Annotated in this window: 407 protein-coding genes and 3 pseudogenes (1 of these 410 only partly in view); 189 read left to right on the top strand and 221 right to left on the bottom strand. The window is 67.2% G+C overall.

The genetic code is table 11. The features are described 5' to 3' along the window. Positions 1-474, bottom strand: the 5' portion of a protein-coding gene (locus IAG39_RS17075; RefSeq protein ID WP_059379696.1) for a surface-adhesin E family protein. 81 nt of this gene lie to the left of the window's left edge; only the first 474 of its 555 coding nucleotides appear in the window; the start codon lies at positions 472-474; the stop codon falls past the left edge of the window. A 119-nt stretch (positions 475-593) separates the two neighbouring features. Further along, on the bottom strand, positions 594-1283 hold the full coding sequence (locus IAG39_RS17070) for a GntR family transcriptional regulator (protein ID WP_059379697.1): 690 nt from the start codon (positions 1281-1283) through the stop codon (positions 594-596). Positions 1284-1406: 123 nt separating this feature from the next. Between IAG39_RS17070 and araD the strand changes: the two genes are divergently transcribed. Genes araD through IAG39_RS17055 form a run of 3 tightly spaced genes read left to right on the top strand, consistent with a single transcriptional unit; the run spans position 1407 to position 4953 of the window. Beyond that, entirely contained in the window at positions 1407-3137 is a 1731-nt protein-coding gene (araD, locus tag IAG39_RS17065; protein ID WP_118931957.1) for an L-arabinonate dehydratase, read from the top strand. Between the two features lie 57 nt (positions 3138-3194). Beyond that, positions 3195-3905, top strand: a complete 711-nt coding sequence (locus tag IAG39_RS17060; RefSeq protein WP_059379699.1) for a ribonuclease activity regulator RraA — start codon at positions 3195-3197, stop codon at positions 3903-3905. Positions 3906-3963: 58 nt separating this feature from the next. Then, positions 3964-4953 carry a Bug family tripartite tricarboxylate transporter substrate binding protein gene (locus IAG39_RS17055; protein WP_059379700.1) on the top strand — a complete coding sequence of 330 codons (990 nt, stop codon included), beginning with the start codon at positions 3964-3966 and terminating at the stop codon, positions 4951-4953. Between the two features lie 52 nt (positions 4954-5005). Here IAG39_RS17055 and IAG39_RS17050 read toward each other — a convergent pair whose 3' ends face one another. Together IAG39_RS17050 and IAG39_RS17045 are read right to left on the bottom strand one after the other, a co-directional pair. Then, entirely contained in the window at positions 5006-5971 is a 966-nt protein-coding gene (locus IAG39_RS17050) for a tripartite tricarboxylate transporter substrate binding protein (RefSeq protein WP_059379701.1), read from the bottom strand. Positions 5972-5987: 16 nt separating this feature from the next. Continuing rightward, positions 5988-6890, bottom strand: coding sequence for a dihydrodipicolinate synthase family protein (locus IAG39_RS17045; protein ID WP_059379702.1), 903 nt, complete (start codon positions 6888-6890; stop codon positions 5988-5990). 279 nt (positions 6891-7169) lie between these two features. Here IAG39_RS17045 and IAG39_RS17040 point away from each other — a divergent pair, with 279 nt between their 5' ends. Beyond that, positions 7170-7898 (top strand): GntR family transcriptional regulator, encoded by a 729-nt coding sequence (locus IAG39_RS17040; protein WP_191295140.1) that lies wholly within the window; start codon positions 7170-7172, stop codon positions 7896-7898. A gap of 35 nt (positions 7899-7933) precedes the next feature. On the opposite strand, the gene IAG39_RS17035 is transcribed toward IAG39_RS17040, so the two are convergent. Beyond that, positions 7934-8920 (bottom strand): tripartite tricarboxylate transporter substrate binding protein, encoded by a 987-nt coding sequence (locus tag IAG39_RS17035; RefSeq protein ID WP_059379703.1) that lies wholly within the window; start codon positions 8918-8920, stop codon positions 7934-7936. 195 nt (positions 8921-9115) lie between these two features. Between IAG39_RS17035 and IAG39_RS17030 the strand changes: the two genes are divergently transcribed. From IAG39_RS17030 to acdA, 5 genes are all read left to right on the top strand, one after another. Continuing rightward, positions 9116-9997, top strand: a complete 882-nt coding sequence (locus IAG39_RS17030) for a LysR family transcriptional regulator (RefSeq protein WP_059379704.1) — start codon at positions 9116-9118, stop codon at positions 9995-9997. Between the two features lie 18 nt (positions 9998-10015). Beyond that, positions 10016-10927 carry a LysR family transcriptional regulator gene (locus tag IAG39_RS17025; protein WP_118932023.1) on the top strand — a complete coding sequence of 304 codons (912 nt, stop codon included), beginning with the start codon at positions 10016-10018 and terminating at the stop codon, positions 10925-10927. Positions 10928-11047: 120 nt separating this feature from the next. Next, a complete protein-coding gene (locus tag IAG39_RS17020) occupies positions 11048-12247 on the top strand; it encodes a CaiB/BaiF CoA transferase family protein (RefSeq protein WP_118931958.1) in 1200 nt (399 codons plus the stop codon). Positions 12248-12304: 57 nt separating this feature from the next. After that, positions 12305-13264, top strand: a complete 960-nt coding sequence (locus IAG39_RS17015; protein ID WP_118931959.1) for a Bug family tripartite tricarboxylate transporter substrate binding protein — start codon at positions 12305-12307, stop codon at positions 13262-13264. A gap of 53 nt (positions 13265-13317) precedes the next feature. After that, complete coding sequence (gene acdA / locus IAG39_RS17010; RefSeq protein ID WP_118931960.1) at positions 13318-14523, top strand: 3-sulfinopropanoyl-CoA desulfinase; 1206 nt, start codon at positions 13318-13320, stop codon at positions 14521-14523. Between the two features lie 142 nt (positions 14524-14665). Here acdA and IAG39_RS17005 read toward each other — a convergent pair whose 3' ends face one another. Then, positions 14666-14995: a hypothetical protein gene (locus IAG39_RS17005; protein WP_124260346.1), complete on the bottom strand. Its 330-nt coding sequence runs from the start codon at positions 14993-14995 to the stop codon at positions 14666-14668. A gap of 211 nt (positions 14996-15206) precedes the next feature. Here IAG39_RS17005 and IAG39_RS31600 point away from each other — a divergent pair. Beyond that, a pseudogene (locus IAG39_RS31600) lies at positions 15207-15374 on the top strand (LysR family transcriptional regulator); the annotation flags it as partial. Between the two features lie 32 nt (positions 15375-15406). Continuing rightward, complete coding sequence (locus tag IAG39_RS17000; RefSeq protein WP_118931961.1) at positions 15407-15853, top strand: GNAT family N-acetyltransferase; 447 nt, start codon at positions 15407-15409, stop codon at positions 15851-15853. A gap of 99 nt (positions 15854-15952) precedes the next feature. Here IAG39_RS17000 and IAG39_RS16995 read toward each other — a convergent pair whose 3' ends face one another. After that, positions 15953-16879 carry an alpha/beta hydrolase gene (locus tag IAG39_RS16995; protein ID WP_118931962.1) on the bottom strand — a complete coding sequence of 309 codons (927 nt, stop codon included), beginning with the start codon at positions 16877-16879 and terminating at the stop codon, positions 15953-15955. Between the two features lie 180 nt (positions 16880-17059). Here IAG39_RS16995 and IAG39_RS16990 point away from each other — a divergent pair, with 180 nt between their 5' ends. The 3 genes from IAG39_RS16990 (at position 17060) to IAG39_RS16980 (ending at position 18680) form a co-directional block, all read left to right on the top strand. Beyond that, positions 17060-17578: an O-acetyl-ADP-ribose deacetylase gene (locus tag IAG39_RS16990; protein WP_118932024.1), complete on the top strand. Its 519-nt coding sequence runs from the start codon at positions 17060-17062 to the stop codon at positions 17576-17578. 56 nt (positions 17579-17634) lie between these two features. Continuing rightward, on the top strand, positions 17635-18204 hold the full coding sequence (locus IAG39_RS16985) for a YdeI/OmpD-associated family protein (protein WP_118931963.1): 570 nt from the start codon (positions 17635-17637) through the stop codon (positions 18202-18204). Between the two features lie 65 nt (positions 18205-18269). Beyond that, positions 18270-18680 carry a VOC family protein gene (locus tag IAG39_RS16980; protein WP_059379712.1) on the top strand — a complete coding sequence of 137 codons (411 nt, stop codon included), beginning with the start codon at positions 18270-18272 and terminating at the stop codon, positions 18678-18680. A 38-nt stretch (positions 18681-18718) separates the two neighbouring features. Here the strand turns inward: IAG39_RS16980 and IAG39_RS16975 are convergent, their stop codons facing one another. The 6 genes from IAG39_RS16975 to IAG39_RS16950 form a co-directional block, all read right to left on the bottom strand. Next, the gene (locus IAG39_RS16975) at positions 18719-20092 is read right to left on the bottom strand and encodes a 3-deoxy-D-arabino-heptulosonate 7-phosphate synthase (RefSeq protein WP_118931964.1); all 1374 of its coding nucleotides are present in this window, start codon (positions 20090-20092) and stop codon (positions 18719-18721) included. 65 nt (positions 20093-20157) lie between these two features. Continuing rightward, entirely contained in the window at positions 20158-20643 is a 486-nt protein-coding gene (locus IAG39_RS16970; protein WP_059379714.1) for a GlcG/HbpS family heme-binding protein, read from the bottom strand. 141 nt (positions 20644-20784) lie between these two features. Further along, positions 20785-21393 (bottom strand): response regulator transcription factor, encoded by a 609-nt coding sequence (locus IAG39_RS16965; RefSeq protein WP_118931965.1) that lies wholly within the window; start codon positions 21391-21393, stop codon positions 20785-20787. Between the two features lie 17 nt (positions 21394-21410). Continuing rightward, positions 21411-22847: a sensor histidine kinase gene (locus IAG39_RS16960; RefSeq protein WP_118931966.1), complete on the bottom strand. Its 1437-nt coding sequence runs from the start codon at positions 22845-22847 to the stop codon at positions 21411-21413. A gap of 63 nt (positions 22848-22910) precedes the next feature. After that, positions 22911-24071 carry an HPP family protein gene (locus IAG39_RS16955; protein ID WP_373428964.1) on the bottom strand — a complete coding sequence of 387 codons (1161 nt, stop codon included), beginning with the start codon at positions 24069-24071 and terminating at the stop codon, positions 22911-22913. 92 nt (positions 24072-24163) lie between these two features. Next, on the bottom strand, positions 24164-24616 hold the full coding sequence (locus IAG39_RS16950) for a MarR family winged helix-turn-helix transcriptional regulator (protein WP_059379717.1): 453 nt from the start codon (positions 24614-24616) through the stop codon (positions 24164-24166). An 80-nt stretch (positions 24617-24696) separates the two neighbouring features. On the opposite strand from IAG39_RS16950, the gene IAG39_RS16945 reads away from it, so the two are divergent. Continuing rightward, positions 24697-26484: a chloride channel protein gene (locus IAG39_RS16945; RefSeq protein WP_118931967.1), complete on the top strand. Its 1788-nt coding sequence runs from the start codon at positions 24697-24699 to the stop codon at positions 26482-26484. Here the strand turns inward: IAG39_RS16945 and IAG39_RS16940 are convergent. Beyond that, a complete protein-coding gene (locus IAG39_RS16940; protein ID WP_118931968.1) occupies positions 26470-27363 on the bottom strand; it encodes a LysR family transcriptional regulator in 894 nt (297 codons plus the stop codon). The genes IAG39_RS16945 and IAG39_RS16940 overlap by 15 nt on opposite strands. Before the next feature lie 130 nt (positions 27364-27493). On the opposite strand from IAG39_RS16940, the gene argC reads away from it, so the two are divergent. Continuing rightward, entirely contained in the window at positions 27494-28426 is a 933-nt protein-coding gene (gene argC, locus IAG39_RS16935; protein ID WP_059379801.1) for an N-acetyl-gamma-glutamyl-phosphate reductase, read from the top strand. 19 nt (positions 28427-28445) lie between these two features. Here the strand turns inward: argC and IAG39_RS16930 are convergent, their stop codons facing one another. Further along, a complete protein-coding gene (locus IAG39_RS16930) occupies positions 28446-29345 on the bottom strand; it encodes a LysR family transcriptional regulator (protein ID WP_240633222.1) in 900 nt (299 codons plus the stop codon). Between the two features lie 137 nt (positions 29346-29482). Between IAG39_RS16930 and IAG39_RS16925 the strand changes: the two genes are divergently transcribed. Genes IAG39_RS16925 through IAG39_RS16910 form a run of 4 tightly spaced genes read left to right on the top strand, consistent with a single transcriptional unit; the run spans position 29483 to position 33863 of the window. Further along, a complete protein-coding gene (locus tag IAG39_RS16925; RefSeq protein ID WP_118931970.1) occupies positions 29483-31048 on the top strand; it encodes an ATP-dependent acyl-CoA ligase in 1566 nt (521 codons plus the stop codon). Positions 31049-31084: 36 nt separating this feature from the next. Next, entirely contained in the window at positions 31085-32398 is a 1314-nt protein-coding gene (locus tag IAG39_RS16920) for an MFS transporter (protein WP_059379722.1), read from the top strand. Continuing rightward, entirely contained in the window at positions 32395-33543 is a 1149-nt protein-coding gene (locus IAG39_RS16915; RefSeq protein ID WP_118931971.1) for a thiolase family protein, read from the top strand. The genes IAG39_RS16920 and IAG39_RS16915 overlap by 4 nt, the downstream gene beginning before the upstream one ends. After that, a complete protein-coding gene (locus IAG39_RS16910) occupies positions 33540-33863 on the top strand; it encodes a zinc ribbon domain-containing protein (RefSeq protein WP_059379724.1) in 324 nt (107 codons plus the stop codon). Before IAG39_RS16915 ends, IAG39_RS16910 begins: the two co-directional genes overlap by 4 nt. A 12-nt stretch (positions 33864-33875) precedes the next feature. Here the strand turns inward: IAG39_RS16910 and IAG39_RS16905 are convergent, their stop codons facing one another. Continuing rightward, complete coding sequence (locus IAG39_RS16905; protein ID WP_118931972.1) at positions 33876-34706, bottom strand: TlpA disulfide reductase family protein; 831 nt, start codon at positions 34704-34706, stop codon at positions 33876-33878. Positions 34707-34733: 27 nt separating this feature from the next. After that, entirely contained in the window at positions 34734-35498 is a 765-nt protein-coding gene (locus tag IAG39_RS16900) for an IclR family transcriptional regulator (RefSeq protein ID WP_165867793.1), read from the bottom strand. A gap of 219 nt (positions 35499-35717) precedes the next feature. Between IAG39_RS16900 and IAG39_RS16895 the strand changes: the two genes are divergently transcribed. From IAG39_RS16895 to IAG39_RS16840, 12 genes are all read left to right on the top strand, one after another. Then, a complete protein-coding gene (locus tag IAG39_RS16895) occupies positions 35718-37262 on the top strand; it encodes an acetolactate synthase large subunit (protein ID WP_118931974.1) in 1545 nt (514 codons plus the stop codon). Between the two features lie 29 nt (positions 37263-37291). After that, the gene (locus IAG39_RS16890; protein WP_118931975.1) at positions 37292-38086 is read left to right on the top strand and encodes an SDR family NAD(P)-dependent oxidoreductase; all 795 of its coding nucleotides are present in this window, start codon (positions 37292-37294) and stop codon (positions 38084-38086) included. Positions 38087-38116: 30 nt separating this feature from the next. Beyond that, entirely contained in the window at positions 38117-39160 is a 1044-nt protein-coding gene (locus IAG39_RS16885; protein ID WP_118931976.1) for a WD40/YVTN/BNR-like repeat-containing protein, read from the top strand. Between the two features lie 19 nt (positions 39161-39179). Next, a complete protein-coding gene (locus IAG39_RS16880) occupies positions 39180-39665 on the top strand; it encodes a VOC family protein (RefSeq protein ID WP_118931977.1) in 486 nt (161 codons plus the stop codon). 49 nt (positions 39666-39714) lie between these two features. Further along, positions 39715-40317: an amino acid synthesis family protein gene (locus tag IAG39_RS16875; protein WP_118931978.1), complete on the top strand. Its 603-nt coding sequence runs from the start codon at positions 39715-39717 to the stop codon at positions 40315-40317. A 12-nt stretch (positions 40318-40329) separates the two neighbouring features. Then, positions 40330-41172 (top strand): alpha/beta fold hydrolase, encoded by an 843-nt coding sequence (locus IAG39_RS16870; RefSeq protein ID WP_118931979.1) that lies wholly within the window; start codon positions 40330-40332, stop codon positions 41170-41172. Positions 41173-41229: 57 nt separating this feature from the next. Beyond that, positions 41230-42924: a bifunctional 3-(3-hydroxy-phenyl)propionate/3-hydroxycinnamic acid hydroxylase gene (locus IAG39_RS16865; protein ID WP_118931980.1), complete on the top strand. Its 1695-nt coding sequence runs from the start codon at positions 41230-41232 to the stop codon at positions 42922-42924. After that, on the top strand, positions 42921-44516 hold the full coding sequence (locus IAG39_RS16860) for a sulfatase-like hydrolase/transferase (protein WP_118931981.1): 1596 nt from the start codon (positions 42921-42923) through the stop codon (positions 44514-44516). Before IAG39_RS16865 ends, IAG39_RS16860 begins: the two co-directional genes overlap by 4 nt. A gap of 134 nt (positions 44517-44650) precedes the next feature. Further along, positions 44651-45613 (top strand): Bug family tripartite tricarboxylate transporter substrate binding protein, encoded by a 963-nt coding sequence (locus tag IAG39_RS16855; RefSeq protein ID WP_223283322.1) that lies wholly within the window; start codon positions 44651-44653, stop codon positions 45611-45613. A gap of 167 nt (positions 45614-45780) precedes the next feature. Continuing rightward, positions 45781-46572: an amino acid ABC transporter substrate-binding protein gene (locus IAG39_RS16850; RefSeq protein WP_118931983.1), complete on the top strand. Its 792-nt coding sequence runs from the start codon at positions 45781-45783 to the stop codon at positions 46570-46572. Positions 46573-46717: 145 nt separating this feature from the next. Then, positions 46718-47371: an amino acid ABC transporter permease gene (locus IAG39_RS16845; protein ID WP_054454544.1), complete on the top strand. Its 654-nt coding sequence runs from the start codon at positions 46718-46720 to the stop codon at positions 47369-47371. Between the two features lie 22 nt (positions 47372-47393). Continuing rightward, on the top strand, positions 47394-48146 hold the full coding sequence (locus IAG39_RS16840; protein ID WP_118931984.1) for an amino acid ABC transporter ATP-binding protein: 753 nt from the start codon (positions 47394-47396) through the stop codon (positions 48144-48146). Between the two features lie 62 nt (positions 48147-48208). Here IAG39_RS16840 and IAG39_RS16835 read toward each other — a convergent pair whose 3' ends face one another. Beyond that, positions 48209-48619: a hypothetical protein gene (locus IAG39_RS16835; protein ID WP_118931985.1), complete on the bottom strand. Its 411-nt coding sequence runs from the start codon at positions 48617-48619 to the stop codon at positions 48209-48211. Between the two features lie 146 nt (positions 48620-48765). Between IAG39_RS16835 and IAG39_RS16830 the strand changes: the two genes are divergently transcribed. The 4 genes from IAG39_RS16830 to IAG39_RS16815 all read left to right on the top strand — a co-directional run bounded on the left by IAG39_RS16830 (position 48766) and on the right by IAG39_RS16815 (position 52567). Continuing rightward, complete coding sequence (locus IAG39_RS16830; RefSeq protein WP_118931986.1) at positions 48766-49392, top strand: ATP-binding cassette domain-containing protein; 627 nt, start codon at positions 48766-48768, stop codon at positions 49390-49392. Next, positions 49383-50180, top strand: coding sequence for an ABC transporter permease (locus IAG39_RS16825; protein WP_118931987.1), 798 nt, complete (start codon positions 49383-49385; stop codon positions 50178-50180). The genes IAG39_RS16830 and IAG39_RS16825 overlap by 10 nt, the downstream gene beginning before the upstream one ends. 98 nt (positions 50181-50278) lie before the next feature. Next, the gene (locus tag IAG39_RS16820; protein ID WP_059379729.1) at positions 50279-51907 is read left to right on the top strand and encodes an ArnT family glycosyltransferase; all 1629 of its coding nucleotides are present in this window, start codon (positions 50279-50281) and stop codon (positions 51905-51907) included. A 15-nt stretch (positions 51908-51922) separates the two neighbouring features. Then, the gene (locus tag IAG39_RS16815) at positions 51923-52567 is read left to right on the top strand and encodes a VTT domain-containing protein (RefSeq protein WP_118931988.1); all 645 of its coding nucleotides are present in this window, start codon (positions 51923-51925) and stop codon (positions 52565-52567) included. Positions 52568-52647: 80 nt separating this feature from the next. Here IAG39_RS16815 and IAG39_RS16810 read toward each other — a convergent pair whose 3' ends face one another. After that, positions 52648-54876, bottom strand: a complete 2229-nt coding sequence (locus tag IAG39_RS16810) for an NADP-dependent isocitrate dehydrogenase (protein WP_118931989.1) — start codon at positions 54874-54876, stop codon at positions 52648-52650. A gap of 516 nt (positions 54877-55392) precedes the next feature. Here IAG39_RS16810 and ilvA point away from each other — a divergent pair. Then, on the top strand, positions 55393-56979 hold the full coding sequence (ilvA, locus tag IAG39_RS16805; RefSeq protein ID WP_118931990.1) for a threonine ammonia-lyase, biosynthetic: 1587 nt from the start codon (positions 55393-55395) through the stop codon (positions 56977-56979). Positions 56980-56989: 10 nt separating this feature from the next. On the opposite strand, the gene IAG39_RS16800 is transcribed toward ilvA, so the two are convergent. Together IAG39_RS16800 and kdgD are read right to left on the bottom strand one after the other, a co-directional pair. Next, on the bottom strand, positions 56990-57925 hold the full coding sequence (locus tag IAG39_RS16800; protein WP_118931991.1) for a hypothetical protein: 936 nt from the start codon (positions 57923-57925) through the stop codon (positions 56990-56992). A 59-nt stretch (positions 57926-57984) separates the two neighbouring features. Further along, positions 57985-58899 carry a 5-dehydro-4-deoxyglucarate dehydratase gene (gene kdgD, locus IAG39_RS16795; protein WP_118931992.1) on the bottom strand — a complete coding sequence of 305 codons (915 nt, stop codon included), beginning with the start codon at positions 58897-58899 and terminating at the stop codon, positions 57985-57987. Positions 58900-59204: 305 nt separating this feature from the next. Between kdgD and IAG39_RS16790 the strand changes: the two genes are divergently transcribed. From IAG39_RS16790 to IAG39_RS16780, 3 genes are all read left to right on the top strand, one after another. Further along, positions 59205-60185 carry a Bug family tripartite tricarboxylate transporter substrate binding protein gene (locus IAG39_RS16790; protein ID WP_059379734.1) on the top strand — a complete coding sequence of 327 codons (981 nt, stop codon included), beginning with the start codon at positions 59205-59207 and terminating at the stop codon, positions 60183-60185. A 143-nt stretch (positions 60186-60328) separates the two neighbouring features. Beyond that, positions 60329-60685 (top strand): hypothetical protein, encoded by a 357-nt coding sequence (locus tag IAG39_RS16785; protein WP_124260347.1) that lies wholly within the window; start codon positions 60329-60331, stop codon positions 60683-60685. Positions 60686-60845: 160 nt separating this feature from the next. Beyond that, entirely contained in the window at positions 60846-62003 is a 1158-nt protein-coding gene (locus tag IAG39_RS16780; RefSeq protein WP_118931993.1) for a Fic family protein, read from the top strand. A gap of 64 nt (positions 62004-62067) precedes the next feature. On the opposite strand, the gene IAG39_RS16775 is transcribed toward IAG39_RS16780, so the two are convergent. Next, entirely contained in the window at positions 62068-63027 is a 960-nt protein-coding gene (locus IAG39_RS16775; RefSeq protein ID WP_118931994.1) for a LysR family transcriptional regulator, read from the bottom strand. 162 nt (positions 63028-63189) lie between these two features. Here IAG39_RS16775 and IAG39_RS16770 point away from each other — a divergent pair, with 162 nt between their 5' ends. Then, entirely contained in the window at positions 63190-64896 is a 1707-nt protein-coding gene (locus IAG39_RS16770) for a thiamine pyrophosphate-binding protein (protein ID WP_118931995.1), read from the top strand. On the opposite strand, the gene IAG39_RS16765 is transcribed toward IAG39_RS16770, so the two are convergent. The 18 genes from IAG39_RS16765 to IAG39_RS16680 form a co-directional block, all read right to left on the bottom strand. Further along, the gene (locus tag IAG39_RS16765) at positions 64884-65627 is read right to left on the bottom strand and encodes a class II aldolase/adducin family protein (RefSeq protein WP_118931996.1); all 744 of its coding nucleotides are present in this window, start codon (positions 65625-65627) and stop codon (positions 64884-64886) included. The genes IAG39_RS16770 and IAG39_RS16765 overlap by 13 nt on opposite strands. Before the next feature lie 16 nt (positions 65628-65643). After that, the gene (locus tag IAG39_RS16760; protein WP_118931997.1) at positions 65644-66636 is read right to left on the bottom strand and encodes a Bug family tripartite tricarboxylate transporter substrate binding protein; all 993 of its coding nucleotides are present in this window, start codon (positions 66634-66636) and stop codon (positions 65644-65646) included. Between the two features lie 187 nt (positions 66637-66823). Beyond that, entirely contained in the window at positions 66824-68320 is a 1497-nt protein-coding gene (locus IAG39_RS16755; protein ID WP_118931998.1) for an aldehyde dehydrogenase, read from the bottom strand. Then, a complete protein-coding gene (locus IAG39_RS16750) occupies positions 68317-69567 on the bottom strand; it encodes a Zn-dependent hydrolase (protein WP_118931999.1) in 1251 nt (416 codons plus the stop codon). Before IAG39_RS16750 ends, IAG39_RS16755 begins: the two co-directional genes overlap by 4 nt. A 17-nt stretch (positions 69568-69584) precedes the next feature. Continuing rightward, positions 69585-71297 carry a thiamine pyrophosphate-binding protein gene (locus IAG39_RS16745; protein ID WP_059379742.1) on the bottom strand — a complete coding sequence of 571 codons (1713 nt, stop codon included), beginning with the start codon at positions 71295-71297 and terminating at the stop codon, positions 69585-69587. Then, complete coding sequence (locus IAG39_RS16740; RefSeq protein WP_118932000.1) at positions 71294-72223, bottom strand: HpcH/HpaI aldolase/citrate lyase family protein; 930 nt, start codon at positions 72221-72223, stop codon at positions 71294-71296. Before IAG39_RS16740 ends, IAG39_RS16745 begins: the two co-directional genes overlap by 4 nt. Beyond that, positions 72220-73503 carry a TRAP transporter large permease gene (locus IAG39_RS16735; RefSeq protein WP_059379744.1) on the bottom strand — a complete coding sequence of 428 codons (1284 nt, stop codon included), beginning with the start codon at positions 73501-73503 and terminating at the stop codon, positions 72220-72222. The genes IAG39_RS16740 and IAG39_RS16735 overlap by 4 nt, the downstream gene beginning before the upstream one ends. A gap of 4 nt (positions 73504-73507) precedes the next feature. Beyond that, positions 73508-73987: a TRAP transporter small permease gene (locus IAG39_RS16730; RefSeq protein ID WP_059379745.1), complete on the bottom strand. Its 480-nt coding sequence runs from the start codon at positions 73985-73987 to the stop codon at positions 73508-73510. After that, positions 73987-74982, bottom strand: a complete 996-nt coding sequence (locus tag IAG39_RS16725) for a DctP family TRAP transporter solute-binding subunit (protein WP_059379746.1) — start codon at positions 74980-74982, stop codon at positions 73987-73989. The genes IAG39_RS16730 and IAG39_RS16725 overlap by 1 nt, the downstream gene beginning before the upstream one ends. 35 nt (positions 74983-75017) lie before the next feature. Continuing rightward, positions 75018-76154 (bottom strand): YncE family protein, encoded by a 1137-nt coding sequence (locus tag IAG39_RS16720; RefSeq protein ID WP_118932001.1) that lies wholly within the window; start codon positions 76152-76154, stop codon positions 75018-75020. Continuing rightward, positions 76151-76963: an ATP-binding cassette domain-containing protein gene (locus tag IAG39_RS16715; protein ID WP_118932002.1), complete on the bottom strand. Its 813-nt coding sequence runs from the start codon at positions 76961-76963 to the stop codon at positions 76151-76153. Before IAG39_RS16715 ends, IAG39_RS16720 begins: the two co-directional genes overlap by 4 nt. Beyond that, positions 76960-77958 carry an ABC transporter ATP-binding protein gene (locus tag IAG39_RS16710; RefSeq protein WP_059379749.1) on the bottom strand — a complete coding sequence of 333 codons (999 nt, stop codon included), beginning with the start codon at positions 77956-77958 and terminating at the stop codon, positions 76960-76962. The genes IAG39_RS16715 and IAG39_RS16710 overlap by 4 nt, the downstream gene beginning before the upstream one ends. Before the next feature lie 4 nt (positions 77959-77962). Continuing rightward, on the bottom strand, positions 77963-78832 hold the full coding sequence (locus tag IAG39_RS16705) for an ABC transporter permease (RefSeq protein WP_059379750.1): 870 nt from the start codon (positions 78830-78832) through the stop codon (positions 77963-77965). After that, positions 78829-79746, bottom strand: coding sequence for an ABC transporter permease (locus IAG39_RS16700; protein WP_059379751.1), 918 nt, complete (start codon positions 79744-79746; stop codon positions 78829-78831). Before IAG39_RS16700 ends, IAG39_RS16705 begins: the two co-directional genes overlap by 4 nt. A gap of 86 nt (positions 79747-79832) precedes the next feature. Next, complete coding sequence (locus IAG39_RS16695; protein WP_118932003.1) at positions 79833-81338, bottom strand: ABC transporter substrate-binding protein; 1506 nt, start codon at positions 81336-81338, stop codon at positions 79833-79835. 188 nt (positions 81339-81526) lie between these two features. Next, positions 81527-82261 (bottom strand): FadR/GntR family transcriptional regulator, encoded by a 735-nt coding sequence (locus tag IAG39_RS16690; RefSeq protein ID WP_059379752.1) that lies wholly within the window; start codon positions 82259-82261, stop codon positions 81527-81529. Between the two features lie 262 nt (positions 82262-82523). Continuing rightward, positions 82524-83543: a histone deacetylase family protein gene (locus tag IAG39_RS16685; protein ID WP_059379753.1), complete on the bottom strand. Its 1020-nt coding sequence runs from the start codon at positions 83541-83543 to the stop codon at positions 82524-82526. Positions 83544-83665: 122 nt separating this feature from the next. Beyond that, positions 83666-86704 (bottom strand): sensor histidine kinase, encoded by a 3039-nt coding sequence (locus tag IAG39_RS16680; protein WP_124260348.1) that lies wholly within the window; start codon positions 86702-86704, stop codon positions 83666-83668. 446 nt (positions 86705-87150) lie between these two features. On the opposite strand from IAG39_RS16680, the gene IAG39_RS16675 reads away from it, so the two are divergent. Then, positions 87151-87423 (top strand): hypothetical protein, encoded by a 273-nt coding sequence (locus IAG39_RS16675; RefSeq protein WP_124260349.1) that lies wholly within the window; start codon positions 87151-87153, stop codon positions 87421-87423. A 102-nt stretch (positions 87424-87525) separates the two neighbouring features. Next, entirely contained in the window at positions 87526-88236 is a 711-nt protein-coding gene (locus IAG39_RS16670; RefSeq protein WP_118932006.1) for a response regulator transcription factor, read from the top strand. Positions 88237-88254: 18 nt separating this feature from the next. On the opposite strand, the gene IAG39_RS16665 is transcribed toward IAG39_RS16670, so the two are convergent. Both IAG39_RS16665 and IAG39_RS16660 read right to left on the bottom strand, forming a co-directional pair. Beyond that, entirely contained in the window at positions 88255-88953 is a 699-nt protein-coding gene (locus IAG39_RS16665; protein WP_059379757.1) for a response regulator, read from the bottom strand. Between the two features lie 132 nt (positions 88954-89085). Continuing rightward, positions 89086-92127 (bottom strand): response regulator, encoded by a 3042-nt coding sequence (locus IAG39_RS16660; protein WP_223283323.1) that lies wholly within the window; start codon positions 92125-92127, stop codon positions 89086-89088. 193 nt (positions 92128-92320) lie between these two features. Between IAG39_RS16660 and IAG39_RS16655 the strand changes: the two genes are divergently transcribed. Continuing rightward, on the top strand, positions 92321-93559 hold the full coding sequence (locus IAG39_RS16655) for an EAL domain-containing protein (RefSeq protein ID WP_165867794.1): 1239 nt from the start codon (positions 92321-92323) through the stop codon (positions 93557-93559). 43 nt (positions 93560-93602) lie between these two features. On the opposite strand, the gene IAG39_RS16650 is transcribed toward IAG39_RS16655, so the two are convergent. From IAG39_RS16650 to IAG39_RS16635, 4 genes are all read right to left on the bottom strand, one after another. After that, the gene (locus tag IAG39_RS16650; RefSeq protein WP_118932008.1) at positions 93603-95075 is read right to left on the bottom strand and encodes a hypothetical protein; all 1473 of its coding nucleotides are present in this window, start codon (positions 95073-95075) and stop codon (positions 93603-93605) included. A 253-nt stretch (positions 95076-95328) separates the two neighbouring features. Continuing rightward, entirely contained in the window at positions 95329-97017 is a 1689-nt protein-coding gene (locus IAG39_RS16645; protein WP_118932009.1) for an amidohydrolase, read from the bottom strand. Positions 97018-97043: 26 nt separating this feature from the next. Further along, positions 97044-98435 (bottom strand): alginate export family protein, encoded by a 1392-nt coding sequence (locus tag IAG39_RS16640; protein WP_165867795.1) that lies wholly within the window; start codon positions 98433-98435, stop codon positions 97044-97046. Between the two features lie 135 nt (positions 98436-98570). Further along, complete coding sequence (locus tag IAG39_RS16635) at positions 98571-99476, bottom strand: LysR family transcriptional regulator (RefSeq protein WP_118932011.1); 906 nt, start codon at positions 99474-99476, stop codon at positions 98571-98573. Between the two features lie 143 nt (positions 99477-99619). On the opposite strand from IAG39_RS16635, the gene IAG39_RS16630 reads away from it, so the two are divergent. Continuing rightward, entirely contained in the window at positions 99620-100297 is a 678-nt protein-coding gene (locus IAG39_RS16630; protein ID WP_118932012.1) for a hydrolase, read from the top strand. Between the two features lie 45 nt (positions 100298-100342). Here the strand turns inward: IAG39_RS16630 and IAG39_RS16625 are convergent, their stop codons facing one another. Then, on the bottom strand, positions 100343-101245 hold the full coding sequence (locus IAG39_RS16625) for a LysR family transcriptional regulator (RefSeq protein ID WP_118932029.1): 903 nt from the start codon (positions 101243-101245) through the stop codon (positions 100343-100345). 161 nt (positions 101246-101406) lie between these two features. Between IAG39_RS16625 and IAG39_RS16620 the strand changes: the two genes are divergently transcribed. The 4 genes from IAG39_RS16620 to IAG39_RS16605 are packed head-to-tail and all read left to right on the top strand — an operon-like array spanning position 101407 to position 105292. Continuing rightward, on the top strand, positions 101407-102351 hold the full coding sequence (locus IAG39_RS16620; protein WP_118932013.1) for an alpha/beta hydrolase: 945 nt from the start codon (positions 101407-101409) through the stop codon (positions 102349-102351). Positions 102352-102373: 22 nt separating this feature from the next. Continuing rightward, positions 102374-103702 (top strand): MFS transporter, encoded by a 1329-nt coding sequence (locus IAG39_RS16615; RefSeq protein WP_059379807.1) that lies wholly within the window; start codon positions 102374-102376, stop codon positions 103700-103702. 22 nt (positions 103703-103724) lie between these two features. After that, positions 103725-104465: an SDR family NAD(P)-dependent oxidoreductase gene (locus tag IAG39_RS16610; protein WP_223283325.1), complete on the top strand. Its 741-nt coding sequence runs from the start codon at positions 103725-103727 to the stop codon at positions 104463-104465. After that, on the top strand, positions 104462-105292 hold the full coding sequence (locus IAG39_RS16605) for an SDR family NAD(P)-dependent oxidoreductase (protein ID WP_165867796.1): 831 nt from the start codon (positions 104462-104464) through the stop codon (positions 105290-105292). The genes IAG39_RS16610 and IAG39_RS16605 overlap by 4 nt, the downstream gene beginning before the upstream one ends. A 51-nt stretch (positions 105293-105343) precedes the next feature. Here IAG39_RS16605 and IAG39_RS16600 read toward each other — a convergent pair whose 3' ends face one another. The 7 genes from IAG39_RS16600 to IAG39_RS16570 form a co-directional block, all read right to left on the bottom strand. After that, positions 105344-105565 (bottom strand): YMGG-like glycine zipper-containing protein, encoded by a 222-nt coding sequence (locus tag IAG39_RS16600; protein WP_013393765.1) that lies wholly within the window; start codon positions 105563-105565, stop codon positions 105344-105346. 9 nt (positions 105566-105574) lie between these two features. Beyond that, a complete protein-coding gene (locus IAG39_RS16595) occupies positions 105575-105982 on the bottom strand; it encodes a hypothetical protein (RefSeq protein ID WP_118933094.1) in 408 nt (135 codons plus the stop codon). A 144-nt stretch (positions 105983-106126) separates the two neighbouring features. Continuing rightward, positions 106127-106849, bottom strand: coding sequence for an ABC transporter ATP-binding protein (locus tag IAG39_RS16590; RefSeq protein WP_059379766.1), 723 nt, complete (start codon positions 106847-106849; stop codon positions 106127-106129). Then, positions 106846-107580: an ABC transporter ATP-binding protein gene (locus IAG39_RS16585; RefSeq protein WP_118933093.1), complete on the bottom strand. Its 735-nt coding sequence runs from the start codon at positions 107578-107580 to the stop codon at positions 106846-106848. The genes IAG39_RS16590 and IAG39_RS16585 overlap by 4 nt, the downstream gene beginning before the upstream one ends. Further along, positions 107577-108524: a branched-chain amino acid ABC transporter permease gene (locus IAG39_RS16580; RefSeq protein ID WP_118933092.1), complete on the bottom strand. Its 948-nt coding sequence runs from the start codon at positions 108522-108524 to the stop codon at positions 107577-107579. Before IAG39_RS16580 ends, IAG39_RS16585 begins: the two co-directional genes overlap by 4 nt. Next, positions 108521-109384 (bottom strand): branched-chain amino acid ABC transporter permease, encoded by an 864-nt coding sequence (locus IAG39_RS16575; protein WP_118933091.1) that lies wholly within the window; start codon positions 109382-109384, stop codon positions 108521-108523. Before IAG39_RS16575 ends, IAG39_RS16580 begins: the two co-directional genes overlap by 4 nt. An 18-nt stretch (positions 109385-109402) precedes the next feature. Continuing rightward, a complete protein-coding gene (locus IAG39_RS16570) occupies positions 109403-110611 on the bottom strand; it encodes an amino acid ABC transporter substrate-binding protein (protein WP_118933090.1) in 1209 nt (402 codons plus the stop codon). A gap of 299 nt (positions 110612-110910) precedes the next feature. Between IAG39_RS16570 and IAG39_RS16565 the strand changes: the two genes are divergently transcribed. From IAG39_RS16565 to IAG39_RS16550, 4 genes are all read left to right on the top strand, one after another. Beyond that, a complete protein-coding gene (locus tag IAG39_RS16565) occupies positions 110911-113325 on the top strand; it encodes a penicillin acylase family protein (RefSeq protein ID WP_223283313.1) in 2415 nt (804 codons plus the stop codon). A gap of 249 nt (positions 113326-113574) precedes the next feature. After that, positions 113575-114207, top strand: coding sequence for a class I SAM-dependent methyltransferase (locus tag IAG39_RS16560; RefSeq protein WP_059379772.1), 633 nt, complete (start codon positions 113575-113577; stop codon positions 114205-114207). 195 nt (positions 114208-114402) lie between these two features. Then, entirely contained in the window at positions 114403-115650 is a 1248-nt protein-coding gene (locus tag IAG39_RS16555) for a sulfite oxidase (protein WP_059379773.1), read from the top strand. Beyond that, entirely contained in the window at positions 115647-115991 is a 345-nt protein-coding gene (locus tag IAG39_RS16550; RefSeq protein ID WP_059379774.1) for a c-type cytochrome, read from the top strand. The genes IAG39_RS16555 and IAG39_RS16550 overlap by 4 nt, the downstream gene beginning before the upstream one ends. A gap of 135 nt (positions 115992-116126) precedes the next feature. Here the strand turns inward: IAG39_RS16550 and IAG39_RS16545 are convergent, their stop codons facing one another. The 7 genes from IAG39_RS16545 to IAG39_RS16515 form a co-directional block, all read right to left on the bottom strand. Next, a complete protein-coding gene (locus IAG39_RS16545) occupies positions 116127-118562 on the bottom strand; it encodes a TonB-dependent receptor (protein WP_118933088.1) in 2436 nt (811 codons plus the stop codon). A gap of 99 nt (positions 118563-118661) precedes the next feature. Continuing rightward, positions 118662-119681 carry a FecR family protein gene (locus tag IAG39_RS16540; RefSeq protein ID WP_118933087.1) on the bottom strand — a complete coding sequence of 340 codons (1020 nt, stop codon included), beginning with the start codon at positions 119679-119681 and terminating at the stop codon, positions 118662-118664. 4 nt (positions 119682-119685) lie between these two features. Beyond that, entirely contained in the window at positions 119686-120387 is a 702-nt protein-coding gene (locus tag IAG39_RS16535; RefSeq protein WP_223283308.1) for an RNA polymerase sigma factor, read from the bottom strand. Between the two features lie 221 nt (positions 120388-120608). Continuing rightward, complete coding sequence (locus IAG39_RS16530; protein WP_118933085.1) at positions 120609-122705, bottom strand: acetate--CoA ligase family protein; 2097 nt, start codon at positions 122703-122705, stop codon at positions 120609-120611. Positions 122706-122709: 4 nt separating this feature from the next. Then, positions 122710-123630, bottom strand: coding sequence for an alpha/beta fold hydrolase (locus IAG39_RS16525; RefSeq protein ID WP_118933084.1), 921 nt, complete (start codon positions 123628-123630; stop codon positions 122710-122712). Positions 123631-123633: 3 nt separating this feature from the next. After that, positions 123634-124926 carry an alkyl sulfatase dimerization domain-containing protein gene (locus tag IAG39_RS16520; protein WP_118933083.1) on the bottom strand — a complete coding sequence of 431 codons (1293 nt, stop codon included), beginning with the start codon at positions 124924-124926 and terminating at the stop codon, positions 123634-123636. An 11-nt stretch (positions 124927-124937) separates the two neighbouring features. Next, positions 124938-125909 carry a Bug family tripartite tricarboxylate transporter substrate binding protein gene (locus IAG39_RS16515; RefSeq protein WP_118933082.1) on the bottom strand — a complete coding sequence of 324 codons (972 nt, stop codon included), beginning with the start codon at positions 125907-125909 and terminating at the stop codon, positions 124938-124940. A 205-nt stretch (positions 125910-126114) separates the two neighbouring features. On the opposite strand from IAG39_RS16515, the gene IAG39_RS16510 reads away from it, so the two are divergent. Next, entirely contained in the window at positions 126115-127377 is a 1263-nt protein-coding gene (locus IAG39_RS16510) for an alkyl sulfatase dimerization domain-containing protein (protein WP_118933081.1), read from the top strand. A 34-nt stretch (positions 127378-127411) separates the two neighbouring features. Further along, entirely contained in the window at positions 127412-127870 is a 459-nt protein-coding gene (locus IAG39_RS16505; RefSeq protein ID WP_118933080.1) for an acyl-CoA thioesterase, read from the top strand. On the opposite strand, the gene IAG39_RS16500 is transcribed toward IAG39_RS16505, so the two are convergent. After that, the gene (locus IAG39_RS16500; RefSeq protein ID WP_118933079.1) at positions 127862-128692 is read right to left on the bottom strand and encodes an IclR family transcriptional regulator; all 831 of its coding nucleotides are present in this window, start codon (positions 128690-128692) and stop codon (positions 127862-127864) included. The two genes, IAG39_RS16505 and IAG39_RS16500, sit on opposite strands and share 9 nt — an antisense overlap. A gap of 724 nt (positions 128693-129416) precedes the next feature. On the opposite strand from IAG39_RS16500, the gene IAG39_RS16495 reads away from it, so the two are divergent. The 6 genes from IAG39_RS16495 to arsH all read left to right on the top strand — a co-directional run bounded on the left by IAG39_RS16495 (position 129417) and on the right by arsH (position 133853). After that, complete coding sequence (locus IAG39_RS16495) at positions 129417-129743, top strand: ArsR/SmtB family transcription factor (protein WP_118933078.1); 327 nt, start codon at positions 129417-129419, stop codon at positions 129741-129743. Between the two features lie 13 nt (positions 129744-129756). Beyond that, positions 129757-130251: an ArsI/CadI family heavy metal resistance metalloenzyme gene (locus tag IAG39_RS16490; RefSeq protein WP_118933077.1), complete on the top strand. Its 495-nt coding sequence runs from the start codon at positions 129757-129759 to the stop codon at positions 130249-130251. Positions 130252-130259: 8 nt separating this feature from the next. Next, positions 130260-130760: an arsenate reductase ArsC gene (locus tag IAG39_RS16485; RefSeq protein WP_059379781.1), complete on the top strand. Its 501-nt coding sequence runs from the start codon at positions 130260-130262 to the stop codon at positions 130758-130760. 4 nt (positions 130761-130764) lie between these two features. Continuing rightward, the gene (gene arsB, locus IAG39_RS16480; RefSeq protein WP_118933076.1) at positions 130765-131844 is read left to right on the top strand and encodes an ACR3 family arsenite efflux transporter; all 1080 of its coding nucleotides are present in this window, start codon (positions 130765-130767) and stop codon (positions 131842-131844) included. A 3-nt stretch (positions 131845-131847) separates the two neighbouring features. Next, positions 131848-133035, top strand: a complete 1188-nt coding sequence (locus tag IAG39_RS16475) for an MFS transporter (protein WP_118933075.1) — start codon at positions 131848-131850, stop codon at positions 133033-133035. 95 nt (positions 133036-133130) lie between these two features. After that, positions 133131-133853 (top strand): arsenical resistance protein ArsH, encoded by a 723-nt coding sequence (gene arsH, locus IAG39_RS16470; RefSeq protein ID WP_059379812.1) that lies wholly within the window; start codon positions 133131-133133, stop codon positions 133851-133853. Between the two features lie 78 nt (positions 133854-133931). Here arsH and IAG39_RS16465 read toward each other — a convergent pair whose 3' ends face one another. From IAG39_RS16465 to IAG39_RS16450, 4 genes are all read right to left on the bottom strand, one after another. Further along, a complete protein-coding gene (locus tag IAG39_RS16465; RefSeq protein ID WP_118933074.1) occupies positions 133932-140660 on the bottom strand; it encodes an autotransporter outer membrane beta-barrel domain-containing protein in 6729 nt (2242 codons plus the stop codon). A 235-nt stretch (positions 140661-140895) separates the two neighbouring features. Then, a complete protein-coding gene (locus tag IAG39_RS16460; RefSeq protein WP_059376157.1) occupies positions 140896-141180 on the bottom strand; it encodes a hypothetical protein in 285 nt (94 codons plus the stop codon). A 161-nt stretch (positions 141181-141341) separates the two neighbouring features. After that, positions 141342-142664 (bottom strand): MFS transporter, encoded by a 1323-nt coding sequence (locus IAG39_RS16455; RefSeq protein ID WP_118933073.1) that lies wholly within the window; start codon positions 142662-142664, stop codon positions 141342-141344. Positions 142665-142839: 175 nt separating this feature from the next. After that, complete coding sequence (locus IAG39_RS16450) at positions 142840-143499, bottom strand: GntR family transcriptional regulator (protein WP_118933072.1); 660 nt, start codon at positions 143497-143499, stop codon at positions 142840-142842. A 119-nt stretch (positions 143500-143618) separates the two neighbouring features. Between IAG39_RS16450 and IAG39_RS16445 the strand changes: the two genes are divergently transcribed. Genes IAG39_RS16445 through IAG39_RS16420 form a run of 6 tightly spaced genes read left to right on the top strand, consistent with a single transcriptional unit; the run spans position 143619 to position 149431 of the window. Then, positions 143619-143789 carry a hypothetical protein gene (locus IAG39_RS16445; protein ID WP_165867867.1) on the top strand — a complete coding sequence of 57 codons (171 nt, stop codon included), beginning with the start codon at positions 143619-143621 and terminating at the stop codon, positions 143787-143789. Beyond that, entirely contained in the window at positions 143782-145137 is a 1356-nt protein-coding gene (locus tag IAG39_RS16440; protein WP_118933103.1) for an amidase, read from the top strand. Before IAG39_RS16445 ends, IAG39_RS16440 begins: the two co-directional genes overlap by 8 nt. A 14-nt stretch (positions 145138-145151) precedes the next feature. Continuing rightward, positions 145152-146348 carry a CaiB/BaiF CoA transferase family protein gene (locus tag IAG39_RS16435; RefSeq protein WP_118933071.1) on the top strand — a complete coding sequence of 399 codons (1197 nt, stop codon included), beginning with the start codon at positions 145152-145154 and terminating at the stop codon, positions 146346-146348. Continuing rightward, complete coding sequence (locus IAG39_RS16430) at positions 146345-147130, top strand: enoyl-CoA hydratase (RefSeq protein ID WP_118933070.1); 786 nt, start codon at positions 146345-146347, stop codon at positions 147128-147130. Before IAG39_RS16435 ends, IAG39_RS16430 begins: the two co-directional genes overlap by 4 nt. A 28-nt stretch (positions 147131-147158) precedes the next feature. Continuing rightward, on the top strand, positions 147159-148061 hold the full coding sequence (locus IAG39_RS16425; protein ID WP_118933069.1) for a polysaccharide deacetylase family protein: 903 nt from the start codon (positions 147159-147161) through the stop codon (positions 148059-148061). After that, on the top strand, positions 148058-149431 hold the full coding sequence (locus tag IAG39_RS16420) for an MmgE/PrpD family protein (RefSeq protein WP_118933068.1): 1374 nt from the start codon (positions 148058-148060) through the stop codon (positions 149429-149431). The genes IAG39_RS16425 and IAG39_RS16420 overlap by 4 nt, the downstream gene beginning before the upstream one ends. A 23-nt stretch (positions 149432-149454) precedes the next feature. Here the strand turns inward: IAG39_RS16420 and IAG39_RS16415 are convergent, their stop codons facing one another. Together IAG39_RS16415 and IAG39_RS16410 are read right to left on the bottom strand one after the other, a co-directional pair. Beyond that, the gene (locus IAG39_RS16415; RefSeq protein WP_118933067.1) at positions 149455-151518 is read right to left on the bottom strand and encodes a TonB-dependent copper receptor; all 2064 of its coding nucleotides are present in this window, start codon (positions 151516-151518) and stop codon (positions 149455-149457) included. A gap of 243 nt (positions 151519-151761) precedes the next feature. Then, complete coding sequence (locus IAG39_RS16410; RefSeq protein ID WP_059376135.1) at positions 151762-152169, bottom strand: DUF2946 family protein; 408 nt, start codon at positions 152167-152169, stop codon at positions 151762-151764. A 228-nt stretch (positions 152170-152397) separates the two neighbouring features. Here IAG39_RS16410 and IAG39_RS16405 point away from each other — a divergent pair, with 228 nt between their 5' ends. Both IAG39_RS16405 and IAG39_RS16400 read left to right on the top strand, forming a co-directional pair. After that, entirely contained in the window at positions 152398-153024 is a 627-nt protein-coding gene (locus tag IAG39_RS16405; protein WP_059376222.1) for a glutathione S-transferase family protein, read from the top strand. Between the two features lie 226 nt (positions 153025-153250). Further along, on the top strand, positions 153251-153841 hold the full coding sequence (locus IAG39_RS16400) for a YceI family protein (RefSeq protein ID WP_118933066.1): 591 nt from the start codon (positions 153251-153253) through the stop codon (positions 153839-153841). 43 nt (positions 153842-153884) lie between these two features. Here IAG39_RS16400 and IAG39_RS16395 read toward each other — a convergent pair whose 3' ends face one another. Beyond that, a complete protein-coding gene (locus IAG39_RS16395; protein ID WP_118933065.1) occupies positions 153885-154373 on the bottom strand; it encodes a DUF2214 domain-containing protein in 489 nt (162 codons plus the stop codon). An 11-nt stretch (positions 154374-154384) separates the two neighbouring features. Next, a complete protein-coding gene (locus tag IAG39_RS16390) occupies positions 154385-154771 on the bottom strand; it encodes a DUF6152 family protein (protein ID WP_118933064.1) in 387 nt (128 codons plus the stop codon). A gap of 450 nt (positions 154772-155221) precedes the next feature. Here IAG39_RS16390 and IAG39_RS16385 point away from each other — a divergent pair, with 450 nt between their 5' ends. Together IAG39_RS16385 and IAG39_RS16380 are read left to right on the top strand one after the other, a co-directional pair. Beyond that, on the top strand, positions 155222-156520 hold the full coding sequence (locus IAG39_RS16385; RefSeq protein ID WP_059376220.1) for an APC family permease: 1299 nt from the start codon (positions 155222-155224) through the stop codon (positions 156518-156520). Positions 156521-156580: 60 nt separating this feature from the next. Further along, a complete protein-coding gene (locus IAG39_RS16380) occupies positions 156581-157444 on the top strand; it encodes an SAM-dependent methyltransferase (RefSeq protein ID WP_118933063.1) in 864 nt (287 codons plus the stop codon). A gap of 16 nt (positions 157445-157460) precedes the next feature. Here the strand turns inward: IAG39_RS16380 and IAG39_RS16375 are convergent, their stop codons facing one another. The 8 genes from IAG39_RS16375 to IAG39_RS16340 form a co-directional block, all read right to left on the bottom strand. Then, the gene (locus IAG39_RS16375) at positions 157461-158765 is read right to left on the bottom strand and encodes a type II toxin-antitoxin system HipA family toxin (RefSeq protein ID WP_240633289.1); all 1305 of its coding nucleotides are present in this window, start codon (positions 158763-158765) and stop codon (positions 157461-157463) included. Positions 158766-158778: 13 nt separating this feature from the next. Next, the gene (locus IAG39_RS16370; protein WP_059376116.1) at positions 158779-159123 is read right to left on the bottom strand and encodes a helix-turn-helix transcriptional regulator; all 345 of its coding nucleotides are present in this window, start codon (positions 159121-159123) and stop codon (positions 158779-158781) included. A gap of 120 nt (positions 159124-159243) precedes the next feature. Then, the gene (locus tag IAG39_RS16365; RefSeq protein ID WP_118933102.1) at positions 159244-160185 is read right to left on the bottom strand and encodes an LD-carboxypeptidase; all 942 of its coding nucleotides are present in this window, start codon (positions 160183-160185) and stop codon (positions 159244-159246) included. 212 nt (positions 160186-160397) lie between these two features. Continuing rightward, entirely contained in the window at positions 160398-161123 is a 726-nt protein-coding gene (locus IAG39_RS16360) for an RNA pseudouridine synthase (RefSeq protein ID WP_059376108.1), read from the bottom strand. Next, complete coding sequence (locus IAG39_RS16355; protein WP_165867866.1) at positions 161120-161269, bottom strand: hypothetical protein; 150 nt, start codon at positions 161267-161269, stop codon at positions 161120-161122. The genes IAG39_RS16360 and IAG39_RS16355 overlap by 4 nt, the downstream gene beginning before the upstream one ends. A 121-nt stretch (positions 161270-161390) precedes the next feature. After that, entirely contained in the window at positions 161391-162521 is a 1131-nt protein-coding gene (ydiK, locus tag IAG39_RS16350; RefSeq protein WP_059376105.1) for an AI-2E family transporter YdiK, read from the bottom strand. 156 nt (positions 162522-162677) lie between these two features. After that, positions 162678-164126 (bottom strand): transglycosylase SLT domain-containing protein, encoded by a 1449-nt coding sequence (locus IAG39_RS16345; protein ID WP_118933061.1) that lies wholly within the window; start codon positions 164124-164126, stop codon positions 162678-162680. A gap of 174 nt (positions 164127-164300) precedes the next feature. Beyond that, complete coding sequence (locus tag IAG39_RS16340) at positions 164301-165335, bottom strand: DNA-binding protein (protein WP_118933060.1); 1035 nt, start codon at positions 165333-165335, stop codon at positions 164301-164303. Between the two features lie 123 nt (positions 165336-165458). On the opposite strand from IAG39_RS16340, the gene IAG39_RS16335 reads away from it, so the two are divergent. Together IAG39_RS16335 and IAG39_RS16330 are read left to right on the top strand one after the other, a co-directional pair. Further along, a complete protein-coding gene (locus IAG39_RS16335; protein ID WP_223283309.1) occupies positions 165459-166565 on the top strand; it encodes a site-specific integrase in 1107 nt (368 codons plus the stop codon). A gap of 47 nt (positions 166566-166612) precedes the next feature. Beyond that, positions 166613-168163, top strand: a complete 1551-nt coding sequence (locus tag IAG39_RS16330) for a sensor domain-containing diguanylate cyclase (protein ID WP_118933059.1) — start codon at positions 166613-166615, stop codon at positions 168161-168163. Between the two features lie 47 nt (positions 168164-168210). On the opposite strand, the gene IAG39_RS16325 is transcribed toward IAG39_RS16330, so the two are convergent. Beyond that, positions 168211-168348, bottom strand: coding sequence for a hypothetical protein (locus IAG39_RS16325; RefSeq protein ID WP_165867865.1), 138 nt, complete (start codon positions 168346-168348; stop codon positions 168211-168213). A gap of 381 nt (positions 168349-168729) precedes the next feature. Between IAG39_RS16325 and IAG39_RS16320 the strand changes: the two genes are divergently transcribed. The 3 genes from IAG39_RS16320 to IAG39_RS16310 all read left to right on the top strand — a co-directional run bounded on the left by IAG39_RS16320 (position 168730) and on the right by IAG39_RS16310 (position 171493). Continuing rightward, positions 168730-169242, top strand: coding sequence for a GFA family protein (locus tag IAG39_RS16320; RefSeq protein WP_059376095.1), 513 nt, complete (start codon positions 168730-168732; stop codon positions 169240-169242). Between the two features lie 250 nt (positions 169243-169492). Beyond that, complete coding sequence (locus IAG39_RS16315; protein WP_059376093.1) at positions 169493-169963, top strand: tripartite tricarboxylate transporter TctB family protein; 471 nt, start codon at positions 169493-169495, stop codon at positions 169961-169963. A gap of 3 nt (positions 169964-169966) precedes the next feature. Then, a complete protein-coding gene (locus IAG39_RS16310; protein WP_118933058.1) occupies positions 169967-171493 on the top strand; it encodes a tripartite tricarboxylate transporter permease in 1527 nt (508 codons plus the stop codon). 55 nt (positions 171494-171548) lie between these two features. Here IAG39_RS16310 and IAG39_RS16305 read toward each other — a convergent pair whose 3' ends face one another. Next, positions 171549-171869, bottom strand: coding sequence for a SelT/SelW/SelH family protein (locus IAG39_RS16305; protein ID WP_059376089.1), 321 nt, complete (start codon positions 171867-171869; stop codon positions 171549-171551). A gap of 73 nt (positions 171870-171942) precedes the next feature. Here IAG39_RS16305 and IAG39_RS16300 point away from each other — a divergent pair, with 73 nt between their 5' ends. Together IAG39_RS16300 and IAG39_RS16295 are read left to right on the top strand one after the other, a co-directional pair. Then, a complete protein-coding gene (locus IAG39_RS16300; protein WP_118933099.1) occupies positions 171943-173142 on the top strand; it encodes a multidrug effflux MFS transporter in 1200 nt (399 codons plus the stop codon). Positions 173143-173195: 53 nt separating this feature from the next. Beyond that, positions 173196-173990 (top strand): enoyl-CoA hydratase, encoded by a 795-nt coding sequence (locus tag IAG39_RS16295; RefSeq protein ID WP_118933057.1) that lies wholly within the window; start codon positions 173196-173198, stop codon positions 173988-173990. 34 nt (positions 173991-174024) lie between these two features. On the opposite strand, the gene chrA is transcribed toward IAG39_RS16295, so the two are convergent. Beyond that, positions 174025-175275: a chromate efflux transporter gene (gene chrA / locus IAG39_RS16290; RefSeq protein ID WP_118933098.1), complete on the bottom strand. Its 1251-nt coding sequence runs from the start codon at positions 175273-175275 to the stop codon at positions 174025-174027. Between chrA and IAG39_RS31770 the strand changes: the two are divergent. The 3 genes and pseudogenes from IAG39_RS31770 to IAG39_RS16280 form a co-directional block, all read left to right on the top strand. Continuing rightward, positions 175274-176266, top strand: a pseudogene (locus IAG39_RS31770) (HAMP domain-containing protein); the annotation flags it as partial. The gene chrA and the pseudogene IAG39_RS31770 sit on opposite strands and share 2 nt — an antisense overlap. A 213-nt stretch (positions 176267-176479) precedes the next feature. Then, positions 176480-176797: an ATP-binding protein gene (locus IAG39_RS31765; protein WP_373429150.1), complete on the top strand. Its 318-nt coding sequence runs from the start codon at positions 176480-176482 to the stop codon at positions 176795-176797. 109 nt (positions 176798-176906) lie between these two features. Next, positions 176907-177386 (top strand): carboxymuconolactone decarboxylase family protein, encoded by a 480-nt coding sequence (locus IAG39_RS16280; protein ID WP_118933056.1) that lies wholly within the window; start codon positions 176907-176909, stop codon positions 177384-177386. Here the strand turns inward: IAG39_RS16280 and IAG39_RS16275 are convergent. Further along, on the bottom strand, positions 177383-178816 hold the full coding sequence (locus IAG39_RS16275; RefSeq protein WP_118933055.1) for a PLP-dependent aminotransferase family protein: 1434 nt from the start codon (positions 178814-178816) through the stop codon (positions 177383-177385). The genes IAG39_RS16280 and IAG39_RS16275 overlap by 4 nt on opposite strands. Positions 178817-178882: 66 nt before the next feature. Between IAG39_RS16275 and IAG39_RS16270 the strand changes: the two genes are divergently transcribed. From IAG39_RS16270 to IAG39_RS16260, 3 genes are all read left to right on the top strand, one after another. Beyond that, entirely contained in the window at positions 178883-179356 is a 474-nt protein-coding gene (locus IAG39_RS16270; RefSeq protein WP_373428958.1) for a GNAT family N-acetyltransferase, read from the top strand. Further along, the gene (locus IAG39_RS16265) at positions 179353-179991 is read left to right on the top strand and encodes an FMN-dependent NADH-azoreductase (protein ID WP_118933054.1); all 639 of its coding nucleotides are present in this window, start codon (positions 179353-179355) and stop codon (positions 179989-179991) included. The genes IAG39_RS16270 and IAG39_RS16265 overlap by 4 nt, the downstream gene beginning before the upstream one ends. Positions 179992-180209: 218 nt before the next feature. Further along, positions 180210-180650 (top strand): hypothetical protein, encoded by a 441-nt coding sequence (locus IAG39_RS16260; RefSeq protein ID WP_059376072.1) that lies wholly within the window; start codon positions 180210-180212, stop codon positions 180648-180650. Between the two features lie 44 nt (positions 180651-180694). Here IAG39_RS16260 and IAG39_RS16255 read toward each other — a convergent pair whose 3' ends face one another. The 13 genes from IAG39_RS16255 to IAG39_RS16195 all read right to left on the bottom strand — a co-directional run bounded on the left by IAG39_RS16255 (position 180695) and on the right by IAG39_RS16195 (position 197396). After that, positions 180695-183250 (bottom strand): spermidine synthase, encoded by a 2556-nt coding sequence (locus IAG39_RS16255; RefSeq protein ID WP_118933053.1) that lies wholly within the window; start codon positions 183248-183250, stop codon positions 180695-180697. Positions 183251-183324: 74 nt separating this feature from the next. After that, a complete protein-coding gene (locus IAG39_RS16250) occupies positions 183325-184962 on the bottom strand; it encodes an arylsulfatase (protein ID WP_118933052.1) in 1638 nt (545 codons plus the stop codon). Between the two features lie 46 nt (positions 184963-185008). Continuing rightward, complete coding sequence (locus IAG39_RS16245) at positions 185009-186007, bottom strand: HAD family hydrolase (RefSeq protein WP_118933051.1); 999 nt, start codon at positions 186005-186007, stop codon at positions 185009-185011. Next, the gene (locus IAG39_RS16240; RefSeq protein WP_118933050.1) at positions 186004-187437 is read right to left on the bottom strand and encodes a BatD family protein; all 1434 of its coding nucleotides are present in this window, start codon (positions 187435-187437) and stop codon (positions 186004-186006) included. Before IAG39_RS16240 ends, IAG39_RS16245 begins: the two co-directional genes overlap by 4 nt. Continuing rightward, positions 187434-189029 (bottom strand): VWA domain-containing protein, encoded by a 1596-nt coding sequence (locus IAG39_RS16235; RefSeq protein WP_118933049.1) that lies wholly within the window; start codon positions 189027-189029, stop codon positions 187434-187436. Before IAG39_RS16235 ends, IAG39_RS16240 begins: the two co-directional genes overlap by 4 nt. Next, a complete protein-coding gene (locus tag IAG39_RS16230) occupies positions 189014-190036 on the bottom strand; it encodes a VWA domain-containing protein (RefSeq protein ID WP_118933048.1) in 1023 nt (340 codons plus the stop codon). The genes IAG39_RS16235 and IAG39_RS16230 overlap by 16 nt, the downstream gene beginning before the upstream one ends. Further along, entirely contained in the window at positions 190023-190523 is a 501-nt protein-coding gene (locus IAG39_RS16225) for a DUF4381 domain-containing protein (RefSeq protein WP_118933047.1), read from the bottom strand. The genes IAG39_RS16230 and IAG39_RS16225 overlap by 14 nt, the downstream gene beginning before the upstream one ends. Then, the gene (locus IAG39_RS16220) at positions 190520-191479 is read right to left on the bottom strand and encodes a DUF58 domain-containing protein (protein ID WP_118933046.1); all 960 of its coding nucleotides are present in this window, start codon (positions 191477-191479) and stop codon (positions 190520-190522) included. Before IAG39_RS16220 ends, IAG39_RS16225 begins: the two co-directional genes overlap by 4 nt. A gap of 7 nt (positions 191480-191486) precedes the next feature. Then, a complete protein-coding gene (locus IAG39_RS16215) occupies positions 191487-192458 on the bottom strand; it encodes an AAA family ATPase (protein ID WP_118933096.1) in 972 nt (323 codons plus the stop codon). A 37-nt stretch (positions 192459-192495) separates the two neighbouring features. Continuing rightward, the gene (locus tag IAG39_RS16210) at positions 192496-193659 is read right to left on the bottom strand and encodes a formylglycine-generating enzyme family protein (protein WP_118933045.1); all 1164 of its coding nucleotides are present in this window, start codon (positions 193657-193659) and stop codon (positions 192496-192498) included. 80 nt (positions 193660-193739) lie between these two features. Then, positions 193740-194705, bottom strand: a complete 966-nt coding sequence (locus tag IAG39_RS16205) for a transporter (protein ID WP_118933044.1) — start codon at positions 194703-194705, stop codon at positions 193740-193742. A gap of 36 nt (positions 194706-194741) precedes the next feature. Next, on the bottom strand, positions 194742-195509 hold the full coding sequence (locus IAG39_RS16200) for a hypothetical protein (protein WP_223283310.1): 768 nt from the start codon (positions 195507-195509) through the stop codon (positions 194742-194744). A 309-nt stretch (positions 195510-195818) separates the two neighbouring features. Next, positions 195819-197396, bottom strand: a complete 1578-nt coding sequence (locus IAG39_RS16195; RefSeq protein ID WP_059376066.1) for a TerC family protein — start codon at positions 197394-197396, stop codon at positions 195819-195821. A 737-nt stretch (positions 197397-198133) separates the two neighbouring features. On the opposite strand from IAG39_RS16195, the gene IAG39_RS16190 reads away from it, so the two are divergent. The 5 genes from IAG39_RS16190 to IAG39_RS16170 all read left to right on the top strand — a co-directional run bounded on the left by IAG39_RS16190 (position 198134) and on the right by IAG39_RS16170 (position 202497). Continuing rightward, positions 198134-198496 (top strand): hypothetical protein, encoded by a 363-nt coding sequence (locus IAG39_RS16190; RefSeq protein ID WP_118932419.1) that lies wholly within the window; start codon positions 198134-198136, stop codon positions 198494-198496. A 179-nt stretch (positions 198497-198675) separates the two neighbouring features. After that, entirely contained in the window at positions 198676-199389 is a 714-nt protein-coding gene (locus IAG39_RS16185) for an MgtC/SapB family protein (RefSeq protein ID WP_059376061.1), read from the top strand. A gap of 122 nt (positions 199390-199511) precedes the next feature. Beyond that, entirely contained in the window at positions 199512-200279 is a 768-nt protein-coding gene (locus IAG39_RS16180) for an endonuclease/exonuclease/phosphatase family protein (protein ID WP_118932420.1), read from the top strand. Beyond that, on the top strand, positions 200276-201469 hold the full coding sequence (gene clsB / locus IAG39_RS16175) for a cardiolipin synthase ClsB (protein WP_118932421.1): 1194 nt from the start codon (positions 200276-200278) through the stop codon (positions 201467-201469). Before IAG39_RS16180 ends, clsB begins: the two co-directional genes overlap by 4 nt. After that, positions 201466-202497, top strand: a complete 1032-nt coding sequence (locus tag IAG39_RS16170) for a lysylphosphatidylglycerol synthase domain-containing protein (RefSeq protein WP_118932422.1) — start codon at positions 201466-201468, stop codon at positions 202495-202497. Before clsB ends, IAG39_RS16170 begins: the two co-directional genes overlap by 4 nt. Here IAG39_RS16170 and IAG39_RS16165 read toward each other — a convergent pair. From IAG39_RS16165 to IAG39_RS16150, 4 genes are all read right to left on the bottom strand, one after another. Continuing rightward, on the bottom strand, positions 202487-203596 hold the full coding sequence (locus IAG39_RS16165) for a DUF748 domain-containing protein (protein ID WP_059376051.1): 1110 nt from the start codon (positions 203594-203596) through the stop codon (positions 202487-202489). The two genes, IAG39_RS16170 and IAG39_RS16165, sit on opposite strands and share 11 nt — an antisense overlap. Before the next feature lie 82 nt (positions 203597-203678). Continuing rightward, positions 203679-204017, bottom strand: a complete 339-nt coding sequence (locus IAG39_RS16160; protein WP_118932423.1) for a YqjD family protein — start codon at positions 204015-204017, stop codon at positions 203679-203681. 46 nt (positions 204018-204063) lie between these two features. Then, positions 204064-204270, bottom strand: a complete 207-nt coding sequence (locus tag IAG39_RS16155) for a hypothetical protein (RefSeq protein ID WP_118932424.1) — start codon at positions 204268-204270, stop codon at positions 204064-204066. Between the two features lie 44 nt (positions 204271-204314). Next, positions 204315-206087 carry a thiamine pyrophosphate-requiring protein gene (locus IAG39_RS16150; RefSeq protein WP_118932425.1) on the bottom strand — a complete coding sequence of 591 codons (1773 nt, stop codon included), beginning with the start codon at positions 206085-206087 and terminating at the stop codon, positions 204315-204317. A gap of 160 nt (positions 206088-206247) precedes the next feature. Here IAG39_RS16150 and glgA point away from each other — a divergent pair, with 160 nt between their 5' ends. Genes glgA through treY form a run of 8 tightly spaced genes read left to right on the top strand, consistent with a single transcriptional unit; the run spans position 206248 to position 225248 of the window. Further along, the gene (glgA, locus tag IAG39_RS16145; RefSeq protein WP_118932426.1) at positions 206248-207804 is read left to right on the top strand and encodes a glycogen synthase GlgA; all 1557 of its coding nucleotides are present in this window, start codon (positions 206248-206250) and stop codon (positions 207802-207804) included. 24 nt (positions 207805-207828) lie between these two features. Further along, positions 207829-211011 (top strand): alpha-1,4-glucan--maltose-1-phosphate maltosyltransferase, encoded by a 3183-nt coding sequence (locus tag IAG39_RS16140; RefSeq protein ID WP_118932427.1) that lies wholly within the window; start codon positions 207829-207831, stop codon positions 211009-211011. An 18-nt stretch (positions 211012-211029) separates the two neighbouring features. Beyond that, the gene (gene treS / locus IAG39_RS16135; protein WP_118932428.1) at positions 211030-214383 is read left to right on the top strand and encodes a maltose alpha-D-glucosyltransferase; all 3354 of its coding nucleotides are present in this window, start codon (positions 211030-211032) and stop codon (positions 214381-214383) included. Next, complete coding sequence (glgB, locus tag IAG39_RS16130; protein WP_118932429.1) at positions 214380-216578, top strand: 1,4-alpha-glucan branching protein GlgB; 2199 nt, start codon at positions 214380-214382, stop codon at positions 216576-216578. Before treS ends, glgB begins: the two co-directional genes overlap by 4 nt. Before the next feature lie 6 nt (positions 216579-216584). Then, positions 216585-218693 (top strand): glycogen debranching protein GlgX, encoded by a 2109-nt coding sequence (glgX, locus tag IAG39_RS16125; protein ID WP_118932430.1) that lies wholly within the window; start codon positions 216585-216587, stop codon positions 218691-218693. Then, a complete protein-coding gene (treZ, locus tag IAG39_RS16120) occupies positions 218690-220468 on the top strand; it encodes a malto-oligosyltrehalose trehalohydrolase (protein WP_118932431.1) in 1779 nt (592 codons plus the stop codon). The genes glgX and treZ overlap by 4 nt, the downstream gene beginning before the upstream one ends. Beyond that, positions 220465-222558 carry a 4-alpha-glucanotransferase gene (gene malQ / locus IAG39_RS16115; RefSeq protein ID WP_118932432.1) on the top strand — a complete coding sequence of 698 codons (2094 nt, stop codon included), beginning with the start codon at positions 220465-220467 and terminating at the stop codon, positions 222556-222558. The genes treZ and malQ overlap by 4 nt, the downstream gene beginning before the upstream one ends. Before the next feature lie 2 nt (positions 222559-222560). Then, a complete protein-coding gene (gene treY, locus IAG39_RS16110; RefSeq protein WP_165867825.1) occupies positions 222561-225248 on the top strand; it encodes a malto-oligosyltrehalose synthase in 2688 nt (895 codons plus the stop codon). Positions 225249-225362: 114 nt separating this feature from the next. Here treY and IAG39_RS16105 read toward each other — a convergent pair whose 3' ends face one another. Further along, positions 225363-225542 carry a hypothetical protein gene (locus IAG39_RS16105; RefSeq protein ID WP_059376020.1) on the bottom strand — a complete coding sequence of 60 codons (180 nt, stop codon included), beginning with the start codon at positions 225540-225542 and terminating at the stop codon, positions 225363-225365. A gap of 163 nt (positions 225543-225705) precedes the next feature. After that, positions 225706-226620, bottom strand: a complete 915-nt coding sequence (locus IAG39_RS16100; RefSeq protein ID WP_118932434.1) for an EAL domain-containing protein — start codon at positions 226618-226620, stop codon at positions 225706-225708. Between the two features lie 310 nt (positions 226621-226930). Between IAG39_RS16100 and IAG39_RS16095 the strand changes: the two genes are divergently transcribed. Continuing rightward, complete coding sequence (locus tag IAG39_RS16095) at positions 226931-229057, top strand: FUSC family protein (RefSeq protein ID WP_118932435.1); 2127 nt, start codon at positions 226931-226933, stop codon at positions 229055-229057. 113 nt (positions 229058-229170) lie between these two features. After that, on the top strand, positions 229171-230004 hold the full coding sequence (locus IAG39_RS16090; RefSeq protein WP_118932436.1) for a universal stress protein: 834 nt from the start codon (positions 229171-229173) through the stop codon (positions 230002-230004). Positions 230005-230014: 10 nt separating this feature from the next. Here the strand turns inward: IAG39_RS16090 and IAG39_RS16085 are convergent, their stop codons facing one another. The 3 genes from IAG39_RS16085 to IAG39_RS16075 form a co-directional block, all read right to left on the bottom strand. Further along, entirely contained in the window at positions 230015-230956 is a 942-nt protein-coding gene (locus IAG39_RS16085; protein ID WP_118932482.1) for a 2-hydroxyacid dehydrogenase, read from the bottom strand. Between the two features lie 164 nt (positions 230957-231120). After that, the gene (locus IAG39_RS16080; RefSeq protein ID WP_013393887.1) at positions 231121-231273 is read right to left on the bottom strand and encodes a DUF3309 family protein; all 153 of its coding nucleotides are present in this window, start codon (positions 231271-231273) and stop codon (positions 231121-231123) included. Between the two features lie 48 nt (positions 231274-231321). Beyond that, positions 231322-231489, bottom strand: a complete 168-nt coding sequence (locus tag IAG39_RS16075; RefSeq protein ID WP_013393888.1) for a hypothetical protein — start codon at positions 231487-231489, stop codon at positions 231322-231324. A gap of 124 nt (positions 231490-231613) precedes the next feature. Here IAG39_RS16075 and IAG39_RS16070 point away from each other — a divergent pair, with 124 nt between their 5' ends. Beyond that, the gene (locus IAG39_RS16070) at positions 231614-232684 is read left to right on the top strand and encodes a DNA topoisomerase IB (protein WP_118932437.1); all 1071 of its coding nucleotides are present in this window, start codon (positions 231614-231616) and stop codon (positions 232682-232684) included. Here the strand turns inward: IAG39_RS16070 and IAG39_RS16065 are convergent. Next, positions 232670-232921 (bottom strand): hypothetical protein, encoded by a 252-nt coding sequence (locus IAG39_RS16065; RefSeq protein WP_118932438.1) that lies wholly within the window; start codon positions 232919-232921, stop codon positions 232670-232672. The two genes, IAG39_RS16070 and IAG39_RS16065, sit on opposite strands and share 15 nt — an antisense overlap. Positions 232922-233083: 162 nt before the next feature. Between IAG39_RS16065 and IAG39_RS16060 the strand changes: the two genes are divergently transcribed. The 3 genes from IAG39_RS16060 (at position 233084) to IAG39_RS16050 (ending at position 234803) form a co-directional block, all read left to right on the top strand. Beyond that, positions 233084-233413, top strand: a complete 330-nt coding sequence (locus IAG39_RS16060) for a four-helix bundle copper-binding protein (RefSeq protein ID WP_059376006.1) — start codon at positions 233084-233086, stop codon at positions 233411-233413. Between the two features lie 77 nt (positions 233414-233490). Further along, positions 233491-233832, top strand: a complete 342-nt coding sequence (locus IAG39_RS16055) for a YqjD family protein (protein ID WP_054454257.1) — start codon at positions 233491-233493, stop codon at positions 233830-233832. An 83-nt stretch (positions 233833-233915) separates the two neighbouring features. Next, positions 233916-234803 carry an SDR family oxidoreductase gene (locus IAG39_RS16050; protein ID WP_118932439.1) on the top strand — a complete coding sequence of 296 codons (888 nt, stop codon included), beginning with the start codon at positions 233916-233918 and terminating at the stop codon, positions 234801-234803. Between the two features lie 15 nt (positions 234804-234818). Here the strand turns inward: IAG39_RS16050 and IAG39_RS16045 are convergent, their stop codons facing one another. Beyond that, positions 234819-235439, bottom strand: coding sequence for a DUF4142 domain-containing protein (locus IAG39_RS16045; RefSeq protein WP_059376001.1), 621 nt, complete (start codon positions 235437-235439; stop codon positions 234819-234821). 16 nt (positions 235440-235455) lie between these two features. Next, complete coding sequence (locus IAG39_RS16040; protein WP_059376000.1) at positions 235456-236046, bottom strand: hypothetical protein; 591 nt, start codon at positions 236044-236046, stop codon at positions 235456-235458. 160 nt (positions 236047-236206) lie between these two features. Between IAG39_RS16040 and IAG39_RS16035 the strand changes: the two genes are divergently transcribed. Then, the gene (locus IAG39_RS16035) at positions 236207-236530 is read left to right on the top strand and encodes a DUF378 domain-containing protein (protein WP_059375997.1); all 324 of its coding nucleotides are present in this window, start codon (positions 236207-236209) and stop codon (positions 236528-236530) included. A gap of 15 nt (positions 236531-236545) precedes the next feature. Here IAG39_RS16035 and IAG39_RS16030 read toward each other — a convergent pair whose 3' ends face one another. After that, the gene (locus tag IAG39_RS16030) at positions 236546-236779 is read right to left on the bottom strand and encodes a hypothetical protein (protein WP_059375995.1); all 234 of its coding nucleotides are present in this window, start codon (positions 236777-236779) and stop codon (positions 236546-236548) included. A gap of 166 nt (positions 236780-236945) precedes the next feature. Between IAG39_RS16030 and IAG39_RS16025 the strand changes: the two genes are divergently transcribed. Next, positions 236946-237329, top strand: a complete 384-nt coding sequence (locus IAG39_RS16025; RefSeq protein WP_059375993.1) for a hypothetical protein — start codon at positions 236946-236948, stop codon at positions 237327-237329. 2 nt (positions 237330-237331) lie between these two features. On the opposite strand, the gene IAG39_RS16020 is transcribed toward IAG39_RS16025, so the two are convergent. Beyond that, positions 237332-238702: a sigma-54-dependent transcriptional regulator gene (locus IAG39_RS16020; protein WP_118932440.1), complete on the bottom strand. Its 1371-nt coding sequence runs from the start codon at positions 238700-238702 to the stop codon at positions 237332-237334. Between the two features lie 273 nt (positions 238703-238975). On the opposite strand from IAG39_RS16020, the gene IAG39_RS16015 reads away from it, so the two are divergent. Continuing rightward, positions 238976-239878, top strand: coding sequence for a sigma-54 interaction domain-containing protein (locus IAG39_RS16015; RefSeq protein ID WP_165867826.1), 903 nt, complete (start codon positions 238976-238978; stop codon positions 239876-239878). A gap of 145 nt (positions 239879-240023) precedes the next feature. After that, positions 240024-241502 carry an RNA polymerase factor sigma-54 gene (locus IAG39_RS16010; RefSeq protein ID WP_118932442.1) on the top strand — a complete coding sequence of 493 codons (1479 nt, stop codon included), beginning with the start codon at positions 240024-240026 and terminating at the stop codon, positions 241500-241502. 11 nt (positions 241503-241513) lie between these two features. Here IAG39_RS16010 and IAG39_RS16005 read toward each other — a convergent pair whose 3' ends face one another. The 3 genes from IAG39_RS16005 to IAG39_RS15995 form a co-directional block, all read right to left on the bottom strand. Then, on the bottom strand, positions 241514-244522 hold the full coding sequence (locus tag IAG39_RS16005) for a GAF domain-containing protein (RefSeq protein ID WP_118932443.1): 3009 nt from the start codon (positions 244520-244522) through the stop codon (positions 241514-241516). 84 nt (positions 244523-244606) lie between these two features. Further along, positions 244607-245317 (bottom strand): DUF2325 domain-containing protein, encoded by a 711-nt coding sequence (locus IAG39_RS16000; protein ID WP_118932444.1) that lies wholly within the window; start codon positions 245315-245317, stop codon positions 244607-244609. Between the two features lie 82 nt (positions 245318-245399). Continuing rightward, complete coding sequence (locus tag IAG39_RS15995; protein ID WP_118932445.1) at positions 245400-246707, bottom strand: MFS transporter; 1308 nt, start codon at positions 246705-246707, stop codon at positions 245400-245402. Between the two features lie 104 nt (positions 246708-246811). On the opposite strand from IAG39_RS15995, the gene IAG39_RS15990 reads away from it, so the two are divergent. After that, positions 246812-247702, top strand: coding sequence for a LysR family transcriptional regulator (locus IAG39_RS15990; RefSeq protein ID WP_118932446.1), 891 nt, complete (start codon positions 246812-246814; stop codon positions 247700-247702). A gap of 145 nt (positions 247703-247847) precedes the next feature. Further along, entirely contained in the window at positions 247848-249503 is a 1656-nt protein-coding gene (locus tag IAG39_RS15985) for a mucoidy inhibitor MuiA family protein (protein ID WP_240633243.1), read from the top strand. A 5-nt stretch (positions 249504-249508) separates the two neighbouring features. On the opposite strand, the gene IAG39_RS15980 is transcribed toward IAG39_RS15985, so the two are convergent. Both IAG39_RS15980 and IAG39_RS15975 read right to left on the bottom strand, forming a co-directional pair. Beyond that, entirely contained in the window at positions 249509-250819 is a 1311-nt protein-coding gene (locus IAG39_RS15980; protein WP_118932448.1) for a ferric reductase-like transmembrane domain-containing protein, read from the bottom strand. 189 nt (positions 250820-251008) lie between these two features. Then, entirely contained in the window at positions 251009-252235 is a 1227-nt protein-coding gene (locus IAG39_RS15975; protein ID WP_059375971.1) for an EAL domain-containing protein, read from the bottom strand. 241 nt (positions 252236-252476) lie between these two features. Here IAG39_RS15975 and IAG39_RS15970 point away from each other — a divergent pair, with 241 nt between their 5' ends. Further along, the gene (locus tag IAG39_RS15970; RefSeq protein ID WP_059375968.1) at positions 252477-253610 is read left to right on the top strand and encodes a 3-deoxy-7-phosphoheptulonate synthase; all 1134 of its coding nucleotides are present in this window, start codon (positions 252477-252479) and stop codon (positions 253608-253610) included. Positions 253611-253646: 36 nt separating this feature from the next. Here IAG39_RS15970 and IAG39_RS15965 read toward each other — a convergent pair whose 3' ends face one another. Further along, on the bottom strand, positions 253647-254879 hold the full coding sequence (locus tag IAG39_RS15965; protein ID WP_118932483.1) for an NAD(P)/FAD-dependent oxidoreductase: 1233 nt from the start codon (positions 254877-254879) through the stop codon (positions 253647-253649). Between the two features lie 108 nt (positions 254880-254987). Here IAG39_RS15965 and IAG39_RS15960 point away from each other — a divergent pair, with 108 nt between their 5' ends. The 6 genes from IAG39_RS15960 to IAG39_RS15935 all read left to right on the top strand — a co-directional run bounded on the left by IAG39_RS15960 (position 254988) and on the right by IAG39_RS15935 (position 260935). Then, positions 254988-255587 (top strand): GNAT family N-acetyltransferase, encoded by a 600-nt coding sequence (locus tag IAG39_RS15960; RefSeq protein ID WP_118932449.1) that lies wholly within the window; start codon positions 254988-254990, stop codon positions 255585-255587. A gap of 69 nt (positions 255588-255656) precedes the next feature. Continuing rightward, positions 255657-256127 carry a hypothetical protein gene (locus tag IAG39_RS15955; RefSeq protein WP_059375963.1) on the top strand — a complete coding sequence of 157 codons (471 nt, stop codon included), beginning with the start codon at positions 255657-255659 and terminating at the stop codon, positions 256125-256127. Positions 256128-256447: 320 nt separating this feature from the next. Beyond that, positions 256448-257167, top strand: a complete 720-nt coding sequence (locus IAG39_RS15950) for a response regulator transcription factor (RefSeq protein WP_059375961.1) — start codon at positions 256448-256450, stop codon at positions 257165-257167. Between the two features lie 4 nt (positions 257168-257171). Next, positions 257172-258047: an HpcH/HpaI aldolase/citrate lyase family protein gene (locus tag IAG39_RS15945; protein WP_118932450.1), complete on the top strand. Its 876-nt coding sequence runs from the start codon at positions 257172-257174 to the stop codon at positions 258045-258047. A 91-nt stretch (positions 258048-258138) separates the two neighbouring features. Continuing rightward, positions 258139-259134 (top strand): serine hydrolase, encoded by a 996-nt coding sequence (locus IAG39_RS15940; protein ID WP_118932451.1) that lies wholly within the window; start codon positions 258139-258141, stop codon positions 259132-259134. A gap of 169 nt (positions 259135-259303) precedes the next feature. Further along, positions 259304-260935 (top strand): ATP-binding cassette domain-containing protein, encoded by a 1632-nt coding sequence (locus IAG39_RS15935; RefSeq protein ID WP_059375957.1) that lies wholly within the window; start codon positions 259304-259306, stop codon positions 260933-260935. Between the two features lie 31 nt (positions 260936-260966). Here the strand turns inward: IAG39_RS15935 and IAG39_RS15930 are convergent, their stop codons facing one another. Both IAG39_RS15930 and IAG39_RS15925 read right to left on the bottom strand, forming a co-directional pair. Further along, complete coding sequence (locus IAG39_RS15930) at positions 260967-262559, bottom strand: sulfatase (protein ID WP_118932452.1); 1593 nt, start codon at positions 262557-262559, stop codon at positions 260967-260969. Next, complete coding sequence (locus tag IAG39_RS15925) at positions 262556-263518, bottom strand: Bug family tripartite tricarboxylate transporter substrate binding protein (RefSeq protein WP_118932453.1); 963 nt, start codon at positions 263516-263518, stop codon at positions 262556-262558. The genes IAG39_RS15930 and IAG39_RS15925 overlap by 4 nt, the downstream gene beginning before the upstream one ends. Positions 263519-263660: 142 nt before the next feature. Between IAG39_RS15925 and IAG39_RS15920 the strand changes: the two genes are divergently transcribed. Next, positions 263661-264611, top strand: a complete 951-nt coding sequence (locus IAG39_RS15920; protein WP_118932454.1) for a LysR substrate-binding domain-containing protein — start codon at positions 263661-263663, stop codon at positions 264609-264611. Here IAG39_RS15920 and IAG39_RS15915 read toward each other — a convergent pair. After that, the gene (locus IAG39_RS15915; RefSeq protein WP_059375946.1) at positions 264584-265435 is read right to left on the bottom strand and encodes an IclR family transcriptional regulator; all 852 of its coding nucleotides are present in this window, start codon (positions 265433-265435) and stop codon (positions 264584-264586) included. The genes IAG39_RS15920 and IAG39_RS15915 overlap by 28 nt on opposite strands. A 125-nt stretch (positions 265436-265560) precedes the next feature. Here IAG39_RS15915 and IAG39_RS15910 point away from each other — a divergent pair, with 125 nt between their 5' ends. The 4 genes from IAG39_RS15910 (at position 265561) to IAG39_RS15895 (ending at position 271562) form a co-directional block, all read left to right on the top strand. Then, the gene (locus IAG39_RS15910) at positions 265561-267915 is read left to right on the top strand and encodes a cytochrome P450/oxidoreductase (protein ID WP_118932455.1); all 2355 of its coding nucleotides are present in this window, start codon (positions 265561-265563) and stop codon (positions 267913-267915) included. A 233-nt stretch (positions 267916-268148) separates the two neighbouring features. Continuing rightward, entirely contained in the window at positions 268149-269012 is an 864-nt protein-coding gene (asd, locus tag IAG39_RS15905) for an archaetidylserine decarboxylase (RefSeq protein ID WP_059375944.1), read from the top strand. 102 nt (positions 269013-269114) lie between these two features. After that, on the top strand, positions 269115-270341 hold the full coding sequence (locus IAG39_RS15900) for an alpha-hydroxy acid oxidase (RefSeq protein WP_059375943.1): 1227 nt from the start codon (positions 269115-269117) through the stop codon (positions 270339-270341). Between the two features lie 60 nt (positions 270342-270401). After that, positions 270402-271562, top strand: coding sequence for a metallophosphoesterase (locus tag IAG39_RS15895; RefSeq protein ID WP_118932456.1), 1161 nt, complete (start codon positions 270402-270404; stop codon positions 271560-271562). 10 nt (positions 271563-271572) lie between these two features. On the opposite strand, the gene IAG39_RS15890 is transcribed toward IAG39_RS15895, so the two are convergent. Next, a complete protein-coding gene (locus tag IAG39_RS15890) occupies positions 271573-272028 on the bottom strand; it encodes an Lrp/AsnC family transcriptional regulator (RefSeq protein WP_054454198.1) in 456 nt (151 codons plus the stop codon). A gap of 91 nt (positions 272029-272119) precedes the next feature. On the opposite strand from IAG39_RS15890, the gene IAG39_RS15885 reads away from it, so the two are divergent. Then, the gene (locus tag IAG39_RS15885; protein WP_059375938.1) at positions 272120-273316 is read left to right on the top strand and encodes an MFS transporter; all 1197 of its coding nucleotides are present in this window, start codon (positions 272120-272122) and stop codon (positions 273314-273316) included. Positions 273317-273323: 7 nt separating this feature from the next. On the opposite strand, the gene IAG39_RS31595 is transcribed toward IAG39_RS15885, so the two are convergent. Together IAG39_RS31595 and IAG39_RS15875 are read right to left on the bottom strand one after the other, a co-directional pair. Beyond that, entirely contained in the window at positions 273324-274772 is a 1449-nt protein-coding gene (locus IAG39_RS31595; RefSeq protein WP_223283311.1) for a diguanylate cyclase, read from the bottom strand. A 113-nt stretch (positions 274773-274885) separates the two neighbouring features. Next, complete coding sequence (locus IAG39_RS15875) at positions 274886-275707, bottom strand: MetQ/NlpA family ABC transporter substrate-binding protein (protein ID WP_118932457.1); 822 nt, start codon at positions 275705-275707, stop codon at positions 274886-274888. Between the two features lie 159 nt (positions 275708-275866). Here IAG39_RS15875 and rocD point away from each other — a divergent pair, with 159 nt between their 5' ends. Together rocD and rocF are read left to right on the top strand one after the other, a co-directional pair. Further along, complete coding sequence (gene rocD, locus IAG39_RS15870; protein ID WP_059375934.1) at positions 275867-277102, top strand: ornithine--oxo-acid transaminase; 1236 nt, start codon at positions 275867-275869, stop codon at positions 277100-277102. Next, complete coding sequence (gene rocF, locus IAG39_RS15865) at positions 277102-278064, top strand: arginase (RefSeq protein ID WP_118932458.1); 963 nt, start codon at positions 277102-277104, stop codon at positions 278062-278064. The genes rocD and rocF overlap by 1 nt, the downstream gene beginning before the upstream one ends. Positions 278065-278080: 16 nt before the next feature. Here rocF and IAG39_RS15860 read toward each other — a convergent pair whose 3' ends face one another. Then, entirely contained in the window at positions 278081-278821 is a 741-nt protein-coding gene (locus tag IAG39_RS15860; protein WP_118932459.1) for an IclR family transcriptional regulator, read from the bottom strand. Between the two features lie 231 nt (positions 278822-279052). Between IAG39_RS15860 and IAG39_RS15855 the strand changes: the two genes are divergently transcribed. Continuing rightward, positions 279053-280261 carry an ABC transporter substrate-binding protein gene (locus tag IAG39_RS15855; protein ID WP_118932460.1) on the top strand — a complete coding sequence of 403 codons (1209 nt, stop codon included), beginning with the start codon at positions 279053-279055 and terminating at the stop codon, positions 280259-280261. Between the two features lie 62 nt (positions 280262-280323). Next, positions 280324-281382 carry an alcohol dehydrogenase gene (locus IAG39_RS15850; protein WP_118932461.1) on the top strand — a complete coding sequence of 353 codons (1059 nt, stop codon included), beginning with the start codon at positions 280324-280326 and terminating at the stop codon, positions 281380-281382. A gap of 1 nt (position 281383) precedes the next feature. Here the strand turns inward: IAG39_RS15850 and IAG39_RS15845 are convergent, their stop codons facing one another. After that, positions 281384-281899 (bottom strand): RES family NAD+ phosphorylase, encoded by a 516-nt coding sequence (locus tag IAG39_RS15845; RefSeq protein ID WP_059375918.1) that lies wholly within the window; start codon positions 281897-281899, stop codon positions 281384-281386. Further along, positions 281896-282363: an antitoxin Xre/MbcA/ParS toxin-binding domain-containing protein gene (locus tag IAG39_RS15840; RefSeq protein WP_059375915.1), complete on the bottom strand. Its 468-nt coding sequence runs from the start codon at positions 282361-282363 to the stop codon at positions 281896-281898. The genes IAG39_RS15845 and IAG39_RS15840 overlap by 4 nt, the downstream gene beginning before the upstream one ends. A gap of 193 nt (positions 282364-282556) precedes the next feature. On the opposite strand from IAG39_RS15840, the gene IAG39_RS15835 reads away from it, so the two are divergent. Together IAG39_RS15835 and IAG39_RS15830 are read left to right on the top strand one after the other, a co-directional pair. Then, positions 282557-282934, top strand: a complete 378-nt coding sequence (locus IAG39_RS15835) for a DUF423 domain-containing protein (protein WP_059375913.1) — start codon at positions 282557-282559, stop codon at positions 282932-282934. 58 nt (positions 282935-282992) lie between these two features. Beyond that, entirely contained in the window at positions 282993-283907 is a 915-nt protein-coding gene (locus IAG39_RS15830; protein ID WP_118932462.1) for a DMT family transporter, read from the top strand. Positions 283908-283914: 7 nt separating this feature from the next. Here the strand turns inward: IAG39_RS15830 and IAG39_RS15825 are convergent, their stop codons facing one another. Beyond that, positions 283915-284553, bottom strand: coding sequence for a glutathione S-transferase family protein (locus IAG39_RS15825; protein WP_059376186.1), 639 nt, complete (start codon positions 284551-284553; stop codon positions 283915-283917). A 5-nt stretch (positions 284554-284558) separates the two neighbouring features. Beyond that, the gene (locus IAG39_RS15820; RefSeq protein ID WP_118932463.1) at positions 284559-285713 is read right to left on the bottom strand and encodes a PQQ-dependent sugar dehydrogenase; all 1155 of its coding nucleotides are present in this window, start codon (positions 285711-285713) and stop codon (positions 284559-284561) included. A gap of 80 nt (positions 285714-285793) precedes the next feature. On the opposite strand from IAG39_RS15820, the gene IAG39_RS15815 reads away from it, so the two are divergent. After that, positions 285794-286405, top strand: a complete 612-nt coding sequence (locus IAG39_RS15815; protein ID WP_118932464.1) for a glutathione S-transferase family protein — start codon at positions 285794-285796, stop codon at positions 286403-286405. A 36-nt stretch (positions 286406-286441) separates the two neighbouring features. On the opposite strand, the gene IAG39_RS15810 is transcribed toward IAG39_RS15815, so the two are convergent. Continuing rightward, positions 286442-287407, bottom strand: coding sequence for a LysR family transcriptional regulator (locus IAG39_RS15810; RefSeq protein ID WP_118932465.1), 966 nt, complete (start codon positions 287405-287407; stop codon positions 286442-286444). 133 nt (positions 287408-287540) lie between these two features. Here IAG39_RS15810 and IAG39_RS15805 point away from each other — a divergent pair, with 133 nt between their 5' ends. From IAG39_RS15805 to IAG39_RS15795, 3 genes are read left to right on the top strand one after another with little or no spacing between them, the layout of a single operon-like run. Then, the gene (locus tag IAG39_RS15805) at positions 287541-288518 is read left to right on the top strand and encodes a Bug family tripartite tricarboxylate transporter substrate binding protein (RefSeq protein WP_059375902.1); all 978 of its coding nucleotides are present in this window, start codon (positions 287541-287543) and stop codon (positions 288516-288518) included. Positions 288519-288520: 2 nt separating this feature from the next. Continuing rightward, positions 288521-289987, top strand: a complete 1467-nt coding sequence (locus IAG39_RS15800; RefSeq protein WP_118932466.1) for an N-acyl-D-amino-acid deacylase family protein — start codon at positions 288521-288523, stop codon at positions 289985-289987. Positions 289988-290042: 55 nt separating this feature from the next. Beyond that, complete coding sequence (locus IAG39_RS15795) at positions 290043-290723, top strand: aspartate/glutamate racemase family protein (RefSeq protein ID WP_373429149.1); 681 nt, start codon at positions 290043-290045, stop codon at positions 290721-290723. A gap of 87 nt (positions 290724-290810) precedes the next feature. Here the strand turns inward: IAG39_RS15795 and IAG39_RS15790 are convergent, their stop codons facing one another. The 7 genes from IAG39_RS15790 to proC all read right to left on the bottom strand — a co-directional run bounded on the left by IAG39_RS15790 (position 290811) and on the right by proC (position 297573). Then, a complete protein-coding gene (locus IAG39_RS15790) occupies positions 290811-291512 on the bottom strand; it encodes an ABC transporter ATP-binding protein (RefSeq protein ID WP_013393945.1) in 702 nt (233 codons plus the stop codon). After that, entirely contained in the window at positions 291512-292279 is a 768-nt protein-coding gene (gene livG / locus IAG39_RS15785) for a high-affinity branched-chain amino acid ABC transporter ATP-binding protein LivG (protein ID WP_013393946.1), read from the bottom strand. Before livG ends, IAG39_RS15790 begins: the two co-directional genes overlap by 1 nt. Then, complete coding sequence (locus tag IAG39_RS15780; RefSeq protein ID WP_059375894.1) at positions 292276-293511, bottom strand: high-affinity branched-chain amino acid ABC transporter permease LivM; 1236 nt, start codon at positions 293509-293511, stop codon at positions 292276-292278. Before IAG39_RS15780 ends, livG begins: the two co-directional genes overlap by 4 nt. Then, positions 293511-294437 carry a high-affinity branched-chain amino acid ABC transporter permease LivH gene (gene livH / locus IAG39_RS15775; protein WP_054454161.1) on the bottom strand — a complete coding sequence of 309 codons (927 nt, stop codon included), beginning with the start codon at positions 294435-294437 and terminating at the stop codon, positions 293511-293513. Before livH ends, IAG39_RS15780 begins: the two co-directional genes overlap by 1 nt. Positions 294438-294626: 189 nt before the next feature. After that, positions 294627-295742 (bottom strand): high-affinity branched-chain amino acid ABC transporter substrate-binding protein, encoded by a 1116-nt coding sequence (locus IAG39_RS15770; protein ID WP_059375890.1) that lies wholly within the window; start codon positions 295740-295742, stop codon positions 294627-294629. A gap of 431 nt (positions 295743-296173) precedes the next feature. Beyond that, a complete protein-coding gene (locus tag IAG39_RS15765; protein ID WP_059375887.1) occupies positions 296174-296743 on the bottom strand; it encodes a queuosine precursor transporter in 570 nt (189 codons plus the stop codon). After that, positions 296740-297573, bottom strand: a complete 834-nt coding sequence (gene proC / locus IAG39_RS15760; protein ID WP_118932469.1) for a pyrroline-5-carboxylate reductase — start codon at positions 297571-297573, stop codon at positions 296740-296742. The genes IAG39_RS15765 and proC overlap by 4 nt, the downstream gene beginning before the upstream one ends. A gap of 193 nt (positions 297574-297766) precedes the next feature. Between proC and ugpB the strand changes: the two genes are divergently transcribed. The 4 genes from ugpB to IAG39_RS15740 all read left to right on the top strand — a co-directional run bounded on the left by ugpB (position 297767) and on the right by IAG39_RS15740 (position 302250). After that, positions 297767-299080, top strand: coding sequence for a sn-glycerol-3-phosphate ABC transporter substrate-binding protein UgpB (gene ugpB, locus IAG39_RS15755; protein ID WP_059375879.1), 1314 nt, complete (start codon positions 297767-297769; stop codon positions 299078-299080). A 198-nt stretch (positions 299081-299278) separates the two neighbouring features. Continuing rightward, the gene (gene ugpA, locus IAG39_RS15750; protein WP_059375876.1) at positions 299279-300160 is read left to right on the top strand and encodes a sn-glycerol-3-phosphate ABC transporter permease UgpA; all 882 of its coding nucleotides are present in this window, start codon (positions 299279-299281) and stop codon (positions 300158-300160) included. Positions 300161-300181: 21 nt separating this feature from the next. Further along, entirely contained in the window at positions 300182-301033 is an 852-nt protein-coding gene (gene ugpE / locus IAG39_RS15745) for a sn-glycerol-3-phosphate ABC transporter permease UgpE (RefSeq protein ID WP_013393954.1), read from the top strand. A 128-nt stretch (positions 301034-301161) separates the two neighbouring features. Then, on the top strand, positions 301162-302250 hold the full coding sequence (locus tag IAG39_RS15740; protein ID WP_118932470.1) for a sn-glycerol-3-phosphate import ATP-binding protein UgpC: 1089 nt from the start codon (positions 301162-301164) through the stop codon (positions 302248-302250). 83 nt (positions 302251-302333) lie between these two features. Here the strand turns inward: IAG39_RS15740 and IAG39_RS15735 are convergent, their stop codons facing one another. From IAG39_RS15735 to IAG39_RS15715, 5 genes are all read right to left on the bottom strand, one after another. Then, positions 302334-303221 (bottom strand): MipA/OmpV family protein, encoded by an 888-nt coding sequence (locus IAG39_RS15735; protein ID WP_059375869.1) that lies wholly within the window; start codon positions 303219-303221, stop codon positions 302334-302336. Positions 303222-303282: 61 nt separating this feature from the next. Then, positions 303283-304377, bottom strand: coding sequence for a serine hydrolase domain-containing protein (locus IAG39_RS15730; RefSeq protein ID WP_059375865.1), 1095 nt, complete (start codon positions 304375-304377; stop codon positions 303283-303285). A gap of 148 nt (positions 304378-304525) precedes the next feature. After that, positions 304526-305818: an ATP-binding protein gene (locus IAG39_RS15725; RefSeq protein ID WP_059375862.1), complete on the bottom strand. Its 1293-nt coding sequence runs from the start codon at positions 305816-305818 to the stop codon at positions 304526-304528. Then, positions 305811-306512, bottom strand: a complete 702-nt coding sequence (locus tag IAG39_RS15720) for a response regulator (protein ID WP_082400978.1) — start codon at positions 306510-306512, stop codon at positions 305811-305813. The genes IAG39_RS15725 and IAG39_RS15720 overlap by 8 nt, the downstream gene beginning before the upstream one ends. A 207-nt stretch (positions 306513-306719) precedes the next feature. Then, a complete protein-coding gene (locus IAG39_RS15715; protein WP_059375861.1) occupies positions 306720-307847 on the bottom strand; it encodes a branched-chain amino acid ABC transporter substrate-binding protein in 1128 nt (375 codons plus the stop codon). 315 nt (positions 307848-308162) lie between these two features. Between IAG39_RS15715 and IAG39_RS15710 the strand changes: the two genes are divergently transcribed. Then, positions 308163-308768, top strand: a complete 606-nt coding sequence (locus IAG39_RS15710; RefSeq protein ID WP_059376180.1) for an RBBP9/YdeN family alpha/beta hydrolase — start codon at positions 308163-308165, stop codon at positions 308766-308768. A 67-nt stretch (positions 308769-308835) separates the two neighbouring features. On the opposite strand, the gene IAG39_RS15705 is transcribed toward IAG39_RS15710, so the two are convergent. The 4 genes from IAG39_RS15705 to IAG39_RS15690 all read right to left on the bottom strand — a co-directional run bounded on the left by IAG39_RS15705 (position 308836) and on the right by IAG39_RS15690 (position 313033). Next, positions 308836-309336, bottom strand: coding sequence for a Dps family protein (locus IAG39_RS15705; protein ID WP_059375859.1), 501 nt, complete (start codon positions 309334-309336; stop codon positions 308836-308838). Between the two features lie 149 nt (positions 309337-309485). After that, positions 309486-310436 (bottom strand): LysR substrate-binding domain-containing protein, encoded by a 951-nt coding sequence (locus IAG39_RS15700; RefSeq protein WP_054454135.1) that lies wholly within the window; start codon positions 310434-310436, stop codon positions 309486-309488. Between the two features lie 80 nt (positions 310437-310516). Next, positions 310517-312607, bottom strand: coding sequence for an ATP-dependent DNA helicase RecG (gene recG / locus IAG39_RS15695; protein ID WP_059375855.1), 2091 nt, complete (start codon positions 312605-312607; stop codon positions 310517-310519). Positions 312608-312646: 39 nt separating this feature from the next. After that, the gene (locus IAG39_RS15690; RefSeq protein WP_013393965.1) at positions 312647-313033 is read right to left on the bottom strand and encodes a Rid family detoxifying hydrolase; all 387 of its coding nucleotides are present in this window, start codon (positions 313031-313033) and stop codon (positions 312647-312649) included. A gap of 208 nt (positions 313034-313241) precedes the next feature. On the opposite strand from IAG39_RS15690, the gene IAG39_RS15685 reads away from it, so the two are divergent. Then, entirely contained in the window at positions 313242-313409 is a 168-nt protein-coding gene (locus tag IAG39_RS15685; protein ID WP_118932472.1) for a YhfG family protein, read from the top strand. A gap of 135 nt (positions 313410-313544) precedes the next feature. On the opposite strand, the gene IAG39_RS15680 is transcribed toward IAG39_RS15685, so the two are convergent. Beyond that, entirely contained in the window at positions 313545-314459 is a 915-nt protein-coding gene (locus IAG39_RS15680) for a LysR family transcriptional regulator (protein WP_118932473.1), read from the bottom strand. Positions 314460-314557: 98 nt separating this feature from the next. Between IAG39_RS15680 and IAG39_RS15675 the strand changes: the two genes are divergently transcribed. Genes IAG39_RS15675 through IAG39_RS15665 form a run of 3 tightly spaced genes read left to right on the top strand, consistent with a single transcriptional unit; the run spans position 314558 to position 317293 of the window. After that, complete coding sequence (locus IAG39_RS15675) at positions 314558-315916, top strand: acyclic terpene utilization AtuA family protein (protein WP_118932474.1); 1359 nt, start codon at positions 314558-314560, stop codon at positions 315914-315916. Continuing rightward, a complete protein-coding gene (locus IAG39_RS15670; RefSeq protein ID WP_118932475.1) occupies positions 315913-316296 on the top strand; it encodes a hypothetical protein in 384 nt (127 codons plus the stop codon). Before IAG39_RS15675 ends, IAG39_RS15670 begins: the two co-directional genes overlap by 4 nt. 34 nt (positions 316297-316330) lie before the next feature. Continuing rightward, positions 316331-317293: a Bug family tripartite tricarboxylate transporter substrate binding protein gene (locus IAG39_RS15665; RefSeq protein WP_059375846.1), complete on the top strand. Its 963-nt coding sequence runs from the start codon at positions 316331-316333 to the stop codon at positions 317291-317293. Between the two features lie 134 nt (positions 317294-317427). On the opposite strand, the gene IAG39_RS15660 is transcribed toward IAG39_RS15665, so the two are convergent. Both IAG39_RS15660 and IAG39_RS15655 read right to left on the bottom strand, forming a co-directional pair. Continuing rightward, positions 317428-318219 (bottom strand): SDR family oxidoreductase, encoded by a 792-nt coding sequence (locus tag IAG39_RS15660; protein ID WP_059376176.1) that lies wholly within the window; start codon positions 318217-318219, stop codon positions 317428-317430. A gap of 207 nt (positions 318220-318426) precedes the next feature. Next, on the bottom strand, positions 318427-319203 hold the full coding sequence (locus IAG39_RS15655) for a ferredoxin--NADP reductase (protein WP_059375840.1): 777 nt from the start codon (positions 319201-319203) through the stop codon (positions 318427-318429). Positions 319204-319539: 336 nt separating this feature from the next. Here IAG39_RS15655 and IAG39_RS15650 point away from each other — a divergent pair, with 336 nt between their 5' ends. From IAG39_RS15650 to IAG39_RS15640, 3 genes are all read left to right on the top strand, one after another. After that, the gene (locus IAG39_RS15650; protein WP_059375838.1) at positions 319540-320583 is read left to right on the top strand and encodes a Fe(3+) ABC transporter substrate-binding protein; all 1044 of its coding nucleotides are present in this window, start codon (positions 319540-319542) and stop codon (positions 320581-320583) included. A 145-nt stretch (positions 320584-320728) separates the two neighbouring features. Further along, the gene (locus tag IAG39_RS15645) at positions 320729-322399 is read left to right on the top strand and encodes an ABC transporter permease (protein WP_118932476.1); all 1671 of its coding nucleotides are present in this window, start codon (positions 320729-320731) and stop codon (positions 322397-322399) included. 5 nt (positions 322400-322404) lie between these two features. Continuing rightward, positions 322405-323181, top strand: a complete 777-nt coding sequence (locus IAG39_RS15640; RefSeq protein WP_118932485.1) for an ABC transporter ATP-binding protein — start codon at positions 322405-322407, stop codon at positions 323179-323181. Positions 323182-323196: 15 nt separating this feature from the next. Here the strand turns inward: IAG39_RS15640 and IAG39_RS15635 are convergent, their stop codons facing one another. The 3 genes from IAG39_RS15635 to IAG39_RS15625 all read right to left on the bottom strand — a co-directional run bounded on the left by IAG39_RS15635 (position 323197) and on the right by IAG39_RS15625 (position 325972). Next, the gene (locus IAG39_RS15635; protein WP_118932477.1) at positions 323197-324174 is read right to left on the bottom strand and encodes a Bug family tripartite tricarboxylate transporter substrate binding protein; all 978 of its coding nucleotides are present in this window, start codon (positions 324172-324174) and stop codon (positions 323197-323199) included. Between the two features lie 88 nt (positions 324175-324262). Next, positions 324263-325168: a pirin family protein gene (locus IAG39_RS15630; protein WP_118932478.1), complete on the bottom strand. Its 906-nt coding sequence runs from the start codon at positions 325166-325168 to the stop codon at positions 324263-324265. 105 nt (positions 325169-325273) lie between these two features. Continuing rightward, positions 325274-325972 carry a pirin family protein gene (locus IAG39_RS15625; protein ID WP_118932479.1) on the bottom strand — a complete coding sequence of 233 codons (699 nt, stop codon included), beginning with the start codon at positions 325970-325972 and terminating at the stop codon, positions 325274-325276. 171 nt (positions 325973-326143) lie between these two features. On the opposite strand from IAG39_RS15625, the gene IAG39_RS15620 reads away from it, so the two are divergent. Then, positions 326144-327058: a LysR family transcriptional regulator gene (locus IAG39_RS15620; protein WP_118932480.1), complete on the top strand. Its 915-nt coding sequence runs from the start codon at positions 326144-326146 to the stop codon at positions 327056-327058. 18 nt (positions 327059-327076) lie between these two features. Here the strand turns inward: IAG39_RS15620 and ntrC are convergent, their stop codons facing one another. From ntrC to rdgB, 5 genes are all read right to left on the bottom strand, one after another. Then, entirely contained in the window at positions 327077-328570 is a 1494-nt protein-coding gene (gene ntrC, locus IAG39_RS15615) for a nitrogen regulation protein NR(I) (RefSeq protein ID WP_059375821.1), read from the bottom strand. Further along, a complete protein-coding gene (gene glnL / locus IAG39_RS15610) occupies positions 328570-329634 on the bottom strand; it encodes a nitrogen regulation protein NR(II) (protein ID WP_059375818.1) in 1065 nt (354 codons plus the stop codon). The genes ntrC and glnL overlap by 1 nt, the downstream gene beginning before the upstream one ends. A 183-nt stretch (positions 329635-329817) precedes the next feature. Further along, positions 329818-331230 carry a type I glutamate--ammonia ligase gene (glnA, locus tag IAG39_RS15605; RefSeq protein WP_059375815.1) on the bottom strand — a complete coding sequence of 471 codons (1413 nt, stop codon included), beginning with the start codon at positions 331228-331230 and terminating at the stop codon, positions 329818-329820. Positions 331231-331414: 184 nt separating this feature from the next. Then, on the bottom strand, positions 331415-332635 hold the full coding sequence (gene hemW, locus IAG39_RS15600) for a radical SAM family heme chaperone HemW (protein WP_118932481.1): 1221 nt from the start codon (positions 332633-332635) through the stop codon (positions 331415-331417). Positions 332636-332672: 37 nt separating this feature from the next. After that, positions 332673-333296: an RdgB/HAM1 family non-canonical purine NTP pyrophosphatase gene (rdgB, locus tag IAG39_RS15595; protein ID WP_059375803.1), complete on the bottom strand. Its 624-nt coding sequence runs from the start codon at positions 333294-333296 to the stop codon at positions 332673-332675. Between the two features lie 206 nt (positions 333297-333502). On the opposite strand from rdgB, the gene IAG39_RS15590 reads away from it, so the two are divergent. Then, positions 333503-335356: an EAL domain-containing protein gene (locus IAG39_RS15590; RefSeq protein ID WP_251879977.1), complete on the top strand. Its 1854-nt coding sequence runs from the start codon at positions 333503-333505 to the stop codon at positions 335354-335356. Positions 335357-335554: 198 nt separating this feature from the next. On the opposite strand, the pseudogene IAG39_RS15585 reads toward IAG39_RS15590, so the two are convergent. Further along, positions 335555-336940, bottom strand: a pseudogene (locus tag IAG39_RS15585) (methyl-accepting chemotaxis protein); the annotation flags it as partial. Between the two features lie 212 nt (positions 336941-337152). On the opposite strand from IAG39_RS15585, the gene IAG39_RS15580 reads away from it, so the two are divergent. Together IAG39_RS15580 and IAG39_RS15575 are read left to right on the top strand one after the other, a co-directional pair. Continuing rightward, positions 337153-338313: an acyl-CoA dehydrogenase family protein gene (locus tag IAG39_RS15580; protein ID WP_059375802.1), complete on the top strand. Its 1161-nt coding sequence runs from the start codon at positions 337153-337155 to the stop codon at positions 338311-338313. Between the two features lie 16 nt (positions 338314-338329). Further along, the gene (locus IAG39_RS15575) at positions 338330-339706 is read left to right on the top strand and encodes an MmgE/PrpD family protein (protein WP_118932033.1); all 1377 of its coding nucleotides are present in this window, start codon (positions 338330-338332) and stop codon (positions 339704-339706) included. 65 nt (positions 339707-339771) lie between these two features. Here the strand turns inward: IAG39_RS15575 and rph are convergent, their stop codons facing one another. Continuing rightward, the gene (gene rph, locus IAG39_RS15570; RefSeq protein WP_118932034.1) at positions 339772-340506 is read right to left on the bottom strand and encodes a ribonuclease PH; all 735 of its coding nucleotides are present in this window, start codon (positions 340504-340506) and stop codon (positions 339772-339774) included. A 180-nt stretch (positions 340507-340686) separates the two neighbouring features. Here rph and IAG39_RS15565 point away from each other — a divergent pair, with 180 nt between their 5' ends. Both IAG39_RS15565 and IAG39_RS15560 read left to right on the top strand, forming a co-directional pair. After that, the gene (locus tag IAG39_RS15565; RefSeq protein ID WP_118932089.1) at positions 340687-341619 is read left to right on the top strand and encodes a YicC/YloC family endoribonuclease; all 933 of its coding nucleotides are present in this window, start codon (positions 340687-340689) and stop codon (positions 341617-341619) included. A 24-nt stretch (positions 341620-341643) separates the two neighbouring features. Next, positions 341644-342006 (top strand): addiction module antidote protein, encoded by a 363-nt coding sequence (locus tag IAG39_RS15560; protein ID WP_316253668.1) that lies wholly within the window; start codon positions 341644-341646, stop codon positions 342004-342006. Between the two features lie 78 nt (positions 342007-342084). On the opposite strand, the gene IAG39_RS15555 is transcribed toward IAG39_RS15560, so the two are convergent. Both IAG39_RS15555 and IAG39_RS15550 read right to left on the bottom strand, forming a co-directional pair. After that, entirely contained in the window at positions 342085-343599 is a 1515-nt protein-coding gene (locus tag IAG39_RS15555; RefSeq protein ID WP_133304578.1) for an amino acid permease, read from the bottom strand. 182 nt (positions 343600-343781) lie between these two features. Beyond that, positions 343782-345281 (bottom strand): AMP nucleosidase, encoded by a 1500-nt coding sequence (locus IAG39_RS15550; RefSeq protein ID WP_370127645.1) that lies wholly within the window; start codon positions 345279-345281, stop codon positions 343782-343784. 309 nt (positions 345282-345590) lie between these two features. Here IAG39_RS15550 and IAG39_RS15545 point away from each other — a divergent pair, with 309 nt between their 5' ends. After that, entirely contained in the window at positions 345591-346190 is a 600-nt protein-coding gene (locus IAG39_RS15545) for a C40 family peptidase (RefSeq protein WP_118932035.1), read from the top strand. Between the two features lie 100 nt (positions 346191-346290). On the opposite strand, the gene IAG39_RS15540 is transcribed toward IAG39_RS15545, so the two are convergent. After that, entirely contained in the window at positions 346291-347061 is a 771-nt protein-coding gene (locus tag IAG39_RS15540) for an SDR family oxidoreductase (protein WP_059375790.1), read from the bottom strand. Between the two features lie 333 nt (positions 347062-347394). Between IAG39_RS15540 and IAG39_RS15535 the strand changes: the two genes are divergently transcribed. From IAG39_RS15535 to IAG39_RS15515, 5 genes are all read left to right on the top strand, one after another. Next, on the top strand, positions 347395-348099 hold the full coding sequence (locus IAG39_RS15535) for a c-type cytochrome (RefSeq protein ID WP_118932036.1): 705 nt from the start codon (positions 347395-347397) through the stop codon (positions 348097-348099). After that, positions 348096-349013, top strand: a complete 918-nt coding sequence (locus tag IAG39_RS15530) for a c-type cytochrome (RefSeq protein WP_059375780.1) — start codon at positions 348096-348098, stop codon at positions 349011-349013. Before IAG39_RS15535 ends, IAG39_RS15530 begins: the two co-directional genes overlap by 4 nt. A gap of 102 nt (positions 349014-349115) precedes the next feature. Beyond that, complete coding sequence (gene gmk / locus IAG39_RS15525; RefSeq protein WP_082400970.1) at positions 349116-349748, top strand: guanylate kinase; 633 nt, start codon at positions 349116-349118, stop codon at positions 349746-349748. A 44-nt stretch (positions 349749-349792) separates the two neighbouring features. Further along, the gene (gene rpoZ / locus IAG39_RS15520) at positions 349793-349996 is read left to right on the top strand and encodes a DNA-directed RNA polymerase subunit omega (protein ID WP_006219679.1); all 204 of its coding nucleotides are present in this window, start codon (positions 349793-349795) and stop codon (positions 349994-349996) included. Positions 349997-350017: 21 nt separating this feature from the next. Beyond that, entirely contained in the window at positions 350018-352315 is a 2298-nt protein-coding gene (locus IAG39_RS15515; RefSeq protein WP_054454071.1) for a RelA/SpoT family protein, read from the top strand. Positions 352316-352362: 47 nt separating this feature from the next. Here the strand turns inward: IAG39_RS15515 and glnQ are convergent, their stop codons facing one another. The 3 genes from glnQ to glnH form a co-directional block, all read right to left on the bottom strand. Beyond that, entirely contained in the window at positions 352363-353091 is a 729-nt protein-coding gene (gene glnQ / locus IAG39_RS15510) for a glutamine ABC transporter ATP-binding protein GlnQ (protein WP_059375777.1), read from the bottom strand. Beyond that, positions 353088-353744: a glutamine ABC transporter permease GlnP gene (gene glnP, locus IAG39_RS15505; RefSeq protein ID WP_054454065.1), complete on the bottom strand. Its 657-nt coding sequence runs from the start codon at positions 353742-353744 to the stop codon at positions 353088-353090. Before glnP ends, glnQ begins: the two co-directional genes overlap by 4 nt. Before the next feature lie 143 nt (positions 353745-353887). Next, positions 353888-354640 carry a glutamine ABC transporter substrate-binding protein GlnH gene (gene glnH, locus IAG39_RS15500; protein WP_054454063.1) on the bottom strand — a complete coding sequence of 251 codons (753 nt, stop codon included), beginning with the start codon at positions 354638-354640 and terminating at the stop codon, positions 353888-353890. A gap of 167 nt (positions 354641-354807) precedes the next feature. On the opposite strand from glnH, the gene IAG39_RS15495 reads away from it, so the two are divergent. After that, positions 354808-355842, top strand: a complete 1035-nt coding sequence (locus IAG39_RS15495; RefSeq protein WP_118932037.1) for a C45 family autoproteolytic acyltransferase/hydolase — start codon at positions 354808-354810, stop codon at positions 355840-355842. Between the two features lie 73 nt (positions 355843-355915). Here the strand turns inward: IAG39_RS15495 and IAG39_RS15490 are convergent, their stop codons facing one another. The 3 genes from IAG39_RS15490 to nudC form a co-directional block, all read right to left on the bottom strand. After that, positions 355916-359539 (bottom strand): hydantoinase B/oxoprolinase family protein, encoded by a 3624-nt coding sequence (locus IAG39_RS15490; RefSeq protein WP_059375773.1) that lies wholly within the window; start codon positions 359537-359539, stop codon positions 355916-355918. Positions 359540-359599: 60 nt separating this feature from the next. Next, entirely contained in the window at positions 359600-360109 is a 510-nt protein-coding gene (locus IAG39_RS15485) for a winged helix DNA-binding protein (protein WP_059375770.1), read from the bottom strand. Positions 360110-360247: 138 nt separating this feature from the next. After that, a complete protein-coding gene (gene nudC / locus IAG39_RS15480; protein WP_118932038.1) occupies positions 360248-361018 on the bottom strand; it encodes an NAD(+) diphosphatase in 771 nt (256 codons plus the stop codon). A gap of 270 nt (positions 361019-361288) precedes the next feature. On the opposite strand from nudC, the gene IAG39_RS15475 reads away from it, so the two are divergent. The 4 genes from IAG39_RS15475 to IAG39_RS15460 all read left to right on the top strand — a co-directional run bounded on the left by IAG39_RS15475 (position 361289) and on the right by IAG39_RS15460 (position 365462). Then, the gene (locus IAG39_RS15475) at positions 361289-362263 is read left to right on the top strand and encodes a TRAP transporter substrate-binding protein (RefSeq protein ID WP_059375768.1); all 975 of its coding nucleotides are present in this window, start codon (positions 361289-361291) and stop codon (positions 362261-362263) included. 7 nt (positions 362264-362270) lie between these two features. After that, entirely contained in the window at positions 362271-362771 is a 501-nt protein-coding gene (locus tag IAG39_RS15470) for a TRAP transporter small permease (protein WP_013394009.1), read from the top strand. Next, entirely contained in the window at positions 362764-364065 is a 1302-nt protein-coding gene (locus tag IAG39_RS15465) for a TRAP transporter large permease (RefSeq protein ID WP_059375756.1), read from the top strand. The genes IAG39_RS15470 and IAG39_RS15465 overlap by 8 nt, the downstream gene beginning before the upstream one ends. Before the next feature lie 326 nt (positions 364066-364391). After that, positions 364392-365462 carry a porin gene (locus IAG39_RS15460; RefSeq protein ID WP_059375752.1) on the top strand — a complete coding sequence of 357 codons (1071 nt, stop codon included), beginning with the start codon at positions 364392-364394 and terminating at the stop codon, positions 365460-365462. Positions 365463-365519: 57 nt separating this feature from the next. On the opposite strand, the gene IAG39_RS15455 is transcribed toward IAG39_RS15460, so the two are convergent. From IAG39_RS15455 to IAG39_RS15395, 13 genes are all read right to left on the bottom strand, one after another. Continuing rightward, on the bottom strand, positions 365520-366227 hold the full coding sequence (locus IAG39_RS15455; RefSeq protein WP_059375749.1) for an ABC transporter ATP-binding protein: 708 nt from the start codon (positions 366225-366227) through the stop codon (positions 365520-365522). 4 nt (positions 366228-366231) lie between these two features. Then, positions 366232-366954: an ABC transporter ATP-binding protein gene (locus tag IAG39_RS15450; protein ID WP_118932039.1), complete on the bottom strand. Its 723-nt coding sequence runs from the start codon at positions 366952-366954 to the stop codon at positions 366232-366234. Beyond that, positions 366935-367924, bottom strand: coding sequence for a branched-chain amino acid ABC transporter permease (locus IAG39_RS15445; RefSeq protein ID WP_118932040.1), 990 nt, complete (start codon positions 367922-367924; stop codon positions 366935-366937). The genes IAG39_RS15450 and IAG39_RS15445 overlap by 20 nt, the downstream gene beginning before the upstream one ends. 1 nt (position 367925) lies before the next feature. Further along, on the bottom strand, positions 367926-368777 hold the full coding sequence (locus tag IAG39_RS15440) for a branched-chain amino acid ABC transporter permease (RefSeq protein ID WP_054454041.1): 852 nt from the start codon (positions 368775-368777) through the stop codon (positions 367926-367928). Between the two features lie 48 nt (positions 368778-368825). After that, a complete protein-coding gene (locus IAG39_RS15435; protein ID WP_059375741.1) occupies positions 368826-370073 on the bottom strand; it encodes an ABC transporter substrate-binding protein in 1248 nt (415 codons plus the stop codon). A gap of 229 nt (positions 370074-370302) precedes the next feature. Further along, entirely contained in the window at positions 370303-371109 is an 807-nt protein-coding gene (locus tag IAG39_RS15430; protein WP_059376159.1) for a putative hydro-lyase, read from the bottom strand. 107 nt (positions 371110-371216) lie between these two features. Further along, positions 371217-372122 (bottom strand): LysR family transcriptional regulator, encoded by a 906-nt coding sequence (locus IAG39_RS15425; RefSeq protein WP_059375739.1) that lies wholly within the window; start codon positions 372120-372122, stop codon positions 371217-371219. A gap of 78 nt (positions 372123-372200) precedes the next feature. Next, a complete protein-coding gene (locus tag IAG39_RS15420) occupies positions 372201-373550 on the bottom strand; it encodes an amidase (protein WP_118932041.1) in 1350 nt (449 codons plus the stop codon). An 83-nt stretch (positions 373551-373633) separates the two neighbouring features. Continuing rightward, positions 373634-374317 (bottom strand): DUF2848 domain-containing protein, encoded by a 684-nt coding sequence (locus IAG39_RS15415; RefSeq protein WP_118932042.1) that lies wholly within the window; start codon positions 374315-374317, stop codon positions 373634-373636. 74 nt (positions 374318-374391) lie between these two features. Then, positions 374392-375675, bottom strand: coding sequence for a TRAP transporter large permease (locus tag IAG39_RS15410; protein WP_059375736.1), 1284 nt, complete (start codon positions 375673-375675; stop codon positions 374392-374394). After that, positions 375672-376292 (bottom strand): TRAP transporter small permease subunit, encoded by a 621-nt coding sequence (locus tag IAG39_RS15405; protein ID WP_059375734.1) that lies wholly within the window; start codon positions 376290-376292, stop codon positions 375672-375674. Before IAG39_RS15405 ends, IAG39_RS15410 begins: the two co-directional genes overlap by 4 nt. Before the next feature lie 240 nt (positions 376293-376532). Continuing rightward, positions 376533-377579 (bottom strand): TRAP transporter substrate-binding protein, encoded by a 1047-nt coding sequence (locus IAG39_RS15400; protein WP_059375731.1) that lies wholly within the window; start codon positions 377577-377579, stop codon positions 376533-376535. A 422-nt stretch (positions 377580-378001) separates the two neighbouring features. Then, positions 378002-378907 carry a LysR family transcriptional regulator gene (locus tag IAG39_RS15395; protein ID WP_059375727.1) on the bottom strand — a complete coding sequence of 302 codons (906 nt, stop codon included), beginning with the start codon at positions 378905-378907 and terminating at the stop codon, positions 378002-378004. 87 nt (positions 378908-378994) lie between these two features. Between IAG39_RS15395 and IAG39_RS15390 the strand changes: the two genes are divergently transcribed. Then, entirely contained in the window at positions 378995-379954 is a 960-nt protein-coding gene (locus tag IAG39_RS15390; protein WP_059375724.1) for a DMT family transporter, read from the top strand. A gap of 97 nt (positions 379955-380051) precedes the next feature. Then, entirely contained in the window at positions 380052-381242 is a 1191-nt protein-coding gene (gene fabV, locus IAG39_RS15385) for an enoyl-ACP reductase FabV (RefSeq protein ID WP_118932043.1), read from the top strand. 9 nt (positions 381243-381251) lie between these two features. On the opposite strand, the gene serB is transcribed toward fabV, so the two are convergent. Both serB and IAG39_RS15375 read right to left on the bottom strand, forming a co-directional pair. Beyond that, positions 381252-381965, bottom strand: coding sequence for a phosphoserine phosphatase SerB (gene serB / locus IAG39_RS15380; RefSeq protein WP_118932044.1), 714 nt, complete (start codon positions 381963-381965; stop codon positions 381252-381254). Positions 381966-381979: 14 nt separating this feature from the next. Beyond that, the gene (locus IAG39_RS15375; RefSeq protein ID WP_059375717.1) at positions 381980-382888 is read right to left on the bottom strand and encodes a LysR substrate-binding domain-containing protein; all 909 of its coding nucleotides are present in this window, start codon (positions 382886-382888) and stop codon (positions 381980-381982) included. Positions 382889-383131: 243 nt separating this feature from the next. Here IAG39_RS15375 and IAG39_RS15370 point away from each other — a divergent pair, with 243 nt between their 5' ends. Genes IAG39_RS15370 through IAG39_RS15360 form a run of 3 tightly spaced genes read left to right on the top strand, consistent with a single transcriptional unit; the run spans position 383132 to position 386874 of the window. Further along, the gene (locus IAG39_RS15370; RefSeq protein WP_059375714.1) at positions 383132-384208 is read left to right on the top strand and encodes an ABC transporter ATP-binding protein; all 1077 of its coding nucleotides are present in this window, start codon (positions 383132-383134) and stop codon (positions 384206-384208) included. Between the two features lie 13 nt (positions 384209-384221). After that, positions 384222-385868: an ABC transporter permease gene (locus tag IAG39_RS15365; protein WP_059375712.1), complete on the top strand. Its 1647-nt coding sequence runs from the start codon at positions 384222-384224 to the stop codon at positions 385866-385868. A gap of 22 nt (positions 385869-385890) precedes the next feature. Next, positions 385891-386874 (top strand): ABC transporter substrate-binding protein, encoded by a 984-nt coding sequence (locus IAG39_RS15360; protein ID WP_118932045.1) that lies wholly within the window; start codon positions 385891-385893, stop codon positions 386872-386874. A gap of 92 nt (positions 386875-386966) precedes the next feature. Here the strand turns inward: IAG39_RS15360 and IAG39_RS15355 are convergent, their stop codons facing one another. Then, complete coding sequence (locus tag IAG39_RS15355; protein WP_165867800.1) at positions 386967-387644, bottom strand: ABC transporter ATP-binding protein; 678 nt, start codon at positions 387642-387644, stop codon at positions 386967-386969. On the opposite strand from IAG39_RS15355, the gene IAG39_RS15350 reads away from it, so the two are divergent. Beyond that, positions 387643-388290: an arylesterase gene (locus IAG39_RS15350; RefSeq protein ID WP_059375705.1), complete on the top strand. Its 648-nt coding sequence runs from the start codon at positions 387643-387645 to the stop codon at positions 388288-388290. The two genes, IAG39_RS15355 and IAG39_RS15350, sit on opposite strands and share 2 nt — an antisense overlap. A gap of 24 nt (positions 388291-388314) precedes the next feature. Here IAG39_RS15350 and IAG39_RS15345 read toward each other — a convergent pair whose 3' ends face one another. Beyond that, positions 388315-390276 carry a SurA N-terminal domain-containing protein gene (locus IAG39_RS15345; RefSeq protein WP_059375703.1) on the bottom strand — a complete coding sequence of 654 codons (1962 nt, stop codon included), beginning with the start codon at positions 390274-390276 and terminating at the stop codon, positions 388315-388317. A gap of 346 nt (positions 390277-390622) precedes the next feature. Between IAG39_RS15345 and IAG39_RS15340 the strand changes: the two genes are divergently transcribed. The 3 genes from IAG39_RS15340 to IAG39_RS15330 all read left to right on the top strand — a co-directional run bounded on the left by IAG39_RS15340 (position 390623) and on the right by IAG39_RS15330 (position 393676). Next, on the top strand, positions 390623-391915 hold the full coding sequence (locus IAG39_RS15340; protein ID WP_059375699.1) for a M20/M25/M40 family metallo-hydrolase: 1293 nt from the start codon (positions 390623-390625) through the stop codon (positions 391913-391915). A gap of 108 nt (positions 391916-392023) precedes the next feature. After that, positions 392024-392773: a glycerophosphodiester phosphodiesterase gene (gene ugpQ / locus IAG39_RS15335; RefSeq protein WP_118932047.1), complete on the top strand. Its 750-nt coding sequence runs from the start codon at positions 392024-392026 to the stop codon at positions 392771-392773. Between the two features lie 12 nt (positions 392774-392785). Beyond that, positions 392786-393676, top strand: a complete 891-nt coding sequence (locus IAG39_RS15330) for a 23S rRNA (adenine(2030)-N(6))-methyltransferase RlmJ (protein ID WP_059375695.1) — start codon at positions 392786-392788, stop codon at positions 393674-393676. Between the two features lie 73 nt (positions 393677-393749). Here the strand turns inward: IAG39_RS15330 and IAG39_RS15325 are convergent, their stop codons facing one another. The 3 genes from IAG39_RS15325 to IAG39_RS15315 all read right to left on the bottom strand — a co-directional run bounded on the left by IAG39_RS15325 (position 393750) and on the right by IAG39_RS15315 (position 396508). Then, on the bottom strand, positions 393750-395186 hold the full coding sequence (locus IAG39_RS15325; RefSeq protein ID WP_118932048.1) for a dihydrolipoyl dehydrogenase: 1437 nt from the start codon (positions 395184-395186) through the stop codon (positions 393750-393752). Positions 395187-395402: 216 nt separating this feature from the next. Then, complete coding sequence (locus IAG39_RS15320; protein ID WP_054453993.1) at positions 395403-396131, bottom strand: glutathione peroxidase; 729 nt, start codon at positions 396129-396131, stop codon at positions 395403-395405. Positions 396132-396307: 176 nt separating this feature from the next. Continuing rightward, complete coding sequence (locus tag IAG39_RS15315) at positions 396308-396508, bottom strand: heavy-metal-associated domain-containing protein (protein ID WP_059375690.1); 201 nt, start codon at positions 396506-396508, stop codon at positions 396308-396310. Between the two features lie 124 nt (positions 396509-396632). On the opposite strand from IAG39_RS15315, the gene cueR reads away from it, so the two are divergent. Next, positions 396633-397025: a Cu(I)-responsive transcriptional regulator gene (cueR, locus tag IAG39_RS15310; protein WP_059375687.1), complete on the top strand. Its 393-nt coding sequence runs from the start codon at positions 396633-396635 to the stop codon at positions 397023-397025. A 22-nt stretch (positions 397026-397047) separates the two neighbouring features. Here the strand turns inward: cueR and rlmD are convergent, their stop codons facing one another. The 7 genes from rlmD to surE all read right to left on the bottom strand — a co-directional run bounded on the left by rlmD (position 397048) and on the right by surE (position 403834). Then, positions 397048-398535, bottom strand: coding sequence for a 23S rRNA (uracil(1939)-C(5))-methyltransferase RlmD (gene rlmD, locus IAG39_RS15305; protein WP_118932049.1), 1488 nt, complete (start codon positions 398533-398535; stop codon positions 397048-397050). A gap of 185 nt (positions 398536-398720) precedes the next feature. Further along, a complete protein-coding gene (locus IAG39_RS15300) occupies positions 398721-399473 on the bottom strand; it encodes a TorF family putative porin (RefSeq protein ID WP_059375682.1) in 753 nt (250 codons plus the stop codon). 358 nt (positions 399474-399831) lie between these two features. Then, positions 399832-400437, bottom strand: coding sequence for a hypothetical protein (locus IAG39_RS15295; RefSeq protein WP_059380094.1), 606 nt, complete (start codon positions 400435-400437; stop codon positions 399832-399834). A 181-nt stretch (positions 400438-400618) separates the two neighbouring features. After that, positions 400619-401398, bottom strand: a complete 780-nt coding sequence (locus tag IAG39_RS15290) for a 3'-5' exonuclease (RefSeq protein ID WP_118932050.1) — start codon at positions 401396-401398, stop codon at positions 400619-400621. Continuing rightward, a complete protein-coding gene (locus IAG39_RS15285) occupies positions 401395-402249 on the bottom strand; it encodes a peptidoglycan DD-metalloendopeptidase family protein (protein ID WP_118932051.1) in 855 nt (284 codons plus the stop codon). Before IAG39_RS15285 ends, IAG39_RS15290 begins: the two co-directional genes overlap by 4 nt. A 17-nt stretch (positions 402250-402266) precedes the next feature. Next, positions 402267-403091, bottom strand: coding sequence for a protein-L-isoaspartate(D-aspartate) O-methyltransferase (locus IAG39_RS15280; RefSeq protein ID WP_059380091.1), 825 nt, complete (start codon positions 403089-403091; stop codon positions 402267-402269). Further along, on the bottom strand, positions 403076-403834 hold the full coding sequence (gene surE, locus IAG39_RS15275) for a 5'/3'-nucleotidase SurE (RefSeq protein WP_059380090.1): 759 nt from the start codon (positions 403832-403834) through the stop codon (positions 403076-403078). The genes IAG39_RS15280 and surE overlap by 16 nt, the downstream gene beginning before the upstream one ends. Positions 403835-404024: 190 nt before the next feature. Here surE and plsY point away from each other — a divergent pair, with 190 nt between their 5' ends. Beyond that, positions 404025-404666 carry a glycerol-3-phosphate 1-O-acyltransferase PlsY gene (plsY, locus tag IAG39_RS15270; protein ID WP_059380089.1) on the top strand — a complete coding sequence of 214 codons (642 nt, stop codon included), beginning with the start codon at positions 404025-404027 and terminating at the stop codon, positions 404664-404666. A gap of 51 nt (positions 404667-404717) precedes the next feature. On the opposite strand, the gene tsaD is transcribed toward plsY, so the two are convergent. Beyond that, positions 404718-405749, bottom strand: a complete 1032-nt coding sequence (gene tsaD, locus IAG39_RS15265) for a tRNA (adenosine(37)-N6)-threonylcarbamoyltransferase complex transferase subunit TsaD (protein WP_118932052.1) — start codon at positions 405747-405749, stop codon at positions 404718-404720. A gap of 110 nt (positions 405750-405859) precedes the next feature. On the opposite strand from tsaD, the gene IAG39_RS15260 reads away from it, so the two are divergent. From IAG39_RS15260 to IAG39_RS15250, 3 genes are all read left to right on the top strand, one after another. After that, a complete protein-coding gene (locus tag IAG39_RS15260; RefSeq protein ID WP_059380087.1) occupies positions 405860-407152 on the top strand; it encodes an NCS2 family permease in 1293 nt (430 codons plus the stop codon). A gap of 209 nt (positions 407153-407361) precedes the next feature. Further along, complete coding sequence (locus tag IAG39_RS15255) at positions 407362-408378, top strand: LLM class flavin-dependent oxidoreductase (RefSeq protein WP_054453967.1); 1017 nt, start codon at positions 407362-407364, stop codon at positions 408376-408378. A 167-nt stretch (positions 408379-408545) separates the two neighbouring features. Beyond that, positions 408546-408920 carry a thioredoxin family protein gene (locus IAG39_RS15250; protein WP_013394055.1) on the top strand — a complete coding sequence of 125 codons (375 nt, stop codon included), beginning with the start codon at positions 408546-408548 and terminating at the stop codon, positions 408918-408920. A gap of 30 nt (positions 408921-408950) precedes the next feature. Here the strand turns inward: IAG39_RS15250 and IAG39_RS15245 are convergent, their stop codons facing one another. The 5 genes from IAG39_RS15245 to IAG39_RS15225 all read right to left on the bottom strand — a co-directional run bounded on the left by IAG39_RS15245 (position 408951) and on the right by IAG39_RS15225 (position 413003). Next, the gene (locus IAG39_RS15245; RefSeq protein WP_059380102.1) at positions 408951-409538 is read right to left on the bottom strand and encodes an IMPACT family protein; all 588 of its coding nucleotides are present in this window, start codon (positions 409536-409538) and stop codon (positions 408951-408953) included. A gap of 27 nt (positions 409539-409565) precedes the next feature. Beyond that, a complete protein-coding gene (locus IAG39_RS15240) occupies positions 409566-410372 on the bottom strand; it encodes a transporter substrate-binding domain-containing protein (RefSeq protein ID WP_118932053.1) in 807 nt (268 codons plus the stop codon). Between the two features lie 18 nt (positions 410373-410390). After that, complete coding sequence (locus tag IAG39_RS15235; protein ID WP_054453964.1) at positions 410391-411164, bottom strand: ABC transporter permease; 774 nt, start codon at positions 411162-411164, stop codon at positions 410391-410393. Beyond that, entirely contained in the window at positions 411161-412159 is a 999-nt protein-coding gene (locus IAG39_RS15230) for an ABC transporter substrate-binding protein (RefSeq protein ID WP_059380084.1), read from the bottom strand. The genes IAG39_RS15235 and IAG39_RS15230 overlap by 4 nt, the downstream gene beginning before the upstream one ends. A 73-nt stretch (positions 412160-412232) precedes the next feature. After that, a complete protein-coding gene (locus IAG39_RS15225) occupies positions 412233-413003 on the bottom strand; it encodes an ABC transporter ATP-binding protein (protein ID WP_118932054.1) in 771 nt (256 codons plus the stop codon). A gap of 275 nt (positions 413004-413278) precedes the next feature. On the opposite strand from IAG39_RS15225, the gene IAG39_RS15220 reads away from it, so the two are divergent. Genes IAG39_RS15220 through IAG39_RS15190 form a run of 7 tightly spaced genes read left to right on the top strand, consistent with a single transcriptional unit; the run spans position 413279 to position 419152 of the window. Further along, complete coding sequence (locus tag IAG39_RS15220; RefSeq protein ID WP_118932055.1) at positions 413279-414520, top strand: CaiB/BaiF CoA transferase family protein; 1242 nt, start codon at positions 413279-413281, stop codon at positions 414518-414520. A 48-nt stretch (positions 414521-414568) separates the two neighbouring features. After that, positions 414569-415534, top strand: coding sequence for a Bug family tripartite tricarboxylate transporter substrate binding protein (locus IAG39_RS15215; protein WP_118932056.1), 966 nt, complete (start codon positions 414569-414571; stop codon positions 415532-415534). Between the two features lie 10 nt (positions 415535-415544). Continuing rightward, positions 415545-416024, top strand: a complete 480-nt coding sequence (locus tag IAG39_RS15210) for a MaoC family dehydratase (protein WP_059380080.1) — start codon at positions 415545-415547, stop codon at positions 416022-416024. Then, positions 416021-416803 carry an enoyl-CoA hydratase/isomerase family protein gene (locus tag IAG39_RS15205; protein ID WP_118932057.1) on the top strand — a complete coding sequence of 261 codons (783 nt, stop codon included), beginning with the start codon at positions 416021-416023 and terminating at the stop codon, positions 416801-416803. Before IAG39_RS15210 ends, IAG39_RS15205 begins: the two co-directional genes overlap by 4 nt. 5 nt (positions 416804-416808) lie before the next feature. After that, positions 416809-417204, top strand: a complete 396-nt coding sequence (locus IAG39_RS15200) for a Zn-ribbon domain-containing OB-fold protein (protein ID WP_118932091.1) — start codon at positions 416809-416811, stop codon at positions 417202-417204. Continuing rightward, a complete protein-coding gene (locus tag IAG39_RS15195; protein ID WP_059380078.1) occupies positions 417201-418358 on the top strand; it encodes a thiolase in 1158 nt (385 codons plus the stop codon). Before IAG39_RS15200 ends, IAG39_RS15195 begins: the two co-directional genes overlap by 4 nt. 17 nt (positions 418359-418375) lie before the next feature. Then, positions 418376-419152, top strand: a complete 777-nt coding sequence (locus tag IAG39_RS15190) for an SDR family NAD(P)-dependent oxidoreductase (RefSeq protein WP_059380077.1) — start codon at positions 418376-418378, stop codon at positions 419150-419152. Positions 419153-419203: 51 nt separating this feature from the next. Here the strand turns inward: IAG39_RS15190 and IAG39_RS15185 are convergent, their stop codons facing one another. Beyond that, positions 419204-420808, bottom strand: coding sequence for an ABC-F family ATPase (locus tag IAG39_RS15185; RefSeq protein WP_059380076.1), 1605 nt, complete (start codon positions 420806-420808; stop codon positions 419204-419206). 235 nt (positions 420809-421043) lie between these two features. Between IAG39_RS15185 and IAG39_RS15180 the strand changes: the two genes are divergently transcribed. Genes IAG39_RS15180 through IAG39_RS15170 form a run of 3 tightly spaced genes read left to right on the top strand, consistent with a single transcriptional unit; the run spans position 421044 to position 424560 of the window. Continuing rightward, positions 421044-422621 (top strand): CHASE2 domain-containing protein, encoded by a 1578-nt coding sequence (locus IAG39_RS15180; RefSeq protein ID WP_118932058.1) that lies wholly within the window; start codon positions 421044-421046, stop codon positions 422619-422621. 6 nt (positions 422622-422627) lie between these two features. Further along, on the top strand, positions 422628-422984 hold the full coding sequence (locus tag IAG39_RS15175; protein ID WP_059380074.1) for a hypothetical protein: 357 nt from the start codon (positions 422628-422630) through the stop codon (positions 422982-422984). Between the two features lie 7 nt (positions 422985-422991). Continuing rightward, complete coding sequence (locus IAG39_RS15170) at positions 422992-424560, top strand: M48 family metalloprotease (RefSeq protein WP_059380073.1); 1569 nt, start codon at positions 422992-422994, stop codon at positions 424558-424560. A gap of 36 nt (positions 424561-424596) precedes the next feature. Here IAG39_RS15170 and IAG39_RS15165 read toward each other — a convergent pair whose 3' ends face one another. From IAG39_RS15165 to IAG39_RS15120, 10 genes are all read right to left on the bottom strand, one after another. Continuing rightward, positions 424597-425634 carry an LD-carboxypeptidase gene (locus IAG39_RS15165; RefSeq protein WP_118932059.1) on the bottom strand — a complete coding sequence of 346 codons (1038 nt, stop codon included), beginning with the start codon at positions 425632-425634 and terminating at the stop codon, positions 424597-424599. Further along, positions 425631-426122 (bottom strand): tRNA adenosine(34) deaminase TadA, encoded by a 492-nt coding sequence (gene tadA / locus IAG39_RS15160; RefSeq protein WP_059380071.1) that lies wholly within the window; start codon positions 426120-426122, stop codon positions 425631-425633. The genes IAG39_RS15165 and tadA overlap by 4 nt, the downstream gene beginning before the upstream one ends. Positions 426123-426132: 10 nt before the next feature. After that, the gene (locus IAG39_RS15155; protein ID WP_059380070.1) at positions 426133-426981 is read right to left on the bottom strand and encodes an HAD family hydrolase; all 849 of its coding nucleotides are present in this window, start codon (positions 426979-426981) and stop codon (positions 426133-426135) included. 111 nt (positions 426982-427092) lie between these two features. Beyond that, a complete protein-coding gene (locus IAG39_RS15150) occupies positions 427093-427572 on the bottom strand; it encodes a hypothetical protein (protein WP_118932060.1) in 480 nt (159 codons plus the stop codon). A gap of 130 nt (positions 427573-427702) precedes the next feature. Then, positions 427703-428044: a monovalent cation/H(+) antiporter subunit G gene (gene mnhG / locus IAG39_RS15145; RefSeq protein ID WP_059380068.1), complete on the bottom strand. Its 342-nt coding sequence runs from the start codon at positions 428042-428044 to the stop codon at positions 427703-427705. Beyond that, complete coding sequence (locus IAG39_RS15140; protein ID WP_013394078.1) at positions 428041-428322, bottom strand: K+/H+ antiporter subunit F; 282 nt, start codon at positions 428320-428322, stop codon at positions 428041-428043. The genes mnhG and IAG39_RS15140 overlap by 4 nt, the downstream gene beginning before the upstream one ends. Beyond that, a complete protein-coding gene (locus tag IAG39_RS15135) occupies positions 428319-428801 on the bottom strand; it encodes a Na+/H+ antiporter subunit E (protein ID WP_059380067.1) in 483 nt (160 codons plus the stop codon). The genes IAG39_RS15140 and IAG39_RS15135 overlap by 4 nt, the downstream gene beginning before the upstream one ends. After that, on the bottom strand, positions 428801-430432 hold the full coding sequence (locus IAG39_RS15130) for a monovalent cation/H+ antiporter subunit D (RefSeq protein ID WP_059380066.1): 1632 nt from the start codon (positions 430430-430432) through the stop codon (positions 428801-428803). The genes IAG39_RS15135 and IAG39_RS15130 overlap by 1 nt, the downstream gene beginning before the upstream one ends. Then, positions 430429-430773 (bottom strand): Na+/H+ antiporter subunit C, encoded by a 345-nt coding sequence (locus IAG39_RS15125; protein WP_013394081.1) that lies wholly within the window; start codon positions 430771-430773, stop codon positions 430429-430431. Before IAG39_RS15125 ends, IAG39_RS15130 begins: the two co-directional genes overlap by 4 nt. Further along, positions 430773-433688, bottom strand: a complete 2916-nt coding sequence (locus IAG39_RS15120; RefSeq protein WP_059380065.1) for a monovalent cation/H+ antiporter subunit A — start codon at positions 433686-433688, stop codon at positions 430773-430775. Before IAG39_RS15120 ends, IAG39_RS15125 begins: the two co-directional genes overlap by 1 nt. 559 nt (positions 433689-434247) lie before the next feature. Here IAG39_RS15120 and IAG39_RS15115 point away from each other — a divergent pair. Both IAG39_RS15115 and IAG39_RS15110 read left to right on the top strand, forming a co-directional pair. After that, on the top strand, positions 434248-435228 hold the full coding sequence (locus IAG39_RS15115) for a Bug family tripartite tricarboxylate transporter substrate binding protein (protein ID WP_059380100.1): 981 nt from the start codon (positions 434248-434250) through the stop codon (positions 435226-435228). Positions 435229-435694: 466 nt separating this feature from the next. After that, complete coding sequence (locus IAG39_RS15110; RefSeq protein WP_059380064.1) at positions 435695-436576, top strand: hypothetical protein; 882 nt, start codon at positions 435695-435697, stop codon at positions 436574-436576. Between the two features lie 34 nt (positions 436577-436610). Here the strand turns inward: IAG39_RS15110 and IAG39_RS15105 are convergent, their stop codons facing one another. The 11 genes from IAG39_RS15105 to IAG39_RS15055 all read right to left on the bottom strand — a co-directional run bounded on the left by IAG39_RS15105 (position 436611) and on the right by IAG39_RS15055 (position 450990). After that, positions 436611-437576, bottom strand: coding sequence for a Bug family tripartite tricarboxylate transporter substrate binding protein (locus IAG39_RS15105; RefSeq protein ID WP_059380063.1), 966 nt, complete (start codon positions 437574-437576; stop codon positions 436611-436613). Positions 437577-437617: 41 nt separating this feature from the next. Next, positions 437618-438760, bottom strand: coding sequence for a CaiB/BaiF CoA transferase family protein (locus IAG39_RS15100; protein WP_059380062.1), 1143 nt, complete (start codon positions 438758-438760; stop codon positions 437618-437620). Between the two features lie 24 nt (positions 438761-438784). After that, complete coding sequence (locus IAG39_RS15095; RefSeq protein ID WP_165867801.1) at positions 438785-439840, bottom strand: hypothetical protein; 1056 nt, start codon at positions 439838-439840, stop codon at positions 438785-438787. Further along, positions 439833-440516 (bottom strand): TetR/AcrR family transcriptional regulator, encoded by a 684-nt coding sequence (locus IAG39_RS15090; RefSeq protein ID WP_059380060.1) that lies wholly within the window; start codon positions 440514-440516, stop codon positions 439833-439835. The genes IAG39_RS15095 and IAG39_RS15090 overlap by 8 nt, the downstream gene beginning before the upstream one ends. Then, positions 440513-441694 (bottom strand): acyl-CoA dehydrogenase family protein, encoded by a 1182-nt coding sequence (locus IAG39_RS15085; protein WP_059380059.1) that lies wholly within the window; start codon positions 441692-441694, stop codon positions 440513-440515. Before IAG39_RS15085 ends, IAG39_RS15090 begins: the two co-directional genes overlap by 4 nt. Before the next feature lie 159 nt (positions 441695-441853). Next, positions 441854-442735 (bottom strand): DMT family transporter, encoded by an 882-nt coding sequence (locus IAG39_RS15080; protein WP_118932061.1) that lies wholly within the window; start codon positions 442733-442735, stop codon positions 441854-441856. 373 nt (positions 442736-443108) lie between these two features. Then, complete coding sequence (locus IAG39_RS15075; RefSeq protein ID WP_118932062.1) at positions 443109-445733, bottom strand: AAA family ATPase; 2625 nt, start codon at positions 445731-445733, stop codon at positions 443109-443111. Then, positions 445730-446857 (bottom strand): exonuclease SbcCD subunit D, encoded by a 1128-nt coding sequence (locus tag IAG39_RS15070; protein ID WP_118932063.1) that lies wholly within the window; start codon positions 446855-446857, stop codon positions 445730-445732. Before IAG39_RS15070 ends, IAG39_RS15075 begins: the two co-directional genes overlap by 4 nt. 40 nt (positions 446858-446897) lie before the next feature. Then, the gene (locus tag IAG39_RS15065; RefSeq protein WP_118932064.1) at positions 446898-448691 is read right to left on the bottom strand and encodes an acyl-CoA dehydrogenase family protein; all 1794 of its coding nucleotides are present in this window, start codon (positions 448689-448691) and stop codon (positions 446898-446900) included. 72 nt (positions 448692-448763) lie between these two features. Then, positions 448764-449990 (bottom strand): CaiB/BaiF CoA transferase family protein, encoded by a 1227-nt coding sequence (locus tag IAG39_RS15060; protein WP_118932065.1) that lies wholly within the window; start codon positions 449988-449990, stop codon positions 448764-448766. Positions 449991-450021: 31 nt separating this feature from the next. Continuing rightward, entirely contained in the window at positions 450022-450990 is a 969-nt protein-coding gene (locus tag IAG39_RS15055; RefSeq protein WP_059380053.1) for a Bug family tripartite tricarboxylate transporter substrate binding protein, read from the bottom strand. A gap of 183 nt (positions 450991-451173) precedes the next feature. Between IAG39_RS15055 and IAG39_RS15050 the strand changes: the two genes are divergently transcribed. Beyond that, the gene (locus IAG39_RS15050) at positions 451174-452058 is read left to right on the top strand and encodes a LysR family transcriptional regulator (RefSeq protein WP_059380052.1); all 885 of its coding nucleotides are present in this window, start codon (positions 451174-451176) and stop codon (positions 452056-452058) included. 83 nt (positions 452059-452141) lie between these two features. Here the strand turns inward: IAG39_RS15050 and IAG39_RS15045 are convergent, their stop codons facing one another. Further along, on the bottom strand, positions 452142-453443 hold the full coding sequence (locus IAG39_RS15045) for a D-amino acid dehydrogenase (protein ID WP_059380051.1): 1302 nt from the start codon (positions 453441-453443) through the stop codon (positions 452142-452144). A gap of 135 nt (positions 453444-453578) precedes the next feature. Between IAG39_RS15045 and IAG39_RS15040 the strand changes: the two genes are divergently transcribed. Further along, entirely contained in the window at positions 453579-454046 is a 468-nt protein-coding gene (locus IAG39_RS15040) for a winged helix-turn-helix transcriptional regulator (RefSeq protein ID WP_013394098.1), read from the top strand. Positions 454047-454125 lie beyond the last annotated feature (79 nt).

The following is a 454125-nucleotide window of genomic DNA, read 5'->3' as shown; positions in this document are numbered from 1 at the left end:
ATTGCGGATGCCGGGCGGGGGCAGGGATTCGACGACGGGGCCGGTGGCGTTCTCGCCCGCATGGTGCACGACCTGGCTGACGGTATAAGTGCCGGCGGTGCAATTCATGGTGACCGGTTGGGTCACGGAGCGGTAGGGCTGCCCGTTGGCGGCGGAAATCTTGGGCTGGGCATAGAACCAGGCCACGTTCACTGCCCTGACGGCGGGGCGCTCCGATACGACCTTGACCGACGCGCTGTCGTAGAACACGCCTGGCATGGCTTGCGGGTCGAGCGGCAGCCAGTCCGGTTCGGCGGACACCATGCCGCCGGGTCCAGGGTCACGCGGCACGATGTTCACGGCGCAGGCGTCGGCGGGGACTGGGTCGCCTTCGCGTACCGTGACGGTTTCGCAGGCGCCGGGCGGGGCGGCCTGCGCGGGGTGGGTCCAGGCGGTCACGGCCAGGGCGATCAGGAATGCGTGCCTTGCGGTCATTGGTGTTTTCCGGTGGTGGCGCGGGGCGCCGGCGCCAGGCTTGTGGCCGCGGCGTGTCCCCGATCATACCGGGCAGGGCGCGCATGCGCGGGGCGAATACGTCCGAGGGGCGGCGGGGCCTACGCCGTCAGCACATATTCCGGATAGCGCTTGCAGATCTCGGCCACTTGGCTGAGGGTGCCCGAAAGGTGTTCCCGCAGCACCTGCTGGGCGCGCTGCGGGTCCTGCGCGACGATGGCGTCCAGCAGGCGCTGGTGGTCGTCCAGGATGCGTTCGGCCTTGCCGGCCTCGGGCAGGTGCAAGCGGCGCAAGCGGTCCAGGTGGCCGCTGTAGCGTTGCGCGAGTTCCCACAGCCGGGTCACGCCGGCGGCTTCGTGCATGTCGCGGTGGAAGGCCTGGTCGGCGTCGATGAAACGCTGGAACTGGCTGCTGGCGTGGCTGGCGCGCTGCAGGTCGATGCTGGCCTGCAGGCGCTGGAAGAGCTGGGGATCCGGGCGCTGCGCCAGCATCTGCACGATTTCGAGTTCCAGCGAGCGGCGCAGGAAATGCGCTTCGCGCGCGGCGTCCACGTCGATGCGGCTGACCACCGTGGTGTGCTGCGGATAGATCTCGACCAGCGCTTCTTCGGCCAGCCGCATCAGCGCGTCGCGGATCGGGGTCTGGCTCAGGCCGTAGGTTTCCGCCAGCGTGATGCGCGACAGGGGAGTACCCGGGGCCAGTTCCAGGGACACGATCTGTTCGCGTAGATGTTCAAAGACCTGGGGCGCGGCGTGGCGCGAACGGTCCAGTCTGAGCTTGGTGCTTTGCATCGGGTCGCGTGCGGAGTTGGGCCTGAAGAGTAACGGAGTTTAGCGGGTTTTTACCAGGCTGACGCACTAATGTATTAGTGTTTAAATGGCCCGGTCGCCACTATGAAACTCCGCCTCGCCCCTATGAAACGCTCCTACGAAAGCCTGCGCAGCGCCGCCTGGATGGCCAAGGACGACCTGCGTTCCTTCGGCCACCGCTCCCGCATGATGCAGATGGGCTATGGCCCCGACGACTGGGCGGGCCGCCCAGTCATCGCCATCATCAACACCTGGTCGGACCTGAATCCCTGCCACAGCCACTTCAAGCAGCGCGTCGAGGACGTCAAGCGCGGCGTGTTCCAGGCGGGCGGCTTTCCGGTGGAACTGCCCGCGATCTCGGTGTCGGAGTCCTTCGTCAAGCCGACCACCATGCTGTACCGCAATTTCCTGGCCATGGAGACCGAGGAGCTGCTGCGCAGCCATCCGGTCGACGGCGCCGTGCTCATGGGCGGCTGCGACAAGACCACGCCGGGTCTCATCATGGGCGCGGTCAGCGCCGGGCTGCCCTGTGTCTATGTGCCCGCCGGCCCCATGTTGCGCGGCAACTGGAAGGGCAAGATCCTGGGATCCGGGTCGGATGCCTGGAAGCTCTGGGACGAGCGCCGCGCCGGCAAGATCACGCAGGAGCAATGGACCGAGGTCGAGGGCGGCATCGCCCGCAGCTACGGCACCTGCATGACCATGGGCACCGCCAGTACCATGACCGCCATCGCCGAAGCCATAGGCATGACGCTGCCGGGCGCATCCTCGATCCCGGCGGCGGACGTCAACCACATGCGCATGTCGGCCGAATGCGGCCGGCGCGTGGTGGAGATGGTCTGGGAAGACCTGACGCCGCAGCGCATCCTGAGCCTGGCGTCCTTCAAGAACGCCATCAACGTGGCCATGGCCATGGGCTGCTCAACCAACGCCATCGTGCACCTGGTCGCCATGTCGCGCCGCGCCGGCTGCGCCGTGGGACTGGACGATTTCGACGCCGCCAGCCGCAAGGTGCCGGTGATCGCCAACATCCGGCCCAGCGGCGACACCTATCTGATGGAAGACTTCTTCTACGCGGGCGGGCTGCCGGCGCTGATGTCGCGGCTGCAAGACCATCTGGATCCGTCCGCCATGACCGTCACCGGCAAGACGCTGGGCGAGAACATCGCCGGCGCCGAAGTCTACAACGACGACGTGATCCGCCCGCTGGACCAGGCCATCTACGACGAAGGCGCGCTGGCAGTGCTGCGCGGCAATATCGCGCCGGACGGCTGCGTCATCAAGCCCAGCGCATGCGCGCCGCAGTACCTGCGGCATACCGGCCCGGCCCTGGTGTTCGACGATTACCCCAGCATGAAGGCCACGGTGGACGACGAGAACCTGGACGTCACCGCCGACCACATCATGATCCTGCGCAATGCCGGACCGCAGGGCGGTCCCGGCATGCCGGAGTGGGGCATGCTGCCCATCCCGACCAAGCTGGTGAAGCAGGGCGTGCGCGACATGCTGCGCCTGTCCGACGCGCGCATGAGCGGCACCAGCTACGGCGCCTGCATCCTGCACGTGGCGCCGGAAAGCTATATCGGCGGCCCGCTGGCCCTGGTAAAAACGGGCGACCTGATCACCGTGGACGTGCCCGCGCGCAGCATCCACCTGAACGTCAGCGACGACGAGCTGGCCGCGCGCCGCGCCGCCTGGACGCCGCCGCCCAGGCGCTACGAGCGCGGCTACGGCTGGATGTACTCGAAGCACATCCTCCAAGCCAACGACGGCTGCGATTTCGATTTCCTGGAAACCGCTTTCGGCGCACCCGTACCCGAACCCGAGATCTTCTAGCGCGCCATCCGCGCCCACCCCATTGCCTTCAGCCCCCCCGGAGCCATCGTGTCCCAAATGAATCCTGAAACCCGCGCCCGCCTGGCCGGCGTCAGCACCGCCACCCTGTGCACGGCCTTGTTCAAGCGCGGCCTGCGCAACCAGTTCATCCAGGACGTGCGTCCGCTGAACGCCACGCTGCCCAATATGGTCGGCCCGGCGTTTACGCTGCGCTACATCCCCGCGCGCGAGGACCTGAATACCATCAAGGTGTTCGAGGACCGCGCCCATCCGCAGCGCGTTGCGGTCGAGACCTGCCCGGAAGGCGCGGTGCTGGTCATGGACAGCCGCAAGGACGCGCGCGCGGCTTCCGCCGGCTCCATCCTGGTGACGCGGCTGATGAAGCGCGGCGTGGCTGGGGTGGTCACGGACGGCGGCTTCCGCGATTCGCCCGAGATTGCCGAGTTGGGCTTTGCCGCCTATCACCAGCGGCCTTCGGCGCCCACCAACCTGACCCTGCACCAGGCCTTGGACATCAATGCGCCCATCGGCTGCGGCGATGTGGCGGTGTGGCCGGGCGATATCGTCGTGGGCGACCGCGAGGGCGTGGTGGTGATACCCGCCAGCCTGGCCGACGAGATCGCCGTCGAAGCCGTGGAGATGACGGCCTTCGAGGACTTCGTGACCAGCGAGGTGCAGCAGGGCGCGTCCATCCTGGGGCTGTATCCGCCCACGGACCCCGGCACCAAGGACAAGTTCGCCGCATGGCGCAAGCAACAGGGCCGCTGAGCCTTGCCGCCGGCGCAGCCGGCAACCCCATAAGCCAAACAAGAGGCAGGAGACAACCATGAACACGCAACGACGCGGCGCGCTGGCCGCGCTGCTGGCCGCCGCCATGCTGGGTACGCTGGCGGCGCCCGCGCAGGCCGCCGACTGGCCCGCGCAGAAGCCGATTTCCTATGTGGTGCCATTCACCGTGGGCGGTTCGACCGACGTGGTGGGCCGGGTGCTGGCGCAGAAGCTGGGCGACCGCCTGCACCAGAACGTCATCGTCGAGAACAAGCCCGGCGCCGCGGGCGGCATCGGCGCGACCTATGTGGCCAAGGCCCCGCCCGACGGCTACACCCTGTTCGGCGGCACCATCAGCACGCACGCCATCAACGCCAGCCTGTACAAGAACCTGAAGTACGACCCGGTCAAGGACTTCGAGCCGGTTTCGCTGATTGCCTACCTGCCTAATGTGCTGCTGGTGGACCCCAACCTGGGCGTGAATTCGGTGGCCGACCTGATCGCGCTGTTGAAGCGCGACCCGTCCAAGCGCACCTTCGCGTCCTCGGGCGCGGGCACCTCCACGCATCTGGCCGGCGAACTGTTTTCCAGCATGATAGGCGTGCCGCTCACGCACGTGCCGTACAAGGGCACGCCGCCCGCCATGGTGGACGTGTCCTCCGGCGCGGTGACCTTCATGTTCGACCAGATGACGGCGGCCTTGCCCCTGCTGCAGACCGGCAAGCTCAAGCTCCTGGCCGTGACCACCAAGGACCGCATCGCGCTGGCGCCCGAGGTGCCGACCATGCAGGAGGCCGGCGTGCCGGGCTTCCAGATGGCGTCCTGGCAGGCGGTATACGCGCCCAAGGGCACACCCAAACCCATTCTCGACAAGCTGGCCCAGGAAATCGCAGCGATCCTGAAAGAGCCGGACGTGCAGGAGAAGCTGGGCAAGACCATGGGGATGGAACTGGTCGGCAGCACGCCCGAGCAACTGCGGGACCTGATGGCGACGGAAATCCCGCGTTGGGCGGAAGTGGTGAAGAAGTCGGGCGCGACGGTCGAATAGGCGGATCGGGCGAGCGGGCGTGGCGCGCCCGCCGCCGTTCAGGGCTACGCGTTCAGGGCTTCAGATTGAGCTTGGGCACCAAGGCCTTGAACGCCTCTTCCTGGCGCGCCACGTCGGCCGTGAATTGCGGCAGGTCGGCGTAGGAGGGCGTCAGGTTCTGCTTGCGCATCAAGGCCTGGAAGTCCTGCGATTGCGCCACCTGGCGGGCCGCGGCCCGCCATTTCTCGACCGCGTCGGCGGGCGTGGCCTTGGGCAGGCCGATGCCGCGCCAGACGCTGAACTGCAGGTCCGCGCCTTTCTCCTTCATGGTCGGGACAGAGGGCAGGTTGTCCAGGCGCTTGGGCGCCATGACCGCCAGGGTGCGCAGCTTGCCGGTCTCGACGTGCTGCTGCAGTTCGGCGTAGGCGACCGTGGTGGCTTGCACATCGCCCGCCAGGAGGCCCATGATGGCCGGGGCCGACCCCTGGTAAGGCACGTGCACGAACTTCACGCCGGCCTGTTCGCCCAGCGCCGCCGCCGCCATGTGCGGCACCGTGCCGATGCCGGCATTGGACACGGCGACGCGTTCGGGATTCTTCCTGGCGTCCGCCAGGAATTCCTCCACCGTCTTCCAGGGCGCGTCGGCGCGCACCGTGACCGATGAGGGATCGTCGGTGAAGCGGGCGATGGGCTGGAAGTCGCCCACCGTGGTCTTGCCTATGCCCATCAGGGGCACCACCAGCATTTCGGGCGTCATCAACACCAGCTTGTAGCCGTCGGGCTGCGCGTTGGCCACGTAGGCCCAGCCGATGGAGCCGCTGGCGCCCGGCTTGTTGATCACCACCGTGGGCTGCGCCAGCAGGGGCGGGCGCACCGCCTCGGCGATGGCGCGCGCGGTGTTGTCGCTGCCGCCGCCGGGCTGGTAGGCGACCACCAGTTCCATCGAGCGGGCGGGGTAGTCCGCGGCATGCGCGGCGGACAGGACGGAAACTGCGGACAGGGCGCTGAGGGCCAGCGCGGACAGGCGGTAGGGGCGCATGGTGGCGGCTCCGGTATCAGTAGCCCAGGGCGGAAAGATCCGCGAGCGTCTGTTTGGTGATGGCGATGGTGCGTTCGCGTTCGGCCCCGGCCAGGTCCAGGCGCGGCGGCTTGACGGTTTCGGCGCTGCCGGTGATCAGGTGTTCGGCCAGCTTGATGTGCTGCACCAGCTTGACCACGGTGTCCAGGTGGAACAGCGGCGTCAACGCGGCATAGAGCTTGCGGGCCCGCACGAAATCGCCTTCGACGGCCAGCTTCAGCAGGTCCACCGAAGCCTTGGGCACGGCGTTGGCCATGCCGGATACCCAGGCCGTCACGCCCAGCGCGGCGCTTTCCAGGATCAGGTCGTCCACGCCGCAGACCACGGCAAGGCGGTCGCCGAAGCGCGTGATCAGGTCGGTGACGCGGGTGGTGTCGTAGGACTCCTCCTTGATGGCGACGATGGTCGGCTCTTCCAGCAGCTCGGCCACCAGGTCCGGCGTCAGGTCCACGCCGTAGCCGCGCGGGTTGTTGTAGAGCAGGATGGGCAGGGCGCTGGCGCGCGCCACTTCGCGATAGAAGGCCACGGTCTCGCGGCCGTCGGACTTGTAGGTCAGGCCGGGAAACACCATCAGGCCGTTCACGCCAATGCGCGCGGCTTCCTGCGCGAAGGCGGCGGCGCGGGCGGTGCCGGTTTCCGCCACGCCAGAAATCACCGGCACCCGGCCGCGCACGGTGTCCACGGCGGTGCGCAGCACCTGCAGCTTCTCTTCGGGCGAGAGCTGGGCGTTTTCGCCCACCATGCCCATCATCACGACGCCGCCCACGCCGTTCTCGATCAGGCGTTCCAGTCCCAGGCGGATGGCCTCCAGGTCCAGCGAAAAATCGGGTTTCAGCTTGGTGGTGACGGCGGGGAATACGCCTTGCCATTGAATGCTCATGCTGCGGCTCCTGATGCGTGGTCCAGCCGAAGCAATCCGGCTGGATGATGGTTATTGGATATTGGATCCAAAAATATGGGGCTTAAAAAAACGAGGCTCGGGCCTCGGTCCGTCGCCCTGGCGGGCGGCGGTTTGAACTGGATCATGGATCCAATATACTCACATTAAAAGGGCTGTGGCTATCGGCTGTCTCTCGGGGTTTTCCTGGGCATGGCGGCGCGGGTTCCGCGTAGTCCCTCCCGTGCCGCTCCCGCCGCACGGTGCAACCAGGCAGGTTTCATGTCACAGAATTCGCCGCTTTCCGCTTCCAACCCGTCCCGTTCCCAGGCCGCCAGCCCCGGCCGCCTGGTGCGCAAGACCGCCGTCGAACTGGTGGTCGACGAATTGCGCGACCGCATCCTGTCCGGCGCGCTTCCTCCTGGCTCGGCGCTGCGCCAGGAATTGTTCGCCGAGGAACTGGGGGTGAGCCGGCTGCCTGTGCGCGAGGCTATCCGCCAGCTCAGCGCCGAAGGGCTGATCGACATGATTCCGCATCGCGGCGCCTACGTCTCCATGCTGTCGCGCGCCGAGGTGCAGGAGTTCTTCGACATCCGGCTGCGGCTGGAGCCATGGCTGCTACGCGTGGCCGTGCAGCAGCGCGAGCCCCAGGACCTGGAGCTGGCGAGCCAGGTGGTGGCGCAGATGGACACGGCCGAGCCCGAGCAATGGGGGCGCCTGAACTGGCAGCTGCACGAACTGCTGTACCGTTCGGCGCAACGGCCCGCCGCGCTGGCCATGGTGCGCGCGCTGCACGAAAAATCCGAACGCTATTTCCGCTTCCAGATCGTCAACGCGCCGATCCGCCAGCAGGCCCACGACGAGCACAGCGAACTGATCGCGCTCGCCCGGCAGGGCCGGGCCGAAGACGCCGAAGCCGCGCTGGAGCGGCATATCGGCGAAGCCGCCGAGCAGATACTCGCCATCGTCGATCATCTGCTGGATGCGTCGGCCTTGCAGGAACCCGCCTAGACGTCCAGCTCCAGCGTGCCGCAGCCGCGCTGGCCTCAATTGATCTTGATGTTGCGTTCCTTCACCAGCGTCTTCCATTGCGCGGTCTCGCGCGCCAGGTGGTCGCGCAGTTCATCCGGCGTGCCGCCGATGGGCTCGGCGCCGATGGAGTCCAGCGTGGCGCGCACCTTGGCGTCGTTCAGCGATGCGCGCATCGCGGCGTTCAGTTTCGCAACCACCTCGGGCGGCGTGCCGGCGGGGGCGAAGGCCGCGAACCAGGGCATCAATTCGTAGCCGGGCAGGCCGCTTTCCGCGACGGTGGGCACGTCGGGCAGGGCGGCCGAGCGCTTGCTGGTGGTCACTGCCAGCGCCCGCAGCTTGCCGGCTTCGATGTGCGGCTTGGCGGAGGTGATGCTGTCGAACATGTAGTCCACCTGTCCGCCCAGCAGGTCGGCGACGGCGGGGCCGCTGCCTTTGTAGGGCACGTGCAGCATATCCACCTGGGCCATGGACAGGAACAGTTCGCCCGCCAGATGGATGGAGGTGCCCACGCCGGCCGAGGCGTAGGTGTAGTGGTTGGGCTGCGCCTTTGCCTTGGCAATGACGTCCTGCACGCTGGTGGCGCCGGTGCGCGCGGGATTGGTGACCAGCACGTTCGGCACCACGGCCAGCAGCGAGATCGGGGCGAAATCCTTGATCGGGTCGTAGTTCAGGTCCTTGTACAGGGCCGGGTTGACGGCCATGCCGTTGGCGACGATCAGGATGGTGTAGCCGTCGGGCTTGGCGCGGGCCACGCTGGCCGCGCCGATATTGCCGCCCGCGCCGGCGCGGTTCTCCACGATGAAGGTGGTGTTGAGCTGCTTGCCCATGGATTCGCCCAGGGTGCGGGCGATGCTGTCCATCGCGCCGCCGGGCGGGAAGGGAACGATCCATTTGACCGGGTGGTCCGGGTACGTCTGGGCCAGCGTTGCGGACGCGCCGCCCAGCAGCGCCAGGCCGGCACAGGCCAGGGCGATTCGTTTGAATACAGGGCGCAAGCGCATGATGGTCTCCGTAATGCTGGAATTATTGTGTTGCCGCGCGCCTTTGGCCCAAGGATCCCGGGCAGGTAACTCCCGGGATTCATACTTTCAAAGTGCAGGCTTGCGCGACGGTTCAGTATGGCTTGCGTTTTCCCTGCGAGTCCAAGACTATATGGGTTCCGATTGATACCTTTATGGTATGTATGGAGCCATGCCATGCAACTGAGGCAACTGCGTTATTTCCAGGCCGTGGCGGAGGAAGGCAGCTTCACCCGCGCGGCCGCCCGGCTGCACATGGCCCAACCGCCCCTCAGCCGCCAGATCCGCCTGTTCGAGGAAGAACTCGGTGTGCAGCTGTTCGAACGCACCACGCGGGCGCTGCGTCTGACGGAAGCGGGCCGCTTCCTGCTGGAGCAATCGCGCCTGCTGACCGCGCGCCTGGAAGAGGTGCTGGAAGGCACGCGCCGGCTGGGGCAGACCCAGCGGCGCTGGTTCGGCATAGGCTTTGTGCCGTCATCCCTGTACGGCTTCGTGCCCGAGCTGATCCGGCAGCTGCGCAACGCCGACCCGCAGGTCGAGGTGGGTCTCACGGAAATGACCACCTTGCCGCAGCTGGAAGCGCTCAAGGCCGGCCGCATCGACCTGGGCATAGGCCGCATCCTGTTCGACGATCCCGCCATCGAGCGGCGGGTGCTGATGACCGAAGCGCTGATGGCCGCGGTGCCGCTGGGCCATCCGATCGCGCGGCTGCGGCGCGTGTCCGTCGAACGCCTGGCGCGCGAACCTTTCGTGCTGTATCCGGCGCGCCCGCGGCCGAACTTCTCCGACCATGTGTTAGGCCTGTTCCGTGCAGCGGGACATGCGCCGCAGGTGGTGCAGGAAGCCAACGAACTTCAGACCGCCATCGGCCTGGTGGCGGCGGGGCTGGGCGTGACGGTGGTGCCGGCGTCGGTGCAGCGCTTGCAGCGGCAGGATGTGGCGCACGTGGCGATCGATGCCGATACCTTCGTGTCGCCGGTGATCGTCAGCTACCGCAAGGATGACACGTCGGCGTTCCTGGCGCGGGCGTTGGGGCTGGCGCAGGCGCTGGCCGGTTAGCAGCAAGGAGACATGACCATGCCGGATCAGGCCGCGAAATCCCTCTCCCTCAGGCAACTGGAACTGCTGCTGGCGCTGGCCTCCGCCGACAGCATCGCGGGCGCGGGCGCGCGGCTGGGGATGACGCCCTCGGCCACCAGCCACGCCCTGCGCACGCTGGAGGCCACGCTGGGAGCGCCCTTGCTCGACCGCAACGCATCGGGCGTGCATCTTACCTATGCCGGGCAGCAGATCCTGCCGCACGTCAGGGACGTGTTCGCCTCCCTGCAGATCGTGCGGGCGACGGCGAACGCCAGCGCGGGCTTGCGTTCGGGTCTGCTGAATCTGGGTTCGCTGGGGGCGAGTTCCTCACTGAACATCCTGCCGCAGCTGCTGGAGATGTTCAAAGCCCGGTATCCGGGCGTCGATGTGTTCGTTACCGAGAAGCCGGACCCGGAACTGGAGCGCGCGCTGGTCGAACGGCGTATCGAGATCGGCGTGGTGGCCTTACCCAAACCGGATTTCGACACGCTGCCGCTCGTTACCGACGAGCTGATGGTGGTGCTTCCTGCCGGCCATCCGCTGGCCGGGCGCAAGACGATCGCGGTGAAGGAGCTGATCGACTATCCCCTGATCATGACGCGCGCCGGTTCGCAGCCTGTCATTACGCGCATGTTCGAGCGCGCCGGCGCCAAGCCGCATATCGCGCACGATCTTTCGCAGATCATGTCCATCCTGGAATTCGTCCGGCGCGGGCAGGGCATCTCCGTGCTGGCGTCGCTGGTGCTGCCGCAGGCCTACGACGGGCTGGTCTACCGGAAGATCAGCCCCGCTTCCAAGCGCAGGATCGGGTTGGCCTGCCTCAATGAACGCAAGCTGTCGCCTGCCGCGCATGCCTTCTGGGCCATGGTCAGGGACGCCGCGCCCAAGCTGAAATTTCCGGTCAAGTAGCGCCGCGCGTCGCCCGTCCGGACCGGGCGGCAAGCCGTCCTTCATATTGAAAAAAAACTCAATTGAAGGTGAGGATTGCGAATTTTAGACTGCATCGATCGACTCTGATGGAGAAGGCGTATGCAGTCAGTGGAAGCTTCCGCGCTCAAGGGCGTGCGTGTCCTGGACCTCTCGCGCATCCTGGCGGGTCCCAGCGCGACGCAGCTGTTGGGCGACCTGGGCGCGGACGTGGTCAAGGTGGAAAAGCCGGACGAGGGCGATGACACCCGCAAATGGGGGCCGCCTTACATCAACGACCAGGACGGCCACGCGACCGCGGAAAGCGCCTACTACCTGAGCGCCAACCGCAACAAGCGGTCCATCGCGATCGACATCGCCACGACGGCGGGCCGGGAAACGCTGCATCAACTGCTGGACCACGCCGACGTGCTGGTCGAGAACTACAAGGTCGGCGGCCTGGCCAAGCACGGGCTGGACTATGAACAGCTCAAGCACCGGTATCCGCGCCTGGTCTATTGCTCCATCACCGGCTTCGGGCAGACGGGGCCATACGCCAAGCGCGCGGGCTACGACTTCCTGATCCAGGGCATGGGCGGGATCATGAGCCTTACCGGCGAGCCGCAAGGCGCGCCCATGAAGGTGGGCGTGGGCATCGCCGACGTCATGACCGGGATGTATGCCGCCGTCGGCATCCTGGCGGCGCTGCGCCACCGCGACCTGACCGGCCAGGGCCAGCACATCGACATCTCGCTGCTGGACAGCCAGATTGCCTGGCTGGTGAACGCCGGGACGAACTATCTCGCCAGGCAGGAGCCGCCCGTCCGCCTGGGCAACGGCCACCCCAACATCGTGCCCTACCAGGTATTCGACGCGGCGGACGGTCCCATGATTCTTGCCGTGGGCAACGATGCGCAGTTCCGGCGCTTCTGCGAGGTTGCCGGCGTGGCCGGGCTGGCGGACGACGAGCGCTATGCCTCCAATGCGGCCCGCGTCGCCCACCGCGTCGAACTCTGCCAGCGGGTACAGGAAGCGCTGGCCCGGCGCCCCAGGCAGGTTTGGCTGGAACAGCTGGAAGCCGTGGGCGTGCCTTGCGGTCCGGTCAACGACCTGCGCGACGTATTCAACGACCCGCACGTACAGGCTCGCGGCGCGCAGTTGCGCATGCCCTGCGCATGGGCGCAAGGCGGCGAACTGAACCTGTTGGCAAATCCGCTGAAGCTGTCCGCCACGCCGGTCTCCTATCGCAATCCGCCGCCCCGCCTGAACGAGCATGCGCGGCAGATCCTGGACGATTGGACGGCGGGCGGTCCGCCGGACTGACGTCACACATCTTAGACAACACCGCTTCGACGAAGGCGGACACAAGAGGAGAGAGGCATGGATAGGAGACAGTTGCTGGCGCTGGCCGCATTGACGCCATTGAGCCGCGCATTTGCGCAAGGCAAGTATCCGTCGCAGAGCATCAGGCTGGTCGCGCCCTATGCGCCGGGTGGAACCGTGGACATCCTGTCGCGGCAGTTGGCCGAGCCGATGCGCGCCAGCCTGGCCCAGTCGGTGATCGTGGAAAACCGCGGCGGCGCCGGTGGCACGCTGGGCGCCGACGCCGTGGCCAAGGCCCGTCCCGACGGCTACGCGATCCTGTTCGGGGCGGTGCATCACGCGATCGCCCAGTCGGTGTATCCGAAGCTGGGATACGACATCCGCGAGATGACGGCGGTGGGTTTTCTGGGACGCGTCAACCATGCGCTGATCGTCAACAAGGATCTGCCCGCGCAGAATGTGCAGGAGCTGGTAGCGCTGCTGAAGGCCAATCCGGACAAGTACAGCTATGCCACGCCGGGCGCGGGCACCATGCAGCACCTGATGGCCGAATACTTCAAGAACGTCACCGGCACCCAGATGATGCACGTGCCTTACCGCGGCTCGGCGCCGGCGATCGTGGACATCATTGCCGGGAACGTGCACATGATGTTCGAGACCATGCCTTCGGCCATCCAGCACATCAGGGCCGGCAGCGTGCGCGCGATCGCGGTGACGTCCAAGGTGCGTTCGCCCAGCCTGCCCGACGTGCCCACGGCGGCGGAGAGCGGCGCGGCCAATTACGACGCGACCAGCTGGTATGGCATCTATGCGCCGCCGTCCACGCCCGCGGACGTGGTGCGCGTGCTCAATGCGGCGGTCAACGAGGCGTTCGCCGATCCGGCTTTCGTTCAGCGCTGGATTGCGTTGGGCGCCGACGCGGGCGGCGGCACGCCGCAGGAGCTCGCCGCCCTGACGCGCAGCGAAGTCGAGCGCTGGGCCGAGGTGGCGCGGCGCGCGGATATCAAGGTGGGTTGATGCCGGCGGGCCTGGCGGCCCGGCCGGAGTTTTGCACGTAGCAAGGATGAACCATGACTGAGCTTTCTCAAGAACAATCGGCGCTGCAGCAGCGCGCGCGCGAACTGGCGCAGACCGTATTCAAACCGACGGCCGCGGCCACCGACCAATCCGAACAGTATCCCTGGGACAATGTCCGCCTGCTGCGCGAAAGCGGCTTCATGGGCATGACGATTCCGCGCGAGTACGGCGGACAGGGGCTGAGCTATCTCGATACCGTCCTGGTCGTGGAGGAAATGGCCAAGGCTTGCGCCACCATGGGACGCATCACGGTGGAAGCCAATATGGGCGCAATCGGCGCCATCATGCAATACGGCAGCCATGAGCAGAAGACGCTGGCCGCCGGGTGCGTGCTGGCGGGCGACAAGCCCGCCATCTGCATCTCGGAGCCCCAGGCCGGCAGCGCCGCCAGCGAAATGGGCACACGCGCCGTGCGTGTGGGCGACGACTACCTCATCAACGGCGAGAAATACTGGATCACCGGAGGCGGGGTGTCGCGCCTGCACCTGATCTTCGCGCGCGTGTTCGACGAGGGCGTGGATCTGGGCATAGGCGCCTTCATCCACGTGCGCGCGCCCGACGCCGCGGACGATGGCCTGGAGATCGCCAAGCGTTCCTACGCCATGGGCGTGCGGGGCATACCCGAGACGTACATCAAGTTCCGCGACCTCAAGGTGCACAAGTCCATGCTGGTGGCGCCACCCGAGGGCCTGAAACGCGGCTTTGCCGGGCTGATGCAGGCCTACAACGCCCAGCGCGTGGGCGCGGGCACCGTGGCGCTGGGCATTGCGCAGGGCGCCTTTGAAGAAGCCGTGGAATACGTCAAGCAGCGCCAGCAGTTCGGCCGGCCGATAGCGGAGTTCCAGGGCTTGCAGTGGATGGTTGCCGACATGGCCATCCAGTTGAACGCCGCGCGCCACATGCTTCATGCGGCCGCGCGCAGCGGCACGCCGCGGACTTTCGGCTTTCCGGACTTGTCGCTGGCCGCGCAGGCAAAGATATACGCGGCGGAAACGGCGCAGCGCGTGACCAACGACGCCTTGCAGCTGCACGGTTCGTCAGGCTATGGGCGCGACCTGCCGATGGAGCGCCACGTGCGCGACGCACGCATGTTCACGATCGCCGGTGGCACGGCGCAGATCCTGCGGACTCAGGTCGCCTCCGCCGTGCTGGGGATGAAGCTGCCGCAGACGCGGGACGGGTATTTGCGAGGACGGTGACTTGCCGTCCTGAAGCAACGCCCTGGCGTAAAACCAGGGCGTTTTCGTATTTTTAGCTTGTATATATTGGATATGGCCTGCTGATTATCCAATACGGATTTGGGAGTGCGTCGCACGGTGCGACGTGGCGCGACAAAATCAGTCAACGCCTGCAAACAAAAAAGCCAACGAACAGCATTCCAATTAAGGTTCCTCCCAGAGCCAGCGCTGCGAGCTCTCCGCGTTGCGACTCGTGGAAATACAAAATACACGAGAAGGCAGCGGTAAGCACGATCAACAGGACCAAAACAAAAGCGCGCCATTTTTTCAGAAACGCACAGCGCACATCGTGCAAGGCGAATTCAGGTTTGCGCATGAGTTTTCGCGTAGAAAAGCGGCCGGTATTAAATTCTGCCAAATATCCCGCTGATGGGATAGTGATGTCCAGCGCATAATCTGTTCGTATAAACCCTGATTCCTTGTTGGTGCGCATCCTTTGCATTAGTTCGTTGATGGGAATCGTATTCGATCGCGTTAATGCCAATACCGTTTCATTAATCGTGACATGGCAAAGATGATTCGGTCCGCCGAATATCGCAAACTGCGGTTTGGATTCACTGGATTAACTAGTGGCAGGACACCAGTTCAGGGGTAATGCCGGCGGGCAAAGGTCCGTGCGTTCCCAGAATAGGCCGGTCGCAAGGCCCGGGCAGTGGGCCTTTGAGATAGATCGCAAGCGGCGCAACGTCGGGGTCCGTGGTCCATTCCAAACTACCACGATGGCGGTCTATTCCGCCGTCAGCGCCGGGCTCGGCATCGCCTATTCGCCACGGTGGCAGATCAGGCACCTGCTGGATGCGGGGCAGGTAGACTAAGAATCCCCCAATCCCGATGCGCAGCGATCATGTCTTTCCAAACGCAGGTCCGAATCGCCCAGAGCGTAGACATCGATTCGATTGTTGAACTGGATCCGATCGCCAGGCAGGAACCGGGCAGGAGGACATTTATCGCCCAGGCGGTGGCTGCTGGCCAATGCTGGGCCGCGACGGCAGCGGAGGATGCTTCGGCGCTGGTCGGTTATGGGGTGCTTGACCGCTCGTTCTTCGGACATGATTTCATTCCGCTGATCGTCGTCAAGCGTTCGGCTCGACGCCGTGGCGTCGCGACAGCCATTATGCGGACCCTGGAACTGCAATGCCAGGGAGGAAAACTCTTCACGTCGACAAACAGGTCAAACATCGCGATGCGCCAATTGCTTGGCCGGCTTGGCTTTATCAGAAGCGGCCAAATCGAGAATCTGGACGACGGCGACCCCGAGCTCGTATTCGTGAAGCTCCGATCGTCCCTTTGAGAGGCGTCATAGGTCTGAGGTTGTCCAACGCCACCCCATCACGGCGGACAAGGCCGCGATGCCACATGGCGCGGAAGGCGAAGGACTTTCTGTATTGCTTCAGCGCACCGGCAGCAGATATTTCAGGGCCTGCATAAAGCCGCGCGGCGCCACGGTGAGATGGTCCTCGTCATTCAGTACCACCGACTTCAGTTTCAAGCCTGGATACTGCCGGCTTTGCAGCGCCGCCTCCAGCGCACGGTTGTCGGCGACCATGTCCACCGTCTGGTTGTAGCGACGGTCGCCTTTGCGCAGGGCTTCGTAGGCGCCGACATAAAGATAGACATTCGCCGTCAGGTCCCGATGCTGCTGGGCATAGCGCGCTTCGAGTTTCAAGGCATGCCGTTTGTCGTACCAGAGGGACGGGCTGCCGAGGACATAGCCGTTGAACATGCCGGGCTCGGTGAACAGGATCTGTGTCCCCAGCAGCGCCCCATAGGAGTGGCCAAGAAAGAGGGTTCTGGCCGGGTCGGTCCGGTAGCGGGCGGTGATGTAAGGCTTCACCTGATCGCGCAGATACGCTTGATAGGCGCGCGCCTGGCCATGGACCGCGTTGGCCGGTGCCGTGCTTGGGCCGTTCGGTGTCGGCGTGTAGTCGCGCTGGCGGCTGACTCCGCCATCTTCCCCCTTGCCATATGACAGGCCGACAAGAATGAACTCCTCGATTTGCGGTCCCTCCACGTTCAGGCGGCGCGCCAGCTGCCGGATGATCGGGAAGGCGTAGTCGGCGTCGGTCACATAAAGCACCGGGTAGCGCCGTTGCGGCTGTTTCGCATAGGACGGCGGCAACGCGACATAAACCTGATAGCCGCGGCCCGACACGGGATCGGGCACGTCCCATACTTCGCTATCGGCAATTTCATATGGGCGGCCCTCGCCAGATTGCGCCTTTGGCCTCGACTGGGCCAGCGCTTGCGTCGAACCGCCGGGCACGCCGACGCTCACCAGGAGGGTAACCAACAGGGCATTCAAAAGGCGTCGTTGCATGTGGGGAAACGGCGTCAGCCTGCAATCTTGAGTGCATGAAGTGGGCGGAATTGTAGACTGGCAACATAATCCCGATCCGTCGCCGCCAGCAGGCGTGATGAGTGCCGTACGCTTGCCTGCAGGAAGATCGCCCTGCAAGTGCGCCGCGGCGACGGCGTTCGTACCGCAAAGAGCAAGATCATGGCCACAAGGCTGCGCGCAATCCGTTCAGATATCACGAAGCTGCACGTGGACGCCATCGTTAACGCCGCAAACTCCTCATTGCTGGGCGGAGGGGGCGTCGATGGCGCCATCCACCGCGCCGCGGGTCCGGATCTTGTGCATGAATGCAGATTGCTGGGCGGCTGCAAGACGGGGGATGCGAAGGTGACCAAGGCCTATCGCCTGTCCGCGCAGTACATCATCCATACCGTGGGGCCGGTGTGGCGGGGCGGAGAGAGCGGGGAGCCGGCGCTGCTGGCCAGTTGCTACCGCCGATGCATCGAGCTGGCGGAAGAAAGGGCGGTCACGTCGATTGCGTTGCCCAGCATCAGCACGGGGATATATGGGTATCCCATAGCGTTGGCGGCGGAGGTCGCTGCCAAAAGCGTCCGCGAAAGTCTGGCCGGGGACTCATCCATACTGGAGGTGATCTTTTGCTGCTTTTCGGCGGAAGACCTTCTTCAATATGAGCGCATCTTGAATCGGCCGCGTGCATGACACTGTGCAGGGCTGCCGCGAGTGGTTTGTTGGACTGCCATTGAACGGAACGCTCCATGACTGAACCTCGCCTGACATTCCTGGCCCAGAGCGAATGGGAAGATTGGTTGACGCACAACGGCGAGACGTCGGCGGGGGTATGGCTGCGTATTGCCAAGAAAGGCGCCGGGCAGCGGACCTTGACGTACGCGCAGGCGGTGGAGAGCGCGCTTTGCCATGGCTGGATCGATGGCCAAAAACAGGCCGAAAGCGAAGAAACCTGGCTGCAGCGCTTTACCCGGCGTTCTCCGAAGAGTATTTGGGCCAAACTCAACACGGATCGGGCCGAAGCGCTCATCGCTGCAGGCAGAATGCTCCCGGCCGGCATGCGGGAAATCGAAAAGGCCAAACAGGACGGACGCTGGGCCGCCGCCTATGCCTCTCCCAGCAATTCGGTCGTGCCGGGCGACCTGCAAGCCGCGCTGAACGCCAATCCCAAGGCCAGCGCGTTCTTTGCGACGCTGAACAGCCGGAACCGCTACGCCATTCTGTTCCGGATCCAGCATGCCAAAAGGCCCGCAACGCGGGCGCGCAAGATCCAAGAGTTCATCGGCATGCTTGATCGCGGTGAAACGATTCATCCCTGAAGCGGGACGTTCGACAGCCGATGAAAGCCGCAGGACAATGCCAAGTCCGACCCGGGAGAATCCGCATGCCAGCATTTCAAATCAAGCACCTGGACCATGTCGTGCTCAGGGTTCAAGACCTGGCGCGCAGTGTGGATTTCTACACGAAGGTATTAGGCTGCTCCGTCAAGAAGAAGAACGACAAGCTCGCCATGATCCACCTGAGCGCCGGCGGGTCCATGATCGATCTGATCGATGTGCAAGGACCCTTGGGCGCCGCTGGCGGGGCCGCGCCTGAAAAAGAGCGGCGCAACGTCGACCACTTTTGCCTGCGGGTCGATCCGTTCGATGAAGCGGCCATCGTGCAACATCTACAAGCGTTTGGCATTGCCGCGGACAAGGCCGTGTTGCGGTATGGCGCGGAAGGCGAAGGGCTTTCGATCTATTGCTTCGATCCCGATGGCAATCAAATCGAGCTGAAGGGGCCCGCGGTCTAGGGCAAGCACAGTACGAAACCGGCCCGCGGGCGTGGGCCTCAGCGCGTGGCGCCTTCGATCGCCGCCATCAGGTCATCCGGGTGCGCCATCAGTTCGCGCGCCTGGCATAGCGTCGGGTATTGCTGCAGCACGCCGGCCCATTGGGCCGATTGCAGCAGCTGTTGCCAGACCGGTTCCAAGGTCTCGGGGGCCGCGTCCAGACCCTGCGCCAGAAGACCGGCATATTCCAGGCTGGGCGGCGCGGACAGCAGCTGCATGCGGCTGGCGGCGCTGAGCAGGCGCGGGATCGCATCGGCCGGGCCGTCGCAGACATAGAGCACGGTGGTATCGAGCTGCGGGCCTTCGGCGGGCAACGCCCGCAGCGCCGCGCCACGCAGGGGGTACCGGCCCTGGCGCGTACTGAAGGCGTAGTCGGTCCGTGGATCGGCTTGCGTCAGCAGGCGCAGCCCGCGCAGCAGGCGCGGGAAGTCGGTGGCGGCCGCGTCGGCCGAGGCCTTGGCTTCAAGCAGCAGGCACAGGTCCCAGGCCGGCGGCGCGCCATCGCCCGCAGCCCGGCGCAGCAGCGCGGCATCCCATTCTGTCTTGGCGCGGTCGGTGTTGGCGGGCATCGAAGGCGGTACGCGCATGGAGGACACGGCCTGGTAGGCCTGGCTGCCGTCGGCGTCGTTGAGACGGCGCGCCAGGGCCTGGAGCGCTTGCAGCGCCTGCGCCTCGACGGCGTCGCCGCGCAACCGCGAGGCGTTGCCTTCGGCCAGGGCGGTGGCGCTGCCCGGGCGCGGGCCTTGCTGTTCCCACAAGGCGCGGTAGCGGCGCACGTCGCTGTCGGCGGTCAGGGCGTCCAGGCGTTGCAGATGATCCAGCGCGGGGCTGTCGAGCAGGCGGTCGAGCGCGACGGAGGCCGGTTGGGCTTCGGAGGACAAACTGAGAAGCCGGCGCGCGGCTTCGGGCAGCGCCGCCCAGGACTCGGATGCCGCCGCGGCTTGCAAGGCGGCCATGGCGTCGCGCGCGGGGCCTGCCGCCATGCGTTCAAGCTTGGCAGGATGGGCGATGGCGTTGGCGGCGGCGATGATCTCGCGGCGGTCCTGGGCGGCGCGCGCGGCCAGGGAGGCGTACTCGCGCACGAGCGGCAGGCGGTGCCGCAGCAGCAGGGCCTGGAATGCGGGATCGCCGTCGGATTCGCGCATGGCGTCGCGTATCAGGCGCGCCAGGGCGTCAAGAAAGGCCCGCTTGACCGATGACGGCGGCGAGCAGCCGTCATCGAGCGACAGCCGGGCCTGTTCGATGGCGACGGCCAGCGCGGTCGCGGGCGCGGCGTCTTCGGCGGGGATGCGGGAAATGGCCGGCACGCGATAGCGCCGGGCGGTGCGGCGCAGGATGGCGTCGAGCAGGGAGAGGGAGGGCGGCTGGGGCATGGCGCCCCAAGCCTACCGCGATGCCGCCGGCGCGGCAAACGCGCCTCGTCGCGGCCGGCAGCGGCTTACTTGAACAGTTCGGCGTTCTCTTGCAGGGCGGTGTCCGCGCATTGCGCGTCCAGGTTGCCGCCGGGGGCGCCCGCCACGCCGATGGCGCCGATCACGGCCGAGCCGGCCTTGACGGGCACGCCGCCGCCCAGCACCAGGAAGCCCGGAATGTCGGTCAGGGTGGCCGCGGCGGGATTCTTCTGCACGTTTTCCAGCATCGTCAGCGTCGGCGTCTTGGCCGAGACGGCGGTGTAGGCCTTGGCGCGGCTGGCCTCGATGGTGTGCGGGCCGGCATTGTCGGCACGGGCGAAGGCCTTGAGCAGGCCGGCGCGGTCCACCACCGAGGCGCTCACGTTGTAGCCCTTGGCCTGGCAGGCGGCGACGGTGGCCGTGGCCAGCTTCTGCGCGTCGGCCATGGACAGGTTGCTCTCGTTGAGCACGGCGGCGTTGGCGGCGCCGGCGCAGGCGAACAGGGCGGCGAAAGCGATGAGTTTGGGCGACATGTCTGTGTCCTTAGTGGGTCGGTGACAGGAACAGACAGAGTAAAGATGGCGGCCGATCGGCGGTATTCGGTCGGCTACGCTGGGGCCTCCGTAGGGCTACGGAGGGGGGCCGTGCAAGGTTGCTGGCCGCCTGGACCGGCCTTAGCCCAGCAGCCCCGCGTACTCGCGGATCAGCCCGGCCAGGTTGTCCGCTTCCAGCTTGGCGAAGACGTTGGCGCGGTAGGTCTCCACCGTGCGCGGCGACAGGTCGAATTCGCGCGCGATCTCCTTGTTGCTCAGGCCCTGCACGACGCGCTCCAGCACGTCGCGCTCGCGCCCGGACAACTTGTCCAGCCGTTCCTGCGCGGCCTGGGTCACGGCGAGTTTTTCGCGGCTGGCGATGTGGGTGCGCACGGCGGCCTGCACCGCGTCCAGGAAGACGTCGTCGTCCACGGGCTTTTGCAGGAATTCCATGGCGCCGCCCTTGAAGGCGCGGCGGCACAGGTCCACGTTGGCATGGCCGGTCAGCATGACCACGGGCAGGTCCGATTGCTCGGCCAGCCGGCTCAGCACGTCCAGGCCGCTGATGCCGGGCATGCGGATGTCCAGGACCACGCAGCCGATGGCCTGCGGGTGCAACTGGGCCAGGAAGGCCAGCGGGTCGCCGTAGCCCTCGCTGCGCAGGCCCACGCTGCGCAGCAGCAGCGCCAGGCCGTCGCGCACGGCGTCGTCGTCATCGACCAGGTAGACCAGCGGGGATTGTTCGAACATGGGAGATTCCTGCGGCGTCAGGCGGCGGCGGCGCGCGGCAGGCTGACCGTGAAGCAGGCGCCTGCCGGGCTGAGATTGCGCGCGGCGATGCGGCCGTCCATGGAGCCGGCCAGCGTGTCGCACAGCGCCAGCCCCAGGCCCATGCCTTGCGGCCGCGTGGTGTAGAAAGGAGCGAACAGGCGCGGCAACGCGTCGGCGGCGATGCCGGGGCCGGTGTCGCTGACGCTGAACAGATAGGTGTCGCCATCGGCGCGGCCCTCCAGCGAGATCTGGCGCGGCCCGGCAACGTCGGCCAGCGCATCGGCGGCGTTCTGCACCAGGTTGTGCAGGATCTGCTCCAGGGCCACGCGGTCGCCCAGCGGACGCATGCCCGGGTTGGCGTTGTGCCAGCTCAGCCGTATGCCCAGCCGGGCCAGTTCCGTTTCGCGCAGAAAGCGCAGCGACGCCACCAATGCGTCGGGGTCCAGCGCTTCGCGCCGGGCGGGCGAGCTGGGCTGCACCAGTGCGCGCATGCGGCTGATGATGTCGGCGGCGCGCTTGGCCTGTTCGGCGCTGGCCAAGAGCGCGTGGCGCACGGCGGGGCGTTCCTCTTCGTCGTCCAGCAGCCGCTCGGCGGCGCGGGTCTGGGCCAGGATGGCGGTCAGCGGCTGGTTCAGTTCGTGGGCGATGCCGGCGGCCATTTCGCCTAGCGTGCTCAGGCGCGCCATGGCGCCCAGGCGCAGTTGCTCCTGGTGGCGGCGGGCCTGGGCGCGAGAACGCTGCCAGGCCGCGGCGCCGGCCACCAGCAGCGCGCTGGCCAAGCCCCAGGCGAGCCAGGTGGCCCAGGGCCAGACGCCGGGTGTCAGCGTGCGCGTGCTGCGCATCTGGAAGGGCTGGCTGGCCGCGCCCAGCGGCTTTTGCAGGGCCAGCGGCCAGCCGGGACCGCTGGCGTCTGGCTGCTTGTCCAGCAGCCGCAGCGGGGTCTGGTCCACCGTCAGGGTCAAGTTGGCCAGGCCGGGAGGAAAGTCGGCGGCGGGTATCAGCTGGCTGGCGTCAAGCAGCAGGCTCCAGCTGGAGGGCGCCACCAGCCAATAGCGTGCGGTGTCCACCGGCAGCGTCACGGGCCGGCCCAGGCCGCGCGCGCGTTCGACGGCGGCCGCCAGGCCCGGGGGTTCGGCCACGCTGCCGCTCCAGGCGCCGCCGGACAGGTAGCCCAGCCCCAGCAGTTGGGGCATGGCCGGCCGCAGGCTGGGATAGAGGCGTTCGGGAGCAGGCGGGTGGGAGAGGGCGGCCAGGGTCGCCAGCACGGCTTCATGCTGCACCGTCTTCTGGCTCAGCATGCGCTGCGCCACGCTGGTGCTCTGGGTGAAGCGTTCGTACTGGTCCACATAGTCCTGCCGCCCGATCCAGAGGGCGCCGAAGGTGAACAGGACCAGCCAGCAGAAGAAGGCGCGAGCGCGCGATAGGGGATTCACGCCTGAAATTATGCCTTGCGGCCAACGCGGGCAGGAATCCGTAGGGCTACGGAGGGTCGGCGCTCAGGCCGCCAGCCGCTGGGCGTCCGGGTCCGGCGCCTGCGAGCTGGCCGCGAGCGCGATCTGGTACAGCGCCGCCACCAGGTCCGATTGCGTCACCAGTCCGACCAGGTTGCGCGCTTCATCCAGCACCGGCACGCAATGCAGGCTGTCCGACATGGGGCGGGCCAGTTCGATGACGGGCAGGCCGGGGGTGGCGAAGGGCACTTCGCTACGCATGCAGTCGGCCACCAGCAGGCCGGGCGCGGCATCCGCGTCGACGGCGACGGCAGCCAGCCGGGTTTGGCGCGCCAGCACGTCGCCCTGGCTGACCATGCCGGCGTAGCGGCCGGCCGAATCCAGCACCGGCAGCGCCTGCAGGCGATGCTTGTCGAACAGACGCACGGCGTAGTCCAGCGGGTCCTGGGCCTGCACCGTGACCACGTCACGCGACATGATGTCGGCGCAATGCACGTCGCCAAAGCGCCGTACGCTGGCGCGCATTTCCGCGGCCAGGACGATTTCTTCCAGGTCTTCCTTGCTGATGTCCAGCAGCTCGCCGCGTTGCGTGAGCGCGTCGTCCAGGTCGGCCAGGCTGAAGCCCAGGCGGGCGCTGGGCGCGAGGTCGCGGGTGTTGTGGCCGGCGGCCGGGTCGGCGTGGCGGCGCGGATAGTTGCGCTTGAGCGCGCCATTGAAGACCACGGCGATGCAAAGCAGGATGGCGGAGTTCAGGGCCACGGGCCAGAGCGCGAAGCCGTAACCCAAACTGGCGACGGCGGGGCCGCCCAGCACGGCGGTCAGCGCCACCGCGCCGCTGGGCGGATGCAGGCAGCGCAAGGAGAACATGGCGCCGATAGCCAGCGCCACCGCCACGGCGGCGGCCACGCCAGGCACGGGGATGAACTGGGCGCAGAAAACGCCGATCAGGGCCGATACCAGATTGCCGGCCATGATGGACCAGGGCTGGGCGAGCGGACTGGCGGGGGCGGCGAACAGCAGCACGGCGGACGCGCCCATGGGGGCGATGAACCAGGGGCTGGCGTCGCCCAGCGCGTGGCGGCCCACCCATTCCGTGCAGAACAGGCCGAGCAGCGCGCCCAGCGCGCCGTACAGTTTCTCGCGTCCGTTGACGCCCACCGGCGCTGGCGCGAACGAGCCCAGCCAGCGCTTGATTGCTACACCCAAAACGATCTCCTCGCGCATCAATATGTCGCGGGGCGACAATTTATCACGCGAGGCAAGGCTGCGCTGCATAAGCTTATGCAGCAGGATGTGGATCAGGCGTTGCCGGAGTCGTCGCCGATGCGGGTCAGCAGGCGCGTCAGCAGCGGGCGCATGGCGCGCAATTCTTCCAGGTGCGAGGCCGAGAGGTCTTCGAGCATGCGCTCGGCCTTTGCGGTCAGCACGACCTCGACGCGGCGGCCGTCTTCGGGGTCCGCCTCGCGGCTGACCAGGTCCAGGCGCGCCAGCCGGCCCACCAGTTCGGCGGCGGTGTGCGGGCGGATCAGGAGGCGTTCGGCGATTTCGCCGACATACAGGCCACGGCGGCCGGGGGCGTTCTTGCGGGTGCCCTTGATGGCGAGCAGGGCCTGGTGCTGCTGCGGCATCAGGTCCAGCCCGGCGGCGGCGTTTTCGCTGAAGGCGGCAAAGCGGCGCAGCGCATAGCGGAAGTCGGCCAGGAGCTCGTAGTCCGTGGCGGTCAGCTGGGGTGGGGGCGGAGGCGGTTTCACCTGGCCGATTCTAATATATGTCGTGATACGATATATATGACATTTCGCAAATCCCTGCGCAATTCTTCCCGTCTTCGAACATGCCTCCCACTTCTTCCTCCGCCCGGGCCGCGCTGCGCCTGGGCGACTTCACCACGGACAAGCGCGTGGTCCTGCTCATGGGGCTGGCCATCCCGGTCGGCCTGGCCAGCGTGGCCGCGGCTGGGGCCTTGCTGCGGCTGATCGCGCTGTGCACCAATCTGGCCTACCACCACCAGTTCTCCTTCAAGGACCAGCCCATCACGACCGGCCACCTGGGCCTGGCTTCCGTCGCCATTCCGGTCGTGGGCTGTCTCATCATCGGCCTGATGGCGCGCTACGGTTCGGAGAAGATCCGCGGCCACGGGATTCCGGAAGCGATGGAAGCCATCCTGATCGGCAAGAGCCGCATCCAGCCCAAGGTGGCGGTGTTGAAGCCGGTGTCGTCCGCCATCTCCATCGGCACGGGCGGCCCGTTCGGCGCCGAAGGCCCGATCATCATGACGGGCGGCGCCATCGGTTCGCTGTTGGCGCAGACCATCCACCTGGACGACGGCGAGCGCAAGACCCTGCTGGTGGCCGGCGCGGCCGCGGGTATGACGGCGATCTTCGCCACGCCCTTGGCGGCGGTGCTGCTGGCGGTCGAGCTGCTGCTGTTCGAATGGAAGCCGCGCAGCTTCCTGCCGGTGGCGATGGCGGCGCTGGTGGCCGCGGCCACGCGCGCATTCGTGCTCGATGGCGGCCCGATATTCGCGTATTCGGGGTCGCTGCCGTTCACGCCCGCGCACCTGCTGGCCTGCGCGGCCGTAGGCGTGCTGGCGGGGCTGGGATCGGGCGTGCTGACGTCCATGGTCTACGCCGCCGAGGACCTGTTCGAGAAACTGCCGCTGCACTGGATGTGGTGGCCGGCCTTCGGCGGCCTGGTGATCGGCCTGGGCGGGCTGATCGAACCGGCGGCGCTGGGCGTGGGCTACGACAACATCCGCCATCTGCTGGCGGGCGATCTGGCGTTCCAGGCCGTGCTCCTGCTTCTGGCGGTCAAGGTCATTATCTGGTCCGTGGCGCTGGGTTCGGGGACCTCGGGCGGCGTGCTGGCGCCGTTGCTGATATTCGGCGGCGCGCTGGGCGCGTTGGCCGCGCCGCTGCTGCCGCAGGCCGATCCGGGCTTCTGGGCGCTGCTGGGCATGGCCGCGATGATGGGCGGCACCATGCGCGCGCCGCTGACCGCGACCCTGTTCGCGGTGGAGCTGACCGGCGACATGGGCGCGCTGCTGCCGGTGCTGGCGGCCTGCGTGTTCGCGTACGGGATGACGGTGCTGCTGCTCAAGCGCTCGATACTGACCGAGAAGATCGCGCGGCGCGGCCATCACATCAGCCGCGAGTACCGCGTGGATCCCTTCGACCTGCTGCGGGTCAGCCAGGTGATGACCACGCCGGTCCAGACGCTGCCGGCCGATTGGACGGTGGCGCAAGCCATCGCGCATTTCACGACGGCGCAGCCGGTGCACACCAGCTATCCGGTGCTGGATGCCGAAGGCGCGGTGGTGGGTGAAGTCACGCGCGCGGACACGCTGGCCTGGGCCATCGACGACGAGCAGACCGGGCGCACGCTGGGGGAAGCGCTGCAAGGCCGCGACCTGGTGTACGGCCATCCCGAGGAACTGGCCAGCCAGATCGCCGACCGCATGGCGCTGACCGGCGCCGGCCGCATACCGATTCTTGACCGGGCCAACGGCCGGCTGGTCGGCATCGTGGGGCGCAAGGACCTGTTCCGCTCGCGCGCGCGCTGGCTGCGCGAGGAAAGCCAGCGCACCGCGTACTTCCGCCGCACGCCCTCAGCGGGCGGGTGAGGCGCGCAGCTCCCACAACACGTCCAGCACGTGCCGGGTGGCTTGTTCCACCTGCCCGGCGCGGTGCGCGATGCCCAGCGGGCGCCAAAGGGCCGGCCGCAGCGCGCGCATCTGGATGCGCGGATCCGGCTGCGGCGCGGTGGCCTCGTGCGGCAACAGGGTTGCGCCGTAGCCCGCGGCCACCAGGCTCTTGATGGCGTCGTTGTAGTTCAGCTGGATGCGGGCGCGCGGGTTCAGCCCGGCGGCGGCGAACCATTCGCCCGTCAGGCGCGACAGCCGCGTGCTGGCGTCGTTCAGGATGAGCGGCCGTTCGGCCAGCCAGGCCGGCGTCAGGCGCGCGGGCGCTTTCCAGTCCGCGGGCAGGAAAGCCATGACCGGGTCGCGCCGCCAGGGGCGCAGCACCAGGCCTTCCAGCGGCGGCTGGGGCAGGGCCACCAGGCCCACGTCCAGCGAGCCGTCGGCCAGGCGCAGCAGGGTTTCCTGCGAAGTCAGCACGGCCACCTGCACGTCGATGCCGGGATGGTTGCGCCCCAGCGTTTCCAAAGCCTGCGGCAGCAGATGGGCAATGGCGCCGGTGGAGGCGCCCAGTCGCACGCGGCCGGACAAGCCCTGCACCTGCCGCTGCACGTCGTCCAGCGCCTGGTCGGCATCGGCCAGCAGGCGGCGCGCGCGTTCCAGCAGGGTTTCGCCGATGGCGGTGGCGCGGACCTGGCCGCGCTTGCGCGTGAGCAGCGGCGCGCCGATGCGCGCCTCCAGGTCGGCCACGTGCAGGCTGACGGTGGGCGGGGCCAGATGCAGCGCGCGCGCCGCATCGGCGAACGAGCCCAGGTCGGCGATGGCAACCAGGGTGCGCAGGCGGTCCAGGCTGATTTCACGCATGGCGGTTTCGTTCAGGAAAGCTGAATTGGATAGTCATGATATTCGACTTTTGTTATCTAGTAGTCCGGCCGATGATGGAGTCCTGCGCCTGGAACCTTCCGGCGCCCCTTTGATCCAGGACGCAAGCGCCATGACCCAACCTCTAGTTTTCATCGACGGCGACCAGGGCACCACCGGCCTGCAGATCCACGAACGCCTGCACGGGCGCACGGATCTGCGGTTGCTGACGCTGCCCGAGGCGGAACGCAAGGACCCGCAACGCCGCGCGCAGGCGATCAACGGCTGCGACATCGCCATCCTCTGCCTGCCGGACGAACCGGCGCGGCAGGCCGCCGCGTCCATCGTCAATCCCGCGGTACGGGTGATAGACGCCAGTTCCGCCCACCGCACGACGCCGGGCTGGGTCTATGGCTTTCCGGAAATGAACGCGGAACAGTCCGGGCTGATCGCCCAGGCGCGGCGCGTCAGCAACCCCGGCTGCTATCCCACGGGCGCTGTCGCCTTGCTGGGTCCGCTGCTGCGGGCGGGGCTGGTGCCGGCCGACTACCCGGTAGTGGTGCACGCGGTGTCCGGCTATTCGGGCGGCGGGCGCGCGGCGGTGGACGCCTACGAAGCCGCGGACGGCGCGCCGGGACCGGCGTTCCAGCTCTACGGCCTGGGCCTGGCGCACAAGCACACGCCCGAGATCGAGCGGCATGCCGGCCTGACGCAGCGGCCGGTGTTCGTGCCAGCCTATGGCGCCTATCGCCAGGGCATCGTCCTGACCGTGCCGCTGCAGTTGCGCCTGCTGCCGGCGGGCGTGGACATGGAGCGCCTGCACGCCTGCCTGCAGCAGCATTACAAGGGCGCGCGCCACGTGCAGGTCGTGGCGCCGCAGGACGCGGCCGCCCATACGCACCTGGATCCGCAGGCGCTCAACGGCACCAACGACCTGCGCCTGGCCGTCTACGGCAATGCGCAGCACGGCCAGGTACTGTTGACGGCGGTGTTCGACAACCTGGGCAAGGGCGCGTCGGGCGCGGCGGTGCAGAACCTGGACCTGATGCTGGCCGCGATGCGATAGGCGCCGCGCCTGGGCGGGCTCAGGCCGGGTCCGCCAGCGTTTCCACCACCAGGCGGCGCAACCAGACGGTGCCCGGGTCGCTTTCGAAGCGGGCGTGCCAATGCACGGTCACGGACAGGGGCGGCAGCGCGATCGGCAGCGGGCGTATCTGGAACGCGTCGTCGTGGTTGAACCAGATCGCGGCCCGCAGCGGCAAGGTCATGGTGAGATCGGTGCGCCGCACGATCTCGGCCGCCGCCGAGAAATGCGGCAAGGTCAGATACGGCCTGCGTGGCAGGCCGGCCTCGCTCAGCACATCGTCCAGCAAACGGTGGGCGCTGGCGCGCGAGGCCACCAGGATGTGGTCCAGGCGCTTGTACTGGCTGCGCGTCAGGCCCGCCGACAACACCGGATGGCCGCGCCTGCCCATGCAGGTGTAGCGTTCGCTGAACAATTCCGCGTGGCAGGTTTCGCTGCCCAACCCGGCCAGGTTGCCGATGGCGAGATCGACCTCGCCTTCTTTAAGAGCCTGCGGCAGCCGTTCCAGCGGGATCTCCAATACTTCCACCTGCAGGCGCGGCGCCAGGGCGTGCACGCGTTCCATCAGCGACGGCAGGAACACCATTTCACCGATATCGGACATGGACAGGCGAAAGCGCCGGGTGCTGCTGGCGGGCTCGAAGCGTTGCCGCAGGCTGACCGCCTCCGCAAAGCTGTTCATGCCGCGCTCGATGGGGTCGGCCAGGGCAAACGCGACCGGCGTGGGCTGCATGCCGGACGCCGTGCGCGCGAACAGGGGATCGTCGAACTTTTCGCGCAGGCGCGCCAGCGCGTAGCTCACGGCGGGCTGCGTCAGGTTCAGGCGCTGCGCCGCGCGCGTGACGCTGCGCTCCTGCAGCACGGTCAGGAAAACCCGCATGAGGTTGAGATCAAAATCCACACATGCCTCTCATATCAGCTTGATTTATAAGATAAATAATATCCATAAATTTGACATATAAATAGTTGATTCCTAGACTAATTTCATAAGGCTGGGGCAACGCTTGCCGAGGGCCGCAACAAAGGGGAAGCACCGCCATGCATGCGTTGACACTGGCGTCGTTGTTGCTGGAGCAGGGCGCCCGATGGGGCGAGCGCACATGGGTACAGGCGCCGGGCGGCGCGCTGCGTTACGGCGATGCTCCCGGGCATGCGGCGGCCTGGGCCGCGCGCCTGGCCCAAGCCGGGATCGCCCGGGGCGACCGGGTCGGGCTGATGGCCGGCAACCGGCATGAGTTCCTGTCCATCGTGCTGGGCTGCGGCTGGCTGGGGGCGGTGGTGGTGCCTATCAACACCGCGTCGCGCGGCATGCAGCTGCAGCACATCCTGGCCAACAGCGGTTGCCGCTTGCTGGTGGCCGACGCCGCGTCCTGTCCGGCGCTGGCCGCACTGGACATGCAGCCCCTGGCCTTGAACCGCATCTGGCTGCTGGACGGCAATGCCGACGCGCTGCCGGTGCACGCGTGTCCGCCTCCTCCCGCGCCGGACACGCCGCTCCCGCCGGCGGCCGACCTTGGGCCGGGAGATACGCTGGCCATCCTGTACACCTCGGGCACGTCAGGCCTGTCCAAGGGCGTTTGCTGTCCTCATGCGCAGTTCTATTGGTGGGGCAGCATCGCCGCGCGCAACCTGGAAATCGTCGAGAGCGACGTGCTCTACACGAGCCTGCCGCTCTTTCACACCAATGCCCTGAACGCCTGCTTCCAGGCCCTGGTCACGGGCGCGACCATCGTCTGCGACGAGCGTTTCTCGGCCAGCCGCTATTTCGACCGGCTCGAGGCCGCGGGCGCCACGGTGACCTATCTGCTGGGCGCCATGGTGCCCATGCTGTTGGCGCAGCCGCCTGCCGCAGCCGAACGGCGCCAGCGCGCGCGGATCGCGCTGGCGCCCGGGGTGCCCGAACGCTTCCATGCGGCGTTCGCCGAACGTACCGGCATTGCGCTGCTGGAGGGCTACGGCTCCACCGAAACCAATTTCGCGCTGGGCGGCACGCTGGCCGAGCAACGCCCCGGCACGATGGGACGGGCCGCGCCTGAGTTCGACGCGATGGCGGCCGACGAGCACGACGCGGCGGTGCCCGACGGCACGCCGGGCGAATTGCTGCTGCGCGCACATGTGCCATACGCCATCGCCACAGGCTATTTCGGCATGGATGACAAGACGGTGGAAGCCTGGCGCAACCTCTGGTTCCACACGGGCGACCGGGTGGTGCGCGATGCGGACGGCTATTTCCGCTTCCTGGACCGCACGAAGGATGCCATCCGCCGGCGCGGCGAGAACATTTCCTCGTACGAGGTGGAGCAGGTGCTGCTGGCGCATCCGGCGGTGGCTGCCGCGGCGGTCTATGCGGTGCGTTCCGATCTGGCGGAAGACGAGGTCATGGCGGCGCTGGTCTACAAGACCGGGCAGGCCATCGCGCCCGAGGCGCTGCTGGACTTCTGCCAGCCTCGCATGCCGTATTTCGCCGTGCCGCGCTATCTGCGCGTGCTGGAGGATTTGCCGCGCACCGAGAACGGCAAGATCCGCAAGTTCCGCTTGCGGGATGAGGGCATTACCGGCGACGCCTGGGACCGCGACGCCGTCGGTTATCGCGTGGCGCGCTGAGCGTCATCAATCCATTCAAACAGACTAGGGGCGGCAATGACGATGGCATACAAGGGGGCGGCCGCGGCCGCTGGCGACGATGCGCGCAGAAAGCGCACGCGGCGCGTGGTGATGGCGTCCGTCGCGGGCAACGCGATGGAATGGTATGACTTCTTCATCTACGGCACGGCGGCGGCGCTGGTGTTTGGCGAACTGTTCTTTCCCAAGGGCACCGACCCGCTGCTGGGCACCATGGGGGCGTTTGCCGGCTTTGCGGTCGGCTTCCTGGCGCGGCCGCTGGGCGGCGTGATCTTCGGTCATATCGGCGACCGCTACGGCCGCAAGCTGGCGCTGGAATGGACCCTGGGCCTGATGGGCGCCGCGACCTTCCTGATCGGGCTGTTGCCCACCTATGACCAGGTCGGCTTCTGGGCGCCGGTGGCCATGGTGGTGCTGCGCATCCTGCAAGGCGCGGCCGCGGGCGGGGAATGGGGCGGCGGCGTGCTGCTGATCAGCGAGGCGGTCGGAGGCAAGCGCCGCGGCTACTTCTCTTCCTTCAGCCAGTTGGGCGTGGCGGGCGGCTTCGTATTGTCGTCGGGCGTCTTCATGCTGGCGCAGCAGCTGCCGCAGGAAGCCTTCATGAGCTGGGGCTGGCGCCTGCCGTTCCTCTTGAGCGTGCTGATCTTCGGCGTGGGCTTGTACATCCGCAAGCACATCCCGGAAAGCGATGAGTTCGTGCAAGCCGCCAAGACCGCCAAGCGCGGCATGCCGGCAGTCGAAGTGTTCCGCCGTTACCCGCGCCAGGTGTTTACCGCGATGGGCCTGCGCGTGGCCGAGAACGGCGGGTCGTACATCTTCCTGGCGTTCGCGCTGGCCTATGGCAAGTTCCTGGGCATTCCCAACGACGTCATGCTGGGCGGCGTGCTGGTGTCGATGTTCATCGAGCTGGGCACGCTGGTCTGGTTCGGCCATCTGTCCGACCGCATCGGGCGGCGCACGGTGTACCTGATCGGTTCGGCCGGACTGGTGCTGGTGGCATTTCCGTTTTTCTGGCTGGTGCAGACCAAGGAGCCGGTATGGATATTCCTGGCCTTTTTCCTGGGCAACACGGTCTGCCACGCCGCGATGATCGGCACCCAGCCGGCGTATTTCGCCGAACTGTTTCCCGCGGAGGTCCGCTACACCGGACTGGCGCTGGGGCATGAACTGGCTTCTGTTTTCGCCGGCGGTCTGTCGCCGCTGATCGCCATGGCGCTGCTGCGCAAGTATGAATCGGCGACCCCGGTGGCGTGGTTCCTGGTGGGCATGGCCGCGGTCACGGTGTTGACCTTGCTGCTGACGCGCGAACCGCCGCGACAGGAATCGGCATGAGCGCGGCGCGCGGCCCGGGCATCGTTGGCGTGGGCGAAACGCCTTCGTTGCGCCATCCCGGCCCGGGGACCAGCACGGCCGGCCTGATGGCCGAGGCGATCGCGCAGGCGCTGCGCGGCGCAGGGTTGGAGCCCGGCGATGTGGACGGACTGGGCGTGGCTTCATTCACGTTGCGCCCCGACCGCGCGATCGATCTGGCGTGGCGTCTGGGACTGCGGCTGAACTGGTGCATGCAGGACGAGATGGGCGGCGCCAGCGCCATCAATCTTTTGCGCCAGGCCTGGCTGGCGTTGCAAGCAGGGCAGGCCGAGACCATCGTGCTGGTCGCGGGAGACCATTTCACGGGCGCCGATTTCGCGGGGCTGGTGCGGGGCTACAACCGCAGCGCGCAGGACTATCTCAGCCCCCTGGGCTGCGAGGGGCCGAACCCCTTGTTCGCCATGCTCACGCAGCGGCAGATGGCGCATACCGGCCTTGCCCGGGAAGACTATGGCGCGCTGTGTGTCGCGCAGCGGCAATGGGCGGCCGGCAATCCCAACGCGGCGTATCGCGAGCCCATGAGCCTGGCGCAGTACCTGGCCGCGCCCATGGTCGCGCCGCCGCTGGGACGCCTGGATTGCGTGCCGGTGGTCAGCGGCGCTTGCGCGTTGGTACTGAGCGCGCGTCCGACGGGAATCAGCGTGCGGCTGCTGGCCAGCGATGCCCGCTATAACGGCGACCAGCAGGAAGGGGACGGGCTGCAGACCGGCATCGCGGCGTTTGCGTCGGCGCTCTGGCAGCGCGCGGGCCTGGGGCCGCAAGACATGGATGTGCTCAGCGTGTATGACGACTATCCCGCCATGGCGCTGGCGCAACTGTGCGATCTGGGCGTCGCCAGCGTGGATGACTTGCCTGGCTTCATCGCGCGCCGCCTGGCCTCGCGTGACTTGCCCGTCAACACCGCGGGCGGCCAACTGTCCGCCGGGCAGGCGGGCACCGCCGGCGGCATGCATGGCCTGGTCGAAGTGGCGCGCCAATTGCTGGGGCAGGCAGGGGAACGGCAGGTGCGCGGCGCGCGCCACGGCGTGGCTACCGGCTACGGCATGGTGCAGCTGCGCTATGGCATGTGCGCCAACGCCGCGGTGCTGGCGCGGGAGGAAGCATGAGCGTCAACGTCAGCCTATGCAGCAGCTGCGGCCATCTGGTCTATCCCGTGCGGCTGTGGTGCCCGGCTTGCGGCCACGGACAGGCGCGCGCGGCGGCGGTGGAGCAGGCGGAGTTGCTGGCCTGGACCGAGTTGCCGTCGCGGGACGGTGCGCCCGCCGCAGTCATTGCCACGGTCCGGGCGCTGCCCGCGGGACCGGTCCTGGTCGTCCGGTTGGAAGAACCGCCCACCCATGCAGGCCAGCTCCTGTCGCTATTCGAACGCGATACGGACGGGCGGCCCTTGCCTTGGGCCCGCCTTGCGGCCGAGCCGCGGTCCTGAAGCGCTCTCGGGTCAATCGCCGCTGGCCGGCGCCTGGATCGCCTCCAGGCGCTGGGCCAGCGAGGCCGCCGACAGCTCGCCGACGCGCAGGTCGACCAGCCGTCCCCGGGCATCCAGGAACAGCGTGGCGGGCAGGCCGCGGTTGCTCATCTGGCGCGAGGCCGCGCCTGCGGGGTCGAGCAGCACGTTGCGCAGCGACGGCGCGTGTTGCGCCAGGAACGCCGTGACGTCCGGCGGCGCTTCGGCCTGGTTCAGGAAGACAAAATTCACATTGGGATGCGCCGCTTGCGCCGCGGCGAAGGCGGGCATTTCGCGGCGGCAGGGCGGGCACCAGCTCGCCCACAGATTGATGACGGTGGGCTTGCCCTGGTAGGCCGCCAGCGCCGCGGGTGCGCCGTCCAGCTGGCGCAAGGCCAGCGCGGCCAGTTCGGGCTGAGCCTGCGGCGCGGGCGCCAGCCAGCGGCCGCCGCCTATCCAGATCGCGCTGGCCAACGCCAGCGCGCCCAGCAGCGCGGGCCGCGGCGCCCGGCGGCGCAAGGCCGCGTACAGCGCGTAGAGCCATGCCGCTCCCAGCCCGGCCATTCCGGCCCAGCCGCCATCGCGCAGGTCCAGGATCCGGAGCGGATTCTCGATGAAGTGCGCCTGGTACTGCCAAACGAAGCCCAGCCGGGCGACCACCAGGCCGATGATCAACGCCCGCCAGAGCACCGCGCCCGTATCGGGCCGGGGCTGTTGCTTGCGGGTGAATATCCTGGCGGCCAGCAGCCCGACGGCGGCGGCAACGATGAGGACCAGCAGGTCCGAGGGAAAGACGAGGGGACCGATACGGATGGCGGGTGTCATGCGTGAACCTGGGACTGGGGGCGTGGATCAGGCCGCTTGCGGCAGCTTGGTCGGCGCCTGCGCGATGCGCCGGGTGATCTCGGTGGCGGCGCGGCAGATCAGGCCGGCCAGGTAGTCCTCGCGGAAGGCCGCGAAGGCATCCTGCATGCCGATGAGCGTGATGCTGCCCAGCACATGGTTCTCTTCATCGAAGATCGGCGCGGCGATCCCGGTCTTGCCGGAATCCAGTTCGCCTGACGAGATGCAATAGCCGGCCTTGCGCACTTGCAGCATGGCTCGGGAGAAAGACTTCCAGTCCTGGCCCAGCCGCTGCATGTCGGACGCATCGGCGTGCTCGTCGTAGACGCGGCGCAGCTGGCGCGGCCCCAGATTGGCCAGGATCACGCGGGCGGTCGCGCTGCGCAGCAGCGGCATGTGCCGGCCACGGCCGAAGTTGAGGGCCTGGGTATTGCGGCCCGCCTGCTGGTGCACGTTGATCACCTTGTCGTCGTAGCGCGCGCTGAGCAGCACGTCCAGCCCGGTCTGGCCGGACAGTTCCTCGATCAGGTCGCGGCTGACCGTCAGCATGGGGTCGTACTCCCGCATCTGCAGGTCCAGGGCAATGATGCGCGGGCCCAGCGCGTAGCCGGCGGGCAGGCGCACCAGCAAGCCGCAGGCGCACAGCTCGCGCACGTAGCGGTAGGCGGTGGCGGGCGCGTAGCCCTGCAACTGGCAGATGGCGTCTACGTCCAGGACCGGCCGGTCGGGCTGAAAGAGGTCCAGGACATCGAGCATGCGGCGAAGACTGTTCATGTGTGTGAGGCGTGGGAAGGCAGACGTGCTGCGAGGGTGCACCAAGGGGCGCGTATTGGCAAATCGCCCCACCGCGCGCGGCGCGCACGCGTGTGTATAGGACTTTCCTGCAGATCTATCAAATAGATAATTCTAATAAATTATCAGACATCAATTCGCCAAAAAAAATTGCACATTTATCAAATTACGATAAAGTAGCAAAAAAAGGAGGCGGTAATCATGACCGGAGCTAGTGCCTTGCTGGAGGCTCTGCGCAAGCAGGGCGTGGAAGTCTGTTTCGCCAATCCCGGCACCACCGAGCTGGACCTGGTGCGTGCGATGGAGGAGGTGCGCGGCATGCGCTGCGTCGTTGGCCTGCAGGAAAACGTCTGCACTGGCGCGGCCGACGGCTACGGCCGGCTGAGCAGCAAGCCGGCCGCGACCCTGTTGCATCTGGGGCCGGGCTTCGCCAATGGCATCGCCAATCTGCACAACGCGCGCCGCGCCCGCACTCCCATCGTCAACATCATCGGCGACCACGCCAGTTGGCACCTGGAATGCGACGCGCCCCTGACCTCGGACATCGAATCGCTGGCGCGTCCCGTGTCCGGCTGGGTGCAACGGATCGCGTCCGCGCAGGACGCGGCGGGCGCCGCGCGCGCCGCCGTGCAGGCCAGCCTGGCCGATGGCGGGCAGGGCGCGACGCTGATCTTTCCCGCTGACTTCCAGGCTGAAAGCGTGGCGGCGGATTCCCCGGAGGCGGCTGTCCAGCCCGCTGCCGAACCTGAGACCTTCGACGCCGCCGCCGCATGGCAGCGCCTGAGCCGCGCGCAAAAGCCGCTGTTCCTGCTGGGTGGGGGCGGCCCGGCCAGCGGCCTGGGACGCCGCGCGCAGATTGCGGCCGCGCGCCTGTGCGCCGCCCTGGGTGGCAAGGCATACGCCGAGACCTTTCCCGGCAGATCGGAGCGCGGCCGAGGCTTGCCGGACTTCGACCGCCTGCCGTATTTCCCGGAACCCGCTCGCGCCGCGCTCGACGCCGCCGACCTGGTGGTGCTGGTGGGGGCGCTGCCGCCCGTGACGTACTTCGGCTATGCCGGCCATCCCAGCCGTCTGGTGCCGGCGGAACGCCTGCTGGAGCTGGCGGCGCCTGGCCAGGACGCCGCCTCGCGCCTGGAGGCGCTGGCCGAATTGGCGGGCGCGCCGGCTTTCGAACCCGTCGCCGCACCGTTGCGCGAACCGGCGCCGGGCGCCCTGACGCCGCAATCCATCGCGGCCGTGGTGGCGCGGGCCTTGCCCAACGACGCCATCGTCTCGGTCGAGGGCGGCACCTGCGGTTATCCGCTGTATGCCGCGTCCGCCGGCGCCGCGCCGCACACCGTGCTGACCAATACCGGCGGCGCCATCGGCCAGGGCTTGCCGGTCGCCATGGGCGCCGCCATCGCCTGTCCGGAACGCCGCGTGGTGGCCGTGCTGTCCGACGGCAGCACCCAATACACGATCCAGGCGCTGTGGTCGCTGGCGCATGAAAACCTGCCGGTCACGGTGCTGATCGCCGCCAACCACCAGTACGCCATCCTGCGCAACGAGCTGCGCCGCGGCAACGCCGTGCTGGGCGAGCGCGCCGCCGAACTGACTGCGCTGGACCGCCCGCGCATCGACTGGGTGGGGTTGGCGTCCAGCTATGGGGTGCAGGCCAGCCGCGCCGCGACGTCGGAAGAACTGGCCGCGCAGCTGGAATCCGCGCTGCGCCAGCCAGGACCGGTCCTGATCGAGATGGCGCTGTAGGCGCCGCTATATATAAGGAGCATCAAAACATGGACTTGCAACTCAAGGGGAAGGTCGCGGTGGTCACGGGCGGCAGCCTGGGCATCGGGCGGGCGGTGACCGAAGCGCTGGCGGCCGAGGGCGTGCGCGTGGCCATCGTGGCGCGCCGCCAGGCGCAGCTGGACGAGGTGGCGGCCGATATCACCCGCGCCACGGGCGTGGAAGTGCTGGGCGTGGCGGCCGACGTGTCGGACACGGCCCAGGTCAACGCCATGATGCAGCGCGTGGCCGAACACTTCGGCCGCATCGACATCCTGGTCAACGGCGCGGCCCATCCCGGCGGGCTGGTGCGCAGCGAGATCGACGAGGCCGATCCCGAGGGCCTGCTGGAAGACATCAACATCAAGGTGGTGGGCTACATGCGCTGCGCCAAGGCGGCCGCGCCGCACATGCGCCAGGGCGGCTTTGGCCGCATCGTCAACATCGGCGGGCTGACCGGGCGTGGCAGCAAGCAGCTCTCGGGCATGCGCAACGTGGCGATCTGCCACCTGACCAAGACCTTGTCGGACCAGCTGGGTCCGCATGGCATCACGGTCAACGTGATCCATCCGGGCGTGGTCGAGACGCCCCACATCCATGAACTGTATGAAAAGGAAGCCGCCAAGCAGGGGCTGACGGCCGCCCAGGTCGAGGCCAACTATGCCAAGGCCACGCCGATACGCCGGGTGCTGCAGCCGGCCGAGATCGCCGACGCGGTGCTGTTCCTGGCGTCGCCGCGGGCCGGCGCCATCACCGGCGAATCGCTGGGGGTGGACGGCGGCATCACGCGCGGCATCTTTCTTTGAACCGCTGAACCTCATTCGGGGAGTCTGGATATGCAAGGCACGATACTGGTCGGCACGGCCGGCCAAGGAATACTGCGCAGCGTGGACGACGGCGCCACCTGGCACCGCCTGGGGCTGAAGGAAGCCATCGAGTTCGACGGCACGGTGCGCAGCCTGGCCGTGGACCCGGCCGATCCGCGCCGAGTGTTCGCTGGCGCCGACGCCGGCATGTGCGTCAGCACCGACGGCGGCGCGCATTTCACCCGGGTGGACAGCCCCATGAACGGCATGACTGTCTGGGCCATGGCGATCGACCCGACAGACCCGCGACGCATGTATGCGGGCACCGGCGCGCCTTCGCGCGCAGCGATGTTCCGTTCGGAGGATGGCGGCGCCAGCTGGCAACGCCTGTCGCCTGAACTGCCGGAATTCTGCCGCGGCGTGAACCGCCCGCGCATCCTGTCGGTCTGCGTGGACCCGGACGACGGCCGCGAGGTCTGGTTCGGGGTCGAGGAAGGCGGGCTGTGGCGCAGCCGCGATGGCGGCGACACCTGGTCGCGCGAGGACGAGGAGGGCAACGCCGATGCCATCGCCAACCCCGACATCCATTGCGTAGCTGTCCTGCCGGCCACCGCCGCCGCGCCCAAGACCGCCATGGCGCTGACCGTGAACTCCGTCTACCTCAGCGAGGACGACGGCCGGCGCTGGGACGGCGTGGCATCCAAGTCGCGCTTTGACGGCATGTACTACACCCGCACGGTGCAGGCGTTGCCGAACGATCCCGACACGCTGTTGCTGGCCATCGGCGACGGCACGCCCGGCACGCGCAGCAGGATCTACCGTTCGTCCGACCGCGGCCGCAACTGGCAGCCGGCGCTGCTGCACACGCCGCCCAATTCCACCTTCTGGGCCTTCGGCGTGCACGCCGCCGACCCGCGGCTGGCTTTCGCCGGCACCAAGTACGGCCATCTGTTCCGTTCCACCGACGGCGGCCGCAGCTGGTTCAAGGAATGGCGCGACTTCAGCGAAATCACCGCCGTGGCCTGGACGCCGTATGCCGCGCCCGTGACCGCGCATCCCCAGTCCATCAACTGACAACCCGCCCGAGACCGCCATGTCCACCAACACCACGCTAGCGCCGGCAGACCGCCGGCCGCGCATCGCGCGCACCCACCTGGCCCTGTTCGTACGCGACCCGTTCGCGTCGGCGCCCTGGTACGAATCCGTGCTCGGCATGCAGGAGACCGCGCGGGGCGAGCAATGGGTGTTCCTGTCCTTCGGGCGCAAGCACCACGACATCGCCCTGATCCGCGCGGCCGAGGGCGAGCCCGCCCGCGGCCCCGTCAACATGCAGCACTACGGCCTGGAGATCGAGGGCGACGTGGACGAACTGCGCCGCCTCTACGGCATGTTGCTGGCCAAGGGCGTGGACGTGGTGAAGATCACCGACCACAAGGTCGGCTACGGCCTGTACTTCACCGACCCGGACGGCCACCGCTTCGAGTTCTTCTGCGAAACCGTGCACGGCGACGAAGAGGGCAAGCAGGTTCTGCACGACCACAACGCACCCAGCGTCCCCATGGCGCTGGACCCGCTTTGACCGCCCGCGCGGCGCATCCCTTACTGATTCCACATTTCCTGGAGCATCCATGAGCAACCGCAATTTCGGTCCCTACCGCATCCGCAAGTGGTATTTGCAGATCGACGACACCCTGGCTACCGAAACCGGCGAACCCGCCGACGGCGAGCCGCTGCGCAAGATCGTCATCGCGGCCGCGCTGCACAACCCCTACGCGGGGCGCTTCGAGCGCGACCTGTCGGGCTACGTCGAACCCTCGGGCATGCTGGGCGAGGAATTCGGCCGGCGCATCATCGCCGCGGCTGGCGGCCAACCGCTGGAAAGCTACGGCAAGGCCTGCGTGGTGGGCACCGACGGCGAGTACGAGCACGGCAACGCGCTCCTGACCACCATCTTCGCCGAGCCCGTGCGAGCAGCGCTTGGCGGCGGCAAGGCCTGGGTGCCTTCCACCGGCAAGCGCGGCGGCCCCGGCACCGTCATCGACATTCCGCTGGCGCACAAGGACGCGCTCTATGTCCGTTCCCACTACGACAGCGTGACGGCACTGTTCGGCGACGCGCCCAACCGCGACGAAGTGCTGATCGCCTTCGCCTTCGCCACCCGCGGCCGCCTGCATGCGCGCCTGGGCGGCATCCCGGCCAGCGAAATCCAGGGCAAAGACGGACTCTGCTGAAAGGAAGCGCACATGCAACGCCGCGACACCGAAATCGCCGTCAACGGCATGACCCTGCACCTGACCGAGTGGGGCCCCCAGGCAGGGCGTCCGCTCTTCATGCTGCACGGCATCCGGGGCTACGCCGAGACCTTCGCCGGCATCGCGCAGGCCTTGCAGCCGGACTTCCGTGTCCTGGCCTATGACCAGCGCGGCCGCGGCGCCAGCAGCTGGGATCCGGGGCGCAACTACTACACCGACGCCTACGTCGACGACCTGGCGAGCGTGGCCGACGCGCTGGGCCTGGACCGCTTCGATCTGCTAGGACATTCGATGGGCGGCATCGCCGCCATCGTCTTTGCCGCCCGCCATCCGCAGCGCGTGCGGCGCCTGATCGTCGAGGATGCGGGACCCGCCGCCTTCGAAGGCAGCGCGGGCGCGGCGCGCATCCAGCGCGAACTGCGCGAAACGCCCGAATCCTTTCCCGACATCACCGCGGCGCGCGAGTACCTGCGCGCGCTGCGGCCCAGCGTGACCGAAGCCGCCCGCGAGGAACGGCTGCGCCACATGCTGAAGGAGGACGGGGCGGGCGGCTGGACCTGGCGCCACGACCATGCGGGCATCGCCGCGACCCGGCTTGATCCCGATCCGGCGCGCGTGGTGGACCTGTGGCCGCAGGTCCAGGCGCTGAGCTGTCCGACCCTGGTCGTGCGCGGCGGGCGCTCGGACTACCTGCAGGCCCAGACCGCCCGCGACATGGCGGCGCGCAACCCGAACGTGGAATGGGTCGAGATCGAAGGCGCCGGCCATTACATCCACGACGACCGGCCGGCCGCCTTCGAGCAGGCCGTCGGCGGGTTCCTGCGGCGCGCCTGAGGCGAGCCCAAGGCGCAACCCGCCAGGCACAAGACAAGAATCCAAGGGAGAGCCGAGATGGCGCATATCGTAGAAGTGCCGGTGCTGGTGGTGGGCGCCGGGCCGGTCGGCGTGACGCTGGCCAATCTGCTGGGCAGCTATGGCGTGGAAACGCTGGTGCTGGAACGCAACCAGGACGTGCTGGACTATCCGCGCGCGGTGGGCCTGGATGACGAGGCCATGCGCACGTTCCAGAGCGCGGGCCTGGCCGATGAGATGCTGCGCGACATGATCCAGAACGTGCCCATGCGCATGTACACGCGGACCAAGCGTTGCTTCGCCGAGATCCTGCCGGCCACGCGTGAGTTCGGCTGGTATCGCCGCAACCTGTTTTCGCAGCCGCTGGGCGAGCGCACCCTGCGCGCCGGGCTGCGGCGCTTTCCCCATGTGGCGCTGGAACTCGGCACCGAGCTGCTGTCGCTGACGCAGGACGAGCGCGGCGTCTCGGTGCGGGTGCGCGATGCCAAGGGCGCCGAGCGCGAGATCCGCACGCAATACCTGCTGGCCGCCGACGGCGGGCGCAGCACGGTGCGCGAGCGCATCCTGCAATTGCCCTTCGACGGCAACACGCATCCGCGCAAATGGGTAGTCATCGAATGCGACCAGGACCCCCTGGACGCGCCCTACACGGCGCTGCATTGCGAGCCGCGCCGCCCCTATGTCTGCCTGCGCCTGCCTTACGGCCTGCGGCGTTGGGAGTTCATGCTGTTTCCCGGTGAGGACGGCGAGCAGATGCTGCAGCCCGAAAAGGTGCAGGAACTGCTGCGCCACCACGTCGCCGATCCGACCAGGCTCAACGTCATTCGCGCACGGGTCTATACGCACAATTCGCGGGTGGCGCGCAGCTTCGTCTCGGGCCGGGTCTGCCTGGCGGGCGACGCCGCGCACCTGACTCCGCCCTGGATCGGCCAGGGCCTGAACGCCGGCCTGCGCGACGCCTTCAACCTGGCCTGGAAGGTGGCCTGGATCGTGCAGGGCCGCCTGGACCCGGCCGCCTTGCAGAGCTACCACGACGAACGCCACAGCCATGCCCGCGCCATGATTTCGCTGGCCGACATGTTCGGCGCCATGCTGTCGCAGACCAATCCGGTGCTGGCGGCGCTGCGCGACACGTTCTTCCTGTCGATCCGGAACATTCCGAAAATCCGCGACTATGTGCTGCAGATGAAGTTCAAGCCCATGCCGCGCTACAGCAGCGGCGTGGTAGGCGACAGCGCCGACAGGACGCAACGCGAGTGCATCGGCCGCATGTTCATCCAGCCGCTGGTGGAAGGCGAGGACGGCGCCACGCTGCGCCTGGATGAAGCGCTGGGCGCGGGCTTCGCCCTGATAGGCTGGCGCCGCGATCCGCGCGCCGGGCTGCCGCCGGCCCTGCGCGCGCAGCTCGACAAGCTGGGCTGCCGCTACGTGGCGGCGCAGCGCGCGCGTAGCGGCTGCGATCCCGACGAGCTGCAGGCCGGGGCCTTGCCCGTGCTGCAGGACACGGAAAACGCGCTGCACTTCTGGTTCCAGCGCACCCGCGCCGACTGGGTGCTGGTGCGTCCGGACCGTTACGTCGCGGCGCTGGGCCGGCGCGAGGACGCGGCCGATGCCCTGGGCCGCTACGCCGCCCGCTTCGTGCCGGGCGCCGCCCAGGCCACAAGCCAGCCCGCGGCGCAGGCAAGCAGTCCGGCACATGCGCCCGGGGCCATGCTGAACGGAGCGCAGCCATGAACGCGCCTGTCCAATCCGGGAACGGCCCGGTCCGCAACGTGCTGTTCATCATGTGCGACCAGCTGCGCGCGGACCACCTGTCCTGTTATGGCGGAGCCGGCGCCTTGCGCACGCCCCACATCGACCGGCTGGCGCGCATGGGAGTGCAGTACGACCGGGCCTACGTGACGTCCGCGGTCTGCGGCCCGTCGCGCGCGTCCTACTACACCGGCCGCTATCCACTGTCGCACCGCGTCACCTGGAACCGCGTGCCGCATCCGGTGGACGAATGGTGCCTGGGTGAATACCTGGCCCAGGCCGGCCTGCCGCTGCACCTGCTGGGCAAGACGCACTTCGTGCCCGATCGCGCCGGATTGCGGGGCAAAGGCTATTCGGCCGAGGACGAACAACGTTTCCTGCAAGGCGGCTTCGTGCCCATCGAGCGCTACGACGGCCATTTCGAATTGGCCAAGGACAGCCCTTACCGCCGCTACCTGCGCGAACGCGGCTACGACAGCGAACGGCCCTGGGAAGACTACGTGGTGGGCAGCCAGGCCGCCGACGGCAGCATCGCCAGCGGCTGGCTGATGCGCAACGCGCCGCTGCCTGCCCGCGTGGACGCGGCGGACTCCGAGACGGCCTATCTCACGGACCGCGCGCTGGATTTCATGCAGGGGCAGGGCGACCAGCCCTGGGCGCTGCATCTTTCCTACATCAAGCCGCACTGGCCGTACAAGGCGCCGGCGCCTTACCACGCCATGTACGGCGCGCAAGACTGCGCGCCGCCGGTACGCTCGCAGGCGGAACGCGAGCGTCCGCATCCGGTGCATGGCGCCTACCAGCGGCTGGAAGAGTCGGAGTCCTTCGCCCGCGACGAGGTCTGGCGCAGCATACGGCCGGTCTACATGGGGCTGGTCAAGCAGATCGACGACCAGGTCGGCCGGCTGCTGGACTACCTGGAGAGCAGCGGCAGGCTGAAGGACACGCTGATCCTCTTCACCTCCGACCACGGCGACCACCTGGGCGACCACTGGCTGGGCGAAAAGGAGTACTTCTACGAGAGCGCGATGCGCGTGCCTTGCCTGGTCCATGACCCGGCGCCCGCCGCCGACGCGACCCGCGGCACGCGCAGCGAAGCCTTCGTCGAATGCATAGACATCGTCCCCACGGTGCTGGACGCGCTGGCGCTGCCGGGGCAAGAGCACCGCATCGAGGGCCGCTCGCTGCTGCCGGGCATCCGCGGCGTGTCGGAGTCCGCGCCGCCCGCGCGCGAGTACGTGGTGGGCAGCCTGGACTACGCCTACCGCGAGGCGCGCCTGTTCCTGGGACGTGGTGAGCGCGAGTGCACCGGTCTCATGGTCCGCGACGAGCGCTACAAATACTTGCATTGGCAGGGCTATCCCGCGCAACTGTTCGACCTGCGCGACGACCCTGGCGAACTGCATGACCTGGGCGCCGATCCGGGCATGGCGCCGGTGGCGGCACGGATGCGTTCCGCACTGCTGGACTGGCACGAAGGCCTCAAGCGCCGCGCCACCGAAACCGACGAGGAAGTACGCGAGCGCACGCATGCGCACGAACGGATGATGGGCATTCTGATCGGCCGCTGGTGAAGCGGACCGGTCCTGATCTGGATTTCCAGCCGCCCGGGTTCGTCCTGGCTTGGAGCGGCAACTCAGTCGCCGGACGCTTCCGGGAAACGACATATACAAGGGGAAGTACCATGGGATCGCCGTACCGTTGTTGTTTGCAACCCGTCTTGTGGGCCGCGCTGGCGCTATTGCCAGCTACCCAGGCCGCGGCCCAATCCTGGCCGTCGGACACCGTGAAGATCGTGGTGCCGTATCCGCCCGGCACCGAACCCGACGTGCTGGCGCGCGACCTGGGCAACCGCCTCTTCAAGGAGAGCGGCAAGACCGTGGTGGTGGAGAACCGCCCCGGCGCCAACGCCATCATCGGCAGCGACTACGTCGCCAAGGCGGCGGGCGACGGCAATACCCTGTTGATGGTGGACCGGCTGGCGCTGGAGACCAATCCCTTTCTATATGCCAAGGTGCCGTACCGTTGGCAGGAAGATTTCAAGCCCGTCACCGACCTGGGCCAGGTCCAGCTGTACGTGGCGGTCAGCAATGCCTTTCCGGCCAAGACCTACAAGGAATTCATCGACTACGCCCGGGCCAATCCGCAGCGCATCAACGTCGGCACCGGCGGCCAGGGCCATGTGAACCATCTGGGCATGGCCATGCTGGCCAGCGCCGAGGGCGTGCAGTTCACCTATGTGCCGTTCAAGGGCGTGGCGCCGGCCATGACAGCGACCATGGCGGGCGACGTGGACAGCGTCATGGCGGGCGGCCTGGCGGTGTCGGAACAGTACAAGGCCGGCAAGATCCGCGTGCTGGTCGCCGGCGCCTCGCAGCGGGCCGCCATGATGCCCGACGTGCCGACGCTGCAGGAGGCGGGCGGCAAGGCCGGCAGCATTCCGTCCACGGTCTTTACCCTGTTCGCCCCGGGCAAGACGCCGGATGCGCTGGTGGCGCGGATCAACCAGGCGGTGACGGCGGTCACGGCGGATCCAGCGTTTCGCCAGACCTACGAAGCGCGCGGCCTGCTGGTGCGCGGCTCCACGCCCCAGGCCACGCTGGCTGCCATGAAGGAAGAGGCCGGCCGCTATGAAACCCTGATCAAGTCGGCCGGGATCAAGCCGGATTAAAGAGCTGGGCGTCCGGGCGCCGCGCGGGCGGCGTCCGGGGCGGGTTGGGGGGCAATGTCGCCCCAGGGGACGGATCTCGCTCCCGCAAGAGGATAAAATACCGGCTCGCGGCTTTTTGACTGGCCATTCCGGCATTCTTCATTCTTGCGCCCGGCGCATCCATAACGATGAAAAAACTGACAGCTGTACTCCTCGCTTCCGCCACCGCGCTGCTCACGGCTTGCGGCCCCAGCGACAATGCGCCCGCCGCCGGCGCGCAGGCGCCTGCCGCCGCCAAGAAGGTCGTGGTCGGCCTGGATGACAACTTCCCGCCCATGGGTTTCCGCGATTCGAACAACCAGATCGTCGGTTTCGACATCGACATGGCCAAGGAAGCCAGCAAGCGCCTGGGCCTGGAAGTGGAGTTCAAGCCCATCGACTGGAGCGCCAAGGAAGCCGAACTCAACGGCAAGCGCGTCGACGTGCTGTGGAACGGCCTGACCATCACCGAAGAGCGCAAGAAGAACATCAGCTTCACCGCGCCTTACATGGCCAACCACCAGATCATCATCGTCGGCAACGCCTCGCCCGTGAAGGCCAAGGCTGACCTGGCCGGCAAGGTCGTGGGCGCCCAGGACGGCAGCAGCGCCACCGACGCCATCGCCAAGGACCCGGTCGCGGCCCAGATCAAGGAAGTGAAGAAGTTCGGCGACAACGTCACCGCGCTGATGGACCTGGCCGCCGGCCGCCTGGACGCCATCGTGGTGGACGAAGTGGTGGGCCGCTACCTGATCAGCAAGCGCGCCGGCGAATACCGCGTGCTGGACGAGAACTTCGGCACCGAAGACTACGGCGTCGGCGTGCGCAAGGACGACACCGAGCTGCTGGGCAAGCTGGACAAGACCCTGGATTCGATGAAGCAGGACGGCACCGCCGGCCGCATCGCCACCCAGTGGTTCGGCGCCAACATCATCAAGTAAGGGGCGGGCGGCGTCCGCGGCCATCCGGCGCGGGCGTCCCGGCCTGTGTTTCGCAGCCCGCCGCGGCGCCAAGGCGCCAGGCGGGCTTACTCATGAATCGATCCAGCCCCGGCGTCCACCGACGCTGACGGCGCGAACCCACTGCATGGACTACGTTCTCTCCCTATTGGGGCCATTGGCGCAAGGCGCGAAAGTCACCCTGACGCTGTTTTTCATCACGCTGGCGCTGGCCGTCCCGCTGGGCCTGGTGCTGGCGCTGGTGCGGATCTCCAAATGGCGCCTGGCCAGCAGCCTGGTCAACGGCTATATCTGGCTCATGCGCGGCACGCCGCTGATGCTGCAGATGCTGTTCATCTACTTCGCGCTGCCGTTCGTGCCGGTGATCGGGATCCGCCTGCCGGACTTTCCGGCCGCCGTGGTAGCCTTCGCGCTGAACTACGCGGCCTATTTCGCCGAGATCTTCCGCGCCGGCATCCAGTCGGTGGACCGCGGCCAGTACGAGGGCAGCAAGGTCCTGGGCATGACCTATCTGCAGACCCTGCGCCGCATCGTGCTGCCGCAGATGGTGCAGCGGGTGCTGCCGCCCATGAGCAACGAGACCATCACCCTGGTCAAGGACACCTCGCTCATCTACGTGCTGGCGCTCAACGACATCCTGCGCACGGCGCGCGGCATCGTGCAGCGCGATTTCACGACCACGCCGTTCCTGGTCGCCGCCGCCTTCTATCTCATCATGACGCTGATCCTGACGTGGTTCTTCCAGCACATGGAAAAGCGCTATGCCAAATATGACCAGTAATTCTCCGTCCGCGCGTCCCGTCATGATCGAGGCCCGCGAAATCATCAAGTCGTTCGGCCCCAACCGCGTGCTGGACCGGGTATCGCTCAGCCTGGGCCAGGGCGAAGTGGTCGCGGTGATCGGCCCGTCCGGCTCCGGCAAGAGCACCTTCCTGCGCTGCCTGAACCACCTGGAAACCATCGACGAGGGCAGCATCGAGGTCGAAGGCGAGGCCATGGCCCGCGCCGTGCCGGGCGGACGCAGCCAGTACGCCAGCGACGCCGACGTGCGCCGCATCTGCCGCAAGATGGGCATGGTGTTCCAGTCGTTCAACCTGTTCCCGCACATGACCGTGCTGCAGAATATCATCGAGGCGCCCATCACCGTCAAGGGCATGACCCGCGCCCAGATCGTGCCCAAGGCGGAAGAGCTGCTGCGCAAGGTGGGCCTGCTGAACAAGCGCGACAACTACCCGACGCGCCTGTCCGGCGGCCAGAAGCAGCGTGTGGCGATCGCCCGCGCGCTGGCCATGGAGCCGGACATCATGCTGTTCGACGAACCCACCTCGGCGCTGGACCCGGAACTGACCGGCGAAGTGCTGCGCACCATGAAGCAGCTGGCCGACGAGCGCATGACCATGCTGGTCGTCACCCATGAAATGGGCTTTGCGCGCGAAGTCGCGCACCGGGTCATCTTCATGGACGAAGGCCGCATCATCGAGGAAGCGCCTTCGGCGGACTTTTTCCGCGCTCCGCAAGAGGCGCGCAGCCGCGAGTTCCTGGCGCACATGCTCTGAGGCGCCGGCGTTGCAGCCAAAAGCCCGCCTTGGCGGGCTTTTTCATTTCCAGGCGGTTTTCGTCACTGCCGGGCGATGCCCAAGGCCGATTGGACCGTCTGCGCAATGAGGGCAAAGGGCAGCATCTGGGCGCTGCGCGGGAGCTTGACGGAACTGAAGCCGTCGGCGAGCCAGCCCTCAATGGTCTGTTCCGGACGCGCTTGCGTAGCGGCCGCCGCCACCGCCTTGGGCACGGAGATGGCAAGCAGCAAGGACTCCTTCTTCGCGTAGTACCTGGCGCTGGAAGAAAAGCCTTGTGGTCCGTAGTCGGTGATGCTGCCGCCGATCCACAATTCGACGTCGAGGGTCCGCAGGCCGGCGACGGACAGGTCGGCCAGGGCGGACTTCAGCTTCGGCCGAAGCTGGACGATGCCGGCAAGCCAGGCGACGCCGGCCTCGGGGCCGCCGATTCTGCCACTCAAGGAAACTTCCATCGATACTCCTGAAAAGGCGCGCCGGTGTACGGGCTGCGTCGCGCTATCGTCGCACGCCAGCGGGCCATGATGGGCGCTTGAGATTAACGCATCACCGAGGCGGTTCCGGGTGCGGACCGGGGCGCCACGGGCTAAGATCTGTATCCATGCCGAACACCACCACCGACGCGCACCCGCTGCTCAGGCTGCGCGGTATCTATAGCGAACGCCTTGCGCCCGTCGGCCTGGACCTGGCCGCAGGCGAATGCGCCGCCATCATGGGGCCGTCAGGTTCCGGCAAATCCCTTCTGCTGCGCCAGATCGCCGACCTCGACCCCGGGCATGGCGAAGCGCTGCTTGAGGGCCGCCCGCGCTCGGGCATGCGGGGTCATGAATGGCGCCGCAAGGTCATGTACTGCCAGGCGGAAGCAGGCTGGTGGGACGATCTGGTGCTGCGGCATTTCACGGACCGCGCCCAGGCCTTGGCCATCATGCAACGCCTGGGGCTGTCGCCTGACAAGCTGGATGCGCTGGTGCATGAACTGTCCACGGGCGAACGCCAGCGCCTGGGCCTGGTGCGCGCATTGGCGCTGGCGCCCCGCGTGCTGCTGCTGGACGAGCCGACCGCCGCGCTGGATCAGGCCGCCACGGACCAGGTGGAAGCGGAGCTGCGGCGCTACCTGGACGGCGGGGCAGCGATCTTGATGGTGACGCACAGCCCGGCGCAGGCGCAGCGTCTGGCGCGCCGTTCCTGGCGCATGGAGCAGGGCAGGCTGGAACCGCTATGGACGTGATCAAACTGCAGGCCTCCGACCTGGCCATTGCCTCGCTGCTGGTGCTGCTCAGCGCGGGCATCTCCTTTGCCTTGCGCCTGAACCTGCAGCGCCAGGTGCTGTGGGCCGCGGTGCGCACCGTCGTGCAGCTGCTGCTGGTCGGCCACATCCTGCGCATCGTGTTCGCGCACGCCGCGCCCTGGCTGACGGCGCTGGTGGTGGCGGTGATGATGGCGCTGGCGGCGCGGGAGGTGGCGGCGCGGCCCAGGGGCAGGCTGACCGGCCGCGGCAACGGCTGGGTCGGCGCGATGGCGGTGGCGGGAACCACGGTTATCACGGTGCTGTTCATCCTGAACACGGCGCTGCGTCCGGACCCCTGGTACGACCCGCGCTACACCATCGCGCTGATCGGCATCGTGCTGGGCAGCGTGCTCAACGCGGCCAGCCTGGCGCTGGACGGGGTCTTGTCCGGCGCGCGGCGCGAGAAACTGGCGATCGAGGCGCGGTTGGCCCTGGGCGCGACGGTGCACGAGGCGTTTTCGTCCTTGCTGCGCGAATCCGTGCGGCGCGGCATCGTGCCCAGTATCAATCAGATGTCGGCCGCCGGCATCATCACCCTGCCGGGCATCATGACCGGGCAGATCATCGCCGGCATGGATCCGATCGAGGCCGCAAAGTACCAGATACTGCTGATGTTCCTGCTATGCGGCGCCAGCGGCATGGCGGCGATTGCGGCGGCCTATGGCGCCATGCGCCGCCTGACGGACGAGCGCGAGCGGCTCAGGCTGGACCGGCTGCATCCGACGTAGGCGGCAGGCAAATTTTTTGGAAATTTCATGAAAGCTTGACGCGCGCCTGGCGATACTGCGCGCAATCTTGCATTTTCCTGAACCCTTTCCGGCTCCTCATGCGACTAGCGTCCCGTCCCGAAGCACCTCCGCAGCACATTGCCTCCGTCCAGCGCCGTCTATGGGCGCGCCGCAGTGCCTGGCCCGCCTGGCTGGTGCTGGCTTGCCTGGCCCTGTGGCTGGGGGCGCTGGCCTGGGCGCGCTGGCTGACGCTGCCCGACGAGGGGCGTTATGCCGGGGTGGCCTGGGAAATGCTGCGCAGCGGCTCGCCCATGGTGCCCTTGCTTGACGGCATGCCGTACTTCCACAAGCCGCCGCTGTACTACTGGCTTGCGCAGATCAGCTATGTGCTGTTCGGCGTGCACGAGTTCAGCGCGCGGTTGCCTTCGCTGCTGGGCGCCTGGAGCGCGGGCGCCGCGCTCTACGCCTTCGTGGCGCGCTACCGCAATGCCGCGCAGGCGCGCTGGGCCGTGGTGATCCTGGGCATGATGCCGCTGTTCTTTGGCGCCGCCCAGTTCGCCAATATGGACATGCTGGTGGCCAGCATGATCACCCTGTGCGTGCTGGCGGCGGCCGACACCGCCTTGCGCCGCGCCGCGGGGCGGCCGTTCCGCGCCATGGCGGTGGCCACGGGCGTGCTGGCCGCGCTGGCGGTGCTGGCCAAGGGGCTGATCGGCGTGGCGCTGCCCGGCGCCATCGTGCTGGCCTGGCTGCTGCTGCGCCGCGACTGGCCCGGCGTGCGCGCCTTGCTGTGGGTGCCGGCCTTGCTGGCGTTCGCGCTGGTGGCGGTGCCGTGGTTCTGGCTGATGGAATTGCGCCATCCCGGCTTCTACCAGTACTTCTTCGTCTACCAGCAGTTCGAGCGTTTTTCGCAGGGCGGCTTCAACAACGCGCAACCGTTCTGGTTCTACCTGCCCATCGTGGCGGGGCTGTCGCTGCCGTGGTCGGTGTGGGGCATTTCGATCTTCAAGCCGGCCTATTGGCGCGAGTCCGATCCGCAGGGCCTGCGGCGCCTGATGGCGATCTGGATCGCGGTCGTGATCGTGTTCTTCTCGATTCCCAATTCCAAGCTGATCGGCTACGTGCTGCCGGTGTTCCCGCCGCTGGCGTTCCTGATCTGCGAACGGGTCGCGCCCGCCTGGGCGGCCGGCAAACGGCGCGGCGCCTGGATCGCCGTCGGGGTATCCGCCGTGATCTGCCTGGCCGCGGTCATCGTCGCGTCGTCCAATCCGCGCGGCAGCGCCGGGCCGCTGGCCAGGGAATTGCGCAAGGAAATGCAGCCGCAGGACATCCACATGGCGCTGCATACCTTGCCTTTCGACCTGGGTTTCTATACCCAGGCCAAGGAACCCGCCTGGATCGTCGACGATTGGCAGAACCCCGAGATCCCCAAGCGCGACAACTGGCGCAAGGAACTGTACGACGCCGCCCAGTTCGACCCCGTGATGGGCAAGCGCGTGCTGATCGGCGCCGACGACATGCGCGTGCGCATGTGCGCAGCGGCGGACGGATCGCGCTTCTGGATCTGGGGCCAGGAAGACGACGGCGGACGCTATCCGGTACTCGCCGGCGTGGCGCCGAGGCTGTCCGTCGGGAAGCGGTTCGTCTGGCGCATCGATATCGACGCCGCGTCCCGCCAGCGCATGTGCGCCGGCATGCCGGCGGCGCCGGCGCAGGCCAAACCTTGATTCAAAGATTCGATCATGAGCATTACTGAAGTGTTTTCCTGGCTGACCAGCGAGCAGGGCCTGATGGCGGTGCTGGCGCAGAATTGGGTGCTGGGCACCGCGATCATCGCCGCGGTCATCTTCGTGGAAACGGGCCTGGTGGTGATGCCATTCCTGCCCGGCGATTCGCTGCTGTTCGCCGCGGGCGCGTTCCTGGGGCTGGCCGGCGTCGATCCGGCCATTTCGCTGGCGGCCATCACCGCTGCCGCCATCGCGGGAGACGCGCTGAACTATTCCATAGGATCATCTCGCTGGGGGCAGAGGCTTGCCAGCAGCCGCTGGATCAAGCCCGATCACATGGAGCGGGCGCGCGCGTACTTCGCGCGTTTCGGCGCGATGACCATCACCGTGGCGCGTTTCGTGCCCATCGTCCGGACCGTGGCGCCGTTCGTCGCCGGCCTGTCGCAGATGCCGCGCCGCACGTTCTACACCTACAACGTCATCGGCGGCATCCTGTGGTGCTCGTCGATGCTGCTGGCCGGCTACTGGCTGGGTTCGATCCCGTGGGTGCGGGCCAACCTGCATTGGGTCTCGGTCATCATCATCGGCCTGTCGCTGATTCCCGTCGCGCTTCAGTTCCTGCAGGTGCGCCAGCTACGGCACCGCGAAGCGCAGCGCTAGGCGCGCGCAAAGGAAAAGGCCGGCAGCCCTGGGGCTGCCGGCCTTTTTTTGTTGCCGCGCCGAGGCGCGGCAGCGGAGGCTTAGGCGATCGAGGCCAGGGCCTGGTTCAGCGTGGCGCTGGGGCGCATGGCCTGGCTGGCGAGGGCTTCGTTGGGCTGGTAGTAGCCGCCGATGTCGACGGGCTTGCCCTGGGCAGCCTTCAGTTCGGCCAGGATCTTGTCCTCGCCGTCGGCCAGCGCGCGGGCCGGCGCCGCGAACAGGGCAGCCAGTTCACGGTCGTCGGTCTGCGCGGCCACGGCCTGGGCCCAGTACATGGCCAGGTAGTAGTGGCTGCCGCGGTTGTCCAGGCCGCCGACCTTGCGCTCGGGCGACTTGTTCTCGTCCAGGAACTTGGCGGTCGCCAGGTCCAGCGTCTTGGCCAGGACCTGTGCGCGGGCGTTGCCGTAGCTGCGGCCCAGGTGGTCCAGCGATTCGGCCAGGGCCATGAACTCGCCCAGCGAATCCCAGCGCAGGAAGCCTTCTTCCAGGAACTGCTGCACGTGCTTGGGGGCGGAACCGCCCGCGCCCGTCTCGAACAGGCCGCCGCCGGCGACCAGCGGCACGATCGACAGCATCTTGGCGCTGGTGCCCAGTTCCATGATGGGGAACAGGTCGGTCAGGTAGTCGCGCAGCACGTTGCCGGTCACCGAGATGGTGTCCAGGCCTTCGCGGATGCGCTTGACCGAGAACTTGGTGGCTTCGACCGGGCTCAGGATGCGAAGATCCAGGCCGCTGGTGTCGTGGTCCTTCAGGTAGTGCTTGACCTTGGCGATGATCTGCGCGTCGTGGGCGCGGTTCTCGTCCAGCCAGAACACGGCGGGCGTCTTGGTGGCGCGGGCGCGGGTGACGGCCAGCTTGACCCAGTCCTGCACGGCGGCGTCCTTGGTCTGGCACATGCGCCAGAGGTCGCCGGCTTCGACGGCCTGTTCCAGCAGCACCTTGCCCGAAGCGTCGGTGACGCGCACGGTGCCGGCAGCCGGGATGACGAAGGTCTTGTTGTGCGAGCCGTATTCCTCGGCGGCCTGGGCCATCAGGCCGACGTTGGGCACGCTGCCCATCGTGACCGGGTTGTAGGCGCCGTTGCGCTTGCAGTCCTCGATGACGGCCTGGTAGACGCCGGCGTAGCTGCGGTCGGGGATCACGGCCTTGGCGTCCTGCAGATTGCCTTCGGCGTTCCACATCTTGCCCGAGTCGCGGATCATGGCGGGCATGGACGCGTCGACGATGACGTCGCTGGGCACGTGCAGGTTGGTGATGCCGCGGTCGGAATTCACCATGGCCAGCTGCGGCAGGGTCTTGTAGGCGGCGTCGATGTCGGCGGCGATCTCGGCCTGCTTGTCGGCGGGCAGGGACTGGATCTTGGCGTACAGGTCGCCGATGCCGTTGTTGGGATCGAAGCCGGCTTGCTTGAGCGCGTCGGCGTGCTTGGCCAGCACGTCCTTGTAGAACACGGACACGACGTGGCCGAAGATGACCGGGTCGGAGACCTTCATCATCGTGGCCTTCAGGTGCACCGAGAACAGCACGCCGGTGGCGCGGGCATCGTCGATCTGCGCTTGCAGGAAGGACTTCAGCTTGGCCGTGGACAGCACGGCGGCGTCGATGATCTCGCCGGCCTTGACCGGGGTCTTTTCCTTCAGGACGGTCTTCGCGCCGTCGGCGGCGGTCAGTTCGATCTTGACGTCGCCGGCTTCCGAAATCAGCGCCGACTTCTCGGTGCCGTAGAAGTCGCCTTCGCTCATGTGGGCGACGTGCGACTTGGAGTCAGCCGACCAGGCGCCCATCTTGTGCGGGTGCTTGCGGGCGTAGTTCTTGACCGACAGCGGGGCGCGGCGGTCGGAGTTGCCTTCGCGCAGGACCGGGTTCACGGCGCTGCCCTTGACCTTGTCGTAGCGGGCCTTGACGTCGCGCTCGGTGTCGTTGGCGGGGGCGTCCGGGTAGTCGGGCAGCTTGTAGCCCTGGTCCTGGAGTTCCTTGATGGCGGCCTTCAGCTGCGGCATGGACGCGCTGATGTTGGGCAGCTTGATGATGTTGGCTTCGGGCTGGACGGCGAGGGCGCCGAGTTCCGACAGGGCATCGCCCAGTTTCTGGCTGTCTTCGAGGTAGTCGGGGAAGACCGAGATGATGCGGCCTGCCAGCGAGATGTCGCGGGTCTCGACCGTGATGCCTGCGGGCTTGGCGAAAGCCTGGACGATGGGCAGCAGCGAACGGGTTGCAAGCGCCGGAGCTTCATCGGTGAGGGTATAGATAATCTTCGGAGTAAGAGACATGATCCTTGAATCTGTTCGGCAGGCGCTAGGCGCAAACCCGAACATGCTATGCGGCCAGAAGCCGGTAGATGTTGTCGGAGAGTGGGTTGGTTTGGGCAAGCACGCGGACGCGTCCAGGATTTGGCCGGAAGGCGTATACCCAACATGACCGACGCCTGCCCCTTTTTGATTTGGGAAAGTGCGACTGCCACGAACCTTCCATTGTAATACCGCGCTACGCCTGCTGCGCAGCAAAAAACCGCGGATTCGGCCGGGATGTGGCCATAATGGCGCCAAATTAAATGGGGACGCATTTAATCGGGAGCGCCGGGGCCGGTTGGCCGTTTGACAAAGCGCCGCACAAGGAGGAAGCTACGTCCCCATGAATTTCCGCGCCGTCCGCATTTCGCTGATTATTACCATCATTCCTGGAATGGTGGGTTAGCGCGCGACCGCAACAGTCACAGCCACCCGCCCCACGAGGCGGGTTTTTTGTGGCCGCCTCTGCCGGGCAAGCACACCGAAGCAGAGAGCCAGATGCACCACACCCCGCAAGCCAGCCAGCAAACCGCCGCGCCGACCGCATTCCAGGACGGCCGGGCCTCGCCGATGGAATACCTGAGGCAGATCCTGACCGCACGCATCTACGACATCGCCCGCGAAACCGAGCTGGATCGCGCCCGCGGCCTGTCGGCCCGGCTGGGCAACCCGGTCTACTTCAAGCGCGAGGACAACCAGCCGGTCTTTTCCTTCAAGGTGCGCGGCGCCTACAACAAGATGCGCAACACGCCGCAGGCGGCGCTGGACCGGGGCGTCATCACGGCGTCCGCCGGCAACCATGCGCAGGGCGTGGCGATCTCGGCGGCCAGGATGGGCGTGCGCGCCATCATCGTGGTGCCGCAGACCACGCCGCAGGTGAAGGTGGACGCGGTCAAGGCGCATGGCGGCCCCACGGTGACGGTGGTGCAGGCGGGCGATTCCTATAGCGATGCCTATGGCCACGCCCAGAAGCTGGCGAGCGCGCAGGACCTGACCTTCATTCCGGCCTTCGACGATCCCTATGTGATCGCCGGCCAGGGCACGGTCGGCATGGAGATCTTGCGCCAGCACGCGGGCCCCTTGCATGCCGTCTTCGTGCCGATCGGCGGCGGCGGGCTGGCCGCGGGCGTGGCGACCTACATCAAGGCGGTGGACCCCGGCGTCAAGGTCATCGGCGTGCAGACCGAGGATTCCTGCGCCATGTCCCTGTCGATGCAGGTGGGCGAACGGGTCAACCTGCCCGAAGTGGGCCTGTTCTCGGATGGCACGGCGGTCAAGCTGGTGGGCGAGGAGACCTTCCGCCTGTGCCGCGAATACCTGGACGAGATCATCCTGGTGGATACGGACGCGGTCTGCGCGGCGATCAAGGACGTGTTCCTGGATACCCGCAGCGTGCTGGAGCCGGCGGGCGCGCTGGCGGTGGCCGGGCTGAAGAAATATGTAGAGCGCGAAGGCGTGCAAGGCCTGCCCATGGTGGCGGTGACCTCGGGCGCGAACATGAACTTCGACCGCCTGCGCTTCGTCGCAGACCGCGCCGAGGTTGGCGAGGCGCGCGAGGCGGTCTTCGCCGTGACGGTGCCGGAAGAGCGCGGCAGCTTCCGCCGCTTTTGCAGCGTGATCGGTCAGCGCAGCGTGACGGAATTCAACTACCGCATCGCCGACGCGCGCACCGCCCACATCTTCGTCAGCATGCAGATCTCGCGGCGCGGCGACGCGGCGGAAATCATGACGGCGCTGCAGGAACAGGGTTTCTCCGTCGGCGACCTCAGCAACAACGAAGTGTCCAAGCAGCACATCCGCTACATGGTGGGCGGCCGCTCGCCGCTGGCGGCGGGCGAGCGCCTGTTCCGCTTCGAGTTTCCTGAGCGCCCCGGGGCGCTGATGAAGTTCCTGTCCGAGATGGCGCCCAACTGGAACATCAGCCTGTTCCATTACCGCAACCAGGGCACGGAGTTCAGCTCGGCCTTGGTCGGCATCCAGGCGCCGCTGGCGGACAGCGCGGCGCTGGACGCGTTCCTGCGGCAGCTGGGCTACGCCCATACCGAGGAAACCGGCAACGAGGCCTACCGCCAGTTCCTGATCTGAGCGGGCCAGATCAACCGGGCGCGCAGCCGGGCTTGCGTGGCAGGGTCACGCCCGGCTGCAGGCGCAGCGCGGCGCGTCCCTGCGCCGCCTGCGTCAGCTGCAGGGTGGCGGCGCGCCAGGCCGGCACGTCGTCGAAGGCCACGTCGGGCGCGGCCGAGGACTTGGACTGCGCGTCCGGACGATCGAATTGGATCGCGGGCAGGCGCAGGCAGACATCCTTGAAATCCAGCCGGGCCAGTTCGCGCCCGTCGCTCATGCGCACCGCGCGGAACGCCATCGGAGTGTCCACGAACTTGGTGATGGCCGGCACGATCTGCAGATAGCCGTCGGCGTCCTTGACCCGCTTGGTGGGCTCGATCTCGACCGCGTCCCTGCCTGGCGGTACGGCCAGGTAGGCCACGCCGTCCGCCACGTCCAGCAGCTTGCCCGGCCCCAGGTTCAGGGCGGCGAGCGGCGCGTGGCGGATCATCACGGTTTCGTTCCAGGACGTCTGGACGCGCGTCCAGCCAGGCAGGCGCGCGTCCTCGAAGCGCGTGGTGGCGATGCGATCGCGGTCCGGCTTGGCCGACAAGGCCAGGCGCTGGACCCGCAGCGCGCCGTTGGCCGCGCTCAGCTGCGCCAGCACGGTATTGGCGCTGGAACTGGTGAAGTAGGCCAGCACGGCGTCCGTTTCCAAGGCCTTGGCGGTGGATGCGCAGAAGAACGCGCGGGCCTCGACGCTCTGGCCATCGGGATAGAGCAGGGCGCCGACGTCCTTGCCGCACAGCGGCTTGCCCTGGTAGGTGATGGTGGTGGCGCGGGTGGTCTGCCGCTGGCCGGTATTCCAGTCGCTGCGGCTGCCGGTGGTGGCTTCGACCACCAGGCCGTGGTTGTCGTAGACGACGGCCGCGCCCGCGGGCGCGGCAAGCATGCTGAGCAGAAACGCGAGGTTGCGTCGACGCGCCATAGGCTGACTCCCGGGTGTGGCTGGACCGGTCTATATATACCACCGCCCGGGAGGGCTCCTTACTGCGGGCCGAGCTTGCGGATCAGAGCGCCCAGCATCTCCAGTTCATCGGCCCGCAGGTCGGTCAGGGGCGCGCGCACCGGACCCGCGTCGCGGCCCACCAATTTGGCGCCGGCCTTGACGATGCTGACGGCATAGCCCGGGACGCGGTTGCGGATCTCGAGGTAAGGCAGGAAGAAATCGTCCAGCAGGCGATTGGTGGTGTCATGGTCGCCCGCGGCGATGGCGCGGTAGAACTCCATGGCGGTGCGCGGCACGAAATTGAACACGGCCGACGAATAGACCGGCACGCCCAGCGCGCGGTAGGCGGCGGCGTAGACCTCGGCCGTGGGCAGGCCGCCCAGGTACGAAAAGCGGTCGCCCAGCTTGCGGCGGATGCGCACCATGGCTTCGATGTCGCCCACGCCGTCCTTGAAACCCACCAGGTTGGGGCAGCGTTCGGCCAGTTGCGCCAGGCTGTCGGCCGACAGGCGCGACTGCGCGCGGTTGTAGACGATGACGCCGATATCCACGGACTTGCAGACCTGTTCGACGTGCGCGGCGATGCCTGGTTGCGAGGCTTCGGTCAGGTAGTGGGGCAGCAACAGTATGCCTTTGGCGCCCAGGCGCTCGGCCTCTTGCGCATAGGCGATGGCCGTGCGGGTCGGGCCGCCAGCGCCGGCCAGGATGGGGACCTTGCCCGCGCAGGTCTGCACCGCGGTGCGGATCACGTTCGCGTATTCCTCTGGCGCCAGCGAAAAGAACTCGCCCGTGCCGCCCGCGGCGAACAGGGCGGTCGCGCCGTAGGGGGCCAGCCATTCCAGGCGCTGCGCATAGCCCCTGGCGTTGAAGTCGCCGTTCTGGTCGAAATCGGTGACGGGAAAGGACAGCAACCCTTCCGAAACGATGTGCTTGAGTTCCTGCGGGGTGGTCATGTTGCGTTGATCCGTATGGGGGCGTCATCGAACGGCAGGAGTCTGCCGGTAGCCTGGTTAAGAGGTAAGTCATCGTACAACATGAAATGCCCACTATTCAAGCAAAGGCCGCTGAGAAAATTGGATTTATAGGTGCATACCCGGTAAATGAATATTTCGCTTCCCAACAATAATTTCATAGTTGTACGATGACATAGGCAGAACATATGCGGCAGGCGCAGGCGCGCGCGGCGGCCAATCCGAAGAGGTTGTCCCGGAGAGCCCGGGCGCAGCGTCCGCCCGCAAGACATTCCAAAGGAGACTCCATGAACCCAAGCAAGAGACAGTTCCTGGGCGGCGCCGCGGCGCTTTGCCTGTCGCCGTGGCTACCGGCATGGGCGCAGCAGCCGGGCGACTGGCCGACGCGCGCGGTCCGGATCATCGTGCCTTACCCGCCCGGCGGCTCGTCGGACATCATCGCCCGCATCCTGGCGCCGCGCCTGGCCGATGCCCTGAAGCAGACCGTGGTGGTCGAGAACAAGCCCGGAGCCAATGGCAATCTGGGCGCAGGCCTGGTGGTGCAGTCCGCGCAAGAGGGCCATACCGTGCTCTTGTGCGACGTAGGGGCGCTGGCGATCAGCCCGTCCGTTTACACCAAACTGTCTTTCGATCCATCCACGGATTTGCGCGCGGTCGGCATGCTGGCCTATTCGCCGCACGTGCTGGCCGTGCATCCCGACGTGCCGGCCAAGACGGTGCCGGAACTGGTGGCCTTGTCCAAGCAACAGCGCCTGAACTTCGCCGTGACCGCCATCGGCAGCGCGCCGCACCTGGCTGCCGTGGCCGTGCAGCAGGCCACGGGAGCGAAATGGGAGTACGTGCCCTACAAGGGTGGTTCGCAGGCGGTGACGGACACCATAGGCGGGCAGACCCAGGTCATCATGAACGGGCTGCTGGCCACGCTGCCCCACATCAAGGCCGGCAAGCTGCGGCCGATCGCGATCTCCAAACGCGAGCGCATGCAGCTGGTTCCCGACATTCCCACCATTTCTGAACAAGGCGTGGCCGGCTTCGAGTCCGGCACCTGGCAGGGAGTGATGGCGCCCGTGACCACGACCGATCCCGTCGCCATCCGCTTGTCGGAACTGATGGCGCAAATCGTCAACCAGCCGGACGTGAAGGCGCAGCTGAACGAACAGGGCGCCGAAATCGTTACCCGCAATCCCGCCGAACTGGCGCAGTTCTTCAACAGCGAGCGCGCGCGCTGGGCCTCGGTAGTGAAAAGCGCGGATATCCGGCTGGATTGACGCCGGGCCTGTCTGGACAGGCCCTCAGGCGCGGGGGCACACTGGAATCATCCCGCGCCCGCCCAGGCCCCGGCGCGACGCGGGGCCGGGCCGAGGGACGCTATGCGGCGCCCGGCCGCAGACCAGGGGCAGGGCACGCAGCCATGAAAATCCTTGGTGCAGTCGCGCTGCTGGCGGCCGCCTGGGGGCAAGCCGTCGCGCAAGGCGCCGGACCCGCCATTCCCCAACCCCCGCCTTCGGCCCGCGTCATTCCCGATGCCTGCGTTGGGGCTTCCTGTCCCCGGCTGGTCAATCCGGGCGCTACCCAGGAACCCTGCCTGGGCACCGGTTGCGCCACCGCCGGCAGGCCGCCCGGCCCGCCCGCGCCGCCTTCCAGCGGACCGAGCCACCAGCCCGGCTGGGTAAGCCCTGCGCCGTCCCGCCTGCCGCCGATGCCGGCGCAGCGCGGCGTGCCGACGGGGCCGCTGACGCCCGCGCCCCCGTTGCCGGTACCGCGTTGATGTTTCCGGATCGCGCCATCATGGCGGCAGAAAAAACGGTAGAAAAAAGGGTGGAAAGAGCGGAATTTAAAGTGCTTGATTTAGCAATTCATACACCAATTATTTAACAATATTAGTCGGTTAAAATGCGGGGAATCGGAAAAAAAACCGGAAATAATATATGTACGATTCTCCGCAACAGTTCCTACCCTTGATGCCCGCTGTGCACATGCTCGTCCCGTACTTGGAACGAGCAGCCAGCATCGTGTATCGGGCCGCCGAGCTGAGCGGATTTGCACATCCCAACACCCGGGGGGCGCTGCAGGATCTGCTTCGCAGCATGAATTCGTATTACAGCAACGGGATCGCGGGGCAGGGCACGTCGCCCAGGAACATCGATGCAGCCCTGCGTCAGGAGTTCTCGGACCGCCCGGAAATCGCGCGGCTGCAGCGCATTGCCGTGGCCCATATGGACGCGGAAAGAGAAGTTGAAGAGCAGGCGGCGCGGGTTTCGCCGTTGAATGCGGATTTCGTCCAGATCGCCCACCGTGCGCTATACGGACGCTTGGAGTCCCATGACCGGACAACCAAGGACGGGCTGGTCGTGGAACCGGGAACACTGCGGGAGATCGACGTCACGGTTGGCCGCCATAGCCCGCCAGCCTGGCAGTCATTGCCACAATTCATGGAGGCCTTTACCTCTCACTACGGCAGGCAATGGACCAACGAACTCCGCTTGATCGCCATCGCTTGCGCGCATCAACGCATGGCCTGGATGCATCCGTTTGCGGATGGCAATGGTCGGGCCACGCGACTGCAAACGCATGCCGCCATGTGGCCTGTCACCAGGGGACTTTGGTCCGTCAATCGTGGATTGGCGCGTGGGGTGCAGGATTACCACGGTCATCTGGCCGCTGCGGACGCGCCGCGTCAAGACGATCTTGACGGCCGGGGCAACCTTACGCAAACAGGTTTACTGCTGTGGATCGACTACTTCCTGCGCGTGTGCGAAGAGCAGGTTGACTATACGTCCCGCATGCTGGCGCTGAACTCGATGAAGGAAAAGATCAAGGCGTCCGTTCTGATTGAAACCGCGAAAGGACGGCTGCGCGCAGAGGCTGCCTTGCCGATCTACCACCTGTTCGCGGCGGGGCCGGCCACGCGGGGCGAGTTCATTCAGATGACTGGCCTGGGCGAACGCACGGGCAGGTCCTTGCTGGCGGCCGCCTTGAAATGCGGATTGGTTGCCTCCGACACCTCCCACGCGCCCGTCAGATTCGCCTTTCCGCTGGACTCGCTGCCGATTCTGCTGCCGGCGCTCTACGGCGCTGAAGAGTAGGCGCGGGCAGTTCCGGATTGGGCCTGCGCGTCAGGGCTAGGCTGAAACGCAGCGGCCGCCAAGCTCACGCGGACACGGCGCGTGCATCCGCCATCCGCATATACGAGCGGTAAGGCTCCGCCTCAACCATGTCCCGCAGCAATTCACGCAGAATGTCCTGCACGATTTTCACCGCCTGCGTCAGCGGCCGGTTCGATGCGGTGGCCAGCATCAGGCGGGTGGACAGGGCGGGATTGACGATCCTGCGGGCGACGAGCTGGCCGCTGTTCAATTCGCCCACTACCGCGGGCAGGGCCAGCACCGTGTGGGCCAGACCGTTCAACACGATTTCCTTCATCAGTTCCAGCGCGTCCATTTCGAACACGACGTTCAAGGGCGCGTCGGCCTGCGCGGCCGCCTGCTCCAGCGTGCGGCGCAGGCCGTGGCTGCGCGTGGGCAGCGCCAGGGGCAGATCAACCAACTGGGCGAAGTCGATGGAGGACAAGGCCCGCGCGGCGGGCGACAGGTTCTGTACGGGCGATACCAGCGCCAGGTCCAGCTCGGCCAGGGGATCGACCACCACATGCTGGGAACGCCGCGCGTCATGCAGCACCGCGATGTCGACGCGGGCGTTGGCCAGCCATTCATGCACGTAGCCGCTATAGCCCGTGATGACGTTGAGCTGGATGCGCGGATGGCGCTTCCAGACTGCCGCCACCAGCGGCATGCCGACCATGTGGGATAGCGTGGGCGTCAGGCCCAGCGTGACCTGGCCGGAGGGCGACTTCTGCTCGTCGTGGAATTCGGTCACGACCCGCGCCATCTGCGCGAGCAAGGGGCGCAGGCTATCCAGCAGCTTCTCGCCTTCCGGGGTCAAGGACACGCCGCGGCCATTGCGGTAGAGCAGGGCGCAGCCGCATTCGTCTTCCAGCTTCCTGACTTGGCGGCCCAGCGCCGATTGCGCGATGCCCAGCACCGAAGCGGCCTTGGAGAAGCTGCCCGAGTCGGCCACGTGGATCAGGTTTTCGATCTTGCGCAGGTCCATCGCGATGTCTCGCCGCCGGCGCTTGCGGGCGGCTCCTCCTTGTGTGCGTTTTTTGTATATCTGATAGGCACAGTATGCCTACATGGCCCGCCGCCAGCCACCCTAGAATTCCTGCGTATCAGACCCGCGCCTGCGCGCTAGCCCCTAGGTTTACGGCCATCCATGACACCCGCTTCCGAACTGAACACGTCTTCCCACGCCTTGCTCGGGGTCTTCGCCCGCAACGGCATCGACCGCGTCTTCCTGGTTCCCGGCGAAAGCTATCTGGGCGTGCTCGACGCCTTGCATGATTTCCCGGGCATCGATGCGGTGACCTGCAGGCACGAAGGCGGCGCGAGCTTCATGGCTTGCGCCGACGGGCGGCTGACGGGCCGCCCTGGGGTGGTCATGGTGTCGAGGGGGCCGGGCGCGGCGAATGCGGCCATCGGCGTGCATGCCGCGCAGCAGGACGGCGTGCCCCTGATCCTGCTGATCGGCCAAGTCCCGCGCAAGGACCTGCGCAAGGAGGCCTTCCAGGAAATCGACTACCAGAAGATGTTCGGTTCCATCGCCAAATGGGTGCACGAGGTGGCGGCGCCGGAGGACGTGGCCTGCGCCGCATTCAAGGCGCTGCGCGTCGCAACTTCGGGCACGCCGGGGCCGGTGGTCCTGGTGGTGCCGGAAGACGTGCAGCAGGCGCGCGTGCCGCAACCGGATTGGGTCGCGCAGCCGGCCAGTCCGGCGCAGCCCGCGCCCGCCACGTTGCAGCGGCTGCAGGCGTCGTTGGACGCAGCCCACAAGCCGCTCATCATCGCCGGTGGCGCATTCAATGCGCCGGGCGGCCGCGACGCCTTGCGCCAATTGGCCGAACGGCACGGCATACCGGTGGCGGTATCGTTCCGCCAGCATGACATCTTTCCCAATACGCACCCGCTCTACGCGGGCGACCTGGACCTGGCGACGCAGCCCGCGCAGGTCGCGGCGTTCGATTCCAGCGATCTCATTCTGACCCTGGGTACGCGCCTGGGCGATATCACCACGCAGGGCTACACGTTCCCCGGCTACCCGCGGCCTTCGCAGACGCTGGTGCATTGCCACGTCGACGCCCATATCGTGAACCAGCATTTCGCGGCCGACGTCGGCATCGTCGCCGATCCGGTGGCCACCGCGCAGGCGTTGGCGGCTCTGCCTGCGACGGGAAACGCGGCGCGCGGCGATTGGGCGGCGTCCTTGCGTGCCATCCGAGAACGCTCCGCCGCCTGGCCGGATCCAAAAGCCGATGATGGCGTGCCCTTCGTGTCGGTGGTGCGAGCGCTGGCCGAACAGGCGCCGCCGGACGTCATGGTGTGCCTGGACGCGGGCACCTTCGCCGCGCCGGTGTACCGCCATTTTCCCTTCGTCTACCCGCAACGGCTGATGGCCTCGCAGTCGGGCGCGATGGGGTACGGCACGCCGGCGGCGATTGCCTCGCAGTTGCGCCATCCGCAAAGCAAGGTCGTGTGCCTGGTGGGCGACGGCGGCTTCCTGATGACCGGCAATGAAATGATGGCCGCCGCCGAGCGCGGACTGCCGGTGCTTTTCATCGTGTCCAACAACAATTGCTATGGCTCCATTCGCCTGCATCAGGCGCGCACCTATCCCGGGCGGTATGCGGGCACCAATCTCGCCAGTCCCGATTTCACGATGATGGCGCGCGCCTGCGGCATGCAGGCCGAGTACGTCACCCATCCGGACCAGGTGGCCGCGGCCATCGCGCGCGGGCTGGGCTCGGCCGTTCCGTACTTCCTGGAGGTCAAGACCAGCCTCGCGGCGATCCTGCCGGAAGGCGCGGGCAGCGCGGCCGGCATCGACCTCCTGGGGCGGGGCCAGGCAAGGACTCAGTCGCGATAGCCGGGATCCTTCCTGTCCATCAGGCGCAGCATGGCCGGCCATTCCAGTTCGCCGAAGGGGCGGCGCGTGGTCGGCTGGTACAGGTGCCAGGTCTTCTCGATCACTTCCGGCGGCGGGACGCAGAGTTCGCGGTTGGCGGCCAGGGCATCCACCTGCGCCTTGCAGGCCATCTCCAGCCAGTACAGCGTATTGAATGCCTGCGCGATGCTGGGGCCGGCGGCCAGCAGGCCGTGGTTGCGCAGGATCATCGCCTCGGATTGGCCCAGGTCCGCCACCAGGCGCGCGCGCTCATCCAGGTCCAAGGCCACGCTTTCGTAGTCGTGGTAAGGAATCTTGGCGAAGCGCATGGCGGTCTGCGTCAGCGGCAGCAAGCCGCATTGCAGCGCCGACACCGCCATGCCGGCGCGCGTATGCGTATGGATGACGCATTGCACGTCGTGGCGGGCGCCGTGCACGGCGCTGTGGATGACGTAGCCGGCCGCATTGATGCCGTACTCGCCCGGATTGTGCAGCACGTTCCCGTCCAGATCTATCCTGACCAGGCTGGATGCGGTGATCTCGTCATACATCATGCCGTAGGGGTTGATGAGCAGATGTCCCTCCGGGCCAGGGATGCGCGCGGTGATGTGGTTGTAGATGAGATCGCTCATGCCGAAGTGGGACACCAGCCGGTAGCAGGCGGCCAGTTGAATGCGGGTGTCACGCTCAGCGGGGCTCATGGTGCTATGCATGGTTCGGGTCTCCGGTTCAGTCGCTGGCTTTGACGTTGAAATCGCGGACTACCTTGCCCCACGATTCGTATTCGGAATTCATCAAGGCGCCGAACTCGGCGGGCGTGGCGGTGGTGCGGACCTGGGCGCCCAGGTCCGCCAGCTTGTCGCGCACGGCCGGATCCGCCAGCACGGCGTTGACCTCGGCGGCAAGCTTCTGCTGGATCCCGGGCGGGATGCCGGCGGGCGCGATCAGGCCCAGCCAGGCGCCCATGTCGAAGCCGGGGTATCCCTGTTCGGCGACGGTGGGCACATCCGGCAGGCTCGCGACCCGTTGCGGCGTGCTGACGGCGATCGCTTTCAGGCGCCCGGCTTTCACCAGCGCCAGCGAGGACACCATGGTGTCGAAGGTGGCGTAGGTGCGCCCGCCCACGATGTCGGTCTGCGCCTGGCTGCTGCCCTTGTAAGGCACGTGGATCATGCTGGCGCCGGCCTTGGCCAGCAGCACCGAGGTCACCAGGTGGCTGGTGGTGCCCACGCCTGTGGTGGCGTAGGTGTACTGGTTCGGTTTGGCCTTTACGGCCGCGAGAAAGTCCTGCAGGTTGTTGGCCGGATTGTCCGGACTGACGACGAACAGATAGGGCAGCCAGGTCAGCAGGCCGATGGGCGCGAAGTCCTTTCGCGCGTCGTAGTTCAGGTTGGGATAGACGTGCGGGTTGATGGCTTGCGGCGCGGATGCGCCGATCATGAGCGTATAGCCGTCGGGCTTGGCCCGCGCGCCCAGGCCGGCGGCGATGGAGCCGCCCGCGCCGGGCTTGTTCTCGACGATGAACTGCTGGCCCAGGCGCTGCGCCAGGCGGTCGCCGACCATGCGGGCGACGGTGTCGGTGGCCGTGCCGGGCGGAAATCCGACCAGGATGGTGACGGGTTTGGAGGGATAAGGGGCTTGCGCCCAGGCCGGCCCGGCCGCGGTCCAGGCCAAAACGCCCAGCATGGCTGCCAGCGCGGCTCGCCTTGTCGCATTGCGCATCGTAGTCTCCAGTCATTGTTCTGATGGCGGGAGAGCGCCTGCGCCTGCCCGCAACGGAACCGCGGTGGGCAGCCCGTCGCTGTTCAAGGTCGCACAAGGGGCCACCGCCTTCAATGGCACTGGCGGCCAAGCAGATAACGCGAAATGGCAAGGATGGCGGACGCCGCGCAGGCGTCCGCCCCGGGGATCAAGCCGTCAGGCTGATCCAGGTGGTCTTCAGGTCGCTGTACTTGTCCAGCGCATGCAGCGACTTGTCGCGGCCGAAGCCCGATTGCTTGACGCCACCGAATGGCACGGTGATGTCGCCGTCGGCGTAGCAGTTGACCCAGACCAGGCCCGCGCGCAGGCGGCGCGAGAGGCGGTGGGCGCGCGACAGGTTGGCGGTCCAGAGTCCGGCGCCCAGGCCGTAGATCGAGTCGTTGGCCAGCCGCACCGCGTCGTCTTCCGTGGCGAAGCGCTGCGCGGCCAGCACCGGGCCGAAGATCTCCTCGCGCACCAGGCTGTTGTCCTGGCCGGCGCAATCGAAGATGGTCGGTTCGATGTAGTAGCCGCCCGTGTCGCCGCGGGCCTGGCGGCCGCCCATGCGCAGGCGCGCGCCCTCGGCGGAGCCCGCTTCGATGCGGGCCAGCACGCCGCGCATCTGGCGTTCGTCGACCATGGCGCCCATGGCGGTGGCGGGGTCCAGAGGATCGCCCGGCTGCAGTGCGGCGGCGTAGTCCGCGACCTTGGCCATGAAGGCGTCGTAGATGCCGTCCTGCACGTACAGGCGCGAACCCGCGATGCAGACTTCGCCCTGGTTGGAGAAGATGGCCAGCGCCGCGGCCTGGGCGGCGCGGTCCAGGTCGGGGCAATCCTCGAACACGATGTGGGGAGACTTGCCGCCGCACTCCAGCCACACGCGCTTCAGGTTCGATTGTCCCGAGTACTCCATGAAGCGCTTGCCGGTGGCGGTCGACCCGGTGAAGGCGATGGAGTCCACGTCGGGATGCAGGCCCAGCGCCTGGCCGGCCTGCGCGCCCAGACCGGGCACCACGCTGAATACGCCGGCGGGAATGCCGGCTTGCTCGGCCAGGGCCGCCAGCCGGATGGCCGACAGCGAGGCCTGTTCAGCAGGCTTGAGGATGACGCTGTTGCCGGCCGCCAGGGCCGGCGCGACTTTCCAGGCGGCCATCATCAGCGGATAGTTCCACGGCACCACCGCCGCGACCACGCCCAGCGCTTCGCGCGTGATGGTGGCCAGCGCGTCCGGGCCGGTGGGGGCGATCTCGTCGTAGATCTTGTCGATGGCTTCGGCGTACCAGGCGTAGCAGCGCGCCGTCTCCGGCACGTCGAAGGCCAGCGCATCGCGGATCGGCTTGCCCATGTCCAGCGTTTCCAGCAGCGCGAGTTCCTCGCGGTGCTCATCGATCAGCGCGGCCAGGCGCAGCAGATGCTGCTTGCGCTGGCGCGGCGCCAGGCCGCTCCAGACGCCAGCCTCGAAGGCGCGGCGGGCGGCCTGCACGGCGCGGTCCACGTCGGCCGCGCCGCAAGACGCCACGTCGGCCAGCTTGCGCCCGTCTATCGGGCTGGTGGCGGGGAAGGTGGCGCCATCGGCCGCGCCGCAATAGGCGCCATCGATGTAGGCCTGGCCGTTGAAAGCGAGCGCGGCGGCGCGGGCGCGCCAGTAGGCGGCGTCCTGGCTCATGAGCGCACCTCCTGGGCGTTGGCGCGCGCCACCATGGCGTCGAGCAGTACATTGCAGCCGGCTTCCAGGTCGGCGGGCTTGGCGTCCTCGATCTCGTTGTGGCTGACGCCGTCCTTGCAGGGCACGAAGATCATGGCGGTGGGGGTGACGGCGGCCATGTAGACCGCGTCATGGCCGGCGCCGGTGACGATGTCCATGGCGGCCAGGCCGCGGCGCGCGGCGCCGTCGCGCACCTTGCCCACCAGGTCCGGGTCGAACGGGGTGGGCGGGAAATACTGCACGTGCTTCACGTCCACTTCCACGTTGTGGCGCTGGGCGATTTCGGCGCAGACTTCGTGCCAGCGCTGGTCCATGCGGGTGAGCGTGGCTTCGTCCTCGTGACGCAGGTCCGCCGTGAAGCGCACCTGGCCCGGGATGACGTTGCGCGAACCGGGGTGCGCGTAGATCTCGCCCACGGTGCCGCGGCCATGCGGCTGGTTGCCGTTGGCAATGTCCACCACCGCCTGCAGCAGGAAGCTGGCGGCATACAGCGCGTCGCGGCGGATCGGCATGGGGGTGGGGCCGGCATGCATTTCCATGCCGGTCACGGTCACGTCGTACCAGCGCAGGCCGAGCGATCCGGTCACCACGCCGACCACCTTTTCCTCGTGCTCCAGGATCGGGCCCTGTTCGATATGGGCCTCGAAGTACGCGCCCACCGGACGGCCGCCCACGGGGTCCGTGCCGGCATAGCCGATGGCGGCAAGCTCGTCGGCCACCGACTTGCCGTCGCGGTCGGTGGCGGACAGCGCCACTTCCAGCGGGAACTTGCCGGCGAATATGCCCGAACCCATCATCACGGGCACGAAGCGCGAGCCTTCCTCGTTGGTCCAGATGGCCACTTCCAGCGGCGCTTCCGTGACCACGCCATGGTCGTTCAGGCTGCGCATGACCTCCAGGCCCGCCAGCACGCCGTAGCAGCCGTCGAACTTGCCGCCGGTCGGCTGCGTGTCGATATGGCTGCCGGTCATGACCGGCGGCAGGTCATTGTTGCGGCCGGCGCGGCGGGCGAAAATGTTGCCCACCTGGTCCACGCGCAGCGTCATGCCGGCATCGCGCATCCAGCCGGTGACCAGGTCGCGGCCCTGGCCGTCCAGCGCGGTCAGCGCCAGGCGGCAGTTGCCGCCCTTGGCGGTGGCGCCGATCTGCGCCAGGTCCATCAGCGACTGCCACAGCCGCTGTCCGTTGATCGAGATAGTCGTCGTCATGGTGGAGTCCCTCTGTGTCAGTGGCTGGCGGCGGCATTGCGGGCCAGCGCGGCCTCGCGGATGCCCATCAAGGTTTCGCCCGGCGAAATGCCGTTGGCGTCGTAGCGGATTTCCAGCAGGGCCGGCATGTTCTCGCGTTCGGCAAAGGCCAGCGCGCGCTCGAAGGCGGGGCCGAAGCTCGCCGTGTCTTCCACGGCCTCGCCGTAGCCGCCGTAGCCGCGGATGATTTGGGTAAAGTCCGGGTTCTCGAAGGACAGCGCAATCGGGCGCGCCGGAAACTCGCGTTCCTGGTGCGCGCGGATGGTGCCCCAGATGCCGTTGTTGAACACCAGCACCACCACGCCCAGACGGTATTGCAGCGCCACGCCCAGTTCCTGCATGTTCATCTGGAAGCAGCCGTCGCCGGCATAGCAGACCACCGTGCGCTTGCGGTCCTCCAGCTTGGCCGAGATCGCAGCCGGCAGGCCGTAGCCCATGGAGCCCACGGTAGGCGTGAGGCTGGTGCCGGGGCCGGCATAGCGGCGATAGCGGTGGGGATACAGCGCATAGTTGCCCGCGCCCACGGTGATGCAGGCGTCGGCCGGCACGTGCGCGTCGACGTAGGCGGCTGCCTGGTCCAGGCTCATGGGCCCGGGCGAGGGCAGCGGCTTCAGACTGTCGACCAGTTCCTGGTGCGCGGCGCGCACCGCCTCGCCGCGCGCCGTCTTGTGGCCGGGGACCAGGCCCGCCACGCTGGCGGCGAAGCTGGCTACGTCCGCCACGATGGCCTGGGTCGGCGAGAACACGCGACCCAGTTCGGCGGCATCCGGATACACATGGATCAGCTGCTGGCGCGGCAGCGGGCTTTCGATGACGGTATAGCCTTCGGTCGTGGCCTCGCCCATGCGCGTGCCCACGGCCAGCACCAGATCGGCGTCGCGCAGGCGCTGGCGCAGTTGCGGCGTCATGGCCCAGCCGACGTGGCCGGCCGCGTTGGGGTGGCGCTGGTCGAAGCATTCCAGGCGGCGCCAGGCCGTGCCTACCGGCAGCTCGAAGCGCTCGGCGAAGCCGGCGATCTGGTCGATGGCGGTCTGGTGCCAGCCGTTGCCGCCCAGCAGCAGGAAGGGACGTTCGGCGGCATCCAGCAATTGGGTCATGCGGGTCAGGTCGGCGGCGCCGGGGTGGCTGTGCACGCGCGGGTAGCGCGGCAGGTCGGCCACGCGGGCGCGGCCCCACAGGGTGTCTTCGGGCAAGGCCAGCACCACGGGGCCGGGACGGCCGCTGGTGGCCACGGCGAAGGCGCGCGAGATGTACTCGGGGATGCGGTCGGTGCGGTCGATCTGCGCCACCCATTTGGCCATCTGGCCGAACATGCGGCGGTAGTCGATCTCCTGGAAGGCTTCGCGCTCCATGAAGTCGTTGCCCACCTGGCCCACGAACAGGATCATCGGGGTGGAGTCCTGGAAGGCGGTATGCACGCCGATGCTGGCGTTGGTGGCGCCCGGGCCGCGCGTGACGAAGCAGATGCCGGGTTCGCCGGTCAGCTTGCCGTAGGCCTCGGCCATGTAGGCCGCGCCGCTTTCCTGGCGGCAGACGATGGCTTCGATGGCATCGGTGTGGTCATTCAGCGCGTCGATGCAGGGCAGATAGCTTTCGCCAGGAATCATGAACACGCGGCGCGCGCCATGGATGCGCAACTGCTGCATCAGGATCTGACCGCCATTGCGTTCGGGAATTGCTGCTGACGTCATGCGGAGTCTCCTTGTTGCGGGACGGCCTGCGCGCGGCGCTCGGCGGCCCATCGTTCGAATTGGTGATGGCGCGCCAACAGGCGGCGCGCGGTGTTGTAGACAGGCGGATCGATGCGCTCGGCGTCGTGGCGGCCGGCGCGCTGGGCTTCATAGCGGGCGACGCAATCGTGGGCTGCCATGACCTCGTCCGGGGCGGGCGTGAAGACGGCGTGGATCAGCTTGACCTGGTCGGCCACGGTGGCGCACTTGGACTTCAGGCCCATGCGGCGGGCCCAGCGCACGTCGGCTTCCAGCGCCGGCATGTCGCGGTAGTTGAACGGGCAGTCGATCGGCAGGCAGCCTGCCGCCGTGCAGTCCAGCAGGAAGCGGGCGCGCAGGTGATGCAGCTCGATGCCGTCCTTGCCGCGTTCGGCGCCCAGGCTGGCGGTGAGGTCCTCGGCGGCCAGCAGGCAGGCGGAGACGCGCGGGCTGGCGGTCAGGATGTCATAGGCGCGGTGCACGCCCAGCGCCGACTCCAGCGTGGGCACGATCTCGGTGCTGCCGGCGGGCAGGCCCAGTTCGGCCTCCAGCGCGGTGATCGCCTGGTCCAGCGCGGCGATCTGCGCCGCGCTTTCGGCGTGCGGCAGGAACACCGCGTCCGGCGCGCCAGGCATCACGCCGCGCAGGTCCGCCAGGCCGTCGTCCTCAAGCTTGTTGATGCGCACCGCGGCCACCACGCCCAGGGCGCGGCAGCGGCCGAACAGTTCGGCGATGATGGGGCGCGCGGCCGGCCGGTCCGCCGGGGCGGTGAACTCTTCCAGGTCCGCGACCAGCGCATCGGCGCCGCTGGCCAGGCCGTCGGCCTGGGCGTTGGCGTCGAGTCCGGGCACGAACATCCAGCTGCGGCGCAGGAAGGGGGGACGGCGGGAGGGGGTGATAGGGGTCATTGCACGTGCCTCGGCAGGAACAGCACCAGTTCAGGTACGAAAGTCAGCAGCAGCATGACCGCGGTCATGGCCAGCATCATCCAGGACAGCGGGCGCAGGGTCTGCATCATGTTGATGCCGCCGATCTTGCACGCGGCCATCAGGTCGACCCCGACCGGCGGTGTGTTGGCGCCAATGGCCATGTTGATCGACAGCAGGATGCCGAAGTGCACGGGATCGATGTTGTAGTGCGCCAGCACCGGCATCACGACCGGAGCCACGATGATGATGACCGGAATCGCTTCCATGAAGGTGCCCAGGAGCAGCAGCACCACGGTCAGCACCAGCAGCACGGCGGTCTTGCTGTCGGTCCATTCGACCAGCAGCGTGGACAGCGCCTGCGGCACCTGCTCGGCCACCAGCACCCAGGCGAACAGGCCCGACGCGCCGATGATCAGCAGGATGGACGCGCTGCTTTCACCGGTGGACTTCAGGTTGTCCCACAGCGACTTCAGGCTCAGCGTGCGGTACCAGAAAAAGCCGATCAGCAGGGCGTAGATAATGGCGCTGGACGCGGCCTCGGTGGCGGTGAAGATGCCGAAGCGGATGCCGCCGATGATCAGCACCGGCACCATCAGCGCGGGCAGCGCGTCGACGGCGGCGGCGCGCAGCTCGGTCCAGCTGAACGGCTGGCCCCCGGCCCAGTTGTGCTTGCGCGATTGCCAGATCGCCACGCCGATCAGCGACAGCCCCAGCAGGATGCCGGGGATGATGCCGGCCACGAACAGCTTGCCCACCGAGGTGTCGGTGATGGTGCCGTAGACGATCAGCACGATGCTGGGCGGAATGATGGTGGAGGTGGCGCCGGCGCTGCCGACCAGGGCGCAGGAAAAGCCCTTATCGTAGCCGCTGCGGGCCATGGCGGGCAGCAGCAGGCTGCCGATGGCGACCACGTCGGCCACGCCCGAACCCGATAGCGCGCCGAACATCAGGCAGGCCAGCACGGCCACCACCGCCAGGCCGCCCTTGATGTCGCCGACGATGGCGGCGCACAGGCGCACGATGCGCTGCGTCAGGCCGGCGCCGTTCATCAGCTGCGCGGCCAGGATGAAGAGCGGAATCGCCAGCAGCGTGAAGCTGTCCAGCCCCACCACGTACTGCTGCGCCGCCACCATCATGGGCGCGGAGTCGAAGACCGCCAGATAGGCCAGGCAGGACAACACCAGGCCGAAAGCGATGGGCATGTCGATCAGCACCGTGATCGTGAACACGCCCATCAGGAAGAGAGCACCCGTAGACATCTGGTTATTCCTTTGCAGCGGCGGGAGCGGGCGAGAACAGTTGCGCCAGGTGCACCACGATGGTGATGGCGCAGGCGAAAGGCAGCGCCAGGTAGACGGCGCCGGCGGACACGTCCAGCGCGGGCAGGGTCTGGTCCATGGTCAGCTCGGCCAGCTGCCAGCCGGCGTAGCCCAACGCCGCCAGGCCGACGATGATGAGGGTCTGGTTGATGCGTTCGAAGACGTTCAGGATGCGGGGATTGCGCACCACGAACGGCAGCAGCCCGGCCATCAGGTGCGAACGCTCGAAGCTGCAGACGACGCCGCCGATGAAGGCCGACCACACCAGCACCAGCCGCGGCAGTTCCTCGGCCCAGTGCGGCGTGGTATGGGTGACGAAGCGGGCGAACACCACGTAGGAGATCAGGATCGCCAGCAAGGCCACCGCCAGGGCGGCGAAGGCCTTGCTGATGCCCGACAGGATCGCGGACAGTCGGTTGAGCATTACTTGGCCTCGCGGTACTTCTGCACCAGCGCCATCAGCTCGGGGCCGTAGGTGACCGAGTAGGTCTTCCAGACCGGCTCCACCGTGGCGGCGAAGGCAGCCTTATCGACCTCGTTGACCTGCATGCCCTTTTCCTTCAGCTGGGCGATGTACTGCTGGTCGCCGTCGGTAATCATCTGGCGCTGGGCGTCGCGCCACTTGTCGGCGGCCGCCTGCACGATCTTCTTGTCCTCGGCCGAGAGACGGTTCCAGACCGGCTTGGAAATGATCAGGTTGGCCGGACCCCAGACGTGGCCGGTCAGCGACAGGTACTTCTGCACCTCGAAGAAGGACGAGGTGTAGATGATGGACAGCGGGTTCTCCTGGGCGTCGAACACCTTCTGCTGCAGGGCCGAATACAGTTCGCCGAAGGCCAGCGGCGCGGGGTTGGCGCCCAGCGCGGTAAAGGTGTCCAGGCGCATTTTGTCGGGCGTGACGCGGGTCTTCAGGCCGGCCAGGTCGGCGGGCTTGGCCACCGCGCCGCGGTTGTTGGTGACGTGGCGAAAGCCGTTTTCCCACCACGAGATGATGGTCAGGTTCTTCTTGTCGGCCAGCTTGGCCAGGGCCTCGCCGAGTTCGCCGTCGAAGGCCTTGTAGGCCTGCTGCGAAGTCGACCAGGTATAGGGCAGCTCGACCACGCCGAACTTGGGTTCGATGGGCTGCAGCGAGCCCGAGCCGATGATGGCCGCGCCCTGGCTGCCGATCTGCAGGCCTTCCAGCATGGTCTTTTCATTGCCCAGCTGGCCGCTGGGGAACAACACGAAATTGACGCGGCCGGCGGTCTTTTCCTTGACCTCGGCGGCGAAGCCTTCGGCGGCCTTGTTCCAGCTATGGCTGGGCGCCAGCACGTGGCCGAGCTTGATGTCCAGGGCATGGGCAGACAGCGGCGCGAGGCCGGCGAGGGCGAGCAGGGCGGCGGCCAGCAGGGCCGGTTTCTTTTGAGGAGCGGTGGTCATGGCGGAACTCCGGGAGCAGGGTGGGATGGGTAGGGTCAGTAGGATTGGGCGCGCATCGAAGCGGGCCGTCCGGGCAGGGCGATGCGGGTGCCGGTGTCGCTCAGGCCGTGGTCGTCCACGGCGAGAACCTGCATTTCGGCATCCAGGAAATTGCCGACGTAGAGGTAGCGGCTGTCGGGGCTGAAGGCCACGCCCTCGGGCAGCGCGCCGACCTCGATGGCGCCGGCGCGGGTCACGGACTGGCCGTCGATGCGCAGCAAAATAATCTGTCCGCGCGGGTGGTGGAACCAGGCGCTGGACGGGTTGTTCGAACCTTGCACGATGGCGACCGCGGCATGGCGTCCGTCGGGACTGATGGCGATGCCTTCCGGGCCGTCCTCGACCATGAGGCGGTCGATCACGCGGGGCGGATCGGCGCGCAGGTCCACCACGCTGACCGAATCCGCATGGCCGTCCGACGCGGTCGGGCTGCCCATGTCCACCACCAGCGCCAGCGCGCCGTCGGGCGACACCACCAGGTTGAACGGCACCAGGCCGGTGGTCAGGTCTTCGGCGGGATCGTGGGTCACGAGGGGCGCCGCGCCGCTCTCGTCGATACGCAGCACCCCCAGGCGATGGGTGTCGGTCTTGACCACGAAGGCGCGGCGGCCGTCGGCGGAAAATGACACGGCCACGACAGGGGTGCCTACGTCCACTTCGCCGCAGACCTCGGCGCGCTTGTCCGCAATGCGCAGCACCGACACGGAACGGCCGGCCTTGTTGGCCACCAGCGCCAGCGTGCCGGCGCGGTTGATCGACAGGCCGGAAGGCTGCAGCCCTATCTCCAGCCGCTGCACGATGGCGGGCGGATTGGCTTGCAGGTCGATCACATACAGGCCGCGGCCCGGTTCGGGCTGCCAGCCCGCGCCGTCGGCGCGCGCGCGCCAGTCCATGGAGTCCGCGATCAGGCCCAGGCGCTGGTCCGGCGTGACCGCCAGGTTGACCGGCGGGCCGAACAGCGAATTCGGCAGCGGCAAGGTGGCGACCAGTTCGGGCACGGCGGGATTCGCGCCGGCATCGTAGACGCACAGGCTGTCGTTGCCGGGGGCCAGGAAACGGATCTGGCCGTCGTCCCAGGTGACCTTTTGGTCGTTGCCGACCAGCAGCAGGTGGCGTTCGCCTTGCGGGTTCATGCCGCGAGCTCCTGCGCCTGCGGCACCGCCAGGGTGGCGCCGATGAGCTGCCGCGTGTACGGGTGGACCGGCTCGAAATATACCTGGCTGGCAGGGCCGCGTTCGACCACGCGGCCGCCTTGCAGCACCACGATTTCGTCGGCGATGTGTTGCACCACGGCCAGGTTGTGGCTGATGAATAGATAGCCCAGGCCGCGTTCGCGTTGCAGCTCCATCAAGAGGTTCAGGATTTGCGCCTGCACCGACACGTCCAGCGCCGAAGTGGGTTCGTCGCAGATCAGCAGCTGCGGCTCCAGCATCAGGGCGCGCGCGATGGCCACGCGCTGGCGCTGGCCGCCGGACAGCTCGCGCGGATAGCGCGCGGCGAAGGCCGGCACCAGGCCCACGGCATCCATCATGCGGCGCACCGCGGCGGCCTGCGAGGCTGCATTGCCGATGCCATGCGTGCGCAGCGGCGCCGTCAGGATTTCGTTGATGGTGCGGCGCGGGTTGAGCGAGGAATACGGATCCTGGAACACCATCTGGATGCGGCGGGCGCGGGCGCGGGCCGGCATCGCGGCCAGCGGCTTGCCGTCCAGCAGCGCCTGGCCTTGCGTGGGCGCCAACAGGCCCAGCATCAGCTTGGCGATGGTGGACTTGCCGCTGCCGGATTCGCCAACGAGGCCGATGGTCTGGCCGGCGGGCACGTGCAGGTCGATGTCATGCAGGATGCGCGGCGCGGGCCGGCGCGAGAACAGGCCGGCGCGGCCGTACTGGAAACACAGCGCGTTCAGGCTGATGCTGGCGGAAGAGACGGTCGGGCTGCTCATGCCGTGGCTCCTAGGCGCAGGGCGCCGGGTTTGATGCACAGGCAGCGGTGTCCGCCCTGCACGCGCGCGGGAAAGGGCTGGGCGCAGCGGGCTTCCGCCGCCGGGCAGCGTTCGCGGAAGGCGCAGCCGCGGATGGCGGTGTCCAGCGAGGGCACGGCGCCGGCGATGGTGGGCAGGTCGGCGCGCGGCGCGGTGCGCCCGGGCTGGGGGATGCAGTTCAGCAGCATCGCGGTATAGGGATGGCTGGGTTGTTCCAGCACCTCGCGCACGCTGCCGCCTTCGACGATGTCGCCCGCGTACATGACGATGACGTGGTCGGCGATGCGCGCCACCAGGCCCATGTCGTGGGAGATGAACACCAGCCCCAGGCCGAACTCGGCCTGGATGTCGCGCAACAGGTCCAGCAACTCGGCCTGCACGGTGACGTCCAGCGCGGTGGTGGGCTCGTCGGCGATCAACAGCTCGGGGCCGCACATGAGCGCCATCGCGATCATCACGCGCTGGCGCAGTCCGCCCGAGAGTTCAAAGGGATACTGCCGCATGCGGTCGCGGGGATTGGCGATGCCGACGCGGCGCAGCAGGTATTCGGCGCGCTCCTCGGCCGCGCGGCGGCTGACGCGCTTGTGCCGGCGCAGCACGTCGACCAGCTGGGTGCCGATGGGGAACACCGGGTTCAGCGAGGTCATCGGATCCTGGAAGATCATGGCGATGCGCGCGCCGCGCAGCTGCCCGAGTTCAGCGGGCGTGAGCGCGCTCAAGTCCTGGCCCGCGAATTCCAGCTTGGCGACGCGGCGCCGCGCGGCCGCCGGCAGCAGGTCCAGCAGGGCCAGCGCGGTCAGCGATTTGCCGCAGCCCGATTCGCCCACGATGCACAGCGTCTTGCCGCGCTCCAGGCTGAAGTCCACCGCGCGTACCACGTGCTTGACGTGGGTCGGCGTCTGGATGTCGATGTGCAGGTCCTGGACCCGCAGCAAGGGATGGCTGGTATCGGTCATGGCATCAGCCCTTCTTCATTTGCACGGCGCGCAGCGATTCGCCGGCGCGGTTCACGCACAGCACCAGCACGAACAGCACGACGCTGGGAATCACCACAAGAGAGGGCTGGAACAGCATGTTTTCCTTGCCTTCGGCGATCATCAGGCCCAATGACGGCATCGGCGCCGGCACGCCCAGGCCCAGGAACGACAGCGACGCTTCCAGCGTGATCGCCATGGCGGCGTCCACGGTGCCGATGATGAGCAGGTTGCCCACCAGGTTGGGCAGGATGTCGCGCCAGATGATCTGCAGGTGGGTGCAGCCCTGCAGGCGCGAGGCCGTGACGAACTCGGCGTTGCGCAGGCCGGCCGCCATGGTGCGGGCCACCAGCGCATAGCGTTCCCACAGCAGCAGGCCCAGCACCAGCACCACCACGGTGAGCGAGGCGCCCACCACCGACACCACGGCCAGCGCCACCAGGATGATGGGCAGCGCCAGGCGCGCGGTGATCAGGAAGGAGACGATGCGGTCCACGGCGCCGCCGAAGTAGCCGGCGGCCACGCCCAGCGTGGTGCCGATCAGCCCGCCCATCAGCGCGACCGACAGGCCGATCAACGCCGACACGCGCACGCCGTACAGCGCGCGCGCCAGCACGTCGCGCCCTAGCTGGTCGGTGCCGAGGATGTGGTTCCAGCTGCCGTCTTCGCCCCAGACGGGCTCTTGCAGGCGCGCCAGCAGGTCTTGGGTGTACGGGTCGTGCGGCACCAGGTAGGGACCGAGCAGGCCGGCCAGCACCAGCAGCGCCAGCACGGCCAGGCCAAGGTTGCGGCCCAGGCGGGCCGCGCGTGCGCCGCGCGAGCGGACGGGAAGGGGGGAGGCGATGACGCTGCTCATGATGAAACTCGCACGCGGGGGTCGAGCCAACCGTTGATCAGGTCGGCGACCAGGGTCAGGACGATGTAGATCAGGGCGAAGATCAGGATCAGCGCCTGCATCGTGGGAAAGTCGCCGCGCAGGATCGAGGTCCAGGCCAGGAGGCCCGCGCCGTTGATGGCGAACACGGTCTCGATGACGACGGAACCGGCCAGCAGCGTGCCCATCTGGGCCGCGGCCAGCGATACCAGCGGCCGCAAGGCGTTGCGCAGCGCGTACTTGAGCACCACGCTGGCGCCGCCCAGGCCCATGGCGCGCGCGGTGCGGATGTAGTCGGTGGCCAGCACGGTTTCCATCTCGGACTTCATCAGCCGCAGCATCGCCGGCATGGCGAACAGCCCCAGCGCGGTCACCGGCATCACGTAGTGCTTCCAGCTGTCGAAGCCCGAGGCCGGCAGCCATTGGTTGCGCACGCTGAAAAGGATGATGAGCAGGAAGGCCAGGCAGAACGGCGGCATGGCCTGGGCGCAAGCCGACAGCAGCATGGTGGCGCGGTCGATCAGCGAGCCCCGGCGCAAACCGGCCGCCACGCCCAGCGGTATCGCCAGCAGCAGCGCGAACAGCATGGCGGCCAGGCCCAGCTTGGCGGTGGCGGGGAAATGCTGGGTCAGCAGTTCGGCCACCGGGCGGCTGAAGTACAGGCTGTCGCCGAAGTCGCCGCGGGCGACGCCGGCCAGCCAGCGGCCGTACTGCACCAGGATGGGATCGTTGAAGCCATGCAGCTGGGCCAGGCGGGCGGCGTCGGCGGCGCTGCCTTCCCCGGCCAGGCGCGCGGCCGGATTGCCGGACGCGAACACCAGCGAGAAGCTGATCAGCGAGACGAACACCACCAGCAGCGCGGACACCACCAGGCGGCGAAACAGGAATGCAATCATGGGGCTTACCTATGACGGAGTGCGCCGCAGCGGCCGGCGTTCCCGCCCGCTCGGGCTGGGGAACGCAGCCGCGCCGGCGGGGCCGGTCAGTTCCAGCGGGCCTTGTAGAAACGCGGGAACTCGTCGCCGTCGACCGAGAAATTCAGGTCCTTGGACTGCACGGCGTTGAGCGAGTGGTTCCACAGCGGCACCCAGTAGGCCTGTTCGGCCACGATCTTCTGGGCGGCGGCGTAGTTCTTGGCGCGCAACTCGCGGTCCACGGAGGTGTCGGCGGTTTCCAGGTACTTGATGACTTCCGGATTGCGCGCCTGGTCGTCCGGGCCGCCGCGGAAGAAGTTGCTGGTCGACAGCGCCGCGTCGGCGATGCCGTAGGAACCCCAGTTGGACGACAGCATGGCGATCTTGCCTTCGCGCCAGTTGGTCATGGCGGTGCCGTATTGCTGCTCGACCAGGTTCAGCTTGATGCCGGCCTGCGCCATCTGCGCGGCGGCGGCGTCCAGGATGGCGCGCGGCGGGGCCGAGATCACCAGGTCCAGGGTCACGCCGTTGGGGTAGCCGGCCTGGGCCAGCAGCTGCTTGGCGCGGGCCGGGTCGAACTTGTAGGACTGCACGTCGGCGGCGCAACCGAACTGCGCCGGGTTGCAGGCCGCGTTGATCACCTTGGAGGCGCCGCCGACCAGGGCTTTGCGGATGGCTTCGCGGTCGATGGCGTAATTGATGGCCTGGCGCACTTCCTGCTTGGCCAGCGGCGACTTGCCGTCGTCCGCGCGCGGGTTCAGCGAGATATAGCTGATGCGCATGATGCTGCTGCTCTTGACCGTGACGGCCGGCTGCTTTTCCATGCGCTTGGCCACGTCCGGCGGCACGCGCCAGATCCAGTCCAGGCCGCCGGACAGCATCTCGGCGTATTGGGTGTTGGCGTCCGGCAGCACGCGCACCACCAGCTTCTGCACGGCGGGCTTGGGGCCGAAGTAGTCCTCGAAGCGCTCGTACACGTAGCGGCTGCCGGACTGGCTTTCCACCAGGCGGTAGGGACCGGTGCCGATGGGCTTGGCGCCCATGTCGGACTGGTTGGCCTCGTAGTACTTGCGCGGATAGATCGGCAGGTTCTCCGACAGCATCTCCAGCGCCAGCGGGTAGGGCGTCTTCATCTTGATGCGGACCGTGTCGTCGGAAGCCTTCTCCGCCTTGGCAATCCAGGCGACCTGATTCTGGAAGCGTGCCTTGTAGCCTTCGGAGGACACCAGGTTCAGCGTGTACAGCACGTCGTCGATGGTCAGCAACGAGCCGTCATGGAACTTCACGTCCTTGCGGATCGGCAGTTCGATGGTGGTGTCGTCCACGAACTTGTAGCCGGTGGCGATGGCCGGGCCGAATTCGCCCGTGTCCTGGTTTTTCTGCAGCAGACCCGAGAAGACCATGCGCGCCAGCGCCAGGCCGGGACGGTCCGATTCCTTGTAGGCGTCCAGCGTGGCGGGCGCCGCGTCGAAGGCGATGTTGAGGGAGTTGTCAGCCTTGTTGGCCTGGGCGGCATGGGCGCCAAGCGCCAATAGCGCCGCGCTCAAAAGCTTCACGGTACGGGTCAGCTGCATGTTTTCACCTTGATGTGTTTTAGGTATGGGACTTACGGGTACTGAGGGTGCTGCGGAACTGCTGTTTGCGTATCGGCGGGCAAGCCGCTCCCCTTGCCGCAGGCGGCGCGTTCTGCGCCGGCGGTGCTTGCACGGGTCGGTAGGGAAAGGGGCCTGGGTGTCAGGCCGGGATTCAGGCGTTCATCAAATCATCGGATCCCAGCGCTGCCGAAGTCTTCCCGCAGGCGGGCCAGGATGCCGACCAGATGGTCGTGCATGGCGTGGCGCGCGCGGATGGGATCGCGGTCGGAAATGGCCGCGAGGATGCGTTCGTGTTCCTGCTGGGCTTCGCTCCACACCTTGGTGGTCACGAAGTGCTCTTCAAGACGGTTGAATACCGGGCTGAGCGTGCTCAGGTGCCAGATATGGGAAATTGCTGCCGCCAGCGCTGCGTTGCCGCAGGCGGCGCCGATCGCGCTGTGGAAGGCGCGGTCGTGCACGCTGGGGGATTCGGTCAGGGACATGCCTTCGTGCGCCGCGCGGATCGCCGCGATCTGGGCCGGCGATGCCTTCTGTGCCGCCAGGGCCGCGCACTCGGGTTCCAGCAGCAGGCGGGTTTCCAGCAGGTCGAAGGGGCCGATGTCGGTCGCTTCGACGCCGTTGGCGGCTGCCGGCGCTTGTTGCGGCGACTGGTACTGGCCGTCTTCGCGCGCCTGGTTCACGAATACGCCCGTGCCTACCCGGACCTCCACATAACCTTCGATTTCCAGCGCGATCAGCGCTTCGCGCACCGAGGCGCGGCTGACCTGCAACTGCTCGGCCAGTTCACGCTCGGCCGGCAGCCGCCCGCCCGCGGGGAAGTCGCCCGCCTTGATGCGCGCGGCGATCTGGTCGGCAATCATGCGGTAGAGGCGGGTGGAGGCGACGGCCTGGAGAGAGGTCATTGTTGCGTTCGGGTGGATGGTCGGGATGTAGAGGGTAATGGGTCTGCCCGGGCTTGTCTTGCATGGCGCCCCCGGGGAATCTCCGGGAGGGTCTGGATATCTGGTGGCCCAGTGGTCAGGCCACTGGACGAAATGTACCGGAGGCGCTCCGGCTTGTGAACCGGGCTTTTCCATTTTTAGGGAAAACCACTAGCGCGGCATTTGCGCCGCGCCAGCGGGTTTGCGGCCGGCGTCCGCGGCGGGACGCCGGCGCGGTGCGCGATCAGGCGGCAGCCAGTCCGCCGAAGAAGCGCGCGGCGTTCGACTCCAGGCCTTCGATGTAGTAGCCGCCTTCCTGCACGATCAGGGTGGGCAGCGCAAGGCCGCCGACTTCCCGGCCCAGGCGTTCAAAGCCGTTTTCGCTGACCGCGACCATGGCCTGAGGGTCCTTCTCGAAGATGTCGAAGCCCAGCGACAGCACCAGGGCGTCGGGTTGGAACAGTTCGATGGCGCGGCGCGCCTGGGCCAGCTTGTCGAAGAACACCGATTCCGGAGACCCATGCGGCATGGGCAGGTTGATGTTGTAGCCGTAGCCCGCGCCGGCGCCGCGCTCGTCTTCGTAGCCGGCGACGACAGGGTAGAAGTTCTCGGGATCGCCGTGGATGGACACGTACAGCACGTCGCTGCGCTCGTAGAAGATCTCCTGGATGCCCTGGCCGTGGTGCATGTCGGTGTCCAGGATCGCCACGCGCGGAAAGCGCGAGGTCAGGCGCTGTGCGGCGATGGCGGCATTGTTCAGGTAGCAGAAGCCGCCGGCCGCGTCGCGCCGGGCATGGTGGCCGGGCGGGCGGCAGATGGCGTAGGCGTGGCGCTCGCCCGCCAACAGCGCATCGGCGCCGGCGATGGCGCATTGCGCCGACCAGTAGGCCGAGTGCCAGGTGTGCTGGCCGACCGGGCAGCTGCCGTCGGCCAGGTAGCGCGCGGCCTGGGCCAGCACGCCGCGCAGGGCGTTGGGTTCGCGCACGAAGACGTTGGAGACGACCTCGTCGCCCCAATCGTCGGGCAGTTGCTTCCAGGCGGCGTGCGCTCCTTGCAGAAAGCGCAGGTAGTCCAGCGTGTGCACCGCCGAAATCGCGCCCGCGCCCTGGTCGGGCGGCGCCTGCACCTCAAAGCCCAGTTTGCGCGCGGCCTCGGCCAACGCGTCCAGGCGCGAGGGCACTTCCTGGGGCGTGCGCATCTTGCCGCGCGAGAAATAGGTCTGCGGATGGTGCAGTTTCTGGTCGTCGTGAAAGTATGCCTTCATGCGGGATGACACCTGGTTGCGGGTTGACGCCACGCCGGCCGGGGCTGTCGTCTCCCGGGCAGGCGGCCAAGACGACGTTATACGTGGCTGCGGTCCGCAGGACAATCGGCAACACCCTGGATTCAGCGCAAGGCGGCGCGCGCGGCGGTCTCCAGGCTGAGCAGATGTTCCTCGAGTTTCTTGCGGTCCTGCGCCGAGGCATACTGTCCCATCTGCATGCAGAGGTCGGCCACGGCGGTCTTGCCTATCATGGAAAAGGCGCCCCGGATCGAGTGGCATTGTTCGCGCACGCTTTTGAAGTCCGCGCGCGTCAGCGCTTCGCGGATCGCCGCCAGCGAGGCGCCCAGGCTGGAGTCCAGCGCGGCCAGCACGGCGGGCTCCGGCGGCAGCGTCGCCGGGTCGGTGAAGGCAAGGGATTCGTCGCCTAGCCGGGCCTGCGGAATGTGTTCGCGTATCGTGCGTTGCAGCGCCCGTAGCGACAAGGGCTTGAGCAATATCGCGTCAAAGTCCGCGGCGCTGCTGTGCAGTTCGTCGGGTTCCACGTGCGCCGTCACTGCCACGACAGGGAGTGCGGGGCCGCGCGCTCGCAGGAACTGCGCCAGGGCGTAGCCGTTGATCTCCGGCATGGAGATATCCGTCAGCACCATGTCGTAGCGGCGCATTCTGACCCAGCGCATCGCGGCCGCCGCGCCTTCGGCGGCATCGGCGGCGATGCCCAGAGCGGCGAGCTGGTCCAGGATCAGCTCGCGGTTGGCGGGGTGGTCGTCCACCACCAGCACGCGGATGTCGCGCGCCAGTCCGCAAGACGCGGCCGTGGCGGGCGGGCCGACCGGGCCGGCGGACAGTGGCGCCGCGTCAGCCGTTTGTGGGCAGGCTTGCAGCGGCAATGCCACGCTGAAGACGCTGCCTCTTCCGACTGAGCAGGCGACGGACAGCGTCCCGTCCATCATTTCGACCAGCTTCTTGCTGATCGGCAATCCCAATCCGGTGCCGCCGTAACGGCGGCTGATCGACCCGTCGGTCTGCGCATACAGGGTGAACACGCGGGCCGCCTGCTCGGTGGTCATGCCGATTCCGGTGTCGCGCACGCGCAGCTGCACGCCGGTTCCGCCGGCCAGGCCACGGCCAGGCGTCGCGGTGATTTCCACTTCGCCGGCCTCGGTGAATTTGACGGCATTGCCCACCAGGTTCACCAGGACCTGGCGTATGCGGGTCGGATCGCCGGCATAGGACTGCGCCAGCCCGCTGTGGGGCTTGAACGACAGCCGCAGCCCCTTGGCGCGGGCGGCGGGTTCGAACATGGCTACGACCTGGGCGGCGATCTGCGCCAGATCGAACGGTATGCGCTCGATCGTCATCTGCCCGGACTCCATCCGCGACACGTCCAGGATGTCATTGATCAGATCGACCAGCGCGCGCGAGGCCTCGCGCACGGTGCGCAGGCGCCCGCCCTGGCCCACGGCGTTCGGATCCCGGTCCAGCAGTTCCAGATGGCCCAGCACCAGGTTCAAGGGCGTGCGGATTTCGTGGCTCATGGTCGCCAGGAACACGGACTTGGCGCGCGCCGCATCGATGGCGGCGATCCTCGCGTCATCGCGCCGCCTCTCGATGTCCTTGCGCGCCGTCGCGTCCGAGAAACTGCACAGCAGCACGTCGTCGCCGTGGTAGCGCGTCTTGACGATATTGACCAGCAGGTCGCACTCGCGGCCGTCGTCCAGCTTCAGGGTGACTTCTTGGTCGCGCTGGACCCAGGCGTCGCGGTCGCCGCGGGCATGACAGTCGCGCAGCAAGCCGTGCAGCGACACGCCGGCCGCGGCCCGGGCGGCGTAGCGCTCCATCATCGCGTTCTGCAGCAGCGCCTCGCCGCTCGCGCACGAGACCAGGCCCACGCCGAACTGCGCCGATGCGATGATGGAGCGATTCATGTGCTCGCTTTCGAACACGTGCTGCGAGCGGCGGTGCACAGGGACCAGCGCCTTGCGGTGGAACCACAGCAACAGTGCCCAGAGCGTGCTGAGCAGCAGGATGGTCACGGTCAGGTACAGCGCCAGGCTGGGCAGGAGCGCGGCGACGACGGTGCGCCAGGAGTAGGCGTACACCAGGGTCCAGCCGGTGTCCAGCAGCGGGCCGCTGACGTTGAAGACGCCATGCTGGTAGCGCGTCTGCGGCTCCGTCGCAGCGGGCTTCCAGGAGCCGGACGCCAGCGCCGTGCGCACCGGCCCATCCGAGTGAGCGATGGGCCGCCCGCGGTCGGTCTCAAGCAGGATGCGGCCGTCGCCATCCACCAGCGCCACGGCGGTGCCGTCCGGGATTGCGTCCAGGCGCGCGGCCAAGGCGCCGACCGGATAGTCGCTCACGAAGATCATGAACGGCTGCAGGCCGTCGAATGCGGGTTCGACCAGCTTGATCACGTTCTGCCCGGTCAACGGGTTGACCGCCGGCGCTTGCCACAGGATGCGGCGCGTAGAGGCCCATAGCGCGGCCGCGTCCGGATCCTTCAAGACGGCCAGGTCATAGGACAGGCGGCTGATGAGGCCAGCGGTGTCCGAGGCGCCGACGCGCTCCAGCAGTTGCGGAAAATCCAGGCGCGGCGCGGGCATCAAGGCCAGGAAGCGCAGGTCGGGGCTATATCCATATGCCATCAGCGGCGACTTTCTTTCCTGTTGGCTGGCGGTCGCCGTATAGGCCTGCAGTTCCAGCATGCCGAGGTAACGGGCGTGTTCGTCGGCGGACGATGCCGCGGCGGTGTCGGCCACCGCCAGAATGGGCGTAAGCCCGGCGCTGGCCTGCAAGCGGACCCGGCCATGGCCGGCGCGCAACGCGGCTTCATTTTCAGGCGTGGGGGCGGGCCGCGCCTGCCATAGCAGTTCGGCATTGATGACGCCGCGCCGCATGGCGGTCTGCTTGCCTTCGAGATCCAGGCTCACGAGAGACTGGTGCGCGGCGAGTTCCGTGTGCAGCCTGGCGATGGCGGCATGCGCCGCGTTGTACAGGACCAGACAGGCCGCAAGCACGATCAGAACGGACAGCACCATGCCGCCGCCGAACAGCATCACGGAGTGATAGCGGGCGAGGAGGCTGAGTCCCCGGTCGTGTTGCATCCCCGCGCTGAGCAGGTCTTGCGTATCGCCAAGGCTGGCCATGGCGGTGGAGTTAGGCATATCGGTCTTTCGGTATGGGTCGCGCGCGTGGACGTGTGGCGCGCTTGATGCAGACGCGAAGAATCCCATGAAAACCCGGCTTGCAATCCGTTTTCAGGGCTATATTTGCATTTGTTTTGCAGTATTCAGACTAGCCCTATATCCAAGCCCAATGAACTAGGACTGGGCTTATGAATTCGGCATGGGGCAGGACTGGGGGCAGGCTGCGGACCGCCACGCCCATCCAGCGCCGGCATGCGCGGCTTGGTCGGGGCGCGCGACGGCCGGCGGCCCTTGTCGGGACTGCAAGGAAGAATTTGCGGCGCCCCTGCCGCAATTGTTGAGGAGTTGACATGAGGCATCCTGCGAGGGTTTCTGTTCGTATGGTCATGGCAGGCGTGTTGGCGGCGGGTGTGATACCCATGGCGGCTCATGCCGCATCGGGAACCATCACGTTCACAGGGGGAGTGTCCGCAGCTTCGTTTACGCGCGATCTGCGGCAGGCGCCGGACGGAGCCGCTCTGCAGTTCCAGGGCGCCCGGGTCGAACGCAGCAGCGCGACCGTGAGCCTGCGGAACCTGGATTCGGCGTCGTACGGCTTGGTTTGCCCGGGCGTGCGCATGCAGCCGGACGCGGCCTGTCATCTGCCTGCGGGCGGCGGCGCGCTGGCGCTGACAGCGAGCCGGTCGCATCCTGCCGCGGGGCCGGCCAGGGCCATCGTCACACTGGCCTACGACTAGCCTCGGCCGCGAAGACTTATCTATCGGGCCGGCCAATGAACGCCGGCCCGGGACCTTGCGCAAAGGCTCCTTTTCAGAAGAACAGTCCCTAGAGACTCGGGCATGGACGAATTCAAGATCAAGGTGATGCTGGCGGACGACCATCCCGGCATGGTGGCGGGCGTGCAGCACGCGCTGGCCGAGGTGGCTACGATTTCGCTGGTGGGCGCGGCGGCCAACTCCACCGAACTGGTCGCGCTGCTGGATCGCGTTCCTTGCGATGTGGTGGTGTCCGACTACTCCATGCCCGCCGGCGATTTCGGCGATGGGGCGTCGCTGTTCGGCTTGCTGCAGCGGCGCTATCCGCAGCTGAAGCTGGTGGTGCTGACCATGCTGGACAACGCCGCGGTCATGCACACGCTGGTGACGCTGGGCATAGGCGGCATTGTCAGCAAGTCCGACGCGCTGGCGCATCTGATCCCGGCCATCCACGCCGCCCACACCGGCGGGAAGTACTACTCGCCCAGCGCCAACAAGGTGATCCAGGGCATAGACTGGAACCGGCGCGGGCGCAATGCCGAAAGCGTGCTGAGCCAGCGCGAATCAGAGGTCGTGCGGCTGTATGCCTCGGGCCTCACCATCAACGAAATCGCCGAGCGCCTGCACCGCAGCAAGAAGACCATCAGCACCCAGAAAGCCAAGGCCATGGAAAAGCTCGGCATCGAGCGCGAGGTCGACCTGTTCCGGTATGCAATGGAGAACGGCCTGACCGCCACGCTGGCCGTGGAATCCGCGCCGGCGGGGCAACAGCAGGATTCAGGCACGCCGGGCTGATGTCCGGGCGCGCTGGGCTTACGCCGACGCGGCTTCCTGGGTTGCGCCGGCAGGGCCGGAGGAAGGGCTGGCGCTGATCAGTCCCGATTCGATCCCGTAACGCAGCAGTTCAATGTCGCGCTCCAATCCCAGCTTGAGCATGGCTGTGCCTTTCTGCGTGCTGATGGTCTTCTTGCTGCGGTGCAGGCGCTCGGCGATTTCATTGATCGTCAGGCCGGACACGAACAGGCGCACCACTTCCAGCTCGCGCCGGGTCAGCATGTGGATGCCGTAGTCGCCGCGGTCCAGGGCGTTTGCCAGCTCGGAGATCCGCGGCGAAAGATAGCGGCCGTTGGCATGGGCGCCATGTATCGCCGGCAATAGATGATTCAGCGAATCGGACTTGCTGAGGACGGCGGGGATGCCGAGGTTCAAGAGCGAATGCACGATGCCCGGGCTTTCCAGCATGGTCAGCACCACGATCTTCAGGGCGGGGTAGCGCTGGCGGATCAAGCCGAACAGCGTGATGCCGTCGCCGAACCGTCCGCCGGGCATGGAGTAGTCGGAGATCAGGACTTCGCACGGATGCCGGCCCAGCATCTCCATCAGTTCGGAGGAGTCGCGGGCCGCGCCGATCACGGATACGGTGCTGCTGGTAGCCAGCGTGTGCTGCACGCCGGCGCGTACGGCGGGATGGTCGTCGGCGACCATGACGCGTAGATTGAGTGGCTTCATCATGGAACAGGGTAGGAGCAAAGCTGGCGTGGCCGCCAGGCGCGTCGAGGCGGCGCATCACAGACTTTATGGGCGCGCGCGCTGGCGGATAAGCAGCCAGGTCCGATTGCGGGCCCGTTCGGGATAGGACTAAGCCTATTTTTCCGGGTCGCGGGGTTTGCGCTTTGTCAGCGCCGCCTCTGCCAGGGGTTCGAAGGCATCCAGGGCGTTGGCCAGGGCTTCGGTGCGCCGGCTGCGAGCCAGCTCTTCCATTTGCGCGCACAGGTCGGCGAGCGCCGTCTCGTGAATCATGGCGCAGGCTCCGCGCAAGGAGTGCAGATGCGCGCCCGCCTCGGTCTCCTGGGAATCATTGCCGGCGCGGATCGCGGCGAGTTCCTTGCGGATGGCCGCGAGCGATTGCCGCAATGACAGGACCAGGGCCTCATGCACGCGTGCGGGGAGTGGCCCTTGCGCGATTTCGTCCCGGGCGCGCGGGCCGGCGGCAGGCGCTGCGCCTGGACGCAGCAGGCGCCGGATCGCCGCGTCCAGCTTGCCCAGCAGCAGCGGCTTGACCAGCACCGCGTCAATGCCGGCATCGCGGCATTGCTGGTGTTCCTGCACGCCGACGTGGGCGGTGTAGGCGATGATGGGCACCTGCGCGCCCTGCGCGCGCAGGCAGCGAGCCACGGCGTAGCCGTCCATGCCTGGCATGTTCACATCCGTGATCACCAGGTCATAGGCTTGCTCCATGTAGCGTCCGAGGGCGGCGCTGCCGTCCGCGGCGAGGTCTGTCTGGTAGCCCAGCGTTTCGAGCTGCATCTTCATCAGTTCCCGATTGGCGGGATTGTCGTCCGCCACCAGGATGCGGGCGGTGATGGGCTGGTCCTGATGCCAGGCCGCGGCGTCATCGGCGGCAGGGGCTTCCTGGACTTCAGCGGGCGCGGCGCGCAGGGGCAGGGTCACGAGGAACGTGCTGCCTTGCTGTGGCGCGCTGGTGACGGCAATGCCGCCGCGCATCAGCGCCGCCAACCGGCCGCACAGCGCCAGGCCTAGCCCGGTGCCGCCATAGCGCCGGGCGATGGAGGAATCCGCCTGGGTGAACGGCCGGAACAGCGTGGCCTGCTGCGCCGGCGTCATGCCGATGCCCGTGTCGCTGACGCCGATCACGATCGGCGTGTCGGGGGCGTTGTCATCCTGGCGGTAGACCTCAAGGAGCACATCGCCGCGGGAGGTGAATTTGATGGCATTGGCGACCAGGTTGAACATGATTTGGCGGATGCGCGTCGGGTCGCCCAGATAGCGCGGCGCCAGGCCGTCGTCGATGCTGCAGTCCAGCTCCAGCCCCTTGGCCTGCGCGGCCGGCGTGAAGACGGCGATGACCTGGCGGGCCACCTCGGCCAAGTCGAACGGAATGGACTCCACACTCATCTGGCCGGACTCGACCTTGGAGAAATCCAGGATGTCGTTGATGATGTCCAGCAAGGTCGCCGAGGACGAGGTGACGGCGCGCAGGCGCTCGCTCTGCGGCGCCGAGAGGCCGGAGCGCTCCAGCAGTTCGAGATTGCCCAGGATGGCGTTGAGCGGCGTGCGGATCTCATGGCTCATGGTGGCCAGGAAGGCGGACTTTGCCTGGTTCGCCGTGTCTGCCGCGACGCGGGCCTCTTCCAGTTTTTGCTCGAGCTGCTTGCGGGCGGTGATGTCGGTGAAGTTGCAGAGCAATACCTCCACGCCCTGATATTTGGTGCGCACCGCGCTTACCAGCAGATCGCTGCGGCTGCCGTCGGCGCGCGGGTAGGCGAGTTCCAGGCCGGCGTGCCAGCCGGCCGCTTCCGAAGCGTCGTGATACTGGGCGAGCAGGCGCGAATGCAGGGGCGGGCTGCCGGGCGCGCCGCTGGCGGCGTAGTCCTGCATGACCTCGTTCTGCAGCAGCACTTCGCCGGTGTTCAGCGACAGCAGGGCGAGCCCCGAGGGCGCGGTGGCGACCATGGTGCGGTTCAGGTTTTCGCTTTCGAAGATGCGTTGGGAGCGGGCATAGCCGGGCTTGAAGACCTTGCGGTCGAGCAACAGCAGCACGCCCCAGACGAACGCCACCATCAGCAGCGTCGCGACCGCATAGCTCGCCAGCCGCGGCCACAGGTCGGCGACGATGGTGCGCCAGGAAAATGCATAGATCAGGTTCCAGCCGGATTCCGAGACCTGTTCGCCCAGGATGAAGAGGCCATCGCGATAGCGCAGATCCGCCGGCGCGGACGGAGCCGACCGCGCCGCGTCCAGGATCCGGGCGGCGAGCTGCGGATCCTGCGCGTCCATGTCCGTCGGCAGGAGCTGGCGTCCGTCCTTGTCGACGATCAGGGCCGCTTCTTCGTAGCGCGTTGTCGTCAGATAGGCGTTCAGGGCATCGGCAGGGTATATCGCGACGAAAATGGCGAATATCCGGCCCTCGCTGCTGGCTGCCTGGTACAGCCGCAGGGACAGCTTGCGCGTCAGCGGGTCGATGGCCGGCGGCAGCCAGCGAGGTCCGCCCGCCGCCATCAGGCGTTGCCGGACCTCGGGCGAGTCCAGGTCGCCCAGATCCGGGGCGATCGTCCGGATCAGTTCCGGGACGTCTTTCGCGCCCACCAGCGTGAGCGGGTCCATGGTCTCGGACATGGGACCCACGCCGAGGAAGCTGCGATCGGGGCTGTAGAAGAAGCCGCTGACCGAGAGCGCCTTGGCATAGGCCGCGGCCGAATAGCTGATCTCGTCGGTCAGGTGCAGGTAGGGCAGATAGGCCGCCGCGGGCCGGCCGGGTTCGATGTCGGCCAAGGCCACCACCGGCGGGAAGTTGGGATTGCGCTGGAACTCCATGCGTCCTTGCTGCCGCGCGAAGGCTTGCACCAGCTCGGGTGCGGCCTCCGACGCGCGCCCGGGCCAGGCGTATTCCTCGTGGGACAGACCGATGCGGAAGGCTCCCTCGCGCACGCCCAGCGCCGTCTGCAGCAGCGCCTTGCGCACCACAAAGCCGGCGTAGCGTTCCGCGACGTAATCCCTGGCCTGCGAGAACACCATGACTCCGGCGACGGTCAGCAGCACCAGGGTGGTCACGGCGCCGCCCACGTACAGCAGGGCGCGCTGGTAGCGGTTCAGGATGCTGATGGCGCTGCGTGATGGCCGGCCGGCGGTGTCGGACTCTTGGACGTCTTGGGGGTGCGCGGCCATGCTGGGTTCGGCTCCGCCGGGATGGGTGACGCCATGATAGAGCCAATCAGGCCAAAAACGGAAAATAGGACTCGGCTGATTTCCGTTCCCGGCCGCGGGTGGAACAATGAATTCGTCGGCAGTTCGCTGCCTGGCCTCCCGCCTGCAGGCGCCTTGCCGCAGCGTCATGGGCCCGCCGTTCATGAGGAACATCATGCTCAAATCCGCCCTGGTTGTCGATCAAGACGAACTCCAACGCTCCGCGCTGACGCGGATGCTGGGCAAGATCGGCGTGCCCGAGGTGGCGGTGGCGCACGACGGCGCGTCGGCCGTGGCGGCGATCCAGCAGCGGCAGTGGGATCTGGTCATCGTCGACCTCGACATGACGGACCGCACCGGGCTGCAGATGATCGACGCGCTGGCCGAGGCCGGCGGCTGCGGCGGCATCGCGATCGCCAGCAGCCATCCGTCCCGGATCCTGCAGGCCGCGGCGGCCTACGCCAGGAATCGCGGCCTGCCCATCATTGCCGCGTTGGGCAAGCCGCTGGAAGCGGCCTGCCTGATTGCAATGATCGAATCCCTGGCCCGGACGGCGCTGGCCGATGGCGCGGCGACGCTGCGCGCCGCGGCGCAGAGCAGCAGCGTGGCGCTGGCCGGCCTGGACGCCGAACGCCTGCGCCGCGCCCTGGCGCAGCGCGAGATCACCGCATACTTCCAGCCGCAGCATTGCGTCTCGACGGGCGAGCTGCGCGGCGCCGAAATGCTGGCCCGCTGGGTCGCCGACGACGGCACGATGATTCCTCCGGCCGCGTTCCTGCCGGCTTTCGAGTCAGCCGGCTTGCTCGGATCGCTGACCGACCACATGCTGGCGCGCGCCTTCGAGGCGCTGCGCGAACTCGGCAACCGGCCCGATTGCGTCATCAGCATCAACGTGCCGGCGACCGTTGCAAGGTCCATCTGCTGGGCGCAGGACGTGGCCGACCGCGCCGAGTTCGCCGGCGTGGATCCGAGCCGCATCGTCATCGAGATCACCGAGGACGGGGGCGCCCGCTCCAATGGGGCGTTGGCTGGGGCCGTCACGCAACTGCGCCTGCGCGGCTTCAGCTGCGCGATCGACGACTTCGGCACCGGCGATTCCTCGCTCGACCGGCTGCTGTGCGCGCCTTTCGACGAACTGAAGATAGATCGCGACCTGATCTCCCGTGCGAGTCGCCATCGACACGCCCAGGACGTCCTGGCCTGCACCGTGGAGATGGCGCGGTCGCTGGACATGACGGTGGTGGCCGAAGGCATCGAAACCCAGGAGGAATACGACATGGTGTGCGCATTGGGGGCGCAGGTCACGCAAGGGTATTTCCATGGCAGGCCGATGCCGCTGGGCGCATTCAGCCAGTACGCGCTCAGCCAGGGCGTGATCGGACATGGAATCCTGCGGATGTACGCACGCGCCTGAAGCCGGCGCGCACCGCACATCGCGGGCGAGTCGCGGATCGCGATCAGGCTCCGGTCAGCACCACCAGTACCGCCAGGCACAGCAGCAGTCCGAACGCCGCCAGCGCATAAGGCAGCAACTGCACATACACGCCGCGCTCTTCGCCGCGCCCATGCGCCAGGCCGGCCGCGATCGACATCCGCACGGGTGAAAAAATTCCCATCGACGTGCCCGACACATGCAGCAGCGCTGCCGCGGCCGGCACGCTCAGGCCCGCATTCAAGGCCAGCGACAGCTGCGCGGGCATGAACAGGCTGTTGGGCGCATTGCCGCTGTTGGCCAGGATGCCGAACACGCCGGCCAGCAGCGGCGTGATCAATAGGGTCCAGTCCTGCAGGCCGGCGAACAGGCCGTCGGCATACGCTTGCGAGATGCCGGCGCCGGCCAGGACTTCGGCCATCATGGCGAACAGGAACACGGAGTAAACCGCGTGCCGTCCCGTGGTCCAGGCCGCGCGCGCCTGTGCCGCGAGCAGGCCGCGCTGGCGGCAGAAGGCGGCCATGAGCACGGCGCCCGCGATCAGCCAGCTGCCGGCATGCAGCAGCGGCATCCAACCGGGCAGGTCCGGAAATGGCTTGAACGCAGCCAGTCCGGCCAGGCCGCCGTTCAGTCCTGGCAGCAAGCGCGTGGCCACCAGCCACGCAATCATCAGGATATAGGGCAGCGCCTTGCGCGCCGCCGCCATCATCCGGGGCCGGTCCGGCCGGCGGTCCAGCAGGAAGCGCAGCACGATGAGCGGGCCGTAGGCCGACAGCAGCGCGGTTTCCGGTCCCAGCAGCGCCGTCGCGGCGCTCAGGGCACCCAGGCTCGCGATCATCCAGACGGCTTCGCGCACATGCTCCGCGGGTTCGGCCCGCAAGCCCGCGCGCCTGGCGGTGCGCCAATACAGCAGCATCCACAATACCGTCAACAAGGCGACCGGCACCATGCCGTACAGCGCCAGCTGCGACGCCGGGACGCGCGCGTAGGCCGAAGCCAGCAGCGTGCCGCTGCCCATGGCGCCCCAGGGGATCAGGGTCTGGCTCAGCAGCGCGAACACCATGGTTTCGCGTGGCTTCAAATCCAAAGGCCGGATCAGCAGCACCGTACCCAGCATGCCCACGCCGAAGCCGGTGGCCGATTCGGCGAAAGGGCCGACCAGGAAACAGGCAAAGAACAGCAGCCGGCGGCGCGCCAGGGGATGGGCCAATGCGGCTTTGGCGCCGTCCGCCGCCGCGTGCGGCGCGCGTCCTTGCGCCGCCATGTTCCAGAACAGCAGCCCGCCCAGAATGTACGGCGTGATGATCCAACCTATCCAGAGGCCGCGTTCCAGCGCCAGCCCGAGCTGCCCGGCGCCGAAGGATGCTGGCGCCGCATACAGGGCGATGGGCACGGCAGCCAGCAGGCCCAGCACGGCGGCGGCGGTGGTGGTCAGGCGTCCGCTGGCGATGGCGCCGATGACGGCCAGGGCGGGTAACGACCACAGTAGGTACATCATGGATTGAGCGTCGGCATGGCGGGGTCCGGGACTGGCATGGCGCGTAGCAGTGTATGCCGAGAGGCCGGCGGCGGCGGGTCATGCCTGCCCGATCGCAGGGTCTTTTGGAAGTGGCGGCGACCGTACGCTGCGTCCTGCGTTCGGAACTCAAGACGATGACAAAATGCCGCCACCTGCGGCGGCAGGTTCAGCAGTCCAGTCTGGCGTGGGGCCAGCGCTGCTGCGCCACCAGTTCGCGCGCCAACGAGGTTCTTTATCGGACCGCCTTGGCCGGCGGCGCCGGCAACACCCCGGCGTCATGCACCGGCTTGCCGCCCAGCAGCGTGAGCACCGAATTGATGGCGTGGATCTGGTCCGCCGGCATCGTCAGGTACGGCTGGTCCAGCACTGCCAGGTCGGCCAGCTTGCCGGCGTTCAGTTGACCGCGGTCGTCTTCGTCGAACGCCAGCCAGGCGGCCTGGCGGGTGTAGAGCGCCAGCGCTTCCTCCCGCGTGAGCAAGGCGCCGGGCTCGCGCAGCACCGTGGCGCCGATGGCGCGCCCCTGCACGTGGTACTCCACCGCCTGCCAGACCCCGGCCACGCCGATGCGGGTGGAATCGGTGCCGCCCGCGACCGGCAGACCCAGGTCCAGCGCCGTGCGCACTGGCGGCGAATCCTGCTCCGTTCCCTTGGGATTGGCCGCGCGTATCGCCTCGCCCTCGAAGTACGGACCCATCTGCACCGTGTAGGCCAGCCCCAGGCGCGACATGCGTTCCAGCGTGCGGCGCGAGCCGGTGTTCAGGTGCGCGATCGACCAGCGCAGCGGACGCAGGTCGTGGTCGCGGCCGACTTCCTCGAACACATCGAGAATCGCGCTGGCGGCATCGTCGGTGTAGGCGTGGATCTCCAGCGGGATGCGGCGTTCGGCCGCGTAGCGGGCGATGCGGGCGAGTTCCTGGCGCGCTTCGGCCGGCGGCTTGAATCCCGGTCCCATGCGCACGCCGTCGTTCATGGCGGACACCAGGTTTTCGCCCAATCCCAGGAACGCGAGCTTGCCGTCGTCATGGCGCGGCGGGCGGAAGGCCATGATGTCGCGGAACCATTGCGCCTCGCCGCCTGCGCGCAGGGCCGAGATCCGGTAGCCCGCACGCACGGTGAGTTCGCCGCGGTCGCGCAGCGCGTAGAGCGGCTCGTAGGCTTCAGCGGCGCCGGCCGACGGATCGATGAAGCCGGTCAACCCGCGCGCGTTCATGGCGCGCAGAAAGGCTTGCAGTCCGGCGGGACGGTCGGCGGTATGGCTGAGGCGGGCGAACAGCGCGTTGAACGGGCCGATGCCGCCCAGCAGCCTGCCGGTGGCGCGGCCTTGCGCGTCGCGCTCGACCGTGATGCCGTGCAGTTCCGGCGGCTGCGGGGCGTCCAGGCCCAGGGCTTCGATGCCGCGGCTGTTGAGCAGGGCGTAGTCGTACAGGTATTGGACATAGGCGGGATGCCCGGGAACCGCCTGGTCCAGGTCGGCGCGCGTGGGCGCGCGGCGCTCGAGGAATTGCCGCGGATGCCAGGATCCGACCACCGCGACCCAATGGTCGCGCGGACGTTGCGCGGCGTCGCGCGCCAGCCGGCCCAGCGCGTCCGCCAGGCTGGGCGCGTCATACCAGTAGGTTTCGAACGCATAGGTCTGGCCGCCGCGGATGGCGTGGATATGAGTGTCGATGAGGCCGGGTATCACCGTACGGCCTTGCAGATCCAATTGGCGCGTGGCAGGTCCGACGTGTTGCTCGACATCGCCGTCCCCGCCCACCGCGACGATGCGTTCGCCCTGGATCGCGAGTGCCGTGGCGCGCGGCGCGGCGGGGTCCATGGTGATGATCTGGCCGTTGCGCAGCACCAGGTCGGCGTCGCGGCTGTGGGCGGCGCAGGGCAGCGCGGCTGCCAATGCGAGGACGAGCGCCGTGGTTCTTTTCATGTGTAGTCTCCGGTCGTCAAGGATGTTCAGTAGCGCCATAGCGCTTCCAGGCCAAAAAAATGGACGGTTTCGGCGCGGCCCGTATCGCGGATGAAGCTTCCAGGCCGGAACACCGAGTAGGCCGCTTCGAAACTCAGGTGGCGCGACACTTCCCAGCCCAGCACCACGTCGGCTTGCGTGCCGATGTAGCGCGCGCGGCTGGCGCCGGCCGGGCGCAGCAGATTGCCGGACACGCCATACACGCCGTCCTGCAGGCTCTGACGCCAATAGAAGACCGCCGCGGTGCCCAGCGTCCAGCCGGAGCCCAGGTCCAGCGTGAGCGAGGGATGCAGATTGATGAGGTTGGAAGGGCCGATCAGGCCCGCTTCGCCGAAGTACTTGCCCTTGGGGAAGAAGACGGCAAAGGTCTGGAGCTTGGGATCGTCGGGATTGCGGTCGCCGCTGATGATGTTGGCCTTCAGCCCCAGGCGCGGCTGCAGCGGCGCGCCGCGGAAGGTGTAGCTCACATCGCTGGCGAGCGACCAGGCCCGCGCCGGCGCGCCGGCGAAGCTGCCGTATTGGTAGACCGCTTCCAGGTCCCAGCGCCAGGAGGCGCGCTTGCCGAAGTAGCGTGCGCCCAGCGCATTGCGGGTTTCAGGACCGCTGCCCTGGTTGTAGCTGGCCGAGTCGCTGGACAAGGACAGCAGGTAGGCATCCAGGCCGGTGTCGGCCAGGCCGCCGGGCGCGGACCAGGTGCCGTAAAGGCCGCCGAGCCTGCGCTGCGGGTCGGCGCGGTCGCTGAAATCGTCGGGATCGTTGCGCACCGGGCGCACCAGGAAGCCGTCCACGCGCAGCCCCTGGCCTGCCCAGCTGAGCGCGCCGCCGTCGAACGAGCGCAACACGTTGGGGCCGTAGCGCGCGGAGATCAGCCGTTCGCTGCCGTAGGCCATGACCTGGCGGCCCGCGCGCGCAGTCCAGGTTCCGGCATCGCCGGCAAGGGAGATGTCGACGAAAGCCTGCAGCACATCGCTGCCGGTGTCGTCGGGCGGCCCGATGGAGCCGGCGTCGCGCTCGGCATGGGTCAGGTTCAACTGGCCGAAGGCGCGCACCTGCCGGCCCAGCCGCAGGTCGGCATAGGGCAGGAAACGGTAGAGCTGGTAGCCCTCGTCGGGCACGGTCGCGTCGCCGAATTCGTTGTTGCGGTAGCGTTCATAGCGGGCGCGCAGCTCGGCGCCCAGGGTCAGCGCGGAGGAGTCGCCCAGCCGGATCCACTTGCCGGCTTCGCCCCAGGCGCCGGTGCGTTGGGCGGGGTCGGCCAGGTAGCTGTAGTCCTCGGTATAACGCCAGGGATCGATGGGCGGCAGCGCGGGTTCGGCGGCCTGCGCGGCGCCGAATGCCAGCGCGGCCAGCGGAAGGATTGCGAATCGGTGGAAGTTCAAGTTGCCTGGGCTGCAGCCGGCGCATGCGGGCGTCGACAGCGGTAAAAGAAACCAGGCGGCAAGATAAAGTAAGGACAATGGCGTCGGTAGTCGCCATTTTTCGTCCTGGCTGTCCTGAAAACGGAACGCTGGGGCTTAGTCCTCCTGCAACTTCCCGAAGCGCTCCGCCAGATAATCCACCAAGGCCCTGACCGACGACAGCAGGCCGCGCCGGGATGGGAACACCGCGTGTATCAGCTCGCGGCGCGGCGCCCAATCCGGCAGCAGCCGGACCAGCTGTCCCGCCTGCAACTGTTCCCGCACCATCATGGTCGGCAGCTGCACCACGCCCACGCCGGCCACCGCCGCGTTGCGCAGCGCGATCATGTCGGTGGTGATCATCCTGGGGGCCAGCGAAACCGTGGCTTGCTGCCCGTCCTGCTTGTATAGCTCCAGACGATAGGTCTGGTTGGGCGAGCCCAGCGCCAGGCTGGGCCATGCGCCCAAGTCGTCCGGGGTCGTGGGTTGGCCGCATTCGGCCGTCAGGGCCGGGCTGGCCACCAGGCTCTGGCCGCGGTCCGACAGCACGCGCATGACCAGCTCGCTGTCTTCCAGCGGAGGCGGGCGCACGCGGATCGCCACATCCACGGCTTCACCCAGCACATCGACCCGGCGGTTGGTGGCTTCCAGCTGTATGACCACGCGCGGGTACTTGATCATGAAGTCGGCAAGCATGCCGCCCACATGGGTATGCAGCAGGGCGATCGGGCAGGTCAGCTTGACCACGCCGCGCGGTTCGACCTGGGCCGCGTCTATCACTTCCTGCGCGGCTTCCGCTTCGGCCAGCATGGCCTTGCAGCGCTCGTAGTAGGTCTGGCCGATGTCCGTGACCATGAAGTGCCGGGTGGAGCGCTGGATGAGCCGCACCCCCAGGCGCTCTTCCAGCAGGGCCAGCCTGCGGCTGAGGCGGGACTTGGGCATGCCGAGCGCGCGTCCCGCGGGTGCAAAGCCCTGGTGCTCGACGGTCTGCACGAAATAGAAGAGGTCGTTGAGATCCTGCATGGCATCCCTTTTGGTTCAAAAAATAGAACGCTGAAAGCAAAAAATGGGTCTTCCGCTAATTTTGTTCCATTTTTAATATTTGTGCAGCCATAAGGCTTCTGATTCGGCCACAAGCCGTCGACCTTCCAAATTAGGAGTACACCATGTCCGCACCCGCCAACTTCAACGGCCAACGTCCTGTCATCGACGCCGACGACGCCGTCATGCTGCTGATCGACCACCAGAGCGGCCTGTTCCAGACCGTGGGCGACATGCCCATGCCGGAACTGCGCGCCCGCGCTGGCGCCTTGGCGTCGATGGCCACGCTGGCCAAGATGCCCGTCATCACCACGGCTTCCGTGCCGCAAGGCCCGAACGGTCCGCTGATTCCGGAGATCCACGCCAACGCCCCGCATGCGCAATACATTGCGCGCAAGGGCGAGATCAACGCCTGGGATAATCCCGAGTTCGTTGCCGCCGTGAAGGCCACCGGCCGCAAGACGCTCATCATTGCCGGCACCATCACCAGCGTGTGCATGGCGTTCCCCGCCATCAGCGCGGTCGCCGACGGCTACAAGGTGTTTGCGGTGATCGACGCCTCCGGCACGTACACCAAGATGGCCCAGGAAATCACGCTGGCGCGCGTGGTGCAGGCCGGCGTGGTGCCGATGGACACCGCGGCCGTGGCCTCGGAGCTGCAGAAGACCTGGAACCGCGAAGACGCCATCCAGTGGGCCGAGGTCTATACCAAGGTGTTCCCGGCCTACCAGTTGCTGATCGAAAGCTACTCCAAGGCGCAGGAAGTGGTGAAGAACAACGAAGTGCTGGATTCGCAGCGCTGATGCGTTTGCGCCTCGGCGGCCTGATCCGGCCGCAAGCCGCCCGGATCAGGCCGCCACGCCATGCCGCTCTGCGATGCGCAGCAGCAAGGCTTCCAGGTCCTGAAGGATGGGCCGGTGGTCGTCCACCCGCCTGACCAGGGCCGAGGGCATGGCGGGCAGGTCTATCTCCACGAAGGCGATCTCTGGCGTCGCGTAGTAACTGGCGGCGCGCTTGGTCAGCATCAGCAGGCCTACGCGCGTGTTCACCGCCGCAATGCCTTCGCGGATCGTGCGCACCACCGGGCCGTCGCCGATGGGCTTGCCCTTGGGCGTATGGCGCGGAAAGTGATAGTCCTGCCATTCCTGGTTGACCGATCCCGGCACCATGCGCACCAGCCGTTCCTCGGCCAGCAGCTCGGGGTCCAGCAGGGTCGCCTCGGCAAACGGATGATCCAGCGGGACGCACAGCATGCGCTGGTCCCGCAGCACGATGGGCCCATGGCACAGGCCGTCCGCGCCCAGCGGCAGACGGCAGAACGCGATGTCGACCGAGCCGTCCGCGACCGCCGCGTAGTGGGTGACATAGGTCAGTTCCACGAACTCCAGTTCCACGTTGGGATGCGCCGCCTTGAACTCCGAGACCAGCGGACGGTATAGCTCGTAGAAGCCGCCGCCCAGGAAACCGATGCGCAGATGGCGCGGCTTGCCCGCGGCCTGGCGCTTGCAGTCGTCCAGCGCGGCTTTCAGCATGACCACGGCGGGTCCCGCGCCCAGTTGCAGGGTTACGCCCAGCGGCGTCAGCGCCACCCGGCGGCTGCTGCGTTCGAACAAGGGGGCGCCCAGCGTCTTTTCCAGCGCCTTGACCGCTTCCGATACGGAGGACTGGCTCATGTGCAGCGCTTCCGCCGCGCGGCCGAAATGCAGCTTGTCGGCGACGGCCAGAAAACAATCGAATTGGCGTAGATCCATGGCTTCGGGGCGCATTGCGCGCGCGTAGTGGTCATTCTTATATCAATCGGAATTAACGATTGATGGCGTGAATAATAGCGCTTGTTCGCTCCAGGCCCGATGGGCAGAATTCGACCTGTTCACACAAGCTTAGCCCATTGATGGGCGATAAGGAGACAGGCATGAGTTCATCTGTGCCAGAACGAACAGGTCTAAAAGGATCGGCGGAGCCGATTGAATTCCTGGTCGAAGGAGATCTGGTCCGCGGCACCTTCTACCGGCCCGAGCAGGCCAGCGGCCCGGTGGGCGCGGTCGCGCTCGCGCACGGCTGGTCCATGGTCGCGGGGGGCGACCTGGAAGAGTACGCGGCCGCGGTGGTGGCCCGCGGCCTGGCCGCGCTGACCTTCGACTTCCGCAATCTCGGCCGCAGCGAGGGCATGCCGCGCCAGGAGATCGATCCGCAGCGGCAGATCCAGGACTTCCGCTCGGCGATTTCCTATCTGCGCCGGCGTCCGGAAGTGGACCGCGAGCGTATCGGCATCTGGGGCAGCAGCTACAGCGGCGGCCATGCGCTGACGGTTGCCGCCATCGACCGGCGCGTCAAGTGCGTGGTCAGCCAGGTTCCCACCACCAGCGGGTTCTCGGCGGCGCAACGGCGCGTGCGCTACGACAAGGCGCAGGCGCTGCAGGCCGCGTTCGAAGCCGACCGCGAGGCCCGCGACGCGGGCCAGCCGCCGGCGACGCTGCGCATGGTCGATGCCGATCCCGACGCGCCGGTCGCGTATCCGGGCCCGGACTCCTACAACTACATGACGGGCGAAGCGCGCCGCTGCCCGAGCTGGGTCAATGAAGTCACGCTGCGGTCACTGGAACTGGCCCGCGCCTATGAGCCCGGCATGTATGTGCGGCGCATCGCGCCCACGCCGCTCCTGATGATCGTCGCCGTCGGCGACGGCCTGACGCCTGCCGATCTGCAGCAGGACGCTTTCAACGCGGCCCATCAGCCCAAGGAATTGCTGCTGCTGCCCGGCGGCCATTACTCGGTCTACACGGAACATTTCGAACGCACCAGCAGCGCCGCGGCCAACTGGTTCGCGCGGCACCTCGGCCAAGACCAGCACGGATAAGAACATGACGACGACAATAATGATGGAGACACAGGACCGCCAACGCCGCCAGGCTTCGCTGCGCGCGGCGGCGGTGGGCAATGCCCTGGAATGGTTCGACTGGACCCTGTACGGCACGTTCTCGGCCTATCTGGCCATGAACCTGTTCGACCCGTCCGACCGCGGCTCGGCGCTGCTGGCCACGCTGGCCGTGTTCGCGGGGGGATTCCTGGCGCGGCCGATCGGCGGCTGGCTGTTCGGCCGCATCGGCGACCGCTACGGCCGCAAGTTCACGCTGGTCCTGACCATGTGCCTGCTGGCCTTGACCAGCCTGGCGATCGCGCTGCTGCCCACCTATGAGCAGGCCGGGGTGCTGGCTTCGGTATTGCTCTTCATTTGCCGCCTGATGCAGGGATTGGCGCATGGCGGCGAGTCCGGCGTGGCCTATACCTATGTTGCCGAAATCGCGCCGCCGGCGCGGCGCGGGCTGTGGTCGAGTTCGGTGTTCGTCAGCGTGACCATCGGCGTCATGGCCGCGACCGCGCTGGCCGCCTTGCTGACGTCCTGGCTGGGCAAGCCCGCGATGGAAGCCTGGGGCTGGCGCGTGGGCTTTGGCGTGGGGGCGCTGTTGGGCGTCTACGCGCTGTTCCTGCGCCGCAGCGCGAGCGAAAGCGAGGTCTTCGAACACAGCGCGGAGCAGGGCGGCGCGCAGAAGGTGTCGGCGCGCCAGGCCTTGAAGATTGCGCGCAACATCGTGATGATCGCCGCGGCGTCCAACGCCACTTACTACACCTGGGTCACCTTCGCGCCGGCCACGGCCATCGCGACCAAGGGCATGGATCCGGCGGGTGCCTACACGGCCAGCCTGATCGCGCAGCTGGTGTGCCTGTTGTGGCTGCCCGTCTGCGGCTGGATGGCGGACCGCTACGGCCGCAAGCCCATCGTGATGGCCTTTGGCCTGGGCGTGGCGCTGGCGGTGTTTCCGGTGTCGCACATCGTGACCGACCAGCCCTGGACGCTGTTCGTGGGCCAACTGATAGGGCTGCTGGTCTGGGCGCTGCTGGCGGCGATCTTCCCGGCCGTGGTGGCCGAGCAGGTGCCTACCGGCGCGCGCGCCATGGGGGTGGGCTTCATCTCTTCGCTGTCGGTCGCGATCTTCGGCGGCACCGCGCCCTACATCAATGCCTGGCTGGGCGCCCAGGGGCTGGAATGGGTCTACACGGCCTATGTGGGGGCGTTGGGGCTGATGGCCTTTGCCGGCGCCTTCCTCATCAAGGAAACCGCGGGCATGGACCTCAACGACATCCGGTTGCCGGGCGATGAATCCGGCAATGCCGCCAACAAGGCCGCCAAGCGCGCGGCATTCAACTGAACTTCAATCTTTCCATCATCACATGAGCAAAATGAACTATCCGGATCTGGCAGGGAAAATCGCGGTCGTCACGGGCGCCGGGGGCGGTATCGGTCGCGCCATGGCGGCGGCGTTCCGCCAGCAGGGCGCGACCGTGGTCGCCACCGACCTGGACCTTGAGGCGCTGTCGGGCGTGGACGCGGATTGCCGCCAGCTGGACGTCACGCAAGCGCAGGCGGTGCGCGAGCTGGCCGACGCGGTGGCCGCGCGGTACGGCGCGCTGGACGTGTGGGTCAACAATGCCGGCTTCATGGCGCGCATGCCCGCCCTGGACCTGGACGAAGCCGCCTGGCAACGCACCATGGACATCAACCTGAAAGGCACGTTCTTCGGCGCCCAGGCGGCCGCGCGGCACATGATTGCGCAAGGCAGCGGCGCCATCATCAACCTGTCCAGCTATGCCGGCGTCAAGCCGCGCCCGAATTGCGCCGACTACGCGGCGGCCAAGGCCGGCGTGGCCCATCTGACCCAATGCCTGGCGCTGGAGTGGAGCCCCAAGGGGCTGCGCGTCAACGCCATCGCGCCCGGTTTCATTGAAACGCCGATGAGCAGCTGGATGCACGCCGATGCCGCCACCTATGCCGAATACGTCGAGCGGCTGCCGGCGCGGCGCGTGGGCCAGCCGTCCGAGATCGCCGACGCGGCGCTGTACCTGGCCTCGCAGGCATCCGCCTATGTCACCGGCCACGTGCTGATGGTCGACGGCGGAGTCTCCAAGACATGAGCGACGGCAAAGATCTGGCGTCGTGGTGGAACGGCAAGGCGGCCGTGGTGACGGGCGCGGCCAGAGGGCAGGGCGCGGCCGAGGCGTTGCGCTTGCTGCAGGCCGGCGCGACCGTCTACGCGCTGGACGTCTTGCCCGAAGGCGACGCGACCTGGACGGACTTGCGCGCGGCGGCGGGCGCGGATGCCGAACGGCTGCGCATCCGGGTGGCGGACGTGGCCCGCGAGTCCGATTGGCTGGCGTTGGCGGACGAGATTTCGCAGGGGGGCGTGCCGCTCTACGGCCTGGTCAACAACGCCGGCGTGACCCTGCGCAAGACCGTGACCGAGACCACGCACGCGGAATGGCGGCGGCTGCTGGACATCAATCTGGACGGGCCGTTCCTCGCTATCCGCAACCTGGCCGCGCTGATGCCGCAGGGCGCGGCCATCGTCAATACATCTTCGACGGCCGGACTCACCGGCTACTTCAGCGCGGCCTACACCGCCAGCAAGTGGGCCTTGCGCGGCCTGACGCGGGCGGCGTCGCTGGAACTGGCCGGGCGCGGCATACGCGTCAACACGGTATGTCCGGGTTTGGTGGAAACACCCATGATCATGCAGCCCAATGCCGTGCATGACGCAGGCCGGGCGCGCCTGTTCTATGAAGGCAACCGCGACGCCACGCCGCTGTCGCGCGGCGCGGATGCCGACGAGATCGCGGCGGCGGTGATGTTCCTGTTGGGACCGGAGGCTTCGTTCATCACCGGCGCGGACCTGCCGGTCGACGGCGGCATGACGGGAGGAGGGGTGTACTGGCGGATCGGCAAGTCCACCGGCAATCTGTAGCGACAGTCCCGGGCCGCGGCCCGGGACTGGCCATTGCGCAAGGGCGCAGGCTTAGTGCTTGTCGCCGTAGATGTTGCCGGCGATGCCGCCGGCGGCGGCGCCGATGGCGGCCCCGGTCCAGCCGCTGCCGCCCGCGATGGCGGCAATGCCCGCGCCGGCGGCCGCGCCGATGGCCGCGCCCGACAGCGTGCCTTGCTGCTTGGAACTCATGTTGGTGCAGGCAACCAGCGACCCCATCATGAGGCCTATGGCAATCGATCGGATGACTTTCATGGCTGACTCCTAGCGGGCGCGCTTGGCGGGAGCGGCGGGGGTGGCCGGCGCCGCGGGCGCGACGATTTCGAACCAGAGCGTTTCGACCACGGGGCGGTCCATCCGGGTCGGATTGGCGGCGTACCAGCTATCCAGCCGTTCGCGCACCGAATCGAGCGTATGACTCTGCAAACCCTTGGCAAAGCGCGGGATCAGCGTCTGGTTGTCGGCCGGCGCGCGGCGCTGCTGATAGGCTTGCTCCACTTGGATGAGGTTCGCCATGCCCAGCAGGTAGGCCTTCTTCAGATTTGTGTCGGACTCCGTCCATTGCTTCCCGGTGACGATGGGCGCTGGATCGGAAGGCGCCGCCGTCACCGGCGCGGCGACCAGCAACGACAGCGCGAGCGCTACAGGACCTAACAGGTGTTTCACTTTCATCGCATCGCTCCTTGGAGGAACAAAAGACAGAAAAACAACCCAGTGACGCCATACGCGCCGCGCGCTTGCAAGGGCCGGGCGGCGGGCGACAACAATCAATGTAGGCTCGAAAGCAGGCCGGCGCAAGAGGCGCGGCGGACCGGTTCAGATTCCCAGATAGGCTTGCCGAACCTTGGGATCGGACAGCAGCGATTGCGCCGGACCGGAAAGCGCGATGCGGCCGGTTTCCATGACATAGCCGCGGTCGGCACCCGTCAGCGCCAGGTGGATGTCCTGCTCCACCAGCAGCACCGTGACGCCTTCCTGGCGTATGCCGGCCAACACCTCCATCAACTGCTCGACCACCACCGGCGCCAGGCCCAGGCTCATTTCGTCGATCATCATCAGCGCGGGCGCGGCCATCAGCGCGCGCGCCATGGCGCACATCTGCTGTTCGCCGCCGGACATGCTGCCGGCGAGCTGGCGGCGGCGCTCGGATAGCCGCGGAAAGTAGCCGTAGACGCGGTCCAGGTCGCGCGCGACGGCCGCCTTGCCGCGGCGGCGGTAGGCGCCCATGAGCAGGTTGTCCTGCACGGTCATGCGGTCGAACAGCTGGCGTCCCTCGGGCACCTGCACCATGCCGCTGGCGAAGGCCTCGTCCGGCGTGGCGCGCGACAGCTGGCGGCCGTCCATCACGATGCTGCCGGTGCAGGGCAGCACCCGCGACAGCGCCCGCAGCAGGGTGGTCTTGCCCGCGCCATTGCTGCCCACCAGCGCCACGATCTCGGCGCGGCGGACCTCGAGCGCAATGTCCTGCAGCACCGGTAGTTCGCCATAGCCGGCGCTCAGCCCTTCCACCTTCAGCAGCGGGGCGGCGGCGTCGTTCATGCGCGCCTCTTGCCCAGATAGGCCTGCACCACCTCGGGGTCGGCCAGCACCTCGTCGGGCGCGCCGTCCGCGATCTTTTCGCCGTGATGCAGCACCAGCAGCCGGTCCGACAGGCTCTTGATCGCCTTGATGACGTGTTCGATCACCAGCACGCTGATGCCGCTGGCGCGGACCTTGCGGATGACCTCGATGACCTCGTCGATCTCCACCAGGTTGAGCCCGGCCATGACTTCATCGCACAGCAGCACCTTGGGCTGCATGGCCAGCGCCTTGGCCAGTTCCAGCCGCTTGCGGCCCGGCCCGCCCAGCTCGTCGGCGCGCTGTCCGGCCGCGCGGCCCAGGCCGACGAAATCCAGGCAGGCACGCGCCTGCTCGCGCGCCAGCGCCAGCTTGGGCTGGCCGCCGCCATGCCCGAACAAGGCGCCCACCGCCACATTGTCCAGCACCGACAGGCCGGGGAAGGGCCGCATGATCTGGAAGGTGCGGCCTATGCCCAGGCGGGCGCGCCTGTACGCCGGCAATGCGTCTATCGGCTTGTCCTGGAACAGGATCTCGCCCGCGGTCGGCGCAAGCGTGCCGCTGATCAGGCTGACCAGCGTGGTCTTGCCGGCGCCGTTGGGACCGATCAGGCCGAGGATCTCGCCCTCGGCCAGCGTGAAGCTGACCTGGTTCACGGCCACCAGCCCGGCAAAGCTTCGGGTCACGTTGCGCACGTCCAGGATCGGGTTCATAGCCGGTGCGCCCGTATGTTGTCGGCGAAATAGCGCCAGCCCGACTTGCGCGCGCGCCGCAGCAGGTCGGCCAGACCGCGCGGCATCAGCACTACCGCCGCGACGATTACCGCGCCGTAGAACAGCCCCGCCACGCTGGTGATCTCGCTGGACAGCAGTTCCGATATGGCCGACAGCGAGAACGCGCCCACCACCGGGCCGAGCACGGTGCCCGCGCCGCCGAACACGGCCATGATGATCATCTTCACGTTCAGGCTGATGTCGAAGGCGCTTTCAGGATCGAGGAAGGTTATCCAGTAGGCATGGATGCCGCCGGCCAGGGCGCTGAACACCCCCGAGATGGCAAACGCCGTCACCTTGTACAGCGTCGTGTTCACGCCCATGACGGCCGCGCCTTCCTCGTTTTCGCGAATCGCGATTAGGCCGAAGCCGAAGCGGCTGCGCGTGAGCCAGGCGACGGTAAGCGTGGCCAGCGTCAGCAGGCCCAGGGCCAGTTCGTAGAACAGCGGGTCGTTGTTCAGCGGCGGCAGCACCAGTCCGATGTTCTGCCCGGCCAGCCCGATGTTGGAGACGATGGCCGTCATGACCTGCGCCAGCGCCAGGGTGGCGATGGCGAAGTAATGGCCGCGCAGCCTCAGCACCGGCATGCCCAGCAGCACCGCGAAGACCAGGGCCAGCACGACGCCCAGCGCCAGCCCCGCGGCGAATGGCAGTTCCCACTGCGCCATGGCGATGGCCACGCCGTAGCTGCCCAATCCATAGAAGACAGAATTGCCGAAGGACGCATAGCCGGCGTATCCGCCGATGATGTTCCAGCCCTGGGCCAGCACCGCCAGCAACAGCGTGTTGATGCCGAACTGCACCAGCACGTCGGAGCCATACCAGGGCACGCCTGCCAGCACGGCCAGCGCCATCAATGCCAGCAGTACGCGCGGCGTCTTCATGCCGCTCTGCCCAACAGGCCGCTGGGCTTGACCAGCAGCACCAGCACCAGGATGCCGAAGCTGGCCACATCGGCGTAGGTCGGTCCCACGTACAGCGTGGTCAGCGATTCGACGATGCCCAGGAACAGGCCGCCCACCATCACGCCCAGCGGATTGTCCAGTCCGCCGATGATGGAAATGGCGAAGCACTTCGCGGTCAGCGTGGCGCCGATGTACGGATTGATCTGCGAGACCGTGCCGTACAGGCCGCCGGCCGCGCCTGCCAACGCCAGGCCCAGGCCGAACGTCACCGCGTACAGGTGGCGCGGCTCCACGCCATAGAGCCTGGCGGCGACCAGATTCTGCGCGGTGGCGCGGATCGCGCGGCCCAGGCGGCTGTGCAGCAGGAACAGCCACATGCCCAGCGTGATGGCCAGCGCCACACCAAAGGCGGCCAGCCGCGCCATGGGCAGCGTGACGGGACCCAGCGCATAGCTGTCGCCGGCATAAGGCGGGTTGATGGTGCGGAAGTCGGCCGAGAACGCCAGCTGCGCCAGATAGGTCAGCACGACCTCCAGACCGAAGGTGATGAGCAGGGTGTTGAACATGGGCGCGCGCACCACCAGATTGAGCAACCCGCGCTGCAAGGCGTAGCCCAGCAGGAACATCGCCGCCGCCGTCAAGGGCAGGCCCAGGAAGGGATCGACGCCCGCGTCGTTGTACAGATACCAGGACGCGTACGCGCCCAGCATGATGAACGCGCCGTGCGCCAGGTTGACGATGTTCAGCACCCCCCAGACCAGCGCCAGGCCTTGCGCCATCACGGCATACAGCCCGCCGAGCAGTATGCCGTTGACGAGGATTTGCGCGAGCAGATCCATCGTGTCCTCCCGCCGGTCCTAGCGCGCGTTCCAGGCTGGCATCGGATACTTGGGCTGCGTGATGAAGCCCTTGGCGCCGTAGATCTCGGCCAAGCGGTCATCCTGCACCTGGATCACCACCTGAGGCAGGTCGATCTGCCCCTGGGCGTTGAAGGCGACCGGGCCGTACAGGCTGTCGAACCTGATCTTGGCCAAGGCGTCGCGCACCTTTTGCGGATTGGCGCTGCCGGCGCTTTCCATGGCGTAGACCAGCGCTTCGACGTCGGCCACGCCGGACGCCGCGTGATAGTCCGGGTCATAGCCGAACTTGGCCTTGTAGGCGCGGGCGAACTGCTCCGCGTCGCCGAACCAGCGGTCCTTCAAGGCCGCCGAAGGCAGCCATGCCGTCATGCCAAAGGCGTAATCCGCGTCGCGGCCCAGCGCCTTGCGGAAATCCTCCGACGGCACGCCCACGGTGAAGGAATACATCTTGGGCGCGACGGCCAGGCTCTTGGCCTGGCGCACGAAATTCAGGATCTCGGTTTCGTGTCCGGCCACCAGCACCGCATCCACGTTCTTGCTCTTGATCTGCGACAGCAGCGAGTTGAAGTCGGTGGCGTTGGTGCTGTAGCGCTCGTCCATGGCGATGGGCAGGCCCGCGGATTTCAGCAACGGGCGGGTGCCCTCGGCCACCGAGACGTCGAAGGCGTCATCCGCATACAGCAAGGCCACGCTGGCCGGCGCGGGCTTGAGCATCTTCAGCATTTCCACGGTGCTGCCGAAGTAGTTGCTGGCCGGCGCCAGCGTGCCGAAGATGTACTTGAATTTGCGCGAGAAAATCTGATCCGAGGCGCCGCCGCCCTGGACCATGGGCACCTTGTACTTTTCCGACACCGCCGAGTCGGCCAGCGCGAAATTGCTGGCGAAGGGACCCAGCAACAGATTGGCCTTGTCCTGCGTGACGAGTTGCGTGTACTGCCGCACGCTCAGATTGACGTCCGACTGGTTGTCGTAGATCTTGAGCGCCAGCTTGCGCGTTTCGCCGCCGATCTTCACGCCGCCGGCGGCGTTGATCTGGTCCACCGCCATCTGGTAGGCATCGCGGTAGTAGCGGCCGGTGTTGGCGACGGGGCCGGTCAGTTGCACGGACGCGCCCAGCAGGACATCGGGCGCCGGCGCCGCTGCCGCGGCGGCGCTGTACAAGGCCAGCGCCAGGACGGGCAGGGCGAGCAATAGTCTCCGAGACATGATGATGTCTCCTGCAAGTTCCTATGCGGTCCATTTTCTGCCCATGCGTTTACGTCTACCTGAACCTCGGCAGGGGTCGGCGCTGGTTACATATTCTGACTAAGCTGATCAAATGAAACAGCGTTCCACCGCAAGCCGATTTGGTTGTACATATGGCAAGGGCCTGGAGCGGCCCTGACTGTCGCATTGGGCGGCATGACCCTCGATGCCCGACAGGCAGATAGAAGACAAATAAACCCGAGGAGGAGTCAATGCGTATGTTCAATCGCAGGGCCGCGGCATTCCTGGCGAGCGGGCTCATGGCAGTGCTGGCAGGCTGCGCATCGCCCGGAGGCAAAAAAGAAACCGTCGATATGAAGGGGCTGTCCCAGCCCGTGGAGATCGTGCGCGACCGCCACGGGGTGTCCCACATCTACGCGCAGAACCAGGACGACCTGTTCTTCGCCCAAGGCTTCAACGCGGCGCGCGACCGCCTCTGGCAGCTCGACCTCTGGCGCCGCCAGGGCGAGGGCAAGATGGCCGAACAGTTCGGCCCGCGCTTTGTCGAGCAGGACCGCGCCGCGCGCCTGTTCCTGTACCGCGGCGATATGCAGGCCGAATTCGCCAGCTACCATCCGCAGGGCAAGGCGATCCTCACGTCCTTCGCGGCGGGCATCAATGCCTATATTGATTGGGTCAAGGCCAATCCCGAACAGATGCCGCCGGAATTCAAGCTGACCGGCACCGAACCCGGCTATTGGAGCCCCGAGACCTCGCTCATCCGCATCTATGGCCTGACCCGCAACCTCAGCGAAGAGGTGCGGATGGCGCAACGCGTCGCGGCGCTGGGCCTGAACGCCGTGCAGGGACTCAGCACCTTCGAGCCGCCCCTGGCGCTGCAGGTGCCCGCCGGACTGGACGTGCGCGACGTCGACAGCAAGGTCCTGGGGGACTACAACCTGGCGCGCAACGGCCAGAAATTCGTCGCCGCCGACTTCCCGCGCAGCCCGCTCGCGGCCGCGGAGCGCGAAAAACTCGCGCAGGAATTGTCCGCCAACCTGCTGGCGTCGCTGGATCCTGCGTTCGACCCCATGGCGACCCGCTACGAGAGCAACAACTGGACCATAGCCGGGCAGCATACGGCCAGCGGCAAGCCCATCCTCGCGGGCGATCCGCACCGGTCCATCACCATGCCATCGCTGCGCTACATGGTGCACCTGAACGCGCCGGGCTGGAACGTGATCGGCGCCGGTGAACCGGCGCTGCCGGGCGTGTCCATGGGCCACAACGACCGCATCGCTTTCGGACTGACGATCTTCGCCTTCGGCGACGAGGAAGACCTGTACGTCTACGACACCAACCCCGCCAAACCGGATGAGTATCGCTACAACGGCCGCTGGGAAAAGATGCGGCAGGTGGACGAGTCGATCCCCGTGCGCGGGCAGTCCGCCGCGGTGCGCCAGCTGAAGTTCACCCGCCACGGCCCGGTGATTTACGTGGATCCGGTGAAGCGCAAGGCCTATGCCTTGCGGGCGGCCTACCTGGAATTCCCCGGAACCGCGGCCTATCTTGCCAGCCTGCGGCTGAACCAGGCGCAGAACTGGAACGAGTTCGTCGCCGGCATGGAGAAGCACTACACCCCCAGCGAGAACATGGTGTACGCCGACGTCGACGGCAACATCGGCTGGTTTGGCGGCAGCATCGCGCCGATACGCCCGCGCGCGGATTGGTCCGGGATGCTGCCGGTGCCGGGCAATGGCGAGTTCGAATGGCGCGGCGTGCTGCCCGGCAGCGCGCTGCCCCGCGCCTACAACCCGCCCGAAGGCTATATCGCCACCGCCAACGAATACAACCTGCCGGCCGATTACCGCTATAAGGACATGTCGGCCCGCACCTGGGCCGAACCGTACCGCGTGCAGCGCATACGCGAGGTGCTGGCCGACAGCAAGGGGCAGACGGTGCAGAGTTCGCAGGCGCTGCAGTACGACAACCTGTCCATTCCGGCGCGCACGCTGACGGGCTACGCGAAGTCGTTGAATTCGGCCGATCCCGCGACGTCGCAGGCCTTGAGCATGCTGAAGGACTGGGATGCGCGCGTGGGAACGGAATCGCGCGCGGCGACCGTCTACGAGTTCTGGCTGCCCGAGGTCGTCAAGCGCGTGACTGAACTCTACGTGCCGGCCAACGGCCGCGCCGCCTTCGGCAATCTGTCCACCGCGAAAACGCTGGAGAAGCTGGCCACGCCGGACAGCGCCTTCGGCGCGCAGCCGCAGCAGGGCCGCGACGCGCTGCTGCTGCAGGCGCTGAACGAGGGCCTGCAGAAACTGCGCGCCAAGCTGGGACCGGATTCCTCGCAATGGCAGTGGGGCAAGCTGCACCACATCCAGTTCGAGCACAGCCTGGCCGGCCTGTTGCCCGAGGCCACTGCCAATGCCTACGGCACGCCGCGCTATCCGGTCAGCGGCGACAACGACACCGTGCACCGCGCCACGTTCCGCACCAGCGACTTCCGCCAGACCAGCGGCGCGTCGTACCGCCAGGTGATCGACGTGGCCGACTGGGACAACTCGCGCATGCAGAACGTGCCGGGACAATCCGCCGACCCGCGCAGCCCGTACTACCAGAACCTGCTCAAGGACTGGGCTACCGGCGAGTACTTCCCCATGGCGTTCAGCCGCGCCAAGGTGGATAGCGAGAAGGCCGGCACCCTGAATCTGCGGCCGGCTCAGCGCTGATTCAGGCCAGGCGTCCCGTGGAGCGCCGTTCGATCAGCGTGGCCTGGGTGATCGAACGGCGTGCAAACGCAGGCAGGCGAGAGTTATGCAACCTGAACTTTCCGCCTGCGGTCGCGCATGGGTGCGGCAGGCATGCCTTGCGCGGCTGAATTGACAAGGGTGCTTACCGACGGTTGCGGGCGCGGCGGGCCTGGCGCAGTTAAGGTTTCGGGGTCGTACGGAATTCCCGATCCAGGAGACTGAGGCCTCATGCATTCCACGCAATCCTACAAGACCGTTGTTCCGCGCCAGCCTGCGAGCCGCTCGCCGATGGGCTGGTTGCAGGAGCGCACGCAGTTCGTCCGGGCGCTGCTGTCCAATCCCGCGGCCATAGGCGCGGTGGCGCCATCCGGCCCGGCGTTGGCCGCGGCCATTACCGCTTGCATTCCGCCCGGCGCGGGCAAAGTCCTGGAACTGGGCTGCGGCACGGGCGTCTTCACCCGCGAAATGCTGCGCCGGGGCGTGGACCCGGCCAATCTGGTGCTGGTCGAACAGGACATGGCCATGAGCAGCAGCTTGCAGGCGCAGTTTCCGGAGGCGGCGGTGCTACGGGTGCCGGCGCAGGATCTCTGCCGCAAGCGCCATCCCGAAATGGATGGGATCGGCGCCGCCATCTGCGGCCTGCCGTTGCGCAATATGAGCCAGGCGCATCACCAGCAACTGCTGGCCGCCGTATTCGACGCGCTGCCGGCAGAGGGCTCGATGGCCCTTTTCACCTATGGGGTGCGCTGTCCGATATCCGCCAGCGTGCTGGAGGCCTGCGGCTTGATGGCCAGCAAGGTCAGGTTTGTGCCGCTGAACCTGCCGCCGGCTTCGGTCTACCGCCTGGTCCGGCAGGCTTAGGTGGCTGGCCTATCCAAACGGGCTAGGGCAGGGTATTGCAAATAACTAATTGACACGAAAAGATCGCTCAACCAACATCGCAGTCATAACTATTGGCGGCCTGGGACACGTGCGTGCGGGGTAAACAGCCACGTCGTAGCAGGCCGGCAGGGTTCTGGAACACCAACGATTCCGGACCCCAACGAGGAGACTGCAATGCGTTCATCCCTGATCGAGAGCGCGGCGCGACGGCGCCTGTTGGCTGGCGGCGCCAGCGCCCTGGCCGCAGCAGGCCTGGGACGCGCGGCATTGGCCGCCGAGCAGAAAGCCGCGCCAGCCGCGGCTGCCGCACCGGCGCCGGCATCTGCCGCCAAGCCGCTGCCGGCTTATGCGGCCTGGAAGCAGCCCGATGCGATGATCGTGCACAGCGCCAACACCATAGAGACGCGGCGCGAGGCATTCGGCAACGGGGTGGTCACCCCGCTGCGCCAACTCTACGTGCGCAACAATCTGCCGCCGCCTGACGAGTCCATCGTCGCCGACCGGGACGCATGGGTCGTCGAAATCGCCGGAGTGGCCAAACCGATGTCGTTGAGCGTGGGGCAATTGAAGACCATGGGCTTGCAGACTTTGGCCATGGTCTTGCAGTGTTCCGGCAACGGCCGCGGCTATTTCCCGAACAAGCCCAGCGGCACGCCCTGGCAGGTCGGCGCGGCCGGTTGCGTGATCTGGAGCGGCTTGCCGGTCAGCGTGCTGGTCGAGCACTGCGGCGGCATGGAGGCGGCGGCCGTGTTCATGACCGGAACCGGCGGCGAGAAGCTGCCTGACGGCCTGGATCCGAACATGGTCATGGTTGAACGTTCCGTGCCCAAGGAAGCGATGCGGGATGCGCTTCTGGCGTGGGAGCTGAACGGCGAGCCGATCCCGCTGGCCCATGGCGGTCCCTTGCGCCTGATCGTGCCGGGCTACACGGGCGTGAACAGCGTCAAATACATCAAGCGACTGGCCTTCACCGAAAAGGAAAGCGCGGCCGCGATCCAGCAGACCGGCTATCGCCTGGCGCCGCCGGGCCAAAAGGGAGACCCCAGCCAGCCCTCGGTCTGGGCCATGGGCGTGAAGTCGTGGATCAATACGCCCAATCCGGCCGCCTCCACCTTGAAGGCCGGGCGCGTCGTGGTGCAAGGCGTGGCTTTTGGCGGCACCAATGGCATCAAGCTGGTCGAGGTTTCGATCGACGGCGGCAAAAACTGGCAGAAAGCGGAACTGGTCGGCCCGGATCTGGGGCGTTATGCGTGGCGCCAGTTCGCATTGCCGGTGGAACTGACGGCCGGCGAACATGTGCTCGTCAGCCGCGCGACCGATACCGAAGGCCGGGTGCAGGAAGAAGAACGTCCGCAGAATTCCGGCGGATACATCAATAGCAGTTGGCGCGATCATGCCGTGGCCGTGGTGGCCAAGGCATGAGGGAAACCGCGCTGGCGTTACCCAGGAAGCGCGCATTTGGCGCCGGATTATTGATCGCTTGCCTGCATGCCGGCGTGTTGGCAGCCGACCCCGACATGGAGGCGGGTCGCGCCTTGTTCGTCGGCGCGACGCCAGCCTGTGCGATATGCCATACCCTGAACGACGCCCAGTCCAGCGGCGCCATCGGCCCCAAGCTCGATGAACTCAAGCCCGATGCGGCGCGCGTGGAGACGGCCATCCGCAACGGCATCGGCCAGATGCCGGCTTATACGAGCTTGTCGGATAAGGAAATCGAGGTGTTGGCGGCGTATGTGGCCAAGGCTACCGGCGCGCAGCAGTGAGCGCGGCGCCGTGCGCCAGTATCTAGCGCGCTGCGCACGCGTCTGGCGCGGGGCGATACTGGAACCGGCAGGCTGAGATGCCTGCGGCCATGAGCGGGGGCCGCGCCGCAGCCGGCGGCTCGGCCTGTTCATGGTTTAGAAATCGATGGATGCCGACAGCAGCACCGACCTGGGCGAGCCCAGGCGCAGATACCCCTCGGATGCCGACGACCAGTAATCCTTGCCGAATACGTTGTTGACCGTGGCGCGCAGCGTGACGGGGTGATCGAAGGCGCGGGTGGCGTAGCGCATGCCCAGGTCCCACCGGGTCCAGCCCGGGATGCGGCGGCTGTTTTCCAGGTTCTGGTACTGCCAACTGGTCGACAGGGCGCGTGCGCTCAAGGTAAGCCCGGGCGCAAACGAGGGATCCCATTCCATGCCGATATTGGCCATCCAACGCGGCACGCCCACGGCGCTGTTGCCATCGGTTTGGGGCTTGGCGGTGCGGATCATCGTCGGCTGGATGTAGGTGACGCCGCCCAACAGGCGCACGCCGCGCGCCAGTTCGCCATAGGCGTTGAATTCCACGCCGCGGTTGCGCTGTTCGCCGCTCATGTCGTAGCGGGTCACGCCGTTATCGACAGTCGTCAGGCCGGAGGGCTGCTTGATCTGGAACAGGCCCAGCGTGGTCGTGAGCGTACCGAAATCGACCTTTACCCCAGCTTCGATCTGCTTGGTCTTGATGGGCGCGAAGATCTCGCCTGCGTTCGAGGCTCCAGCCGGAGCGATGGGGCCCGCTGTCAGGCCTTCTATGTAGTTGGCGTACAGCGAGACATCGGTCCATGGCTTGACCACCAGGCCGAAGGCCGGCGTGACGGCCGATTCGTCGTAGCTGGAAGTCTCCCGGCCGGTGGTGTAGCTGTAGTTCGTCGCCTTCACTGTCTGGTAGCGCAGGCCAGCTGTGAATTGAACCCGGTCATCGGCAAAGGAGAGGGTGTCGGCCAGCGCGACAGTCGGCAGCTTCAGCAGGGAAGTGCGCGGCGGCGAGCTGGATAGGCCGTCGATCGACGGTTTGGGGATGTCGGCAGGATCGTACAGATTGGATGGCGACAGGCCGAAAATGTAGTAGTCGTAATAGCCGGCGCGCTGCTCGAACGTGGAGTAGCTCAGACTGGCTTCGTGCTTCACGGGGCCGGTACTGAAATTGCCGCGCGCGCCCCACACGGTGGAAACGTTCTGCTCGTAGCTGGGCCAATAGTACGGGCGCATCAGCAGCTCGCCGGTTGAGCCGACCACTATCGGGTCGGCGTACAGGTAGCGATTGTTGCTGCGCCGGTAGCCTACGCCGCCGAATACGGTCAAATGCGGGGCCAGGTCGTACTCGGCGTGCAACACGCCATAGTTGTCGCGCGACTTGGCATAGCCCCAGTCAGGGGAGTAGCCCTTGGAAGCATCTGGCGGGCGCGGCACGGGCAGGCTGTCGCCGAAGATCAGCACGCCCGAATCGCCGGGCGCGTCGATGTTGTTGGTCTGGTGGCCGGCGTCCAGCGATACGCGCAGCCGTTCGCCGCGGTAATCCAGGCCGACCACCGCCACGCCGAGCTGGTTGGATTGGTTCTGCACCGCCGTATCGCCGTCGCGGTATGACCCGTTGAAACGGAAGCCGAATTCCTGGTTCTCGCCGAAGCGCCGTCCGATGTCGACCATGCCGCCAAATCGGGAGTCGGACTGATAAGTTGTTGTCAGCCGGGTCAATGGGTCGTCGCCGGCGCGCTTGGGGACGACGTTGATGCCGCCGCCCACGCTGCCACGGGGGCTCATGCCGTTCAGCAGGGCGGTCGGACCCTTGAGCACTTCCACGCGCTCGACGCCATCCAGCGCGATGGTGCGCAGCGGCAGCATGCCGTACAAGCCGTTGAACGATACATCCTGGTTGCGCACCGGAAAACCGCGGATCTGGAATTCGTCGCCGGTTCCGGCGACCGAGCCTTGCCCGTCGTTGACCGTGCGCACCGACGCGTCGTTCGCCAGCACGTCGGCGATGGAGTTGGCCTGCTGATTCTGGATCAGTTCAGCGGTGTAGCTGGCGATATTGAACGGCGTGTCCATCGCATCGCGTTCGCCCAGCAGGCCGACCCGGCCGCCGCGCGCGACCTGGCCGCCGGCGTAGGGTTCGGGCAGTTGGGAGCTTCCCATTACCTGCACCGGCGCCAATGTAGTCACCGCCGGAGTCTGCGCGGCGCCGGTTACCGCGTACCCGCCGCCAGGCGTGGACGCGGCGGACAGGCCGGATCCCAGCAACAGCCGGGACAACGCTTCCCGGACCGTCATGCGGCCGGCCACTGCCGGCGCCTGTTGCGCGGCAATGTGGGCGCCGCCGGCCATGATGGGGGTGCCGGTCTGGCGTGAAAGCATGGTGAGCGCCGTGTTCAGCGACTGCGCAGGCACATCGATGGCATGGAGCTGTTCCGGCGCTGTCTGGGCCTGGTTTACGGCGGGTACGGCGGCCAGCGCCATGGCCATGCCGCCCGACAGCGCCAGGCCCAGCGCGGAACGGCCCAGGAATGGCCGGCAAATACCGGATTGGTGCATTTCAACTCCGTCTATCGAGAAATCCGCCGCCCCGATGGCGGCCTTATCGATACAGAAGACGGATGAGGCGCGAAAATGGAGACACCCAGCCGGGAAAAATCAGCGCAGCCGCAGTACGACATCGCCGTTCGGACGCGATTCCGCGCGTAGCGGGAGTATCGCTTCAAGCAGATTCGCCGCGTTGTCGGCGTCGGCGCTGCGAAAGCGCCCGGTCAGGCGCAGCGCGTTGACCTTCGGATCGGCAGTCCTGAGCGGGCGCTCGCGGAAGGCGTTGATGCCAGGCAGGGCCTCGTCCAGGCGTAGGTTGTCGAACCATAGCCAGCCATTGCGCCAGGCGGCGATGCTGTCAGGATCGATGCGCCGGACGGCATCCACTTTGCCGCTACGCCAGTTGACGGCGGTGTCGGCGTGCAGATCCAGGGCAGGGCCACTGCGCGCCAGGCTGTACCAACGGACATCGGGCAGAGCAGGGCGGAAGCGCACATGGCCTTCTTCCACGGCCACGGAGACTGCACCGCCACGGTCGCTGACGCTGAACACCGTGCCCACGACCTCGACCTCGCCGCCGCGGGTGCGGACGCGGAATGGGCGGCTGGCGTCGGCGGCGACCGTGAACAGCGCTTCGCCCTGGGTCAGTTCCACCAGGCGTTCGTGCCGGTAGAGACTGACCGCGAGGCGCGTGCCCGGACTCAGGTCGATGCGGGTGGCCGGGCCGCCGTCATCGCGTTGATCGGGTACCTGCGCCTGCGATAGTTGGCGAGAGCCGGTTTCGTGGGATGCCTGGTACAGCGGCTGCCGCCGGTACCAGCCCGCGCCGAACAAGGCGGTACAGGCGCCCGCGGCAGTCCAGCCCAGCAGCGCACGGCGAGGCAACTGGCGATCCGAGGCAAGGATGAGGTCCTCCTGGTCGAACTGCGTGCGCATTTCCGGCGCCATGGCGGCAAGCAGTTGCCAGCGCCGGAAGGCTTCGAGGTACGCGGCCTCGTGCTGCGGCGTACGTGCGCGCCAAGCGGTCAGCCGGGAAGCCGCCTGGCGCGCGGCGCGTTCGGTTGCGACTTCAGCAGTAGCGATCAGGCTCAGGGCCTGGTCGATGAGCGCCTCGTCGAGGATCTGCGGCATGATGTCAGTCGCTCGCGCCCGTGACGTGAGCGCTCCCGCGTTCCCGGCCGCCGCGGACTTCAGATTCCAGGTACAGGTTGCGCAACGCGTGCGAACAATCCAGGGTCGCGCGCACCAGATGCTTGGCAACCGCCGCTTCCGTGATACCCAGCTTTGCCGAGATTTCGGCGCGGCTGTAGCCGTAGGCGCGGAACAGCAGAAAGACTTGCATCCGCCGCGCGGGCAGAGACGCCAGCACCGCGGCTACGCGCTCGACCATCTGGCGCTGCGACACGACTTGCTCGGCGGACGGCGCCATCGCTTCGGCTTCCAGCGGTCCATGCAGGGCCTGCCAGTTCTGCGCGACCTTGCGGCGGCGCGCCTCATCGATGCAGAGATTGTGCGCGACGCGGAACAGCAGGCCGCGCAAGGATTCGATCGCGGGGCCGTTCTTTCGTGCCTGGTCCAGACCGTTGGCGTAAACGCGCTCGAAGCTTGCCTGGGCAATGTCGGCGGCGTCGTCCGGGTTCCGCAATTGGTAGTTGAGATGCCGTTGCAGGTCACGGTAATGGCAGAGCAACTCGTCGACGAATCCGCGTACTGTCGTGGTGGCTGCGGGCCGTTGGATGGAACGAATTGGGGAGGATGCGGACATCGGGGCTGGAGAGAAAAAACGGGCTTTGGTCAGGACAGCGCGGTCATGGGCATGTTCAATAATGATTCCCATTATTGTTGCTTGGATCCTGGGCGGCAAGCAATCGTTTACGCGAAGGCTCAATACGCATAATGTGTATTATGTAAAGTAGCAAATCTGGAGAGTAACGGTCCTAACCCCCAGCCCTCGTCGCGTCGGGCGGATTGCCAAGTCAGAATCAAGTAAACCAAGGGTGCGGGCTTCGGACCCGTTGGACCCGCACCCTCGGTTTGTCGTTGCTAATGAGTACGGCCCTAGGTCCGCGGGACGATGACGGCGTCAAGCGCGATGCAGCCGCTACCCTCTGGAAGGACTGCGAGCGGGTTCACGTCGATGGATGAAAGGCCTTCCCGATTGGCGGCGGCAAACTCCGATAGCGCGGCGATGGCGCGGCAAAGCGCCTGGATGTCGGAAGGTTCCGCTCCGCGCGCACCGGCCAACAATGGCGCGCCCCGTATCTCGGCCACCATGCTGCGAGCCTCGTCCTCGTCTATCGGCGCCAGGCGGAAGCTGACGTCCTTCAGGACCTCCACGAACACGCCTCCCAGGCCGAACATCACTACCGGGCCGAAAACCGGATCGATGTGGGCGCCCAGAATGCATTCGACCCCTCCTTTCACCATCGGTGCAACCAGAACGCCATCCAATGCCGCCGTTGGCGCATTGGCGGCCACGGTGGCCATGATCTCGCTGAATGCCGATTCGACGCTCGCGTCGTCGGCGATGGCGAGGCGCACGCCACCTACATCGCTCTTGTGCGCGATGTCCGCCGATGCGATTTTCATGACGACCGGATAGCCCGACCGCCGCGCGGCAGCGACCGCTTCGCGTGGGTTCGCGCATACCGTCGCGCAGACCGTTGGTATGCCGGCGGCCTCGAGCAATGCGAACGATGCCGCTTCGCCCAGACGCTCCGGAAATGCGACGGTCCCGGTACCTGTCCTGCCTGGCAGGCCGCGCGGCGGTCTGCCGTCGCGGCGGGAACACAAGGCGCGAACCATGTGGATGGCGGTGCTAGGGTCGGAAAACACGAGACACCCCAAGGACTCCAGGTCCTGCTTGTTGGCCGGGGCGATCGTACAACTGAGCACAAGCGGCGTGTCAGGATAGGCACTGCGGATATCGCAGACGAACTCGCGCACATGCGGCCAAAGCGCCGGAGATGCGGCGACAGCACCCACGAAGACCACCAGGGAGCCGTACCTCCCCTCGTCCAGCATCAGCCGAGCCGTATACGACAAAAGGTCCATCTCAGACGTGGCTTGCCCGGTGATGTCCACCGGATTGTTCACGCCGGCGAATGGCACTCTGCGCAAGATCGACTGCCTGGCTGCTTTGGGCAGCGGCGACATGGTCAAGCCTGCGATCTGCGCATCGTCCGCCATCAGCGCGCCCACGCCTCCCGACATTGTCAGCAATCCGATGTCCCGGTTCGACGGCAATGCGTCCGCCACGGAAAAGGCGTAGCCCAGATTGAAGAATTCCTCGACGGTGTAAGCGCGGGCCACACCATATTGCTTGAACAAGGCGGAATAGACGGCGTCATCGCCCGCCATGGCCGCTGTATGCGACGCCGCCGCCTGGGCCCCTGACGACGTCCGTCCAACTTTGCAGGCCACGACGGGCTTGCCGGCGGCGTATGCCTTGGCCAGCGCATCCTTTAGCTTTTCGCCGTCCGTGCAACCTTCCATATAGACCATGATGACGCGAGTTTGCGGGTCGCCGGCCAGCCAGGCGATGCAGTCGGCGACATCGATGCTGCACTGGTTGCCGGTGGTGATCCAATGCGACAGGCCCAGACCGCGCTCGCGAGCCAAGGTATACGCGTAGCCCGCGAACGCCCCGCTTTGCGACACGATGGCTACATTGCCCGGCTGTACCAATCCTCCGGCCGGCCCGGTGCAGAATGTCGCGAAAACGCGCTCCCGTATGTTCATGAAGCCCAGGCAGTTCGGCCCAAGTATGTTTGCCCCGTGGCCAAGCGCCAGCTCGGTCAACTGTTGTTGCTGAAGCCGCCCTGCCTCTCCGGCTTCGGCGAAACCTGATGAAAACAGCACGAAGTTCTTTGTGCCGAGTTCCAGGGCCTCATGCAGGACCGGCAACACCCGCGCCGCCGGCACCGAAACGATCGCCAGGTCCACCGGCGCCTTCACGGCAGTCAGAGATTCGAATGCAGGCATGCCCTGCACCGTCTCGGCGGCCGGGTTGATGGGATAGAGCTTGCCGCCGTAGCCATGTTGCGCAAGCAACGATACGGGTACCGCGCCGATCTTGGTCGGCGACGAGGACGCGCCCACGATGGCGACGCTTCGGGGGTAAAACAGCCGGGTGAGCAACTGCGTATCGGTCACGTCATCACTCCCCTGCCCTGGCGCCAAGCGCAAAGGTGTCTATCATCGTATTTATCCACTCAGGCTTTTCGTGCGCGATCCAGTGCGACGCATCGTCGCGCGTATGGAGCTGCAGATCCGGTATGAATTGATCCAATCCGTCCAGGCAACCGGCAAGCAGATAGCGGTCTCGCATCCCCCAGAGCACGAGCGTAGGCATGCGCAAAATGAACGCGTCGAGGTTGCTGTCGCCGACTTCTGCCAGTTGAGCATCGTTACCGGGGTACAGCGCCGTCGCCTTGTAATAGTTGAGGCCCGAAGCCACCGCGCCTGGACGCGACCATGCCGCGCGATACTCTTCCAACGCCGCGTCGTTCAGCCAATCCGGCCTGTCTCCATCCTCGGAGAGCATCGCTATCAAGTAGGCGCAATCATCCTGTTGAACAGCTTGCGCGAAATGCTCGCTGCGAAAATCCAGCATGTATTGGCTGGCCGCCTGCTGCGCGGGATTGCGCAGCAGTTGGCGTGCAAACAAGACTGGGTGCACCGCATTGATGAGGACAAGGCCAAGCAGCCGCTGGGGAGCAGCCAGCGCCACCGCGCAGGCGATTGCGCCGCCCCAATCGTGCCCGACCAGGATGCAGCGCTCGTGGCCAAGTGCCTCGATCAAGACGACGATGTCTTTGACCAGAGGCTTGATGCGGTAGTCTTCGACCTGGCCGGGCTTGTCGGACTCGTTGATGCCGCGGGTGTCGACGGCAACCACATGATATTTGTCGCTGAAATGACGCATCTGCTCCCGCCACGCGAACCACGCCTCGGGAAAGCCATGGATGAACAGCATCAGCGGATTCGCCGGGTCGCCGCATTCCGCGTAATGCAGGGATACCCCATGGGCAAGCGCGCGCCCATGACGGATTTCGTGGTGGTCAAGTATCTTTTCCATCACCTAGTTCCAGGAAAATTCGAAGGTGGGGTCGTCCGCGCGACGCGCCCCGATGGGCAGACCAAGCACGTCCTCGGCGCTGCTGAGCAGAATGTTGCGCGATACGATGGAGGGCATTTGCGTAGCGCGTTCTACGCACAGTTCCGCCTTCAGTTCGCGGGCCAACAGGGTTTGCGGATCGTCGTTCTGGCTTGACGCCACCAGATCGACCACATGCAGGGCCAACTGCGTTTTTCCTTGTCGTTGCAAGGTACGCGCGTGGTCCAGCACCGAATCGACGTCGCCCAATGCGGCGCGCAAGGCGGCGGCAACCGCCTGCGGACGCGCCGGATGCAGCGTGGTTGGATTGCGGTCCCACCAGCCGTTTTCAGAACGCCAGATCTCCCGCACGATGTATTCCGGACACCCGTAGATCGGCCGCAGGAATGGGTGGCCGAAGATCTCGTCCGGATAGGACATGTCCGCCAGGATATCCCGCTCGTCCATGCCCTGGTTCATACGCGCCACTACCTCCGCGCGCAGGTAGCGCAATGCCCGGACGGTGACCGAAAACGCGGCCTGTATCTCTTCGGGGCGCGTCACGGGATCACCGAATTCCGGCATCAGGATGGCGGCGCCTAGCGCCTGAAGGCGCTCCAGGGTTCCCGCCCAACGCATCGGATCCCGGAAGGTGCGCAGCGGCGTTCCGGCGTTCGGGATGCTACGGATGAATGCGGGGCCCGCATACAGGAATCGATCCTGGGGCAGCCATACCGCAATGCTGTCATCGGTTTCTGAGGGAGCGTGAATCAGCTCTACGCTGCGGTCGCCGCAGTCCAGCGAGAGAAAGTCTTCGAACTGAACGTCGGGTGACTGGAACGCATCGGCCATGTAAGGCTTGAATTCCCTGCGGAACTGCCGGCCGTTCAACCATTGCTGTAGCCCAGCCGTCTCCACGTATCGGCCATAGCGCCGCGCAACGCCGCGGTGTCCAATCAAGACCGGTCCGGCTTCGCCGCGCGATTCCGCATGCTCGCGCCAAGCGGAAACGCCCGAGTTGTAGCCGTTGTGCCCGTGGCTGTAGACGATGGCATGGACGGGCGCTTGAGTGATGGCGCGCAGATTCGCGATCATCGCCGCCGTGATCTTGCCTCCCGGTCCGGCGTCCACCACTACGACGCCGCGGCCTGTCTCGATGGCAAGCGAATTCCCCTGCCCTCCGATCGTGTGGATGCCCTTGACGATGTCCCTGCGGACGGGGTTGTCGAACAGCACGACCCCTGCCGTCCCCTTCTTGACTGCATCAGCACCTTGCATCTCGTTCCTCCTCAATCCAGCTTGATATTGTTTTCTTTCATGACCTCGCCCCACTTGCGGACCTCCTCGTTCACGAATTGCTTGAATTGCTCAGGCGTCTGGGGCGCAATTTCCACGCCGGTGGATAGAAGACGTTCCGTAAAGGCTGCATCGGAAGCCAACTCATTGATTCGATGATTGACCAGTTGCACAACATCGGATGGCGTCTCCTTCGGTGCAAGCAGGCCGAACCAGCCGAAGCCGACGACGTCGGGATATCCGGCTTCCTTGAACGTGGGGGCGTCTGGATAGATCCTGGAACGCTCGGGTGAGGCGACGGCCAGCACACGCAGGCGGCCCTCCCGGATAAATGGCAAGGCGCCGGTCAGCGAGGTCAATGTCGCATCCACGCGCCCTGCCAGAAGTTCGATGTAGGAGGCGGCATCGCCCTTCATCTGGATCGGCAGCAGCTTGAATCCCGCCTTCATCGAGAACAACTCCGCGGTCAGGTGCGGAGAGGCCCCATAGCCGGAGTTTGCGAACGTCACGCCGTCCGGGCGGCTGCGGGCGGCGTTTACAAAGTCTGCGACGCTACGGTAGGGGCTGTCCGCCTTGACCACCAGAAACAGCGGCGTGACGACAACCGGGCCGATGAACGCGAAGTCCTTGCGTAGGTCGTAGGACGTCTTGACATTGGCAGCCGCGAAATTCGCGATGGGCGCTGCCGCATAGAGCCAGGTGTGTCCGTCAGGTTTGGCCCGGGCCACGTACTGATTGGCGATTCGCGTAGTTGCCCCGGGCTTGTTTTCGACCACGTAGTCGCCGCCGAACTTGGCAGCCATCCCCTGGAGGATGAGGCGCAGTGAGGTGTCGTTCGGTCCGCCGGCGGCGAAGGGCGAAACCGCCACCACGGCGTGTGTCGGAAAGGTGGCTTGGGCCCAAGCCGGCAGGCAATACATTGCCATCAAGCCCAGCTTGGCCAAGGGCTTTGCAAAGTTGAACATGCTTGTCTCCGTGGATTTTGCTTATGTCGCAGCCTCCCCGGCGGCCATGCCAGGGTGTCCGTGCGTGGAGAAAATTCTAGGGACTTCGGCGCCTGCCGAACACATTGTTCCAAAGAATGAAACGTTGATCCCCGACGGCAACACCACACCTAGAATTTGCCCGGATACATGACCAATGACGCCCGTCCCAAAGGAGACAACAACCATGACACGTGCCGACGTTTTGATGCGCAGCCACGGACTTATCCAACATGCCCCCCATGTATATACGCTGGGCGGACAGGGAAATTCCCTGGTCGTCGATCTGGGCAGCGGCCTGCTACTGGTGGATAGCGGACCGGGCGGCGACATCACCCGGCGCATGATTCAAGAGATCCGCCTGGGCCTCGGAAAGCCTGTCGCCTTCATCGTCTACAGCCACGGCCACATGGGCTACAACAACGGCGTCGACGCCTGGCGACAGGCGGCCCGGGAAGATGGCCATTTGCCGCCTCAGCTCATTGCCCATGAAAATGTCGCGCGCCGGTTCCGCCGCTATCGGGAAACCGCCGGCCTGCAAAGCCATACCAATACCCGTCAGTTCCGCACGGCCTACCCGGAAGATCCGCCCTCGAACTGGTTCACGCCGGCCGATACGACGTACCGACACACAATGCTCGTCCATGGCTCGGAGCGTTGCGTGCAATTGCTGCACGCGCCGGGCGAAACCGACGATGGAACTGCCGTCTGGATTCCGGAATCCAAGGTGCTTTATGGTTCGAACGCATTCATCAAGACCTGCCCCAATAGCGGCTCGCCTTACCGCATCTTGCGCGATCCCTGCGTGTGGGCCGATACGCTGGAGCGATTTCTCGAGCTGGATCCGGAGGTATTGATCCCCGAGTTCGGCAAGCCCTTGACGGCGAAGGAGGAAATCGCCGAGGCGCTTTCCGTTCCGGCGCGAGCCCTCCGATACCTGAGGCAGGAGGTCGTGCGCCACATGAATGCCGGCCTGTCTGTTGAAGAAATCATCCATGCCGTAGAGTTGCCCGCCGAACTCTTCGGGAACCCTTACATGAAACCTTCGTACGGCTGCGCGGAATTCGTGATCCGCGATGTCTGGCGTTCCGAGAACGGCTGGTGGAACCGCAATCCCACGGATCTGCATCCCAGCCCGGTTCGGGCGGCAGCTGGCGCGGTCCTGGGCGCCGTGAAGCGTCCGGAGCAAGTGCTGCAGCATGCCCTCTCCTTGCAGAAGGCAGGAGAAACCCAGCTTGCCCTGCATGTCGTCGACCTGCTGGCGCTGGCGGATTCAGATATGCCCGCCGTCATGCAGGCCCGCCGCCTGAAGGCGGAACTGTGTGAGCAACGTGCGCAGGAGCTGCCCTCTTTCGTTTCGCGCAGCTTGCTGCTCAGTGCGGCCGACAGCCTGCGCGGGCAAGCCATCGGGCAGACGTCAGGCCAGAAGGTCGGGTTTGAATGGGTATGACTGCAACAGGCGACACTGACAGGACAAAATCGATATGCCTCAATTGACTGACGACACCATCGCCGCATACGGCGTCGAGACCGGTTGGCGATTTGGACTGGAATTCGATGTGCGCTGGAGTGAACTGGATGCGTTTCGCCACGTAAACCACCGCGCACACCTGGGCTGGTTCGAAGAGGTCCGCAATGCGATGTTTCTTGAACTGGACTATCCGCCCTTCGCGCTGAACGGCGCAGGCCCGGTCATCCGGGAGTTGGCCGTCGGCTATGACAAGCCTATCGGTATCGCGACCCGGGTCTTGACCACCGGAAAATTCGTCTGGCTGAAGAACTCCAGCTTCCGCATGGAGTTCGCGGTGTGGCATCAGGGGCGGGTTGCGTCCAGCCACGCAATCTGCGTCTGGCTGTGCAATGCCTCCGGTGAAAAGGTTGTCTTGTCGGAAGGTCTGCGTGAGCGTATCCATCGCCTGTATGAGGCAGACGATTTACGCTGACGCCCTATCACTTGCCCTGGAACGCGTGGGCTTCCGGAGGTCGTCGTTGAGGGTTTCCGCCACCCCGGCCAACAGCCTCGGCACGGAGGTCCTCGCATCCTGCCCGGCCGGGGTGCGCGTGGAGATCGCACATGACAGAATCAGCAGGTCTTCGCCTGGCCGGCGGTACAGGGTCCTGGCGTAGACGGCGGTGTCCTGATGCACCAGGTTTTCCGTCATGACGTAGCCTTCCCGTCGATGAAAGGCTGCCGCGTTGCGATAGAGGTTCAAATACTTGACGACGGCTTCTTCATCGGCGGCGTAGTGCAGCTCCCGTATCGCCCTGGCCCGCTCGTCTTCGGTTGCGCCGATCAGCCAGGCCAAACCCGCGGTGCTGCCGCAGAACGGCAGGGAAAGCCCTATTCCTGGCCGGCGGCGCAGCACATCGTTAGCGCTTTCCGATTGAAGCGAGACAATGCGCAAGTGGTCCCGCATGCTGATCGTGGCGGTCCCGTCGATCAGCTGCGCCAGGCGCGTCAGGTGCTGCGACATGGAGGGACTGAGGACGTTTCCCGACATCAGCGGATAACCCAGGCACAACACCCCAATGCCGAGGATGAACTGGCCATTGTCCGGACTCACCCTCAGGTATCCCAGTTGCACCAGCGTATGCGTCAGCCGCGATACCGTGGCCTTGGGAAGCCCTGTGCGCTTGGTTATTTCGCCGTTGCTGAGCACGGCATCGCGGCTGTCGAAACATTGCAGCACGCGCAGCCCCCGTTCAAGCGTTGTCGTAAGGCGGCCCGTTTTTCCGGGTGTCTTCTTCTGGTGTGCCGAGTCCATGCGGATAGCGAAGGGTTGTAAACAATCAAATATTGTCCTCTGCACTATTTCAATCGTAAACGGATAAAACCCCTAATGGCACGCCGCGATTCATACCCCAGCGCGATCAGCATGAGCTGCTACTGACTAGTAGATGTATGAAAACGCGATGATGCATCCTCTCCTTCCTCAGCTAACGGCTATTGGTTGATTGAGCTTCCTATCTCCTCGAATGAACTCCTATAAGCTCCCTCTCCCAATAGGCCCCAACCGGCAGAATTTCGGCGCCTCCTTGCGTCGGAGACTCCCTTGAAGAAAAGCAGATTTACAGAGAGCCAGATCCTTGCCGTGTTGACGGAGGGCGAAGCCAATTACTCAGGTGCAATTGATTGGCCCGGCTATCGTTCGGTATGAAGAATGCTGAGGCTCGAGATCGGCGGAGTCTTCCATTAGGCCTTCCACCAGATCGCTACGGAAATCAAGGGTACTTGCACCGTCTCCAAGCAAAATTCAGTGCGCACCCGCTCGAGATCCCGGAAGCAAGAAACCCGGTACGGATATGGGATGGATTTGCTTAAGTTGTTCGGCTTTTGAACCAATACAGGAAAGCCTACTTTGCGCAAATCAGTTCACGACTGCTTCCCCGCTCCATGGTCAGGAGTCTGAGCGGGACTGAACAGGTTTATGCAAGCGAACGGCAGTTCTGCACTGGCATATAATTCAACAATCGTTGTATGATCGAATCATGAACGAAGATCAAGCCATCTCAGCGCTCGGCGCTCTTGCCCATCCCCAACGACTGCGGACTTTCCGCGCGCTCGTGGTGGCCGGGTTGCCAGGACTCATGCCTAGCGTCCTGGCGGACCAGCTCGGAGTCGCGCGCAACACGCTTTCCTTTCACCTGAAGGAGCTGGCGCATGCGGGCCTGGTCAGCGTCGAGCAACAGGGGCGCAATCTGATCTACCGCGCCGATTTCTCGAAGATGAATGGCTTGCTCGGCTATCTCACCGAGCATTGCTGCCAGGGAGCGCCCTGCGAGGCTTCCGGTCCCGCGGCCTGCACGAGCTGCTAATCAGGAGTTCTCCATGAAGCGCTTCCACGTCCATCTACATGTCGATGACCTGGCCAGGAACATTGGTTTCTATTCCCGGCTTTTCGCGCTTGAGCCAACCCGCGTCGAATCCGACTACGCAAAGTGGATGCTGGATGATCCTCCTGTGAACTTCGCCATATCGACCCGTGGCGCCGGCCTGGGCGTTGATCATTTCGGGATTCAGGCCGACAGCGCCGAGGAACTGGATGCATTGAAATCCCGGGCGCAGGCTGCGAGCCTGGTTCTGGATGATCAGGGAGAAACGTCCTGCTGCTACGCCCGCAGCGAGAAATACTGGGTCACCGATCCACAAGGATTGGCTTGGGAGCACTTCCACACGCTGGGCTCCATCCCCGTCTATGGCGAGGCGCACAGCGCTCATGTCGATCAGGTGGCGGCGCCCGACCGCGGTTCGCCGTCGATCAAAGCTGCGGCGCCCACCGGTTGCTGCACCCCAAAAGCAAACTCCACTACCCGTTGCTGCTAGGAAATCTCATGTCGCACTCCCCTTTCAATGTGCTCTTTCTATGCACAGGCAATTCCGCGCGTTCAATCCTGGCCGAAGGGCTGCTTAAGGGTTTGGGCGCTGGCCGGTTTCAGGCGTACTCGGCTGGTAGCACTCCCAAGGGCGAGGTCCACCCTCTAGCTCTCGCCACCCTCAAATCCTATTCGTTGCCCGCGGATGGGTACCGGAGCAAGAGTTGGGACGAGTTCGCCACCCCGGATGCCCCCAGGATGGACTTCATCATCACGGTGTGCGACAACGCGGCGGGTGAAGTCTGCCCGGTATGGCCGGGCCATCCGATGACTGCGCACTGGGGCGTGGCGGATCCCGCGGCGCATGAGGGCAGCGAGGAAGAACGCCTCAAGGCCTTCCACGAAGCTGCGCGAATGCTCAAGCGCCGTATCGAACTGTTCTTGTCCTTGCCGCTTGACCGCCTGGATGCCATGTCGCTGCAGACCGAGCTGCGCGGCATTGGCCAGTCCCGGGAGTAAACCGATGTCGTCCAGTACGCAGGCGGCGCCGGCCCCGCGCGAGCGCCCCGGAATGAGTGTTTTCGAGCGCTACCTCACGTTGTGGGTCTTCCTCTGCATCGTCCTGGGGGTGACGCTTGGGCAGCTTATGCCGGCGTTGTTCCAGGCGATTGGCCGCCTGGAGGTCGCCCAGGTCAACCTGCCGGTTGGGGTCCTGATCTGGGTGATGATCATTCCGATGTTGCTCAAGGTGGACTTCGGCGCACTGGGCCAGGTCAAGCAGCATTGGCGCGGCATCGGCGTGACGCTGTTCATCAATTGGGCCGTCAAGCCCTTTTCGATGGCCTTTCTGGGGTGGCTTTTCATCCGCCAGATCTTTTCCCCGTGGTTGCCCGCCGACCAATTGGATAGCTACATCGCCGGCCTGATCCTCCTGGCCGCGGCGCCGTGTACCGCCATGGTTTTCGCGTGGAGCCGGTTGACCGGCGGCGACCCGGTTTTCACGCTGTCCCAGGTGGCGCTGAACGACACCATCATGGTGTTCGCGTTCGCGCCCGTGGTTGGACTGCTGTTGGGTCTATCGGCCATCACCGTGCCTTGGGACACGCTCTTGGTGTCCGTCGGGCTGTACATCGTGATTCCGGTCATTCTTGCCCAGCTCTGGCGCCGGGCGCTGCTTCGCCGCGGCCAGGCGGCGTTCGAAGCGGCGCTGGAGCGAATCGGGCCATTCTCGATGGCCGCCCTGCTGCTGACGCTGGTACTGCTCTTCGCGTTCCAGGGCGAGGCCATCATCGGGCAGCCGCTGGTTATCGCCATGCTGGCCGTACCCATTCTTATCCAGGTGTTCTTCAACTCCGGCCTGGCGTACTGGCTCAATCGCCGGGTCGGCGAGAAGCACAGCATTGCGTGCCCGTCGGCGCTAATCGGCGCATCCAATTTCTTTGAACTGGCCGTTGCCGCCGCGATCAGCCTGTTTGGTTTCCAGTCCGGTGCCGCGTTGGCGACAGTCGTTGGCGTGCTCATCGAGGTGCCCGTGATGTTGCTCGTCGTGCGGATCGTCAATCGGAGCAAAGGCTGGTACGACGCCGGCGCCATGCGGAATTGATTTATGGCCAGCGCCCCTGTCCGCGTTGTCGGCGCCCTGGGAACGGCCCAAACCCTGGCCTGGGCGTCTTCCTACTACTTGCCGGCAATGCTGGCCGATCCAATGGCTCGCGATCTGGAGCTCTCCGCGCCAACGGTATACGCGGCCTTTTCGATAGCCATGGTCGCATCGGCACTGGTCGGCCCGTGGGCAGGACAAGCAATCGATCGCCGCGGTGGCCGCATCGTGCTGGTCGGCACGAGTTTGCTGTTCGCCTTGGGGCTGGGGATGCTAGGCAGCGCTCAGGGGCTCTGGACGATGGTGGCCGCCTGGCTCGTCATGGGAGTGGCGATGGGATCCGGACTATACGAGGCGGCGTTTTCCAGCCTGGTGCGCCTCTATGGTCATCGTGCCCGTGGCGCCATTACGGGGATCACGCTGATCGCAGGGTTCGCCAGTACCGTGGGATGGCCGCTTTCCGCCTGGATGGAAGCGCAGTTCGGCTGGCGCGGCGCATGCCTGGGCTGGGCAGGCTTGCATCTATTGGTCGGCCTGCCGCTGAACGCCTGGCTCCCCAAGGCGGCGGCTGTTCGGAAGGCGGAAGCCCCGAATGTCACCGGCAGCGTGGATGCCGGGCCGCGCGCCGTTCCCGAGTCGAAACCGCAGAGGTATGCCACTGCCCTCCTCGCCTTCGTGTTTGCAGCGACCTGGTTCATCAGTACCGCGATGGCCACGCACTTGCCGCGCATGCTGGAAGCTGCTGGCGCGACCCTCGCCGCTGCTGTGGCCGTGGGCGCCCTGATCGGTCCCGCGCAGGTGGCTGGACGCCTACTCGAGTTTGGGCTTCTACGCCAGGTTCATCCCTTGTTGTCGGCGCGCCTGGCGGCTCTTGCGCATCCGGCCGGCGTTGCGGTGCTGTTGACCGGCGGACCGGTAATGGCGCCGGTGTTCGCCATTCTGCACGGAGCGGGCAACGGCATTCTGACCATCGCCAAGGGCACGTTGCCGTTGGCGCTGTTTGGCCCGCAGGGCTATGGCGCCCGCCAGGGATGGTTGATGATGCCGGCGCGTGTCGCGCAAGCGGCCGCCCCGTTTCTCTTCGGCCTGGCGCTGGATGCGTGGGGCGCCAACGCTCTGTGGCTATCCGGGGCCATAGGCTTGGCGGCCTGCGCAGCCTTGCTGGTACTGCGAGCGCGGCCTGCGCACGATTGAAGTTTGAATTCCGTATCAATAGAGGTGTTTCATGAGTTCCATCACGATTTATCACAACCCGGCCTGCCGCACGTCGCGCGATGCGGAGGGCAACCGTGTCTGAGTTCCTCGCCGATTTGCCGAATATCGATCCCTCGCTGTTTGAAAAACCAAGCCTGGCCGAGCTGTTCTCGCCCGAACGTGCCACGCACGCGCCGCGCTTCCTGCTGTTGTATGGGTCGCTGCGTGAGCGTTCTTACAGCCGTTTGGTTGCCGAGGAAGCGGCGCGCCTGCTCGAGGCGCTGGGTGGCGAAACCCGGTTGTTCAACCCTTCCGGCCTGCCGCTGGTCGATGACGCCACGGAGGACCATCCCAAGGTTCGTGAGCTTCACGAATTGGTCCAATGGGCCGACGGCATGGTCTGGAGTTCGCCCGAGCGTCACGGCGCGATGACGGGATTGATGAAGACGCAGATTGACTGGATCCCGCTGTCGGTGGGCGCCGTGCGACCGACTCAGGGCAAGACGCTGGCGGTGATGCAGGTGTCGGGCGGCTCGCAGTCGTTCAACGCCGTGAACCAGATGCGGGTGCTGGGGCGCTGGATGCGCATGTTGACTATCCCGAATCAATCGTCGGTAGCCAAGGCTTACCAAGAGTTCGACGATACGGGACGTATGAAGCCCTCCCCTTACTACGATCGAATCGTGGACGTCGTCGAGGAGTTGATGAAGTTCACGTTGCTCACTCGGGATGCGACACCCTACTTGGTGGATCGCTACAGCGAACGCAAGGAAACCGCCGCTGCGCTGTCGAGCCGAATGAAGCAAAGCTCAATCTAGCTGTGGCGGAGGGCAACTTGCGGCTGAGCTGCGTGTTCCAGCCGCTGAAATCACTGGGGTCAACAAGAATCCGGGTGGTCAGAACGGCACCATCACCTTCAACGTGCCGCGATGGCTTTGTATGTGGGACGAAAAGTCGCCGTCGTACTGCAGCCGGAAGTCCAGGCCGCCGGCGTTCGACACCTGCAGGCCCGCGCCGATGCGGCCGATGACGTCGTCCATGGGCACCGAGGTGTCGAAGGCGCCGGAGCCTGTCGGCGCGCCCTGCAAGCGCGACTTGACCGTGTACTCGTTCTTGGACAGGAACGACACGCCGCCATACATGTAGGGGCGCATGGTCGCGCCGTTCTTCAGCGCCACCTTGCCGCCCAGCTCCAGCGTCGGCGACAGGGCCATGACGAACTGGTTGCTGCTTTCCACGTCCAGATGCAGGGCGTCGCGGGATTCGCTGTAGCCGGGCATATGGGTGTAGGACGCGTCCAGATCCACATAGGGTTTCAGGTAGACGTGTTCCGCGGCATAGGTGCGGGCGATGCGCAGGCGCAAGGCCGCGCCATAGACGTCCAGGTCCGCGTCGGCCGTGCTCTGCATGCCGGGGATGCGGATGCTGCGGTTGATATCGTATTGGCCATAGCCGCCGCCCAGGGCCGCGGACAGGGTCCAGGGCCCGGCTTCGCGCTTGACCACCACGCCGGCATAGCCGCTGTCGCCCTTGCCGCTGACCCGTCCATCGTCGCCGCTCAGATGGCTGTTCTGGTAGGCGACGGAGCCGCCCAGGAACCAGCCCGGGCTGACCTGGCGCTGGCCGCCCAACTGGTAGGTGACGCCATCGAACGAAAAACCGGAGACGCCGCCGTCGCCGTCCTGGTTGGTATTGATGCCGGACACCTGGCCCCACAGGCAATCCTGTTCGCCGGTCAGCGCGTCGCCGCCCTGGAATGCCGGGCACGACATCATGGCGCCGGTAAAGCGCGCCATGCTGGCCTGCATCTGCGCGGCGGGCGCCACGGTGACGCCGGCCGACAGGTCGGACAGCCGGTTCGAATAGGTGTCGGCGCTTTCGCGGGAGGCCATGTCCAGCGCCGCGAACAAGGACGCCATGGCGGCATTGCCGCCCAGGTTCCAGGCGCCTTGCAGATGACTCGCGACCGAGCGCTGGTTGGCGGCCAATTGCATGGACGGCGCGGCGAAGTCGGCCTGCGCGGCGCGCACGCGCACGTTCTTGCCGTCCAGCCTGGCGTCGTAGTCGATCACCGGGCTGTCCTTGGCAACGGGACTGCCTTGCACATCGCCTTGCAGCGTCGCCACGGTGACTTCGTGATCGGGCAGCAAGGTGATGGGCTGGACATTGACCTGGCCGTCCAGGCGGGTATCGCCCTGCACCACCATGCTCGGCGATTTGAGGTTGGCGAAGTCCACGTCAGCCTGCAGCAGGCCGCCGGCCCGCAGGTTGAAATTCCCCGCGACCGTGAGCGTGTCGAAGGCGCCGGTCCTGCCTATGGCCACGACACCCGCGTTGTCGATGTTGGCCTGATAGAGCGTGGCGTCGCTCAGGGTGCCGCTGGCGGCGTTCCAGACATTGCAGGCGATGCCGCCCGCGCCGCCGCCGCATTCGATGTTGCCGAGGACGGTCCCCGCATTGTTGATGGACAGGCTGGCGCTGGGGGCGCTGGCCGGGAAGCTCACGGTCTTGGCCTGCTGCAGGGTGGCGCCGTCGTAGCGCACCGCGCTGCCGCCGGCGCCGGCCGCGATCATGCCCGCCGAGCCCACGGTCAGCGTGTTCTGCTGGTCGCCCACGATCCAGACGCCGTAGGCGCCCGCGCCGGTGCCGCCGCTGACCGAACCGTCGACGGTGACGGCCACCTGGCCCGCCCCTTGCGGACCGGCGCTTTGCGCAAAGATGCCGGTGGCGCCGGCGCCGGTCGCGGCGATGCTGCCGCTTTGCGTCAGCGTGACGTTCCCGCCTGATCCCGTGCTGCCGGCGCCTGCCGTGCTGCCGGCGAAGCCGCCAGCGGCATTGCCGCCCAGCCCGCCCCCGCCGCCGATGGATTGGGCGATTACGCCGAAGGCGTAGGCGCCGTGGGTTTCGATATTGCTGGCGACATTGAGAGCGACCGTTCCGCCGCTGCCGCTGCCGCCCGTCTGCCCGCCGCTTGGGGTCCAACCGCCCGAACCCAATTGCAGCCCCTTGCTGGTGTCGCCCGCGATGCCTCCGCCGCCCCCGATGGACTGGGCGATCAGGCCATGCGAGCCCGCGCCACTGGTGCTGATGTGGCCGCCGGCATTCAAGGTCAAGGTCACGGTTCCGCCATCGCCGGCCGCGCCGCCGCGCCCGCCCAGCGACACGCTGGCCAGATTGCTGGCGTCGCCCGCGCCGCCCAGGCCGCCGCCGCCGCCGATCGATTGCGCCAGCACGCCGTAGGCGCGCGCCCCTTGCGTGGTGGCGGCGATGCCGGTAGCGACATCGATGTTGCCGCCCGAGCCGGACAAGCCGCCGTTGCCGCCCACCGCGACGCTCATGGAATGGCTGTCCTGCTGCAGCTTGGAGCTGCTGTTGCCCGCGCCGGCCGTGCCGCCGCCGCCGCCGATCGACTGCATCGCCAGCGCCGGGGAGTCGTCGCCCGTGGTCTGGACGTTCAGCCAACTGCCGCCGCCAGAGGTCAGGATGCCGCCGCCGTCGCCGGCCACGCCGCCGGTTCCGCCGAAGGAGGCGCCGACGGTGATGGTGCCTTGGGCCTGATCGGAACCGTCGCCGCCCTGCCCGCCACCCCCGCCGATCGATTGCAGCAGCACGCCGTAGGCGTTGTAGCCGGTTGTGGCGATGCTGTTGCCATGGTCGTCGTCGAAGAAGAAGCTCAGGGCGCCGCCGTTGCCGCCCGCGCCGCCGCTGCCGCCCACGCCGATGATCGCGTTGGCCTTGATCTTGCTGCCCGAGGCGCTGGATGATCCGCCCACGCCGCCGCCCCCGCCTATGGATTGGGCGACCAGGCCGTCGGCCCAGTCGCCGGCGGTGGCGATCTTGCCGGCGTAGTTCACGGTGACGTTGCCGCCATGGCCGCCCGTGCCCCCGGTGCCGCCCACGTCCACGCCGAATTGATAAGTGCTGTTTTCGTCGTCGAGCCGTTCCTTGTTGTCGCTGTGATTGCCGATGCGGTCCAGGATGGGATAGGACGAGGCGTCGGCGCCCAGCGATCCGCCCAGACCGCCGCCGCCGCCGATCGATTGCAGCAGCACGCCGTCGGCATCGCCGCCTTCGGTGCGGATGGCGCCGAGCAAGACCGCGGCGATGCTGCCGCCGGTGGCGCCGGAACCGCCCGTGGCGCCCAGGCCCACCTGAAGGCGGGCGGACGGCCGTTCCTCGGCGCTGCCGGCCACGTTCAGCGTGCCACCCTGCGAGGCACCGCCGCCGCCGCCGATGGACTGCGCCACGATGCCGCGCGAACCCGAGCCCAGCGTGCGGATGGCGAAGTTGGGGTTCAGCGTCACGTCCACATTGCCGCCGGTGCCGCCCGAGCCGCCGGTGCCGCCCAGGGCCAGGGTCAGCTTGACGTTGGTGGGCCCGCCGTGGGTGTAGGCATTGCTGCTGCCGACCCCGCCATTGCCGCCACCTCCGCCTATGGATTGCGCCAGCACGCCGTTGGCGTAGTCGCCATAGGTCACGATGGTGGACGCCGGCGGCACGCGCACGCCGGGCGGGGTCAGCAACGACGGCGGCATGGCGACATAGGCGCCGTTGGCATCGCCCAGGCTCACGCCCACCGCGCCGCCGTCGCCGCCTGCCGAGCCGGAACCGCCCAGTGTCATGCCCGCGGACAGCGAGATCGTGGTCGCATCGCCCAGCACGGTGGACAGCACGGACGAATCGCCGCCATTGCCGCCGCCTCCGCCTATGGATTGCGCCATCACGGCGTGGGAGCCGTCGCCCAGGGTGGCGACCGTGGAGCCGTTGCTGAGGTTGATCTGGGTGACGCACGCCGCGTCTCCCGGCGGGCAGGCGCTGCCGCCCGCCCCGCCGCTGCCGCCCACCGCGGCTTCGAAGTTGAACGCCAGGGATGCGCCCTCGCCGGTGGGCACCGCCACCACCAGGTCGCTGGCGCTGGAACTGCCGCCATTGCCGCCGCCTCCGCCTATGGTCTGCGCCAGGATGCCGAACGAATCGTTGGGCGCATAAGTGGCGGGATCGATGTTCGGGCTGGCGTAGTCCATGCCCGTGGCGACGTGCGAACCGCTCAGGTTCACGATGGAGGACTGGCCGGCGCCGCCCGAGCCGCCGCTGCCGCCCAGCACCACCGCCGCGTTGAAACCGACCGTCACGTCGTAATAGCTGGCGTCGCCGCCGTTGCCGCCGCCTCCGCCGATGGACTGGGCGAGGATGCCGGCCGAGTGCGAGCCGCCGGTGCTGATGTTGAGGTTGCTGTAACCCACCTTGACCTCGGCGGCATTGCCGCCGGCGCCGCCGCTGCCGCCCAGTTGCAAGGCCGCGAAGGACGCCACGCTGGCGTTCTTGACGCTGCCGCCCGTGCCGCCGCCCCCGCCGACGCTTTGCGCGATGATGCCGGGCGCGTAGTTGCCATGGGTGGCGATGTTCGAGGTGGAGTACGTCAGCGTGCCGTCGCAGCCGCCCTGGTTGCTCATGCAGACCGTGCCGCCGTTGCCGCCGCCGCTGGCGCTGCCGCCGATCGCCACCGATACGCCCACCGATGCGGTGAAGGTATCGCCGCCGTTGCCGCCCCCGCCGCCCACGGATTGGGCCAGCACGCCCGCGCCGAACTGGCCGGCGGTCTGGATCGAGCCCAGGTCCTGGATGATGACGTTGCCGCCCGCGCCGCCCCCGGCGCCGCCACCGCCCACGCCCAGCACGCCGATACTGTCGCCGCCGCTGCCCCCGCCGCCGCCGATGGACTGGGCCACCATGCCGATGGCGGCGTTGCCGGCCGTCGAGATGGAGCCGGTATTGCCCATGACCACCGTGCTGCCGGAGGATCCGGTGGCCCCGGCCGAACTGCCGCCCACGCTCAGCAGGCCGGTCGCGCTGCCGGAAGCGCCGCCGCCGCCGCCGATGGACTGGCCGATCATGCCGTGCGAACTGTAGCCCGAGGTGGCGATGGACCCGCTGTTGCTCATGGTGACCTGGCTGGCCGCGCCGCCGCCTGCGCCGTCCCCGCCCAGGGAAACCAGTTCGGCCGTGTCCGCACCGCCTGCCCCGCCGCTGCCGGCGATGGACTGGGCCAGCGCGCCGTAGGCGTGGTCGCCGCCGGTGGTGACCGTGCCGGCGGTCGCGACATTGACCGCGCCGGCGTTGCCGCCATTGCCGCCGTTGCCTCCCTGGCCGCCCAGCACCGACACGAAGTCGCTGCCCGTGCCGCCGCCGCCGCCGACCGATTGCGCCACGATGCCGGTGGAAAACTTGCCCGTGGTGCTGATGGCGCTGCCGCTGGCGGTGGAGACGGTGACGGCGCTGGCGTTGCCGCCGAATCCGCCGCCCCCGCCCTGCCCGGCCAGCTTGGTGCTGTCGGTGCCGTCGCCGCCCTGCCCGCCCAGGCTTTGCGCCGCCAGTCCGGGCAGGTTATCGCCGCGGGTCGCAACGCTGCCGCCCTGGTAAAGATTGATCGCGACCGCACCGCCCGCGCCGCCATTGCCGCCGGAATGGTCCTTGTCCGGGCCTTTGCCGCCCTTGCCGCCGATGGCGCGGGCGGCGACGCCGGCGCCCTGCACGGTCGCGCCGGCCGCCGAACCGGCCACGTCCAGCAGCACCGAGCCGTTCACGTCCACGGTCACCTTCTGGGTCCAGCTGTCCGAGGTGCCGCCGCCGTTGCCGCCGTTGTCGCTGTTGTCGGTCGACGCGGTGCCGTCGCCGCCGATGCTTTGCGCATAGATGCCAAAGACCGTGCCGCTGTCGAAAACCTGCCAGTAGCTGTTGGCCTGGCCCTGGTGCGTTACCTGCACGGTGCCGCCCGTGCCGGCATTGCCGTTGTTGTAGCCGCCCATGCCGCCCACGGAATTCGCGTAGATGGCCGCGCCGGTTGCGTAGGTGCGCAGCCTTGTGGCGCTGCTGCCCAGGTTGATGGCGCCGGTGTTGCTGACCGTGACCGTGCTGGCGTTGCCGCCATTGCCGCCGATTTGGTCGCCGTATTCCAGCGTCGGATCGTTCTGGTCGCCGCCCGCCCCGCCCACGGCCCGCGCGTTGATGCCGTACAAGCCTTGGCGCGGGGTGGGCAATGAACCCGACAACGTCAGGTTGCCGGAATTGGTCACGGTCACGTTCTGGCCCAGTCCGCCATGTCCGCCGTTCGAATCGTTGTTGTCGTTGGCGGGGTCGCCGATGCCGCCGGACGAGACTGCCATGATCAGGCTGTTGAAGTTGCTGAGCGCCGTGCCGTTGAGCGCGATGTCGCCGCTGCTGGACACGGTGATGTGGCCGCCATCGCCTGCCGTGCCTTCATCCACGCCATCGCCGCCGCGCGATATGGCCGTGACCACGCCCACTGGGTTCAGCCGGGTCTGGTTCTCGTTGGCGTTGTAGTTGCCCGAGGACGTGACCGACACGTCCGGTCCGTTCTGGCCGTTCTTTTCGTTGTCATGGTCTACGCCGCTGTCGCCCTCGCAGATGGCCTGGGCGCTTGGGTAGTTGCCGGACGGCACGTTCAAGGTGGGGCCGCCTGCGCATGCGTAGCCGGCCTGCGCGCTGCCCGCCGCGCCCCAGGCGCAGGCGCCCAGCGCGGACGCGATGGCCAGCCGCAAGGTGTTCTGCCGCAGCAGAGGGAAAGGCAGGCTGTGGCCGCGCGTGGGGCGAGAGAGGGGCTTCATGGATGAGCGGATTCTTGTGGCCTGAGCGCGGAACCCGTCCGGCAGCTGGACGCATCGCTCAGTAGTAACTGGCAAAGTTTCGCCACTAGAATCCGCAGGCTGCGCGGTCGGTGCAACGCTTTTTCGACGAATCAGCGCTTTTTTTCGACGAAATCGGCAAAAAAAGCCACATCGTTACATCGAACCCGGGAGCAGATGTAAGCAAAGGTTGGCGCGAGGCAGCCGGCCCTTCGTATCAGGGGCGTGCACGGGCGCCGGCCGACGCCAGCAGGGTCCGGCCTTTTGGCGTCAGGATGACGACCGGTTCGGCGCGCGCATCGTCCCGGTCCCGAGACATGTCCACGAGTCCGTTGGCGGTCGCGTCTTCCCAGGCGGACAGGCGCGGACAGGAACTGCGCCAGGCGTCCATGGTCTGCGCATAGGTGCGCGGCCGTTCGGCGATCCAGGCCAGGAATTGCAGCAGGTTGCCGAGCTGGGAGGCGCCTGCCTCCAGCTCCGGGGTTGCGTCGTTTCTCTTCATCGCCATGCGCTCCCGACCTGGATGTAAAAGGCGTTCTGGTCCTTGCCGCGGGCGATGTCCCTCCCCACGGCCTATCCCGGCTTGGCTGCGAGCCGATACCGGAAGCCTGTGTCGATGATGACACGGCGGCGGATCTTGCGCACGGCTGCCGCCCCCGTAGGCTAGACCGCGAGCCGGCGCATTGTCAGCGCGACGACCGCCGTGGCGACAAGCTGCATGCCGGCCACGACGTACAGGCCGGCGGCCACGCCGCCCGTCCATTCCTTGAGCCAGCCCATCATGAAGGGCGTCGCAAAGCCGGCCAGGTTGCCGACGGAATTGATGAAGGCAATGCCGCCCGCGGCCGCGGTGCCTGTCAGGAATGCCGCCGGAATGGCCCAGAAGACGGGGAACGCGCCAAGCACGCCGATGGCGGCGATGCTCAAGGCGCCCATCGCCAGCACGGGGCTGCCGATGTAGGCGCCGGTCAAGGACAGGCCCAGCGCGCCGACCAGAGTGGCGCCCGCGCAATGCCGCCGGCGTTCACGGGTGGAGTCGGAATGCGCGCCGTTGATCACCATCGCGGCCGTGCCCAGGATGAACGGGATGGCCGACAACAGGCCTATGTTCAGGGCGCCTTGCACACCGAGCTCGCGCACGATGGAAGGCATCCAGAACGCCAGCGTCGCATTGCCGCCGACGATGCAGAAGTACGCCGCGGTGCACAGCCACAAGGCCGGCAGGCGCAGAGCCTGGGCGAAGCTGGCATGTTTGCCGGGATCCAGGCGTTCGCTGTCCAGCTCAGCCGTCAGCGCGGCCTTCTCCGCCGCGCTGAGCCAGCGCGCCTGTTGGGGGCGGTCCGGCAGGTAGGCCAGCACCACCAGTCCGGCGATCACCGATGGAATGCCTTCCAGCACGAACAGCCATTGCCAGTTGCGCAGCGGCGCCACGCCGTCCATGCCGCTCATGATGAGCCCGGCTATCGGCCCGCCGACGATGCCGGCGATCCCGAATGACGTCATGAACCAGCCATTGATGCGCCCTCGCCTGCCTGCCGGTATCCAGTACGTCAGATAGAGCATGACGCCGGGGAAGAAGCCCGCTTCGAAGGCGCCGAGCAGAAAGCGCAGGACATAGAAGGAAGTCGGCGTGGTCACGAATGCCATCGCCATCGAGGTCAGCCCCCACAGGATGGTGATGCGGGCCAGGGTCTTGCGCGCGCCGATGCGCTGCAGCAGCAGGTTGCTGGGCACTTCGAAGATGAAGTAGCCGATGAAGAAGATGCCCGCCCCCAGACCGTACACGGCTTCGCTGAAGCGCAGGTCCTGCAGCATCTGCAGTTTGGCGAAACCGACGTTGACGCGGTCGATCCACGCCAGCAGGAACAGGAAAATCAGGAAAGGAATGAGGCGCCAGGCGACCTTGCGGTGCATCTGGCCTGAATCGGCGGTGGGCGCTGGGCCGTGCGCCGGCGCGGTGAGGGGTTGCGGTGAAACAGCATCCATAGCGGGTTCCTCGGTGGAGCGGATCAGGGGAGCGCCCTAGCCCGCCGACACCGGGGCAAGGTCACGCGAGCAGATGTTTTTGTCTGCTATAAATATATTTTGCCATTTTGAAAAAATACAATAATCAGGATTAACCCGCGGTGAGCACCGCTGGCGACGCCCCGGCGGCGCGTCTTCAGGCCAGCAGGTTCTTGGGTAGCGCGGCGATAAAGGACGCGAAGCTGGTGGCCCCCTGCCCGGGGCTCATGTGCTGGGTCATGACCGCGGCCGCGCGCGCCGGGTCCTGCGCCTGGATCGCTTCGAGCAATTGGCCATGCTGTTCCCACGACGAGGCCAGGCGGCCGAAAGCCGAAAAGGCGTGCAGCCGGTAGGCGCCGGTGCGCGACCGCATGCGCAGGATCTCCTGGCGCAGATAGGGATTGCGGGCCCCTTGGTACAGGGCATCGTGGAAGCGCCGGTTGTGTTCCTGCCAGGCGTCGGTGTCCTCGCGCCTTACCGCGGCCGCGGCGCGTTCATGGATGGCCGCCAGCTCGTCGCGTTCGGCCGGCGTCATGCGTTCGCAAGCCAGGCGCGCGCCTATGCCTTCCAGCTCCGCCAGCAGTTCCCACATCGCCAGCAACTGGGCCACGTCCATCTTCGCCACCACCATGCCGCCGCGCGGCAGGCTGGCCACCAGGCCCTGCGCTTGCAGTTGCAGCAGCGCCTCGCGCACCGGCGTGCGGGAGACCTCGTAGGTCTGCATCAGCATTTGTTCATCGACCGGATCTCCCGGCAGCAGGCTGCCATCGCGGATGGACTCTTCGACGGACAGGCGGATGCGCTCAGCGGCTTTCATGGCGGACTCCGGTCAAGGGGGGAAGAAAATTCACGCTAGGCATAGTATTTTCTTGACTTCTATAAATATATTTATGAGACTAGACTTTTATTTTACCGAGCAAAACGCGGCAGGAGGTAATGAGCATGGAAGACTCGCCCAAGCAGGAATGGCAGGCCTGGGTCGCCCTGGCCTGCAAGACGCATGGCCTGGAGGTACCCGTGGAGACGCAAGCGGCGGTCGCTCGCACGCTTTTGCGTCTTGCCGCCGTGGAGGCCGAGATCGCGGGCTGCGGGGATGGCGATGCCTGATCCTCTGCTGCATCTCTCCGTGGCCGACATGCGCCAAAACTACGCCCAGGCCGCGCCCGGCGCACGCGCCGCCTTGGTCGCGGCCCAGGCTGCGGCGTTCCAGCGCCGCGCGGCCGACTTGCACTGCGCCACGCGCACCTATCAGCCCTCCCCGCCAACCGTGCGTTCCGGCTGCCTGCTTGACGGGGTGGCGCTGGCGCACAAGGATGCGTTCCAGACCGGCATGCACGCGCCGGGGCGCGGACGGCCATTGCGCGACGAAGCCGCGGGTCCGATCGCCACGGCGCTGCGCCGCTTGCAGGACCACGGCGCGCTGAACCTGGGCGCGCTGGCGATGGCCGAGCACGCCTGCGGCGCGACAGCCGAAAACCCGCACGGCGCACCGCTGGCCAATCCGCTGGACGCCGCCGCCGCGGTGGGCGGATCGTCCAGCGGCTGCGCCGTTGCGGTGGCGGCGGGCCTGGTGCCCGCAACGCTGGGCACCGATACGGCCGGCTCGGTGCGCATGCCGGCCGCGACCTGCGGCCTGGTCGGACTCAAGTCGACGCCAGGGGCGATCCCGGCGGACGGCGTGGCGGCCTTGGCGCCTACCTTGGACACGGTGGGCGTGATGGGCCGCAGCGCGCTGGATGCGGCCTGCGTCTACGCCGCGTTGCTGCCAGCGCCGGCAACGGCGTCCGCCTTGCCTGCGGACGCCACGCAGATCGAACAGGAACTATCCAGGCCGCGGCGTTGGCGGCTGGCCTCGACGCTGGCGACCGCCGGGGCGCGCGCCGACGTGGCGGCGGTGATGGCGCGATTCGAACACGGCCTGCCCGATCCACATCGCATTGGCTTGCGCCCCGCGCCCGACCTGGACCGCTTGAACCGCCTGGCCCAGATCGTGCTGCATGCCGAAGCCGCGGTCACGCTTGCGGACAGCGCGCGCCATGAATTGGCCTCGCTGGCGCCCGCCACCCGGGCCATCGCGCTGCCGGGCTGGGCCATGCCGGCGGTCTGGTATCGCCATGCCTTGTCGCAGATCGCGCCATTGCGCGCCGCCTTCCTCGCCACCTGTCTGGCCGACGCGGACCTGTTGCTCATGCCCTGCCTGCCGCAAGGCGTGCCGGACCGCGCCGCAGTCACTACCAGCAGCCCCGACTTCGATCCGCGCGCCCTGGCCGCGCTGCACCGCCACCACGCCTACCTCAACTATCTGGGCCTGCCGGCGCTGGTCTTGCCCGTCGGCATCGATGCGCAAGGCCGCCCCGTCTGCGTGCAAGCGGTCGGCGCGCCCGGCAGCGAAGCGCTGCTGCTGGCCTTCGCGCATCAGTTCGCCCTGCCCTTTTCCGCCATCCTGCAACGCTAATCCACGGACTCATCATGGCCAGAATCAATGCCTCCCCCACTCTTGCGCGCTTTCGCGTGCTGGACCTCTCGCGCGTGCGCGCCGGCCCGACCTGCGTGCGCATCCTGGCTGATTTCGGCGCGGACGTGATCCGCATCGAACCGCCAGCCGGGATCGATCCCAATGAAGCCATGTTCGCCGCCGACCGTACCGGCGGCGACTTCCAGAACCTGAACCGCAACAAGCGGTCGATGACGCTGAACCTGAAGAAGCCCGAAGGCCTGGCCGTGTTCAAGCAACTGGTGGCCACGGCCGACGTGGTGGTCGAGAACTGGCGCCCCGACGTCAAGACGCGCCTGGGCGTGGACTACGACGCCCTGCGCGCCATCAATCCCCGCATCATCCTGGCCAGCATTTCCGGCTTTGGGCAGGACGGTCCCTATGCGGACCGGCCGGGCTTTGACCAGATCATCCAGGGCATGGGCGGGCTCATGTCGGTCACGGGCTTTGCCGGCGGCGGTCCGCTGCGCGCCGGACTCGCGGTCGCCGATTGCGGCACGGGCATCTATGCCGCGGTCGGCATCCTGCTGGCCCTGCTGGAGCGTGAACACTCCGGCGCGGGCCAATGGGTCCACAGTTCCCTGCTGCATACGCAGATCGCGCTGATGGACTTCCAGGCGGCGCGCTATCTGAACGACGGCGACACGCCGGTGCAGGCGGGCAACGACCATCCGACCAGCAGTCCGATGGGGTTGTTCGAGGCCAGCGACGGCGCGTTCAACCTGGGCGCGTCCGGCGAAGGCAACTGGCGCCGCCTGTGCGAGTGCCTGGACGCGCCGCAATGGCTGGAGGACCCGCGCTATGCGACCGAGAAGCTGCGCGTGGCCAACCGGGCCGCGCTCAACGCATCCCTGGCGCAGCGCTTCCGCCAGCAGGGCGTCGCGCACTGGGTCGGGCTGCTGAACCGCGCCGGCGTGCCGGCAGGCCCGGTCTACAGCATTCCGCAGGTATTCGAGGACGAACAGGTGCGCCATCTGGGCGTGGCGCAGAGGGTTGCGGACGAGACCGGGCACGAATACCGCGTGATCTCGCAGCCCGTGGCCTTGACGCGCACGCCCGCCCATATCGCGAGGCCCGCCCCCGGCTGGGGCGAACACACCCGCGAGATGCTGGCGGAGTTGGGCTATGCCACGGGCGACGTCGAGCGCCTGTATGAAGAGGGCGTGGTATGAGCGGCGGCCAGATCCAGTTGGATTTCCAGGACGGCATCGCAACCCTGACGGTCTGCCATCCGGAACGGCGCAATGCGATGACGCTGGCCATGTGGCAGCAACTGGCCGCGGCGCTGCGTGAGCTCGAAGGCGCCGAGGTCCGGGTGCTGGCGCTGACCGGCGCCGGTGGCCGGGCCTTCGTGTCCGGGGCCGACATCAGCGAGTTTGACCAGGCTCGCGACGGCGCGGCCGCGGTCGCCCGGTACAACCAGGCGGTGGCCGATGCGCAGCAGCTGCTGGCGGACTTCCCCGCGCCTACGGTCGCGCTGATACAAGGCGCCTGCATGGGCGGCGGCATCGGCCTGGCGCTGGCTTGCGACCTGCGCTATGCCAGCGCCAGCGCCCGCTTCCGCATGCCGGCGGCAAGACTGGGGCTGGGCTACTCCTATGCCGACATGCGCAGGCTGGCAGGCGTGGTCGGCGCGGCATCCGCGTTCGATCTGTTCTATACCGCCCGCATCCTTGACGCCGAGCAGGCCGAACGCCGCGGCCTGGTCCACGAACGGTACGCCGACGACGATTTCGTTCGCCAGACGCAGGCCCGGGTGCGCGCCATCGCCGCCAATGCGCCCCTCTCCCTGCGCGCGGCAAAGGCGGCCATACTGGCGACCATGAATCCGCCCGCGCCCGCGCAGCTCGATGCGATCGACGCGCTGGTGGCCCAGTGCTTCGCCAGCGAGGACTACGCCGAAGGCCGGCGGGCGTTCGCCGAGAAACGCGATCCGGTCTTCCTTGGCCGCTGAGCCGTCTTTGAACCATGAGCAAGATGCCATGAACAATCCACGCATTCCTTTCATGCTTTCCAGCCAGCGCCCGCCCCTGGCGGCGCTGGACGGCCGGGCCATCCTGGTGCACCTGGTCGTCAATGTGGAGCACTGGCCGTTCGACCAGCCCATGCCCCGCACCTTGCTGACCGCGCCGCATGGGCGCGAGACGGTGCCGGACGTGCCCAACTACAGCTGGGCCGAGTACGGCCTGCGCTGCGGGCTGCCGCGGCTCATCGACGCCATCCGCGGCCGTGGCCTGCCTGCCTCGGCCAGCCTGAACGCCTCCGTCATCGATGCCTACCCCGAGGCGGCCCAGGCGCTGCTGGAGGCCGGCTGGGAATTCATCGGCCACGGCATCCACCAGCGCGCGCTGTCGCAAGAGGACGGCGACGGCCAGGCCCGCACCATCGCGGCGGCGCTGGACCGGATCGAGCGCTTCAGCGGCCGCCGGCCGCGCGGCTGGCTCTCGCCGGGCCTGCGCGAGACGCGGGATACGCCGGATCTACTGGCCCAGGCCGGCATCGACTACCTGTTCGACTGGTGCCTGGACGATCTGCCCAACTGGATGCGGACCGCCGGCAAGCCCCTGCTGGCGCTGCCCTATGCGCTGGAGCTGAACGATTCAGTCATCCACGCCGTGGAAAAGCATGCCACCGGAGAGTTCGGCCGGCGCCTCGAGCGCACGCTGGACCTGTACGCCGACGAGGCCCGCACCGCAGGCCGTCCGCGCGTCCTCACGCTGGGGTTGCATCCCCACCTGATGGGCGTGCCGCACCGCTACGCCGACCTGCTGGCCATGCTGGACCTGCTGCAAAAGCACCCGATGACCACCTTCGTCACCGGCGCCGCGATGTATGACTGGTATGCGGGCCAGGTTCCCGCCCAGCTCGACGGAGCCGCCGCATGAACGCCATCGATACCCTGGTCGCGCATTTGCTGCGCACCCAATACGAGCACCTGCCGGCAACGGCGGTGGACGCGGCCAAGACTTTCATTCTGGATGCGGTCGGCGTCGGTCTGTCCGGCTCGCGCCATCCCCGCATGCCCTCGCTGCGCCAGGCGGCCCAGGCCCTGGGCCAGGGCGCGGAAGCAACCGTCTGGGGCAGCGGCGAGCAGCTGCCCCTTGCCAGCGCAGTCATGCTGAACGCATACCAGGTCTTCAATCAGGAGTTCGACGCGATCCACGACCAGGCCGTGGTGCACGCGTTTGCCTGCATCGTGCCGGCGGCGCTGGGCTACGCCGAACGCGAAGGCGGCGTCGACGGTCCCCGGTTGATCACGGCGGTCGCCGCCGGATTGGACTTCGCCATCTACGTCGCGCTGGCCCAGCGCGCGCCCATGCGCTTTTTCCGGCCGGCCATGTGCGGCGGCCTGGGCGCCACGGCTACGCTGTGCAAGCTTGGCCGGCTGGATGAGAGCGCCACGCGCGATGCGCTGGGGCTGGCGTACAGCCATCTCTCCGGCACCATGCAGGCGCATATCGAAGGCTCTCCCGCGGTCGGCCTGCAGGTCGGCCTGAACGCCAGGGCGGCGGTTACGGCCTTCGAACTGGCGCGCGCGGGCTTCCCCGGTCCGCGCGACATCCTGGAAGGCCCTTATGGCTACTTCGCGCTGTACGACGCCGGCCAGGCCGACTGGGACGCGGTCCGCGCGGACGTGGGCCGGGTGTTCCAGATCAGCCGCATGAGCCACAAGCCCTACCCGACCGGCCGGGCCACCCATAGCGGCATCGGCGCCGTGCTGGACCTCATGCGCGTTCATGCGCTGCAGCCGGGGGACGTGGACCGGATCACGGTCCGCGCGTCGTCGCTGATCGTGCGCCTGGTGGGACGGCCGGCCCACCAGGGCATGGATTCCGCCACCGCCCGGCTCTGCATGGGCTATGCCATCGCCACGGCCCTGCTACGCGGCCGGGTCGGCATACCCGACTTCGATCCCGACGCGCTGTCCGAGGCCAGGACTTTCGAACTGGCCGCGCGCGTTCAGGTGCTGGATGACGGCAATCCGGACCCCAACGCTATGAGCCCCCAGCGCGTCGAATTGCGGCTGAAGGACGGCCGCGAATTCACGGTCGACATGCCGGCCTTTCCTGGCAGCCCGGAACGCCCCCTGGGCGTGGCGGAACAGGACGCCAAGTTCGAGGCCTGCTGCGCGTCCGCGCAGCCGCCCTTGCCCGCCGCCCAGACACGGGAGCTGGCGCGACGGCTGCGTGGACTGGAGGCCGAACAGGACCTGCGCGCCATCGTCCGCCTGCTGACGACTGGGCGCCCGTCCTAACCGCGTATACCGGACTGGGCGCGTCAGTACTTGAAGCTCACGCGCGCCCAGACGGTGCGGCCCGGTTCATTGACTGCGGTGTTGGCGGCATAGCCGAAACCCGCATTTCCGGCCAGGTTCAAGTGTTCGCTGTAGGTCTTGTTGAACAGATTGTCCACACCCAGCGACAGGCGGACCTGCTTGTTGACCGCGTAGCCGCCGTTGACGGAGAAAACGCCGAAGCCCGCGCTTGGGCCGAAGTCCTTGCCCACGACGTTGCCCTCGTTCAAGGCGTAGCGCCTTTGCGCGGCCACGATGCGCCACAGCGCCCCGGCCGACCAGGTGCCGTCATCGTAGGCGGCGCTTAGCCTGGCCTCCAGCGGCGGCATCTGCGGCAGCGCCCTGCCGTCGCTGCGGTTCTCGCCCCAGGCATACGCGAGCGTGGCTCCCAGCTTCCACGCGGGCGCGGGCTTGTATGAGACGCCGAGTTCGCCGCCAGCAATGCGCGCATCGACATTGCTGGCCTGCGACGCCGGACCCATCATGCCGCCCGAGGTGTAGCTGAACAGGATGAAGTCATTGACGTAACCCGCGTAGCCTGAGAACCAGGCGTCCAGTGCTTCGGTCTTATACTGCGCGCCGAAATCCAGCTGGGTGGTTTTCTCGGGCTTCACCCCCTGGAAGGCGTTGACGGACCCGGCAGGCCCCTGGTCCGGAGAGAACAGCTCCCAGTAATCGGGGAAGCGCTCGACGTGGCCCAGGCCCACATAGACCGTGGCCGGCAGCGTGGCCAGATCCTGCTCATATCGCAGGAAGCCGCTGGGCAGCGTGTCCTTGCGGCGTTCATCCGCAGTGGGATTGGGCATGGGCATCATCATCGAGCCTGTGCCCTGGCGGAAGTCCTTGGCCGAGGCCCAGTCGATCCGCGCCCCGCCGATGACGCGGCTGTCCTGCGCGGCGCGCCAGGTCAGTTCGCCGAACAACCCGGTGTTGGAAAAGTCGGCGTCCTTGACCCAGCTCTGGCTGCTGTACGGCACCGTGTCGGTGCCGCTGCGCGAGCGATGGCGGCTCTGCTGGAAATCCAGGCCGGTGACCAGGCTGACATCCGGCGAAAGTTCCCAGGTGCCGGCGTAGCGGCCGCCCCAGGTCGCGCGGTCCACGTCGGCCGCCATGGCCATGGGCATGGCGCTCATGGGGTCCGGCGCGCGCAGCGTGTAGTTGTCCATCACATGGTCGGCGTAGTTGTAGTACAGCTGCGCTTCGACCTTGCCCAGCACGGGCCCCAGGTTGCGCTTCTCGAAACGCAGGCCGAAGCTCTCGCGCTTGAACTGGGAGCCGTCCATGCCGCGGCCGGCATAGCGCGCTTCGCCATCGCCCGTGCCCGCGGTCAGTTCGTACAGCGTGTCGGCGTCAGGCGTGTAGCCCAGGGTCAGGTCGGCGTTCCACTTGTCCCAGCGCGAAGGCACGGTGTTGCCGTCGCCGTCCTTGTAGTCCTGGGAGTGGGAATGGTTGGCGGTGATGCGCGTGTAGACCTTGTCGTTGCCCAAGGTCAGATCGGCGGCCTGGTCGTTGCGGCCGAACGAGCCGCCCGTCAGGCTGCCGTCGAATCGCACGCCGGCCGCCGTGAAGCGAGGCGTGTCGCGGTCGAACTTGACCGTGCCGGCGGACGCGCCGGGTCCCCACAGCACCGTCTGCGGCCCCTTGATGACCGTGAGCTGGTCGAAGTTCTCGGGCGAGATATAGGAACTGGGCGCGTCCATGCGCGCCGGGCAGGCGCCTGGCATGGACGTGCCGTTGGTCAGCAGATTCAGGCGCGAGCCGAACATGCCCCGCAGCACGGGATCGCCGTTGGTGCCGCCATTGCGGATGGCCGAGAAGCCGGGAATCGTCTTCAGATAGTCGGTCCCGTCGCTGGCCGGCAGCGGCTGGCGCGGGATCTTGGGATCCGTGGTGAAGGTCAACGGCGCGCTGGGTTCTACGCCCGTGATGACCACGGGATCGGTGGTGTAGACGTCGGGCGTGCCGGCGGCTTGGGGCCAGGCGGGAAATGAGGCGGCCACTGCGGCGGCCAGGCAACTCAGGCGCAGGAATTCTTGGTTAATGGTCATGTCTGGTGTCTGTCGATCGGGAACGTGCGATGGCAGGCGCAGACGGGCGGCGCGGCCGTCTCCCCTTAAGGAAGGCGTGACAGGAGCGCGCAGTCTGCGCATGGGCGTGACGAAAGGGGGACCCTCCCCGCGCGGCGCAAAAGGACCATGGCCCGCTGCGCGCCGATGACGCTGGCGCAAGCGCTCAGGCCCGCGGAAACACGGGCTGCGCGGATGGCATGTCGTTGAAGTCTGGGGAGAGGGTCAGGCGGATGGCGGCGGCGCGCGCGACCGTTGCGGCAGCCGGGTCAAGGCGCTTGCAATGTGGGGTTCGGCGGCCGGGGGATGGACTGCGGGGGCTGCGGCTGGCAGGAGCCAGGCCAGCAGGATGATTGCGGGCGGCAGCGCGTCGCTCAGCATGGCGCAGCCCGCGCTGCAGCAGTGCGGCAAAGCGCCGCTGTGCTGCTGCTGCGCACCCTGCTTTTGCCCATCGGCATCCAGCGTCACCACGCGCGGGCCGCTGGCCGTGCAGACGATGGTGGTGACGCCTGCCTGGCCCGTTCCGATGCCCGAGGCCGCGAGCGCCGAAGACGCGATTAGCGCCTGGAAGACGAACAGGGCCATCGCGACCAGCGCGACCCAACGTCTACGGGCATGGGCAGATGCGTGCATTCGGCGGTTCCTTATCGGCGCAGATGCTATCACGCAAGACGGAGCAGATGCCGTGGACGAATGGCAACGCGCAGCCAATTCGGATTGCCGCCTGATGTAGATCAGACAATGCCGCCGCTTCTTGCGCGTCGCCGCCAAACTTGGCGCAGGCAAGTGATCGGGCTACCCTGTAGCCGGCAGCCCGTTGCGGCGACTTGGCTTTTCAACCATAGAAAGTAGAGGATGCGGATGTCCCGTTGGACTTTTTACTCAGCCCCTGGCACCTGTGCGCTGGCGACGCATATCGCCTTGCATGAAGCGGGCGCCGATTTCGACCTGGTCAAGCTCGACATGGGCGCCGGGCAGCAGCAGAGCCCCGAGTACCTGCGCGTCAATCCCAAGGGCCGCGTGCCGGCGCTGGCGACCGAGCACGGCGTGCTGACCGAGACCCCTGCCCTGCTCGCCTTCGTGGCGCAGAGCTTTCCGGCCGCGCAGCTGGCGCCGGTCGACGATCCCTTCGCCTTCGCGCGCATGCAGGAGCTGGCGAGCTATCTGGCGTCCACCGCCCACGTGGCCCACGCGCACAAGCGCCGCGGCGCGCGCTGGGCCGACGATCCGGCCGCGCACGCCGCCATGCAGGCCAAGGTGCCGCAGACCATGACCGCCTGCGCCGCCTATCTGGAATCGCAGATTGTCGGTCCCTGGGCTGCGGGCGAGCGCTACAGCGTGGTCGACGGCTATCTCTTTACGATAGGCAGCTGGTTGGAGGGCGACGGCGTCGACCTTGCGCAGTTCCCCAAGCTCGCGGCCTATCTGGCCCGGGTCGCGGCAAGACCCGCCGTGCAGCGCGCACGGGCCGAAGCCCAGGCTTCCTGAAGGCGGCGGGCTGGCCGGCGCGCGAGGCCCGGCCAGCACTGCCACTTATCGTATCGGTTTGATTGGCATCAAAACTGGAACGCTGCAGTCAGTTTCGGCGGACTAGCGCGGTATTGCATCCTTTCCTATCCTTCTTCCGTGCCGTTGCTGTCAGCGCGTTTTAAGCTGGCGGGCTGACGGAATGCGCGTCCTGGCTCCTCCAGACGCCAAACATACCGAGAATCGAATGAAGCACACCTACGCAGCATTTCTGGCCGCCTCGCTGCTGGCCTTGGGCAGCCTGCCGGCGCACGCCGCGCCCGTGGACTACCAGATCGACCCGGAACACACGGAAGTCGTGGTGACTTGGGACCACCTGGGTTTCTCCAAGCCCACCGCGCATGCCGGGGCCGTGACGGGCGTCATCCGCTACGACGCCGCTCAACCCGCGAAGTCGGCCGTCGACCTGCGCGTGCCGGTGGCGCGCCTGACGTCGCACGTGCCCAAGCTGGACGAAATGCTGCAAGGCGCCGAGTTCTTCCAGGCGGCCAAGTATCCGGAGATCCAGTTCAAGAGCACCTCGGTGGCCGACCACGGTAATGGCAATCTCAGCATCAGCGGCGTCCTGCGCATCAAGGACATCGAAAAGCCGGTGGTGTTGCAGGCGCGCCAGAACAAGCAAGGCATCCATCCGATGGCGCAGCGTCCCGCCATCGGCTTTGACGCCATGACGGTCGTCAAGCGCAGCGATTTCGGCGTGGATGCGTTCGCGCCAGGCGTGAGCGACGAGGTGCAACTGCGCATCACGGTCGAGGCCGTGGCCGACGCCGCGCGCTGAATTCCCGGGCGTGGCGATCGCCGCACGCGCAAGGCCCTGGCTGCTAAGACAGGAACCCGATCCAGCGCCCCGCCACCAGGCAGGCCAGCCATAGAAATAGCGAGGCGCCTGCGCGCACGCGCATGGCGCCCGTCGCCCTGCCTTCGCCCTGCACCGTCTGCCAGGCTTTGCTGCGGCGCGCGAGCACGGCATTGGCCGCAGCCGTGGCCAACAGGCCCATCTTGATTCCGAACGCGGGATTCGCCAGGTATTCCAGCGGCTGGACGCTGAAGAGCATGGCGCCCGTCAATACCGCCAGCGCCAAGCCCGCCGCCGCGGTCCTGGCGAACACGGGCGCCAGCACAGCCAGCGGTCCGGGCTTGAGCAGCCCCAGCAGGCGCAGGTCCAGCGGAACGATGGAGCCTATGAGCAGGCCGATGGCGCCGATGTGGGCGGCGTTCACCAGCAGGTACAGCGTGCTCCACCGCCGCAGCCAGATCGACGGCGGCAGGGTCTCAAGCTGTTCGAGCGCAAGGCGCAGCAGCTCAGGCATGGCCCGGCCGGTCAGGGCTTCTTGATGCGGCTGGGATAAATGTCGTACGTCTTGCCGCCCACCTTGATCTGGACGGCCTTCATGCGCTTGGCGTCCGACTCTCGGTCGCGGTTGCCGATGGCGGTGATGGCGTCGCCCGGCTTGGCGGAGCCTTCGACGAATCCGGCGTCCTTGGTCTGGGTGGGATTGCCCAGCTCCACGCGCCAGACGCCGTCGTCGGCGCGCACGTCCAGCCAGGGATGCGGGGGCGCAATCTGCACTTGCTGGACCGTGCCTTGCAGCGTCATCTGTTCGGATTCGGCCCAAGACCAGCCGTGATGCGCCATCGCGGCGGGCGCCAGGCCCATCAGTCCGGAAAGCGCCAGCGCTGCCGTGGCCACGCGTATGGATAGCTTCATGTCGCTGCTCCTGAATTACGGTTTGGCTCCCTTCCCTGCGCGGCGGCCGCTCGTGTGGCGCGCGTCCGGCGCAACCAGCATAACGCGGCAGGTCAGCCATATCGAGCGGGATTCAATGCTAATAAATTACTTTAAATAAAACACTTCAATAGTATAAATAATCATATAAAAATCAAAGAGATAGAGAATTATTTTTATAGTTTAGATGATGCTGAATCTACGCTGAATTAAAGAAATCAGCGATTGTTTCGGGAAAACCCGAAGAAACTTTCCCGCTCGCACACTGGTCGCAAATTGTTCAGGTGATTGTCAGACACCGTCCCCAAATGGCGCCGTCTCCGCGCGCCCGCCGCGCCCAACCGAGAGCATCCGATGACACAGCCCACCCTGCGTTCGTCCGCGAATCCGGCCCTGTTGCTCCAGCCGCGCGCGTCGGCCGGTTTATCGGTGATGGATGCCACCATGGTGCTGGTAGGCGTGGTGATCGGGATCGGCATATTCGGCTTTCCGCCGCTGGTGGCGCAGCACGCGGGTTCCGAGGCGATGTACATCGCCTTATGGTGCGCGGGCGGCCTGGTGATGCTGGTTGGCGCGCTTTGCTACGGCGAGCTGGGTTCGGCCTATCCCGGCGCGGGCGGCGAATACCTGTATCTGACGCGGGCCTGGGGGCGGCAGGTGGGACTGATGTTCGCCTGGGCGCGTTGCTCTGTCATCCAGACCGGCGCCATCGCCGTGGTCGCCTATATCTATGGCGATTACGCGCAACGGCTCGCGCCCCTCGGTCCGTACGGCCCTGCCCTGCACGCGGCGATATCGGTGGTGGCGCTGACCGCCTTGAACGTGGCGGGAACGCGCTATTCCAAGCGGCTGCAATGGGTATTCACCGCGCTGACGGTGGCGGCCCTGGCGGCGGTGCTGATCGCCAGCCTGGCCGCCGCGGGAGACAGCCCGCTGCGCAGCGATGCCGAACCGATGCCTTTGACCGGCAATACCGCGGGCCTGCTGGGCATGGGCATGGTGTTCGTGCTGCTGACCTACGGCGGCTGGAACGAAGCCGCTTATCTCAGCGGCGAGCTGCGCGACCCGGGCCGCAACATGAGCCGGGTGCTGCTGATCGGCACGCTGCTGGTGACGGGCGCGTACGTGTTGACCAACCTGGCGCTGCTGGAGATCTTCGGCCTGCAGGGACTGCGCGATACGCCAGCGCTGGGGGCGGACGTGATGCAGCTGGCGGCCGGCCCCTACGCAGCCGCCCTGCTCAGCCTGACGATCTGCGCCACGGCGCTCAGCACCATCAACGGCACCATCATCACCGGGGCGCGGGTGTATTGCGCCCTGGGCCGCGACGTGCCGCGGCTGCGCGCGCTGGCGGCGTGGAACGCGCAAGGCGAGACGCCCGCTTCCGCGCTGCTGGTCCAGGGCGCGATCACGCTTGCGCTGATCGCGCTAGGCGCCTTCAGCCAGAACAGCGTGCAGACCCTGGTCGCCTACACCGCGCCGGTGTTCTGGATCTTCATGCTGCTGGTTGCGGCCTCGGTGTGGCGGCTGCGGCGCATCGATCCGGACCGGCCGCGCCCGTTCCGCGTGCCGCTCTATCCCTTGCCCCCGCTGTTGCTGGCGCTGACCTGCGCGGGCCTGGTGGTGTCCAGCGCCATGTACGCCGGCGCCGGCGCGCTGATCGGGCTGGCGGTGCTGGCGGCGGGCCTGCCGCTGCTGCGCCTGCTGGGTCCCGCGCAGCCGCGGGCCTGATCACCGTTTCCCCGGGGCGGCGGTTCCGTCCGCATGCCTTACCTGCAAGGAGTCCACATCATGCACATCGCGATTCAATCCTTCGGATCCGCCGCCCGTACCGCCGTGCCGCCGTTGCGCGGCGCCTTGATCGCGTCGGCAGCCGCGCTGGCGCTGGCATGCGCTCCGCTGCCGTCGCTGGCCGCCACCGCGCAGCCCTCGGAACAGAAAGAGTACGTGCCCGACGTCGGTCAGGACGGCAAGGACGTCATCTGGGTGCCTACGCCCCAGGCCCTGGTCGATACCATGCTGGACATGGCCAAGGTCACGCCCAAGGACAGATTGATGGACCTGGGCTCGGGCGATGGACGCACCGTCATTACCGCGGCCCAGCGCGGCCTGACGGCCCAGGGCATCGAGTACAACCCGGATCTGGTCGAACTGTCGCGCCGCAACGCGCAGCGCGCCGGCGTTGCCGACCGCGCCACCTTCGTGACGGCGGACCTGTTCGCCACCGATTTGTCGCAGGCGGACGTGATCACCATGTTCCTGCTGTCGACCATCAACGAAAAGCTGCGGCCCAAGCTGCTGGAACTGGCGCCGGGCACCCGCATCGTGTCGAACTCCTTCCGCATGGGCGATTGGGAGCCGGACGCCGAGGAAACCATCCGGCAGGACTGCAACACCTACTGCACGGCGCTCCTGTGGATCGTGCCCGCCAAGGTGGCGGGCAACTGGGAGGTGGACGGCCAGCCCCTGCAGCTGGAGCAGCGCTACCAGCGCCTGTCGGGCAAGCTGGGCGGCGCGCCGATTTCGGAGGCGCGGCTGAACGGCGCCGAAATCTCCTTTGTCGCCAACGGCGTGCGCTATACCGGGACGGTGAACGGCAAGCAGATGAGCGGCAACGCCGCCGGCGGGGGGAACTGGTCGGCCAAGCGGGTGTAAGGCCGGCGCGGGCGCGTCATGCGGCGTGGCGCCAGGCCATCAAGGACGCTTCCACATACCCGATTTCCTGAGCCGTCATGCCTGCCATGCCGTAATAGCGCTGGCGCTGCGCCACCACCTCGCGCACGTGCTCCAGGATGGCGCGCGCGACGGCTTCCGAGCGCAGGCCGAAGCGCCGGTACTCGCTCAGGCAGTTCTGGAATGAGCTTTCGCGGCCGGCCGCGCCGATGTGCAGGTAGTGCCTGGCGGAGCCTTCCTGCGTGACCACGTCGAACAGGGGCGACAGCCGGTAGGTCTGCGCGCCCTCGTCCTTCACGAAGCCGACGTTCTTCAGGTGGTCGTCGGTATTGTGGACGGCCACGTTCAGGACCATGCGCGCGTACAGCTCTTTCAGGTCCTGCACCGGGTTGGACGAAATCCGGCGCGTGACGTCCGCCAGCCGCGCGTAGGAATACGTGGCCTTGCCGCGCGCCTCGTCGAGCTCGCGCTTGCCGATCTGCGCCGAGGGGCTGATCAGCGCTGCGCCGCTGAGGAAATGGCGGCGCGCGACGATCGGGGTTGCGCCCTGTCCGGCCGGCAGCAGTTCGCGGTCGAAGCGGTGCGTCAGCAGGACCGCGCCCAGATGCGTTTCTGCCAGGCGGATCTCGGGCACCGTCATGCCGATGGCGCGCGCCATCTGCAGGTTGGCGTACTCGACGCGCTGGCGGTCGTAGGAATCCCCCTTGCGCGGAAACTTGGCGATCCACATTTCGCCGCGCTCGTCGCGCACGATGGTCTTGGGGCGCGCGCCGCCGATGTCCCAGGAACTGCCCAGGATGTCGCGGTACAGGCCCTTGGGCTTGACGCCCTGGTCGATGTCGGCGAGCAGATCGGCAAGCGATTCCACCTGGCTGAGTTCCGGCAGGCGGTAGGTCTTGCGCATGTTCGGCGTGAGCCGGCGGGCGCTGAAGAACAAGGCCCCCACGCCCATGCCGCGGCCCTTGAGCAGCACTTCGTCCTCGGTCACGCGAGCGCCGGCGTTGTCCACGCGCATGACGTTGCGGCCCCAGGCGTCGGGCGCGGCGTCAAAGATCGCGCCCAGCGTTTCGTAGCGGCTTTCGGTGCGGAAGGTGGTGCGCGCATCCACCAGCGGCAGGTTCAGCGGATCCAGCGCAAAGGCGCGCGGGTCGTTCACGTAGGACTGCACATAGGTGAATTCGGCGTAGAAGCGGCTTTCGTCCGAATCGTCCAGCGTCAGCAGGCCGGCGAGCACGGCCTCGCCGCGGATGTCGACATAGACATACAGCTCGCTCTCCACCGATTTGTGTTTTCTTGCTTTCACGATTTGCGTGGCGCTACAGCTGGGTAGGATCGGCGCGGTGCGTGTTGGGCGTTTTGCCGCTGCCCCGGCTGGGCCGGCGCACCGCGTCCAGGCGTTTGCCTACGCCGTCCAGGTCGGGGTCGCCCAGGGCGTAGACCTGGTCCGCATAGCCGTACTGCAGCAGGGCTTCAATGGCCAGCGCCAGGGACACGCCGCCGTCGCCGCGTTCCAGGCGCGTGACCGTGGCGCGCGACACGCCCATGCGGGCAGCCAGCATGGACTCGGTTTCGGCGCGGCGCAACCGGGCGGTGCGGATGTTGGCGCCAAGGCGCGCAAGCGCCATGGCGGCATCGAAGCTGGGTTCGATCTTCTTTTTCATGAATCAATAATAGTGCGTTGCTTGGTAATTTGCACTATTAATGAGTCATTTTTGGATTTAAGAATGCTATTTTAATAAGGCATAGTCATATTTTATGCCTCATTAATGGATCATTTCGGATCACACCGCCACTGCTTGCTCCAGCCGCAATCCGCCACGCCCCGTGTCCAGCGTGACCTGTGCGCCCAGCGGCAAGGTCAGGTTCGGATCGCCATGGCCGCTGGGCCATCCGGCCAGCACCGGAATGCCGCGCGAGCGGAACTGGTCGAGTATCAGCGGGTACAGCAGCCCCTGCGCCTGGGCATCGTCGCCCGGCACGCCCAGGATGCGCGTGAAGTTGCCGACCAGCACTCCCTTGAGGTCATCGAACTTGCCCGCCGCAGCCAACTGGCTCAACAGCCGGTCGATGCGAGGCAAGGCTTCGTTGACGTCCTCGATGAAAAGAATGGCGCCGCTGGTGTCGATTTCGCTATCGGACCCGATCAGTGCGCCGATCAGCGCCAGATTGCCGCCGATCAGCCGTCCGGTCGCCGTGCCCGGTATCAGTTCCGTGGCGGTGGCGTAAGGCGGCGGCGTGATCCACGCCCCCTGCCCCACCTGGCCGCTGATCATGGACAGCAGGTTCGATTCGGTGGGTTCGCGCTTGCCGGCCAGCAGGTCCTGCGCCAGCATCGGCCCGTGGAACGTGACGAAACCGGCGCGGCGCTGCATGGCCAGGTGCAGGGCCGTGATGTCGCTATAGCCGATGAACGGCTTGGGGTGGCGGCGCAGCAGATCGAAGTCCAGCTGATCCAGCAGGCGCCAGGAACCAAAGCCGCCCTGCAGGCACCAGACGGCGCCGATATCGGGCGCGGCGAACGCCGCATGCAGGTCGGCCAACCGGTCGGCGTCCGATCCCGCCAGATAGTCATAGGGGGCGTCCAGCCGTGAACGCGCGGCCGGCATGACCTGCGGCACGTAGCCGCGCGCGGACAGCCATTCGGCCGCTTCGTCCGCGGCATCCAGCGCGGCGGACGCGGGCGCCACGATGGCGATGCGCGCGCCGGGCTTGAGCGCGGGCACAGGGGCTGCGGCGCTGCTGACAACCGGGGACGCGACGGAGCCGGGCTTGGCCGACTGCGGCGCGCGGCGCGGCGCAGGCTTGGGCGCCGCGCAGCCGGCCAAGGCGGCGGACAGGCACAGGGCGCCGGCATTGATCAAGAAACCCCGGCGTCCGGGATCGCGCTGTGGTCGCTGGCCTTGCGGCGCTTGTTCCATGGTCATCCCTGCTGCCGTCAGAAGCGTTCGTAGTCCAGGCGGTAGCGCCATTGCCCCAGGCCCAGGCCGGCCATCGGCAGGCGGCCGATGCGGATGCGGCGCAGGGCCTGCAGGCGCAATCCCGCCGCATCGCACACGTACTCGATGAAGCCGGGCGCGGGCGTCTTCAGGGCGAAGCGCAGATGGGTTTCGTTCTGCCAGCTGACCTTCATGGGCGTGGCGGCGCGGCCGTCGTAAGCCATGCCGCGCTGCAGGCGCGCCAGGTCGGCGGCGCTGAGCTGGCCGGACACCTGGGCCACGTACTCCTGCTCCACGTAGCGCCCCTCTTCCACCAGCTTGCGGGCGATCGGGTATTCCTGCGTGTAGACGACCAGGCCGCTGGCTGCGCGCTCCAGCGGCGTGACCAGCTTCAGGCCATTGAACATGCGCTTCAGGTAGCGCTGCCCGGAACGGTCGCCGGGCATCAGGTTCTCAGGCAGGATCAGGTCGCGCGCGGAGCCGGGTTCGTCATTGGCGTAAAGGCCGGCGGGCTTGTGCAGCAGTACGGTCACGGGACGCGCGTCTTCCAGGCGCGCGCCCGGCAACAGGCCCACGGACTGGCCGGGCGCCACCCGATAGCCGGGCTCCTCGACCTGCTTGCCGTCCACGGCGGCCCAACCGCCCTCTATGTAGCGTTCCGCGTCGCCGCGCGAGCAGGACAGTTCGGCGGCCAGACGCTTGGCCAGGCGTACGCTTTCGCTCATCGCGCCACCGCCTTGTGCGGGAAAGCCGCGGGGCCGGGTGTGGAACCAGGCCGTGAATCGAGCCGTGCTTCGAGCCGTGCTTCGGGCAGGGCTTCGGACCAGGAAGAGTAGCCGCCTTGCAGCGGCGCCAGAGGGTGCATCGTCATGAGGTATTGCCGGGGTGTTGCCAGAAAAGCGGGCACTGCGCCCGCGACGTGAGGCAGATGTTACGCCCTTCCCCGGCAGGCTGCCCGGCACGGCCTGGCTGGCAGCCGATGCCGGCGGCGTTCAGACCGGCGGAAATCCGGCGCGTTCCGCGGGCGTTGCGGCGGGCTCCGTTTCCGCGTCCAACGCGGCGGGCGGCGGCACTTCTTCGATCCAGGCGTTGAGCAGCGTATGGGTCACCGCCAGGATCACCGGGCCGATGAACAGGCCCACGATGCCGAAGGCAAACAGTCCGCCCAGCACGCCCACCAGGATCAGCAGCAAGGACAGGTTGACGCCGCGCTTGATGAGCAACGGCCGCAGCAGGTTGTCCAGCATCGCCACCAGCACCGCCCAGACCAGCAGGACCGCGGCCGCCAGCTTCATGTCGTTCTGGAACAGCCAGACCACGCCAGCCAGCATGGGCAGGAATGGCCCCAGCTGCGCCAGGCACAGCATCACCATCAGCGCGGTGAGGATGCCGGCAGCCGGCACGCCCGCGATCCACAGGCCGATCCCGCCCAGCCCGGACTGCACCACGGCGGTCACGACGATGCCCAGCGCCACGGCGCGTATCGCCTGCCCGGCAAGCTTGACGGCCGCCAGGCCGCGCTGGCCCGCCAGCCGGTTGAAGAAGCGCCGCACGAAATCGACCGCCACCTCGCCCTTGGTATAGAGGATGCCGGCCACGACCACGGTGATCAGCATGTGCATCATGAAGGCGCCGACGATGGCGGCATGCCCGAGCAGCCAGGCCGCGGCGCTTGTCAGATACGGTTCGAGCTTGGCCAGCAGGCCGCCGGCGCCGGCGTCCGACAGGGTCTGCCATTCCTGCGCGATCTTGGGGCCGACCAGTGGAATGCCGTGGACCCACGCGGGCGGCGCCAGCAGCGCGTAGTCGGGCAGGCTCTTGACCGCCGCCATGATCGAGCTGCTGTGCAAGGCCAGCGTCGAGATCACCTCGTAGAGCGGCAGCACGATGACGAACAGCAGGATGACCAGCATGGTCAGGGTACCCATCCAGCGCCGTCCGCCGCAATAGCGCTGGATCGCCAGCATGACCGGCCAGGTCGCCACGACGATCGTGGTGGCCCAGACCAGGCCGGGCAGGAACGGGCGCAGGATGTAGACGCTGCCTGCCATCAGGCCGGCCAGGATCACGATGACGAGGATGATGCGGGCGAGATCGACCGTCTGGCGTGGAAGAGGATTCAACCGCGGCTCCTGACAGGGCCGGCGGCCCTGATCTGTGGCGCATCGATGCCGGCGGGGCGTCTGCCGGATGGGTGCATGCGGATGCGCCTGTGGCGAATTTATCCGAAAAACCCGCGGGCATACACCGTGGCGGCCCGCAAGCGGCGCCGCCTCCGGCTAGCGCGGCGTCCCCGCGCCGTCGCCCGCGCCCTGCGCGCGCACCAGCGTATAGGCGATGTAGTACTTGAAGATATTGCTCACGTATTGCACGGTTTCGCGCCCGATGCGCTCGGCCGCCACCCGCTCCACATTGTCGAACCAGACGTTCGGGTCCAGTCCGCTGGCGGCGGCTTCCTTGCGCAGTTGGTTGATCCGGGCGGGGCCGGCGTTATAGGAAGCGAAAGCGAACAGTCCCTTGTTCAAGTCCGTCATGGGCTCTTTCGCGTAGTACTGGTCGATCATGAAACGGATGTACTTGACGCCGGCGTGTATGTTGAACTCCTCGCGCCGGATATCGCCTACCTTCAGTTCCTTGCCGGTGGCCGGCATGATCTGCATGACGCCTATCGCCCCGACCGAGCTCTTGGCGTCCTGGTCCAGCCGCGACTCCTGGTAGCCCTGGGCCATCATGAGCAGCCAGTCTATGTTGTATTCATCCCCGTACTTGCGGAAGAACTCCGCCAGGCGGTGGAATTTCTCGATTTCCTCGGGGTCGGTGGCGCCCTTCACCCATTTCACGGATTTCAGGTACTTGGTGAGCTGCTGGTTGCCGAAAGAGGTGCCGACGCGGTTCTTCTCCATGAAGGGGTTGAGCACCGCCGCGAGCTTGGGCGAGTTCTTGCGGAAGGCGAAGGCGATGTCGTTGCCCTTGTCGATCTCCAGGTTCGCGTAGACCTTGATCTGCGGGAAGATCTGCTTCCAGAAATTGGCCAGGTAGCGGTCGGCGACGGTGTACTTGACCAGATCTGCGCTGGCCATCTCCAGGATGTCATCGGTCTCGAAGTTGCCGGGCGCATCGCGGATGATGGCGGGCTTCAGGCCCCTGGCCTCCAGATCCGCGTTCAATGTCTTTACGCTGCCGTAGTAGCTGCTGACGGGGTTGATGAAGATTTCCTGCCCGGACAGATCGTCCAGCGACTTGAGCTCGGGCGCGCCTGGCGAGGCCACGACCAGCTCCGGCACGCCCGACGCCAGCGGCGTGGAAAAATCGACCAGCTTCCGGCGTTCCTCGGTGACCGTCAGGTTGGCCGCGACGATGTCGCCCTTGCCCGCCAGCAGATCGGGAATCAGGCGTTCGCGCGAGGTCGGCAGAAGCACCACGTACACGCGGATGTTCTTGTTCCTGAGCTGCCGGTTCAGGTCGTTCTCGAACTCGGTCATCATCTCGGCGATGATGCCGCGCTGCGTGCCGCCCTTGTCCAGGAAATACAGGGTTTTGTTGTAAGGCACCAGCACGCGGACCTGCCGGCGCTTGACCATGCCGTCGAAATCCCCGGTCCAGGGCTTCATGTTGTAGGCCAGCGCCAGCGGGTCGCCTTTGCCCTTTGTCGCCTGGGTATACCCAGGCGATGGAGGCAGCCACAGCAACAGCGCGCAGAGCATCGAGGCAATCACGCGAAATGACATAGTTCCTCCGGCTGGCCGGGTTACTGCGTCGCTATATATATGTGCCGCGTGGCGGGGCGCGTTGCGCGCTTCGCCATGCCTATAACAATAATCCGAATCGGGTCGCCGGGGGCATGCAGCGCATCCTTTTGCCGCGACCCGCGAACCGTGATGCGCCAGGCTGCGCGCGCGGCGCTAGGACCCCGGATGCTCCGGCCGCGCCTGCCCCGGATCCTGCCGCTGGACTTGCGCCAGCAGATGCCGGGTCAGTTCGCCCAGTTGCTCATCCTTCCCTTTCAACTGCGCGAGGTAGTCGGACGCGCGTTGCTCGGCCGCCGCCAGCCGGGATTCCAGCGCCATTTCGCGTTCACGCGCTGCCGCCCGCGCCGCGCTGGCCGCGGCCTGATCGGCCTGCTGGCGCGCTTGCAGGGCCTGGGTCTCGCCGCCCGCAGCCTGCGCCTTGTGTTCGGCCTGGCGGCGCAGCTCCTGTTCCTGCTCCAGCGCCTTGCGCGCCTGCGCCGCCTGCTGCTGGCTGGCGGCCTGCGCCTCGTCCAGCCGGGTCTGCAAGCGTTTGACGGCGCCGCGCTCGCTGTCCAGTTCGTTCAGCCAGCGGCGCTCGTGGGCAGTGTGGCGGGTTTCCAGCGCGTCGAGCGCCTGGGCATGCTGGGTGCGGATCTTCTCGCTTTCCGCCAGCGCCGCCTGCGTGGCGCCGCGTGCGTCTTCCAGCTGCAGCTGGTTGCGCCTGAGCAGTTCATCGCGTTGGCGCAACTGCTGTTCGGCCGCCAGCAGCCGGTCTTCGGCGGCGGCCAATTGGGAAGTGGCCACCCTCAGGGCTTCCTGCAGATCCTGTTCGCGATGCGCAAGCTGGGCTTCGCGCTGCTGCAGCTGTTCGGCGTCGGAGGCGAGCTGCTCCCCTTCCCGCGCCAGTTCTTCCCAGCGACCGCGATAGGCCTGTTCCTGCTGCGCGCGGGCCTCGGCCAAGGCGGCTTCCCAGAAGTGCGAGGCCGCCTGCGCTACCGGATCGGGTACGGCCGCGGGCGCCGCGAACGCGCCCGGGTCCTTGATGCGCGCGCCCAGCGAACGGAACCAGGTTTCGAGATAGGGGCTGACGGTGTTGGGCGAACCCCGGCCGATCTTTTGCCGCACCCGTTCGATGGTGGGCCGCGCGCCCTCCAGCAGCAAGGCGTCGGCGGCGGTCCAGACGTCAGTTTCGGTAATTCCGGTGGCCATGCGCGTGCTCCGTGCCGGATTCGGCATCTGTAGGATAATTACCCACGATAATGGAACCTTATCGTGAGTAAATTGATATTAATGTTAGATATCATACAGCATACATAATAATATGTATGAAATATGATTTTCCTCACCCTCTTCAACATGACACAGCTGAAAACGCAGGCGCCGCTTCCCGCTCTGGACCCGCTGACCCTTGACGCCCAGGCCGACGCTGCCGCCCGCGCCCTGATGCGCGAAGGCAGTTCGGCCAACACGGTCGCCAGCTACCGCGCCGCCATCCGCTACTGGAGCGCCTGGTTCGAGCTGCGCTACGCCCGTCCCTTTGCCCTGCCCTTGCCGGAAGCCGCCGTGGTCCAGTTCGTGGTCGACCATGCGCAGCGGTCCACCGAGCAAGGCCTGAAATGGGAATTGCCGCTGGCGTTGGACCAGGAACTGGTCCGGCTCAAAGCCAAAGGCAGGCTGGGTGCGCCCAGCCTAAACACGCTGCTGCAGCGCATCTCCGTGCTGTCCAAGGCGCACGAACTTCAAGGCCACCCCAACCCCTGCCGCGCGGCCGCGGTGCGCGAACTGCTTGCCAGGACGCGGCGCGCCTACGCCCGGCGCGGCGTGGCGCCCGCCAAGAAGGTGGCGCTGACGCGCGAACCGCTGGAGGCCATGCTGGCCACCTGCGACGGCTCGCTGCGCGGACTGCGCGACCGCGCCCTGCTGCTGTTCGCCTGGGCCAGCGGCGGGCGCAGGCGCTCCGAAGTCGTGCACGCCACGATGGAAAACACGCGGCGCACGGCCGAGGGCTTTCTGTACGCGCTGGCGTATTCCAAGACCAACCAGGCGGGCGCCCACCGCGCCAACGACCAGAAGCCCATCGTGGGCGTGGCTGCGCAGGCGCTCGATGCCTGGCTGCGCGCCAGCGGCATCACGCAAGGTCCGCTGTTCCGGCGCGTGCGGCGCGGCGACGTGCTGGGCGAGCCGCTGGCCGCGGCCGCGGTGCGGGACATCGTGCGGGAACGCTGCAAGCTGGCCGGCCTGGAAGGCGAGTTTTCGGCGCACAGCCTGCGATCCGGATTCGTGACCGAGGCCGGACGGCGGAACGTACCGCTGGGCGACACCATGGCCATGACCGGACACGCCAGCGTGGCCACCGTCATGGGCTACTTCCGCGCCGGGGCGGCGGCCGAATCGCCCGCGGCCCGGCTGTTGGACGAGCCGGACGCCCCGCGCGGGTAAAATCCCGCGCACTCGCCGCAACCCGAATCCTGCCCGACACGATCTTCATGCGAATCAACCTACGCGGGCTGGTGCTTGCGCTTACCGTATGCAGCGCCCTCGCCGCCACCGCCAACGCCCTGTACGCCAGTTATCGGGTGCAGCGCGAACAGCTCATCGCCAATACGCTGGAATCCAACCGGGTGTATGCCGCCAAGCTGGCCGAGAGCGCGGGCACTTTCCTGGAATCGGCCCTGCAGCAACTGGAGTACAGCGCCCGCCATGTCGCCTGGCGCTTCGATGCGCCGGAGGTCCTGAACGCGGAAGTCGCGCGCCTGCGGGAGCAGACGGACAGCTTCAACTCGGTCGCCATCATCCGTGCTGACGGCGTCATGGTGGCGGCCAGCCAGGCCATCCGCAGCTTCCAGGGATCGCGGGTCGACAATGCCGCCAGCCGCATGGCGCTGCAAACGCGCAAGCCCCTGATCAGCAAGCCCTATGTGTCGGTCGCCGGCAACCTGTTGATCAACGTCTCGTATCCCATTCATTCGGAGAGCGGCGTCTACCTGGGCTATGTCTCTGGCACGATCTACCTGCGCAACGAAGGCGCCCTGCACAACCTGCTGGGCAAGCATCCGTATCAGGACGGCTCCTATCTGTACGTGGTGGATCACGAGGGGCGGCTGATCTATCACGCCGAGAGCGGGCGCGTTGGCGAGGACGTCACCGGCAATCCCGTGGTGGCCGCGGTGATGCGCGGCGAAGACGGCGCGCAGCGCCTGATCAACACGCGCGGGGTGGACATGCTGGCCGGCTACGCGCATGTTTCGCGCAGCGGCTGGGGCGTGATCGCGCAGCGCCCCGCGCTGGCCACGCTGGAGCCCTTGCACGATCTCATCTGGGCGCTGATCCGCTACGCGGCGCCCTTCGCGCTGCTGTTCCTGCTGGCCATCTGGTGGTGCGCGCGCAAGATTTCGCAGCCGCTATCGCAACTGGCGACCAACGTCGAGCACCATGACATGGCGGTGGCCATGCAGCGGGTGCGCTCGGTGAAAGCCTGGTATTTCGAGGCGCAGCGCCTCAAGCGCGCAGTGATCCGCAGCTACACCAACCTGCAGGACAAGATCGGCCAGCTCAATCAGGCCAGCATCACCGATCCGCTGACCGGGCTGCGCAACCGCCGCGGCATGCGGCAGGCGGTGGACGCGCTGCAGGCGGCCGACACGCCCTTTGCCGTGATCGCCTTGGACATCGACCATTTCAAGCGGGTCAATGACACCTACGGCCATACGGCGGGCGATGAAGTGATACAGGGAATGGCGCAGTTGATGCGCGACTGTTCGCGCCCGACCGACATGCTCTGCCGCAACGGCGGCGAGGAGTTCCTGATCCTGCTGCCCGCGGCGGGTCCCAGGGAGGCCACGGGCATGGCCGAGCGCCTGCGCAAGGCGACGGAGATGCGCCGCTTGAGCGGCGCCCCGGAAATCACGGTGTCAGCCGGCGTGGCGCACTGGCCGGCGGGCGGCGCGGATGTGGAGCCGGTTTTTCAGGCGGCCGATGCCGCGCTGTACGCTGCCAAGCAGCAGGGGCGCAATCGCGTGGTGACGCACGCGGGCTGACGCCCCTGCCCGCCCGGCGGCTATTTCAGGGTTGTGGCAACGCCCGGTCAGGCGTCCTGGTCTTCGGCGGCATCGGCGTCCGCGGCAACGGTCTTGATGTCCGCGTCCTTATTGGTCTCGGGCGCCTTCCAGTCCAGGGGAGGAATCTCGAATTGCCACTTCTTGCCAACGAGTTGATGAGACATGAACGTTCTCCTGTTCAGGACGCATGGCTTTCCCCCGCGCAAAGCGCAATGCATGAGATTCGTGCGTGCCATGGATGCTGTTTCCAATGGATGCCATCGGGGCGCGGGGGGCATGCGCGCAGGCAACGCAAACGAAAATGGCGGCCGCGGCCGCCAGCGACTTTTTCGGCGCTTGGTTTATTGTAATTTTGCCGAAAATTGATGTATTTTAGCATCATATTGCCTGCAAAAGCAATAGCGTCACCGGCGGCCGCGATTCCGGTCCCGCCACCCTGCCCTGGTGACGTTGACGCAAATCCCCCCGCAGCGTGACGCGATCGCCACTGCCCGGCGGCCAGCGGCCTCAATACACTGGATGCGCACCTTCCCAGGAGACGCATCGTGACTCAGGCTCCCATCGAAGGCGGCTGCGATTGCGGCGCGGTCCGCTACCGCCTCGCCAGCCCGCCCATGTTTGTCCATTGCTGCCATTGCACCGTGTGCCAACGGCACTCCGGCACCGCCTTTGCGATGAACGCGGTGATCGAATCCGACCGCGTGCAGCGCCTGCGCGGCGAGGTGCGCCGCCATCCCGCGGACAAGAACGCCAATGATGGCGAGACCGTCGTGGTCGTGCGTTGCGCGGCCTGCCTCGGCCTGCTGTGGAGCCATCACCCGGGTTACGGCGAAACGGTGGCGCTGATCTACGCGGGCACGCTGGACCGCGCCGCCGACTTCCCGCCTGGCGCGCATTGCTTCGTGCGTTCCAGGCACCCATGGGTGGGCATACCGGACGACGTGCCGGCGGCCGAAGCGTTCTACGACATGGACGCCTGTTGGCCCCTGGCCGCCAGGCAGCGCCTGGACGTCGCGTTGGCCGGCAGCCCGCGCAAGCCCTGGACGCCCAAGGGCTGAGAACCCGCCGCCGCGGCGCGCGGCGCATAGCCGCAACAAACGCTTGCGCGTAGCGCATCGGTCCTGCCCGCCATTCTCGCGGGCTTAGGGATTTCCCCCGTTTTTGCCGAAAAAAACGCCTGTTTGGCGCATTGCCCGTGCGCCTGAAAGGTGAACGGAAGTTTGAATTCCTAGACTTCCGCGTTCATTCAAAAGTCAGCTTTTGTTCAGAACGTAGTCAGGCAAAAGCACAACAACGGGAGGACTACAGATGCAATCCAAACGCAGCGCCGCGCGGCGCGAGGTCTGGGCAGCCGGCACGATGATCGTGCTGGGCCTGGGCGCCATCGCGCAGGCATCCACCTACAACATCGGCAGCCTGGCGCGCATGGGGCCGGGGATGTTCCCCGCGATCCTGGGCGTGCTGCTGGTGCTGTTGGGCCTGATGATCGCGCGCATGGCGGCGGCGCCCGCGGCACCCGATGAGGACGCCGAAGACGAGCCCCCGCCCGACTGGCGCGGCTGGGGCTGCATCATCGGCGGACTGATGACCTTCATCCTGCTGGGCAAGTATGGCGGCCTGGTGCCCGCGACCTTTGCGCTGGTCTTCATTTCCGCGATGGGCGACCGCCAGCACACGCCGCGCAGCGCGGCGCTGCTGGCCGCCGGCGTAACCGTGCTGGGCGTCGCCGTTTTCTCTTGGGCGCTGCAACTGCAGTTTCCGCTGTTCCGCTGGGGCTGATCGATGGAAATCTTCAACAACCTGATGCACGGGTTCTCCGTCGCCTTCGCGCTGGACAACCTCATGTGGGCCGTGTTCGGCGTGTTCATGGGCAACCTTATCGGCGTGCTGCCGGGCATGGGCGTGCTGGCCGCGATCTCCATCCTGCTGCCGCTGACCTACACCATGACGCCCACGGCGGCGCTGGTGATGCTGTCGGGCATCTACTACGGGTCGCAGTACGGTGGCGGGATTACCTCCATCATGCTGAACCTGCCCGGCACCGCGTCGCACGCGGTGGCCTGCCTGGACGGCAATCCGCTGGCGCGCAACGGCAAGGCCGGCTCGGCGCTGTTCATGCTGATGTTCTCGTCGTTCTGCGGCGCGTCGGTCGGCATTCTGGCGATGATCCTGTTCTCCCCTATGCTGGTGGACGTGGCCTTCAAGTTCGGCCCCGCCGAGTACTTCTCCATGATGATGCTGGGCCTGCTGGCTGGCGCCACCTTGGCCAAGGGATCGGCGATCAAGGGCGTGGCGATGGTGGTGGTGGGTCTGCTGCTGGGCGTGGTGGGCACCGACGTCAACACCGGCACGATGCGCTTTCACTTCGGCATCCTGGAGCTGTCCGACGGCCTGCAGATCGTGGCGCTGGCCATGGGTCTCTTCGGCGTGGCGGACTTCCTGAAGAACATCAACCGCATCGGCGGCGACGCCAAGGTGACCACCGCCAAGATCAGCATGAAGTCGATGCGGCCCGAGGCCGGCGACATCAAGCAGTCGCGCGGCGCGCTGGTGCGCGGCACGGCCATCGGCGCGGCTTTTGGCATCCTGCCCGGCACCGGTCCCACCATCGCCTCGTTCATTTCGTATGCGACGGAAAAGAAGGTGGCGCGCGAGCCGCGCCGCTTCGGCCGCGGCGCCATCGAAGGCATCGCCGGACCGGAAGCGGCCACCAGCGCGTCGACCCAGACCAGCTTTATTCCCACCATGAGCCTGGGCATCCCCGGCGATCCGGTGATGGCGCTGATGCTGGGCGCGCTGATCATCCACGGCATCCAGCCGGGACCGCAGATGATGGTGGAGCACGCCGACATGTTCTGGGGGCTGATCGCCAGCTTCTGGGTGGGCAACGTGCTGTTGCTGCTCTTGAACCTGCCGCTGATCGGCATGTGGGTGCGGCTCTTGACGGTGCCGTTCCGCTACCTGTTCCCGGCGGCGCTGTTCTTTGTCTGCGTGGGCGTCTACAGCACCAACAACAATCTGTTCGACGTGGCCATGGTGACCTTGTTCGGCGCGGCGGGCTACGCGCTGATCCGCATGCGCTTCGAACCCGCGCCGCTGTTGCTGGGCTTTGTGCTCGGCCCCATGGTGGAAGAGAACTTCCGCCGCGCCCTGCTGCTGTCGCGCGGCGACCTGACGATCTTCGTCTCGCGGCCCATCAGCCTGGGCTTCGTGGTGGCGTGCGTGGGCTTGATTGCGCTGCTGGTGGTGTCGGCCATGCGCCAACGCAAGCAGCGCGCGGGCCTGGCGCAAGCGGAGTCTTCCGCCTGAAGCCTGCGGCTGCGTGGCAACGGGCCGGCTCTTGCGGGGCCGGTCCGCATGCGCTTCAGGCGTCGGGCGCGGCCAGCGGGCCGGCGGAGTGGCCGTCGATATGGCCCAGCGTGCGGCCGGGATCGAGGCGGTCGCGCACGCGCTGCTTCAGTTCCTTGGCCGAGGGGAAGCCGCCATCGCTCTTGCGGTCCCAGATCAGGTCGCCGTTGTAGGTGACCTGGAAGATCCCGCCGGTGCCAGGCTGCAGCACGACCTCGCCCAGATCGGTCGAAAACGTGGACAGGAGTTCCTGGGCCATCCAGCCGGCGCGCAGCAGCCACTGGCACTGCGTGCAGTAATGGATGACGATGCGGGGACGCAGGGCGGGTGTGTTCATAGCTGGAAGATTCTACGCCGGTTCATGGATAATATCGGGTTTTCCCGGGTCCGCAATGGACCCCGAGCCTGCCATGAAGTCTGCATTATCCCCTCGCGGCCAACGCTGGCTGATCGGTCTCCTGATGGGACTGGTCACGCTTACGCCCATGGGCATCGATATCTATCTGCCCTCCTTGCCCGTCATGGCGCAGGATTACGGCCAGCCAGTCACCGCGCTGCAAGCCAGCATCACCCTCTTCATCTTCGCCGTGGGCGTGGGCCAGGTGCTGATCGGTCCGCTGGCCGACCGCTATGGCCGGCGGCCCGTGGCGCTGGGCGGCGCGCTGGCCTATCTGCTGGGCTCGGCGCTGGGCGCCGCGGCCACGTCGCTGGACGTGTTCTATGTTGCCCGCGTGATCCAGGGGCTGGGCGCGTGCTCGGCCTCGCTGGTCGCCTTTGCCGCGGTCCGTGATTGCTTCAGCCCCGCAGTCGGCGCGCGCGTCTACAGCTATTTGAACGGCGCCTTGTGCACCGTGCCTGCGCTGGCGCCCATGGTGGGCGGCGCGCTGGCCGTGCACGCGGGCTGGCGCAGCACCTTCGTCTTCATGGTGCTGTTCGCCTTGACCCTTGCGGGATTCCTGGCGATCCGCTTCGAGGAAACCCGCGCCGCGCCGCCCAAGCCCCACGGCGCGCTCTACAGCCTGCGCCGCTATGCGCCGATCGCGGCCAGCGGCCGCTTTCTGTATTTCGCGGCGTTCGGCATGGCCGGCATGGCGATGATCCTGGTGTTCGTGTCCGCCGCGCCGGTAGTGCTGGTGCAGCAACTGGGCTATTCCGAACTGGGCTTCTCCGCCTGGTTCGGCGGCAACGCGGCGATCAATATCGGCGCCTTCTTCCTGGCCCCTGCCTTCATCGCGCGCTTTGGCCGCCACACCATGGTGCGCGTGGGCATGGCCGCCCTGCTTGCGGCCGCCGCCATGCACCTGGCCGCGTGGCTGTGGCTGCCCCTGTCGGCCTGGGTCTTCATGTTGCCGGTGGCGGTGTTGACCGTGGGCTTTTCGCTGGCGCTGGGGTCCGGGCTGAGCCTGGCGCTGGAGCCCTTCGCCGAGCGCGCCGGCACCGCGGCCGCGGTCTATGGCCTGTTCCAGATGAGCGGATCGGCCGTCATCGCCACTCTCCTGCTGGACAGCGGCATGGCGCCGCAAGCGGCGATGGCGCTGATCGGCGCGGTCATCGTCGGGCCGCTGCTGTGCCTGTCGCCGGGCATGGCGCGGCGTCTGGCGGCGGGCTGACGCCGATCGGCGTATGCCTCTACTATCCAGGGATAGCCCACCCTGGAGACGACATGAACAACGAAGCAGCGGCGCAAGAGCCGATCCTGGCGCGCCACGCCGAAGACGGCGTGGTGACGCTGCGCCTGAACCGCCCCGGGCAGTTCAACGCGCTGTCCGAAGGCCTGCTGGCCGCGCTGCAAGCGGAGATCGACGCGCTGTCGCGCGATGCCGGCGTGCGCTGCGTGGTGCTCGAATCCAGCGGCCGGGCGTTCTGCGCCGGCCACGACCTGCGCGAAATGCGCAGCCAGCCCTCGCTGGATTACTACCGCGACCTCTTCAGGAAATGCAGCGCCGTGATGCAGGGTTTGCAGGCCTTGCCGGTGCCGGTGATCGCCAAGGTGCACGGCATCGCCACCGCGGCAGGCTGCCAGCTGGTGGCCAGCTGCGACCTGGCCGTGGCGGCCGACACGGCGAAGTTCGCGGTATCCGGCATCAACGTCGGCCTGTTCTGCTCCACGCCCGCCGTCGCGCTCAGCCGCAACGTATCGGCCAAGCGCGCCTTTGAAATGCTGGTGACGGCGCGCTTCATCGATGCCGGCCAGGCCAGGGATTGGGGCCTGATCAACGACGCGGTGCCCGAGGCGCAGCTGGACCAGCGCGTGCGCGCGCTGGTCGACGACATCCTGGCCAAGAGTCCCACGGCCATCCGTTACGGCAAGCGCATGTTCTACAAGCAGCGGCAGATGGCGTTGGCGGATGCCTATGACTACGCGGGCGACGTGATGGCGCGCAACATGATGGAAGCCGACGCCTGCGAAGGCATAGACGCCTTCCTGCAAAAACGCCCGCCGCGCTGGCAGTCCTGATTCAACGCCGCGGGGTTGTCTTGGGGCGGCTGCGCTAGGCCAACGCCCAGCCGCCGGCCGCGGCCAGCAGCACCACCCAGACGGGCGACCAGCGCGCATAGACCAGCAGGCCGAACAGCAGCAAGGCCAGCCCGAAGTCCGCGCGGTCGCGGATGGCGCTGATCCAGACCGGGTCGTACAGCGCCGACAGCAGGATGCCCACGACGCTCGCGTTCACGCCCGCGATCAGGTTGCGCACGCCCGCGCGCCGCCGCAGGCTTTCCCAGAACGGCAGCGCAGCCGCCACCAGCAAGGCGCCTGGCAGGAAGATGGCCGCCAGCAACACCAGTCCGCCAGCCCAGCCTGACAAGGGACCGGACGACATCGCGCCCAGGAAGGCGGCAAAAGCGAATAGCGGCCCCGGCATGGCTTGCGCCGCGCCGTAGCCTGCCAGGAAATCGGCGTTGGAAACCATGCCGCCCGCCACCGAGGCGGATTCCAGCAAGGGCAGCACCACGTGGCCGCCGCCAAACACCAGCGCGCCCGCGCGGTAGAAGCCCGAGAGCTGCTGCGCCAGCGGCATGCCGCTGATCGCCGCCCAAGCCGGCAAGGCCGCCAACAGCAGCACGAACAGCGCCAATGCCGTGTATCCGGCGCGGCGCGAGATCTTCAGCGGCTGCACCGCCAGGGCCGGACGCGGCGGTACCTGCAGCGCGGCCATGCCGGCGATTGCGCCCAGCAGGATCGCGCTCAATTGCCCCAGGGTCGTCGGCATCAGGATGGTGATGAGCGCCGCAGCCACCGCCAGCCCCGCCCGCTCGCGGTCGGGACAGAGCGAGCGGCCCATGCCCCAGACCGCCTGCGCGATGATGGCCACCGCCGCGATCTTCAGTCCATGGATGGCGCCCGACGCGGACAGCCAGCCGAACTGCGCCAGGCCCAACGCGAAGAGAATCAGCGCGATCGCCGTGGGCAGCGTGAACGCCACCCAGGCCGCCAGCATGCCGGCCCATCCGGCGCGCTTCAGGCCTATCGCCATGCCGACCTGGCTGCTGGCCGGCCCCGGCAGGAACTGGCACAGCGCCACCAGGTCGGAGTACGCGTAGTCGTCCAGCCAGCGCCGGCGCTCCACGAATTCCGTGCGGAAGTACGCCAGATGCGCCACCGGCCCGCCGAACGACGTCAGCCCCAGGCGCAGGAAAACCAGGAAGACTTCCAGACAGGAGCCCTGGCCGGGCTGCTCGCGCGTGGCGGTGGCGGGCTTGCTGGCGACATGTTCGTCTTGGTGGGGAGGCAGCGGCGGCATGGGATTCGGCTTCATCGGCAGGCGGGGCATGAGGGTCCTGCCCCCGCCCCATGCTTATAGCCGGGCGCCGCGGCAGATTCAACCGCCTGAACGGGCCGGGCCATATGGCGGGTTTACCTCGCCCGCGCAGCCGCTACAAACAACTTTACAAATACCGTACAAATATCGGCGGACTGCCCGGCGGTATGCCTCTAGCATCGCGAGTCCTCATCCGGCCGTATCCCACATGTTCAAGTTCGCGATCCGCATCTTTGTCGTCGCCGCCATCGGTTATGTCGCGGGGTCGCAATTGGTGGAACGCAGCCTGATGTATCTGCTGGATTCGGTCAGCGCGGATCTGTCGTACCAGGCCGTCCGGGGACAGATGCATGTGCTGCGCAAGGAACTCGATGGCATTGCCCCGGTTGCGCGCGCCGAACACCTGCGCGACGACATCCAGCCGCTCTATGGACTGGGCCTGAGCCTGCTCTCCGACGAGAAGGTCACGCCCAGCGAAGCGGAGCAGCGGCAACTGGCCGCGCTCGGCATGATCATGCGCGACGAGTACAACGTTTACCTCGTCCCATTGTCCGGCGAGCCCAGACAGTGGCTGGAAGTCCGCCTGCCGCGCGCGCCGGTGCTGGAGCGGTGGGTCACCGTCGGCGTCTGGGCCGCGCTAAGCCTGATCGTCGGCATCATCCTGCTGCTGCTCTGGGCGCTGCCCCTGTGGCGCGATCTGGACCGGCTGCGCAACGCCACGCTGCGCATGGGCCAGGGCGAACTCGGCGTGCGGGTGCGGCTGTCGCGGCTGGCCGGCATGCGGCACGTGGGCGAGAGCTTTAATCAGATGGCCGAGCGCATTTCGGCGCTGGTCGAAAACCAGCGCAGCCTGACCAACGCGGTCTCGCACGAATTGCGCACGCCGCTGGCGCGCCTGTCCTTCGAGGTCGCCCTGCTGGGCCAGGACCAGCACCAGCCCAAGCGGCATCAGATACTGCGCGACATGCAGGCCGACATCTGCGAACTGGAAACGCTGGTGGCCGAACTGCTGGTCTATGCGCGGCTGGAGCGTCCCAGCGACGACTCCGTCAGGCTGGAAACCGTGGACACCTGCGACTGGCTGGGCGAAGCGCTGGCCCAGGTGGCGCACCAGGCCGAGGCGCGTGCGATCCAGTGCCATGTGCATCGCGACTACCCGCCGCGCGTGCGGCTGCATCCGCGCTACATGAGCCGGGCCTTGCTGAACCTGGTGCAAAACGCGGTGCGCTATGCCAGCCGTCACGTGGAGGTCAAGCTCACCCAGTGTCCGGCGGGCGGCTTCGAGCTGATCGTGGACGACGACGGCGGCGGCATCGCGCCGGCCGACCGCGCGCGGGTGTTCGAACCCTTCATCCGCCTGGACGAAAGCCGGGACCGCGGCACCGGCGGCGCCGGCCTGGGCCTGGCCATCGTCTGGCGGGTAGCCGCCAGCCACGGCGGCGGCATCGAAATCCACGACAGCCCCCTGGGCGGCGCCCGCTTCGTGCTGCGCTGGCCGGCCTGAGCATGGCCCAGGCGAAAACTGCATTTATGGCACTACCTTCCTGGGCCAAGCCGCGGCATCCTGTCAGCACGAGATTCTGCTCGGCAACACGCATCGAAAAGGTAGGAACATGAGCCAGCGTTTGAATTATTTCCAGGTGTCCGAGGAACAGTCCAGGAAGTACCTGGAATTCAGCATGTCGCTGAAGAAGACCCCCATCGTGCAAGAGGTCGGCGAACTGGTGGATATCCGCGCCTCGCAGATCAATGGCTGCGGCTTCTGCCTGGACATGCACGTCAAGCAGGCCCGCATCGCCGGCGAGCGCGAGCTGCGCCTGCATCACATCGCCATCTGGCGCGAGTCCACGCTGTTCTCGCCGCGCGAGCGCGCGGCGCTGGCCTGGACCGAGGCGGTCACCACCCTGTCGGCGCAGGGCGTATCGGATGCGGTCTATGACGAGGCGCGCGCGCAGCTTTCTGAGAAGGAGATCTCGGACCTCACCCTGCTGGTGGTCGGGATCAACGGCTGGAACCGGCTGAACGTGGCGTTCCGCACCGTGCCGGGTTCGGCCGATGCGGCCTACGGCCTGGACAAGTCCGGGCTGAACTAAGGCTGCATCAGCTGCAATATGCGCAGGCCCAGTTCGCGGGCCTGCGCCTGCGTGGCGATATTGGTGAAGCTGAGCAGCAGCGCGGATTGCGTCTGCGGCGCGGCGCACCAGCGCGACAGCGCGCCCGCATACATGCCCTGCTCTTCCATCCGCCCGGCCAACGCCACGTCGCTCTGGCCGGGTTCCAGACGCGCCACCAGATGCATGCCGCCGGGCTGCGGTTCGATCCGCAGGCGCTGCCCCAGCGCATCATGCAGGCCCGCCACCGTCGCCGCGCGCCGTTCCGCGTACAGCTTGCGCATGCGCTGGATGTGGCGGGCGAAATGGCCTTCGGCCATGAAGGCGCTCAATATCGCCTGGGTCAGGCCCGGCGCGGCGCCCGCCTGCAGGCGCGCCGATAGCGCGAAGCGCGCGGCCTGCGCCTCGGGCACCACCAGATAGGCCAGCCGCAGGCCGGGAAACAGCACCTTGCTGAAGGTGCCCGCGTACAGCACCCGCCCCTGCGTATCCAGGCTCTTCAGGGCAGGCAGCGGGCGGCCGACGTAGCGGTATTCGCCGTCGTAATCGTCTTCCACGATCCAGGCTCCGCAACGCTCGGCCCAGTCCAGCAGCGCCTGCCGGCGCGGCAATGACAAGGACATGCTCAAGGGGCTTTGATGCGCAGGCGTCACCACCGCGCCGCGCGCCCGTCCCGCCCGCTCGATGCCGGCGCCGACCATGATGCCGTCCTGGTCCACCGGCACGGGTACGGGTTTCAAGCGCGCCTGCTCCAGCAGCGCGCGGGTCGGGGGATAGCCTGGATCTTCCATCCAGACCTGGTCGCCTGCTTCGAACAGCGTCTGCAGGATCAGCGCCATCGTGCTGTTGTAGCCGGCCGTGATGAACACCTGCGAGGGCTGGCAATGGATGCCGCGCGCCACCTGCAGATAGGCGGCGGTCGCGCCGCGCAGGGCCGGCAGGCCGCCATGGGGCGGATAGGCCAGGTCCGCGGCCTGCAGGCCGCGCAACTGCCTCGCGCCCAGGCGGGCCCAGAGCTTGCGGGGAAATTCATCCAGCGCCGGCAGGCCCATCTGGAACGGCCGCAAGCCCGAAGGCTCGCGCCAGCCCGGGCCGTCGCCGGGCGTCTCGGGCGGAATAATGGCCACGGCGGGCGGCGGCGCGTGCTGGGGCTGCAGGTCGGGCGCCACCACCGTGCCGGCCTGGCCGCGCGCCTGGATATAGCCTTCCGATGCCAGGAGCGAATACGCGACCTCCACCGTGCCGCGCGCCACGCCCATTTCCTTGGCCAGCGCCCGCGCCGACGGAATGCGGTCGCCCGGCTTGAGCGTGCCCTGCGCGATGGCGCCGCGAAAGCGCTCATAGACTTGGCGGTACAGGGGCTCGGCGCCGTCCGGCGGCGCCGGCGGGTCCTGTGGCTGCGAGCTGATCATGGCATAGTCCAGAATTCAATTTATGGCCCTTCTAATTATGGCATGCGGCTCCTAACATGACTGCACATGAACCCCGACACCGCTAGTGCATCCATGACCGAAGCCACCATGCAACACATCGAAAGCCCGCAGGATCTGCGGGCCTGCCTGCCGCTCATGCGCGAACTCAGGCCTCATCTGAAGGAAGACGCCGATTTCATCGCGCGCGTGAGCCGCATGCGCGCCGATGGCTACCGGCTGCTGGCCGCCATGGACCAGGGCCAAGCCGTCGCGCTGGCCGGCTACCGCCTGCAGGAAAACCTGATCTACGGCCGCTTTCTGTATGTGGACGACCTGGTGGTGGCCAACGGCCGCCGCGGCGAACGCTGGGGCGCCCGGCTGCTGCAAGCCCTGGACGCCGCCGCTCGCGACAACGGCTGCGCCCGCCTGGTGCTCGACACCGGCCTGGGCAACGCCCTGGCCCAGCGCTTCTACTTCCGCGCCGGTCTCTTGACCAGCGCCATCCGATTCAGCAAATCCCTGGAAACTTCCGCGTCATGAATATCCTGCGCATCATCTGCAGCCCGCGCGGCCGCGCCTCCGAAAGCTATCGCCTGTCGCAAGCCATCGTCGACCAGCTCACCGCCGCCGCCCCGGGCGCGGCCGTGGTCGATGTGGACGCGACTGCCCTGCCCTTGGTCGACTCCGACTATGCGGCCGCGCTGAGCGCGCGCCAGGACCCCACGGACGGACGCGAGAATCGCGGCGCGCTGGGCCGCTCATCCGAACTGATCCAGTCCCTGCAGGCCGCGACCCATGTCGTCATCGCGACCCCGATGCACAACTTCACCGTGCCGGCATCGTTGAAAACCTGGATCGACCACGTGGTGCGGGTGCGCAGCACCTTCCAGATCACGGCCCGCGGCAAGGAAGGCAGCATGGAGGACCGCCCGGTATACGTGGCGATCTCCTCGGGCGGCGACTTCGGCTGCGACGGACAGAGCCAGCCGGACTTCCTTACGCCGTATCTGCGGCACGTGCTGGGTACGATGGGCCTGAAGAACGTGACCTTCTTCTCGGTGCAAGGCACCGCACGCGGCGCGGACGCGCTGCAGGCGGCCCGCGCGCAGGCGCAATCGGAGGTCGTCGCGCATCCGTTCGCGGCCGGATTGCATCCGGAGTTCGCGGCAGCTTGATCGCGCCGGGCTGGTGCCCGCGCATCATGGCGCGCGCACCAAGCCGCCTCATGCTTAGGAATAGCGCCGGCGCCCGGCCCGCGTCCGCAAGAAGTATTAGGCAATCGGGCTGCGTTGACACCCCCAAATAGCCGGCACTACGCTCTTGGCCAGAACCCTCTCGCCTGACCAGACTACGCCGTACATCCTCATTCGGGCATGGGTGCAGGAGGCGTGCAATGACACTGACCAGTCCCGGCATTTTCCTGGCCGCCGCGCTCGCGCTGTGGGTCCTCGCCGCGCCGCGCGCCGAGGCGGCCTGCGCTGACAAGAAGATCCTGTCCATGGCCAACGACGGCCGCACGGTCAATGCCATCGCCAAGGCCTGCAGCATGCCGGCGGCCAAGGTCCGGGGCGTGATCGAGCGCGCCGATGCCGCCGACGACGCGCCGCCGCCCGCACCAACGCCCAAGGCCAAGGCCGAACGCGCCGCCGCGCCGGAGCCGCCTCGGAAGCTGCCGTCCGGCGCCGGACTGGCGCAATGCGATTGCCAGGGCATGGTGCCTTATGGCGAACGGGCGCCGGACCTGCGCTGCCAGAGCGGCATGTCGATGGCGACGCCCTGCGCGGGCTACTGCTCGCCCCACGGGGTCGCGCCATGGCGGCGCATATGTAGTTGAGACCCGCGGTCAGCGCCCGCCGTCAAGACTCGCGCAGCCACACCCTACTGCCTGGCGCTCGGCATGAACCAGCGGTAGTAGGCGTTGTCGCCGTCGTCGCGCGCCAGCTTGTTCATTTCCCTGCCCCAGGTTTCACGATCCCCTACATAGGCCGCCAGCGAAGCCCAGTAGAACGTGTCCAGCCGCGCCCGCTCCAGCTGCATGTCGGCGCGCAGCGCGTCGGACGCGCCGACCAGCGGCGGTTCGCTGCGCAAGGTCAGCAGCGCGGGCAGGACGCGCGCTACTTCGCGCGGCCGGACCCAGGTCGCGTACTCGATGCCGGGGCGGTCGTCGGTCACGGCCGGGGTATCGCCGGCAAAGCGCGCCAGGCCGTCCCGGTCTGTGACCCAGGTGGACAACAAGGCCGCGGCCGATGGTACGCCCACTGCCCGCAACGCGGCGGCGGTATCGGGCTGGGCGTAGCGCGCCTGGATGCGGGCCGCGTCCAGCGTCAGCGGCTGCATCGAGCCCAACAGCAGCATTTCATGCAGTTCGCTGGTCCAGAGCTGGGCATGCGGAAAGACCTGGATGAAGCTGGCGATGAGCGCGCGGGTGTCGTCCTCGTTCTGCGTGGGCAGCGGCAGCCATTGCGCCACGATGCCTTGCGGCGCGAGCCGGCTTGCGGCCAGTTGGTAGAAGTCGCGGGAATACAGATTCACCACGCCTGCGGCGGAAGGTGGCGGCGGCTCCAGCGTGATCAGGTCCCAGCGCTCGGCGCTGGCCTGCAGCTCGCGGCGTCCGTCGCGCAGCCGTTTGTCCAGGCCCGGATCGGTGGCGGCCTGGAACGTGCCCTGGAAGTGCGGCGCGGCGCGCAGCACGGCCGGCAGCAGCTCGGCGACCGCGCGCTTTTCCAGCCCGCGGTACTGCGACAAGGCGCCGGCCGTGATGCCGGTGCCATAGCCCACCACCAGCGCGGACCTTGGTTCGCCCGCATGCACGATCAAGGGCAGCAGCGCCTGCAGCCGCATGTATCGCAGCGAAGGCATGGCGTCGCCCGAGTTCGATACGCCCTGGATGTAGAGCCGGTGGAAGCGGTTGCCGTTGCCGGCGCGCTCGACCACGGCCACCGTGCCGCCATGGCTTTCCTCGTAGAACACCAGGCCCGCGCCGCTCGCCCCGGGCAGTAGCCGCGCAAACTGGTCTGCCGGCAGCATGGCGACCACCGCCAGCGTGGCGAGGCCCGCGATGCCGGTGGCCCAGCCGGTGGCGGCGCGGCCATCCGACCTTCCGCGCCAGGCCGCCACGGCGCCCACCGCCGCCGCGATGGCCGCCAGCACGCTCAGCGTGCGCACCAGCCCCAGGGCGGGCAACAGCAGGAATCCCGTCAACAAGGTGCCCGCGATGCCGCCCAGCGTGTTGCCGGCGAGTACGGCCCCGGCTTCCCGCCCCACCTGCCGATTGCCCACCGCGATGCGCAGCACGGCGGGAAACGCCGCGCCCAGCAGCAGCGTGGGCGCCAGCACCAGGCTGGCCGCCGCCACGGCGAAGCGCGCGCACATGCCCGCGAAGCCGCTGCCCGTCCATTGGTAGACCGCCGCTTCCGCCTGTGTCTGGGCCACGATCAGCCATTTGCCCAGCATGGCCACCTCCAGCACCGCGAGCAGGCCTGCGCCAGCGATCAGGAAACCGAACACCGGCCAGGGATTGCGCACGCGATGGGCCCAGCGCGCATAAAGCGCGGCGCCGATGGCCAGCCCGGCCAGATAGGTGGCCAGCACGATGGCGAAGGCGAAGGCGCGCGTGCTCATGAACGGCACGATCATCTGCGACCAGATCACTTCGTAGCCCAGCGCGACCGCGCCAGCCACCGCATACAGCGCCACGGCCAGGCGCGCGTCGCCCGACAAGGGCGCCGCAGCGGACTGCGGACTGACGGCGGGAGCCGCGCTGTCGCCCGCCCTGCGGTCCAGCATCCAGGCGCCCAGCGCCGCCAGCAGGTTCAGCGAGGCCGCGGCCAGCGCCGCGCCCTGCACGCCGAAGCGCGGAATCAGGAAGAATGCGGGCAGCAAGGCGCCCAGGATGGCGCCGCAGGTATTCGCGGCGTACATCGCGCCGCCGGAGCGGCTTACGTCCGCGCCCTGCTGCCGGCTTACGGCGCGCAGCAGCACCGGCAAGGTGCCGCCCATCAAGAAGGCGGGGATGGCCAGCAGCAGCCCCACCGCCAGCCAGGCCGCCAGGCTGCTATGGGCCTCGACCGCGACGAAGGCGGCGGCGCTGCGCGCCAGCAGCCACGTCACCGCGACGCAGGACAGCGCCACGGCTGCTTCCAGCTTGGCGTAGAAGCGTACCGGGCGCCGCAGATGGTCCGCCTTGCGGCCCAATAGCCAGCCGCCCAGCGCCAGGCCCAGGAAGAATGCGCTGACCGCGCCCGCGATGGCGCTGACCTCCACGCCTACCACCAGCGACAACTGCTTGATCCACAGCACCTGGAACACCAGGGCCGCCGTTCCGGACAGGAACAGCAGCGCGGCCGGCCGGACCGCCGTCAGGGCGGGCCCTTGCGCCGCCTTGTCGTCCACATCATGTCCCTGCATCGCCGCCTCGCTTGCCCCCATGCCCATCATGCTGCTCCTTCGCGTTGCCGGGCGGCGCGACAGGCGCCGCCCGGTACCGTCCCGGCTTGCGCCGGGCGCAGTTACTTCGCCTTTTGCTTATCAAGCTGCTGGAAGTGTTCTTCCATGGCCTTGTTGACCTTCTCCTGAACTTGATCCACGCTGAACGTAGCGGGACGCTGGCTCGGCGGATACTTGAGGAACGTATCCAGGAACGCGGTGGCCTTCATCGTGGCGATGGCGGTCAGATAGGCGTTCTTGGCCAGCCAATCGTTGTACTGGTCCGACGTAATGTCGGCGCGCTCGTACGGGTCCATGCGCAGGTTGAAGATCTTCGGCAAGCGCAGGCAGACGAATGGGTCCTGCCAGATGTTGAGATTGCCGGGAGCCCGCTGCTCGCAGAACACCGCCTTCCAGTCGCCAAACCTCGCCCCGACCAGTACGCCGTCGTCATTGAAGTAGAAGAACTCGTCGCGCGCACTCTTGTCCTGCTTGCCGGTCAGATAGCCCAGCTGGTCGTAGCCGTCCAGATGCACCTTGAACTTGGTGCCGCCGGCCTGCGGCGCCCAGCCATCCAGCAGCCGTTCCTTGATGGTGGTGTCGCCCGTGGCCGCCATCAGGGTCGGGAACCAGTCCATGCCGGATACGATGCCGCGCTTGATTTCCCCGGCGGGGATCTTGCCCGGCCAACGCACCATGGCGGGCACGCGGAACGCACCTTCCCAGTTGGAGTCCTTCTCGCTGCGGAATGGCGTGGTGGCGGCGTCCGGCCAGGTGAAGGCATTGGGGCCGTTGTCGGTGGTATAGACGACGATGGTGTTGTCGGCGATGCCCATGTCGTCCAGCTTCTTCAACAGCTTGCCCACGTCCTGGTCATGCTCCCACATGCCGTCGGCGTAATCATTGCCGGGCATGCCGCTCTTGCCCTTGTGTTCGGGCCGGATATGCGTATAGATGTGCATGCGCGTGGTGTTCATCCACACGAAGAACGGCTTGTCTTCCTTGCCGTGCTTGTCGATGTAGTCGATCGCCGCGCCCACGGTCTCGTCGTCGATGGTTTCCATGCGCTTGGTGGTGAGCGCCCCGGTATCCTGCACCTTGCCGTCGGCCGTGGCCTTGATCACGCCGCGCGGAGAAAAGTTCTTCACGTAGGGATCGTTGGGGTCCTTGGGCCAGTACGGACGTTCAGGCTCTTCTTCGGCGTTCAAGTGATAGAGGTTGCCGAAGAATTCGTCGAAGCCGTGGCGTGTCGGCAGGTACTCGTCACGGTCGCCCAGGTGGTTCTTGCCGAACTGGGCGGTGTTGTAGCCCTGCGACTTCAAGGCCTCGGCGATGGTGATGTCGCCCTTTTGCAGGCCGACTGTCGCGCCCGGCATGCCCACCTTGGACAGGCCGGTGCGCAGCGGCGACTGCCCCGTGATGAAGGACGAGCGGCCCGCCGTGCAGCTGTTCTCGGCGTAGTAGTCCGTGAACAGGACGCCCTCCTTGGCGATCCGGTCGATGTTCGGCGTGGTGTATCCGACCACGCCATGCGTGTAGGCGCTGATGTTCGCCTGTCCGATGTCGTCGCCGAAGATCACCAGGATGTTCGGCTTCTTGCCCGATGCCGCCGCCTGGCCCTGATTGGCCGCCGGCGGCTGGGTCTGCGCTTGCGCGCCTGCCAGTGCCGTAAGGCCTGCTGCGGCGAAGAGCGCCGCGCTCAACAGTTTTCTTGCGTTCATCGCTTTCTCCTGACCCTTGCGGGCGGTTCCCAGTCACGTAAACGAATCACTGTGTTTCAAATGCGTATACCCTTCTCCACTCCTTTGCCATGTCCACGATTACCCAACCCTGTTGCTGCGCTTCATCCAGCGCACGGTCCAGCCTGCCGATCCTGGAGTCCCGGTCATAAGCCCACTCGCGCCGGGCATCGGTGTGATGCACCAGGCCCATGAAACGCTTGCCGCTGCCGGCCGCCGTCCATTGCAGCATCTGCAGGTCGCCGTCCGAATTGCCGAAGGCGAAAATGGGCTGGCGGCCGATGAACTTGTTGATGGCCACGGGCTTGCCCGGGCCGTCGTCGTTGAAGTCGAGCTTGGGCGTGCGCATCAGCACGGGCTTGCCGTCCTGCATCTGGAACTCGGTGACGAAGGTGGTGCCTATCACCTGCTCGGGCGGAATGCCGTAGACGTCCTGCGCCCAGGCCCGCATGAATTCCACTTCGCCGCCCGAGACGATGTAGGTCTTGAAGCCGTTGCCGCGCAGATAGTCCAGCAGCTCCAGCATCGGCGCATAGATCATGCTGGTGTACGGCTGCTTGAAGCGCGGATGGCGGGCGGTCTTGATCCATTGCCGGACCTCCGCGCCGAAGGCCTGCGTCGTCATGTTGGCGTGGGTGGCGCCTACGATCTTCAGCAGCCCTTCCGTGCCCGAGGCGGCCAGCGCCTGGCGGTCGCCCTCGATCGCGGCCTTGTAGGGTTGCTCGGCCGCCCATTCGGGATGCTGGGGCGCCATGGCCTTGACCTGGTCCAGCGCGAAGATCAGCTGGAAGTACAGGGGCTGTTCGCTCCACAGCGTGCCGTCGTTGTCGAACACCGCGATGCGGTCGGCCGGCGCCACGTAGTCCGGGCTGCCTTCCGCGGTGACGGCTTGCACGAACCCAAGGATGGCCTGGCGCGAAGGCCCCTCGTTCCAGGACGGCAGCGGCGTCTGCGCGCGCGCCAGGCCGGCCAGCAACAACAGGAGCAGCAGCGCGAACCAGCGGCGGGCAAGCAAAGGCGTCGTCATGGAAGATCTCCGGGAAGTTCGCCGGGCGGCGTGTCCGCCAGTCCGCGCGACGACGCGGGCGGACGGGGGTTCAGCGCAGGAAGGTCGGCCGTGCCGGCAGGCCGCGCCGCGGTGCGCAAGCTCCGACGCCAGCGCGGGAACATCTCGCGCAAGCCTTGCCAGCCCCGCGCCGCGTCCGGTTCGCGGCCATAGCAGGCCCGCAGCGCGTCGTCGCTCGATCGGCGCAGCGCCGGTTCCAGACTGGCCGTTCCCTGTGCCAGCGTGGCCGCGCCGCATGCGCAGCGCAGCCACGCGTATAGCGCGTCCATGCGCGGCTGGGGCTGCGCCAGCAGGCGGCGCAAGGTCATTGCCGCATAGGGTTCGGACGCGCGCCATTGTTCGCGCCGCGCCCGCAGTCCGGCCCGCATGCGGGCCAGCGTCCGCCGCAGCCAGGGCGCGCCCAGCCAGCAGGCCAGCGCCGCCAGCGCCACGCCCGCGGCCAACGCCAGCCATCCTCCCGGAATCCGCACCTGCACCTGCCGGCCCATGTCGCGCAGGTCCTGTTCGACCGAGAATGGCGCCTGGTAGGCGGCGCCCGTCTGCGCTTCGAAGCGTTGCGCCGGCAGCGTCACGCGCTCTTCCTTGTTGGCCGCGATGTTCCACCAGCGGATCTCGACCGCCGGCAGTTCGTAGGCGCCGCCGCGTTCGATCACATAGTCCAGGCGGTCGACGCGCTGTCCGCCGAGGAAGCCGCCGCGGCTGTCGGAGATCTGCGTCAGCTGGGGCTCGGACGGGTACAGCTTCAGACCCGGCACGGCGGCTGCGGCGGCAGGCGGGATCAGCATGGCCTGCGCGCCCTGGGCCTGCACGGTGATGACACGGCTGACGTGGTCGCCCACGGCGGGCGGCTCGGCCGAATAGCGGATCTGCTGGCTCGCCTGGACCGAGTTTGCCGCCAGGAGGCGGCCCGCAACTCCACCGGCTACCCCGCCCGGCGGTCCGGCGGCGCGTACCTCGAGCGGGCGCGTCTGCGCAACGAGGGGCGCCGTCGCCTGACCCACCTGCGCGCTGACCTGGATGGCCGGCACGCGCAAGGCGCCCGCCGCCTCGGGACTGACCAGATAGGCGTAGCGCAGTCCGTTGTAGGCGACGCCGCCAATGGTGGCGCGGATGATGGTGGCCTGTCCCGACGGCCCCGACACCAGCGCGCCCGGAATGTCCAGGGCCGGCATCTGCGGGGGCTGGGTGAACCAGGTCGAAGTCAGCACGTCCACCTGCAGGATGGCGGTGGCGCCGGCCGTCAGGTCGCCGGGAGTCGCCATGCGCGCCTCGGCGTGCAGCTGCGGCCCGGCTTCCGCCTGCTGGGCGCGCGCCACGCCTGCGCACAGCCCCAGGTGCAGCAACAGCAGCAGGCGCAGGCAACGCAGCAGCGCGGCATGGCGGCGGATCATGGCTGTTTCCCCTGCGCAGGCGCGGCCTTGCGTGCGTCTTCGATGGCGAATTTCTGCTTCAGGAAGCCGGCCGGCGACAGGCTCAGGTTGCGCAGCCAGACCTCGTCGGACGCGGCTTGCGGCGTCTCGGTGCGCATCATCTTGCCCGCGCCCTTGTCGCTGTCCACGCGGGTCTCGTCCGGTTTCTCCGAATCGTCGTCCTGTTGCTCGCTTTCGGCGGCGGCGATCAATCTGGCGACCAGTTCGCGGTTTGCGCGCGCTTCGGGAAAATCCGGCCGCAGGCGCAGCGCCTGATCGTATGCCGCGAGCGCCGCTTCGTAGCTGCGCAGGCGGACCTGGGTATTGCCCAGATAGAAGTCGCCTTCGGGCGTGTCCAGTTTGGCGAATGCGGCCAGCGCCGCCTGGTAGTCGCCCGCGTCGTAGGCGGCTCGGCCTTTCCAGTAAGGATCGGCGTACAAGGCCGCGGCCTCGGCATAGCGCTTGTGTTCGTAGGCCCAGCGGCCCTGCTGGTCGGGCGTGAAGAAGGCGTCGGCCAGCGCGCCTGCTTCCGCGCGCGGCGCATGCAGCGCGGCCGTGACGGCGAGCAGCAGGCAGGCCGTCCAGTTGATGTTCCAGCCGCGCCGCAGCGCCAGCAATGCCAGCAGCGCCAGCGGCCAGCACAGCCAATAGCCCGCGTCCTTCCAGTGCAGCGGCTTGTCGGCGTCCTGCACCTCCTGGAAATGCCGCTCGGCATGCAGTGTTACCCAGTCCAGGTCGTCGTCGTTCAGGGTCAGGCTGCCCAGGGGCGCGCGGGCGGCTTGCGCCAGCTGTTTCAGCGCATCCTCGTCGAAACTGCCCAGCAAGGGCCGGCCTTGCGCGTCGATGCGCGGCTGGCCGCGGGCGTCGCGCACCACGCCGCCATCGCGCGTGCCCGCCGCCCACACCAGGACCTGGAAGGAATTGGCTCGCGCCAGGCGCTCGACCTCGGCCAGTTGGCGGGTGTCCGCGCCGTCCGTCACCAACAACAGGGTGCCGCCCGCCTCGCCCGATTGCAGCAGGCTGGCGGCCAGCGCGATCGCGCCCGCCGCGTCCTTGCCGGGCGCGGCGATGAGCCCGGTGGACAAGGCCTGCACGAACATGTCGGGCAAGGCGGGATCGTCGGTCGGCGGCAGCACCAGATGCGCCGAGCCGGCGTAGGCGATCAGGCCGGTCTTGGCGCCTGCGCGCCGCTTCAGCAGATCGCGCAGCTTGCGTTTGGCAGCCTCCAGCCGGCTGGGCGGCAGATCCGCTGCATCCATCGAAGGCGACAGGTCGACCGCCGCGATCAGGGGCGCCAGATTGTCCAGGAAGGCCGGGCGGTCCTGTTGCCACGTCGGTCCCGCGGCGGCGAGGCCGCCCAGCGCCAGCAAGGCGGCCAGTAATTGCACCGGCCGCGGCCCGCGGCTGCCCTGCGTGCGCACGGTCAGGTGTGGCAGCAGCGCCGGCGCAATGTTGCTGCGCCAGCCGAGCCGGCCGTCCTCGCCGCGCCGCCGCCAGAGCAGCAAGGCCGCGGGCACGACCGCCAGCAGCCACCAGGGGCGCAGGAAATGGAAGGCGCTCAGGTCGATTTCCATCTGCCCTCCTCCACGCCGCTCTTGCCCTGCGCCCCGGCGCCATGACGCCAACCGCGCAGCGCGGCGCTCAGGTGCCAGCCAGCCAGCAGCAACAGCGCCAGGCCCAGCGGCACCCAGAAGAAATCCTGCTTGGGCTGGTGGCGCAATTCGCGCACCTCGTGCGGCGTGATGCGGTCCAGTTCGGCGTAGACCTGCCGCAACGAGGCCTGGTCCTGCGCCGGGAAAAAGCGGCCGCCGGTCTTGGCGGCGATCGCGCGCAAGGCGTCGAAATCGACCTTCTCCTCGCCCTGCGCCTGCGGATCGCCCATGCCCACCGTATGCACGACGATGTGGCGCGCGGCCGCCATGGCCGCGGCGCGGTCCGGCGGCACGGCGCTGCCGGTGTCGTTGCCGTCGGTCAGCAGGATCAGGACCTGATCGTGTTCGCCGGCATGCTCGAACTGCTTGATCGCCACGCCGATTGCGTCGCCGATGGCGGTATTGGGACCAGCCATGCGCGTGCTTACCTGCCCCAGCAGCAGCTTGAGCGTGGCGTGGTCCTGGGTCAGCGGCGCCTGCGGATAGGCCGCGGTGCCGAACACGATCAGTCCAAGCCGGTCGTCCTTGCGGCGGTCGATGAAGTCGGCCACCACTGCCTTGACGCCGCTCAAGCGGTCCTCGCGGCGGCCGTCCGGCGCGACGAAGTCTTCGGTCTCCATCGATTGCGAGATATCGATGGCCAACAGCAGGTCGCGCACCGGCTGGCGGTGCTCCAGCGGCGGCTCGACCCGCTCTGGCCGCGCCAGCGCCAGGACCAGCAGCAGCCATACCAGCGCGTTCAAGGCCAGCTGCCAGCGGTCGCCGCGCACCCCGGGGCGCCGCGGCGTCTGGCCGGTGCTGCGCGCCACCGATTCAAAGAACGGAATCCGTACGGCGCTGCGCCGCTGCACATACGGCGGCAGATAGCGGTATGCCAGCCAGCCCAGGGGCAGCAGCGCCAGCAGCCAGGGATATTCAAGCCGCCACATGATGACGCTCCATCCATTGCCGGCTGGCGGCGAACAAGGTCCGCGCGCGCGCGGGGTCGATGGCCCGCAAGGCTTCGGGCGGCGCATAGGCAAGCGCCCTCAGCAGCACGGCCGCGTCGGGCGGAAACACGGCTGCGCCGCCATCCATGAAAGCGACCCATTCCGCGCCTTGCAGCGCGCCCACCCGGTTGCGGTCGGCGGCCGCCACCGACGACAGGCCGACGCGTTTGAGCAGGTCCGGCAAGGCCCGCGCGGCCAGCGGATCCGCCTGCGTTTCGCGCCGCAGCGCTTCCAGCATGCGCAGGCCCGCGCGGCGATAGCCATTGCGCCGGTGGCGGCGCGCCATCCGCCACGCGGCCCATGCGGCCAGCGCCAGCGCCACGGCCAGCAGGACCAGCCAGCCCCAGGTCTGCGGCCAGTAGCTGACTGGCTCGGGCAGCGGCAGCTGCCGCAGCTGTTCGATGGACGGAGCGGCGTCGGCGTTCATGCCCGGCCCCGGGTTTGCGCAACACTGGCCTCGCGGCCGAGTTCGCGGCGCAACTGCGCCACGGTGTCGGCCGCCGTGTCGATGGACAGCAGCGGCACGCGGCTGCGGCGCAGCAACTCGGCCACGTCCTGCAGGCGCCCGGAAAAGAACGCCGACAACGGCTCGCGCACGTGCTTGCGATCCGCCGCGACCTCGACCTGCAGCTCGCCCTGCGTCACCACCAGCCGGCCGCTCAAGGGAATGCGCAACGCCAGCGGGTCGTACACCAGCGTTGCGACCACGTCATTGTGCGCGGCCAGCGTGCGCAGCAGGCGCAAGGTAGCGCTGTCGGCGCCGGCAAAGTCGCTGATCAGGCAGACCAGGCAATCATGCGGCGCGTGCGCCAGCGCCCCTTGCAGCGCTTCGTTCAGCCGTCCGGATGCGTCCACGTCGGGCTGGTCCGCGCCCATGGACTGGCTGCGCCGCGCAATGGCCGCGAACAGCGCCTGGATGCGTTCGCGGCTGCGCAGCGGGCGCACGCTGTCGATGCCCGCATCGCTGAACACCAAGCCGCCCACGCGGTCTCCCGCCAGATATGCCATCCAGGCGGACAGCGCCGCGACGCGCGCGGCCACCACCGACTTGAAGCTGCGCACCGAGCCGAAATACATGCCCATGCGCTGGTCCACCACCACCAGCGCCGGCCGGTCGCGTTCCTCGCTGTAGGTGCGCACATAGGGCTTGCCCAGCCGCTGCGAGGCGCGCCAGTCCAGCTGGCGCAGATCGTCGCCGGGCAGGTAACGGCGCAACTCCTCGAAGTCCAGGCCGCGCCCGCGCAGGCGCGAGCCATGCTGGCCGGCCAGGATGCTGCGCACCGGCTGGCGGCTGAAGAACCCCAGGCCGCGCGCGGCGGGTTCCAGCGCCATCAGGTCCGTGATGCGGACCTGGACTTCCGGGGAAGGAGCGGCGGACGGCATGGCGCACTCAGACCGGCACGGCGACCGTGTCGAGCAGCCTGCCTATCACCTGGTCCGCCGACACGCCGTCGGCGACCGCGTCATAGGACAGGTGCAGGCGATGCCGCAGCACCGGCCGGGCCACGCTGCGCACATCATCGGGCGAGGCATAGTCCTGCCCCGCCAGCCAGGCGTGGGCGCGCGCCACCTTGTCCAGCGCGATCGCGCCGCGCGGGCTGGCGCCGACCTGGATCCAGCGCGCCAGGTCGGCGTCATGCCCGGCCGGGCTGCGGGTGGCGTTGACCAGGTCCACCAGGTACTGGTCCAGCGCCTCGGACACGTGCACCCGGTCGACCTCGGCGCGGCACGCGAACAGGTCTTCCTGGCTGAGCGGCGCGGCGGCGGGTTCCGCGTCCTGGCGCGATTCGCCGCGCAGCATGGCCAGCATCTGCCTTTCGCTGGCGGGGTCGGGATAGTCCAGCACGATCTTCATGATGAAGCGGTCCATCTGCGCTTCGGGCAAGGGATAGGTGCCCTCCTGCTCGATCGGGTTCTGGGTCGCCAGCACCATGAACAGCTGCGGCATGCGGTGGGTCTTGCCGGCCACGGTGATCTGGCGTTCCTCCATGGCTTCCAGCAGCGCGGCCTGGACCTTGGCGGGCGCGCGGTTGATCTCGTCGGCCAGGATCACGTTGCCGAACAGCGGCCCCTGCTGGAACTGGATGCGGCTGGCGCCCTGCGCGTCCTGTTGCAGCACCTCTGCGCCGGTGATGTCCGAAGGCAGCAGGTCGGGCGTGAACTGGATGCGGCTCATGGCCGCGGCCAGATGCTGGGCCAGCGTCTTGACGGTGCGGGTCTTGGCCAGCCCCGGCAGACTTTCCAGCAGCAGGTGGCCGTCGGCCAGCAGGCCCAGCAGCACTTCGCGGATGACGGCGCCCTGCCCCAGCACGGCGCGCGCGATGGCGCGTTCCAGTTCCAGAATGCTGTCGCGGTTGCTCATCGGCATACCCTCTCCTGCGTGATCGATGGTTTGCCGGCTAGCGGCTGGCGACGCCGTTCCTGGCGGTCTGGGCCAGTTTCCATTGTTCGGGCGTCATGACGGTGCGGAAACCCAGGTGCGACATGCCGTTCATGGGGTCCGTGCCGCGCCGGGCGCTGGTGCGGTAGCTGATGCAATAGGTGTCGCTGCACAGGAACGAGCCGCCTCGCGTCACGCGTTTGGGCGCGGCGGGCGGAACGATGCCGTCGTCGGGGTCGTAGCTGTCGGCCGGCCCCGCGGGATCCGCGGGCGGCTGGCGGTACTGCGCCTGGATCTTGAAGGCGTCGGCGCGGTACCAGTCGGCGGTCCATTGCCAGACGTTGCCGGCCATGTCGTACAGCCCATAGCCATTGGGCGAGAAGCTGCCCACCGGCATGGTGCCGACCTGCACCTTTTCGTCCTTCACCACCGGAAACGGCTGCTGTTGCTGCGTGTCCCAGATATTGGCCATGGGCTTACCCTGAGGCAGCAACTCCTCGCCCCAGGCATAGGTCGCCTGTTCCAGCCCGCCGCGCGCGGCCATTTCCCATTCGGATTCCGTCGGCAGGCGCTTGCCTGCCCATTTGGCATAGGCCGTGGCGTCCTGGTACGACACCTGCACCACGGGGTGGTCGTCCTTGCCGGCGATGGAACTGCCCGGGCCTTGCGGATGACGCCAGTTCGCGCCGGGCACATAGCGCCACCAGCGCGAATAGTCGCGCAGGGACACCTCGCTCTCGGTGCCGACGAACACCATGGCGCCGGGCACCAGCAGGCTGTCGTCCGGACGCGGCGTGCCGGGCGGCAGCTGCACCTTCAAGTCGTCCCATCGAGGCTTTTGCTCGGCCGTCGTGACGTAGCCGGTGGCCTCGACGAAACGGCGGAACTGCGCGTTGGTCACGTCGTTCACGTCCATCCAGAAGCCGCTGACGGATACCTTGTGCGCCGGCATTTCATTGGGCTGGGCCAGTTTGTGGCTGCTGCCCATCAGGAACTCGCGTCCCGGCACCCAGGCCATGCCCGCCGGGCCGCTCTTGCCGTCGCCCAGCACCACCTTCACCGCTTCGGGCGGCCCGTTCTTGCCCATGACCACGTAGGCCGTGCTGGCGCCCGCGCCCAGCACCACGCCGGCCAGCAGCAATGCGCTGGCGTAGCGTGTCTTTCCCTTTGTCTGGTTTGCCATTGCTATCACCCCAAAGCTGATGGTTCAGGTGCGGCCGTGCCGCGCCCGGGGCTGGCAGCCCCTTGAAATCGTGCTGACGTTCAGAACACCAGCGTCGCGGTCGCCATGACCGTGTCGTTGCTGTCCAGACGCTTCGTGCTGCTGACCGTGGGTACCCAGCGCAGGCTCAGGGACAGGGAGCGCTTGTCCGCCAGCTTCGTGTCATAGGTCACGATCGGGCCCAGCGCCCAGTCGCGCCCCTTGAAGCCGTTGAGCCGGTCGGCGGTCGGCCCCGAATCGCTGCCCAGTTGCTGGATGGTGCCCAGGATCAGGCCCGCGCTCACCCCATTGCTGAAGATCTTGCGGCCCATCACGTCCATGCTGAACAGCGGCGCGTTGCGATAGTCCGTGGCGTTGTTGCGGGTGTAGAACTGGACGCCGGCCACGGTGTCCAGTTGAAAGCCGGATTCCGGAAATATCTTGGTGTAGGCCACCTGGGGAATGAAGGTCCAGTTGTTCAGGCTGGGGTTGGCCATGTCGTTGGCGTTGTACTTGCCGGTGGGCGCCCAGATGTTCAGGCTGAGCGCCATATGGGAGGTTTCGGAAAAGTGATAGCCCGCGATGATGGGCGAGAAATACAGGTCGAACAGGTTCGAGGCAGTGTCGCTCTGCTCCACGTTGCGCCCGCCCGGCCCCGTGACCGTGGAATTCACCTTGTTCCAGACATAGGGCAAGGTGAAGCTGGAAGCGAAGTTCCAGCGGCCGGGGCCGGTGTCCCAGGTCTTGAGCACGGTGGCCAGGGTGAACGCGACTTTCGCGTCCAGGCCCAGCGAAGTGCGGCCCCCTACCGGCACTTCGCGGCTGCCGCCCACGCTGCCGTCCAGGTAGATCTGCGACAGGTTGACGGCCCAGATGGGCTCGGGAGAAACGATGCCGGCATTGGGCTGCACGTTGGTGCCGGTGATCTGGCGTCCCAGCGCCCCTTCGGTGGCCCAGGCGGACGACGGCAGGACCAGTCCGGCCAGCACCGCCAAGCACCCAGCAACTGCCGCAATCGCGCTCTGCATGCCTACCCTCCGCAAGATCGGAAAACGCTGACGGGATCAATTCCCGAAGGTGATGTTCAAACCGGCGAACAACGTGAATTGGGGCAGGCCCTCTCCCTTGTGCGCAACCGTCCATTGCGGCTCCGCGAACGCGTTGAAGATGTTCTTCCCGACACGCCAGGCCTTGCCCGCGCCCAGCCCCAAGGGAATGTAGTAGTCGTTCTTCTGCAGATCGAAGGTCCAGGTTGCGGTGGACCTCAGGTACCAGCCTTGCGGCAGGTTGCGTATCAAGAACGGCTGGAAGGTGGCGGTATGCACGGTGTCGCGCGCGGCCTGGCCGGCGAATGAATGCTGCCATTGCACCAGCGCGCCCAGCAGCCCTTCCTTGCTGGAGTGCACCGCCACGCCGGCCAGTCCGGCGGACCATTTGCCCGCGCCCAGCTCGCTGCCGGTCGCGCTGGGCATGGTCAGCATCGGTCCCACGCCCAGATCCACCGCGCCCTGCTGCAACAGGAAAATGTCGAACACATTGATGTCGCCCAGGCCAGTCTTGTAGCTGCCGTCGGCCTGCGGGCGCGTACTGACGGGGGCCGTGATGCGGAATATCTGCGGCACGCCGACCAACTCGCCGGGCGCGACAGGAATGGTCGGCCTGATCAGGAAGTCGTTGGTGTGAGCGTTGCTGCCGAACAACTTCGGCGTGTAGTAATTCTGGAAATTCAACGACGCCGCCAGGTTCAGCGGGTTGTTGCTTTTGTTGGCGTCATCCGCCGACTGGGACTGGGCGTGGGCAAGCTGCGCAAAGCACAGCGGCGCAGCCATCATCAGCCACGCCGCGATTCCTCTTCTACCTATTTCCTTGAATGCAGACTGCGTACTGCCCATGCGATGTACCCCGGAGAGAGATAACAAAATGCAAAGACGCGCCGTGCGGAAATGCTGATCTCGGCAAGCCGTGCCGAGATCCAAAGTCGTGAAATCTGTCGCAATCTTCGCACAGAGTTTTACTTTCACCAATACTCGCCATAGGCCGTAACCCATTGCGTTCAGGATGAAGAAAGGTTATTGCGCAGACAAAAAAACGGGGATGCCCTCAGGCATCCCCGCCGTGGCGCTGGCGCCGGCCTTGCAACATCAGCCGGCCTGCGGCGCCTCCTGCCGCATCAGGCTGGCGCGCACCTGATCGATGCGCAGGCCGTCGCGGCGGGTGACCTCGAAGCGCCAATCGCGCCACTCGATCGCGTCCCCTGCTTCGGGGATCCGGCCGCCGGCGCGCAGCAGGCAGCCCGCCAGCGTGGCATCCGGGTACTCCTCGGCCAGGTCCGGCGCGTCCAGCAGGCGCGCGGCTTCCGCAACGGCCAGGCGGCCTTCCAGCAGCCAGGTTCCGTCCGCCAGCTGCAAGGCTTCGGGCTGGTCTTCCTGATGCTCGGGCAGGTCGCCCGCGACGGCGGTCAGCACGTCCATGGGCGTGATCAGGCCTTCGCACACGCCGTGCTCGTCGACCACGATCAGCATGTGCTCGCGCGAACCGCGCAGCTCATCCAGCACCTTGAGCACCGGCATGGTTTCCATCACATAGCGCGGTTCGCGCGCCAGCTCCACCAGATCGATCGGGCCAGGGTTCTGCAACAGCGGCAATACGTCCTTGAAGTGCAGCACGCCCAACACATTGGACGGATCGCCCGCGCAAAGCGGCAGGCGCGAGTGGCCGCTGCCGAACTTGCGCACGATGATCTCCGGCGTATCGGCCACGTCCAGCCAGACCATGTCGCCGCGCGCCACCATGATGGAACGCACGTCCCGCCCGCCGATCGACAGCACGCGTTCGATCATGGTGCTTTCCTCGGGCGCGAAGGCCGGTTCGCCGTCCGCGCCGTCGACCAGCGCGGCCACCTCGTCGGCCTGGCCGGCGGCCTGTCCCGCACGGCCGGCGCGCAGCAGGCGCAGCACGGCCTGCGCGGTGCGCTGGCGGCGGCCCAGGGCGTGCGTGCCTTTGACGCGGTTGCGGCGCGCCAGCTGATTGAACAGCTCGATCAGGATCGAGAAGCCGATCGCGGCGTACAGATAACCCTTGGGCACGTGGAAGCCCAGGCCTTCCGCCACCAGGCTGAAGCCGATCATCAGCAGCAGGCCCAGGCACAGGATCACCACCGTCGGGTGGCGGCCCACGAAAGCCATCAGCGGGCGGCTGGCCAGCATCATCACGGCCATGGCCACGATCACCGCGATCATCATGATGCTGAGGTCCTGCACCATGCCCACGGCGGTAATCACCGAGTCCAGCGAGAACACCGCATCCAGCACCACGATCTGCAGGATCACCTGCCAGAACACGGCATGCTGCGGCTTCTGGCCTTGCTCGTGGCCGGCGCTGCCTTCCACGCGCTCATGCAGCTCCATGGTGCCCTTGAAGAGCAGGAACAGGCCGCCCAGGATCAGGATCAGGTCGCGTCCGGAGATCTCCGCGCCCAGCAGCGTGAACATGGGTTCGGTCAGCGTGACCACCCACGCGATGCTCGCCAACAGGCCCAGGCGCATCACCATCGCCAGCGTCAGGCCGATCAGGCGCGCGCGGTTGCGCTGCTCGGGCGGCAGCTTGTCGGCCAGGATGGCGATGAACACCAGGTTGTCGATACCCAGCACAATTTCAAGCACGACCAGGGTCGCCAGGCCCAGCCAGGCGGTGGGGTCGGACATCCAATCGAAAATCATCGAGGTTCCATGCAAATCGGGACCGGGCGCCATGCGGCGCCGGCCAGGATCAAGGGGAATGCGCCGCGGATGCGGGCATGAGGCTCAGTGCGGGCGCGAACGGCCCCAAGGACGGCCGGCGGAGCGCGACCGCCCAGGCGCGGCGTGGCCGCGGCGGCGAACATGGAGTCGGCTTGCGGGCTGCGCGCCCGGGCCGTGGCGGGAAGATGGGGCATCGGGCGCCGGCTTGCTTGCGGCGCCCTGCTAGGGGGTGGGTCTTCAGTCATAGATGGCGGACGGCTCAGGCTGCCGGGGCAGCAAACGGATAGAGCGCCCGCCTTGCTCTCTTTCTTACGGGAAACTGAATACTACATGAATCCGTTCTCTCCCGCATCCGACGAAGCCCAGGCAGGCCATGCCGCGGACGCCCTTCTTTCGCGGCATTTTTACTGGTGTTTACCCTAGGTCGGCGATATACTGCGGGCACCTTCAACTCACCAGAGATCAATGTGGACAACGACGGATGTAGTCGGAACACGACTGCAAGCGCCGCTTGACGCAGGATCCGCGGAAATAGTCCGCGCCGGTCCTGTCTGACAGCCAGGACCCGGCTCTTCGGTACCCGACACGGGACCGCCAGCCCTCTCCCCTACTGCTTGCCGACGCGATGCGTTGCGCCTTGTTGCGCGCGCCTGCGCACCGGCCTGGCGGCGCATGCATGTGGACCTGCCACCGTACTCCCCGCTAAGGAGACGATCATGCGTATCAAGCAATTCCTGCCCTTCCTGGACCGGAGCGGCGCGGCCGCGCCCATGGCGGCCGCGTCCAAGACGGCCCCTACCACCTATCAATTCACCATCGTGAGCCTGGGCGACACGCTCAACGCGCTGCGCAAGCAGCTCTACTACGAACTGCGCGACCTGGACTTGCGCGTGCTGGCGGTGCGGATTTCGCGCGCCGAATCGGACCAGCTCGCATCCACCGTCGTCACGCTGCATTGCCCGCCGCATCTGCGCAATCTGTTGGGCGCGGTGGCCTTGCGGCTGGGCCAGAGCCCGGACGTGCGCCGGGTGCACTGGGAATGCGAGTCCGGCGCGGCCATTGCCGTGCTGCCCGCCTGACGCCAACTCGCGGCCAGGAGGCTGTCATGAAAGATCCGTACAAAACCCTGATGATTGCGCGCGTCGTCCTGCTGGCGCTGATCTGGCTGGCGGGACTGCTGCTGGTCCTGGCGTCGGTCTGGCGCCTGCCCTGAGCCCGCCCGCGCCCATCCATAACATGCTGAAGAAGAGAGAAGAAGATGAAGAACTTCGAAAACATCCAATTCATCACGCTGGCCAATACCCTGGTCAGCCTGCTGACCGCGTTCGTGCTGGGCTCGGTGGTCGGCTTTGAGCGCCAGTTCCGCCAACGCACGGCCGGCCTGCGCACCAATGTGCTGGTGGCGGTGGGCGCCGCCATCTTCGTGGACCTGGCGTTCCGAGTGGGCGGCGCCGATGGCGGCTCGCGCGTCATTTCCTACGTGGTCTCGGGCGTGGGCTTCCTGGGCGCCGGCGCCATCATGCGCGAAGGCGGCAGCATCCGCGGCCTGAACACCGCCGCCACGTTGTGGGGCTCCGCCGCCATCGGCGCCTGCGCGGGCGCATCGTTGATCCTGGAAGCGGTTGCCGCCACCGCCTTCGTGCTGGCGGCGAACACCTTGCTGCGTCCGGTGGTCAGCTACGTCAACCGCCAGCCGGTCGACTCGCAGACCACCGAAGTCACGACCGTGATACATGTAATCGCGAACGTGGAGCAGCGGCAGGCGGCCATGACGGTGCTGGAAGAAGTGCTCGAAACCGAACAGCTGCCCCTGTCCGAACTGAAGATCGACCAGTTCGGCGAGAACGAAGTCGAAATCGAGGCGGCGTTGAGCGAGGCCTCGGTCGACGAGCTGGACCTGGACCGCGTGACCGCCAGCATCGCGGCCTCGCCCGCCGTGCGCACTGCCTTCTGGGCCGCCCGCACCGTGTAGCGCTGCCCGCCTGGCGCAACGCCGCCGAGGCCGGATCAGGGCGCCGCCCCGGCAGTTACGCCTCTTTACGTTTTGGGAACGCGGATTGCTCCGCTGTCCGGATCGACCCATCCGGAGCGTCCATGCCCTCCTTCCGCTACATCGATGCCACCACGCTGACCGTGCTGACCGTGAACACGCACAAGGGTTTCACCAGCTTCAACCGCCGCTTCATGCTGCACGAACTGCGCGAAGCCTTGCGGATGGCGAGTCCCGACATCGTGTTCCTGCAGGAAGTGCTGGGAGAACACCAGGGGCACGCCGAACGGCATCAGGCCTGGCCTGCCCTGTCCCAGTACGAATTCCTGGCGGACTCGCTGTGGACCGATTTCGCCTACGGCCGCAACGCGGTCTACCCGGCGGGACACCATGGCAATGCGCTCCTGTCGAGATATCCCATCGAACGCCACGAAAACCATGACGTCACCGTGCATGGGCATGAGGGCCGCGGACTCCTGCACTGCGTGCTGCGGGTGCCCTCGCTGGATACGCCGGTGCATGCGATATGCGTGCACCTGGGCCTGCTGGAAGGCCACCGGGGCAAGCAGTTGCGCCGCCTGTGCGAACTGGTGGCGCAAGGCGTGCCCGCCAGCGAACCGCTGCTGATCGCAGGCGACTTCAACGACTGGCGCCTGCGCGCCGACTCGCTGATGCGGGATTGCGGCACGCGCGAGGTCTACACGTCGCGCCTGGGCCGCCCCGCCCGCACGTTTCCCGCGCGCTGGCCCTTGTTGCGGCTGGACCGCATCTACGTGCGCAACGTCCGGGACTGGCAGCCGGTGCCGCTGGCCTCGCGGATCTGGTCGCGCCTGTCCGACCATGTGCCGATCTGCGCGGAGATCGCGCTATGAACCTGCGCTGGCGCGAGAACAACCGCTACACGCTGCTGGAGAATGGCACCGGGTATTTTCCGGCCGTGCTCGATGCGATTGCCGCGGCGCGCGGCGAAGTGCTGGTGGAAACCTTCATCCTGTTCGACGACGCCGTGGGGCAGGAGTTCCAGCGCGCCCTGATCGCCGCCGCCCATCGCGGCGTCAGCGTGGACCTGACGGTGGACGGCTATGGCTCGGACGAGCTGGACGGCGCCTTCGTCGGCGCCATGACCGAAAGCGGCATCCGTGTGCATGTATTCGATCCGCGTCCGCGCTTGCTCGGCGTGCGCACCAATGTGTTCAGGCGCATGCACCGCAAGATCGTGGCGGTCGACCGCCGGGTCGCCTTTGTCGGGGGTATCAATCTTTCCGCCGACCACCTGCCCGACTACGGGCCGCAAGCCAAGCAGGACTATGCGGTGCGGCTGGAAGGCCCGCTGGCCGCGGACGTCGCGGACTTCGCGCGCGAGGCGCTAGCGGTGGACGCGTGGACCCGCAAGCGGCGGCGGCCGGCGCGCATGGATCCCATGCCGGAAGGCGACGGCGGCGGCCGCCTGGTGGTGCGCGACAACATCGAGCATCAGACGGACATCGAACGCTACTACCGGGCCGGCGTGCGCGCCGCGCGCGAGGACGTGCTGATCGCCAACGCCTATTTCTTCCCCGGATATCAGTTGCTGCACGACCTGGCCAACGCCGCCCGTCGCGGCGTGCGCGTGCGGCTGCTGCTGCAAGGCGAACCCGATGTGCTGGTCGCCCGCCTGGCGGCGTCCATGCTGTATGACTACCTGATCGATGCGGGCGTGGAGATCTACGAGTACTGCAAGCGCCCGCTGCACGGCAAGGTTGCCTGCGTGGACCGAGACTGGAGCACCATCGGATCCAGCAATCTGGACCCGCTCAGCCTGGCGCTCAATCTGGAAGCCAACGTGGTGGCGCGCGACGCCGGTTTGAACGCCGCGCTGCGCCGCAGCCTTGACCGGCTCATCGAACAGGATTGCCGGCGCATCGAGCTGCCCGAGGGGTCCAGGCGGCGCTTGCGGCGGCTGTGGATCGGCGTGGTGGTATTCCATTTCCTGCGGCGCTTTCCCGCCTGGGCCGGCAGCCTGCCCGCGCACAAGCCCCGCCTGAAGTCGCTGCCTATCCAGGCGCAACAGGAGTCGGCATGAGAGTGTTCCGCTCCACGTTGACGCGCGCGTGGAGGCACCGCTGGCCGCGGGTCAAGCGTGCCTTGCCGGTGATCGTGTTGGCGTTGGTGGCGGCGCTGCTGTACTACTTCGGCCGCTCGGTAGACTGGGCGCAGGTCTGGATCGCCATGCGCAGGATACCGCCGGGGACCATAGCCGCTGCCGCCGCACTGGTCGTGGCGGGCTACCTGACCTACGGCGGCATGGATCTCCTGAGCAAGCGCTACACCCGGCATACCCTGCCCTGGCCCAAGGTGTTGGGCGTGGCCATGATGAGCTATGCCCTGAATCTGAACCTGGGCGTGCTGCTCGGCGGCCTGGGCGCGCGCCTCAGGCTGTACGCGCGGCTGGGCTGCCGCAAGTCGGTGGCGACGCGCGTCACGCTGTTTTCGGCAGTGTCGAACTGGATAGGCTACGCGTGGATCGCGGGCGCGCTGTTCGCGGCGGGCGCGGTGTCCGTGCCGCAGGGTTGGGCCATCGGGTCACACCTGCTGCGTGCACTCGGCGTCGCGTTGCTGTTGCTGGCGGCAGGCTACGTGGCTGTGTGCGCACGGGCGAAGCGGCGCACCTGGACCTGGATGGGACAGCATGCGGTGCTGCCCGGCGCCGGCATGGCGGTGGCGCAAAGCGTGGTCGCGGGCCTGTCGTGGGCCATCATGGGGGCCATCATCTATCTGCTGCTGCAAGGCAAGGCCAGCTATTTTGCGGTGCTCGGCATCCTGCTTTGCGCCAGCTTCGCGGCCCTGGTCATCCGCGTGCCGGGCGGACTGGGCACCACGGAAGCCATCTTTGTGGCCACGCTCGCGCCCGGGATCCCTGCTGCCGAGGTGCTGGGCGCGGCGCTGGCCTACCGGGCGCTCTATGCGTTCGCGCCCTTGTTCCTGGCCCTGGCGGCCTTTGCCGCGTTGGAGGTGAAACTGAGGCACAGGCGCGCGCAACCGGAAGTTGAGCCCAGGCCGGCTGCGGCTGACAGGCGCCGCAACGACGCCGGCCACTCGTTCAAGGCTTAGGCGTGAGCAGGTCCGACAAGGCGTTGCCCAGTTCCTTCACGGCGCCGGTAACGCCTTCGGCCGCACCTTCGGCGCCCACGCCGATCGCATGGCTGAAGCCCTGGGCCACCTGGGCGGTAAAGCCGCGCGCGACGGAGAACTTGGGATTGTCGAGGTCGCCTGCCAGGGAAAAATCGAAACGCAGCGTGCCGCTCTGGTCCTTCAGCGCCGCCAGCACCGCCTTGCGCGGCAGTGAAAACAGGTCGCCGTTGCCGCCGAAGCGCAAGCCTCGCAGGGCCACGGTGCCCGTGGCCTGCAGCCGTCGCTTGGTGATGGCGGTGCGCATGTCCAGGTCCATGGCGCCCGCGGCCAAGGACGTGGCGCCGTTGTCGGCCAGGTACGGCGCGGCATGCTGGATGTCCATGTTGCGCACCGCCACCTTGATGTCGGCATCCGTGCCGCCCAGCACCAGCCAACCCTGCGCGCGCACCGTGGCGGCCCCGTTGCGGTTGCCTTCGACATTGCCGGAGAATTCCATCTCGCTGCGCGAGCCGTCGCCGGGGATGGTCAGCGGACGCAGACTCGCCTCGACGCCCGAAAACGGGATCCTATGCGCGGGCCGCGAGACTGCGGCGTCCTCGAAATCCAGCCGGCCGTCGCGCAGTATCAATTCCGCGATGCGGATAGGCGTGTTGCGGCGCGGCTGGCCGTCGCCACCTTCGCCCGCCCGCATCGAGGCCTGCAACGCGGGCGCAATGTCCATATCGCCATTGGCCCGGCGCACCACGGTGAAGTCGAAGCCTTCGATGATGACGGTCTTGAAGACCGTCTCATGGCGCAGGAAGGCAGACCAGTCCGGCTCCAGGATCACGTGCCGCGCGCGGGCTCCTGCCTGGCCCGTGCCGCCGGATATCGTCACGTCCTTGAGGATCACCTGCCGATAGCCGATGTCGACCTGCCCCACCTCGCCGCGCGGACCCAGCATGTTGGCGATGCGCTGCTCGGCGATGCGCAAGGCGGCGAACGCCAGCACGACGCCCACCGCCGCAACCAGGGTCACGACCGCCAGGGCTTTCCCCCATGGCGATTTGCGGCGTGGCGCGGTTGGGTCGAGATTCATCGTGGATTCCGGTGTTGCGGCGCAATCCGAGCATGGTCCTGGAAACGCCCCGCCCTATCAATGGGCAAAAAGGATTAGGCGCTCAGCGGCGTTTATGGTCGGCCATGAGGCACACGCCCGCCAGCACGCCGATCAGCGCCGCGCCCGCCAGGCTCTTCCAGGCGTTTTCATGGACGTACTCGTCGGCGGCATGGGAAGCATGCCGGGCGCGCTCCCAGGCCGCACGCTCCCAGCCCTTGGCGTGCTCGCGCGCGGCTTCGAGCTGCTGCTTGAGGCTGTCGCGCGCAGCTTCGATCTCGGAACCGCTATAGCTCGCGGTGCTGCGCAAGAGCGCCTCGGTGCCAGCGATCAGTTCGCGCACCGTGCGCGTGTTGTTGTCGGCGGGTTGAATCATGTCCCGCAATCCGTGGTGCTTGTTCATACGTGCTCCTTGTGAAAAAACGTGTGCGGCAGAAGGCCGCGGTTCCTCAAAGCCTGTCGATCCCTGGCGTCTGCTGGGGATCCAGTCCGGGCATGGGGTTGGGCAGGCTGTCGGGCGGCCAACGGCCGTGCCGGTCGGTCTCGTGCCGGCCTGGGTCGGGGGTGGGCTGTTCGGCGGGATGCTGCTGCGGACCCGGCGGTTTGGGGTCCGCGGGCCGGGAGGGTCCGGAAGGTCTGGTCTTGGTCTTGGTCATGGCATGCTCCTGAACGACAGAATGCGATCGATGCGGCCGCGGCCTCATCCCGCCCACCATTGCTTGATGGTCGCGCGCAAGGCCGCGCCTGCCGCGCCGCCCTCTTCCTTGCGCAGCGCCTGGAAGTACGCGGCCACCTGCTTGGCCGGAATGTGCGGCGGCAAGGGTGGCACCTCGGGGTCGGTCACCATTTCCAGCACGACCGGACGGGTCGCCGCCAGGGCTTGATCCCAGGCGTCTCCCACGGCGTCCGGGCTGTCCACCCGTATGCCTTCCAGGCCTAGCAGGCGGCCATACTCCGCGTACGAAAACCGGGGCAGCCATTGCGAATCCGCGAACCTGGGGTCGCCTCCCATGACGCGCTGCTCCCAGGTGACCAGATTGAGGTCGCCGTTGTTCAGGACCATGACGATCAAGGTCGGGTTGGCCCAGTCCTTCCAGCGGTGGGCGATGGTGATCAGCTCGTTCATGCCCAGCATCTGCATGGCGCCGTCTCCGACCAGCGCAATGACGGGCCGCTGCGGATGCGCCAGCTTGGCGGCAAGCGCGTAAGGCACGCCGCAGCCCATGGTGGCCAGGCCACCCGATACCGAGCCCATCATTCCCTCGCGCATGGCGATGTCGCGCGCATACCAGTTCGCCGCCGAGCCCGAGTCGCAGGTCAGGATGCTGCGCGGCGGCAGCCGTTTGGACAGTTCCAGGAAGGGACGTTGCGGATTCAGCGGCCGGGCCTGCACCATTGCGCGCGCCTCCACGGTTTCGTGCCAGCGCGCGACCTTGCCCTCGATGCGTTCGCGCCAGCGGCGCGCGGTCTTGGGCTGCAACAAGGGAATCAGGGCCTGCAGGGTCAACCGGCTGTCGCCGACCAAGCCAAGTTCAACGGGATAGCGCAGGCTGAGCTTGCGGCCGTCCAGATCGATCTGCACCGCCCTCGCCTGTCCTGGCGGCGGCAGGAATTCCGAGTACGGAAACGACGTGCCCACCATCAGCAGGGTGTCGCACTCGTTCATCATGTCCCAGCTGGGCTGCGTGCCCAACAATCCGATGCAGCCCGTGACGTACGGCAGGCTGTCGGGTACCGCCGCCTTGCCCAGCAGCGCCTTGGCCACGCCGGCGCCCAGCAGTTCAGCGGTCTGGCGCACTTCCGCGCCGGCCTGCAACGCGCCCGCCCCGACCAGCATGGCGACCCGTTCGCCGCGATTGAGGATGTCTGCGGCATTGCGCAAGGCGGCCTCGCCCGGCACGCCGGCATGCGAGGTCAAGCCTATGCCCGTCGGCACGGTCCCATGTTCGCGGGCGGGCGTCTTCACCGCCGGCAAATCCTGCACATCGTTTGGAAAAATGACGCAGGTCACGCTGCGCCGCTCCAGGGCGATGCGCATGGTGCGGTCGATCATGTGGCGCGCCTGTTCGGCGGTCGCGGCCATCTGCACGTAATCGTGCGCCACGTCCTTGAACAGGCTGATCAGGTCGACTTCCTGCTGGTAGTCGCCGCCCAGGGCGCTGCGGGCCTGCTGGCCGACCAGGGCCACGACGGGCTGATGGTCCAGCTTGGCGTCGTACAGGCCATTCAGCAGATGGATGGCGCCGGGACCGGAGGTCGCCAGGCAGACCCCGGCCTGCCCGGTGAACTTTGCGTGGGCGCAGGCCATGAACGCCGCGGCTTCTTCGTGGCGGGCCTGGACGAACTCCAACGGCTCACGGGTGCGGCCGAAGGCGCCGATCAGGCCGTTGATACCGTCTCCGGGGTAGCCGTAGATCCTTCTGACCCCCCATTGCGACAGCCGTTCCAACACAAAGTCCGCCACAGTCTTCATTCGATGCTCCGCGTTTTCCCGCAATTCGACAGAACGCCCAGACCAGCAATTACCGTTCCCGGCCGTGTCCGCCTGCGCCGGTGCCGGCGCAGGCACGGCGCTTGCGGATGAAAGCCCCAGCGGCGGACGCGCTCGACGATCCGCCTGAACGGGAGTTGGCATGACAAAGATTCGAACCCTGGTAGTGGCGGGTGAAGCGTTTCCCCTGGCCAAGACGGGCGGCCTGGGGGACGCCATCACGGGCATGGCGCGCGGGCTGTGCGAAGCCGGCGTGCCCGTGACGGTGCTGCTTCCGGCCTACCGCGGCGTGCGCCAGCGGCTGGAGCGCTTGCGGGTGGTGGCGCCACTGCACAATCTGCCGGGAGGGGAAGCCCGGCTCCTCGCCGGGCATTGCGCCCAGTCGGGGCTGGACTTCCTGCTGCTCGAGAACGACGCGCTTTATGACCGGCCTGGCATCTATCTGGACGAAAACAGTTGCGAGCACGCCGACAATGCGCTGCGCTACGCGGCGCTGGCCCATGCGGCGGTGCGCGTAGCGGGCGGCTTGCCCGGCATCGCGCGGCCGCAATTGCTGCATGCGCACGACTGGCACGCCGGACTCGTGCCGCTGCTGCTGCGGGAATACGGCCCGGGCGACGTCAAAAGCATCATGACCATCCACAACCTGGCGTTCCAGGGACAGTTCCCGATGGAATGCGCCGCCTCCCTGGGCATACCTGAACGCTACCGCAACGACGAAGCCGCCGGCGCCTGGGGCCGCTTGAATTTCCTCAAGGCCGGTATTCGCTACGCCGACCGCGTCACCACCGTCAGCCATACCTATGCCCGGGAAATCCTGACGCCCGCCTTTGGCTGCGGACTGGAGGGACTGCTGCGGCGGCGCGCCGCGGATCTGGTGGCCATCCCCAACGGCATCGACAACATGGTGTGGAATCCGGTGCGCGATCCGCATCTGGGCTCATTGCGGTTTTCGGCGCGCGACCTGGGCCGCAAGGCGCGCAGCAAGGCGGCCCTGCAGCGGGAGTTCGGCTTGCATGAGGATGCCGAAGCCGTGCTCCTGGCGATGGGCAGCCGCCTGACGGAACAGAAGATGGCGGACGTCGCCGCGCAGGCCTTGCCCGAGGCGCTGGATCGCCACCCGCGCCTGCAGGTCGCGATCCTCGGCCAGGGCGACCGCCGCCTGGAAGAAGCTCTCAAACGACTGTGCGCGCGCTTTCCCGGGCGTTGCTCCACCCGCATCGGCTATGACGAGGCGGTGGCCCACCGGCTGCACGCGGGCTCCGACATGCTGCTGCACGGCAGCCGCTTCGAGCCCTTCGGCCTGACGCCGCTGTATGCAATGCGCTACGGATCCATCCCGATAGGTTCGCGGGTGGGCGGCATGGCCGATACGATCGACGATCCCGGGCCGCGCGCGCCGCTCTCGGCAATGGCCGGCGCCAATGGCTTGCTGTTCGACGGCGACGACCCCGCGGCCATGAATGCGGCCATCGCCCGCGCCCTGCGCCTGCGCGAGGACGCCATGCTCTGGCGCACCATGCAGCGCAATGCCATGAACGCGGATTTCAGCTGGCGCGCCGCCGCGGCGCCCTACGCCGAGCTTTATCGCGCGCTGGCCGATACCGACAGAAGGCCCCGCGTGCCGGCCGTGGCCGAGGTGGCTGCCCTACGCGCTGGCCAGCGTTCTGGCGGGCCTTTTCCCGCGCCCGCCGTCTAGGCGCCCCGACAGGAGGAACCGCAGGTGCCCACAGCCCCGCCAGCCCATCCGCACGCTCCCTTGCGCCTCTACCACGCCCGTGGCGGCGCAAGCGGGGACGCCTGCGCCCGTGGCGGTGAAATCGGGCCGCGCCTTTATTCACACTTGCGGCAACGCGGATTCAATGCCCTGCTGCTGCCGGCGCCCTGGCTGCAGGGGCCGGAAAGCGCCTCGCCCGCCCCGCTGGATGCCGACAGCGCGCAGCTGGCAGGCGGGCGCGTGCCCATGGCCGACTGGATCGAGCAGGCCGCGGGGCAGCTCGCCGAACACGGCCTGGCCCTGTACCTCGATATCGTCATGGACCGCTGCGCCATCGGCGCCGTAGCCGACACGGCTGGCCCCGGCTGGTATCAACCGCCAGCCGAAAACCCCGCGCGCGATCCGCGCATGAGCGCCGACGTGCGCGAGGCGCTGCACTTGCGTCCGGGGCCGCCGCCGCCGGGCTTTGTGGAGACCTGGAGCAAACGGCTGCGGCGCTGGTTCGAACGCGGCGTCGCAGGCTATGTCTTCCATGCGCCGCAATGCCTGCCGGCCCAGGACTGGGCGGCATTGGCGGCGGCGTTGCGCGGTCCGGATCGCGCCGCGCAACTGTTTGCCTGGGCGCAGGGACTGACGCCCGAGTCGCTGGCGGCCTTGCGCGGCGCGGGCCTGGACGGCCTGTGCTCGTCCTTGCCCTGGTGGGACTGCAAATCCGGCTGGCTGGCGGAGGAAGACCGCAGGCTGCGCGCCATTGCCCCCGTCGTTGCCGCGCCGCCGCGCGACGTCCCGGACAAGCGCGGCGCCTGGGCCGCGGCGCTATGCGCGGATGTCCTGATGTTCGATGGCGAGGACGATGCCCGGCTGCCCGACGTAGCCGCGGCCAATCGCTGGTTTGCGCAAGCCGGATTGCGCGGCCCGCTGCGTCTGGCCGGCGGGCGCGACGGCCACTGCACCATGCTGCTGCGCGAATGCGCGGCCGGCACCGCCGTCCTGGCGCTCAACCCGTCGGATACGGAGGAAGCAAGCGTGGATTGGGACGCGCTGGCGCCGCTGCTGCCGCCGGCCGATTTCCTGTCCGAAGGCGTGCCGGACGGCCTGGCGCCGCAAGGCAATGCCATTGCGCCCGCGGGCTGCGCCATGTATCTGCTCGAACCCACGCATCCCGTGCGCGAAGCTTCGCGGCATGTGGCGCGCCGCCAGGACGGCGCCGCCAGCCAGCGCATCGTGGTCGAGCAGGTCAGCCCCACCGTGGATGGCGGCGCCTTCCCCATCAAGAGCATCCCGCATGAGCGGATTCCGGTGCGCGCCGACATCTACATGGACGGCCATGAACTGTTGGCCGCCGAACTGCGCTGGCGCGCGGCCGACGAAAGTTCGTGGCGCGCAGCACCCTTCACGCGCGGCTTGAACGACCGCTGGGAAGCCTCGTTCCGTCCGCGCCGCATCGGGCCGCACGAGTTCGTGGTGCATGCCTGGCTGGACGCCTGGCAGACCTTCCGCCATGACTTCGAGGTGAAACACCAGGCCGGCGTGGACCTGCGGCTGGAAGTGGAGGAAGGCCTGCTGATGCTGCGCGCGGCGCTGGCGCGCGCCCGCAACGCCTCGCACCCCGGCGCCATGACGTTGCGCAACACGTTGCAGAGATTCGCCAAGGCCGCCGAAGACAAACCGGCCCCGCCCACACCGCAACAGATCGATGCACTGCTGGACGAGGATCTGGCCGGCACCATGCGCGAACTGGACGACCGCCCTTTCGAATACGTCAGCCCCGCACCCTATCCGGTCTGGGTGGATCGCGGCCAGGCCTGCCACGCCAGCTGGTATGAGCTGTTTCCGCGTTCGCAATCCGCGCTGCCCGGCCAGCATGGCACCTTCGACGACGTCATTGCGCGGCTGCCGGACGTGCGCGAGATGGGATTCGACGTGCTCTATCTCCCGCCCATCCATCCCATCGGGCAACGCAACCGCAAGGGACGCAACAATAGCCTGCGCGCCGAGCCCGGCGACGTGGGCAGTCCCTATGCCATCGGTTCTGCCGACGGCGGGCACGATGCGGTTGAACCGCTGCTGGGCGGGCTGGACGGCTTCCTGCGGCTGGTGGACGCGGCCCGCGCCCACGGCATGGAAGTGGCGCTGGACTTCGCGATCCAGTGCTCCCCGGACCATCCCTGGCTGGCGCGGCACGCGGACTGGTTCTCCTGGCGTCCGGACGGTTCGCTGCGCTATGCCGAGAATCCGCCGAAGAAGTACCAGGACATTGTCAATGTCGCCTTCTACGGCGCCGTCGCCCGCCGCGCGCGCAAGCTGACCCTGTGGCGCGGGCTGCGCGACGTGGTGCTGTTCTGGGTGCAGCATGGCGTGCGCACCTTCCGGGTCGACAACCCACATACCAAGCCGCTGCCGTTCTGGCAGTGGCTGATCGCGGAGGTCCACGCGCAGCATCCCGACGTGATCTTCCTGTCGGAAGCCTTTACCCGGCCCAAGATGATGTACAGGCTGGCGAAGATCGGCTTCACCCAGTCCTACACCTACTTCACCTGGCGCAATGACAAGGCGGAATTGGAGGCCTATCTGGAGGAAGTCTCCACGCCGCCCGCCGCCGATTTCTTCCGGCCGCACTTCTTCGTCAACACGCCGGACATCAACCCCTACTTCCTGCAGTCCTCGGGCCGCCCGGGCTTTCTGATACGCGCTGCGCTGGCGGCGCTGGGGTCCGGCCTGTGGGGCATGTACAGCGGCTTCGAACTGTGCGAGTCGGCCGCCTTGCCGGGCAAGGAGGAGTACCTGGACTCCGAGAAGTACGAGTTGCGCCAGCGCGACTGGTTTGCGCCGGGCAACATCCGCGCGGAGATCACCCGCCTGAACCAGATCCGGCGCGCCAACCCGGCCCTGCAGAGCCATCGGGGCCTGACCCTGGCGAATAGCGGCAACGACCGCGTGCTGGCGTTCTGCAAGTCCACGCCAGGCCGCGGCAATTTCATCCTCGCGGTCATCAGCCTGGATCCCTTCCAGCCGCAGACGGCGCGCATCGAGGCGCCATTCTGGCTGTTCGGCGAGGCCGACACGGGCCGGCTGATCGCAGAAGACCTGCTGGCTGAACGCAGCGAGCCATGGCAGGGGCAGATCCGCGAACTGACGCTGCATCCCGATCAACCCTATCGCGTGTGGCGCTTGTCGCTGCATGGATGACGCCGCGCGCCCATTGCCATGATCAGTGAAACCCAACCTCTCCAGGACGACGGCCTTTGGTACAAGGATGCGGTCATCTATCAGCTGCACGTCAAGTCATTCTTCGACTCGAACGGCGACGGCGTGGGCGATCTGCCCGGCCTGATCTCCAAGCTGGACTACATCTCCAGCCTGGGGGTCAACACGATCTGGCTGCTGCCCTTCTATCCGTCGCCGCGCCGCGACGACGGCTATGACATCGCCGACTACCGTGGGGTGCATGCGGATTACGGCACCGTGGCCGACGTGAGGAAGCTGATCCGCGCGGCCCATGCCCGTGGCCTGCGCGTCATCACCGAACTGGTGGTCAACCATACTTCCGATCAGCACCCCTGGTTCCGCCGCGCGCGGGCGGCCAAACCCGGATCGGCCGCGCGCAACTTCTACGTCTGGTCGGACAACGACAAGGCCTATGCGGGTACGCGCGTCATCTTCTGCGACACCGAGAAATCCAACTGGACCTGGGACCCCGAGGCCGGCGCCTATTTCTGGCACCGCTTCTACTCGCACCAGCCCGACCTGAACTACGACAATCCGCAAGTGCTCAAGGAAGTGCTGGCCGTGATGCGCTATTGGCTGGACATGGGCATGGACGGCTTGCGCCTGGACGCGGTGCCGTACCTGGTCGAACGTGAAGGCACCAACAACGAAAACCTGCCCGAAACGCACGAGGTGCTCAAGCGCATCCGGGCCGTGATCGACGCCGAGTATCCCAACCGGCTGCTGCTGGCCGAGGCCAACCAGTGGCCGGAGGACGCGCAGGAATACTTCGGCGCCGGCGACGAATGCCATATGTCCTTCCATTTCCCGCTGATGCCGCGCATGTACATGGCGATCGCGCAGGAGGACCGCTTCCCCATCATCGACATCATGCGCCAGACGCCCGACATTCCCGCGTCCTGCCAATGGGCGATCTTCCTGCGCAACCATGATGAGCTGACGCTGGAAATGGTCACCAGCCGCGAACGCGACTATCTGTGGAACGTGTACGCGGCGGACCCGCGCGCCCGCATCAACCTGGGCATCCGGCGCAGGCTGGCGCCGCTGCTGGAACGCGACCGGCGCAGGGTCGAGCTGATGAACAGCCTGCTGCTGTCCATGCCGGGCACGCCCGTGCTGTACTACGGCGACGAGCTGGGCATGGGCGACAACGTGCACCTGGGCGACCGCGACGGCGTGCGCACGCCGATGCAATGGTCGCCCGACCGCAACGGCGGCTTCTCGCGCGCCGACCCCGAACAGCTGCCGCTACCGGTGCTCATGGGCCCGCTGTACGGCTATGAAGCGGTGAACGTGGAGGCGCAACAGCGCGATCCGCATTCCCTGTTGAACTGGACCCGGCGCCTGCTGGCGCAGCGCCGACAAAGCCATGCGTTCGGACGCGGCGCCTTGCGCTTCATCTTCGCGGGCAACCGGAAGATCCTGGCCTATCTGCGCCAATGGCAGGACACCACCATCCTGTGCGTGGCCAACCTGTCCAACGCCGCGCAGCCGGTGGAACTGCAACTGCAGGAGTTCAACGGCCGCGTGCCGGTGGAAATGCTGGGCGGCACGCCGTTCCCCGCGGTAGGCGAGCTGCCCTACCTCCTGACCCTGCCGCCTTACGCCTTTTATTGGCTGGACCTGAGCAACCAGGCTGCCCCGCCCGACTGGCATGCCAGCACGCCCGAACAGATGCCGGAGCTGACCACCCTGGTGCTGCGCGCGCATGGCGGCGCGGCCTTGACGGACGCGTCCCGCGCCACGCTGGAGCGAGAAGTGCTGCCCCAGTACCTGGCGCGCCAGCGCTGGTATCCGGGCAAGCAGCCGCCGGCGCGCGCACGTCTTGCCTACGCCACGCCGTTCACCGGCGCGGATGGCGAGTACTACTGGGCCGAGGTCGAGCCCGAAGACGGCGTCGACGGCCTGCGCGCGCAGGCGCCTTTCGTGCTGGTCTGGGACGAGGCCGCCGCCGTGCAGTATGCGATCGCCCGGGTGCGGCGCGGCGCGGAAGTCGGCGTGCTGGCGGACGCTTTCCTGCAGCCCGGCTTCGTGCGCACGGTCGTTCAGGCCATGCAGCAGGGCCGCGAGCTCGACGGCCGCAGCGGCGGCAAGCCCGGCGACAAGCCGGGGGTCATCCGCTTCCTGCCCGAAGCAGGCCTGGCCGACCTGGAGGTCGCCGGGGACGGCGAACTGCAATGGCTGACAGGAGAACAGTCCAACAGCTCGGTCGTTGTCGATGGCAAGCTGATACTGAAGCTGATCCGCGCCGTCCAGCCCGGCGGATCGCCCGAGTTGGAGATGACCCGCTACCTGACGCGTGCCGGCTACGCCAACATGCCGGCGCTGCTGGGCGAGGTGCAACGGGAGGACGCCGACGGCGTGGTCCATACGCTGGCGGTGGCGCACCGCTATGTCGCCAACGAGGGCGACGCCTGGAACTGGACGCTGGATCTGCTCAAGCGCACGCTGGACAATGCGCTGCTGGTGAACCAGAGCCCTGACGAGTTCGCCCAGGACCTGCAAGGCTACGCCGCAATGGCCGCCACCATGGGCGAGCGCCTGGCGCAGATGCACAACCTGTTGTCGCAGGCCACCGACGACCCCGCGTTCCAGCCGCGCGCTGCCCGCCAGGCGGATGCCGATGCGCACGCGCGGCACGTCCAGGGCCTGCTGGAACGCGCGGAAAAGAACTTGCGCGCGCAACTCGGCGAACTGGAGGCCCCTTCGCGCGCTTGCGCCGAATGGTACTTCGAGCACCGCTCCCGGCTGGCGGCGCGCGTGGCGGCGATGGCGCAGACCGAGACCGGCGCCTTGCGCCTGCGCGTGCACGGCGACTTCCATCTTGGGCAGGTGCTGGTGGCGCAGGCGGACGCCTATCTGATCGACTTCGAGGGCGAACCCGTCAGCAGCGTGCAGGCGCGCCGCGCCCTTGCCTCGCCCTGCAGGGATGTGGCGGGCATGCTGCGTTCGTTCGACTATGCCGCCGCCTCGATCGCCCGCAGCGACATCATCGGCGGCGCGCCGACCGACGCCAATGCCGGCGCGGGCGAAACGCCGGGCGCGCCTGTCGCGCCAGCGGAACTGCGCGACCTGCTGTTGGCGCGCTTTCGCCAGACCGCCAGCCAGGCCTTCCTGCAAGGCTACCGCGATGCGCGCACCACGGCGCTTGTCCCGCCTGCGGCCGACGACGCGCTGCTGGCCCTGGCGCAACTGGAGAAGGCCGCCTATGAAGTGAGCTACGAGGCCGCGCATCGCCCCGACTGGATTTCGATACCGCTGTGCGCCCTGGTGGAGCTGGCGCGCAGCCTGCTGCTGTCGGCCGCGGTGGATGAGGAGGACGCGTCATCATGAGCCAGGACATGCCCGCAGGCGGCAGCCTCAGCGCCACCTCACCCGTCGAACTGGCTGCGCTGGCCTGCGGCCTGCACAGCGATCCGTATGCCTTCCTGGGGCCACACGAGGGAGAAGTGCGCGTGTATGTCCCCGGCGCGCGGGCTGTCGCTGCGCTGGACGGCGCCGGTGCGCGCATCCCCTTGCGCGAACAGGGCCAGGGACTGTTTCTTGGACGCGTTCCTCAAGCCCGCTCCGGCGACGGCGGCTCGTACCGTCTGGCGATCCAGTGGCCCGATGCCGAACAGATCACCGCCGACCCCTATGCCTTCGGCACCCTGCTGGAAGACGGCACGCTGGAGGAGCTGGCGCAAGGCGCATGGCGCAGCGTCGGCACAGCCCTGAGCGCGCGGCTGATGGAAATCGACGGCGTGGCAGGACTGCGCTGCGCGGTATGGGCGCCGAACGCCCAACGCGTGGCGGTGGTGGGCGATTTCAACGCCTGGGACAGCCGCCGGCACGGCATGCGGCTGCGGCACCGCGCCGGCGTTTGGGAGATCTTCATCCCGGGCGTGCAGGCCGGCGAACGCTACAAGTTCGCCATCACCGACCGCGCCGGCAATCAGCGCCTCAAGGCCGATCCGCTGGCGCGGCGCAGCGAAGCGCCGCCGGCCACGGCCTCGGTGGTGGAGGACGGCGCCGGCTATCCGTGGGAAGACCAGGCCTGGATGGCGCAACGGCGCTCGCGCCAATCCTCGGACGCGCCGCTGTCCATCTACGAAGTGCATGCGGGCTCCTGGCTGCCAGACGACCCGGACTCGCGCGCCTGCATCTGGGACCGGCTGGCCGACAAGCTGCCGGCCTACGCCCGCGCCATGGGCTTCAGCCATGTGGAGCTGCTGCCCGTCATGGAGCATCCCTTCGGCGGGTCCTGGGGTTACCAGCCGCTGGGCATGTTCGCGCCCGCGGCGCGCTATGGTCCGCCCGCCGCCTTCGCCCGTTTCGTCGACCGCTGCCACCACGCGGGCATCGGCGTGATCCTGGACTGGGTGCCGGCGCACTTCCCGGACGACGCGCACGGCCTGGCCCGCTTTGACGGCACCGCGCTGTACGAGTACGAGGATCCGCGCGAAGGCTATCACCCGGACTGGCACACCATGGTCTACAACCTGGGCCGCACGGAGGTGCAGGCTTTCATGATAGCCAGCGCGCTGCATTGGTTGCAGCGCTTCCATGTCGACGGCCTGAGGGTGGACGCGGTCGCGTCCATGCTCTACCGCGACTACAGCCGCCAGCCTGGCCAATGGATCCCCAACCGCTACGGCGGCCGCGAAAACCTGGAGGCGGTGCAGTTCCTGCAGGCGCTCAACGGCATCGTGCGACATGAAGTGCCGGACGCCATCATGATCGCCGAGGAATCGACGGCCTGGCCCGGCGTCACCGCGCCGGTCAGCGACGGCGGGCTGGGCTTTCACTACAAATGGAACATGGGCTGGATGCACGACACCTTGCGCTACCTGTCCGAGGACCCCGTGCACCGCAAGCATCACCACCATGACATCACCTTCAGCATGGTGTATGCGTACAGCGAGCGCTTCATCCTGCCTCTATCGCACGACGAGGTGGTGCACGGCAAGGGCTCGCTGCTGGCCAAGATGCCGGGCGACGCGGCCGCCAGGCTCGCCAACCTGCGCGCCTACCTCGGCTTCATGTGGGCCCATCCGGGCAAGAAGCTGCTCTTCATGGGCGGCGAAATGGCACAGCCCAGGGAATGGAACCATGACGTCCCGCTGGATTGGGACCTGCTGGACCGCCCCGGCCACCTGGGCATACAGCGGCTGGTTGCCGACCTGAATGGCCTGTACCGCGGAGTGCCGGCGCTGCATGCGCTGGATGCCGATCCGGCGGGCTTCGCCTGGACGATCCTGGACGACCGGGACAACAGCGTGGTCGCATTCATCCGCAGCGACGGCGTCCATCATGTGCTCGCGGTCGCCAATTTCACGCCGGTGGCGCGGCATGACTACCGCATCGGCGTGCCTCGGGCCGGCCGCTGGGCGGAAAGGCTGAATACCGACGCCACGCACTACGGCGGATCCGGCCAGGGCAACCAGGGCGGCGCCAGCACCGGCCTCAGCGCGTCCCATGGGCAGCCCCAGGCCTTGTCCTTGACCTTGCCGCCGCTGTCCACCCTGTTTCTGCTCTACGAAGGTTGAACGCATATGGATCCCTCCCAATTCACGCGCATCGCCGGCGGCCAGCCCCATCCGCTGGGCGCGGTCAGCGACGGCCTGGGCGTGAACTTCGCGGTGTTCTCGGCCAACGCCACGCGTATCGAGCTGTGCCTGTTCGATCCCAAGGGCCGCAAGGAACTGCGCCGCTTCGACCTGCCGGAATGCACCGACGAGATCTGGCACGGCTACCTGCCCGACGCGCATCCCGGGCTGGTGTACGGTTATCGCGCCCACGGCCCTCACGATCCGCGCAACGGGCACCGTTTCAATCCCCACAAGCTGCTGCTCGATCCCTACGCGCGCCAGTTGACCGGGCCGCTGCATTGGAGCGATGCGCTGTTCGGCTATCGCATGAAGCATGCGCGCGCCGACCTCAGCATCGACCGGCGCGATAGCGCGCCCGCCATGCCCAAGGCCATCGTGGCCGAGGAAACGCCCTTCACCTGGGGCAACAGCCGGCCGCCGGCCACGGCCTGGAACGATACCGTGATCTACGAGGTGCACGTGCGCGGCGCCTCCATGCTGCGCGAAGACCTGCGCCAGCCCTTGCGCGGCACCTGCTCCGCGCTGGCCGACCCGCGCTTCATCGAACACCTGCAACGGCTGGGCGTGACGGCCGTGGAGCTGCTGCCCGTCCATGCGTTCCTGCAGGACCGCTTCCTGACCGAACGCGGCCTGCGCAACTACTGGGGCTACAGCACGCTATCGTATTTTGCGCCGGAGCCCGCCTACCTGCAGCACAACCCGAACGAACTGCGCCAGGCTATCCGCCGGCTGCATGCCGCCGGCATCGAAGTGATCCTGGACGTGGTCTACAACCACACGTGCGAGGGCAGCGAGCTGGGGCCCACGCTGTCCTGGCGCGGACTGGATAACGCCAGCTACTACCGCCTGGTGCCGGGCGATGAACGCTACTACATCAGCGACACCGGCTGCGGCAACACCGTCAACCTGTCGCATCCGCGCGTCCTGCAAATGGTCACGGATTCGCTGCGCTATTGGGCGCAATCCTATGGCGTTGACGGCTTCCGCTTCGACCTGGGCGTCACCCTGGGCCGCGAAGGCACCGGCTATGACCCGGGTTCGGGCTTCTTCGACGCCGTGCTGCAGGACCCTGCCCTTGCCCGCCTGAAACTGATTTCCGAACCCTGGGACGTGGGCCCGGATGGCTACCAACTGGGTAACCATCCGCCCGGATTCGCCGAGTGGAACGACAAGTTCCGCGATGCCACCCGCCGCTATTGGCGCGGGGATCCCGCCATGCGCGGCGAGATGGCGGCGCGCTTGTGCGGATCGCGCGACCTGTTCGACCGCCGCCACCGGCGCCCCTGGAGCAGCGTCAACTACGTGGCCTCGCACGACGGCTTCACGCTGGCCGACATCGTCAGCTACGACGGCAGCCACAACCAGGCCAACGGAGAAGGCGGCAACGACGGCCACGGCGAGAACTACAGCCATAACTGGGGCGCCGAAGGCCCGACCGGGGACGCCGCCATCCTGGACACCCGGAAACGGGTGCAGCGGGCTCAGCTGGCCTGCGTGTTCCTGGCCGATGGCACGCCGATGCTGCTGGCGGGCGACGAATTCGGCAACAGCCAGGAAGGCAATAACAATGCCTATTGCCAGGACAACGCCCTGTCGTGGCTGGACTGGACGCAAGCGCAGGCTGACGACGGTCGTGAGCTATCCCGCTATGCGGCGCGCCTGATCGCATTGCGCCGCGCCCACCCCAGCACGCGCGCCGCGCGCTATGGCGACGCGGGCCAGGAGCTCGCGCCTGGCGTGAAAGCCATCTCCTGGTTCGATCCAGCAGGCGCCGAACTGGACGCCGCCGCCTGGGAGTCGGAGGCCAATGCCCTGGTCCTGCGCCGCGCCGCCTGCCGCGAAGACGGCAGCGTCGACGTAACGTTGCTGTTGCTGAATCCAGGCGCGGAAGACGCGGTTTTCCAGATGCCGCCGCCCGAACTGGCCTGGATCCGCGAGCTGGATTCCGCCACGCAGGCGCCTGCCGCGCCCTTGTCGGAGCCCGCCGTCACGGTGGCCGCGCACAGTGTGGTGTTGCTGGCGGCGACCTACGTGCCGGGAGATCCGCCATGACATACGACTATGCATCCGGCGCAATCCCGCTGGAGAGCGGCGTCACGCGCTTTCGGCTGTGGGCGCCGACCGCGCCCGCCGGCTTCGCGCTCGAGGTCGAAGGCCATCCTGCCATCGCCCTGCGTCCCGGCCCGGACGGCTACGTGCAGGCCGACGTGGACTGCCCCGTCGGCGCCCGCTATCGCTACCGCCTCGACGCGGACACGGTCGCGCCCGATCCGGCCTCGCGCCTGCAGTACGGCGACGTGCATGGCGACAGCATCGTGGTCGCGCCGGATGCCTACCCCTGGCGCTACGGCAGCTGGCGCGGACGGCCCTGGGAGGATGCCGTGCTGTACGAAACCCATGCCGGCCTGGAGGGAGGCTATGCGGGCCTGCTGGCGCGGCTGCCGGAGCTGGCAGCGCTGGGCGTGACCTTGCTGGAGTTGATGCCCATTGCCGACTTCCCCGGGCCGCGCAACTGGGGCTATGACGGCGTGCTGCCCTATGCGCCCGACGCGGCCTACGGCACGCCCGACGAACTCAAGCGTCTGATCGACGAGGCCCATGGGCTGGAAATGGGCGTGATGCTGGACGTGGTCTACAACCATTTCGGACCCGACGGCAATTACCTGCCGCGCTATGCCGCGCCGTTCTTCAGGCAAGACGTCGCCACGCCCTGGGGCGACGCCATTGATTTCCGTCAGCCGGCGGTCAGCCAGTTCTTCAAGGACAACGCGCTGTACTGGCTGACCGAGTACCGCTTCGACGGGCTGCGTCTGGACGCCGTGCATGCGATCGCGGGCCATGAATGGCTGCATGAGTTGGCCCAGCACCTGCGACAGCATATTCCGCCCGAACGCTACGTGCATCTGGTGCTGGAGAACGACGACAACCGCGCCAGCCTGCTGCAAGGCGATTTCGATGCGCAATGGAATGACGACGCGCATCATGCCCTGCATTGCCTCCTGACCGGCGAAAGCCACGGCTATTACGCCGACTACAGCGCCCAGCCGGCCCAGGCGCTGGCGCGCTGTCTGGCCGAAGGCTGGCTGTACCAGGGGCAGCGTTCACCCTACCGCGGCGGACAGCCGCGGGGCGAACCCAGCGCGGAACTGCCGCCGACCGCCTTCGTGCTGTTCCTGCAGAACCATGACCAGACCGGCAACCGTGCGGGCGGCGAACGCCTGACCAGCCTGGTGGACAGTCCCGCCCGGCTGCGCGCCGCGGTCGCGTTGCAGCTGCTGTCGCCGCAGATCCCGCTGATCTTCATGGGCGAGGAACGCGGCGCGCGCACGCCGTTCCACTACTTCACCAGCCATGCCGACCCGGCCCTGGCGCAAGCGGTGCGCGACGGCCGGCGGCGCGAGTTCTCGCGCTTTCCCGAATTCCAGGGCGCGGGCGCGCTGTCCGACCCGAACGATCCCGCGACCTACCTGGCCAGCAAGCCGCGCGCCAGCGCCGCGGACGCGCATGCCTGGATGCGGGACTACGCGGTCCTGCTGCATCTGCGCGCCCGCCTGATCGCGCCGCGGCTGGCTGGCGCGGTCAGCCTGGGCGCGGCCGCCATCGGCGAACGCGGCGTGTACGCGCGCTGGGAACTGGCGGGCGGCGCGCGCCTGACGGTCTATGCGAACTTCGGCCCCGATCGCCTGGCGCTGCCCGAGGCCTTGCAGGCGGGCGTCGAGGCCTATGCCACGCTGCTCTTCGAATCCGTGGCCGGCGCGCGCGACGCGCTGGTCCAGGGCGAGGTGTGCGGCGACAGCACCGTGTGGCTGCTGGAGGAGCCGGCATGACCACCACGCCCGCCGGCGATCCGGCCTTGTCCGCGCTGGCCGCCAAAGCCGGCATCGCCGAACACTGGACCGACGCGCGCCAGCGTCCGCGGCAGGTGTCGCCGGATACTCTACGGCTGCTGCTGGAGGGCATGGGCCTGCCGGCGGGCAACACCGATGACATCCGCGATAGCGACCATCGCCTGGGCGTGGAGCTCGGGGCCCGGCTGCCGCCCCTGCTGGTCGCGCGCAGCGGCATGCCTGCCTCCCTGCCCGCTTGCGCGCGCGGCCGCTACCGCATCGTGTGCGAGTCCGGGCTGACCTGCGACGGCGAGGTCGCAGAAGACGGCAGCCTGATCGCGCCGCAGGAGCCGGGATATCACTCGCTGCATTTGGCATGCGGCCAGACCGTGCTCGCGGTGGCTCCCCGGCAAGCGCCCAGCCTGGACGATCTGACCGATGGCATGCGACCGCGCGCCTGGGGACTATGCGCGCAGGTCTACAGTCTCAGGCGCGATGCCGGCCAAGCTGGCGACGGCGGCTTCGGCGGCTTCGGCGCGGTGCGCGAGCTGGCCGCCGCTGCCGCGGCCGAGGGCGCCGACGCGCTCGCCATCAGCCCGGTGCACGCCATGTTTGCCGCGCAACCGCAGCGCTGCAGTCCCTACGCGCCATCCAGCCGCTTGTTCCTGAACACCCTGTACGCGGATCCCGCCTCCATCCTTGGTGACGATGCCTTGCGCCGGGCGCTGGCCGAGTTGGCCGCCCAGCCGCCCGTAACCGACTTGATAGATTGGCCATCGGCCGGGATATGGCGGCAGCGCCTGCTGCGCGCGCTGCACCGCCAGTTCCGCACAATCGGACCGGAGGATGCCCGCCAGCGCTACGAGGCGTTCTGCGTCCGCCGCGGCAAGGCGCTGCGCGACCACGCCGTATTCGAAGCCTTGCATGCCGCCCAGGCAGCGCATGGCGCACACCACCTGCCCTGGACGCAATGGGCCGCGGGCCTGCGCGATCCGGACTCGCCGGAAGTCGAGCGATATGCGCGGCAGCATCCGGTCGAGGTCGACTTCCATCGCTACGCCCAATGGCTGGCCGCCGAAAGCCTGGGCCACGCGCAGAAGGCGGCGCGCCGCGCCGGCATGCGCGTGGGGCTGATCGCCGACCTGGCCGTGGGCGACAGTCCGGACGGCAGCCACGCGTGGAGCCGCCAGACCGACCTGATGCCAGGACTGTCCATAGGCGCGCCGCCCGACATCCACAATCCGCAAGGACAGAACTGGAATCTGGCCGCGTTCTCGCCGCGCGCGATGCATGCCCAAGGCTACGCGGCCTACATCGACATGTTGCGCGCCGCGCTGGCTCACGCTGGCGGCCTGCGCATCGATCACATCCTGGGCATGGCGCGGCTGTGGCTGGTACCGGATGGACTGGCCGCCGATGCGGGCGCCTATCTGCGTTATCCGTTGCGCGAACTGCTGGCGCTGACGGCGCTGGAAGCCTGGCGCCACCGCGCGCTTGCCATCGGCGAAAACCTGGGCACGGTGCCTGAAGGCTTCAACCGCGAACTGGCGGATCACGGCATCCTGGGCATGAATGTGCTGTGGTTCATGCGGCAGGAGCCTGACATGACCGCGCCGCCGTCCGAGCCGCCCAAGCCGGCGCCTTTTCTTGCCTCCGAAGACTGGCCCGTCCAGGCCGTGGCCATGACCTCGACCCACGACCTGCCGACCTTGCGCGGCTGGTGGGCCGAGCGCGACATCGACGTGCGCGCCGAACTGAACCTGCTGGGCGGCGGCGATGACGAGGCCACGCTGCGGCACAACCGGCGCATGGACCGCAGCTTGCTTGCGCAAGCCCTGGGCTGCGCCGTCGAACCCGCGCGGCCGCCGCTGGAGGACATGCTGCGCTTCGTGTCTTCCAGCCCTTGTCCCCTGCTGCTGGTGCCCATGGAAGACCTGGCGGGCGAACTGGAACAGCCCAACCTGCCCGGCACCGTGGATCAGCATCCCAACTGGCGTCGACGCCTGACCGCAAGCTGCGCGGCGTGCTTCGCCGACCCAGCCGTGCAAGGCCGGCTGCAAGCCCTGCGCACGGGGCGGAGTCGGCCATGACCATGCCGCGCGCCACGGTCCGCCTGCAACTGCATGCCGGCTACACGCTGCACGACGCCCACGCCTGCGTGGACTACTACGCGGACCTCGGGGTCAGCCACCTCTACCTGTCGCCCATCACCTGCGCCCGCCCCGGCTCGACGCACGGCTATGACGTCATCGACCATGGCGCGGTCAATCCGGAGCTGGGCGGAGAGTCCGCGCTGAGGGACCTGGCCCGGGCGGCCCGCCGGCGCGGGCTGGGCCTCATCGCGGACATCGTGCCCAACCACATGGCGGCACATCCCGCCAATGCCTGGTGGCGCGATGTGCTCGAACACGGCGCCGCAAGCGCGCATGCGCGCTGCTTCGACATCGACTGGAACGCGCCGGATCCCGCGCTGCGCGGCAAAGTCCTGCTGCCCATCCTGCCCGACTCCTACGGCGAGTCGCTGAATCAAGGCGTAATGGCGCTGCGCCACGACGCCACTACCGGGCGCGTCGAACTGGAGGTCTCGGGCCAGCGTTATCCCGTGGCGCCGGAATCGCTTGCGCGCGGGCTCGAACCGCAAACCCTGCTGCGCCGCTGCGACCCGGCGCGCGCATCCGGCCGCGAGCGCCTGCACCGGCTGCTGCAGAGCCAGCATTACCGGCTGGCCTGGTGGCGCTGCGCTGCCGATCAGATCAACTGGCGGCGCTTCTTCGAGATCAGCGAGCTCGTGGGCGTACGGGTCGAGGACGAAGCCGTCTTCGATGCCGTGCATGCGCTGCCGCTGCGCCTGTACGCGCAAGGCCTGCTCGACGGACTGCGCATCGACCACATCGACGGACTGGCCGCGCCGGGCGCCTATCTGCGCAGGCTGAATCGATGCCTGGCCGAAGCCGGAGCCAGCCGTCCGCCGGCTTGCGCCCAATCGCAAGCCTATCTGGTGGCGGAGAAGATCCTGGCGTCGGACGAAGCGCCCGATGGGCGCTGGCAGCTGCATGGCACCACCGGCTACGACTTCATGGATCAGGTCGGCGCCTTGCTGCACGACCCGCAGGCCGAAGCGCCGCTGCGGGCGTTCTGGCAGATGCTCACGGGCGATCTGCGCACGCCGCAACGCCAGCTGGAAGCGGCGCGCACGCGCATGCTGCAGCGGCACTTTTCCGCGGAACGCCTGGCGCTGGTCCGCTGCCTGGAACGTTTGGCGCGGCACGACCGCCGCACCCGCGACTGGTCCGCACCGGCCATGGACCGCGTGCTGTCCGCGTGGCTGGCGGCCTTTCCGGTGTACCGGACCTATGCCGAGGACGGCGGGCGCAGCGACGCGGACCGCGACCGCTGCGATGCGGCCGCGCAACGCGCCGCAACCCTCCTGCGCGCCCTTCCCGGCTCGGCTGACGCCGCCTTGCTGGCGCAATTGGATCGTTGGCTGAGCGGACTCCCCGCCGACCCCGCAACGGCGGATCATGCCGCCGCGCCGCTCGCGCAAGGTGAAACGGAAGCTGCGCAATCCCTGCGCCGGTTCCAGCAACTGACGCCGCCGCTGGCCGCCAAAGCGCTGGAAGACACGCTGTTCTATCGCTACGGCCCGCTGCTGTCGCGCAATGAAGTCGGCGCATCGCCGCAGCGGTTCGCGCTGGCGCCCGAGGCGTTCCATGCTTTGGTCGAAGCGCGGGCGCGCGAATTCCCCCACGCCATGCTGGCCACGGCCACGCATGACCACAAACGCGGGGAGGACGCGCGCGCGCGGCTGGCGGTGCTATCGGAAATGCCGCAAGCCTGGCGCAAGACCGCGTATCGCTGGATCCATGCCCTGCCCGACGCCGGGCAACTCACCTTGGCGGACCGGTACCTGCTGGTGCAGACGCTGATCGGGGCTTGGCCCGCCGGCTGGGATGCCGACATCATCGAACAGCGGCCGGCAAGCGTGGCCGCATGGATCGAGCGCGTGGCGCAGTGGCAGCTCAAGGCGCTGCGCGAAGCCAAGCTCCATACCAGTTGGACGGATCCTGACTCCGCTTATGAAGCCGCCGGGCTTGGCGCACTGGAGTTTCTGCGGGACGCGGCCCCCGGCCGGCGCCTGCTGGCCGAAATCGCCGCATACGCCCTGGAGCTGGCCCCCGCCGGCATGATCAACAGCCTGGCGCAGACGCTGTTGCGCAACACGTTGCCGGGCGTGCCGGATCTGTACCAGGGTACGGAGTTCTGGGACGTAAGCCTGGTCGACCCTGATAACCGGCGCGCGGTCGACTATCCGCCGCGGATAGCCATGCTGGCCCGCGCTCGCGCCAGCGCCGCCGTCCGACCCAGCGCAGTGGACTGGCGCAGCGGCGCGGTGAAGCAGGCCCTGATCCAGCGCCTGCTGTCGGCGCGGCTGCGCCACTCGGCATTGTTCGGCCAGGGCGAGTGCATCCCCCTGGCTGCAACCGGGACGCATGCACGGCACGTCGTCGCCTGGCTGCGGTGTCATGAAGACGAGTGTGCCGTGATCGCCGCGCCGCGGCTGTGCGCCCTGCGCCTGTCCGGCTACGCTCGCGGCGAGCCGCGGGCGGCGCGGGAATTCTGGGCCGATACCGCGCTGTGCCTGCCCGATGCGGTCAGGGACTTGGCGTGGCGCGATGCAATGGGCGACGAAAAGGCGCGGCGCGGCGCCGACGGTGCGCTGCCCTTGTCCGATCTGCTGTGCGAACTGCCGGTAGCACTGTGGCTGTCAGCGGCGGCTTGACGCTTCAATGACGATGCATGAAGCACAAACGGCCTTGTCCGCCCACAGCGGGACAAGGCCGTCCTTACCGCGATACCCGCCCGACTACAGGGCCCGGAACACGCGGTCTATGAGTCAGCGCGGCATCTTGCTTTGCTGGCCCGGGTTCTGGCCAGGTTGCTGCCGATCCTTGTCGGCATGCTGGCCGGATTGGCCGGGCTGCTGCTGCCCGGGCTGATTGCGGTCCCTGGGGTTTTCCTGGGCCTGTTGCTTCTGTTGCTGCTTTTGCTGGTCGGGCTGGTTCTGATTGGGCATTGCAAGTCTCCTGGAAGACGGAAAAAGCTCCGCCGCATTCCATACAGCAACCCGCGTGCCCAAACCCGCGCGGCGGTCAGCCCGCAGCCCCGCGTACGAGCGGACGCAAGGACCGCCGGTAAAGTCCGGCCAGGTTGGTAAAAAATACGCTGCGCGCCCAGCCCTATTGCGTGGCCGCGTGGCGCTTGCCGCGCGCTGACTGCGGTTCCTGCGCGGAAGCGTCGTAGGCGTCGAGCCAGGATGACGCATAGGCGGCGGGCGCGGCCAGCGGTTCGCCCTGGTCGCGTTGCGTGCGCAGCCGCACCGTCAATTCGTCCAGCGGCATGGGGCGGCCCAGCGCAAAGCCCTGGCCGTAGCGGCAGCCGGCCGCGCGCAAGGCGGGAATGTCCGCCACGTTTTCGACGCCTTCGGCCACCACCCGGCGGCCGAGCCGGTTCGCCAGTTCCGCGGCGGTGCGCAACACTTCGAAGGCGACCGCGCTGCGGCGCATGCGCGTGACGAAATACTGGTCGATCTTGACCTCGGACAGCGGCAGCGCCGACAGCAGCTTCAGCGAAGCGTGGCCGGTGCCGAAATCGTCCAGGCTGACCTCGCAGCCGGCATTCTCGAGCTTGAGCAGCGTGGCGCGCAGCACGTCGAGTTCGCGGATGGGCTGGTCTTCCGTCAGTTCCACGCGCACCAGCGACGCGGGCAGCTCAGCCGCATAGATGCGGTCCAGCAGGAAATCCACCGCGGCCTCGTCCGACAAGGTGGAGGCAGGCGCATTGATGGCCACGGGAATGGCGATTCCGGCGCGCCGCATCGTCAGCAGCATGTCTATGACACGCAGGCAGACGCGCTCGAAAAGCACCTTGTCCAGGCCCAGGCGGTTGACGGCGGGAATGAAGTCGGAAGGCATGATGATGCCCAGGCGGCGATGCCGCCAGCGAGCCAGCGCTTCGGCCGACACGATCCGGCCTGTCAGCAGGTCCACCTGCGGTTGCAACAGCATGCGCAGGCCATCCTTGCCGGTGATCATGGCGGCGATCTCGTCGTCGCTCGCCACCGAGTCTGTGGAAGCCTCTTGATTCGACATCATGTCGATACTCCTTGCGCGCCCCTGGGCGAAAACCTGCGCTGTCCGGGCGCAGAAAGAGGCACATTGGACTGAGTATTCCCAGCTACAGCGCTTTTTGTATGCCATTTCCAGACTTTCTTCCAGGCAATTCTGCGCCGCTGCGGCGGCAAAGTCACATATATGTATCCATACGTATTAAGCTGCTCGGATTCATGAATGAAACGGCCTTTCCGGCCCCGGCCGCCGCCCTCGCCGGAAAGCCTTGTCGACATGGTAGGGTTTGCGACTACCGCCCTGCCGGGCCCACCGCCGCTGCTGCTGTATTCCTAGCGTGAAGAACCTGTATTTCCGTTGGCGCGCCTCGTTGCGCAACGTCCTCTGGCTGGACGCCCTCCAAGCCGCGGCCATCAGCGCCGCGCCCGTCATCCTGGCCGTGCTGGCGCACGAGCCGCGCCTGGGCTGGAGCGCCATCGCGGCGTTCTGGGCCTGCTTCGGGGATCCGGGCGGTCCCCTGCGCCAGCGCGCGGGCGCAATGCTCGCGCTGGGGCTGATAGGCGCGCTGTTCTGCTTTCTGGCCAGCGTCAGCGCGGCCCATCTATGGCTGCTGCTGCCCCTGACCTTCGTGTGCTGCACATTTGGCGGCCTGTTGCGCGTGCTGGGGCCGGCCGCGGCCATCGTCGGCACCTTGCTGTCCGCGGGCTTCGTGGTGGCGGCCGAACTGCCCGCCCCGACCTGGGCGGAAAGCCTCTCATACACGCTGTTTTTCCTGGCCGGGGCGGCCTGGGCCATCCTGATGACGGCGCTGGTATGGCGCCGGCGTCCCTGGAAGGACGCCACCCACGCGGTCGCGCACTGCTACCGCGGCCTGGCGGACTTTGCCGACGCGCTGGCCCGCATGTACTCGGGCTTGACGCCCGCCGCCAGCCCCCAGGCCTGGAGCGCGGTCACGCGGCCGCAGCGCAGCGCCCAGCGTGCGGCGCTCGAAGCCGCACGCACCCGCATCCGCGAAGTGCAGGACGCGCGACCCTCGCGCCGCGCCCGCGCGCACCAGCTGCTGTACCTGCTGGACAATGCGGAGGACAGCTTCATCGCGCTGGTGGCCGCGGCCGATCTGCTGGAATCGAACGCGCCGCGCTGGCTCGGGCGCGGCGCCGGCGCCCATCTGTCGCATGCGCTGCACCGCTACGCCAGCCTGTGCAATGCCATCGCCAGCACTTCGGACGTCAACGACGCCAAGCAAACGCAGTGCCTGCGCGAGCGCCTGGCCCATTACAGCGCCGGCCTGCATGAACTGCGCGGCAGCGCCCTGGCCCACGCACCCGAACTCGCCACCATGGCGCCGGTGCTGGACCGGCTGTTGCACACGGCGCAGGCCGTCACTCAGTCCCTGTTCGACCAGGGGCAAGCCCCGGCGGCGCCCACACGCGACCGCCGCGCAGCCAACCCTGCGCAAGACGCCTGGCGCGCACTGCGCCAGAACCTGAGCTTCGAATCCGACGCCTTCCGCCATGCGCTGCGGGTAGGCGTGGGCGCCACCATCGCCGTGGCGCTGTCCAAGACCTTCGCCGTCAACCACGGCTACTGGATGTCGCTGACGCTGGTCTTCATCCTGCAGCCTTACTTCGCGACCACCTGGCAGCGCACGCTGGAACGCGTGGCCGGCAGCGTGGCCGGCGCCATCGGCGCTTCGTTGCTGGGCCTGTTCCTGAGCACGCCCTTGTCCGTGGCCCTGGCGGTCCTGCCCATCGCGCTGGGCACTTTCGCCGCGCGCACGATTCATTACGCGCTGTTCACGTTCTTCCTGACTTCGCAGTTTGTGCTGGTCACCCACATCCAGCAGCCCGAGATCCAGGAGCCGATGCTCGCGGCCCTGCGCGCGTTCAACAGCGTGCTGGGCGGCGTCCTGGCCCTGCTGGTGGGCTTTCTGGTCTGGCCCGAAAAGGAGCCGCGGCAACTGGCCGGCGCCCTCAGCCTGGCGCTGGAGCGTCACGCCGCCTATGCGCGCGCCCTGTTGCGGGCCAAGAGCGGCGATGCCGGCGATGGGCAGGACCTGGTGGCGCTGCGCCGCATGGCCTGCCTTTCCGCCGACAATGCGCAGGCGTCCTTGCAGCGGCTGCAGCAGAATCCGGTGCATCGCGACCGCAATGTCGGTACGGCGGAAAACCTGCTCAACGCCATGCGCCGCGTCACGGCGGCGGGTACGGTGCTGGAGCTGCAGCCGGCCCCGCCCGCCGGATCGCCCGCCGCCCAAGCGCTCTCCGAGTACGGTCCGGCCCTGGCGCATGCGCTGCATCCGCAGCAGCCCGCACCCCGCGCAAGCGACCGCCAACTGGCCGTGCCGCCTGCGGTGGCCGCGGGCTATCCGGAACTGGCAGCCCCGCTGGACCGCATCGCGCAACAGGCGCGCCAATTGCGCCAATTGCGCGAACGCGTGGAACGGACTCCCCCCGCGCCATAGCCTGCCGTTTGCGCTCGCCCCGGCGAACTGCCGCGGGCTTGACGCGCATCAAGGGCGAGAAGGCCGGAAAGCGTAACCATATGCACATGGCACGCTTAAACAAGGAGGCCTTCATGTACCGCCGCATTTCCGTCCACCTGGACCACGGATTCGACTGCAAACGCCGCATTGAAGCTGCCCTGGCCCTGGCCAAGCGGCACAAGGCCGAGCTGGTCGGCATCTACGCCAACGCCGCGCCGCCGCAGTATTACTACGGCGAGTCCGTGCTCATGTCGCGTTCGCTGGGCATCATCAAGGAGTTGCAGGCGCAAAGCCGCGACGCGGTGGAAACCGCCTTTCTGGAGGCCGCGGCCGAAGCGGACGTGCCCGCATTCATGCGCGCGGGTACCTCCTCGCCCAGCGAGACCGTGGCGCTGCTGGGCCGCACCACCGACCTGATCGTGGTCAGCCAGGAAAACCGCGAGGACGTCGAGGCCGCGCACGAGATCGAGTTCGTCGAACAGACCCTGCTGACGGCGGGCCGGCCGGTGCTGGCGATTCCGTCCAGCGGCGAATTCCCGGTCATCGGCGACCGCGTGCTGTGCTGCTGGGACGGCAGCCGCGAAGCCGCCCGCGCGCTGGCCGATGCGGCACCGATATTGCGCCTGGCCTCGCACATGGTCGTGCTGACCATGGACGAAGGCGCCGCCAGCCCCAAGCATGAAGCGCCGTTCGAGGACCTGGCCACCTATTGCGTGGCGCAGGGCATGCCGGCGCCCGAGCATGTGCGCCGCGACATCAAGGGCGTAGGCGTGGGCAGCACCATCCTGAACGCCGCCGCCGACCATAGCGCGGACCTGATCGTCATGGGCGCCTATGGCCACAGCAAGCTGCGCCAGTGGGCGCTGGGCGGGGCGACGGCGTCCATCCTGAAGAGCATGACCGTGCCGGTCATGTTCTCGCACTAGCCTTGGCTTGCTAGCCCCGGCGCACCGGGGTCAGCACCGGCCTGCCGCCGAAGTGCGCCGTGGCGTTGTCCAGGAACAGCGCCACGGTGGCATGCACCGCTTCCGGCGAGCGCCCCGCGTTGTGCGGGGTCAACACCACATTGTCGAGCTCGATCAGTGCCTTGGGTACGTCGGGCTCGCCATCCACCACGTCCAGGCCCGCGCCCGCAATGCGGCGCTCGGCCAAGGCCGCGATCAGTGCCTGCGTGTCGACCACGCTGCCGCGCGCGATGTTCACCAGATAGCCTTCCGGCCCCAGCGCTTCCAATACCTGCGCGTCCACCAGGTGGCGCGTGTCCGATCCGCCCGGCGTCGCCACCACCAGGAAATCCGATGCCGCAGCCAGCGCGCGCGGGCTGTCGAAGTAGGCATAGCCCGATTCCGGGCGAACGCTGCGGCTGTAATAGCCCACGCTCATGCCGAAGCCGTTGGCGCCGCGCCGCGCGATTTCCAATCCGATGGTGCCCAGGCCCAGGATCCCCAGCCGCTTGCCGGTGACCTGCGGTCCCATGAAGCCGCTCCAATGGCCCTGGCGCACCGACGCATCCGCTTGCGGCAGGCGCCGCGCCGCGCCCAGCAGCAGGGCCATGGCATGGTCCGCCACCGATACCGCGTTCGCGCCCGGACCATGGGTCACGACGATCCCGCGCTCGGCCGCAGCGGCCAGATCGATGTTTTCGTAGCCCACGCCCAGCGAGCAGGCGATTTCCAGCTTGGGCATCGCCGCCATTTCCTGCGCGTACAAGCCGGTGGCTCCGCGCGTGAGCACGATGCGGATCTCCGGGCCGTGATCACGGATCGCCTGCGCGCGTGAATCGGCGGTAGGCGCAAAAATCGCGCGAAAGCCGCGCGCTTCGATTTCGGGCAGGTAATCCTGCACGCTTTCTATCAAGACAAGCAAGGGGATGGTCATGTCGGGAATGCCGCGGATGGCGGAGGGCTGCACAAAAACCCGGCGATCTTACGCCTGGGCGCAAGCCCGCGCCACCCGCCGGTCCGCCAGACGGCCGCCCGGCGCTCGGACCGATGCGCGAGCCGTCCGACACGGCTCGCGCCTTCATGACCGCATTGGACCTGCTAGAGCCGGCCGGTCAACAGCATCACAATCAGCACGATCAGCAATATGCCCAGTATGCCGCTGGGGTAATAGCCCCAACCGCGGCTATGGGGCCAGGCCGGCACGGCGCCGACCAGGAGCAGGATAAGAATAATCAGCAGGATGGTCGACATGGCGACTCCTCGGTTCTTGTTGGGATCAGGGAAAAGCCACAGCCCGCGTCAGGGGCTGGGCGGCGTGATCTCCTTGCCGGGCGGCGACAAGGGCGGCAGGTCCACGTCCGGTTCGTCGGTATCCGGATCAACAGGCAGGTCGCCGGGCGGCGAACCTGGCGGGATCGGATCTGGCTTGGGCGGAACGTGCAGGTAGTACGAGTACGCGATGTGCATGGCTGTCTCCGGGGAAAATCCACTCATCCATCAGCAAGCCGCGTGCCCAGCCCCTTCGTCGGGGATTGCGGGCACGCCGCATGCTGATGACAGCGTCCCTGTCCCCCTGTTTGCCGCAGACGACATGAACCCAAGTTCCCGAACGGCACCCGCCCGCGGCGGCGCAGCGCTGGTCTATTACGACGACAGCCAGGCAGGCTATGCCCGGGTCCGTGTCAACGGCAGCGCCTTCCACTACCTGGACGCCCAAGGCAGACGCATACGCAGCGCGCGGGAAATCAAGCGCATCGACGCCCTGGCAATACCGCCGGCATACGAAGAAGTGTGGATCTGCCCTACCCCGCTCGGGCATCTGCAGGCCACCGGGCGCGATGCCCGAGGACGCAAGCAGTACCGCTACCACTCCGATTGGACCGCAGTGCGCGATGCGAGCAAGTATCAGAGCCTTGCAGCCTTCGGCCAGACGCTCCCGCGCATACGGCGGCAGGTCGAGCGCGAACTCCGTACCGCCGGGTTGTCCCAGAACAAGGTGATAGCCGTACTGGTACGTTTGCTGGAGACGACGCTGGTGCGCATCGGCGCGCGCGAGTACGCCCGAACCAACAAGTCCTATGGCCTGACCACGCTCAAGCGGCGGCACGCCAGCGTGACGGGCGACAAGTTCCGCTTCCGCTTCCAGGGCAAGAGCGGCGTGACCCACGACGTCAGCGCCGCGGACCGGCGCGTGGCGCGCATCATCAAGCGCTGCCTGGACATACCTGGCCAGCAACTATTCCAGTATCTGGACGAGGACGGCGGCAGCCATCCCGTCGATTCGGGCGCGGTCAACGCCTATCTGCGCGCAGCCGGCGCGGGCGATTTCACGGCGAAGCACTACCGTACCTGGGCAGGCTCCGTCATGGCCTATGCCGCCCTTCAGGCGAACCCGCACGAGAGCGCCGCCCAGGCGCAGAAGACGGTGGTGGAAGTGATCAAGCAGGTCGCGCGGCGCCTAGCCAATACGCCAGCCGTATGTCGCGCCTGCTATGTGCATCCGGCCATTCTGGCCGCCTATCTGGACGGCACGCTACCCGCGCGCTCAGCGGCGCCGCGGGGGCCCCGTGGACTGAGTGCGGACGAACGCCGCCTGCTTGCCTTCCTGGGCGGAGAGGCCGCTGCGGCAGCGAACGCCAAGCAAGCGTCAAAGGATCGATGAGCGCGCGTTCTTGGCCCGCGGTTGCGGCGCGGAACCGTCCGCCCAGTTCGACTCGGTGCGCGTGTCGGCCACGACGCGCTTGTCGCGCGCGGCCTCGTCCGGGGTCGAGGCGTCTGGTTTATCCGGTCTGCGCGGCACATCGACGAGAGCGCGCGGCGGCAGTATCTTAGCGTTGTCTTCCGCCCGCTTGCCGGCTTGCGCCGGCTTCGCGGATCCGGGTATGGATGCTGGCTTCATGCGTGGCTCCTGCAGTGGCTCCCCCGTAGGGAATACGAGTTCCCATGCTAGGGCTCCAGGCCGCTGCGGTCATCGCAGCGCGGCATCAAATTGCAAGCGGATGTGGCCCGGCCCCCAGGCATGCCCGTTGCTGCGCGTACCGGGCGCACACAAGGAGATGCAATGCGAGACCAAAATTTCGAGCAATGTGTGCAAGCCTGCTATGAATGCGCCGTCGCCTGCGATGTTTGCGCGTCCGCCTGCCTGCGCGAGAACCCGGCGCACATGCGGCGATGCATTGCGCTGTGCACCGATTGCGGCGCGGTTTGCCGGCTTTGCGCGGCCATGCTGGCACGCGACGGCGAGTTCGCCAATGCGCTTTGCACCTTGTGCGCATTGATATGCGATGCGTGCGCGCGCGAATGCTCATCGCACGAGGCAGAGCATTGCCAGGTGTGCGCAGGCGCGTGCCTGAGCTGCACCCTGGCCTGCCGCGACATGCTGGAGGCCTGAAACCTTCCGATCCGCTGCGCGGCCGCCCGGGCCGGTCCGCGCAGGCGCATTTCCCGCCCGACAGCCAGGAGCTACCGATGGCCTCTACCAACACCCCCCTGCCCTCAGACTTTCCGGAAAACGGCCCGGACAACCGCGGCGCGCACAGGCGAGCACGGCATCCCGAGGCCTGGATCGACGATCTGGAAGCCACGCTCAGCGATGCCTCGGCGACCGATCTTGAGGCGCTCAAGGCGCGCCTGTCCGAACAGCTGCACGCCACGCGGCGCAGCTTGCGGGACGCTTCCGACCACGCCGGCGACCTGATGCGCGAGACCATAGACTGCACCGAGGAGTACATCCACGCCCGGCCCTGGCAGGCCATCGGCCTGGTGGCCGGCGCAGCTTTCCTTTTTGGCGTGGTGGTGGGACGGCAGTAGCCCCGGCGCGCGCGGCGGGCCAGGCATGGCGTTTGCTCGGCAATGGGGAGGCGCCTGTCGCGCCTGCCCACCAGGAGGCCCACATGAGCAAGCCCGATCAAGCCGACACCGGCGCCCGCCCGCATCCCAAACCGCCCATGCCGGCCCAGCACCTGGAAAAGCCGGGGCAGGAAGCCGACATGGTTCTCAAGCCACAGTACCAGGCGCCGCAGTACAAGGGCAGCGGCAAGCTCGAGGGCATGGTTGCGCTGGTGACAGGCGGCGATTCCGGCATAGGCCGCGCGGTCTGCCTGCTGTATGCGCGCGAAGGCGCCGACGTAGCGGTCGTCTATCTCAACGAGCAAGAGGACGCTGAAGACACCCAGCGCGCCGTGGAAAGCGAAGGCCGCCGTTGCCTGCTGATCGCAGGCGACGTACAGGAACCCGCGTTTTGCGAACAGGCGGTGGCACAGACGATCCGGGCGTACGGCAAGCTCGACGTCCTGGTGAACAACGCCGCCTATCAGCAGCACACGGACACGCTGCCCGAGATCAGCGACGAAAAGTGGGACAAGACGCTGCGCACCAATATCACCGCCTACTTCCAGATGGCGCGCGCGGCGCTGCCGCATCTGCGCGCGGGCGCCTCCATCATCAATACCGGATCGGTCACGGGCCTGCGCGGCAGCGCCAGGCTGTTGGACTACTCCACCACCAAGGGCGCGATCCATGCCTTTACGCGATCGCTGGCCGCCAACCTCGCCGCCAAGGGCGTGCGTGTGAACGCAGTGGCGCCGGGACCCGTATGGACGCCGCTGAATCCTGCGGATCAAAGTCCGGAGAAAATCACGGAATTCGGCAAGCACACGGACTTGGGGCGGCCGGCGCAGCCCGAGGAAATCTCTCCGGCCTATGTCTTCCTGGCTTCGCCCGTGTGCGCCAGCTACATCACCGGCATCGTCCTGCCCATTACCGGCAGCGCGGGCGATTGAGGCCTGCGCGGCCCGTTACTTTGCCGGCGCGATCGATGCGGGCGCTTCGCGCGACGCGGGTGAAACCGCCGGCGCTTCGCCCTTTGTTGCCGGCTGGATCTTGTCCGCATCGGCGGGCGGCGTGCGTTGCAGCTTGCGGCCCATTGCCAGATGCTCGGCCAGCATGGGCAGCGCGCGCACGGCGAAATCGCGCACCTGCGGATCCTTGGACTCGCGCGCAGCCGTCTCGAACAGGCGGTTGGCGGTAGTATGCGCGTCCACGGCCGCCTTTTCGATATAGAGCGCGTCGAAGTCGGGGCCTGTCCTGTTGCCCAGCTGTTGCAGGGTGTCGCGGTCGGGTTCGGACGGTTCCGCTGGCAGCTTCACCTGCTTGCGTCCGGCCAGGGTCTTCAGCTGGGCGTTCATGGCGCCATGCTGCTCCAGCATCCGCGCGGCGTATGCTTTTACGTCGCGGTCCCCCGCAAGCTTCTTCGCCAGCTCCGCCGCCTCCACCTCGAACATGCCTGAGCCCGCCGCCGCCTGCAGGAAGCGCGCTTCCGGCTCCGCCAGCTCCTGCGCCTGCACCCCGCCCAGCACGCCGGGCGCGGCCAGCAGGCATAGCGCGACGACGCCGCAGAGCCATAAGGTCTTTTTCATGTCCGTCTCCCTCGGCCTAGTTCGCCATCGTCGACGCTTCCACATGCCGCGGCGGCGTCAAGGGGTCGAAGTCTTCCCATTTGCCATTCAACCAGCGGCCCTGTGCGCGCTCGATGTCCGTGCCGCCAGCCTGCGTCAGCACGGTTCTTGCCAACGCATCGCGGTCCGGTGATATGTGCAGCGCCAGCATCACGCCCGCCTGGCGTACGGCGGGATGCGCGTCACGGGCGACGGACGCCGCCGGATGCCTGCGCCGTCCGCGCCCGATCACCCATAGCGCGCCGGCCAGCGCGCCCAGATAAGCGCCTACCCCCGCAGCGGCAATGACGATCAAGACCGAAGCCCCGACCCGGGCGGCGATCAACCCGCCCAGCAGCGCAAACACCAGACCCAGCGCGGAAGCGCCCGCCACCGCGCCGAAATGGCCGCCCCGGGCGTCGGGGTCGGCCACGCGGTCGCCGCCTATCGGAAAGCGCGCGTGTTCACCCGCCGTGTTGATGTAGAAGGTATGGATGTCGTCTTCGGTGAATCCTTCGGCGCACAGCTTGCGCGCCGCCTCGGCGGCGTGGTCGAAAGTGTCGAAACGGGCGGCAACGATCAGGGACATTGTGCTCTCCTTCGGGAATCATTCCCTGGCTGCCAGCAACCGCCGTGCCCGCTCTCGGGCATGGCAGTTGCTGTAGCGCTGGCGAGCGGCCTGGTCCGGCAGGTTCAGAGGCCGTCCGCCCGCAGTCCCGCCTACCCGCATTCTGCGTAAGGACTTCCACATGGACATGCCCGGCAACCAAGAAGATTTTTCCGAACTGGAAGAAGATCCTGCTCCTCCCCCGGTTCCTCCCGAGGCCCGCGGCCTCTCCCTCCTGGACTGGTCGGCGTTGATCGCGGTGGTCGCGGGGGGGCTGAACTGCGGCCTGATCGCGGCGGTGAACCTGGATGTCTTCGCGAAGGTGCTGCCGTCGGCCGCCGCGACGCGCGGCGTCTACGGCCTGATCGGACTGGCCGCGCTATACAGCGTGGTGCTGCTGTTCCGGCTGGGCGAACAAGAGACGAACGTAAACGCGGACGAACAGCCGGAACAAGCGGCGGACTGAAACCGCCGCGAACGGCTACTTTGAGCCGGGCCGCTTGCCCGGATACTGGCCGCCTTCCTCGTACTCGGCGCCCTTGTCATTGGGCTTCTTGTCCGACTCGCGTTTGGGCGCCGCGGGCGGCTTGCCGAAGTCCGGCTTGTCCGTCCCGAACTGGCCGCTGCGATGCGCGGCTTCAGTTTGCGTGCGCGGCGCATTGGCCTTGCCTTGCTCCGTGTCCGCCTTTTCGTGATCTGCGCGCTTGGTTTGCATGTTCGTATTCCCGTGGTCGTTCAATGAATGCTTGCAGCGTGCGCATGGGCAGCGCCTGCGGCAAGGTGCCGGAGCAAGCGGCGTGCCCGCCAGGCCCGGGAACGCCGCTTGCTTGCACATGCGGCCAGGCCCGGGCGATGCCGGGTCCCCACCCTAGGAGTCAGCCATGAATCTGTCCCGAGTCGTTTTCCCCGCCGTCGCCCTGAGCCTTTCCGCCCTGGCGTTTCAGGCCCAGGCACAAACCGCGCAAACCAGCGCCGGCCCCGTGCGCAGCAACGCCCAGATCGATGACCAGTACAAGCTGGACAAAAAACACTGCGACGGCATGAAAGGCAACCAGAAGGACGTCTGCCAGCAGCAGGCCGAAGCCACGCGCGACAAGGCCCGGGCCGACGCCAAGGCAGGCAAGGAAAAAGCCGAGGCCTCGCACGACGCGGCGAAGGTGCGCAACGACGCCGACTACAAGGTTGGCAAGGAGAAGTGCGACGCCATGTCCGGCAACGCCAAGGACGCGTGCATGGCCGACCTGAAGACCCGGTACGGCAAATGAAGTCAGGGCCGGTCCTGTTTCCGGCCAGGCGCCGCGGCGGCGCCTTCCGCGTCCGCCGCGGCGTACTCCTCGAGCCGGTTGTACAGCGTCTTGGGGCTGATGCCGAGTACCGCCGCGGCCTGCTTTTTCACGCCGTTGCAGCGCTCCAGCGTCGCCAGGATCAGGCGGCGGTCCGCTTCCGCCAAGGTTTCTCCCACAGGCACGCTGACCTGGCCGCCCTCGCCCGCCGGCGACACCCGCGGCGTCAGCATGTCCACTTCCAGCGTGTCGCCGTCCGCCATGATGAAGGCGCGGCGCACGTAGTTCTTGAGTTCGCGCACATTCCCCGGCCATGCATACTGCTGCAGCGCGGCCAGCGCGCGCGGCGAGAATTCCTTGCTCTTGCCGGATTCCTGGTTCAAGCCTTGCAGGAAGCGATTCGCAAGGAACAGGATGTCGTCGCCGCGCTCGCGCAGCGCCGGCAACTTGATGGGGAAGACGCTCAGCCGGTAATAAAGATCCTCGCGCAGTTTGCCTTCCTTCACTGCTTGCTCGGGATCGCGGTTGGTCGCGGCGACGATCCGGATATCGCAGGCGATCTCCCGATTGGTGCCCACGCGCATGAACTGCCCGGTCTCCAGGACCCGCAAGAGCTTGACCTGCAGGTCAAGCGGCATTTCGGTCACTTCGTCCAGGAACAGGGTGCCGCCGTCGGCGCGCTCGAAGTAGCCCTTGTGCTGGCGGTCCGCGCCGGTAAAGCTGCCGCGCTCGTGCCCGAACATTTCGCTTTCGATCAGGTTGGGCGAGATTGCGCCGCAGTTCACCGCGATCAGCGGCCGCTGGCGGCGCGCGCTGAGTTCATGGATGGCGTGCGCGGCCAGTTCCTTGCCCGTGCCGCTTTCGCCGATCAGCAAGGTCGTCACATTGGTCTTGGCCACGCGGCCGAGCTGCCGATAGAGCTCTTGCATGCAGTCCGACGCGCCGTACATCTTGCCGTAGCGTCCCGGCTCCTCGAATGGGGCGCCCGAAAGCTCGCTGCCCGAATTCGCATTCACTCGCGCGAAGATGCCGTTCAAGCGCTCCATGCAGATCGGCTTGACCAGGTAATCGGTGGCCCCAAGTCGCAAGGCCTGCACCGCGTTGTCGACGGTGCCGTGCCCCGTCATCACGACGACCTCCGCGCTGGCGGCGGCCTCGCTCTTGAAGATCTCCATGCCGCTGCCCTCGGGCAGGCGGATGTCGGTCAACACCAAGTCGGGCGCATGGCGCTCCAGCTGGATCAGCGCATCCTTGACGCTCGCTGCCAAGGCCACGGAAAAACCGCTTTCGCGTCCGATCTCGGCCAGGGTTTCGCGTATCGTGGGGTCGTCATCAACGATCAGCAGATGAGGCATGCTTGCTCCGTATCGCGGATGTTGTTGTAAGTCCTTCAGCATAGCGACTACAGGTGGGCCGGGGGTAAATGTTCGATACTTTCCACCAAGATTTTCGAATACTTGCAAATCGTCGCATCCTGCCCTGGTCCAGTTCACTAGCATGGGTTGTGACGTTCACGGTCCGTGCAGGACCCAGGAATCAGCATGCCGAATCGCACCCCGAACGCCGCGCGCGCGCCGGCGCAGGCGTCCCCGGACGTACTGACCGACGCGTCGGGCCTGTCGCCCGTGATGCAAAAGCTCGGCGTCCAACTGCAGTTGGCTGCGGCCACCGACGCCAGCGTCTTCATCGTGGGCGAAAGCGGCACGGGCAAGGAAATCGTGGCGCGCGCCATCCACGACGCCAGCGAACGCCGGGAACAGCCCTTTGTGGCCGTGAACTGCGGCGCCATCAGCGGCAGCCTGGCGCATGCCGAATTGTTCGGCCATGAAAAAGGCAGCTTCACCGGCGCTGTGGCACAGAGCGCCGGCTACTTCGAGTACGCCAGCGGCGGCACGCTGTTCCTGGACGAAGTGACCGAAATGCCGCCGGACCTGCAGGTCAACTTCCTGCGCGTGCTGGAGGCCGGCACTTATCAGCGCGTGGGCGGCTCGGACCTGCTGCGCGCCAATGTCCGCATCATCTGTGCCAGCAACCGCGATCCCTTCGCCTCCGTCGCGCAAGGCCGCCTGCGCCAGGACTTCCTGCACCGGCTGCTGGTGATTCCGTTGCGCGTGCCGCCGTTGCGCGAGCGCGGCGACGATGCGCTGGTGCTGGCGCACTGGTTCCTGAATACCCTGAACACCGCCAACGGTACGCAGAAGACCTTCTCTGCGCAGATGCTGGATGCGATCTCCCTGCATGATTGGCCAGGCAATGTCCGCGAGCTGCGCAACGCCGTGCAGCGCGCGTTCATCCTGGCCGACGGCGAGCTCGAGGACGAGCTGTTGCCGCGGAACCGCGGCGGGCGGCATGCCATGCTGCGCGACGGCGCGTTGACGCTGCCCATCGGCATGTCGCTGGGCCAGGCACAGCGCGCATTCATCCTGGCGACGCTGGCCCATCACGCGGGCGACAAGCGCAGCGCCGCCGAGACTCTGGGCTTGAGTCTGAAGACGCTCTACAACCGGCTCGACGACTACGAGAAGGACTAGCGGGATCCCGCCGGCACGTGAGCATCCGGACCGCGCGGGAGAGCATTTCTTACCGCTTCCTTGTAATACTGGGCCGGCGCCGCACGCGCGCCGGCCGCCCCCCGCCCGCTGGGGCACCTGGCATGGTCTTTGCTTGAGTTTCAGGATGAGCTGCCCGTCGGCAGCCGCTGTCCAGGAGACTCGATTGGTCTACCCCTCGCAAGAATTGCGCCTGCGTCAGCAGATGACGCTGGCGCCCCGCCTGCAGCAATCCGTCAAGCTGCTGCAGATGACCGCCCTGGAGTTCACCACCGCGGTCGAGCAGGCCCTGGCCAGCAATCCCTTCCTGGAAGACGCCGATGAGCAGGAGGCCGAAGCAGGCCCCGCCGTTGCGGTCTTTCCTCCTTTGGCGGACGGCGCCGATCCGGCTCCGCCGGAACCCGTCCCGCAGGAAGAACCGCCGCTGCCGGACGCGCCGGCCTACTCCGGCGATTATCCGACACGCGGCCAGGGCGACGGCCCCGAGCGTGACCAGGGCCTATGGGCCGCGTCCACGCTGTCCATGAGCCAACGGCTGTCGCTGGAGCTGGGCAACTATCAGTTGGCGCCGCGCGACCGGCTGTTGGCGGAGTACATCATCGATGCACTGGATGACGACGGCTACCTGCGGGTGCCGCTCGCCAGCCTGTGGGGCGATGCACGCCGCGGCGCCGAAGCCGTCCCCGACGAAGGCGAATGGATGACCGCGCTGCGCCTGGTCCAACAGCTGGATGCGCCTGGACTGGCTGCGCGCGACCTGGCCGAATGCCTGTTGCTGCAATTGGCGGCAGCGACCGGCATCGGCGACGCGCTACGCGCCCTGTCCATGCGCATCGTGGCCGAGCAGCTCGAGCGGCTGGCCCGCAACGACTGCGCCGGCCTGCGCCAGCAGCTGGGCTGTTCTGAAGACGCCTTGCGCGAGGCTTGCGCGCTGATCCGCAGCCTGGACCCGAAACCGGGAGGCCGCTACAGCGCCGAAGCGCCCGTCTACGTCGTGCCCGACGTGTTCGTCGACAAATGGCAATCGCGCTGGCGCGTGCTGCCCAACCGCAACGCCATGCCCCAGGCGAGGCTGCACCAGACCTATGCCGAACTGTTCCGGCGCGCCCGCCTGGACGATCGCAGCCCCATGGCCCAGGAGCTGCAGGAAGCCCGCTGGCTGGTGCGCAACGTCGAACAGCGCTACATCACGATCCAGCGCGTGGCCGAAGCCATCGTCAAGCGCCAGCAGACCTTTTTCGAATATGGCGACGTGGCCTTGCGGCCCTTGATGCTGCGCGAGGTCGCCGATGACCTGGACATGCACGAATCCACGGTGTCGCGCGCCACTGTCGGCAAGTACATGGTGACGCCGCGCGGGGTGTTCGAATTCCGTCACTTCTTTTCCCGCGAACTGGCCACCGACACTGGCGGGTCCTGCTCCGCCACGGCCGTGCGGGCCCTGATCAAGGAAATGGTCGAGGCCGAGGACCCGGCGATGCCGCTGTCGGATGTGGCCTTGACCCAGCAACTGGCGGCCAACGGCATCCTGCTGGCGCGGCGAACGGTCTCGAAGTACCGCGGGCAATTGCGCATGCCGCCCGCGGAATTGCGCCGCCGCCATTAGGCCGTCTCAGGTCAGGGCCGGGCCTGCTGCCCCGGCCTGCCCGGCGCACTGTCCAGCATGCCTTGCACGCGTTCGGACAGCTTGTCGAGCTGGAAGGGTTTGACGATCAGCTCCAGCCCCTGTTCAAGAAAGCCCTGGCCGCGCGCCGCGCTTTCCGCGTATCCGGTCATCAACAGTACGCGCAGGCCTGGACGCGCCAGGCGCGCGGCGTCGGCCAATTGCCTGCCATTGAGTCCCGGCAGCCCCACATCGGTCACCAGCAGGTCGATGCTGCGCGCGGACTGCAACACCTCCAGTCCGGCCTCGCCGTCCACGGCGGTCAACACCTCCAGGCCGAGTTCGGCCAGGCATTCGCGCACCATCTCGCGCACGTTCGCATCGTCTTCCACCACCAGCACGACTTCCTTGCGCGCCGCGCCGCGCGTAGCGGCCGCCGGGAGTTCGCCGTGCTGCACGCTTTCGGGCGCGCCGTCATGGCGCGGCAGGAACAGCCTGACCGTAGTGCCCACGTCCACCGTGCTCTCCAGGCTGGCCGCGCCGCCAGCCTGCTTGGCGAAGCCATAGATCATGGACAGGCCCAGCCCGGTGCCCTGGCCCAAGGGCTTGGTGGTGAAGAACGGGTCGAACGCGTGCGCCAGCACGTCCGGCGGCATGCCGCAGCCCACGTCCTTCACCGATACTTCCACGTAGCGTCCCGCATGCTCCCCGGCGCATTGCGACAGGAGCGGATCGTCCGGCTCCACGTTGCGCGCGGCAACCGTCAGCGCGCCGCCGTTGGGCATGGCGTCGCAGGCGTTGATCACCAGGTTCAACATGGCGTTCTCGAACTGGTTCTTGTCACAGCAGACCGTCCACAGTTCCGGCTGCAGGTCCAGCCGCAGCGCCACGCGTTCGCCGGTATAGCGGTGGAACAGCGCCACCATGGATTGCAGTGCGGACGCCGCGCAGAACGGCTTGGGGTCGATGGGCTGGCGGCGCGAGAACGTCAGGAGCCGCTGCGTCAGGTGCGCGGCCCGGTTCGCGGAATCCATGGCGACGTCGACGAAGCGCAGCGCCTGTTCCGGCGCGCCCGCCGTGATCTTGCGCTCCACCAGGTAGAGCGCGCCCGAGATCCCCTGCAGCATGTTGTTGAAATCATGGGCGATGCCGCCCGTCAGGCGCCCCACCGCCTCCATTTTCTGCGACTGCCGCAGCGCGTTCTCGGTGTCGTGCAAGGCCTCGGCCTGCAGCTTGAGGTCGGTATCGTCCCGGCCGGTCATGTACAGGCTGTCCTGGGTCCAGGACATGCTCCAGGTTATCCAGCAATAGCCACCCTCGCGCTTGAGCAGGCGGTTCTCGAGATGCTTCGCACCAGGACGGGGGCCGGCGTCGCCGGACGCCCAGCTCCACGCCGCCAGCGTCGCCGCCAAATCCTCCGGATGGATCAGGTCGCGCAGCGCCATCGACATGAATTGCTCGGGAGTCCAGCCCAGGATGGGCCGCACCGCGGGGTTGACGCTGGCGAAGCGCCCTTGGCGGTCGATCACCGCGAGCAGCTCCGGGGAAAGACGCCAAATGCGGTCACGCTCCGCGATCGCATCCTCGACGCGCTGTTCCAGCGTCCGTGCGTACTGCGAGCGCTCGACCGCGGCGCACATGCGCTCGGCCACTTCCTCGATGAACGCGATGTCGCTGCTCTTGAGCCTGCTGCCCGACCCGGGACATGCCAGCATCGCGCCTGCATGCCGGCCCCAGCGCCGCAGCGGCACGACGATGGCCCATGGGCGGATCTCGCCGCCCGCTTCCCCAAGCAGCGGCGCCAGGTAGGTCGTGCGTCCCAGCCGCAAGGCCGCATGATAGTCGTCGCCCAAGGCATCCAGCGTATGCGGCGGCTGGCCGAGGAGCGCGGACCCCGGGGGCCAGACCGAGGAAATGACCGGGGTATGATCCTCGCCCCGCGTATCCAGCACCGCCATCTGCCCAAGCGCCAGATGCTGGCACAGCCCTTCGCAGGCGGCCTGCTCTATCTCTTCCTCGCGATGCAGTTCGCGCATGCGGTCGCCCAGCGCAGCCAGGTAATTCTTGCGGTGCTGCCCTTCCCACAGTTCAGCCTCGGCCGATTTGCGCGCGGTCACGTCCAGGAACAGCGCCATCATCCGGCCGGCGCCATCCTTGCGCGCGCGCGCCTCGTACCAGGCTTCCTTGGGCGCCGGCACCATGAACTCGAACTGGATAGGCTCGCCGGTCTCGACCACCTGGGCGAAGGTGTCCATGATCTGCCCGGGCACGCCCGGGATCATCTCGCGCAGCGTGTGGCCCAGCGTATCGCCTTCCTTCATGCCGGTCTGGCGCTCGAACGCGGGGTTCACCTCCAGGAAGCGGAAATCGACGATGCGGCCGACATCGTCGCGCAGCGCCTCGCTGAGAAAGAACGCCTCCTGCATGCCGGCGAACATCGCACGCCAGCGTTCGCCGCTTTGGCGCAGCGCCAGTTCCGTCAGATGCCGTTCGATCGCCAGGGCGGCGCTGCGCGTCACCAGCGCGATCGCGTCGATATCGTGCGCCGATGGCGAGCGCACCACCGCGTAGTAATTGGAAAACACGCCCAGCAGGCGGCCATCGGGCGCCTTGATCGGCGTGGACCAGCAGGCCCGCAAACCGTGCGACAGGGCCAGGTCGCGCCAGCGCTCCCAACCCGGATTCAGGGCGATGTCTTCCACATAGACCGGGCTGCCTGTGTAGGCCGCCTCGCCCCAGGATGCGCTGCCGGGGCCGATGACGGCCTTATGCACCGCGGTGTTGTAGGCCACCGGCAGGCTGGGCGCGGCGCCGTGCAGCAGGAAGCCGCCAGTTTCGTCCACCAGTGCGATGGATGTGCGCAGCTCCACGCTGGACTGCGCCTCGATGGCATGCAGCACGTGCTCCAGCACTTCGGCCAATGGCATGCCGGCGGCTATGCGCTGCAACATGATGCGCTCGTCTTCCAGGCGGGCAAGCGTGTCCGTCCAGGGTAGCGCCACTCGGTCCCGCTTGGTCAGCATGTCGGCCCCCCTTGCCCCTCGACTGTATTGCGCCTGTGGGCGCGCAGCCGAAACGCTAGGTAACGCGACGCTACGGTTCCCGGCTCAGTTGCCCGTCTTCAGCGGCTGACGTTCCAGCCGCAGCGCCTGCAAGGCTTCGGGCTTGTCGACCAGCACGCATTGTTTACCGGTGCGGGTGCAATGGTCCTTGACGCGCCAGTAGGCGCCGTGGCTGACGCAGCCGGTCTGGCAGATCACCAGGTCCGCGGCCACCAGGCTGGCTTCCAGCGTTTCGCCATCGGCATCCGCGCCGCCGTCATGGCCGAGATAACGCCCGCCGGCCAGTTCGACCATCTTGCGGGTCAGCGCCAGTGCCACCGCGTCCTCGCCGACGCACAGCACCGCCTTCTCGCGCAGCACCACCGCGGGCGGCGCGGGACGCCAGGCAGGCGGTTCCGCAAGCGTCTCGAGTTCACGCGCGCCAGCGCCGGCCCGGCCCTGCCAGGCCAAGCGCTCGCGCATGAGCGTCTGCACGCGCTCCATCAACTGGGCGACGCGGCGCGCCAGCGCCACGCGTTTGGGCAGCCCTGGAATGGAAGTCTCCAGCGTATTGCGGTCTTCACGCGCCCAGGCCAGCGCCGTGTCGCGCTGGATGACGGCTGCGCGCAGGCGCATGGCCTCGCTCTCCAGATACAGGATGCGCGCGGCCTGGGCCGCCAGGAGTCGGCTGCAATGCGCTTGCGCCTGTCCGTAGGCGGCAAGCAGCGCGGCATGCTCGCGCTGCAGGTTATGGCTGTCGGGAGAAATAGGATTCATCGCGGCCCTCGGATCTGGATGGGATGGCGCTCACCGAGCGTGCCGCAAATTATAAATGAGAATTAATATCTTTTATGGCATTCTAGGAGACGCCCCGCCCCACCGCGGCCGATGCCGGCACGCGGCCAGTGCGCTTGTACAGGCCCGCGCTGATGGCCAGCGCCAAAGTCAGCAGTCCGCCCGCCATCGCGGCCACGCCGGCCCACTGGCCCGTGGTCCAGAAGTGTCCGCCCAGGGATCCGAGCACGCTGGAACCCACGTAGTACACCAGCAGATAGAGCGACGCCGCCAACGCCTTGTAGCCGCGCGCCATCTGTCCGACCCAGCCGCTGGCGACGGCGTGGGCCGCGAAAAAGCCGAAAGTGAACACCACGATCCCGGCGATCAGCAGCGGCAGCCAGTTGGACAGCGTCAGCAGCAGCCCCGCCAGCGCCATTCCGGTGGCGGCCGACAGCATCGCGCCGCGCCCATGGCGGTCGGCCAGGCGGCCGAACCAGGTCGACGCGAAGATGCCGACCAGATAGACCACGAAGATGAAGCCGATGAAGGTCTGGCTCAGCGAAAATGGTGGCAGCAGCAGGCGAAAGCCCACGTAGTTGTAGACCGTGACGAACGCGCCCATCAGCAGGCCGCCCAGCGCGAACAGCCCGCATAGGGGACCATTCTTCAGGTGCGAGGCGGCGCCTGCGCGCACATCGCCCCACACGCCCGCCCAGCCCCTGCCCCGCTGCGGCGCAAACCGGCGCGACGCGGGCAGCAGCCACACGAACAGCACCGCCGCCACGATGCCCAGGAGGCCCAGCGTGCCCAGCGCGGCGCGCCAGCCGAAATGATCCGACACCAGGCCGGTGATGACGCGGCCGGACAGGCCGCCGAACGCGCTGCCGCCGATGTACAGGCCCATGGCGAAGCCCAGGGTGCCGGGTTCGACCTCCTCGGCCAGGTAGGCCATGGCCAGCGCCGGCACGCCGCCCATCGCCAGCCCTTGCAACGCGCGCAGCGCCAGCAGGCTGTGCCAGTCGGGCGCGGCGGCGGCGATGGTGCCCAGCAAGGCGGACGCGAACAGCGACAGCGCCATGGCGCGCTTGCGCGGCACGGCTTGCGAAAACAAGCCCACGAAGAAGATGGCGACAGCCAGGAAGCCGGTACACAGCGATAGCACCAGGCTGCTCTGCGCGGGCGACACGCCGAACGCATGGGTGAACAGCGGCATCAGCGGCTGCACGCAATACAGCAGGGAAAAAGTGGAAAAACCGGCCGCGAACAAGGCCCACTGGGCGCGCCGCAACCCGGGGGTGCCGCGGGCGAGATGATCAGTAGGCGCAGAGACAGGTTCCGCCGGCGCGGACGCGGCGATTGGGGACGAGGGACTGGCTAAGGGGGCAGACATCGGGATTCTCGAAAACGGCGGGCATGCAGCCCACGTAATCAAAGTAGACTTTTCCCCTGCATATGTCCAATATATGAAAGTCACCCCGACCATATGTAATAACGATGGAATTGCGCCACCTGCGGTATTTCACCGCCGTCGCCGAAGAGCTGCACTTCACGCGCGCCGCCGCCAGGCTGGGCATAGGCCAGCCGCCGCTGAGCCAGCAGATCCAGCAGCTGGAACGCGAAATCGGCACCCCGCTGTTCCTGCGCCTGCCGCGGGGCATCGCGCTGACCGAGGCCGGCGCCCAGTTCCTGGAGGACGCCCGCGCCATCCTCGCCAGCGCCGATCGCGCCATCGACACGGCCCGCCGGCTGGGCCGCGGCGAGCGCGGGGCGATCACCGTGGGGTTCACGGCGTCGGCGGTGTTCCACCCCTACCTGCCACGGGCCATCCGCGCGTACCGGGACCGCTATCCCGACGTGCGCGTCACGCTTACCGAGAGCAATACGGTCACGCTGCTGCGCGGCCTGCGCGCGGGCGACGTCGACGTCGCCTTCGTGCGGCCGCCCTACGTACTGGACCCGGAGTTCGAGTCCGAGCGCGTGCTGGACGAACCCATGCTGGTGGCGCTGCCGCCAGACCATGCGTTGAGCCGCAAGCGCAGCGTGCCCATCGCCGCGTTGGCGGACGAGGACTTCGTGCTGTATCCGCGCCCCATCGGGGCCGGCTTGTACGACGCCATCATGTCGGCCTGCCAACGCGCCGGCTTCGTGCCTCGGGTCATCCAGGAAGCGCCGCAGATGGCTTCCATCGTCAGCCTGGTGGCGGCCGGCGTGGGTATTTCCATCGTGCCGGCGGCGATGCGGCACATGGGCGCGCAAGGCATCGAATACCGGCCCATCAAGGGCGACGCGCCGCATGCCTTGCTGGACATGGCCTACCGCCGCCACGACCGCTCGACGGCGGCGGGCAACGCCGTGGACATGCTGCGCGCGCTGGCCCATCCCTGAGGGCCGCGCGGTATCGCCCTGTCGCGTTTGTCATCTTCTGTAAAACCAGCGCCCAGGCCACAATGTAAATTTGGCGCGCGCGGCGGGCCGTCCCTGCCCAAAGGACACGGCGCCGCGCGATTCCAACCTGTCTAAAGGTGAAATAGTGCGACGTACCCTTCTGGCCTTGGCCATTGCGACGATCCCCGGCCTGGCCGCAGCCGCCGGGCTGCCTTCCTCCATCGGTTCCGTGACCGTCTACCAGGACCGCGCGGTCGTGACGCGCGCCGCCAGCAGCGAGCTGGCCGCGGGCGAACACGAACTGGTGCTGGAGAAGCTGCCGGCCAGCCTGCAGGAGAATTCGCTGCAAGTCTCTGCCAAGAGCACCGGCCAGGCGACGTTGCTGGATGTGAAGGTGCGCGACGCCTATCAGGCCGACACCGCCAACGAACGCGTCAAGCAGCTGGAGGAACAGGTACGCAAGCTGCAGGGCCAGCAGGCGCTGCTGGACGACGAAGCGGCAGTGCTGGACAACCAGCGTGAGCTGGTGCTGATGATGCAGCGCGGCGCCACCGAGCCCTCGAAGGACGGCGCGCGCCTGACGCTGGACGAACTGAAGGCGATCCAGTCCCTGAGCGCTGACTCCCTGGCCAAGTCGCTGGCCGGACTGCGCCGGGTGGCCGAACAGAAAGAGGCGCTGGAGCGCGAACTGACCGCATTGCAAGACCAACTGGGCCAGCTGCAAAGTTCGCTCAACCGCCGCACCAAGACCGTCACCCTGCGCGTCAACCTGGCGCGCGCGGGCAAGCTGGATCTGAACGTTTCCTACGCCGTGGCCGGCGCCCGCTGGACGCCCGCCTACGATGCGCGCCTGCGCCCTGCCGACCGCAGCGTGGACCTGGGCTACTTCGGCGTCATCCGCCAGAACACCGGCGAAGACTGGAATAACGTCAAGCTCACGCTGTCCACCGCGCGGCCCTCGCTGGGCGGCGGCGCGCCCGCGCTGCAGCCCTGGATCGTCGACGTGGCCGCCCCGCCTCCTCCGCCCCGTCCGCGCCCCAGCCCGGCGCCGGTCGCCGCGGCCAGGCAAGAAGCCGAAGCCAAGATGTCGCGCCAGCGCGTCCAGTCCTTCGAGGACGCCGCCGCGCCGGTTGCCGAGATGAGGCCGGAACCGCTGGAGCAGGCGACCGCCGAGGTGCAGGCCGAAGCGACCAGCGCATCGTTCCAGATCAAGAATCCGGCCACGCTGCTGTCCGACAATTCTTCGCAACGCGTGGCCATTGCCACGGCCAAGCTGCCTGCCACGCTGCAGTACCAGTCCACGCCGGCCCTGCGCGAAGCCATGTTCCTGACCGCGCACGCCAGCAACAACACGGAATTCCCCTTCCTGGCCGGTTCGCTGAACACCTTCCTGGACGACGCCTTCGTCGCGGCCAGCTCCATGAAGGCGGTGATGCCCGGCGAGAAGCTCGAGTTGGCGCTGGGCGCCGACGATGGCATCTCGATCAAGCGCCAGCTGGTCAACCGCTATACCGAAAGCACCGGCTTTTCGGGCAGCGGCAAGCGCGTGACCTACGAGTACAAGATCACGGTCAAGAACAGCAAGGCCACCAAGGAGCAGGTGTCGTTCAAGGACCGCCTGCCCATTTCGCGCAACGAGAAGATCGTGGTCAAGCTGCTGTCGCCGGCAGACCGCGAGATCAAGCGCGAGGAAGACGGCAAGCTGGTGTGGGACTGGGAAATGGAGCCCGGCAAGTCGCGCGAAACGGTGTTGAAGTTTTCGGTCGACTATCCGGGCGACATCGAGGTGTCCGGCATCTGATGCGCTCAGCGCATCTGGAACGCCTCCTGGTGAAACAGTTCGCTCACCGGCATGCCGCGCCGGTGCAAGCCGTCCTTCAAGGCATCGGCGAATCCCGTCGGGCCGCAGAACCACACGCTGGGCCATCGCGCGCCCGGCTTGTGGTCCGCGGCCAGCTCGGCGGCCGTCAGCGGCCGCTGGGTATCGCTGTAGCGCACCTGCAGCGTCACGTTCGGCACGCGCGCGCATAGCGCTTTCAGATGGTCCGCGAACGGCGCGTCGCCGGCATTGCGGGCGCAGTAGTACAGGGTCGCGACCGGCGCGGTGTCCGGGTCCGTCTGCAGGGATTCCATCCATGAAATGAACGGCGTGACGCCGATGCCCGCAGCCACCCAGATCTGCGGCCGCCCATCGCCGCGCTGGAAGTCGAAGCAGCCATAAGGGCCTTCGATGATGACGTCCTGCCCCACTTGCAGGCTGCGCTGCAGACGCCGCGTGTAGTCGCCGAGCGCCTTGATGGAGAACTGCACCCGGCCGGTGCCGTCGTCCGCGCCGGACACCGTAAAGGGATGCGCGCCCTCGCGCCGGTCCGCCGTCAGGAACGCGAACTGCCCGGCGCGATGGTGCCAGTTGCCCTCCACCCTACAGGTGAGCGCCAGGATGTCGTCGGAAAGATGATCGATGGCCAGCACCTGCCCCCGGTAGCGGCGGCCGCGTCCGATATTGCCGGTCAGCGCCATGACGGCGCAAACCGTCCCCACCGCGGTGCACAGCGCCACCAGCCAGCCGGCGGGCTGCCACCACCAGGCGGCCGGCGTCAGCACCACGCCATGGAAGGCGACCACCAGGAAGATCACCGCGGCGATGCGGTGGACCTGGCGCCAGATGTGGTACGGAAAGCGCCGCCACAGCGTGAGCAACACCATCGCCGCCAGGATCCACACGGCCCATTCGCCGATGTCCTTGGCGGATCCGCGGAACATGTCCAGCAAGGCGGCCGCGCGCGGCGTCTTGGGCACGGGATCGAACAGCGCCAGCAGCAACGGTTTGCCCAATTTGATCAGGTAATGCGCCGCCGCCAGCACGGCGGCCAGGATGCCGCTCCACTTGTGCAGCCGGTACATCTTGTCCAGCCCGCCTATGCGCGTTTCCAGCCACATGGGACGCACCGCCAGCAGCATGATCAAGGCCATGAGCGCGTAGGCGCCCAGGCCTGTCAGCAGGATGAGCTGATCGCGCGCGGTCCAGACGTTGAGTTCGGCCGGAGGTTGCGCCCAATAGGCGCCGGCCCAGGCCAGCAGGGAAATCAGCAGTACGGCGGCCAGTATGCGTCGCATCGGTTCTTCGCTCCATCGAGGGGACCGCGCCACCGTGCGCAGCCCGCATGAAGCCATGGTAAATCCACCCGTGGGGCCAATTTTCCATGCGCGGGCGCAGTCTTGATCGGGGTCAAGTCCGCCGAAAGTCGGGAGGGTCCGGACGGACCCGGCCTGCGCCAGGATACCCCATCGCGCCGGGCGGATGACTCAATGGCTGCGGCAGAATTCGACGAAGGCGTCGGGTTCCAGCGGCACGGAAATGCCGTAGCCTTGCGCCACGTCGCAGCCCAATTCGCGCAGCAACTCCACGTCGCGCTCGTGCTCCACGCCTTCGGCGACCACGCGCCGGCCCAGCACGCGGCCCATCTCGATGGCGGCGGCGACCACCGCGCGCGACGCGGGCTCGCGATGCATATGGACGATGAAGTCGCGGTCGATCTTCAGTTCGGTGAAGGGCATGGCCGAGAACAGACGCATGGAGGCGATGCCCGCGCCGAAGTCATCCATCGCCAATTCAAAGCCGCGCACGCGCAGCAGGTTCAGCGCCGAGGACAAGGCCAGCCAATCGGTTACCGGCTCATCCTCGGTCAGTTCGACCTTGATCAACCGGGCCGGCAGGCCGGCCTGCGCAACGCGCTGCTCCAGCAGGCCCGGCAGGTCGCGCGAACACAGCGTGGAGGCCGAGGCGTTGATCGCGATGGGCACGGCGATGTCCTCGGCATGCATGCGCTGCTGCAGCTCCAGCACCTTGTCGGTCACCAAGCAGAACAAGGTCCGGTCCAGCCCCAGCCGGTGCGCGGCAGGCACGAAGTCCGCCGCCGGAATCGCGCCCAGTTCGGGGTGATCCCAGCGCGATAGCGCCTCGGCGGCGAGCACGCGGCCCGTCGACAGGCTCATCTGCGGCTGCAGCACCACGCTCATGCCCTGCCCCGTGATCAGCGCATGGCCCAACGCCGCCTCGATGACGTCGCGCCGCAGCGAGCGCGGCCGGGTCGAGGCGGCATCGTCTTCGTCGATGCTGCGCAACGCCGTCTTGATGGCCTGCTGCATGGCGCTGCGGGACACCGGTTTGGACAAGGCCTGCGCGGAGGGACAGCCGGCCTGCAGGGCCAGCCGCACGTGCGACTGCAACAGTTCATCGCTGAGGCTGCTGATCCAGATGATGGGCGGCATGCTCTTGAGCCGTCCGGCGTCCACCAGGCGCCGCAGTTCGTTGGGCAGCCGCGTGCCGTCGCCCTCGCCCGTGACGATGTCGCTGATGACCACGTCGTAGAACTGGCGCGTCAGCGCGCTGACCGCTTCTATGCTGCTGCCCAGGCCGGCGACCCGGCGGAAACCCAGCGCCAGCAGCACGTTCTGCAGATAGGCGCGTTCGACCGGGTGGTCTTCGACGAGGAGTATCCGTCGGGTTCCGCCGGGTTCCGTTTTAGGCATGGTCTACCGTCCTACTCATATAGGGCGGGCCCCCGCAGGCGGCCGCTGGAAAACTGTGTCCCCCATGCTAAGGCATCCGCGCGCGCGCTGTCGTTATCGCTAACGGGTTAATGCAGCCCCATCGCCGATAGTCGTAGTATTCGCGGCATCAGCCAGAGGGAGGCAGCCTTCCGTCGCCCCGCGGCGCGGCCGGTGCCATAATAGATGTCTTTCTTCCCGCATCTACGGCACGGAGCTACCCTTGACCCGCATTGACGACCCCCTGCACGACCGCGAGGTCGGCGCGGCCGACTCCACCCAGGACAACACGCGCACCGACGATACCCGCATCAGCGCGGTGCGCCCCTTGATTTCGCCCGCCCTGCTGCAGGACGAACTGCCGGTTTCGGCCGAGATCCAGACGCTGGTCGAGCAAAGCCGCGTCCAGATCGCCGACGTCCTGCACGGCCGCGACGACCGCCTGGTGCTGGTGGTGGGCCCCTGTTCCATCCACGACCATGGCCAGGCCATGGAATACGCGCGCCTGCTGCGCACCGCCGCCGAACAGCACCAGAAAGACCTGCTCATCGTCATGCGCGTGTACTTCGAGAAGCCGCGCACCACCGTGGGCTGGAAGGGCTACATCAACGATCCGCGCCTGGACGGCAGCTTCCGCATCAACGAAGGCCTGCGCCGCGCGCGCGAACTGCTGCTGGACATCAGCGGCCTGGGCTTGCCGATCGCCACCGAATTCCTGGACCTGCTCAGCCCGCAGTACATTGCCGACCTGATCGCGTGGGGCGCCATCGGCGCGCGCACCACCGAAAGCCCCAGCCACCGCCAGCTGAGTTCCGGCCTGAGCTGCCCGCTGGGCTTCAAGAACGGCACCGACGGCGGCGTGCAGATCGCCGCGGACGCCATGGTCGCCGCCAGCGCCAAGCACGCGTTCATGGGCATGACCAAGATGGGCATGGCCGCCATCTTCGAAACCCGCGGCAACCAGGACACCCACGTCATCCTGCGCGGCGGCAAGCAAGGCCCGAACTACGACGCGGCCAGCGTCGACGCCTGCTGCGCCGCCCTGCGCGCCGCCGGCCAGCGCGAACAGGTCATGATCGACTGCTCGCACGCCAACTCCAACAAGTCGCATCTGCGCCAGGTCGACGTGGCCAACGATATCGCCGCCCAGATCTCCCAGGGCGACGGCCGCATCACCGGCGTGATGATCGAAAGCCATCTCGAAGAAGGCCGCCAGGACCTGAAGCCCGGCCTGCCGCTGCGCCGCGGCGTGTCCATCACGGACGCCTGCCTGGGCTGGTCGCAGACCGCGCCGGTGCTGGAAACGCTGGCCCTGGCCGTGCGCCAGCGCCGCGAAAAGGCCGCAAAACCGGCCTGAGAACCGCGCTTCTCGCGTCTCTTGCCGCGTACGGCCTCAGCGGCCGACGCGGTAAGGCGCCGGATCCATGTCCGGCGCCTGGCCCGTGATCATGCAGGCCAGCAGCTTGCCCGTCACCGGACCTAGCGTAAAGCCATGATGCGCATGGCCGAACGCCAGCCACAGGCCGGGATGGCGCGGCGCTGGTCCGATGACCGGCCGCATGTCCGGCATGCAGGGCCGGCAACCCATCCACGGTTCGCGCTCCACGGCCTCGCCCAGCGGCAGCAGCTGCCGCGCCAACGCCCGCGTGCGCTCGATCTGGATCGGTGAAGGCGGCGCATCGCGCGCCGCGAACTCGGCGCCCGTGGTCAGGCGCACGCCCAGCGTCATGGGCGTCACGACGAAACCGCTTTCGATGTCCGCCACCGGATGCGACAAGGTCGCGCCATCTTCCAATGCGTAATGCTGGTGATAGCCGCGCTTGACCGCCATGGGAATGCGATAGCCCAGCGGGCGCAGGATGTCCGGCGACCACGGGCCCAGCGCAACCACCACATCGCGGGCCTCGATCAGCCCTTGTTCTCCCAGCACCTGCCAACCCTGGCCAGATGGCTTGAGGCTGCGCGCGTCGCCGCGCGCGAGCACGCCGCCGCGCCGTTCGAACAAGGCCGCGTAGCCGCGCGTGACGGCGCCCGGGTCCGAAACGTTGACCGGATCCAGCCAATGCACCGCACCGGCCATGCGCGACAGCGAAGGTTCCAGCGCCGCCAGCGCCTGGCGGTCCAATACGCGGTAGTTCAGCCCGTACGGCGCGAGCGCCAGGGCCTCGGCCGCGGCCCTGGCCAGGCCGGCCTCGCTGCGTACGCCATCGATCCAGCCGCTGCGCCGGAACAGGCGCGAGATGCCGGCCTCGTCCTTGAGCGCGTCGTGCTCCGCGACGCAGCGCTCGATCAGCGGCAGCATGGCCTGGGTCGCGCGCGTCAGCCGCGACGGCGCCGAATGCCACCAGTAGCGCAGCAGCCATGGCGCGATGCGCGGCAGAAAGCGCGGGTGGTAGCTGACGTCCGGCGTATTGTTCCTGGCGTAGCGCCACAGGCTGCGCCAGTCGCGCGGGAAGGCATAGGGAATCACGCTGGCCCGTTCGATCAGGCCCGCGTTGCCGTAGCTGGTTTCCTCGCCAGGGCCGCGCCGGTCCAGCAGCACCACTGAACGGCCGCGCGCCGCCAGATGCAGGGCGGTGCTCACCCCGACGATGCCCGCACCCAGGACCAAGGCGTCTGTTTTCATGCGGCGCATTCTGCGCTTGCGTGCGGTATTCGGCAAGGGCGCGCGCGCGTAGAATCGCCTGCTGCACGCCCAGCCCTCCGCGCCCACGCTCCGATCAAGGAATACGTCATGACCAGCCCCCGCCTGCAACCCGTCACGCTCGCTGGCGAGGTCGTGCGCCTTGAACCGCTCACCGCCAGCCATGCCGAGCCGCTCGCGCAGGTGGGCCTGCACCCCGAGCTGTGGCGCCTGCAACCCGAACCCGTGCAGACGCTGGACGATATGCAGCGCTATGTCGACCGCGCGCTGGCCGGCCAGCGCGATGGCAACTGCCTGCCATTTGTCATCGTGCGGCAGGACAACGACCAGGTCATCGGCGCAACGCGCTATATGGACATCGCGCTGGCGCACAAGCGCCTGGAGATCGGCGGCACCTGGCTCACGCCCGCAAGCCAGCGTTCCGGCGCCAATACCGAGGCCAAGTTCTTGCTGTTGCAGCACGCCTTTGAAACAATTGGTATCATGCGCATCGTATTCAAGACTGAACTGAGCAATATGCAATCGCGCCAGGCCATCCTGCGGATCGGCGGCGTGGAGGAAGGCGTGTTCCGCAAGCACCTGATCGCGCAATCGGGGCGCGCGCGCGACATGGTCTACTTCGCGATCCTCGACGAGGACTGGCCAGCCGTCAAAGCGCGCTTGCTGATGCGCATGCGCCGCGCCGGATAGCGCGCATCGCCCGCTCTTTTCGCAGCTTGTCCGGGCCGCCAGGCCTGCCCCGCACTATTGAAGCCAGTTATGCAACAGACCTACGCCGCGCCAGCGCGTCACACGATATACATCTACACCGAGGAACAGCGCGGCAACCAGCTGGTCGAGTCGCTGGTGATCGGCATGCTGTCCGACATATCGGGGTCCGACAAGCTCGTGGTGGTGCAGGATCCGCACAGCGGCTTGAAGTTCGTCTACCGCATCGATCACGACAGCAGCAATCTGGACGCCGCGGCAATCACCGAACAGGATGCGGCCGTTTTCAATGGCAAGACCTCGGTCCAGATCAACTCCATGACCTATCGCCTTGGCACCGCCGAGAACGCGATGAAATTGCTGCGCGGCAAAAATGAGTGGATTCAGGACAAGGGCGCGGTGCTGTCCGTGCTGCTGCAGAACGCCGCTGCCCGCAAGACCCGCTTCGCCCCGCCGCGCATCGAGCGCGACCGCATGCGCAAGGTGCCGCCGGGCGTTGCCGTCGAACACCTGTCTACATAAAAAGCACAGTATCCACAGGGCCGGCCTTATCCACAATTTCTGTGGATAAAAAAGCCTCGAACCCCTGGCTGATGGCCGTTCGGCCGATGCGCAACGGGCTGCTCATTTTTTGACCAGCTGAAAATTGGCCGGCGCCCGGCTGCCATCCTTGATTCTTGACGCGGCGCCGCAGGGGCGATGATGATATTCTCCGCAAGCGCGCGATACGAAAAATATCGCGCCAGCGGACTCCCCCTATACAAGAAGACCCACATACAAGGAGCGGACAGCGTGTTTGCATTCGAAGCTCCCTGCGCGCAACCGCTGACGCCGGAATCGCCGTGACCATCATCATCGTCGACGACCACGGAGACTGGCGCGACACCATCGCTGAATACATCGAGGATCTGGGCCTGGACCGCAGCATCCTCACCGCCGGCTCGCTCGCGGAGCTGGACCAACTGTTGCTCACCGTGACGCCAGGCATCCTCGTGCTGGACGCCATGCTGCCCGACGGGGACGCGCTGACCCGCGTCTCGCACCTGCGGACATCCTTCCCGTCGATGGGCATCATCATGCTCACCGGCCGCCTCTTGAGTGAAGACAAGGTCTCGGGCCTGAGCCTGGGCGCCGACCACTACCTGACCAAACCCGTCAACCTGGCCGAGCTCGGCGCCACGCTGGTGTCGCTGTCGCGCCGCCTGCGGGTGGTGCCGGCGGGCGACGCCGACGCTCCGGAATCCGATGCCTGGCGCTTCGATCCGTCCCGGCGCACGCTGGTGTCGCCGCAGCAGGTCAGCGTGGACATCACCGATACCGAAAGCCGGCTGATCGGCGCGCTGATCCAGGCCGCGCCGCTGCCCCTGTCGCGCGGCCGCCTGATCGAGGCGCTGGGCGCCAGCGTGGAGGCCTACGATACCCACCGGCTGGACGCCCACATGCACCGCCTGCGGCGCAAGCTGCGCGCGCAGGCCGGCGGCGACATGGGCATACGCACGGTGTACGGCGTGGGCTATGTCTGCACCACGCCTGTGCAGATCGTCGGCAACGCCAAGTACTGAAACCATGACTCCTGCCATCCGACCCCGCCGTTCCGTACTCTATATGCCTGGCGCCAACGCGCGCGCGCTGGACAAGGCGCGCAGCCTGGACGCCGATGTCCTGATCCTCGACCTGGAGGATGCCGTCGCGCCCGATGCCAAGGCGCAAGCCCGCGAGCAAGTCGCCGCGGCCCTGCGCGCTGGCGGCTATGGCCGCCGCGAATGCGTGGTGCGCATCAACGCGCTGGACACGGCATGGGGCCTGGACGACGTCAGGGCCATTGCCCAGGCGGGCGCGGACGCGGTGCTGCTGCCCAAGGTGCAGTCCGCCGCCGAGCTCGACGCGCTCGCGCGAGCGCTGGACGCGGCGGGCGCGCCAGCCAGCCTGCCCTTGTGGGCCATGGCCGAAACACCCTTGGGATTTTTGCGGCTGGACGCCATCGCCTCCGGCCATCCGCGGCTGGCGGCCATCGTCGTCGGCACCTCGGACCTGGTGAAGGATCTGCACGCGCGGCATACGCCGTCTCGCGAAGAAACCCTGCTGGCACGCTCGATGGCGGTGATGGCGGCGCGGGCCCACGGCCTGGCGGCGCTGGACGGCGTGCACCTGGACCTGCATGACGACACCGGCCTGGCGGCGGCTTGCAGGCAGGGACGCGACCAGGGCTTCGATGGCAAGACGCTCATCCATCCCAAGCAGATCGCGGCGGCCAACGCCGCCTTTGCGCCCTCGGCAGAAGAACTCGCCGCCGCGCGCAAGCGCCTGGACGCCTGGCGCGCCGCGCAGGCCGCGGGCCTGGGCGTGGCCGTGGTCGACGGCGCGCTGGTGGAAAACCTGCATGCGCGCGAAGCGGAGCGCGTGCTGGCGCTGGCCGAGGCCATCGCAGACGCGCACCAGTGACAACGGCGCCAACCGCAGTAATATCGGCTTTCAAATGCATATTGCTGGTAACGCCCTGCCGGGCGCGTGGCCGGCGTATCGGGGAGCGCTCGTGACGCTGATCTTGCGGCAAATGTCGATCTCATTCTGCGTGGCGGCTTTGTGGGCCGCCACGGCGGCGGGCTTGCCGGCGCCGGCGCGCGCCCAGGCTGCCAATTTCCATCCTTGCAATTCCCAGCCTTCCCTGCCGATGTGCCTGCATGGCTACGGCAAGCGCATCGCCGTGCAGCGCTGGGGCGCGCAGCCCGACCCGCTGGACCCGGACGCGGCCGCCAACGCCTCGCTGGTCACGCGCGACCCGGCCAAGGAAATCGGCAAGCTCAAGTCCAGCACGATCCTGGTGCAGGACATGGACACGTCCGAAGTCCTGTTCGCGCGCAACGAGGACGCCGTGCGGCCCATCGCTTCCATCACCAAGCTCATGGCGGCGCTGACGCTGGTCAAGGCCGGCCTGCCGATGGACGACATCATCACCATCGACGCCAGCGACACCCGCTCCACCAGCGAGTTGCCCTCGCGCCTGACGGCCGGCACCAAACTGAGCCGCGCCGATCTGCTGCGCCTGGCGTTGATCCCTTCCGAAAACAGCGCCGCGCAGGCGCTGGGACGCACCTATACCGGCGGCACCGCGGCTTTCGTCGCGGCGATGAACGCCGAGGCCCGCGCGCTGGGCATGACCGATTCCAGCTTCGCCGAACCTAGCGGCCTGTCCAACGAAAACCAGTCTTCGGCCAGGGATCTGGTCAAGTTGCTCGCGGCGATTTCCGCCCAGCCGCTGTTGCGGCAATACACCGGCGAGACCAGCTACCAGGCCGCCGGCCAGACCTTCCGCAACACCAACATCCTGGTGGGCCGTCCGCAATGGGACATCCTTGTGTCCAAGACCGGCACCACACGCGAAGCCGGCGATTGCCTGGTGATGGCGGTCAAGGTCGGCAAGCGCAACCTAGCCATGGTGCTGCTCAACGCGCAGGGCATCAACGGCTCGCGCTTCGGCGACGCGGTGCGCCTGCGCCGGGTGCTGGACAGCCGGTACGCCTCGCGCTGACGGGCGGCATCGCGCGCCTGGGTCGCCAAGCCCGGTACAATACCCGCCTTTGACGCGGAACGAACGCCCGTTCCGTCCGCCTGCCGCGCTGCCCGAGCGCCCTGCTTCCCCACCTTCTTCTCTGCGCCTGGCCGGCGGGAATCCTGCCGCGTCCCCTGTTGCACCACCCATGATCCGCTTCCAACAAGTTTCACTCATGCGCGGCGTCAAGCCCTTGCTAGACAAGGTCGACCTGCTGCTCAACCCCGGCGACAAGATCGGCCTGATCGGCGCCAATGGCGCCGGCAAGTCCAGCCTGTTCGGTCTCTTGCGCGGCACGCTGCACGCGGACCAGGGCGACCTGGACTATCCGGCCAGCTGGCGCATGGCCTATGTGGCGCAGGAAACGCCCGCGCTGGACCGGCCCGCCATCGAGTACGCCATCGACGGCGACGTCACGCTGCGCAAGCTGGAGGCGGAACTGGCGCAGCTGGAAGCCGAACCCGAAAGCACCGAGAACGGCCTGCGCATGGCCGACATCTACGCCGCGCTGGCCGACGCCGACGCCTACACCGTGCATTCGCGCGCCGAACAGCTGCTGACCGGCCTGGGCTTCACGCAGGCGCAGATGCACCTGCCGCTGACGAGCTTTTCCGGCGGCTGGCGCATGCGCCTGAACCTGGCGCAGGCGCTGATGTGCCCGTCCGACCTGCTGCTGCTGGACGAGCCCACCAACCACCTGGACCTGGACGCCATCATCTGGCTGGAAGACTGGCTCAAACGCTACCCAGGCACGCTCATCGTCATCTCGCACGACCGCGACTTCCTGGACGGCGTGGTCAACGTCATCGTCCATATCGACGAACGCAAGCTCAAGCGCTATTCGGGCAACTACTCGTCCTTCGAGCGCCAGCGCGCCGCGCAGCTGGAGCTGGCGCAAGGCATGCTGGAAAAGCAGATGCGCCAGCGCTCGCACCTGCAATCCTTCATCGACCGCTTCAAGGCCCAGGCCAGCAAGGCGCGCCAGGCGCAGAGCCGCATCAAGGCGTTGGCCCGCATGGAAGAAGTCGCGCCGCTGCGCGCGGCGGCCGAGTTCTCGTTCGAGTTCCGCGAGCCCTTGCGTGCGCCCAACCCGCTCTTGACCATGGACGCGGTCAGCGCCGGCTATCGCATCGCGGACGAGGAAACGGAAGTCGAGTCCGACAAGATCATCGTGTCGGGCATCAATTTTTCGCTGCAGGCGGGCCAGCGCATCGGCCTGTTGGGCATCAACGGCGCGGGCAAGTCCACCTTCATCAAGACCATCGCGGGTGAACTCGCAACGCTGGCCGGCGAAGCGCAGTTCAACAAGGGGCTGTCCATCGGCTACTTCGCCCAGCACCAGGTGGAGATGCTGCGCCATGACGAATCGCCGCTTTGGCACATGACGAAGATCGCGCCCACCGTGCGCGAGCAGGAGCTGCGCAACTTCCTGGGCAGCTTCAATTTCAACGGCAACATGGCCACCAGTTCCATCGCACCGTTCTCCGGTGGTGAAAAGGCGCGCCTGGCGCTGGCCCTGATCGTCTGGCAGCGTCCCAACCTGCTGCTGCTGGACGAGCCCACCAACCACCTGGACCTGGAAACCCGCGAAGCGCTGACCACCGCGCTGGCGCAGTTCGAAGGCACGCTGATGCTGGTGTCGCACGACCGCCATCTGCTGCGCGCCACCACCGATGAATTCATCATCGTGGCCGACGGCGAGGTCAGCCCCTTCGACGGCGACCTGGACGACTACAAGGACTGGCTCTACAAGACCAAGCTGGCCGCCAAGGCCGCTTGAAGCCAGGCGCGGGCGGCCTGCCCGCGCCACGTCACGCCAGCGCGCTGGGATAGGGGCTGGTGTCGATGTGTTCCAGCATGCCGTAGGCCAGCCGCTCCAGCAGCCGCGCACGGTCGGCGGCGTGCGCCGGATCGTCCCACAGGTTGCGCAGCTCGTGCGGGTCCTGGTTCAGATCGTAGAGCTCACCCCAGCGCGCGCCATCGTAGACCGTAGCGCGAAAGCCGTCGGCCAGCAGCGTGCGGCAGCGGATGCGGCTGTTGAAGCCGAGTATCACGCGCTGCCCTTCTTCCTCGATCATCAGCGCGTCGCGCACGCCGGCCTCGCGTCCGCCGATGAGGCCGGCCATGTCGCGCCCCTGAATGCCGTTGTAGGGCTGCACGCCGGCGCGCGCCAGCACCGTGGGCGCGACGTCGATGGTGCTGAGCAAGGCATCGCTGGCCGCGCCCGCCGTCCGCGCCGCAGCCGGGTCTCGCCAGATGAAAGGCACGCGGGTCAGGCCGCGGTAGTGGATCGGCCCCTTCAGCATCAGCTGATGGTCGCCCAGGTAGTCGCCATGGTCGCTGGTGAAGATCACCACGGTGTTGTCGGCCAGCCCCTGCGCATCGAGTTCGGCCAGTACCCGGCCGATCTGGTTGTCGATGTTGGCGATCGACCCATAGTTCAGCGCCAGCGCTTCGCGCGCCTCGCGCTCGTTGCACGAAAAGATCGCGGGCGTATGCTTGACCGCCGTACCGGCGTCGCGCTGCGCGCGCAGCCAGGCCACGTGCGGCGGCGGCGTGCCCTGGCCGTGGAACGACGCGGGCAGCTCCATGTCCTCGGGCTTGTGCAGATCCCAGAACCGCCCTGGCGGCGTGAAGGGATGGTGCGGATCCGGAAACGAGCATTGCAGGAAGAACGGCTGCCCGGATGCCGCATAGCCGCGCAGCGCTTCGATGCTGCGGTCGGCGATGTAGGCCGTGGGATAGAGTTCTTCGGGCACGCGCGTGCGCCAAGCCTGGCGGATGCGCGTCAGCTCGTATTCCGGCGCGGGGATGGCATGCGCGGGGCCGATCAGCGCCTCGATCTCCGGATGCTCGCGGCGCAGCCAGCGCCGGTAGTGGCCATGCACGTCGTCGCTGTGATCGTCGACCAGGTCCACGCGCTCGAAACCATAATAGGGATAGCTCAGCTCGTGGTCGGCGCGTTCCAGCCACAGCTTGCGCTGCTCCTGGTCGTAGCGGCCGGCGTCCGGTTCGACCGCCTCGCGCGGCAATCTGTCTTCAGCGCGCACCGGCCAGGAAGGCGAAATGTCGGTCATGTTCTGCAAGTGGACCTTGCCGACCAGCGCGGTGCCGTAGCCGGCCTCGCGCATGGCTTCGACGAAGGTGCGGCTGCGCAGCGACAGCGCGATGCCGTTGTGGCGCGCGCCGTGCGCGGACGGGTAGCGGCCGGTCATCAGGCTGGCGCGATTCGGCATGCAGATGGGCGTGGCCACGTGCATGTTGTCGGCGCGCCATCCGGACGCGGCCAGGCGGTCCAGGTTGGGCGTGCGGACCACGCGGTTGCCATAGGCCCCCAGATGGTCGGCGCGGTGCTGGTCGGTAATGAACAGCAGGAAGTTGACGGGCTTCGCAGCGGACGTCATTGCTTCGCTCCCGACATCTCCACGGCGGAGCGCCAGGCCGGCATGTCGCGCTTGATCATGTCGCCGAAGGCCTGCGGCGTCATGTAGATCGGCACCATGCCCAGGGGCTGCAAGGCCTGCGCGAACGCGCTGTCGGTCAGCACGGCCTCCAAATCCGAGTTCAGCTTCTTCACCACCGCGGGCGGCGTGCCGGCGGGCGCGAACAGGCCGATCCAGGAACGCACGGCGACGCCTGCGGCCACGTCCGAGAACAGCGGCACATCGGGCAGCGCCGCGTACTTTTCAGTATTGGCCACGCCCAGCACCTTGACCTTGCCGGACGCGAGGAACGGAATGGCGGGTGCGATGCCGCCTATCATCAGCGGCACGTGGCCCGCGACCAGGTCGGCCATCGCCGGCGCGGCGCCCTTGTATGGCGCATGCACCACGTCCAGGCCGGCAGCGTGCTTCAACTGTTCCATCGCCAGTTGGTGCACCGTGCCCAGGCCGGGCGAGCCATAGGTGTACTTGCCGGGATTGGCCTTGATCAGTTTGACGGCATCGGCCAGCGTCGATGCCGGAAACTCGGCATTGGCCAGCAACACCACCACGTTGTCCGCCACCAGGCCGACCGGCGCGAAATCGCGCACCGGGTCATACGGCAGGCTGGAATACAGCGCACTGTTGATGCCGTGCGTATTGGTGGTGCCCATCAGCAGCGTGTAGCCGTCGGGCGCGGCGCGCGCCACCATGGACGCGGCAATGTTGCCGCCCGCGCCCGGCTTGTTCTCCACCACCAGCGTGTAGCCGCGAGGCTCCAGGCGCTGCGCCAGTTGGCGCGCCAGCACGTCCACCGCGCCGCCAGGCGAGAACGGCACCACGATCTGCACGGGCCGCGCCGGGTAGGCATCCGCCGCCGCCGCCGTACCCGCAATGCCACAGGCCCAGCTCGCGGCCAGGGCCATCCAGAACCTCTTCATGAATCGTCTCCATCCCGGCGTCCTTCCCGGCCCAGCCTGGGGAACGCCTGTCTCTCGTAGAGCGGCAAGTATGCCTAGCGCCCGGTGCCGGCGTGAAATGAAATAAACTGAACGATTCATAACCATTTGAATATGAATCGCCATGTCAGAGCGCACCGGCGCCCATCTCAAGCGGCGTCATGCCGAACTGTTGGTCGCGCTCGACGACGAACGCCACCTGGGACGTGCGGCCGAGCGCCTGCACATGTCCCAGCCCGCCGCGTCCAAGGCGCTGGCGCAGCTGGAGGAACAGGTGGGCTACGCGCTATTCGAGCGCGGAACCCAGGGTACCCTGCCGACAAATGCCGGAATGGTTATGATCCGCCACGCCCGGCACAGCCTGGGCGCGGCCCAGCGCGTGGCGGCCGAATTGCGGGCCGCCGAAGAACGCGGCGCCAGCCTGCTGCGCCTGGGCACCCTGCCCTCGGCCGCGCCCCGGCTCGCGCCGCAGTTGATCGCGCATCTGCTGGGCCTGGCGCCGCGGCTGGAAGTGAAACTGGTGGAAGGCGCGCTTGGCGAACTCATGGACAGGCTGGCGCGCGACGAGCTGGACATCGTGCTGGGCCGCCTGGGCAGCCGCCTGCTGCCCGCGGACTGCGAGGTGATCCGCCTGCACGAAGAACCTATCCTGGTGGTGGCGCGCCCCGGCCATCCGCTGGCCGCAAGCCAGGCACTGGAGGCCGTCGAACTGGCGCGCTGGCCCTGGGTACTGCCGCTGGAAGCCACCATGATGCGCGAGCGCCTGGACGAGGCTTTCGTGCATGCCGGATCGCGCCCGCCAGATTCCAGCATCCAATCCAATTCGCTGCTGGCCACCCTCGCCCTGCTGGCCCAGGACGACCGCCTGGCGGCCCTGCCCCAGGCAATTGCGCGCTACTGCGAACGCCAGGGCAGCGTGGCCGTGCTGCCGCTGCGGCTGGACGCCAACTTCGGCGCCATCGGCGCCGTGGTCAACCGCAACACGGCCGGCATGCCGGTGGTGCAGGCGGCAATGGCGTGGCTGCGCGGCTTGCCGGAAAACACGAATCAGGCCGCGCCGGGCCCGGGCGCCTGATAACCCAGCAGCACGCTAGCCGCTTCGGCTTCGCGCCGTACCGCCTGCGCGATCGGGCCGTCCGCCGAGGCGTCGAATCCGCCCGTCGCGCCCAGCGCGGTCAGCGCGGCGCAAGGCCGGCCGTTGTGGTCCAGCAGCGGCGCCGACACCGCGCTGATGCCCTTCAAATTAGTGTCGCGCACCGTGGCGCAGCCCTCGGCCAGCACCTGGCGGCGCAGGCGGCCGATCGGGTCGGCGGCGTCCAGCAGCGCCCGCATGTCGGCAGGCGCGCGCGTCAATTCGGCCTCGGCAAGCGCCCGCACCCGCGCATCGTCCTGCATGGCGAGGAACACCCGTCCGGTGGCGGACCAGAGCATGGACAGCACCGAACCCATGCGCACGTTGACCGTCACCGGCAGGCCCGGTTCCTCGAAACGCACGATGGTCGGCCCCTTGTTGCCCATGACCGCGATGAAGCAGGTCACTTCCAGGCCTTCGCGCAGGCGCACCAGGCTGGGCTCGGCCAGGCGGATGGGATCGGCCTGGCGCAGCGCGGCCAGGCCCAGCAGCATCGCTTCCAGTCCCAGGCAGTACTGTTGAGTGGCGGCATCCTGCGCCACCAGCCCTGCTTCCATCAGGCTGACCAGGTAGCGGTGCACCTTGGCGGGGCTTTCGTCCACGTGCGCCGCCAGCAGCGTCAGGCTGGCGCGGCCGCCCAGCCGACCCAGCCCCTTCAGCACCGCCATGCCGGTTTCGGCGGCCTGCACGCGCTGGCGCCGTTCACGCGGACGGGGCGCGTCGGTAGTCTGAACGGGCACGGAGGAAGGTTCGGGAGTCTGGGTCATGGGCGCGGGGTCATGGCGCGATAAGGGATCTGCCTAGCGGCTGCGGATGCAGCCCGGAGATTACCCCAATTGAATAATTACGCAATGCGTATATGATTTACGCAATTGTAATCCGGAGCGACGACATGGGCCACCCAACCACCCCTGCAACCACCGCGCCCGCCAATACCGGCGGCTGTCCGATAGACCACGCCGCGCTGGCGCGCGCCCAGGCCTGTCCGGTCAGCCCTCGCGCCGCGGAATTCGATCCTTTTGGCGACGGCTATCAGCAGGATCCGCCCGAGTACGTGCGCTGGGCGCGCGAACAGGAACCCGTGTTCTACAGCCCCAAGCTGGGCTATTGGGTGGTCACCCGCTACGACGACATCAAGGCCGTGTTCCGCGACAACCACACCTACAGCCCCTCGATCGCGCTGGAAAAGATCACGCCCACTGGCCCCGAGGCCAACGCCGTGCTGGCCAGCTACGGCTACGCGATGAACCGCACCCTGGTCAACGAGGACGAGCCGGCCCACATGCCGCGCCGCCGCGTGCTGATGGACCCGTTCACGCCGGACGAGCTCAAGCACCACGAACCCATGGTGCGGCGCCTGACGCGCGAATACGTGGACCGCTTCATCAACGACGGCCGCGCCGACCTGGTCGACCAGATGCTGTGGGAAGTGCCCTTGACGGTTGCCCTGCACTTCCTGGGCGTACCCGAGGAAGACATGGATCTGCTGCGCAAGTACTCCATCGCGCACACCGTCAACACCTGGGGCCGGCCCAAGCCGGAAGAACAGGTGGAAGTGGCGCATGCGGTGGGGAACTTCTGGCAGTTGGCGGGCAAGATCCTGGACAAGATGCGCCAGGATCCCGACGCCCCGGGCTGGATGCAGTACGGCATCCGCAAGCAGAAGGACCATCCCGAGGTCGTCACCGACTCCTACCTGCACTCGATGATGATGGCGGGCATCGTCGCGGCGCATGAGACCACCGCCAACGCCTCGGCCAATGCCATCAAGCTGCTGCTGCAGCACCCCGACGCCTGGCGCGAACTGTGCGAGGACCCCGGCCTGCTGCCCAACGCGGTCGAGGAATGCCTGCGCCACAACGGCTCGGTCGCGGCCTGGCGTCGCCTGGCCACGCGCGACACCGAGATCGCCGGCGTGGCGATTCCCGCGGGCGCCAAACTCCTGATCGTGTCGTCGTCGGCCAACCACGACGAGCGCCATTTCGCCGACGCCGATTTCTTCGACATCCGCCGCGACAACGCCAGCGACCAGCTGACCTTCGGCTATGGCGCGCACCAATGCATGGGCAAGAACCTGGCGCGCATGGAGATGCAGATCTTCCTGGAAGAGCTGACGCGCCGCCTGCCGCACATGCGCCTGGCCGAACAGCAGTTCACCTACGTGCCGAACACCTCGTTCCGCGGCCCGGAACATCTGTGGGTGGAATGGAATCCGGCCGACAACCCCGAGCGCCGCGACGCCGCCCTGCTGGATCAGGTGCAGCCGGTTCGCATCGGCGAGCCTTCCACCCACGCCATCAGCCGCAAGCTGGTCGTGACCGAGGTCACGGCCGCGGCCGACGGCATCGCGCGCATCCGGCTCGAATCGCCCGATGGCAAGCCGCTGCCGCGCTGGACGCCCGGCTCGCACATCGACCTCGAATGCGGCGACACCGGCCTGTCGCGCCAATATTCGCTCTGCGGCGATCCGGCCGCCGCGCATGCACTGGAGATCGCCGTGCTCAAGGAAACCGCGGGCCGCGGCGGTTCCGCCTGGATCCACCAGCACCTGCGCGCGGGCAGCAGCGTGCGCGCACGTGGCCCGCGCAACCATTTCCGCATGGACGACAGCGCCAAACGCCTGATCCTCATCGCCGGCGGCATAGGCATCACGCCCATCAGCGCCATGGCGCGCCGCGCGCGCGAACTGGGCCAGGATTACGAACTGCACTACAGCGGCCGCTCGCGCGCCAGCATGGCCATGCTGGACGAACTGCAGCAACTGCACGGCGCGCGCCTGCATCTGCACGTCAGCGACGAAGGCAGCCGCAACGACTTCGGCGCCCTGCTGTCCCGCCCCGAGGCCGGCGTCCAGATCTACGCCTGCGGTCCGGAGCGCATGCTGGATGCCCTGCAGGTCGCCTGCGCCGCCTGGCCCGAGGACAGTCTGCGCGTGGAGCACTTCCATTCCACGCTCGCCACGCTGGACCCGTCCAAGGAACATGCCTTCGAGGCCGAGTTGAAGGACTCCGGCATCGTCGTGCAGGTGCCTGCCGACCAGACCCTGCTGAGCGCGCTGCGCGGCGCCAATATCGACGTGCAGAGCGACTGCGAGGAAGGACTCTGCGGCTCCTGCGAGGTGCGCGTGCTGGGCGGCGCGGTCGATCACCGCGACGTGGTGCTGACCCGCGCCGAGCGCGAGGCCGGCAACCGCATGATGGCCTGCTGCTCCCGCGCCCAGGGCAAGCGCATCGTGCTGGAGCTGTAGGGGCTGGCGTGCCAGCAATGCCGCGCGCTTGCGCCTGGCGTCGCAGGCACGCATTCATATGCCTGAAGTGCGCCTGAAAGCGGTAGAATTCACCCCTCTGCTCATCACCACGTCGTCCCGCTGCAACGCGGGACGACGTTTTTTGACGCGGCCAGTCCCGGGCTTGAAGGCGGGCCCACTGCGGGCCGGCCCATGCCGCGGCCGGCCGCGGGGTAATTTCTCAGCGCTCCTAGATGCCGATCAAAGACCAACTATTCCTCGCCAGCCAGTATCTCGCCCCTCACCATCTGGTGTCGCGGCTCTTCGGGTACGCGTCCGACTGCCGGGAACCCGCGGTCAAGAACTGGATGATCTCGCGCTTCGTCCGCCGCTATGGCGTGGACATGCGCGAAGCGCTGCAGGAAGACCCGCTGGCCTACGATTGCTTCAACGACTTCTTCACGCGGGCATTGAAGGAAGACGCGCGGCCGCTGGACGACGAGCCGGGCTCGGTGGTGTGTCCCGCCGACGGCGCCATCAGCCAGATGGGCGCGATCGAACATGGCCGGATCTTCCAGGCCAAGGGCCACAGCTACGGCCTGGCCGACCTGCTGGGCGGCGACACCGAGCGCGCAGCCCCGTTCCAGGGCGGCGAATTCGCCACCATCTATCTGTCGCCCAAGGATTACCACCGCGTGCACATGCCGGTCGCAGGCACCCTGCGCGAAATGGTCCACGTGCCTGGCCGCCTGTTCTCAGTCAATCCGCTGACCGCCCGCAACGTGCCGCGCCTGTTCGCGCGCAACGAGCGCGTGGTGTGCATCTTCGACACCGAGCACGGCCCGATGGCGGTGGTGCTGGTGGGCGCGATGATCGTCGCCTCCATCGAGACGGTGTGGGCCGGCCTGGTCACGCCGCACAAGCGGCGTGTCAAAGCCACCCGCTACGATGACGCGGCGCGCGCCCCGATCCATCTGGCCAAAGGCGCGGAAATGGGCCGCTTCAAGCTGGGCTCCACCGCCATCGTGCTGTTCGGCCCCAACCAGATCCGCTGGGCGGATACGCCCTCTGTGCTGGGTCCGGTGCGCATGGGCGAACTGATGGCGCTGCCCGCGTAGTTTCCGGGCAGCTCTTCGCTTAAATCGAAATTGGATGTCTGGTTTTATTCGCTTTATGCGATGAATCGGCGTTGCTAGATTACGGGCTTTTGCCGGCCCGCCATGACATCCCTGCTCTCGACCACCGCCAGTCCCCGCGCCGCCTCGGCCGACCGCCCCTTGCCGCGCGCGCTGGCGCGCATGCTGTCGCTGGACGACTTCGAGGCGGCCGCGAAACGCCGCCTGCCGCGGCCGATCTTCGGCTATGTCGCGGGCGCGGCCGAAGACAACCAGTCCCTGCGCGGCAACCGCAACGCCTTTGCGCAGTACGCGTTTTCCCCGCGCGTGCTGGTGGACGTGTCGCGCCGCACGCAGCAAACCGAGCTCTTTGGCCGCCGCTATGCCTCGCCCTTCGGCATTGCCCCGATGGGCATCAGCGCGCTGTCGGCCTACCGCGGCGACATCGTGCTGGCGCGTGCCGCGCGTGAGCAAGGCATACCCGCCATCCTCAGCGGCACCTCGCTTATCCCGTTGGAAGACGTCATCCGCGCAGCGCCCGGCACCTGGTTCCAGGCCTATCTGCCGGGGGATCCGCAGCGCATCGACGCGCTGGTCGAACGCGCCCGCCACGCCGGCTACGAAACGCTGGTGCTGACGGTGGACATCCCCGTGTCGGCAAACCGCGAAAACAACGTGCGCACCGGCTTCTCCACGCCGCTCAAGCCCAGCCTGCGCCTGGCCTGGGACGGCCTGACGCGGCCGCGCTGGCTGGCCGGCACGTTCATGCGCACGCTGCTGGCCCATGGCATGCCGCATTTCGAAAACTCCTTCGCGACGCGCGGCGCGCCGATCGTGTCGTCGTCGGTGCTGCGCGACTTCAGCGCGCGCGACCACCTCAGCTGGGAACATGTGGCGCGCATCCGCCGCCAGTGGCCGGGCACGCTCATCATCAAGGGCATCCTGCACCCGCAGGACGCGGCGCTGGCGCGGCAGCATGGCGCCGACGGCATCATCGTGTCGAACCATGGCGGCCGGCAACTGGACGGCGCGGTCTCGCCGCTGCGCGCCCTGCCCGGCGTGGTCGCCGCCGCCGGCAACATGACCGTGATGATGGATAGCGGCGTGCGCCGCGGCAGCGACGTGCTCAAGGCGCTGGCGCTGGGCGCAAGCTTCGTCTTCGTCGGACGGCCCTTCAACTACGCGGCGGCGGTCGGCGGCGAAGCCGGCGTGGCGCATGCAATCGGCCTGCTGCGCGCCGAGGTCGACCGCAACATGGCGATGCTGGGCATCAACCATGTGCGGGAGATGGGGCCGGATTTGCTCGTGCGGGAGAATCCGCACGCGGCATAGAATGACGGTTCCCTTGCCACGCGCGCCGCGGCTTTCCGCCCGGCGCGCCCCAGAGTCGCCGTGTCCCTACGCCAATCCTCATTCTTCCTGCGCTTCCTGACCCTGGGCGCCCTGGCTCACGTCTACGTGGGCGCCCGCCTGATCCCCGACGCCCAACTGGGCGGAGCGGGTTCCGCCGCCGCCATCCTTGCCTTGCTGCTGTCCTGCATCCTGATTCCGCTGGGGATGCTGGGGCGTTCTTCCGTGCACCCGCCCTGGGGCGACCGCATCGCCTGGGTCGGGCTGTTCGCGATGGGCCTGTTCTCGTCCCTGTTCGTGCTGACGGTGCTGCGCGACGCGCTGCTGCTGGCGGCGGGGCTGGCGGATCTGCTCATCGGCGCCGGTCTGCCTTGGACCGCGCTGCGCCGGGCCAGCGCCTGGACCGTGCCCCTACTGGCTCTCGCCGCGACCTTGGTCGGCCTGTACAACGCCCGCAAGCGGGCGCGCGTGGTCGATGTGGACGTGCCCATCGCCGGGCTCGCGCCCGACCTGGACGGTTTCACCATCGTGCAGATCAGCGACATCCACGTCGGCCCGACCATCAAGAAACGCTACGTGCAGGCCATCGTCGACGCCGTCAATGAACAGCTGCCGGACATGATTGCGATCACTGGCGATGTGGTCGACGGCAGCGTCGAGCAGCTTTCCGCCCAGGCCAGCCCGCTGGGTCAGCTGCGCGCGACCCACGGGGTTTATCTGGTGACCGGCAACCATGAATACTATTCGGGCGCCACGCCCTGGATCGCCGAGTTCCGCCGCATGGGGCTGCGCGTGCTGATGAATGAACACGTGGTCATCCACCCCGCCGGCCTGCCCGTGGTGGTGGCGGGCATCACCGACTACAGCGCGGGTTCGTTCGATCCGCAGCAGCGCAGCAGCCCCAAGGCGGCGCTGGCGGGCGCGCCCGCCGATGCCATGCCCCGGATACTGCTGGCGCACCAGCCGCGCAGCGCGGCGGCCGCCGAGCCGCTGGGCTATACCCTGCAATTGTCCGGCCATACGCATGGCGGACAATTCTTCCCCTGGGGTTTCTTCGTGCGGTTCCAGCAGCCCTATACGGCCGGCCTGCATCGCCTGGGCAAGATGTGGATCTACATCAGCCGCGGCACGGGCTATTGGGGACCGCCCAAGCGCCTGGGCGCGCCCTCCGAGATCACGCGCCTGCGGCTGCGCGCGGCTTGAGCGGCGCGGCTCAGCCGTTGTCCGGCAAGGGACCGCGCTCCAGATAGCTGGTCAAGGCGATGTCGCTGGTGGTGTTGGTGATGCCGTCGATCTGATGGATGCGGGCCAGCAGCGCCTCCAGCGCCTGCGTGTCGCGCACGCGCACTTTCAGCAGCATGGCACTCTTGCCGGTGATGGTGTGGATCTCTTCCACCTCGGTCAGCTCGGCCAGCCCCAGCACCTGCTGCGTAATGGTCCAGTTGTTGGTGTCCACGTGCACGAAGGCCAGCAGCGGCCGGCCGATGCGCGCGCCATCCAGCTTGGCGGCGATGCCTTTTATCAGGCCGTCGCGCTTCAGACGCTTGACCCTTTCATGCACGGCCGGGGCGGAGAGGTTCAGCATTTTGCCCAGTTCGGCGTAGCTGGGGGAGGCATCGTCGGCCAGCAGCGTTAATAGCTTTCGGTCGCGGTCGTCAAGATCAGGCATTGGAATTGGGTTCTGCCGAACGGCATTCGAACTTTTATGGAATAAGGAAATATAAGCGTTAACCCTTATTTTATTCCAATAAAATTTCGCGATGCAGAACCGTAGCACCCGCAGCGCCCGCCCCGCCTCGTCCGTCCCCGCCCTGATGTTCGCCGTCAGCGTCGTAGGCTCCAACGGTCTGGCGCTCAGCCCCATCCTGAGCGACGTGGCGCGCTCTTTTTCCACTTCCCCGCTGACCATCAGCACCGCCATTTCCGCGTATGGCGCGGCCACCGCCGCCAGCGCCTTCTTTTTGGCCGCCCGCATCGACCGCATCGGCGTGCGCCGTTCGCTGCTGGGCGCGATGGCGGTGCTGATCGCCGCGCTGATCTTGTCCGCCTGCGCGCCGCACTGGATCGTGCTGACGCTGGCGCAAGCCCTGGCAGGCGCCGCGGCGGGCGTCATCCTGCCCGCGGCCTATGGATCGGCCGCGCTGATCGCGCCGCCCGGCCAGGAGGCGCGCACCCTGGGCCGCGTCATCGCGGGTTGGTCCGTGTCGCTGGTGGCGGGCGTGCCGCTGTCCGCGCTCATCTCCGACGCCGTGGGTTGGCGCGCCACCTACGCCACGCTGGCGCTCTGCGCCGCCATCGCCGTGCTCGGGCTGCGCCAGCTGCCGGAGCGCCGCGCCGAGAATCCCGCGCCGCTGCGCCTGTCGCGCCTGCTGGCGCCGTTGTCCTATCGCGACGTGCCCGCTTTGCTGCTGGGCTGCCTGGCGTTCTCGTCGGCCTTCTATGGCGTGTATGCCTTCCTGGCCGACCATGTGCGCGGCCTGCTGGGGCTATCCGCGGGACAGGTAGGCTTCATCGCTTTCGCCTACGGCGCAGGGTTCCTGCTGGCCGGGGTAGCTGGCGCGCCGCTGATCGAGCGGCTGGGGCCGCGCCGCGCCCTGCCGATGGCGTTGGGCGTGATCGCGCTGGTGTATCTGGGGCTGCTGCCGGCCGCGCATGCGTTGAGCGCGGTGCTTGCCATCGCCACCCTCTGGGGCGCGGCCTCGCAACTGAGCCTGAACCTGCTGGTGCTGCTGCTGTCGCGCGCCCGGCCCGAAGAGCGCGGCGCGGTGCTGGGGCTGAATACCTGCACCACCTACCTGGGCGCAAGCGTCGGCACCGCGATCGCCGGCACCATCTACACCCACGCGGGGTTCGAAGCGCTGGGCTTGGCCGCGGCCTGCGCCCTGGCCGCCGCGGCGCTAGGCCTGCATTGGCGCCTGAACGGCCGGCGCGCGGCGGGCGGCCAGGCGGCTGCCTGAGCGCCCCTCAGCTCCGGTACTCCACCGCGCAATCCCTACCCGACCGCTTGGCCTGATATAGCGCGAAATCCGCACGGCGCAGCACGTCCGACGCGGTGGCGTCGCCAGGTAGAAAGCTCGCGATGCCGCCGCTGACCGACAGCGTCACCACCGCCCCGTCGATATCCGCCGGATGCTGCCTCAGGCTGGCGCGCAGGCGCTCGCAGATCGCGCGCGCCACCGCCGCGTCGGCGTCCGCCAGCAGCACCAGGAATTCCTCGCCGCCCAGCCTTCCTGCCGAATCGCCCTCGCGCAGACAGGCGCGCAGTTGATCGCAGAAGTGCCTCAGCGCCACGTCACCCCCCAAGTGCCCATAGCGGTCGTTGACCTGCTTGAAGTAATCCAGGTCCAGCATCAGCGCGGTGGTCGGCCCGCCCGCGCCACGGCGGCCGTCGGCCAGGCGTTCTTCCATGCGCTTGAGGATTTCGGCGCGGTTCCAGCAGCCGGTCAGGCTGTCCACCCGGGCCATGCGCTCCAGCGCGGCTTCCGCGCGCCGGCTTTCAGTGATGTCCATGCCCAGGTTCACGACCTTGCCGTCGGGCAACTTGACGTTGGACCAAAGCACCGACAGTTGCTCGCCGTCGCGTGTGCGCGGCTGCCATTCGCGGAACGAGCGTTCGGGCCGCGCGACGACGCTGTCCATCGCGCGATCCCGTACCGCCGGATCGGGGTAAAACAGCGCAAACGGGTTCGAGCTCAGCTTGATCTCGGCTTCGGACCAGCCGAAGCGCCGCACACAGGCGTCGTTCCACAGCGTGCAGCGGCCGTCCTGGTCGAAGGCGTTGATCAGCACCGGCGCCGACCGGAACAGCGCGCCGAACTGCGCAATGACTTCGTTTTGGCGCGCCAGCTCGCTTTCGCGCGCGGCCGCGCCCAGCACGGCGTGCTGCGCGAAGCTGGCCAGTATGGCTTGCGCGTTGGCGTGGGCTGACGCATCGGCCAGCTCGCGCCTGAAGAGAAAGGCGATGTGGCCGCAGGCGACTCCATTCCCGTCGAAGAGCGTACGCGCCACGCAGGCCCGCACGCCGGCCTCGAGCAGCCAGGGATGGTCTTGCCGCAAGTCTCGCAGACACGCCTGCGAGGTCTGATCCGCCAGCCGCGCATGCAAGGCGTCGCCCGCGCCCGCGGGATCGGCCGCCAGGCCCGCGCCGCAACTGACGCTGGCGATCAGCTCCGTCCCGTCGCCGGCATCGTGCAGCCGCACCCAGGCGTAGTCCACGCCCATGTCCGCGACCGCGCGGTTGACCAGCGTATCGAAAAAACCGGCCTGCGGCCCCGCTGCGAGGATCGCGCTGGCCGCAGCCAGGATGCGGCCGTCATCGACGGGCAGGACCTGGGCATGGGCGGCATCGTCGGGCGATGGAATACGCATGGCTTGGGGCTCGAAAGTAGAGGGCGCGCCCTGCGGAGCAGCCATGGCGGCGCCTGATCTCCGGGCGGGAGGAAAATTGGGGCCAGTATACGAGCTATCTCTGAGCCGAACTGCCAAGAATCGTCAACGCCCGCCCCCCCTCGGCTCGCCGCGCCGCGCTACCAGGGAAAGTCGATCAGGTCGCCATAAAGGCTGCGCAGCTTGGCCTTCACTTCGGCCGAGTTCTGGTAGATCGAAATGAACTTCAGCAGGCGCGGATCCTGCGCGCCGGCCGGCGTGGCCACCCAGCGGATGGCATAGCGCCGCACATTGGCCGGATCGGTGTTGTCAAAGGCCAGGCCGTCCTTCTCGTTCAAGCCGGCCTGCTTGGCGAAGGTGGTGTAGGTGACGGACGCGGTCACGTCATCGAAGGTGCGCGCGGACTGGGAGCCTTCGATCGCCACGAACTTCAGCTTCTTGGGGTTCGACACCACGTCCTCCAGCGCGGCCTGGTGCGCCACGCCGGGCTTGAGCTTGATCAGGCCGATGGATTCCAGCAGCAACAGCGCCCGGCCGGTGTTGACCGGGTCGTTGGGAACCGCAATGGTCGCGCCCTCGGGCATCGCGTCGCCCTTCTTCAGCTTCTTGGAAAACAGGCCGATGGTGGTGGAATAGCCGTAGGCGATGGGCTTGAGGTCAGCGCCGCGGCGCTGGTTGAAGAGTTCCAGGAAGGGTTCATGCTGGAAGAAGTTCGCGTCCACCGAACCGTCGGCGACCGCGATGTTGGGCAACACCCAGTCGTTGAATTCCACCAGCTTGACCTCCAGGCCTTCCTTTTGGGCCTGGGCGATGGCGATCTCGGTGGCGGCATTGGCCACGCTGGGGATCACGCCGATGCGCAGCGGCTTGTCCTGCGCCATGGCGGCGGAGGCGCAGGCCAGCGCCAACCCGGCCGTGGCCGCGCAGCGGGTGAATTTCAGTAGCAGTTTGTGCAACAACATGAGGACCATCCAGGTAGGAAAACAGGGCATCGCCCCGCGCAGCCGCTATTGTGCAGCAGCCCGCGGCATCGCCCGGCAATGGCCTTTGTCACGCAATGGCAATGCCGCGGACCGGATTGCGGCGCTAAGATGGCTGCAATACCTCCTCGGGAGACGCTCATGAGCGCGGTATTGAACACCCAGCCGGGCGCACAGTCCGCCGCCAGCCACCGCGACCGCGTGGAAGACCAGCTCGGCGCGCACAACTACCATCCGCTTGACGTGGTCATCGCGCGCGGCAGCGGCGTCTGGCTCTACGACGTGGACGGCCGCAAGTACCTGGATTGCCTGTCGGCCTACTCCGCCGTCAACCAGGGGCATTGCCATCCCGCCATCCTGGCCGCCATGGCCGAGCAGGCGCAAAAGCTCACGCTGACCTCGCGCGCCTTCCGCCACGACCAGATGGCGCCGTTCTACGAAGACCTGGCGCGCCTGACCGGAGCGCACAAGATCCTGCCCATGAACAGTGGCGCGGAAGCCGTGGAAACCGCCATCAAGGCCGTGCGCAAATGGGGCTACGAAGTGCGCGGCGTGCCGGAGAACCAGGCCGAGATCATCGTCTGCGCCAACAACTTCCATGGCCGCACGCTTGGTATCGTGGGCTTCTCTACCGACCCTGACGCCTATGGCCACTATGGGCCGTTCGCGCCGGGATTCAAGATCGTTCCTTTCGGCGACTACGAGGCCTTCGACGCCGCCATCACGCCCAACACCGTGGCATTCCTGGTGGAACCGATACAGGGTGAAGCCGGGGTAGTCCTGCCGCCTGCGGGCTATTTCGCGCGGGTGCGCCAGCGCTGCACCGAGCGCGGCATCACGCTGATCCTGGACGAGATCCAGACCGGCCTGGGCCGCACCGGCAAGCTGCTGGCAGAAGAGCATGAAGGCATCGAAGCGGACGTCACCTTGATCGGCAAGGCGCTGTCGGGCGGTTTCTACCCCGTGTCGGCGGTGCTGTCCAACGCCGACGTGCTGGGCGTGTTCCAGCCCGGCCAGCACGGCAGCACCTTCGGCGGCAACCCGCTGGCCTGCGCCATCGCGCGCGCCGCGCTGCGCGTGCTGATCGAGGAAGGCATGATAGAAAACGCGGCCGCCATGGGTTCCTACTTCCTGGACCGCCTGCGCACCCTGCCGGGTCCCGTGCGCGAAGTGCGCGGACGCGGCCTGATGCTGGCTGTGGAACTGGAGCCCGACGCCGGCGGCGCGCGCCTGTGGTGCGAACGCCTGCAGGCACGCGGGATGCTGGTCAAGGATACGCACGGCCACACGCTGCGCCTGTCGCCGCCGCTGATCGTGACGCGCGAACAGATCGACTGGGCCTGCGACCAATTGAGCGCGGTATTATCCGCCACTTGATGCCCCCTACCGGAGTCCGCGATTTGCAGAACACCGCCAACCTGCCCCACCACATCACCCTGATCGGCGCGCCCACCGACATCGGCGCCGGCGCGCGCGGCGCGTCCATGGGGCCTGAAGCCCTGCGCGTGGCGGATCTGGGCCCGGTCATCGAGGCCCAGGGTTTCCAGGTGACCGACCGCGGCAACCTCTACGGCCCGGCCAATCCCTGGCTGCCGCCGGTGGACGGCTATCGCCACCTGGACGAAGTCGCCGCCTGGAACCGCGCGGTGCACGACGCCGTCCATGAGGAATTGAGCCAGGGCCGCCTGCCCATCCTGCTGGGCGGCGACCACTGCCTGGGCATAGGCTCGATCAGCGCGGTCGCGCGCCATTGCCGCACGGCGGGCAAGAAGCTGCGCGTGTTGTGGCTGGACGCCCATGCCGACTTCAATACCAACGCGCTCACCCCCACCGGCAACATCCACGGCATGCCGGTGGCCTGCCTGTGCGGCTACGGCCCGGCGCAGATCACGGGCCTGTCCGGCCAGACGCCCGACATCGAGCCGGGCTGGGTGCGGCAGATCGGCATCCGCAGCGTGGACCAGGGCGAAAAGCGCCTGGTGCATGAGGCCGGGCTGGAAGTCTTCGACATGCGCTACCTGGACGAAATGGGTATGCGCGCCACCATGGAAGCAGCCCTGTCCGGGCTGGACGCCGATACCCATCTGCACGTGAGCTTCGACGTGGATTTCCTCGACCCGGAAATCGCCCCCGGCGTGGGCACCACCGTCCCCGGCGGCCCCACCTACCGCGAGGCGCAGCTGTGCATGGAAATGATCGCCGACACCGGCCTGATGCGGTCGCTGGACGTGGTGGAACTGAACCCTGCCTTCGACGTGCGCAACAAGACCGCGGAACTGGCGGTGGACCTCATCGAAAGCCTGTTCGGCAAGTCCACGCTGATGCGCCGCGGTTCCTGAGCCCCATGCACAGGCCCTAAGCTTCCCGGCCGAGACGGATCGCTTCCGCCGTCTCGGTCAACAAGCGCAGGTTCTCTGCGCGCCTCTCGGCAACGCGCGACGTGGGTCCCGCCATGCACAGCGCGTACCATTCCCCGCCCAGGTCCAGCGCCACCGCCAGCCCGGTCAGGTCGGCCACGCTTTCGCCGGCGTTTTCGGCCCAGCCCCTGGCCGCCGTCCGCTCCACTTCGTCCAGCAGCGCCTGGCGCGTGACCAGCGTGCGATCCGTATAGCGTTCGTACCCGGCGTCCGCCAGGATGCTCTCGCGCTCGGCCGGCCCCAGGCGCGCGAGAATGGCCTTGGCCACGGCGCTGGTGTGCAAAGGCCGCCGCACCCCGGGCCGGGTCGCGTAGTGCACCGGGTGGGTGGATTCCGCCATGTCCAGGAACAGCACCGCGCCGTCCTGGATCTTGCCCAGCATCACCGTTTCATTGGCCGCATCGCGCAGCGCCGCGAGCTGCGGACGCACCCGCTCCATCCAGGGATCGCCCGATTGGATCGAGCCGCACAAGGCATGCAGCTTGGGCGTGGGGTAGTAGCCGGCGCGCCGCCGGACCTCGTACAGATAGCCCCGCGCCACCAGCGTGCGCACCAATGCCAGGCAGCTGGACATGGGCGCGCCCAGGCCCTGCGCCAGCTCGGTCAGCGGCATCGGCCGCCGCTCCTGGGCAAACAGTTCGATCAGTTCCAGCGTTCTTGCGACGAGCTTCACTTCCATGCGTCTACCCCTCGCGCGGCGTCCCTCCAGCCGGCGCGCCCGCGCTTCGACTTGGGAAATCCACTATGTTGACTTTTCATATGTGCGAACCTAAATTCTTGCACAAGAATTTTCTTTCACCAATGTGAAATAATTTTCGGCCAGATGGAGAACTGGCGCCCCGCAAGCAGATACACAGCATCCCAACGAGACACCAATAATTCGGCCCTCATCGGGCCGGGAGGCAAGCAGATGCGTATCAAACCCCTGTTGGCGGCGCTGGCCGCCTCGCTGGCCGCCTGCGCGGCCCAAGCCCAAAACGACGTGGTGCGCCTGGGCGTGTCCAACGACCGTTCGGGCATCTATTCCGACCTGGGTGGGCTGGGCTCCGAGATGGCCGTGCGCATGGCGGTCGAGGACTTTGGCGGCAAGGTCGCCGGCAAGACCGTCGAAGTCATAGGCGCCGACAACCAGAACAAGGCGGACGTGGCCTCGGCCCTGGTTCGCCGCTGGTTCGACACGCAAGGCCTGGTGGCCGTGGTGGACGGCGGCGCCAGCTCCGCAGGGTTGGCCGCGCAGGGCGTGGCGCGCGAAAAAGGCGGAACCGCCCTCATCAGCGGCGGCTTCGCCGGGGACTTCAGCGGCAAGCAGTGCAGCAATCTCAGCACCCAATGGGCGCCCGACACCTATGCCCTGGCCAATGCCGTGGTCAAGAGCGTGGTCGAAAGCGGCGGCAAGTCCTGGTACTTCATCACCACCGATTACGTCTTCGGCAAATCGCTGGAAGCCAACGCCTCGCGCTTCGTGGAGAAGGCCGGCGGCAAGGTGCTGGGCAGCACCCGGCATCCGCTGGGCGCGCTGGATTTCGCTTCGTTCCTGGTGCAGGCCCAATCGTCCAAGGCTGACGTGGTGGGCCTGGCCAGCGCCGGCGGCGATCTGGTCAACCTGATCAAGCAGGCCCAGGAGTTCGGACTGACTGGCGGCAAGCAGCGCATGCTGACCTTCCTGACCTTCATCAACGACGTCCAGGCGATGGGCCTGCCCGTGGCGCAAGGGCTGACTTTCCCGACCGGTTTCTATTGGGACGCGGACGAGGACACCCGGGCCTGGACCCAGCGCTGGCAAAAGAAGATGGGCGTGACGCGCGCGCCGTCCATCGTGCAGGCGCTGAGCTACGTTGCCACGACGCACTATCTGCAAGCCGCCCAGGCCGCCGGCACCTTCGACGGCGCGACGGTCAACCAGAAGATGCGCGAGTTGCCCATCACCACCAAACTGATCAAGAATGCCCGGGTGCGCCCCGAAGACGGCCGCGTCATCATGGATCTGTATCTGGTCGAAGTGAAGAAACCCGCCGAATCCAAGTACCCCGGCGACTTCTACCGCATCCTGTCCACGGTGCCGGGCGAAAAGGTCTTCGTGTCCCTGGCGGACAGTGAATGCCCGACCGTGAAGAAATAGCCTTGCCACGCCGCGCCCGCCTCGCGGGCCGGCCGTAGAAACCACCCAGGAGGAGACATCCCATGAAGTGCTATTGCGTCGTGAACTTCCGCGAGCCCTTGCAGGAAATGAACCAGCCCACGCCCACGCCGCAAGGGTCGCAGGTGCTGCTGAAGGTCCGCGCGGCTGGCGTATGCCACAGCGATATCCACTTGTGGGAAGGCGGTTACGACCTGGGCCAGGGCCGCACGCTGTCGCTGAAGGACCGCGGCGTGTCGCTGCCGCTGACCATGGGCCACGAAACCGTGGGCGCCGTCGTCGCCGCCGGCCCCGACGCCCAGGGACTCTCGGCCGACCGCAACTACCTCGTCTATCCCTGGATCGGCTGCGGCAAGTGCGCACCGTGCCTGGCCGGCATGGAGAACCACTGCTCCGCGCCCGCCTGCCTGGGCGTGCACCGCGCCGGCGGCTATGCCGACCACATCCTGGTGCCGCATCCGCGCTACCTGATCGACATCGGCGACCTCGATCCCGCGCAGATCGCGCCCTATGCCTGCTCGGGGCTCACCACCTATTCCGCGCTGAAGAAGATCGGCCCGGACGTCTACCGTTCGCATCCCGTGGTCATCTTCGGCGCGGGCGGCCTGGGCCTGATGAGTCTGACGCTGATCAAGGCCCTGGGCGGCGCCGGCGCCATCGTCGTCGACATCGACCCGGCCAAGCGCCAGGCCGCGCTGGAAGCCGGCGCGCTCGCCGCCATCGACGGCGCCGCGCCCGATGCCGCGCAGCAGATCATCAAGGCGGCCGGCGGCAAGCCTGTCCAGGCGGCCATCGACCTGGTCGGCGCGCCCGCGACCACCTCGCTCGCCTTCGACTTCCTGACCAAGGGCGGCAAGCTGATCATCGTGGGCCTGTTCGGCGGCGCATCGTCCTGGCCCATCGCGCTGATCCCCATGAAGGCCCTGTCCATCATCGGCAGCTACGTCGGCAACCTGACCGAACTGCAGGAACTGATGGAGCTGGTGCGGGCCGGCAAGGTTCCGCCCATGCCCGTGCATCGCCACGCGCTGGCCGAAGCCGACAGCGTGCTGGCATCGCTGCGGGCCGGCAAGGTCGTGGGCCGCGCGGTGCTGACGAACTGAACTAGACGGGGCGCAGGCGCGGATCGTAGATGAAGCGTTCGCGCCGCACCACCACGATGTGCTCGGCGTCCGGGTGCGCCGGATTGATCAGGAAATTGCAGTCCGGCACACCCCGATAAGGCACGATGGCGCTGGGCAGTTCAAGCAGCGCCGACACGCCGGACTGCACCCAGTTGTCGCCCACGGCCTGCGAGGCTTCGGCGAAAGGCACGGCGTCCCAGAACGGATAATCCTCGTGCAACTGCGTCAGGCTCAGCGCCTGGCGGGCTTCGTGGACGGCGCGCGGCACCGCCAGTTCGATCAGATAGCGGTTGGCCTGCTCGGATGCGCGGGCCGCAAAGTGCACCACCGTTTCCAGCGCCGCCAGCGCCACGCTGGCCGAGGCATAGACCACCGCCGTACCCGGGCTGTTGTAGCGCCCGCCCACGGCCGCGGCGCCCGCCCCGCTCAAATCGTCGGCGCGGTACTTGCCTGCGGTAGTCCCGATACGCCAGATCGAAATGCTGTCGTCCGTCATGCGTAGACGCCCGCCGCGGCGCGCGCCAGCGTGTCCTCGACGATGCGGCTGCTGGCGTCGGATGTCAGCAGGGACAGCGGCTTGACGTTGCCCAGCGCGGGCACCGGCGTGTTCAGCCAGGCGACCGCTTCTTCGTCGCTGCCCAGCACCTGGCGCGCCACCCGCGCCACCCGCGCGACGCGGGCCAGGCGGTCCGATTCGCCCAGCGGCAGCATCAGGCCTTCGCGGCTCCAGCGCGACAGCGACGCCGCCTTGACCTCGGTGATGGCCATGATTTCAGACTTGGGCACCTGCAGGTAGTCGGCGGCGTCGTCGACCATCTGCGCGGGCAGGCCGCGGCGCACGTCGCGCGCCATGTCCACCAGGGGGCTGTCGACCAGGCTGCGGAACAATTGCTTGGCGCGCGCCGCCGCATGGCGCGACGGACGTTTGGCGGGGTTTTTTTGAAGGGCGGCTACGCTCATGGCCTGGCTCCTGCAAGTCTGGAGGCCGCGGCTGCGGGCCTCCTGGAATTTCCAAATTGAATTCATGATATTCCATTTGGAATTCCCGCCACAAGATCCGTCCCCGACAGCGACACCCCCGGGGTGGAGGCTGGATTTGGGCATATCATAGGCGGCTGTAACACAATAGCTCAGACACTTATAAGGACTGGCGATGACGGACCGGCAGCTGACGATACTCGCGGCGTTGAATCTCATGGTGGCGGTGGGCGCGGGAGCCTTTGGCGCCCATGGCCTCAAGCGCATGCTGACGCCGGAATTGCTGTCCGTCTGGCAGACCGGCGTGCTGTACCACCTGGTCCATGCGCTGGGCCTGTTCGTCGTCGCGCTGCTGGGCGCCCGCTACGGTTCGTCCCTGCTGTCCGCGGCTGGCGTGGTGATGTTCGTCGGCATCGTGCTGTTCTGCGGCAGCCTGTATGTGCTGTCCCTGACCGGCACGCATTGGCTGGGCGCCGTCACGCCTTTCGGCGGCGTCGCCTTCCTGGCGTCATGGGCCATGGTCGCGCTGGCGGCCTATCGCGCCCAAGGCTGAACCCTCCCCCCTTCTTTCCCTTTCGGGCGGCCGGAACCGCCGCCCTCCCAGGCTGTAGATGTCCACCTCTTCCGTACTTCCCGCCGCCCAGGCCCAATCCGCCGCAGCAGGCATCGCCTGCGTGGTGGGCGGCATTTTCTTCCTGACCTTGAGCGACGCCAACGCCAAATGGCTCGGCGCCAACTACAACCCGCTGCAGATCCTGTTCCTGCGGGCGCTCATCGCCCTGCCTTTCGTCGCCTCGCTGGCGCTGTGGCTGGGCGGACGCCGGGTCTTGCGTACCGCACACCCCGGCCTGCACCTGACGCGCGGCGCCATCAACGTCGTCTCGGCCTATTGCTTCTATCTGGGCCTGCGCACGCTGCCGCTGGCCGAGGCCACCGCCATCGCGTTCGCCGCGCCGCTGTTCGTGACGGCGCTGTCGGTGCTGGTCCTGAAAGAACGGGTGGACGGCAAGCGCTGGCTGGCCGTGCTGGCCGGTTTTGCCGGCGTGCTGATCGTGGTGCGGCCGGGGGCCGCAACCTTCCAGGCGGCCACCTTGCTGCCGCTGGTTACCGCCTTGCTTTATGGGGTGATGATGATCACGGCGCGCGGCATCAACCGCAACGAAGGCATGCTGACGACCACGCTCTACATCGTGCTGGGCCAACTGGTCTGTAGCGCGGTCGCCCTGCCCCTGGTATGGGAGCAGCCCGCGATGGAGGATCTGCCGTACTTCGGCGCCGTCGCGCTGTTCAGCACCCTGGGGCTGGCGCTGATCACCCAGGGATTCCGCATCGGTCCCGCCTCGGTGGTTGCGCCCTTCGACTATACCGGGCTGATCTGGGCCACCATCCTGGGCTGGATCTTCTGGCAAGAGACCCCGGACGCCTATGCCTATCTGGGCGCGCTCTTCATCGCCGGCAGCGGCGTCTACATTGCCTTGCGCGAAGCGCGGGCCAAGTCCAGGACCCGCAAGCCGGCCAAGGCCTGACGCCGGGCTACTCCGTGGGCGGCGGAAAATGCCGCTGCAGCACGCGGGCCACGTTCGGTTCCAGCGCCGCCTCGCACGCCACGGCGGTCAGCGCCGGACACTCGGATGCGAACCACGCCGGCCCGGGACGCCAATGCGTCATCACCGTCACGTACAGGTCCAGCGCCGAAAAGCGCCGGCCCAGCATGTGCGGGGCGCCAGCCTGACGTTCCAGTTCCAGCCAGATCTCCGCCCGCCGCGTGTGCACGCGCTGCCTCAGCAGCTCGGCGGCGGGGCCTGCCGTGGTCCATTGCGGCGGATCATCGCCATAGGTGAACGTGGGATAGATCGCCGCCACCAGCCGGATCAGCAAATTCAGGAATCGGGCGCGCTCAGGCTTATCGGGCGCGGGCGCCAGGCCGGCGTGGGGCGCCACGTCGTTCAGATGCAGGATCATGGCCGCGCTCTCGGTCATGACTTCGCCGTCCGGCAGGACCAGCGTGGGCACCTGCCCCAACGGATTCAATTGCAGCAGCCTGTCGCGTTCGGCGCCGGGCTTGAGGTACGGCAGGTCCGTCAAGGTGTGCGGCACGTTGGCCAGCACCAGCGCCATCTCGACGATGGCGGATCCGCAGCCCGCGGATCCGATCAGCTCATACGGTTTCATGGCGTTCACTCCCCCTGTTCGGCCGGCGCCAGGCGCAGCAACTCTCCCGGCGAGGCGTCCGTCAACACGTACACATAACCGTCCGGTCCTTGCCGCACGTCGCGTATCCGCTGCTTGCGATCCGTCAGCAGCCACTCCTGCGCCACCACGCGGTCGCCGTCCAAGGTCAGGCGGATGAGATTCTGGTTGGCCAGCGCGCCGATGAACACGGAATTGCGCCAGGCGGGAAACCGGTCGGCGCTATAGAAAGCCATGCCGCTGATGGCCGGCGACTTCGGCCACCAGTAGAGCGGCGGCTCCATGCCGGGCAGGTCGGCGCCCTTGGCTTCGGGGATGGGCTGGCCCGAATAGTTGATGCCGTGGGTAGCCAGCGGCCAGCCGTAGTTCTTGCCGCGCTGGACCAGATTGATCTCGTCTCCGCCGCGCGGCCCGTGTTCGTTCTCCCAGAGCTGGCCGCTCCAGGGATTGAGCGCCATGCCCTGCGGATTGCGATGCCCGTAGGACCAGATCTCGGGCCGCGCGCCGGCCTGGCCGACGAAGGGATTGTCGGGCGGCACCGAGCCGTCGGCCTTCAACCGCACCACCTTGCCTTGCAGCTTGTCCAGGTCCTGCGCCGTGGGCCGCTGGTTGTTCTCGCCCAGCGAGATGTACAGATAGCCCTTGCCGTCGAACACCAGCCGCGATCCGTAATGCAGGCCCGACGACAGCTTCGGTTGCTGGCGGAACAGCACGCGGAAATCCTCCAGCGCAGTACCGTCGGCGGACAGCTTGCCGCGGCCCACGGCGGTGCCGCTCTTCGAACCGTCGGCCTCGGCATAGGACAGGTAGACATAGCGGTCCCGCGCGAAGTCCGGCGACAGCGCCACGTCCAGCAGGCCGCCCTGGCCCTGCGCCGCGACCTTGGGCACGCCGGCCAGCGGCTTGGACAAGCCGCCCGGGATGCGCAGCAGCCTGAGGTTGCCGGGACGCTCGGTAATGAGCACGCCGCCTTCGGGCAGAAAAGCCATGGCCCAGGGATGATTGAGCCCGCCCACCACGGCCGTGACGCGGGCCGGGACCGATGCGGGTTCGGGCCCCGGCTGCGCGGACGCGGGCAGCGCCAAGCACGAGGAGAACGACAGGAACAGCGCGCGCGCGATTGCGGCGGGACGTGACGGCATGGGCATCTCCGGCAACGGGTGGCGTACCATATCGGCCAGGAACGGAGATCCCCGTCCTTGCTCTCAGGAGACCCCATCTGATGAAACTGTACTACATGCCCGGCGCGTGCTCGCTCGCTTCCCACATCGTTCTGGAATGGATCGGCAAACCCTATGAAACGCACAAGCTGAGCCGCGACGAGCTCAAGGGTCCGGAGTTCCTGAAGGTCAACCCGCTGGGCGCCGTGCCCGCCCTGGCGCACGACGGCTGGACAGTCACGCAGAACGCGGCGATCCTCGAATACCTGGCTGAACACGCGCCGGAACTGCAGCTGCTGGGCGACGGCTCGCCGCGCTCGCGCGCCGAAGTGCGCCGCTGGCTCGGCTTTATCAACTCGGACATCCACAAGACCTTCTCGATGATCTTCGGCGCGTCGCGTTTCGTCGGCGACGAAGGCGCGCAGAAGGAGCTGGCCGCCTCGGCTTCCGCGCTGCTGACCAAGCTGTTCGCGCAGCTGGACGGGCAGCTCGCCGGCAAGTCCTACCTGACGGGCGACAAGCCTTCCATCGCCGACGCCTACCTGTACGTGGTGCTGCGCTGGGCGCACGCCAAGGAAGTGAACCTGTCGGGCCTGGACAACCTGGCCGCGTTCTTCAAGCGCATGGAAGCCGACAAGGGCGTCCAGGCCGCGCTCAAGGCCGAAGGCCTGTAAGGCCTCGGCGGGGCTTGCGCCGCCAGCCGCAAGCCCTCAGCTGGAAGCGCCGGGCGCCAGTTCGCGCGGCGCGCCCTCTTCCAGCGTCTTCTTCACTGCCGCCAGAAAGCGCCGCGCCAGCAAGGGCGGCGCGCTCAGATTCGAATGCGTGGCCCAGATATCCACGCTGGCCTGCGGCAATATCGGGCGCAAGACCATGTGCGCGGCCTGGTCCGGCGTCACGCACCAGGCGTCCACCAGCGCCGGCCCCAAGCCCTGTTGCACGAAAGAACAGGCGGTCACGGGCGAATGCACCTCCACCGCCGCCGCGCAGGCCGGCCCCTCGCCGAAGAAGGGCTTGAGCGCACGCGCGAGCGGCGTGCCGCGGGGATAGCCGATCCAGGCCGCGGTGGAGAAATCCTCTGGCCGCACCACCTCGCGCGCCGCCAACGGGTGGCCGGCAGGCAGCGCGCAGACGATAGGCACCCGCGCCAGGCGCACGGACCGCAGATTGGGATGATCGGGGGGCTGCATGGAGATGCCTATGTCCGCCTGGCCCGATAGAAAATACGCAGCCAGCTCGTCAAAGGTCACGCTGCGATAGTCGACGCGCGCGTCCGCATTGCGGCCGCGGAAGCGATCCAGCGCCATCGGAATGAGGCGCTGCCCGAAACTGGCGCTGGCGACGATCTTCAGCATGCCCGCGCCCGACTGGCCCAGGCTGGCAGCCAGGTCGTTCACGCGCTGGATGCCGCCGTAGACCTGCTCCACTTCCGCGTATAGCCGCCGCGCCTCGGCCGTCGGCGACAGCCGGCTCTTCACGCGTTCGAACAGCTTGTAGCCCAAGCGGCTCTCGGTCAGCGCCAGCACGCGGCTGACGGCCGGTTGCGAGACATGCAGCATGCGGCCCGCGCCGCTGATCGATCCAGCCATCATGATGGCGCGGAACACCTCGATCTGGCGCAGGTTCAAAGGCCGTCCGGCGGTGGGTCCGACCTCGTCCGCGTAGGCATGCTCATCCATTTCTTCCCCTGGCAAATCAGCACCAAACCGATAACGCCCGATTATAGGTTTTCGACATTTTTCGATGAGGGCGCGCGCGGATGCGGGGTGTAACCTGCCGGCCTCAACACCACAAAATCAAGGGGAATCCACCATGCGCAGCAAACTCTTCCGCGGCCTTTCCGCGCTGGCGCTCGGCGCCGCCATGTCGGCCGGCGCTACCGCCGGCGCCTATCCGGACAAGCCCATCACCTTCGTGGTGCCGTCGGCCGCCGGCGGCTCGCCCGACGTGCTGTCGCGCCTGATCACGACCCAGCTGGCGCGCGACACCGGCGCCACCGTGGTGGTCGAGAACCGCCCCGGCGCCGCCGGCAACATCGGCATCGCCCTGGTCAAGCGCGCCGCGCCCGACGGCTACACCGTCGGCTACGGCAACATCAACACGCTGGCCGTGAACCGTTCCCTGTTCAAGCGCCTGCCCTACGACGTGGACGCGGACCTGACGCCCGTGGCCCATCTGTTCGACCTGTACAACGCGCTGATCGTGCCGGCCGACTCGCCGATCAAGAGCGTGCAGGACCTGATCGACCGCGCCCGCAAGGAACCCGGCCGCCTGTCCTACGGCGCTTCGGGCGTGGGCACCACCGGCCACATGGGCGGCGAACTCTTCAAGAGCATGGCAAAGGTCAACGTCATGTTCATCCCGTACAACGGCGGCCCCGCCGCCATCCAGGACCTGCTGGGCGGCCGCCTGGACTACCTGTTCGTCAACACCTCGGAAGCGACCCCGCTGGTCAAGAGCGGCAAGGTCCGCGCCATCGGCGTAAGCAGCCTGAAGCGCCTGGCCCTGATGCCCGACGTGCCCACGCTGGACGAAGCTGGCCTGAAGGGCTACGAAACCGTGGCCTGGGGCGGCGTGGTGGCGCCCAAGGGCACGCCGCCGGAAGTGGTGGCAACCCTGAACGCCGCCATCCAGAAGGCGCTGCAGGCGCCTGAAGTCCGCACGGGCCTGGCCACGCTGGGCGCCGAACCGGCCAGCGGCTCGCCCGCCGACTTCAAGCAGCTGATCGACCGCGAAACCGCCAAATGGCAACGGATCATCGACGGCGCCGGCATCGAGAAACTCGACTGAACATGAGCGCACGCATGCTGCAAGCAGACTTCATCGTGGCGGGCGCCACGCTCGTCGACGGCACCGGCGGACCCGCCCGACAGGGCGACCTGGCGGTGCATGACGGCCGCATCGCGGCGGTGGGCAACTTCGCCCACCCCGCGGGCGTGCCGGTCATCGACGCCGGCGGCCTGGCGCTGGCGCCCGGATTCATCGACTCCCACACCCACGACGACGGCTACCTGCTGGCGCATCCGGACATGCTGCCCAAGGTCTCGCAGGGCATCACCACCGTGGTCACCGGCAATTGCGGCATCAGCCTGGCCCCCTTGGCCGGGACCGCCATCCCGCAGCCGCTGGACCTGCTGGGTCCGGCCGAACTGTTCCGTTTCAGCAGCTTCCGCGCCTGGATGGACGCGCTGCGCGCCACGCCCGCCGCTGTCAACGTGGCCCCGCTGGTCGGCCACACCACGTTGCGCGTGGCGGTGATGGACGACACCTCGCGCGCCGCCGATGCGGACGAACGCGCCGCGATGCGCGCGCTGCTGCAAGAGGCGCTGGACGCGGGCGCCTTCGGCGTATCCACCGGCACCTTCTATCCGCCGGCCAGCGCCGCGCCCACCGACGAGATCATCGACGTCTGCGCGCCGCTGCGCGGCCGTCCCGGCGTCTACGCCACCCATCTGCGCGACGAGGCAGACCACATCGTGCCAGCCATGGAAGAAGCGCTGCTGATCGGCCGCGAACTCGACTGCCGCGTGGTGTTCTCGCACCACAAGCTGGCCGGCGAGCGCAACCACGGCCGCAGCCGCGAAACCCTGGACCTGATCAGCCGCGCCGCCGCCACCCAGGCGGTATGCCTGGATTGCCATCCCTACCCCGCCACCTCCACCATGCTGCGGCTGGACCGCGCGCGGCTGGCCAGCCGCACCATGATCACCTGGTCCAAGGGCTACCCCGAAGCCACCGGCCGCGACTTCAGCGAAGTCATGGCGGAACTGGGCCTGGACGACGAAGCCGCTGTCGCACGGCTCGCGCCTGCCGGCGCCATCTACTTCCTGATGGACCCGGCCGACGTCGGCCGCATTTTCTCGCATCCGCTGACCATGGTGGGCTCGGACGGCCTGCCCTTCGATCCGCATCCGCACCCCCGCCAATGGGGCACCTTCACCAACGTGCTGCGCGCCATGGTGCGCGAACAGCGCCTGCTGACGCTGGAAACGGCCATCCACAAAATGACCGGCCTCGCCGCGGACCAATACGGCATCGCCGAGCGCGGCCTGTTGCGGGAGGGGTATCATGCTGATCTGGTGCTGTTCGATCCCGCCACGGTGACAGATGTGGCCACTTTTTCAGCTCCCATTCAGGCAAGCCAGGGCATCCAAGCAGTTTGGGTCAATGGCAGGCAGGTCTGGGACGGGGAACGAACCAGCGCCGAACGCCCGGGCCAGGTCTTGACGCCCGGGACGGCATTACCTCGGAGTAAATAACGTGAACAGCTATTCCCAGGGTTGTTACCTGGGTGTATTGGGCGGCATGGGCCCCATGGCGGGCGCCGCCTTTGCCCTGCGCCTGGCGGCATTGACGCCCGCCGCGATCGACCAGCAGCACATCCCCACGCTGCTGCGCAACGACCCCCGCATTCCCGACCGTTCCAGCGCCTACATGGCCGGCGGCGAGAATCCCCTGCCCTACATGCAGGAAGGCGTGCGCTTTTTGCAGAACGCCGGCGCGCAGCTCATCGCCATTCCGTGCAACACGGCCCACCTCTGGTACGACCAGATCGCCGCGTCCACCGACCTGCCCGTGCTGCACATCATCCAGGCCGTCATCGACGACCTGCGCCGCCTGGGCCTGCCCGCCGGCCGCATCGGTCTGATGGGCACCGCGGCCACGCTCAAGCTGGGCCTCTACCAGCGGCATCTGGAAGCGCAAGGCTACGAGTGCATTGTGCCGGACGACGACGAAGTCGAGCGTTACTGCATGGGCTCGATCCGCGCGGTCAAGGCCAACCGCCTGGAGGACGCGTACGCGCCGGCCGCCGAATGCATCGCCCGCCTCAAGGCGCGCGGCGCGGACGCCGTGGTGCTCGGCTGCACCGAACTGCCGCTGGCCGTGCCGCATGCGCTGCGCCCCAGCCTGGGCGTGACGCTGACCGACTCCATCGACGCGCTGGCGCGAGCCGCAATCGCGCACTACCAGGCCGAACAACTGCTGGCGGCCTGAGCCCGCTACTCCTTCCCCGCGCCAAGCAGGCGAAAAAAAAAGCGCATCTTCCGATGCGCCCCAATTTCCCTTCGCGGGGAATCGCAATCAGCCGCCCAGATACGCCTTGCGCACCTGATCGTTGACCAGCAGATTGGCGCCGGTGTCCTGCAACACCACGCGCCCGTTTTCCAGCACATAGCCGCGGTCGGCCACGCCCAGCGCCTTGTTGGCGTTCTGTTCGACCAGAAACACCGTCACGCCCTGCTCGCGGATCTCGCGGATGATGTCGAAGATCTGGGCGATCACCAGCGGGGCCAGGCCCAGCGTCGGCTCGTCCAGCAGCAACAGGCGCGGACGCGTCATCAAGGCGCGGCCGATGGCCAGCATCTGCTGCTCGCCGCCCGACATCAGGCCGGCGCGCTGGCTGGCGCGCTCTTTCAAGCGCGGAAACAGCCCGTACACGTGGTCGATGCCCGCCTGGATCTCCTCGCGCTTGGCGAAGAAGCCGCCCATCATCAGGTTCTCGGCCACGGTCAGGTCCTTGAAGACCCGCCGCCCCTCCGGCGAAATGGCGATGCCATTGCGCATGATGTGGTGCGTGTCCTTGTGGGTGATGTCCTCGCCCTCGAACGTGATCGTGCCTTCCTTGGCGCGGGGGTTGCCGCAGACGGTCATCAGCAGCGTCGTCTTGCCCGCGCCGTTGGCGCCGATCAGCGTGACGATCTCGCCCTTGTTGACCTCCACCGACACCCCGTTCAACGCCTGGATGGCGCCGTAGTAGGTATGAATGTTATCCAGCTTAAGCATTACTCTTCCCCCAGGTACGCCTTGATGACGCGCTCGTCGTTGCGCACCTGCTCGGGGGTGCCGGTAGTGATGGGCTTGCCGTGCTCCATGACCAGGATGCGGTCGGAGATGCCCATGATCAGGCTCATGTCGTGCTCGATCAGCAGCACCGCGACGCCGAACTCGCGCCGCAACTGGTCGATCAGCGACTGCAGATCGCGCTTTTCCTGAGGATTCAGGCCCGCCGCCGGTTCGTCCAGCATCAGCAGACGCGGCTTGGTGATCATGCAGCGCGCGATCTCCAGGCGGCGCTGGTGGCCGTAGGCCAGGTTGCCCGCCTCGCGGTTGGCGAACTCGCGCAAACCCATGAAATCCAGCCATTGCGCGGCGCGCGCCAGCGCGTCGGTCTCGGATTGGCGATAGGACTTGAGCTTGAGCAGGCCCGGCAAGAGCCGCGACTCCACCTGCGTGTGCTGCGCGACCAGCAGGTTCTCCAGCACGGTCAGCTGCTTGAACAGGCGCACGTTCTGGAAGGTGCGCACCAGCCCGTGGCGCGCCACCTTGTGGCTGGGCAAACCGGTGATGGCCTTGCCGTCCATGGTGATGTCGCCCGCCGTCGGCGCATAGAAGCCGCCCACGCAGTTGAACACGGTGGTCTTGCCTGCCCCATTGGGGCCGATGATGGCGAACACCTCGTCGGATTTGACTTCGAACGCCACGCTGTCCACGGCCAGCAGGCCGCCGAACCGCATGGTGAGTCCGGATACTTTCAGCAATGCCTCGCTCATTTAGCCAACTCCACATGGGGACGCTTCATGGGCAACAACCCCTGCGGACGCCACATCATCATCAATACCATCACCAGGCCGAACATCAGCATCCGGTACTCGGCGAACTCGCGCGCCACTTCCGGCAACACCGTCAGCAGCACCGCGGCCAGGATCACGCCCACCTGCGAGCCCATGCCGCCCAGCACCACGATGGCCAGGATCAGCGCGGATTCGATGAAGGTGAAGGACTCCGGATTCACCATGCCCTGGCGCGCCGCGAAGAACGCGCCGCCGAAACCGGCGAACATGGCGCCCAGCGTGAACGCGGACAGCTTGATCCGCGTGGGATTCAGCCCCAGCGAACGGCAGGCGATCTCGTCCTCGCGCAGCGCTTCCCAGGCCCGGCCGACCGGCATGCGGATCAGCCGCGTCGACACGAACAGCGTGACCAGCGCCAGCAGCAGCGCCATCAGGTACAGGTACACCACCATGTCCTGGTTCTGGAAGTTCCAGCCCATGAATTCATGGAACGTGGTGCCGCCTTCCGTGCTGGCGCGGCGCGTCATTTCCAGGCCGAACACCGTCGGCTTGGGGATGCCCGAGATGCCGTCCGGACCGCCGGTCAGCGTGTTCAGGTTGATCAGCAAGAGGCGGATCATTTCACCGAAGCCCAGCGTCACGATGGCGAGGTAGTCGCCGCGCAATCGCAATACCGGAAAGCCCAGGATGAAGCCGAACAGCGCGGCCATGGCGCCCGAGAACGGCAGCGCTTCCCAGAAGCTCCAGCCGCCCCAGTGGTACAGCAAGGCGTAGGTATAGGCGCCGACGGCATAGAAGCCCACGAAGCCCAGATCCAGCAGGCCGGCGAAACCCACGACGATGTTCAGGCCCAGGCCCAGCATCACGTAGATCAGCACCAGCGTGGCGATGTCCACCGAACTGCGTCCGGCGAAGAACGGCCACACCACCGCTATCGCCAACAGCAACAACGCGAGCGGCTTGTGGGTCTTGACAGGCGCCGCCGGCAAGGTCGGCAGGCTCGTCTTGAGCTTCTGGAACGGCTTGGCGATCCAGGGGCGCAGCAGCTGGAACACGAACACGATCGCGGCGGCAATCGCCACCAGCGACCAGTTCGATTCCATCGTGGTGCGGGCGCCCTGGCGGATCAACTGCAGGCCGAAGACGGGGGTGACGATGACAGCCGTCAGCACGGCCGCCATCGTGGCGTTTTTCAGATTGTTGTTCGACATCAGACTTTTTCCACCTCAGGTTTGCCCAACAGCCCGGTGGGACGGAACAGCAGGATCAGGATCAGTAGCGAGAACGCCACGATGTCCTTGTACTGTGAGGAGATGTAGGCAGCCGCGAAGGTCTCGGCCAGCCCGAGCAGCACGCCGCCAAGCATGGCGCCGGGGATGCTGCCGATGCCGCCCAGCACTGCCGCGGTAAAGGCCTTGATGCCGGCCAGGAAGCCGATGAAGGGATTGAGCTTGCCGATGGTGATGGCGATCAGCACACCGCCCACCGCCGCCAGGATCGCGCCCATCACGAAGGTGAACGAGATCACGCGATTGGTGTCGATGCCCAGCAGGTTCGCCATGTGCATGTCCTGCGAGCAGGCGCGCGAGGCGCGGCCCATGCGGGAGTACTTGATGAACAGCGTCAGCCCGATCATCAGCACCACCGTGACCACGATGATCATGATGCGCGAATACGGCACCGTCACGTCGAAATCGGAGCCCATGTGGAACTGCACGGCGCCCGACACCAGCGATGGCACGGCCATGTCGCGCGCGCCCTGGCCCAGGGCCACCCAGTTCTGCAGGAAGATCGACATGCCGATGGCCGAGATCAGCGCCACCAGGCGGGGACTGCCGCGCACCGGCCGGTAAGCGACGCGCTCGACGCTAAAGCCGTAGATGCCCGTGACCACGATGGCCACGACCAGCATGGCCGCGATGATGAACGGTATCGGCAAGCCGCTATTGGTGCCGATGGCCGTCAAGGTGACCAGGCCGACATAGGCGCCGATCATATAGATTTCGCCGTGAGCGAAGTTGATCATACCGATGATGCCGTAGACCATTGTGTAGCCGATGGCAATCAACGCATAGATCGCGCCCAGAGACAATCCGTTGAAGAATTGCTGGGTAAGTTGGGGTATGAGGTCAGACATTATTTCTCTTGCTCCAAATGGTTCCGGCCCCGGTGGAGAGACCCGGAGCCGGAAACCTGGGCGTATTTTATAAGGGCCTGGCATCTGCGCCCGCCGGCCGCACAGCGCTTTTGGCGCATCGCTACGCGGATTACGGCAGAACGAGGACGACAGGCCCTACACGCCGGCGACGCCGGCGGGATCGCGAGTTTACAGCTGGGTCTTCTTGCCGTCCTTATCCCATTTATAGACGGCGAACTCGAAGTTCTTCAGGTCGCCCTTGGCGTCGTACTCGACCTTGCCGATGCCGGTGTTGAAAGTGGTCTTGTGCATGTAGTCGGCCACCTTGGCGGGGTCTTCGCCCACCGCGTTGATGCTGTCCGCCAGGATCTGCACGGCGGCGTACGCCGGCATCTGGAAGGCGCCGTCCGGATCGCGCTTGGCGTCCTTGAAGGCCTTCACGATGCTCTCGTTGCCGGGCAGCTTGGTGAAGTCGGCCGGCAGCGTGACCAGCAGGCCGTCGATGGCCGGGCCGGCGATCGCCACCAGATCCTGGTTGGCGGTGCCTTCCGGACCCATGAACTGGACCTTCAGGCCTTGTTCACGCGATTGGCGCAGCAACAGACCCAGCTCGGGGTGGTAGCCGCCGAAATAGACGAGGTCCACGCCAGCCGACTTGAGCTTGGTGATGATGGCCGAGTAATCGCTGTCGCCGACGTTGATGCCTTCGAACATGGCGACGTTCACGCCTTCCTTGCCCAGCGAATCGCGGACCTGGGTGGCCACGCCCGAACCGTAGGTCTGCTTGTCATGCAGCACGGCGACCTTCTTCGGCTTCAGGGTCTTGGCGATGTAGTTGGCGGCGTACGGACCTTGCTGGTCGTCGCGGCCGATGGTGCGGAAGAAGTAATGCGGCTTGATCGTGTCGGTGACCAGCGGCGAGGTCGCGCCCGGGGTGATGCCGACGATGCCCTCTTCCTCGTAGACCTTGACGGCAGCCACGGTCACGCCCGAGCACGCATGGGCCACGGCGAACTTGGCGCCGGAGTTGACCACGCGGTTGGCGGCCGGCACGGCCTGCTTGGGTTCGCAGCCGTCATCGATGAGGATGGGTTCGAGCTTCTTGCCCTTGACGCCGCCCTTGGCGTTGATGGTCTCGATCGCGGTCAATGCGCCGGCCTGGATCTGGTCGCCGTATTGCGTATTGGGGCCGGTCATGGGCTGGGGAATGCCGATCTTGATCGTGTCGGCGGCGTGCGCGGCGCCAGCCAAGGCAAGTGCCCCAAGCGCCATGGCTACCGGGGTAAGGCGATTCAGAAACTTCATGCGGAGTTCTCCAGCGAGGTTTTGAGCGGCTCTGTCCGACGCGGTTTATCGGTTGGGTAATCCGTTAATCCTCGTCGCCCGTCGCCGGCTTCTTGGGCAAAAACACGGTGTGGCCGGTATTCTGGAAGCAAGCCGCCATACTGTCACTGCGTGTAATCCCCAATATTTTGGCGCGCACCTTTAATCGTGACGGATAGCCGGGGCAAACCCATGAAATCGTTGGAGAATCCGCAAGAAAATCGTATTTATCATCTGGCGCGCCATCCGAAATTGTGCTTTGGGATATATATAGCCGCCGATTAATACGCTGTTTAAAGACGCATTTAAATACAGTGCTTACGCAGGACTTACGAATAATAATTAACGTGCGTAGTTATTCACTGGATTAAAGCCCGGGGCGGCCTGAAGACCACAGGCGCCCCGCCGCATGCTCAGGCATTGGCCGGCTTGGCCAGATTCCACATCAGCGCCCGGAAAGGCGCCAGCATGCTGATATTGACCGCGAGCTTGATCGCCAGGTCGCCCATCATCCAGGTCATCCAGGGCGCGCCGGTAGCCGCGAAAGCCACGCTGAAGAACACGGCCGTGTCCAGGATGGCGCCAAGCACGCCCGACACCAAGGGCGCGCGCCACCAGCGCTGGTCGCGCAATCGGTCGAACACCTGGATGTCGACCAGTTGCGCGCAGATATAGGCCAGGCCCGAAGCCAGCGCGATGCGCGGCGAGGCCACCCATACCGACACGACCAGGGCGGCGGCAAAACCGAACCAGACCACTCGGCGCGCGGCCGCCGGGCCGAAACGGCGATTCAGCACGTCCGTGACCAGGAAGGCGACCGGATAGGACAGCCCGCCCCAGGTCAGCCAGTCATTCAGCGGCACCTGCACCAGGATGTTCGAACCGACCACCACCACCAGCATGCACAGCACGGCGATGGCGAATTGCGGCCGGCTCATGAGCGCAAAGCGCCGGGAGCCCGCGCTCCCGTCCGCGGCCGTCATTTGCCGAACTCCTCCGCCAGCTCGCGCGAGCGTTGGGCGGCGGCCGCCATGGCGTCTTCGACGATGCCGGCAAACCCGGCCGCGCCGAACGCATTGAGCGCCGCGGCCGTGGTGCCGCCCTTGGACGTCACACGTTCGCGCAGCGTGGCCAGCGGTTCAGAAGACTCGGCGGCAAGGCGCGTCGCCCCAGCCAGCGTGCCCAACGCCAATTGCTTGGCTTGCTCGGCCGTCAGGCCGACCTTCTGCCCGCCGGCCACCAGCGCTTCCAGGAACAGGAACACATACGCCGGGCCGCTGCCCGACAACGCGGTCACGCCATCGAGCGCGGCGTCGTCGGCGACCCACACCACGTCGCCCACGCTGGACAGCAATCGGGCCGCCAGGTCGCGGTCGGCTGCGTCCACCCCATCCAGGGCCGCCAGGCCGGTGATGCCGGCGCCCACCAGGGCCGGCGTGTTCGGCATGCAGCGCACCAGGCGCTTGAACGGCGCGTCGGGCGTGCCTAGCCAGGCGGCCAGCGTATCGGCGCGGATGCCGGCCGCCACGCTTACCACCAAAGTGTCTTCACGCAACCATTGACGCGTGGAAGCCACAACGTCCTTCATGTTCTGTGGCTTGACAGCGAACACCCAGACCCGGCACCGCGCCAGGGCCTCGCCCGGAGCCGTCGCGGTGGTCATGCCGCGAGCCTGCCAGGCGGCATGCGAATCCTGGTTTATGTCAATGACATGTATGTTGCCGGCGGCGCATACTTTGCCGGCCAGGCCGGAGGCCAGCGCAGCGGCCATATTGCCGCCACCGATGAACGCAATCGAAAGTTCGTTTTTCATAGGGGCCGATTGTAAACGGGAGTTCTCGTTGGGAAAAAAAAGAAAAATGTTCGTTCGCGCCTAAAACGCGCAATTTGACAGGCGTTTGGAGTGATGTGAAAGTCACGGTTTTGTCACAAACAATTCATAAGGTGTCGTGTTTTCTGCGCCCGGACAACCCGGTCGCGTCACGCCCAACTGGAGGAACCTCTCTATGCGATCCCACCGTATTGCCTTAACCTTTGCCGCCATCATGACGGCTTTCGCAGGCGCCTCCGCGCATGCCGCCACCGAGATCCAATTCTGGCACTCGATGGAAGGCGCGCTGGGCGACCGCGTGAACGGCCTGGTCGACGAATTCAACAAAAAGAACCCCGACTACCAAGTCAAGGCAGTCTACAAGGGCAACTACGGTGAATCCATGAACGCCGGCATCGCCGCGTTCCGCGCCGGCAACGCCCCGGACATCCTCCAGGTGTTCGAAGTCGGCACCGCCACCATGATGTACGCCAAGGGCGCCATCAAGCCGGTCCAGCAGATGTCGGAAGAAGTCGGCAACCCGATCGATCCGAAGGAATTCATCGGCGCCGTGGCCGGCTACTACTCGTCGGCCGACGGCAAGCTGGTGTCGATGCCCTTCAACAGCTCGACCGTGGTGTTCTACTACAACAAGGACGCCTTCAAGAAGGCCGGCCTGGACGCCGACAAGCCGCCCAAGACCTGGGAAGAGCTGGCTGCCGCCGGCCAGAAGCTGAAGGCCGCCGGCCAGGAATGCGGCTACACCACCTCCTGGCCGTCGTGGGTCCAGCTGGAAACGTTCTCGGCCTGGCATAACGTGCCGTACGCCACCAAGGACAACGGTTTCGGCGGCCTGGACGCCCGCATCGCCATCAACACCCCGCTGCACGTGCGCCACCTGGAAAACCTGGCCAAGCTGGGCAAGGAAGGCATCTTCATGTACGGCGGCCGCGGCGACGAGCCGAACTCGCTGTTCATCAGCGGCAAGTGCGCCATGATCACCGGCTCGTCCGGCCTGCGCGCCAACATCGCCAAGAACGCCAAGTTCGAATTCGGCACCTCGACCCTGCCCTACTACGCCGACGTGCAAGGCGCGCCGCAGAACACCATCATCGGCGGCGCTTCGCTGTGGGTCTTCGCCAACAAGAAGCCGGAAACCTACAAGGGCGTGACCGCGTTCTTCAAGTTCCTGGCCAGCCCGGAAATCGCCGCCCGCTGGCACCAGCAGACCGGCTACGTGCCTGTCACCAAGGCCGCTTACGAGCTGACCAAGAAGGACGGCTTCTACGACAAGAACCCGGGCACCGAAGTCGGCGTCAAGCAGCTGAACGTCGAAACCACCGCGCAATCGCGCGGCCTGCGCCTGGGCTTCCTGCCGCAGATCCGTGAAATCGAAGACGCCGAAATCGAACGCATCGTTTCGGGCAAGGTCAGCGCCAAGGACGGCGCCGACAACATCGTCAAGCGCGGCAACGAACTGCTGGAAAAATTCGAGAAGAGTGTAAAGTAACGCCCTTCCGCGACGCCAGCCCAGTCCTGTCAATCGGTATTTTCCATGCCGTAACAAGGACTTGGGCTGTTTTGCACTAGGCAGTACAAGGCTTAAGGCCCTGGGGTTTTTAGGGTTTTAAGCCTGTCGCATTTTACGAAAGCGGTTTCAGGCGGCGGTTACTCCAACCGCCGCTTTTCTGTACCTTGGGTTCCCCCTATGGAAAAACGTGTTGTATTCGGGCACAAGACCTTGCCCTATCTGCTGCTCCTGCCGCAGATCATCATTACCGTGGTCTTCTTCTTCCTGCCGGCCGGCCAGGCCATGTGGCAATCGCTGCGGCTGGAAGATGCATTCGGCTTGTCCTCCGAGTTCGTCGGGCTGGACAACTTCATGGAACTGTTCTCGCAACAGGCCTACCTGGATTCCTTCCGCGTCACCGCCGTGTTCTCGATCCTCGTGGCGGTGGTCGGGCTGGGCGTGTCCTTGCTGCTGGCCGTCATGGCAGATCGCGTCATCCGCGGCGCCGGGCTCTACAAGACACTGCTGATCTGGCCCTATGCCGTGGCGCCCGCCGTCGTCGGCGTGCTGTGGCTGTTCCTGTTTTCGCCTTCCGTCGGCATCCTGGCCGTGGCCCTGCGCCATGCCGGCGTCGACTGGAATCCGCGCCTGGACGGCAACCAGGCCATGACCCTGGTGCTGATCGCCGCGGTATGGAAGCAGGTGTCGTACAACTTCCTGTTCTTCCTGGCCGGCCTGCAATCGATTCCGCGCTCGCTCATCGAAGCCGCCGCGATCGACGGCGCCAGCCCGTCGCGCCGCTTCTGGAGCATCGTGTTCCCGCTGCTCTCGCCCACCACGTTCTTCCTGCTGGTGGTCAACATCATCTATGCCTTCTTCGACACCTTCGCCGTGGTGGACACCACCACGCAGGGCGGTCCGGGCACGTCGACCTCCATCCTGGTCTACAAGGTGTACAGCGACGGCTTCCGCGGCCTGGACCTCGGTTCGTCCGCGGCGCAGTCGGTGGTGCTGATGTTCATTGTGATTGCCTTGACGGTCGTGCAGTTCCGCTACGTCGACCGCAAAGTGCAGTATTGATTTTGTCCGAGGCTATAAACAATGGTTGAACGCCGTCCCTGGCTGGATATTCTGGCCCACGTCATCCTGCTTTGCGGCGTGGCGATGGTGGCATTTCCGCTCTATGTCACTTTCGTCGCGTCCACCCAGACCGCGCAGGAAGTGGCGTCCGCGCCGATGTCCCTCATCCCCGGCAAGCATTTCGTCGACAACTACATGCAGGCGCTGTTCGGCGGCTCGTCCGGCGGTTCGTCGGGCGCGCCCGTGGGCCGCATGATGTACGTCAGCCTGATCATGGCGCTGGCGATTTCCATCGGCAAGATCGCCATCTCGCTGCTGTCGGCCTTCGCGGTGGTGTACTTCCGCTTCCCCGGCCGCATGTTCTTCTTCTGGATGATCTTCGTCACGCTGATGCTGCCCGTCGAAGTCCGCATCGCGCCCACCTACAAGGTCGTGGCCGACCTCGGCCTGCTCAACAGCTACGCCGGCCTGACCCTGCCGCTGATCGCCTCGGCGACCGCGACCTTCCTGTTCCGCCAGTTCTTCCTGACGGTGCCTGACGAGCTGATCGAGGCCGCGCGCATCGACGGCGCGGGTCCGGTGCGCTTCTTCCGCGACGTGCTGCTGCCCTTGTCCAAGACCAGCATCGCCGCGCTGTTCGTGATCCAGTTCATCTACGGCTGGAACCAATACCTGTGGCCGCTGCTCGTGACCACGCAGGAAGACATGTACCCCGTCGTCATCGGCATCAAGCGGATGATCAGCGGCGGCGACAGCGTGACCGAATGGAACATCACCATGGCCACCGCCATGCTCGCGATGATCCCGCCGGCGCTGGTCGTCATCCTGATGCAGAAATGGTTCGTCAAGGGTCTGGTCGACACTGAAAAATGACCCCCACGCCGCGCCTTCGGCTTGCTGCCCCCCAGGGGGGCGTTTTCATCTTGAGACGGCTCGGCGATGAAAAGGTGCCCCCTGCCCGCCCTCGCCCACCCGAACACGACTCCGAACACGAATAACTCATGGCTACTCTCAGCTTCCGTAACGTCAAGAAAACCTACGCCGGCAATGTGCCGGTCATCCATGGCATCGACATGGACGTCAAGGACGGTGAATTCATCGTCATCGTCGGCCCCTCGGGCTGCGGCAAATCCACGCTGATGCGCATGGTCGCCGGCCTGGAAACCGTCACCAGCGGCGAAATCCTCATTGACGACAAGGTCGTCAACAACCTGGAACCCGCCGAGCGCGACATCGCGATGGTGTTCCAGAACTACGCGCTCTACCCGCACATGACCGTGTTCGAGAACATGGCCTACGGCTTGAAGATCCGCAAGTTCTCCAAGGACGAGATCAAGAAGCGCGTGGATGTGGCCGCGCAGATCCTGGAACTCGGCCACCTGTTGGACCGCCGCCCGCGCGCGTTGTCCGGCGGACAACGCCAGCGCGTGGCCATGGGCCGCGCCATCGTGCGCGAACCCAAGGTGTTCCTGTTCGACGAACCGCTGTCGAACCTGGACGCCAAGCTGCGGGTGGCGATGCGCCTGGAAATCATGAAGCTGCATCGCCGCCTGGGCACCACCAGCCTGTACGTGACCCACGACCAGGTCGAAGCCATGACGCTGGCCCACCGCATGATCGTCATGTACCAGGGTGTGCCTGAACAGATCGGCACGCCGATGGAAGTATTCGAAAAGCCCGCCTCGACCTTCGTCGCCGGCTTCATCGGTTCGCCGCCGATGAACCTGATGGAAGTGAACGTGGCCGGCGACGGCACGGTGCAGACGCTGGACGGCATCGCGCTGGATATCTCGCCGCTGCAGGTGCCCTCCCAGGTGCGCGGCCGCAAGATCATCATGGGCATGCGTCCCGAGCACATGCTGCTGAACACCCAGGGCGTGCCGGCCGAAGTCGAAATGGTCGAAACGCTGGGCTCCGAACAGCTGGTCCACAGCCGCTGCGGCAAGAACATGCTGGTCGTGCGTTGCACCACGCGCCAGCTGTCCGAGTCCTCGGCCAAGGTCGGCGACCGCGTCAACCTGGGCCCGGACGGCCGCCATCCGCTGCATTGGTTCGAGGCCGACAGCGGCCGCCGCGTGCAAGGCCTGTAAACCATCCCTGGCCGGAAGCCGGCGGCAATGCCCGCCCGCTTCCGCCTAGCCCGCTCCCGTCCGGGAACGGGCTTTTCCCCCGATCAATACGAGTACGTCATCATGGTGCCGATGGAGTACTGCGCACGGTCCCGCACGATGGGACTGTCCGCCGCGTCGCCATACAGGCGCCGGGCTTCCGCCGCCGTGGTCCACGACCAGGACTTGGAGAGCGGCACGGTCCACGTCGCGCCCAGGCCCACGCTTTCCAGGCCGCCCTTGGGCGTGTACTTGCGATAGCCCGAGTTCGCCGACTGCTTGCCGCTCACGCCATACCAGGTGCGCATGTAGTTGCCGTCGCCGAAGGTGCCGGACAAGGCCAGCGAGATCGCTCCGGCGCTGCCTTCGTATACGGTGGTGCTGGCTCCCAGGTTGAACATCGTGTAGGCGCTGCCCACGTCCCGGTCATCGCCCTTCTTGAAGGCATGCGCGATCGTGGCCGACAGGGTCACCGGGCCCAGCGTGGTTTCGGCATCCATGCCGATCTGCGCACGGCTCTTGATGTCGCCCATGCCGCGCAACTTGTCCGAGCCCTGGTAGCCCTTCTTGTGGTCCTTGCGCGCCGCGCTGGGCTGCAGATAGAAGCTGAATGTGCTGTTCAGCGCGTGCGTCTCCCAGCCGAGGCCGCGGTCGGTACCGAGGAAGAAGCCGCCCGGACTGCGCACGCCTGCGCCGAAGATCGGCGTCGCGGAGTACTCGTCGCTGCCGCTGTAGCGCGGCGCGTAGCCTGCGCCCAGCGTGCCGTAGAACAGCCATTCGTCCGCCGGCCCCTCCCCGGTCGCCACCGTCAACCCGCGCGAGCTGGCCCCGCGCTGGCCGTAGACGGAACTGTTCGCAGCGTCATCGGCCAGGGACAGTCCCGGGACTAAAGCCAGCAGACACGCGACGCCGGCGCCGCGTTTAAACAGGGTGGAACGGATTTTTCGCTTCATAACAGCTTCCAAGAAACGAGGTTGAGGGGGGATAAAACCGGGGAGCCGGGAACGGCCCGATCTATTGGGCGATTGCGCCCTGCTTGGCCTGGCGCATCAGCGCCATCGCCATCGTCGACACCGAGGCCACCAACGGCTCGCTCGTGTCGGAATTGCTCATGACCAGCACTGCGAGCTTGTCGCGCGGAGCCAGCACCAGGCGCGAATGGAAGGCTTCGGTGGCGCCGCTATGCAGGCGCAATGGCGTGCCGGCGATATCGTCGCCACAGGGCGCTGCCAGCCAGGACAAGGCCAGACGGCACTCCAGCGCCAAGCCGCCTTCCACCGTTTCCATGTCGAGCACGGCGCGGGCCGAGTCGGCATTGAGTATCCGGCGCCCTTCGTAGACGCCGTCGGCGAACAACATGCTGGAGAAGCGCGCCATCTCCGAGGTGCTGAGCCACAGGCCGTCGGCCGCTTCATTGGGCTGGGGCGCCTCGGTCCAGGGCGCGCCGCGACGGTAGCCCGAGGCTCGCAATTCGAGCATGCGCGGGTCGGGATGGAACCCGGCGCGCGGCATGTTCAGCGGCTGCAGGATGGTGCGGCGCACGTAGGTGTCGAACGGTTCGCTCGCCACGTGCGCGACCATGTCGCCCAACAGGGCGTAGGCCATGTCCGCGCGTGCGCGCCCCATGGTGTCTTCCAACGATCCAGGGTGCACGGCCAGAAGATTGCGGGCGGTGAAGGGATGCGTGCCCAGCCATTGCATGGCGCCGCGGCGCGGTTGGATGTCCCAATCGGGCAGCGCCTGCGAGGCGGGCTGGTCCAGCGCCAGGCGTCCGTCGTCGGCAGCGCGCAGCACGCCCGCGGCCGTGACGATCTTGGTGATGGTCCCTACGCGATACAGCGTGTCGCTGGTGGCGCTGCGATGGCGCAGCGGGTCCGCGTAGCCGAAGCCCGTGCTCCACACCACGCGCTGGTCGTCGACGATGGCGATCGACAGGCCCGGCACGCCGGAGGCGTCCATGTCATAGGGGATGCGCTGGGCCAGATAACCCACCACCGCCTTGTAGTCGCCCTGGGCGATCGGAGGCGGCGCTTCGGGAGGCACGCCCTGGCAACCGCCCGCGGCGACCAGCAACATACCTACGGCAACCAGGCGGCTGAGGGAAAACATGGCTAGCGGCAAGACCTCTGAAGAGAACTGCCGTCATGCTATCCAGGCGCCTGCCCGCGATCTTTCCCGCTTTGTATGGAGTTTGTGAAGATTGCGGCGGCGGATTGTGAAGTTTGTTTACGTTGTGCCGCGCCGCGGCCGCCAGCCTTCAGGCGGTCTTCCAGGCAATCACGAAACGCGCGCCGCCCAGGGGGCTGTCGCTCGCCTGCACGGTCCCGTTGTGCCAGCGAGCCACCCGGCTCACGATGGCCAGGCCCAGCCCGACTCCGCCCGTCCCGCGGTCGCGGCTTTCGTCCAGGCGGATGAAGGGTTCGAAAATGCGCTCGCGGTCGGCTGGCGGGATGCCGGGGCCGTCGTCGTCCACGATCAGCACGTACTCGCGCGCGCCCGGACTGATCAAGCTGACCTGGACCTGCCGGCCAGCATGCCGGATGGCGTTCTGCAGCAGGTTGAGCAAGGCACGCGTCATGTAGCGTTGGTGCAGGTGCACCTCGGGCACCTGGCACAGCGCCACTTCGCAGCGCACGCCCGACACGCCGGCCTCGAAGCCGGCATGCTGCACCACCGAATCCAGCCAGCCGCGCGCGTCCTGCGGTTGCAGCGCCACGCCGTCGCCCTTGTGCTCCAGGCGGGCGTACATCAGCAATTCCGAGGCCATGGCGTCCAGCTCGGCCACGTCGCTCTTCATTTCCTCGACCAATCGCCTGCGCGCGGCGGGGTCGTCCTCGCGGTCCATCATGTCCAGTTCGAACGACAGACGCGCGATCGGCGTGCGCAACTCGTGCGACACGGCATTGGTCAGGTCGCGCTGGTTGCCTACCAAGGCGCTGATGCGGTCGGACATCTGGTTGAAGGTATCGCCCAGGTTGCGGATGCTGGAATGGCGCGACAGGCGCGCCCGGGCTTGCAGGTCGCCCTGCCCCATGCGCAAGGCGGCGGTCTTCAGCGCTTCCAGGTCGCGCCAGATGGGCAGCGCCCACACCAGCATGAAGGCGCACAGCAACAGGCCCAGGGCGGAATACACCGCGGCCATCAGCCAGGGGGCGATGGATGGTTCCGGCGGCAGCTTGACCTCCAGCCATTGCCTGCCCGGACCGGGAATCGCCGCCACGAAGGTCTGCTGCTTGTCGCGCACGAAGAAGCTGCCGGACTCCACCATGGCGCGTTCGTCCTCGGTGGCGCCATAGCTGTCGGCGTCGACCACCCTGAGGGCCAGGCCGTAGTGCGGCGCCAGCGCGTCGCGCACGTGCGCCTCGCGCTCGGCGGGCAGTACGCGGCCCAGTTCCTGCACCAGGCTGTGGATCTGGCCACGCACCGCTTCGCGCGTGTAGGCATCGCTGACGGGTTCGAAGAAGTAGTTGGCGGACCGGTCCACCACTTCGTTGGAAATGACGAAGCCCACCGCCAGCACCACGAACAGCCGCAGGACAAACTTAAGCATCACCGCCCTCGTGCGCCTTGGGCGAGAACAGATAGCCCTTGCCCCACACGGTCTTGATGCGCGCCGGATCGCGCGGGTCGTCATCCAGCTTGCGCCGCAGCTTGCTGACGCAGACGTCCACGCTGCGGTCCAGGCCGTTGAATTCGATGCCGCGCACCGCGTTGAGCAGGTCGTCGCGGGTCAGCACCTGGCCGGCCTGGCTGGCCAGCGCCCAGAGCATCTCGAACTCCATCGTGGTCAGGTCCACTTCGGAACCGGCATGGACCACGGCGCGCGTACGACGATCTATCACCAGAGGGCCGAACTCCAGGCGCTCCGGCGGCTCGTCCAGCTGACTATGCCGGCGCAGCAACGCGCGCACCCGCGCCAGCAGCACACGGGGCTCCACGGGCTTGATGACATAGTCGTCCGCGCCGGACTCCAGGCCCAGGATCTGGTCCAGGTCGTCCTCGCGGGCCGTCAGCATCAGGATGGGCGCGGACGAGAACGCGCGCAGATCGCGGCACACCTGCAGGCCATCGCGGCCAGGCAGCATCAGGTCCAGGATGGTGATGGCCGGGTCATGCCTGCGGAATGCCTCCACCGCGTGATCGCCGCGGTAGGCCTGGGCAACATGGAAACCGTGCTGCTCCAGGAACTGCGCAATCAGGCGCGATAGTTTCGGATCGTCTTCGACTAACAAGGCCTTGGTCATGGTGTCCAGACAGAAAAAGTGAGGTCGATGGCGCCGCATTCTACGCAAATGCGGCGGGCGCGCGTTCGACCGGAACGCGCCGCGCCGGTTCCCGGTTCGTCGGAGGAACAAAAAAACCGGGCCGGAAGACTGTCGCTTCCGGCCCGGTTTCCTGCGGAACCGCTAGTGGCTCCGCCGGCGTCGCGGGCCGGCGGCCCGCGCATGGACTTACTTGTAGACGGTCTTGGAACCGTCCTTGTGCCAGGTGAACACGTCGAACTGGAAGTTCGTCAGGTCGCCCTGCTTGTTCCAGGACACCTTGCCGATCGGCGTATCGAAGGAGTTGGCGTGCAGGTACTTGGCGACCTTGGTCGGGTCGTCGCTGCCCGCGCCCTTGATGCCGTCCGCGATGACCTGGGTGGCCGTGTAGGCGGTCATCTGGAAGGCGCCGCTGGCGTTGCGCTTCTTGGCTTCGAAGGCCTTGACGATGTCGGCGTTGGCGGCGTTCTGGGTGAAGTCGGCCGGCAGCGTCAACAGCATGCCTTCGACGGCGTCGCCGGCGATGGCGTTGATGTCGGGGTTGCCCGTGCCTTCCGGACCCATCCACTTGGCCTTCACGCCCTGTTCGGCCGCCTGGCGCAGCAGCAGGCCCATTTCAGGGTGGTAGCCGCCGTAGTAGACGAAGTCCACGCCCTGGCTCTTCAGCTTGGTGATGACGGCCGAGTAGTCGCTGTCGCCGGCGTTGATGCCTTCGAACACGGCGACGGCCACGCCGCCTTTCTCCAGGTCGTTCTTGACCGCGGTGGCGATGCCCTGGCCGTAGGACTGCTTGTCATGCAGCACGGCGACCTTCTTGGGCTTGATCTTTTCCAGGATGAACTTGGCGGCGGCAGGACCTTGCTGGTCGTCGCGGCCGATGGTGCGGAAGATGAACTCGTAGTTCTTGCCGTCGGTCAGCGCCGGCGACGTGGCCGACGGCGTGACCATGACCACGCCTTCGTTGTTGTAGATGTCGGCGGCGGCGATGGTGGCGCCCGAGCACACGTGGCCCACGACGAAACCGATCTTGCTGTTGACCACGCGGTTGGCGGCGACCGGGCCTTGCTTGGGTTCGCAGCCGTCGTCGATCACAACCGTTTCCAGCTTCTTGCCGTTGATGCCGCCGGCGGCGTTGATGCGCTCGACCGCGGTATCGACGCCTTCACGGACCATATCGCCATACTGCGTGACCGCGCCGGTGGTGGGGCCGACCACGCCGATCTTGATGGTTTGCGCTTGCGCTCCCGAGGCAAACGCCAGACCGGCTGCGACGCCCAGCGCTGCAATGACCGGGGTCAGACGAAATACTGGCTTCATGTGTGGACTCCTCTAATGATTTGTAATCGTTAGTTTTTGCACCGGATCGGACGCCGGATCATCTCCAGGCCATGCATGCCTGCTGGACTGCCCTTTGCAGGGGTTTCGGCCCTGGTCACGCCCGGTTGCATTGCGATTGCAGGGCAAGCATACACTGAAAAATAGCCCTTCTCAGGCCAGTTTCGGACCACTTTGACACGCGTCCGATTATTGCGCTGCGGCATTGTTCGCGGGCTGCCCTTATGCCCGCTGGCGTATATGCAAAAGACGATTTATTCGTTTGCGTTACTAAGGCCGCCCGGCATCATGGCCGCCATGAGACTCCAACCGATCATCGTTCCCGGATGGAAAAACTCCGGACCGCAACACTGGCAATCGCGCTGGATGGCCCTGCTGCCGCATGCGCGCCGCGTCGAGCAGCGCGACTGGGAACATCCGACTCCCGGCGAATGGATCGCGGCGCTGGCCACCGAGGTGAACGAGGCCCGCAGTCCCGTCCTCCTGGTCGCGCACAGCCTGGGTTGCCTGATCAGCGCCGCCCTGCCGGTGCCGCTGCGCGCCAAGGTCGCTGGCGCCCTGCTGGTGGCGCCCGCCGACGTGGAGCGCGACAATGCTCCCGCCTGCCTGAGAAACTTCGGGCCGGTGCCGCGCCATTCCCTGCCCTTCCAAAGCGTGGTGGTGGCCAGCGACAACGATCCCTATTGCCAACTGGAACGCGCCCGCGCCTTTGCGCGCGATTGGGGCAGCCGGCTGGTGGTCGTGCCGGGCGCTGGCCACATCAACGCCGAGAGCGGCCTGGACGACTGGCCGCAGGGCCTGAAGCTGCTGGGCGCGCTGCGCCGGCGCGCGGTGTGGCGGGTGACGCCGCCGCCCGAGCGGATCGCGCCCATCCCGGCGCGGCCGCTATCGCATCAGCCCTGAACTCAGTCCTGCTGCTGAAAAAAAACGGAGCCGCGAGGCTCCGTTTTTCATGCGGCGACCGTCGCGATCACTGCAGCAGGCTGCGCAGCATCCAGGCGTTCTTTTCGTGCACGTCCAGGCGCTGCGTCAGCAGGTCGGCCGTGGGCTGGTCGTTGGCGGCATCGGCCTTCTCGAAGGCGGCGCGAGCGGTCTTGGCGACCGATTCGTTGGCGGTCACCAGCAGGCGCACCATTTCCAGGGCCTCGGGCACCGAGTCCGGCTCGGAGATCGAGGACAGCTTGCTGAATTCGCGGTAGGTGCCCGGCGCATAGTGACCCAGCGCGCGGATGCGCTCGGCGATGCTGTCCAGTGCGTTCCACTCTTCCGTGTACTGGGTCATGAACATCAGGTGCAGCGTGTTGAACATGGGCCCCGTGACGTTCCAGTGGAAGTTGTGCGTCATCAGGTACAGCGTGTACGAGTCGGCCAGCAGCTTGGACAGTTCGCCGGCGACGGCGGCGCGGTCCTTGTCCGAGATGCCGATGTTGATGCGCGGAACGCTGGAGGTCTTCTTGGGGGACTTGGCCATTGCTAGCTCCTAGGGATGTATGTGCGAAACAAGGATAACACTGCAAATGCGGCGAAATGCCGCAATATCCGCCGCTTTCATCAATCAGTCCTGCGACCTTTTGACGCGGCGCAAACCGCGCGCGCAACCGCCGGACAGCGGCCCGGAAATCAATCCTGCACCGCCGCCACCTCGTCGGTCAGCATCTTCACGCCGGGTAGCTCGCAGGCATAGACCGCCTGCGCCAGCGCCTCGATGGCGGCCAGCCGCGGGAAGCTGCGACGCCAGGCCAGCACCACGCGGCGCTCCGGCACGTGGCCGTCAAATGGCAGATAGCGCAGCAGGCTGTTGGATGGGGGCTGTTCCGGCACCGCGGTCACGGGCAACACGGTCACGCCAATGCCGGCCGCGACCATATGGCGGATGGTCTCCAGCGATGAGCCTTCGAAGGTGCGCTGAATGCCATCGCTGGCCGCCGAAAAGCGCGACAGCTCGGGACAGACTTCCAGCACCTGGTCGCGGAAGCAATGGCCGCTGCCCAGCAGCAGCATGGTCTGCTGCTTCAGGTCCTGGGCGTCGATCGCCTGGCGCCGGGCCAGCTCGTGGTCATTGGGCACGGCCACCACAAAGGGCTCGTCGTACAAGGGTTGCATGACCAGGCCGGCCTCGGGCAGCGGCAAAGCCATGATGGCGCAATCGATCTCGCCCTGGCGCAGCAGTTCAACCAGCCGCACCGTGAAATTCTCTTGCAGCAACAGCGGCATCTGCGGAGTGCGGCGGATCTGCTCCGGCACCAGCCGCGGCAACAGGTACGGACCGATGGTGTGAATGACGCCGACGCGCAAGGGGCCGGCCAACGGGTCGTGTCCCTGGCGCGCGATCTCCTTGATGCTGGCGCTTTCTTCCAGCACCTTCTGCGCCTGCGCCACGATGCGCTGGCCGATGGGAGTGACGCCGACCTCGGCGCCGCCGCGCTCGAACAGCGTCACGCCCAATTCGTCTTCCAGCTTGCGTATCGCCACCGAGAGCGTGGGCTGGCTGACGAAACAGGCCTCGGCCGCCCGGCCGAAATGCCGTTCGCGCGCGACGGCGACGATGTACTTGAGTTCGGTGAGAGTCATGGTGGACTACGCCCCCGGGGGTTATGCCCCAGCCTTGTGGCTGGCGCTTGCTAGATTGAGATTGGCGGCTGGCTGCATGGTCAAGTGCGCAGGAAATCCTCGCGTCCGCGCATCCAGCGCGCCAGGTGCGCCTCGACCGCGGCCGGATGCTCGGCGCGCAGCCAGACCGCCGCATCGCGTGCGTCTTCGGCGATGGCCGCGTCCGTTTCCAGGTCGGCGAAGCGCAGCAAGGCCATGCCGGACTGGCGCGTGCCCAGGAACTCTCCCGGGCCGCGTTGTTCCAGGTCGCGGCGGGCGATTTCAAAGCCGTCCGAGGTCTCGAACATGGCCCGCAGGCGTTCGCGCGCCACTTGCGACAGCGGCGTCTGATAGAGCAGCACGCATACCGATTCGGCGGTGCCGCGCCCTACCCGGCCGCGCAGCTGATGCAGCTGCGCCAGGCCGAAACGCTCGGCGTGCTCAATCACCATGAGCGAGGCGTTCGGCACGTCCACGCCCACCTCGATCACGGTGGTGGCGACCAGCAGGTCGACTTCGCCATCTCGGAACGCCTGCATCACGGCGGCCTTTTCGGCTTGCGGCAACCGGCCATGCACCAGTCCGATGCGCAGGTCCGGCAAATCGGCGCGCATGCCTTCGTAGGTATCCACGGCGGTCTGGAGTTCCAGGGCCTCGCTTTCCTCGACCAGCGGGCAAACCCAGTAGGCCTGCTGCCCGCCGCGCGCGGCCTGGGCAATGTGGGCGATGACTTCCTCGCGCCTTGCGTCCGACACAAGCTTGGTCAGCACGGGGCTGCGCCCAGGCGGCAGCTCGTCGATGACGGACACATCCAGGTCGGCGAAAAAGGTCATGGCCAACGTGCGCGGAATCGGCGTCGCGCTCATGTTGAGCTGGTGCGGCACATTGCGCCCGCGCACGGTTTCACCCTTGCGGGTCAGCGCCAGGCGCTGCCCGACGCCAAAGCGGTGCTGCTCGTCGACGATGGACAGGCCCAGGCGATGGAATTCGACGTTGTCCTGGATCAGCGCCTGCGTGCCCACGATCAATTGCACGCTGCCGTCAGCCGCGGCCGCCACGGCTTCGCGGCGCGCCTTGGCGGCGAGGCTGCCGCTCAGCCAGGCCACGTTCACGCCCAGCGGCTGCAGCCAGGACACCAGTTTGCGGAAGTGCTGCTCCGCCAGGATTTCGGTGGGCGCCATCAGCGCGACCTGCGCGCCGCTGGCGATGGCCTGGGCGGCGGCGATGGCCGCCACGACCGTCTTGCCGCTGCCCACGTCGCCTTGCAGCAAGCGGTGCATCGGATACGGCTTGGCCAGGTCTGCGGAAATTTCCTGAACCACGCGCTCTTGCGCGCCGGTCAGCTTGAACGGCAAGGCTTCGTACAATCTGGCGACAAGGCCCCCAGCCTCATTGCGCACGGGCAACGATTCCGCTTCCTTGACGCGGCGCGCAGCGCGCGCGGCCGCCAGCGACAGTTGCTGCGCCAGCAGTTCATCGAACTTGATGCGCCGCCAGGCGGGATGGACGCGATCCAGCAAGGCCTGCTCGGACTCGCCCTGCGCTGGCGTATGCAGCGCGCGGATGGCCGGTTCGAACGGCGGCAGGTCGTAACGCGCCCGCGCCTCGTCGGGCAAGGTGTCGGACAGGTCGGCGCGGTCCAGCGCCTGCGCGATGGCACGGCGCAACGTCAGTTGCGGCAGCCCTTCGGTGCTGGGATAGACGGGCGTCAGCGCCGTGGGCAGCGGCGCGTCGGCATTGGTCATGCGCGGATGCACCATCTCGCGCCCGAACAGGCCGCCACGGACCTCGCCGCGCGCACGCAGGCGCTTGCCCACCGTGACTTGCTTCTGCTGGCTGGGGTAGAAATTCAGCCAGCGCAATTGCAGTTCGCCGCTGTCGTCCGCCAGGGTTGCGGTCAGCTGGCGCCGGGGCCGGTAGAGAACCTCGGACTTGGTGATCTCGCCCTCGACCTGCCCGGCAAAACCGGGCCGCAGGGCGCTGATCGGCATGATGCGGGTTTCGTCCTCGTAGCGCAGCGGCAGGTGCAGCACGAAGTCCTCGGGCAGCACCAAACCCAGGTTACGAAGCTTGCGCTCCGTATCCGTCATCGCTTTGCCGGCGCCCTTGTTGTCGGCGCCGGATCGCTTGGAAGCCGCGGCTGCGGCCGGCATGGAGAAACGAACCCCTGGATTGAAAAGTCCGGACGGGCCTTACAGGACCAGAATGGCTTCGACCTCGAACTGCGCGCCCTTGGGCAGGCTGGCCACGCCGATGGTCGAGCGCGCCGGGAACGGCTGGGGAATGATCTCGGCCATGATGGCGTTGGCGGCCGTGAACTTGCCCAGGTCGGTCAGGAACAGCGTCAGCTTGACCACATTGTCCAGCGTGCCGCCGGCAGCCTTGATGACTTCCTGCATGTTGGCGAAAGCCTGACGCACCTGCGCATCGAAGTTCTCGGAGACCAGATCGCCAGTGCCCGGCTCCAGGCCGATCTGGCCCGAGAGATAGACAGTCTTGGTGCCGCTTACGGCAACCGCTTGCGAGTAAGGGCCTACCGCGGCGGGCGCGGTGTCGGTATGGATGATTTGCTTGCTCATGGGCGGAATCCTTCGAAAGTCGGATAGAAACTACAACTATCGAAGTTTATCCAGCAATAGACTTTTGCGAAAGTGGCTGAATGCCGTAGGGTGGCTGCAAGACGGAACATATATGATGCTTCCCGCAAGGCTGGGCCAGCCAAGTCCAATGCGCGCTTCGGCATAATCGTCTGGATACCCCCGCAGCTTCTCAAATGAGGCGTCTCCCTTGAAAAACACCAGCCTCCAAGCCAAGCTGGACTATTGGGCAAAGGTGCGCCGCTCCAACTACGCAGCCAGCCTGCGCCTGGAAGGTTACCCAGTCACGCCCGCCCACGCGCAGCGCGAACTGCCTTCCCGCGAAGCCGTGTTGCGCGCCTATCGCAAGCCTGCCTGACATTGGACAAGTACGGCACCGGACAGGATCCGTACTGCTGCCCCGGCGGTTTCGCGCTACGCAACCGACTGAACATCCGGGACGATTCGTTGCTCGCGCAGGCTGAGCAAGATCTTTCCGAGATCGCCGCCATGACTAGCCAACTCCATGGCATCCCGGGCTATCGATATCCCCCCGATGCTCCCGCAGCAGGTCATACAAGGCCTGCGCTGCGACCGATAGCGTGCGGCCCTTGCGCCGCACCAGGTAGAGCGGCCGGGTCAAGGCCTTGCCGGCCAGCGGCACGATGCGCAGGTCGGCGCCGCCGAAGTGGAACAGCGTCATCGCCGGCACCACCGAGATGCCCAGCCCCGCGCGCACCAGCCCCGTTGCCGTGGCCAGGTGTTCAACCTCGAACACCGGCGCGGGCGCGTCTGCGCCCAGGGCGGCGTCCAGATGCTTGCGCACGCTGCTGCCGCGCGCGAGCTGGATCATGGGATAGCGCAGGATGTCGCGCAGCCGGGCGCGGCCCGCGTCCGCCAGCGGATGGTCGGCCCGGCATACGAGGAAGTAGCGGTCGGCATGCAGGAACTCGCTGTCCAGATCGTTCATGTCTGGCCGCCGCGAAGCCACGGCGAAGTCGACCTGCCCTGCCTGCACCAGATCCAGGCAGGGATCCAGCAGCGCATCGCGCAGGTCCAGCGTGATGCCGGGATAGGCTACGCGAAAGCGCGCCAACAGCCCCGGCAGCCAACCCGCGGCTAGCGAAGGCAAGGCCGCCAGCGCCACCCGCCCACGGCGCCTGGCGGCATGGTCGCGCAGGTCCTCCATGACCAGGTCCATGTCGGCCAGCAGCCTGCGCGCGGTCGCGTCCAGCACCCGCCCTTCGACCGTCAGTTCCACATGGCGCGTGTTGCGGTCGAACAGGCGCAAGCCCGCGCTGTCCTCCAGTTGGCGGATCAGGGCGCTGAAGGCCGGCTGCGTCAGGTGGCAGCGCTGGGCGGCCCGGGTGAAGTGTTTTTCTTCGGCCAGGGCCACGAACGCGCGCAATTGGCGAGCAGACAGATTCATGGGTTTTCTCTATGAATTGATCCGATCTTTCTATTTTACTGATGAGCCGCGCATGCCTATAGTGGGCTCAGACACCTAGACCCCTGCCCTGATTCCGTATGTCCCTAGCCCCCCTCCACATAGGCTGCGCCTCCGGGTTCTCCGGCGACCGCAGCGACGGCGCCGCCGCCGTGGTGCGCACGCTGATCGCCCGCGGCGGCGGCGTGCTGATTTATGAAACGCTGGCCGAGCGCACGCTGGCGCTGGCCCAGTTGGCCCGCAACGAAGATCCGGAGCGCGGCTACGAACCCTTGCTGGACGAACTGGTCGGCCCGGTGCTGGCCGATTGCCTGCGCCACGGCATCCGCATCGTCGGCAACTTCGGCGCGGCGAACCCGCGCGCCGCGGCCCGGCGCATTGCCGCGCTGGCCCGGCAGCAAGGCCTGCCCGCGCCGCGCATCGCGGTGGTGCACGGCGACGCGCTGTCCGGCGATGCGCAACGCGAACTGCTGCGACTACGCCTTGGTGGCGCGCTGGACGGAATGGACGTGGTCAGCGCCACCGCCTACCTCGGCGCCGCCGAGATCGCAGAGGCGCTGCGGGCCGGCGCGCAGATCGTGGTCGCGGGCCGCGTGTCGGACCCATCGCTCACGCTGGGTCCGGCGCTGGCTCATTTCGGCTGGTCCATGGACGATTGGCCGCGGCTGGGCCGCGCCACCATGGCCGGCCACATGCTGGAATGCGGCCTGCAGGTTACCGGCGGCTACTTCTGCGTGCCGGGCCTGAAGGACGTGCCGGACGTGCATGCCGCGGGCTTTCCCATCGCCGAGATCGATGCGGACGGCGAATTCGTGATCGGCAAGGCAGACGGTACGGGCGGCATGGTCGACGCCCGCACGGTCAAGGAACAACTGCTGTACGAGGTGCACGATCCAGCGCGCTACCTGACGCCGGACGTCGTCGCCGACCTGAGCCGCGCCGAGGTGGTCGACCTGGGCGGCGATCGGGTGTCGGTGCGCGGCATCACCGGCCACGCGCGTCCGGCGGAACTCAAGGTCAACGTCTGCTACCGCGGCGGCTGGCTGGCCGAGGCCGAGATCTCCTACGCCGGGGTGCAGGCCGAGGCGCGCGCCCGCTTGGCCGCCGATATCGTGCGCAAGCGCCTGGACCCGGCCCTGCGGCTGCGCGCAGACCTCATCGGCGCCATCAGCATCCTGGGCGACGACGCCGGCAGCATGCTGTCGGCCCTGCCCCCCGGCCATGCGCGCGACGTGCGCCTGCGCATCGCGGCCGAACATCTGGACCGCAAGCTGGCGGAAAGCGTGCTGCGCGAAGTGACCGCGCTTTATACCTGCGGCCCGGCCGGCGGCGGCGGCGTGCGCACCGCGCTGCGCCCGCGCCTGAACATGCTGTCCTGCACCCTGCCGCGCGACGCCGTGCCCAGCGGCTGGACCTTCCTGGAAGAAGCCCCGCAATGAATCCGCCGCTGATCTCAGTCCCCCTATATCGCCTGGCGCACAGCCGTTCCGGCGACAAGGGCGACATCTCCAACCTGAGCCTGATCGCCTGGGACCCGGAATGCTACGACGTGCTGGCGGCACAGGCTACCGAAGCCCGCGTCGCCGCCTGGTTCGCCTACCGCCGCCCCAGCCGCGTCACCCGCTACATGCTGCCCACGCTGCACGCCATGAACTTCGTGCTGGAAGGCGTGCTGGACGGCGGCGTCAACGATGCCCTCAACCTGGATACGCACGGCAAGAGCCTGTCATTCAGATTGCTGGACATGACGGTCGAGGTCAGCCCGGCGCTGGCCGCCCGGCTGCCTGACATACCCGGCGACCGCCCCGCGGCCGCCTGATTTCGATTCCTATAAAAATCCACAGGAGACACACATGCGCATTGCTTCCAAAGGCCGGCTGGCCTTGCTGCTGGCCGCCGCCCTGCCCTTGAGCGCCATGGCCCAGTTCCCCGCCAAACCCATCACCTTCATCGTGCCGTTCGCGGCCGGCAGCGCCACCGACCAGATCGGCCGCGCCATCGGCCAGGGCGTCACCGAACAGACCGGCCAGGCCGTGGTGATCGAGAACAAGCCCGGGGCCAGCGCGATGATAGGCGCCGCCGCCGGCGCCCGCGCCGCTCCTGACGGCTACACCGTGCTGATCACCACCAACACCACGCACGCCGCCAATGAACACCTCTACAAGACGCTGACCTACGATCCGGTCAAGGACTACGCGCCGCTGACCCTGCTGGGCAAAGGCGGCCAGATCATGGTGGTCAATCCCAGTTCGCCGGCCAAGACGGTCGGCGACTTCCTGGCCCAGGCCAAGCAAGCGCCCGGCAAGCTGAGCTTCGGCAGCGGCAGCTCCAGCAGCCGCATCGCCGGCGAACTGCTGCAGCAGATGGCGGGCGTGCAGCTGCTGCACGTGCCGTACAAGAGCAACCCGCTGGCGGTCACCGACCTCCTGGGCGGCCAGATCGATATGATGATCACCGACACCGCCACCGGCCTGCCGCAGGTCAAGTCGGGCAAGCTGCGCGCGTTGGGCGTGACCGGCCAGGCGCGCTCGCCGCTGGCGCCGGACGTGCCCACCATCGCCGAAGCCGGTGTCCCGGGCTACGAAATGGGCTACTGGTTCGCCGCGTATGCGCCTGCCGGCACGCCGCCGGATGTCGTCAAGCGCCTGAATGAATTGCTGGTCAAGGCCACGGCAAGCGCTCCCGCCAAGCAGTTCTATGCGCAGACGGGCACGGACGCGGCAAGCTCCACGCCGGAAGAACTGGCGCAGTTCCAGCAGGCCGAGTCGAAGAAGTGGGGCGAAATCATCAAGAAGGCAGGCATTCAGCCTGAATAGGCCGGGGCGCCTGCGGGCAGCGGTGCGCGCTCGCGCCGCCGCCCGTCGCCAGCTGGGCACGCCGCTGCCGAGGGCCGGTCATTCACACCGTCTAGCCCGTGAACTGATCTGCTCGATACGTCACCGCTGGCCGCTCAGAACGTGCCGGGATAGGCGCCGCCGTCCGCCAGCACATTCTGGCCGGTGATGTAGCCCGCATGGACGCTGCACAGGAAGGCGCAGATGGCGCCGAACTCCTCCGCGTTGCCAAAGCGGCCAGCCGGAATCGCTGCCTGGCGCTGGGCGCGCACGGCTTGCGCGTCCTGCCCCGTTTTGGCTGCCGATGCCGCCAGAGCCGAGCTCAAGCGATCGGTGGCGAAAGCGCCCGGCAGCAGATTGTTGATCGTGACGCCGCGGGCCGCGATGTCGCTGCGCGCCACGCCCGCCACGAAACCGGTCAAGCCGCTGCGCGCGCCATTGGACAGGCCCAGGATGTCGATTGGCGCCTTGACCGCGCTGGACGTGATGTTGACGATGCGCCCGAAGCCGCGCTCGGCCATGCCGTCCACCGTGGCCTTGATCAACTCGATCGGCGTGAGCATGTTGGCGTCGACCGCGTTTAGCCACTGCTCCCTGCCCCAATCGCGGAAGTCCCCGGGCGGCGGCCCGCCCGCGTTCGTGACCACGATGTCGTAGTCGCGATGCGCGGCGAACACGGCCTCGCGGCCTTGCGCGGTGGTGATATCGGCGGCCACGGCCTTGACGAAGGTCTTGCCGTCCAGCCGCGCCTGCAGCAGTTGCTGCCGCGCGGCCTCAAGGGCGTCGGCGCCGCGCGCGACGATCACCACGTTGACGCCCTCGCGCACCAGGGCCAGCGCGCAGCCGTAGCCCAGGCCTTTGCTTGCGCCGCCCACCAGCGCGGTCCTGCCGGTAATGCCCAGATCCATTTCTCGCTCCTTGTCGTTGTTTGCAATCGATTGGGGCATGGCGGATTCCGCGATCCGCGCCTTAAGCCTTGTATTGTCGCGCCCCATCCGCGCCGCGTGCTTCTCGTTGCGGGGGCTGCACTTGAAAATGACGTCCTACGGCCTCGGAAAACAAAAAACCCATCGCATCGCTGCGATGGGTTTTGGGTTTGGCGCCAGCGGCGGGACTTATTTGTCCACGAATGCGCGCTCGACCACGTAGTCGCCCGGCTGGCCCACGCCCGGCGATACCGTGAAGCCGCGCTTGTCCAGCATGGCGCTGATGTCGGCCAGCATATGGGGGCTGCCGCAGATCATGGCGCGGTCGGTTTCCGGATTGATCTGGGGAATGCCGATGTCGGCGCACAGCTTGCCGTTTTCCATCAGTTCGGTGATGCGGCCTTGGTTGCGGAACGGTTCGCGCGTGACCGTCGGGTAGTAGACGAGCTTCTCGCGCACCACGTCGCCGAAGAATTCGTTGTTCGGCAATTCCTTTTCGATGAAGTCGGCGTAGGCCAGCTCGCTGACCCAACGCACGCCATGCACCAGGATGACCTTGTCGAAGCGTTCGTAGACGTCCGGATCCTTGATGATGCTCATGAAAGGCGCCAGGCCCGTGCCCGTGCCGAACAGGAACAGGTGCTTGCCCGGCTTCAGGTCGTCCACGACCAGCGTGCCCACGGGCTTGCGGCTGACCAGGATGGTGTCGCCTTCTTTCAGATGCTGCAGGCGCGACGTCAGCGGGCCGTTCTGCACCTTGATGCTGAGGAACTCGAGGTTCTCTTCATAGTTGGCGCTGGCGATGCTGTAGGCCCGCAGCAAGGGCTTGCCTTCAACTTCCAGTCCGATCATCACGAAGTGGCCATTGTGGAACCGCAAGGCCGAGTCACGCGTCGTGGTAAAGGAAAACAGGGTGTCGTTCCAGTGGTGCACGCTTAGTACGCGCTCAGTGTTGAAAGCAGCCATGTCGTATCAAATAAGGGCGACCGCCCCGGGCTACGCGCCCGGCTTGCGCCGCTGGGTCATTCCGCACCGCACAAAAGACGCGGCCGGCATTAGGGTTGACCCTATTCTACAGGGTCTCGATGATAACTGCTCTCATTATTCCGTAATACCCTTATGCCGTATTGATGGGGATCAAGCTTGCAGCCTGCCTGACTTACGACCAGTTGAACGCCGCTTTGCTTCCTGTTATCGTCGCGTTCTCATTTGATAATCATTTTCGTTAGCAGACAGTTTTGCGCAGCGGGAAGGCCTGAAGCCTCGGGAATCCCTCTGCAGCCCTAGCCGGAGCACCTCGTCATGACCAAGCGTCCCCAATTGAACTCGCTGCTGCGCGCCCTGGCGCTGGCCGGCGCCGCCGCCTTCGCCGTGTCGGCCAACGCCGCCGAGGAAGTCAGCCTCTACACCACCCGGGAACCCAAGCTGATCCAGCCGCTGCTGGACGCCTTCACCAAGGAAAGCGGCATCAAGGTCAACACGGTCTTCGTCAAGGACGGCCTGCTGGAGCGCGTCAAGGCGGAAGGCGCCAAGTCGCCCGCCGACGTGCTGATGACCGTGGACATCGGCAACCTGCTGGACCTGGTCGATGGCGGCGTGACCCAGTCGGTCAAGTCGCAAACCCTGGAATCCGTCATCCCCGCCAACCTGCGCGGCGCCGACGGCAAGTGGTACGCCCTGTCGCTGCGCGACCGCGTGCTGTATGTGGAAAAGGACCTGAAGCTGGAAGCCTTCCGCTACGAAGACCTGGCCGATCCCAAGTGGAAGGGCAAGGTCTGCATCCGTTCGGGCCAGCATCCCTACAACACCGCGCTGGTCGCCTCCATGATCGCGCATGACGGCGCCGAAGCCACCGAAAAATGGCTGCGCGGCGTCAAGGCCAACCTGGCCCGCAAGGCTGCCGGCGGCGACCGCGACGTGGCCCGCGACATCCTGGGCGGCATCTGCGACATCGGCCTGGCCAATGCTTATTACGTCGGCCACATGAAGAATGCGGAGCCCGGCACCGACGCCCGCAAGTGGGGCGATGCCATCAAGGTGATCCGCCCGACCTTCGCCAACGCCAAGAGCGGCGGCACGCACGTGAACGTCAGCGGCGCCGCCGTTGCCGCCCACGCGCCCAACAAGGCCAACGCGGTCAAGCTGCTGGACTTCCTGGTGTCGGAACCCGCCCAGGCCCTGTACGCCCAGGCAAACTATGAATACCCCGTCCGCAAGGGCGTGAAGCTGGACCCCGTGATCGCCAGTTTTGGCGAACTGAAGGTGGACCCGCTGCCGCTGACCGAGATCGCCAAGCATCGCAAGCAAGCCAGCGAATTGGTGGACAAGGTCGGTTTTGACAACTGATAGGCCCATGGAACGCCACGCCCGCCGGCTTGGCGAAACCATGCGGCAGTGACAAACGCGCGGGCTGCGCATAAGCTCACGCGTAGGGCCTGCTCCCTTCTTTTGGGGGAGCAGGCCTTGCCATTGATGCAATCGACTTTGAAGCATGCACACAGATTCTTTGCCCCGGCCGCTGCGTCTGCGCTGGACTGAACGCGGGGCCGGCTGGCTGGCCGGCGCCGCCCTGATCGCGCTGGCCGTATTGGCGCCCGTCCTGACGCTGGGCTGGTGGGCGCTGGGCGGCGAACTCTCGCATTGGCAGCATCTCGCCAATTACGTATTGCCGCAGGCGCTGGCCAATACCGCCATCCTGCTGGCCGGGGTGGGCGTGCTGGTGACGCTGCTGGGCACGGGCGCGGCCTGGCTGGTGACCGCGTACGACTTCCCTACCCGCCGCGTGCTGACCTGGGCGCTGCTGCTGCCGCTGGCGGTGCCGACCTACATCATCGCCTTCGCCTATCTGGACCTGCTGCATCCCATCGGCCCGATACAGACCGCGATCCGCGCGCTGCTGGGCTATGACAGCCCGCGCCAGTTCCGCCTGCCCGACCTGCGTTCCATCTATGGCGCAATTTTCGTGCTGGGCTTCGTGCTCTACCCTTATGTTTACCTGAGCACCCGCGTCATGTTCATGACGCAGGCCGCCAGCCTCTTGGAAGCGGCCCGCACGCTGGGCGCCGGCCGCCTCGCCGTGTTCTTCCGGGTCGCCCTGCCGCTGGCCCGGCCCGCCATCGTGGTCGGCGTCAGCCTGGCGCTGCTGGAAACGCTGAATGATATCGGCGCTTCGGAATTCCTGGGCGTGCAGACGCTGACCGTGTCGGTCTACACCACCTGGGTCACGCGTTCGGACCTGGCGGGCGCCGCGCAGATCGCGCTCACCATGCTGGCGATCGTGATCGGGCTGATCCTGCTGGAACGCCATGGCCGCAAGCGCCAGCGCTACGCCAACACGCAGCGCATGCGCCCGATGCAGCCGCGCCGCCTGCGCGGTCCGGCGGCGGCCGTTGCCGCAGCGTTGGGCTGGATACCGGTACTGATCGGTTTTGTCGCGCCGGCGCTCTATCTGGTCGTGGAGACCTACAAGCGCCTGCATCTGGTGGGCGGCGTTTCCCATCAGTTGTTGAACGGCTTGAGCAATACCCTGATCGTGGCCTTCAGCGCCACCGTCGTCACCCTGCTGTGCGGGCTGGTCGTGGCGTGGGCCGGACGCACGCTGCGCGAAAGCTCGGGCTTCAACCCGGGCCGCGCCTGCGCGCGCATCGCCAGCCTGGGCTATGCCGTGCCCGGCACGGTGCTGGCCATCGGCCTGCTCACGCCGTTCGTCTGGATCGATACCGCGGTCGCCAAGGTCTTCGGCGGCACGGGACTGTTCCTGATGGGCTCGATGGGCGCGCTGGTCTGCGCCTACGCGATCCGTTTCCTCGCAATTTCCACCGGCGCGCTGGAAGCCGGCCTGGCCCGCATTCCGCCGTCACTGGAGCAGGCTTCGCGCCTCTTGGGCGAAAGCTCGGCCGGGACCTTGCGCCGCGTGCATCTGCCGCTCTTGCGCCCCGCGCTCGCGGCCAGCGCCCTGCTGGTGTTCGTGGACGCCATGAAGGAACTGCCCGCGACGCTGCTGCTGCGGCCCATGAATTTCGACACGCTCGCAACCTGGCTCTACGCCGAGGCGGCCCGCGGCACCTATGAAGAAGGCGCCGTCGCCGCGCTGGCCATCGTGCTGGCCGGCCTGTTCCCCGTCATCCTGCTGGCGCGCACCAATCTGAAAATGGGACATTGATCATCGTGCCCGATCTGTTAGAACTCGATCACCTTTCCCTCGCCTACGACACGCCGGCGGGACTCAAGCCCGTGGTGCAGGACCTGACGCTGGGGCTGCCCGTGGGCCATATCGGCTGCCTGCTGGGCGAGTCCGGCTGCGGCAAGACCACGGTGCTGCGCGCCATCGCCGGCTTCGAGCCGGTGCGGGCCGGACGCATTCTGCTGGATGGCACCGTCATTTCCTCGCCCACCGTGCAGGTCGCGCCCGAGCATCGCCGGGTAGGCATGATGTTCCAGGACTACGCGCTTTTCCCTCACCTGACGGTGGCGCTGAACGTGGCCTTCGGCCTGCGCAAGATGGCGCGCCCGGAGCGCGCCCGCCGCGTCGAAGAAATGCTGGAGCTGGTGGGTCTGGCCCATGCCGCCAACAGCTATCCGCACGAGATTTCCGGCGGCCAGCAACAGCGCGTGGCGCTGGCGCGCGCGCTGGCCCCCTCGCCCGACCTGCTGCTGCTGGACGAGCCCTTCTCGAACCTGGACGTGGACACGCGCGAGCGCCTGGCCTTCGAGGTGCGCGACATCCTCAAGACCACCGGCCACACGGCCATCCTGGTCACGCACAACCAGGCCGAAGCCTTCGCCATCGCCGACCGCATCGGCATCATGTCCAAGGGCAGCATCGCGCAGTGGGACACGCCCTACAATCTGCACCATCATCCCGCCAGCGACTTCGTGCGCGATTTCATCCGCCGCGAAGCGCTGGAAGAGCGGCGCGAGCAGGCCTACGCCCGCGGCCGCTGAGGTCATCCCGGCCGCTCAGTCGGCCGACAGCTTCACCTTTTGCGACAAGGCCTTGAAAGCCTCGTGCTGGCTCTGGGTCAGGCGCTCCACTTCCTGCGGCGTGGAACCATAGGGCATGAAGCCGGCCTGTTCCAGCTTGGTCTTCACTTCCGGCAGGGCCAGTGCCCATTGGAAGGCGTCGCTGAGCGCCTTGGTCACTTCGGGCGACATCTTCGCCGGCCCATAGACCGCGAACCACGGATCGACCACGGCTGCCTCGTAGCCCAGCTCGGCCAGCGTCGGCACGTCCGGCAAGGCGGGCGCACGCTTGCTGCCCGTCACCGCCAGCGCATGCACCTTGCCCGCCTTGATATGCGGCAGCGACGCCGGCAGATTGTCGAACATCACCGGCAGGTGGCCGCCCAGCAGGTCGTTCAGCCCCTGCGCGCTGCCTTTGTACGGAATGTGCTGCATGCCGGCGCCGGTCAGCTGGTCGAACATCACGCCGGCCAGATGCATGGAGGTGCCGGTGCCCGGCGTGCCGAACGAGGTGCCCGGATGCTGCTTGGCGTAGGCGACCAGATCCTTGACGCTGTCGACCTTCAAGGCCGGGCCGACTTCCAGCACCACGGTGGACGCGCCCAGCATGCTGACGCCCGTGAAATCCTTGGTGGGATCGAAAGGCATCGACGGGTAGACGAAGGGATTCAGCGCATTGGTCGAGATGGCCCCGAAGCCGATGGTGTAGCCGTCGGGCGCGGCCTTGGCCACGGCGTCCATGCCGATGTTGCCGCCCGCGCCGGGACGGTTTTCGACGATGACGGGTTGGCCCAATTTTTCCGCCACCTTTTGCCCGGCGGTGCGCGCCACCAGGTCGGTGGTGCCGCCGGCGGTGTAAGGCACGATGAAGGTGATGGGCTTGGCCGGATAGCCGGCGGCGAGCGCCGCCGAAGCGCCCTGGATCAGCGCCACCGCGGCCAAGCCGCGCAGCGCGTTGAATGTGTAGCGATGCATGTTGTCTCCATCCCGTGTTGTTGGGTTCGGAGGCGCATCATACCGCCGGCCGCGCGGCGCTTGCGCGCGGCCGGGCTTGAGCGTTGACTCAGGCGCGCGGTTCGGGCAGCGGGATGTACTCAGTCTCGTCGCCCGGCACGACCTGGTCGAAGCGGCTGCGCTGCCAATCCTGCTTGGCCTGTTCGATGCGGTCCTTGCTGCTGGAGACGAAGTTCCACCACACGAAGCGCGGCCCATCGAGAGGTTCGCCGCCAATCAAGGCAAAGCGCGCCGCGGTCTTGGCGCGGATCTGCACGGGGCGGCCCGGCGCAAACACGACCAGGCGGCCGCTTTCGAACTCCTGGCCGTCGATCTCGACCGTGCCCTGCGCCAGATAGGCGGCGCGCTCTTCATGCTCGGCCGGCAGCACCGTGGTCGCGCCCGCCTGCAGTTGCAGATCGCCATAGAAGAGCGGCGACAGCGTCTTCACCGAAGACGTCTTGCCGAACAGCGAACCCGCCACCACCTGGGCGCGCACGCCCTCGCCTTCGATGACCGGCTGGGCATCCAGACCATAGTGGGTGAAGCCCGGATCGGTTTCCTCATGTTCCTTGGGCAGCCCCACCCAGATCTGCAGGCCACAGAGGCGCTGCGCCGCCTGGCGGCTTTCGGGCGAGGAGCGTTCCGAGTGCACGATGCCGCGGCCGGCCGTCATCCAGTTGACCTCGCCGGGCAGGATGGTCTGGGTGTGGCCCGCACCGTCGCGATGCACCATGGAGCCTTCGTACAGATAGGTCACCGTGGACAGGCCGATATGCGGATGCGGGCGCACGTCTATGCCCGTACCGGCGGCAAATTCGACCGGACCCATGTGGTCCAGGAAGACGAACGGCCCGACGGTGCGGCGCTGCGCGGAGGGGATGGCGCGGCGCACGGAAAAGCCGCCCAGGTCGCTGGTGCGCGGCACCACGACGGATTCAATCTGGCTTTCGCCGGCTTCGGACAAGGTGGACATGATCGGACTCTCCGGGTGGTGGGGACTAAGGCCATCTTAAGGCCTGCCGCCTGCATGAAAAAACTGCGGCGGGCGGACTTGGTTCAGTCCGCCCGCCTTGGCGCATTACGCCAGGTCGAACACCAGGACTTCGGCCTGCTTGCCGCCCGACAGCTCGACGCGGGGCTCGCCGGTGATGGCGAGCGCGTCGCCAGCCGACAGTTCAACCCCGTTGGCCGTCAGGCTGCCGCGGGCCACGTGCACCCAGGCGCGGCGGCCGGCGGCCAGATCCAGGGCGGCCGATTCGGCGCCGTCGAACAGCCCGCCATAGAGGCGCGCATCCTGATGGATCTTCATCGAGCCATCGGCGCCATCCGGCGACACCAGCGCTTGCAGCCGGCCGCGCTTCTGCTCATCGCTGAAACCGCGCTCTTCGTACTCCGGCGCGATGCCGGTGACGTCGGGCTCGATCCAGATCTGCAGCATGTGCGTTTCGCGGTCCGCCAGCGGGTTGAACTCGGAGTGCATGACGCCGCGACCTGCGCTCATGCGCTGCACGTTGCCGGGCTGGATGGTCGAGCCGCTGCCCATGCTGTCCTTGTGGGCGATCGCGCCGTCCAGCACATACGTGATGATTTCCATGTCGCGATGGCCATGCGTGCCGAAGCCGCGGCCGGCCGCGATGCGGTCGTCATTGATCACGCGCAGGGCGCCGAAGCCCATGTGGGCAGGATCGTAGTAATTGGCGAAGGAAAACGTGTGGAACGAGTCCAGCCATCCGTGGTTGGCATGACCCCGTTCAGCGGCGCGGCGAGTGGTAAGCATTGCGGACTCCTGTTTCAATAATGTGAATGGTTGTGCAGCCCTGCCATCATTTCTTGGGAAGCCGCTGCACCACCGGCATGAGTGATATTGTGCGCGTGCGGACCGGCCTGTTTGGCGCTATATTTTGACGGAATCATTCAAATTTTTTGAATAGCTGTGCCGGAAGCGACCATGCAAGCCATCACCCCCGAACTGCTGATCCTGGTGGACGCCATCGCGCGCCACGGCAGCTTTGCCAAGGCCGCCCGCGAACTGGGCAAGGTGCCTTCGGCCGTCACCTATTCCATCCGCAAGCTGGAAGATGGCCTGGACGTGCTGCTGTTCGACCGCTCCGGGCACCGCGCGCTGCTGACGCCGGCGGGCGAAACGCTGCTGAAGGACGGCCGCCACGTGCTGCAATCGCTGGACGATCTGGCCTGCCGCGTCAAGCGCATTGCCACAGGCTGGGAGGTGGAGCTGCGCATCGCCGTCAGCGCGGTGCTGCCGTGGCGGCCGCTGTATGACCTGATCGAAGAGTTCCAGACGCTGGGCAGCGCCACCACGCTGCGCTTTTCCAGCGAGGTGTTGAGCGGCAACTGGGACGCCCTGACCTCAGGACGGGCCGACCTGGTCATCGGCGCGGGCGCGGCGGGCGAGCCCACCGGCCCCTATCGCTCGCAAGCCATGGGCCAATCCCAATTCGGCTTCTGCGTGGCCGCGCACCATCCGCTGGCGTCACTGCCGCAGCCCTTGAGCCGCGCCGACATCACGCGTTATTGCGCGGTGGTGGTGGCGGACACGTCGCGCAACCTGGCGCCGCAGACGCGCGGCATCCTGGCCGAGCAACCCACCCTGGTCATGCCCACCATGCAGGCCAAGATAGACGCCCAGGTGCGCGGCCTGGGCTGCGGCTACCTGCCGCTGACCCTGGCCGCGCCGTATCTGGCGCAGGGCCTGCTGGTGGTGTGCGAGACAGACGAAGGCATGTCCCTGACGGAACACCTGACCTACGCCTGGCGCTCGGAGCCGCCGGGCGAAGCCTTGAAATGGTGGCTGCAGAAACTGAAGTCGCCGCGCCTGTGCGAGAGCCTCTTGGGGATAGGATAAGGCGCGCGGCCGCGCGCCCTATTCGTCTTCGATGCCCAGTTCGCGCAGCTTGCGCGTGATGGTGTTGCGGCCTATGCCCAGGCGGCTGGCGGCTTCCACGCGCCGGCCGCGGCTGGCGTCCAGCGCGCTTTGCAGCAGGATCTTCTCGAACTGGCGCGTCAGCGTGGCCATGACCGCGGGCTCGCCGCGTTCCAATCGGTACTGCGCATCGCGCAGCAGCGAATCCTGCCAGTTGCGCGGCGAACCGGCCTCCACGGGCGCCGCGGTCGGAACCACCGTGCCCACGCCGGCCATGGACACGGCCGGACGCGACAAGGCGGGACTCGGGTGCTGCTGGTGTTCCATGGCGCGGATTTCCGGCGGCAGGTCCGCCGGCTCCACGGTCTGGCCAGGCGCCATCACCGTCAGCCAGTGACAGAAGTTCTCCAGCTGGCGCACATTGCCCGGGAAGTCGAACTTGGACAGCACGGCTAGCGCTTCCGGCGTCAGGCGCTTGACCGGCACCCCCAGCGCGCGGGCGCTGGCGGTCAGGAAGTGGCCGGCCAGCGCCGGTATGTCCTCCACCCGTTCGCGCAAGGGCGGCAGGCGCAGCCGTATCACGTTCAGGCGGTGGAACAAATCTTCGCGGAACAGGCCCTGCTCCACGCGCTGTTCCAGCGGCTGGTGGGTGGCAGCGACGATGCGCACATCGACACGCACCGGCTGCGCGCCGCCGACGCGGTAGAAGCTGCCCTCGGCCAGCACGCGCAACAGGCGTGTCTGCAACTCGATCGGCATGTCGCCGATTTCGTCCAGGAACAACGTGCCGCCATGCGCTTCCTCGAAGCGGCCGCGGCGCAAATTGTTGGCGCCCGTGAACGCGCCGCGTTCGTGGCCGAACAGCTCGGCCTCCAGCAGGTCGCGCGGAATGGCCGCCGCGTTCAGTGCCACGAAGGGACCGCCGGCGCGCACGCCATGGCCGTGCAAGGCGCGCGCCACCAGCTCCTTGCCAGTGCCGGACTCGCCGGTGATCAGCACGGTGACCTTGGACTGCGCCAGCCGGCCGATCGCGCGGAACACTTCCTGCATGGCGGTGGACGAGGACTGCGTCATCATCCAGCGCTCGTTGTTCTGCGCCGAATCGCCTTGCCCTTCGGGGTTTTCAGGCTCGGCGGACTCCTGCATGGCGCGCTGGATCAGCGCCACCGCCTCGTTCACGTCGAACGGCTTGGCCAGGTAGTCGAAAGCGCCGCCCTGGAACGCGGACACGGTGCTGTCCAGGTCGGCGAACGCGGTCATGACAATGACCGGCAAGCCAGGATTGCGTTCCTTCAGCTGGCGCAGCAGCTCCAGGCCGTTGCCGCCGGGCATGCGGATGTCGGACACCAGCGCGGCGGGCGCTTCGCGGGACAGCGCTTCCAGCACGTCGGCCGATTGCGAAAAACTGCGGGTGGGCACCCCGGCGCGCGCCAGGGCTTTTTCCAGGACCCAGCGGATGGCCTGGTCATCATCGACGATCCATACGGGTTTCATCAGTGTGCGGGCTCCATCGGTAGGACCAGGCGGAACTCGGTGCGGCCGGGCCGGGATTCAAATTCGATGATGCCGCCGTGCTGCTGCACGAAATCCTGCGCCAGGCTCAAGCCCAGGCCGGTGCCTCCGGCGCGGGCCGTGACCAGCGGATGGAAGATGCGGTCACGGATCTGGTCCGGCACGCCGGGACCGTTGTCGATAATGGACAGCACCAGCGCCAGACGGTGCTGGCGGTGGGCCAGCATCACCTGCCGCGCCACGCGCGTGCGCAGCGTGACGACGCCAGGTTCGGTCTGCGGCCCGGGCGGCCTGGCGACCAGCTCCTGCGCGGCGTTGCGCGCCACGTTCAGCACGGCCTGCATCAAGCGGGCGGCGTCGCCCTTCAGGTCCGGCACCGAGGCGTCGTAGTCGCGCAGCAGCGTGACGTCATTGCGGAATTCGGCCTGGATCAGCGCGCAGACGCGTTCGCAGATCTCATGGATGTTCACCGGCCGCGCGTTCAGCGGCACACGTTGCGGGCCGCTCAGGCGGTCCACCAGCGCCTGCAGGCGGTCGGCTTCGGAAATGATGACCTGGGTGTACTCGGCCAGGGCCGCGCTGGGCAGTTCGGCTTCGAGCAATTGCGCGGCGCCGCGCAGGCCGCCCAGGGGATTCTTGACTTCATGCGCCAGATTGCGCAGGAGCTCGCGGTGGGCTTCGATCTCGTCAACCAGCCGGTGGTTGCGGTCGGCCAGCACGCGCTGCTCGATCTCGCGGGTTTCTATCAGCACGGGCCAGCGCTGGCCCGTCAGTCCGACGGTCGTCACGGACACTTCCACGGATTCGGCGGCGCGGCGCAGCGAGGCCAGTTGCCTGACGTCGGCATAGCGCCCGGCGGCGGCGCGATCGATGGAGGATTGGATGTTTTCCGGACTGTCGAACAGCGTGGCGGCGGAATGGCCGCTTAGTTGCTTGCGCGAGCGGCCAAACAGATCTTCGGCGGCCGCATTGGCGTATTCGATATGACCGCGTTCGTTGACCAGGAAAACGGACGTGGCTAGCAAATCGAGAGCTTCTACATTCATTTTCTACATACCCGAATGTGAGGGGACGGCGGAACGCGACGGCCGCGCCGGAAGCCGGCGCCCTGCCCGCCAGGCGCAGCGCCTGGCGGACAGCACGTCGAACCGCGATCTGGCGGTGCGCGTGCTGCGGGCCCTGGTTTCTGCCTGCATCATCGCGCCACCTCCAGCTACTGCCTCAGGACATCAGAGGCTGTAGTACATGTCGAACTCGACCGGGTGCGGCGTCATGCGCAGACGGTTCACATCGGCCATCTTCAGGTCGATGTAGGCGCTGAGCATGTCGTTGCTGAACACGCCGCCGCGGGTCAGGAACTCGCGGTCGTTGTCCAGGGCTTCCAGGGCCTGTTCCAGCGAGGCGCAGACGGTCGGGATCTTCGCGTCTTCTTCCGGCGGCAGGTCGTACAGGTTCTTGTCGGCGGGATCGCCGGGGTGAATCTTGTTCTGCACGCCGTCCAGGCCGGCCATCATCAGGGCCGAGAAAGCCAGGTACGGGTTGGCCAGGGGGTCCGGGAAACGCGCTTCGACGCGGCGGCCCTTCGGGTTGCCGACGTACGGAATACGGATCGAGGCCGAACGGTTGCGGGCCGAGTAGGCCAGCTTCACCGGCGCTTCGTAGTGCGGAACCAGGCGCTTGTACGAGTTGGTGCCGGGGTTGGTGATGGCGTTCAGCGCGCGGGCGTGCTTGATGATGCCGCCGATGTAGTACAGCGCGAATTCCGACAGGCCGGCGTAGCCGTTGCCCGCGAACAGGTTCTGGCCGTCCTTCCAGATGGACTGGTGGACGTGCATGCCGGAGCCGTTGTCGCCAACGATGGGCTTGGGCATGAACGTGGCGGTCTTGCCGTAGGCGTGAGCCACGTTGTGAATCACGTACTTGACGATCTGCGTCCAGTCGGCGCGCTGCACCAGCGTGCTGAACTTGGTGCCGATTTCCAGCTGGCCGGCGCCAGCCACTTCATGGTGGTGCACTTCGACCGGCACGCCCATCTGTTCCATCAGCAGGCACATTTCCGAACGCATGTCCTGGAAGGAGTCGACCGGGGGCACGGGGAAGTAGCCGCCCTTGACGGTGGGACGGTGGCCGGTGTTGCCGCCTTCGAACTCCAGGCCCGAGGACCAGGGCGCTTCTTCGGACTTGATCTTGACGAAGGTGCCGGACATGTCGCTGTTCCAGGTCACGCCGTCGAAGACGAAGAATTCGGGTTCCGGACCGAAGTAGGCGGTGTCGCCCAGGCCGGAGGACTTCAGATAGGCTTCGGCGCGCTTGGCCAGCGAACGCGGGTCGCGGTCATAGCCCTTCAGGTCGGACGGTTCGACCACGTCGCACGACAGGATCAGGGTCGGCTCCTCGCGGAACGGATCCAGGTTGCCGGTGGACAGGTCGGGGATGAGCAGCATGTCGGAGGCTTCGATGCCCTTCCAGCCCGGGATCGACGAACCGTCGAAGGCCTGCCCGCTTTCCAGCTTGTCTTCGTCGATCTGGCTGATCGGCACCGAAATGTGATGCTCACGGCCAATCGTATCGGTAAAGCGGAAATCCACGAATTTGACTTCGTTGTCGGCGATCTGTTTCAGGACATCTTTCGGGCTTGCCATGTCATCTCCATTAGATAAAAAGGTCGAGGGCTTTGCCCGTCGACTGGCATAAAAGAGGGAAGCAATAAGCGTGCCAGGTTTCCTCTCCGGGATTCCCCGGGGAAGTTGGCTCGATCATGGGAAAATGTAGCACCATCATGGTGCAAATAGTGGGGCATGAATGCCCCACTATGGTGCAACAACACTACAGGAACATTTCCTGCAGGTCGTTGAGGAATCTCCAGCCCAATGGCGTCGCCCGCAGACGGGTCGGATCGGCGTCCAACAGCCCGCGCTTGGAGGCCGCCTCCAATTGGTGCGCAATGGCGGCCAGCGACAGGCCGGTGCGCTCATTGAAGGCAGTGGCGGCGACGCCATCCTTCAATCGCAGCGCGTTCAGCATGAACTCGAACGGCAATTCGTCCGGGCCGACCTGGCGGCTTTCGGCGATGTGGCTGCCATCCCGAGCCATGGCGGCCTGCATCCAGGAGTCGGGGCCGCGCAGCCGCGCTTCGCGCAGGATGCGGTCATGGAACGACAGCTTGCCGTGCGCGCCGGGACCCAAGCCGAGGTAATCGCCGAACTCCCAGTAATTCAGGTTGTGGCGGCAGCGCGCGCCGGGCTTGGCATAGGCCGAGACCTCGTAGCGCGCCAGGCCGGCCGCGGCCAGCTCGGCTTCCACCGCGTCCTGCATGGCGGCGCTGGTGTCGTCGTCGGGCAGATCCTCGGGCGGGAACTTGGCGAAGACGGTGTTGGGTTCCATCGTCAGGTGATAGAGCGACAGGTGCTCGGTGCCGAAGGCCACGGCCTGCCGCAGATCGGCCACACAGGCGTCCAGCGTCTGGCCGGGCAAGGCGAACATCATGTCCAGGTTGACGCGCGAAACTGCCCGCTGCGCCATCTCGATCGCCGCCCTCGCCTGCGCGCTGTCATGGATGCGGCCCAGCTTCTTCAGCTGCGCATCGTCAAAGCTCTGGATCCCCAGCGAGAACCGCGTCACGCCGCTGGCGGCATAGTCGCGGAAACGCCCGGCCTCGGCCGTGCCGGGATTGGCTTCCATGGTGATCTCGGCGTCGGGCCACAAGTTCAGACAGGCGCGCAGCATCGCCAGCAGTTCGTCCAGACCTTCAGACGACAGCAGGCTGGGCGTGCCCCCGCCTATGAAGACCGATACCACCTGCCGCCCCCAGATCGAAGGCAGCGCCTGCTCGAGGTCGCTGCGCAGGGCATCCAGATAGGCGCGCTCCGGGATCTCGCCCGGCGCCGCATGGGAATTGAAGTCGCAATAAGGGCATTTGCGCACGCACCAGGGCACGTGCACGTAGACAGACAGCGGCGGCAGGCTGGTCAGCGTGGCGCCGGCCGGCAGTTTCAGGCGCGACGGTTGCGCGCCCATGTCGTTGCGGATGGGAATGATGATGGACATGCGTAATTCCTGAACCGGGCGCCGCGCGGCGCCCTCGTCAAGCCTGGTTCAGCTTGCTCAACAGTTCGCGCAGCGCGCGGGCGCGATGGCTCAGCCGGTTCTTTTCCTCGGGATCCAGCGCCGCGGCAGTCAAGGCCTGGTCGGGCAGGTAGAAATGCGGATCGTAGCCAAAGCCGTTGGCGCCTTCGGGCTGGTCGATGATCTCGCCGTGCCACAGGCCTTCGCCTATCAGGGGCCGCGGATCGTTCTCGGAACGCACCAGCGCCAGCACCGCCACGTACCAGGCGCTGCGGTCGGCCACGCCGGCCAGATTGCGCACCAGCAGTTCGTTATTGGCCTGATCGGATTTTTCGCCGCCGAGCATCTTGGCGTAGCGCGCCGAATACACCCCAGGCGCGCCATCCAGCGCCGCCACGCACAGGCCGGAATCGTCGGCCAGGGCCGGCAGCCCGGTCAGGCGGCTGGCATGGCGCGCCTTGGCCAGCGCGTTCTCGACGAACGTCACGTGCGGTTCTTCGGCTTCGGGTACGCCCAGTTCGCCCTGGGGCACGAGTTCCATGCCCAGGGGCGCGAACAGCGCGGAAAACTCGCGCAACTTGCCGGGGTTGTTGGAGGCCAGCACCACGCGGCGCAGGGAATCGGGAATCTTGGGAGCAGTCATGGAGCAAATTGTATAGGGCGCGGGCCCCCTGCGCCGCCTGCGGGCGTCATGCCCGTGCCAGTCGAATGGATATACCTTGCGCCGGGGTTGACAGTGATACTGACCCTAATTGAATATGGCGCGCCTGCCGTCGGCGAAACAACGCGGACATATTTTGTTGTCAACATGATCAAACTTGTCACTGATAGTATCTGAACGCACCGGCGATGGACCCCATTCACGCTTTGCCCCGGCCGGTAGCGGCCCGCGCGCCCTCAGCCTCCCTGGACGGCGCGTCAGCGCACGTGAGCCTGGCTGGCATCCTGCGGGAACGGCTGCTGCGCCCGCGCTTCCAACCCGTGGTCGATCTTTCGCACAGCCGCATCTACGGCCATGAAAGCCTGATCCGCGGCCCGGTCGACACCGCCCTGCACTTTCCCGACGCCTTATTCGCCGAGGCCCGCCGCCAGGGCCTGCATCCGCAGCTGGAGCTGGCCAGCTTCCGCGCGGGCGCGCAGGGCTTTCACCAGCACGACGCCGCCGGAATGCTGTTCCTGAACCTGTCCGGTTCGGCGCTGCTGCACTACTGGACTCTCTGGGGCGAGGAAATGCCCGAGCGCCTGCTCAAGAATTGCTCGCTCGCGCCTTCCAGCATCATCGTCGAACTCACCGAGCAGGATCCGCTGTCCGAACACATGGGCGAGCTGTCCAGCGCATTTGCCTGCCTGCGGGCGCATGGCATGCGTGTCGCGCTGGACGACTATGGGGTGGGCAACTCCAATCTGCAGCTCTGGGCCGAGATGCAGCCGGACCTGGTCAAGATCGACCGCTATTTCTTCGCCGGCATCGGCCAGGACGAACGCAAGCAGAACATGGTGCGCGCCATCCTGAAGGTGGCGCAACATCTGGGCACCACCATCGTCGCCGAAGGCATCGAGACAGCCGAGGACCTGGCCGTGGTGCGCGAGCTGGACATCCGCTACGCGCAAGGCTGGCTGCTGGGCCGGCCGGAAGAAATGCTGCTGACCGAGTTGGCGCCGCCGCTGCGCGATTCGCTGCGCCTGCGCCCGCCCGCCACGGCGCCGGCGCGCGGCGTCGGCGGCACGGCGGCCAGCCTGCGCGTCGAAGCGCCGGCGGTGCGGCTGACCGGACACACCAATGACGACGTGCACCGGCTCTTCATCGAACACAAGGAAATGCACGCGGTGGCGGTGATCGACGACGATAACCGCCCCGTCGGCATCATCAACCGGCGCGACTTTTCGGAACATTACGCACAGCGCTATACCCGCGAGCTGTTTGGACGCGACGCCTGCTCCACCTTCATGAACGCCGAACCGGTGCTGGTCGATCTGGACGTGTCCATCGACCAGTTGAGCCACGTGCTGATCTCCGAAGACCAGCGCTACTTGATGGACGGCCTGATCATTACCCGCGAGGGCCGCTACGACGGCCTGGCCACCGGCGAAACGCTGGTGCGGTCAGTCACCGAAATGCGCATCGAGGCGGCACGCTACGCCAATCCGCTGACGTCCCTGCCCGGCAACATCCCTATCAGCCGGCACATCGCCACCCTTCTTGAAGACGGCGACGATTTCACCATCTGCTATGGCGACCTGAACAATTTCAAGCCCTTCAACGACGTCTACGGCTATTGGCGCGGCGACGACATGATCATGCTGACCGCCGAAGTCATCAAGCGCCACTGCGATCCGCAGCGCGACTTCGTCGGCCATGTGGGCGGCGACGACTTCGTGGTGCTGCTGCGCAGCCCCGACTGGATGGCGCGCGCCCAGCGCATCATCGCGGAGTTCAACGACCGCGCCATGGACCTGTACGACGAAGCAGGCCGCCGCAACGGCGGGATCGAAGCCGAGGACCGCTACGGCGTGCCACGCTTCTTTCCCTTCGTGACGCTGGGCGTGGGAGCCCTCACCGTCACGCCATCGTTATGCGAGCGCATCCGCCCTGAGGACATCGCGTCGGCCGCGGCTCACGTCAAGCACAAGGTCAAGCACGGGAACCTGTCGCTGGTGGCCGAGCGCTACACCGGCGGCATCCTGCCGCAGCTGGACAGCTGAATCCTGTCCGGCCGCGCCGTCGGCCGGCGGGGCGATCTGGAACACCGCCACCGCCCGACGCAAACCTTGCGCCTGGGCTTCCAGCGCCGCGGCCGCGGCCGCGGTCTGCTCCACCATGGCGGCGTTCTCCTGCGTCGACCGTTCGATATCCGCCACCGCATGGTTCACCGAGGCAATGCCCGCCGCCTGCTCGGCCGTCGCGCTGGAGATCTCGGCCACGATCTGCGTGACCCGGTCCACCGATTGCACCATGTCGCGCATGGTGTCGCCGGCCAGGCTGACCTGACGCACGCCGGCTTGCACGCGCGCCGCGGAATCCTCGATCAGCCCCTTGATTTCCTTGGCGGCCTGCGCGCTGCGCTGGGCGAGCGAACGCACCTCGCCCGCCACCACGGCAAAGCCCTTGCCCTGCTCTCCCGCGCGCGCCGCTTCCACCGCGGCATTGAGCGCCAGGATGTTGGTCTGGAAAGCGATGCTGTCGACCACGCCCACGATCTCGCCGATGCGGCGGGCGCTCTCGGCGATGCCTTGCATGCTCTGCACCACCTCTTCCACCGCCGCGCCGCCACGTTGCGCCAGTTGGGTCGCGCCCAGCGCCTGGCGGCTGGCCAGGTCGGCGTTGCCGGCGGTCAGTTGCACCGTATGCGCCAACTGCATCATGTTGGCCGAGGCTTCCTGCAGCGAGCCGGCCTGGCGCGCGGTGCGGTCCGACATGTCCGCCCCACCCGCGGCGATCTCGCCCGAACCGGTATGGATTTCCTCGACGCCGTGGCGCACCGAAGCCACGGCCGCCGACAGGCCCTTCTGCATGCGCCGCATGGCGCTGTACAGGACGCCGATCTCGTTGTCGCCGCGCATGGCGATCGCGCCCGTGAGATCGCCGTCGGCGATGCGGTCGAAATGCGCGCCGGCTTCGTTCAGCGGCCGCAGGATGCTGCGGCGGAACGCCAGCCGGATCAGCACTGCCAGCAACAGCACCAGCGCCAGCACCCCGGCCGCCACGCCGATTACCCGCTGCAGCGTGAGGCTGGCGCTGGCCACCGCCGCCTGGCCCTGATCGCGGGCGTAGGTCTGGTAGGCGTCAGCCTGCTTGACGTAGGCGGCGCCGCTGGCGGGCAGCACCTTGTCCACCAGGCGGTTCACCTCGATGCCGTTCCAGCCCTTGATCGCCGCATGCATGGGCGCCAGCGTCTTGTCCGCGAAGGCGGCGTAGGCCGCCAGTACCGCATCGAACAACGGCGCGCCCTCGGCGCTGATGTCGGGATTGGCGCGCAAGCGTCCCAGGCTGTCCGCGGCCTGCTTGAAGAGCGCCTCGGCGTGCGCCAGCGACTCGTTGCGCGCCTCTTCCAGCCCGCCTTCCATCGCCGTCTTGGCATCCGTGAGCGCGGCCCGCGCCTGGAACAGCCGGCTGGTCATGTCGGCCAGATCGCCGGCCCGTTCGATGCTGCCCCGGCCCAGCGCTTCGATATCCGTCCGGTTTTCCCGCAGCACCGAGATTCCCGCCGCTGCCGCCAGCGCGAACAGCACTACGAACAACGCAAGAATGGCCGACAACGCCGTCGTGACCCTGATGTTTTTCCGCATATCCGTCCATACAAAACCTGCCGCCAGCGGCGGCGTTCGCATGGATTATGGACACCCAGTTTGGCAATTTCTTGACACAACCCGGGCACGGGGATGACAAACTCCCGTCATGAAACCGAACCCCGTATTAAGCAATTGTGAATTGGCAGGGGCGGCCGCTTACGGCACATTCAACGCTGTACCGATCCATCACCCATATAGAAAACAGCATCATGCCCAACGCCTCCCACGCCTATCAGGACATCCGCGAAGCCGTGCGCGACCTCTGCGCCCAGTTCCCCTCCGAATATTTCCGCAAGGTCGATGAAGAACGCGGCTATCCCGAAGCCTTCGTCCGCGCGCTGACCGAAGCGGGCTGGCTGGCCGCGCTGATTCCGCAGGAATACGGCGGCTCCGGCCTGGGCCTGACCGAAGCGTCGGTCATCATGGAAGAAATCAACCGCAGCGGCGGCAACTCCGGCGCCTGCCACGGCCAGATGTACAACATGGGCACGCTGCTGCGCCACGGCTCCGAGGCCCAGAAGCGCGAGTACCTGCCGCGCATCGCCGCCGGCGAACTGCGCCTGCAGTCCATGGGCGTGACCGAACCCACCACCGGCACCGACACCACCAAGATCAAGACCACCGCGGTCAAGCGCGGCGACCGCTACGTCATCAACGGCCAGAAGGTCTGGATCTCGCGCGTGCAGCACTCGGACCTGATGATCCTGCTGGCGCGCACCACGCCGCTGGACCAGGTCACGCGCAAGTCCGAAGGCATGTCCATCTTCCTGGTGGACCTGCATCACGCGGTGAAGCATGGCATGTCGATCCGCCCGATCCCCAACATGGTCAACCACGAGACCAACGAGCTGTTCTTCGACAATCTGGAAATCCCCGAAGAGAACCTGATCGGCGAGGAAGGCAAGGGTTTCAAGTACATCCTGGACGGCCTGAACGCCGAACGCACCCTGATCGCCGCCGAATGCATCGGCGACGGCTACTGGTTCGTGGACAAGGTCACCGCCTACGCCAAGGAGCGCATGGTGTTCGGCCGCCCCATCGGCCAGAACCAGGGCGTGCAGTTCCCCATCGCCCGCGCCCACATCAACGTCGAAGCCGCCAGCCTGATGCGCTACGAGGCCTGCCGCCTGTTCGACGCCCACGAGCCCTGCGGCGCCCAGGCCAACATGGCCAAGCTGCTGGCCGCCGACGCATCCTGGGAAGCCGCCAATGCCTGCCTGCAATTCCACGGCGGCTTTGGCTTCGCCACGGAATACGATGTAGAGCGCAAGTTCCGCGAAACCCGCCTGTATCAGGTCGCGCCGATCTCGACCAACCTGATCCTGTCCTACGTGGCCGAACACATCCTGGGCCTGCCCCGCTCCTTCTGACCGGATCCCGACATCCATGACCGCTGCCAAAGACACCCCGCACCTGAGCGCCGAACTCGCGGCCTTTGCCGCCAATCTGCGCTATGAAGACATTCCAGCCCCGGTGCTGCGCCGCGCCGAGGATCTGCTGCTGGACTGCCTGGCCTCCATTCTGGCGGGCGCTTCGGCCCGCGCGGTGCAGGCCATTGACCGCTATGCCGCCGCCATGGGTCCGGCCGACGGCCCCAGCGAAGTCCTGATCACGCGCCGCCGCACCACGCCGCTGTTCGCCGCCATGGTCAACGCGGCGGCCGCCCACGTGGTCGAGCAGGACGACGTGCATAACGGTTCCGTGTTCCACCCCGCCGCCGTGGTTTTCCCGCCGGCGCTGGCGGTGGCCCAGGCGCTGGGCCGCTCGGGCCGCGACCTGCTGGTCGCCTCCGTTGCGGGCTACGAAGTGGGCATACGCGTCGGTGAATTCCTGGGCCGTTCGCACTACAAGATCTTCCACACCACTGGCACCGCCGGCACGCTGGCCGCGGCCGTCACCACCGGCCGCCTGCTGAACCTGTCGCCCGAGGAAATGCTGCACGCGCTGGGCTCGGCCGGCACGCAGGCCGCGGGCCTCTGGGAGTTCCTGCGCGACGCCGCCGACTCCAAGCAATTGCACACCGCCAAGGCCGCGGCCGACGGCATCACCGCCGCCTATCTGGCGCGCGAAGGTTTCACCGGCGCGCGCCACATCCTGGAAGGCCCTCAGGGCATGGCGGCCGGCATGTCCACCGACGCCGATCCCAGCCGCTTGTGCGACCGCCTGGGCGAGCGCTGGGCGCTGGCCGAGACCTCGTTCAAGTTCCACGCGTCCTGCCGCCACACCCACCCGGCGGCCGACGCGCTGCAGCAAGCGCTGCACGACAACAATCTGACCGAGGCCGACATCGAGCGCGTCGTGGCCCACGTGCACCAGGGCGCCATCGACGTGCTGGGCCCGGTAGTCAATCCGCAGACGGTGCACCAGTCCAAGTTCTCGATGGGCACCGTGCTGGCCCTGATCGCCCGCCAAGGCCGCGCCGGCCTGGCCGAGTTCGACGCCGGCCTGGACGATCCGGGCGTGGCCACGTTCCGCGGCAAGGTCGAAATGGAGCTGGATCCCGAGGTCGATGGCGCCTACCCGCAGCGCTGGATCGGCAAGGTCACGGTCTACACGCGCGACGGCCGCAAGCTGCATGGCCGCGTGGACGAACCCAAGGGCGATCCGGGCAACACCCTGAGCCGGGCGGAAATCGAGGACAAGACGCTAAGCCTGGGCCGCTACGCGGACGCCGCCACGGAGCAAGAGCTGCGCGGGCTGATCGCGGCGATCTGGAATCTGGAAAAGGCGGAAAAAATGGAGACGCTGCTGGCGCCGAAATAATGCCTGCAGGCGGGGCTGCGGGTTGGCCGCGGAGTGCGCGTCCAACCCGTTTTGTTTGGCGCCGATCAGGCCAGCGCCGCGCGCTGCGCCCGCACCAGGCCGGCGATGCCGCTTTCGGCCAACACCAGCATCGTGTCCAGTTCCGCGCGGGTGAAGGTGGCGCCCTCGCCCGTACCCTGCACTTCCACGAATGCGCCGCTGCCGGTCATGATCACGTTCACGTCGGCGTCGCAGGCCGAGTCTTCCTCGTAATCCAGGTCCAGCACCGCGCGGCCCTGCACCAGGCCGACGGACACCGCCGCGACCGCATCGCGGATCGGGTTCGCCGCCAGGTCGCCGCGCTGCATCAGCAACGCGACGGCGTCGGCCGCCGCCACCCAGGCACCGGTAATGCTGGCGCAGCGCGTGCCGCCGTCGGCCTGCAGCACGTCGCAATCCAGGTGCAGGGTGCGCTCGCCCAGCGCCTTCATGTCGAACACGGCCCGCAGGCTGCGGCCAATCAGGCGCTGGATTTCCTGCGTGCGGCCGCTCTGCTTGCCGCGCGCGGCCTCGCGGTCGCCGCGCGTGTGGGTGGCGCGCGGCAACATGCCGTATTCAGCCGTTACCCAGCCTTCCCCCTTGCCCTTCAGAAAAGGCGGTACTTTCTCAAGTACGCTGGCCGTGCACAGCACATGGGTGTTGCCGGCCTTCACCAGCACCGAACCTTCGGCGTAGCGCGTGAACCCGCGCTCCAGACTGAACGGCCGCAATTCGTCGACGGCGCGGCCCGAGGGACGGGCGATGGCGGGGGTAATGGTCACAGGCAGACTCCAGACGTGGCTTAGATCCGCCGCATTGTACGGGGTGGCGCCGCAGGAAAACGCCGCTTGGAGTATCCTGCCGCGATATAACCGGTACAAATGGAATGGCCCGCGCCGAAAACCGGCTGGCGCGCAGGCCCGCCGGTTCCCAATAAAAAGCATTACCAGGACACGCACATCATGATTCGCAGCATGACCGCTTTCGGCAACGCCCGCGCAGATCTCGAGCAAGGCACGCTTGCGCTCGAATTCCGCAGCGTCAACAGCCGCTTCCTCGACCTCTACTTCCGCCTGCCCGACGAACTGCGCCACGTGGAAACGCCGCTGCGCGAACTGCTGACCACCAACCTGGCGCGCGGCAAGGTCGAAATCCGCGTCTCCTACACGCGCAACGCCAACACCGACCTGTCCAAGCTGGAACCGGCCTGGCTCGAAAGCCTGGCCGAACAGCTGCAAGCCGCGCGCCGCATCCTCCCCGACATCGCCGCCCCGCGCCTGGTGGAACTGTTCAACTGGCCCGGCCAGCGCGCCAACGACGCGCTCGACCCGCAAGTCTGGGGCGCGGCCTGCATGCAGGCCGCCCAGCAGGCTCTGACCCAACTGCAGGAAGGCCGCGAACGCGAAGGCGAACGCCTGGCCGGCATGATGCGCGAATGCGCCGACGGCGTGGCGCGCATCGTCGAACTGGTGCAGGCGCACCTGCCCCAGCTGCTGGCCGACCACCGCGACAAGCTCGCTTCCAAGCTGCGCGAAAGCGTGGAATCCGCCTTCCCCGGCGGCTTCACCCACATTTCCGGCGCGGAACTGTCGGAACGCCTGTCCCAGGAAGCCAACCTGTTCGCGCTGCGCATCGACGTGGCCGAAGAACTGTCGCGCCTGCGCTCGCACCTGGAAGAACTGCGCCACCTGCTGGGCGACGGCGGCGGCAAACCCGCCTCTGGCAAGAAGAATGCAGGCAGCGCAGGCAAGCGCCTGGACTTTCTGTTCCAGGAAATGAACCGCGAAGCCAACACCCTGGGATCCAAGGCCGGCAGCATGGAAGTCACCCGCGCCGCCATGGACCTGAAGCTGCTGATCGAGCAGATGCGGGAACAGGCGCAGAACATCGAATAGCGGGATGTGCGGCGGCGCCTCTGAGTGGGCGCCAGATCCTGGCGCAAGAAAAAGCAGCCCTTACCTGCTGGATGGATGATCCAGTGCGTAAGGGCTGCTTTTCGTCTGGTTTTCGAATTGAAAGAGGCCGGACAACCGTCCACATCTGCCGTGCTGTACTTTGAAGCTTGCCTCGCGGAAGACCCAGGTGACGGCAGTCTGATCCGTGCGGCTCTGGGCGACATCGCCCGGGCACGCGGCATGAGCCAGCTTGCCCGCGAGACGGGTCTGTCCCGTGAAGGGCTGTATCAGGCCCTATCGGCCAAAGGAAACCCGGAGTTCAGCACCATCATGAAAGTGATCCGCGCCTTGGGACTCAAACTGCATGCGGAGATTGAACACGCTTGAGAGACTTGCGCAGGCCGCGTCTTTGAGCGCGGCCAGCAACGGGGCAGCGCCACGACGGCCTGCCCATCACCCGCGCGCCTATCCCCTCGCCTCACCCGCCGCAGGTTCCCCCCGCAACGCTGAATCCAGATAAGCGCTACGCGCCCGCGCATCCGGGAAATGCATGTCGCGGTAGTTCACGAAACGCGAGCCGCGCGCCAGCCGGTAGCCGGCCCAGATCAGCAGGAACAGCGGAATCCCGATGTAGGTGGCGACCACGCCGCCCCAATCGATCTTGTCCTGCAGGAACGCCTGGTAGTTCTGCCCCAGGGTGATGATCAGGCACAGCACGAAAGCGAAGATCGGCCCGAACGGGAAGAACGGCGACACATAGGGCAGATCGGCCAGGTTGTGGCCCTGCTTCACGTAGCCGCGGCGAAAGCGGTAGTGGCTGATGGCGATGCCCAGCCAGGCGATAAAGCCGGTCATTCCGGAAGTGTTCAGCAGCCAGATGTAGACGGCGTTGGGGCTGAAAATAAAGGTAAAGAAGCACAGCGCCGCCACCACCGTGGTCGCCAGCAGCGCCCACAGCGGCACGCCGCTGCGCGAAATGCGGCCGAAGATGCGCGGCGCCTTGCCTTCGCGGGCCAGGCTGTAAAGCATGCGCGTGGCCGCGTACATGCCGGAGTTGCCCGCGGACAATACCGACGTCAGCACCACCGCATTCATGACCGAAGCCGCCCCCAGAAGACCAGCCCGCTCGAAGATCAGGGCGAAGGGACTGACGCTGATGTCCTCGACCTCGTTGCGCAGCAGGTGCGGATCGGTATAGGGAATCAAAAGGCCGATGACCAGGATGGCCGCCACGTAGAACAGCAGGATGCGCCAGAACACCTGGCGCACCGCGCGCGGCAGGTTGCGCGCCGGGTCCTTGGATTCGCCAGCGGCGATACCGATCAGCTCGGTACCCTGGAACGAAAAGCCCACCACCATGGCCACGCCGATCAGCGCGGCGAAGCCGCCCGAGAACGGCGCATCGCCCACCGTCCAGTTGGCCAGGCCGCCGGTTTCTCCGCCGCGGATGATGCCCAGCAGCATCATCACGCCCATGGCCACGAAAGCCAGCACCGCGATCACCTTGATCAGGGCGAACCAGAACTCCGCCTCGCCGAAGCCGCGCGCCGACATGGCGTTCAGGCCGAAGGTGATCGCCAGGAACAAGGCGCTCCAATAGAAGCCTGGCACGTCGGGAAACCAATAGGCCATGACCAGCTGCGCCGCCACCAGGTCCACCGCCACGGTCACGGCCCAGTTGTACCAATAGTTCCAGCCCAGGGCGAAGCCGAAGCCGTCCTCGACGTAACGCGCGCCGTAGGTGGAAAAGGAGCCTGAAACCGGCATGGCGGCGGCCAGTTCGCCCAGGCTGGTCATCAGGAAATAGACCATGATGCCGATGAGCACGTAGCCCAGCAGCGCCCCGCCGGGGCCGGCTTTTGCAATGGTCGCGCCGGAAGCCACGAACAGACCGGTGCCGATGGACCCGCCCACCGCAATCATGGTCAGGTGGCGCGCGGACAGCGTGCGACGCAGTTCCGAAGGCGGGTTCGCCTTCACCTCGCGCGTGCCGCCCGAGCGACGTTCATCGTGTTCCGATGGTGCCAAAATGCATTTCCTTCAGGTCATGAAGGCACCCGCGCGCAGCGCCAGGTGCCTGGGAATTTCCAAGCAACCGGCGAGAATAGCGCAAGAGGCCCCATCCGGTGAAATCGGGCGGCCTCGGGGACGGATCGACGAACCTATTGAAACGCTGTTTCCATGAAGGTGCGCAGCTTGCGCGAATGCAGGCGTTCCGGCGGCATGTCGCGCAACCGCTCCAGGGCGCGGATGCCGATTTCCAGATGCTGATTTACCTGGCGGCGGTAGAAGGCGCTGGCCATGCCGGGCAGCTTCAGCTCACCGTGCAGCGGCTTGTCCGACACGCATAGCAAGGTGCCGTATGGCACGCGGAAACGGAAGCCGTTGGCCGCGATGGTGGCGGACTCCATGTCCAGCGCGATCGCGCGGGACTGCGCAAAGCGCTCCACCAATTCCAGATGATCGCGCAGTTCCCAGTTGCGGTTGTCGATGGTGGCCACCGTGCCCGTGCGCATGATGCGCTTGAGGTCCCAACCCGACAGCCCCGCCACCTCTTCGACCGCCTGCTCCAGCGCCACCTGCACCTCGGCCAGCGCCGGAACCGGCACCCAGGTCGGCAGGTCGGCGTCCAGCACGTGGTCCTCGCGCACATAGCCGTGCGCCAGCACGTAGTCGCCCAGGCGCTGCGAATCGCGCAGGCCGGCGCAGTGGCCCAGCATCAGCCAGGCGTGCGGGCGCAGCACGGCGATGTGGTCGGTAATGGTCTTGGCGTTGGACGGTCCCACGCCGATGTTCACCAGCGTGATGCCGGAATGGTCGCCGCGCACCAGGTGATAGGCCGGCATCTGCGGCAGGCGGACCGCCTGGTCCTCGTCGCCCGGACCGCTTTCGCCGCGGCGCGTAATGCGGTTGCCTGGCTCCACCAGCATTTCGTAGTCTTCGTTGCCGCTGGCCATGAGCGCGCGGGCGCGGGCGCAGAACTCGTCGACGTAGAACTGGTAGTTGGTGAACAGCACGAAATTCTGGAAATGCGCCGGCGCGGTCGAGGTGTAGTGCTGCAGCCGGTGCAGCGAATAGTCCACGCGCTGGGCCGTGAACGGCGCCAGCGGCTTGGGTTCGCCCTCCTTGCCGCGCCAGGAACCGTTGACGATGGCGTCGTCCGTCACCGCCAGGTCGGGCACGTCGAACAGGTCGCGCAAGGGGCGCTTGAGCGCCTCCAGGTGCTCGCCCTCGACGTAGGCGCCTTCCGGGAAGGCGAAATGCAGCGGAATGGGCGAATCGGACTCGCCGACTTCGACCGCCACGCGGTGGTTCTGCAGCAGCTGGCTGACCTGCTCTATCAGGTAGTCGCGAAACAGCGCGGGCTGGGTGATGGTGGTCTGGTAAATGCCCGGCTCGGCGACGTGGCCGTAGGACAGCCGGGTATCGATCGGGTCATAGGTTTCCACCACGATGCGGATGGCCGGGTAGTAGGCGCGGGCGCGCTCGCGGCCGTTGGTCGAGCCTTTCAGCACTTCACGGAAGGCGGCGCGCAGGAATGCGGTATTGCGCGCATAGATTTCGATCAGGCGCTCCACTGCCGCCACCGCATCCTGGAACGGCTCGAAAGGCAAGGCTTCCGGCCGGCTCATGGAAGACAAAGGGTGCACTGCGTTCATCATCGAGCTTTACTCCGCTTCTCATCTTATCTGTAACCGCGGCCGCTGCCGGCTTGCCGGGCCGCAGGGCCGATTGCGACGATTATGCCCGAGCCCGCGCAAGATGAAGTGTCATATTCGACGGCCCGGGGAGCTGCGCTCGCCGTAACTTCCGCCGACAAGAATGCTGCATTGCACTACAAATGTAATGAAACATTATTCCATTACAATCACATGGCAGTCCGGGGTTTTACGTCCCGGTGTTGCCCCTTTCCGCCGGCTTGCCTGTCCAGGCAAAGCCATGCCGCCCACTCCGATTCTTGAAGTGACGTAATGACGCCGCCCACGCGAAAAGCCCGAATTGCCCAACTCCGCATTCCCGTATTCCTGTCAGCGCCCATCATCGCCCTGACTCTCTCCTGGATTCCCGACGCCGCCCAGGCGTCCATCCGCTCCGAGCAGGCCCGCCCCTCGCTCACCGGCCTGCGCCTGGCGCAGGAACCCACCGTCCCCACCCTGCGCGACCGCGTCGTGCAAGCCGGCCTGGATGCCATCGGCACCCCCTATAGCTGGGGCGGCGACGATGCCGACGGATTCGATTGCAGCGGACTTGTGCTGCACGTCTTCCGCGAAATCGCCGGCCTGGAGCTGCCCCGCACGGCGCGCGCGCAACGCACCGCCGGCGAATCCGTCGCCAACAAGCAGGAATTGCGCCCCGGCGATCTGGTGTTCTTCGCCACGCGCGGCCGCGGCGTGACCTCGCACGTCGGCATCTACATCGGCCAGAACAAGTTTGTCCACGCTCCGCGCCGCGGCACCAAGGTGCGTGTGGATGAAATGAAGAATTCGTACTGGAACAAGCGCTACGTCGGCGCCCGGCGCTATCTGGATATGCAACCGGGCCAGATGCTGGCCCAGGTTTCCGCCCGCTGACGAAAAAATAGGAGCGCCGCTGCCGGCGCCTCTGGGGGGTGGCACCACGGCCTGCCGCGGCCAGTCCAGGAAGGACGCGCCGCCGCAGGCTTGCTGCGTTTCAGCCCCGGCCCACGAAGGGCATATTGGTCGCCATGATGGTCATGAACTGCACGTTGGCCTCCAGCGGCAGGCGCGCCATCGCGGCCACCGCCTGCGCCACGTGCGCCACGTCCATGCGCGGCTCCACCTTGGTGCTGCCGTCGGCCTGCAGGATGCCTGCGGCCATGCGCTCGGTCATGTCGGTGGCGGCATTGCCGATATCGATCTGGCCGCAAGCAATGTTGTAGGGCCGGCAGTCCAGCGAAATCGACTTGGTCAGCCCGGTCACCGCGTGCTTGGTGGCAGTGTAGGCAATGGAGAACGGACGCGGCGCATGCGCCGAGATCGAACCGTTGTTGATGATGCGTCCGCCGCGCGGATTCTGCGCCTTCATCACGCGGATGGCGGCTTGCGCGCACAGGAACATGCCGGTCAGATTGGTGTCGACCACGTCACGCCAGACCGACACGGGCAATTCTTCGATCGGCATCGCCGGCGCGCCGCGGCCGGCATTGTTGAACAGCACATCCAGCCGGCCATACTCACGCTGCGCGCTGTCGAAGAGTTCACGCACGGCCTGCTCGTCGGATACATCCGTGGGCACCACCAGCGCCCTCACGCCGTCCTCGCCGGCCGCGGTGCGGGTGGCTTCCAGCGGTTCGCGGCGGCGGCCGGCCAGCACGACCCGATAACCTTGCGCCAGGAATTCCAGCGCCACCGCGCGGCCTATGCCGGTACCGGCGCCGGTGACCAGCGCCACGCGCGGGTGTTCGATCTCGTTCGCTTGCATCGGATTCTCCTTGTTATCGATCGGCGGAATGCTACCCCAATCATTCTGGCCATGCTGCAAGCGAAGGTTCCAGCCGTGACACATTCGAACGCGTCACACGCAAGCAAAAATTACCCGGCATGGACGAACTGCCGAACGCGCCGGAAGACGCGTTTTTCCTGAAGCGATCCCGACCGGCGGATCCGCGCCCGCGCCGCTTTTTCTCGCAGAAAAAAACCGCGCAACGCATGCCATAGGGTCGACAATTCCGTGTTGATCCGTCACAAGTCTTTATATAATTCCTGGCAATTAGCTTATTACCAGAAATCCAATAACACCCACGGAGCAGGTTATATGACCCCACGGTCCCTATCCGCCGCACTGATCCTGAGCGCGCTGCACGCCGCCTCGGCCGGTGCGCAAAGCGCGCCCGACGGCAAGCAGATCAGCACCCAGGGCGCCAACGGCGCGCCCGCCTGTATCACCTGCCACGGCGCCCGTGGCGAAGGCAACCCGGCCGCCGGCTTCCCGCAACTCGCCGGCATGGGCAGCGCCTACCTCGAAGAACAGCTCGAAGCCATGGCCAACGGCTCGCGCGTCAGCCCGGTCATGGCCGCCACAGCCAAGGCGCTGGACCCGGCACAGCGCAAGGCCGTCGCGCAGTACTACGCCTCCCTGCCCTCCGCGCAGGACATCGACACACTGGCTGCGACCGCCATGCATCCGGCCAATCCGGCCGATACCGGCGCCTGGCTGGCTACGCGCGGCGCCTGGGACAAGAACGTGCCGGCCTGCAACCAGTGCCACGGGCCGGGCGGCATCGGCGTAGGCGCGAATTTCCCCGCCTTGGCGGGCCAGCCCGCCGCCTACATCGCCGGCCAACTGCGCGCCTGGCAGCAAGGCCAGCGCCCGCCAGGTCCGCTGGGCCTGATGCCGGCCGTGGCCACGCGCCTCTCCAGCGCCGAGATCGACGCCGTGTCCGCCTATTACGCAGGCCTGCCCAAGGCCGCCGACCAGCTTGCCGCGCAAGCCAACACCGCCGCGGGAGCCCAGCAATGACCCCCATCAGCCTGCGCCTGCTGTCCGCCGCCTGTCTGTTCGCATCCGCCGCCGCGTTTGCGGCCGAACCCCGCCCGTCCTTCACGCCGCCGTCGGCCGCGTCCATTCCCGACAACGATTTCGGCAAAGCCGTACGCGAAGGCGAGCAGATCTTCCTGCACACGCCCCAAAAGGCCGCCAAGTTCGTCGGCAACAACCTGAACTGCGTCAGTTGCCACCTGGACGCCGGCCGCCGGCCGGACTCCGCGCCGATGTGGGCGGCCTACGTGCTCTACCCCGCCTATCGCGCCAAGAACGGCCACGTCAACACCCTGGCCGAACGCCTGCAAGGGTGCTTCCGCTTCAGCATGAACGGCAAGGCGCCCGCCGCGGACGATCCCACCCTGACCGCGCTGCAGACCTACATGTTCTGGCTGGCCAGCAAGGCGCCGACCGGCGTGGTGCTGGAAGGCCAGGGCTATCGCAAGCTGCCCGCGCCCGCCAAGAAGGCGGACTACCTGCGCGGCAGCGAGGTCTACGCGCAGTATTGCGCGGTCTGTCACGGGGCCGAAGGCCAGGGCCAGAAGAACGGCAAGCATTGGGTGTTCCCCGCCCTGTGGGGCGCGGACTCGTTCAACTGGGGCGCGGGCATGCACCAGATCGGCAATGCCGCCGGCTTCATCAAGGCCAACATGCCGCTCGGACAGGCCGGCATGCTGAGCGACCAGGAAGCCTGGGACGTGGCCTACTTCATGAACGCGCACGAACGTCCGCAGGATCCGCGCTACACAGAGTCTGTGGCCGCGACCCGGGCCAAGTACCACGACTCCGACGATTCGCTATACGGTATCGAGGTCAACGGCCATCTGCTGGGCAGCGACTCGCCGCCAGCCGGCGGCAAGCTGACCCAGGCCGCCGCCAAGGCTGGCGGCTAAGTCCGGCAGGCGCAAATCACGTGGCCGGCTTGCGGGTTCCCCCCTGCCCGGCCGCGTGATTTGTTATTCTTCGTGTCTTAGCATCACACGCCCGCCACATTCATGTCCGCCAATCCCGGAAACGTCTTCATGGTCGTCGCGCCCAGCGGCGCCGGCAAGTCCAGCCTGGTCAAGGCCTTGCTTCAGCAAGACCCCTCCATCCTGCTCTCCATCTCCTGCACCACCCGCGCGCCCCGCCCCGGCGAGGAAGACGGCCGCGAGTACCGCTTCGTGTCCACGGACGAGTTCAAGCTCCTGCGCGAAGGCAACAACCTGCTGGAATGGGCGGAAGTGCACGGCAATTTCTACGGCACGCCGCGAGACCGCATCGACGAAGCCACCCGCGCCGGCCGCGACGTGCTGCTGGAGATCGACTGGCAAGGCGCGCGCCAGGTGAAGCAGCGCTTCCCCGGCGCGATCGGCGTGTTCGTGCTGCCGCCGTCCATTGACGAACTCGAAAGCCGGCTCAAGGCGCGCGGCCAGGACGCGCCCCAGGTGATCGCGCGTCGCCTGATGGCCGCGGGCGGCGAAATCGCCCACGCGCCTGAATGCGAATATGTTATTATTAATCAAGAATTTAGCGTGGCCTTGTCGGAATTGACTCAAATAGTCAGCGCCGCACGGCTGCGCTTTTCGTCTCAGGCCGCCCGCCACAGCCAGTTGTTCTCGCAACTGGGCATCCCGGCCGAGCACTGAGCCGAACGCATTCTCCCCATCCTCCATCAGCACCAGGTGTCCTAATGGCTCGCATTACCGTCGAAGACTGTCTGAATCAAATCCCCAATCGTTTCAAGCTCACGCTGGCCGCAACGTACCGCGCCCGCGAGTTGGCGCAAGGCCATGCCCCGCGCCTGGACAGCAAAGACAAGCCCACGGTCACTGCCCTGCGCGAAATCGCGGGCGGCCTCACCGGCGTGGAAATGCTGCGTAAAGTACCCACCTGATCGTTTCCGGGGGCGGCAAGCATGGCTTTTCCCGGGCTGAAGTACGCTTCATCAGGTCTGCTTGCCGCACTGCGTGCCGGCTCCCGTCTCGGGCGCCGCACGGGCAAGAAAGACAAGACTCCCCCTACGCCACCGTCCGTCGCCGCGCAAGAAGCGGCGGACGCGACCGCCTCGCCGGTCGCTTCGCTGGCGCCGCTGACCGAAATCATCGGCAGCTATCTCGACAAGAAAGACGTAGAGCGCGTGCGCGAGGCCTATCGCTTCGCCGACCAGGCGCATCTGGGCCAGTTCCGCGCCAGCGGTTCGCCCTACATCTCTCACCCCATCGCCGTCACGGAAATCTGCGCAGGCTGGAAGCTCGACGTCAACGCGTTGTCAGCCGCCCTGCTGCACGACGTGATGGAAGACCAGGGCATCGCCAAGCACGAATTGGCCGAGAAATTCGGCCCTGAAGTCGCCGAACTGGTCGACGGCCTGTCCAAGCTCGACCGCCTGGACTTCGCCACCAAGGCCGAACAGCAGGCCGAGAGCTTCCGCAAGATGCTGCTGGCGATGGCGCGCGACGTGCGCGTCATCCTCATCAAGCTGGCCGACCGCCTGCACAACATGCGCACGCTGGACGCGGTCAATCCGGAGAAGCGCCGCCGCATCGCGCGCGAAACCCTGGACATCTACGCGCCGATCGCCCATCGCCTGGGCCTGAACCTGCTGTTCCGCGAATTGCAGGACCTGTGCTTCGCGGCCATGTACCCGAACCGCTACCAGGTGCTGTACAAGGCGGTGCTGGCCGCGCGCGGCAACCGCCGCGAGGTCATCACCAAGATCGCCGATTCGGTGCGGGCCTCGCTGCCCGCCGCAGGCATCGAGGCCGAGGTCACCGGCCGCGAGAAGACGCTCTACGGCATCTACCGCAAGATGGTCGACCAGAAGAAGTCGTTCTCCGACGTCCTGGACATCTACGGCTTTCGCGTCATCGTGCACACCCTGCCCGAGTGCTACCTGGCGCTGGGCACGCTGCACCAGCTCTACCGGCCCGTACCCGGCAAGTTCAAGGACTACATCGCCATCCCCAAGGTGAACGGCTACCAGTCCCTGCACACGACCCTGGTCGGTCCCTACGGCACGCCGGTGGAGTTCCAGTTCCGTACCCGCGACATGCATCATGTGGCGGAAGAAGGCGTGGCCTCGCACTGGCTCTACAAGGGCGCGGACCTCACCCTCAACGACCTGCAGAAGCGCACCCACCAGTGGCTGCAGTCGCTGCTGGACATCCAGAGCCAGACCGGCGATTCCGGCGAATTCCTGGAGCACGTCAAGGTCGATCTGTTCCCCGACGCCGTCTATGTATTCACGCCGCGCGGCAAGATCATCTCGCTGCCCCGCGGCGCCACGCCGGTGGACTTCGCCTACGCGATCCACACCGATATCGGCAACCAGGCGGTGGCCGCCAAGGTCAACGGCGAATTCGTGCCGTTGCGCACCGAACTCAACAGCGGCGACACGGTGGAAATCGTCACCTCCCCCGCTTCCCGTCCGAACGCGCAGTGGCTCAACTATGTACGCACTGGCCGCGCGCGCTCTGAAATCCGCCACTACCTGCGCACCGTCAAGTACGAAGAGTCCGTGGCCTTTGGCGAACGCCTGCTGGGACAGGCGCTGCAGGAGCTGCACATGCCCCTGCCCGCCACCGACGACCCGGCCTGGCAGAAGCTGGCGCGCAGCACCGGCGCCAGCTCGCGCGAGGAAATCCTGGCCGACATCGGCCTGGGCAAGCGCCTGGCCGCCGTGGTGGCGCGCCGCTTCGCGCCCGAACACCAACTGGTCGCGACCACGGCCGCGGCGGTGGACGAGCTGACCTCGGCGCGCAGCGCCCCCATCCTGATCCAGGGCAATGAAGGCCAGGCGGTGCAATTGGCGCCTTGCTGCGGTCCGCTGCCAGGCGACCCCATCATCGCCGGCATGCGCATGGGACACGGGCTGGTGGTGCATACCGCCGATTGCCCGGTGGCCATGCGCCAGCGCCTGCGCGAGCCGGAACGCTGGATCAACGTCGCCTGGGATCCCAACAACACCGCCAAGCACCTGGCCACGCGCCTAGACATCGTCACGCGAAACGAGCGCGGGGTATTGGGGCGGCTGGCGGCGGAGGTCACGGCGGCCGACGCCAACATCGTGCACGTCACCATGCACGACGACGCGGTCGCTACGGTGTCGCTGCATCTGACGATCCAGGTCGACAGCCGCAAGCACCTGGCGCAAGTCATCCGCGCCATCCGCCACGTGCCGCAAGTGCAGAAGATCGTGCGCGTGAAGGGTTGAGCCGTTCTTCAGTGCAGGGCTGAAACGCCAGCCCTGCACTGCGCACCTCAGGTCACGTGCTGCAGAAAATCCTTGAGCCGCTGGCTGGGCGGATTGCTGAGCAATTCGCCTGGCGGCCCGTCATGGGCGATCTTGCCGGCGTCGATGAAGATCAGGCGGCTGCCCACCTTGCGCGCAAACTCCATTTCATGCGTGACCACCACCATGGTCATGCCCTCTTCGGCCAGGTCGCGCATGACCTTGAGCACTTCGTGACGCAGCTCCGGATCCAGCGCCGAGGTCGGCTCGTCGAACAGCATCAGCTTGGGTTTGATGGCCAGCGCCCGCGCGATCGCCACACGCTGCTGCTGGCCGCCTGAAAGCTCGGACGGATAGTGGTTCATGCGCTCGGCCAAGCCGACCTTGGCCAGCAGGCTTTCGGCCAGTTCGCGCGCCTCGGCGCGGCTCTGGCCGCGCGTGTGGATCGGGCCGAACATGACGTTTTCCAGCGCGGTCATCTGCGGGAACAGATTGAACTGCTGGAACACCATGCCCGCCTCGCGCCGGATCTCGCGCACTTGCGCGGCACCGCCGTTCACGCTCAGTCCGTCCACCAGCAAGTCGCCGCCATTGATGGTTTCCAGCACGTTGATGCAGCGCAGGAAGGTGGATTTGCCGGAGCCCGACGGGCCGACCACCACCACGACCTCACCCGCGTCGATGTTCAACGAAATGCCGTTGAGCACCATGGACTCGCCGAAGTTCTTGGTGACGTTGTGGAATTCAACCATGCTCATAGTATGCGCATCCTTCTTTCAATCAGATGCAGGCCCAGCGCCATCAGGCCGGTCAGGATCAGGTAGACGATCGCCACCGCCGACCAGATCTCGACGGCGCGGAAGTTGCTGGCCATGATTTCCTGGCCCTGCCGCGTCAGCTCGGCCACGCCGATCACGATGAAGAGCGAGGAATCCTTGAGGCTGATGATGCACTGGTTGCCCAGCGGCGGAATCATGCGGCGGAACGCCACCGGCCCGATGATGTGGAAGAGGATCTTGTGGAACGGCAGCCCCATGGCCTGTCCGGCTTCCTTCAGGCCCTTGTGCACGGACAACAGCGCGCCGCGCACGATCTCGGAAATGTAGGCGCCGGAATTGATGATGAGCGTGACGATCGCCGCCCACTCCGCGTCCACCCGGATGTTCGCCAGCAGCGGCAAGGCGAAATAGATGAACATCACCTGCACAACGATGGGCGTGCCGCGGATGACCGCGACGTAGACCTGTGCGATGGCCGACAGGATGGGATGCCCGTAAGCCCGTGTCACGCCGGACAGCGCGCCCAGCAGAAAGCCGCCGAACAAGCCCCAGAACGTGATCTTGATGGTCATCAGCGTACCCTCGAGCAGATTGGGTAGCGCGTCCCTGATTACAGTCCAGTCAAACTCCACGATATTCCCCCTATGGCGCGGCGCCGCGCCGTAGCGCGGCGGGAGCGGCGCGGGACCCTGCGCCCGACTGCGGCGTAGCGTCCGGCATCAGCCGGTGCAGGCCGATGCCGGGCGGTCCCGGAATGCAATGCGGACCCGGATGCTCAGGGCTTCTTGCCGAACCACTTGGTATAGATGGCGTCGTACTGGCCGTTGGCCTTCAGCGTGGCCAGCGCCTTGTTAACCTGCGGCACCAGATCGCTGCCCTTGGGGAAGGCGATGCCGTAGAAGTCGCCGCTCTTGACCGAGCCGACCACCTTCACGCGTCCCTTGCCTGCGGTATTGGCGTAGTACTGGACATTGGGCGTATCGTGCACCGCGGCGTCCACGCGGCCGGTGGCCAGTTCCAGATAGGCGTTGTCGATGTTGGGGAACAGCTTGAGCTTCGCGTCCGGCACCTGCGCCTTCAGGAAGTCCACGGTGGCGGTGCCGGTCTTGACCGCGACGGTCTTGCCGGCCAGGGACTTGGCGTCCTTGATGTCCGTATTCTTTTCGCCGACCAGGATGGCCAGGCCGCTTTCGTAATAGGGATCGGAGAAGTCGATGACCTTCTTGCGGTCATCGCGGATCGTGATGCCGGCCAACGCCGCATCGATGTTCTTGGTCTGCAGGCCCGGGATGATGCCCGCGAAGTCCATCGGCTGCAGCTTGTACTTGAGGTTGAGTTCCTTGGCGATGGCCGCCCACAGATCCACGTCGAAGCCCACATAGGTATTACCCTGCTTGAACTCGAACGGCACGAAAGCGGTATCGGTGGCCACCACCAATTCCTTGCCTTGGGCATGCGCGCCTGAGACAGCGCCGAACATGGCCACGGACAGGCCGACCAGTGCGGCGGCGACTTTGCGTTTGATCATGAAACTCTCCTCTTGGGGACCAGTCGGCACCCCGGGGTTGTTGTAGGGGCATGATTCCTGGGCTGCGCCGGGGTCTCCGGCACGGCTTACCGCCGATCTTAACGCATACGTCCCCACCCGGCAGCGGCCGGAAAATTTACAATCCGCATGACACCCGGAGGATTCCCATGGCCTACAAACATGTACGCATTGCCGGAAACCGGCGTCAGACCGGCCTCGCGCTGGGCAAGCTGGCGCGGCCCCTGATGGCGACCTACCTGGACCAAAGCCGCACCTGGGACGCGCTGCGGCCATGGCGCGGCCACGCCTTCCTGGACGAGTTGGCGCAGCAGGCGCAAACCACACTGCCGGCGATCTGGGAAGAATTGGAAGGCATGGCCGAGGGCTTGCACATGCCGATCGAGGACGTGCTGCTGTGGAACTGCCGCGGCGACCTGCTGCACAGCACCACCGACGGCTGCACCTCCGTCGCGCTGAAAGCGGCCGACGGCACACGCTGGATCGCGCACAACGAGGACGGCGATCCCTACCTGCGCGGGCGCTGCCATCTGGTCGACGTGGCGCTGGACGACGCGCCCGGCTACCTCAGCTTCTACTATCCCGGCTCCCTGCCCGGCCATACCTTCGGCGCCAATCGCGCCGGACTGGTGCAGACCATCAACAACCTGCGCATCCGGCAGCGCCATCCGGGCGTGCCGCGCATGCTGATGGCGCGCGCCGTGCTCGACTGCACGACGCTGGACCAGGCGCTCGCCCTGATGCGCGACCTGCCGCATTCCGGGGGCTTTCACCACACGCTGGGCGCGGCCGGCGACGCCCGCCTGCTTAGCGCGGAAGTGGTGCCAGGCGAGGTTTCCATCCTGGAAATCGGCACGCGCTACGGCCATGCCAATCACATGGTGCATGCCGACATGGGGGGCATCGCGCAGATCGTCACCGACTCGTCGCGGGCACGGCAAAACCGCATCGAAGGCATCGTGGACGGCTGGTCCAGCGCCACCGCCAGCGCGGATCTGCTCGCCGCCTTGCATAACACCGAAGGCGAACTGCCGATACTGCGAACCTCGCCGGACGATCCGGACGACGAAAACACGCTGGCGACGGCCGTCTTTGAAATTGGGGAAAGCGAAGTGACCTTGCGGGTATACGACCGGAAGGCCAAGGCGGAGATCGCGCTGGACGTCATGTCGGATGCGGAGTGAGATAGCCGCGTGACCCATCAACAAAACGGCCGCGTCATCACTGACGCGGCCGTTTTGTTTCCGTGCGGACGGATTACGCCGCCCCGTAGCCCCCGCCTCCCGGCGTTTCGACGACGAAGATATCGCCCGGACGCAGCTGGGCGCTGTCCTGCGGACCCAGCTCCTGGACCGACCCGTCGGCGCGTTCGACCGAGTTGCGGCCCATGGCGCCGGGCTGCCCGCCCGCCAGGCCGAACGGCGCATACAGGCGGTTGTTCGACAGGATGGCGGCCGTCATGTCCTCCAGGAAACGGATGCGGCGCACGCCGCCGTCACCGCCCGGATAGCGGCCGGCGCCGCCCGAGCCCTTGCGGATTTCGTAGGACTCCAACCGCACCGGGAACCGGAACTCCAGCACTTCGGGGTCCGTCAGACGCGAATTGGTCATGTGCGCCTGCACCAGCGAGGTGCCGGCGAAACCTTCGTCGCGGGGACCCGCGGCGTCGATGCGCACCGGACCCGCGCCCGTGCCGCCCGAGATGGTCTCGTAGTACTGATGACGCGCGTTGCCGAACGTGAAGTTGTTCATCGTGCCCTGGCTTGCGGCCAGCACGCCCAGCGCGCCGTACAGCGCGTTGACGATGCACATGGACGTTTCCACGTTGCCCGCCACCACCGAGGCCGGCGGATTCGGGCGCAGCATCGAGCCTTCCGGCAGGATGATGGACAGCGGCACGAGGCAGCCGTCGTTCAGCGGAATATCGTCATTGACCAGCGTGCGGAACACGTACAGCACCGCCGCCACGGCGATGGCGCCCGGCGCGTTGAAGTTGTTGTCCAACTGGTTGGACGTGCCGGTGAAATCCACCACGGCGCTGCGCGCCTCGGTATCCACCTTCACGGCGACGCGGATCACCGCGCCGTTGTCCAGCGGGTACTCGTAGCTGCCGTCCTTCAACACCGAAATCACGCGGCGCACCGCTTCCTCGGCGTTGTCCTGCACGTGTCCCATGTAGGCGCGGACCACGTCCAGGCCGAAGTGGTCGCACATGCGCAGCAACTCCTGCACGCCCTTTTCATTGGCGGCAATCTGCGCGTGCATATCGGCGATGTTCTGGTCCGGATTGCGCGCCGGCCAGCGGCCCGAGCCCAGGATGCCGCGCGCCGCGGCCTCGCGGAATTCGCCGTTCTTCACCAGCTGGAAGTTGGTAAAGAGCACGCCCTCGTCTTCCACCGTCTTGGAATCCGGCGGCATGGAACCCGGCGTGGTGCCGCCAATGTCGGCGTGATGGCCGCGCGAACCGACGTAAAACAGGATCTCGCGCCCCTCTCGGTCGAACACCGGCGTGATGACCGTGACGTCGGGCAAGTGCGTGCCGCCGTGATATGGATCGTTGACCACATAGGCATCGCCAGGCTGCATGCTGCCGGCGTTGGCGCGCATGACCGTGCGCACCGATTCGCCCATGGAACCCAGGTGCACCGGCATGTGCGGGGCATTGGCGATCAGCCGGGCCTGCGCATCGAAGATCGCGCAGGAGAAGTCCAGGCGTTCCTTGATGTTGACCGAATAAGCCGTGTTCTGCAGGCGGTAGCCCATCTGCTCGGCGATCGACATGAAGAGGTTGTTGAAGACCTCCAGCATGACCGGGTCGGCCTGCGTGCCGATGGCGCGGCGTTCCGGACGCGCTTCCACGCGACGGATCACGAAGTGGTCCTGCGCCGTCAGTTCGGCCTGCCATCCGGCCTCGACCACCGTGGTCTGGTTGGGTTCGGAAATGATGGCGGGTCCCGCCACCACGTCGCCGCCCGCCATGTCCTCGCGCACGTACAGAGGCGTATCGCGCCAGGCGCCACCGCTGTACATGCTGACGACGCGGCTGGGAGCCAGCGCGCCGTCGCGCACGCGCGCGCTGGCGGCTTCGCCGACGCGTTCGCCGCCGCCCGTGGCTTCGACCGAGATGGTTTCCACCACCAGTTCGCGGTTGGGCATAAGGAAGGAATAGCGCAGGCGGTAGGCCGCTTCGAATTCCTTGCGCGCCTGTTCCAGGTCGGTGTACGCCACTTCCAGCGAGGTATCCGTGCCGCGGTACTTAAGGTGCAGGCGGCGTTGCACGCTGATGTCGCTTTCGGCGACATGCTGGCGGCGCAGTTCGCCCACAGCCTGGCCAGCCAGCTCGTCGAGCTCGCCCTTCAACGCCTGCATCAGTTCGGCATCGAGCACCTTCTCGACCGTCTTCTGGCGCATGTCGGTCTGGTCGGCCAGGCCCATGCCGTAGGCCGACAGCACGCCGCCCAGCGGGTGCGCGAACACCGTGGTCATGCCCAGCGCATCGGCCACCAGGCAGGCGTGCTGTCCACCCGCGCCGCCGAACACGGTCAGCGCGTACTCGGTCACGTCATGGCCGCGCTGCACCGAGATGCGCTTGATGGCTTCGGCCATGTTGCCCACGGCGATTTCCAGGAAGCCTTCGGCCAGCTGTTCGGGACTCATTTCGCGGCCGGTGGCGGCACGCACTTCGTCGGACATGGCCGTAAAGCGCGCCACGACCGCCTCGCGGTCCAGCGGCTCATTGGCTTCGGGACCGAAGACCTTGGGGAAAAAGTCGGGCTGGATCTTGCCCAGAAGGACGTTGCAGTCCGTCACCGCCAGCGGGCCGCCGCGGCGGTAGCAGGCGGGACCCGGGTTGGCCCCGGCCGAATCGGGGCCCACGCGCAGACGCGCGCCGTCGAAATGCAGGATCGAGCCGCCGCCCGCCGCCACGGTGTGGATGCTCATCATGGGCGCGCGCATGCGCACGCCGGCCACCTGGGTCTCGAACTCGCGTTCGAATTCGCCCGCGTAATGCGACACGTCGGTGGAGGTCCCGCCCATGTCGAAGCCGATGACCTTGGGAAAGCCCGCGATCTCGCTGGTGCGCACCATGCCGACGATGCCGCCGGCAGGACCCGACAGGATGGCGTCCTTGCCGCGGAAACGGTGCGCGTCGGTCAAGCCGCCGCTGGATTGCATGAACATGAGGCGGATGCCCGGCAGTTCGCCGGCCACCTGGTCGACATAGCGCTTCAGGATGGGCGACAGATAGGCGTCCACCACCGTGGTGTCGCCACGCGACACGAACTTGATCAGCGGGCTGACCTCGTGCGAGGCCGACACCTGCGGGAAGCCCACTTCACGCGCGATGCGGGCCGCGATGCGCTCGTGCTCGGGCGCATGCCAGGCGTGCATGAAGACGATGGCCACGGCGCGGATGCCGCTGTCGTAAGCGGCCTGCATGGCCGCGCGCAGCGCGTCCTGATCCAGCTCGCGGATCACTTCGCCGTCGGCGGCCACGCGCTCGTCCGCTTCCACCACGGACTCGTAGAGCATCTCGGGCAGGACGACGTTGCGGTCGAACAGGCGCGGACGGTTCTGGTAGGCAATGCGCAGGCCGTCGCGGAAACCCCGGGTCGTCACCAGCAAGGTGCGCTCGCCCTTGCGTTCCAGCAAGGCGTTGGTGGCAACGGTAGTACCCATCTTCACGCACTCGACCTGATCGGCGGGCACGGGCTGGCCGGGCGCGATGCCCAGCAGCTTGCGGATGCCGGCCACGGCCGCGTCGCGATACTGCTCGGGGTTTTCCGAGAGCATCTTGGCCGTGGTGGTCGTGCCATCGGGGCGCCGCGCCACGATGTCGGTAAAGGTGCCCCCACGGTCAATCCAGAATTGCCACTTCATAGCTGTCCTTGCAAACAAAGGGTCGCCGCGGCGCCTGCGGCCGCGCACGGGTAAACGGAATCAGAGAGAGGTCGCCGCGCGGGCCGCCTGGTCGTACAGGCCGGACAACGCGCGCAGCGTATGCGCCAGTTGGCGGCTGTAGTCCAGCCCGCCCCCGCCCGGCGCGTCCAGGCCGGCGGTCAGGCATTGTTCGCGGACCTCGGCATAGCGCTTGAGTATGGCCGCGCCTTCCGGGGTCACGCTGTAAAAGACTTCCTTGCTGCTGCGCTCGCCCTTGACCACGCCCAGGCGGTCCAGCTTCTTAAGCGCGTAGCTGACGATGTGCGTGTCCTCGACATTCAGCGTGAAGCAGATGTCGGCCAGCTTTTTGGGGCGCTCACGGTGATAGACATGATGAAAGACCATCACGTCGGTGGGCGTCAGGTCGGGCAGCCCGGCCGCCGCCATGCAGCGCACGGTCCAGCGGTCGAAGGCATGGCTGGCGATCATCAGACCGAATTCCACTTCGGAAAGGTCAGGCGCGCTGCCGCCGGCCAAATGGGCCGACGATGCAATCAAAGTGGGGGTCATGGAAGACGCAAGCCGAGTTTATATGAGCGAAATACTAATAATTTATCTATATTTCATCAATAAAAAATGCGGACGGGATGCCAAAAATTCCCTCTTTCGAGGGAATACCCCTAGAAGACTGCAAGCGAAACGACGGTTTTAAGGCGCCGACCAGCCCATGGGCAGGTTCGCCCGGATCAACCATCCCGCGATGGAAATCCGCGGCGCGATCTCGGGCATGGGATCGCCCGGACCGAACCAGCGCGCATCGGCGATCTCGTCTTCCTGCACGCGTATGTCGCCGGACACGTAGTCCGCCGTGAACGCGACCATGAGCGAATGCGGAAACGGCCAGGACTGGCTGCCGAAATACTGCAGGTTGCCGACCTTCAGGCCGACCTCCTCATGGACCTCGCGGTGGATGGTCTGTTCGATGCTTTCGCCTGGCTCGACGAAACCGGCCAAGGCGGTATAGCGCGAGGTCGCGGTGGTGGTGTGGCGCGCCAGCAGGATGCTGTCGCCCTTGCGGATCAGCACCATCATGGCGGGCGAAATGCGCGGGTAGGCCGAGAAGCCGCAGGACGGGCAACGCAGACAGAATTCGGTGGGCACCCGCTCTGCCGGCGTACCGCAGACGCCGCAGAACCGGTGCGTGCGCGCCCATTCGGCGATCTGGTAGGCGCGTCCGGCCAGCGCCATGCGCTCGTCATCCAGCACGCCAAAGAGCGAACGCAGCTTCCTGAAGGCGTAGCCCTGCGGCGGTTCCACGCCAGGTTCGACATGCACCGTGCGGCAGGGCGAGCCGGGCATGGCCCAGATCGGCTGCAAGGCCGCGGCCGCCACGCCTATCTGCACGCACAAGGCAGTGTCCGGCAATACGGCGGACGTCTCTTCAACCAGCAACTCATCACGACGGAAAACGAAATTCACACACGCCTCGGCACCATGCATTCGATACGCAATGTTAGAAGAAAAACGGCTGCCGCAATGCGTTTGCGCAAAGATTGAACCCTCAATGATCGACGCTGCGCACGCCTGTTAGGAATAACCCGTAAAGACGCGATTTCGCGCGCCCCGCCGCCGCATAGCAACATAGAATGGCACGGCTTTTCAGCTGCGCGTCATCGCCGCAGCGCTCTCTTTTTCGCAATGCCTATCGGGCACAACCCGGCTTCACCATTCGCAAAGAAGGACCACCCCATGCACAAGAAGATTTCCCTGTTGGCAGGCAGCATCGTCCTGGCGTTCAGCGCCGGCGCCCAGGCTCAAACGAAATGGGATCTGCCCACCGCCTATCCGGCCAGCAACTTCCACGTTGAAAACCTGACCACCTTCGTCAAGGACGTCGACACGCTGTCCGAAGGCAAGCTGAAGATCACGCTGCACAACAACGCCTCGCTGTACAAAGCGCCCGAGATCAAGCGCGCGGTGCAGGGCAACCAGGCGCAGATCGGCGAGATCCTGCTGACCAACTTTGCGAACGAAGATCCGATCTACGAACTGGACGGCCTGCCCTTCCTGGCCACCGGCTATGACGCGTCGTTCAAACTCTATCAAGCGCAGAAGCCCTTCCTCGAAAAGAAGCTCAACGCGCACGGCATGACGCTGCTGTACGCGGTGGCCTGGCCGCCCCAGGGCATCTTCGCCAACAAGGACATCAAGCAGATCAGCGATATGAAGGGCCTGAAGTGGCGCGCCTACAGCCCGGTGACGGCCAAGATCGCCGAACTGGTCGGCGCGCAGCCCGTTACCGTGCAGCAGGCTGAACTGGCCCAGGCCATGGCCACCGGCGTGATCGATTCCTATATGTCCTCGGCCTCCACCGGCTACGACACCAAGACCTACGAGTACATCAAGAAGTTCTACGACACCCAGGCCTGGCTGCCGAAGAACGCCATCATCGTCAACAAGAAGGCGTTCGACGCGCTTGACCCCGCGACCCAGGCCGCCTTGAAGAAGGCCGGCGCGCAAGCCGAAGAGCGCGGCTGGAAGCTGTCGCAGGAAAAGAACAAGTGGTATCAGGCGGAACTGGCCAAGAACGGCATGGAAACCATCCAGCCCACGGTCGAGCTGAAGGAAGGCCTGTCCGTGATCGGCAAGCGCATGCTGGACGACTGGCTGAAGAAGGCTGGCGCCGATGGCCAGGCCATGATCGACGCCTACAAGAAGCAGTGATATTTCCATGCGCCGCTTTCTAGATGGTCTCTACGGCGCGGCCGGCCTGCTGGCCGGCCTGTGCACGATCGGCGTCCTGGTGTCGGTGCTGGCCGCGATCATCGCGCGCCAGCTCAGCATGAACATACCCGGCACGGACGCCTATGCCGGGTATTTCATGGCCGCCGCCGGGTTCCTCGCCCTTGCCAGTACGTTCAAGCACGGCGAACACATCCGCGTGACGCTGCTGCTCAATTCGCTCAAGCCCGCCGCAGGCCGCAAGCTGGATATCTTCGCCCTGGCGGTCGGCTGCCTGCTCGCGTCCGCCTTCGCGTTCTTCAGCGTCAAGCTGACCTACGACTCCTGGCAGTTCAACGACATCTCCACGTCCAACGACGCGACGCCGCTCTGGATACCGCAACTCAGCATGGCCGTGGGCACGGTGCTGTTCCTGGTCGCCCTGATCGACGAGCTGATCCGACGCTCACGCGGCCTGTCCGCCGCCACTTCGCAGCAAACCCATGAATGAACTACTCGTCATCACCCTATTGGTCGTCTCGATCTTCGCGCTCCTGGGCTGCGGGGTCTGGGTCGGCCTGACCCTGGCGGGGACCGCCTGGATCGGCATGGAGATCTTCTCCAGCCGGCCCGCGGGCGATGCCATGGCCGTCACCATCTGGGGCGCGTCCTCCAGCTGGACGCTGACCGCCCTGCCGCTTTTCCTGTGGATGGGCGAAATCCTGTTCCGCACGCGGCTGTCCGAAGACCTGTTCAAGGGGCTCGCCCCCTGGCTCAACCGCCTGCCCGGGCGGCTGCTGCACACCAACGTGATCGGCTGCGCCATCTTCGCGGCGGTCTCGGGCTCGTCCGCGGCGACCTGCGCCACGGTCGGCAAGATGACCATCCCGGAACTGACGCGCCGCGGCTATCCCGAGGACAAGATCCTGGGTACGCTGTCGGGCGCCGGCACGCTGGGCCTGCTGATCCCGCCGTCCATCATCATGATCGTGTACGGCGTGGCGGCGGACGTGTCCATCGCCAAGCTGTTCATCGCGGGCATCGTGCCGGGCATCCTGCTGGCCCTGCTGTTCATGGGCTACATCGCCTGGTGGGCGATCCGCAATCCCGGCCAGGTGCCGGCGGCCGACCCCGGCCTGTCGCTGCTGGAAAAGCTGTCGCGTTCGCGCCATCTGATCCCGGTGATGCTGCTGATCGGCGCGGTGCTGGGTTCCATCTATACCGGCATCGCCACCGCCACGGAAGCGGCGGCGGTCGGCGTGGTGGGCGCGCTGATCCTGTCTGCGCTGCAGGGATCGCTGAACCGCTCCGCCTTCATGCAATCGCTGCTGGGCGCAACCCGGCTGTACTGCATGATTGCGCTGATCCTGGCGGGCGCGCAGTTCCTGACCCTGGCCATGGGCTATATCGGCCTGCCGCGCGCGCTGGCTGAATGGATCGGGGGGCTGGGCCTGTCGCAGTTCGGGCTCATCATGGCGCTGATGGTGTTCTTCATCGTCCTGGGCTGCTTCCTGGACGGCATCTCCATTGTCGTGCTGACCATGGGCGTGCTGTTGCCCACCGTGCAGGCCGCCGGCATCGATCTGATCTGGTTCGGCATCTTCATCGTGTTCGTTGTGGAAATGGCACAAATCACGCCGCCCGTGGGGTTCAACCTGTTCGTTCTGTCCGGCATGAGCGGCAGGGAACTGCCCTACATCGCGCGCGCCTCGCTGCCGATGTTCTTCCTGATGATCCTGGCGGTGCTGCTGCTCTATGCCGTGCCCGGCATAGCGACGTGGCTGCCGCTGCACATGACGCTGTAGCGCGGTGCTGACATGAAAACCCCGTTTCTGAAACGGGGTTTTTTTTGGCCTCCGGTCTCGCCTCCCCCCGTTTTTTCGTGTTGTAAACCAGGGAAAACTCCAAAAAACAACAGGTGCCGCTCACGCCCCAGTTTTTCTAGAATTCCCTGGCGCTGCTACGTTGCAACATTACGGCGTATATGTGCATATGCGGCTATCGCCCGGACCCGCGCTTACCGTAAGCGTCGGTGCGACGGCCCAGCGCCTGACGATCCGCCAGGCGCGAACAGCCGGGCCAAAAGCCCGGCGCCACTAATAAATAGCGCTACCCAGGAGGAGCCCCCAGCATGAAACGCATTCCCCTATCCCTCGCCCTTGCAAGCCTGGGCCTGGCCGCCGGCGCGGCCCACGCCGAAACCAGCGTCACCCTGTACGGCATCGCCGACGTCAGCATCCGCTACCTGAGCACCAGCGCCGGCAGCGTCGGTCAAGACGGCAGCCGCGTGTCGATGGAGAACGGCGCCATATCCAACAGCCGTTGGGGCCTGCGCGGCTCCGAAGACCTGGGCGACGGCAACCGCGCCTTCTTCCGCCTGGAAAACGGCTTCAACATGCAGAACGGCCGCGGCTCGGATCCGTCCAAGACCTTCAGCCGCCTGGCCTACATCGGCCTGGACGGCGGCAACATCGGCGCGCTGACCCTGGGTCTGCAGAACACCCCGATGTTCGACCTGCTGGCCGACTACTTCGACCCGCTGACCGTCGGCAACTACGACCAGAACGCCTGGCTGCCCGCCGCCATGTCGCGCGTGCGCACCAACAACATGACCAAGTACTCCAACACCATTGGAGACCTGGCGTTCGTGCTGTCCTGGGCCAACGGCGACGACTACAAGGACCACAAGGCCGGCCAGCAGTACGGCGCCAGCCTGCGCTACACCGTCGGCAAGCTGGGCCTGGGCGCGGCCTACCAGCAGACCTACGATGGCACGGATTCCGATCTGCGCCAGCGCGTCTGGAACCTGAACGCCTCGTATCAGTTCGACGGCGCCAAGGTCTTCGCCGGCTACTACAACGGCCGCGACGAAACCGGCTGGGTCAACGCCGTGATGGGCGGCAACCAGGCGCCCGGCCTGGACCGCAAGGACAATGGCTACTTCGCCGGCGCCACCTGGCAGGCCACGCCGCGCTGGGCCATCACCGGCGCCGCCTACTACGACCAGAGCAAGAACGTGGTCGAAGACGGCGACAAGGGCAAGCGCTACGCGCTGGTCGCCGTGGCCGAGTACTCGCTGTCCAAGCGCTCGCAGATCTACGGCACGGTCGACTGGAACAAGGTCAACGACGCCGCCAGCGGCGAAATCGCCGGCAAGAGCAGCCAGCTCGGCGCCGCAGTGGGCTTCCGCCACATCTTCTGATGACTGTCCGCGCCGGACGCCTTGCGCGTCCGGCGCGGTTTCGTCACGCTCCCTTCCTTACATCCCCAGATAGGCCTTGCGCACCTCGTCCGAGGCTGCCAGCTCCGCCGCTTCGCCCGACAGCGCCACCCTGCCGCTTTGCATCACGTAGGCGCGCGCCGCGACTTCCAGCGCCTGGGCCATATTCTGCTCCACCAACAAGACCGACAGGCCGTCATCGCGGTTCAAGGCCGCCAGCGCGTCGAATACCTGTTCCACCAGCAAGGGCGACAGGCCCAGGCTGGGCTCGTCGATCAAGAGCAGGCGCGGTCCGCTCATCAGCGCCCGGCCGATGGCCAGCATCTGGCGCTCGCCGCCCGACATGGTTCCGGCCAACTGCGTGCGACGTTCCTTCAGGCGCGGGAACAGGGTGTAGACGCGCTCCAGGCGTTCCCCGTACACGCGCTCATCGCGCACGGTGTACGCGCCCAGGCGCAGATTCTGTTCCACGGGCTGGCGCGCGAATACGCGGGCGCCTTCGGGAATCATCGAGATACCCTGCGTCACCAGCCTGTCCGGCGGCGTGCCGGTGATATCCCGGCCTTCGAAAATCACCCGGCCGCTCTTGGGCTTGACGGAGCCGACGATCGCCATCAGGGTGCTGGACTTGCCCGCGCCGTTGGCGCCCAGCAGCGCAGCGATCTCGCCCGGCCTGACCTCCAGCGACAGGCCGCGCACCGCCTGCACGCCGCCGTAGGCCACGCTCAGGTCTTCCACTTTCAGCATCGCATCAGGCACGGTGCTTTCTCCCCAGATAGGCTTCGATCACGGCCGGATTGCGCACGATTTCCTGGGGCGCCCCCTCGGCGATCATCTGGCCGAAGTTCAACACCAGCACCCGGTGCGCCAGCCGCATGACCACCTCCAGCACATGCTCCACGATGATGAGCGTGACGCCCGACGCGTGGATGCCGCGCAGGATCTCGGCCAGGGCGATGGCCTCGGCCGGGTTCAGTCCGCCCGCCACTTCGTCCAGCAGCAGCATGCGCGGCTCGGTGGCCAGCGCCCGGGCCAGTTCGACCCGCTTCTGGCCCGCCACATTGAGCTCGGCCGCCCTGACGTCGGCGCGTTCGGCCAGGCCCACCAGTTGCAGCACGCGGGCCGATTCGCGGCGCGCGTCCTGCAGGCGCGGATGGCGCAGCAGCGCCCCGACCATGGCGTTCTCCAGCACCGTCATCTGCCCGAAGCTGCGCGGGATCTGGTAAGTGCGCACCAGACCCATGGCGGCCACCTGTTCGGGCCGCCGGCCTATCATCGACTGGCCGTCGAAAGTCACCGAGCCGGAGGTGGGCTCATGATGCCCGACCAGGCCGTTGAACAAGGTGCTCTTGCCCGCTCCGTTCGGGCCGATGATGGCGACGATCTCGCCCGCCTCGACCGACAGCGAGATGTCCTTGTTCGCGACCAGCCCGCCGAATTGCTTGGTCAGGTTCTTAACGTCCAGCAGAGCCACGGCGCCTCCTCAATGTCACCAGCCCACCCGGCAGGAACAGCGTGACCAGCAAGATGGCCAGGCCGAAAATCAGCAGATCCAGGCCCAGGCCCGAACTGCCCCACAACACGCGCGTGCCCTCGGACAGCGGCAGCAGCACCGCCGCGCCCAGCCACGGGCCGATCAGCGTGCCGACCCCGCCCAGGATGGTCACCAGCACGACCTGCACCGACATCGTCAGGTTGAACATGGATTCCGGGTCGATGAAGCCCACGTACATGGCAAAGAAGCCGCCCCATACGCCGGTCATGCCCGCCGACATCACGAATGCCAGCATCTTGTAACGGTCCGCGGGCACGCCCAGGCTGCGCGAGGCCGCCTCGTCGCCGTTGATGGCACGCCAGTAGAAGCCGGTCTTGGAATGCACCAGGAAGAAGGTGGCGCAAAAGGTCAGGAAGGCCAGCCCCACCGCGATCCAGTAGTACGGCACCTTGCTGCGGAACAGCAGCATCCAGGCGGCGTCGCCGATGGGCGCCTCCAGGCCGACCGCGCCGCCCGCCCATTCCCAGTTGATCATCAGCAGCAGGCCGATCTGCAGCAGCGCGATGGTGGCCATGGCGAAGTAATGGCCGGACAGCCGCAGGGTGGGTCCGCCCACCAGCCACGCCAGCGCGGCGCTGATCACCCCGCCCAGCGGGATGCCCAAAAGCGGCGTGAGCTTCAGATGGTGCAGCAGCAGCAAGGTGGTGTAGCCCCCTACCCCCACGAACACGCTATGGCCGAAGGAGATCCGCCCGAGGAAGCCGCCCACCAGGTTCCAGCAGGCGCCCAGCGCGCCGAACATGATGGCCAGCAGCAGCACCTGCAGGGTGAAGGCATCCTTCACCACCAGCGGCACCAGGGCCATCAGGATGGCCGCGACGGCAGCGGCCAGGACCGGCCATTTGGGCACGCCGGCGGACACGGTATCGATCTTGTCTGTCTTGTTCATCTCACCACCGCCCGAACAGGCCGCGCGGCCGATACCAGAGAACCAGGATGAACAGGATGAAGACGCTCACGGTCTTCAACGCTGGGGCGACGAAGTAGCCGGTCATGGCCTCGATGATGCCGATCAGGATCCCCGCGATGAAGGCGCCAGGCAACGACCCGAAGCCGCCCATGCACACCGCCACGAAGGCCAGCAGGCCGAACACCGTGCCCACCGAGGGAAATACGTAGAAGAAGGTGGTCAGCAAGGCGCCGGCCAGGCCGACCGCCGCGCTGCCCAGCATCCAGACCTGGGCGTTGACCCGGTCGGGCGAAATGCCCACCAGCGCCGCCACCTGGCGGTCTTCCGCCACCGCCTGCAGGGCATGGCCCCAGCGCGTGCGGTACACCAGGATGAACAGCGCGACCACCACTACCAGCGCGATCAGGCCCGTCACCACCTGGGGTCGGCCCAGCGAGATGCCGGCAACCGTGACGCTGCCCGACACCAGCGTGTCCGGCAGGCTGCGGTAGTCGGGGCTGAAGGCGATGAAGGCAATCTGGCGCAGCACCAGCCCAAGGCCGAAGGTGGCCAGGATGACCGCCATCGCCGGCCCCTTTTGCAGGCGGCGGATGATGAGCGCATAAGTCAGGAAGCCGACGAAGGCGAGCAGGACCGCCACCAGCGGCGCCGACAGCGTGGGATCGATGTGGCCCAGCGTGTAGAGCCAATAGGCTGCATACATGCCCAGCATCAGGAACTCGCCATGGGCGAAGTTGATGACGTCGGTGATGCCCCAGATCAGCGCCAGCCCCACCGCCACCGCGGCATAGATCAGGCCGTTGAACAGGCCTGCCGAGAGAGCTTCAAACATGGAGTGCTCCTCGCGGCGGGCCCCGCGGCCCGCCGCGTCAGACTATGTTTACTTCCAGGTGAACGGCAGCGTGGGCAGGTTCTTGTCGGTACGGTATTTTTCCGGCCACACGGTCTGGTAGGCCGCGCCCTTGAGCTCCAGGATCAGGCCCGAACCCTTGGTGTTCTGGCCCTTGGCGTCGAACTGCACCCCGGCCCAGGGCATCGCGACCTGCGCCTCGCCCAGATCGGTGGCGGCCAGCGCCTTGCGGATCGCCTCGGGGTCGGTCGAACCGGCCCGGTTGATCGCGTCGGCCAGCACCAGCACGCCCTGCATCGAACGGGCGTTGTTGCCGTTCAGGTCCTTGCCCGTCTTGGCTTTGTACATGTCGTTGATCTTTTTCAGCCCGGCCTTGGATGCCGCCACGTCATTGCCCCAGACGTCGCGCGTCAGCACGCCCTGGACCTGCGGCCCCACCTCCTGCACGAAGCGCGAATCGATGAAGCCCGCGTCGTTGGCCAAGAACACCGGCGGCGCGTATTTGCTTTCGCGCATGGTGCGCACGAACAGCATGGCGTCCGAGGTATAGCTGGCGAAGATCGCCACATCGGGCTTGGCGGCCGCCAGTTTCTGCACTTCCGCCGTCACCGAGGCCGAGCCGGCGCTGTAGGCGATGTTGGCGACCAATTGGCGGTTGTATTGCTTGGCGAACTTTTCGACCGCCTTGTAAGTGTTCACGCCGAAGTCGGTGTTCTCGTACACCACGGCGATCTTGGCGGTCGGCACCGCCTTGATGCCATCCAGGAACTGCATCATGTTCTCGACGAAGGTATCGTCGTTGGGCGAGGTGCGGAAGAACCACTTATAGCCGCGCTCGGTCAGGTCCGGGCTGCTGGATTCGCCATTGACGTAGGGTATGCCGCGCTGCTCGGCGATGCGGCTGGCGGTCTTGGTCACGGCGGACTGGTAAGCGCCGGTCAGGGCCACTACCTTTTCCTGGTCGATCAGGCGTTGGGCGTCGGCCAGGCCCACTTCGGGCTTGCCCTGGGAATCGCCGAACACCACTTCGATCTTGGCGCCGCCCAGCGCCGGCAAGCCGCTGCCCGCTGCCAGCGGTATGCCTTCCAGCTCGGGATGCGGATTGTTGATGATCTCGACCGCCAGTTCGACGGCCGCCTTGATTTCAGCCCCGGTGGACGCCAAGGCGCCCGATAGCGGATAGATTGCGCCGATGCGCACGGCCTGTTGCGCCTGCGCGGGAACGGCGCACATCAGCGCCAGGCTCGCGGCGACACCCGCGATGAGCTTCATCTTCATAACTGGACTCCTGGATTGGACCGGCTGGGTGTGAAAGCAATGCATGGCCGCGCTGGCGGCGGCACGAGACCCTCCGGCAAGCCGGAAGGCCCCAGATTCAAAGCGGTTGTCGCCATTTCCCCTTGTCCTTTAATGGATCGTTTTGGTGGCACAACTGGAACTGCAGCGCGAGTAGAGACTTCTAACCGCTACCCGCTTACGCGCTACTGAGAAAGCGGATGGTTGGCGGTCAGAACACCGCCATCCGGCTGTTGATGAGGTCCGTGACCAGCATATGGCCCGGCGCGTGGGTAATGCAGAATTCCGGCTTGACCGCTGCGACCACCGACTGCGGCGTTACGCCGCAAGCCCAGAACACGGGCATTTCCCCTTCGCGGATTTCCACCGGATCACCATAGTCCGGGCGGTTGATGTCGGCAATCCCGATCAACGCGGGGTCGCCGATATGCACCGGCGCGCCGTGGACCGAGGGAAAACGCGAGGTGACCTGGATGGCGCGGATGGCGTCCGCCGCCTTCAGGGGACGCATGGACACGACCAACGGACCGCCGAACACGCCCGCGGCATGGGTCGGGACGCTGGTGCGATACATGGGCACGTTGCAGCCCTGCTCGATGTGGCGCACGGGCAAGCCGTTGTCCAGCATCGCTTCCTCGAAGGAGAACGAGCAGCCGATCAGGAACGACACCAGATCGTCGCGCCAGATATCGCGCACATCGGTAGGCTCGGCCACCAGCTCGCCGTTCTTCCATACCCGGTAACGCGGGATGTCGCTGCGGATGTCGATGTCCTGGCCCAGTTCCGGCAAGGCGGGATCGCCGGGCTCGGACATGGCCAGCAAGGGACAGGGCTTGGGATTGCGCTGGCAGAAATGCAGGAAGTCCGCGGCCAGCGCGCGCGGCAGAATGGCGAGGTTGGCCTGGACGTGGCCCGGCGCCAGATTGGCGGTCGGGCCGGTCAGCTTGCCGCTGCGCGCGTCCAGCCGCGCCTGCCGGGCCAATTCGACGCTGGCGCGCGCCGCGGGTTTGGATTGCATGCCTATCCCCTTGATGATGATGCAGGTATTGGGGCATTGCACAGGAACCGCGGGCCAGCGTCCAATCACAAGTTGCGATAGACCCCGATCAAAAATATTTATCAGGGTTATGCCGGATGGCGCAGCGCCTCTTCCCGCGCGATCTGCTGCGCCGCCTCCGCCACCGCGCGCGGAATCTGGCTGTCCGGCCCCTGCATCCAGCAGGCGGTGTAATGCAGCGGCGGCAAGGCCGGCGCCTTCACGTCCAGAATGCGCAATTCGCCCTGCGCCAGCTCCTTGTGCAGGATGACGGGCGCGATGACCGCGGTGCCGATGCCGTCCTGCGCCATCCGCACGATGACGCTGAGCGCCGAACTGCCGTACATGCGCGGCGCCTCGACGCCCGCCTGCTGCAACAGCTGGCGCACGGCGCGGTGCGGATCGGTGGTGGAGGGATAGGTGATCACCGGCCATTCGGCCAGGCGCTTTAGCGCGATCGGCTGGCGTCCGACCTTGAGCTTGGGGCTTGCCACCCAGGACAGCGGGTAATTGCAGAGGTACAGGTTCTCGATGCGGGGCTCTTCCATCGGCCCCAGCAGAAATGCCAGGTCGATCTGGCGCGAGGCGAGCTGCGTCTTCAGCACCGTGGTCGTATCCACCTGGATCTCGACCATCAGCGCCGGATAGGCGTCGTGCAGATATTCCATCAGGGTCGGCAGCCACGTATGGACGATGGTTTCCGATACGCCCAGCCGCAGCATGCCGCTCATCACGCTCTTGGCGCGCGCGGCCTCCTGCATGTCGCGCCGCATCTGCAGCATGCGCTCGGCATGCGACAGCAGCTCGCGCCCCTTGCCTGTCAGCTTGATGCCCCGCGTGTCGCGGTCGAACAGGCGCACGCCCAGATCGGATTCCAGCGACGCGATGCGCTGGGAAATGGCCGGTTGGGTGGCATTGAGCTTCTCGGCCGCCGCCCTGAAACCGCCCAGGGTGGCGACCCAGAAGAACGTTTCGATATTGCGCAGATCGATCATGGCGGCGGCATCCGGCTATGCAGCCGCCATCTTAGCGCCCAGGACGGACCGGCGGCCGCCGCCCGTCCCGGCTGCGCCTCACTGGCCGGCGTAGAGCGCTTCCACCGCCAGGCCGATGCTCAGGATACGGCGGTCCGCGCCGTTGCTGGCCGCGATCATCAGGCCCACCGGCGCCGTGCCGGCGGCATGGCAAGGCAGCGACAACGCGCAGCCATCCAGGAAATTGATCAGCGTCGGGTTGCGCAGGATCAGGCCGTTGGCGGCGTAATAGGCATCATCGGAGGCCTGCAGGTCGGCCACCGCCGGCGCCACGATGGGCGTGGTCGGCATGATCAGGGCGTCGTAGCCGGCAATGCGGCGGTCCACCGCCGCGACCCAGGCTTCGCGCGCATCCAGCAGGTCCAGGTAGTCGGCCGCGCTCATGTCCTTGCCGCGCATGATGCGCGACACCACGCGCGGGTCATAGCGCTTGCCGGCGCGGGCGATCAGGTCGCGGTGCCAGGCCCAGGCTTCGGCGGCGGTAAAGCCGCCCTTGGCGTTGATGGCGGCCAGTTCGGCGAATTCCGGAATCGCGATCTCTTCGACCAGGGCGCCGGCGGCCTTCAGGCGGCTCACGGCGGCTGCGAAGCTGTCGGCAACATGCTTGTCCATGGCGTCCAGCGCCAGCGTGGTCGGGATGGCCAGGCGCAACCCGCGCAGCACGGCCGCTTCCGGCGCCGGGCCGCCGTCGCCGGACAGGATGGCGTCCAGTTCGGCGCAGCAGCGCACGCTGGCGGCGATGGGGCCGATGGAGTCCAGGTTGGCCGACAGCGGCAGCACGCCTTCCATGGAGACGCGCCAGGCGCTGGGCTTGAAGCCCGTCAGGCCGCAAAGCGCGGCCGGAATGCGCACGGAACCGCCAGTGTCCGAACCGATGGCTGCGGCCGACATGCCGTCGGCGACCGACACCGCGGCGCCCGAGGACGAGCCGCCCGGGATGCGGCCGGTGGCGCGGTCGTAGGGGTTCAGGGGCGTGCCGTAATGGGGATTGATGCCCAGGCCCGAATAGGCGAATTCGGTCATGTTGGTGCGGCCGATGATGACCGCGCCTGCCGCGATCAGACGGCGCACGACTTCAGCGTCGGCGTCGGCCGCCGGTTCGCCTTCACGGGCCACCGAACCAGCCATCGTGGTTTCGCCTTCGATGTCGAAGAGATCCTTGATGCTGATCGGCAGGCCCTCGATCGCGGAGCGGACGATGCCGGCGGCGCGCAGCGTGTCGGAAGCTTGCGCCTGCGCCAACGCGGATTCGGCGTACAGGCGGGTGAACGCGCGCGCGCCCTCGCCCGCTTCGTCCTGCGCGCGGGCCAGCGCCGCCTGCGTCAGTTCCACGGAGGTGCTGCGGCCCTCTTGCAGGGCCTGGGTCAGATCGTTCAAAGTCGGAACCATAGTCATCCTAGTGCCGTCTTGCGGCTTGAGTGCAAACGGGCGCGCCCGCGGGCGCGCCTGGCGATCGGCGCCTGGGGCCAGAATCAGGCCACCACGGGCAGCGTCTCGACATGATAGCGGTGGCGCAGGCTGCGCTGGCGCCGCGGATCGTGCAATTCCATGGTGAAGTCGGCCGCGGCGCGGATGCCGCCGATCGCGCCCACCGTGCCGCAGGTCATGCCCGCGCCGGCCGGCAGCACCGTGGCGCCGCCGGTATAGCCCGCGATCAGGTCCTGCGGCGTGCGCAGCGACGCCAGCGGGCCTTCCTGGTACAGCACTTCCACGCCGTTCTCGACGATGTAGGAACGGATGACGAGCTCGTCCCAGTAGTCCGCCACGTCGGCCAGGCGCCAGGCGCTCGTGGCCACGGGCTTGACGCAGACCTGCTTGGACATCGCCACGCTGTAGGTTTCCAGCTTGCGGTCGGTATGGTCGGAGGCGATGCTGACGTACATTTCGCCGTCCACGGAGAACACGAAGGTCTCGACTTCGCCCGAGGAATCCTCGCCCAGGGCCTGCACGGTTTCCTTCTGCGTCAGTTGATTGTCGGCAATGCGGTAGTACAGCGGCACGCTGCTGGGACGCGGCACGCCGATGGCGGCCAGCTCTTCGATGTGATGCTCGATCGCGGCCATGTCGCGGCCGGCCCAGCCGGCGACGATCAGGGTGTTGAACTCCACTTCCACCTGGCGGGGTTGCGAGTCTTCGATCTGGAATACGGCTTTCATGTCTGTCCTGCTGAGAATTAGGGAGTGAAGGACGCGGCGGTTCGCCGCGCCCCGGAACGTCTATGCAATAAAGGTCAGCCGAATACGCGCGGCAGCCACAGCGCCACGTCCGGCCAGAAGGCCAGCAGCGCCAGCATCACGAACATGGCGGCCACGAACGGCAGGCTGCCGACGATGACCGCGCTCATGGAACCGCTCTTGCGCAGGCTTTGCACCACGAACAGGTTCAGGCCCACCGGAGGCGTGATCAGGGCGGCTTCGACCAGGATGATGATGACGATGCCCAGCCAGATGGGATCGAAACCCAGGCCGATCATGATGGGCGCCACGATGGGGATGGTCGTGATCATCATGGACAGCGTTTCCATGAAGCAGCCCAGCACCAGGTAGAAGATCACCACGATCAGCAGCATCCAGCCGGGGGACAGGCCCAGGCCCGTGATCGACTTGGTCAGCGCATCGGTCAGGCCGGTCGCGGACATGACGAAGTTCAGGAAGCTGGCCGCCACCACGATCAGCATGATCATGGCCGTGGAGCGCATGGTGCCTTCCATGACCTCCCGCAGCATCGACCACGACAGGCGGCGGAACCAGGCCGCCAGGATGAAGGCGCCCAGCACGCCCAGCGCGGCGGCCTCGGTCGGCGTGGCCAGGCCGGCGTAGATGGAACCCACCACCAGGAAGAAGATCCCCATGGGCGGCGCCAGATGCACCAAGCTAGCGAAACGCTGGCCCCAGGTCGCCTGGATCTTCTTGCCGCCCCAGGACGGCTTGGCGACGCAGGCGATGACCACCGTCAGCATGAACAGCGCGGCCATCGCGAAACCCGGGATGATGCCGGCCAGGTACAGCTTGGGCACCGAGGAGTTCGTCAGCACGCCGTAGATGACCAGGTTGATCGAGGGCGGGATCAGGATGCCCAGCGTGCCGCCGGCGGCCAGGCTGCCCAGGAACAACGGCTCGTTGTAGCCGTACTTGCGGATCTGCGGGATCGCCACGGTGCCCACCGTCGCGGCGGTCGCCACGCTGGAGCCGGAGGTGGCCGAGAACAGCGTCGAGGCGCCGATGTTGGCGTGCATCAGCCCGCCCGGCAGCCACGACAGCCACAGGCTCATCGCGCCATACATGCGTTCGGCGAATCCTGCGCGCAGCAGCACCTCGCCCAGCATGATGAACAGCGGAATCGCCACCAGCAGGAATTCGTTGTTGGTGCTCCAGGAAACTTCGCCGATCGCGCGCGTCAGCGGCAGCATGGAGAACAGCGGGTCCAGGATCAGGCCCAGCACGCCCAGCGCCGCGCCCACCGGAATCGACAGGCCGATCAAAACCAGGAGCAGTATCAATGCGGTGGAAATCATGCGGCCTCTCCCTTCACCATGCGCTCGCCGGCGGCGGCTTCCTCGTCGGCCTCTTCCTGCGCCGAACGCACGCCGCAAATGCTCCTGACCAGTTCGATATCACCCGTGACCAGCGCGGCGGAAGCGCGCGCCAGCATCAGCGCGACCGTGACGCACATCCAGGCCAGGCCCAGCGCCCACAGGCCCTGCGGAATCCACAAAGGCGTGGCCAGCGGCGTATTGGCCGCGGACTTCTGCGCCCAGGAGGTCTGCACCACCTCGAACGCGTAATACGTCAGATACACCATGAAGACCGCCAGGGCCACCATGGAGATCCAGTCCAGCACGGCGGCGACGCGCACCGGCATGTACTGGTAGACCACGTCCACGCGCACGTTGGCGCGCTGCAGCGTGGCGAATGCCAACGCCCAGGAGGTGCTGATGGCGAAGGCATAGCTGGACAACTCGTCCGCGCCGCCAGTCGTGAAGCCCAGGAACTTGCGGGCCAGCACGTCAAACGAGATCAGCAACACGCTGGCCACCGTCAGCGCGCCGCCGGCCCACACGGCCAAGCGCGAAAAGCTCTCGGCGCGCCGCAATAGCCCGCCCAGCAGGCGGAAGTGTTCAGATTGAGTCATGAGTCAAACCTTTGCAGGGCCAGGCACACATCGCCGCCTCTGCGATTAACGAACGATCCCATACGTATGCCACGAAGCCGGCTATGCCGATCTGCAGCAACTCCCCCTATCGGGATGTACCGAAACCAGCTCCACCGGTCCGTAGCACACCGCCCCATCCGGATGCCGCGGATCCGGCTCCGCCGGTCCGCAGGCATGCCCCCCTGGGGGGGGAAGCGCGCAGCGCTTCGGGGGGGGGCCCTACTTCATAGCGGTCAGGCCCAGCGTCTTGCCGACGGTGGCGTTGAAGTCCTTCACGCACTGGGCCGAGCAGCGCGCGGCCCACTTCGGCAGCACGGCCTCTTCGGTGACCTTCTTCAGCAGCGCGCGGTCAGCGTCCGAGGGCTGGACCAGGACCATCTTGCCCTTGACCGGGAACGGGCAAGCGGCGGCGCCCGTGTTGCAGTCATAGCCTTCCTGGGTCTGGCGCGCGGCGGCGTCCCAGATGTTGTCGACCAGCGTCTTCACATTGGTCTGCAGGAAAGTGCGCACGTTGGGGTCCAGCTTGTCCCAGGCCTTCTGGTTGACGGCGTGGATCTGCTGGTTCCAGTTGATCGGCAGCGCGACCAGGTGGGTCGACACTTCGTACCACTTGGCCGAATAGCCGGACAGCGAACCCGTGATGGCGCAATCCACCACCTTGTTCTGCAGCGCGGGCACCACTTCGCCGAAGGCCATGGTCACGCTGGAGCCGCCCAGCGCCTCGACGAACTCGGCGGTGGTGCGGCTGCTGGTGCGGACCTTCTTGCCCTTGATGTCGGCCAGGCTCTTGATTTCGGCGTTGCAGAACAGCACCTGCGCGGGATACGTGGAAATGCCCAGCAGCTTGACGTTGCTGCCTTCGCCATAGAGCTTGGCGTAGACCGGTTCGAACGCGTCGGTGACGGCGCGCGCGGTCTTGACGTCGGGCGCCAGGCCGGCCAGGTCGATCGCTTCGTTGATGGGGTTGTCGCTGGCGAAGTAAGCGAGCGTGGCGGTGCCGAATTCGACCACGCCCTGAGACATCAGGCGCAGCAATTCGGGGCCCTTCAAGCCCATTTCGTTGAAGCCCTTGATGTCGGCCGTGACCTGGCCCTTGGACAGCTCGGGGATGGTCTTGGTCCAGAACGGCTTTTCGTAATCGTTGTAAGCAGTCAGGTTGCTCAGGCCGCCCACGACTTTCAACTGGGTCTTGGGGAGGTCCTGTGCCTGGACGGCGCCGGCCAACAGGCTGGCGGCGACGGCGGCGAAAACTAGCGACTTCTTCATGGACAAAACTCCTGGCTGGCGGGATGGTATGCCGCGCGCCGGATCCCGTTATCCTGGCGGCGCGCGGTGGCAATCAATGAGTCTGGAGATCAGCCGCGCAGCGGCGCGCATCGCGCCTGCGCGGCATGGCTTGCCGCCCGATTCCGGGAATGGGACATACGCTGGTTCATGCTTTCCCCCCGCTCTAGGCATCCAGGCGATCGTTATTGATGTGGCGCCATTGCAGCGTCAGGGGCGCGGAGCGTCCAATCGTATGTTGCGATACGGGGGTATAAATTTTTCTTTGGTCTCGTGCGCCACGCCCCCCGCGTTTCGCGCAAACGACGCAATGGCGGGGCTTAGCGGGCAGCCGGGCGCGCCGCAACGCGGCCGCGTCGCAAGGCCGCCACGGCCGGCGGCGCAGCCCCTGCTGGGGTAAACACCTAGAGCGGAGTCCCGTCCGCGGCCTGCTCGGCCACCTTCTGCGCCATCTGCGCGATAACGCGGACCGCGTGGCTATCCGGCCCCTGCACCCAGGTGGCCGTGAAGCTCAGTTCCGGCAAGGGATCGGCCTCCACCCGCAAGATGCGCAATTCGCCGCGCGCCAGCTCCTTGCCCAGGAACACCGGCGCGATGACGCTGGTGCCGATGGCGTCCTGCGTCATCCGCACCACCATCGACATCGAGGCGCTGCCGTACATGCGCGGCGAACTCACGCCGGCGCGCGTCAACATATCGCGCACCACGCGGTAAGGCGCGCTGTTGGAGGGATAGGTGATGATGGGCAGCTTGCCTATCCGCTCCAGCGTCAGCGGCTCCGGCCCCAGGTCCAGCACCGGGCTCGCCACCCAGGCCAGCGGATAGGTGCATAGCGGCAGGTTCTCGACCCGCGCTTCCAGCACCGGCCCCATCAGGAAGGCCAGATCGATCTGCCGCGACATCAGATGCGAGCGCAGCACGTGGGTCGTGTCGACCTCGATTTCCAGCACCAGCGCCGGATAGTTGGAATGGATCAGTTCGATCAGCGTGGGCAGCCAGGTCTGCACGATGGTCTCGGCCACGCCGATGCGCACCGTGCCGCTCATGACGTTTTGCTCGCGCGCGGCTTCGAACATGTCGCGCCGCACCTGCAACATGCGCTCCGCGTGCGACAGCAGTTCATGCCCCTTGGCGGTCAGCTTCACGCCGCGCGCTTCGCGCTCGAACAGGAGCACGCCCAGGTCGGCCTCCAGCGAGGCGATGCGCTGCGATACCGCTGGCTGCGTGGTGTTGAGTTTCTCCGACGCGGCGCGAAAACTGCCCAGCGTGGCCACCCAGAAAAAAGTTTCGATGTTGCGTAGTTCTATCATGAGCCTGTTCCCCCGGCGCGATGAGCGTATCATGGCAGCCGCCCGGTACCTGCAAACCGGCGTTTCAGCCACCAAAGGAGTTTGTCGATGACCCCGGCCGATGACGGTCGCACGCGCCGCGCAGCGCCCGCTTCCAGCGGCCCGATGATGGGGGTGCTGTTGCTGGTGCTGTCGATGTGGACGCTGTCGTGCCTGGATGCCAGCGGCAAGTGGGTGATGAATGCGGGCGTGCCGCTGCTGGTGCTGTCGTGGTTCCGCTATGCCGTGCACCTGGCGCTGGTGCTGGCCCTGGTGCTGCCCGCGCGCGGCCTGGGCGTATTCCGCAGCAAGAAGCCGCGCGAACAGATCCTGCGCGGCGGCTCGATGTTCCTGGCCACGCTGATGTTCTTCACCACGCTGAGCTACATCCCGCAGGCCGAGGCCACCGCCATCAACTTCCTGGCGCCGCTGCTGGTGCTGTCGGCAGCGCCCTGGGTCCTGAAGGAACCCGCCCGCCTGTCTCGATTCGTGGCCGCGGGCATCGCCTTCATCGGCGTGATCATCGTGATCCGGCCGGGCGGCGGCCTGGATCCGGTGGGCACGGTGTTCGGCCTGCTCACGGCCTGTTGCTTCGCCGTGCAGTTCATCGCGACGCGGCGCGTGGCAGGCGACGATCCGTTCACCTCGCTGATCTGGAGCGGCGCGGTCGGCACGATATGCCTGACCCTGGCCCTGCCCTTCATCCTGCCGCCCGCCCTGCCCGTGCTCAAGGCGCTGGCGCCGCTGGATTGGGTCGTGCTGATCTCCACCGGCATCACCGGCGGGCTGGGCCACCTGTTCCAGATCGCCGCCTACCGCCGCGCGCCCGCTTCCACCCTGGCGCCCTTCGTCTACCTGCAGATCATCAGCGCCACCTCGGTCGGCTGGCTGGTCTGGGGCCACTTCCCCGACCCGTTGACCTGGCTGGGCATCGCCATCATCTGCGCCAGCGGCATCGGCATCGGTTTGATCGAATGGCGCCGCAGCCGCGCCCAGGCCGCGCCGCTGGCCCGGGCCGACGCGCGCTGAGCCGGCAGCGCGCCGGCGCCTCCTCCCGTACAATGCGGGTCGCTTTTTGCGCTTTCGCGCATGGGCGATCCAGGCATTTCCCCGAATCGAGGCTCCCATGATCATCAAGCCCCGCGTGCGCGGTTTCATCTGCGTCACCACCCATCCGGCCGGCTGCGCCGCCAACGTCCGCAACCAGATCGCCTACACCCGCGCCCAGGGGCCGATAGCTGGCGGGCCGAAACGCGTGCTGGTGCTGGGCGCATCGACCGGCTATGGCCTCGCGGCGCGGATCAGCGCGGCCTTCGGCTGCGGCGCGCAGACGCTGGGCGTGTTCTTCGAGCGGCCGGGCGATGCGGCCAAGGCCGGCACGCCGGGCTGGTACAACACGGCGGAATTCCACGAGCAGGCCCATGCCGCCGGCCTTTATGCCAAGAGCATCAACGGCGACGCCTTCTCCGACGAGATCAAGCGCAAGACCATAGACCTCATCAAGCAGGACCTGGGCCAGGTCGACCAGGTGATCTACAGCCTGGCCGCGCCGCGCCGCACGCACCCCAAGACCGGGGAAGTCTTCAATTCGACCCTCAAGCCCATCGGCCAGGCCGTCAACCTGCGCGGCCTGGACACCGACCGCGAAGTGGTCAAGGAATCCGTGCTGGAGCCCGCCACCCAGGCCGAGATCGACGCGACTGTCGCCGTCATGGGCGGCGAAGACTGGCAGATGTGGATCGACGCGCTGCTGGAAGCCGGCGTGCTGGCCGAAGGCGCCAGCACCACGGCGTTCACCTATCTGGGCGAGAAGATCACCCACGACATCTACTGGAACGGTTCCATCGGTGCAGCCAAGAAGGATCTGGACCAGAAGGTGCTGGAGATCCGCGCCAAGCTGGCCGCGCGCGGCGGCGACGCCCGCGTGTCGGTGCTGAAGGCGGTGGTGACGCAGGCCAGCTCGGCGATCCCCATGATGCCGCTGTACCTGTCGCTGCTGTTCAAGACCATGAAGGAAGCCGGCACGCACGAAGGCTGCATCGAACAGGTCTACGGCCTGTACCGCGACAGCCTCTGCGGCCAGACGCCCATCCTCGACCAGGACGGCCGCCTGCGCGCCGACTACAAGGAACTGGATCCCGAGGTGCAGGCCCGCGTGCAGGCGCTGTGGGGCCAGGTCAACAATGACAACATCTACCAGCTGACCGATTTCGCGGGCTACAAGCAGGACTTCCTGCGCCTGTTCGGCTTCGAGATCGAAGGCGTCGACTATGAAGCCGACACCGATCCGGCCGTGGCAATCCGCGGCCTGGCCTAAGCCCCGGCGCTAGCGCGCCATCAGCTCCAGCAGGCGGTCCAGGCCGCCTTCGTCGATTGCGACATTGACCTCCTCGCGCACGGCCGGCTTGGCGCGGTAGCCCACCGACAGGCCCGCCGCGCGCATCATCGGCAGGTCGTTGGCGCCGTCGCCCACGGCGATGGCGCGTTCCGGCCCCACACCCAGCGCCGCGCACACTTCCAGCAGCTTGCGGCGCTTTTCCTCGCCGTCGCAGATATCGCCCCACGCTTGCGGCAGCAGCCTGCCGGTCAAGCGGCCGTCAACGATTTCCAGCACGTTGGCGCGCACGTCGTCCAGCCCCAGGCACACCCGCAGCCGGTCGGTGAAGCAGGTGAAGCCGCCGGTCACCAGCAGGCAGGTCAGGCCCGCGTCCTTGCACGCCGCGATCAACGTTTGCGCGCCTGGATTGATGCGCACACGCTGCTCATAGACCTCGTCCAGCGCCGCTTCCGGCATCCCCGCCAGCAGCGCCACGCGCTCGCGCAGGCTCTGCTTGTAGTCCTTGATCTCGCCGCGCATGGCGGCTTCCGTCAGCGCCGCCACCTCGGCCTTCTTGCCCATCAGGTCCGCCATTTCGTCCAGCGTCTCGATCGAGATCAGCGTGGAATCCATGTCGAAGGCGATGAGCTTGTAGTCCGCGAGCGCAAGGGGAGGCGCAATGCCGCGCCAAAAGAGGCCGGGTATCGTGGAGCTGGAATGCATGAGGAATCCTTGGTCTATGCGGTATGTGAGGGGTCGCGTCTTTGCTCGCGCAACCACTCGATGAACAATAGCGCCGACGCGGCGGCCGGGCCATCCTGGCGGTATAGCGCGTGGATGCCGGCGTTCGGCAGCTGCGGGCCGTCGAACAGCGGGCGCAAGCGATCGGCGCGAATGTCGTCTTCCAGCAGGCACCAGGGCGCCAAGGCGATGCCGAGGTCGTTCATGGCGGCCTGCATGCACAGGAACTGGTGGTCGAACACCGGTCCCGGCAATTGCGCGGGCACGTCCACCTTGGCCAACGCGAACCAACGCGGCCAGTGGTCCATGCCGCCCGCGATCTTCAGCAGCGGATGCCCCAGGCAATCCGCGGGCGCAGCCAGTCGGTTGCGCTCGATGAAGCGCGGCGACGCCACCGGCACGTGGAAATCGTCCAGGCAGTGCACACAGGCCAGGTCGGAGTGCGCCATGTAGCCATGGCGGATCAGCACGTCGCTGCCGGTGTCGCCGCCGCGGTCCAGGAACGACCGCCCTTGCGTGGTGAGCTGCACGTCCACGCCCGGATGCCGGGCCTGGAACGCCGACAGGCGCGGAATCAGCCACTTCATGGTCAGGGACGGCGTGGCGCAGACGCGCAGCACGCCGCCGTAGGCGGGCGATTTCAGCTTGGCGGTCGCGGCCGCGATGCGCTCCAGGCTGGCCTGGATTTCCGGAAAGTAGGCCTGGGCGCAAGGCAGCAGCGCCACGCCGCGCGCCTCGCGCGCGAACAGAGGCTGCCCCACGTACTCTTCGAGTATGCGGATCTGTTGGCTGACCGCGCTGTGCGTGATGCTCAGTTCGTCGGCGGCTGCGGTGAAGCTGCGCAGGCGCGCCGCGGCTTCGAACACGCGCAAGGCCTTGAGCGGCGGCAGGCTCTGCCCCGCCATTTCAGTTGCGGTCCGCCCGCGCGCCGGCCTGGCGCCGCGTAGTGCTGCTCTTTCCCACGGTTTCCCTTGTCGTCTATTTTTCATTGGCGCGGCTTGCGCGCGCCTGTGTCATCCAGCCGCATTCTAGGTGATAGCCCGCGCGCCGACCTCTTAGAAAAACTAACGACTACCCTTAAAAAACACCGCTGGTCGGGCGCGCAGCGCGTTTCTATGATGCCGGCAACCTCAGGCAGGAAGCGAAACATGGCATCAATCACCGTAGACGGCATCGTCAAGACTTTCGGCGGGCAGCAAGTGCTGCGCAATCTGTCGCTGCACATCCCCGACGGCGCGTTCTACACGCTGCTGGGACCCAGCGGCTGCGGCAAGACCACGCTGCTGCGCTGCATTGCGGGCTTCTATGCCCCCGACGGCGGCCGCCTGTTGTTTGACCAGGACGACGTGACCCACGTGTCCGCGCACCGCCGCGACATCGGCATGGTGTTCCAGGACTATGCGCTGTTCCCGGACAAGACGGCTTTCGACAATGTGGCTTACGGCCTGCGCGCCCGCGGCGTGGCGCGCGCCGAGATCACGCGGCGCGTCAACGAAGCGCTGGACAAGGTCGGCCTGCTGGCACTGGCCGACCGTTATCCCGCGCAGATGAGCGGCGGGCAGCGCCAGCGCGTGGCGCTGGCGCGCGCGCTGGTGATCCGGCCGCGCGTGCTGTTGATGGACGAACCGCTGTCCAACCTGGACGCCAAGATGCGCCTGCAGATGCGCGACGTGATCCTGGACCTGGTGCGCGAGGCCGGCATCACCACCGTATTCGTGACGCACGATCAGGAAGAAGCGCTGGCGATGTCCGACCGCATCGCCATCATGGACCGCGGCGACATCGCCCAGCTGGGCACCCCGGAAGAACTCTACGGCACGCCGGTAAACGCCTACGTGGCGGACTTCATCGGTTCGGCCAACGTGATCCCGGTGCCGGCCCGCAACGGCCAGGCCGGCGCCCCCGCCGGCCATGTGCGCTACGAGATCTGCGGGCTGGGCTTTGACGGCGTGCAAGGCAGCGACCAGCTGGACGGCAAAGGCGTGCTCATCGCCCGCCCTGAAGAGCTGGCCTTGATGGCGCCCGCCCCTTACGTGCCCAATACCTTGCCTGGCAAGGTGCTGCGCCGGCAATACCTGGGCTTCAAGACCGCCTACCGCATCGCGCTGGACAACGGCTCCGAGATCCGCGTCGAGCTGCATGCCGGCAACATGGTGGCGCAGTTCCAGCCCGGCGAAGCCGTACAGGTGCTGATTCCCGCCGACAGCCGCGTCGTCAACGCTTGAGGACGCGCCGACCATGAAAATCAAATGGTGGCCCTGGGGCATCCTGACGGCAATCAGCCTGGCTCTGCTGCTGTTCTTCGTGCTCTATCCGCTGGCCGTGCTGTTCAGCAACAGCGTCACCGGCCAGGATGGCGGCTTCACGCTGGAGGGCTTCAAGGCCCTGCTGGCCGACTCTCAATACATCGAGGCCTTCGGCAATACGCTGATCCTGGGCCTGGCGGTCACGGCATGCACCGTGCTGGTGGGCGTGCCCTTCGCCTACATGGTGGCGCGCTTCGACTTTCCGTTGAAGAACCTGGTGGCGATCCTGCCGGTGCTGACCATCGTGATCCCCGAGATCATCGTGGGCCAGTCCTGGCTGCTGATCCTGGGCAACAACGGCATCCTGACCAACCTGCTGGGTGACGCCGGCATTTCGCTGCCCTCGTTCTACGGCTGGACCGGCATGGTGTTCTCCATGACGCTGGTCTACTACACCTACATCTACCTGGGCGTGCTGGCGGCGCTGCGCGGCTTCGACGGCCAGCTCGAAGAAGCGGGCCTGAGCCTGGGTACACCGCCGCTCCTGACCAAGCTGCGCGTGCTGGTGCCGGTGCTGCTGCCCGCGGTGCTGGTCAACGCGCTGGTGGTGTTCACGCTGGTGGTGGGCAACTTCGCGCTGGCCATGCTGCTGGGCAGCCGCGTGCCGCTGCTGTCGGTCATGACTTACAACACCTTCGTCAGCGAAATGGGCGGCAGCCCGACGCTGCAGAGCGCGATGTCGGTCGTGTCCATCGCCATCGTCGCCATCGTGCTGTTCTTCCAGAAGCGCGTGGTCGAACGCAAGGTCTACACCATGACGCAGGGACGCGCGCCGGCCGCTACCCGCGTGCGCTCGTGGACCGCCCTGCTCTATACCAGCGGCGTGGGCCTGATCATCTTCATTTCGCTACTGCCGCTGATCGTGGTCTTCATCGCCGCCTTCACCAAGACCAGCGGCCCGGTCATGCAATGGGGCCAATGGTCGTTGGCCAGCATGCAGCGCGCGCTGCATGGCGCGCCGGAGCCCATCCTGAACTCGCTCAAGTTCGCCTCGCTGGCCACGGTGCTGGGCGTGGCCTTCGCGGTGCTGGTCAGCTACCTGACGATCAAGAAGCGCAGCGCGTCCACCCAGGTGCTGGACTACATCGTGGTGCTGCCCCTGACCATTTCGGGCACGGTGCTGGGCATCGCGCTGGTGCAGACCTTCAATACCGGCTGGCTGGTGCTGGCGGGTACGTCGGGAATCATGGTGCTGTGCTACACGGTGCGGCGCCTGCCCTTCGCGGTGCGCAACGCCTCGTCGGTGCTGTTCAACATTCCCGAGTCGATCGAGGAAGCCTCGATCAGCCTGGGCGTGTCGCCGCTCATGACCTTCTTCAAGGTGATCCTGCCCGCCATGAAGGCGTCCATCATCTCGGCTGCCATCCTGATGTGGCTCACCACCATTTCCGAGCTATCGGCTTCCATCGTCGCCTACAGCGGCGGCCTGGAGACCATGCCCATCGCCATCTTCCGCCAGGTCGACGGCGGCAGGCTGGGCATGGCGTCGGCCTACGGCGCGGCGCTGGTCACGGTCATCGTGCTGCCCATCATCGTGTCGGTCAAGGCGTTCCGCATCAAGCTGTTCTCCGGTAAATAACCCACTCGCACAGAGGCTAACCATGCAATTCAAGCACCTACTTCAGTACAGCGTCCTGGCCGCCGCCCTGACCGCCGGCGCCGCCCAGGCCCAGAATGTCGTGCTCTATTCGTCCAACAACACGGAGACGATCGAAACCGCCCTGGACGCGGTGAAGCAGAAGTCGCCGAAATTGAACGTGCAGCCCGTCACCGGCGGCACCGGCACGATGATGAAGCGCATCGAGGCCGAAGCGCAGAATCCGCGCGGCGACCTGTTCTGGAGCGGCGGCTTCGGCACGCTGGGCGCTTACCGCCAGCACCTGCAGCCCTACCGTCCGGCCGACCTGGACAAGATCCCCACCGAATTCCGCGGTCCGGACGATCTGTGGGTGGGCACCAACGTGCACGTCATGGTGATGATGGTCAACGAGCGCCAGCTCAAGGGCCTGCCCGCGCCGGCCACCTGGTCCGACTTGATGCAGCCGCAATGGAAGAACAAGTTCGCCATCACCGACCCGTCCAAGAGCGGTACGGCCTACATGCTGGTGTACGGCCTCTTCAAGCAATTCGGCCAGGAAGGGCTGGACAAGATCGCCGCCAACGCGGTGGTCACCGCATCCTCCGGCACCACCTACAAGGGCGTGGCCGCGGGCGAGTATGCCGTGGGCATGACGCTCGAGTACGCCGCCCAGGAATACGTGGCCGGCGGCCAGAAGGAGATCAAGCTGGTCTACCCGACCGAGGGCAGCTACCTGGCGCCGGAAGGCATGTTCATCATCAAGGGCGCGAAGAACATGGATGCCGCCAAGGCACTGTACGACGGCCTCTTGAGCAAGGAGTCGCAGGAAGCCCAGCTGGTGAAGAACTTCCGCCGCCCGACGCGCACGGACGTGGCCGTGGCCAGCCTGACCACCCTGCCTGACCTGAAGACCATCAAGATCTTCCCGGTCAGTCAGGATGCGGCCGCGAAGGAGTATGAAGCGGTGGTCGCCGCCTGGAACCAGGCCGTCGCGAAATCCAAGTAAGAGGGTAAGGCCCTCACGCCGCACCCCTCCGGGGCTCGCAACCCCCGAGGGGGCTGGTCCAACTTGGGAAGCCCGGCGGTGGGCCGGCGGCGTCAGACGCCGTTGACCATCCGCCCCGCCGCCAGCACCAGCTGACGCCCGCAACGGGCGGCCAGCTGCGGATCGTGGGTCACCAGCACCAGCGTGGTGCCGTGCTCGCGATGCAGGTCGAACATCAGATCGATGACCGTCACGCCGGTGGCAGCGTCCAGACTGCCGGTGGGCTCGTCCGCGAACAGCAGGTCCGGCTGCACCACGAAGGCCCGCGCGAGCGATACGCGCTGCTGCTCGCCGCCCGACAAGGTGCGCGGATAGTGATGCAGGCGCTTGCCCAGCCCCACCCGTTCCAGCATGGCCTGCGCCGCGTCCCGGGCCGATTGCCCGGCCAGTTCCAGCGGCAGCATCACGTTTTCCAGCGCCGTCAGGTTGGGCAGCAGCTGGAATGACTGGAACACGAAACCCACATGATTGGCGCGCAGGCGGGCGCGGCCATCCTCGTCCAGCGAGAACAGGTCCTGCCCGGCCAGGCGCACGCTGCCCGCGCTGGGAACATCCAGGCCCGCCAGCAGTCCCAACAGGGTGGACTTGCCCGACCCCGAACTGCCAGTGATGGCCACGGCGCTGCCCGCCTCGACCGTAAAATCGATACCTTCCAGGATGGAGAGCGTGCCGCCGGCATCGGCCACCTGCTTGCCCAGCCCTTTCACCTCGATCGAATTCTTGTTATCCATGCGCCTATTTTCCCGTCTGCTACTCATGACCGCCATGGCGACCGCCGTCGTGGCGCCCGCCCACGCTCAGACCGCCGCCGCGGCCCAGGGTTCCGCGCCCCGCACGGTGTTGGTCCTGGGCGACAGCCTGTCGGCCGAATACGGCATCAAGCGCGGCACCGGCTGGGTGCCGCTGCTTTCCGCCCGCGTAGCGGAACAATACCCCAAGTACCAGGTCGTCAATGCCAGCATCAGCGGCGACACCACCAGCGGCGGCGTGGCCCGCCTGCCTGCATTGCTGCGCCAGCACGCGCCGGCCGTGGTGGTGCTGGAGCTGGGTTCGAACGACGCGCTGCGGGGCCTGCCCCTGAACATGACCGAGCAGAACCTGCGCACCATGGCCCAGGCCGCCCGCAAGGCCGACGCGCAGGTCCTGATCGTCGGCATGCAGATCCCGCCGAATTACGGCCGGGACTACACCCAGCGCTTCGCGCAGGTCTTCCCCACGGTCGCCAAAGACGAAAACGCCCGGCTCGTGCCCTTCCTGATGGAAGGTATCGCAACGAACCGGGCGATGTTCCAGGCTGACGGCATCCATCCAAACGAGGATGCCCAACCCTTGCTACTGGACAACGTGTGGCCGACGCTGCGGCCACTGTTGAACTGACGCTGTTGAGCCGAGTCTGGCTGATCAGCCGGCTGCCGGCTGATCGCCGCGGATGACCGCGGCAGCGGCGGGCAGCACCTGCACCTTGTACTCTTCGCGCAGCATGCGCAGCATGGCTTCGTTTTCAGCCTGGCCCCAAGCGCCGGACAACTGCTGCGCCAGGCGCTCCTTGTCGGCCGGATCGACCGTGCCGGCCTCGACCTTTTCCAGGCGCGCCAGCGTGTAGTCCGAACCCGATTGCACACCGGCGTAGGCCGGCAGCGTGGCGGCGGGCAGGCGCATGACGGCGTCCAGCACCGGACGCGGCAGATCCTTGGGATCCTGGCGCGACACGACCACCGGCGCGCCGAAACCTTCCGGCGCGGCCGCGGGGTTGGCGCGGTCGGCGGCCAGCGCGGCTTCGCCCGCCTTCTTGGCGGCTTCGGCCGAACGCTCGTCCAGCAGCTTGGCGCGGATGGTGTCCGAGACCTTGTCCAGCGGCGGCACGTGGGCCGGCTCGACGGCGGCCACGCGCAGGGCCAGCATGGTGTCGGGCGAGAGTTCGATCACGCCGGAGTTCTGCTTTTCACGCAGCACGTCGGGCGAGAACAGCACCTGGCGCACGCGCGGGTTGTCCAGCAGCGCGGCGTCGGGGCCGGCTGCGGCCGAGCCCGGGCCGGCCTTGTCGGCGGGCAGCAGGCCTTCGCGGGTCACGCCGGAAGCGGTGCGCAGCTTCAGGCCGACGGTGTCGGCGGCGGGCTGCAGGCTGTCGCGCTGGTCATAGACCTGCTTGTTCAGCTGGCTGGCCATTTCCGAGAAACGCACGGCGGCGAGCTGCTTGCGGACTTCGGCGGTGATCTGGTCCTTGACCTCGGCCAGCGGCTTGATGGCGGCGGGCTGGATTTCGGTGACCTTGACCACGTGCAGGCCGGACGGGGTTTCGATCACGCCAGACACCTGGTCCTTGGCTTGGCCGAAAATTGCCTTTTCCAGCGGACCGGTCAGCATGCCGGGCGCGAGCCAGCCCAGGTCGCCGCCATTGGAAGCCGAGCCCGCGTCCTGCGAGTTCTTGCGCGCGAGTTCGGCGAACTGCGCCGGATCGGCGGCGGCCTGCTTGGCGAGGTCTTCGGCCTTGGCACGGGCAGCCTTGCGGGCGTCTTCGGACGCGCCGGGAGCCAGGTTGATCATGATGTGGCTGGCGCGGCGGCGTTCAGGCTGGCCGAAGCGGTTCTTGTTCTGCTCGTAGTAGGACGCGAGATCCTCGTCCTTGACCTGCACGCCTTGCGTGGCGGCGGCCTCGTCCAGCACCAGGTACTGGACCTGGACCTGTTCGGGAATCTGCAGCTGCTGCTTGTTGGCGTCGTACCAGGCCTGGATATCGGCCGGGCTGACGGTGACTTGCGAGCGGTAGTCGGCGGCGGCGAAGCGGCGCAGTTGCACCGTGCGCTGCTGCGTCAACGCCGTTTCCAGCGCAGCCACGACCTCGCCGGGCGCGCGGGCCGACTGGCCAACGGGCTCCAGCACGCGCGCGACCGCCAGGTCACGGCGCAGGCCGGCTTCGAACGAGGTCGGCGACATGCCTTGCGCAGCTAGCACCTGGCGATAGCGCTCGGGCGAGAAGCGGCCGTTGTCCTGGACTTCCGGAATCGCGGCAATGGTGTTGCGCAGCGTTTCGTCGGACACCGAGAAACGGTTGTCGACCGCGACGTTGGCCAGCAGACGCTGATTGATCAGCTGGTTGAGCAGGCCTTCGCGCAGTGCCGGCGTGTCGATGACGGCCGGATCGAACTGGGCGCCCAGGCGCTGGCGGAACTGCTCCAGCTGGTTGCGGTGCGCTTGATCGAACTCGGCCCGCGACACGGGCTGGCCATTGACCGTGGCCAATTCAGGCTCGGCGCGCATGAAGCTGTCATAGCCTTGAATACCGACCAGGAAGAAGGACGGCACAATCAGAAGCAGCAGGATGAACTGCATCCAGCGCCGATGGCTGCGAATAAATTCGAACATGGAATCCCTGTTGCCGCACCCCAGGCGCACGCCCGAAGCCGCAAGAAAACGCATAAAAAAAGGCGAACCAGATTCGCCCTGTTCCCATACCGGTCAATACCGGATCAGCGGGCGGATTTTACCATTTCTCATTCGCCGCGCAGCCTAGGGATCTTTCGAATGCCATCCGTGGCTGCCCTCCGGGTTCGGCGGCACGAAACCGGGGACCGAGTCAACCCGGGGAAGCACCATTTCCAGCCCCTTGCGTCCCTCGTATCGTGGCCTGTCAGGGTAAGCCCGCATTACCGCTGACGCCGCGTCCCCAAAGGATGTGGCCCCTTCCACGCACGCTCAGAGGTACACACTGATGCCGTACACATCTCCCCGCCTGCAACTCCTGCGCACCTGCATCGCCCTGGCCTTCGTCGGCGCCGCCCCCGCCGCGCTGGCCGCGCCCGTCGCCGCTGTCCACGAAGCCGCCCAAGCCCAGCAGCAAGGCATGCTGGACACCATGCGCGACCTGGTCGGCATCGAGTCGGGCAGCAAGGACGTCGAAGGCGTTGAGCGCATCGCCGTCCTGATCCGCGACCGGCTCAAGGCGCTGGGCGGGACCGTCGAGATCATCCAGCCCGCCGACGTGTTTCGCCTGGACGACACGCCGGAAAAGGTCGGCCCCATGGTCCATGCGGAATTTAAGGGCAAAGGCCAGAAGAAGATCATGCTGATCGCCCACATGGACACCGTCTACCGCAACGGCATGCTCAAGGACCAGCCCTTCCGCATCGACGGCGACAAGGCCTACGGCCTGGGCATCGCCGACGACAAGCATGGCGTGGCCGCCATCATCCATACCCTGACCCTGCTGCAGAAGCTGGGCTTCGAGGACTACGGCACCATTACCGTGCTGATCAACGGCGACGAGGAAATCAGCTCGCCCGGCGCGCGCAGCACCATCACCCGCCTGGGCGCCGACCAGGACGCGGTGTTCTCGTTCGAAGGCGGCGGCGCGGAAGCGCGCCTGACGCTGGCCACCAGCGGCATCGGCGCGGCCTACCTGACCGTACAGGGCAAGACCTCGCATGCCGGCGCGCGCCCCGAAGGCGGCGTCAACGCCCTGTATGAATTGGCCCATCAGCTGCTGCAGCTGGACAAGCTGTCCAAGCCCGAGGAAGGCTTGAAGCTGAACTGGACCGTGGCCCAGGCCGGCACCAACCGCAACGTCATTCCGGGCCAGGCCACCGCCCAGGCCGACGCCCGCGCGCTGCGCGTCTCCGACTTCGACGCGCTGTCGCGCACGTTGGAAGAACGCGCACAGAAGAAGCTGCTGCCCGAATCCAAGGTCAGCGTGAAATTCGAGGTGCGCCGTCCGCCCCTGGAAGCCACGCCCGCCTCGCGCGCCCTGGCCCAGCACGGCGTGCAGATCTATAAGGAAATGGACCTGCCCATGAAGGTCGTGGACCGCGCCAGCGGCGGCGGCACCGACGCCGCCTTTGCAGCGCTGAAGGCGCGCGGCCCGGTGATCGAAGGCATGGGCCTGAGCGGCTTCGGCGCGCATTCCAACGACGCCGAGTACATCCAGATCAACAGCATCGTGCCGCGCCTGTACCTGGCGGCGCGGATGATCATGGACGTGTCGCAGGACAAGGCGCCCATGAAATAGGCCTATGGACCCGCCGCGGCGTTCTCGCGCGCCGCGGCATGGCCGAAACCGGCGTGCAGAAGGAGTATCCTTGCAACCCTGACCAAAAGAACCCGAAGCAACACCCAAATGAGCGCAAAACTCCCCTCCTGGCCCTACTCCCGTTACATCGCGCACCGCGGCGGCGGCCGTCTGGCCCCGGAGAACACCCTGGCCGCCATGCGCGTGGGCGCCGAGCACGGCTTCACGATGTTCGAATACGACGTCAAGCTAAGCAGCGACAACGTGCTGGTGCTGATGCACGACGACGACGTCGACCGCACCTCCAACGGCCGGGGCCCCGCTGCCGCCAAGACCTACGCCGAGCTTGCCCAGCTGGATTTCGGCAGCTGGCATTCAGCCGCCTACGCTGGCGAGCCGCTGCCCACCTTCGCCGCCGTCGCCCGCTACACGGTGGCCAACGGCATCGCCAGCAATGTCGAGATCAAGCCCTGCCCGGGCCGCGAAGCCGAGACCGGCCGCGCCGTGACGCTGGCTGCGCGCCAGCTGTGGCAAGGCGCGGCCGAACCGCCGCTCCTGTCCTCGTTCGCGGAAGAAGCGCTGCAGGCCGCCCTGGAGACCGCGCCCGAATTGCCGCGCGCGCTGCTGGTGGAGAAGGTGCCCGCCGACTGGCGCGAACGCCTGGCCAAGTACGAGTGCGTGGCCCTGAACATCAATCAGAAGGACGCCACCCCTGAGCTGATCGATGCCGTGCATGCCGCCGGCTACCGTATCGCCGCCTGGACCGTCAACGACCCGGAGCGCGCCCGCCTGCTGCTCGACTGGGGCATCGACGGCATTTTCACCGACGAGCTGGCCGCGATCCGGCCCGCCGCCTGAGGCAGAACGCCCGTGTTCAGTTACCGCCACGCCTTTCACGCCGGCAACCACGCCGACGTGCTCAAGCACGCCATCCTGATCCACACCCTGGATTACTTCAATAAAAAGGACGCGCCCTACTGGGTCATCGATACCCACGCCGGCGCCGGGCTCTACAGCCTGGATAGCGATTGGGCCGCCAAGACCTCCGAGTTCGCCGACGGCATCGGCCGCCTCTGGGAAGCCGAAGACCTGCCTCCCATCCTGGCCGAGTACGTCGCCCGGATCCGCGGCTACAACACCAACGGCCGCCTCAGGCGCTATCCCGGCTCGCCCTGGCTGGCGCTGGACGCAATGCGTCCGTCCGACCGCCTGCGCCTGTTCGAGATGCACCCGACCGAGATCGACACGCTGGTCGGCAACCTGGAACACCAGGGGCGCGCCGCGCAGCGCCAGACCACGATCTACGGCGACGACGGTTTCGAAGGCGTCAAGGCGCTGCTGCCGCCGCCCACGCGCCGCGGCATGGTGCTGATCGATCCTTCGTACGAAGACAAGAACGACTACCGCCGCACGTTCGTCACCATCAAGGAATGCATCAAGCGCTTCGCCACCGGCACCTATGCCGTCTGGTACCCGCTGGTGCAACGCCGTGAAGCTGGCGAAATGGCCCGCCACCTGGAAAACCTCAAGGTCAAGAGCTGGCTGCATGCGACGCTGACCGTCAAGAAGGCGACCATCGACGGCTACGGCCTGCATGGCAGCGGCATGTTCCTGATCAATCCGCCCTGGACGCTGCACGACGCATTGAAGCAGGCCATGCCGTATCTGGCCCGCACGCTGGGGCAGGACGAGCGGGCTGGATTCACGCTGCAGTTCCGCGAGAATCCGTTCCCGGTGCCGAAGAAGCAGTCGGACGACTGATCCGGCGCACAAGCAAAAAGGCCACGACGTTTCGTGGCCTTTTTGTTGGGGTCGCGCAGGATGCCTCGGGCGTTCAGGCCGTCTCGCTCTGCGGCTCTTCGCGCTGCAGCGCTTCCTGCGCTCGGGCCAGCTTGGCCGCCGCATCGCGCAGCGCGGTGCGCAGGCCTTCCTCGATCACGGGATGATAGAACGGCATTTCCAGCATGCGCGCCACGGTCAGCTCCTGCTGCACGGCCCAGGCCAGCAGGTGGCCGATGTGCTCGGCGCTGGGACCGACCATTTCGGCGCCCAGGAAGCGGCCCGTTTCGATGTCGGCATAGACGTGCAGCATGCCGCGGTTCTTCAGCATGACGCGCGAGCGGCCCTGGTCGCTGAAGTCCACTTCGCCGATCACGAAGGTGCCCGGCACCAGCCGTGCGTGGCCCTGCCCGGCCATGGCGATCTGCGGGTCCGAGAACACCACCGCCAGCGGCGCGCGGCGCAGGCCCTTGCGCACTTCGGGGTAGCGGGCCGCGTTTTCGCCGGCGATGCGGCCTTCGTCGGCGGCTTCGTGCAGCAGCGGCGCGTCGGCGTTGGCGTCGCCCGCGATGAAGACGGGCGCATTGCCCGCCTGCATGGTTTCGCGGTCGAATACCGGCACGCCATGCTTATCCAGTTGCAGCGAGGTGTTTTCCAGGCCCAGTCCGTCGACGTTGGCGCGGCGGCCGGTAGCCACCAGCGCGTAGTCGAAGCGTTCGGTGCGTTCGGTATTGTCCAGCGCCACGTAGCGCACTTCCACTTCGTCGCCGACCCGGGTCGTTTCCAGCACGCGGGCGTCCGGATCCAGATAGAACTCGCGCTGGAAGATCTTGCGCGCCGTATTGCGCACCTGCGGATCGCTGATGCCGGCCAGGCTGCCGCTGACGCCGAACACGCGCACCTCCACGCCCAGGCGCGCCAGCGCCTGGCCCAGCTCCAGGCCAATCACGCCGGGACCGAACACGGCGACGCGGCCTGGCAGATCATCCCAGGCGAACACGTCGTCGTTCAGCACCAGCCGGTCGCCCAGCGCACGGAACGGCGGCGGCACCGAGGGCCGCGACCCGGTGGCGATCACCACGCGGGATGCATGCACCTCGGTATGCTCGTCCACCTGCAGCACCGTGTCCGACACGAAGCGCGCATAGCCGCGCAGCTTGTCTTCGGCGGGAATGCTCTCCACGCCTTCCAGCACAAAGCCGACAAAGCGGTCGCGCTCGCGCTTGACGCGGTCCATCACTTCGGCGCCATCGACCGTGATCTCGCCGCCCACGTGCACGCCGAACGGCTCGGTGTGAGCCGCGTTGTGGGCCGCTTCGGCGGCGGCGATCAGCAGCTTGGACGGCATGCAGCCGACGCGGGCGCAGGTCGTGCCGTACGGGCCGCCTTCGATCAGCAGCGCGCGCAGCCCCGCGGCGCGGGCGGCGCGGTAGGCGGCCAGGCCGGCCGTGCCGGCGCCGATGACGGCAATATCGGTATGCAGAGTTTTCATGACTGGGTATCCCCCGATGTGGCGTGGAGCAGGAATTCAAAGGCTGGTTCCGCCTTTTTTCGCACCCTCTGGACGTGGGCAGTCCCGCAGCGCCCGAGGGGCCGCGCGCAAAGGTGCGTAAAAAGGGAAACTTGTGACGGGAGCAGCAGGCGGCGGACCGCCTCTGCGCCCTGCCCGGCCCCAGGGCAGACCCGGGGCCGGTGGCGTTGCAGACGCTTAGGCGAAGTGCGCCTTCAGGTCTTCCAGGCCGCCGATCAGCGCGCCGTTGATGAACACCTGCGGGGCGGTGCCCTTGCCCGAGACGGCGCCGATCACGCGGCCACGGACCTTGTTTTCCAGCGGGATCTCGATCGGGGCGTAACCCTTGGCATCCAGCAGCGCCTTGGCTTCCACGCAGAACGGGCAGCCCGGCTTGGAGAACACGACCACCTGGTCGGGCTTCTTGGCCGACGGGGCGAAGTGCGCCAGCATGGTGTCGGCGTCCGACACTTCAAACGGGTCGCCTTCCTTTTCCGGCTCGATGAACATCTTCTGGACCACGCCGTCCTTGACCAGCATGGAGTAGCGCCAGCTGCGCTTGCCGAAGCCCAGGTCGCTCTTGTCGACCAGCATGCCCATGCCTTCGGTGAACTCGCCGTTGCCGTCGGGCAGCAGCGTGATGTTGGCCGATTCCTGATCCTTGGCCCATTCGTTCATGACGAAGGTGTCGTTGACCGACACGCAGACGATGCTGTCCACGCCGGCGGCGAAGAAGGCGGGAGCCAGCTCGTTGTAGCGCGGCAGGTGGGTCGACGAGCAGGTCGGCGTGAAGGCGCCGGGCAGGGAAAAGACCACGACGGTCTTGTTCTTGAACAGGTCGTCGGACGTGACCTTCTTCCAGGTGTTGTCCTCACGGACCGGGAACGTTACGTTCGGAACACGTTGGCCTTCGCGGTTTTGCAGCATTCAAATCTCTCCTTGGGGTAGCGGGGTTGTTTGATTAACCACCATGGAAAGAATGATAAATCCCTGCTATCAATTATTCAAATTTAATAAATTCAATGAATCAATAGATTTTGGCAATGAACAAATAGCTAGCGCGAGGTCGAACCTATCATAGCCCGGCCTCGCGCCTGGAGGCATTACACCGGCAGCGGCTGGTAGCCGGCGTCGCGGATCGCGTCCTCGATCTTGCCGGCGTCATCGGCCCCGGTCACGGTCACGCGGTGGGTGGGCAAATCGATTGTGACAGTCGCGCCCGGCGCCGCCTGGTTCACCGCCGCCGTGATGGTCTTGGCGCAATGGCCGCAGGTCATGTCAGCCACTTGGAACTCGATGCTCATAGCTATCTCCATAGGATTCAAGGGTGATGGACTGCGTTTCGTCCACCATGGAAAACAGCTTAAACCTTCCTATGATGGCAAGGTCAAGCGTAGAATCGCACTCAGGCCACACAGGAGCAGAGCAATGAATATCGGAGAGGCATCCAAGAGTTCGGGCATTTCCGCCAAGATGATCCGTTACTACGAAAGCATCGGCCTGATCAGCCCTGCCGGACGCACGGATTCCGGCTACCGCGTGTACAGCGAACACGATCTGCATACGCTGCACTTCGTGCGCCGCGCGCGCGACCTGGGTTTCTCGGTGGAACAGATGAACGAGCTGCTGGCGCTGTGGAAGGACCGCAGCCGCGCCAGCGCCGACGTCAAGCGCATCGCGCTGGAACACGTGCAGGAACTGGAGCGCAAGGCCGAGGCGCTGCGCGACATGGCGGCGACCCTGAAGCATCTGGCCGAGCACTGCCAGGGCAATGATCGGCCGGACTGCCCGATACTGGAAGGCCTGGGCTGCAAGCACTGAAGCGGCCCAGGCCTCGCGGCCATCAGTCCTGGGCTTCGGCCGCGACCTTGGCGTGATAGGCGTCGGTGGCCGCCTGCTCGGCGGCCGCCTTCTCGGCGGCGGCCGCGGCCTTGGCCTCTTCCGCGGCGGCCGCTTCCGCCGCCGCCTGGATGGCGCGCTGGCGGGCCCGTTCCCGCACGACCTGGATGCCCTCGGCGTCCAGCGATTCGAACACCGCGATGGACTCCACATGGCCCGTGTGCGGGAACATGTTGATCACGCCCGCGCTCTTCAACACGTAGCCGCCTTCATGCACCATGATGGCCGCGTCGCGCGCCAGCGTGGCCGGGTTACAGGACACGTAGACGATGCGCACGGGGCGTTCGTGCGCCTCCAGCTGCGACAGGGCCTGCGCCACGGCATGCGCGCCTTCGCGCGGCGGATCGATCAGCATGCGGTCGAAATAGCCCAGGCCGCGCAGCCATTCCACGTCCACCTCGAACAGGTTCAGGGTGGCGAAGCTGGTGCGATCGCCCAGGCCATGGCGCGATGCCGCGTCGAAAGCGCGGTCGGTCAGCGCCTTGCTGCCTTCCACGCCCACGGCTTCCCTGCCCTGCGTCGCCAGCGGCAGCGTGAAGTTGCCCAGCCCGCAGAACAGATCCGCCACGCGGTCGGTCGGCTGCACTTCAAGCAGCTTCAGGGCGCGCGACACCATGGCGCGGTTGATGGCGTGGTTGACCTGAGTGAAATCGGTGGGCCGGTACGGCATGCGCAGGCCGAATTCCGGCATGGTGTAGGCCAGCGTGTCGCCGTGCTCGCGCTCCAGCGGGTGCACGGTTTCCGGACCCTTGGACTGCAGCCACCATTGCACGTTGTGCTTGGCGGCGAAGGCGCGCAGGATGGCGATGTCGCCGTCGGTCAACGGCAGCAAATGGCGCAGGACCAGCGCGGTGACGCCCTCGCCCAGCGACACTTCGATCTGCGGCATGCGGTCCGGCGCGGACATGGAACCGATCATTTCGCGCAGGGGGATCAGCAGGTCGCTCACGTGGCGCGGCAGCACATGGCATTCGCGCATGTCGGCCACGTAGCTGCTCTTGCGCTCATGGAAGCCGACCAGCACGCCGCCCTTCTTGGGCACCACGCGCACCGACAGGCGGGCGCGGTAACGGTAGCCCCAGGTCGGGCCTTGCAGCGGCGCCAGGATGCGCGCCGGACGCAATTTGCCGACGTGCCAGAAAGTATCTTCCAGCGAACGCTGCTTGATCGCCACCTGCGTGCTGGGCTCCAGATGCTGCATGGCGCAGCCGCCACAGACGCCGAAATGCGGGCAGCGCGGCGTCACCCGCTGCGACGAGGGCCGCAGCACCTCGTCCACGCGCGCGATCTCGTAGGACGGCTTGCGGCGCAGCGTAACCGTGGTGACCCGTTCGCCCGGCAAGGCGCCTTCCACGAAGACGACTTTCCCGTCGCGGCGGGCGATACCCCTGGCTTCCAGGTCCAGGGATTCAATACTCAAAACGTCAGACATCTCACGCAGTCCAGAAGAATTACACGCAACCCGCTATTGTAAAAGGACTGCGGCCATTCCTGGAAATGGCCATGCGGGGCCGGAACGGCCTTCCGATGAAAAAAGGGCTTGCCGCGGACGGCGGACGCCGCCAATCCTTGGCAAGCCCGAAAGCCGGCGCCGCCAGGCGCCGCCACGGATATCGGTCAGAAGGAACGCGCCACCGAGAAAACCGCGCCCAGGCGGCCCGAGGGATGGCCGTACTTGGTGGGCAGCCAGTTGTCCTTGGTCGCGCCCACCGCGGCCAGGCCCAGGATCCAGCCCTTCAGGTCCTTGGTCACGCCGAGCTTGTAGTCGACGTAATGGCCGATGGAGTCGCCGTCCATATTGGTCTGGTTCTTGAGCTTCTGGTAGCCCAGGTGGCCGACCAGACCCCAACCGTCGCCCAGATCGAAATTGGCCGTGCCGTCCAGATACCAGGTGCCCTTGCTGTCCGGCGTGCTGAAGAAGTCGCTGGGCGTGTAGGAGTACTTGAGGCTGTAGTTGCCGTAGGATGCGCCCAGATAGAGGTCGGTATTGTTGTAGTTTCCGCCCTTCGGCGAGCTGGAACCGGGGTAGTAGTAATGCAGCACGCCCGCGTCCAGCGTGAAGCCGCCGCCCACGTCGCCCTTCCAGCCGCCATAGAAATCCATTTCCAGGTTGCCGTCGGTGAAGACGAAATCGGACACGTTCGAGTTCCAGTTGCCCAGATAGAAGCCGGAACTGTGGGTCAGGTCAAAGCCCAGCTGCACGGCAGGCCGGAAGTCGGTCTGCGAGTAGCCGCGGAAACGGTAGTCGCTGACGATGGCGGCGTTGCCGCTGAGCGAGAATCCGCCGCCCAGATCGGTGGGTTCGGCCTGCGCTGTCGCGGCGAAACAAGCGGCGAGCGCAAAGGGCACGGCTAGCAACGTCTTCTTCATGGTGCGGAGTCCTGATCGGTTTTGTCGAATGGGCGGATGGCCGAGGCGCATCCCAAGGACCGGCGGTGCAGCGTTTGAAACCGGTTCCTACTCCACAAAGCAATGTCCGTGCCAGGTCTGGCGCAGGCCGATACGGCGGCGCATGCGTCGCTGGCGGCACCCGCCCCGCACCAGAACAGTGCGGACGCGAGCGCCGGCGCACGCCCCTATGCGTCAAAACGGGGAACCCGCTCCGGATCGGCTCGCATGGCGGGCCGCCGCTAGCCACCATCCGGGACGCCAAATGAAAAAACCCCGGCACGCGGTCGCGTGTCCGGGGTTGCTGGCGTGGGCCGGCCAGGACGGCCGGCCACACGGCTTAGTTGGCGGCAGGCTTGGCCGGCGCGGCGGCGGCAGGCGCTTCAGCCTTGCCCTTGCCGTGGCGTCCTTCCATGCGGGCATGGCGCTCCTGCATGCGATCCTGGCGTTCCTTGACGAACTTGGTCACCTGGCCTCGCTGGGTGTCATTCAGGCTGTCCCAGACCGCAAGCCATTGGTCGCGCACCTGCTTGGCCTGGGGACCGAAGGCATCACGCGATTTTTCGGACTGCTCGACCAGCGCGCGGGGATCCAGCTTGCCGCTGTCCAGTTGCGCCTTCAGCAGGTCATGGCGCTTGTCGCCAGAGGCGCGCATGGCTTCGTGCAGGCTGCGTTGGCCGTCCTGCGCGGTCTTGAACAAGGCCTGCTGCTTGTCGTCCAGCTTCAGCTCGGCGACCTGGGCCTTGGTCACGGGACCCAGGCCGGGAATGAAGAGGCCGTCGCGCATGCCTTTGTGGAAGCCGCCGCGCTGGCCATCGTGCATGGCGGCGGGACCGCCGTCAGCGGGAGGAGGAGGCGCAGCCATGACGGAGCCGGCCACCAGGCCGCCCGTCGCGGCGACAAATGCAAGAGCGGCCAAATTGGAGCGGATAGCGAATCGGGACATGTAGGTCTCCTGAAAGTGAAGAAAGCGAGGCCATTGTGCGATTGGCCCGGTTTCATCCAGGTTTCGCTGGCGCAAGCAATGTTTCAGTCGATTGCGCAGGCGCCAGACGCAAGAACGGGGCCGCACGGGCCCCGTTCGATCCTGTCCGCCGGGAGGACGGATCCTCCGGCCAAGACACCGCTCAGTTGGCGTCCCAGGCCGCCATGTATTCCTTCCAGTGCGGCGCATCGCTGGCGCTGAGGGTGTCCCGCACCAAGGCGATTTCCGTTTCGTACGAAGTGCGGTCGAGCTCGCCGCGCAGGAAGCGGAAACGGCAATACACCAGCCAGGTGTTGACCACGTCGGTTTCGCAATAGGCCCGCACCTCGTCGGCGCGGCCCTGGCTCCAGGCTTCCCACACCTTGCTGCCGTCCATGCCCAGCTTGCCCGGAAAACCGCAGAGCTTGGCGAGTTCGTCCAGCGGCGCGTTGGCGCGGCCGTTGTACTTGGCCAGCAGGTCCATCAGGTCCAGGTGCCGGGAGTGATAGCGCGAGATGTAGTTGTTGAACTTGAAGTCGCGGTCTTCCTCGCCCATGTCCCAGTAACGCGGCGCGGGTACGCCCTGGATCAGGCTGCGGTAATGCAGCACCGGCAGGTCGAAGCCGGAACCGTTCCAGCTCACAAGCTTGGGCGTGTAGCGCTCGATGGTCTTGAAGAAACCCGCCAGCAAGGCTGCCTCGGGATCGTCGGGCTGGCCCAGGGTCTTGACGCGAAAGCCCTGGTCGTCGCGGAACACGCAGCCCACCACCGCCACCTTGTGCAGATGCAGCGGCAGGAAATCATGGCCCACGGCCTCGCGGCGCGCGGTCAGGGCGCGTTCGACCACTTCCTGGTCGGGAACGTCAGCCCCCCAGCCGTTGAGCTTGCGCAGCCCCTCGGCGTCGGGGATGGTTTCCAGGTCGAAGACGAGAGTCGGCGTCATCGCGCGGGCAGATACTGCATGGGATCCACCGGCTGGCCTTGGCGGCGGATTTCGAAGTGCAGGCGCGGCGAGGTGGTATCGCTTTGGCCGAGTTCGGCGATCTTGGCGCCGCGCTTGACGTTCTGGCCCGTCTTCACCAGCACCGCGCGGTTGTGCGCGTAGGCGGTGATGAAACCGTTCTGGTGCTCGACGATGATCAGGTTGCCCAGGCCGCGCACACCGTTGCCGCTGTACTTGACCAGGCCGTCCGCGGCGGCGGTGACCGGATCGCCCAGCGCGCCGGCGATGTCGATGCCCTTGCTGCTGTTGTTGAAGCCCTGCACGATCTGGCCGCTGGCAGGCCAGGCCCAATTGATGACGGCCGCGTCGGCCGCGCGCGTGGCGGGCTTGGTTTCGACCGGCGCCGTGGGTGGCGGCGTGGTGGTTTCAGTGGTGGGCGGCGGCAGGGTTTCCGGCTGGTCCAGCGGACGCGGCTGCGGCTTGGTGCCCGCTACCGGCGCGGTCTGGGCACCGCCGCTGGCGCTGCCGGACATCTTCAGGACCTGGCCGACCGAGATCTGGTTGGGATCGCTGAGGTTGTTCCAACGCTTGACGTTCTCGACATCCACATTGTTGGCGCGGGCGATCTTGTAGAGCGTGTCGCCCGGTTTCACCACATAGGTGCCGCCGGTCTGGGTGGCCGGCGCGGGTTGCCCGCCGGTCATGTCGACCACCGGAGCGCGAGTACCTTTGGAAGCGCAGCCAGCCAGGATGGACAGGCTGAGAGCCCCCGCGATGAAGAGCGGGCGGCGCAGGCGCGTCATGGACGCGCCCAGGGTGATATCGGTCAGTTGCAACTGCCCGTTGAGCATACGTTTCTCCTGTTTGCTCAAGATTGTATTCCGGCCCGTAGCGGCACAAAGCGCACGGCCTCTAATTCAGTGCGTTTCCAGCTGGCCGCGCCTGTGCGTTCGATAAGAACCAGGCGCTGGTTGGCGCCCCCTTCCGGAGCGATCAGGCGGCCTCCCGGCGCGAGCTGCGAGAGCAGCGCCTGCGGGATGGCAAGGCCAGCGGCAGCCACAACGATAGCATCGAACGGCGCCACGCCGGGCAGACCCAGCATGCCGTCGCCGTAGATCAAGCGGATCCTGGTGGTGAGCCGCAAGGCGCGCAGATGTTCGCGCGCAAGTTCATACAGTCCGCGGATGCGTTCGATGGAGTGAACCTCGCGCACGAACTGCGCGAGTACCGCCGCCTGGTAGCCGCAACCCGCGCCGACTTCCAGCACGCGGGTGGGCGTGCGGTCGTCGCAGGCGGCGGCGATCATGCGCGCCACCACCCAGGGCTGGGAGATGGTTTGCGAATGGCCGATGGGCAGCGCGGCGTCTTCGTAAGCGCGGCTGGCCAGCGCCTCGTCGACGAACAGATGACGCGGCACCGCGCCCATGGCGTTGAGCACGCGTTCGTCGGTGATGCCCTGCGCGCGCAGGCGCTCGACCATGGCCTGGCGCAAGCGGTCCGAGTTCAGGCCCAGATTGCTGCCCGATGCGGGCGTGGGCGCCTGGGTCTGGCGTTGCAGCGTGGCTGCAGAAATGCGGGTGTTGCTGTTGGCGGGCGTGACGCCGGGACTGAGCCGGCCCGAGTCGTAGCGCACCGGACCGGTGCGCCCGGGCACGGGCTGGGTCACGTCCGGCTGGCTTACGCGTTTACGCATAGCGGCTCCGCCCAGGTCCGGATCTCGTCGAGCTGGCTGTGCTGGGTCAGGTCCAGGCGCAGCGGCGTGACCGACACCGTGCCCTGCTCGACGGCATGAAAGTCCGTACCCGGCGTGGCGTCGGCAGCCAGGCCCACGGGTCCGATCCAATAGACGGTATCGCCATATGGCGTGGTGGTGCGCACCACCGGCTGCGAAGGATGGCGCTTGCCCAGGCGCGTGACCGCGAAGCCGTGCATGTCTTCGAAGCGGCGGCTGGGGATATTGACGTTCAGCAGCACCGGCGCGGCCAGCGGCTGGGCCAGGTGGCGCTCGACCACCAGGCGCGCGGCGCGCGCGGCGGAATCGATGTGCGCCCAGCCCTTCTCGGCCAGCGAGAACGCGATGGCCGGGATGCCGAACAGATAGCCTTCGCTGGCGGCCGCCACGGTGCCCGAATACAGGGTGTCGTCGCCCATGTTGGCGCCGTTGTTGATGCCGGAGACGACCAGGTCGGGCCGGGTATCCATCAGGCCGGTGAGCGCCACGTGCACGCAGTCGGACGGGGTGCCGTTGACGGCGATGAAGCCGTTGGAGGCGGTGCGCACCGACAGAGGCCGGTTCAGCGTCAGCGAGTTGGACGCGCCGCTATGGTTGGTCTCGGGCGCGACAACGGTGAGATCGCCCAGGCCTTGCAGCGCGTCAACCAGCGCCTCGAGCCCAGGGGCCGAATAACCATCATCGTTCGAAACCAGAATTCGCATTGTGCATCCGAAAGAAAATAAAACGCGGGTGAACGCGTCGGATTGTACCGTCCGCGGCCGGCATCCGTGCGATCGGCTGGCAGACGGGGGCCGCCGCCCCGCTCGATAACCCGTAGCCGGACCCGGCCCCGGGCGCGGTAGAATCCGCAGCCATTACGGCAACAACACAACAACAACGGACCCTCTCTCCATGGCGATAAACGACCCCTCCCTGGTCTTCAGCGCTGCGCTCATCCTGCTGGCCTACCTGATCGGCTCCGTGCCGTTCGCGGTGGTCGTCAGCAAGCTCATGGGCCTGCAAGACCCCCGCAGCTACGGCTCCAAGAACCCGGGCGCCACCAACGTGCTGCGCACCGGGAACAAGACCGCCGCCGCGCTGACGCTGCTGGGCGACGCCGCCAAGGGATGGTTCGCAATCTGGCTGGCCGAAAAGCTGGCTCCCGGGATCTCCCCCGTCGCGCTGGCGCTGGTGGCGCTGGCCGCCTTCCTGGGCCATCTGTACCCGATATTCCTGCGCTTCAAGGGCGGCAAGGGCGTGGCCACCGCGCTGGGCGTGCTGGTGGCGATCCAGCCCTGGCTGGCGGTCGCCACGGCGGCCACCTGGCTCATCGTCGCGGTATTCTTCCGCTATTCGTCCCTGGCTTCGCTGGTGGCGGCCTTCTTCGCCCCTGTCTACTACGTGTTCGGCTCCGGCCTGGCCTGGTATGCGCAGCCGTCCATGGGCGTGGCGCTGGCGGCCATCGGCGTGCTGTTGTTCTACCGCCACCGCGCCAATATCACGCGCCTGGTCCAGGGCACGGAAAGCCGCATCGGCGGCGGCAAGAAGAAATAAGCGCGAAACGAATGCGCTTCGGGGCGGCCGGCAAGGCCGCCCTTTTCATTTTCAGGCGATGTCGGCCAGGTCCCAGCGCGGCTTCACAGTGAAGCTGTGCGCGTCCGGATCCAGGGTCGCCAGGCCCGCCTTGACCCGCTCGGCGGCCGCAAAGGCGATCATGGCGCCGTTGTCGGTGCACAGTTCCAGGGGCGGGAAATAGGCGCGCGCCTTGAGCGGCTTGAGCGCCGCGTCCAGCTTGGCGCGCAGCAGCTGGTTGGCGCCCACGCCCCCGGCCACCACCAGGCGCTTCAGGCCGGTCTGCTTCAGCGCCTTGATGGCCTTGGCCGCCAGCACTTCCACGATCGCGGCCTGCGTGGCCGCGGCCAGGTCGGCGCGGGTCTGTTCGTCCAGACCGCCCGCGGCCTCGGCGGCCTTGACGCGGGTCAGCACCGCCGTCTTCAGGCCACTGAAACTGAAATCCAGGTCGCCGCTGTGCAGCATCGGGCGCGGCAGATCGAAACGCGCGGCATCGCCGCTGGCAGCCAGCCGGGACAGCGCCGGCCCGCCCGGATAGCCCAGGCCCATCAGCTTGGCGGACTTGTCGAAGGCCTCGCCCGCGGCGTCGTCCAGCGTTTCGCCCAGCAATTCATAGCGCCCCACCCCGTCCACGCGCATCAGCTGCGTGTGTCCGCCGGACACCAGCAAGGCCACGAAGGGAAATTCCGGTCGCGGATCCGCCAGCATCGGCGACAGCAGATGGCCTTCCAGGTGATGGATGCCGATGGCGGGCAGATGGCGCGACCAGGCGAATGACTGCGCGACGCTGGCGCCCACCAGCAAGGCGCCGGCCAGGCCGGGGCCGGCCGTATAGGCCACGGCGCCGACATCCGACATTTGCAGGCCCGCGTCTTCGAGGACCTGGCGGGTCAGCGGCACGACGCGGCGGATATGGTCGCGCGAGGCGAGTTCCGGCACCACGCCCCCGTATTCCTGGTGCATGGCGATCTGGGTATGCAGCGCGTGCGCGAGCAGGCCCCGTTCCGTACAGACGGCTGCGACGCCGGTTTCGTCGCAGGAGCTTTCAAAGCCGAGAATAATCATGGCGGCAGAGTTTACAACTGATGCGAAAATACGCCCTTTCATGAAAAACCGGCGGGCAACACGGCCCGCCCACAACAACCCGCAATCCTGCAAACACATTGGGGACTCGAATGCTCGAGAAGCTATTCAAGCTGCGTGAACACGGCACGACAGCGCGTACGGAACTGGTCGCCGGCCTGACGACCTTCCTGACGATGTCGTACATCATCTTCGTCAATCCGGACATCCTGTCGTCGACGGGCATGGACCGCGATGCCGTGTTCGTCGCCACCTGCCTGGCCGCCGCGCTGGGCTCGCTGGTGATGGCGCTGATCGCCAACTGGCCGATCGGCATGGCGCCGGGCATGGGCCTGAACGCCTTCTTCGCATTCACCGTGGTCAAGACCATGGGCTACACCTGGGAGCAGGCGCTGGGCGCCGTGTTCATCTCGGGCGTGATCTTCCTGTTCCTGACGTTCTCGGGCATCCGGGTCTGGCTGGTCAAGGGCATTCCGCATTCGCTGCGCAGCGCCATCGCCGCCGGCATCGGGCTGTTCCTTGCCATTATCGCGCTATCCAGCGCCAACATCGTGGTCGCGCATCCCGCCACCAAGGTCACGCTGGGCGACCTGACCCAGCCGGGCCCGCTGTTCGCCATCCTGGGCTTTTTCATCATCGCCGCGCTGGATGCGCTGCGCGTGCGCGGCGCGATCCTGATCGGCATCCTGGTGGTCACGGTGCTGTCGATGGCGCTGGGCTACAACGAATTCAAGGGCATCTTCGCCGCCCCGCCCAGCCTGGCGCCCACGCTGATGAAGCTGGACATCCTGGGCGCGCTGCACAGCGGCTTCGTGCACGTGATCCTGGTGTTCGTGCTGGTCGAAGTGTTCGACGCCACCGGCACGCTGGTGGGCGTGGCCAAGCGCGCGGGCCTGATGCCCGAGAACCGCCCCAACCGCCTGGGCCGCGCGCTCTTTGCCGACAGCAGCGCCATCGTGGCCGGTTCGATGCTGGGCACCAGCAGCACCACCGCCTACGTGGAAAGCGCCTCGGGCGTGCAGGCCGGCGGCCGTACCGGCATGACCGCCCTGGTCGTCGCGGTGCTGTTCCTGGCTGCGCTGTTCATTTCGCCGCTGGCCGGCGCCGTGCCGGCCTACGCCACCGCGCCCGCCCTGCTCTACGTGGCCGGCCTGATGATGCGCGAACTGATCGACATCGACTGGAACGACGTCTGCGAAGCCACGCCGGCAGCGCTGACCGCGCTGGTCATGCCGTTCACGTACTCGATCGCCAACGGCATCGCCTTCGGCTTCATCAGCTACGTGGTGCTGAAGACGGCCACCGGCAAGATCCGCGACGTGCATCCCGCGACCTGGCTGGTCGCCGCGCTGTTCGTGATCCGCTACGCCTTCTTCCCAGGCTAGGCCAGGCCGCCAAAGCCGCCCTACAGAGCTGGCCAATCGCAGGAATAGCGGAAATCAATCAACCCGCCGCACCATAAGGTTGCTGGCGGGTCCGCTTGATTTCACCGATACACTCCCCATGTATAACGGCATATGGAGTCCGCCTTGCGCCTTACCCGCTTTGTTTCCGCCCCGCTGTCCTGTTCCACCGTGTACACGGAGGTTTCCGCATGAGCAGCCTGGCACGCATCCCTTTTTCCGTACTGGACCTGGCCCCGATTGTGCAGGGCCGCGACGCGGCTGACGCCTTCCGCAACACGGTTGCGGTCGCGCAGCACGTGGAACGCCTGGGCTACAAACGCTTCTGGCTGGCCGAACACCACAACATCAACGGCGTGGCCAGCAGCGCCACGGCGGTGCTGATCGGCCACGTGGCCTCGCACACCAGCACCCTGCGCGTGGGCTCGGGCGGCGTCATGCTGCCCAACCATGCTCCGCTGATCATCGCCGAGCAGTTCGGCACGCTGGAAACGCTTTACCCTGGCCGCATCGACCTGGGTCTGGGCCGCGCACCCGGCAGCGACGGCGCCACGCAGCACGCCTTGCGCCGCGGTCCGCGCAGCGGCTTGGAATTCCCTGCGCTGGTCGAAGAATTGCGCGGCTTCCTGGCGCCTTCGCGCCCCGGGCAACCGGTGCGCGCGATTCCCGGCGAAGGCCTGGACATTCCGATCTGGCTGCTGGGTTCCAGCGATTTCAGCGCGCGGCTCGCCGCGGAGCTGGGGCTGCCCTTCTCCTTCGCGGGGCATTTCTCGCCTGAAGGCATGGCCGCCATGCGCCTGTACCGCCATTTGTTCAAGCCGTCGGCAACGCTGGCGCGGCCCTACGCCATGATAGGCGTGCCGGTCGTGGCCGCCGAAACCGATGAGGCCGCCAGGCGCCAGGCCACAACCCAGCAGCTGAAATTCCTGTCGCTGGTGCGCGGCAACCGCCTGCAGCTGCAGCCGCCCGTGGACAGCATGGACGGCCTGTGGAACGAATGGGAGCGCGAGGCGGTCCATCAAAGACTGGGCGCCGCGATCGTGGGCGGCCCGGATACCGTCCGGCGCGAACTGGAAGCGCTGGTCGCCGAGACCGAGGCCGACGAAGTCATGATCGTCTCGGATTTCTACGATATCGCCGACCGCCTGCGGTCCTTCGAGATCGTCGCGTCGTTGAAAAACGGCGCCCCGGCAAGCACCGCGGCCTGAGGGCCGCAGCCCGCGCCCCTGGCGCCAACCATTGCGACGCGGCCATTACCCGCTCTACTATCGTTCTAAAGCACCGAACGCCGCCGCAACGCCCCATCGGGTCCGGGACGGGCATACCCCGGGCCTCTGAGACCGCTTTTTACGCCGCTCGCCGGCAAGGATTCAAAATGAGTATTGTTGAACTCACCAAAGACAGCTTCCAGGAAGCCATCACCCCCGACGGTACGCTGATCGTCGATTTCTGGGCGCCGTGGTGCGGCCCCTGCCGCGGTTTCGCGCCGGTCTTCGAGCAGGCCGCCACCGAGCATCCCGACGTCACCTTCGCCAAGGTCAATACCGACGTGGAACAGGAACTGGCCGGCGCACTGGGCATCCGCTCGATCCCGACCCTGATGGTCTTCCGCGAGAAGGTCCTGCTGTTCTCGCAACCGGGCGCCCTGTCGGGCGGCCAGCTCAATGAGCTGCTCGCCAAGATCAAGGAAGTGGACATGGAAAAGGTCCATCAGGAAATCGCGGCTGCCCAGAACGGACAGGACGCCTGAAAACGCTACGCTGGCCCGTGCCCCCTGGGATCAGGACTCGACTTCCCAGGCCGCACGGCCGCGCGTGATGTTGGCGGCGGTCACTTCCAGGTCCGCCACCGCTGCGCGCGGCACCGTGAACCGTAGCGCCACCCCTTCTTCGTTGAAATCTTCTTGCAGGATGGCCGCGCCTGCCTGAGCCAGGCGCGACTTCAGCAACGCCAGTTCGCCAAAGCCGCAAGCGCAGGCGACGGTTGCAAGATCCACGATCTCGGTCCGGTCCCCAAGCCGCAGGCAGTTGGCCGCGCAGCCCCCGTAGGCGCGCACCAGTCCGCCTGCGCCGAGCTTGATGCCCCCGTACCAGCGCACTACCAGCACCGCCACGCGATCCATGTCCTGGCCTTCAATGGCTTGCAGGATGGGACGGCCAGCCGTGCCTCCCGGTTCGCCGTCGTCATTGAAGCGGTATTCCTGGCCGATGCGGTAGGCCCAGCAGTTGTGGGTCGCTTCCGCGTCGCTGTGCTGGGCAAAGAAGCGCATCGCTTCGTCCACGCCGGACACCGGCGCCGCATACGCGACGAAGCGGCTTTTCTTGATGTCTTCCTGGTAGGTGCAAGGGGCGGTCAGCGTGTGCGTCATGACCGGCATTGTATGTGCCGGCAGCCCCTAGCCGTGGCAGTCAGGGACTTCCTGATCGAGGTACACGTCGAAGGCCACATCGCGCGCCCACTTCGCGGTCATGGCCTTCCAGGCGCCCGCACGATCCCAGGCGCGCATTTCCTGGCTCAGCCAGTTGCGGCTGGCGGAGTCGGCGGCCGGCAGCAGCCACACGCGCTCGCGCCGGGCGCCATCGGCCGCCAGCGTCGAGGAGAATTTCTTCCATTCCGGAAAGCGCACCAGCGGCTCCCAGACCGCGTCGTCGACCAGGCCGATGTCGCAGTTGCCTTCGCGCACGGCGACCAGCGCATCGGACGGCACGCGGTAGGTGCGCACCACGGCGCCCCAGCTTTCGGCCAAGGCGCGGGAAGCGGTTGCGGCCTCGGCCATGCAGACGCTGCGGCCGCGCACGTCGGCGGGCCGGCGCAGGCTGGTATCGCTGCGGATCACGGCCTTGGGACGCGCGGCATAGCCCGTGGCCTGCGTCGCGACGGTGTCCGGTTGGCCCGACTCGCCGTCGGCCAGGGCCAGATCGACCTGTCCCGCCGCCAGCGCGGCAGCGGCCTGCTCCTGCGGCAATTGCACCAGGCGCACCGGCAGTCCGAGGCTCTGCCCCACTCTGTCCGTCATTGCCGCGTCCAGGCCGTCCGGCGTGCGGATCTTGGCGCCGGCCGCAGGCGGCGGCGCCAGGTAAGGCACGCCCACCACCAGCTCGCCGCGCGCCCGAGCCGCCGCGAAGGCGTCGGACTGCGCCTGTGCGAAACCCGATGCAACCAGGCAAGCGCCGAGGACCAACAGACGGATGCGGCCGATCATGCGGAACTCCTGTCGCCCTTAAACGTACTGATAGCGCAGCAGGCGGTGCTTGAGGTTTTCAAGCACGAACTGATCGATCAGCGCGGCCAGCACGGCGATGACCAGGATGTTGGTCATGACGCCGGTCATGTCGGCGATTTCGCCAGAATAGGCCAGCGAACGGCCCAGCCCCTTGCCGAAGCCGATCAGCATTTCCGCCGAGATCAGCGCGCGCCAGGCATTGCCGAAGGCGAGCTGCGCGCCGGTGATGAGCTCGGGCATGACGGCCGGCAGGTAGACCCGCTTGACCAGCCCCCAGCGCGTGGCGCCCATCACGCGCGCCGCCGACACGTGCACGCGCTGCACCGATTCAGTCGCGTTCATGACGCTGAGCGCGGCCGGGAAGAAGGCGGACAGCGCCACCACCACGATGATCGGCGTATTGCCGAAGCCCATCACGATCAGGAACAGCGGCACCCAGGCGATCGACGGAATCGACTGCAGGATGACGATGGCGCTGCGCAGCACTTCGCGAAAGAAGAACAGCACCGCCGCCACCAGGCCGAAGCCGATGCCGGCCGCCAGCGCCAGGCCGTAGCCCGCACCCAGCCGTCCCAGCGTGCCCAAGAGGCTCTGGTGGAAGGACTGCTTGCCCAGGTCTTCGACCAAGCGCTCGACCACGGCGGGCACGCCCGGCATCAGGAAGTCCGGCAGCGCGAACGCCGCCAGTTGCCACAAGGCCAGGATGAACAACACGCCCAGAACGCCCGCGAAGTGTTTGCGGGCGCCGGTGACTCGGGTAGATGCGCTCAAAGCTTGCGAGCCTCTTGCCAGGACAGGTCGACGATGCTGGAGACGTCATACGGCTTGCCGTCGCGGGTCTTCAGCGAACCCTGGGCCTGCAGGATGTCGGCGATTTCCTGCATGCGGCGGGTGTCCTTGTCGGTCAGCTTGGGCGTGAAGACCTGCGTGCCGATGGCCTCGGCGATGACGGTTTCGCGCGGCAGCTCGCCACGGGTCAAGGTCTTCAAGGTGGGCTCGGCGATGAAGTACGACGCGATCAGCTTGGAAGCCTGCGCGGGTTCCTTCTGCAGCAGCTGGATGGCCTGGTTCTGCGCATCCAGCGCCTTCCAGACGTCGTCCTTGCGCTTGGCCAGCGTTTCGCCGGAGGTGATCACCACCATGCACGGGAACGGCCAGGCCTGACCGACTTCATAGATCTGCTTGACCGGCGCCACCAGCTGCGCAATGCGGTCGTAGGGTTCGAACAGGAAGGCCGCGTCCACGCGCTTGCCCACCAGCGACTGGACCGCCACGGCCGGGCTTACGCCCATGACGTTGACGTCGTCCGCGCCCAGGTTGCCCTGCTTGAGCACCACGCCCTTCAGGACCACGTCGGCGGTGCTGCCTTCGGCCTGGGAAGCCAGGGTCTTGCCCTTCAGCCCCGCGATGTCCTTGATACCGGAGTCTTCACGCACGATCAGCGAGTGGTAGCCCTGCTGCGCACCGCCCACCACCTTCAGGTCCGCGCCCTTGGAAGCCCAGGCCACCGCGTTGGTGAAGCCCAGCACGCCAATGTCCAGCTGGCCGCCGACAATCGCCTTGATCAGGTCGGTGCCCGACTTGAACTCGATCAGTTCGGAATCCAGGCCGGCCTTTTTGTAATAGCCGCCCTCTTGCGCGACGATGGCTTGCGCATCGTCCATCACGCGCAGATAGCCCACGCGGAATTTCTCGGCCGCCATCGCGGGGGCCGCCGCCAGCAGCGCCGCAGCCAGCGGCAGGGACAGCCATTGCTTCAGTTTCATGGGAAGTGCTCCAAGGTATGCAGAGCCGGCCGGCGCGCACGCGCCGCCAGCAAGAATCCAGAGATCCGGGGGGTCAGGCCGCCAGGGCCAGGTCGGCGTGTTCGCCGGAACCGTCCACCGCGATGCCGAGCAGGCGCAGGATCTCGCGCTTCTCGGCCGCCAGGCCGGACAGGTCATGGGTCTTTTCGCGGTGCGCGAGGTTGAACTCGCGCAGCACGCGGGCCGGGCGCGGGCTGAAGACGATGATGCGATCGGCCAGGAACAAGGCCTCGTCCACGTCGTGGGTCACCAGCAACACGGTGGGCTTTTCCTGGGCGATGAGCTGGCGCAGCACATCCTGCAGGCTCAGGCGGGTCAGCGCGTCCAGCGCGCCGAAGGGCTCGTCCATCAGCATGGTCTGCGGCTGCGCGATGAAGGCCCGCGCCAGGGCGGCGCGTTGGCGCATGCCGCCGGACACCTGATGGGGGTAATAGTGTTCGAAGCCGGCCAGGCTGACGCGCGCCAGCCACTGGCGCGCGGCTTCGCGGGCGCGGGGTTTGGGCGTGTTCTGGAATTCCAGCGCCAGCGCCACGTTGTCCTCCAGCGTCAGCCAGGGGTACAGCGCGTGCTCCTGGAACACCAGGGTACGGCTGGGATGGGGGCCGGCGACCGCCTTGCCGTCGGCCAGGACGCTGCCTTCGGTGGGGTTTTCCAGGCCGGCCGCCAGATGCAGCAAGGTCGACTTGCCGCAGCCCGACGGGCCTACCAGGGCGACCAGTTCACCGGTCTTGATTTCGCTGGTAAAGCCGTCCACCACCGGCAGTTCGCCGAAGTGCTTGTGGACATGGTCGAAGGTCAGATTCATGGAACGTATCGTGGCGGGCCAAAAACGAGCCTCCAATCTAACAATTCGTTATATGAATCCAAACGATCAATATTGAATGTCTTAACTTCTTTTCGTAATAAAGAACCCGCCCACGGCATTCTGCCGCGATTGGCTACAAGCGCTGAATGGCCGCCCTGATTCCGCCGCCGATACTCAATTCGAATCGATAACGCGCAAAACGATATTGGACCCACGCCCCTCCGGTCATTAAGGTGGATCCCGGACATAACGGGGCCCACCCCGATCGGAGCGACATGGAGCGAGACAACACCGCCGCCGCGCAACCGCGCGGCGCGCTATCCCATCTGAAGATCCTGGACCTGACGCGCGTGCTGGCCGGCCCATGGGCGACGCAGACGCTGGCCGACATGGGCGCGGACGTCATCAAGGTGGAGCGCCCCGCGCACGGCGACGACACGCGCGGCTGGGGGCCTCCGTTCCTGACCGGCGCCGACGGCGCGGAGACCCGGGACTCGTCCTACTTCCTGAGCGCCAATCGCGGCAAGCGGTCCATTACCGTGGACATCGCCACGGCCGAAGGCCAGGCGCTCATCGCGGAACTGGCGAAGGACTCCGATGTGCTGGTCGAGAACTACAAGGTCGGCACGCTGGCGCGCTATGGATTGGACTACGACAGCCTGCGCGCCATCAATCCGCGCCTGATCTATTGCTCGATCACCGGCTTCGGCCAGGACGGACCCTACGCGCCGCTGCCGGGTTACGACTTCGTGTTCCAGGGCATGGGTGGGTTGATGAGCATCACCGGCGACCCCGCCGGCGAGCCGATGAAATCCGGCATCGCCATCACGGATCTGCTGACCGGCGTCTACGCCAGCACGGCGATTCTTGCCGCTGTCGAGCACCGCCACGTCAGCGGCGTCGGGCAGTACATCGACATGTCGCTGCTGGACTGCGTGATCACGATCTCGTCCTACCAGGCCATCAACTATTTCCTGTCCGGGCGGGTGCCCCAGCGCATGGGCAATGCCCATTCCAACATGGTTCCGTACCAGGTGTTCGCCTGCAAGGAAGGCTCGGTCATCGTCGCGGTCGGCAACGACGGCCAGTACCGCGCTCTCTGCGACGCCATCGGCCGCGCCGACCTGGCCGCCGACGAACGCTACGCCACGGCCGGCGGGCGCAACCGGAACCGCGACACGCTGATACCCCCGATCGCCGAGGCGATGCTGGCGCGCACCATGCAGGAATGGGTGCAGATACTGCAGGCGGCGAACGTGCCCTGCGGGCCCATCTACAACATCGAACAGGTATTCCAGGATCCGCACGTGCGCCATCGCGGCATGCAGCTGTCGCTGCCCCATGCCGCCGGCGTGGACACCCCGGCCGTGGCCAATCCCATCCGCATGCGCGACACGCCCATCCGCTACGGCCGCGCCGCCCCCACCCTGGGCCAGCACACCGACGACGTGCTAAGCGAACGGCTAGGCCTGGACCAGACCCGCATCGCGGAGCTGAAAGGCCGCGGAATTATCTGACCCAGCCGCCGGGCAGGCGGCCACGACAACAACCCAGGAGACACCACCATGCGCATCACCACCGCCGCAGTCTGCGGCGCCTTGACCCTGGCTGCCCTTGTGGCCGCCCCCGCATCGGCCCAGGATGCGCCCGTCCGCTTCATCGTGCCTTACCCGCCGGGCGGCGCCGCCGACCAGATCGCGCGCCTGGTGGCGCAGGAAATGAGCAAGGGCGGCGGCGCGACCATCATCGTGGAGAACAAGCCGGGCGCGGCCGGCATGATCGCCGCCGATTACGTCGCCCGCGCCAAGCCCGACGGCAAGACCTTCTTCGTCGGCTCCAACGCCCCGCTGGTGGTGAACCAGGCGCTCTACGCGAAGATGACCTACGACCCGGCCAAGGACTTCGTCCCGGTCTCGGGCATGGCCAAATCGCCGCTCTTGCTGGTGGTCCGCCATGACCTGCCGGCGCGCGACGTCAAGGCCTTGATAGCCCTGGGCAAGCAATCCCCCGGCAAGCTGACCATGGGCTCCGCCGGCACCGGCAATATCACCTATCTTGCCGGCGAATACGCCGTCAGCAAGTTGGGCTTCCAGGTCACGCACGTGCCGTACCAGGGCAGCGCGCCCGCCATCGTCGGCCTGATGGGCAGCAGCACCGACATGATGTTCGACGCCCTGCCCTCCAGCATGACGCAGGCGCAGGCTGGCAAGATCCGCCCCTTCGCCGTGCTCGACGACAAGCGCTTCGCCGGCCTGCCCGACGTGCCTACCGCCGGCGAACTGGGCTATCCCGGCATCGATGCCAGCGCCTGGTTCGGCCTGGTTGCGCCCGCCGGCACGCAGGCCGCCGTGGTCGACCAGATGAACCGCGGCGTCAACCAGGCGCTCGCGCAGCCGGAACTGCAGCGCAAGCTCGCCAGTATTGGAGCCGTGGCCATGCCGGGCAACGCCCAGGTGTTCGCCGCCTTCGTCCAGGCCGAGCGCGACCGCTGGCTGCCGGTCGCCCGCGACCTGGGCCTGAAGGCTCAGTAAAGAGGCCGCCATGATCACCTTGGACTCCATCGAGGCGCTGCGCGCCTTCTCCGGACAGCCTCCCGCGCTGACTCCCTGGCAGACGGTCGACCAGGACACCATCAACCGCTTCGGCCTGGCCACCGGCGACACGCAGTGGATCCATATGGACCCGCAGCGCGCGCAGGCCGAATCGCCCTACGGCGCGGCCATCGCCCACGGCTTGCTGACGCTCTCGCTGCTGCCCAGCCTGTATGCGTCGGCGATGCGCTTTCCGAACCGCAGGCTGGCGGTGAACTACGGTTTTGACCGCGTGCGCTTCACCCAGGCGGTCAAGGCCGGCGCTCGCGTGCGCGGCGCGTTTGCGCTGACTTCCGTCGACGAACTGCCGGACGGCCAGGCCCGGCTGGCGTGGGACGTGCGCATCGATATCGACGGCGAGCAAAGGCCCGCGCTGGTCGCGCGCTGGCTCACGCAGATCGCCTATCACACAGGCAAGGAGCAGGCATGACACTGAAGATCACCCGCCACGGCGCCACCGCCGTGCTGGCCATGGACCGCCCCGACCAGCGCAACGCGCTCAGCCTGGAAATGCGCGAGGCGTTCGCGCGCGCCCTCCCGGAACTGCGCGAGGATGACGGCATCAAGGCCGTCGTCCTGACGGGATCGAGCGGGCATTTCTGCGCCGGCGGCGACATCAAGTCCATCGCGCAGGCGCACGCCCAGGGCCTGGACGCCTTCGAGGGGCGCGCTCGCATCCGCAAGATCCACCAGTGGTACGACGCGTTGGTGGACCTGGAAAAACCCGTCATCAGCGCGGTGGAGGGCGTGGCTTTCGGCGCCGGCCTGTCGCTGGCGCTGTGCGCGGACTACGCCATCGCGCGGCGCGGCGCCACTTTCTGCGCGGTGTTCGCCCGCCTCGGCTATGTGCCCGACATGCTGGGCATGTATCTGTTGCCGCGCGCCGTCGGCCTGGCGCGCGCCAAGGAGCTGGTGTTCACGGCCCGGGTCTGCGACGCCGAGGAAGCGCTGGAACTGGGACTGGTGCAAGCGCTTTGCGACGGCGATCCGCTGGAACAGGCGCTGGCCATGGCCGAACGCTTTCACAACGCTCCGACGCAGGCGCTGGGCCTGGCCAAGACCATCATGAACCGGACCTTCGAGTCCAGCCGCGAAGACATCTACACGCAGGAAGCCATGGCCCAGGCCATCTGTCGCGACAGCGCCTTCCACCGCGAAGCCGCCCGGCGTTTCGTGGAAAAACTGCCCCCCGCCTACAAATGGGACTGAACGACATGCCCACGCCAACCCAAACCGCCGAACCGGGCCCGCAGGCCCGCTACGAGGCCTATCTGAATGAAGGCCGTTTCATGCTGCAGCGCGACCGCGCCAGCGGCGAATTTTTCTTCTATCCGCGCGTGGCCGCGCCGCGCAGCGGCTCGCGCGATCTGGAATGGGCCGCCCCGAGCGGCCTGGGGCGCATCTACGCCGCCACCGTCATCCATCCCCGGCCGCCCGAAGCGCCCTACGGCGTGGTGCTGGTAGACCTGGACGAAGGGCCGCGGCTGATGTCGCGGGTGGACGACATTCCGGCGCAGGAGGTGCGCGTCGGCGCCCGGGTGCGCGCCCGCGTCGTCCAGGAGGCCGGATGCGGCGTGCTGGTGTTCGAACCCGTGGCGGAGCAAGCATGACCCAAGACCGTTTCCCGCGCGGCAAGTCCGCCATCGTCGCCGCCGCCACCTATGGCATCGGCCAGACCCCGGGCATGAGTTCGATGGACCTGGCGGTCCAGGCCAGTCTTGCGGCCCTGGACCAGGCGGGGCTGCGCCCGGACCAGGTCGATGGCCTCTTCATTGGCCTGCCCGATGACTTCATGTCCGGCCTGGGCTTTGCCGAATACCTGGGCATCTCGCCTCGCCTGACCGAGAACAACCGCACCGGCGGATCGTCTTTCCTGACGCACGCCATGTGGGCCGCGCTGGCCCTGGAAGCGGGGCAATGCGACGTGGCGCTGATCGCCTACGGCAGCAATCAGCGCAGCGGCGCGGGCAAGCTGGTGAGCTCCATGCGCCCTGCCCCCAACGAAGCGCCCTACCGGCTGGCGCGTCCGGTGGGCGCGTATGCGCTGGCGGCTTCGCGCTACGCCCACCAATACGGCCTGAAGCGCGAACAGCTGGGCGCGGTGGCCATCGCCGCCCGCCAATGGGCCATGCTCAATCCCGAAGCCTACATGCGCGAACCCCTGGACATGGCGCAGTACCTGTCGGCCCGCATGGTGGCCGAACCCTTGAGCGTGCGCGACTGCTGCCTGGTCACCGACGGCGCCGCCGCCGTGGTGATGACCCGCGCCGACCGGGCCCGCGACCACTGCGCCCGGCCCGCCTACCTGCTGGGCGCGGCCGCGGCCACCGACCACCGCGAGATCACCAACATGCCCGACCTGACGGTAACGGCCGCCACGCGCAGCGGCGCGCGCGCCTTCGCCCAGGCCGGCGTGCGTCCGCAGGACATCGATGTACTGGAGCTGTACGACGCCTTCACCATCAACCCCATCCTGTTCCTCGAGGACCTGGGCTTCTGCGCCAAGGGCGAAGGCGCGGCCTTCGTCGAAGGCGGCCGCATCGCGCCGGGCGGCGAGCTGCCCGTCAATACCAACGGCGGCGGCCTGTCCTGCGTGCATCCCGGCATGTACGGCCTGTTCACCATGGTCGAAGCCTACGTGCAGCTGGCCGGCCTGGGCGGCGCGCGCCAGGTGCCGGGAGCCAGCCTGGCGCTGGCGCACGGCAACGGCGGCGAACTCTCCAGCCAGGCCACGCTGATCCTGGGCACGGCCGAAACGCTTTGAACTCCACAAGGAAAACCATGAACCACACTGCTTTTCTGCTGGACCAGCGCAGCATCATCGTAACGGGCGCCGCCCAGGGCATAGGGCGCGCCATCAGCGAATTGGCCATGCAATTGGGCGCGCGCGTGACCGCCGTCGACATGAACGCCGACGCGCTCGCCGCGTTTGAGCGCGAGGCGCCGCAAGGCCAGCTGCTGACCCTGGCCGGCGACGTGTCGGACCCGGCATTCGCGGCCTTGGCGGTCGAGCGCGCGGCGCAGCATTACGGCGCGGTCGACGGCCTGGTAAACAACGCGGGCGTCACCCGCACTGCAATGATAGAAAAAATGACCCAGGAAGCCTGGCAAAAGGTGATCGACGTGCACCTGACCGGATCCTTCCAGTTCCTGCAGGCCGTCGGCCGCCACATGCTGGCGGCGGCGCGCGAAACGGGCAAGCCGGGCGGCTCCATCGTCAACATCACCTCGGACGCGGGCCGCCGCGGCACCATAGGCCAGATCAACTACGCCGCGGCCAAGTCGGGCGTGCTGGGCCTGACGATGAGCGCGGCGCGCGAATGGGGCAAGTATGGGATACGCGTCAACACCATCGGCTTCGGCGTGGTGGAAACGCCCATGACGGAGACCATACGGGGGGACAAGTTCCGCGACACCTATCTGTCGCAGATCCCGCTGGGCCGCTTTGGCCAGCCTGGAGAGGTGGCGTGGCCGGTGTGCTTCCTGCTGTCGGATGCCGCCTCGTACATGACGGGACAGCACCTCTATGCCAATGGCGGCATGACCATAGGCATGTAAGGCGGATGCGGAACCGCGGCCAGGGTCTTCCGGCCGCGGTCTGCGCCGGCCTCAGCCGTCGATGCCGCGCGAGCTCAGGTAGTCGTCGTAGCCGCCGCGGTAGTCGACGATCTCGCCCGAGGGCAGGATCTCGATCACGCGCGTGGCCAGGCCGGACACGAACTCGCGGTCGTGCGACACGAACACCAGCGTGCCTTCGTACTTTTCCAGCGCGAACTGCAGCGACTCGATCGATTCCATGTCCAGGTGGTTGGTGGGCTCGTCGAGCAGCATGACGTTGTGCCGGCCCAGCATCAGGCGGCCGAAGGTCATGCGGTTCTTTTCGCCGCCGGACAGCACCTTGGGCGCCTTGGGCAGGTCATCCGCCGAGAACAGCAGGCGGCCCAGCACGGAGCGGATCGACTGGTCGTCGTCGCCCGGCTGGCGATGGTCGCCCATCCAGTCCAGCAGGTTGATGTCGGTCTGCAGGAACTGGTCGGAGACGTCCTGCGCCATGTAGCCCAGGTCGGCGTTTTCGGACCACTTCACTTCGCCCGAATCTGGCTGCAGATCGGTTGCCAGCAAGCGCAGCAGGGTCGTCTTACCCACGCCGTTGGCGCCGATGATGGCGATCTTTTCGCCCGCGTCGACCATCGCCGAGAACTTGCGGATGACGGGCGCGTCGTAGGCCTTGGACAGGTTTTCGACGGTGACCGCCAGGCGGTGCATGACCTTGTTCTGCTCGAAGCGGATGTACGGATTCTGGCGCGACGAGGGCTTGACCACGACCTGGTCGGCCTTGATACGGTCGATCTGCTTCAGGCGCGAGGTGGCCTGGCGCGACTTGGACTTGTTGGCGGCGAAGCGGCGCACGAAGTCCTGCAATTCGGCGACGCGTTCCTTGGCCTTGGCGTTGTTGGCCACCAGGCGCTCACGGGCCTGGGTCGAGGCCAGCATGTAGTCGTCGTAGTTGCCCGGATAAATGCGGATCTCGCCGTAGTCCACGTCGGCCATGTGCGTGCACACCTGGTTCAGGAAGTGGCGGTCGTGGCTGATGATGATCATCGTGCTCTGGTAGCTGTTGAGCACGTTCTCCAGCCAACGGATGGTATTGATGTCCAGGTTGTTGGTCGGTTCGTCCAGCAGCAGCACGTCCGGGTTCGAGAACAGGGCCTGCGCCAGCAGCACGCGCAGCTTCCAGCCCGGCGCCACTTCGCGCATGGGCAGGTTGTGCTGGTCGACGGCGATTTCCAGGCCTAGCAGCAGTTCGCCGGCGCGGGCTTCGGCGGTGTAGCCGTCGTACTCGGCGAACTTGGCCTCCAGGTCGGCCGCGCGCATGTAGTCGTCTTCGGTCGCTTCCGGATTGGCGTAGATGGCGTCGCGCTCGGACATGGCGGCCCACATCTCGGTGTGGCCCATCATGACCACGTCCAGCACGCGCAGGTCTTCAAACGCGAACTGATCCTGGCGCAACTTGCCCAGGCGCACGCCCGGCTCCAGCGACACGTTGCCCGCCGAGGGTTCCAGGTCGCCGCCGATGATCTTCATGAAGGTCGACTTGCCGGAACCATTGGCCCCGATCAACCCGTAGCGGTTGCCTTCCCCGAACTTGACGCTGACGTTCTCGAAAAGGGGTTTGGGACCGAACTGGATGGTGAGATTGGCGGTGGAGATCACGGTATGTTTGAGTCTTTTGGCGTCCGGGGACGCATGCGGAGAAACCCGATAGTGTACCAAGCATCCGTGAATCGCATCCAGGCGCGGCAGAGCGCCGCCTGAAGCATCTGGAAATGCAGCATGCCATTTAATGTCATAACGTAAATATTTGTATTAATTGGGGTACTATTGCGGGTGACTCAGCGCCTACGGCCGCCAGGCCCGTCAGGCGGTTGCAACCCAGCTCCCCCGCTACGTGGCAGACGCCAACCACTCCTCCGAGAAAGTCGAGCTTTCCTATGGCCGGTCGCTGATCGTGGCGGCCATCGTGGCGATCGTGATGCTGTGGGCGACGCCCCGGCTCACCCCCAGTTCCGACCTGCTCACCTATGCGGCGGCCCGGCTCCAGGCCCGGCTGGTCGGGGGCCATTACGACATTGCGCGCCGCAACGACACCACGGTCGTCCTGATCGACGACGATTCCCTGGACCAGCAGAAAGGCGCCTGGCCCGTGCCTTACCGGACCCATGCGCGCTGGCTGCGCAACATCGGCCTGATCCACAAGCCCAAGGCCATCTTCCTGGACATCACCTTCGGGCGCGAGCGCGACGACCCGACCCTGCCCGAGCTGGCCGCCGCCCTGTGCGAACTGCGCGACGCCAACATCCCGGTGTTTCTGGCCGCGCTGCCCGATGCGCAGGGCGACCTGCGCCTGCGTTCGGGCCTGGAGGCGCCCGCGGGCGAGAAGCCGTGCTTCACCATGGTCGACGTGCGCTACACCCCCAGCAAGGTGGACCGACTGGTATGGAGCTACCCGCTCTGGTCGGGCGAACATGCGCGCAGCGCGGCGCTGGCCATCGCCCAGGACGCGGCCGGCGTATCCATCACGCCCACCCGCGAAGCCATGGCCTTGACCTGGGGCGTCGACAACCTGGACCAGCGCCGCTTCAGCATGGAATGCCGGCAGGCCCGCGGCGGTTATGTGGAAATGCTGCCATCCTATCTGCGCAGCCTGCTGGGCGACCCGAACGCCGCCCAGCCCATCTGCCCGTACACGCGCGCGCTGACCCTGTCCGAATTGCGCGCGCCGGATGCCGACGGCGCCCGCCTGGCCGACATGCTCACGGGCCGCTACGTCATGATCGGCGCCGCGCTCAGCGGCTTCAACGACACCGTGCTGTCGCCGGTGCATGACGCCATTCCCGGCGTATTCATGCACGCCATGGCCCTGGACAATCTGCTGACCTATCAGGACGACTACAAGCGCGCCCTCGAATGGGAGATCTGGCCGCCCAATGTCCTGTGGCTGCTGGGCATCCCCGTCGTCATGCTGGCCCATTTCCTGCATTGGCTGGCGCAATGGCTGCGCGGCAATACGCGGCTGGGCGGCCGGCTGCTGGCCCCGCCCGCCGAATGGCGACTGTTTGCCGACGCGCCCGCCCTGCCGCTGCCGCCCGCCGCGCACACTGGCGGCGGCTGGAAGGCCAAGGCCGGGCGCCTGTCCGCCCTGCTGCGCGACCGCGCCGCGCGCCTGTGGCTGGCGCGCTGGCTGGCATCCAAGCTCTGCGTCGCGACGTTGCTGCTGCTGCGCAAGGCTGCCGCCATCGTCCTGTCCTCGCTCATCGTGCTGTACATCGTGCTGCTTGCGCAGCGCTGGCTGAACGTGGGCACCCTGCCCATCGTCGACCTGGCGATCATGGCCCTGGCCGCGCACTGGCTCGGCTGGACCAATCGCGCCACCGCCTTTCTTTTTGGCAAACCGGATGCCGCTTCCGCGCCGGCGTCCCCGACACCCGCGCGGGAGCCATCGGCTACCCGCCCGCAACAGGAGTAGAAACGCATGCCCAAGCCCTCCTCCCTGATCACCGCGCTGGCTGCGGCCGCCCTGGCGCTGACTGGCGCAAGCGCCGCGGCGGCCGACGCCATCGTCGGCCTGAACCTCAAGCCCGTGCCGCTGTACGCCAAGTCGGACGGCGGCGCGCCCGCGGCCAAGTCCGACGGCCAGGGCATGCCCTGGCCCGTGCTCGAAGAAGCCAATGAGTTCTACCACGTCAAGATCGACGGCAAGGACTACTGGGTGGACAGCATGCACGTGCGCATCGCGCGCGGTTCCGCCGCGCAATGCGGGCCGGTGATCAAGGGCGTGCCGCCGCCCACCGGCTCGACCGCGGGCGCGGGCGAGAACGTCTGCCGCTGAGCCGCCCATGCGATCCTCCCACATCCTGCGCATGGCCGCCGTCTCTGGCGCGCTGCTGCTGAGCGCCTGCTCCACGCTTCCCGGAGGCAAGGGTTTTTCGGTCACGGCCGGCCAATTGCCCCCGCCTCCCGCCGACCGGCAATGGCCCGACGCCAGCCTGGACGCGCGCAACCAGCGCGCCCAGGGCATGGGCCTGGTCGCCATGCCGGAGATGGAAACCTACCTGAACGGCCTGCTTGGCCGGATCAAGAACGCCGCGGGCGTGCCCGGCTGGCCGGGCGCGGTCCACGTGACCTCGTCATCGGCGCTGGAAGCCTACAGCACCGGCGCGGGCAACATCTACCTGTCCATGGGCTGGCTGGCCTCGGCGGAATCCGAGGACGAGATCGTCGCCATCCTGTCCCATGAATTCGGCCACATCTACCTCGACTACCACCAGATGGAATCGGTCAATGCCGCGGGCGACCAGGTCGCGACGCTGGCGGCCGTGGGCGTGGCGCTGGCTCGGAAGGCCGGCAGCGCCACTGGCTGGAGCCCCGTGGACAGCGTGATCGCTTCGTATACGCTGGGCAAGAACATGCTGGTGCCGGCCTGGGGCCGGCAGCAGGAGGAAAACGCCGACCGCTTCGGCGCCACCGTCAGCCTGGAACTGGGCTACTCATATACCCAAGGCTTCAAGGCGTTCCTGGAACGCCAGGCCACCTGGGAAGCCGAGAACGCCAAGGTCCAGGCCGAAGCGCGCCAGCGCATGCTCGAGCAGATCAAACAGGCGGCGGCCGACAACACCCGCAAGCAAGAGGCGGCCAAGGGCAACAACATCGCCCCCCTGACCGAGATGCAGGCCTCGCTGAATTCTGGAGTCGCCGGGGCCAGTGAAGGTTTGCGCACCGGCCTGGACGACATCTGGAAGAAGCTGACCGTCAGCCATCCCGATACCGGCGCGCGCCTGGCTGCGTTGACCGAACAGGTCATGCCCTTGATGGCGGGCAAGCCTCGGCCCCCGGCGGCAGCGGCGCCTTGGAACAAGGCCCGCGCGCAACGCCGCACGGCCGCGCTGCTGAAGAACTACCAGACCGCGGCCGAGGCGCAGCAGGCCTTGCAGGCCCAGGACTACCCGCGCGCCCGCAAGCTCGCGGCCCAGGCCGCATCCGGCCCCAGCGCCACGCACGCCCTGCCCTTGCTGACCTTGAGCATGGCGCAGGCGGAATCCGGCGCGCGCGGGTCCGCCCTGCTGGACCGCAATCTGGCGTCGGAACAGGACCGCGCCTGGCAGGTGTATGTGTTGCGCGCCAACAATCTGCTGGGCGCGGGCCAATCCGGGCCGGCCGCCAGGATCATGGGCCAGGGCTTCGAGTACTTCCGCGGTTCGGCGCTGGCATGGCCTGAAGCCATCCGCTTCTACGGCCAGACCCAGGGCTGGGACCAGGCGCGCAAGCTGGCGCAGGAATGCGCGTCGCGCTTCGCGAGCTATGCCGGGGAATGCAGCAAGGCGGCCCAGTCGCCCGCCGAGCAGGCCGAGGCCAAGCGACGCAGCGAGCAGAAAGCGCAATCGCTGGTCGACAGGCTGTTCAAGTAGCAATGAGAAAGGGGCGCTCGGCGCCCCTTTTCTTTTTTAGTGCGTGTGTTCGTCCAGCACCAGGTGCGCCATGCCCTTTTCGGTGGCCAGGCCCACCTTCTGCCCGATGGGCAGCGTCGCCTTGGTGGCGACATGGCCATACGGCAGCCCCGTCACCACCGGCACCTTGACCGTCTTGCGCAGCCAGGCCACCACTTCGTGCAGGTCGTAGCCGTTGTCGTGCGGCGCCAGCTTGTAGTCCGTGAAGCGGCCCAGCACGATGGCTTTTTGCTTGCCCAGGATGCCGGCCTGCGCCAGCTGGATCAGCATGCGTTCGATGCGGTAAGGATGCTCGGCCACGTCTTCCAGGAACAGGATGCCGCCGCGCACCTTGGGCATGTAGGGCGTGCCCAGCAAGGACGTCAGCATGGCCAGGTTGCCACCCCACAGGATGCCGCGGCAATCCACCGCATCGGCGTCCTGGGTTTCGAAGCTGAGGATTTCCAGCTCGCCGCGCATGATCTCGCCGAACAGGGCTTCGGTCAGGTCGTCGACCTTCTTGCCGCCGAAGTCGTAGACCGCCGATGCGCCGGTATAGCTGACCGCGCCGGTCTGCGCCAGCAGGCCCAGGTTGAAGGCGGTGAAGTCGCTCATGCCGACGAAACGCTTGCCGCTGTCGGCCATGGCCTTCCAGTCGATGGCAGGCAGCAGCCGGCCCATGCCGTAGCCGCCGCGCGTCACCATGACGATGGGCAGCTTCTGCTTGGCGGCGCGCGTCAGGCTGGCCAGGCGCTGCGTGTCGGTGCCGGCAAAGCGCTGGTGCTGCGCGTAGGCGGTACGGTCGACGGCGGTCTTGAAGCCCTGCTGCTGCAGCCTTTCGCGCGCCAGCTCGACGGCGGCCGGATCGCGCACCGCGGAAGACGGCGAGATCAGGTAGATGCCGCGGGCGTCGGGCAGCGCGTGGGCGTGGCTGTGGTCATGGCCGCAGTCTTCATCACATTCGTGGCCTGCATGACCATGATCGTGGTTGTGGTCATGGTCGTGCGCGGCGGCCGCTTTCGCGCCGCGCGCCTTGGCGCCTTGGGATTTGCTCATGCTGCGGATTCCTTGCTGCGGCGTTCGCGGAAGAACCGGCGCAGCAGATCGCCGCAAGGTTCCGCCAGCACGCCGCCGGTGACTGAGGTGTGATGATTGAGTTTGGGGACCGAGCCCACGTCCAGCACGCTGCCGCAGGCGCCGGTCTTGGGGTCGTAGGCGCCGAACACGACGCGCGCGAGCCGCGCATGCAGCATGGCGCCGATGCACATGACGCAAGGCTCCAGCGTGACGTACACGGTGATGCCCGGCAGACGGTAGTTTTCCAGCGCGCGCGCGGCGCCGCGCAAGGCGACGATCTCGGCGTGGGCGGTGGGATCGTGGTCGATGATGGTGCGGTTGTAGCCGCGTCCCAGGATGTCGCCCTGTGCCGACACCACCAGCGCGCCCACCGGCACCTCGCCGATGTCATAGGCGGCCTGGGCCTCTTGCAGCGCCAGTTCCATGAAGCTGGCGTCCTGCGCGGTCCAGGGTTGGACCGCCGCCATCGGGATAGCCTCAACCACGGTACACCCGGGACTTCAGTGCGATGCGGCCGGCCAGGCTGGTCACGGCCTCTTCCAGCCACTGGTAGAGTTCGGCGTGCTCGTCGTAGCGGGCCTGGTTCAGGTTGGACACCCGGCCCTCTTCGATGAAGCCCCAGGCCCGGCTGCGCTTGTCGCGATGCTTGGGGTCCCACACGCCGAAGGCGAAGCCGCCGGCGCGGCGGATCAGCGAAAAGCACGGGATGTCGGTGTAGCCGTCGCCGACGAACACCATCTGGTCGAACGGCACCCGCAAGCGGTCCTCGGGCACCTTGCGGTTGACCTCGAAGGGCTTGTTGCGGAAATCGCGGCCGATGATGCCTTTCTGGATGTGGAACAGGTAGCGGGTCTTGTCGGTAAAGCTGACGATGCGGCGCGGAAACGCGATGCCGCCATCCGCGCCGTAAATGAATTCGGACGCCCAGATCTCGGTGAACTCGTGCGCAATGGGGGTGGACCGGACCACGTCGCCGATACCGCTGGAAATCAGGTAGAACTCCAGCTGCACTTGCGGCTGTTCGGCCCGCACCGCGGCGCGCAGCCGCTGGAACAGCGTGGGTACGCCGTCGTGCAGTTCCAGCCGGGCGCCCCAGTCCTTCAGGCGCTGCTGCGTGATGAGGCCGTGCTTGCCCGATTGCGACAGCTGGATCATCTGGTACAGGTAGGCGGGCACGGGGTCCCAGTCCTGCTGCGAGAGCAGCGGATCGACCTCATCCTTCCAGAAGGATGCCGTGTCCACGCCCATGCTTTCCAGGAAGCCGGACGTGCTGTCCGAGGCCAGCGTGTCGTCGAAGTCGAAAATCAGGGCGATGACGTCGGACATGTATATGCGTGAAAAAGGGGCGACAGCCGCCATTTTGCCTGAATGTGGCGGCGGCTGCGCCCCTGGAGGTCCGAGCGGGGCCGCCCTGGCGGCCCTTGTTCCGGCTGTCGCTTACTGGCGTACCGGCGAGGTCATGGGCGCCCCGGGCGCCGGCGCCATGCCCGGCGCGCCGGCCGCGGGCGGCACGGTGTCGGCCGGCACCTGGATCACGGTTTCACGCAGCACGCCCCCGCCCTGCACGCTGCCGCGCACATTGGTGGGCGAGGTCATCTGCGTCACGCAGTCCTGGCGCGATGCGGCCGGCAGGCGGTTGCAGCGGTCCAGCATGTTCTGCTGCAGCTGGTCGTTGCTGCCGTCCTTGAGGTTGTTGCGGCCGCTTTCCTGGCGCGCCGCGCCGGCTTCGCGCATGCAGGCGGCCTGGTCCTGGCCGGTGGCGCCGCTCTTGCATGCCGCCACATCCTGCTGATACTGGGACTGAGCTGAGCCGCGGCCGGTCGCATCAGCCGCGTGGACCGCTCCCGCGGCCAACATCAGGCCAGCGGCACAAAGCGTCGCCGCGAGGCGTTTGACATGCATGGGTCGTGTAGTCATGGTCAGCTCCTTGAAGTTGATTGAACCGTTACCCACTATCCCACGATGACGCTTCCGCTACATGTCCAGCGACGTGAAATCGTAAGACTACGTTTCAATTGCCGCGACGCAACATACCCTGCCTGTCGCCTTAGCTAGCGTCGCGCTCGGCGTCGGCCTTGCTGAGGCGATTGCGGTAGGTTGCGGCGCGCATGAGCAGCATGGCGGTCACGGGCGAAGACACGATCAGCAGCAGCGTGATGATGACTTCATGAAACACAGGCCGCGACGACAGCGCCGAAAACACCAGGATCGACGCCGCCAGCACGCAACCGCAACCCATGGTGTTGCCCAAGGTAGGCGCATGGATGCGGGCATAAAAGGTACGGAAGCGCAGCAGGCCGGCCGAACCGGTCAGGGCAAGCAGGCCGCCGAACACCAGCAGGACACTGGCCGGTATGGCGGCCCACAGCGGGATCTGGGCGTCGATCATGGCTCGATCACCTCGCCGCGCAGCAGGAAGCGCGCCATGGCGGTGGAGCCCACGAAGCCGAACAAGGCGATCAGCAGCGCAATGTCGAAATACACGGAGGTGCCGGAGCGGATGCCGAACACCAGCATGGTCAGCATGCCGTTGATGTACAGCGTGTCCAGGGCCAGCACGCGGTCCTGCGCGGTGGGACCGCGCAGCAGCCGGATGGCGGCGAAGACCATGCCCAGCGCAAAGCAGAGCAAGGCGAAGGACGCCGCCCAATAAAGTATGTTGTTCATTCGAAAATCTCCTTCAGCGGGCGCTCGTAGCGTTCCTGGACCAGCTTGATCCAGTCGCCTTCGTTCTGCAGGTCCAGCACGTGCAGCTTCAGGCAATGGTCGTCGGTCAGGTCCACCCAGACGGTGCCCGGCGTGTACGTGACGATGCAGGCCAGCATCGCCAGGCCGTGCGGGTCGCGCATGGTCAGCGGGATCATGATGAACCCGGGCGAAAAGTCATTGCGGCGCGGATTCAGGATCAGCCGCGCCACGGCGATATTGGATTTGATGATGTCCGCGGTCACGTGCAGGAACAGCGGGACCGCCTTCCACAGGCGGCGCGGCTTGGCCTTCAGCGGCCGCAGGCGGGAGGCGGCCCAGGTGAACCAGAGCGCCAGCGCGATGCCCAGCGCGATCTGGCCCGCGGACGCGCTCTGGTTGAGCACCAGCCACAGGACGAACAGGTAGACGGGCAGGAACAGGAAGTAGAGACGGCGCATCAGCTTCCTCCCTTGAGGCCGCGCACGGTCTGCGCGGACATGACGGCGTCGATGTAGGACTTGGGCTGGTCCAGCGACCGCGCCGCATCGTCCAGATAGGCCGACACGGGGCCGGCGCCGGCCGCCAGGCCCACGCACAGCAGCAACAGCACCGCCACGGGCCCGGCTTCGATCAAGCGCAGGCGCGGCGTGCTGCGGTCATCGCTGGCCCAGAACACCCGGATGCCGGTGCGGCCCAGGCCGATGAGGCCGGCCAGCCCCGACAGCAGCACCGCGGCCACCAATATCCATGCGTCCATGGGCACGGCCGACTCGTTGGCGGCCGACACCGCTGCTGACAGCAGCGACAGCTTGGCGACGAAGCCCGACAGCGGCGGCAGGCCGGTCACCAGCAAGGCGCAGGAAATGAAGGCCAGGCCCAGGAAGGCCATGGCCGCGGGAATGGCCACGCCCACCACGTCGTCGGAACGGTTGAGCGAGGCCGGATCGTCCAGGTCGAACGCGTCCAGGGTCACCGCCAGCACGTTGGCGCCGAAGCTGCGGGTGCGCTCGATGAGTTCGGCCAAGAGGAAGAACGCGCCCGTGGTCAGCACGGAGCTGAGCAGGTAGAACAGCGCCGGTCCCGTCAGCGTCACGCCCGGCATGCCCAGCGCGGTCAGCAGCGTGCCAGCCGATACGATCACGCAGTAACCGACCATCTTTTCCAGCTGCTGGGTCGCCAGGAGTCCCAGGGCGCCGAACAGCAGCGTGGCCAGCCCCGCCGCGAACATCCAGTCCAGGCTGAAGGCCGCCGGCGCGCCGGTGGGCAGCAGCAAGGAGCCGATGCGCAGCAGCGCGTAGATGCCGACCTTGGTCATGATGGAGAACATGGCCGCGACCGGCGCGCCGGCCGAGCCGTAGCCCTTGACCAGCCAGAAGTTCAGCGGCCAGGCGCCCGCCTTGACCAGGAAGGCCACGCCCAGGATGGCTGCGCCCGCCTCGAACAGCATGCGGTCCGCGCCCGCCAGGTTGCCGGCGCGCACCGCCAGGTCCGCCATGTTCAGCGTGCCGGTCACGCCGTAGATCAGCGCGATGCTGATCAGCAGCAGGAACGAGGCCACCAGGTTGACCGCGATGTACTGCAGGCCGGCGCTGACGCGCGCCACGCCCGAGCCGTGCAGCAACAGGCCATAGGACGCGGCCAGCAGCACCTCGAAGAATACGAAGAGGTTGAACAGGTCGCCCGTCAGGAACGCGCCGTTCAGGCCCATCAGCAGGAACTGGAACAACGAATGGAAATGCACACCGGCGCGGTCCCAGCGCGCCAGCGCATAGACCAAGGTAGCCAGTCCCAGCACCGCGGTCAGGGTCAGCATCACCGCGGCCAGGCGGTCGACCACCAGCACGATGCCGAAAGGCGCGGGCCAGTCGCCCACCAGATAGACCCCTACCCCGTCGGGCCAGACGCCGGGTACGCCGCCGCCCGCCACCACCAGCAGCGCGATGGCGGCGGCCAGCTGGCCCAGGGTCGAAACCAGCGCAATGGCGCCGCGGGTATAGCGGCGGGTATCCGCCAGCAGAAGCATCGCCGCGCCCGCCGCGAGCGGCGTGATGATGGGCAATACGGGCAGGTGTTGCAGCCAAAAATTCAAGATTGGGACTCCCGTCCATCAACGTGGTCGGTACCCGTGAGGCCACGCGAGGCCAGCAGCACAACCAGGAACAGCGCGGTGGTGGCGAAGCCGATCACGATGGCCGTCAGCACCAGCGCCTGCGGCAGCGGATCCGCATACCAGGAAGGATCATGGGCCACCGCCGGATCGACCACGGGCGGACGGCCCGAGGTCAGCCGGCCCATGCCGAAGATGAACAGGTTCACCGCATAGGAAACCAGCGACAGGCCCATGATGAACTGGAAGGTCCGCGGCCGCAGCAGCAGCCAGACGCCCGAGCCAGCCAAGACACCGATAGCGATGGCGTATATCAATTCCATCAGGCTTCCCCTGTTTGTGCGGCGGCCGCCTGGATTTCGGCGGCGGCCTTGCGTTGCGCGCGCAGCGATTGGTGAGCCAGCGCCACCAGCACCAGCACGGTGGATCCCACGACCAGCATGTAGACGCCCAGGTCGAACAGCAGCACGCTGGACAGGTGCACGTGGCCGATCAGCGGCAACGCCAGATCCCAGGACAGCGCCGCCAGGAAGGGCTTGTAGGCCAACCACGCGGTCACCGCCGCGGCGCCGGCGAACAATAGGCCCAGGCCGATCCAATGCTGCGGGTTGAGCCGGCTGCGCGACTCCACCCAGTACACGCCGCCGACCATGTATTGCAGGATGACGGCGGTGGCGAAGATCAATCCGCCGACGAAGCCGCCGCCCGGCTCGTTGTGGCCGCGCAGCAGGAAGTACACGGAAATCAGCGCGGCGGTGGGCAGCAAGAGGCGCACCAGCACGGTGGGCACCATCATGGAACCGGCGGGCACCAGCGACTTGATGTCCGGCGCGTCGGGCACGCCGCCATCCTGGTCGAGCTGCTGGCGCGGCAGGTCCGCGCTTTCGGCGGCCGGACGGAAGCGGCGCAGCAGCGCGTAGACGGTCAGCGCCACGATGCCCAGCACCGTGATTTCGCCGAAGGTATCGAAGCCGCGGAAGTCCACCAGGATCACGTTGACCACATTGGTGCCGCCGCCGTCCGGCAGCGCGCGGTCGACGAAGTACGAAGAAATGGTGTCGCCCTGCGGCCGCACCAGCACCGCGTAGGCCAGCGCGGCCATGCCGGTGCCGGCGGCGCCCGCCAGCAGCAGGTCGCGCAGGCGGCGTCCGCGGGCCCGCAGCGTGACCTTCAGGCTTTCGTCTTCATCCTGCGCGATGCGCCGCGGCAGCCAGCGCAGGCCCAGCAGCAACAGCACCAGGGTCACGACTTCGACCGACAGCTGGGTCAGCGCCAGGTCGGGCGCCGAGAACCAGACGAAGGTCAGGCAGGTGATCAGCCCTGCGCCGCCGGCCAGCGCCAGCGACGCCAGGCGGTGGTACTTGGCCTGGAAGGCGGCGGCCAGCGCGCAGCCCGCGCCCACCAGCCACAACAGCGCGAAGGCCGGATCGATCGGCGTCATGCGGCCGGCGCCATCCAGCCAGCCGCCCGCACGCAGCGGCAGCCAGGCCACGAACAGCGTGCCCAGCACGATCAGCAGCATCTGCACCTGCAGGCGCGAGGACGCCAGCCAGCGCAGCAGCCAGGCAGCGGCCACGCTGGAGCCGTCCAGCAGCGCCTCGAAGCTGCGGCGGCCGTCCAGGCGGTAGATGAACGGCACCCGGCCCGGATTGGCGCGCTGGTGGGCGCGCAGGGCCAGATAGAGCAGGATGCCGGCCGTGGTCGCGACCAGGCTCATGACCAGGGGCAGGTTCAGGCCGTGCCAGACGGCCAGGCTGTACTCGGGCATGTCCTGCCCCAGGATGCTCTGGGCCGCAGTCGCCAGGAACGGGCCGACCGTCAGGCCTGGCACCACGCCCACCAGCAGGCAGATCGCCACCAGCAGCGCGCTGGGGAACAGCATCCAGCGCGGCGGCTCGTGCGGGGCGCGCGGCAGGTCGGTGGCCGGCGGGCCGAAGAACACTTGCAGGATGAAGCGCAGCGAATAGGCCACGCTGAACGCACCCGCGATAGTGGCCACCAGCGGCAGGCCGATCTCGGTGATGCGGTCGCCGCTGACGAAGGTGGTCTCGGCGAAGAACATTTCCTTGGACAGGAAGCCATTGAGCAGCGGCACCCCCGCCATCGAGGCGGCCGCCACCATGGCCAGCGTGGCGGTGATCGGCATGGCCTTGTAGAGGCCGGACAAACGGCTCAGGTCGCGCGTGCCGGTCTCGTGATCCACAATGCCCGCCGCCATGAACAGCGAGGCCTTGAAGGTGGCGTGGTTGATCATGTGGAAGATGGCGGCCACCAGCGCCAGCGTGCTGTTCAGGCCCAGCAGCAGCGTGATCAGCCCCAGATGGCTGATGGTGGAGTACGCCAGCACCCCTTTCATGTCCTGCTGGAAAATGGCGGCATAGGCGCCCAGCACCAGCGTGATCAGCCCCGCCCCGCCGATGATCCAGAACCATTCGTCGGTGCCCGACAGCACCGGCCAGAAACGCGCCAGCAGGAACACCCCGGCCTTCACCATGGTGGCCGAGTGCAGGTACGCGGATACCGGCGTGGGCGCCGCCATGGCATTGGGCAGCCAGAAATGGAAGGGAAACTGGGCGCTCTTGGTCAGCGCGCCCAGCGCCACCAGGATCAGGACGGCCGGATACCAGGGGTCGGCCCGCACCAGGTCGCCCGCGGCCAGCACCCGGTCCAGGTCATAGCTGCCGACAATATGGCCCAGGATGAGCACCCCGGCCAGGAGGCACAGCCCGCCCCCGCCCGTGACCGTCAGCGCCATGCGCGCGCCGCGGCGCGCGTCCAGGCGGTGATGCCAGTAGGCGATCAGCATGAAGGACGCCAGGCTGGTCATTTCCCAGAACATGACCAGCTGGATCAGGTTGCCCGACAGCACCACGCCCAGCATGGCGGCCATGAAGGCCTGGAAGAAGGAGAAAAAGCGCGGCACCGGATCTTCCGGCGACATGTAATAGCGCGCATACAGCACCACCAGCGCGCCCATGCCGGAGACGATCAGCGCGAACAGCCAGGCGTAGCCGTCCATGCGCAGGGTGAACTGCAGGCCCAGCGCGGGCGCCCAGGGCATGTCGAAGCGGACCACGCCGCCGTTGGCGACGTCCGGATAGAGGCTGATGACCAGTACCACACAGACCAGTGCGATGAGGCCCGCCAGCCACGCCTCGGCATTGCGGGCGTTGGATGGCAGAAGCGCGGCGCACAGGCTGCCGGCGAACGGCAGAGCGAGGATCAGGATCAGCGACATGGCGTTCCGAGAGTGTCCGGGCCCCCTCCCGCCAGCGCAAGGCAGCGAAAGACGAACAGACCGGGGATTGAAAAACGGACGGAACCCTGGCCCGGTGCGTCGCTGCACTACACGTTGCCCCGCGGGGGACATCAACCAACGCCATTGAACGGCGCAGACAGAAACAAACGCAATAGCTTTCTTGCAAGACCGGCCAAGAATCTCATACGAAAAATATCAGATTCTTGTAAGTTATGCAGAGATTTATGTGTTTACGATGCGGATGACGGCAAGATCGATGCGCAATCCTTGCGCAATTGAAATATTCCCGAAGCTGTTCATATCTTTGTCAGCATTGGATTTTTTGGTCTATTCCCGTCTTCTTCGGGCAACGGCGCCATAAAAAAATAACCCTGGACAAGCCAGGGTCTATCCGGGTTGACCGGCGGAAATTTACTGTGTGGAATGGCGCCCACGAGGCTCCGCCAAGCCAGCATCCCGGCGCGGCAGGCTTCACCGACGCCGGCCCAAGAAGCCGGCCGGGTCGGAAATTCAAATAATCTGGAGAAGACTCTTGACCATGCTGTCCCAAGCCAAGGCCGTCCTGGCCGCCGCCATCGCCGGCCTCTGCCTCACCACCGCCGCGCAAGCAGCCGACCCCTACCCCAACAAGCCCATCCGCCTGATCGTACCTTTCGCCGCGGGCGGCACTACCGACATCGTGGCGCGCATCGTCGCCGAAGGCCTGACCCGTGAGCTCGGCCAGGCCGTGGTGGTCGAAAACCGCGGCGGCGGCGGCGGCTCGATCGGCGCCGACGCCGTGGCGCGCTCCACGCCTGACGGCTACACCCTGGGCGTGGCCACCGTCAGCACCATGGCCACCAACCCGGCCACCAACCCCAAGAACCCGTACAACCCGTTGAAGGACTTCGTCCCCATCACCAATATGGTGAACGTCCCCAACGTGCTGACGGTGAACCCGGCGGTGCCGGCCAAGACCCTGGCCGAATTCATCGCCCTGCTCAAGGCCAATCCCGGCAAGTACGCTTACGCATCCTCGGGCGCGGGCGGCATCGGCCACCTGGACGGCGAACTCTTCAAGTCGCTGACCAAGACGGATATGGTGCATGTGCCTTACCGCGGTTCGGGCCCGGCCCTCAACGACGTGATCGCCGGCCAGGTCAACGCCCAGTTCGACAACCTGCCCTCGTCCATGCCCCACATCCAGGCCGGCAAGCTGCGCGCCCTGGCCGTGGCCGCGCCCAAGCGCCTGCCGGCGCTTCCGGACGTGCCGACCTTCTCCGAAGGCGGCCTGCCGGAAATGGATAACATGGCCTGGTACGGCCTGGTCGCGCCCGCCGGCACGCCGCAGGCCGTGATCGACCGCATCCATGACGCCACCGTCAAGGCGCTCAAGGATCCGAAGATCGTGCAGCGCCTGGCCGACGGCGGCTCGCTGGTGGACGGCAACACGCCCGCCGAATACGCCGCCCAGATCAAGCGCGAGCTGGAACTGCGCCAGCGCATCGCCAAGGAACGCAACATCCAGTCGACCAACTGATCGTTAGCGGACAGCGCGCCGGCCCAGGCCGGCGCCACCCCGAAAGCCGGCCTGTTTTCCAGGCCGGCTTTTTTTCACCCCCCGCCTTGCGCCGCTGCCGTTGCGAGGACCGCGCTTGACTGCAATCGCCCCGGTGGTAGCATGTGCGACCGTGCGATCCCATCTTTCTCCCCCTCCCTGCGCCGCCTGCGCGCTTTGCGCCCTGCGCTCGACCCTGTTGAGCTCGCAGGAAGTCGCCGCGCGCTCCGCCTACGCCCGCTCCAAGCCCGGCTAATCGCCCGCTTTCCCCCTTTCTGATTCCTGCACCGGCCCGCCGCCGGCTGCCTGCGCACATCCGCGCATCCGGCAGCCTTGCTGCCGGCCGGCGGACGCCCAGCCGCGTGGCCGGGCTCCGCGTCTCGTCCCTCTATCCGCAACGCCAACGGAGGCTTGCGGCCAGGCCACGCACCGACCTATTCCAAGCGCCATGCAACTCACCAAGAATTTCGTCAAAGCCAAGAACCCCTGCGCGGGCGGCTACAAATGGTTCATCCGCGACCACAACGGCCAGGGAGACTACCAGGCCGTGCTTGACGCCTTGGTCGCTGACGGCCGCGTCAGCGACGCCTGCTGGCTGCTGGACCAGTTCGGCCCCACCGACGCGGTGCTGCGGCTGGATTCGGTCGATGCCAATGCCATCGTCTTCGCCGGCACGCTGGAAGTGCGCATGGGCATCAACGTGGACAGCGTGGTGCGCGCCGGCCGCAGCATCGTCACCGGCGGCGGCATCCGCGCCGGCGAAACCATCCAGGCGGGCGAAAACATCACCGCCAGCGCCAACATCGCCTGCGGCGGCAATCTGCGCGCGGGCGGCGACGTCAGCGCCGACTGGGGCATCGAAACCGCCACGCGCCTGGATTGCGGCGGCAACGTGCGCGCCAAATGGGACATCTGCGCCGGCCAGGACCTGGCCGTGACCGGCCACCTGCATGCCGGACAGGACATCCAGACGCAAGGCGCCATCAAATGCGGCCAGGGCATCAAGGCCGGCGGCGACGTGCGCGCCGAAAAGGAAATCGACGCCGCCTGCGGCATCCAGGCCGGCGGCTCCATCCAGTGCGGCGAGCACCTTGCTTCCGGCTGGGGCCTGATCGCCGGCGAGGACATCCGCGCCGAAGGCGCGATCCGGGCAGGCGAAGGCGTACAGGCCGAAGGCGTGATCGAAGCCGGCGCGGGCCACGGCATCTACGCCGGCCTGAGCGTCCGCCTGGACGCCTGGGCCGCCTGCGCGCGGGTCGTCGCGCAGAGCCGGCCCGAGCAATTGGTCAGCGGGCATTGGGACGGCCAGGACAGCGCCGTCTACGCATAGCGGCAGCCCCGGCGCAGCCAGGGCGCAATGCCGCCTATTCCGGCTTGATGTTCGCTTCCTGCATGCGGCGGCCCCAGGTGCCCAGCTGCGCCTCGACGAACGCCTGCTGTTGCGCCTGCGTGTTCGGCGCGGCCGTCATGCCCAGGGTGGCGAACTTCTGCTGTACCTCGGGACGCGCCAGCGCCTCGTTCACCGCCTTGTTCAAGCGCTCCAGGATCGGCTGGGGGATGCCGGCGGGACCGGCCAGGCCCACCCACACCACCAGGTCGAAATCCTGATATCCCGTTTCGGCAAAGGTCGGCACATCCGGCAGGTCCGGCAGCCGGCGCTCGGTGCTGATGGCCAGCGCCCGCAGCTTGCCGCCGCGCAGCAGCGGCGTCGCGACCGACAGGTCCGCCATCACGTAATCGACCTGCCCGCCCGCCAAATCCGTCAGCGCCGGGGGCTGGCTCTTGTACGGCACGCCTTCCGCGCGCACGCCGGCAATGCGGTTGAACGCCGCCGCGCCGACCTGCCCGCCCGGGGAACCGTAGCCGTAGTTCAAGGAGCCCGAGGCCGCTTTCTTCACGAACGTGGCCAAGTCCTTGTACGGGCCATCCGCGCGAACCAGCAGCAGCATGGGCATGGTGGTCAAGCGCGACACGTGGCTGAAGTCCTTCTGCGCATCGTAGGGCAGCTTCTTGAACAGCCCCGGATTGATCGAGTTCAACGAACTGCTGGAGATCGTCAGCGTGTAGCCATCGCCGGGAGAACGCACCGCGTATTCGGTGCCTATCAGGCCTTGGGCGCCGGGCTTGTTCTCCACGATCACGTTGGCGTTCAAATCGCGACGCAGTTCTTCCGCGATGATGCGGGCGCTGGTGTCGGTGGCGCTTCCCGGCGAGAAGGCCGCGACGATCTTGATGGGTTTGTCGCCCGGATAGGGTTCGGCCTGCGCCGCGCCCTGCGCGGACAGGCTCAGCAAGGCGCACGTCAACAGCGCGAATCGAATCGTTTTCATGGGTGTTGTCTCCTGGTTTTATGGGTACTGCCTGGTTTGCCTTACCGCTCTGACGGCGGCGTCGTGGCATTCATTTCGCCCAGGCGCGGCGGGCCTCGGCGTATGGCCGCCGGCGTGCCGGACAGCTTTATCGGTATGCCCGGGCCGTGATAATCGTCGCGCCGGACCACCATTTGGCGATGTTCGGTATGGGCGGCCGCAGCCACCGATGCCATGTCCAGGATCGGCGCAGCGGGCACGTTCTGCGCCAGCAACTGCTTGCCGAACGCCTCGCCATCGACCTGCGCGAACGCCTGGGCCAGCGCCGCATCCACGGCTTCGCGGTTGACGACTCTTTGCCCGTTGGACTTATAGCGCTCGTCCTGCGCCATGCCGGCAATGCCCAGCTGCGCGCACAGCTTGGTGAAGAGGCGATCGTTGGCGACCGCGATGAACAAGGGGCAGGTCCGGGTCTGGTAGACGTTGTAGGGCACGATGTTGGGATGCCCGTTGCCGCTGGGCCGCGGCGTGTTGCCCGACGCCAGGTAATTGGCCAGGAACGGATGCGCCACCGACACGGCGGAATCGTAGAGGCACACGTCCGCCATCTGCCCGCGCCCCGTGCGGTGCCGGGCCTGCAGGGCCAACAGCACGGCAATCGCGGCGTTCATGCCGGTAGTGAGGTCCACCACCGGCACGCCCAGCCTCAGGGGTTCGCCGCCCGCCTCGCCGTTGATGCTGAGCAGGCCGGCCATGGATTGCACGGCGGCGTCGTAGCCTGGCAATTCACCCAGCGGGCCATCGTCGCCGAAACCCGTGATGCGGCAATGCACCAGCCGCGGAAAGCGCTCGGTGATGGCGGACGGTTCGGCCACGCCCCAACTGCGCAGCGTGCTGGCCTTGAAGTTTTCGATCAGCACGTCGGCCGTTTCGAGCAATTGCCAGAACGTCTCCCGTCCGGCCTCGCTGTTCAAGTCCAGCACCATGCTGCGCTTGTTGCGGTTCACGGCGCGGAAATAGGCCGAGCTGCCATCCACGAACGGCGGGCCGAAGCCGCGGCATTCGTCGCCTTCCGGCGACTCGATCTTGATCACGTCGGCGCCGTGGTCGCCCAGCATCTGGCCGCAGAATGGCCCTGCCAGGACGCGCGACGCGTCGATGACGCGCAGGCCGGCGAGCGCGCCGCCGGCATCGCTGCTATGCATAGTCTGTCTCCTTCGAATCCAAGGTCAGGCCGAGGCGCGGGCGATCAGCCAGTTGAATTCCCTGCCCTGCGCGCCCGCCTGCGTGCTCATGCGCAGCGCAAGCCGGTGGTTGTGCGCATCCAGCGCGCCTTCCAGCAGGCCGTTCCAGGCTTGCGCCACGCAAGGGTGCGCATCGACCACGGCGTCCATCAGGTTCCAGCCTTTTTGCGTCACGCGCACGCCTTCCGGTGTTTCGCTCAACTCGCACGCGTCGCCCTGCGCTTGCGCCAGCGCCGCCATGAAGCGCCCGAACTGCAGCGCGGAGCCATCCTGCTCCACGCCCAGCGCCCGCGCCGTCTCGTGATAGAACTGCATGCCTATCATTCGTCCGGTCAGGTGCAATAGCCCGGTCGCTTCCTCCGGCCCCCACAGGTTCACCGCCACGGGCAAGGCGCTGCGCACGTACTCCATGGCGTAGTTACGGCTGGCCTTGGCCAGGCGCGTCGCGGGCCAATCCACGGTGGGCAGCGTCGGCGCGGCCGCGGCGTCGAAATCGGGCGCGTCCTCATTGCGGCTAAAGCGCAGGCGTTCGTGCGGCTGCAGGTCGCGGTCGTATTCGTAGTAGTAGCCCTCCAGTCCCGACTGGCCGTCGACCGCCTGCTTGGTGCACACGAAACCCAGCCGCGGATTGTTGAGCGACACGCCGTTCTGCGCATGCCAGCCCGCCAGCATGGCGCGCGACACCTCCGACGGTATCGCGCACAGCGCGGTGCCCGACCAGATCCAGCGCGGCGCGGAATAGCGTATCCAGGCCTTGCGGTCGGACTCATGCATGTACTGCACCGCCACGCCGCCAATATGGTTGGACAGATAGTGGTACTGAGCCGCCGCGACCGCGGGCGGCAGATGCGCGATGCCCAGCTTCTTCAGGCCTGGCAGGAAGCGCTCGTTGCGCTGGCGGCAGAAGATCTCGTAGACCAGTTCAGCCGCGCGCGCCGTGCCGCGGCGCGTCACGGCCGACAGGACGATGCCGGTGAAGAACGCGTGATACCACTCGGAAACCGCGCGCCAGCCGCGTTCCTCGGATTGCATTTCATGCATGGCCATTCACTCCAGTAGGAACCGCCACGGAACCGGGCAGCAGGGATTGCATGGACGCGACGGCGAAATCCGCAATGTCGCGCGCAATGGCCTCGCGATCCGCGTCTGATTCCCCGGCCCTGGGGCGATACCACATGGTGGTCCAGTTCAAGGCACCCAGCAGCGGCTTGACCTGCAAGGCCGGCGGGCCTCGCCGGAAGTCTCCGGTCGCCATGCCCGCCTCGACCACGCTGCGGAACAGCGACTCGTAGCGGTCGCGCTGCCGCACCAGTTCTTCCAGTTCGGCGCGCTGGCCCGCCGTGGTGCGGCCGGCCAGGTGCAGTTCGACGCCCTGCACGGTGACGCGCTGGTATGGCAGATGCGCCATCATCAGATGCGTGTGGGCATGGGCCATGTTCCAGAGCCGCTGTGGCGGCGACGCGGCGGCGTCCTCCGCCAGCGGCGTCACCGTGTCCAGGTTCAACTGCATCGCGCGCCGGTGCACGGCGAAGAACAGGTCGGTCTTGCTGCGGTAGTAGTAATAGACGCTGCCTTTCGTGACGCCGATCAGGTCGGCGACCGAATCGATCGTGGTCGCCGCGAATCCCATCTCGGTGAAGGCATGCGCGGCCGCGTCCAGCAACTCCACTTGCCGCAGCGGCATCTCGTCATAAGGAATGGCAGTCTTGGCTTTCATGCGAACTCCCGGCGCTGCGCCGCGGCGCCTGCGCTTTTCTTGATGGCGCGGGCCAGGACCACGCGCTGGATTTCGGAGGTGCCTTCGTAGATTTCGGTGATGCGCTGGTCCCGGTAGCAGCGTTCCACCGCGCTGGGCTTCACGTAGCCGCGCCCGGCCAGGATCTGCATCGCGTCGTCCACCACGCTGTGCGAGGTTTCGCTGGCCAGCAGCTTGGCCATCGCGCCCAGCGTGCCGATGTCCTGCCCGGCGTCGTAGGCGCGCGCCGCCTCGTAGGTCATCATCCGCGACGACGACAACGCGGTGGCGGCGTCGGCCAACTTGAAGCCCACGCCCTGGTGGTCGATGATGCTGCGCCCGAAAGTCTGGCGCCCCACCGCGAAGTCCCGCGCCTCGGCATAGCTGCACAGGGCGATGCCATTGGCCTGGGCAGCCACCACCACGCGGCCGATGCTCAGGGTCGCCAAGGCGAGCTTCAGCCCTTCTCCCAGCGTTCCGACCACGCTCTCCGCGCCGACCCAGGTGTCCAGTTTCAGGTTGGTGGTGGTGGTGCCGCGTATGCCCATCTTGTCTTCGTAGTGGTCCACCACTACGCCGCTGGCATCGCGGTCGACCACGAACGCGCTGATGTTGTTGCGCGCGCCAGGCTCGCCTGTGCGGGCGAACACGATGAAATGGCGCGAATGCCCGCCATTGCCCAGCCAGCATTTTTCACCCCGGATGCGCCACCCGTCGCCTTCAGGCACGGCAGTGGTCAACAGGGCTGCCGCATCCGAACCCGCGCCGCGCTCGCTCAGGGCAAAGTTGACCGCGTGGCCGTCCCGCGCCAGGCCGCCCAGCAGCACCATCTTCTGTTCGGCGGAGCCTCCCAGGATGACCGGAAACGCGCCCAGCGACAGCGCCGCCAGGATGGCGGCCGTGGAGGCGCAGCCCTGCGCCACGGCTTCCACCACCGCCACCAGCGAGGTCAGCGATGCCCCTGCGCCACCGTATTCGGCCGGGATGAAGAGTCCCGAGATTCCGCTTTCCCGCAACGGCGCCAGATGCTCCACGGGATAGCGCTGTTCCCGGTCTATGGCGGCGGCGGCCGGCGCAAACGCCTGCGCGGTCAAGTCTGCGGCCTTGTCGCGCCAGGCGCTTGCTTGCGGGTCGAGCGAGGGATTCCAGATCACGGACATCGTTGTCTCCAGCAACATACTAACGAGTATTTAATTGACTGGATGAGAACATACTACTTAGTATTTTTCTCCGATACCCAGGGAAAACCCGCAACACAAGGAGTTGTCCCGCGGGTGCACCGAAGTCCGCCCACGGGGTCATGCCTCAAGGGGCAACAGTCAGGTCTGCGCCGCTTTCGCCGCCGGCGCCGGACTGCGCAACACCAGCATCAGCCCAAGCAGGATCGCCGCCATCCCGCCCAGACTCAACGCCGACAACCGGTTGCCCAGGATGAGGTAATCCAGCGCCGCCGTGCCGGCCGGAACCAGATAGAACAAGCTGGTGACGTTGACCAGGTTGCCGGCCTGGATCATGCGGTAGAACAGCAGGGTCGCGCCCACCGAAATCACCAGGCCCATCCAGATCAGCGGCAGGATGAAGCCTGTCACCCACTCCACCCGGATGGGCTGGAACGGCACGAACAGCAGGCACAGCGCCAGGCTGACCAGGTACTGCAGCGGCATGACGTTCATGGGCGTCTGGCGCACGCGCTTCTGCAGCATGGCGCCGCTGGTCATGCAGAGCAGCGCGGCCAGCGCGTAGACCATGCCGGCCGCGGAGAAGCGCGCCATGCCTATGCTCTGGTAGACCACCATCACCAGCCCGCACAAGGCGAGGCCGAGGCCCGCCAGGCGCGGCAATGAATAGCGCCTTTCCATCACGGCCAGCGTCAGGATGGGCTGCGCGCCCAGCAGCGTGGCCAGCACGCCGGGCGTGATGCCGTGGTCCAGCGCCAGCAGATAGCAGATGGAATAGCCGCCGATGAGCAGCAGGCCCGTGGCCGCCACCGTCAGGCGCGTGCCCGGCGCTGGCAGCCAACGCCGCCGCCATGCGCACAACAGCAGCAGCACGGCCAACGCCAGGATGAAACGCAACAGCAGGAAGCCGAAGGCGGAGGCATGGGACAGCCCCCATTTGGCGAAAATCGCGCCGCCGCTCCACAGCAGCACGAACAAGGAAGTGGAGCCATAGGAGGTCCACGCGGATCTATCGAAAGACATGAGGTTTCTACCTGTCGGGGTATGAACAGGCTCCAGCCCCGCCCGCGCGAGCGGGCATAGGCATGCGCTAGACGGATGCAATACGCATCAGGACGTCTGGCGCAGCTTTTGAAAAGAGGACTGGAGTCGCGTTGCGGACGGCGTCAGCCGACGACGACCGCGCAAGGCGGGTAAGCGCCCGAGACCACGCCGCAAGGCGGCGCGACCGGCGGCGATACCACCGTGGACACGACAGGAGAAAAACCGGGGGAAACTGCGGAGCGCCGGGACAGCACACGCGCACGCGTATCCGCTGCGCAGGCAGCGGATGCGAAATCGGCGAAGGGCGTGTGGTCAGGCATGGGGCGTAGCCTACCGGCTGCGCGCGGCGCGGTCAAGCGATGCGCCGCTGCTCCACGCCCATGTCGCGCCATGCTTCGCCATGGCAGGTGAACATCAGGATCTGATGCCGCGTGGCCGCGTCGAATAGCGCGCGCTTCATGAAGTCGCGCCGCATGTCGTCCGTGTGGACCAGCGCGTCGTCGAGCAGCAGCAGCGTCGGCCGACCTGCTTCGCGCAGCAGGTCGGCATAGGCGAAGCGGGCCAGGATGCCCAGCTGTTCGCGCGTGCCGAAGCTGAGCGCGGACAGCTGGTCCTCGCCACCGGCGCGGCGCAACGCCATGGGCAACAAGGCATCGTCCAGCCGCAGGTCGGCTTCGGGGAACAGCAGCGCCAGGTAGTGGTTCAGCCGGCGCGCCAGCGGCGCCTGCAGGCGTTGCGTGGCCGCGGCGCGCTTGTCCGCCAGCAGCTTTTGCAGGAGTTCCAGCGCAGCGGCGCGGCGGGCGAAGTCGGCGCGCCGCCGTTCCAGGCGTTCGCAGGCGGCCTCGGCCTCGGACAGGCGTTCGCCCAGCCCCTGGGCGCCCGCCTGGTCCAGCTTGCCTTGCAACTGCAGGATTTCGCCGTGGCGCTTGTGCTGCGCCTCGCGCTCGATGGCGGCGGACTTCTCGTAGCGCTGCACATCCTGTTCGACCAGTTCGGGGCGGTGGCCAGCCAGTGCCGCCTGCGCGTCGCGCACGCGGCGCTCCAGCTCGTCGTGGCTGCTGCGCGCTTCGGCAAGCCGGCCCGCGCGGGCCTGCCGTTGCGCTGCGCGCTCCGGTGATTGAAGTTCGGCATTGCGCGCCGCCGCCTGGTTTTCCAGCAATTGGGCGCGCGCGCCGTCGGTATCCATGGCGCGCTGCGCGGCGGCCAGCGCGGTTTCGGCCTGCGCCGCAACCGCCTCGGCTTCACGCAGGGACTGCAGCGCCGCGGGCAGATCGCCGCCGTCCGCTGCGGGCGCAGCCGGCAGCTTGTCCAGTCGTTCCTGCAATTGCGCGCGGCGCGCCAGCGCGTCATCGCGCTGGCCCCGCAACACGTCCACGCCCTTGGGCGCATGGATGCCCAGCGTCTTGCGCATGCCTTCCAGTTCGCGCAGCAAGGCGCCGTAGCGGGCATGGCGTTGCTCGGCCTGCGCCAGGCTTTCGACGCCCAGGCGTTGCAGCAAGGCCGCGCTGGCCGCCCGGGCCGCGTCGATTTCGCGCTTGAGCGCGGGCAGGTCCTTGCCGCCCGGCTCGATGCGCAAGCGCCCGACGCCTGGCAGTTCCAGTTCGGCGGCTGCCGTCAGCAAGACCTCGTCGGCGCCGCTCAGCATCCGGCCGTCCAACAGCGCCCGGCCGCCCGCTTCCAGCTGATAGGACAGGCGCGTGGCGCTGGCCTGCTGCTGCAATTGCAGATTGGCCAGTTCGCGTTCGCGCTTGCGCAAGGCTTCCATGTCGGCGTCGGCGATTTCGAGCCGCATGGTCTCGGCCTTGAGCGCGGAGCCCTGCTCGATCAATGCGGTGACTTCATTCAATGCGCCGTCCAGGCGTTCGATCTCCGCGCCCAGCTGGACCAGTTGATGCTCCAGGTCGCGCCGGTCGGCCACGGCCTGCACCGCGGTGACGCGCTGGCGCGCTGCGTCCATCGCGGCGGCATGCGCCTGGCGCTGCTGTTGGGCTCGCGCCAGCGGTTCGCGCGCGGCCTCGACCCGGGCGCGCGCGGCGCGGGCCTCGTGGACCAGGGCTTGGAGTTCGGCCTCGTCCTGCTGGTCGCGCCGGACCTGGTCCTGCAACAGCGCCAGCGTCTGCGCGGCCTGCGCCTGTTCGCGGCGCAGACCGTCGAAGGCTTCGCGCTCCTTGGCCAGGGCGGCCAGGCGCGCACGCGCTTCGGCCGCCTTGGCCTCGAAGTCCTTCCAGGGTTCGCCGGCCTGGGCGCGCTCGTGGTCGCGACGCAATTCGGCCAGGCGATCCACGTCGGCGTTCAGTTGCGCCATGGCCTGCGCGCATTCGTCGCGTTCGGCCGCGGCGCGCGCCAGCGCGTCCTCGGCTTCCTTGTAGGCGCCCTTGGGGCGGCCATTGCGCGCGTCCAGCAGCGCGCCGCGCTCAGCGGCCACGCGCTCGTAGAGGCGGTCGCCATCGCCCGAAGCCAGTTCGCCGGAGAGTTGCGTCAAGGCTTCGCGCAGATGCGCGCCCGCATGGCCGGCCGCTTCCTGCAGGTTCTGGCCGTCGCCCTGCTGGATCCACAACAGGCCGGGTATGCCCGCCAGGTCCGGCTTGCTCTGGCCGCGTCCCGGCAGTTCAAAGCCCAGCAAGGCGGCCAGCGCGTTTTCGGCTTCTTCGCCGTCCAGGCGCTGCGCGCCGCCATCGATCAGCAGTTCGCAGCGGGCGCGCGACAGGAATTGCTTCTTCAGGACGTAGCTGTGCCCGGCATGCGTGAACTCCAGTTCCACGCTGGGCCGCGCGCCGGACTCGCCGTGCGGCGCCAGGTCGGCGACCTTGCTGGTGCTGTAGCGTTCGAGAAAGGCGGAACGGATGGCCGCGGCCACGGTGCTCTTGCCGGCTTCGTTCGGGCCCACGAACAGGTTCAGGCCATCCTGCAGCCCCTCCAGCGCCATGGGCTGGCGGAACTTGCGGAATTCTTCCAGGGCGATGCGCGACAGCTTCATTTGGCGGCTCCCGGCGCGGCGCTTTCGCGTTGGAACCGCAGCAGCAGCCGCAATGCCTCGCCAGCGACCGCGGATTGGTCCGGATCGGCCTGCAGCGCCTGCAATTGCGCCGCTACTTCACCCACGTAGCCGCTGGCGCGCAGTTCAGCCAGGTCGGCTTCGTCCGGTTCCAGCATGAGGCCGGACAGGTCCGGCAACAGCGCGCGCACTTGCGCTGCGGCCTGGTCCACGGCGCGTTGCAGCGCCTCCCAGGTTTCCATGTTGACGTGCCCCTGCACTTCCAGCCGCAGGACATCTTCCGCACGCAGCGCTGCCATGCGCGCGGCCAGCGCCTGCGCGTCCGAGGGCAGGCTCAGCGTTTCCGTCCAGGCCGACCAGCGGTACTTGCCCGTGGCCAGCCGCTCGACGGCGGGCGTGGCACCCGGCGCGTCGATGCGCACATGCAGCGCGTACCCGGGCTCGTTGCCGCGAAAGCGGTCCTGCTCCGGCGTGCCGGCATACCAGGTGCGCTCGTCGATGGACAGGCAGCCGTGCCAGTCGCCCAGCGCCAGGTAGTCCAGGCGTGCGCGCGCCGCACGGTCCGGGGCGATGGGATTGGTGGCGTCTATGGTGTCCGGCAGGCGGCCCGCCACGCTGCCGTGCGCCAGGCCCACGCGGATGCGGCCGGCTTCGGTTTCCAGCGCGTCGAAGGCCTGGGTCACGTCGTCGTAGGTATGGCGTTGCGTCAGGGGCGCGGCCAGCACGGCGAGATTGATCGCCGCCAGATCGACCACGCCGGTGCGCAGCGGCACATGCACGTTGGATGGAATGCAGCCCAGCTGCATCGCCCGGCTCCAGACGCTGTCGGCCAGCGCGGCGTCATGGTTGCCGGCGATCATGACCCAAGGCCCGGCGTAAGCGGCCATGGCCGCGAACAGCCGGCGTATCGTGCGGTCCGACACGCCCTGCGTGTCGAACACGTCGCCCGCCACCAGCACGGCGTCCACGCCGCGTTCGGCCGCCAGCGCGGCGATGCGGGCCACGACGTCGAAGCGCGCCTCGGCCAGCATGGCGGCGTCGTCGGTTTCAAACTGGCCGTATTGTCGGCCGATCTGCCAGTCGGCGGTGTGCAGGAAATGGGTCATGCGCGGAATTGTAAGAGCAAGACCCCTGCCGCGGCTCCTCTCAGGATGACGAAGCCAGCACCGGCAGAACCTGCGCCAGCGTCAAGGGCTCGGTTTGCAGCATCAGCCTGTCTCCCTGCGTCTCTGCGTCCGCCTCGGCGTCGCGCAGGGGATCGGCGGGCAGCAGATAGTGGCGCAGCACCGCGTCGGCAAGCAGCAGGCGGCGCGCATCCACCCCGGGCTGGCAGCTCTCCCAGGCCATGAACACCGCCGCCGATGCGTAATAGAGTGCGGATGCCGCGCGGCGCACCTGCGCCTCATGCTGTTCGTCCGTCCCGACGGCCTGGGCCAGGCTGATGGCGCGGCGCAGGCAGTCCCGCGCCGTTGCGCGCCAGGCGCGGGGCAAGGCGGACGCCTCCTCCAGCTTGCTCTCCAGCAAGGCCGACAAGGCCTCGTGCGCCCGATCCTTGCGCACGGCGCGCTGGATCGCGTCGAGCGCGTTGATGTTGCTGGTTCCCTCCCATAGCACGCCTATGTGCGCGTCTCGCACCAGCCGGGCATTGACGAAGTCTTCGATGTAGCCGTTGCCGCCGCGTATCTCCATCGCGCCCGTTGCCACGGCGATGTTGTCCCGGCACGTGCGCAGCTTGAGCAGCGGCGTCAGCAGCCGCAGCGCCTGGGCGGCGTGCGCGGCGCCCTCCTGCGCCCGCCGCATGATGTCGGCCGTGGCCATGACCATGGACAACGCCGCTTCCGTCGGCGTCAACAGTTTCAACAACTGGCGGCGCAGCAGCGGATAGCCGATGACATCGCGTCCGAACGCCCGCCGATGGCGCGCGGCCAGCATGGCCTCGTTGAGGCAGCGCCGCATCATTGCCGCCGCGCGCACGCCGTGCGACAGACGCGACAGGTTGACCTGCTCCATCATGTGCTTGAGTCCCTGGTCCGCCTCCCCCACCAGGTACGCCTGGGCGCCTTCCAGGCGAATCTCGCCGCTGGCCATCGAGCGCGTGCCCAGCTTGTCCTTCAGCCGGACGATGCGATAGGCATTGCGGCTGCCGTCTTCCAGGCGCCGCGGCATCGCAAACAGAGCCAAGCCGCGCGTGCCCGCCGGTGCGCCTTCGGGACGGGCCAACAGCAAGGCGATGTCCGCGTCGGTGTGCGAGCAGAACCATTTTTCCCCGTACAGGCGCCAGATCCCGTCAGTTTGGCGGGCCACGGTTTCCAGGGCACCCACGTCGGACCCCCCGGTCTTCTCCGTCATGAATTGCGTTCCCTTCCAGAGCGCGGCCGGGTCGCTGGACAGCATGCGCGGCAGCAGCTTTTCCTTCAGGGCGGGGCTGCCGAATTTCCTGATCAGATGGATCGAGGTATCGGATACGCTGATCGGACACATCTGGCCGAACTCGGCCTGGACAAACAAGTATTGCAGCGCATACTTCGCCACCGGCGGCAGCGGCGCATCGCAGCCCAGCACGCCAGCGCGATGGCTCATGGCATGGAACTGGAAATCCGCGAACGCGATATGTTCCATCTCCTGGTAGGCCGGGTGGTACTCGATCCAGTCTTCGTCCTCGCCCCAGCGCGTGCGCGCGTGCAGCACGGGCGGATACTTGTCCGCCACGGTTGCCAAGGCATTGAGGCGCCCCCCCGCCAATTGCCCCATGCGCTGGAACTGCGGCAGCAGTTGCGCATGCGCGGCAGCGGGCAGGTACAGCCTCAGCAGGTCCTGCAGACCCCGATCCAGCGCGTAGAAATCCAGGCCTGCGCAGTCGGGCGCGAGGAAATGGGAGCTCTGCGAAGAGCGCTCTGGACGCGGGCGTACGTATTCATCGTATCTGGCTGAAAATGACATGGACAGCTCCTGAAGGTCGTGGACGGACGCCGCGCCTGAAGCGGCGCGCGGGCATGCGTCGGCAATGGAAAATCAGATGACGCCGGCAGCGCGCAAATGCGTCAGCGCGGCATCCGAGTAGCCAAGACGCTGCGTCAGCACGTCTCTTGTGTGCTCGCCCAACACGGGCGGACCCGCGGCATGGTCCAGCGGCGTCGCCGAAAACCGCATGGGGCTGGCGATGCCCGGGCAGGTGCCGCCCGTCGACAAGGGCAAATCCACGCGCAGGCCGCGGTGCACGACCTGCGGATCGGTGAAGGTCTCGGAGTAGGTGTTGATCGGTCCGCTGGGCACCCCCGCAAGTTCCAGCCGCTGCTGCCACGCCGCGCTGGTATCCGTCTTCATGATTTCAGCCAGCAGGGGCAACAGCGTGTCGCGATGGGTCAGACGCCCGCTGACCTTGGCATAGCGCGGGTCTTGCGCCAGGTCCGGCCGCCGGATCTCCTGGCAATAGGCCGCGAACTGGCTGTCGTTGCCCACGGCCACGATCAAGCGTCCATCCGCTGTGTCGAACACCTGGTATGGCACTGCGTTGGCGTGCGCGTTGCCATAGCGCTTGGGCGCCTTGCCGGACACCAGGTAGTTCACGGCGGGGTTGCTGCCGAACGCCAGCACGCAGTCCAGCAAGGCCATGTCTATGTGCTGCCCCTGCCCGCTGCGTTCGCGCCAGGCCAAGGCGGCCGCAATCGCCAGGCTGGCGTACATGCCCGTGGTGATGTCCGCCACGGCAACCCCTACTTTCTGCGGCCCTGCGCCGGGCAGGCCATCGGCCTCGCCGGTGACGCTCATCAAGCCGCCCATGCCCTGAAAAATGAAGTCGTACCCCGGCCGGTGACGATACGGCCCGGTCTGCCCGAATCCGGTGATCGAGCAATAGACCAGCGCGGGGTTGTCGGCGCGCAGGTCTTCATAACTCAATCCATAGCGCGCCAGGGTGCCGACCTTGTAGTTTTCCACCAGCACGTCCGATTTCGCCGCCAGCCGGCGGACGATGTCCTGGCCTTCGGCGGTGGAAATGTCCACCGTCACGGATTTCTTGCCGCGATTGGTCGACGCGTAGTAGCCCGAATCCTCGCGCGGCCGCTCTCCCGCATCAGGCATCCAGGGCGGCCCCCAGCCGCGGGTATCGTCGCCAGCGCCAGGGCGTTCGATCTTGATCACGTCCGCGCCCAGGTCGGCAAGGTTCTGCGTGCACCAGGGCCCTGCCAGCACGCGGGTCAGGTCGAGCACGCGAATATGGGATAACGGTTTGATTGCCATGTGTCTTGAGCCTCGATGCCGATGCGGCGCTTTAATCGATGCGGATGTCCGCGTCCTTGATGACCTGCCCATAGCGCGCGCTTTCCTCGCGCATGTAGGCGCTGAAGGCGTCGCCGAAGTACCCCACCGGCTCTCCCCCGGTGCGCAGCAGGGCTTCGCGCACGTCGGCCTGGGTCATGATCTGTTCGATGGCGCCGCTCAGCGACTTGACGATGGCCGGCGGCGTGCCCGATGGCGCCAGGATGCCGACCCACGCGGACATCCTCATGTCCGGGTAGCCCAGTTCCGCCGTGGTCGGCAATTGCGGCAGCACCGCGGAGCGCTTGTCGCTCATGACGGCCAGCGCGGTCAGCTTGCCGGCCTGGATCTGCGGCAAGCCCGTGAACGCGGGTTCGAACGTGACGGAGACTTCGCCGCCCATCACCGCCGCCTTGGCAGGCGCGCTGCCCTTGTACGGCACATGCAGGAGATTGACGCTGGCCCGGGATCGCAGCATCTCGCCGGCCAGGTGCGCCGTCGAGCCAGCGCCGTACGAGGCATAGCTGAACTCGCCCGGCTTGGCCTGGGCCAGGCCCACAAACTGCGCCAGCGTCTGCGCCGGGACCTTCGGGTTGACGACGATGACGCTGGGCGTGCTGGCCACCAGCGCAATCGGCGCAAAGCTCTTGACCGCGTCATACGGCAATTTCGGGTACAGCCAGGGATTGATCGTCAGCGTGGTGTTGGTTGCCGCCAGCAAGGTGTAGCCGTCGGGCTTGGCGTTGGCGACCATCTCCGCGCCGATGATGGTGGCGGCGCCCGCGCGGTTTTCCACGATCACCGGCTGGCCCAGCCGTTCGCCAAGCTTCTGGCCGATGACGCGCGCCACTACGTCGGTCATGCCGCCGGCCGAGTACGGCACGATCAGACGGATGGGCATGCGGGGATAGTCCTGCGCTTTTGCGGCGCTGGCGGCAAGCAATGCGCTGGCGGCCAGCGCGATGAGGCTAGGGATACGCACGAGAGTCTCCTTGGGGGATCGATCGCGGGTCTGTGCCCGGATTCATAGCCGCGTGTCGCCGCGGTGAAACCCATTATTGGCAACGTGATTTTTCTCGTCCAATATATTTTTTTGTGCTATTCATACAGATATTGGATCAATCTTTTCCGGCCTGTCAGAGTCCCCTAGTCCGCGAGCCTCTCCATGGATCTGCGTCAACTCCGCTACTTCGTGGCCGTCGCCGAGGAGCTGCATTTCGGCAGGGCCGCCAAGCGCCTGTCCATCAGCCAGCCTCCCCTCAGCTTCAACATCCGCCAGCTGGAATCCTCGCTAGGCATGGAACTGCTGCGGCGCACCACGCGCGAAGTGGCGCTGACCGAGGCCGGCAAGGTGATCTATCGGGAAGCGTTGAAACTGCTGGCGCTGGCGCGCGACGCCGAGGAACAGGCGCGGCGCGCCGCCAATGGCGAAGCCGGCGCCGTGCATATCGGATTCGTGGGCTCGTCGTTCCTGACACGGCTGGCGTCCGACGTCCGGGCCTTCTGCGTGGCGCGGCCGGACGTCGAGGTGGTGCTGTACGAACTCAGCAGCTACGAACAAATCGACGCGCTGCTGCGCGGCCAGATCGATATCGGGATCGTGCATCCCCGGGTGATGCCATCCGGCGTCGCGTCACGCGTACTGCACCGCGAGGACTTCGTCTGCCTGCTGCCGGCAACGCATCCCCTGGCCGGACTCCAGACGATAGCCGCGCAGCAGTTGCAACACGACGACTTCGTGCTGTTTCCCCGGGATTTCTCGCCGGGCTACTACGACAAGATACTGGCGCTTTGCCTGCAGGCCGGCTTCACGCCGCATATCCGGCACAAGGTCCGCAACATGCTGACGATCGCCACCCTGGTATCGCATGAGTTCGGCGTGTCGCTGGTTCCAGCTTCGCTGGGAAAGGTGCAATTGCCGAATCTGGTTTGCCGTCCCCTGACGCATGCGTCGACCCCGTCGGATCTGCGCGGCATCTGGCGTCACGATGAAACGCAGCCCGCCGTGCTGGCCATGCTGGAGCAATTGGCGCAAGCGCAGCAGCCGTGAAGACAGCGGCCCCGCCGGCGTTCTGCGCTGGCGGGGCCGCTGCAGGCCAGGCTTGCGGCCTGGCCGAGGGGAGGAAACAGTAATCAGGCGCTCTTGCCGTCCAGCACCAGCGACTGGCTGGGCGCCGCCTTGCGGTCGTAGCGCGACAGGTCCAGGCCATCGGTGCGGATGGCGGGACGCTGGCCCATGACCTGGTCGGCCACCAGCTTGCCCGAGCCGCAGGCCATGGTCCAGCCCAGCGTGCCGTGGCCGGTGTTCAGGTACAGGTTGCCGTAGCGGGTCGCGCCGACCACCGGGGTGCCGTCCGGCGTCATGGGACGCAGGCCGGTCCAGAACTCGGCCTGGGCCACGTGGCCGCTACCCGGGAACAGGTCGTTGACGACCAGCTCCAGCGTCTTGCGGCGGGCCTCCTTCAGGCGCAGATCGAAGCCCGCGATCTCGGCCATGCCGCCCACGCGGATGCGCTGGTCGAAACGCGTCACGGCGATCTTGTAGGTTTCATCCAGGATGGTCGAAACCGGCGCGGCCGATTCGTCCGCCATGGGGATGGTCAGCGAGTAACCCTTGAGCGGATACACCGGCAGGTCCAGGTCCAGCGGCTTGAGGAAGTCGCGCGTGTAGCTGCCGAAGGCGGCGACATAGCGGTCGGCGGTCAGCACTTCATTGCCCACGCGCACGCCGGTGATCTGGCCGCCGGCCGTGTTCAGGCCCGACACCGTCTGGCCGAAACGGAACTCCACGCCCAGACCCTTGGCCAATTCGGCCAGGCGCGTCGTGAACAGCTGGCAGTCGCCGGTTTCGTCATTGGGCAGGCGCAGGCCGCCGCTCAGCTTGTGCAACGAGCGCGCCAGGGCGGGTTCGGCCGTCACCAGGCGATTGCGGTCCAGCAGTTCGTAGGGCACGCCCACTTCTTCCAGCACCGCGATGTCGCGGCGGGCGGCTTCCAGCTGGGCCTCGGTGCGGAACAGCTGCAGCGTGCCGCGGGTGCGCTCTTCGTAGTGGATGCCGGTGGACTGGCGCAGTTCGCGCAGGCAATCGCGGCTGTACTCGGACAGGCGCAGCATGCGCTCCTTGTTCACCGCGTAGCGTTCGGCCGAACAGTTGGCCAGCATGGACGCCATCCATTTCAGCTGGAACAGGCTGCCGTCCAGGCGGATCGCCAGCGGGGCATGCTTCTGGAACAGCCACTTGATGGCCTTCAGCGGAATGCCGGGCGCGGCCCAGGGCGTGGAATAACCCGGCGAAACCTGTCCGGCGTTGGCGTAGCTGGTCTCCTGCGCCGCCGAAGGCTGGCGGTCCAGCACCGTGACTTTGGCGCCCTGGAGGGCCAGATAATAGGCGGTGGTGGTGCCGATGACGCCGCTGCCGAGGACGATGACGTGCATGATTCTTTCCGGTGATTGGTTTTGTTCAGGAATTTCGGTAGTCTATGGGCCTCTCAGCAGTGAAAAGCACTGAAGATTTTGCTTTGCCAGTGCTTTTTCCCGGCCACCTCCTGTTTTTCGATCGCCAAAAGTGAAATGCGCGAGCTAGACCGTATCGACCTGAAAATCCTGGATATCCTGCAGCGGGAAGGCCGCATTTCCGTGACCGAACTGGCCGACCGGATCAGCCTGTCCGCCACCCCCTGCTCCGACCGCGTCAAGCGCATGGAGCGCGAAGGCGTCATCACGGGTTACCATGCGCGCGTCAATCCGGCTGCGCTGGGCAAGAACCTGCTGGTCTTCCTGGAGATCAAACTGTCGGCCAAGTCCGGCGACGTGTTCGACAAGGTCAAGAAAGAGCTGCTGTACGTGCCCGAAGTCATGGAATGCCATCTGGTATCCGGCGACTTCGACTATCTGGTCAAGGCCCGCCTGACCGAAATGAACGAATACCGCCGTCTCCTCGGCGAAATCCTCAAGCGCCTGCCCGCGTCCGCCGAATCTCGCAGCTACGTGGTCATGGAGGAGATCAAGGAGACGCTGTACCTGCCCGTGGACCGCTAGGCGCGCGCCGCTTCCGCTGGCCGCACGCCGATTGTTACCGGTCGGGTCCGCGCTGGCTGCTATGCTGGCGGCCCCTCGG

This window comes from Achromobacter xylosoxidans (genome assembly GCF_014490035.1).
GTDB lineage: Bacteria > Pseudomonadota > Gammaproteobacteria > Burkholderiales > Burkholderiaceae_B > Achromobacter > Achromobacter bronchisepticus_A.
This window is presented reverse-complemented; position numbering and strand designations above follow the sequence as displayed.

Bases quoted from the DNA above. Each gene is read 5' to 3' on its own strand.
- IAG39_RS17070 (WP_059379697.1), bottom strand. From the start codon at position 1,283: ATGCAAAGCACCAAGCTCAGACTGGACCGTTCGCGCCACGCCGCGCCC.
- araD (WP_118931957.1), top strand. From the start codon at position 1,407: ATGAAACGCTCCTACGAAAGCCTGCGCAGCGCCGCCTGGATGGCCAAG.
- IAG39_RS17060 (WP_059379699.1), top strand. From the start codon at position 3,195: ATGAATCCTGAAACCCGCGCCCGCCTGGCCGGCGTCAGCACCGCCACC.
- IAG39_RS17055 (WP_059379700.1), top strand. From the start codon at position 3,964: ATGAACACGCAACGACGCGGCGCGCTGGCCGCGCTGCTGGCCGCCGCC.
- IAG39_RS17050 (WP_059379701.1), bottom strand. From the start codon at position 5,971: ATGCGCCCCTACCGCCTGTCCGCGCTGGCCCTCAGCGCCCTGTCCGCA.
- IAG39_RS17045 (WP_059379702.1), bottom strand. From the start codon at position 6,890: ATGAGCATTCAATGGCAAGGCGTATTCCCCGCCGTCACCACCAAGCTG.
- IAG39_RS17040 (WP_191295140.1), top strand. From the start codon at position 7,170: ATGTCACAGAATTCGCCGCTTTCCGCTTCCAACCCGTCCCGTTCCCAG.
- IAG39_RS17035 (WP_059379703.1), bottom strand. From the start codon at position 8,920: ATGCGCTTGCGCCCTGTATTCAAACGAATCGCCCTGGCCTGTGCCGGC.
- IAG39_RS17030 (WP_059379704.1), top strand. From the start codon at position 9,116: ATGCAACTGAGGCAACTGCGTTATTTCCAGGCCGTGGCGGAGGAAGGC.
- IAG39_RS17025 (WP_118932023.1), top strand. From the start codon at position 10,016: ATGCCGGATCAGGCCGCGAAATCCCTCTCCCTCAGGCAACTGGAACTG.
- IAG39_RS17020 (WP_118931958.1), top strand. From the start codon at position 11,048: ATGCAGTCAGTGGAAGCTTCCGCGCTCAAGGGCGTGCGTGTCCTGGAC.
- IAG39_RS17015 (WP_118931959.1), top strand. From the start codon at position 12,305: ATGGATAGGAGACAGTTGCTGGCGCTGGCCGCATTGACGCCATTGAGC.
- acdA (WP_118931960.1), top strand. From the start codon at position 13,318: ATGACTGAGCTTTCTCAAGAACAATCGGCGCTGCAGCAGCGCGCGCGC.
- IAG39_RS17005 (WP_124260346.1), bottom strand. From the start codon at position 14,995: ATGCGCACCAACAAGGAATCAGGGTTTATACGAACAGATTATGCGCTG.
- IAG39_RS17000 (WP_118931961.1), top strand. From the start codon at position 15,407: ATGTCTTTCCAAACGCAGGTCCGAATCGCCCAGAGCGTAGACATCGAT.
- IAG39_RS16995 (WP_118931962.1), bottom strand. From the start codon at position 16,879: ATGCAACGACGCCTTTTGAATGCCCTGTTGGTTACCCTCCTGGTGAGC.
- IAG39_RS16990 (WP_118932024.1), top strand. From the start codon at position 17,060: ATGGCCACAAGGCTGCGCGCAATCCGTTCAGATATCACGAAGCTGCAC.
- IAG39_RS16985 (WP_118931963.1), top strand. From the start codon at position 17,635: ATGACTGAACCTCGCCTGACATTCCTGGCCCAGAGCGAATGGGAAGAT.
- IAG39_RS16980 (WP_059379712.1), top strand. From the start codon at position 18,270: ATGCCAGCATTTCAAATCAAGCACCTGGACCATGTCGTGCTCAGGGTT.
- IAG39_RS16975 (WP_118931964.1), bottom strand. From the start codon at position 20,092: ATGCCCCAGCCGCCCTCCCTCTCCCTGCTCGACGCCATCCTGCGCCGC.
- IAG39_RS16970 (WP_059379714.1), bottom strand. From the start codon at position 20,643: ATGTCGCCCAAACTCATCGCTTTCGCCGCCCTGTTCGCCTGCGCCGGC.
- IAG39_RS16965 (WP_118931965.1), bottom strand. From the start codon at position 21,393: ATGTTCGAACAATCCCCGCTGGTCTACCTGGTCGATGACGACGACGCC.
- IAG39_RS16945 (WP_118931967.1), top strand. From the start codon at position 24,697: ATGCCTCCCACTTCTTCCTCCGCCCGGGCCGCGCTGCGCCTGGGCGAC.
- IAG39_RS16940 (WP_118931968.1), bottom strand. From the start codon at position 27,363: ATGCGTGAAATCAGCCTGGACCGCCTGCGCACCCTGGTTGCCATCGCC.
- argC (WP_059379801.1), top strand. From the start codon at position 27,494: ATGACCCAACCTCTAGTTTTCATCGACGGCGACCAGGGCACCACCGGC.
- IAG39_RS16925 (WP_118931970.1), top strand. From the start codon at position 29,483: ATGCATGCGTTGACACTGGCGTCGTTGTTGCTGGAGCAGGGCGCCCGA.
- IAG39_RS16920 (WP_059379722.1), top strand. From the start codon at position 31,085: ATGACGATGGCATACAAGGGGGCGGCCGCGGCCGCTGGCGACGATGCG.
- IAG39_RS16915 (WP_118931971.1), top strand. From the start codon at position 32,395: ATGAGCGCGGCGCGCGGCCCGGGCATCGTTGGCGTGGGCGAAACGCCT.
- IAG39_RS16910 (WP_059379724.1), top strand. From the start codon at position 33,540: ATGAGCGTCAACGTCAGCCTATGCAGCAGCTGCGGCCATCTGGTCTAT.
- IAG39_RS16905 (WP_118931972.1), bottom strand. From the start codon at position 34,706: ATGACACCCGCCATCCGTATCGGTCCCCTCGTCTTTCCCTCGGACCTG.
- IAG39_RS16900 (WP_165867793.1), bottom strand. From the start codon at position 35,498: ATGAACAGTCTTCGCCGCATGCTCGATGTCCTGGACCTCTTTCAGCCC.
- IAG39_RS16895 (WP_118931974.1), top strand. From the start codon at position 35,718: ATGACCGGAGCTAGTGCCTTGCTGGAGGCTCTGCGCAAGCAGGGCGTG.
- IAG39_RS16890 (WP_118931975.1), top strand. From the start codon at position 37,292: ATGGACTTGCAACTCAAGGGGAAGGTCGCGGTGGTCACGGGCGGCAGC.
- IAG39_RS16885 (WP_118931976.1), top strand. From the start codon at position 38,117: ATGCAAGGCACGATACTGGTCGGCACGGCCGGCCAAGGAATACTGCGC.
- IAG39_RS16880 (WP_118931977.1), top strand. From the start codon at position 39,180: ATGTCCACCAACACCACGCTAGCGCCGGCAGACCGCCGGCCGCGCATC.
- IAG39_RS16875 (WP_118931978.1), top strand. From the start codon at position 39,715: ATGAGCAACCGCAATTTCGGTCCCTACCGCATCCGCAAGTGGTATTTG.
- IAG39_RS16870 (WP_118931979.1), top strand. From the start codon at position 40,330: ATGCAACGCCGCGACACCGAAATCGCCGTCAACGGCATGACCCTGCAC.
- IAG39_RS16865 (WP_118931980.1), top strand. From the start codon at position 41,230: ATGGCGCATATCGTAGAAGTGCCGGTGCTGGTGGTGGGCGCCGGGCCG.
- IAG39_RS16860 (WP_118931981.1), top strand. From the start codon at position 42,921: ATGAACGCGCCTGTCCAATCCGGGAACGGCCCGGTCCGCAACGTGCTG.
- IAG39_RS16850 (WP_118931983.1), top strand. From the start codon at position 45,781: ATGAAAAAACTGACAGCTGTACTCCTCGCTTCCGCCACCGCGCTGCTC.
- IAG39_RS16845 (WP_054454544.1), top strand. From the start codon at position 46,718: ATGGACTACGTTCTCTCCCTATTGGGGCCATTGGCGCAAGGCGCGAAA.
- IAG39_RS16840 (WP_118931984.1), top strand. From the start codon at position 47,394: ATGATCGAGGCCCGCGAAATCATCAAGTCGTTCGGCCCCAACCGCGTG.
- IAG39_RS16835 (WP_118931985.1), bottom strand. From the start codon at position 48,619: ATGGAAGTTTCCTTGAGTGGCAGAATCGGCGGCCCCGAGGCCGGCGTC.
- IAG39_RS16830 (WP_118931986.1), top strand. From the start codon at position 48,766: ATGCCGAACACCACCACCGACGCGCACCCGCTGCTCAGGCTGCGCGGT.
- IAG39_RS16825 (WP_118931987.1), top strand. From the start codon at position 49,383: ATGGACGTGATCAAACTGCAGGCCTCCGACCTGGCCATTGCCTCGCTG.
- IAG39_RS16820 (WP_059379729.1), top strand. From the start codon at position 50,279: ATGCGACTAGCGTCCCGTCCCGAAGCACCTCCGCAGCACATTGCCTCC.
- IAG39_RS16815 (WP_118931988.1), top strand. From the start codon at position 51,923: ATGAGCATTACTGAAGTGTTTTCCTGGCTGACCAGCGAGCAGGGCCTG.
- IAG39_RS16810 (WP_118931989.1), bottom strand. From the start codon at position 54,876: ATGTCTCTTACTCCGAAGATTATCTATACCCTCACCGATGAAGCTCCG.
- ilvA (WP_118931990.1), top strand. From the start codon at position 55,393: ATGCACCACACCCCGCAAGCCAGCCAGCAAACCGCCGCGCCGACCGCA.
- IAG39_RS16800 (WP_118931991.1), bottom strand. From the start codon at position 57,925: ATGGCGCGTCGACGCAACCTCGCGTTTCTGCTCAGCATGCTTGCCGCG.
- kdgD (WP_118931992.1), bottom strand. From the start codon at position 58,899: ATGACCACCCCGCAGGAACTCAAGCACATCGTTTCGGAAGGGTTGCTG.
- IAG39_RS16790 (WP_059379734.1), top strand. From the start codon at position 59,205: ATGAACCCAAGCAAGAGACAGTTCCTGGGCGGCGCCGCGGCGCTTTGC.
- IAG39_RS16785 (WP_124260347.1), top strand. From the start codon at position 60,329: ATGAAAATCCTTGGTGCAGTCGCGCTGCTGGCGGCCGCCTGGGGGCAA.
- IAG39_RS16780 (WP_118931993.1), top strand. From the start codon at position 60,846: ATGTACGATTCTCCGCAACAGTTCCTACCCTTGATGCCCGCTGTGCAC.
- IAG39_RS16775 (WP_118931994.1), bottom strand. From the start codon at position 63,027: ATGGACCTGCGCAAGATCGAAAACCTGATCCACGTGGCCGACTCGGGC.
- IAG39_RS16770 (WP_118931995.1), top strand. From the start codon at position 63,190: ATGACACCCGCTTCCGAACTGAACACGTCTTCCCACGCCTTGCTCGGG.
- IAG39_RS16765 (WP_118931996.1), bottom strand. From the start codon at position 65,627: ATGCATAGCACCATGAGCCCCGCTGAGCGTGACACCCGCATTCAACTG.
- IAG39_RS16760 (WP_118931997.1), bottom strand. From the start codon at position 66,636: ATGCGCAATGCGACAAGGCGAGCCGCGCTGGCAGCCATGCTGGGCGTT.
- IAG39_RS16755 (WP_118931998.1), bottom strand. From the start codon at position 68,320: ATGAGCCAGGACGCCGCCTACTGGCGCGCCCGCGCCGCCGCGCTCGCT.
- IAG39_RS16750 (WP_118931999.1), bottom strand. From the start codon at position 69,567: ATGACGACGACTATCTCGATCAACGGACAGCGGCTGTGGCAGTCGCTG.
- IAG39_RS16745 (WP_059379742.1), bottom strand. From the start codon at position 71,297: ATGACGTCAGCAGCAATTCCCGAACGCAATGGCGGTCAGATCCTGATG.
- IAG39_RS16740 (WP_118932000.1), bottom strand. From the start codon at position 72,223: ATGACCCCTATCACCCCCTCCCGCCGTCCCCCCTTCCTGCGCCGCAGC.
- IAG39_RS16735 (WP_059379744.1), bottom strand. From the start codon at position 73,503: ATGTCTACGGGTGCTCTCTTCCTGATGGGCGTGTTCACGATCACGGTG.
- IAG39_RS16730 (WP_059379745.1), bottom strand. From the start codon at position 73,987: ATGCTCAACCGACTGTCCGCGATCCTGTCGGGCATCAGCAAGGCCTTC.
- IAG39_RS16725 (WP_059379746.1), bottom strand. From the start codon at position 74,982: ATGACCACCGCTCCTCAAAAGAAACCGGCCCTGCTGGCCGCCGCCCTG.
- IAG39_RS16720 (WP_118932001.1), bottom strand. From the start codon at position 76,154: ATGAACCCGCAAGGCGAACGCCACCTGCTGCTGGTCGGCAACGACCAA.
- IAG39_RS16715 (WP_118932002.1), bottom strand. From the start codon at position 76,963: ATGAGCAGCCCGACCGTCTCTTCCGCCAGCATCAGCCTGAACGCGCTG.
- IAG39_RS16710 (WP_059379749.1), bottom strand. From the start codon at position 77,958: ATGACCGATACCAGCCATCCCTTGCTGCGGGTCCAGGACCTGCACATC.
- IAG39_RS16705 (WP_059379750.1), bottom strand. From the start codon at position 78,832: ATGAGCAGCGTCATCGCCTCCCCCCTTCCCGTCCGCTCGCGCGGCGCA.
- IAG39_RS16700 (WP_059379751.1), bottom strand. From the start codon at position 79,746: ATGATTGCATTCCTGTTTCGCCGCCTGGTGGTGTCCGCGCTGCTGGTG.
- IAG39_RS16695 (WP_118932003.1), bottom strand. From the start codon at position 81,338: ATGCAGCTGACCCGTACCGTGAAGCTTTTGAGCGCGGCGCTATTGGCG.
- IAG39_RS16690 (WP_059379752.1), bottom strand. From the start codon at position 82,261: ATGACCTCTCTCCAGGCCGTCGCCTCCACCCGCCTCTACCGCATGATT.
- IAG39_RS16685 (WP_059379753.1), bottom strand. From the start codon at position 83,543: ATGAAGGCATACTTTCACGACGACCAGAAACTGCACCATCCGCAGACC.
- IAG39_RS16680 (WP_124260348.1), bottom strand. From the start codon at position 86,704: ATGCCTAACTCCACCGCCATGGCCAGCCTTGGCGATACGCAAGACCTG.
- IAG39_RS16670 (WP_118932006.1), top strand. From the start codon at position 87,526: ATGGACGAATTCAAGATCAAGGTGATGCTGGCGGACGACCATCCCGGC.
- IAG39_RS16665 (WP_059379757.1), bottom strand. From the start codon at position 88,953: ATGATGAAGCCACTCAATCTACGCGTCATGGTCGCCGACGACCATCCC.
- IAG39_RS16660 (WP_223283323.1), bottom strand. From the start codon at position 92,127: ATGGCCGCGCACCCCCAAGACGTCCAAGAGTCCGACACCGCCGGCCGG.
- IAG39_RS16655 (WP_165867794.1), top strand. From the start codon at position 92,321: ATGCTCAAATCCGCCCTGGTTGTCGATCAAGACGAACTCCAACGCTCC.
- IAG39_RS16650 (WP_118932008.1), bottom strand. From the start codon at position 95,075: ATGATGTACCTACTGTGGTCGTTACCCGCCCTGGCCGTCATCGGCGCC.
- IAG39_RS16645 (WP_118932009.1), bottom strand. From the start codon at position 97,017: ATGAAAAGAACCACGGCGCTCGTCCTCGCATTGGCAGCCGCGCTGCCC.
- IAG39_RS16635 (WP_118932011.1), bottom strand. From the start codon at position 99,476: ATGCAGGATCTCAACGACCTCTTCTATTTCGTGCAGACCGTCGAGCAC.
- IAG39_RS16630 (WP_118932012.1), top strand. From the start codon at position 99,620: ATGTCCGCACCCGCCAACTTCAACGGCCAACGTCCTGTCATCGACGCC.
- IAG39_RS16625 (WP_118932029.1), bottom strand. From the start codon at position 101,245: ATGGATCTACGCCAATTCGATTGTTTTCTGGCCGTCGCCGACAAGCTG.
- IAG39_RS16620 (WP_118932013.1), top strand. From the start codon at position 101,407: ATGAGTTCATCTGTGCCAGAACGAACAGGTCTAAAAGGATCGGCGGAG.
- IAG39_RS16615 (WP_059379807.1), top strand. From the start codon at position 102,374: ATGGAGACACAGGACCGCCAACGCCGCCAGGCTTCGCTGCGCGCGGCG.
- IAG39_RS16610 (WP_223283325.1), top strand. From the start codon at position 103,725: ATGAGCAAAATGAACTATCCGGATCTGGCAGGGAAAATCGCGGTCGTC.
- IAG39_RS16605 (WP_165867796.1), top strand. From the start codon at position 104,462: ATGAGCGACGGCAAAGATCTGGCGTCGTGGTGGAACGGCAAGGCGGCC.
- IAG39_RS16600 (WP_013393765.1), bottom strand. From the start codon at position 105,565: ATGAAAGTCATCCGATCGATTGCCATAGGCCTCATGATGGGGTCGCTG.
- IAG39_RS16595 (WP_118933094.1), bottom strand. From the start codon at position 105,982: ATGAAAGTGAAACACCTGTTAGGTCCTGTAGCGCTCGCGCTGTCGTTG.
- IAG39_RS16590 (WP_059379766.1), bottom strand. From the start codon at position 106,849: ATGAACGACGCCGCCGCCCCGCTGCTGAAGGTGGAAGGGCTGAGCGCC.
- IAG39_RS16585 (WP_118933093.1), bottom strand. From the start codon at position 107,580: ATGAACCCGATCCTGGACGTGCGCAACGTGACCCGAAGCTTTGCCGGG.
- IAG39_RS16580 (WP_118933092.1), bottom strand. From the start codon at position 108,524: ATGAAGACGCCGCGCGTACTGCTGGCATTGATGGCGCTGGCCGTGCTG.
- IAG39_RS16575 (WP_118933091.1), bottom strand. From the start codon at position 109,384: ATGGATCTGCTCGCGCAAATCCTCGTCAACGGCATACTGCTCGGCGGG.
- IAG39_RS16570 (WP_118933090.1), bottom strand. From the start codon at position 110,611: ATGTCTCGGAGACTATTGCTCGCCCTGCCCGTCCTGGCGCTGGCCTTG.
- IAG39_RS16565 (WP_223283313.1), top strand. From the start codon at position 110,911: ATGGCAGTGCTGGCAGGCTGCGCATCGCCCGGAGGCAAAAAAGAAACC.
- IAG39_RS16560 (WP_059379772.1), top strand. From the start codon at position 113,575: ATGCATTCCACGCAATCCTACAAGACCGTTGTTCCGCGCCAGCCTGCG.
- IAG39_RS16555 (WP_059379773.1), top strand. From the start codon at position 114,403: ATGCGTTCATCCCTGATCGAGAGCGCGGCGCGACGGCGCCTGTTGGCT.
- IAG39_RS16550 (WP_059379774.1), top strand. From the start codon at position 115,647: ATGAGGGAAACCGCGCTGGCGTTACCCAGGAAGCGCGCATTTGGCGCC.
- IAG39_RS16545 (WP_118933088.1), bottom strand. From the start codon at position 118,562: ATGCACCAATCCGGTATTTGCCGGCCATTCCTGGGCCGTTCCGCGCTG.
- IAG39_RS16540 (WP_118933087.1), bottom strand. From the start codon at position 119,681: ATGCCGCAGATCCTCGACGAGGCGCTCATCGACCAGGCCCTGAGCCTG.
- IAG39_RS16535 (WP_223283308.1), bottom strand. From the start codon at position 120,387: ATGGGAATCATTATTGAACATGCCCATGACCGCGCTGTCCTGACCAAA.
- IAG39_RS16525 (WP_118933084.1), bottom strand. From the start codon at position 123,630: ATGGAAAAGATACTTGACCACCACGAAATCCGTCATGGGCGCGCGCTT.
- IAG39_RS16520 (WP_118933083.1), bottom strand. From the start codon at position 124,926: ATGCAAGGTGCTGATGCAGTCAAGAAGGGGACGGCAGGGGTCGTGCTG.
- IAG39_RS16515 (WP_118933082.1), bottom strand. From the start codon at position 125,909: ATGTTCAACTTTGCAAAGCCCTTGGCCAAGCTGGGCTTGATGGCAATG.
- IAG39_RS16510 (WP_118933081.1), top strand. From the start codon at position 126,115: ATGACACGTGCCGACGTTTTGATGCGCAGCCACGGACTTATCCAACAT.
- IAG39_RS16505 (WP_118933080.1), top strand. From the start codon at position 127,412: ATGCCTCAATTGACTGACGACACCATCGCCGCATACGGCGTCGAGACC.
- IAG39_RS16500 (WP_118933079.1), bottom strand. From the start codon at position 128,692: ATGGACTCGGCACACCAGAAGAAGACACCCGGAAAAACGGGCCGCCTT.
- IAG39_RS16495 (WP_118933078.1), top strand. From the start codon at position 129,417: ATGAACGAAGATCAAGCCATCTCAGCGCTCGGCGCTCTTGCCCATCCC.
- IAG39_RS16490 (WP_118933077.1), top strand. From the start codon at position 129,757: ATGAAGCGCTTCCACGTCCATCTACATGTCGATGACCTGGCCAGGAAC.
- IAG39_RS16485 (WP_059379781.1), top strand. From the start codon at position 130,260: ATGTCGCACTCCCCTTTCAATGTGCTCTTTCTATGCACAGGCAATTCC.
- arsB (WP_118933076.1), top strand. From the start codon at position 130,765: ATGTCGTCCAGTACGCAGGCGGCGCCGGCCCCGCGCGAGCGCCCCGGA.
- IAG39_RS16475 (WP_118933075.1), top strand. From the start codon at position 131,848: ATGGCCAGCGCCCCTGTCCGCGTTGTCGGCGCCCTGGGAACGGCCCAA.
- IAG39_RS16465 (WP_118933074.1), bottom strand. From the start codon at position 140,660: ATGAAGCCCCTCTCTCGCCCCACGCGCGGCCACAGCCTGCCTTTCCCT.
- IAG39_RS16460 (WP_059376157.1), bottom strand. From the start codon at position 141,180: ATGAAGAGAAACGACGCAACCCCGGAGCTGGAGGCAGGCGCCTCCCAG.
- IAG39_RS16455 (WP_118933073.1), bottom strand. From the start codon at position 142,664: ATGGATGCTGTTTCACCGCAACCCCTCACCGCGCCGGCGCACGGCCCA.
- IAG39_RS16450 (WP_118933072.1), bottom strand. From the start codon at position 143,499: ATGAAAGCCGCTGAGCGCATCCGCCTGTCCGTCGAAGAGTCCATCCGC.
- IAG39_RS16445 (WP_165867867.1), top strand. From the start codon at position 143,619: ATGAGCATGGAAGACTCGCCCAAGCAGGAATGGCAGGCCTGGGTCGCC.
- IAG39_RS16440 (WP_118933103.1), top strand. From the start codon at position 143,782: ATGCCTGATCCTCTGCTGCATCTCTCCGTGGCCGACATGCGCCAAAAC.
- IAG39_RS16435 (WP_118933071.1), top strand. From the start codon at position 145,152: ATGGCCAGAATCAATGCCTCCCCCACTCTTGCGCGCTTTCGCGTGCTG.
- IAG39_RS16430 (WP_118933070.1), top strand. From the start codon at position 146,345: ATGAGCGGCGGCCAGATCCAGTTGGATTTCCAGGACGGCATCGCAACC.
- IAG39_RS16425 (WP_118933069.1), top strand. From the start codon at position 147,159: ATGAACAATCCACGCATTCCTTTCATGCTTTCCAGCCAGCGCCCGCCC.
- IAG39_RS16420 (WP_118933068.1), top strand. From the start codon at position 148,058: ATGAACGCCATCGATACCCTGGTCGCGCATTTGCTGCGCACCCAATAC.
- IAG39_RS16415 (WP_118933067.1), bottom strand. From the start codon at position 151,518: ATGACCATTAACCAAGAATTCCTGCGCCTGAGTTGCCTGGCCGCCGCA.
- IAG39_RS16410 (WP_059376135.1), bottom strand. From the start codon at position 152,169: ATGCACGCATCTGCCCATGCCCGTAGACGTTGGGTCGCGCTGGTCGCG.
- IAG39_RS16405 (WP_059376222.1), top strand. From the start codon at position 152,398: ATGTCCCGTTGGACTTTTTACTCAGCCCCTGGCACCTGTGCGCTGGCG.
- IAG39_RS16400 (WP_118933066.1), top strand. From the start codon at position 153,251: ATGAAGCACACCTACGCAGCATTTCTGGCCGCCTCGCTGCTGGCCTTG.
- IAG39_RS16395 (WP_118933065.1), bottom strand. From the start codon at position 154,373: ATGCCTGAGCTGCTGCGCCTTGCGCTCGAACAGCTTGAGACCCTGCCG.
- IAG39_RS16390 (WP_118933064.1), bottom strand. From the start codon at position 154,771: ATGAAGCTATCCATACGCGTGGCCACGGCAGCGCTGGCGCTTTCCGGA.
- IAG39_RS16385 (WP_059376220.1), top strand. From the start codon at position 155,222: ATGGATGCCACCATGGTGCTGGTAGGCGTGGTGATCGGGATCGGCATA.
- IAG39_RS16380 (WP_118933063.1), top strand. From the start codon at position 156,581: ATGCACATCGCGATTCAATCCTTCGGATCCGCCGCCCGTACCGCCGTG.
- IAG39_RS16370 (WP_059376116.1), bottom strand. From the start codon at position 159,123: ATGAAAAAGAAGATCGAACCCAGCTTCGATGCCGCCATGGCGCTTGCG.
- IAG39_RS16360 (WP_059376108.1), bottom strand. From the start codon at position 161,123: ATGAGCGAAAGCGTACGCCTGGCCAAGCGTCTGGCCGCCGAACTGTCC.
- IAG39_RS16355 (WP_165867866.1), bottom strand. From the start codon at position 161,269: ATGACGATGCACCCTCTGGCGCCGCTGCAAGGCGGCTACTCTTCCTGG.
- IAG39_RS16345 (WP_118933061.1), bottom strand. From the start codon at position 164,126: ATGTCATTTCGCGTGATTGCCTCGATGCTCTGCGCGCTGTTGCTGTGG.
- IAG39_RS16340 (WP_118933060.1), bottom strand. From the start codon at position 165,335: ATGGCCACCGGAATTACCGAAACTGACGTCTGGACCGCCGCCGACGCC.
- IAG39_RS16335 (WP_223283309.1), top strand. From the start codon at position 165,459: ATGATTTTCCTCACCCTCTTCAACATGACACAGCTGAAAACGCAGGCG.
- IAG39_RS16330 (WP_118933059.1), top strand. From the start codon at position 166,613: ATGCGAATCAACCTACGCGGGCTGGTGCTTGCGCTTACCGTATGCAGC.
- IAG39_RS16325 (WP_165867865.1), bottom strand. From the start codon at position 168,348: ATGTCTCATCAACTCGTTGGCAAGAAGTGGCAATTCGAGATTCCTCCC.
- IAG39_RS16315 (WP_059376093.1), top strand. From the start codon at position 169,493: ATGCAATCCAAACGCAGCGCCGCGCGGCGCGAGGTCTGGGCAGCCGGC.
- IAG39_RS16310 (WP_118933058.1), top strand. From the start codon at position 169,967: ATGGAAATCTTCAACAACCTGATGCACGGGTTCTCCGTCGCCTTCGCG.
- IAG39_RS16305 (WP_059376089.1), bottom strand. From the start codon at position 171,869: ATGAACACACCCGCCCTGCGTCCCCGCATCGTCATCCATTACTGCACG.
- IAG39_RS16300 (WP_118933099.1), top strand. From the start codon at position 171,943: ATGAAGTCTGCATTATCCCCTCGCGGCCAACGCTGGCTGATCGGTCTC.
- IAG39_RS16295 (WP_118933057.1), top strand. From the start codon at position 173,196: ATGAACAACGAAGCAGCGGCGCAAGAGCCGATCCTGGCGCGCCACGCC.
- chrA (WP_118933098.1), bottom strand. From the start codon at position 175,275: ATGCCGCCGCTGCCTCCCCACCAAGACGAACATGTCGCCAGCAAGCCC.
- IAG39_RS31765 (WP_373429150.1), top strand. From the start codon at position 176,480: ATGAGCCGGGCCTTGCTGAACCTGGTGCAAAACGCGGTGCGCTATGCC.
- IAG39_RS16280 (WP_118933056.1), top strand. From the start codon at position 176,907: ATGAGCCAGCGTTTGAATTATTTCCAGGTGTCCGAGGAACAGTCCAGG.
- IAG39_RS16275 (WP_118933055.1), bottom strand. From the start codon at position 178,816: ATGATCAGCTCGCAGCCACAGGACCCGCCGGCGCCGCCGGACGGCGCC.
- IAG39_RS16270 (WP_373428958.1), top strand. From the start codon at position 178,883: ATGAACCCCGACACCGCTAGTGCATCCATGACCGAAGCCACCATGCAA.
- IAG39_RS16265 (WP_118933054.1), top strand. From the start codon at position 179,353: ATGAATATCCTGCGCATCATCTGCAGCCCGCGCGGCCGCGCCTCCGAA.
- IAG39_RS16260 (WP_059376072.1), top strand. From the start codon at position 180,210: ATGACACTGACCAGTCCCGGCATTTTCCTGGCCGCCGCGCTCGCGCTG.
- IAG39_RS16255 (WP_118933053.1), bottom strand. From the start codon at position 183,250: ATGGGCATGGGGGCAAGCGAGGCGGCGATGCAGGGACATGATGTGGAC.
- IAG39_RS16250 (WP_118933052.1), bottom strand. From the start codon at position 184,962: ATGAACGCAAGAAAACTGTTGAGCGCGGCGCTCTTCGCCGCAGCAGGC.
- IAG39_RS16245 (WP_118933051.1), bottom strand. From the start codon at position 186,007: ATGACGACGCCTTTGCTTGCCCGCCGCTGGTTCGCGCTGCTGCTCCTG.
- IAG39_RS16240 (WP_118933050.1), bottom strand. From the start codon at position 187,437: ATGATCCGCCGCCATGCCGCGCTGCTGCGTTGCCTGCGCCTGCTGCTG.
- IAG39_RS16235 (WP_118933049.1), bottom strand. From the start codon at position 189,029: ATGGAAATCGACCTGAGCGCCTTCCATTTCCTGCGCCCCTGGTGGCTG.
- IAG39_RS16230 (WP_118933048.1), bottom strand. From the start codon at position 190,036: ATGTGGCGGCTTGAATATCCCTGGCTGCTGGCGCTGCTGCCCCTGGGC.
- IAG39_RS16225 (WP_118933047.1), bottom strand. From the start codon at position 190,523: ATGAACGCCGACGCCGCTCCGTCCATCGAACAGCTGCGGCAGCTGCCG.
- IAG39_RS16220 (WP_118933046.1), bottom strand. From the start codon at position 191,479: ATGCCGTCCGCCGCTCCTTCCCCGGAAGTCCAGGTCCGCATCACGGAC.
- IAG39_RS16215 (WP_118933096.1), bottom strand. From the start codon at position 192,458: ATGAGCAACCGCGACAGCATTCTGGAACTGGAACGCGCCATCGCGCGC.
- IAG39_RS16210 (WP_118933045.1), bottom strand. From the start codon at position 193,659: ATGGCAAACCAGACAAAGGGAAAGACACGCTACGCCAGCGCATTGCTG.
- IAG39_RS16205 (WP_118933044.1), bottom strand. From the start codon at position 194,705: ATGCAGAGCGCGATTGCGGCAGTTGCTGGGTGCTTGGCGGTGCTGGCC.
- IAG39_RS16200 (WP_223283310.1), bottom strand. From the start codon at position 195,509: ATGATGGCTGCGCCGCTGTGCTTTGCGCAGCTTGCCCACGCCCAGTCC.
- IAG39_RS16195 (WP_059376066.1), bottom strand. From the start codon at position 197,396: ATGATTTTCGATTGGATGTCCGACCCCACCGCCTGGCTGGGCCTGGCG.
- IAG39_RS16190 (WP_118932419.1), top strand. From the start codon at position 198,134: ATGCGTATCAAGCAATTCCTGCCCTTCCTGGACCGGAGCGGCGCGGCC.
- IAG39_RS16185 (WP_059376061.1), top strand. From the start codon at position 198,676: ATGAAGAACTTCGAAAACATCCAATTCATCACGCTGGCCAATACCCTG.
- IAG39_RS16180 (WP_118932420.1), top strand. From the start codon at position 199,512: ATGCCCTCCTTCCGCTACATCGATGCCACCACGCTGACCGTGCTGACC.
- clsB (WP_118932421.1), top strand. From the start codon at position 200,276: ATGAACCTGCGCTGGCGCGAGAACAACCGCTACACGCTGCTGGAGAAT.
- IAG39_RS16170 (WP_118932422.1), top strand. From the start codon at position 201,466: ATGAGAGTGTTCCGCTCCACGTTGACGCGCGCGTGGAGGCACCGCTGG.
- IAG39_RS16165 (WP_059376051.1), bottom strand. From the start codon at position 203,596: ATGAATCTCGACCCAACCGCGCCACGCCGCAAATCGCCATGGGGGAAA.
- IAG39_RS16160 (WP_118932423.1), bottom strand. From the start codon at position 204,017: ATGAACAAGCACCACGGATTGCGGGACATGATTCAACCCGCCGACAAC.
- IAG39_RS16155 (WP_118932424.1), bottom strand. From the start codon at position 204,270: ATGACCAAGACCAAGACCAGACCTTCCGGACCCTCCCGGCCCGCGGAC.
- IAG39_RS16150 (WP_118932425.1), bottom strand. From the start codon at position 206,087: ATGAAGACTGTGGCGGACTTTGTGTTGGAACGGCTGTCGCAATGGGGG.
- glgA (WP_118932426.1), top strand. From the start codon at position 206,248: ATGACAAAGATTCGAACCCTGGTAGTGGCGGGTGAAGCGTTTCCCCTG.
- treS (WP_118932428.1), top strand. From the start codon at position 211,030: ATGATCAGTGAAACCCAACCTCTCCAGGACGACGGCCTTTGGTACAAG.
- glgB (WP_118932429.1), top strand. From the start codon at position 214,380: ATGAGCCAGGACATGCCCGCAGGCGGCAGCCTCAGCGCCACCTCACCC.
- glgX (WP_118932430.1), top strand. From the start codon at position 216,585: ATGGATCCCTCCCAATTCACGCGCATCGCCGGCGGCCAGCCCCATCCG.
- treZ (WP_118932431.1), top strand. From the start codon at position 218,690: ATGACATACGACTATGCATCCGGCGCAATCCCGCTGGAGAGCGGCGTC.
- malQ (WP_118932432.1), top strand. From the start codon at position 220,465: ATGACCACCACGCCCGCCGGCGATCCGGCCTTGTCCGCGCTGGCCGCC.
- treY (WP_165867825.1), top strand. From the start codon at position 222,561: ATGCCGCGCGCCACGGTCCGCCTGCAACTGCATGCCGGCTACACGCTG.
- IAG39_RS16105 (WP_059376020.1), bottom strand. From the start codon at position 225,542: ATGCCCAATCAGAACCAGCCCGACCAGCAAAAGCAGCAACAGAAGCAA.
- IAG39_RS16100 (WP_118932434.1), bottom strand. From the start codon at position 226,620: ATGATGTCGAATCAAGAGGCTTCCACAGACTCGGTGGCGAGCGACGAC.
- IAG39_RS16090 (WP_118932436.1), top strand. From the start codon at position 229,171: ATGTACCGCCGCATTTCCGTCCACCTGGACCACGGATTCGACTGCAAA.
- IAG39_RS16085 (WP_118932482.1), bottom strand. From the start codon at position 230,956: ATGACCATCCCCTTGCTTGTCTTGATAGAAAGCGTGCAGGATTACCTG.
- IAG39_RS16080 (WP_013393887.1), bottom strand. From the start codon at position 231,273: ATGTCGACCATCCTGCTGATTATTCTTATCCTGCTCCTGGTCGGCGCC.
- IAG39_RS16075 (WP_013393888.1), bottom strand. From the start codon at position 231,489: ATGCACATCGCGTACTCGTACTACCTGCACGTTCCGCCCAAGCCAGAT.
- IAG39_RS16070 (WP_118932437.1), top strand. From the start codon at position 231,614: ATGAACCCAAGTTCCCGAACGGCACCCGCCCGCGGCGGCGCAGCGCTG.
- IAG39_RS16065 (WP_118932438.1), bottom strand. From the start codon at position 232,921: ATGAAGCCAGCATCCATACCCGGATCCGCGAAGCCGGCGCAAGCCGGC.
- IAG39_RS16060 (WP_059376006.1), top strand. From the start codon at position 233,084: ATGCGAGACCAAAATTTCGAGCAATGTGTGCAAGCCTGCTATGAATGC.
- IAG39_RS16055 (WP_054454257.1), top strand. From the start codon at position 233,491: ATGGCCTCTACCAACACCCCCCTGCCCTCAGACTTTCCGGAAAACGGC.
- IAG39_RS16050 (WP_118932439.1), top strand. From the start codon at position 233,916: ATGAGCAAGCCCGATCAAGCCGACACCGGCGCCCGCCCGCATCCCAAA.
- IAG39_RS16045 (WP_059376001.1), bottom strand. From the start codon at position 235,439: ATGAAAAAGACCTTATGGCTCTGCGGCGTCGTCGCGCTATGCCTGCTG.
- IAG39_RS16040 (WP_059376000.1), bottom strand. From the start codon at position 236,046: ATGTCCCTGATCGTTGCCGCCCGTTTCGACACTTTCGACCACGCCGCC.
- IAG39_RS16035 (WP_059375997.1), top strand. From the start codon at position 236,207: ATGGACATGCCCGGCAACCAAGAAGATTTTTCCGAACTGGAAGAAGAT.
- IAG39_RS16030 (WP_059375995.1), bottom strand. From the start codon at position 236,779: ATGCAAACCAAGCGCGCAGATCACGAAAAGGCGGACACGGAGCAAGGC.
- IAG39_RS16025 (WP_059375993.1), top strand. From the start codon at position 236,946: ATGAATCTGTCCCGAGTCGTTTTCCCCGCCGTCGCCCTGAGCCTTTCC.
- IAG39_RS16020 (WP_118932440.1), bottom strand. From the start codon at position 238,702: ATGCCTCATCTGCTGATCGTTGATGACGACCCCACGATACGCGAAACC.
- IAG39_RS16015 (WP_165867826.1), top strand. From the start codon at position 238,976: ATGCAAAAGCTCGGCGTCCAACTGCAGTTGGCTGCGGCCACCGACGCC.
- IAG39_RS16010 (WP_118932442.1), top strand. From the start codon at position 240,024: ATGAGCTGCCCGTCGGCAGCCGCTGTCCAGGAGACTCGATTGGTCTAC.
- IAG39_RS16005 (WP_118932443.1), bottom strand. From the start codon at position 244,522: ATGCTGACCAAGCGGGACCGAGTGGCGCTACCCTGGACGGACACGCTT.
- IAG39_RS16000 (WP_118932444.1), bottom strand. From the start codon at position 245,317: ATGAATCCTATTTCTCCCGACAGCCATAACCTGCAGCGCGAGCATGCC.
- IAG39_RS15995 (WP_118932445.1), bottom strand. From the start codon at position 246,707: ATGTCTGCCCCCTTAGCCAGTCCCTCGTCCCCAATCGCCGCGTCCGCG.
- IAG39_RS15990 (WP_118932446.1), top strand. From the start codon at position 246,812: ATGGAATTGCGCCACCTGCGGTATTTCACCGCCGTCGCCGAAGAGCTG.
- IAG39_RS15980 (WP_118932448.1), bottom strand. From the start codon at position 250,819: ATGCGACGCATACTGGCCGCCGTACTGCTGATTTCCCTGCTGGCCTGG.
- IAG39_RS15975 (WP_059375971.1), bottom strand. From the start codon at position 252,235: ATGCCTAAAACGGAACCCGGCGGAACCCGACGGATACTCCTCGTCGAA.
- IAG39_RS15965 (WP_118932483.1), bottom strand. From the start codon at position 254,879: ATGAAAACAGACGCCTTGGTCCTGGGTGCGGGCATCGTCGGGGTGAGC.
- IAG39_RS15960 (WP_118932449.1), top strand. From the start codon at position 254,988: ATGACCAGCCCCCGCCTGCAACCCGTCACGCTCGCTGGCGAGGTCGTG.
- IAG39_RS15955 (WP_059375963.1), top strand. From the start codon at position 255,657: ATGCAACAGACCTACGCCGCGCCAGCGCGTCACACGATATACATCTAC.
- IAG39_RS15945 (WP_118932450.1), top strand. From the start codon at position 257,172: ATGACTCCTGCCATCCGACCCCGCCGTTCCGTACTCTATATGCCTGGC.
- IAG39_RS15935 (WP_059375957.1), top strand. From the start codon at position 259,304: ATGATCCGCTTCCAACAAGTTTCACTCATGCGCGGCGTCAAGCCCTTG.
- IAG39_RS15930 (WP_118932452.1), bottom strand. From the start codon at position 262,559: ATGACGTCCGCTGCGAAGCCCGTCAACTTCCTGCTGTTCATTACCGAC.
- IAG39_RS15925 (WP_118932453.1), bottom strand. From the start codon at position 263,518: ATGAAGAGGTTCTGGATGGCCCTGGCCGCGAGCTGGGCCTGTGGCATT.
- IAG39_RS15920 (WP_118932454.1), top strand. From the start codon at position 263,661: ATGTCAGAGCGCACCGGCGCCCATCTCAAGCGGCGTCATGCCGAACTG.
- IAG39_RS15915 (WP_059375946.1), bottom strand. From the start codon at position 265,435: ATGACCCAGACTCCCGAACCTTCCTCCGTGCCCGTTCAGACTACCGAC.
- IAG39_RS15910 (WP_118932455.1), top strand. From the start codon at position 265,561: ATGGGCCACCCAACCACCCCTGCAACCACCGCGCCCGCCAATACCGGC.
- asd (WP_059375944.1), top strand. From the start codon at position 268,149: ATGCCGATCAAAGACCAACTATTCCTCGCCAGCCAGTATCTCGCCCCT.
- IAG39_RS15900 (WP_059375943.1), top strand. From the start codon at position 269,115: ATGACATCCCTGCTCTCGACCACCGCCAGTCCCCGCGCCGCCTCGGCC.
- IAG39_RS15890 (WP_054454198.1), bottom strand. From the start codon at position 272,028: ATGCCTGATCTTGACGACCGCGACCGAAAGCTATTAACGCTGCTGGCC.
- IAG39_RS15885 (WP_059375938.1), top strand. From the start codon at position 272,120: ATGCAGAACCGTAGCACCCGCAGCGCCCGCCCCGCCTCGTCCGTCCCC.
- IAG39_RS31595 (WP_223283311.1), bottom strand. From the start codon at position 274,772: ATGGCTGCTCCGCAGGGCGCGCCCTCTACTTTCGAGCCCCAAGCCATG.
- IAG39_RS15875 (WP_118932457.1), bottom strand. From the start codon at position 275,707: ATGTTGTTGCACAAACTGCTACTGAAATTCACCCGCTGCGCGGCCACG.
- rocD (WP_059375934.1), top strand. From the start codon at position 275,867: ATGAGCGCGGTATTGAACACCCAGCCGGGCGCACAGTCCGCCGCCAGC.
- rocF (WP_118932458.1), top strand. From the start codon at position 277,102: ATGCCCCCTACCGGAGTCCGCGATTTGCAGAACACCGCCAACCTGCCC.
- IAG39_RS15860 (WP_118932459.1), bottom strand. From the start codon at position 278,821: ATGGAAGTGAAGCTCGTCGCAAGAACGCTGGAACTGATCGAACTGTTT.
- IAG39_RS15855 (WP_118932460.1), top strand. From the start codon at position 279,053: ATGCGTATCAAACCCCTGTTGGCGGCGCTGGCCGCCTCGCTGGCCGCC.
- IAG39_RS15850 (WP_118932461.1), top strand. From the start codon at position 280,324: ATGAAGTGCTATTGCGTCGTGAACTTCCGCGAGCCCTTGCAGGAAATG.
- IAG39_RS15845 (WP_059375918.1), bottom strand. From the start codon at position 281,899: ATGACGGACGACAGCATTTCGATCTGGCGTATCGGGACTACCGCAGGC.
- IAG39_RS15840 (WP_059375915.1), bottom strand. From the start codon at position 282,363: ATGAGCGTAGCCGCCCTTCAAAAAAACCCCGCCAAACGTCCGTCGCGC.
- IAG39_RS15835 (WP_059375913.1), top strand. From the start codon at position 282,557: ATGACGGACCGGCAGCTGACGATACTCGCGGCGTTGAATCTCATGGTG.
- IAG39_RS15830 (WP_118932462.1), top strand. From the start codon at position 282,993: ATGTCCACCTCTTCCGTACTTCCCGCCGCCCAGGCCCAATCCGCCGCA.
- IAG39_RS15825 (WP_059376186.1), bottom strand. From the start codon at position 284,553: ATGAAACCGTATGAGCTGATCGGATCCGCGGGCTGCGGATCCGCCATC.
- IAG39_RS15820 (WP_118932463.1), bottom strand. From the start codon at position 285,713: ATGCCGTCACGTCCCGCCGCAATCGCGCGCGCGCTGTTCCTGTCGTTC.
- IAG39_RS15815 (WP_118932464.1), top strand. From the start codon at position 285,794: ATGAAACTGTACTACATGCCCGGCGCGTGCTCGCTCGCTTCCCACATC.
- IAG39_RS15810 (WP_118932465.1), bottom strand. From the start codon at position 287,407: ATGGATGAGCATGCCTACGCGGACGAGGTCGGACCCACCGCCGGACGG.
- IAG39_RS15805 (WP_059375902.1), top strand. From the start codon at position 287,541: ATGCGCAGCAAACTCTTCCGCGGCCTTTCCGCGCTGGCGCTCGGCGCC.
- IAG39_RS15800 (WP_118932466.1), top strand. From the start codon at position 288,521: ATGAGCGCACGCATGCTGCAAGCAGACTTCATCGTGGCGGGCGCCACG.
- IAG39_RS15795 (WP_373429149.1), top strand. From the start codon at position 290,043: ATGGCGGGCGCCGCCTTTGCCCTGCGCCTGGCGGCATTGACGCCCGCC.
- IAG39_RS15790 (WP_013393945.1), bottom strand. From the start codon at position 291,512: ATGCTTAAGCTGGATAACATTCATACCTACTACGGCGCCATCCAGGCG.
- livG (WP_013393946.1), bottom strand. From the start codon at position 292,279: ATGAGCGAGGCATTGCTGAAAGTATCCGGACTCACCATGCGGTTCGGC.
- IAG39_RS15780 (WP_059375894.1), bottom strand. From the start codon at position 293,511: ATGTCGAACAACAATCTGAAAAACGCCACGATGGCGGCCGTGCTGACG.
- livH (WP_054454161.1), bottom strand. From the start codon at position 294,437: ATGTCTGACCTCATACCCCAACTTACCCAGCAATTCTTCAACGGATTG.
- IAG39_RS15770 (WP_059375890.1), bottom strand. From the start codon at position 295,742: ATGAAGTTTCTGAATCGCCTTACCCCGGTAGCCATGGCGCTTGGGGCA.
- IAG39_RS15765 (WP_059375887.1), bottom strand. From the start codon at position 296,743: ATGACGGCCGCGGACGGGAGCGCGGGCTCCCGGCGCTTTGCGCTCATG.
- proC (WP_118932469.1), bottom strand. From the start codon at position 297,573: ATGAAAAACGAACTTTCGATTGCGTTCATCGGTGGCGGCAATATGGCC.
- ugpB (WP_059375879.1), top strand. From the start codon at position 297,767: ATGCGATCCCACCGTATTGCCTTAACCTTTGCCGCCATCATGACGGCT.
- ugpA (WP_059375876.1), top strand. From the start codon at position 299,279: ATGGAAAAACGTGTTGTATTCGGGCACAAGACCTTGCCCTATCTGCTG.
- ugpE (WP_013393954.1), top strand. From the start codon at position 300,182: ATGGTTGAACGCCGTCCCTGGCTGGATATTCTGGCCCACGTCATCCTG.
- IAG39_RS15740 (WP_118932470.1), top strand. From the start codon at position 301,162: ATGGCTACTCTCAGCTTCCGTAACGTCAAGAAAACCTACGCCGGCAAT.
- IAG39_RS15735 (WP_059375869.1), bottom strand. From the start codon at position 303,221: ATGAAGCGAAAAATCCGTTCCACCCTGTTTAAACGCGGCGCCGGCGTC.
- IAG39_RS15730 (WP_059375865.1), bottom strand. From the start codon at position 304,377: ATGTTTTCCCTCAGCCGCCTGGTTGCCGTAGGTATGTTGCTGGTCGCC.
- IAG39_RS15725 (WP_059375862.1), bottom strand. From the start codon at position 305,818: ATGCTTAAGTTTGTCCTGCGGCTGTTCGTGGTGCTGGCGGTGGGCTTC.
- IAG39_RS15720 (WP_082400978.1), bottom strand. From the start codon at position 306,512: ATGACCAAGGCCTTGTTAGTCGAAGACGATCCGAAACTATCGCGCCTG.
- IAG39_RS15715 (WP_059375861.1), bottom strand. From the start codon at position 307,847: ATGAAGCCAGTATTTCGTCTGACCCCGGTCATTGCAGCGCTGGGCGTC.
- IAG39_RS15710 (WP_059376180.1), top strand. From the start codon at position 308,163: ATGAGACTCCAACCGATCATCGTTCCCGGATGGAAAAACTCCGGACCG.
- IAG39_RS15705 (WP_059375859.1), bottom strand. From the start codon at position 309,336: ATGGCCAAGTCCCCCAAGAAGACCTCCAGCGTTCCGCGCATCAACATC.
- IAG39_RS15700 (WP_054454135.1), bottom strand. From the start codon at position 310,436: ATGACTCTCACCGAACTCAAGTACATCGTCGCCGTCGCGCGCGAACGG.
- recG (WP_059375855.1), bottom strand. From the start codon at position 312,607: ATGCCGGCCGCAGCCGCGGCTTCCAAGCGATCCGGCGCCGACAACAAG.
- IAG39_RS15690 (WP_013393965.1), bottom strand. From the start codon at position 313,033: ATGAGCAAGCAAATCATCCATACCGACACCGCGCCCGCCGCGGTAGGC.
- IAG39_RS15680 (WP_118932473.1), bottom strand. From the start codon at position 314,459: ATGAATCTGTCTGCTCGCCAATTGCGCGCGTTCGTGGCCCTGGCCGAA.
- IAG39_RS15675 (WP_118932474.1), top strand. From the start codon at position 314,558: ATGTCCCTAGCCCCCCTCCACATAGGCTGCGCCTCCGGGTTCTCCGGC.
- IAG39_RS15670 (WP_118932475.1), top strand. From the start codon at position 315,913: ATGAATCCGCCGCTGATCTCAGTCCCCCTATATCGCCTGGCGCACAGC.
- IAG39_RS15665 (WP_059375846.1), top strand. From the start codon at position 316,331: ATGCGCATTGCTTCCAAAGGCCGGCTGGCCTTGCTGCTGGCCGCCGCC.
- IAG39_RS15660 (WP_059376176.1), bottom strand. From the start codon at position 318,219: ATGGATCTGGGCATTACCGGCAGGACCGCGCTGGTGGGCGGCGCAAGC.
- IAG39_RS15655 (WP_059375840.1), bottom strand. From the start codon at position 319,203: ATGGCTGCTTTCAACACTGAGCGCGTACTAAGCGTGCACCACTGGAAC.
- IAG39_RS15650 (WP_059375838.1), top strand. From the start codon at position 319,540: ATGACCAAGCGTCCCCAATTGAACTCGCTGCTGCGCGCCCTGGCGCTG.
- IAG39_RS15645 (WP_118932476.1), top strand. From the start codon at position 320,729: ATGCACACAGATTCTTTGCCCCGGCCGCTGCGTCTGCGCTGGACTGAA.
- IAG39_RS15635 (WP_118932477.1), bottom strand. From the start codon at position 324,174: ATGCATCGCTACACATTCAACGCGCTGCGCGGCTTGGCCGCGGTGGCG.
- IAG39_RS15630 (WP_118932478.1), bottom strand. From the start codon at position 325,168: ATGTCCACCTTGTCCGAAGCCGGCGAAAGCCAGATTGAATCCGTCGTG.
- IAG39_RS15625 (WP_118932479.1), bottom strand. From the start codon at position 325,972: ATGCTTACCACTCGCCGCGCCGCTGAACGGGGTCATGCCAACCACGGA.
- IAG39_RS15620 (WP_118932480.1), top strand. From the start codon at position 326,144: ATGCAAGCCATCACCCCCGAACTGCTGATCCTGGTGGACGCCATCGCG.
- ntrC (WP_059375821.1), bottom strand. From the start codon at position 328,570: ATGAAACCCGTATGGATCGTCGATGATGACCAGGCCATCCGCTGGGTC.
- glnL (WP_059375818.1), bottom strand. From the start codon at position 329,634: ATGAATGTAGAAGCTCTCGATTTGCTAGCCACGTCCGTTTTCCTGGTC.
- glnA (WP_059375815.1), bottom strand. From the start codon at position 331,230: ATGGCAAGCCCGAAAGATGTCCTGAAACAGATCGCCGACAACGAAGTC.
- hemW (WP_118932481.1), bottom strand. From the start codon at position 332,635: ATGTCCATCATCATTCCCATCCGCAACGACATGGGCGCGCAACCGTCG.
- rdgB (WP_059375803.1), bottom strand. From the start codon at position 333,296: ATGACTGCTCCCAAGATTCCCGATTCCCTGCGCCGCGTGGTGCTGGCC.
- IAG39_RS15590 (WP_251879977.1), top strand. From the start codon at position 333,503: ATGGACCCCATTCACGCTTTGCCCCGGCCGGTAGCGGCCCGCGCGCCC.
- IAG39_RS15580 (WP_059375802.1), top strand. From the start codon at position 337,153: ATGCCCAACGCCTCCCACGCCTATCAGGACATCCGCGAAGCCGTGCGC.
- IAG39_RS15575 (WP_118932033.1), top strand. From the start codon at position 338,330: ATGACCGCTGCCAAAGACACCCCGCACCTGAGCGCCGAACTCGCGGCC.
- IAG39_RS15565 (WP_118932089.1), top strand. From the start codon at position 340,687: ATGATTCGCAGCATGACCGCTTTCGGCAACGCCCGCGCAGATCTCGAG.
- IAG39_RS15550 (WP_370127645.1), bottom strand. From the start codon at position 345,281: ATGATGAACGCAGTGCACCCTTTGTCTTCCATGAGCCGGCCGGAAGCC.
- IAG39_RS15545 (WP_118932035.1), top strand. From the start codon at position 345,591: ATGACGCCGCCCACGCGAAAAGCCCGAATTGCCCAACTCCGCATTCCC.
- IAG39_RS15540 (WP_059375790.1), bottom strand. From the start codon at position 347,061: ATGCAAGCGAACGAGATCGAACACCCGCGCGTGGCGCTGGTCACCGGC.
- IAG39_RS15535 (WP_118932036.1), top strand. From the start codon at position 347,395: ATGACCCCACGGTCCCTATCCGCCGCACTGATCCTGAGCGCGCTGCAC.
- IAG39_RS15530 (WP_059375780.1), top strand. From the start codon at position 348,096: ATGACCCCCATCAGCCTGCGCCTGCTGTCCGCCGCCTGTCTGTTCGCA.
- gmk (WP_082400970.1), top strand. From the start codon at position 349,116: ATGTCCGCCAATCCCGGAAACGTCTTCATGGTCGTCGCGCCCAGCGGC.
- rpoZ (WP_006219679.1), top strand. From the start codon at position 349,793: ATGGCTCGCATTACCGTCGAAGACTGTCTGAATCAAATCCCCAATCGT.
- IAG39_RS15515 (WP_054454071.1), top strand. From the start codon at position 350,018: ATGGCTTTTCCCGGGCTGAAGTACGCTTCATCAGGTCTGCTTGCCGCA.
- glnQ (WP_059375777.1), bottom strand. From the start codon at position 353,091: ATGAGCATGGTTGAATTCCACAACGTCACCAAGAACTTCGGCGAGTCC.
- glnH (WP_054454063.1), bottom strand. From the start codon at position 354,640: ATGATCAAACGCAAAGTCGCCGCCGCACTGGTCGGCCTGTCCGTGGCC.
- IAG39_RS15495 (WP_118932037.1), top strand. From the start codon at position 354,808: ATGGCCTACAAACATGTACGCATTGCCGGAAACCGGCGTCAGACCGGC.
- IAG39_RS15490 (WP_059375773.1), bottom strand. From the start codon at position 359,539: ATGAAGTGGCAATTCTGGATTGACCGTGGGGGCACCTTTACCGACATC.
- IAG39_RS15485 (WP_059375770.1), bottom strand. From the start codon at position 360,109: ATGACCCCCACTTTGATTGCATCGTCGGCCCATTTGGCCGGCGGCAGC.
- IAG39_RS15475 (WP_059375768.1), top strand. From the start codon at position 361,289: ATGCACAAGAAGATTTCCCTGTTGGCAGGCAGCATCGTCCTGGCGTTC.
- IAG39_RS15470 (WP_013394009.1), top strand. From the start codon at position 362,271: ATGCGCCGCTTTCTAGATGGTCTCTACGGCGCGGCCGGCCTGCTGGCC.
- IAG39_RS15465 (WP_059375756.1), top strand. From the start codon at position 362,764: ATGAATGAACTACTCGTCATCACCCTATTGGTCGTCTCGATCTTCGCG.
- IAG39_RS15460 (WP_059375752.1), top strand. From the start codon at position 364,392: ATGAAACGCATTCCCCTATCCCTCGCCCTTGCAAGCCTGGGCCTGGCC.
- IAG39_RS15455 (WP_059375749.1), bottom strand. From the start codon at position 366,227: ATGCTGAAAGTGGAAGACCTGAGCGTGGCCTACGGCGGCGTGCAGGCG.
- IAG39_RS15445 (WP_118932040.1), bottom strand. From the start codon at position 367,924: ATGAACAAGACAGACAAGATCGATACCGTGTCCGCCGGCGTGCCCAAA.
- IAG39_RS15440 (WP_054454041.1), bottom strand. From the start codon at position 368,777: ATGTTTGAAGCTCTCTCGGCAGGCCTGTTCAACGGCCTGATCTATGCC.
- IAG39_RS15435 (WP_059375741.1), bottom strand. From the start codon at position 370,073: ATGAAGATGAAGCTCATCGCGGGTGTCGCCGCGAGCCTGGCGCTGATG.
- IAG39_RS15430 (WP_059376159.1), bottom strand. From the start codon at position 371,109: ATGCAATCCAAACCCGCGGCGCGCGCCAGCGTCGAATTGGCCCGGCAG.
- IAG39_RS15425 (WP_059375739.1), bottom strand. From the start codon at position 372,122: ATGATCGATCTGCGCAATATCGAAACGTTCTTCTGGGTCGCCACCCTG.
- IAG39_RS15420 (WP_118932041.1), bottom strand. From the start codon at position 373,550: ATGGTTCCGACTTTGAACGATCTGACCCAGGCCCTGCAAGAGGGCCGC.
- IAG39_RS15415 (WP_118932042.1), bottom strand. From the start codon at position 374,317: ATGAAAGCCGTATTCCAGATCGAAGACTCGCAACCCCGCCAGGTGGAA.
- IAG39_RS15410 (WP_059375736.1), bottom strand. From the start codon at position 375,675: ATGATTTCCACCGCATTGATACTGCTCCTGGTTTTGATCGGCCTGTCG.
- IAG39_RS15405 (WP_059375734.1), bottom strand. From the start codon at position 376,292: ATGACTCAATCTGAACACTTCCGCCTGCTGGGCGGGCTATTGCGGCGC.
- IAG39_RS15400 (WP_059375731.1), bottom strand. From the start codon at position 377,579: ATGAAGAAGTCGCTAGTTTTCGCCGCCGTCGCCGCCAGCCTGTTGGCC.
- IAG39_RS15395 (WP_059375727.1), bottom strand. From the start codon at position 378,907: ATGATAGAACTACGCAACATCGAAACTTTTTTCTGGGTGGCCACGCTG.
- IAG39_RS15390 (WP_059375724.1), top strand. From the start codon at position 378,995: ATGACCCCGGCCGATGACGGTCGCACGCGCCGCGCAGCGCCCGCTTCC.
- fabV (WP_118932043.1), top strand. From the start codon at position 380,052: ATGATCATCAAGCCCCGCGTGCGCGGTTTCATCTGCGTCACCACCCAT.
- serB (WP_118932044.1), bottom strand. From the start codon at position 381,965: ATGCATTCCAGCTCCACGATACCCGGCCTCTTTTGGCGCGGCATTGCG.
- IAG39_RS15375 (WP_059375717.1), bottom strand. From the start codon at position 382,888: ATGGCGGGGCAGAGCCTGCCGCCGCTCAAGGCCTTGCGCGTGTTCGAA.
- IAG39_RS15370 (WP_059375714.1), top strand. From the start codon at position 383,132: ATGGCATCAATCACCGTAGACGGCATCGTCAAGACTTTCGGCGGGCAG.
- IAG39_RS15365 (WP_059375712.1), top strand. From the start codon at position 384,222: ATGAAAATCAAATGGTGGCCCTGGGGCATCCTGACGGCAATCAGCCTG.
- IAG39_RS15360 (WP_118932045.1), top strand. From the start codon at position 385,891: ATGCAATTCAAGCACCTACTTCAGTACAGCGTCCTGGCCGCCGCCCTG.
- IAG39_RS15350 (WP_059375705.1), top strand. From the start codon at position 387,643: ATGCGCCTATTTTCCCGTCTGCTACTCATGACCGCCATGGCGACCGCC.
- IAG39_RS15355 (WP_165867800.1), bottom strand. From the start codon at position 387,644: ATGGATAACAAGAATTCGATCGAGGTGAAAGGGCTGGGCAAGCAGGTG.
- IAG39_RS15345 (WP_059375703.1), bottom strand. From the start codon at position 390,276: ATGTTCGAATTTATTCGCAGCCATCGGCGCTGGATGCAGTTCATCCTG.
- IAG39_RS15340 (WP_059375699.1), top strand. From the start codon at position 390,623: ATGCCGTACACATCTCCCCGCCTGCAACTCCTGCGCACCTGCATCGCC.
- ugpQ (WP_118932047.1), top strand. From the start codon at position 392,024: ATGAGCGCAAAACTCCCCTCCTGGCCCTACTCCCGTTACATCGCGCAC.
- IAG39_RS15325 (WP_118932048.1), bottom strand. From the start codon at position 395,186: ATGAAAACTCTGCATACCGATATTGCCGTCATCGGCGCCGGCACGGCC.
- IAG39_RS15320 (WP_054453993.1), bottom strand. From the start codon at position 396,131: ATGCTGCAAAACCGCGAAGGCCAACGTGTTCCGAACGTAACGTTCCCG.
- IAG39_RS15315 (WP_059375690.1), bottom strand. From the start codon at position 396,508: ATGAGCATCGAGTTCCAAGTGGCTGACATGACCTGCGGCCATTGCGCC.
- cueR (WP_059375687.1), top strand. From the start codon at position 396,633: ATGAATATCGGAGAGGCATCCAAGAGTTCGGGCATTTCCGCCAAGATG.
- rlmD (WP_118932049.1), bottom strand. From the start codon at position 398,535: ATGTCTGACGTTTTGAGTATTGAATCCCTGGACCTGGAAGCCAGGGGT.
- IAG39_RS15300 (WP_059375682.1), bottom strand. From the start codon at position 399,473: ATGAAGAAGACGTTGCTAGCCGTGCCCTTTGCGCTCGCCGCTTGTTTC.
- IAG39_RS15295 (WP_059380094.1), bottom strand. From the start codon at position 400,437: ATGTCCCGATTCGCTATCCGCTCCAATTTGGCCGCTCTTGCATTTGTC.
- IAG39_RS15290 (WP_118932050.1), bottom strand. From the start codon at position 401,398: ATGACGCCGACTCTCGTCTTCGACCTGGAAACCATCCCCGACGCCGAG.
- IAG39_RS15285 (WP_118932051.1), bottom strand. From the start codon at position 402,249: ATGCTCAACGGGCAGTTGCAACTGACCGATATCACCCTGGGCGCGTCC.
- IAG39_RS15280 (WP_059380091.1), bottom strand. From the start codon at position 403,091: ATGCGTAAACGCGTAAGCCAGCCGGACGTGACCCAGCCCGTGCCCGGG.
- surE (WP_059380090.1), bottom strand. From the start codon at position 403,834: ATGCGAATTCTGGTTTCGAACGATGATGGTTATTCGGCCCCTGGGCTC.
- plsY (WP_059380089.1), top strand. From the start codon at position 404,025: ATGGCGATAAACGACCCCTCCCTGGTCTTCAGCGCTGCGCTCATCCTG.
- tsaD (WP_118932052.1), bottom strand. From the start codon at position 405,749: ATGATTATTCTCGGCTTTGAAAGCTCCTGCGACGAAACCGGCGTCGCA.
- IAG39_RS15260 (WP_059380087.1), top strand. From the start codon at position 405,860: ATGCTCGAGAAGCTATTCAAGCTGCGTGAACACGGCACGACAGCGCGT.
- IAG39_RS15255 (WP_054453967.1), top strand. From the start codon at position 407,362: ATGAGCAGCCTGGCACGCATCCCTTTTTCCGTACTGGACCTGGCCCCG.
- IAG39_RS15250 (WP_013394055.1), top strand. From the start codon at position 408,546: ATGAGTATTGTTGAACTCACCAAAGACAGCTTCCAGGAAGCCATCACC.
- IAG39_RS15245 (WP_059380102.1), bottom strand. From the start codon at position 409,538: ATGACGCACACGCTGACCGCCCCTTGCACCTACCAGGAAGACATCAAG.
- IAG39_RS15240 (WP_118932053.1), bottom strand. From the start codon at position 410,372: ATGATCGGCCGCATCCGTCTGTTGGTCCTCGGCGCTTGCCTGGTTGCA.
- IAG39_RS15230 (WP_059380084.1), bottom strand. From the start codon at position 412,159: ATGAAACTGAAGCAATGGCTGTCCCTGCCGCTGGCTGCGGCGCTGCTG.
- IAG39_RS15225 (WP_118932054.1), bottom strand. From the start codon at position 413,003: ATGAATCTGACCTTCGACCATGTCCACAAGCACTTCGGCGAACTGCCG.
- IAG39_RS15220 (WP_118932055.1), top strand. From the start codon at position 413,279: ATGGAGCGAGACAACACCGCCGCCGCGCAACCGCGCGGCGCGCTATCC.
- IAG39_RS15215 (WP_118932056.1), top strand. From the start codon at position 414,569: ATGCGCATCACCACCGCCGCAGTCTGCGGCGCCTTGACCCTGGCTGCC.
- IAG39_RS15210 (WP_059380080.1), top strand. From the start codon at position 415,545: ATGATCACCTTGGACTCCATCGAGGCGCTGCGCGCCTTCTCCGGACAG.
- IAG39_RS15205 (WP_118932057.1), top strand. From the start codon at position 416,021: ATGACACTGAAGATCACCCGCCACGGCGCCACCGCCGTGCTGGCCATG.
- IAG39_RS15200 (WP_118932091.1), top strand. From the start codon at position 416,809: ATGCCCACGCCAACCCAAACCGCCGAACCGGGCCCGCAGGCCCGCTAC.
- IAG39_RS15195 (WP_059380078.1), top strand. From the start codon at position 417,201: ATGACCCAAGACCGTTTCCCGCGCGGCAAGTCCGCCATCGTCGCCGCC.
- IAG39_RS15190 (WP_059380077.1), top strand. From the start codon at position 418,376: ATGAACCACACTGCTTTTCTGCTGGACCAGCGCAGCATCATCGTAACG.
- IAG39_RS15175 (WP_059380074.1), top strand. From the start codon at position 422,628: ATGCCCAAGCCCTCCTCCCTGATCACCGCGCTGGCTGCGGCCGCCCTG.
- IAG39_RS15170 (WP_059380073.1), top strand. From the start codon at position 422,992: ATGCGATCCTCCCACATCCTGCGCATGGCCGCCGTCTCTGGCGCGCTG.
- IAG39_RS15165 (WP_118932059.1), bottom strand. From the start codon at position 425,634: ATGAGCAAATCCCAAGGCGCCAAGGCGCGCGGCGCGAAAGCGGCCGCC.
- tadA (WP_059380071.1), bottom strand. From the start codon at position 426,122: ATGGCGGCGGTCCAACCCTGGACCGCGCAGGACGCCAGCTTCATGGAA.
- IAG39_RS15155 (WP_059380070.1), bottom strand. From the start codon at position 426,981: ATGTCCGACGTCATCGCCCTGATTTTCGACTTCGACGACACGCTGGCC.
- IAG39_RS15150 (WP_118932060.1), bottom strand. From the start codon at position 427,572: ATGACTACACGACCCATGCATGTCAAACGCCTCGCGGCGACGCTTTGT.
- mnhG (WP_059380068.1), bottom strand. From the start codon at position 428,044: ATGATCGACGCCCAGATCCCGCTGTGGGCCGCCATACCGGCCAGTGTC.
- IAG39_RS15140 (WP_013394078.1), bottom strand. From the start codon at position 428,322: ATGAACAACATACTTTATTGGGCGGCGTCCTTCGCCTTGCTCTGCTTT.
- IAG39_RS15135 (WP_059380067.1), bottom strand. From the start codon at position 428,801: ATGCGCCGTCTCTACTTCCTGTTCCTGCCCGTCTACCTGTTCGTCCTG.
- IAG39_RS15125 (WP_013394081.1), bottom strand. From the start codon at position 430,773: ATGGAATTGATATACGCCATCGCTATCGGTGTCTTGGCTGGCTCGGGC.
- IAG39_RS15120 (WP_059380065.1), bottom strand. From the start codon at position 433,688: ATGTCGCTGATCCTGATCCTCGCTCTGCCGTTCGCCGGCAGCCTGTGC.
- IAG39_RS15115 (WP_059380100.1), top strand. From the start codon at position 434,248: ATGCTGTCCCAAGCCAAGGCCGTCCTGGCCGCCGCCATCGCCGGCCTC.
- IAG39_RS15110 (WP_059380064.1), top strand. From the start codon at position 435,695: ATGCAACTCACCAAGAATTTCGTCAAAGCCAAGAACCCCTGCGCGGGC.
- IAG39_RS15105 (WP_059380063.1), bottom strand. From the start codon at position 437,576: ATGAAAACGATTCGATTCGCGCTGTTGACGTGCGCCTTGCTGAGCCTG.
- IAG39_RS15100 (WP_059380062.1), bottom strand. From the start codon at position 438,760: ATGCATAGCAGCGATGCCGGCGGCGCGCTCGCCGGCCTGCGCGTCATC.
- IAG39_RS15095 (WP_165867801.1), bottom strand. From the start codon at position 439,840: ATGCATGAAATGCAATCCGAGGAACGCGGCTGGCGCGCGGTTTCCGAG.
- IAG39_RS15090 (WP_059380060.1), bottom strand. From the start codon at position 440,516: ATGAAAGCCAAGACTGCCATTCCTTATGACGAGATGCCGCTGCGGCAA.
- IAG39_RS15085 (WP_059380059.1), bottom strand. From the start codon at position 441,694: ATGTCCGTGATCTGGAATCCCTCGCTCGACCCGCAAGCAAGCGCCTGG.
- IAG39_RS15080 (WP_118932061.1), bottom strand. From the start codon at position 442,735: ATGTCTTTCGATAGATCCGCGTGGACCTCCTATGGCTCCACTTCCTTG.
- IAG39_RS15075 (WP_118932062.1), bottom strand. From the start codon at position 445,733: ATGAAGCTGTCGCGCATCGCCCTGGAAGAATTCCGCAAGTTCCGCCAG.
- IAG39_RS15070 (WP_118932063.1), bottom strand. From the start codon at position 446,857: ATGACCCATTTCCTGCACACCGCCGACTGGCAGATCGGCCGACAATAC.
- IAG39_RS15065 (WP_118932064.1), bottom strand. From the start codon at position 448,691: ATGTCATTTTCAGCCAGATACGATGAATACGTACGCCCGCGTCCAGAG.
- IAG39_RS15060 (WP_118932065.1), bottom strand. From the start codon at position 449,990: ATGGCAATCAAACCGTTATCCCATATTCGCGTGCTCGACCTGACCCGC.
- IAG39_RS15050 (WP_059380052.1), top strand. From the start codon at position 451,174: ATGGATCTGCGTCAACTCCGCTACTTCGTGGCCGTCGCCGAGGAGCTG.
- IAG39_RS15045 (WP_059380051.1), bottom strand. From the start codon at position 453,443: ATGCACGTCATCGTCCTCGGCAGCGGCGTCATCGGCACCACCACCGCC.
- IAG39_RS15040 (WP_013394098.1), top strand. From the start codon at position 453,579: ATGCGCGAGCTAGACCGTATCGACCTGAAAATCCTGGATATCCTGCAG.